Below are 427,918 nucleotides of genomic sequence, written 5' to 3'. Positions count from 1 at the left end.
AAATTACCTTGAGTATCCCCGATTCTTTCGTGAGTAAATGACTCTAGCAAGTCTCCTGCTCTGTGAAATTCATCAACCATGTTATAGGTATAGAATCGGGAAACCCTAAATCTTTGTGTGTCAACGTGTTCACTGATATAAGGATTATGCCCGTCATTCGGAAACTCAAATTCCATTATCTCAAGCTCATTCACCACCAAGTCGTGAAAATCCTGGCATAAATGAGTCATATTGTCCTGGGTTTGACAATAAAAATGAAACGAATTTTCCGGTTTACGATAATAACGTGTATAGTTGGTTTCGGTAAAAGAGGCGTCAATGGGGGTAATATCCACCTTTTTGCGGGTGACATCAATCTCAAATCGATCCCTGAGATCGCCATCCCGAATCATCAGTTCGATTTTACCTTCAACATCCGAAAAAGGTGTGTAAACATAGGCAGGCCCAAAAGCTGTTAGGCAAACAGGTCCGATATCTATCCCTAGCAAACGTATGTCAATAGATGTGTCCTTAAATGTTTTCTGGTAATCAATGAAGTAATTGGCACATTCCAGAAATTTATTGGTTTGCATTTCCAAATAAAGTTCGGGATCAGAACCTTCGTAATCTTTATGGAGCTCTCGAAAATTGATTAAAAGTCCGTCATCAGCGATGCCCGTTTCAGGATATGAACTTTTCGTGTCAAATAGATTGCATCCCTGTAGTAGAGCAATCAGAATTATCATAAAGTACTTATGATTTTTCATAATCATCACCAATGACTGAGCCTCAAAAAACGTATTGCAATTCCTATACTAATAACACATAGAAATTACACTACGCCTAAAAAATGGTGTTAGAATTAGAAAAACTGATATAACGGCAGCCGCATAACCGGAGTGGACAGCCGGTTATAATGGGGCGGGAACGCCCCACACGCCCGGTTGATGCGTATGTTAGATGGCGGATGATTCAATAATGAACGCTGATTTCAATTTCATTGATCTCGATCACTGAATGTTGTTCAAAAAGCGAAATCAGAGTGTCAATGTTCTTCTCAAATAGATCGAGAAGTTGCGAATTGTCGATATTACCGGTAGATACAATGAGCAGTTTTTCAGGTTGACCTTTGAAAATGTAATTCTCAATGAAATCACTGTCCTTGGTAATTACAATGCGCTTTTCTTGGTCGGCTAAGCGTATTATTTCTTGATCAGGTGTAACATTTTTTCTGGGTAGCTCAAGAGTATGCTTGGAATCGACTTGTTTTGTACCTAACAAGTCGGATAATCGTTTGGGCAACTGTGCATCAACGATGACCTTCACAGAACTATTTTTTGAGAAGTTTTAGTTCTGGCAACTTTAGAAGCGTACTCAAGGCAAGCTAAAAGGTCATCGCGTTCCAGGTCGGGATAGTCTTCCAGTATTTGATCGATACTCATTCCTGAAGCTAAAAGGTCCAGCATGGTGTCGACCGGATAGCGTAAGCCACGAATAGTAGGCTTTCCGTGGCAGATATCCGAGTTTCTGGTAATTCTATCCAAACGACTTTGTCCCATGGCTAAAAGAGTAAATTGTAATTATTGACTCAATGTACGTACTCGGGTAACGCTTTGCAATAAGGCTTCAGTTTACGCCAGCTAACTAAATATTAACACACAAGCTTCCGGCCCATGCTGATCAACGTCAACCATTTTTCAGTTTTTCTCATGTTGCCAATCACCAGTCGCCCATTCATCACCAGAGAACCCCCACCGTATCCGCTAGCATCGGATTTTCACTGGATTCAGAGAGGAGTACTGAGGACATCGGTCAGGCAGGAGAAAAAACCGGAGTAAAATTCAGTGATAACAAATAGTTGTGTTTGTCATTTGCCGGGGGTATGGGTAGATTCTTCTTTTGCAACATTCATCCAAAATTCCATCTAAAAATCGCGCAATGCTCAGAGCGGTAAAAATTGGTATCTCCCTGGGGCTGGCACTGCTGATCACATGGGCGGCCTCAACACGGCATGGTACCATCCCTGCCATGGGCCCGTTGCTGAATCCGTTCACCGGTTTTTGGCAGAATATGGAGCGGGGAGAACCGCCCGTACTGGTTGTGGAATCGGATCTGCTGCACGATGAAGTGACCGTGATCTATGATCAGCGCCTCGTCCCCCATATTTTTGCCGCGAACGACCACGACCTCTATTTTGCGCAGGGGTATGTAACGGCGCGTGACCGACTGTGGCAGATAGAGTTTCAGACTCGTGCCGCTGCCGGTACGCTCTCGGAAGTATTGGGCGACGTTACCCTGGAGTATGACCGCGGGCAGCGGCGCCTGGGTATGCTGTACGGCGCGGAAAACCAGCTGGAGTTTATGAAACAGGAACCGGAGTATTATGATCTGCTTCAGGCCTACGCGGACGGGGTCAATGCCTGGATCGATCAGCTGCGTCCTGCCGATTATCCTGTGGAGTATAAAATTCTGGGCGGGTCGCCGCAGAATTATGAACCGCTGCACAGCGCGTTGATGGTGATGAACATCGCGGTTCCGCTTACCGCCGTCAGTCACGCTCATGCCCAAAGTAACATGCGGGCGATGCTGGACAAACAAACGTACCGTCTGCTTTTTCCGGAACGTCTGCCATGGGCCGAACCCATGATTCCGGATGGCACCACCATGCCAACTGATCCCATCCGAAAAGATCCGCCCCAAACAGAGTTCATCCCACGCGTTACCCGCGACCTGCCATTGCCGGATGTGCCGCCGGGTGCCGGAAGTAACGCCTGGGTAGTTGACGGAACCCGCACAGCAAGCGGATATCCCATCCTTGCCAACGATCCCCATCTCTCCATCACGTTTCCCTCCATCTGGTATGAAATCCATCTCAACAGCGAAGGGGTCAATACCTACGGGTACAGCATCCCCGGAACACAGGCCATCACCATCGGTTTCAACGAACACTATGCCTGGGGGATCACCTCCGGTACTTCCGCCTCCCTGGATGTGTATGAAATCCAGTTCAGGGATGAGCACAAAACGGAGTATCTGCATGACGGCGAGTGGAAGCCGGTCAGGCGCAGGGTGGAGGAGATTCGTGTGAAGGGCGGTGAGACGGTTAGGGATACCATCCTCTACACCCATCACGGCCCGGTCGTACAGGCTGAGAGCGGTCGGGTGATGGAGAACCAGTTTCCGCTGCGTCAGTTTCCGTCAGGCCATGCCATTCAGTGGATTGCGCACACCCCGGCCAACCCGCTGAAAAGTATGTATCTGATCAACCGCGGTACCGGACTCGAGTCGTTTGAGGAGGGGGTTCGGCATTTCGAGAATATAAATCTCAATTTTCTTTACGCAGACCGTGATGGAAATATTTCCGGAGGCCACTACGGACGGCTGCCGGTCAGGTTTCCCGGACAGGGCCGGTACATCAGCGACGGCAGCGACCCCGCCTACGACTGGGATGCCTTCATCCCCTTTGAACACCTGCCCCGAAGCGTGAACCCGGGCAACGGATATATCGTGAATACCAACCAGGTGCCCGCAACGGAAGAGTATCCTTACTATCTCGGTTTGTACTACGCCGACTTTTCCCGCCCGAACCGGGTCCGGCAGCTTCTTGAACAAATTGCAGATATCACACCCGCCGATTTTCAGAATATGATGACGGATGACTACTCGCTGCTCTCCCGGTATATCCTGACACCAGTGCTGCCCTGTCTCGACCGCTCCGGCATGACCGAAGCTCAACGGCGAATGACGGATTACCTGGAGGCCTGGGATTTCCGCTTCAGCCTCGACAGCCGCGCCGCCGGCTTTTTTGAACAGTGGATGCTCGATCTGCGGTCGGCGTTGTGGGCCCCGGCCATTGATCCGCTGGAACAGGCGGAATACAACTTTCTGCGCCCCAATCTCGGTCAGCTCGCATGGCAGCTCAACGAACTACCCCGCGAGCAGTTCCCGGTGGATGTCTCCGAAACCGTCAATAACACATTCAACCAGGCCTTTGATGCCTTTATTGAAGAGCACGGGACGGATCCGGCCGGCTGGGAGTACCGGAAAACCAGAGTGTTCACCGCCGGCCATCTTGCGTTTATTCCGGGATTCGGAAGAGATGATGTTGCCATGCCCGGGACCTTCCATGCGATTAACGCGGCACACAACCGGTTTGCCCCGTCGATGAGAATGGTGGTCGAAACGGGACCCGTGATGAAGGCGTTCGGCAGTTATTCGGGCGGCCAATCCGGCAACCCCGGAAATCCCAATTACGATTCGCATTACGACGACTGGCCCGACGGGACACTCTATGAGCTGAACTTCTGGCGTTCTCCGGAAGAAGCCGGGGAACAGGAGGTTTCAAGGATCACCTTAAGGCCGTGAGTTCGCCATGTCATTCAACCAGAAACCCCGGGTGGATACATCCATTCGGATGCAAGGAGACATCAACACCAAAGAAAAAAGCCGTGTGAACGGTGAGCATAAAGACAGGCCTCATACAAACGGCCTCGGTGGCACATAATACACCTTTCCAAATTCCTGTTCACGATGAAAACCCGTTACCTCATTATTCTGATTGGCCTGAGCGCGTTTCTGCTGCCACTGGTATTCCCATGGTGGATCGTGGTCGTCGCAGGTCTGGTTGCCGGCTGGGTGAGCATGGAGTCGCCGGCACGGACATTCGCCGTGGTTTTTGTATCCGTCGGCCTGGTCTGGGCGGTAACAGCCCTCTACATTACGGTTGTCACATCCCCGGTTCTGTTGCCGCGTATGGCGGAAGCGCTTCAGCTCCCACACCACTCGCTGTTGTTCGTTGTCACGGTTCTGACGGGCGCGTTGCCGGCATCACTGGCGGCCTATGGCATGGCCCATGCGCGCATGGCAATATCTCACTTTTGACGCCGGAACAGGTACATGGTAACAGGCCCGAAAATTGCAACGAGCAATGCGGATATCAGCAGAACCGCAATCACGTCCGCGATAACAATATTTCCGTGGATGAAGCCACGCATGGCTGTAACCAGTATGCTGATGGGGTTGACATCAACAAAGGACTGCAGCCAGGGGGGCATGGTCTCCGGGTGGACGAACACGTTGCTGATGAATGTCAGGGGAAACAGGACGATGAAGCTGAGGGTGTAAAGCGATTCCTGCGACCGCACCACGATGCCGATGGCCGTCCATATCCACGAAAAACTGAAGGTAAATACCAACAGCAGGAGGATGGCCATAACCATGCCGATCGCACCGCCTTCCGGCCGGAAGCCAAGCATGAAACCGATCACAACCACCATGAGGGAAGCGATCGTATAGCGCAGGGCGTCGCCGAGCAGGGCGCCGGTCAGTACGGCCGGCTGCCATACGGGAAGCGAGCGGAACCGGTCAAAAATCCCCTTTCGGATGTCATTGTTGAGGGCAAGTCCGGTATACATCGAGAGCATCACCACCGTCTGCGCCATAATTCCGGGAAGCAGGTATTGCAGGTAGGCACCGGTGGATCCGGCAATGGCGCCCCCGAAAAGGTATGTGAACATCAGGATGAACATGATTGGAAAGGCGGTTACATCAAACAGCTGTTCCGGAACATGCTTGATTTTCAGCATCGCTCTCCATCCGAACGTTACGGAAGCGGAAAGGGCATTGGCCCCGTCCGGTTTTCGGCGGGTGATCAGGGCCACATTGACGGCCTGGTGATCGGGTCCGGGAGTTATTTCATGCATGGGAGGTGTCGTTGTGTTCATGTTGTGCCGGTGCGCCGGTAAGTTTTAAAAACACTTCGTCCAGGCTGGGCTGCCCCAGTGAGAAATCGGCGATGCCGATCTGTGCCCCGGCCAGCTCCCCGAGCGCGGCGGCGACCCGGCCGTTGTCCGTTACCCTGGCGGAAAGTGCGGCGGGATCGGGCTCGGTCCGTATTTCGGTTTTCAGGTGATCGGCCAAAATACGTTCGGCCATCGGACGCTGCCCCGCATTCAGTAGCCGAACGTGGAGGCTGCCTGAGCCAACGGAGGCTTTAAGCTCGTGAGCGGTGCCTTCCGCAATGATTTTTCCCTTGTCGATAACCGCGATACGGTCTGCAAGCTGATCCGCTTCGTCCAGATGCTGGGTGGTAAGCAGAACCGTGGTGCCGTTTTTCACCAGCAGGCGGACGATTTCCCAGACCTGGTTCCGGCTTCGGGGATCGAGTCCGGTGGTGGGCTCATCCAGGAAAAGCAAATCCGGTACACAGACGATACTGGCGGCTATATCGATCCGTCGACGCATTCCACCCGAATACTTTTTCACCTGCTTTCCGGCGGCATCCGTCAGGTCAAACACATCCAGCAATTCGGCGGCGCGACGGGTGGCTTCCCTGCGACTGAATCCAAGCAGTCGTGCGATGAGCTTCAGGTTTTCGGTGCCGGTCAGGTCGCCATCCACAGAGGCAAACTGTCCGGTAAGGCTGATTTTTTCACGCACAAGGCCGGCATCCTTGACGATATCGTGCCCGAAGACACGGGCAGTGCCGCCATCCGGCGGGAGCAGGGTGGCCAGCATGCGAATGGTCGTGGTCTTGCCGGCGCCGTTCGGACCGAGAAAGCCGTACACCATCCCCCGGGGAACCCGCAGGTCGACTCCGTCAACGGCGAGTGTGGCGCCGAACTTTTTCTCCAGGCCGTGGGCCTCAATGGCGAGGCCGGCATCCGGATCGTGCTCATTACCAACAGCCGGAGCAGGATCGGTTGTGCGTGTTTTAAAGAACAGAGGCATGGGTCTCGTTTGAATGAACGTTTCGGGTTCGGTAAGGGGGGTGGTCCTGAATGGTGTTAAGATACCATATTGGAGATTCCATCATAGATGAACTGAATGGAAAGAGCGGCGAGAATCACACCGAGAAACCTCCGGATGATTTCGTCGCCGGTATGGCCGACGAGTTTACGGAGGTGACGCGAGAGCAGCATCAGGACAAGCGTCAGCAGCGCGATGGTGAGAATCGCAGCCACGATGGCGACATGGTGAGCGGTATCGGTTGAGCCGGAAAAAAGGAGAATCGCAAGGGTGAGCGCGCCGGGTCCGGCCATGAGCGGTATGGTCATGGGAAAGACGGAGATATCGGTTTTTTCGGAAGCCCGTGACAATTTGGCCCCGCGTGTGACCATGTTAAAAGCCGTGTAAAACAGCAGGAGTCCGCCTGCGATGCGCATAGAGTTGATATTGATCCCCAGCAGTTGCAGCAGCGCCTCGCCGTAAAACCCGAAGAAGATGAGCAGCAGGATGGAGATGATAACGGATTTGAAAGCCATATACCTGCGGTACCGTAGTTCGTCTTCCGGAACCAGGGAATGGAAGATGAGAGCGGCTCCAACGGGGTCGATGATTACAAAGAAGCCTGTGATTGCGGTCAGATATGCGGTAAGTTCCATACCCGCAAAGTTATAGAAAAAGCGTGCAACTTACGAAGTCCTGATTACGTCACATCTTCAACACGGAAATGTCCGCTTCGAGTACCAAATCCGTGAGCGTTTACATCTCTTTTTAGCGTATCTTTCACCTTAATCACAATATAAAAATACCCGATTCGGGCATTAGACTGATGAGCGTTGCCCTCATCAATAGACGGGAGGAATAATACCATGGCTTGGCGATTGTGCGGCATTATGGCTGCTTTTCTGTTGCTGGGAACCGCGATATCCCCTGCTGAAGCACAGCAAATTCGGCAAACCATCAAGGGGAGTGTATATGACAGTGAGACGAGAACCCCGTTGATCGGTGCCGCGGTTGTGATTTTGGGTACCGACCCACTGATCGGAGCCACAACAGACCTCAACGGTGATTTTCATATCCGTAACGCGACCCTGGGCCGCCATGCGATACACGTTACCTATCTGGGGTACGAACCGGCCGTGCTGCCCCATGTCATGGTAACATCCGGCAGGGAGGTTGTCCTGAATATCGGGCTCAGTCCATCGGTTTCGGAAATGGAGGAAGTGACCATTACCCCGCAGGCCCGAAAGGATATCCCGCTCAATACCATGGCTACCAACAGCGCCCGATCGTTTACCGTGGAGGAGACCCGCAGATACGCCGGCGGCCTGGATGATCCCGCCCGACTCGTTTCGGCGTTTGCCGGAGTTACCACGGGAAATCTGCAGGACAACGCAATCATCATCAGAGGCAATTCGCCCAAAGGGGTGTCGTGGCGACTCGAAGGAGTCGAAATACCCACACCGCATCACTTCCCGGCGGGTAATGTCGCGGGTGGGGGAGTTGTGACCATCTTCAGCAATCAGCTGTTGGCCGACTCCGATTTTTTCACCAGTGCCTTTCCAGCGGAATACGGAAATGCCACAGCCGGAGTATTTGACATGCGGCTCCGAAACGGAAACTTCGAACGGCGGGAATACACCTTCCAGGCCGGTGTGCTGGGCTTTGATTTTGCGTCTGAAGGGCCGCTCGTCAGCGATTCCCGGGCCTCCTATCTGTTCAACTACCGCTACTCCACCTTCGGCCTGCTCACCGATGTCAACCTGATTCCCACCGACCAGGCGCTGAGGTACCAGGACCTCTCCTTCAAAATCAACATCCCCACCGGCCGAGCCGGAACCTTCTCGGTCTGGGGCATCGGTGGGATGGACAGCATGAACCAGCCGCAGGAGAGAGATTCGACGGCATGGGACACTGAATGGGATCGCAATACGTTTGAATGGGATACCCGGATGGGAGCCGTCGGCCTGACGCACCGGTTTATTACGGGACACCGGACATGGATCGAGTCGACGGTCGCGGCTACCGGCATTCGCAATCAGATGGAAGTGCTGCGGTTTGATGACGACCTGACGCTGCGTCCCGAGCTGTTCGCGTACGACGACTCCGGCAATATCAGCATCCGAACTACCCTTAACCACCGGTTCAACAGGCGCCACACCTTCAAGGCGGGTGCGGTTTGGAAGCAGCTGCGCTATAACCTCGATATCGGCAGTACCATGGACCATGTGCCGGAGACCTTTCGGAGTACGGTGGGAGAGTCAGGCAGCAGCAGTTCGATGCAGATGTTCGCGCAATCCCGTTTTGCCCTGTCGGAGCAGCTGACCCTCAACGCCGGTCTCCATACCATGTATGTCGCGTTCAATGACGCGTTTGTCGTGGATCCCAGAGCCGGCCTGCGCTGGAGCATCAACCGGCGCCATGCCCTCAGCCTGGGATACGGAAGGCATAGCCAGCTGGAAGAGCTCCGATTCTATTTCACGCGCATCTATACCGACGGAGTGCCATCCACCCCCAACAGGGATTTGAAATTGACAAGGGCGCACCATCTGGTGCTTGGACACGACTGGAACATTTCATCTATTTACCGGATCAAGGTGGAAGGGTATTATCAATGGATCGATGACGCGCCGGGAGAGCCCGGAAGCTCATACTCCCTGATCAATTTCAAACAGGACTGGTTCTTCAACAAACCGCTTGAGAACAACAGCGTCGGCAGAAATTACGGGGTGGATGTGACCCTGGAGCGTTTTCTGAACCGGAATTACTACTATCTGATCACCGGGTCGCTGTTCGATTCCAGGTATCGTGGTGACGACGGGGTCTGGCGCAATACCCGGTTCAACAAAAGGTATGTGCTCAACGCGCTGGCGGGCCGGGAGTTCTTTTTCCGCGAGAACAGCCGCGTTCTGGGCCTGAACGGCAGAGTGACTTTCGCCGGGGGAGAAAGGGTTAGCCCGTTGCATATTGAGGAAACCATCCGCGAACGCAGGGAAATCTACGACGAAACCCGTGCGTTCAGTGACCGTTTTCCATCCACATTTCATGCGGACCTGACCGTCACGTACCGGCTGAACCGGAGGAACTACTCCAGTGCCTGGGCGTTGCAGGTGAAGAATATCTTCGGGTCACCGTCATATTACGGCGATTACTACAGCTTTAAGTCCGATGAAATTATTATGTACAAGGATGTAGTTATCGTGCCCAGTTTGAGTTATAAAGTGGAATTCTGACGTCTTCGAGGATGCCTGTTATGGCCTGCATGTTTTGCCATAGCCAGTGAATCCTGTTCCTGCGTCATGGGCCGGGTTCCCTCCGGATCCACCGGGAAGGTTGTGTCTGTAAAGTGGAGTTTAATCGAAATATGAGGGATATTTAGCATTAAACCACCATCATGGAAGAATCTGCTATGGCCCGGAGGAAAATGTATTGGTACCAGCGGTACTTCCCGCAGAACTACATCATCCGTGAGCCCCGGAAGGGAGTGCCGTTGATGGCGCTGTTTGTATTTGTTTTTGTACTGACCTACAGTCCGCGAAACGTACACGCAAGCATGTACCTGGGAGTTGAATTCACGGTTCTGATCTACTCCCTGGTATGCGCGGTAATTGCATACGGGGCCATCCGGTTACTGAGGCACCATCGGTCATTTTCTGCATCATCGGACTGGAACATCGTAAAAGAGATTGCTGCAATTGCCATCGTGCTTTCCAGCATGGCGATCGGTGTCTATTTCCTGGCTTTTCTGTTGGAGGAACCGGCGAATCGATGGAATTTCCCGACTTTTATCAATTCATTCACAAGTACGGTGCTGCTTGGCAGTATCCCGTTTTTCCTGTTTTCCCTGATTCATCTGAATCGCCTGCTGCCCGGCAAGTCAATGGCATTCGGAAATGAAACGATGCCGGGTGCTTCGGGTGAACCGGAGGCAGATTCGGAACCTGCGGATCCCCCAATCCATATCCATACCCCACTGAAGAAAGACGAGCTTGCATTGACGATTTCCGAATTTCTTTATGCCGTTTCCGAGGGCAATTATGTGATCTTTTATTATGATCGGAGACAGAATGAGGCAAATGGTGACGATTCGGGTTCCGGAAAGGGGGGACGTTCCGTGCGCACCGGGTCAACGACGCCTGTCGCTCATGAGGGGGATCCCGCTGCGGGACGGTACCCGAAAGCCGGGCAATACCGGGAAACGAAGGCCGGGGCAGAGAAAACGATGGTTCGTATTCCCATCGCCAAAGTGGAAGAGCAACTTGCCGATCATCCCTGCCTCATGCGAACCCATCGCGCTTATATCGTCAATCTGAAAAAAGTAACAAACGTATCCGGTAATATGACCGGACTTCGGTTGACCCTCTCCGGTGCCGGCATAGAAATCCCGGTATCACGGAGTTATACCAAACAGTTCCGTGAGCGGTTCAGGCAATTTGGGACCGGTGTATGATAGGGGGAGGGCATTAGAGCGTCCGGAACCGGTCGAACACAGCAGGAGCTGACGGGAATTATCGGACAATTGGCAGCCGACCGGCAATGACGATGTGGTCGTTTCATCACAAAAGAGTGGTGTTCATCACAACCGTAACGACGGGAATGCACTGCCGGTGTCAAAAAAAGGGGATCTGTCCCGGAAGGTTGTCCGATGCGCGGACTCAGACGTAGATTTTGATCAAACCTTGTAGAGAATCACACCTCACCACCAAAGGAATGATCACCATGAAACGTCACAGTTTTTATAAAACGCTGCCGGGAAAAGGCATTACTACTGCTATTGCTGTTATTATTATGGTCACGGGAATGGCCGCCCGATTGATGGCGATGGCCTGCAGTGGAGTTCCACTTGCGATCACCGGAACGGTCGTTGATGCCGAAAATGGCGAGCCCCTGTTTTTCACGCATGTCGTACTGATGGATTCTATCGGATCCGGCCAACTGGGTGGTACGGTAAGTCAACTGGATGGCTCGTTTCGCCTGGTATATCATGGCGGTGCTGATGTCGGGACCGGATGCACCGGGCAGACGTACACATTGCGATTCAGCGCCATGGGATACCAGCCACTTGCCCGAATAATTATTTCTCCTGAAAGCGGAGTGATTGATCTGGAGGATATCCGGTTATCGCAAAAGGTTATGGAACACGATGAAATACTGTTCATCGGCCGTCAGGTACGTGCCAGGTCCGAAGCGGGTGGCACCACGTTTTATCCGGATGAAACAATGTATACGGTGTCTTCAACCGGTACGGATATATTGAAGCTGATTCCGGGTGTTCAGGTAGATATCCTTCAGAATATTTCCCTGGAGGGGAGTCGGAACCCGTTGATATATGTGGATGGTATCGAGCGAGACCGGCAGTATGTCAGCCAGCTTCAAGCCGGACAGATCGAGAAAGTTGAGGTCATGACAAACCCGCCGGCACAGTACCAGGCGGAAGCTTCCGGCGTGATCCATATCGTCACACGAAGAGATCGCGACAGGTCTGTTCACGGGCATGCGGAAATCGAACTGCCTACCACTGACAGTGAAATCTACCTGTTTCCCGCCTACAGTTTTCATTATGGTTCCGGCAAGATCGACCTGTTTACATCCTATAATGGTGAATTCAGCTATTTTGACATTATTGAATCACATGACCGGACTCTGCAGGACGATTCCGGATCATCTACCTGGAGTTCACGACAGGATGTCCGCCAGAAAAACTGGTCTCATCGTTTCCACTACGGGATGAATTATCAGGGCAGCGACAGAAGCCGTCTTGCCGTGTATGGCTGGATGAATCCATACTCGTGGGAGCAGGACGGAAGCGCGGAATTGACAGGCAGGTATTCGGGCGGGGAGTTATGGCGGGCCGACAAACTGGATGATGACCGAAATTTTGCCGGGTTTCACTCGATGAACTATCGTTTTAAGCCATCTGAAGAGGGTGGTCATATCTTGAGTCTGGACGCAAGTTATTATCATCTGACCACGACCAACAGCACGCTTTACACCAATGAAGCAACAGGTTTTCAGCTACGCAACAGGACCCGGCCGAAACAGCATGCGGCAAGGATGAAACTTGACTATGAATGGTCGCCGGATGCGCCCGTTCAACTGGGCTCCGGGGTACACTTGTTGACCCGAAGTACCGAAGATCGGGAACCGGAGGGTTTTGCTCATCAACAGGATTCATACAGCGGTTATTTGAATATAGGCTATCAGGTTATGCAGTATGACATGCAGGCCGGGGTCAGGATGGAGCACATCCGGCTTAATGCAGATGTCAGCGGACCGGAATTCCGAACCGGCCGTTCCTACCTGTTTCCAAATCTTTCGGTGTCCCGCTCTTTTCCAACATTTGCAGGCCGGTTGCAGTTGACCTACCGCAAATCCGTCCGGTATCCGCACATCTACCAGCTCACAAACTCCGAGTCTGCGATGGATCCTTTATCGGTTCACTCAGGAAACCCCTCACTGGTTCCGGAACAGCGACATGATCTGGGCCTGGCGTTTTCAAAACTGTTCAATAACAGTTATACATCGGCTCAGTGGTTCTATCATCGGCGTACGGATGCAATTGAGCCGGTCAGCCGAATGAATAGGGATGGCCTGTTCGAAACCGGGACCTACAATGCAGGAACCGTTCACCAATACGGCATCCAGCTGTCAGGAGCGTTTGATCTGGGTGGAAAGGCCGGCTTGCAGCCCTATTTGAAACTGTATGAGGCGAATGTCATTCCGAATACGATAGCTTCCGAATACGGGGCCATGCGGAGCCGTTATCTGGAAATGGCTTTGGGGTTGACCGGCTACGCCACATTTCCAAGGGGATTTTCCGGAATGTTCATGATCAGCCATGGTACCCCCTGGTCGGGAGTGCAGCAAAGGCAATATGAGGGTACGCTCTACTTTATTTCGGTGGAGAAGGCGATTACACAGGACCTTAAAGCCGGATTAACCAGTGGTATGCCATTCGCGAAGACGGTTACATATCAGGGATCCGAAATTGCGGCATACGATTTTCAGAGTCGGGCTGAAGGCAACATTTCAATGACCACGATTCCCTTGTGGGTAACGATCAGCTGGCAGTTTGCTGCCGGCAGCAAACGAAAATCGGCTCACCGGACTGATGACGACATGCACCACGTGCCGACACGGGGCTTTTAAGAATGCCGTTGAATGATGCAACCCTGGCTAGGGCGGCAACGGATGATCCGGACCGCCCCGCCCCGGGATCCCCTGGATGGTCTAAACGATTCCAGCGCATTACCTGTTTGAAAGAAATAGAGAGTGGCGAATCATTGCCATTGAATTGGAACTGGAATTTATAATAGAGAGCTGTTATGGAACGCTATATAATTCTGAGTAAAATATCCCCCGACGCCCTGAAAGATCCGGCAGACTTCCGAAAAATGGCCGAAACGGTTAAGACGAAAATCCGTGAAGAGGCACCGGATGTTAGCTGGATCGACAGTTACGGTGTGAAGGGCGCCTATGATGTTGTTGACATTCTGGAATCTGGTGACCCGTCGCAGGTCGATAAAGCCGCTATGATCATCCGGTCACATGGCCGGTCGGATACCGAGACCATGCAGGCGACTCCGTGGAAGGAGTTTCTTCAGGCACTATAAAAGGGGTGTGCTTGATCATATCTGGATGCCAACCGGGGTTGAAAAACATCCTCTGGCATCCGGTTCACCTACCGATAATTCCGTCTGGTACGTTGGCGGCGGCGCGGCGGCTGTTATCGCCGGTGTCATTTTGCTATTATCGAAGAAGTGATACCTTTAGGCAGATACTGAATCGTAACTCATAATTCCGGTAATCCTGAAAATTGCATTCCCATGAAACAGATACTCTTTGTGGTCGTCCTGGCCCTGGCAACGGCGGGGATCTCCTCCGCACAACAGACGGACAGAAACTTCGGACTTGGCGTAATCGTAGGGGAGCCCACCGGAATTAGTGTGGGCTACTGGACCGCCGACAGCCGATCTTTTTCCGGAGGAGCGGCCTGGTCTTTTGACGGATCGGCATCGATGCACCTGCACCTGGATTACCTGATACATCGTTTCGATATCATCAGCGTTAACAGAGGTGCCATGCCTCTTTATTTCGGGCTGGGCGGTCGTCTGCGCTTCGGAGATGACGACCATTTCGGCGTGCGAATTCCGTTGGGTGTGGCCTATCATCTTGAAAACGCGCCTTTTGAATTCTTTCTTGAGATCGTCCCGGTAATGGATCTGGTACCTTCCACCGATCTGTCAGGAAACAGCGGACTGGGAGTGCGGGTCTATTTTTAATCTCCCCGAATCACGGTGAATTTACACAGCGAATTCGGAGATTCTTTCGCATTGAATTCGCTGTAAATCGTTTTTTTAAAAAGCCGCTTTCGCTTACCAGTTCAGCCCAATAAAAAACGTGGTGTAGTCCATCCGGTTGTCCGGGACGTCGTCCCCGGTAAACGCGCTCATCAAATCCGCAAAATTGAAATCATCCGTCGACCAGTTCAACCCGCTGAAACGAACTCCGGCGGAAAGACCGATATTGGATTCAAGAAACCGGTGGAGCCTCGCCTGAAGCAGAAAGTCATTGGAAACCGCAATACCGACTTCGTTGTCCCGGTTTGCCTGTCCCCAGGGTGAGGAGTCGTCACTTACCAGATGAACCATCACACCGGGACTGCGGACAAAGTAGCTGTCGATACTTAGATGGGTGCCGAGCAACGGTATCGACTCCAAGGGCATGGTGAAGGTGGCTCCAAGCCCGGCGCCGAGATTGACATTGAGGAAGTTCATACTGTCGTCGGAAAATCCGTATTCAGAACCCATATCCATTTCAGAGATATCAGGCGACAAATACTGGTATCCCATATTTAGCTGGATCGGGATAAAAATCTCCAGCGGCAGCCGCAGAAAACGATCCCATAGCGTAGCGTTTCCGCCCACCTGGATATTTACACGAACGGTCTTGAGAGACGAATCCAGGAGAAGGTCGTCGTTCTCCCCATAGGCAATCAGGATGTTGTTCTTGGGCGAACCGAGTATGGCCATGTACCCGGTGTTGTTAAACCAGGTGAAGCCGTTGTAGTGAAAATACATTGGAACCGCGCCGATCACCAGTGACCCGTCACCGTGCAGGGGAGTGTAATCGTCAAAAAACGCATCGTCATCGTCGGCGCCCGGAAGGGCAGGCAACGTTGAAAGCGCCGGGTTCATAAGTCGGTGATCCGAATTACCGGATTCACTTGCAGCCAGGGAATAGGAATGATCGGCCGTACAAAGTGTGAAAGCCAGGCATAGGAGGAGTGCAAGTATCTTTGTCATATCTACAGGATTTGGGTCTTGATGGAGTTATTCGTATGTGACAACAGACAGCAATAACTGAGAATAAAAAAAACGAAAGTAGAAAACCACCATAACTTTAGGAATATAAAGGCACTGGGTTTCGAGTCCCGGATCTTTACGGAGCAGGGGTAGCATGACCGGAAGCCGGGAGGAAGCTCATTGGCTGAGGCTGCGTTTTTCCGAAAGCACCCATCCGACATATAGAAATTCCAGGGCGGCCGCCTCGTACCCTTGCCACATCCGGATCATCTCCTGAAAAGCCTCTTCGGTGCATCGGTCAGGGTTGCCGCCATAGGATAGAATGATCCACCTCCGAAGCGCCTTCTCCCGGCCCCGCTCCCTGTTGGAAGGGAAAACACCGTCGGACCGGTTTCGGAACAGCATCAGATCCTGCGCGGTAGTGGGACCGATTCCACGGATGGAAACCATTTTTTCATAAAACTTAACGGGCGGCATATTTTCCAGCTTCTTCAGTGCCTGGTGTACGCTTCCTCCGCTGTTGCCATGCGTGCCTGCCAGCTCCCCGTGCAGCAGCTCATGTGCCAGGCCGGTCAGGTACTCGCCTTTCCGCCGCGAGAGGCCGTGTTTCATCATGGATGACGGATCGGCCGAAACCAGCCGCTCCGGACGGGGCCAGGCGGGAATCATGCCCTTCGAGGTTTCGAGCCGTGTTCCGTAGGCGCTGCGCACATCATAAACCATGCGTCTGGCGGTGGGTTTGTGCTTGATCTGGGTTCGGATAATCCGGTTGACCGCGTCTTCGAAAAGATGGGCGCGACTCACACGCTTTAAACCGTAAAGCTCCTGAAACAGCGGGGCGAGGACGGGATCGTCGGCAGCTTGTTCGTAGAAGGGTGCCAGGTCGATGTCGGTTCCGAGAATCCGGCGTACGGTGTCATCGGCCGCCTCCCGCTCAGTTTCAGTAAGCGAATCGTGCGCGTTCACGGTAAACTCCGGGTTTTCCGGATTTCCGTTGAAATGGATGGTCACCAGGATGTCACGCTCCGGAAGTGGCAACGGACGGGTGAATCCTTCATCCAGAATTCTTTCCGGCTGATGCTCATGGTCGAAATAGGATTCGACATCCAGGCACAGGAAGAAGTCGTGCGGCGGGCGGGCGGTGATTTTCCAGAGATTGTTTGCCATGTTGCCGTTGGTGTGCTGATGGTTCGGTGCCGTTAGCGTCTGCGGCGGATTACGAAAGCAGCGGACGTTGTTCGTTCGTCTGGTGTGAGTGCTGTGCTGAAATCGCCGGTTTCATCGGTCCGGATCGGTGTAAACGGCCCTGCCGGGTTGGAAGGCCGATCGCTCCGGGCCGGAATCCGGGTATCCGGGGCCGGGTGTCATCATCCGAAAATGACGCCCATAATCCGAAAGAACAGCCAGATATAGAAAGCGCCCAGAACCGATACGAAGAGATTCGGTTTGAAGGTCAGATAGCCGTATCGCACCATCAGCGGAAGCACAAGAAACTCGAGGGCGATCACGAAACCGATGAGATAGAAAGCCAGCGGACTCACAAAGTAATTGACAAACCACACTACGATTGCTGCAATCAGGTTGAAGAAGCCAAGGGGCGTAGTGAATACCTCGATAAAATAGCTTCCGAGCGGTTCGCCGGACAACAGCATTTGCAGCAGAATGTTGAGCAGGAACAACAGGATGAAAACCGTGATGGTAATGGAGGCTTTGGTTTTTCTTGCCATTGGGATTATGACTTGATTGTTTAGGTGGCCGTAATGAACACGTGCTGCACGATTTGTACCGGATGAAAAAACTTGGTAGTATAGGCGCCGGTTAATACCTTGCCTCAAACCGGATGGCAAACAAAGATACACATCCGCCAAAGATAATAAAGCGTTCACTTTGAAAAAACGGAGCGGTCAGCAGGGCCATTCATTCGATTCGGAAAACTCAAGCCCGGTATGGAGTAAGCGATTGACCCGCACAATCATCAGAATAAAATGACTCGTAAAACCATCAAAATAACCAAGGCATCCGGCGAGGAGGTACCTTTCTCGGAGGAAAAATTGCGCACGTCACTGGAGCGGTCGGGGGCCACCGGGCGTCAGATTGACGAGGTGGTTGGTGAAGTGCAGGAAGTGCTGTACGACGGAATAGGTACGGGCAAAATCTATCGCAAGGCCTACGCCATCCTCAGAAAAAAATCCCGTCCCAAAGCAGCCCGTTACAAGCTGAAAAAGGCGATAATGGAACTGGGGCCATCCGGTTACCCCTTTGAGCAGTTCGTGGGGGCCATCCTGGAACAACAGGGGTTTCGCGCAGAGGTAGGGGTGACCGTGCCGGGTCGGTGTGTGACCCACGAAATTGACGTTATGGCCAGTAAGAACGGAAAACTGATTGTCGTTGAGTGCAAGTATCACAATCGCCCCGGGGTCAAATGCGATGTTAAGGTGCCGCTGTATATTCATTCCCGGTTTCGGGATGTGGTCATCGGCAGAAAAGAGAACGAACAGACCCGTTTCGAAGAATATGAGGGCTGGATTGTCACCAATACCCGTTTTACCAAAGACGCGATTCAGTACGGAACCTGCTCCGGTCTGGTGATGCTGGGGTGGGATTATCCCGAGAAAAACAATTTGAAGGAGCGGATCGGACGCGCCGGGCTGCACCCGGTAACCAGCTTGAGTACTTTGCAAAACAAAGAGAAAACGTTTCTGCTGGAAAAAGGCGTGGTATTATGCCGAAAGGTGCTGGAGCGGATCGACTTGCTGGAGCAGATGGGCTTGACCGACGGGCGTATCAGGAAGGTTATCCGGGAGTGCGAGGAGCTGGTCAATCATCTTGGGGTTCCGAACGAGTAGTGGTTCTCACCACGGTTATCACTGTTGACAAATACCGAAGAAAACACCTTTTTCCGTTTCCAAAGAATGGTACACCGCTGCTGTGAACAACACAAGCACCGTACGTCTCACCGCTTTTTTGTGATTTTGGATTCCAGCAGCCGATGGTCTTCGGAGAACAGCACACGAAAGGCGAGCAGTACGACTCCGAGTGTCGCCAGGGCGGTGCATGCGGCAATCATGAACATGATGACCATCTGGTAGCGAACCGCGTCCATCGGAGCCGCCCCTGCGAGAATCTGCCCGGTCATCATGCCGGGAAGGCTCACAATGCCCATGATCATCATGGCGTTGACGGTCGGGATCATGCCGGTGCGAAGTGCCTCGCGGATCTGCTCGTGTGCGGCTTCCCAGCGGCTGGCCCCGTGTGACAGCATGGTTTCAATCCAGTTCCGGTTGTTGACGCATCCCTCCATCATCCGGTCCAGCCCCAGGGATATGCCGGTGAGTGCATTGCCCAGGACCATGCCGAGCAGGGGGATGAGGTACTGGGGATCGTACCACGGGGTGACATTCAGGATCCCCGTTATCGCCGCTCCCGTTACCAGAAAGGCGCTGGTGCCGATGGTGACCAGGCTGTTCCAGAAAATCCCGGGAAACCGCCGGCTGGTCCGGTTAACTGCTGCGATTCCCGCCAGAGTGGCCATGATGACCGCCATCAGGAGGATGACCAGCGGCTGCCGGGTCTGAAAAACCCATTCCAGAATCAAGCCGATGAGAATCAGCTGGACGGTCATACGAGCCGCTCCGATAAGCAGGTCACGGGCCAGACCCAGGCGCAGGGCAACAGACAGGCCGATGTTTACCAGCAGCAGGAGTGCCGCCAGCGCGAGCTGAAAATTGGTTATAACAAGATAGGTTTCGTTTTCCAAGGCGGGCAGGTCATGGGTTCTGTGGAAGGGGTGTCACTGTGCCGGTGGCCGTTACCGGCTGGAGAGTCAGCGAGCCGGAGGTCATGCGGTCGAGCTGCAGGCTGTCGTGGCTGGTCCATATCAGGCTTCGCTTTTCGTTGTCGTAGTACCAGAGGTTGACCAGGTCCTCGGCCCTGGAGACCATTTCGGCATCCATATTGGACGTGGGCTCATCCAGCAAAAGGATTTCGGGCTCGAGCAGCAGGGACCGCAGCAGTGCGACTACCTGCTTTTCTCCGCCAGACAGCCGTTAGGCCGTTTTGTCAAGGAAGGATTCCGGCAAATCGAGCATTTTGAGCAGGAAGAGGATGCGGTCGGGATCGGGTTTCAGGTCGCGGTTGGCCCGAAAGGTGAAGAACAGGTTGATGGAGTCACTGACCTTTCCTGAAACGAATGCCGCATCCTGCGGGATGTACCGTACGAGTCTGCGGTATTCGGGAAGGTGCCACGACGGCAGAGGAGTGCCTCGGTAGGTGATTTCGCCTTCATCGAGAGCATCCAGCCCGACCAGCGATCGCATCAGCAGGGTTTTTCCGGATCCCGAAGGGCCCCGCAGCGCCAGCCGCTCCCCCTCTTCAAGTTTCAAAGTGAGTCCGGACCAGATGGATTTTCCATCAATGCTGCGGACCAGGTTACGCGCAATTAGCATTCCGAAAGTGTTTCGGTATTTGTATCATGTTGTTATCATCTCAAAATAGGAGTATTCGGATGCGTTTGCCAATCATATCCACCGCCGGCCTGCTTTTAATTGCGGTGTTGTATCTTATTGTGTCTCCGGTCATGTCCGTGAGTGCTATTCCTTTCGAAGCTGCCGGCAGGGATGTACCGCAGGATTCGCCAGGATGGAGGCCCGCCGAAGTGTTTCCCGCTACCCGCGATTACAAGGGGCCCGATTTCGGGTTGCCGGATTTTGAAGGCAACACCGTAACGCTTGAAGAGTTCCGGGGGAACATTGTGGTGCTGAATATTTGGGCGACCTGGTGTCCGCCCTGCCGGGATGAAGTCCCTGCGCTTATCCGCTTGCAGGAGCAGTTCGGAGATTCGGGTGTGCAGGTGATCGGAGTCTCCATCGACGAGAACGGAGCCCGTCAGTCCGTTTCCGGTTTTGCCAGGGAGTTCGGCATCAATTATCCGGTTCCGCTGGATGACGGCACCGTGCAGGAGCTGTACGGACCGCTGAGTGTGATCCCGACCACCTACATCCTCGACGAGGAAGGGTATATCCGGTTCTATGCTCCCGGCTATCTTGAATATGACCAGTTGGAGGATGCGGTTCTCCAGCTGATCGAATAGACCCGAAACTCATAATTATTTGTATACGTGCACTTTTTTTGAAATCAATGAAGAGATCTTCCCCATCCCCGGAGAGTCCCATGCGGATGCAAATAGCAGGCTGTAGCCGGTATTTGGCCGCTGCCGGAATCCTGCTGTTGCTGTTACAGTCGTGCCGGACTCCCGAACCGGTAATTCCCCCCGAGCCCGAGATCGACGATCCGCGCACCGAAGAGGTCCATGCCGCGGTACGGCTTCTGATTGAGGAGCTTTACGAAACAAAGGAGCCGGTTTTACTTCCGACAGCCGTATTTGCCGACAGTATTTCTCTGTACGACAAGGAGATGACGCTGAACGTGTACATGAATGACCGTTTTTCGTATGTGCCCTGGCGCGAGGCGGATACTCAGGCCTTGTACCGGATTTTTTCGCGTCTGCTGCCCGACCGGTACCGTGACTACCGCATCCGAATCCTGACTCTGGGTGAGCCGGTCGAATCGTTGATACCCAATTATTTCCGGGAATCCCCCGAGCACTACGACTTTCAGCGGATGCCCTACGCCGACAAGCTCCGGCCCAGGCCGGTGGTACACCGCGAAGGCCGGCACCTGATCCCACGGCATGGACTGGAAGGGCGCCAGATTGCTCTCTGGCACAGCCATGGCTGGCACTATAATCAGCAAATGGAGCGCTGGGAGTGGCAGCGCCCGAGGCTGTTTCAAACCGTGGAAGATCTGCTCCCGATGGCTTTCACCCTCCCGTATCTGATACCGATGCTGGAGAATGCCGGAGCGTATGTCTGGTCGCCGCGGGAGCGCGATACGCAGACCAATGAAGTTATTGTGGATTTCGACGGCTCATCAGGCAACAGCCGGGTGGATATCGAAGGCGACTGGCAATACGCTACGCCAGGTTTCGCGATCGGGTCGCCGCCCTACGGCGATGGGGAGAACCCCTTCCGGCAGGGCCGGTACTTTTACACCGGAGAAAACGGCACCGCCACCATGACATGGATTCCCGATATCCCGGAAGCTGGGGAATACGCGGTGTATATCTCCTTCGCTTCGCGACCCGTTTCGTCCGACCGTGCCCGGTATACGGTCTATCACCGGGGAGGGCAGACCGAGTTCACGGTCAATCAGGCCATTGGAGGAGGAACCTGGATCTATCTGGGGCATTTTGAGTTTGAGGAAGGCGTCAACCCCGGCAAGGGGCAGGTGGTGCTGACGGGACCTGCAGACGACGATGCGGATGCCGGCCGGCGTGCGAGAGTCATCACAGCCGATGCCGTTCGTTTTGGCGGGGGGATGGGTTCGGTGGCCCGCGATGGTGAGGTGAGTGGCCGGGCCCGGTATCTCGAAGCGGCGCGGTATTACATGCAGTACGCCGGAATGCCGGATTCCCTGGTGTACGGCACTACCGGCGGACGATCCGATGTTGTTGATGATTTCCGGGGCCGGGGCGAGTGGGTCAACTATCTGATGGGTGCCCCTTTTGGCCCGAACGCCGCGCGGGAGACACGCGGACTGGGTATACCGATTGATCTTTCACTGGCTTTTCATACCGATGCCGGCATCACCCGCAACGATACCGTTGTAGGCACATTGATGATCTACAGCATCGAAGACGGCGATTCCCTCAGGGAGTACCCCGACAAAATATCGCGGCTGGCCAACCGCGATTATGCCGACATCCTGCAGACCGGAATTGTGGAAGAGTTGCGCCGGAGCTGGGACCCTGCCTGGAACCGCCGTCATCTCTTCAACCGCATGTACAGCGAAGCGGTACGGCCCAATACACCGGCCGCGTTGCTGGAGCTGCTGTCCCACCAGAACTTCCTGGATATGCAGTTTGCCCAGGATCCCCGTTTCCGTTTTGATGTGAGTCGTGCCATCTACATCTCCATGCTGCGCTATCTGTCGCACCGGTATCAGCTGGACTATGTCGTGCAGCCGCTGCCGGTCAGCCACTTCCGGATTAAACCGCTGGGCGGGAGTGACCTGGAGCTGCGCTGGAACCCGGTCAGGGATTCCCTGGAAGCGACCGCAATCCCCGATCGTTACATTGTGTACAAGAAGCGGGGGGATGAGCCGTTCGACGCCGGGCGCATCACCACGGAGGCATCGTACCAGTTTACCGGACTGGAACCGGGTGTGATGTACCGGTTTAAAGTGGTCGCCGCGAATGAGGGAGGTAAAAGCTTTCCTTCGGAGACCCTTTCTGCCATGGTTAGCGGCGAGCTGCGCCGGCCGGTTCTGATTGTCAACGGCTTTGAACGGGTTTCGGGACCGGCCATTGTGGATGAGCCGGGCTTCAGCGGATTTGCCAATTTTCTGGATTCCGGAGTTCCCGATCGATACGATATCCACTTCACAGGAGAGCAATACGATTTTGATCCGGAGTCGGAGTGGCGCACCAATGACGCGCCCGGACATGGCGCGAGTCATGCTGATTATGAAACACGCATCATTGCCGGTAACAGTTTTGATTATCCTGCTGTGTACGGGGCATCGCTCAGGGAACTGGGGGTGCCGTTTGTGTCGGCAAGCGCGGCCTCTGTCCGTTCGCGACAGGTGGATCCGGCTGATTTTGACGTGGTTATTCTGATCCTTGGTAACCAGAAATCCACTCCGTGGCCCAAACAGGATAAGCTGGGCCGTGAGCCGGAGTTTCCCGTGTTTCCGCAGCGGATGCGGGAAGAGCTTGAGCGGTACCTGGCACTCGGCGGACGACTTTTCATCAGCGGAGCCCATGTCGGAACCGATGTTGGCAACCGGGCATCCGATGATCCCGATGGAGTGCGTTTTATCCGGGAAACTCTTCGTTTTCAGGAGGTGACCAGCCACGCTGCACGCACCGGCACCGTCAGGCCGGCAGGCGATCGCCTTTGGCCGTCCGGTTTCCGGTTGACATTCAACACGCAGTACGACTCCCGGTTTTACCGGGTGGATGCGCCCGATGCCCTTGAACCCTACGGGGAACCGATGCCGGTTGAGACGGAGGTGCCCAAACCGGTCCGCGAAGCCGACCCGTCCAGCAATGGTGAAAGAGGGCAGGTGACCATGCCCGATGCCGGACAAACCGTGTCACCCTCCGGCGATGGAGCGCGTCAATCGGTGTCTGTGTCCGTCGGTGGTATTGTGGATGCTGCACAGGATCGGGTTACGCGGCCTGATGCCGAACCCGGCAGAGACCGGCTGGGACCCTCTTTCCGGACCAAAATGATACCATCCGGACCGGAGACGCTCATCCGGTATGATGATAATGGATTCAGTGCGGGAGTCGGGTTCCGGTCGGCGCACAGCGGTGCCGTCACATTCGGGTTTCCGTTCGAATCCATAATGGATCCGTCCGAGCGCACCGAGGTATTGGGGGGGGTGTTGCATTATCTTGGCCTGGACCTGGAGGCCGCCCCCGGAGCACAAAACGGGTCAGATTCCGGAGGAACAGGCCAATAACTCGGGATTGTAAACAGGTTCATGGACAGGATCCCAGCATGGAATCTGACACGGACTTCGGAACCGGTCTGTAGCATGGGATCGTAAACAGATTCCCGGTCAGAATCCGGCCTTAAACGTTACACAGATTCCGGAACAGGGATTTGGCAGCCGGGTGGTGATCAGGGCAGCCAGGGGTATTTCCGGAAATCCGGTTTGCGCTTTTCGACGTAGGCGTTTTTCCCTTCCTGCCCTTCCTCGCTCATGTAGTAGAGCAGGGTGGCATTGCCCGCCAGCTCCTGGATGCCCGCCTGTCCGTCGATATCGGCATTGAATGCGGATTTGAGGCAGCGAATGGCAATCGGGCTCTTTTGCAGGATCTCCTGCGCCCACTCCACACCTTCGGCTTCCAGTTGATCGAGCGGCACTACCTTATTGACCAGCCCCATCTTTTCGGCCTCTTCGGCGTTGTATTGCCGGCACAGGTACCAGATCTCCCGCGCTTTCTTCTGGCCGACGATACTGGCCAGGTAGCTGGAGCCGAACCCGCCGTCAAAACTGCCGACTTTAGGTCCGGTCTGACCAAATACCGCGTTTTCCGCCGCGATCGTCAAATCGCAGATCACATGCAGCACATGTCCGCCTCCGATCGCATATCCTGCAACAAGCGCGATCACCGGTTTGGGCATGGAGCGGATCAGACGCTGGAGGTCCAGTACATTGAGGCGTGGCACTCCGTCGTCGCCGACATATCCGGCATTGCCCCGAATTTTCTGGTCACCGCCGGAACAGAACGCGTATTTTCCGTCTTTGGCAGGTCCTTCGCCGGTGAGCAGAACCACACCGATACTGTTGTCTTCGCGCGCATCCGCAAACGCTTCGTACATTTCAAATATGGTTTTGGGCCGGAACGCGTTGCGAACCTCCGGACGGTTGAAGGCGATCCGTGCGATTCCGTCGGATTTTTTGTAGGTGATGTCTTCGTACTCTTTTACAGTCTTCCAGTTCATTGTTGCGAATGGGTTAGTGATGGTTCGTGCGGATATTACGGCAAAAAGGCGTCAGGGTGCAAAGGATTCTTTGAATAAACGTTGTGCCGGGGTGTAGCGGGTGCCTGTGAGATGGAACGCCCCCTTTGTTCAGGGCTCCCTGGCAGTGAACGGAACAGTGCAGTGAGCGTCTGTGACGTTGAACGCCGTTTCATTACTCAAACGTTGCACAGAGGTTCAAAAAAGTGGTATGTGCCAATTTCCATCGCTCCGAAATTGATATTCGTTCGGGATGAAGATAATGGGTTGGAACGTCAATGTTCAGCGGTTTGCGGCAGCAAGCAGTGCGCGGACATGCGCCACGTAAGCTTCCGGGGCGTCCCGGTGAACCCTGTGAGCTGCACCCGGCACCGATACGTGCCGCGCATTCCGGAACAGGGACTTCATCCGGATTCCAATGTCATGAAACTTCCGGTCGGATGCTCCGGTGAGGATAAGGACATCGGCCGCTATCCGGTGCAGCTGGTCCCAAACCGGGGGCATGCGTCCGGTGCCGAATCCTTCCAGCCACCGTATTGCCGTTTCGGCGTCCATGTGCGCGGCCCCGTGCCGCCCACCATCGCCTGAAGCGCTCTCGTCGGCGCCATCCGATGCTTTATGGCTCAGTTTGTCTCCGGCTTCTCCACCTGATGCATCATTTCGCAGTGTGCCCCCGGCCTCTCCATCCGACGCATTATGACTCAATGCACCCCCGGCCTCTCCATGGGAATTCCCGCTACCGGAAGAGCGTCCGGGCGTATTTCCGGGTTCATCATCCCCGGTTACATGGCCAATCCCTCCGTGTTTCGGTTGAAACAGGGGATGTTGATTCCATCGCTCGAGAAACCTGCTGTAATCCCTCCGGATCGCCTTCGTCCGTTCGGTGTCCTCCCGGATTCGTTCGGCCCGCTTCCCCGGGTCTGCGATTCCCGGCGTGGTACTTTCCAGGATCAATCCGCGGGCGGCTTCCGGGTACCTTGCCGCCCAGGAGAGCAGCAGCCTCCCGCCCATACTGTATCCCGCCAGGAAGGGGCGTGGCTGCAGGAGGCCGGTCACCACGGTATTCAGGCCGTCGACCAGGACTGCCGCCGTGAAGGGAGAATCGGAACGGAGCGAGGCATCCTCGTCCCGGTCAACTGACCGGCTTGCGCGGAGCTCTGCATTTCGCGAGGGGGTGTCGCCCGTTGAAGAGACATCCTCCCGGATATCCAGGGTCAGCGGATTGGCGCATTCCACAAGAGCGGGGATCAGGTGGGAAAACTGACGGCCGGATCCGAGAAACCCGTGCAATAACAGCAGATCGGGACGGTCCGCGCTGGTGGCATGACGCGTTACCTCAAAGCGGAGGCCCCGATACCGGATGGTATGGATAGCCGGGAGCCTCATCACAGGGCGGATCGGCGGATGAGCATCGAAGCGTCAGAGCTGGTCCGGTATTCCAGGATCGAGGCGCATCCGTCCGGCAGCCGGTGCCAGGCTTTTTGCAGTTCATCCGCGGTGTCGGCCCGTTCGAATGGCAGGTGATGCGCCCCGGCGATTCCGCTGATATCGACATCCTGGGGGGTCTCGACAAACCGGGTGTAGGTTTCGTCGTGTTCTGGAAACGGCAGAGACCGGAAGATGGCGCCGCCCCGGTTGTTCAGGACCACAATTCGAAGGGGCAGGTCACGCGTCACAAGATTATTGAGGGCGCTGACGTCGTGTAGAAAGGCGAGGTCCCCGATAAACAGAACCACCGGGATGTTGCCGGCAATGGCCGAGCCGATTGCGGTAGAGAGTACACCGTCGATGCCGCTGGCCCCGCGGTTGGTCAGTGTCGGAATACCGGTAACGGTGGAAGGGGAGTTGTACAGCAGGTAATCCCGCACCGGAAACGAATTCGACAATACCACAAGCCGGGTTCCGGAGCTGTTCAGCAGGGGTGCCAGGACATGGTAGACCTGCGGGTCGGTAAGTCCGTTGTCGGTACCCGCAGTTTGTGTTGAACGGTTCGAACCCTCCAAAACAAGCTCAAGGCGCGCATCCAGCAGTCGAAGCTGCTCCAGCCAAAGCTGCCGGTACTCCCCGGCATCCGAAACCGGGTGACGGGCGGATACCCCTGGCGCAGGCTTTCCGGGTTCTGCTGCATCCGGGGCGGAAAGTGTTTGCCGCCTTACGGGGTCGGCCGCGCCGCTGCCTGGGACCTCCGCCGAATCATTGAGAGCGCCTTCGTGATGGATCGGCAGGGCGCCCCAGTCGAACTCCGTCAGTTCTCCGGGAAGCACATGGGTAGCCGACAAAGTGGCATCACTGTTCACCGAGTTGCCGCCGACAACGATCTGAGGGGCCTTCCATTGCTGCAGGATATCCAGAGTGGCTCTGTGAACAGGTGCCTCGCCGGTTCGGATCACCAGATCGGGTTCCGGTATCCGCTCCATGGCTTTCCCCGAGCCAAAGAGCAGGGGGTGGCGGGTAATACCGTCCGCAATTCCGCCCGTCTCGCACAATACGGGCCAACCGTACTCTCTGGCGCGGTCAAAAAAGTCGGCATGTGGCGGGCTGCCCGGTCCCGCGATCACCAGCGGCCGCCGGCTTCTCCGTATCATTTTGCGAAACGGTTCCGGCACCGGGCGTTGTTCGGGTTCAAAGACCGTAAGGCTGCCCTTCGGCTGGGTGCGGTTCTCTTCCGGGGTGCGGCCATGCGTGGTGGAGACGATCCTCTCCAGCGCAAAATCCATATCATCGACGGAGGGCTCCAGCGGCTTGCGAAACGGCAGGTTCAAATGCACCGGGCCTTTTTTACCGACGGCATGGTGAAATGCCTGGTATCCCAGCCGGGTGAGTCGCCTGAGGTCGGTTGCATCGCCGGAGGGTTCCCCGGTGTCGAAATAGAAGACCGGATAGTCGCTGAAAAGTTTAACCTGGTCGATGGTCTGTGGGGAGGCGATGTCACGCATCACGGGCGGCCGGTCGGCGGTAAGCAGCAGCAGTGGAGTGCCGGAGAGTCGGGCTTCCACTGCGGCGGGAAAGGCGTTGGCGGCGGCAGTGCCGGAGGTACAGATAAACAGAGCGGGAGTACCGGATTGTTTGGCGGCACCCAGAGCCATAAAAGCGGCGGCCCGTTCGTCCAGTACGGAGTGGCAGATGATCTCCGGGTGTCGGACGGCCGCGTAGGTGAGGGGAGTGGAACGCGACCCCGGACTGATAAACGCGAGCCGGACACCGCACCGGCTCAGTGCGTCAAGAAGCTGAAGGCTCCAGCAAAAAGACAGTCCGGCCGCGTCATTCCATGGCATATTCCAGTCCCTTTTGCATGGGTATGAACTTGATGCGGGTTTCCTCCCATTCGGCGGCGGGATCAGAATCCTCGACGATGCCGCATCCGGCAAAAAACTGCACCTGTTTGCGCCGTACGAGACCGCTGCGTATGGCTACGGAAAACTCGGCCCTGCGGTTCGTGTTGAACCACCCAATGGGTCCGGCGTACCAGCCCCGTTCGATCTGCTCCAGCTGCTGGATGCGGTCGACGGCCTCAAGCTCCGGATAGCCGCCGACGGCCGGGGTCGGATGCAGCTGCTCAAGAATATCCACCGCGTTCACTTCACTGGTGAGCGCAGCGGCTACCGGCGTACAGAGATGCTGCACATTGGCATACTTCTTTATGATGGGGTTGGGTGGATGCTCAAGCGACCCGGTAAGCGGTAGCAGTTTTTCTTTGATGGCATCCAGCACATAGGCGTGTTCTTCCAGGTCTTTTTGGCTCTCGAGCAGTTTTTTCTCGTTGATGGTATCACGCGTGGCGGTTTTGCCCCGGGAGATACTGCCGGCCAGGGCCACGGTCTTGACATACTGCGATTGCAGGGAGAGCAGTTTTTCCGGTGTACTGCCGATGAACGTGGCATCACCGTTCAGCTGATACAGAAACGAATAGCAGGAAGGGTATTCCCTGCGCAGATGGTGAATCAGTTTTGTACAGGATATTTTTTGTCCGGTGTCGATACGTAACTCTCTGGCCAGCACAATTTTGCGAAACAGCCCGCTTCGGATGAAATCTCTGGCGTGTTCGACTTTGTCCATCCAGTTCAGCCGGTCCGATTCCGACTCTTCGGGGGCGCATTCACCGCCGCCGGGCTCCTGGTTTTGAAGAATCCGGCTGTTCTCGATGTTGTCCCTGAGCTGATTCAGAAAACTCCGGACCCATTCCCGGAACCACGTACGATGTTCATCCACCTCGTCGCGGGGGTTCCATGGGCGGGTGACATTCAGGATGGAGAATTGCCCATCGCGCACCAGCAGCCATTCGGGCAGGACAAACGAGCTGTTGCCCAATGGGCTCCAGGCCCCGCTCAGCGGCTCATCGAAAAAAGAGAAGCCACCTACCAGATGAGCTCCCGCCATGCTGTGGTTGATGTCACTGATATAATGCGCATTAGCGAGCAGGTCATCGGCTTTTCGGGATATGCTGCGGAACCGGTTGCGGCCGGAACTTTTGATCTGTGCCACGTTGCCGCCCGCTGCCAGTGCCATCTCGTAATCGGGGCGTTCCCAATAAAAGCGTGCGCCGTTTGAATTCCCGTTAAGTTCCAGAACGGCGAGCGGATCAATATTCTGAAATGGGATGGAGAGTGTGAGGTAACCGCTGCCGGAAGCGCGGCGTTTTTTTTCGAAGAAGCGGGTAAAACGGTCGGATTCCACCAGGGCATCGGCGTAGGTACCGGTTTCGGCCATGACTTTATCCGTGAGTTCCGACATGAAGAAATATCCTGAACAGGGTATAGCGGTTATTTTGAAGGGTTACATGGCATCATCCACTTCCCCCACCTCATAGGGGTTGTTGATGCCGTAATCGCGGGGGTCGTATTCGGCCAGCTTGAAGAAGTGGTTCCAGGCCTCCTCGCTGCAGCCGTTCTCATCCACCCAGCTGATGTGGCTCTGTTTGATGAGCCCGACGATCCGTTTGGCGTATTCGATCCGTTCCTGGTCGTCGCTGATACGCGGCAGGGCCTCGATCATGAGGTCGAGATTCAGTCCGCAATCATAGTCTTTTGGTTTTCGTTTAGGAAGAAACATAAGTCCCGGTATTTTAACTGAAAAAGAAAGGTGCAATATAGTATCTTTACCTTTCAGAAACATCCGCCATGTTATACATACGGCGGTACACGCCGGCTATTGCGGTAGTGGAGCAACGGATGCTCATCCGGATATCCGGCCGTATGAACCTCTTGCCTGCCGGGCCAACACAAAAACACAGCTTCTATGTGGTACAGTTCCATTGCCGAAACCGTGGGTAACACCCCGCTGGTAAAACTGAATACATTCAATAAAAACCGGCCGGGCACCTTGTTGGCGAAGGTCGAATATTTCAATCCCGGCCATAGTGTCAAGGATCGCATCGCCCTGAAAATGATCGAAGACGCGGAAAAGAGCGGCGAGCTCAAACCCGGCGGAACCATCATCGAGGGGACCTCCGGCAACACCGGAATGGGCCTTGCGCTTGTTGCCGCTGTGAGAGGCTACAAGTGTATTTTCACCACAACGGACAAGCAGAGCATGGAAAAGGTGAATCTGCTTCGCGCGCTGGGGTGCGAGGTGCAGATCTGTCCGACCAATGTGGAGCCGGACGATCCCAGAAGCTACTACTCGGTGGCCAAACGGCTTAACAGGGAGATTTCGGGATCCTGGTATCCGAACCAGTACGACAACCTGAGCAACCGGCAGGCGCATTATGAGTTGACCGGCCCCGAGATCTGGGAGCAAACCGAAGGGAGAATCACCCATTTTGTCGCTGGCATGGGCACCGGCGGCACCATCAGCGGAACCGCGGAGTACCTCAAGGAGAAAAACCCCGCCATCAAGGTTATCGGTATCGATTCCACAGGGTCGATCTACAAATCCTTTTTCGAGACCGGGGAGTTCGACAAGCGCCATATCGCTCCGTATCTGACCGAGGGGATCGGTGAGGATATCATCCCGGCCAACATGGATTTCAGCGTACTCGACGAAGTGGTGCAATGCCCTGACCGCGAAGCGTTTGTAACGACCCGGGAGCTGGCCCGCAGAGAGGGCCTGTTTGTGGGCGGTTCGTGCGGATCGGCGGTTTGGGGCGCGATGCATTATATCCGCTGGAATCCGCTCCGCGAAGATGACATAATGGTGATCATCCTGCCGGACAGCGGAACCCGCTACATGTCGAAGGTGTACAATGACGAATGGATGCGTACCAACGGTTTCCTGGAAGAGGGAACGTCCATGGAGGTGGAAGAGGTAGTGCGGATGCGAACCGCAAAGAACAGGGATCTGATTACCGTGGAGAAAGACCAGGTCCTAGAAACCGGTATACAGCTGATGAACAGCCATGGCGTTTCGCAGCTTCCGGTTACGGAAAACGGCGTCATTGTGGGGAGTCTGACCGAAAACAGGATTTTGACGCTGCTGTCCGAATCTTCTGAAATGCGCAACCGGCCCGTGGGCGAAGTAATGGATGATCCGTTTCCAATTGTGGCAAGCGACTTGAAAATCGATCAGATAACCCGGATGTTGTCGAACGGTGCATCGGCGGTTATTGTCCGTCTTGAGGACGGCGGGCACACCATCGTTACCCGCAGCGATTTGATCAATGCCCTGTCGCGGGACCGCGCGAAGTGAATCGGGTGCCGGGCCGGCATCCCCTGCAGAAAATCATCACCCCTAAAGAAAACACGATATGGAGAAGAAAAAAGATAAAAAGATGGAAATTGAGCTGCCCAAAGAGGAGGCTCCCGGTACCTATTCCAACCTGGTGATGATCACACATTCGCCCTCGGAGTTCGTACTGGATTTTATCGCCATCATGCCGGGGCTCACCAAAGCGAAGGTGGTCAAACGCATGATTTTGACGCCGGAACACGCCAAACGATTTTCCCATGCGCTTCAGGATAATATCCGCCGCTATGAAGAGTTGCACGGCGAGATCAAGACCCGCGGAAAAAATGAGCAGCAGCCGTTCAACTACCGGGGCCCGCTTCCGGAAGCGTAGCCATTCGTTGCACGCCGGCTATTTCCTGGCACCGACAAGCACTGCCAGGGCGACTATCAGGAAAAAGAGATGCGGGAAGAGCGCGGCATGGAGGGGATCCATGGCTCCGGTGTAGCCGAACGGTTCGGCCAGTTTCATCATGGCGAGGTATAGGAAGCTGATCACCAGCCCCGCTGCCAGCGGCACTCCCCGGCCGCCGCGATGCCTGATGGAGGCGATGGCTACACCGATCACGGTGACAATCACGATGGAAAACGGATAGCTCAGTTTTCCATAGAACTGCACGCGCGGCATGGCGATACCTCCGGCGCCGCTGCGTTCGATGGATGCCAGGTAGTTGCGTATTTCGGGATAGGTGAGCTGGAAGACATCCGATGAGGTACGGCCGAAGTCGCGGGGCAGCAGATTCAGCGTGGTGTCTCGCCGGTCGAAGGTGATCTCTTCGTATCCGTTGCCGTGAAACCGTTTGATGGTGCCGTTGACAATTTCCCAGACCTGTTCGTCGCTTTTCCAGATTATCCTGCCGGCTTCCATTGTTTCGACCAGTTTGTCGTTGTCAAAGGTGTAGAAGCTTACGCGATAGCCGGTTTTTTCCCGGATGTCGTAGTAATTGATGCGCATCAGCCGGTTGGGGGATTCCTGCCGGAAAATCCGGTTCCGGTCCAGCCGCTCGGTCCGGTTCATGATATACCGCTGTTCGAACTCGGCCCGAACGGCATTGGAAGCCGGGACTACATAGCCGTCGAGGTAGCTTACCATGCCCGCCATCAGTACGGCAAAAACGAGGTAGGGTGCAAGAAGGCGGTAGAGGCTGACGCCTGCGGCACGAAGCGCCACAATCTCCAGACGGGCGGCCATCTGGCTGGTGATCCACAAACAGGCGGTGAAGACCGCCACGGGCGATACCAGGCGAATCATTTCCGGGATATAGTTCAGATAATAGTCATACCAGATTTCGCGCAGTGTTGCGCCACGATCGGTGAAATCCCCGCTGTTCTCCGAAAAATCGATGATGATGAAGATGAAGATCAGCAAGCCGGTCACAAATCCGGTGATCACCAGCATCCGGGTAAAAATCAGTCGGTCGAACTTTTTGATCATCCCCTATTTCCGTTTTATGACGAGGTAGTTGAGTACAATCGCGGCCACCGCCATGGTCATGTTGGCAAACCACATTCCCACGAACGGTGATACGATCAGGCGGTCGGCCAGCTTCTCTCCCTGGATAATGCTGATCCAGTAATAGGTGAACAGCACGGTGCTGATGATGGCGTGAATGCCCATGTTGCCTTTTCGGACCAGCAGGCCCAGCGGGGCCCCGATCAGTGCAAACAGAATGCAGGCAAAGGGGATAGAGGCTTTTTTATGCACCTCGACCATAAAGCGGGCAATGCGTTCGTTGCGCCAGTTCAGGTTGCTTCGAAGGTTGTCGCTCATGGCTTGTGTACTGCGGATTTCCGACAGGGAACGCAGCACCGTGTTTCGCTGATTCTGCGCATCCGTCACCAGGCTCAGGGCTGCAAATCCGGTGTCCTGCATGGGGGGGACGATCACGGCTGCCGGCTCCCGGGGAGTTCCGGGGCGAGAGCCGGGCCCTTCGGGAGGGGAGTAGCGGTCGTGGCGTTCTGTGAGGTAATCGCTCTCCGGGCCACTTTCAATTTCTTGCATGGTGGTATCCGGGGCGGCCTGCAACGTGACTCCGGAGGCGTGAAGCGAACTTCTGAAATTGCGGAGTTCGCGCTCCTTGTCGCTGCGAAGCGAATCAACGACGGCAAGCATGGCCTGGGCGCGCATGGATCGGCCGTCTCGCCTGCGGTCATCCGGGTTGGTCCGGGAGAAGGCCAGGTCGGAAAGATCAAAGGTGATGCGGTAGTTATCGAAGCTGGTCTCCTCAAACAGGGCACTGGTGCCGCTCCTTCCAGAGGAGAGATACCGCATGATGGTGCCGTTATACAGATGCAGGGTGAGGCTGAGATGCCGTTCATCGCTCTCGAGCAATCCTTTCGACGCCTTGATGACCGCCCTGTCGCGGCCCTGTTCCGGTCGTTGAAACAGAGTGATATCGTACAGGGAATCGGTTTCGGAGGGGATGTTGCGCACCAGGAAGGTATAGCCGTCGATGCCTTCGTAGAATGTATTCTCCTGCAGGTCGAAGCCCGGTTTCTTCATGCGGATGTCGAGGAACAGGGCTCTGGCCTTGTAGTTGGCCTCCGGGAGCACTTCGTTCGAGAACCATCCCAGAAAAAGGGTGATGATAATGGCCAGGCCCAGCGTAGGCCGGATAATTCGGAAGGGGGCGATGCCGGCGGCCCGAACGGCGGTGTACTCATTTTGCTCCGAGAATTTGCCGTACGCCATCAGCGAAGCGGCGAGAATGGTCATCGGCACGGCGAGCACGACCATATAGGCGAGATTGACCAGAATCAGTTCGATGATTACCAGCAGGGGAATTCCCTTGCCCACCAGGTGATCCATGAACTGGATCAGAAACTGCATCAGCAGCAAAAACATGATGGTCAGGAAGCAGAAGACAAAGGGGCCCGCATGCCGCTTGAGCAAGTCTCTTTCAATACTTCCGGGTACCAGGCTTTTAAGGAAATCCGATATCATCTGTGAATAATAAAGCCGCAGAATCGTTACATTGTATATGATAAGGAATCCGGCAACGAAGAAATACGACAAACAGGCCGTCCGAATCAATAAAAATGGGGATCAGGCATTGATTAGTTGTTGCAGGGATTCTAATTTTACCGACTGAAAACCAATATAAGAACCAATCTGCCCGCCTATCGACCAATAATTACCAATCGTCCAAAAACAATATTCCCAAATAACCGGGTTAATCAAGCTTTTATTTCTTGCTAGTTGTAACGGTTCGTAATGGTCTTGCAGGATTGGTTGTTGGTTTCTGCCTGCTTCTTCTGCCGTTTTCCGCCGTCTCCCAAAGTAACGACACCATACCTGACTCTGGTATCCATCAGGAGGAGGGGTTGCAGGCCGGAGATGATGCTGAAATCGGATTGACGGAAGCGGAGCGCCGTCTGTTTTCCGCTCCGGAATCCCCCCGAATCACCAATCCCTTTCCCCGCAAACGGTCGCCTTTAATCCAGATCGATTTGCCGGAGGATCGTGTGGATATTTCCCGCGACTCACTGGGGTATTATACTGCCGAGCGCACCATTTTCGGAGTCAGGTCGGGATATGCGCGCCGTATGGATTTTGAGTCGTTTTCGGAGCTAAGCCTGAAGCACCGGCAGCATCAGAACTGGCGCCGCCTTGTCGATGAGCGGCGGCGGCAGACAGTGAGACGACGCGGCCTGCTCGATTTTACCCTCGATCTGCCGGTAGGCGAACGATCCGCCTTCACGACCATCTTCGGCCGTCCCGAGGTGAACCTGAGTGTCACCGGTACCGCCGATATGAGCATCGGAGCCTCCATCAGCGATACCGACGACCCGTCGCTACCGCCCGACCAGCAGCGCCGGATTGACCCGACGTTCGAGCAGAATCTTCGGCTCAACATTCAGGGTATGATCGGAGACAAACTCACGATCGCGACCGACTGGGATACCCAGCGCGCTTTTGATTACGAAAACCGAATGAGTATCCGATATCAGGGGTATGAAGATGAGATTTTGCAGAGCGTGGAGCTGGGGAATGTCTCCATGGAGACCGGGAATACGCTGATCCGGGGCGGCGGATCCCTTTTCGGGGTGAAGGCGGAGGCCAAATTCGGTCCCTTGCGCCTGACATCGGTCGTTTCACAGCAAGAGGGGCAGAGCAATACGCAGACCATCGAGGGCGGAAGCCAGACGGCAACCATTGAAATACGCCCGGCGGCCTATGATAACGACCGCCACTTTTTTATCGATTTCTTCGCATGGCAGGAGTTCGAAAACGCGATGGCCGATCCGGTAGTCGTTCAGCGCATGTTCAATATCAACCGGATGGATGTCTATGTACTGAACACCTCGTCCCGTGAACAGTCGGGACAGCGCCGTGCAGCCGCTCTGGTAGACCTTGGCGTTGTTCAGCAGGGCGGTTCGGGTCCGTATTTACCTCCGGATCAGACACGTGACCGTTTTGATGAGGCTCTGCTGGAGCAGTACCGTGATCCGAATACCACCCCCTCGGCTTCCGATTTCGGGGTGTCCAGTGATGAGTTCGTCGAGGGCTATTTTGTCCCCCTTCAGGAAGGTGTGGATTATACCTTCGACGAAAACACCGGCTATCTGTCGCTGGAGTCGAGACTGGATCCCGATCAGGCCCTGGCCGTATCCTTTTCCCACAGTGTCGGCGGAACATCGATACGGATTGGTGACCTGAATACCGGCGACGACCGCCGCATGTTCCTGAAGCTGCTCAGACCCTCCAACCTCACCACCAGCAGCAAGGCGTGGGACCTGACCATGCGTAACGTCTACAGCCTGAATGCCACGAATCTCCGCAGGGATGACATTGAAATCGATATTGTCTTTGACGGTGGAAACACCCCGCAAACCAATCTGCCGGGCCTGGGGAATGTCCTGCTACAGGATCTCGGGCTGGACCGGGTCAACGCCTCCGGAGAACCCCGCCCCGACAATCAGATCGATTTCGGAACCGGTACACTGGACGCTATGCGCGGCCGAATTATCTTTCCCTATCTCCAGCCGTTTGGAAGCCGAATAGCACAGCTTTATGAGGACAGCGGCCTGTCACAGGATCAGATTCAGGAGAATATCGACCGCTATACGTTCCCGGAACTCTATACAAGTACCCAGAATAACGCCCGAAGAGAATCAGGTAACAACCTGTTTAAAATAAGCGGTTCGAGCCGGGGATCTGTACAGGACAGTTACAATCTGGGAATCGCGATTGTCGAGGGGTCGGTAAGTGTACGGGCCAACGGGGTGGAACTGACCGAAGGAGTCGATTACGAGGTCGACTACTCCATAGGTAATATCATGATTACCAACAGGCAATACCTGCAAGCAGGCCAGGAGATTGTTATCGATTATGAGAGTAACCAGGTGTTGCAGATTCAGCAGACGACGTTTGCCGGGTTACGGGCCGAATATACCGTCAACGATAATATCAGTTTCGGCAGCACCTATTTTTCCCTTAAAGAACGTCCACTGCAGGACAAGATTCCGATTGGCGATGAACCCATCAACAATTCCGTATTGGGATTTGATGGCAAAGCCGATTTTGATGCCCCCTGGCTCACCCGTGCCATTAACTGGCTGCCGCTGATCCAGACCCGTGCCGATTCGGAGATCTCTTTCAGCGGGGAATTCGCTCAGTTGAGGCCCGATGTCGCACAGACGCGCGCCGTTTCAAGGGCTATTGACCGTGGCGACCTCTACCCGGATGAAGAGAGAGGGCTCTCTTTTATCGATGACTTTGAAGGATCCAAGACCAGTATCAACTTTCTGAGTCCCGGTCGATGGAACATTGCGGCGGCTCCGCATGCCATCCCCGGATACGACGGTACCATGGACGGATACGACGAGAGTATCGAATCCCGGGTTGCCCGCTCCGATATGCGTGGCAAGTTTTCCTGGTACATGATCCCCATCAACATCGGACGGGTTACCGATGCCGCCCGCACCCCGGAGTCCCTGCCCGTATCGGTTTCGGATGTCTTTCCCAACCGGGAAGTTCGCCGGCAGGAAGACCGCCTGCAGACCCTCGATATTCACTACAATCCACGCAAACGCGGTCCCTACAACTATAACGAGAACCTGCGCGACCTGCTCGAAAACAGGCCGGAGGATACCTGGGGCGGTATGACCGCCGCCTTCCCGAGCGGACTCGACAACCTCCGGCAGAACAATATTGAATTCCTTGAATTCTGGGTGCAGCCGCTGCTGCCTGACGGGAGGAATCCCACCGGCATGGACTACGACAACTACGACGGGAAGATCTACATTGATCTGGGACTGGTATCCGAAGATGTTATTCCGAACAACCGGCTGAATACCGAGGACGGTCTGGCCCGTGCCCAGGATCTCGGCAACCTGCAGGTCGACAACGCCATGCGCTCCTATATCATCAGCCGGAACGCTCACCTGACAGGCCAATTCTCAACCGAAACCCAGGAGCGGGAGGATGTAGGCCTGGACGGTGCCCACAGTACGCAAGGGGAGTTCTCCGAGCAGGTGCTCTTCAGCAACTGGCTGGAACTGATGGCCGAGCAGTATGCCGACCAGCCCGAGATACTGGATCAGATTCTCAACGATCCCTCCAATGACAAATACTACTATTTCAACGACCCTCAAATCGGACATAAACCGTTACATGAGCGGTTCCACAGGATGTACGGATTTCTGGAGGGCAACTCACTCTCACGCGGCGATTCACGGTCCATCACCAATCGCCCGGATACCGAGGGACTGATTAACCCGGCGAGTGTGAACCGGGACGACTCTTTTTTCCAGTTTGAGATTCCCTTCAACCCCGGCGACCCATCATCAATGCGAATAGGCGAGAATTATATCGTAGACATGGTGGATGGCGATCAGCCGACCGACCGGTGGTACCTGGTGCGCCTGCCGCTGCGTGATGTTGCCCGGCAGGTCGGCAGTATTGAGGACCTTGAGCGCGTTCAGCACATCCGTTTCTGGATGGCGGGCTATCACGAACCGATGACCATGCGGTTTGCCACGTTCGAGCTGGTCGGGAACCAGTGGCGCGAGCTGGAGCGGCTCTCGCAAGAAGGGTATCCGGGTACGATTTTCGAAGTATCCACCATCAACATTGAGGAAAACTCCAACCGCCAGCCGATACCCTACCGTATTCCAAACGGGGCCATCCGGTCGGTGCAGCGCGGCCAGCAGGAGCAGGTACTGGCAAACGAACAGTCGCTCTCCATGCGGGTTGAGGATCTCCGTTCGGGGGAATACCGCATGCTGCAGCGCTTTTACCCGAACCAGCTGAACCTGCTGAACTACTCCAACCTGAGGATGTTCGTGCATGGAGAAGGATATGATCGCCGGTCGGATGTGGAGGTGGTTATCCGGCTGGGCAACGACCTCTCCAATAACTATTACGAATATCGGCAGCCGGTTTCGCCGACCGACCCCAATTTCAACTTCACGCCGCTGAACATGGATCCGGAAAGCTCGGTGCTGGCCAATGAAACGGATCGCATCTGGATTCCCGATTCCAACAGCGTAAACATCGTGCTTTCGTCGCTGAACGCCCTGAAGCAGGCGAGAAATCTGGAGGAAGTGTCGCTCGAAGAGTTGTACGAACGCACCGACCTGGTTCAGGATGCCCCGCCGGGGGCGGTTATCGCGGTGGTAGGCAACCCTTCGCTGGGGGGCGTCAGAGAGATCGGTATCGGTATCCGAAACCCGCATGATAACGGCAGCAGCCAGAACGGCACGGTGACATCGAACGTCGGACGGCCGTCACTGGACGCCGAATTGTGGGTCAATGAGCTGCGCGTTTCCGGATTTGAGGATCAGAAGGGATGGGGGGCCAATTTCAGAACCACCATACGGCTGGCCGACCTGGCAACGGTTCGGGCCAGTTTCTCCAGGCAAACCGACGGTTTCGGACATCTGAACCAGAGTATGATTGAACGGCAGATGTTTGACATGTACTCCTACGATCTGAATACCCAGGTCAATTTGCACCGGTTTCTTCCGGAACGGTACGGCTGGAATATTCCTCTACAGCTGTCGGCACGGCGCAGCCAGCAGACACCCCGGTTTCTGCCTCAGCAGGGTGATGTCCGTTTTTCGGACTTCGAGGACGCGGTTGACGCCAGTGACCTTACTGAGGAGGAGCGGGAATTGGAAATCGACCGGATGTTGGATCAGATCCGCACCCAGAGCCAGCGGTATGGCTTCGGTCTGACAAACATTTCAAAGAGTAACTCCGAGTCCACATTGCTCCGCTATACCGTAGACAATATCAACCTGAGCTATGTCTACAATCTGGATGAACGCAGTGATCCCAACCTGGAGTTTCGCGATCAGTGGGACCACCGCACCTCATTGAACTACCGGTTGAACATCCGAAATGTGAATGTGGTCAGGCCGCTTACGTTTCTTGACGGCATTCCTGTGCTCCAGTGGTTTTCTACAACCGGGTTTACCTATGTGCCTTCCCAGGTTAACCTGGAATCGGTGATGACCCGCCGCTATTCCGAGGAGCTGAGACGCGGTGGCGCGGGCGATAACTTCAGCATGCAGCAGCAGCACAGCTTTAATTTTGAGTCGCGCGTATCCGTCAATTACAACCTGACCCAGTCCATCTCCACCTCCTTTTCGAACACCACCGAGCTGAACCTGCAGCAACTGGGACAGCGGGAAGTGGATCCGGCCGATACCCTCAGCTCTGAGTTCCGGACCATTCCCACATTGACGGCACTGGAAAGCTGGTTTTTTGATCCGGCCGCCAACCCCCGCCGCGACCGGTACCAGGAATCCTACTCTGCTTCCTGGCGGCCACGCCTCACCAGAATCGAAGGGCTTGACTGGCTGAACTATTCGGCATCCTTCCGGGGGAGCTTTCGATGGACCAACAGCGCCGAGGGATCCGGCAGAGGGGCCGCAGTCCAGAATCAGTTCTCATTTGAGCAGAACCCCGAACTGCGCACACAAAACCTGCTTGAGCGCGTATCGTTGTATCGCGACGCGAAAAGCGCCTCCGAAAGGGAACGCAGAGAACGAAATCAGGCCAGAAGCAGGGACGATCAGGATTCAGAATGGACGCGTTCCGACGACATGAGATATTTCGGCCGCCGGATGGTGCTCGGGCTGCTGAGCATTCAGAGCATCAATGTGTCTTACACTCGAGGCGGCGGATCCGGGCAGGGGGGATATGCCGGCGACTCCCAGATCTATTACATGTTTGGCGATACCGGTGACAGCAACTTCTCGCCACCATTCGGATACCGGATAGGGCTGAGGCAGGAGATTCCCCGGGATCAGCTGATCCGGGTCAGGGAGCCCGGTGAGGCTTATCCGTTTACGGCTTCCGTTGATGAGTCTCACAACCTGAATGTCCGCACGGGCATGCGGCCCTTCAGCGATCTCTCGGTGAACCTGAACTGGTCTGCCCGCTGGGATGATACGGTAGAGCGACGCCAAACACTCTTTTACGGAGACTCCCTTTCTGTTGAGCTGCGGGAATCCGGCAACATAACCACCTCCGTCTGGGCTTTTGGCGGTGGCTATGAATCGCTTTTCGAGCTGCAGGTCGACCGGGCGCTTGATGCAATCGAATTGCGGGATGAGGACGGCTTCGTGGAGGCGGATAAGGTCCCGCTTATCGCCGCAAGCCTGGAGAAAGATTTCCGGAAAGCCTACTTCGGTTTTTCCGACAGAACCATTGGAGTTCGCGGGTTTCTGCCATTACCATTGCCTAACTGGGACATCTCGTGGTCCGGATGGGAAAACCGCATGCCGCTAATTCAGCGTTATCTGCAGCGGGCAACGATCAACCACCGCTATACCGGGCAGTACAATCAGGGCTGGCAGCTGAATTCCAACCGGGGGGATGAACTGCCGAGGGCCATCGATGCCTACACGTTCCTGTATCACCAGCCCGATTACGACAGCCGCTCAATCAGCCTTCAGAGAAACTTTGCCCCGCTGGTGGGTTTGCAGATGCGCTGGGTCAACAACATGAATACCCAGATAAATTACAACACCAACAAGCAGACCAGCATCAGCCTCTCAAATAACACCGTTACTGAAAGAAACGTCAAGAGGCTCTCCCTTACGTTCGGGTACTCCAAACGCGGGTTCCGGATACCGTTTTTCCGTCAGCTTAACAATCAGATCGATATCAATTTGACGACCGAATACAGTGATGAGATTACCTATACGTACCGGTTGAATGACGATGTGACCGAGGCGCTCCGGGCACCGGAAGGAGCCGTGCGCGATGTCAGGCCCGCTCGGCCCGACGAGCAGGGATCCACCCAGCTGCAGATCCGTCCCTCTGTGAGATACCAGTTCTCACAGACAATAACCGCCGGACTCGAATACAGCTTTGTAAAACTGATGCCGCGATCCAGCCAGATTCTGCCGCGAACCGATCAGGATATCCGGTTTAATATCCAGGTGCGTATTCGTTCCAACTGAGGTTCGGTGACTGCAAATCAGTTGCGCCGGATGCGGCGAATGGCCACGAGCGCGGCTAAAAAGAGCAGCAGGCCTGGCCGGCCGATCCAGTCGCCATGGCGCACATAGAAGGTCTGATGCTCATACACCGGCACATCGTAGGTGAAGCGGTCGCGGGTCCAGTATTCGGTTTTTACAGCGACATCGCCATTGGCCAGGATCACCCCCGAAAGCCCGTTGTTGGCGCTCCGCAGAACGGTACGGCCCGTTTCCACCGCCCTGAGCCGGGCAAATTCGAAATGCTGGATGTGCCCGCTTGTGTTGCCCCACCATCCATCGTTGGTGATGACCATGAGGAAACCGGCACCGTTGCGGACGAAAGTCCGGGCCCAGTCGGGGTAAACGGAATCGTAGCAGATCAGCGCAGGGACCAGAATGCCGTTCACATCAAACAGATCGGGCGACGTCCCCTTGCCGAACATGGCCGCCTGCGACCAGTCGATCCATCCGAAATAATCCATGCGGCTGAGCGTGTTCACGAAGGGGATGCGCTCGACCATGGGCACCAGTTTCGCTTTTTTGTAGAACTCCATGCTTTGGTCGGGGTAAAAAGCGAGTGCGGAGTTGTAAATATTGAACGGGCGGCCGCCGTACTCCCCGCGGGTGACCGGTGGCGCCTCGCCGTCGGGATAGCGCCTCAGAAACGACGAACCGGCAACAAGAGGGGCGTCCCATTCTCTGACATATCGCTGGATGATGCGGTCGGCCTCGCCGGGATAGTTCTGGCGGATCAGTGCCATAATCGCATTTTCGGGCCAGAATACGGCCTGAGTGGAGGGGGAGACGATCTCGTCGCTGTATTCGAGCAGCTCCTGCAGCGGCTCGATGGGGTTGGGATAACCGGCCAGATGGAGGTAGGAGTCGTAGTTGGGTTGCAGCACGGCCACTTCCACCGTAGCAGAGGGCTGCGGATCATGAACCGCGTACCGGACCAGCGAGCCGGCCGGGGGCAGCAGAAGCACGGCAAGTATGGCGGCCAAAGGGAATTTGCGGTATATCATCCAGGCGGAGAGCACAATCCAGTACGTTATGCCGAGCAGGCCGGTGAAGGCTATGTACTGAACCAGCCAGGGCGCGGTGGCAAAGCTGTTGCCGAGGCTGAGCCATGGCCAGGAGAGATCCCAGCGGAAGTGAAGGAACTCGTAGGTGAGCCAGATGGCAGGTACCGCCAGGGCGGTAAAATAACGGGAGACCGGAGTATGGCGCAGGTGCCAGATCACCATGAGCGGGAGGGTCATGATGGCGCTGTTGGCCAGTATCGCCGCAATACCGCCGGGTACGGTGGCGAACATCAGCCAGTAGGTGGTGATCAGGTTCCAGAGCACAAGGCCGGGGTAAGCGACATAGGCCATCTCCCGTGCCGAGCGGGTCAGGTCGGTCAGTCGGAACAGCCACACAAAACCGGCGATGGCCAGCACGGAAAACGGAAAGGGAAACGGAGAGAGGCTGAGACCGAGCAGGAGTCCGGCTGTGCCGCTTGCCACCCATTTGTGATTCCAGAATACAGAAAGTGCGCTCATGTTCTATTGCTGCTCTTCGTAGTTTTTTCCGGCGAGTACTACCACGAACTCGCCTTTCAGGTGGGGGTGTTCGGATATTCTTCGAGCCACCTCGGGCAACGGGCCGCGGATGATCTCTTCAAACTGCTTGGTCAATTCCCGGCAGACGGCCGCCATGCGCGTTTCCCCGCAGCGGTCGGCCAGTTCATTCATCAGTTTTTCAATACGGTGGACACTTTCGAACAGAATGACGGTGCAGGCCTGATCGGCGATGTCATCCAGCCGTGATGCCCGCCCTTTTTTTGGCGGCAGAAACCCTTCAAACAGAAACCGGTCACCGGGCAAGCCGCTGGCAGAAAGCGCGACCGTAGCGGAGGAGGCCCCGGGAATGGCGCAGACGGTATGGCCGCGGCGGTGTGCCTCGCGTGAGGCCAGAAAGCCGGGGTCGGAGATCCCCGGTGTGCCGGCATCGCTGATCAGTGCGATATCCTGTCCGCTGTCGAGCCGGTCCATGAGCCGGTCCACCTTTTTGTGCTCATTGTGCTGGTGAAACGAGACGGTAGGCGTGGTGATACCGTAATGTTGTAGGAGCTTTGAAGAGGTGCGGGTGTCTTCACAGGCGATCGTATGAACGGATTTCAGCACCTCCGCGGAGCGCAGGGAAAAATCGGCAAGGTTGCCCACCGGTGTTGCCACAAGATAGAGGGTAGCCAAAACGATCGCGGTTATGATGTATTAGCCCGGCCGGGGCCGGAAAGATGCCGTAAGGTATCACCTAAACTGAAATAATAAAAATTCTGTTATATTAGTCCGGCAGCGGGGAGACCCCCGGAAAAGCGCAAAAATGTAAAGAAAATCACCTATGAGCGACATTAAAATCAAAGGATTAAACCATATCACACTGCGTGTGAACAATATTACCAAGGCCGAGGAGTTTTACGGTGGAATACTGGGATTCGAGGTGGAAAAAAAGATGGGTCGGAGCATGACCGTCTACCGGATCGGGGGAGATTCGCTCGTTCTGGTTGAGGCCGAAACCGAGTATCAAGCCACATCCAAAGACTACCGGGTGGATCATTTCGGGTTCTTTGTGGATTCGCCCGAAGAGGTGGACCGTCTGGCCGAGTTCTTCAGTGAGAACGAAGTAACCATTCTGAGCGGCCCGTCAAACCGTAAAAACGGCCGCTTCGTGTTTATTTCGGATCCCGATGGAAACATGATCGAGATCTTTAACGAAGCGGGATAGGAGCGGCGCCGAGAAGCCCTCGGGGCTTTAATTTGAGATGTTATTTTATTATCTTGCCAAGCTGTAAAAGACAAGATGACAGGTGCGGAAATGAATATTGTCGGTTTTCCCGAACTCACAAATCGTGAGCAGGAGGTGCTCAGGTGCATCATCCAGAATTTTATTGTGACGGCCAGTCCTGTCGCATCCCGGACTCTGGTGGAACGCTATCGGCTGAACATCAGCTCCGCGACGGTACGCGGCGCCATGAACAGTCTGGAGAGCAAGGGATTGCTGGATCATCCCCACACCTCGTCGGGTCGTGTGCCGACCGAACACGGATATCGCCATTATGTGAATTCACTCATGCAGGTATCGGTGCTCAGCAAGGAGGAGCGGCAGATTCTCGACACACTTCAGAATTACCTTACCAGTGACATCGACGATGCGGTCCAGTCAGCCGCACGGATTCTGGCGCGTCTCTCCAACCTGCTTGCCGTGGTCGTAACTCCCCGGCTGGGCCAGGGCGTATTTCGCAAGATCGAACTGGTGTCGATCAGTTCCAGCCGGGTACTGGTCGTGCTTACCATCGAAAGCGGCATCGTTAAAACCTTTTCGGTGGAAGTGCAGGCCGAAATGGAATCCGGGGAGCTGGAACGGGTAGCCCGGTTTCTGAACGAGCGTCTGCAGGGTCACAAACTGAATGAAATATCCCGCAAGATCAAGGAGATGCTCTCCGATTATGACGGACGGGATCACTCCGGACTCATCCGCGTGTTCATCGACAGTGCCGATACCATTTTCGACGATCATCAGCTTCGCAAATTCCATTTCGGCGGCGTTGAGTACATGGCGCTCCAGCCCGAATTCAACGACCTGAGCAGTTACAAGGGAATTGTGGAACTGCTTGAGAACGAGGATATGATCATTCACCTGTTTGACGATTACAAAGGTGAAGGCGACAACCGGGAAGTCCAGATCCGCATCGGCCGGGAAAACAAGATACAGCAGGTGGAACAGTGCAGCGTGGTTTCCGCCAATTACCACTACGGAGGGATCAAGGGCACCATTGGGCTGGTCGGCCCTACCCGAATGAACTACAGCCGCATGGTCGCTCTGGTGGAACAGCTGGCCAATCGTTTCAGTGTCTACAGTCCCGGAGGTGGATGACACAATCGGAGATTTGCTTTGCCCCATACCCTTTCTGTGATGTCTCTAATAACAGCCCTATTGCAGCTCGGGATATTCGGCGGGTGCCGTGACCGTTTTCAGTTTTTTGGGATGCACTCTGTGGCAGGATTCAATCCACGGGTACTATCAGGACATCGAACATCGTATTAAACCATTGAAATTGTAAAAAATTGGGAATGGCTTCCCGCCGTACAGGCATCGGGGCAAGCCGTCTCCTCAGGAGAATCAAAACAGTAACGACGGCCGGGCCGTCTTGTGAACAGATATTGAGCAGAAACAGTTATGAATGAGAACATGAAAGATCAGCAATCCAACAGCAACAGCGCCGGTGAGGCCGAAAACGGCGCCGCGAAAGTCCGGGAAGAGAATATGGAGACCAACCGGGAAGCCGGAGATCAAACCCATGCGGAGTCCGCCGATGAGCAGGCCGCCGGATCCGAAACCACCGTTGATGCGGATGCGTTGCAGGCCGAAATGGAACAGCTCAAGAAAGAGCTGGCCTCCTCCAGGGAATCGGTGTTGCGCAAGGCGGCAGAATTTGAGAACCTCAAGCGGCGAACCCAAAAAGAGAAGGCCGTCATGTTTGAGGATGCCCGCGTGGATGCCGTCAGTCGCTTTCTGCCCATCCGGGAAGATCTGAAACGGAGTCTGGAAGCCGCCGAAAGGCAGCAGGTCGATTCCGGTTTTGTCGAAGGGCTCAAAATGATGATGAACAACTTCGACCGGGTACTTGAGCAGTATAATGTAGAACCTATTGAAGAGACAGGCGTTCCGTTTGATGTGGATCGCCACGATGCCATGCTCAGTCAGCCGGCCGGCGACGACTCTGTAGAGACCAACACGGTGCTTCAGGTCATGGAGCCGGGTTACAGAATCGGTGACCGCGTGATCAGGCATGCCAAAGTAATCGTGAGCCAGTAACAGCACGGTTCGCTCAGTTAACACGCCGGCAGCGGCGAATTTCGCCTGGTGCCACATCGCCTTCAGCAGCCGGTAAAACGCCATGAATAGCTAACAAAATCCGCAAGATGTCGAAACGAGATTACTACGAAGTTCTGGGTGTCAGCAAACAGGCCAACGAAACCGAGCTGAAGCGGGCTTATCGCAAGCTCGCCATGAAGTACCACCCCGACCGCAACCCGGACAACCCGGACGCCGAAAAGAAGTTCAAGGATGCCGCCGAGGCATTCGAGGTTTTGAAAGACCCCGAAAAAAGAGCGCGCTACGATCAGTTCGGCCACGCGGGAATGTCAGGTGCCGGTGGATTTGGTGCCGATTTCGAGGACTTCAGTTTCGATGATATCTTCAGCCGCTTCAGTGATATTTTCGGTGGAGATGTCTTTGGCGGAGGAATGGGTGGCTCACAGGGCCGGAGCCGGAGGCGTTCCGGAACCGGACGACCCGGCGATGACATGAAACTGCAGCTCAAACTGACCCTTGAAGAGATCGCATTCGGTACCGAACGTGAATTGAAGGTGAAGAAACATGTCACCTGCGATACGTGCAGCGGAACCGGCGCGGAAACCGAAGACGATTTCATGACCTGCGGAACCTGCAACGGTGTGGGGGAAGTCCGGCAAGTCAGCCGCACCATGTTCGGGCAGTTTGTAAATGTTCAGCCATGCCCCACCTGCCACGGCGAAGGCCGTTCAATACGGAACAAATGCAAGGCATGCAGTGGCGAGGGCCGTATCAAAGGCGAAGAAAACATTAAGGTTCAGATTCCCAGCGGCGTGACCAAGGGCAACTACATCAGCCTGCGCGGACAGGGGCATGCCGGAATTCGCGGCGGTGAGGCCGGTACTCTTATCGTATTGATCGAGGAGAAGGAGCATGAGCATTTCACGCGGGAAGGCGATGATATTTTCTACGAACTCAACCTCAGTATTCCCGATGCCGCGCTGGGGCTTACCACCGAAGTGCCGACGTTAAAGGGAAAAGCCCGGATCAAGATCGAACCCGGCACCCAGCCGGGCAAAATGCTGCGGATGCGTGAAAAAGGGATCAAAGGGCTGAACTCGAGCAAGTTCGGGGATCAGTACGTCCGTGTACATGTGTTCGTACCCGCCAAACTGAGCGAAGAAGAGAAAAAGAAAATGGAGTCGTTCCGAAAATCCCGCAACTTTGACCCTGAACTCCACAAAGATGCACGGAACAATCTCTTCGACCGGGTGAAAGCGGTCTTCAGCTGAACCGCCTTTCTCCGGTGTCTCCGGACGAATGGCACTTTCTGTGCCCGTTTTCTGGAAACCGTACCGGGATCATTTCGGATACGGGCGCCGGTCAGATAGCCACTTTCACCGGTTTTAATCCAGGTTCGAGCTCTTGTTGAGAGACTCTTCCCGCTGTTCGGTGTGAAAAGCCTCCAGCTTTTCGGCCAAGTCTGTGCTGAACACCGAAAGCATGCGCAGCGCCAGGAGTCCGGCGTTCATCGCGTTGTCGATGGCCACCGTTGCAACGGGAACGCCCCGGGGCATCTGGACAATCGACAGGAGGCTGTCCATGCCCTTCAGATGACGAGTCGATACCGGCACACCGATCACCGGCAAAGTGGTGTGAGCCGCAACCATGCCTGGCAGATGGGCCGCGCCGCCGGCTCCGGCAATGATTACTCCGACCCCGTTATCACGGGCTTCCCCGGCATATTGCGCCATATATTCGGGTGTGCGGTGCGCCGAAACCACCGCTTTCTCGTACGGGACGCCGAAGCGCTCGCAGATTTCCGCTGCCGCTTTCATAACCGGCCAGTCGGAGTCACTGCCCATAATCACGGCTACCCTGGGTAATTTGGTTGTATCCGGTGTTGATGAGTTCATAGGACTGATGTGCAAGATCGTTGTATTTCCAAGGCCCCCGCGAAATTGCCGGAACGCGTATCGGAAAAATGCGGTAAACAGTGTCGGCCGGATAAATCCGTGCCGGTTATCAGATTTCCACCGTACCGGCCAGTCTTCCCGCCGTTTGAATGGTGGTTTCGTGGTCGTCTCCAAGCACGGTAATATGGCCCATTTTGCGGCCCTTCCGGCTTTGTTCCTTGCCGTAAATATGCAGATGGGCATCTTTCTCCATCCATACGCCCTCGGCGCCATCCACACGGGCCGGACGGTCGTGGCTGCCCAGCAGGTTTTCCATGACCGCTACAGGCCTGCGCATATCGGGAGCACCCAGCGGCAGTCCGAGCACCGCCCTGATATGATTCTCAAATTGTGACGTAATGCACCCTTCAATGGTATAATGCCCCGAATTGTGGGGGCGGGGCGCCGATTCGTTCAAAAGCAGCTCGCCGTCGGTAGTCAGAAAAAATTCAAAGGCGAAGAGTCCGGTGCCGTCAATGGCTTCGGTAGCGGCGAGCGCCATTTCACATGCCCGGGTCGCCGTGGCACTGCCAATGGCCGCAGGCGCGATCACGGTTTTACAAATGTGGTTTTTCTGGATGGTTTCGCAGCAGGGATAGACCACCGATCCGGTGTGGTTGCGGGCAACCTGGACCGCCAGCTCTTTTTCAAACGAAATAAACGCTTCGGCGATAAGTTCCCGGCCCTTGTCACCGCCCAGTGACCGGAATGCCTTCAGATGTTCCGTCTCTGCCGAGACGGTGATGTTCCCGTAGCCGTCGTAGCCGCCTTTGGAGGACTTCAGCACGAAAGGATGGCCATGCGTGTCGGCGAAGGCCTGCATATCGGCCGGCTCGTTAATTATGGAACAGGGAGTTACGGGGATGCCCGCCCTGCGGAACGTCTCCTTTTCCAGCCACTTTGACTCCAGCTGCATGAAGGACTCCGGAGAGGGGTAGATGGGGGTGCCGGATGCTGCACGGACACGGTGCAGAAGCGCTCCGTCCAGAAACTCGTTCTCAAGCGTCACCACATCACACGATTCGGCAAAGCGTATGAGCGCCAGTTCCTCGTCGAACCGGCCGGGATGGCGGATCGGTGTCATCCACTCCAACGGTTCCCGCTGCGGATCCTCCGGACCCTGCGCAGCACCGGAGTAAACAGCCGACCTCAGCCCCATTCTGAAAGCGGCGGCAGCCGACATCCGTGCCAGCTGGCCTGCGCCCAGAAATCCGACAATCGTGTTTGCCTCAAGCGAATTATTCATGATCGGTACAGAATAAAGCGGATATTATCCCTATTTTACAAGATTAACGGATCCGGTTCAGCGGGTATATCGGCCATCCACCCGGATGGGACGGGTTACGCGGAAGCCGCCGTGTCGTCGCTGCCGGGCCCTGGTTTTTTTTGCCGGTCACGCCGGAAGGCCCGGGTCTACGTATCTGTTCAGACGCCATAAAAATAACGTAAATCAGGTAGAAAATCCGGAAGGATTTTTCGTTACCGTCTCAGAAATTTCGAAACGCAACAACTGCATGGATATCGACAGCAAACTTGCCCAATTAAAATCCCGCTATGAAGAGCTTGGGGTGGCCCTGAGTGACCCCTCCATTTACGAGCAGCCCCGGAAGCTGGCGGAGGTGACCAAAGAGCACAGCGACCTCAAGCCCTATGTGGAGGCCTATGAGGAGTGGAAGGAATTGCGGGATCAGGTGAGCGGGAACCGGGAAGTTATTGAGCAGAATGAGGACCCCGAGCTTACGGAGATGGCCCGGGAGGAACTGGAGGAGCTTACCGAACGGATGAGGAAGCTGGAAGATGGCATTCGGCTGTCGTTGATTCCGAAAGACCCTGAAGATTCAAAAAACGCCATTGTGGAAATCCGTGCCGGTACCGGCGGTGACGAGGCGGCCATTTTCGCCGGTAATCTGTTTGACATGTACCGGCGCTACGCCGATGAGCGAAAGTGGAAGCTGGAGCTCATGGACCTGCACGAGTCCGAGAAGGGAGGATTCAAGGATGTGGTATTCAAACTGGAAGGGACCGATGTCTTTGCGGAGATGAAATACGAAAGTGGCGTACACCGTGTGCAGCGTGTGCCTGAGACCGAATCTCAGGGGCGGGTTCATACCTCCGCGGCCACCGTGGCGGTTTTGCCCGAGGCCGAGGAAGTGGATATCACCATCAATCCGTCTGATCTGGAGTTTGAGGCTTATCGGGCCAGCGGCGCGGGAGGACAGCATGTTAACACGACCGATTCGGCGGTCAGGATCCGCCATGTGCCTTCGGGTGTCGTGGTAACCTGCCAGCAGGAACGGTCCCAGCACAAGAACCGTGACAAGGCCCTGGCCATGCTGCGAGCCAAACTGTATGAGCAGGAAATCGAGAAGAAGCACGCCGAACGGGCGGCGGAACGCAAGAACCAGGTATCCACCGGCGACCGCAGCGCCAAAATCCGGACCTACAATTTTCCGCAGGGGAGACTGACCGACCATCGCATCGGCCTTACGCTGTACAACCTGGATGCGGTGATGAAGGGGGATCTTTCGGAGGTGATTGAGGCTCTGCGCGTCCAGGATAATCTGGCCAGAATGGAAGAGGTGTCCGGACAAAAATGACCCTGCTCCCGGCGACGAAACGGCTGCGTCTATTCGTACGCGCCGCAAAATGGAACCGGACTAATTGGCGGCAGGAAAACAGAGTGTGAAAACCGAGCCTTTGTCTTTTTCGCTCTCTACCTCGATGAATCCGCCCATCAGGTGCATCATCTTCCGGGCGATGGTCAGTCCCAGGCCGACGCCTTCGTACTTGCGTGCCATCCCCCGGCTCTCCTGTTTGAATTCATCAAATACATGAGGGATGAAATCGGTATCAATACCGATACCGGTATCCTTGACCAACACAAGAACGTAGTTCCCGTTTTCACGCGAAGCTGTATCGAGTTCAATGGTTACCGAACCTTCTTCAGTGAATTTGATGGCGTTTCCGACGACTTTGCGAAGAACCTGTCCGGCCATGTGATGGTCCCCCATGACTCGAATATCACGGTCTTCATCCGGGTAGCCGATGGTGAGGTCCTTGTCACGCGCCTCATTCTGCATCATCCCCACCGTCTCTCGTATTTCCGCGGCAAGATCGATTTCGTGGAACTGCAACCCGCCGGGCTTCGATTCCAGAAGTGATATATCCAGGAGATCGTTGATGGTTTGAAGCAGCCTCTTTCCTCCATCCGTGATGTATGTCAGGAACTTGAGTTGTTCTTCATCGTCCAGTTCTTCTATCAGCAGCGAAGAGAAGCCGATGATGCTGTTCAGCGGGGTGCGTACCTCGTGGCTGAGATTCGATAGAAAGTTGTTTTTCAGGGTATTCATCTCATTTGCCCTGTTCCTTTCGGCGATGATATTCTCCTCATAGCGCTGCCGTTCGATCTCCGCAGCCGCCCGGTTGGCAAATATTTGCAGCACAGAGGATTGCATATTCATCATTTCAAGCTCGCCCATGTTAAGGGCCGCGATCACGCCGACGGTGCGGCCGTCGCCCGATATCAGAGGGAGTGCGGCAAACCCGTCAATTTTCAGGTCCGTAATGAGGGTGTCGTCAGGAAATCGGGAGCCGGCGTTATTCTGGCAAACTACGGATTCATTGCGGGAAAGCACCAGTTCGGTAAAAGATCCGGAAAGCGGGAATCGGGCCGGTTTCGGAGAATCGGGTATGCGCGATCCCATTGCCGCAATGGTACAGAATTCCGGATGATCCTGATCGACAATTCCCAAAAAACAGAAATCGACCTGCAGGGTTTCGGTAATCTGGCCGGTCAGCCGCTGAAAGTAGGCATCCCCGATTTCACCGGATACCGCTTCGGCGATATTGAGGATGATGCTCTCCGACCGTTTCCGGCGGGTGACATCACGCAACACAACCAGGTAACCGTCCGGAACATCCGACTGAATCCGATTTTCCAGTTTTGACAGCCGGACCTGCTGAAAGGTTTTTCTCCCCCGGATATCCAGCCGGCACTCAAACTCGACCTCTTCATAGTCGCGGACCCTGGCAAGATTCCACTCCTCCGGAGCCTGCCCATCGTCCGGGTTCTGAAAGGGGAGAAGCTCGTCAACGGTCATTTTTCCGGTATCCTGGAACCGCACTTGCAGCAGCTTGCAGGCCGAGTCGTTCATGTAGAGGATGTTCCTCTGCTTGTCGGTCACCACAATGGCATCGGAGATACTTTGCAGTACCGAGCCCAGAAGATGTGAGCTCGAGGAGAGCTGTCGAAGCAGCTTGTGGCGTTGCAGCGCAAGCTCGATGGCATTGTACAGCTCTTTGGGGTTGAACGGCTTGATGAGATAGCCATAGGGCATGCTCTTGCTGGCGCGTTCAAAAGTAGAGCTGTCGGTATGGGATGTGACAAAAATTACCGGAATTTTGTAGTTTTTGTCGATCCATTTCGCCAGAATAACCCCGTCGTTGCCCCCGTACAGGGCAATGTCCATGAGCACCAGGTCCGGTACTTCCCGGGCCAGCGACGTTCGGGTCTCTTCGGCGTCGATAGTGATATCGGTAACGCCGTAGCCGAGCTTTTCCAGCCGGATTTTAAGATTTTGAGCAATGATGAGCTCGTCTTCGACGATCAGTATCCTTGCTCTTGCGTCCGTTTCCTTTGCCATGTCGGTTCAGCGTACAATTCAGTTATAATCGGGAAAGTTACGCATTAATCGGCTAAACTCTATTTGCTGTTACGGTTGAAGGTCAGTTCAACGCATCGGCCGTTTTCCGTGTAGGTGACTTTGTCGGCCAGCTCCCGCATCAGCAACACCCCTCTTCCACTCGATTTAAGCAGATTCTCCTTGCTTCTGGGATCCGGTATGCGGTTGGGGTCAAAGCCCTTTCCCTGATCGCGGACCGTAAGCCGCAGCCGGGCGGCATCAACGGATGCGGTAATTTCAACAGGCAGTGATCGCTGCTGCCGGTTTCCATGGAGGATGGCGTTGGTAACGGCTTCGGTAAGCGCCAGCATGATACGGTGTTCGGCATCGCTGTCGCAGCCAACAACGGGGGTGAGCTGCTCCACAAAAGCGGTAACCCTGTCGATTTCTTCAAGGTCGGAAAGCAGCGTCAGTGAAAAGTTTTGGCCCATCTGCGAATATGGTTAGGCATATATGCCCCGGATGCGGAGCGTTTCGGAAACTTTTTTAATAGCATAGACATAGGCGGCCTGGCGCAGGGTGATACCGTATTCGTGCCGAACATCCATCAGGGTGTTAAAGGCGTCCGTCATCATGCGATTGAGGCGCTCGTTAACCCGCTCTTCCGACCAGAAATAGCCGTGCCGGTCCTGCACCCACTCAAAATAGGAGACGGTCACACCGCCTGCATTGGCCAGAATGTCGGGAATCACCAGAATCCCGTTCTTCTCAAGGATGTTGTCGGCGTTTGCGGTAACGGGACCGTTGGCTCCTTCGACAATGGCCTTGCATTTGATCCTGGAGGCATTGCGTTTGTTGATCTGATCCTGCAGAGCCGCTGGAATGAGAACATCACATTCCAGCTCCAGAAGCTCCTCGTTGCTGATATTTTCCGCCTTGTCGAAGCCTCTGAGCGTACCGCCGTTATTGCGGATGTAGTTCAGCGCTTCTTCAACAGGGATACCGTCCGGCTTGTAATACCCGCCTGAGACATCACTTATGCCGACGATGCGCGCTCCCTGTTCACTGAGCAGCCGCGCCGTCACGGAACCGACATTGCCGAAACCCTGAATCACAACACGGCATTTATCGACCAGAATGCCCAATTCCTTTAGGGCGGCCAGCGTGACAGTCATTACACCCCGGCCGGTGGCTTCCTTCCTGCCTCTCGATCCGCCCAGTATCACCGGTTTGCCGGTAACGACGGCGGTTTCGGTGCGTCTGGCATGCATGCTGTAGGTATCCATGATCCAGGCCATCACCTGTTCATTGGTATTCATGTCGGGAGCCGGGATGTCGCGGTCCGGGCCGATCACCTCGATCAGTTCGGCCGTATAGCGCCGGGTGATCTGCTCCAGTTCACGCATGGAGAGTTCTTTCGGATTGCAGCGAATCGCCCCCTTGGCTCCGCCGAACGGGACATTCACCACCGCGCATTTCCAGGTCATCCAGGCTGCCAGGGCTTTAACTTCATCGATGGTGACGGTAGGGGTAAACCGCAGGCCTCCTTTGGATGGCCCCAGGACATTGTCATGTATGACACGGTACCCCTCAAACACCCTGATTTGTCCGTTATCCATGATGATGGGGATGGAGACGGTCACCGCCTTTACGGGATTGGACAAATACTGGAACATACCCTCCTCGAGCTCCAGAATTCGGGCGGCAAAGCGAAAACGCTCCATCATCGATTCAAACGGGCTTTCCCGGTCAAGTGCCGGTCCCGGTTCCTTGTAATATGGCGAACTGGAGATCTTTTCCTGGGAGGTCATGGGTGTACCGTTTTTGTGTTTATAGGATTAACACCGGTTCGAGGTGGAAATATACCAAGCGAATGCGAAAGAGAAAGCCTGTCAAATGTGCATTTGTATCAACAAATGTTCATTTGCATCAAATAGTACGCTTTTCGATATTATTTCGAAACCTTGAAAAAAATGAACAGGAAACATGGTGACGGCTTTGATATGCCCGTTTTCTGAAGGCCTGATCGCTACGGGATGGAATGACTTGTTATGCTACTCAACGGAAATGTACTGGTCCTCAACCAGGATTATCAGCCCCTAAGTGTTTGCAATGTAAAGAAGTCCATGGTTTTGCTGCTGCTTGAAAAAGCGGAGCTCCTTCACGACTATCCCAGGAAAAAGATTCGCACGATCCGCATGGAATACGATTATCCGTCGGTCATACGCCTCCGCAGTTACGCCCGTATTCCCTTCAAAAACATCGTCCTTTCGCGTAAAAATATTTTGAAACGCGACAACAACCATTGCCTGTACTGTCATTCAACGGAGAAGCTGACCATCGATCATGTCGTACCGCGGAGCCGCGGCGGAACCGACACCTGGGAAAACCTGGTAACCGCCTGTACCAGCTGCAACCACAAAAAAGGTAACCGGACTCCCAGGGAAGCCGGCATGAAGCTGCTTGCCAAACCGTTTCGGCCCAACCATATCATCTATCTGAGGGCCTTTTACGGCAATGTGCACGAGACCTGGAAACCCTATCTCTATTTTTGATCGGTACGATGGCGGGAGGGCGCAGGGCAATGTCTTAATTGATGCGAATTTTCCTCCATTTATTTGTAACTTCCCCACTTGTGCCATCTCTCCTGCAGCAACAGGGTTGGTACTGAGGATCCCTGTAGAAATCAGATTGTTTTGCTGAATTACGCCGGACTGCTGTACCACCCGGCGCGATGTTGGAGGTATTCAGACGTACACCTTTTTTATCCGCAAGAATCATAACATTATTTACTGATGAAAGTTTTCAAGTTTGGCGGGTCTTCTGTGGGAACACCCGAACGCATCCGGGATATCGCCTCCCGGTTTCCGGAAGCGGTCGAAAAAGAACATTGCCAGGCCGTCATTTTTTCAGCGTTTCAGGGAGTCACCGATCAGCTGATCGCCATGGCCGAACTGGCCGGGCGCGGCGACGACTCCTACACCGCCGAGCTCGGCAGGCTGGAAGCGCGTCATATTGATACCATTCGCAAGCTGCTCACCGCATCCGAGCAGAGCCAGGCGATTGCCGGTGTCAAGTTCATGCTCAACGACCTGGAAGACATCCTGCAAGGGGTCTATCTGATCCGGGAACTGACCCCAAGAAGCATGGACTTCATCACCAGCTTCGGGGAGCGCCTTTCGAATTATATTATCCAGCTCGCTTTCCAGCGCGAAGGGATCGACTGCGACTATCTGGATGCGCGCAAGGTGATTGTCACCGACGATCAGTTCGGTCATGCCGAAGTGGATATGGACAAGACTCTTGCCAACATTCGCACCCATTATGCTTCCCGCAAGAAACTCCAGGTGGTAACCGGTTTTATTGCCGCCGATCCCCGCGGGATCACCACCACCCTTGGCCGGGGCGGATCCGACTACACCGCCTCGCTGTTCGCGGCGGCACTGGATGCCGACGAACTGCAAATATGGACCGATGTGGACGGCGTGCTTACCGCCGATCCCAAGACCGTGCGTGAAGCGTTTTCGATGGATGTGCTCTCCTACGAGGAGGCGATGGAGCTTTCCCATTTCGGTGCCAAAGTCATCCACCCCCCGACGATTGAACCCGCCATGCGGCGCGATATCCCCATCCGCATCAAGAACACGCTCAACCCCGCATTTCCCGGTACCGTGGTCGGAAGGCACGACACCAGCCGCGACCACATCATCAAAGGCATTTCATCGATCGACAATGTGGCGCTGATCCGGATTCAGGGCAGCGGACTGGTCGGGATGGCCGGTATCGCCCAGCGAATTTTCGGCGCCCTGGCCGCGGGTAAAATCAACATCATCCTGATTACCCAGGCCTCCTCGGAGCACTCGGTCTGCCTGGCGGTGATGCCGCAGCACGCGGAAAAAGCGCGTCAATTGCTCTACAAGGAGCTGGAGCATGAGCTGGCGGTTCGCAGGGTGGCCGATGTTGTTATTGAGGAAGACCTCAGTATCATCGCCGTTGTGGGAGAGAACATGCGGCAAACCCCCGGAATAGCGGGAATGGTGTTTCAGGCGCTCGGCCGCAGCCGCATCAATATCTCGGCAATCGCGCAGGGGTCGTCGGAGCTTAACATCTCGGCGGTTATCCGCAGGTCGGAAAAGCGCAAAGCCCTGCGCGTCATCCACGATGCCTTCTTCTATGGAGCGCGGAAGACCGCCCACATCTACGTGATCGGAACGGGCCTGATCGGCAAGCGGCTCATCAACGATATCTTCGAGCGGTATGACGACTTCCTCAACAAACGCTATCTGGATCTGCGGATCAACGGTATCATCAACTCGCGTAAAATGCTGCTCACCGAAGACGGCATCTTTACCGACGACTGGCAGAAGGCGCTGGATGCGTCGCCGGATGAAACCGATATCGCGGCACTGTTAAAGCATGTCGCCAGGCATCAGTCACCCAATACCATTATTGTGGACGCGACCGCGAGCGAATCCATCCCGCAGTGGTATGAACGATTTCTGGTACAGGGCATCGCGGTAGTCACACCCAACAAAAAAGCCAACACCGATTCCTGCGAGATCTTCCAAAGGTTGTCGGACATGGCCCGCGACAGCGAGACCCGCTATCTGTACGAGACCAATGTCGGTGCCGGCCTTCCGTTCGTCCAGTCGCTGACCGACCGCGTTTCTACCGGCGATATTGTAACGCGCATTGAAGGGGTGTTTTCCGGAACGCTCAGCTACCTGTTCAACAACTTCGACGGCTCCCGGCCATTCAGCGAGCTGGTGCGTGTGGCCAGGGAAAACGGTTATACCGAACCCGATCCGCGCGATGACCTGAACGGCATGGACGCGGCCCGTAAACTGCTGATCCTTGCCCGGATTACCGGCAAGGAGGTTTCGCTGGATGATATCTCCGTGGAAAACCTGGTGCCCGAGGATCTGCGCGGCGAAATGACGCCTGAAGAGTTTCTGGAGGGGCTGAAAGCGTATGACGCGCAGTTTGAAGCGCTGCTGGAGAAGGCCCGCAGGCAGGGCAGGCACCTGAGGTATCTGGCTACCATGGACGATGACCACCTGAAGGTCGCGCTGACACCCGTCAGTGACGAACACCCGACCAGCGGCCTGCAGGGATCCGAGAATATGGTGACCATTACCACCATGGCCTATTCCGACAGCCCGCTGGTGATCAGAGGTCCGGGAGCAGGGCCCGAGGTGACCGCCAACGGTATTCTCTGTGATATTTTGAAAGTAATCAAGTAACCTTGTTGAAGAAACCGGTCCGTTGCGACCGGTTCTGTGTTATGAGTGAAGTGAAAACAAAACGAATTCGCGTGTTCGCACCGGCTACCGTGGCTAATGTGGCCTGTGGCTTTGACTCCCTCGGGTTTGCCATCAACCAGCCCGGCGATATCGTGGAAGCGGAGTTGAGCGACACCCCGGGAGTGCGCATCCTGGATGTGACCGGCGACGGCGGACGGCTGCCGCGTGAGGCGGAAAAGAACACGGCCGGGGTCGCGGTTATCGCGATGCTGGAGCACCTCGGTTCGCGCCAGGGGGTGGATATCGTATTGCACAAACGCATGCCGCTGGGAAGCGGACTCGGTTCCAGCGCCGCCAGTTCCGTGGCCGCCCTTTTTGCAGTGAATATGCTGCTGGAGGAGCCACTGGACCGTGCCGGACTGCTGCCGTTTGCCATCAAGTCCGAGGAGCTGGCCTGCGGATCACCGCATGCCGACAACGTCGCGCCCGGCCTGCTGGGCGGATTTGTACTCATCCGCAGTTACAGTCCGCTGGATGTGATACCCGTCGATTTCCCGGAGAATCTGTATTGCACGATTTTGCATCCGCATATCGAGCTTCGAACCGAGGACTCGCGCCGCATCCTCCGGAAGCATATCAAACTCCAGGATGCCGTAATCCAGTGGAGTAACCTGGCCGGCCTGATCGCCGGACTCTCGAAGGCCGACTTCCCGCTCATCAGCCGGTCGCTGAACGATATTATTTTCGAACCGGTGCGATCGCTGCTGATCCCCGGCTTTGACAAGGTGAAAGCTTCGGCACTGGATTCCGGCGCGCTGGGATGCAGTATATCGGGTTCCGGCCCTTCCGTTTTTGCACTGAGCACCTCCGCGGAACAGGCCAGGGAGGTCGGGCTGGCGATGAAACAGGCCTTCTCCGAACTTCAGCTCGAAAGTGATATTTACGTTTCGCCGGTGAATCGAAGCGGCCCTATTGTACTGGCTCCGGAAGAAGAGCCCGTGGCGCCGGAGTTTTAACGGAGGGATGGAGACGCGCAGTCCGCTTTCCGCCGGCACGCTTGAAGAATGTGGCTGCCCCCCGGCACCGGTGACAAATGCCGGCCCAACAAACTCATTAATTTACGGTTGAACAATGCGACTTTACAGCACCGGCGATCCGTCGGTATCTACAAGTTTCCAGGATGCGGTGCGGCAGGGGCTGGCACCGGACGGCGGACTCTTCATGCCGCAGCAGCTGCCACAGCTCCCGTTTTCCTTCTGGTACGGCCTCAAGGGGGGCACGATTGCCGATACCGCCCGCAACCTGTTCCACCATGTTTTGAAAGAGGACTTCACCGACGAGCAGCGGGAGGAGATTGTCGACCGGGCATTTACCTTCGACGCGCCCGTGGTCTCACTTGACGAGCGAACCCATGTTCTGGAACTGTTTCACGGTCCGACACTCGCTTTCAAGGATTTCGGCGCACGAACCATGGCGGCGATGCTGTCGGTGATCGCGCAGCAGCAGGGCACCCGGCTTACTATCATCACCGCAACCTCCGGCGATACAGGCGCAGCCGTGGCGCAGGGCTTTTACAAGGCTCCGGGAATCGAGGTGTTTGTGCTCTATCCCGGCGGACAGGTTAGCCCCCTGCAGGAGAAGCAGTTCACTACCCTCGGCGAGAACATCACCGCTTTGGAGGTGAACGGCACGTTCGACGACTGCCAGCGGCTCGTAAAAGCCTCATTCGCCGATCCCGACATCCGGTCCTCGAAGCAGCTCACTACCGCCAATTCCATCAATATCGCGCGGCTGCTGCCTCAAATGACCTATTATGCCCATGCGGTGGCGGGACTGCTCACGGACGGAAACAGTCAGCCTCCCATACTCTGCTCGGTTCCCAGCGGCAATTTCGGGAATCTGACCGCCGGGTTGCTGGCCTTTAAAATGGGACTCCCCGTCTCCCGCTTTGTAGCCGCCACGAATATCAACCACATTGTGCCCGACTATCTCGAGAAGGGCGATTTCCACCCGCAACCGTCGGTTCGTACCATTTCGAACGCCATGGATGTCGGAAACCCCAGCAACTTCGACCGTATGCTGAGCCTCTATGGCAACAACCATGAGGAGATGGCGAGGGATATCCGGGGAGCCTGGTTCGATGACCGCCGGACCGGTCAGGCTATCTCCGAGGTTTGGAAAGAGCACCGGTACATTATGGATCCGCATACGGCGGTAGGGTATCTGGGATGCAGGGAACATCTGCGCCCGGAGGAACAGGGACTGATTTTGTCAACCGCCCACCCGGCGAAATTTCCGGATACCATAGAAGCACTCATTCCAGGGGCACTGAAGACGCCGGAGCGTCTCTCCAGACTTGTTTCCATGCAGAAAAAATCAATTCCGGTGGAAGCCGATATCGCATCGGTGAAAGAGGTACTGCTGCAATAGCATTGATCAGCTGCACTGCTCACCATGCGTGTGCTCCGATCGCAATGGCCCGCCGATGTGCAATCACTTGTATCAGCTGAAGCGCTCACCCCATCCCCCAAAAACTAAAATGCGCAGTGATGCGTTTACCGTGGTGTGAAAAAACGGTATCTTGTGAAAATTCAGTTTTTTGTCTGAAATGCACAGTCGCCATAAGAGGTGAACGTGCCCGAAGGCAAGCTGATGCAGCCGGATATGATGGCGGCAGACGGCAAAATGGAATCCGGGGTCGAATTGTGACACATGCGACGATGTCGCCAGTCCGGAAGGCACGGCAGCGGTGTTAGCTCCAGGCCGTTTCACAGGCCGTTCAGATTTCAAGCTGGTAATTAAAAGATTTTAGAAGGTAATATGAGTTCCAAAGGACGCGTACTGGTAGCCATGAGCGGCGGGGTGGATTCCTCGGTTGCCGCTGTGATGCTCAGTGAGCAGGGCTACGAAGTGATCGGTATCACCATGAAAACGTGGGATTACGCACAAAGCGGCGGTAAATCCAACAAGGAGACCGGTTGCTGTACGCTCGAGTCGATGAATGACGCGCGTGAAATTGCCACCAGGTTTGGCTTCAACCATTTCATCGTGGATATCCGCGATGAGTTTGGCGACTGGGTAATCGACCGGTTCGTTGAGGAGTACATGCAGGGGAGAACCCCCAATCCCTGTGTGCTCTGCAACACGCATATCAAATGGGCCGCGCTGCTCAAACGGGCCGACAAGCTGGGGTGTGATTTCATTGCCACCGGACACTATGCCAATGTCAGAGAGGTAAATGACCGCTATGTGATCTCCCGTGGAAAAGATCGCCACAAGGATCAGTCCTATGCCCTCTGGGGCGTTCACCAGGACCATCTGGCCCGAACACGATTTCCGCTTGGCCGCTTCCACAAATCCGAGATCCGCAAGTTTGCCGCTGACTACGAGTTGTTTAATGTCGCCGAAAAAAAGGATTCCTACGAAATCTGTTTTGTGCCGGATAACGACTATCGTCGTTTCCTGCGCGACCGTGTCGATGGCCTGCAGGAAAAAGTGGAAGGCGGACTGTTTGTTGATCGTCACGGAAAGGTGGTGGGAAAGCACAGAGGGTATCCGTTTTACACGATAGGTCAGCGCAGGGGGCTTCATCTGGCCATGGGTAAGCCGGTTTATGTCACCAATATCGATCCCGAAACCAATACCATCACGATCGGGGAGGAGTCCGATCTGATCAACACAACGGCTGTTGCGCGCAACATTGTGATGGGCAAATACGACAAAATCGCCGAAGAGGAGATGCCGGTCAATGCCGCCATCCGCTACAACGACCTGGGCGAGCCCGGATTTCTGACACAAACCGGCGAGGATGAACTCACCGTCCGGTTCCCGGAAGGACGGTCGGCGATCACTCCCGGTCAGGCGCTGGTAGTCTATGAAGGCGATGATGTAATCGGCGGCGGATGGATCCACAAAGCAACAGAACCCCTGTTTCGCGACCTCACAGAATGACACAGTTACCTGCTGCTGACCACATGGTGGTGCAACAGGCATCATTACCGAACATGATGACATCACACATGACAACACGAAAACGGCTGCTGTATCCCGGCGCATCCATGAACGGCATCTCCGGGGCCTTCTTGATCCTTTTCATCGCTGCGCTTCTGCCGGCCACGGCAATCGCCACAGCCGGAGCCACTTCCGGCGATCCCGAATCTTTTGAAGGATCCATGCACCTGGTAACATATACCGTTAACGGCGGGGAACGGGAGGAGGTTGCGCGGGTGAGATTCACCATGAACCCCGACTATCTGCTGATCGAGCGAACGGGAGGGCGGTCACTTGAAATCCTTGGCGGAGTTCGGGCACGGGGGATTCTGGTTAGGCAGAAAACGGATACCATCGTATTCCTGACAGCCGATGAGAAAGCCGTCACCATGAACAAGCAGGAGCTGCGGCAGATGATTACCATGGTAGAGAGCCTGCGTGGCGGAAATGCCGAAAGCGGCAACGAGGTTCCGGAAATGGTGATTGAGGATTCGGGCGAGACAGGCTCGGTTCAGGGGTACTCCGCCCGAAAATGGATTGCGTCCACTCCCGGCCTGGCGTCCCGGTGGCATATCTGGATTGCCGATGACCTTTCCGTGCCCTGGGGGATGCTCTCCGAAAGCTGGCTGACCCGTCACGCTTTCCTGGCGGGATTTCCGGCCGAAGAGTGGCTGGATGAGGGGAAACTTCCGCTGCGCGCCGAACATTTCCAGGGATCAAATCCGGAGCTTGTAGAAGTCCTCGAATTTGAAAATATTATCAGGCAGCCGGTCCGGGAGATCGAATTCCGCACACCGGACCACTATCAAAGTATTACGTTCCAGCAGCTTTTATTTGACCGCATGCGCAACAGATAACCCCTTTATCTATGTCCATTCCGTTTTTACAGGTTCGCCCGGCCCGGCTGATATACCTGTTTTTGCCATTCGTCCTGTTCCTGGGTTCCTGTAGCACCACCAGACAGGCGCATGAGTATGTTCCCGACACCGGGAGCGAATCGCATGTGTATTATGATATCGACGACGAGATCGAAGAGGACGAGGCGATGAGCGCGTTCATCCACCCCTATGTGCGTGAAATGGGTCGAACGATGAATCAGGTGCTTACGCACAGCGAAGGCTCATTCGAAAGGGGTAGCCCGGAGGGCGCTTTGGGCAATCTCACGGCCGATATCGTCCGGTACCGGGCCACGGCCGAAATGCGGGAGAAAGTCCATGTCGGCATCCTGAACAACGGGGGCCTGCGGGTGCCCCTGCCGGAAGGCGACATCACCGTCAGACTCATCTATGAGCTGATGCCGTTCGAGAACCACATTGCCGTCCTGAAGGTCACCGGTGAGCAGCTTCTCCAGATTGTCGACGAACTGGCCGCCGCAAACGGTGAGCCGGTCAGCGGTATCCGTTTTCGCATAGACAACGGCCGGGCCAGGGATGTATTGGTAGACTCCATGGAGGTGGTCCCGGAGCGCAGGTACTGGATCGCAACCAACAACTGGATGGCGGATGGAGGAGGGGCCTCACCGACCTTGTGGAATCCGCAGGAACGCATCGACCTCGATGTCATGATTCGTGATGCCATCATCGAATACCTCCGCGGCATGGAGTCGATAGCCCCGTACACCGATCAGCGAATACGAAACCAAGTGCCATGAAACGCAGAACCTTTTTACGAAATACCGCCATTTTGGGTGCGGGAATGGGAATGGGCGGACTCCTGCCCGGCATGTCGGCCTTCGGCTCCGATCCGTCGCGCATTACGATCCTGCACACCAACGATACACACGCCCGCATTGAGCCATTCTCCGATACGGCCCCGAGGTACGCAGGCATGGGCGGGGTCGCTCGCCGCGCCACGCTGATTAAACAGCTTCGCGCACACAATCCCGACAGCCTGCTGCTGGATGCCGGAGACGTGTTTCAGGGCACGCCCTATTTTAACAAATACAACGGGGCACTCGACTTCGAGGTAATGACCAAAATGGGTTACGACGCGGTCACCATTGGCAACCACGAATTTGACAACGGGGTGGATGGATTTGAGAATGTGATGGCCAAGGCCCGATTTCCCTTTGTATCGTCCAATTACGACTTTGGAACGACCCGGATGGGAAGCCGTGTGCACAAGTTCATCATCAGGGAGGTCGGCGGAGTCAAAATCGGTATCTTCGGACTTGGAGTGGCTTTCGAAAACCTGGTTCTGCCGCATCTTCACCGCGGTGTGACCTATCTGGATCCGGTTGAGGTAGCCGCAGACATGGTCGCCCTGCTCAAGGACTACCACCGCTGCGACATGGTGATTTGCCTGAGTCATATTGGTTATCGATACAGCGGTGACCGGGTCAGTGATCGGGTGGTCGCGCAACAGGTTGACGGTATTGATCTGATCATTGGCGGCCATACCCACACCTTCCTGGAGCAGCCGGAACTGTTTGAGAAGCCGGACGGAAGCCGCACCTGGGTTTCCCAGGTCGGATTTGCAGGAATCGTGCTGGGGCGGATGGATTTTTATTTTGATCGCCAGAGGAAGATTGCAGGTATTTCGCACCATAATTACGAGGTCACAAGCAACATTGATGAAATGGCCTGAATGCTGTTTTCGGCCAAAGCTCCAAAAACCGACGGCTACACTCCGGCTGCATCTGGTGGGCAGACTTGCCGTAAAGCCGCAGCATGAGCCGGCGCCAGATACCCTGTTTGAGAGATTGCTCGTTCCGGCACCTGTCACACAGAAAAACCGCGGTTGCTCTACCGGTCAATCGCTGCACTAAGCTATAGCATCACTCCAATACAGTAGAAATATCACGGAAAACCCATGGGATGGTTACAGTCGATTCGTCGTAAAAAACTGGACAAGGAGCCGTTTCCTGTGTCATGGGAGAAAATCTTGCAAGAGCAGATTCCCTTTTATCGGCTAATGACCGCCGATCAGCGGAACAGGTACCGGCAGTTGATCCGCTATTTTATTGCTGAAAAGATTTTTGAAGGGTGTGGGGGGATGGAGCTCGGAGACTTCGAACGGGTGGTGATTTCAGCCATGGCGTGTGTGCCGCTGTTGGGAGGTGTTTCCGATCTCTATCCGTATCTGAGATCCGTCCTGGTATATCCGGACACCTATCACGCGCACTACAGCGAGGAGGGGGTTGACGGAGTTGTTACCGAGGGTGTGGAGAGCAGAAGCGGCGAGTCATGGGATCAGGGTGTGATCGTGTTTTCATGGAAAGAGGTGGAATATGACCTCAGGCATCCCCGGGACGGTGCCAATATCGTTTATCATGAATGTGCGCATCAGCTCGACTATGAGTGGGGCGCTACGATGGAGGACTTTTCCTGGCAACGCAAGTCGCGCGAAAAGCAGGGTATGGCGAGTGTCTTGAAGTCGGAATACAGGCATCTGGTCGGATTGCTGGAACGCGGCCGGCCCATTGCCGTGGATGATTACGCGGCTACGAATATCCATGAATTCTTCGCGGTGATGACGGAAGCGTGGTTTGAGCGCCCCGGCCTTATTCGCCGGTATTATCCCGAAGCGGATCGTGTCCTTACCGGGTTCTATAACCTTGGATTCGATTTTCGAATGCCCAAAGTTTAGAACGCCCGGGTATTTTCCACCTCTTTAGAGAGAATCGCATTCCCTGGAATTCAGTGATTTACGCTGCGCCATACAAATTTGCGGGATTTTGGTTGTACACGGTTTTTTGTAGCTTGCTGCCAGAGCAACGGATGGTTCATTCATAAGCATAATCACCGGAGGAGTTATGACGAATGGAGCAGGTTCCTCACTGGAAAAGAAAATTGTCGAGTGCCGCCACTGCTGGATAGAGGGGTTGCGAATTTTTCTGGGGCTCCTTTTTGTGTACAAAGGAATCTACTTCATTCGAGAACTTGAACTGCTGTATCGTATCATTAACGATACCATGCCGATATCGGCGTTTGTCGTCTCGCATTATGTCGCGTTTGCCCACCTTGGCGGTGGCGCCATGATGATCTTCGGGATACTCACACGGATTGCCGTATTCGTCCAAATGCCCATCGTAATAATTGGCGCGGTGTACTTTGCCGGGGGAAACGGAAGTGAATTTTTCGGGCCGACTGCCGAGCTGGAGTATTCCCTGCTCATCTTTATCCTGTTGGTGGTCTATTTCTTTTACGGCGCCGGCAAATGGTCCGTCGATCACCGGGTTCTGCGGCGAAAACAGGAGAATGAAACGGAAGGATAAGCTGCAGCCTTTTCCCAAAACTAAAGGCGATTTTCCACAATACCTTCGTCCTGAATGGTGATGGTCCGGTAGGGAAACCGCTTGATCATGTCATAGTTGTGGGTCACCATCAGCACCGCCATTCCCCGGTTGTTGATCTGCTTGAACAGGTTCATGATGGAGTTGGATGCCGCCGGATCCAGATTTCCCGTAGGCTCGTCGGCCAGCATCAGCCTTGGCTCGTTGGCCAGGGCCCGTGCCACCACCACCCGCTGCTGTTCCCCGCCAGACAGGTCATCGGGCATATCATAGCGCCGGTGGCTCAATCCGACCATGGAGAGAACTTCCAGTACACGCTGTTTGATGTGGCTTCTCCGCCGGCCGGTCACTTCAAGGGCAAAAGCGACATTGTCGTACACATTCCTGTCGGGAAGCAGCTGAAAATCCTGGAACACAATGCCCAGCGAGCGACGCAACTCCGGCACTTTTCGCTCTTTCAAGTCAGTTACGTTGATGCCGGCTACGTGAACCGTACCCTGTTCGGGCAGCAGATCGCGGTATATGAGACGCAGAAAGGAACTCTTGCCGGAACCGGTGGTGCCGGTCAGATAGACGAATTCCCCTTTATCAAGGGTGAAGTTGACATCTCTCAGCAGAACACGGTCGTCGAAGCGAACCGTAACGTTATCGAAACGGATTACAGATTGATCAGGCATGCTGCACTATCATGGTTATTCGGTCACTGTTGCCGGTGGCCTCTATATAGTCAAAATCCTCATATGCCGCCACTATTTTTAAGCCGGACCGGCCGACAATCTGCCGGATCTCCTGCAGGGTCCAGATGTGCTGCCGGTGAGTCTCTTCATACCGCTCGGACAGGATGCCGGTTTCGGGATGGTGCACCTCAATCAGAAAGTGGTTGGTGTGAATTCGTTTTTCGGAATCGTAGGTACTGGTGCGCCGGTAACTGAAATGGCGGCTCACCTCCTTTTCGCCATTGAGCAGTGTTTCGATTTTCGGTGAGTAGGCCGGCGTGGTAAAATCAAAGATAAAGCAGCCTCCGGGGTTCATATGTTTCCGGACACCTTCCAGTACCATCAGGATATCCGCCTGTCTGTGGAGGTAGTTGAGGCTGTCGAATACCATGTAGATAACATCGAACGATCCGGCAAGGTCCAGCCGGCACATGTCCTGTACCAGCCATTTTATTGAACTTCCGCCAGCTGACGCCTTGTCACGGGCCACCCGGATCATCTCCTCCGATCCATCGGTGGCGGTAATTTTGTAATCGTCGCACTGTTCGAGCATCAGGGCCATGGTACCGGTACCGCAGGCCAGCTCCAGCAGGCTTTGGGCATGCGGGTGATGGTACTGAATCAGGGAATCGATGTAATCGGTCCACTCCTCGTAGTCGACATCCTTCATCACTATGTCGTAAATCGGGGCGAGCTTGTGATATATGGGGGAATGCCGGATGTGCTGTGAGCTAGTCATCAGAACTTGCTGTGATTCGAATGACCATTTGCAGGGCAAGCGATAACGCGGCCGACATGGAGCCGGCATCGGCCCTGTTTTTACCGGCGATCGAAAAGGCTGTCCCGTGATCGGGGGATGTGCGGATGAGAGGCAGTCCGGCGGTGACATTGACGCCGCTGGCGAACCCCGATAATTTCAGGGGAATGAGGCCCTGGTCGTGGTACATCGCCAGAACCATATCCGCATCCCTGTGTCCGCCGCTGGCAAAAAAGCCGTCGGCAGGCCAGGGACCGGTAACCTCCCGGCCCGATTCCCGGAAACGGGCTATCGCGGGTGCGATGATCTGCTGCTCCTCCAGTCCAAGAACACCGCCGTCTCCGGCGTGCGGGTTCAGGCCCAGTACGGCTATCTTCGGGCGCGCAATCCCGAAACAGGTCTTCAATGTGTTGTGGAACAGTTCCAGCTGTTGCCGGATCCCCTCCATGGTGATGCTTCCGGCGACGTCACGTAGAGGTATATGGATGGTGGCCAGGCCGATGCGCATCTCATTGTTGACAAGCATCATGCCTGCACGAGTGGTCCGGGTCAGTTCGGCGAGGTATTCGGTGTGCCCGGGTACACGATACCCCGCCTTATGTATCGCTTCCTTGGATATGGGCGCGGTGACCACGGCATCGGCTTCCCCGGCAATGCAGGCGGATACGGCGGCTTTCACCGCCTGCATCGAGCAGGCTCCGGCTTCAGCGGTGGTCTCGCCGGGGCTGACAGGCTCTTCGGGCGGGGGGGAAGGCACCAGCAGCACCTCCCCGGGTTGCGGAGAAGCGGATGCGCTTGCAGAGCCGGGAGTTTCCGGCAGTGACGATGATTTCGCCGGTGGAGAGGGCTCCGCCGTGAAGGAAGAGCGATCTGGTACCACCGATTCCGCCGGGCTGCCATGGCCGGCGGGGGAGGCATCCTGAACGGACCAGAACGGCTCCATCTCCATCCGCTCCGCGTAGTATTCCAGAACCGTGGCTGGACCATAGATTCGAATGCCGGCCCGGGTTACGGGACGTGCCTTCAGGCTTCTGAGAATCACCTCCGGACCGATGCCGTTCATGTCTCCCATCGAGACAGCGAGTACCGGATGATTTCTGTCGGACGGCCAGGATGTGGTTCGCAAGTGGCTCATCAGCTTGGTTGTATCGATGATTTGCCGGATTATGGCCGGTCGATTAACCGGTAATCCCCGAAACCGGTCGTGGCTTCAAAGACGAACGTACGATCCCCGTAATGCCATTTCTCCCGAGTTGGCTGATTGGGCGGGAAGAGGCGCTCTTTTCTGTCGGGGGCACCCCGGCGAATGTACAGCCTCCCCTGATCCGATTCGTATCCGGGCTGTTGCGGTGTGGTAAAGTTCTCAAAGGCATAGTCGATCCGGCGGAAATACTCGACCATCAGTTCGTTGTACTCCTTATCGGGGGTCGGGTCGCGCTCTTTCCAGAACTCGCGGAAACGGCGCTCTTTTTGGCTCCGCGAACTTCTGCGCAGCTCGCGATGGGCGTCGTCATCCATGATAAAGCGCATCATTTCGACGGCGACATCCACGTTCAGCAGGCTCACGGGCATATCCAGCCACAGGCTTTGATAGATTCTGCTGGCCAAAGTTGTTTCTTCTCCGTCATCATCGATTTTGTACAGGCGGATGCGGTAATGCGCATTTTCAAAGGTGCTGTTGGGGATGTGCGTCAGGTAGACGTATCCGGCGCCGGCCTCTTCATTCAACTCGCTCAAAACCAGATGGGGACGGTCGTCATGCATGACAATATCGGGCTGGAGTCCGGTGTGAAACGAATCGCTTTCCAGGTCACGTTCGAGCACCATGCCGACGGAAGTGGTGTCGCGCTGTTGTATTCGCAGCTGTTCGATGGTCAGACGATGGCTGCTGCCATTGCCGATCTCCGGAAACCAGATGGCGAGCTGATGGTCGCGGCCGAAAGAGACATTGCGTCCCATATTCATGAGTGGTTTTCGGGAGGGGGTAAGGTCTTCCGATTGCTCATCCAGAAAATATAAAAAGGCCACGTCCCTGTCTCCGGGTTCGGGTATTTTCAGCCGGGGCGTCACTCCGCGGCGTGACCGGTTATCGGACCTGACTTCCGATTCTATCCGGTAGGCTCCCGGTGGCAGTTCGGTCCGAATCAGGTTCTGGACAAACGTGGTGGTGGAGTTGGACTGTTCAAAGGTTTCGGCGAAAACCTGCTCACTCCATGTGCGGGTTTGTGTACCTTGCCGGTTGCCTGGCTCCCCATTGGGCCCGTTCTCCGCAACGGTATTGATGTTGAGTCGCACCGTGGGTTCGGCGACAAAACGGCGCTGCTGTTCCCGGGAATCGTCATCGCGATACCGCCGGAAATTCAAAAAATTGTTCTCCAGGCGAAAGAGCGTCACTACTGTCAGATCATCGGACTCACCGGATGGTTGTCCCGGTACCACCAGGTGCTCGAAAAAGACATTGGCCTGCCGGTCGCGCATGCGCAATGACTCATACGAAATACGCTGGGCCGCCAGGTCACCGGCCAGTAGTAGCAGAAACAGCCCGGTTAACAGCAGACAGGTGATGCCGGAAGTTTGGAAACGGGGGAATCCTGGGGAAGGAGTCTGGCTCATATTTTTTCGGGTTGATGATAAACAGCTCGGGATACCTGTTGTAATACGGCTTCGACAAGGGAAAAGTATTACAGAAAACGCCTGAAACTGTCGAAAGGTGCCCTCCTACTTTCCAACATTGCCGACGGAAAGTTATGTGATTTGGCGGGAATAAGCTATCCGGCAGTTATGTTTTCGTTGGTGGGATCGGGTCGGGGCCGCGCGGTGTCCTGATGGTGGTGGGGATGCGTGCAGTAGTGCGTGTGGCGGTTGTTGCGGAACACAACCCAGGCCAGCAGCAGCGCCCCCGAAAAGGTTACGCCAATTCGTGCCCAGGCCTGCAGGTGGATGCCTCCACCAGCGGCACCGTGCGGTACATGAAGCACAAACTGGCTGAATAGAATAAGCCCGATACTCAGAAGATACAGGGCCATCAGGCGATAATTTTTGTGGCGCAGCCAGGTAGGCACAAATCCGAGCAGACTTAGCGGCACCACCGACAATACGAGAATCTGCTCAAGCTGTTCCGAAAAAAAGGAGGAGATGGCGGGAAGAAAAAGGAGCACAAACGGTGTGGCCATGCAGTGCACGACACAAAGTGAGGATAGGGCAATACTGATTTTTCCGAAAAGGGTGATCTTTCCGGTAGAATGGAGATGCTTGGAGGTCATGTTTGTGTGGATGATTTCGGCAGTGATGGCAGTTTGCGGCAGGTCAGATATGGCGGTGCCGGGTTGGACACGTTTACAGACAATCCGGACATGTTCCGTGAAGCCGGTATTCCTGCGTTTTTATAAGAAAACCGCCGCTATTTTTGATCTCCGGTGTTATCGCTGCCGCTTGTACAGGCAGGCAGTAGATGCGGTCGCATCCGTCGCAAATAAAATGGGCGTGGGGATCGTCTTTCGGAATATGATCGTCTTCGTGCAGATGCAGAGCGTAGAGCCAGTTGCGGTCTTCGGTAGCCACTTTGTGCGCCAGTCCGGACTTGATAAATGTGTCAAGAGTACGGTAGAGGGTGACTTTGTCGATGTCGAATCCCTCCAGCCGGGTGGTGATATCTCCGTGGGAGAGGGCCACGTTGCTTTCGGCAAGTATATTCAGCACATTCAGTCTGGCCGGAGTTGCTTTCAATCCGTTTTGCCGTAACAACTGCCGGTATGGTTCGTCGTTTCGTTGCATATATGAACTGTGGTATTAAATTGAGGATTTAAAATATACAGATGATGCAACATAGTTGCAAGTCGATATGCGGAAGATGAAGGTATGGCGGGAAATCAGGGGCGGGACTTTTCAGCCGAACGGGCTGACGGCTCGCGACTTCAACATGGCCGTATGCGATTTGATTCGTACCCCGAGAAACGGGGCTTTGGGGTAACCAGCAATTCCAGCGCGTCGTTGTGCGGCCCCGGTGTTGAGAGTAAGCCTGCCGTTAAATCATTTGGCGGATGTTTTTTCACAGCTTATCTTAGGGCGAACATGAACGGAGCCCGTTTTTCCTGTCGCTGACAGCTGCTTAACTCCCGGATTCATCCTGCGCATTTGCGTTTTTTCAATCCGCGCGGCAACATATTTCCGGCAGTTCCCGGTTTTCATTTTTTGTGCCGGCTGATCGGATCGTAAAACAGAGATGGGGCAGGACAGGGCGTTACTACAAAATCGGAGACAGATGAAGATTGGAATCATTGGTGCGGGGATTGCCGGCCTGACAGCCGGACGCATACTTGCGAAAGCGGGACATGAAATCACCGTATATGAGAAGAGCAGAGGAGTGGGCGGAAGAATGTCGACCCGCCGAAGCAATGCAGATCCCGTGCAGGTCATGGACCATGGCGCTCCTTTTTTGTCTGCCGAAGGCGAGGCTTTTCGGGCGTTTGTCAGTGAGCTTGAGCAGAAGGGGATTGTACGTGAATGGACCGAGACATTCTCCAGTTTTGCCGGGGGAAACCTACTTCCCGAGGCCCCGGGCACAGACCCGATCATGCGCTATGTGGCGCCCGCCGGCATGAACAGCATTGGAAAATATCTTGGCAGGTGGATGGATTTCTATCTCGGTGAAAAAATCGGAGGCCTGACATACATCGGGGGTAGTGGCGTTAAAAAACGTCCGTGGATGATAAACTCATCCACAATAAACGTTTTTGAATCGGATGCTGTTATCATTGCCACACCGGCAGTCCAGGCATACGGTCTGGTAAGTACGGCTCAGGATGAACTGGATCTTCGCACAATGATCACGGTGCTTGACGATATCACTTACTCTTCGGCGTTCTCATTCATGGCGCAGTACGGCCGGCGCGATCTGCCCGAATGGAAGGCGATTGTCTGCGAGCACCCCGCCGTTTCATGGATCTGCAATGAAGCCGGCAAGCGGGATACATCGGGTGAGCTGACGCTTGTTGCACATACCACCGACGCGTTCACCAAATCGCGGATTGACGAGTACAAGCAGGACCCGGCTGGAATCGATCAGCAGATTCTCAAAAGCCTTGGAGAAATCCTCGGTAACTGGGCGGCAAGACCCGGCAAATACGCTTCACATCTCTGGCGCTATGTTTCCCCTAAAAAAAGTCTGGATATGCCTTTCATAGAGTCGGAGGACGAACAGGCACCCCTGGCACTGACCGGTGACTATTTCCAGGGCACATCGATGGAGGCCGCCTATCTCTCAGGTATGCGGCTCGGTGAGCACTGGGCCGAAAAATTCTCCTGAAACAAACCGGATCTGTGAAAGATCTCCTTAAACTCAACCACTTTTTCTTCAAGTATCGATGGACCCTCCTGCTCGGGTCCTTCCTCCTGATTCTGGCCAACTTTTTCCTGATCTGGATTCCGATCTACATCCGTCGGACGATGGACGAGATCGAACAGATCGCCGAAGCCAGGAAAATCCCGTACGACAGTGTATGGGCCACGCTTTTTTCGGAGGAGGTCGGCTGGATGCTGGCCACCAACACCGGGTACCTCGTCGGCGCCGTACTGATCTACGGGCTGCTGCTGTTCGCCACCCGCCAGACGCTGATTGTCACTTCCCGAAAAATTGAGTTCGACCTTAGAAACGATGTGTACGGCCATCTCCAGAAGCTGCCGCAGTCCTTTTTCGACAGTAACAAATCCGGCGACATCTACACCCGAGCCACCGAGGACATCGTTCGGGTCAGAGAGTATTTTGGCCCGGCATACATGTACACCGTAAATACCCTCTCCAGGGCTGGAATCATTATCGCCATCATGGTGATGGTCAACCCGAAACTGACGCTCTGGGCGCTGCTGCCATTGCCGTTTCTAGCGGCGATGGCCTATTGGGTAAGCCGGTTTATCAACCGCAGATCCAACGAAATCCAGCAGCAGTACGCCCTCATGGCCGGTAAAATTCAGGAGGTGTACTCCAGCATCCGCCTGATCAAGGCGTATAACCGCGAAGAGTACGAAAAGGATCGATTTCTGCGTGAAAGCATGCGCTATCGGCGCAAGAAGCTTCGGCTGGATCTGGTAGAGTCGCTTTTTCACCCGATGCTGCTGTTGCTCATAGGCCTTTCTATCGTCCTGGTGGTTTGGCAGGGGGGACTGATGGTGATGCAGGGGACTCTGAGTGTGGGCAACATCGCCGAGTTCATCATCTATGTCACCTATCTGACCTGGCCGGTCGCCTCACTTGGGTATACGCTCAACCTGCTGCAGCGCTCGGCGGCATCCAACACCCGCATCCAGAAACTCATGAATGTCACCGCCGAAACCGGCAGAGGGGAAACCGAAGACAGGGCGCTTCCCGGGGCATGGAAAGATGCCGTTTCTGTACCAGCGGAGCAGGCATCAGGCACGGGCGATACACAACGAGCGGTTGAGAACAAAGGGTTATTCCGCAAGGAAATGGTATTTCGGAATGTGACATTTACCTACCCCGGAGCCTCCGAACCATCGCTCAAAAATATCAACATGACCATAAAGGCGGGAGAGCGAGTGGGTATCGTCGGCCGTACAGGGGCGGGAAAGTCCACACTGCTCAAACTCCTTCCCAGAATTTATGACCCCGATGAAGGCGAAATACTCATAGACGGGGTCGATATCCGGAAATTGAAATTATCGGAATTACGCTCAATTATCGGTTTTGTTCCTCAGGAAACATTTTTATTTTCAGAGAGCATCGGTAATAACATCGCCTTTGGAAAAGAAGATGCTAGCCGGGACGAGGTCTGGAAAGCAGCCGAGCAGGCACAAGTGCTCGAAAATATTTTGGAATTCGAGAAAAAATTCGACACTATACTCGGAGAGCGTGGAGTTACGCTTTCGGGGGGGCAGAAGCAACGCGCAAGCATTGCCAGAGCGCTAATACGCAAACCTCCGGTCCTTGTTCTTGATGATTCGTTAAGTGCTGTAGATACGAAGACGGAAGATGCGATTATATCTCATCTGGACTCCGATTTCGCCCATATAACAATGTTTATCACCTGCCACCGTTTGTCATCACTCAGATATGCTGATACGATATATGTTCTGGATGACGGCCAGGTGATGGAATCCGGTTCCCATGAAGAGCTTCTCTCCAGGGACGGCTATTTTGCAAATATGTATCGCAAACAACTCATTGAAGAAGAACTTGAACAAATTTAAGCAAACAGGGTGTATTCGTCTGATAGCGAATCACCCGTAATTAATATAGAGAGGTTACCATGATAGTAATTCCACTGGGTGTCTCATCGGCGACACCAACCGCCGTGCGTCACCTTCCATCGGTTGCATTGTGGAGAGAAGGTAGTGTGTATCTGTTTGATTGTGGGGAGAATGCTCAAATGCGCCTGCTTCAGGCCGGGGTGAAGCGTTCCAAAGTGGACACTATTTTCATTTCACACATGGACGGGGATCATATATTCGGACTCTTCGGACTCATGAGCACCCTGCAGTTGCAGCGAAGAGCAAAACCGTTGACCATTATCGGTCCCGTCGGCTTGAAGAAGATGATCGATGCCGTATTCAAGGCGACCAGCCTAAAGATTGAATACGAGGTGCACTTCAATGAACTTAAAAGTGATTTTGAGCACGAAGTGGTGCTGGAGAGGGACGATTTTTATGTGGAGGCGCGTCCCCTGAAACACACCACATTCTGTATCGGCTACCGGCTTCAGGAAAAAGACAAACCCGGCAAGGTGGATGCCGCTAAGGCTGCCGAAGCCGGCATAACCGAGGATGCGCATTTCAAGGCGCTCAAGGCCGGAGAGGATGTGACCCTGGAGGACGGCTCCGTTGTCCATTCTGCGGATATCGTGGGAGATCCCAGGCCGGGTGAAAGCTTCGTCTACGTAACCGACACCGAATTCTGCGAGAATGCGGTGAGGCTGGCTGAGAATGCCACCATTCTTTACCATGAGGCTACCTTCGGTGAGCCGCTCAAGGAGAAGGCGGAGGATACCGGACATTCCAGCGCGCAGGATGCGGCGATTGTGGCCAAAACGGCCCGGGTCGACCGGCTGGTGATCGGGCATTTTTCTGCACGCTATTCCAACCAGTTCCTGCTGCTCAAGGAGGCCCGCGGAGTGTTCGAAAAGACCTGGCTGGCGTATGAACTGCGACCGATCTTTACCAATCCGGAACAGGAGAAAGAGGTTATCAGTCCGAGGGTTGAAATCATCGATCTCAAGGAAAAGAGTGCAACCAAAGCAAAACGAAGCATCAAGCCCGCCGGCAAACGAAAAGCCGGATACAAGAAGAAGCGATTCAAACGGAAGCCGACGAATGCGCGTTACTACAAGGGCGGCGACTCCGACAGGCCTCAACCGGGCCGTTATCACAAGCCTCATCGCAGAAGTGACGACGACAGGTCGAAGCCGAGTCCGCATCGCCCCAGTAAACCACTACCGATAACACCGCGAACACCATTCGATGACTTCGACCGCTTCTGACGGACGCACCGGAAGCAAAAACTCTTCAAAAGGTAAAGCCGTCGACAGCTATCTGATCAGACGGCTTTATTTCTTTCTGGCCCCCTATAAAGGGTATCTTCTGCTGGCGTTGCTGTTGACGCTGACCGTCGCCTTTCTGGGTCCGTTACGCCCGTACCTCACCCAGATTGCTGTGGATGATTACATCGCCCAAGGCGATGTGCCCGGCCTGGGTCGCCTGATGCTGCTGTTTCTCGGCGTTCTGCTCCTTGAAACCATTCTACTCATCGGCAACACCTACCTGATGCGCTGGGTCGGTCAGGGGGCGCTCTACCGATTGAGAAATGCGGTTTTTGAAAAGATCCAGGGGCTGCATGTCCAGTTTTTCGATAAAAATCCGATCGGAAAACTGATGACCCGCACCACCAGCGATATTGAAGCGCTCAACGACCTGCTTTCGTCCGGCGTTGTCAATATCATCGGTGACCTGTTTCGCATTGTCTTCATCATCATCTTCATGTTGTCGATGAGCTGGGAGCTGTCGCTGGTCAGTCTCAGCGTGCTTCCGATTTTGGTCTACGCCACCTTCTGGTTCAAGGCGCGGGTGAGGGTGGCCTTTCTGAATGTCAGGGACCAGATCGCCCGGCTGCACTCTTTTATTCAGGAGCATATCAGCGGGATGAGTATCGTTCAGCTGTTCGGCCGTGAAAAACGGGAGGCCGATAATTTCAGCAAACTGAACCGGAAGCACGCCGACGCCCACATCAAAACCATCTTCTATTTCGCGCTGTTCTGGCCGGCGGTCGAGGTCATCGCCTCGCTTGCCATGGCGTTGGTTATCTGGTACGGAGGCGCCCAGGCACTCTCCGGAGAAGTCACCTTCGGTATTCTGCTCGCGTTCATCCAGTATGTCCGGCAGTTTTTTGTTCCGATCCGTGACCTGTCCGAGAAGTTCAACACCCTCCAGAGTGCGCTGGCCTCCTCGGAGCGAATTTTTGAAGTGCTGGATACCGAGAACAGGATTCCCGATCCGGAACACCCGCAGCTTCCATCCACACAACAGGGACATTTACGGTTTGAGAATGTCACCTTCCGGTACAACGCGGGGGAGAACGATGTGCTCAAGGATGCCGATTTTGAGATCAGGCCGGGAGAGGTGGTTGCCATTGTCGGCGCGACCGGTGCCGGAAAAACGACAATCATCAACCTGCTGTTGCGCTATTATGAAGTGAGCACCGGAAGAATCACCATCGACGGTATTGATATCCGGGAGATGAGTCAGCACCAGCTGCGCTCATACTACGGACTGGTACTCCAGGATAATCTTCTGTTTGCCGGTACGGTGATGGATAACATCACCATGGGAAATGAAAACATCTCGCAGGAGCTTGTGAAGAAGACGGCGGAGCTGGTTCAGGCCGATCGGTTTATCCGGAAACTGCCGGGAGGGTATATGCACCGGATATCGGAACGCGGCGCAAGCCTGTCGATGGGCCAGCGGCAGCTGATCTGTTTCGTGCGGGCACTGGTGTACGATCCGCCCATCCTGGTTCTGGACGAGGCTACCTCCAACGTGGATTCGGAAACCGAGTTCCTGGTGTCAAAAGCTCTGGATACCATGATGAAGGACCGGACATCCCTGGTGATCGCCCACCGGCTTTCCACCATCCAGCACGCCGACAAAATCCTGGTAATGCACAAGGGGCGTATTCGCGAGTCCGGAACGCATAAAGAGCTGATCGGGCACAGCGATGGTATCTACCGGCGGCTGTATGAATTGCAGTACAAGGATCAGCTTGTGACGGGCAGCAAGTAACGGGTTGGAACCTGGATGAGCGCGGAAAGATGGTTGTACCAGTCACCGCAGCAGTTCGCGACGGGCATGAAGTAACCGGCAGGCAGGGACTGAGCGTATCTGTTTGGCCGGGAAAGTTTTGCCGATTCAGGCGGTGACGGTCGTGATATACGAAATGACCTCATCGGGGGTGTCCGCAGGCAGGGAATAGAAACGGTCGCAGTAGACCAGCCCGTTGTTGAAACGGGTCTGTTCCCCGTAGGTGATGGCCCCGGTTTTATAGCCGGCCGATTCCATGATTGCCGCCGGTGCGCCAAGGTCCCAGTACGCCGTTTTTCGGAAGCTGATAAATCCGGTGTTCACGGCGCTCAGTGGACTGATGATGTTGTGGGAGGCGACCGAGGTCCGTTTCACGCTCAGGTGGGTTATCTCTTCAATCCGGTTGCGCAGGGCCGGCGGGGCACCCTTGACCACCAGCGGCTTCCGATGTTTCCAGCTCAGGGGAGTGTGGATGTCGCGGTACTCGTCACGGGATGAATACAAGCGCGCTTTCGTCATCGCGTTTCCGTACAGAACGATATTTCTCTCCGGCTGATACAGCACCCCGAAGCTCGCCTTGCCGCCGGTGCAGATGCTGATCAGAATGAAGTAGTTGGGCGATCCATCGATAAACTTGCTGGTTCCGTCCAGCGGATCCACAAACCAGACAAGGTCGGAATCGGGCGGGTAACGGTGGGAGTCGGAATCCTCCTCACTGACAACCGCCTCGCCCGGAAAATATCGGTGAAGCAGGTCCAGCCAGAACGCACTCATTTCTTCATCCACATCCGTGACTTTGGAACCGTCCTTCTTGCTCCGGATGCCGTAACCCCGGTTTCTCTGATACAGTCGCAGCTTGCGTCCCGCGTACTCGAGATGGGGATACAACCAACTGAAACGTCGATGAAACTCTTTTTCCGTCATACGTTTGAACCGGCAGGGCAGCAACCGGCTGTATCATATATTCGCGTTTTTTATTAATATGACTACCGACAGGAACCTATTTTTTCCAAATAAACAACCGCTGGACAAATTACTATGGAACAAGTTAAGAGCAAAACCCAAGATAAACTGGATGAACTGTCGAAAAAGTTCGACTCATCCTACAAAGATGTTATTGAGAAACTCAACGATGAGAAAGACCGCCTGGAACATGAACTGCGACAGGAGTACAGGACGGCACGAAGATATGTCAGAACGCATCCGGAGGAAGGAGTTGCGTATGCCTTTCTCGGAGGAGTGGTCGCGGGCATTATACTGGCGAAACTGTTTTCACGCTGAATCTGAACGCGGTACTGTTTTTTTAACCGCGAAAAACCATGTATCTTGCATCATGGACACGGTTATTCCGAGAGGGGTAGCCGTTTTTTTTGAGTAATCATATTTATACTTTTTTTTGGAAGGCAAGCTATGGCAGAATTAGCATACACCACCGAGCAGGTGGACCGGTTATTGCAGCGCGTGGAAGCGCTGAGGAGGTATCTTTGACTACGATGTACGCAAAGAACGGATAAAGGAGCTGGAATTCCAGGCGCAGCAACCCGGCTTCTGGGATGATGCCGAAAAGGCACAGGCGCTCATGAAAAACCTCAACCATGAGAAATCGTGGGTGGAGAAGTGGGATCAGCTCGATGAGCGGAGGCAGAATATCCTGCTGTTCCGCGAGATTATGGAAGAGGGGGATGATGTCACAGAGGAGTTCAATGCGGAAGTCGTGCAACTCCAAAAGGAGGTGGAAGACCTCGAGTTCAAGAATATGCTCGATCAGCCCGACGACCGCCGGGACGCGCTACTGACCATCAATCCCGGCGCAGGCGGAACCGAAAGCCAGGACTGGGCCGAAATGCTCTACCGCATGTATGTGCGCTGGGCCGACCGGGCCGGAATGGATACTACCGTGCTGGAGTATCAGCAGGGGGAAGTGGCCGGTATCAAAAGCGCCTCTCTTGAAATAAAGGGGGATTTCGCTTACGGCTTCTTGAAAGCGGAAAACGGCGTGCACCGATTGGTGCGTATCTCTCCGTTTGATAGCAATGCCAGGCGCCACACATCGTTCTGCTCGGTTTTTGTTACACCAATGGTCGATGACGAAATCGAAATCGACCTGAAGCCGGACGATATCGAGCTTCAGCGGTTTCATGCCGGAGGAAAAGGCGGTCAGAATGTGAACAAGGTGGAGACCGGAGTACGGCTCGTCTGGACCGGCACGCTTTCCGACGGCCGGCAGGAACGGGTGGTCGCCGAATGCCAGCAGGAACGGTCACAGCTCCAAAACCGCGAAAAGGCAATGGTGATGCTCAAATCCAGAGTCTATGACCTGGAAAAACGGATCCAGGAAGAGCAGAAAAACGCAGTGGAAAGCACCAAAATGAAAAACGAATGGGGGTCGCAAATCCGCTCCTATGTCTTCCACCCCTACAACATGGTCAAGGACCACCGGACCGGACACGAAACCTCCTCCGTGGATGATGTCATGGATGGCGAGATCGACCCCTTCATAAAAGCATACCTCATGTCTGATGCCTGACTCTTTTGATTTTCTGGTAATTGGCAGTGGCGGAGCCGGACTCTCCTATGCGCTCAGGGTTGCCCGCTTCGGCACCGTGGCCATCATAACGAAAAAGGATTCGGCCGAGTCCAATACAAACTATGCCCAGGGCGGGCTGGCCAGTGTCGTGGACAAAGAGGACCGGTTTGAGGATCACGTCAATGACACCCTGATTGCAGGAGCCGGCCTGTGCCGCAGGGAAGTGGTGGAGATGGTTGTTCGCAGCGGACCCGATGTGGTGCGGGAACTGCTCGACTGGGGCGCCCGTTTTACCAGCGTCGACGGCACTCTCGATCTGGGCCGGGAAGGGGGACACTCGCGGAAGCGTATTGTCCATGCCGCAGACCGTACCGGCAACGAAATTGAACGGGCCCTGCTTGAAGCACTGGACCAACACCCCAACATCCGGGTTTTTGAACACCATTTTGCCCTGGAACTGATCACCGAGCACCACCTCGGGAAAAAAGTCACAAAATACGACAAGGATACCCACTGCTACGGAGCTTACGTCTTTGATACCCGCTCCGGTCACGTGGAACAGATCCTCGCAAAAGCCACGCTTCTTGCCACCGGCGGAGTCGGCCAGGTCTATCAGCATACCACCAACCCCTCCATCGCCACCGGTGACGGAATCGCCATGGCATACCGGGCTAAAGCGCGTGTGGCCAACATGGAGTTCATGCAGTTTCACCCCACCACTCTGCATGTGCCGGGAGCCAAATCCTTCCTCATCTCCGAGGCTGTTCGGGGAAAGGGGGGTATTCTCCGGACCCGCCAGGGACACGCGTTTATGGCCGATTACGACGACAGAGCCGAACTGGCTCCCCGCGACATCGTTGCCAGGGCTATCGACAACCACCTGAAAAAATCCGGAGATGAGTGTGTCTATCTTGATGTCACTCATGTTGATAGTGATGTAATCAAGGAGCACTTCCCCAACATTACACAGACCTGCCTGTCTTTTGGTGTGGATATTACCAGGGAGTGGATTCCGGTGGTACCGGCGGCGCACTATCTGTGTGGCGGAGTCGTGACCGACATGGAGGGACGAACCTCCATCCACGGACTTTATTGCGCCGGTGAGGCGGCCTGCACCGGTCTGCACGGTGCGAACCGGCTGGCTTCCAACAGTCTGCTGGAGGCGATCGTTTTTTCGAGGCGCGCAGCCGAACAGTCGATGAACTATATCGCCGATTATGGGCACACCCCTGACGTGCCGGAGTGGGACGACAGCGGAACCGTGAATGTCGAAGAAGCCGTGTTGATATCACACAATCTACAAGAGCTTCAAAAGGTTATGTGGGATTATGTGGGAATTGTTCGAAGTAATTTACGGTTGGAGCGGGCGTTCCGCAGAACACGGCTTCTGTACGAGGAGACCGAGAGTTTTTATCAGCGTACGCGGGTGAGTGTCTCATTGTGCGAGCTGAGAAACCTGATTGCAAACGCCTACATGGTGATTCGATCTGCCATGAGCCGGAAGGAAAGCCGCGGCTTGCACTATACAACAGACTACCCTGAACCCGTTGATAGTGAAAAGAAGGATACCGTCATCTGACCCATCCGGGTCGAGGTACATGAAGTTTCCCGGTTAATCTTCCCGGAAAACGGCCCGTGCAGGTGTCCGGTCAGATATCTGGTAATTGATGTGATACACGGAGCCGGCGGTTTCGTTTGGTAAAAGATCGCTGGTCGTGTGATGCGGCGGGCATCCAAAAAAAACGCCCGTTCGGCATATCTATGGTGACGGCTGGTCCCTTTGGAGCGGCCGGAGCAAAAGTATCCCGAAATAACTGGCAGTTACACATACGTAATGTGACAAACGGAGATCGGCTATGCTTCGAATTGGAATTACTGGTGGAATCGGCAGTGGAAAAACAACGGTGTGCCGGGTTTGGGAGCGGCTGGGCGCGCATGTGATCTATGCGGATGATTTGGCCAAGTCGCTGATGGTTAATGATCCCGAATTAAAGCAGCAGCTCGTGGAAGCGTTCGGGGAGGAGGTGTATCTGGAAGACGGTTCACTCGACCGGCATCGGCTCTCTGTAAAAGCGTTTGGAGAAGGTCGTGTGGAGGAGCTGAACCGGCTGGTGCATCCTGTTGTCTGCCGGGAAATTGACCGGATCGAAGAAGAGGCCCGGAAAGAGGGTACTACCATTGCAGTAAGAGAGGCGGCGCTGCTGCTGGACAAAGGGCGTCCCGAGGTCCTGGATGCCGTCATCCTGGTTACCGCTCCGGAGGAGGAGCGCATCCGGCGGGTGTCAAAGCGCGATCAGTCCGATGAAAAACAGGTGCGGGAGCGTATGCAGCGCCAAAAACTGGAGTCGGATATGCGTCCGTATGCCGATCTGGTCATCGAAAACAACGGCAGCCGGGAGTTGCTGGAGGAGAAGGCCGATGTGATCTTCAGGGAGCTGGAGCCCCTGGCGGGAGCATAAGGGGGATCAACAGGGAGATCCGTCACGGCGGTCAAAGCCGCAATGCGCCATCCGTCAGCTCACCACTCCAGTCGCATTCCCTCGCGGATATCGTGTTCACGCGTAAAACCCGCATTCACCTCCAGTACATATCGCGCCGGCAGTTCCGAGGTGATCTGGCGCTCCGAAAAAGGGGTGGTATTGGTCCGGATACGGACGATTTTACGATTGCTGTCCAGAAAAAGGATATCCAGGGAGATCGGTGTGTTGACCATCCAGAAACTTCTGGGCCGTTCGTCATCAAAAAGGAAGAGCATACCGGAATCAAAAGGCAACTCGTGCACATCCATCAATCCGGTACTTCGCTCCAGGTCTGTTTGCGCCAGAGCAACCTGTACCGTTACAACCTGTTCATCGCCATCGTAGATCACCGCCTCTGCTTCAGGTGTGATGGTGCGCCCCCGCTGCTGTACCGTTTCGTCGACTTCTTCGGAGCATGATACGGCAGTCAGTGTCAATACCAGGAGGGTGATTGCGAGTTTATACATGGAGACTCTGATTATTTATCCATTCCGGGAGCGGGCCGGGTGGAAACCCAAACCTGCCGTCATTATTGCCGATGTCCGCCCCGAGGATTTACCACCGGTGCCGGACAATCTCTGAAGATACAAAAACAACGGCAGAATATCCGATCCAAACCCCCGTGCAAGCTTCTCTGCGAAGTGATTTTACCCGCTGCGCTGTTTGGGTATTGCCAAAAATAGACGTATATTTGTTCTTTGTAAGTGAACCCGAAAAAGTTCACTTTTTTTGTATTTGGAATTCAGAATTCGGAGTGTTGACGCAGGAGCTGGAAGAAATCAACGCATTGGCAGAACAGGTTCTTGAAGACAGTGACCTGTTTCTGGTAGAAACGGAACTCAGGGGGTCCGCTGGGAATCGTGTGATCTCGTTATTCGTGGAATCGGAGGCAGGCCATATATCGCTGAACCGATGTGCGGAGCTGAGTCGCGAGATCAAGCTGTTGCTGGATGCTGCAGGCTGGCGGGACAGTCAGTACACGCTGAATGTCTCATCGCCCGGGGTTGACCGGCCGCTTAAAGACTTCAGGCAATATATAAATAACAAAGGACGTAACGCTTCTGTGGTTTTTGAAAAAGACGGCGAACGGATTCGTGTGGAAGGCAAAATCACAGACGCGAAGCCGGAGGTCATTACTCTGGAAACCGAGAATAAAACTCCAGTGGAAATCCCTTTTGGAGCGATTGAAGAGACCCGGATAAAGGTCTCTTTCAAATAACGTTAACGGCATTTTCGATACATTTTACATGCAAACGGATATTTCAAAACAGATTATTCACTCTTTTGCCGAAATTGCAAAAGACAAGGGCATCGACAGGGATCTGCTTCTATCCATACTGGAAGACGTTTTCCGATCCATGATCCGGAAGAAGTACGAGTCGGATGACGCTTTTTCGGTGATTTTGAACCCGGATCGGGGAGAGATCCAGATGATGCATATCCGTGAAGTGGTTCCCGACGAGGAGCTGAGCGATCCCGTCAATGAGATCGGTATTTCGGAGGCGAAGAAACTGGATCCGGATCTGGAATTGTACGATGAGTTCGCCCAGGAAATCAAGATAGAGGACTTCGGCAGGCGTTCGGTCATGATGGCCCGTCAAACCCTGGCCCAGCGAATCCGGGAAATCGAGAAGGATAACATTTTTGAGGACTACAGCGACAGAATCGGAGAAATCGTTCTGGGGGATGTCTATCAGGTGAGAAACCGCGATATCCTGGTCAATCATAACGGTGTGGAACTGGTGCTGCCCAAAAACCAGCAGATCTATAAAGATCGCTACCGGAAAGGGGATACCATCCGGGCCGTTGTCGTGGAAGTAAAACGGCAGGAAGGCAATCCGGCCGTGATCATCTCGCGCACCTCGCCGCTTTTTCTGGAGCGCCTTTTCGAGAACGAGATTCCTGAAGTTTTTGACGGTGTGATTGAAATTATCAAGACCGTCAGGGAACCCGGCGACCGTTCCAAGGTGGCGGTGGTTTCACACGACGAACGTGTTGACCCGGTCGGTGCCTGTGTCGGCATGAAGGGTATCCGTATTCACTCGATTGTCCGTGAACTTTGCAATGAGAATATCGATGTAATCAACTACACGGACGATATCCATACCTTTATCAAGCGCGCTCTGCAGCCCGCCCATGTGCAGTCGGTTGACCTCGATGCGAAAAACCAGCGGGCCAAGGTCGTGGTACCCGCCGATCAGGTCTCCAAGGCGATCGGAAAAGGCGGGGTCAATATCCGGCTGGCAACACAGCTGACCGGCTACGAGATCGATGTATACCGTGAAGTCGAGGATGAAGACGATATCGATATCTTTGAATTTGCCGACGACTTCGGCGATGAAGTGGTGCAGCTCTTGTTCGATATCGGCTGCGATACCGCCCGCGCAGTGCTGGAACTGAGTCCCGAGGAACTGGAGCGCCGAACCGAGGGCCGGCTCGAACTGAAAGATGCAAAACAGATCATCCGGACGATCGAGCTTGAATTTGAAGAAGATGAAGTATAACCGGCCCCGGCTTTTTTTTAAAAACTGAACAGAATCGCTTTATATGACAGGAACTGCTAAACCGAAACGTTTATTCAAGGTGGCATCCGAGTTCAACGTTTCCACGCAATCTATCGTGGACTCCCTGAACGAAAACGGCTTTGGCATAGACAACAAGCCGAACGTCAAGATTACGCCCGAAATGTATGCCACCCTGGAGTCGGTTTACGGTGAAGACAAGGCCAAAAGCAGGGATCACATCCGTGCCCGTGAGGAATACGAAGAGCGTCGGAGTACATTTCGTACCGGCAGAAACGAGTCGGTTACCCTCGACAGTTTTCTGGAGCCGCTCGATGACCTCCAACCGATAGACGAGAAAAAAGGAAAAGACGAAGAGCTTCCTCTCCAGCCGATTGAGAAGTCCGGGGATGAGGACGGCAAGGCCGCGCCCGACAGTACCGTTGCCGACGAACTCCAGCCGGAAGAGACCGCACAGGAAAAGGAGGCTGAACCGGCCGCTGCCGAAGAGCAAGAGCCGGCGGCAGAGGATGCTCCCGATGATGCCGAGGCCGAAACGGAGGAGTCGGTGCCGGATCAGGCGGAATCTGAAGTACCCGAAGAAACTTCCCCTGCACAGGATACCGTTGCAGACGACTCGGCAAAAGAGCCCGATCCCGGAGAAGTCGCCGATGCGGATGAAGAAACCGAAGAGATACCTGATCTTGATGCGGATGATGCCGATGATGAACCGGAAGCAGCTCCGGAAATCATCAGGGGCCGCAAAGAGAAGCTTGCCGGGACAAGGGTGCTCGGAAAAATCCAGATTGCTGACCCTTCGGATATCGGAGGCCGCAAAAAGAGGAAAAAAGGCAAGAAAGGGAAAGCGGAGGATACTACCGATGCGGCAAGCCCCGCACTTGAGGACGAAGACAAGCCAAGGAAGAAGAAGGTAGCCGCCAAAAAGGTCAAAGGCGACAAGCCCGAGATCAAGCCTGAAACGGAAACCGATAAGCCCAAGAAGAAGAAAAAGCGGATCAAGTCACGTAAAGCTCCGAAAGTGGACGAATCGGACGTCGAGTCCAAGATGAAGGAGACGATGGCCATGCTCAGCACCGGCGGATCCGCGGGCAGGAAACGTCAGAAGCGCCGTAAGCAGAAACGCGAAGAGATGGCCGCCGAGCGGGAAATGATGCAGTCGGAACGGCAGGAACAGGAGATGCGCGTTCTGGAGGTGACCGAGTTTATCACCGTCAGCGATCTTGCCGACTTGCTGGGCGTTTCACCTAACGAAATCATCATGCATTGCATGAACCTCGGGATGGTAGTCTCGATCAACCAGCGCCTTGAAGCCAGTACAATCGAGCTGCTGGCCGAAGAGTACGACCGCGAGGTGGTATTCGTGGATGCACAGGAGCTGGATGAAGATATTGATGAGGATGAAGAGGATGATCCGGCCGATCTCAAGGCGCGTTCACCGGTTGTTACCGTCATGGGACATGTCGACCACGGAAAAACCTCCCTGCTTGATTACATCCGGAAGGCAAAAGTTACGGCCGGTGAAGCCGGCGGTATCACCCAGCACATCGGTGCCTATGAGGTGAACCTGCCCGACAAGCGAAATATCACATTTCTGGATACCCCCGGCCATGAGGCCTTTACCGCGATGCGGGCACGGGGAGCGCAGGTCACAGACATGGTAATTCTGGTAGTGGCGGCAGACGATGCCGTAATGCCTCAGACCATCGAGGCGATCAACCACGCCCAGGCCGGCGGTGTACCTCTGGTCGTTGCTATCAACAAGATCGACAAGGAAGGAGCCAGCACAGACCGCATCAAGCAGCAGCTGTCCGATCATAATGTACTGGTGGAAGAGTGGGGCGGAAATGTACAGGTGGCCGAAGTCTCCGCACACACCGGGCAGGGAATCGACGAACTGCTGGATAAAGTACTTATTGAAGCGGAGCTGATGGAGCTCAAGGCCAACCCGGATCGCAAGGCCTCCGGAATCATTCTCGAAGCCAAGATAGACCGAGGCAAGGGTGTAGTCGCCAATATCCTGATACAGCGTGGCACCCTTCGTGTCGGCGACCCCTTCGTTGCGGGATCCTACTCCGGCAAGGTTCGGGCTCTGGAGAACGAATTCGGAGACCGGCTCGAAGAGGTGGGACCGGCCCAACCGGCGCAGCTTACCGGTTTTGACGGCATTCCGCAGGCCGGCGACAAAATTGTCTCGGTCCAGGACGATCGCACCGCCAAGAACATCGCCCAGCAGCGGCAGCAGATCAAGCGGGAACAGTCACTGCGTCAGGTCAAACACGTCACCCTCGACGATATCTCGCGCCGCCTCGCCCTCGGGGAAGTGGCCGAGCTCAACATCATTATCAAGGGCGATGTCGACGGATCCATCGAGGCGCTTGCCGGGTCCCTTCAGAAAATTTCCAACGAGGAGGTCAAGGTCAATATCATCCACACCGGTGTGGGTGCTATCACCGAATCGGACGTGCTGCTTGCGTCGGCCTCCAATGCGATTATCATCGGCTTCCAGGTGCGCCCCTCTGCTAACGCCAGAAAACTGGCTGAAACCGAGGAGATCGACATCCGCCTGTTCAGCGTCATCTACGACGCAGTGGATGCCGTCAGGGATGCCCTTGAAGGATTGCTTTCACCCGAATTAAGTGAAAAGACCACCGCCACCCTCGAAGTCAAGGATACCTTCAGAGTGCCCAAGGCCGGAACCATCGCAGGCTGCAAGGTTACCGACGGAAAAATCAACCGGAACTCCAATGTCCGCCTGATCCGTGACGGTATCGTGATTTATGAAGGCGAACTGACCTCGCTCAAACGGTTCAAGGATGATGTCAAGGAAGTGGCCAGCGGATTTGAGTGTGGCCTGGGCATCAAGAACTACAACGATATCAAGGTGGGCGATGTCATCGAAGCCTATGTTGTGACGGAAACCAAACGCAAACTCAAGAGCGAAACAAGCGAATGAGTATTCGAACCGAACGGGTAGCAGCACTGCTCAAGGCCGATCTCGGTGAAATTCTTCAGTTGGACTATCAGCATGACGCGATTCTGACGGTTACCAACGTGCGGATTTCTCCCGACCTGATGCAGGCCCACGTCTATCTGAGCATTCTCTCAACGCACGGGGATGTGGAACAGAATTTTGAACTCATCCGGGAAAAAACAGTCGAAATCCGGAAAAAGCTGGCCGGACGTATCCGCCATCAGGTGCGCAGAATTCCGGAACTCCATTTTCACCTGGATGATACCGCCGACTACGTGGAGAAAATCGACTCCCTGTTCCGGAAGATTGAATCGGACCGTAAAGCCGCTCCTTCCGGGGATGATGACTCGCGCAGAGACGGCGACGACAGCTCCGACTCTGACCCTAAGCCGGGTAGCTCCGCCCGAAAAGCCTGACAGCCCGTTCTCCGGATGGAAATGCAAACTGATCCGACGTCCCGGTTTCCGGTTTATGATCGCAACAACATGCCGAGCCCCGGTTCGGATCACTCGGAAGGGGCCATCTTTCTGCTGGACAAACCGTCGGGATGGAGCAGTTTTGATATCGTCAAATTTGTGAGAGGCCGTATCCGCACAAAAAAAACCGGTCACGCTGGAACACTGGATCCCCTGGCAACCGGTTTGCTGATTCTCTGCGCCGGCAAGGCGACCAAATCGATTTCGCGGTTTCAGGACTATCCCAAGCGGTATCGCGCAACGGTGGCCTTTGGAAGCTCAACGCCAAGCCAGGACGCCGCCACCCAACCCGATGGCCATGCCCCCTTCGAGCATATCAGCAGCGATCGCATCGCCGAGGTGCTCGCCGACCGGTTAACGGGTACCATCCGACAGCTTCCCCCCATGTACTCGGCACTCTGGAAAGACGGCAAGCGACTGTATACCTATGCCAGAAAGGGCGAAGAGGTGGAGCGGGAGCCGAGAGAGGTCACCGTGCATGAGGCGCGCATCATCTCCTGGGAAGCTGGGGTGCTGGGGCTGGATGTACTTTGCAGCAAGGGGACCTATGTGCGGACCCTGGCGCATGACCTCGGTCTCGCCCTGGATTCGCGTGCGCACCTGGCGGATTTGCGCCGTACCGACATCGGGCCGCATTCCGTGGATCACGCAATCTCGGTAGAGGAAATGCGAGAACGATTCCGTGATCAATCATGAATCACACCGTCCTGTTCGGATGCGGAAATGCCCGCTATTTTGGCCGGATTCATGAGGTGCCGCCTCCTGTTACGACCGGTATCGCTTCCGAAAACGACTGGTTGCGTCGGGTTCGGAGGTTACCCGGTTCAGACGATCAAAACCTGTATCCCGGCGGCATGAAATTGAATCTTTTGTTGTTTTAGTGTAACATTTGTGAACATCCCGGTGATTTGGAAAATACAATGAGTCAACCTGTTTACATCGATACGTATGAAAGGCAGCCATCGAATGTGGTTACCGTAGGCACATTCGACGGAGTCCATCTTGGTCATCAGGCACTGATTCGGAATGTGGTCGGCCGGGCGCGGGAGAGAAAGGCGCCGGCTGTTGTGGTCACATTCGATCCCCATCCCAGAGATATCATCCACCCGTCAACGGACGGGGTTCGGCTGCTTACCACACTGCCGGAACGCTCGGAAATCATGCGCCGGTACGGAATCGACAAGATGGTGGTGATTCCATTTACCAGGGACTTCTCGATGCTGTCGTCGGAGCAGTTTGTCCGCGACTATGTTTACAAGCGTGTCGGGGTGGATACGTTTGTGATCGGATATGATCACCATTTCGGGCGCGACCGGGAGGGCTCCATTCAAACCCTGAAGAAACTGGGTGCAGAGCTTGGTTTTTCCGTTCATGTCCAAAGCGCGCAGGAAGTAAAACACACGACGGTGAGCAGTACGGTGATCCGCAGGCTCCTTGAGGATCAGGGGGATGTGGATACGGCCGCGGAAATGCTGGGGCGCCGATACGAAATGAGCGGCACCATCGTCCGTGGCGACCGCAGGGGGAGGACTATCGGCTTCCCCACCGCCAACCTGCAATGGGATGATCCTCGCAAGGTGTTGCCCGCCAATGGCGTATATTGCGTAGAAGCGGAACTGGACGGACAGTGGCTTTCCGGGATGATGAATATCGGGAAACGCCCCACATTTGACGGCACTCCCGGTATTGTGCCGGAAGTGCATCTGTTTGATTTTGACCGGACCGTCTACGGAAGTAAAATGCGTGTCCGGTTCATCCGCCGGATCCGGGGCGAAAAAAAGTTCAGCGGCCCCGAAGCGCTTGTGCAGCAACTGAAAAATGACAGGGAGATGTGCCGTGCCATTTTGAGGGAACTGCCCGGATGAAACTACTCCACCGCCATGAAGCAGAGGGAGTAGATCGGGCGCCGGGCCACCTTGATGCTGCGATAAAGCGACTCCTCCGCCATGGGCAAGACGGCCGAACAGAGAAGCGGTGCGGGTCTGGGTCGTTTGGATTTAGGCATCGAAAAGCGTAAATTGCAATGCTAACTTAAATACCCATCTACTTTAGCATTATAACATCTAAAGCGGAGATTGATTACATGAATATTACAACAGAAGAAAAGAAGGATATTTTCAAGAAATTCGGCAAATCGGGGGATGACACCGGCGCGCCGGAAGCGCAGATTGCACTTTTTACAGAGCGCATCAACAGGCTTACCGACCATCTCAGGACACATAAAAAAGATCACTCAACCCGCCTCGGGTTGCTTCGTCTGGTCGGAAAGCGCCGCCGCCTTCTCAACTATGTCATGAAAAAGGATATTGAAGGATACCGCAAACTTATCAAAGAGCTGGGTATCCGTAAATAATAAAAAGGCACGATACTCTCGTGCCTTTCTTGTATAAAAAACCCATCATATTAACAATATCCGGGTACGTGATTTTCGGGCTTTTTTGCACATCATGGGACCTCGTCCCCCCGGCTGTTGTATTGTACGCAAACGAAGATAGAAGACCAGTAAACCTATGAAAGCTGAATTAAGAACGATAGAATACGCACCAGGAAAAGAGCTGTCCGTCGATACCGGACGTCTGGCCAAACAGGCTAACGGCAGTTCCTTTGTACGCATCGGGGATACGGTAGTGATGGCCACCGCCACCGCCGCCAGAGAGCCCCGCCCCGGCCAGCCATTTTTCCCACTGACCGTTGAATTCAAGGAGACGTTTGCCGCCGGCGGAAAGTTTCCCGGTGGTTTTATTAAACGAGAGGGCCGCCCCTCCGAAAAAGAAATTTTATCCGCCCGGTTGATCGACCGGACCATCCGCCCGCTTTTCCCGGACGGATTCATGAATGAGACCCAGGTTATCTGCCAGGTTTTTTCGTCGGACGGTGAAAACGACGGCGATGTAATCGGAGCGGTTGCCGCATCCCTGTCGCTGACCATCTCGGACATCCCGTTCGAAGGACCCATGGCGCAGGTGCGCGTGGCGCGGGTCAACGGCGAATTTGTCATCAACCCGACCGTAACCGAACTCAAGGCCGCCGATATTGAAATGACGGTTGGAGGAACGCTGGAAAGCGTGGTTATGGTGGAAGGCGAAATGGACGAATGCTCCGAGGAGGAGATGGTCGAGGCCATCCGCAAAGGGCACGAAGCAATCAAAAAACTCTGCCAGTTCCAGATCGATCTGCGCGAAGAGCTTGGCAAGGAGAAATGGGCTGATCCCGAGCCGACCATCACCGAAGAACTTGAATCCAAGGTACGCGAGCTGGTAGGTGACCGCTTTATCGATATCAGCCGGCAGAAGCTGAGCAAAAAAGAGTACGGCCAGGCCTGCAAGGATGTACGGACGGATGTGAAGGAGCAGCTTGCCGAGGAGTTCCCCGAGCAGGAAGAGGATATCTCCGATGTCTGCAACACCATCCAGAAAGAGTCCATGCGCAAGGTGCTGCTCGAAGAATCACAGCGCATCGACGGCCGCAAGCCGGACGAAATTCGTCCGATCTGGACCGAAGTGGGCTATTTGCCGCGTACGCACGGTTCCGCCATCTTTACCCGCGGGGAAACCCAGGCGCTGGCATCGGTGACCCTCGGAACCAAGCGGGATGAGCAGATGATCGACACGCTGTTCTACAACGACGCAAAAAGGTTCATGCTCGACTACAACTTCCCGCCCTATTGCACCGGCGAAGTGAAGATGATGCGCGGAGTTTCCCGCCGTGAAATCGGTCATGGTAACCTTGCCGAGCGCGCGATCAAGCGCCTGGTACCGTCAACCGAAGAGTTCGACTACACCATTCGGGTGGTGTCGGATGTGCTCGAATCCAACGGCTCTTCCTCCATGGCCTCGGTTTGCTCCGGCTCCATGGCACTGATGGACGCCGGTGTGCCTCTGGCCAAGCCCGTAGCGGGTATTGCCATGGGCATGATTGTCGGCGACGACAAGCATGTCGTGCTCTCCGACATCCAGGGCGAAGAAGATCACATGGGTGACATGGACTTCAAAGTGACCGGTACTACCGACGGAATCACCGCCTGCCAGATGGATATCAAGGTTAAGGGCATCTCCTACGAAGTGATGGTCGAGGCGTTGCAGCAGGCCAGGGAAGGCCGGCTCCATATCCTCGAGCGCATGGCGGAATCCATTTCGGTTCCCCGTGAGGAGGTCTCCCAGTACGCTCCGTCTTTCGTTAAAATCGAAGTGGACACCGACCAGATCGGCGGCATCATCGGCCCCGGCGGCAAGGTGATCCAGTCCATTCAGCGTGAGAGCGGCGCAGAGGTCATGATCGAAGAGGTCGGCAACAAGGGTGTTGTCACCATTTCTGCGGACAGCAAAGAGAAAATTGACGCGGCCGTTCAGAAAATCAAGGGAATCACCGGCAACCTGGAAGAAGGCGAAATCTACACCGGAACCGTTCGTTCTATTAAGGAATACGGTGCGTTTGTAGAGATTATGCCGGGTCGCGACGGACTGCTTCACATCTCCGAAATTGATCACAAGCGCATCAACAAGGTGACCGATGTGCTTTCGGAAGGGGATCAGATAGAAGTCAAGTTGCTGAAAGTGGAAGATGGCGGCAAACTGCGCCTCTCCCGCAAAGCCCTTATCCCGAAAGAGGATAACTGACGGCTGCAACAAGCTTTCAGTCAGCCATTCAAAAAGCGTCGTCATACTGTTGACGGCGCTTTTTTTTTAGTCTGAACGGAAACACCGGAATTCCGGGAAACGCTATAGTTCCCGAAAGCAAGGAACGTCCCGGAACTGCGGAAGTCCAAATACCTGTGGAAGCCCGGAAACCGGAATTATTTTCGGAATCACCGGAAGTCTCAGAAACAACAGCAGTGCAAGAAACACCGGAGATCCCGAAAACAGCGGAAGTCCCAAAACCGATCATACAAAAGTGCGATCATGTGTTTTGATCCCTCCGTGGCACCGGTTATTATATACCACTCTGATTACATCAATTGACAAACCCTTATGAGTACACCAGACCGCGTTCAAAAAACCGTACTGCCCAACGGCCTGCGCATTGTCACCGAAACCATCCGAACGGTCCGCAGCCTCTCTGCCGGTATCTGGGTGAAAACCGGAAGTCGGCACGAAAAAGAAGAGGCGGCCGGCATCACCCACTTTCTGGAACACATGCTGTTCAAAGGCACCGAGCGACGCTCGGCGTATGATATTGCACAGAGCATGGAGGCGGTCGGCGGCTACCTGAACGCGTTCACCTCGCCGGAAATGACCTGCTACTATGCCCGGTGTCTGGATACCGAGCTGGATACCGCCCTGGACGTGCTCACCGACATGGTGCTGCACTCCCGGTTTCCGGAAGAGGAGATAGAGAAAGAGAAGAAAGTGGTCATCGAAGAGATGAAAATGTACCGGGACAATCCGGAAGACTTTATTTTCGAGGAGTTCCACAAGCAACTGTTCGAGCCCCATCCGCTCGGAAGGCCGATCATCGGGTATGAATCTACAGTCAACAAGTTTGCCCAGAATGACCTGTTTGATTACCTCCACGAACAGTATCACCCCTCCAACGTCATCATCGCTGTTGCAGGCAACGCCGAGCACGACCGGGTGGTGGCGCTCGTTCAAAAATACTTCCAGCCGCTGGAGCGGGATTTCCAGGGCAACGGAGACCAGCCGATCACCCCGTACAAGGCCGGCAGCACGGTCCTGAAACGCCCGATCGAACAGACCCACTTCATGATGGGCAGGCGGGCGCTCTCGGCCACGGATGCCGACCGCTACAAGTTGCTGCTTGCCAATACGGTGCTCGGTTCGGGCATGAGCTCCAGGCTCCATCAGAACATCCGGGAAAAATACGGGTACTGCTACCACATCCAGTCGTTCATGGAGGCGTTTCGCGACTGCGGTCTGTTCGGGATCTACACCGGCACCGACCGCGGCTACGTCGACCACATAAGAGAGCTGATACTCACCGAGCTCCGGAACTTGCGGGAACAGCCGATCCCCGAGAAAGAGCTGGAAGAGGCCAAATCGCAGCTTAAGGGCAAAATGCTTCTGGCCCAGGAGAGCATGAGCAGCCGGATGACCCGCCTGGCGAAAAGTGAGATATTTTATGACCGCTACATCACAATGGATGAACTTGTAGCCGAAATTGATCGTGCGGATTCCGGACAAATTCGCGATCTTTGTGCAACGTTTTTTGATGAAGACCAGATGACCGAAACAATATTGATGCCTGAGGATGGCGGTATTGCCTGATGCCGGAATCGTATGGTTCCTGAGGATGGCGGTAGTGCCTGATGCCGGGCGCCAGAGCAGCTGGCTGAAGTCCGCGCTGCGAGCGGCGCAGCCCCATCCCCGGATGAGCGTTCGAAGCATCCCAGGACAGAGTACCGGTAATACGGCCGAAACAGGCGCATAACCGGTTTCTTCGCAACAGGTTCGGAATCCGGAAAGGAGTAGCGAATAACAGCCGTTTGCAAACCGTTCAAACAAAACCGACATACATGGTATATATTACTAATATTTCCGAATATGACGGCCGCCAGGCCACACTCAAAGGGTGGGTGTACAACATTCGAACCAGCAAGAAGCTGGTGTTCATCATTGTCCGGGACGGAACGGGACTTTGCCAGACCATTGTGGCCCAGGAGGACGTTTCCGATGAGGTATGGCAGGAAGCCCAAAATCTGCAGCAGGAAAGCGCGATTGAGATCACCGGAATGGTTCAGGCGGATGAGCGAAGCATCGGCGGGTACGAACTCCATGTAACCGGACTCAAAACCGTTTCCAGGGGAGAGGAATACCCCATCACCCCCAAAGAGCACGGCATCGAATTTCTGATGGAGCATCGCCACCTGTGGCTGCGAAGCCGCAAGCAATGGGCGGCCATGCGCGTGCGCAACACCATCATCTACGCCATCCACCGATTTTTCCAGGAACGCGGTTTCATTCAGATGGACGCGCCCATTTTCACGGGCAACGCGGCCGAGGGTACGACCAACCTGTTCGAGACCGATTATTTCGACCGTAAAGCCTACCTTACCCAGTCGGGCCAGCTTTACGGGGAGGCGATGGCTATGGCACACGGCAAGATCTACACCTTCGGCCCCACCTTTCGCGCCGAAAAAAGCAAAACCCGCCGTCACCTCACCGAATTCTGGATGATCGAGCCCGAGATGGCGTTTTACGATCTGCCGATGAACATGGATCTGGCCGAGGAGATGATTTCGTTCATCGTTGCCGAAGTGCTGGCGAAAAACCGGGCCGAGCTGGAAGTTCTCGAGCGGGATATCACCAGGCTGGAGCGGATTCAGAAACCGTTTCCGCGTATCAGCTATAGCGAGGCGGTTGAACGACTGAAATCGCCCGCCATGCAGGAAAAACTGGATACCATGGCCTCAGAACGTCACGCGGAGGCGGAAGCGCTCAAGCAGGAACGAACGGACCTGGACGCGGAATTTGGTCAGGCAAAAAAAGGACGGAAGTTTCAGATCGACCGGCGGCGGGGCGAAATTAACGCCCGGCTGGAGCAGGTGGAAGAGGATCTCAGGAATATTCCGGTCTGGAAGAAATCGGCACTCGAGAAAAAGTGGGGCGAAGATTTCGGCGGCAGCGATGAAACACTGCTCACCATGGACGAGCAGACGCCGGTCATGGTCTACGGATACCCGGCCGAGGTGAAGGCCTTCTATATGAAACGTGACCCCGAGGACGATAACATCGCCCTGGGTGTGGATATGCTTGCGCCGGAAGGATATGGAGAAATCATCGGAGGCGGCCAGCGGGAGGAGGATCTGGAAACCCTGAAGCAACGGATCCGTGAACACAACCTGCCGGAAGAGCAGTTTCGCTGGTACCTCGATTTGCGCAAGTATGGATCGGTTCCCCATTCCGGTTTCGGGCTGGGCCTGGAGCGGACGGTGGCGTGGCTCTGCGGACTCAAACACGTTCGTGAGACCATCCCGTTTCCCAGAATGATGGGCCGGTTGTACCCCTGACCGTTATGCCGCTGTATCCTCTAACCGTTTTATCGAACGAAAGCAGTCATGGCGAAACCATCCAGCCTGGAACACTATAAAAACCTCCTGAAAGAGTTGCAAGGACCGGAACTGAAACCGGTTTACGGCTTTTTTGGCGAGGAGAGTTTTTTCCTCGACCGCCTGCAGGATGCGGCGGAGTCGGTTGTGCCGGATGAGGCGCGCGACTTCAACCTCGATATCCTTTATGGTGAGGAGTTCACCCTGGACAAGCTGATCGGTATTTGTCGCAGCTATCCGATGATGGCCGAGCGACGGGTGGTGATTGTCCGCGACTTTATGAAGCTGTTCGCACGTGATTCAGCCGGCAAATCGGAGCAGGAGGATTCGCCGGACGCACCCGGACAGGAGTCGCTATCCACCGGCGGGGGAAGTCCCGATGACCTGGTGGCCTATCTCAACCAGCCGAATCCCACCACCACACTGGTGCTGGTGAATGACAAGCGTCCGGCCGCAACCACAAAAATCGGCAAGGCGCTCAGGAAAAGCGAAAAGGTAACCGTGCATACGTTCGAGCCGGTCCCCGACTACCGGCTGCAGCAATGGATCACGGAGTGGGCGCGCAGCGAGCATCAGCTCGGTTTTGAAGATAGCGCCACACAGCTGCTGGCCTACCACGTCGGGAACAACCTGCAGCAACTCACGGTCGAAATTGAAAAACTCTCGACCTACAGAACGGATCAGGGCGCGATTACCGTGGAGGATGTGCGCCAGGTTGTGGGGCTGTCGCGCGAATTCACCATGTTTGATTTCTCGGATGCCCTGATGGAGCGGAACACCGAGAAGGCCATGTTTGTGGCGCATCAGATGATCGGCAAAGCGGATTCACCGGCCGGCGAGGTGATCAAGATGATCGGCTTCCTCTACACGACATTCGGCAAAATCTGGCATATACAGCGGCTTTCCCGCAAAGGCCTGACCCCCGACCAGATTCGGGATCACACCGGCATCAACAGCACCTTCTATTACAAAAAGCTGGCCCAGGCCGGACGTCACTATTCGCTGGCATCCTGCCCGCATGTATTTGAAACACTTCTCGATGCCGACAAGGCGATCAAGGGGTTCAGCAAAGAGTCACCGGAGGCCATCCTTCTTATGACCGTCAAGAAATTGACCGCCTGACCCGAACCGTGACCAAAGTGCCCGGGTGGATTTGCCGGCAGGATCGCAACCCGGAAAAACCCGAAATGGCAGGAGAATCCGGTAGCACGAATGAAGCGGCCGGGTTTTCAGGAATTCGGAGAGAATAGTATTTGCAAGCGCTGTCGCTGATTAAAAGCCTGACACCCCGGCAATGAGACAACAGTGACAGAATTCTGAACAGGTGTGACCGGACTCCTGAGCATGCTTATGACGGCATGAGGCGTACTGGAATTCGCGATACCGGGGAAATCGAAAGGTTGAGAGAGAAATTGAACTATTAAGAATTACTAATGTAAGGAATTGCCGGTGAGGGTCTCTACCTAGCATAGAAATGCGCCGAAACGTCCTGTATAATGCCACAATAAGAGATATTGTTACTAAAACTGTTCTGCTTTAATGCCATTTTATTACTTGTAAAGGCCGGCTTTATCCATTGGCAGGAGATTTCCTGCACATTACAGGAGTTCTTCCGGCTTGGGGACCTGGATGACTTTGATGAAAAGCACTGCTTTACCGTGTTGCTATTCATTCACTTTGCTGCCAACAACAATGCTGCTATCTGTATTGTGGATAACCGGTCAGGAGAGCGCCTGTTGGTGTCGCCCAAATCATATTTCTCCCGGAGTGAGCGATATACAGGCAGATTGACACATACTGTTCGAACGTAAAACTTGCAAAACTGGCTTTATGGTACATTATAGCAATTCAGAAGTGGAGAGGATAAAACGTTATGTCATCAAGAAGTATGGAGAAAAGAACAGAAAATACCGGTATGATGTGGTGGAGTGGATCGACCTTATCCACACTCATTTAAATTCAGAAGAGTTGACAATAGCCTGGTTGACGAAAAAAGCTGGATTTGGAAAAAAAACGAGTGAAAGATTTCATGCAGACGTTGGCGTAACAGCAAAGTTTTATATTACCAAACTACGCATGGAGATGGCAAAAAAATTAATAGACAAAGGGGTGGTAAATACAATGATTCTGGCTGTATATGTTGGTTACAGTAACAGGAGTACCTTTTCAAAGGCTTTTTTCAGATATTATGGGATATATCCATCCATTTATCATAATAAAAATGGGGGGGATAATTCACGTATTTATTCACACATGTTTGTAGTTTATGATACTATACTCTAAACAACAATCTTGATGAATGTCGGATTGTTATGAAAAATAAATAATAACAAAAAGAGAAGTGTTATGAAAACGATGAAGAGAAGTATACAGATTATGTGTTTTTCAATGATGCTGGTCTTTGGTGGAATTCATATAAGTGCAAATGATGCTTATGCTTGTGAAAGTACTACTACAAAGGATTGGATTCCAGGTCAAGATTGTGCTGGTGAAGGTAATCGATGCATCATTTGTGAATCCAGTCCATTGCCTGGAGGCCCTGGTGGTCCAGTTCATGAAGCAGATCAACCTTGAGTTCAAGAAGCATGAACTATATTAATGTATCTTTAAAGCGACCTATATTTTTAGGTCGCTTTAAAGATCTAACTGGCTTTTCGATATGAAAAAAATCGCTGTTATATTTACTGTAATTATAGCTATTAGTTGTTCAAAAGAACAAGTAATTGATACAGGCGGAACACTTGATGACATCGCCGATAAGGTGCATGCGATCGTACTGAGTGAGGATGTTACTCAAATTCTTGGAGAGATTAGCTATAATTCGTTGTATTGCAGTAAACATGAGTTGCTTTTGCTGGTCAATCGTGGCAGTCAAAAAATACTCGTCGTCGACATGGAGGGAGAGCTCATATCGAGCTTTGGCGTAGAGGGACGTGGACCAGAAGAGTTGCTGGCGACATCGAATATAGGAATGGACTTGGAGTGTAATATCCTGGTATATGATCATCAGAATCAACTTGTCAAAACATTTTCTCGCCATGGCGAACTGATAAACACGTATGAGCCAGTGACATTAGGTCGGATCTGGAAGAGGGGTAATTATATCTATCATCTTGATAACTACTATTATATATCCATGGAACAACCGGGATGGTTTAACATGGATATGAAAGATATATCAACCTTCGTAAAAATGGATAGTAGCTTCACATACTTTAAAAAGTACGGTCGTATTGATCAATACTATATAAAAGAGTTAGATGACATGATGAGGCATACATTTATGGCTTTGGATAAGTACAGTCGTACTATCATTACTACACATATTATCATTCCGTATTTTAAAATATTTGATGTTGATAATGACTACGAGTATGTCGGCAGATTTGGTTACCAATCTCCCAATTTTTTAATGAGTGATACCCCTATGCGAATGGAACATAGTATGGAACAAAGAATGAATGTTGCATTGGAGAAAAGTATTGTGGATTCACCTTTTATAACTAAAGACTACCTGGTGTTCAGGTTTTACAATTTGACAAAGCAGGGAGCGGCTGACAATGATTTATCAAAAATGTTTTTTTTCCTATCCATATATGACAGGACCAATGACTATGAATACATAACCGAAGTATCAATTCCATACCACCCCATCGCTGTGGACAGCGACCGAAACCGGTTGTTTTTCATTGATACGTTTGAAGCCGATGAAATCGTAATTGGAGTTTATGAGCTTCGTGACCACATAACAAAAACCAGGGGGTGATGAATTATTATATAACCTCAAATCATAAATAATTGAAATAAGGGCTTAAGTTCCGGATCTTGCTTAAGCTGCATTGTGTATGAACTTCCCGTTGAAATTGCAGACCAACTATCTCAGGAATGCTTCTTAAGCGCCCAATAACCGCTCTGATGCTTGTTCTTGCGACGTTTATCTTCGGATATATCGCGCTTCAGGAGCTGTCGGTGGACCTGCTTCCGGATGTGGATGTGCCGTCGCTGATGGTGCGTGCCGAATGGCCCGGAGCTTCAGCAAGCGAAGTGGAAACCCGGATCAATGAGGAGCTTGAAGCTGCCCTTGGAACACTTCCCGGCTTAAAAGGAACGCGCAGCTTCGCCAGACAGGGCATCGGCTTTGTCTCGTTGGAGTTTGAATGGGGACACAATATGGATCTGGCATTTCTGAATGCCAGGGAAACACTCGATCGGGTTCGGGTTCGCCTGCCACAGCAAGCCGAACGCCCCCAGCTGGTTTACTCGGATCCGGGAGATGAACCGGTTGCTGTACTCGGGGTTCGCTTGCAAGATAATCCCGACCCCGGTTATCACGAACGGCTCCAGCTTAAGCAGTGGGCCGACCGGGTACTTTCCCGAAGGCTCGAACTGGAAGACGGTATTGCGCAGGCTGTTGTGGTAGGCGCCGTCACCCCCGAAGTGCATATTCGATATCATCCCCACCTGGCCGACCGGTACGGTCTGTCTGTTGCCGAAATCCGGGCACGTATCACCGAAGCAAATATGTTTTCTCAAACCGGTGAACTGCGCGACGGCTGGTACCGCTATTCACTAAAAGTGGAAAGTCGTATCGCTTCGATTGAACAGCTCCGGCGCCTGCCGCTTAAAAGAATCGGCGGAGAACGCATACTACGTCTTGAGGATGTTGCCGATGTGCAAATGGATGAGCGCGACCCGGTCTCCTTTTCCATGATCGACGGACGCCCCATTCTCTCTGTACTGGTAAAAAAAGATTTCGACAGCAACCTGGTGCAGGTCTATCATCAAATGGTGCCGGTACTGGAAGAACTGCGGCAGCAATTCCCCGGAATTTCCCTGGAAGTACTCACCGAAAACGCCACCTTTATCGAGAAGTCCATCGACAACCTGCTTCAAACCTTGTTAATTGGTGGTGTGCTCGCCTTTTTTGTACTTTTTTTCTTTTTGAACGACCCGCGAAGCCCCCTCACAATTGGTGTCGCGATCCCGGTCAGTATTATGCTGACTTTCTTCGTGATGTATCTTTTTGGCATTCAGCTGAATATTATCTCCCTGAGCGGACTCACTCTCGGTATTGGTTTGCTGGTTGACAATGCCATAGTGGTGCTTGAAAACATCAACCGCCACCGAAAAGCCGGCCTGCCCCTGTTCGAAGCGGCCGGAAAGGGTACCAGAGAGATTGCTCTCGCTATCACGGCATCCACCCTGACCACCATATCGGTTTTTCTGCCCCTGGTTTTTCTTGGCGGTTTTGAGGGCGCCTTCTTCCGGGATCAGGCACTTACGCTCTCCATCGCATTGCTCTCGTCTCTGCTTGTGGCATTGCTCATTATTCCGGTACTGGTTCTCCAGTTTCGCAAACGCCGAACGAAAAGGGAGGGCTCCACCGAATCCGATCCCGCCGCAGCGAAATCCGACCCCGACGCACCGGAAAGCGGCACCATGTTTACCCGGGGTATGGAGCATGCATTGAAACGGTACGAGCAGTTATTGGCTTTCAGCCTGCGCCGGCCGCTCCTGGTCATCTCTCTATTCATGACGGCCTTGCTGCTTGCCGTGCTCTCGTTTCTTTTCATCCCGAAAGAACTCATTCCCCAAGGGGAAGAGCAGCGGCTTCGCTACCGTGTCGTCCTTCCCGGAAATACCGCGCTTCGAACGACACAGGAAGCTGCAAGAGCCATCACCACATCCCTGTACCATAACCAGAACTCCGCAGGGATCGGTGTGAGGGAGGAAGCCGGCCCAACCGGCGCTTCCGGTCGGGGTGGAGCCGCACAGAACGGAGGTTTTGAGGGCATCGGGCCGATGCTCACCATCGGGGGCTATACCGACGACACCAACATCACCCGGCTGGCCGAAGAAGGCATGAATCGCTTTATTCTGGATATCCCGTTACAGTCACCGGAACAGGCCGGCCAAATCCGTGATCACATCCGTTTACTGCAACAACAGCATCCTCAATGGCGCTTCGAACCGCTGGATGCCCTGCCGCTTTTTGAAAACTTTCTGGGGCGTCAGGCGGCGCCGGTCATCGTCCATATTACCGGTGTGGATCGCAATGATGGCGCCGAAGGTATGGAACTGTTACGAGCCAGGATGTCGGAACGCAACCCCGACTGGCAATTCGATCTTCAACACGCGGAAGAGGTGGAAACCTGGCAAATGCATTTTCGTCCGGAGCAGCTTCTTCGTTACAGTATGACCGAAATAGAGGTCATCTCTTTTCTGGAGTCGGCTGCGCGAGGTACTATGATCACCGAGTGGCTGCACGAAGATGAAAATATCGATGTCCGGCTCTATCAGCAGGGCGTCGGCCATTTTGACCCGACCGATATCCGGATACCCAGCCGGGGCCGATCCATCCGGCTTGCCGAGCTGGCACGTATCGAACGTGTGACCGAGCCCGAACAGATTGAACGTATCAACCAGACTCCGGTGCTCAGTTATCTGGGTAATATCGGCCTGGCCGAGTGGTGGTGGGTGCAAAACGACTTCCGGCAAATCGTCGAAGCGTTCCGGCTGGAGACCGGCCTGGATGTAAGTCTCTCCGGCACCGCGATCCAGATAGAGTCGTTGCTGCGCGATATGGCCCGATTGCTGCTAATCAGCGTGATCCTCATCTACATGATTCTCACTATCCAGTACGAAAACCTGAAATACCCGCTTATTATCATGCTTGGTGTTCCTTTCGCATGGATCGGCTCACTGCTGCTGCTATGGGCAACCGGCCTCAGCCTCAATATCCTTTCGTTTATGGGGATTCTGGTGCTCACGGGAATCGCCGTCAACGACGCCATCCTCAAAGTCGATTTCATGCGGCGATACCTCGAAGAGACCGGCCGACTGGATGAGGCGGTTACCATGGCCGGCAGACACCGGTTTCGTCCTGTTATTATGACCACCATGACCACACTGCTCGGATTGCTGCCGATGATCATACCTGTCGGTGACGGTTATGAATTCCGGCAGTCGCTGGCCCTGGCATTAATGGGCGGAATGGTGACCAGCACGCTGCTAACCCTCTTCCTGGTGCCAATGGTGTTTCGGTGGATGGAGTCGGGAAAAGAAAGGGAGGCTACAGAGTAGAAGAACAGTGAAACCCTCACATCGGAACACAAACCATATCATCGCAAAGCGCCACCGGTGCCATTGAATACTGGAATCCCTCAACAAGTATCCGGAAACCCTATGGATCCACTTAGCATACCTACCAGCAGTGACAATTCCCGAGACAACGGCGGTATCACCCCCTTATCCACAAAAAAAACATCCCGGCGTATCGCCTTTTTAGCGGTATTTCTGATGGTTACTGTATGGATGGCGGCCTGCTCCGGAGAGAATGACGAGAACAACGCCGAGAGCAGGGGAGACGAGCGCAGGGAAGTTTTGCCGACGGTGATTTTTGACCTTGCCGATGACAAGCCGCTTTATCACTATGTCGAAACCCAGGGAACGGTGGAGCCGCTGAACGCCGTCACGCTCTATAATCGCCTGGGCGGGTTTGTGGACCGGCACCTGATCCGGGAGGGGCGGCATGTGACAGCAGGGGATACCATACTGGCCCTGCAGGACGATGAGTGGCAGCTTGCGGTAAAACAGGCCCGGTTCGCGCTCGATAAAGCCGCCTCCGATTATGACATTGAACGGGAACAGCGGCTGAGGAACTCCGGGACGGAGCAGCTCCCCGACGAAATGATCCGCTTCCTGCAGAATGTGCACGGCCTTTCCGAGGCCAGGGTGCGGCTGCAACGTGCGGAACTGGATCTGAGTTATACGAGTCTCATTGCTCCGTTCGACGGCCAGATTCACACCCGGCGCAATGATTCCAGGGGCCAGTACCTCGCTGCCGGAACCGAGCTGGGGCAGTTGGTGGATGATTCGCAGGTACGGGTGCGCTTCGACCTTCTGGAGAGCGAACTTGCAACGGTGGAAGAAGGCATGCGGGTGGAACTGGAAACCGGATTCGGATATCGCACGGAAGGGGTGGTTGAGGCGGTTTCTCCGGTGGTGAGCCCGGAGAGCAAGACCGGACAGATTGTAGCCCTGTTCGACAACACCGACCGGCAACTGCGATCCGGCATGACGGTCGACGGACGGATTCTGACCAGGTCGGTACAGGGTCGGGCTCGCATCCCCCGTTCGGCAATGCTGGAGCGCGACGGCCGGCCGCTGCTTTTCCGCCTTAATAACCATACCGTCGAGTGGATCTACATCGAACCGGTAGCCGGTACATCGGAATGGGTGGTGATCGATCACCCGGATATCCATCCCGGTGATACGGTCGCCGTCGACCGGCATTTCGCAATAAGCCACCTGCAGCGGATAACCCCCCGTTTCCGGTTCTGATTAAAGCACCAACCCGCCGGATGAAACACTCCATGAATCAGCCCAGTCGTTACCTTGATTGCCTCACCCTCACCTTGCCGAATGACTGAACCTTCCCAACCCGGTACCCGGCCGGGTATCTTACGTGCAGACATATGAACGAATTGTTCCGGCGCAAATATCTGATTTCGATGTTTTACCTGATGGTAATTCTGGTCGGGGTTGTGGCATGGCATCGGATACCTGTGGAGATGTCGCCGGGAATCAATCTGCCAAGTATTACCGTAACCTATTACTGGAGCCGTACCTCACCGGAGGTAATGGAGCAGGAGATTTCCAGACGGGTGGAACAGCAGGTACGGCGCCTGCGGGATGTCGAGCGCGTGACATCCGTCTCACGCGAAGGGGTCTCCCATGTAACCATTTACTTCCAGAAACAGGCACCGGTCGAATACCGAATGGTAGAATTGCAAGAATACCTGCGTGTGCTGGAAAGCAATTTGCCGCCTGCCGTTCGGCCTGCCCGGATCAGCCGCCGGGTGCCGCAGGAGCTTAGAGAATTGCAGACGTTCCTGGTCTATTCCATCAGCGGCGAACGTGAGCCCCATGAACTGCTGGAGCTGGCGGAACGCACCATCAAACTGCCGCTGTCAGGGATTTCGGGTATCGCCGGTATCGAGCTGAGCGGTGTTCGCGATCCCACCTTGTTGATTGAACTTGATATCGCAGCCGTGGAACGGCTCGGAATTTCGGTTCCCATGGTGATGCGCCAGATTAACGACCGGCTGAATCATCGCTCTGCCGGTTTCCACGATGCCTCCGGTATCCGATACAGTATGCTGGTGCCGCCCGGGCTGCACAGTCTCGATGATATCCGCTCCATGCCGATTCCGTTGTCCGGGATCGAGCGAAGGGTGAGGGTGGGGGATATCGCAAATGTGACGATCAGCGATTATCCCGAACGGTCCAGTATGCGCATCAACGGGAACCCCGCGCTTACCATCCGGTTTGAGCGCGAAACCGGCACCGATGCAATGCAGCTTGCCGAAACAGTCATTGACCGGATGGATGAAATCCAGTCCGCCCTGCCGGCAGGGATCCACATTCAAATCGAGCGGGACGCCACCAGGGAGCTGCGCAAGGAGCTTGCTTTGCTCGAACGGCAGGCGATGATCAGCCTGATATGTGTTTTTCTGGTTCTGCTGGTTTTTATCCGGAAAGTCCGGGCACCGTTGGTCATTCTGGGAAGTATCCTGTTTTCCCTGCTTTTCGCAGTGATTATGCTGCAATTCCTCGGCTACACCATCAATGTGATTACCCTGGCCGGACTCACCATCGCCCTCGGGATGATCATCGACAACGCGGTAGTGGTGTTCGAACATCTGAATCCGGGCTTGCCGCTGTCACGCCGGGCACGGATCGACCATGTCCGCCGCAGACTGCCGCATGTGCTGGTCCCGGTGATCGGAAGCACGCTGACCACCGTCGGTATTTTTGTCCCACTCATTTTTGCCCTCGATGAGATCCGTATGTTTCTGATGCCGCTCGGCATGGCCCTTACGCTCACCCTGGTCTCTTCGGTGGTGATATCGTTGAGCTGGATTCCTTACGCGCTGATCTGGCTGGTCAGGATCCCGGCACCCGCCGCCGGCAGCAAGCCTTTCAAAAACACATCAGACAGGTTCGATCAGGCTGCCCATGATATCCCTTCCAATAGCATTTCCGGCAAACTGCACCCCAATGCAGGCGATGCGCTTTCCGGGAGCATTTCAGACGGACCCGGATACGATGCCGGCCTTACATACCGGAGAAATAAACCGCGTAGACGTACCGGCCGGATACTTCTCGGAATGTTCCTGTGGCGCCATCGCGTGCGGTGGCTGCTCTATCCCGCGCTACTGCTATTGATCGGTGTTCCGCTGCATCTGGTTTCGGAGCCGGAACCCGATGAAGACGGCAGTACCGGCCCCTGGCAAACCATATCGAAACCCTATTTCGAAAACCGGGAAAGTATCGATCCATATATCGGCGGACTCTCTTATCGCTTCAGTCAGCAGGGCCGTTTTGGGGAGGGATGGGCCGGTCTTCAGGAATATGACCACATCTCGATATGGATGCGTGCGCCGGTCGGTTCGCCTTTCGAAGAGCTGGACAAAATCATGCGCCAGTTTGAGTCGCTGGTTGAGCCGTTTGAGCATGTGGTGGACTACTATGAGTCGCATGTGTCGGAACTCGGGTCCAGTGCCCGGCTGCAGATCTATTTCCCGGACGGCTATCAAAGGCAGCCGGAGCCGTATATTTTGTTCGGGCGCGCAGCGTTTCTGGCAGCACGAACCGGTAATGTCGGCATCTCGGTCAGCGGATACGGAGAGTCTTTCTGGACGGGGTTTGGAGGGGGACAGCAAATGAGCAACGCCATCAACTTGAGAGGATACTCCTACGAACAGCTGGATGAAACGGCCAGGGAGATCCGCCGCCGGCTGCAACGTCATTCAAGGGTCACGGATGTCAATATAAACGCCTCCCCTCATTCAAACATCATGGGTGACCAGTATCATTTTGTTCTGACACCCGACGACGATCGCCTGATTCAACACGGACTGACCCGGCGATCTGTTCTTGAAATGCTGCAAATCGATATCAATCCGGAGTTCTCAACGTTTGGAAGAGTCACATTCGACAACCGCCAGATGTATCTGATTGCAAGCAACCGGCATGACCGCGCCTACAAGGAGCAGTTCCGGAACGTCCCGCGCCGGTTGGATGGGCGCATGTTTACGGTGGATGAAATCGCCGCTCTCCAAAGAGAGAGAGCCCTGCCCGAAATCCGGCGAGAGGACCAGATGTACACCCGTGTGGTTTCTTTTGATTATTTGGGGACGGCACGCCTCGCAAATGCAGTGAGAAACGATGTGATCGAGGGCCTACCCGTTCCTCCGGGAATGACCATCGAACGGGACACCCGCAACTGGTTTGCCGCAGAGGACTCCGATCGGCAACTGATTTTTGTGTTTCTGATGGCCATATTAAGTGTTTGGATGATTATATCCGCACTGCTGGAAAGGTGGCGCGATCCCGCCGTTATACTGCTTGCCATCCCCCTGGGAGGCATCGGAATTATGGCCGGGACACTGTTTCTCGACCTGCAGTTCGACCGCAGTGCCGTGGCGGGAGCCCTGCTGGTGATGGGTGTGGTGGTGAATAACGCCATTCTGTTGATGCACGGCCGGCACAGATATCGACAGCTCGGAATCCATGGACTGCGAAGCTGGATCTATGTCTACCGGGAAAAAATGCGGCCGGTATGCATCACCAGTTTTACAACACTGGCGGGTTTGTTGCCGCTTGTGCTGATGGGTGACAACATGTTCTGGCAAAACCTGGCAACGGTTGTCATCTGGGGCCTGGCTTCCAGTACCCTGTTTCTGATTCTGATGATGGGGATCTGGGAGCGGCCCGGGTTATTCCGGCCGTTCATACCCGCCGGGAATTCCGCTCGGTGAGAGCACGATCTGCCATACATTGAGTTTCCGGGCCTTGAAAGCCCCCGCGCAACTCTGCAGATAATAGCGCCACATTCGGAAGAACCGATCACCGTATTTCTCCAGAAGGCGATCCTGATGGCGGCGGACATTCCGGTACCAGTGCTGCAGGGTCTTCTGATAGTGAACGCCGAAATTGTGCCAGTCCTCCATCACAAAAAGATCCTCCCAGGCCAGCCCGAGCTGGCGAACGGACGGGATCATGGAGTTGGGAAAGATGTATTTGCCGATCCAGGGATCGGTTTTATGGACGGAACGGTTCCCGCCGATAGTATGCAGCAAAAACAGTCCGTCGGACTTCAGGCATTCCCGCGCCACCTGCATGAACCGCCGATAGTTCTTGACACCGACATGTTCGATCATGCCGATCGACCAGATGCGGTCGAACGTTTCGTCGAGCTCACGATAGTCCTGAAGACGAATTTCGACGGGATAGTCCCGACACATCTCCCGAGCTTTTTCGGCCTGGTTCCTGGAAACGGTGATTCCCACGCCCTCAACCCCGTACTTCTCTGCGGCATATTGAAGCGAACCGCCCCAACCGCAGCCGATATCCAGCACCCGCATTCCCTTCCGGAGTCCCAGTTTCCGGAAAATCAAATCCAGTTTCTGCTCCTGTGCCTTGTTCAGCGAGCGCGTCTGCTTCCAGTAGCCGCAGCTGTAGATCATGCGTTTGTCCAGCATGGCTTCGTAGAGGTTATCCCCGATATCGTAGTGGTGCTCTCCAATGGCAAATGCGCGGGCGGGAGACTGCAGGTTGAGCAACTTGGCCCGCGCCCAGGTACCGGCAAGCCTCACAGGGTGCAGCTTGCGGTCCAGCTCTTGCGACAACAGGCGATAGAAAAATTCTTCCAGATCTTCGCATTCCCACCATTCGTCCATATAGGCCTCTCCAAGCCCCAGCGAACCCTCGGAGAAAACACGCTTGTACAGTGCATCGTTATGTACCTGGATATCAAACGATCGCGATCCGTTGATCCTGACTCCTGTTTCCCGCAGCAGTTCTTCTGTTTGCGTTTGTAACTTGTTCATATTATCACCGGTCGGTTGTGAGCAAGTTATTGTCGGACAACTCACTTATATTATTAAAAATTCTAACAAGACTCCAAAATAAGCTGTCCACAATCCGCAGATATTTCTTTTGCACACTGATAAATTTTCCAGAATTTTTTTTAACTTTGTTTTCTCTGAAAAAAAGGAGCGCAATCATTGAAATTGAAGTTTCCAGGCGGCTTTTTTGCATTCATGTTGGGTGAATAAACCTGTCGTAATGTAAAGGGGCTTGCTTTTTTTTTATTCGAACGGTTACAGAGGCAACAACGATTTTTTGACCACAGGCAAGGACGGGAAGAAATGGAAGCATTAGGCAGACAAATACTGGTGGAATTTTACGAGTGCGACGAGCATGTATTGAATGACGTCTCACAGATCGAAGCGATCCTTCTTGAAGGTACGCGTGCATCCGGTGCCTCCATTATATCGCACAAATTTCATAAATTCAGCCCGCATGGTGTCAGCGGAATGGTAGTTATCGCCGAATCGCACGTGGCGATACATACCTGGCCCGAGTATTCCTATGCTGCCGTAGATATTTTTACCTGCGGCGACACCATCGACCCCTGGATTATTCAGGAGCATCTGAAAACGTGTTTTGACTCCAAAAATACTTCTGCCATGGAGATGAAACGGGGGATGTTCAAGGTTGCCGAAGGACAAAAACTGCTATTCAAGCCCGAAAACGCCGCTAAATTCGGCAATTAACAGAAGGAGACATGTATTGATGGAGATGGTTTCAACCCCGAATATTTTCTCGCTGGTAAAGGGGGCCGGCGAAGGCCGTATGCTGCTTAATGCGTTTGACCAGGCATTGCTGAATGCCGGTGTCGGAGATACCAACCTGATGAGGATGAGCAGCATCGTACCGCCCGGCGCCGTGGAGCGTGAAAAGATCGCATTGCCTCCCGGCGGACTCATTCCCGTCGCCTATGCCCATATCGACTCCGACCAGCCCGGTGAAATTATCTCGGCCGCCATTGCCGTGGCTCTGCCGGAAGATCCCGCACTGCCCGGTGTGATTATGGAGTACGAAGCGCGCGCCCCGCTCACTGTTGTCGAGGCAAAGGTACGGCAGATGGCCGAAGACGCGTTCGCCTACCGAAACCGTTCCCTCAAAGAGATCAAGTCGCTTGGTGTGGAACATACCGTCAGTGAGTGCGGTGCTGTTTTTGCCGGTGCCGTACTTTGGTATGAATAACTGCCACCTGAAACCGGACTGTTAGCCGATGCAATTCAACGAGTATTACAACGAGCGAACCGGCCTCACCGTCGGCATCAAAAAGAAACTGTTCTCCGAAAAAACGCCGTTTCAGCTGGTTGAGGTGTTTGAAACCGACACCTGGGGAAACATGATGACCATCGACGGAATGGTCATGCTTTCAGAAAAGGACGAATTTGTCTATCACGAGATGATTTCCCATGTGGGGATGTTCGCCCACCCCGACCCGCGCCGGGTTCTCATTATCGGTGGCGGAGACGGTGGAACCGCCCGGGAGGTATTGAAGCATCCCTCGGTTGAGCGGGTGGATATGGTCGAGATCGACGAGGCGGTGGTCAGAGCCGCCAAGGAATTTCTGCCCGGTGTCGGCGCGTTCGACAACCCCAGGCTGCACGTTCATTACGACGACGGGATCCGGTTCGTCAAAGAGGTCAAAGATCCGTATGATGTGATTATCATTGACGGGTCCGACCCCGTGGGACCGGCAGTCGAGCTGTTCAGCAATGATTTTTACAAGAGTTGCCATAACGCGCTGACCGAAAACGGAGTGCTTACCGCCCAGACCGAAAGCCCGTGGGTCGCGTCCTACCATCCCGCCATACGCAATCTCTTTTCGGCACTGGACGCCACGTTTCGGGTATCGGAGATGTATCTTGCTTTTATTCCGCTCTATCCGGCCGGTATGTGGTCGCTGGCCTTTGCCTCGCAGGGCATTCATCCGCACGATCCGGAAGTGATGAAACGGGTGGAAGAGGGCACCATCCGAATGGGATCTTCGTTACGTTATTATAACCGGGATATCCATCGCGGAGCATTTGCGCTGCCGGGTTTTGTCAGGGATATCCTCCGCTGATATGCCACCCAAAACCGACGTATGCCGAGGCAGCTCGCCCATTTTCCGTTGCAGAAACCGGCACGTGACGCCAGTCGCATAACGGCCGTAGCAGTCCGGTCGCTATTGTCGGCAGCCTTGTCGGTATCGTCCCTGTTCATATTGCTGTCACTTTTGGCGGCAGCTCCACTTTCCGGGGCAACAGCTGATACATCCCCCGACAGGGAATCGGGAGCACTCCGGGTGATCCTCTTTGAAGACGGAGTGGAAGCCACCCCGCCTTACGCGCTGCGGGATTCGCTGCAACTGCTTCACACACGGCAGGCAACACGCGGGGAAGCTGCACAGCAACTATTGCGGACTACAGAGAGCGAAGTTCAATTACTGGAACAGGCGGCAGCGGAGCTGATGGCGCATTACTACGCGTCCGGCGGCTTTTTTTCAGCTGAAATCGACAGCGTCCGGCTCAGGGATGAAGATACGGGTTCACCGGAAATAGCCATTCATACTCGTCCGGGATGCCGTTTCACCCTGGGCGAGCTTCGGTTCCGCGTAATCGAGAATCACTCGTCCGGCAGCACAGTGCGTTCACATTCATTTCAGTGGCAGGATGATCCTGACGAGTGGGAGGAGCCGGGGGGCTTCACCCGATTTTACGGCGAAGGGGATCCGTACGACGCCGCAGCCCTGGAGGCCGAATTCCGCAGAATCATCCACCATTACGAAGCGCAGGGGTATGTGATGGCGGGAATCGAAGTGGCCTCCTTTGAGCCGGTCCCGGAGCAGTGCGAAGTATATCTCCACGCGGCCATCATTCCCGGTGAGCGGTTTCATGCCGCCGGCGTTTTCACCGACGGACTGCAACAGCACGATCCGGGTTATGTGGAGGTGGCCTCCGGCATCCGGCAGGGAGATCTCATCACGCCCGGTCTGATTCGTGAAGGCCGCCGCAACCTCGAGAATACCGATTTCTTCCATGATGTGAGTGAGGGGGATGTGCGGATGCGGGACGGCGAGCCCTATGTCTACTATGAAGTGGACGAACGGCGCGCCAACAACTTCGATCTGATGTTCGGCTATGCCCCGGGCAGAGCCGACGGGTACAGCGTGATCGGCCGCGGTGCATTGCTCATCCGCAATGTGGGCTGGGCCGGCAGCACGATGAATATCTCTTTTGAACGGCTCGAAAGCATGGTAACCCGCCTGCGGACAGGCTACGGCCGACAGTGGATCGGCGGCATGCCGCTGGGAGGCGATATGCAATTCCATTTTATGCAGCAGGACACCAGCTATCAGGTCCGCAACTGGCAGCTGGAGGGTTTTTACGACTGGACCCCGGCTCGACGTGTATCGCTGAACCTGGGGTATGAGGGCGTGTCGGCCAATGATCATCCCGCCCTGCCGGTTCGTGTTCTCGACGGGGTTACCCGCTCGGCAGGAGCCGGTTTCCTGTTCGACAACACCGACAGCCGGCTGAATCCTTCCCGTGGTATCCTCTTCTCCCTGCGACTTGCAACAGGCTTTCGAAGAGTTACCGATGCACGGGCCGAAGAGCTGGAGAGCCGCGGGACCATGGTGCAGCAGCGTGTGAGCAGCACACTCAAAACCTATTTCAATCCGCTGCCACGCCAGGTGGCGGTCCTAAGCCTGAATGGCGCCACCGTAGAGTCGCCGGAATATACCGAAACCGACCTTCTGCGCCTGGGCGGCACACAATCCATCCGCGGATATCACGAGGAACAGTTCCATGTGGCAAGGCACGCCTGGGGCGAGCTGGAGTATCGCTACCTGCTGGACCCCTATTCGCATGCGTTTGTGTTTGCCGCGGCCGGGGGGTATGAGCGTCCGGCCATGCTGGGAGAAGAGGGGGGCGGAAGCTCCGGGTGGCTCTATTCCGGCGGACTCGGTTTTCGCTACCGTACGCCTGTCGGCCTGGTTCAGTTTACCTATGCCGTGTCGGCCGACGACCCGGTGCACAACGGCAAGGTGCATTTCAACCTGACCGCCGACTTTTAACCGGCTTCTTGTTCATCCGACACGAAGAGGAGGGATTGCCGGAGGCCGCGCGCCCCGACTGGCCGGCAGGGGGGGGCAATTTCATGGGATGCAAAGGCGTCCGGCTGCAAAGCCCCGGAGCGGAACCGGTCACGAATCTTCATCCAGCCATCGGGAAGTGACCGGCTGATACGTATCGGTGCGGCGGTCCCGGAAAAACGGCCAGGTCGTGCGGTGTCGGTCCAGTGCGGATGGCGCCATCTCTCCGGTAACGATTTTCTCTTCACCTCCACCCTGAGCGATCACCTCACCAAACGGGCCGCACAAGAAGGAGTGGCCCCAGAAGGAGAGCGAGCCTTCGGTCCCCACCCGGTTCACCGAAGCTACATAACATCCGTTGGCAATCGCATGGCTCCGCTGAATGGTTTGCCAGGCATCGCGATAGGTGTCGGAAACCGTCCCGGCTTCTTCGGGCAGGGAGGCGATCGCCGTGGGATAGACCAGCAGGTCGGCTCCCATCATGGCCGTTATGCGCGCCGCTTCCGGATACCACTGATCCCAGCAGATCAACACCCCGATCCTGCCATAACGGGTTTCAAATACGGAATAGCCAAGGTCGCCGGGGGTGAAGTAGTATTTCTCGTGGAATCCGGGATCCTCGGGGATATGCATTTTGCGGTATTTGCCGGCATATCGTCCGTCGGCGTCAATCACCACGGCGGTGTTGTGATAGAGTCCGGCGGCCCGTTTCTCAAACAGCGACGCGACGATCACCACTTCCAGCTCTTCCGCCAGTTTTTCCAGTTCAAAGGTAAGCGGACCCGGGACCGGTTCCGCCCAGTCAAAAAATCGGTCATCCACTTCACGGCAGAAGTAGGGCCACGCGAACAGCTCCTGAAGTATGATTATCTGCGATCCGCCGGCAGCGGCATCCCGGATCTTTTCGAATGTATTCCGGATATTGGCCGGGATATCGGCGCCGCAAGGCGTCTGAATCATGGCGATGGTTGTGGCGGGTCGGGGCATTTTCTCGGGATGTGGGTACGTGTTGTGCCTGAATGTATGTGACGCTGACTCATGTCCTGTCCGTAAGAGGCATGTGCCGGTAGCCAAAATTACAGCTAATTGTCCGCATTTAACAGGATGGAACAGGGTTTTCAGCAAAAGAAGCCGGAAGTGCCCGAGATCCGGGCCCGGACAGTTGCGAAACAGGCCAATACAGGGTATCTTTTTTCGTTTGATAACTACTATCTCAAACCCTGCACCCGGATGCGACCGGTACCCGTACCGGTGATCCAAGGAATTCGGTACACATGAGTAAACCCAGGCGAAAGCAACGATCCCGCAGAAGAAAAAAGGAACCGTCACAGCCCATGCTGCTGACGGCATACAACTACAAGCTGCTGGTTCTCGGCATCGTACTCGTTCTGGGAGGATTTGCCCTGATGTACCTGGAGGGGAAACAATTCGGATTTATCTCGCTGTATCTGTCGCCGATTATGGTTCTGGCCGGATTTGTAGTGGTCGCGGTATCGGTTTTCCGCACGGATCCGTCTCTTGAAGCGCAAGAAACCGGCAAGGACGCTGCCGGAACCGACTCCGGATCCGAGACAACCTCCAGCTCTTCCTGACATTGGCCGATCGCCTGCTCAACTATCTGTCCGGTTTTGTTCTTATTGTCATTTTTGTGCTGTTTTCCGATCCGACACAGCGCATCTGGATAATTGCGGCCCTGGTGCTGAGTCTCGCCGCGGTGGCATTTACCCTCCTCAATAACAGCCTTTCAATCGATGGCGCCGCCGCCGCACTTGCCGCCGGCACCCTGGCAATGGGACTGGGACACGCTACAGGCGCCGTTTTGCTGCTGTTTTTTTTCTTCAGCAGTTATCTGCTGGCCAGGTGGCTGGACAAAAAAGGCGATAATCGGGCACAGAAAGTGAGTGAACGCCGGAAGGGGGTCCAGGTGTGGGCCAACCTGTTCTGGTTTTTGCTGCTGCTGGTGCTCTGGGCACTGCTGGGCAGCAACTGGATGCTGGTGGCCGCAGCCGCTTCCATCTCCGCGGCCGCCTCCGATACCTGGGCTTCCGCCAGCGGCGAACGCCTCTCCGCACACGCCCGCCTCATCACCACTTTCCGGAAGGTACGGTCCGGCACCGATGGTGCGGTCTCTGTTCCGGGCACACTGGCCGGACTTGCCGCAGCCTTCATCATGGCCCTGCTTTTCATGCTGGCAGGATGGACCCTCGACTTCCGGGCTGCGGCCGTCATCATGATTTCAGCATTTTCAGGTTGTATCGCGGATTCCTATCTTGGAGCGATTTTCCAGGTGCATAAAGTCATGCACCGGCTGATTCTTTTTACGCGTAACTACCCGGTGATCAAACCGCTCAAGCGGCTGGTCCCCGATAACAACGGAGTCAATTTCCTGGCCACCGGCATAGCGGCACTCATCGCTTACATGCTTTACTGATCCATACCGCGACCTGTTTTCGGCTGTTGACACACCGGCTTGCCGGGCGGCACAACCAGCCGGTTACAGATCGGCAGCCGGTTGTCCCCGGAAATGGCTTCGCTTGCCGGACTTCGGTTCGCCGTGGTCCGGGACTCATTCACTCACTTTATTATTCGGTCTATGCCCTGGTACAAAACCCTCCACTGGCAAATCCTGATCGGCCTCATCGCCGGATTGATTTTCGGTATCATCGCCATACTCGCCGGCCTTCACGACTTCACCACCAACTTCATCGAACCCGTCGGCACGGTATTTATCCGGATGCTGCAACTGGTGGCCATTCCGCTGGTGATCGCCTCCCTGATTGTCGGTATCACCAACCTGAACGACCTCACCAAACTCTCCAGGATGGGGGGCAAGACCATCGGCATCTACATGGTCACCACCGTGTTTGCCATCACCATCGGCCTCACCGTAGTTAATGTCTTTGAGCCGGGCAAGGTACTTCCGGAAGAAACACGCGACGGACTCTTCGCCAGCTATAAGGAAAACATTGAGGGGCAGGAGGAAGCCGCCGCTGAACTGCTGGAGCGCAGCCCGCTTCAGTTTGTCGTGGACATCGTGCCCTCCAACTTTTTTGCCGCCGCTTCCAACAATGCCAATATGCTGCAAATTGTATTTGTGGCATTAATTATCGGTATCGGCTTGATGAAGATCCCGGAGAACAAAGCCAGGGTGCTGATTGACTTCTTTGATTCGCTAAACGATGTGGTCATCAAAATCGTGGAGATGATCATGAAAGTCGCTCCGTACGGCGTTTTCGCACTGATCGCCTCGGTCATTGTGGATCTGGGGGGCGAGGATCTGACCCGCACCGTTGAGCTGCTCCAGGCGTTGCTGGTTTATGGATTGGTGGTTATCGCCGGACTCATCCTGCACATGTCCATTGTCTATACAATCCTGTTCAAAATTTTCAGTTCAATGAGCATGTGGAATTTTCTGAAGGGGATCCGGCCGGCTCAGCTGCTGGGCTTCAGCACCAGTTCCAGTCTGGCTACGCTGCCGCTGACCATGGAGCGCGTGGAGAAAAAACTCGGGGTGCACGAAGAGGTGGCCAGCTTTGTGCTGCCCGTAGGCGCGACCATCAACATGGATGGTACCAGTTTGTATCAGGCGGTGGCTGCGGTATTCATCGCCCAGGCGGTGGGGATTGACCTGACACTCTCCCAGCAGCTGATCATCGTGATTACGGCCACTCTGGCATCGATCGGAACCGCCGGGGTGCCGGGCGCGGGGATTATCATGCTGGTGATTGTGCTTCAGGCCGTAGAGGTTCCTGTGGAAGGGATTGCCTTGATACTGGGAGTGGACCGGATTCTCGACATGTGCCGGACCGCCGTCAATATTACCGGTGATGCTGCTGTCTCCGTTGCAGTTGCAAGCACCGAAGGCCGCCTTGGCAAAGGGTCGTTTGATGATTGATGCCGTCGGTTGTCATGGGGTGGAAACGCCACATGCCCGGCTAATGCGATAGTTAGACGCGAACTTAAAGCTCGACAAGATTAATTTCATCAACGATCTGGAATCCACCAAGACCCTATTCATATGCGGAAGAGCGAAGGTTGACCTGATCGAGTTTCCCCTTTAAATGAAGTGCCCGAATATTTCGGTTATCCTTTTGTTGCTTTTTCAGTGTATCAAGATAAAGGTACACTTTTTGCACATCGTGCTCAGAAAGCTGATCAATCTCCTTTTTTACTTTGTCTTTGGTAGTCATATGGCAAATGAGTTGGCTTACTACTGCTAATTTAGCTAATGAAACCAAAAAAACATAAGTATGATGATCAATCCTGACAAAAAAGGGCAGGAGGGGGCAAACAGAGATAAAATTGGGAATTAAGTTTATTTAGCCAGTTTTTGATTGTTGCACTTCAATGTTGATACCAAGCTGCTTATCTCAAACGATATGAAACTCCGATGTGAGGGCTTAGAGTAACATGTCTTAGCGTGAAATCATCAAGATTCCTGTCCTTTTTATCATGATAGATAAACTCTGTCCATCTTGCAGACAGATTCATAAATACCATACCATTGCCGGAGCTAAATGTACCAAGCATCAGGTGAACTTTCCCGGACAGTCCAATTCCCATGCTGAATAAACGGTCATCTTCTACATCCACATCTGAATACATCAACGTCCGATCCTGAGCCGTTAGATTGATGCCTGTTAACAACTCCACTTTGTCAGTTATCGAGTGGACCCAAAATAGTTCCTGAGGCAGGGTCCTGTAGCGCAGATCCACATGATAAAATGACTCCAGAGTAACAGCGTTAAACGGTTCGAGGATGGTTGATTTTCCATATGAGAAGCCAATCGCATAGGCAAGAGGAAGGTTGTTTATCCGGAATCGTGTACCCAAGCTTCCACCAAATATCCAATTCGTCTGTGATACACCATGGGAAGTAGATACTTCGTCCGAATTGACCACATGGTATCCGGGGAAAATGGAAAATTCAAACCGATCCTGGCCCTTTAGCTTTGCAGGATCCGTCAGATTGAGGAATAGTATGGTGGCAAATAAGAAGAGCAAGCATCTGAGGGCCATTGGTATTTCTCCATTAATCTAATGAAGGATGATTGTTCGTGAGATGGAATTAGAACCTGCTTGCAGGTAGTATGTGTAAAGTCCATTCGGAAGCCTGTTGCCATTCGAATCAATCATTTCAAAGGAAACAGAATGGGTCCCGGCGTCAAATTGCTCATCGACAAGCGTAATGACCTTTGTCTGATAAGAGTTCGTTATCCATAGTTTGACATGAGCTGCTTCTACAATGTTAAATGATATAGTCGAAGACGGTATTACATCATTATCCGGACCTACAGAATTAGAGCACCCCCAAATCAGTGACAAAGAAAGCAGGAATGAGAACGTAACCGTTTTGTTTATCATGGCATATTAAGTATCTGAGGGTGATAAAATAAGTTCAAAAGGGATGATATTTGACTAAAGAATTCAGCAGTATAACTGATAATATACCCACAACCTTCCGTCCCTTGCACCGATTTATCACCAGTGAAAATCCGCCTTTCTTCTGGCAGGCATCGGAATTCCGCGGGGAGCGATTCCCATCGGTACGGCGCCGGTTACCTGGTGCGCTGGAAAACAGCTACGAGGTTGCCCTGCCAGGTGATCTGCTTTTCCAGCTCATAGACATGGGCTGTCTTCTCATAATCTATGTTCTGAGCATCAAAGACATGAGCAAAATTGACGGTGGCGTTTTTCTCTGTGACCAATAGCTTGCGGGTGGCATCGCCTGGTTTATCCATAAATACCAGATAAAGCTTTTCGTCAAGCTTGTGGGTCTGGTCGGTTGCCAATGCCAGATGATAATTATTGGCCTGGGTGATGGAAAGCTTCTGGCGGGTAACGATGTTTAGCGCCAGGGTTCCGTTTTTGTAGATCTTGGCAAGAGCCGGCTTGGACTGCTTGCTGCCGCTGATAATGTTGAGTTTCATGTGTTTATTTTTTTTTGATTCCTAATGTCACATGCAGCATCCATGGTCTTAATTATAGCCCTGATTGCCAAATAATCGGCCACGGATGGTTCATGTGTTTAAAACTTTTAGATTTCGCTTACGCGTTTCACTGGGCACTTCGTGATCTTCGATTCGCTTACGCGTTTCACTGGGCACTTCGTGATCTTTGATTCTAATAATGTCAGATAGAATTCCATGACCGGTTTTTTTAATCATGCGCCCGTGTACCCTGACGCCAGTCCGGTCATGTTCATTTTACAGGTCTGATTACAAGTACATGGTAGAATTGCATAAAAATAGCACAAAACGGGGTCAAAGAAAAAAAACTGCCAGCCCATCGGCATCATCACAGGCAATGACCCCGGATACCGGCGCCCCTGCTCCGGCCGGCCGCAAAATGAGGATCATTTTGGATGGGATCGCTACCCGAACGCACAGATCCCGGCCCCCCTGCCGCCCCCGCCCAAAAAGACAATGGCAACAAATTCGGGAAAGCCCTATCCTGCCCAAAGTCAACTATTATCAAACCAAAGTGTTATGAACGAAGTCCACCGGGCAGTTACGACATACGGGGGGATCCTGACGGCCGTTTTACTTGGTGCACTCTGCCTGGCGGCCGGCGATGCGTACGGACAGCACAGCGGCACCCGAAGCGCGGTTACCGGCAGTGTGAGCAATGTTGGCGGACAAGGTGTCGCGGGCGCGGGGGTGCATTTGGTGGATCAGGTTTTGAACGATACGCTGGCAACAGCTCAGAGCGGACCGGATGGCATGTTTGTTTTGGAATACGATTCCGATGTTGGCCTGGCCCGTCCGTACCCCAATCCTACGCTGGATGTGGCGCATATCGTAGTAACCAGCGGCGGGGGCAACAAGAGAGTGGGCGTTTATGACGTTCTGGGCCGGGAGGTATTCGGTGGCGATGTTGAATTTGGCGAGGGGAACAACAGGGTCACCGTGGGCCCATTCCCGGGATCCGGGGTCTACCTGGTTAACGTTCGCGGAGAAGGAATCAACGAGACGGTCAAATTAACCAGCCTGTCGGCAGCAAGCGGTTTTGCCATTACGGTAGCCAGCCAGGGAGGCAGCGGTGGCCCGAGCAGCCTGTCGCTGGTTGTGGATGAAAGCGAAAACTACAAAGGCGTGATTAAGCCTGTCCGGTTCGGCAGAAATGTTAATGAATCCATTACCCTGAAGGACCAGCTGTTTGAAGCGACCACCCGCGGCCGCCTGCTCGATGCCGCCGGAGCCGATGTACAAGGCCGAGTGGTGACCTCGTATGCGGAAGCCGGGTATGACAGACAGGTTCAGGGGAGCTTTGAGTTTTCCAGAGACGTGGCCATGCGCCTGAAGGGGGATCCGGTGACCTACGCGTTTTCGGCCGATGGGTTTACCGACGCTTTGGAGAGGCGCCGCTTAAAGGATGTTGTGGATTTGGGCGATGTGGCTCTGGGCGATGAGTATTTTGAGATGGTGAGTAAAGGACATTTGGTGGATGTTGATGGCGGGGATATTCATGGCCGCGTTGTGATTTCGTATGCAGATGTGGCGTTTGACAAGCCGGTTCAGGGGAGCTTTGAGTTTTCCAGAGACGTGGCCATGCGCCTGAAGGGAGAGCCGGTAGTCTACGCGTTCTCGGCCGATGGATTTGAGCCGGCCGCCACAGAGCACGTGTTAAAGGAGCGCCTGGAGCTTGGTGATATCGTTCTTGTGAGGACGGCTCCCCGGGTAAGTGTTTCAGCGCCTGCTGTTGTTGATTGGTTCAGCGGAGACTTTAATATTAGTGCGAGTAGTCCTAATGAGTTGGATAGTCTTGCTTTAGAGGTAGACGGTAGTGTTTATGGTTGGGATGTTAGTGGCAATGATGTTAGTAAAGATGTGAGTCATGTTTTTGAGGGTACTGGCAGTCTTCCTTATACTGTTAAGGTTTTTGATGCTCACGGTACTAAAAAGGTTTTAGAAGACTTTGTTAATGTCCGCGATAGGCACGATTTTAGGGTTCAAGCCAGAGGATTCTTTGGTAAAGAACCCAATCCTTACGCGAGTATCGAAGCAAGACATTTGGAGAGTGGCAAGGATACTTTGTTGGTGGCTGATGAGGGGGGTGTTATTAGGGCTTCTATTCCAAGGGGTAATTATGTTTTTATGCTTGGTGGTGGTGAGGAGGCCAGTAAGGATGGTGATGGTATTCCTGGTATGAGCGAGGTTAATCGTTTATTAGTAGAATATGATAACCATCCTGCTCCTGCTATGTACTGGCACGGCGCTGAAAGAAATGGAACGCCTATAACGTACTTGGTTAGTGGTTATGGTCCTGGTGAGTTGGTGCATGAGCGTGTTAATTCTAGTAATGTTCCTGTTTTGTTCAGGCATGTTGGTGATTTCAATAGTCATTTGGAGACTGTTGAGAATGTTTTTGATGTGGATACGCATGGTTATTTTATTGATGAGTGGAGTCGTATTAGTAGGCCTATTCTTGCGGATCCTAGGGAGCTGGGTTCTGTTAGGTATTCTGCTGTGGTTTTGCCTGATGCTTCTGTGGAGCAGGTGGTTGTTTTTAATTTGGGTAATTCTGCTTATGGTAGGGGTTGGAGCGTAGCAGGGGCTGCTGGTAATGATGTTCCTAGGGAGGATCATCCGGATGGTGGTTTGTATCTTCCAGGCAGTGTTTGGAGTGAGGAGGAGTTGGCTAATTGGGAGATTTTTAAGGAGGATATAGGGGGTGTTTTGGAGGATAGTTTGGATATTAATCCTTATAGTATTAAATTTGTGGAAGATTATGCGGAAAACCTCACGGATTTAGGTTATGTTAATGATTTTGGTGGTTTTGGGGCTTATATGACTATTGCGGATAATGTTATGTATGTTGGTAGGACTAGAGGGGGTGGTATTGAGAATTCTCGTTCTCGTTCTGTTATTAAGGATGGTTATGCTAGTGCTCATAGGGTTATGGAGGCTAGTTATTTCTTTGTTAGTGGTAGTTTGCCTAGTTGGTATACTAATGAGTTGCGTCATTTTTTCAGTACTACTCATGAGCCGAATCCTGGTATTTGTAGCGTTAAGGATCATCTTATTCATCCCGCGTTTAATAATCCTAGTCCTCCAGATTATTGTGCTGAGCGTATGGTTTCTAAGGAGGACGAGGACGGTGTTGCTCGTAGTGGTAATCCTAAGGATTTTATGGTTTGGATGGCTAGTGCTGGTTATGCTAGTTTTATTCAACAGCAGGTTAATGGTCAGTTTGCGCGTCCTGTTTGGGAGGGTGATGCGGAGAAGATTAACTATCTTATAGAGAATGATGAGTGGGACATGGGTAGGTCGGGTTCGGCTTATCCAGGGGTTCATTATAGTGGTGCTAACTTGATGTTGAACAAAGAAGAATAGCGACCTGGTTAAACCTTCAATAGGTACACGCTCTTAAAGAATGCAGCAAGCATTCTCTCCAGCACAGATTATTGCAAAAACAAGGCCGCTGGCAGATTGAATCTTATATTCAGGCATCCTCCAAGTTGACGAACCTTTAGGTACAATCAAGCGATTCCCATCGGTACGGCGTCGGTTACCTGGTGCGCCGGACTTCATCAGACGCAATTATCAGAGGTCTCCGAAGGGTATCCGGAGACCCCCGTTTTTTACATCAATCCCAGTACTTTTTTATTCAGCGACTCATCGGCACCGGACCCGGCGAAATCGTCAAATGCTTTTTCCGTTTTGTGGATAATGTGATCGGCGATAAAGGGCGCTCCTTCGGCGGCTCCCTGCTCGGGGTGTTTCAGGCAGCACTCCCACTCAAGCACCGGCCATCCATCGAAATCATATTGAGCCATTTTACTGAAAATGGCTCGAAAATCAACATCGCCATCGCCCAGTGAACGAAACCTTCCGGGACGCTCAACCCAGCGTTGATAACCGCCATACACTCCGGCACGACCGTTTGGCCGCAGCTCGGCATCTTTGACATGGAAGAGTTTTATTCTTTCGTGATAGATGTCAATGAATTCGACATAATCCAGCATTTGCAGCACAAAATGGCTCGGATCATAGATGATATTGACTCGACTGTGATTTCCGGTAGCCTCCAGAAATCGTTCAAACGTTACGCCGTCATGGAGATCCTCGCCCGGATGCAATTCATAGCAGACATCAACCCCGTTCTTGTCAAACTCATTCAGGATAGGCAGCCAGCGTTTGGCCAACTCATTGAAGCCGTCTTCGACCAGTCCCGCTGGACGCTGGGGCCAGGGGTACATCGTGTGCCATAACAGTGCGCCGGAAAAGGTAACATGTCCGGTGAGCCCAAGCCGCTTGCTCGCCCGGGCGGCCATCATCATCTGGTCTACCGCCCATTCCGTTCGGGCTGCCGGCTTGTTGTGCACCTCTTTCGGTGCAAATCCATCGAACAATGTGTCGTAGGCCGGGTGAACCGCAACCAGCTGCCCTTGAAGATGCGTGGACAAATCCGTTATCTCCAGGCCGGCTTCATTGACAATACCCTTGATTTCATCTGCATAATCCTGGCTTTCCGCCAGTTGTTTCAGGTCGACACAACGCGGATCAAATGTTGGAATTTCCACACCCTCATAACCCAGTTTCGCAACCCATGAACAAATGGACTTCAGGGAGTTAAACGGTTCGTCATCGCCCATAAACTGGGCCAAAAAAATTGCTGGTCCTTTCATATTGTACCTCTGTGGTTTGGCTTGTCAATAGCGGAAAAGCTGGTTTCCGTTAATTAAATTGGTCGTGTTGCCGTATCGCTGTCCTGCTTCGCTTTTTAAACAGATGAACCGAAGGTCACGAAGTGCTATGATCATGACCGGGCCGGTGCCAGGCACACAGGAGCATGAAAAAAACGGTCATGTCATTCTATCGGACATTAGAATCGAAGATCACGAAGTGCCCAGTAAAACGCGTAAGCGAATCGAAGATCACGAAGTGCCCAGTAAAACGCGTAAGCGAATCGAAGATCACGAAGTGCCCAGTAAAACGCGTAAGCGAAATCAAAAAAATTAATCACCTGAGAAGGGCGTCCATTTCCGGTCACTGTTGCTGGAAGCAATCACGGTCTCAATAAACTTCATACCCCTGAGCCCATCGTGAACGGTCGGAAAATCAAGATGCTCCGTCGCGGGTTTGTTTCCTCCCTGATGCTCCCGCAATGCCATGGCAAAATTTCTGTAAATATTGGCAAAGGCTTCAATGAATCCCTCCGGGTGGCCGGATGGGAGCCTGGAGTTACTCATGGCGGCATCACACAGGTACCCGCCGTGGTCAAGGCCGGTCCGATACCGCTCGACTGGGCGGTCGAGATGTTTTACCAGCAGCGTGTTAGGCTCCTCCTGACGCCACTCCAAACCCTTTTTATCCCCATACACAAAAATCTTAAGCGGATTCTCTTCACCGACGCTGATCTGGCTGGCGTGCAAGACCCCTCTGGCACCGTTTGAGAAACGGAGCAAAATATTGGCATCATCGTCCAGTGACCTGCCTTCGACTACCGACCCCAGGTCGGCGCAAATATCCGATATCTGGAGTCCCGAAATATATTCGGCGAGATTTTCTGCGTGTGTACCGATGTCGCCCAAAGCACCGGCGGGCCCTGCTTGTGCCGGGTCGGAGCGCCAGGTGGCTTGCTTGTTTTCCCCTTCCAGTTTCCTGGAGAGCCAGCCCTGGGGATATTCAACGACAATTTTCCGGATCGTGCCGAGATCTCCTTTCCGGGCCATCTCACGGGCCTGCTTCACCATGGGATAACCGGTGTAGTTGTGGGTCAAGGCGAACATCAAACCGGTCTTTTCAACCAGAGAAACCAGTTCTTCCGCTTCAGCCGTACTCACGGTCATCGGTTTATCACTGACGACATGGAAGCCGTTTTCAAGGGCGGCTTTGGCTACGGGAAAATGGACATGGTTGGGTGTCACGATAGATACAAAATCCATGCGTTCGCCTTCGGGGAGCGCTTTCTCTTTGGCAATCATCTCCTCGTAGGAAGAATAAACCCGGTCATCCGGCAGATAAAGGGATTCTCCGGTTTTTCTGGAGTTTTCCGCATCTCTGCTGAATGCGCCGCATACCAGTTCAATTTCTCCATCCATGATGGCGGCTTTCCGGTGGATGTCTCCGATAAATGCACCGAGGCCTCCGCCGACCATTCCCATTCTCATTTTCCTTTTCATAATGCCAATAGTTTAGTTGCTATGAACATGGACCGGGCCGGCGCCAGGGCATACAGGCGCATGGATGAAACCGATCATGGAATTGCACGAGTCCACGTAATTTAAATTTTTTAAACAGACGTATTATTTCGATACAGGAAGAGACGCATTAGCTCAACAATCTGCAGTAATCATCTTCCGCCACACAATACACTGAAACAGAACGCCAAACCAACATAATGAATCATCCAGAATTGTGCTTGCATAGCAGTGGATAAGATGAAATGAACATAACCGGACTGGTATCTGGACACAGGCGCATGATTAAAACCAGACGTGCATCTCCCTGTATCCGCTTAACCTAAAACGTTAAATATCCTCAACGTGCCGGTCAGCTTCCGGGAACGAGCAAAAAATGAATCATGTGATTTTGTAAAAAAATGTTCGGATCGAAAATAAAATTTCACTTAATGATAGCCAATCAATAATTTAAAGGCGTTTGATCAAAAATCGGAAGCGGAGCAGTAATTATCCACAATACCATTACCAATCGAATGTAGCTGGGGCAGGAGGTCCAAAGCTTCCGGGTGTTTTTCGAATGTTGCATCACACAGATTTTAATTTTGAAAAGAGCATGACCGGTCTGGAACCTGGACCAACTGGCGCATGATTAAAACCGGTCATGGAATAGCATGTGTCCGTTTAATCAAATTTTTTCTAACACATGAACCATCCATGGCCCAAAATTTGGTCACACAGGCGAGTGATTAAATCCATGGATGCTGCATGAGACATTCTGAATCTGAAACTTTCTAACACATGAACCAAAAAAAGTCACGTCGCAACTTTCTAAAATCTTCGATTGCAGGCGGTGCCGGATTGCTCATGGCGCCGGGGAGTTTGCTTGCCGGGAAATATGCCAAAGCCGATGATCAGCCGGCTCCGTCCCTGGAGGGTAAAAAAGTTCTCTATGTCTATGGTGGATGGGAAGGACACGAGCCGAAAGAGTCGGTCGATCTTTTCGTACCCTGGATGCGCTCGGAAGGCGCCGATGTAACGGTGTCGGATACCCTGGATGCATATCTGGACGAGAGCCTGATGGAATCGCTCGATCTGATTGTCCAGATTGTCACGATGAGCGAAATTACCCAGGACCAGGAGAGGATACTTCTCAAGACCATCAAAAACGGAGCCGGCATTTCAGGCTGGCACGGCGGACTGTGTGATTCCTTCCGTCAAAATACAGAGTATCAGTTTATGACAGGCGGCCAGTGGGTTTCGCATCCCGGAAATATTATTGATTACCGGGTAAATATTGTTGATCATACCGACCGGGTTACGCGGGGTCTCTCTGATTTTGATGTGCATACGGAGCAGTACTACATGCATGTGGATCCGAATGTCAAAGTGTTGGCAACAACTCGCTTTTCCGGCGAGCACGCCCCCTGGATTGACGGTAGTGTGATGCCGATTGCCTGGAAAAAGTATTATGGGGACGGCCGGGTATTCTACTCGTCTTTGGGTCACACCATGGATGTTTTTGATGTTCCGGAGGCGTGGGCAATTCAGCAACGCGGAATTCGCTGGGCCGCTGAAAGTAAATATCATCCCTATGAGGAGTGGATTAGTCCTGTGTATAAATGAAAATGATTATTACATCCCTGCTGCTCTCTTTGCTTCTGTTTATGCCGGCTGCAGTTTCGGTTTCCGCCGGTGATGGCGCGGAAAACCGGAGTACGGTGTTCCGGATTAACGATGTCAGTTTTACCCTCACCGGCACCTCAAATGTCAGGGACTGGGAAATCACGTCAGACACCTTTTCCGGGGTTGTTCGTGAAAGCGCTTCTTTTTTTCAGGCCGATGTGGAGAATGGCAATCCGGATACCTGGTTTGATGAAGTTCATGTGTCGGTCCCTGCGTCTTCGCTGGATTCCGGCATTGGTGCGATGAATCAGGCGATGCATAGTACATTGAAAAGCGATGAGCATCCGGAGCTGTCGTATGAGCTTGAAGAAGTCAAGGCGATAAGTGTCGGAGAAGCTGACCGCGAATATGTGCTGGTCATCCGGGGTGTTGCCCAGGCTGCCGGAGCATATCACCAACTGGAACATGAAGTAACAATTTCATCAGATAATCCGGATCAATTTGTGGTTTTTGGTGAGTTTCAGGTCAGGTTTGCCGATTTTGATTTGGAGCCGCCCAGCTTTATGAGAGGCGCACTGAGAACCGATGAAGATGTACTGGTCAGCTTCCGTTTTACCATGGTTCGGGATGAGTGACGTTTATGCATCCCATGCAGCCTGATGGCGAATCCGGCGGCATTTGAATTGCAAAATATTTGGACACTGTAACACAAAAAAGATTAATGGGAAACACATTATTTTCCTCTGTCTGGCTTTCGGCCGCTTGCTGTTTTTTGCTTTTTCTGGTAGTCATTCCCGGATGCGCGACCTTTCAGGATCGTTCCGGGGATGCAGCGGAAGGTGAAGGTTATGCGGCATCGGAAACGACTTTCTCCGCATATAGCCAGGAGATTCCGGGAACCGATGTGGAGATAGCGATGGTCCCGGTAGAGGGAGGGACTTTTCTGATGGGACGTTCATCCGATGAAGATGGAAAAGAGTCCCACGAGGGTCCGCAGCGAGAGGTTGCCGTTAACTCCTTCTGGATGTCCAGTCACGAGATAACATGGGAGCAGTACAATCTGTTTGCCCAGGAGGTTATTGACAAAGAGATCGGCAATGAAGTTCTCGAGCGGTTTGGGATTGAGGCCGATGCGATTACCACGCCATCGCCTCCGTATGGCGACGGAGCCTTTGGAATGGGCGAAGACGGGCGCCCGGTTATCAGCATCACGCATTATGCCGCCGTAGTTTATGCGATGTGGCTGACGGCCAAAACCGGAGAGTTTCACCGGTTGCCTACCGAGGCGGAGTGGGAATATGCCTGCAGAGGCGGCACTTCATCCACCTATTATTTTGGCGACGATCCGGATCAACTGGATGATTATGAGTGGCATTGGGGGAACAGCAGTGGAAGCTACGGAAGGGTTGCCGAGAAGAATCCCAACCCATTCGGGCTTTATGATATGATGGGTAATGTGGCTGAATGGACCATGGATGAGTTTCATCTGGATTATCACGAAAAGCTGGAAGGAGAGGTCGCGGATAACCCGCTGTTCCTTCCGGATGTGCTCTATCCCCGGGCTGCAAGAGGCGGATCATGGCGAGATGATGCCGAAGATATCCGGTGTACCCATCGGCGTGGTTCATCACCAAGGTGGAGTCGGGACGATCCCCAGATTCCCAGGAGCATGTGGTGGCATACCAATGCTCCCATGGTTGGATTCCGCATCATCCGGCCAAAAGAAACGCCATCCCGGGAAAAAATGGAGAAATACTGGATTATGCCGGTCCTGGATATGTAATCTTATAACCTGATGCCCTGACATTATGAATCAGAAATAATAAACAGTTGAGACACCCATGGCCGGTAAATCGGCGACTCAGGCGAGTGATTAAGACCATGGATGCTGCATGTGACATTGTGAATCTGAAAAATTAAAAACATGAAAAAAACGGACACCGACTTATCAAAAGGATTTACCAGACGTGATTTTATCAAAGCCTCATCCGTCACTGCAGGAGGGTTGATGCTGGGTTCATTGCCGATCGGGGCATCCGCCTATGCGGCCGGAAGTGATACCATCAAAATAGCACTCATCGGATGCGGAAGTCGTGGTACCGGTGCCGCTTTTCAGGCTTTGGATGCAGACCCCGGCGTCAAACTGGTTGCCATGGCCGATATCGTGGAGGATCGTCTTGATGAAAGCTATAATAACTTGTTCACAAGGTTCGGGGGAACGGGAAGGTTCGATGTTCCGGAGGATCACAGGTTTCTTGGCTTTGACGGGTACAAAAAAGCCATCGATCTTGCTGATGCCGTGCTGTTGACTACTCCGACCTATTTCCGCCCGCTCCATTTTGAAGAGGCCGTCCGAAAAGGAAAGCATGTGTTCATGGAAAAACCGGTCGCCGTTGATGCCACGGGTGTCCGAAGGGTGATGGAGGCCGGTAAAGCAGCGGAGGAAAAAGGCTTGAACGTGGTAGTGGGGTTACAGCGCCGTTATGAACTGATGTACCGGGAGCTTGTGCAACGAATAAATGATGGAGCGATCGGTGAAATCATATCCGGACAGGTGTATTGGAATCAGGGCCCGTTTTTTATCCGGCACCGACAGCCCGAATGGTCCGAGCTGGAACATCAAATCAGAAACCACTTTCACTTTACCTGGCTGGCCGGAGATCAGGTGCTTGATCAGCTCATTCACAATATCGATGTAGCCAACTGGCTCCTTGGCGAGTATCCGGTATCAGCCCAGGGAATGGGGGGACGAGAAGTGCGGACCGGCAAGGAGTATGGTCAGATTTTTGATCACAACTTTGTGGAGTATACCTATCCGAGCGGAGTGGTTATTGCAGCTCAATGCCGACAGCAATCAGGCTGCTATCATTTTGTAGGCGAAAACTTTCAGGGTACCAAAGGGCACTTGGCAACGGCGGGATCATTGAGGGGCACCATCCGTGACCGGCAGCATAATATCAGGTTCCGGTATGATGACGAGTATGATCCAAGTCCTTACCAGGTGGAACATGATGAACTGTTTGCAGCAATAAGATCGGGCAAAACCATCAACGACAGTGACTGGGGTGCCAAATCCTCCATGAGCAGCATTATGGGTTTCATGGCCACGTATTCGGGTCAGTTCCTCCAATGGGATGAGGCGTTACAGTCCAAAAAACGGATGTATCCGCACCACGATGTTGATCCTGAGGATATGAACTGGGATACGCCACCGCCTGTAATGCCGAAAGAGGATGGCTATTACCCGGTACCGGTTCCCGGCCAAACTGAGGTGCTTTAATGAGCAGTCAATATTGAGGGGCTATTTCTCCCGGAGTTCTCTGAATGTTTCCGATGCTATTGAGAGTACCGTACCGTCGGTTTCCGCCACTTCGATATAGGCCGCGTAACCCGTTTTTTTGTTGATGAGATCCAGCCCCTCTGATATGGGTAAGATGCTCAGTGCAGTGGAATAGGCGTCAGCCAGCATCCCGGTTCCGGCAATCACCGTGACGGTCCGGCGTTCGGTAATGCCCAGGCCGGTTCCCGGGTCAATAATGTGGGAGTATCTTGTTCCGTCAATTTCAACAAACTGGAAAAGATCCCCCGAAGTGCTCAGAGCCGTATCAGTAAGCGTCAGCAGAAACGGTTCGGGGTCGCCGTCTTCGTTATGGGCCGAAACGGCAATTCGCCATCCATCGGTGCCGGGTGGTGCAGCGCCGATGACCATATCTCCGCCTGCATCAATCAAAACCGATGTAATTCCGAAATGATACAGCACTTTCTGCATCTCGTCGGCGGCATAGCCCTTTGCAATTCCGCCCAGGTCAAGCTTCATGCCGGGCTTTTCAAGCATCACTTTTTGACGGGAATCATCCAGATGCACGTGCTTGTATCCCACCGAACGGGCCGCTTCCCGGAGCGCCTCTTCACCGGGCAGTTGGGGGTGATCATCCCTGCGCATCTCCCGCCACAATCTGACAAAGGGGCCGGCAGTGATATCAAACGCGCCGCCGGTTTGTTCCGCTACCATTTGTGCCGTGTGCAATACCTCAAACAGCGGCCGGCTGACCGGCACGTACTCACCACTCCCGGCCGTCGCTGCAAGTTGGTTCAGCTCGCTGTCTGACTGATAATCGCTCATGATTTCATTCAACTCATCGACTCTGCGGAATGCCGAGTCGGCGGCGGCCGATGCGAGCGAGTCGCTGGATGCATAGAGCACGATGCGAAACCTGCTCCCCATATGGGGTGATGTGAACTGATAACGTTCTTTGTTTTGAATGCGGTCTTGCGGTTCCTCAAATGAATGGAATGCCGGGGTCGGGGAAATCCACCCGCTGATCATCAGGAGCGCCGTGGCGACTGCAATCGGGGCAGAGAAGTGAGTTACACCCTTGATAGAATAATTTGGATTCAGAAACGCTTTCATGTATGTTTTTGCATTCGAACCATGACTCTAAAGGGGAATGCGCCGAAATTGTGTCCGATAATAAATTTGGGAAAATGCTATCTGGAACTGATGAAACTCCGGATTATTCCATCAAAAATAAATGCGTCGTGTGAGGATTGCCAATATAAATGAACATGACCGGGCTGGCTTCTGGACACAAAGGCGCATCACTAAAACGGTCATGTCATTCTATCTGACATTAGAATCGAAGATCACGAAGTGCCCAGTGTAACGCGTAAGCGAATCGAAGATCACGAAGTGCCCAGTGTAACGCGTAAGCGAAATCAAAAATTTCTAAACACATGAAAAAAACTGTGCTGCTGTTTCTGATACCCTTTCTATCGGCTGCTGTTGTCTGCGGGCAGCAATCCGATGAAATAACCGATCCGGAAAAAACCGAAATATGGGAACCCCAACCACCGGTAGTGGAACCTGTTGATGTACATGGTGAACCACCGGCTGATGCGATCATCCTATTTGACGGTACCTCTCTTGACGGGTGGATGTCGAGGGATGGTTCGGATGCGGAGTGGACGCTCGGGGATGGATATATGACCGTAAAGCCCGGAACCGGTGATATCATAACGCGGCAGGAGTTCCGTGATATTCAGCTTCATCTTGAGTTTCGCGCACCGGCGGAGATTGATGGTGAAGGTCAGGGTCGTGGTAACAGCGGCGTATTTCTGCAGGATCGGTACGAAGTGCAGGTGCTGGATAACTGGAATAATCCCACCTATTCGAACGGCATGAACGGCAGTGTTTACAAACAGCACATCCCGCTGGCTAATCCGGCGAAACGTCCGGGTGAGTGGCAGACCTACCAGATATTTTTCAAATCACCCGTTTTTGATGAAGACGGTGAGGTTGAAAAGCCGGCACGGGTCACGGTAATGCTGAATGGCGTACTGGTTCAGAACAATGTCGAAATTTTTGGAAATACGCGCTATATCGGTGCTCCTTATTACGAAGAACACGGCCCGGCGGGAATCCGGCTTCAGGATCACAGCGATTATGTCAGTTTCCGAAATATCTGGGTCCGTGAACTGGATGAGGAGATTCGATTCAAGGATGGGATCTGGCGGGATTGACCTGAATGGCTTCCAGAACCTGCCACGTTTCCGGACCGTATTCAAACAGCACATCCAGCACACCGCATCCCGGAACAAATCCCGGGAAATGCTGTCGGTATTCCGGAATTTGGAAATCAGGCTGACTCGCGTTGGGATGGGGTTTTTGATAGTTCCGGCTGTTGGGCTCCTGCCAGACTTTTGTTTCGGGTGAGACGGATGGAGATTTGTGCGTCGTATCGTTTGGGCGGACAGACTCTGAGCTGCGATCTGAACGTGATGTGGTTGCACCGGGTGCAAGCTCGCCGGCCCATGTTGGAAACTTCGGGAGCTGCAGATAGATCCATTGCCGCTGCATGAGGTGCCGCACCGCATCCAGAAGCAGCTCGTAATTGGCGGCACTTTGCAGATCCGCGCGTATTTCCGGCTCGTAATAATCAAAGTAGAGGCTGTTCCGATAGTTGAACTCCAGCGCCTGGAGATGGTGCTGCAGCCAGGGGCGCCGGTCGTCAATTCGCACACGGTTGATGGGTTTGCGCCGGTCTTCGGTTACGACGGGGAGGGAGAGCCACTGGTGGCCGTCAGGTGTCCGGATTTTTGTCCGGTGTACCCGGCTTTTTCGAGAGAACAGGTGCCGGTCGTCCAGAATCACACGGTCGGCATGGAGTGCCCGCGCCATCCAGGCGAGATCCGGAGAGTATCCCGGCAGCAGGAGTGCTGTAACCGGGGCAGAAGGAGTGGACGCGTTGCCGGATGATTTGGCCGACAGACAATCGTCAAGGGGATTGCGAGTCATGATTTTTTGTAAGTCGATTTTGAGCTCGCTCAATAAGAGGAACAATGGTATCAATATAACGGCCAAAGTTGTGCGGCGCGGCGTTGATGTTGAAATTGAGCAAGAGAGAAATTCGCGTCCGCTTGAAATTTCTTGTTAGAGCGCGGTTACTATAACAAGATTTATTAATGGCTTATGGCAAAGATCGAAAATATGGAATCAAGCTAACGGCAATCCGTTTGAGGTGCATTGGTGGTTTACTTACTTCGACCCAAAAAAGTATTCTCTCTGTTATACCGCATCCTTATGAAGTGATTTAATCTCGCTGAGCTCGGCTTTTTTCGATTCTCTTTCCTCTTCAAGGTCGTAATCGTCTTGTAATCCAAGCCAAAACTTCGCTGATACTCCAAAATACTTACTCAGCCGTAAGGCCGTATCTGCGGTAATACGGCGTTTACCATTTATGATTTGGGAGAGCCGTGTTTGTGGAATGTTCAAATCCTTCGACAACCTGTATGCCGATACGCCCAACGGCTTCAGAAATTCATCGAGTAAAATCTCTCCAGGATGTACATTCGATAACTTTTCCATAATTCGTTCCTTTTAGTGATAATCCATGATTTCTACCTCACTGGCGTTACCTTCACTCCATTTGAAGACAATACGCCATTGATTGTTGATTCGGATACTGTAAAACCCATACAGATTACCCGACAACTTTTCAAGCCTATTCGAGGGGGGTACCGTCAAATCACTGATAGTTTGTGAGTTGTTGAGCATGCGTAATTTTCTGCGACCAACATTTTGGATGTCCAGGGGCATATTATTTACCCTTTTACCAAACCAAATTTGCTCCGTCTGTTTTGATACGAAAGATACAATCATGATCCTATACGTTAGTAACGCGAAAGATAAGTATTTGTTTGGACCAATTGAAATTCTTCGTTAAATCACAAACAAGTCTTCAGGTATTGGGCGAAAATGTTTAAGGGATGGAGGGGTAGACAAGGTCGGGTTTTAACACTCCATAACGCTCAAAATTTAAGCGGCGCGGTGAAAAGCAGCGCTTAGGGAGCGGACGCTACCCGCGTCCGCTTGATTTTTTTTGTTAGAGTGCGGTTACTATAACAAGATTTATTAATAACAATCGAACTAGAAATCAGTGAAGATCAAGAGTGGTTGCCAATTTAATAGCAGAGAAATCAAAATTTATAATTCTCATTATTGGCTAAAATATTTTTTGATCTCAGTATCAATTTTATGTGGATTCTGACGATTATCAAAAATCGTTATAATTTCAAGCTCTTCAGAGCTGAATCGATAGAAAAACGATGTTTGTTTACTCACAACACATTTAAATAGATTCGGAAAAGTATCCGACTTTGGACAACTCTCAGGATGAGTAGCTACTCTTTTGAATGTGTTTAATACTTTTTGCAGGAACTCGTCTCGTTCCTTTTTGGTCCATTGTTGCTCAATAAATTCAAGAAGTAACGATAACTTCTTTTCAGCCAAAGGGGAGAGGTAGACTTTAAGCACATCAAGAATGTTTAGAAATGAATTCTTCCATGCTTATTCTTTGGCCGTCATCGAGTTGATTGATGCCGAACTTGATTTCTTCTTTTTGCTGATCACTGAGCTCATGCCAAAAATCGGGATCTTGCTCTTTGAGCACTTCAGTGAGCTTATTGATGGTTTGCTGATTATCGATTTTGAGAATCAGTCTGACTAATTCGAGTTTAGAAGATTGAAGGTCCATAATATTCAATGTCTTATGGCAAGGAGAGAAAATGTGGAATCAAGCTAATGACAATCAGTTTGAGGTGCGCAACAGTTCTTTAAATATAATGACATAAAAAGGAAATTGTTGTTCGATTCTTAGGCTCCCGTTATTTGGACTGAAAATTTCAAATCTGTCTTACATTGGAGTTAGCCGTTACGCTGGATCATTGTGTTTATGCAGAGGGAATCACAACCCCATTGAGGTCACTAGAACCTATTGAACGAAGGTAAAGATTACACCCGAAATTTCAACGAGGGTAAAAAAGCGCATAAAATACACTCGATTACAGAGGTTCGGGGTATAAAAATGATCTGAATTCCAGGTCTATCAAGTCAGAGCGCTCTAACTAATTATTAACCCACAAGTTCCCAACCCGGACACCGAATCATCATCAATGAGAATCCGCTGTGCCGGGGAGAAATGGTTTTCCGGGAGCCATCGGCATCATCACAGGTGTTGGCACCTGATACCGGCGGCCGTAATACGGGCACCGAAGCGTGGCCAGGGTGCCGGATTCGCGTAATTTGAAGAAGCCGGCTATTTGACCAGATGCATCGTCCGGGCTGTTCGGAATCCGCCGTCGGTTCGCAATTCGTACAGGTAGAGGCCGGACGGCAGCGACCCGGCCTCGAATCGCACCGTGTGCGTGCCGGCAGGGTGGAAGCGGTCACGGACAGGCTGCGCAACCTTTTGTCCGAGCGTACTGTAGATGGTGAGACTGGCTCGTGTCGGCTCCTCCAGCCGGAAAGGGATGGAAGTAGCCGGATTGAACGGGTTTGGGTAGTTCGCCATCAGGCGGGCGGGACCGGGGTGCTCGGCGGGCGGCGTATCGTCGCCGGTTCCGGCGCTGGTGACCGTAGCCTTCCCGGTGATGTCAAAACGGGCTTTTACCGGATAGTGGTCGGAGGTTGTGTTATGGTACTGCGAAATGTAATACGGATAATAGACTCGCTCCGATCCGCGCAACCATGAGTCGGCCAGCGGCCGGTTAACCGTTATGTGGTCGATCATGCTGGCCTCAAAATGGCTTCCGATGCCGGGCCAGGAGGCCTCACCCGCCTCTTCCACCGGCAGGGTAACCACTTCGTAATAGGGATCCAGTACGAAATTGCGATATGGGGAGGGCAGGTCGTCGCCGGCATTGGTTCCAGTCACCCTGTCGTTGTAGTCGCCGAGGAACAGGAGCGGTGTTGAGCCGATGCTGTGATCGAAGTACTCCTTGATTTGCGCCGATGCCGCCACCCGCCGGTTGTAATCTTTTTCGTCCGACATGGCCTTGGCGTGGATCACCACCGCCATCATCACTTTGTCGGTATCTTCGACCGACGCGACGAATGCCACTTCGAGCGGAAAACGGCCCGCCCAGTGATAGAAACTCATCCCCATTTGCGAGTCCAGCATCCGGGTAAAGAGGGTATCCACCGATTCGGAGCGGAAGATGAACCCGGTCTGCTGAGGCTGCGAGAAGTTTGTGATAAACCCTTCGTATTCCGGCAATTCATCCATCAGGCGGTCGAACTGCGCCTGGTCGGCAATCTCCTGGACACCGATCAGGTCGGGCTGCATGGTTTGGATGATCTCCACAACGTTATTGAACTGGAGCTCGTTGTCGGACGGGCCGCGTGTGGCATCTCCGAACCACTCAATGTTCCAGGTCACCACATCGAACGTTCTCGAACGGGGGATATGCGACCAGTCGCCTCCGCCGGCCAAACCTGCACGACCATCCTCCGGCAGGGAGTTTTCGGTAGAGATACGGATGTCGTCTGTTGCGGGACGGGCCTCGGCAACCGACATCCCGGTCCACGGGCAGGGATGTAGTGACACCGCCAGTGCCAGAACCCCCGCAATGGCGGTGCTACGCATCATATGCAATCTTGAGTAGTGTGAAATGTGTGGATATGGATAGGCCGGGGATTACTTGATCAGGGTCATTTTCCGGGTGATGGACTGTCCGTTCTGCAGCTCCACCCGATAGATGTAGATACCGCTCGCCAGGGAGGAGGCGTCAAACCGCACACTGTGGATGCCCGCGCCCAGGCTCTCGCCGGACAGCAGGGTGGCTACCCGGCGTCCCACCGCGTCGTAGAGATGCAGGTTCACGACATGCTCGGAGGGCAATTCGAACGAGATGTTGGTAGCCGGGTTGAACGGGTTGGGGTAGTTCTGATGCACCTTGAACCGGGCCGGCACCTCCGAAAGGTTGGTTTCGGAATCCACCGTGATCGGATTTGTTCCGCCGGCCTGGGTATACCGGGCGCTGAACTCCTGCATGTAGAGGTTGGCGATCCGGGAATCGCGTATAACCAACGTGTTCTCATCGTTGGTGCGGTCGGCGGCACCCGACCAGTTGTGAGAACCGGTGAGCACGGTTCCGTTCCAGTTGGTGTCCTCGCCATCAAAAATGGCATATTTATGATGCAGCAGGCCGAACTGGCTCTGCGGGAAGTGGATGAAATCGGCCCATTCCGCGATATTATCGAACACGCTGCCGGTAACGTTCACATTGCTTACCAGGCCGCGAACGGTCACGCCGGCATTGTGCCGGGCTTGCATTGCATTGGCAATTCCGAAGCGTGTTACGAGCATGGTGGCCACATTGATGCTGTGTTCGGCATTGTTTATGGCATCGATGATCGCGCGTTCGGTGCCGCCCTGCGGACTAAAATAGAGCCTGACGTAGCTGTCACCGATCCAGAATACCGACGGGTTCACCACCCGTTTCTGCTCGCCGAACCGGGCGTTGTCCGGATCAGGGGTGGTCGTTGTGCTCCCCCACATCTGGTCGAATTCGCGGGTGTAGGCACCGGCAATAGAGGGATCCTGGAACTCAATCATGTTCTGGTACTGGTCATGCGTGCCGGGGTCGGTCGCGTTCCATGAGCTGGTGATCAGCCAGATATCGCCGGGGTCGCCGCCCCGATAGTCGATAATGGCGAATTTGTTATGGTGGATGCCGTCTCGGTTGCTGTTCAGAGTCCCGAAATCACTTTCGATGACCGGAACACCGCTGCTCTGGAGAATATTCCGGACCGCGTCGGTGGCGGTGTCATGGTCGAGGATCACCCGCACTTCCACTCCCTGTTCATGCACCTGGCTCAGTAGAGTCGCAATCTGGTTGCCCGCGTCACCGCTGGTGCTGTAGAAGGCCATGTCGATCGAATGTTCGGCTTCAAAGATTCTGCGGGCGTAGTGTTCGACATAATTGAAGTTCTGTACGGCTTCTTCATGCAGCGCCAGAGAATGATCGACCGACTGGTTGAAATAGACGTTGATCTCCTGGCTGGCTTCCGCTGAAGAGGAGGTCGTAACATAGTAGGGGGTGGTCCGGCTGGTATCCGTCCCGGCCACCGATCGCATCTTAATGCTGTAAATCGTGGCGGGGTCCAGTCCCTCCAGCGTCATAGTATGCCGCTCTTTGGGCTCCGCGTCCTCAATACAACCCAGTTCCAGGGATGAGGTTTCGCCGTAGCAGATTTCGCTGGTGCCGGGGCGGTCGGTTTCCCACTCGAAGGTGATCGATTCGGAGGTTGCAGCCGTTTCAAACGGCGCCGTGCTCACAAACAGCGGCGCATCGCCGATCTGTATGATGTCAGCCCGTGACCGGGGGAAGACCTGGATGAATTGCCGGAACCGGCTGACGGCACCGACGATATCCACAGGGACGTTCGGGATGGCAAGGCCGGGGATGTCGGTAAAACTGGAGATGCGTACCTCCGATTCGGCAACCCCGTCGGTAAAGTCGTAGTTGCTGTCGCCGTCAAATGCGCCGCCGTCAAGGAAGCTGACACCGTTCAAGCGGACGAGCTGCCCCTGATACTCACCGCTTTCCAGCTGGGAAACGGAGATCTCGGCAGGCTCAATGACGCGGTTGCCCTCGGGATAGACCGAGATTTCCACCGTATCCATCACATCGGCTACCGGAGAGATCTGAATCATGTCGTTGAACTGACTGAGCGCGCCGCGCACCACGACGGAGTCTCCGTGCGAGACATTCAGAATAAAGCCGGCTTCCTCGTGCCGCATCAACGGAGTGTAATAGGCCGCGATACCGGCGGTTTCGTCCTGAAAGTAGATGGGTCCGGAAAGCTCATCGGCTACGGTGACCCACCCCGTTACGGTAACGATGGTGCCCAATTCCAGGTTGCGGGCCTCGGCGATGTCGATAGGCCCGTCGGCGGATAGCCCCCGCCCGGTAATGGAAAGCTCGAACTGCGGATGATCCGGATCGTTTGACGCAATGGAAAGTGTGCCGGAAAAGTCGCTCGAAGAAGCGGGTTCGAATACAAGCGAGAACGTGACGGATTCGCCTTGTTCCAAATCATCCTCGGTAGCTCCGTCCAGAGAAAAAACGGGATCGCCCTCCCACACGGCCGTAGTGATGGAAAGTGTCTCCAGGCCGGTATTCGTGAGGGTGATGGATTTCCGCGCTTCCGTGCCGATGGAGATGGTTCCGAAACCGATCTCATCCTGGTGCCGGACCGTAGCGCCGTCCACCTCCACACGCAGGCGCGGATCATCGGACGGTTCCTGGTACTCGGTGATTTCAAAATTGTCGATGCTGATGCGGGCGCCGGAGGGTCCATTCGATTTAATGATCCGGAACCGGACGTTGCCCTCGATGTTGGCTTCGACTACGGCCTGCTCGAGCGCACCGTCCGCGCAGACAATCTCATCCCCGATGTTGGTCCAGCTAGCCCCCCCGTTCTGTGAATACTGGAGCTGTATGCTGCTGCCGCCGTCATTGGAAAACTGCGAATTGGCATGGTAGAAGCGGACCTCTCCGGCGCCATCGACATCAAACTCCATGTTGATGTGACCGTCGCGGAGTCGGACCGACTGGGAACCCATAGTCAGGTCGCCGGACTGTCTGCCCAGCAGGGCATCATTCAGCATCCAGATTCCGGAGTCGAGTTCGACCGTGCCTGCCGCATACCCGCCCTTGCTGCCGCTTTCAAAATCTTCAAAGAGCACTACTTGTGCAAGGGTATCGAGGGGGAACAGCAAGGCTGCAAACAGGAGTGGAAAGGCGAGAGTAGATAGAAACTTCATAAAGAGGATTTTTTTGACAGAGTGTGTTTGAGTATGCCGGCGGATGTCTGCCGGTTGAACCAGGCGGGCACAGGTATCGCCCGTCTACAGGCCGGAAAAGCGACTCAGGCTTCATAGCGGGGCCCGGCACAGGATGTTATCCTTCAAAATAGAAATTTCAACAGAACGGTACGAATTAACTTTTCATAAAACCGGCCGGTTCCCATTTTGTCTTGAAGCAATAATTTGCGATAATACCTATATTGTTAGCAACGAAAATGAACGGTTTTACTCTTTTCTTTTAATCTCGAAAAGGGATAGTTTATCGATCTGATAACCGTTCCATCGCAGGCAGACCCGGGGAGCCGGGCTTAGCTGAATCAGTATCAAAAAACCTCTCAATTGGCACGATTACCTCATAAATGAGCTTTCGCTACTATTCTCTCCCTCTCTTGTTTGCAGTATCTATGGTGGTACTGCAGCCGGCCGCGGATGTCCGGGCACAACAGCATGAACGTGATGAACAACCTGTCGGTGTCAGCGACCTCGGACTGATGATCACCAACGTCGGCACCATCGGGCGTCCGAATGTCCGGAATCAGCCCGATCCCGAACGCCCCAGCATGGAGTTTCCAAGGGGCACCGGAACCGAACACCTGTTTGAAGCCGGACTCTGGATCGGAGCGCGGGTCGATGGCGCCGTTCGTGTAAGTACCGGTGCCGTAACTCATCCATCCGGGTACAGCGCCGGAACCGCCGGGTTCGAATTTACCAACGATGGGCGCGGGATCGGCAGGCGTTCCATCCTCACCGATGCGGATCACTTCAGTGTGGACGCCGTCAGCCATGAAGACCTGCTGGCGTTTTTCACCGACAGTAATACCACCGTCAACCAGATCCCCATCTCGGGCCACGAGCAGCCCCTCTATGCCGACATCGCCCTGGAGAGCTATAACTGGAATTTCGGTTTTGCCGAGGGACTCAGCATTCTGCGCTACGACATCACCAACAAAAGCAACGATACCTGGCGGGATGTCTACCTGGCCATGTACTCCGACATGGTGGTCCGCAATATCAACACCACCCTGGATACCGGCTCCGATTTCTTCAACAAAGGCGGATTCGGCTATCTGGATGAAGCGGGCCGGGACGACGGCGGCGAGAACCTCTACACCCTCTACGCGTTCGATGCCGGGTCCAATGACGAACCGAGCCTGAACACATATGGAGCCACTTCCATCCTCGGGTCCGAGTACCGTGGTGTCGAATTTCACCCCCGCTACGCCCACCTCTATGAGGAGGAGATGAATGAAATGAACTTGCAGCCACCGATGGTGCAACCCTCATTCTGGCTTTTTGGCGCAGGTACGGGCGACTTCACCCGGCCTTCCGACGATTTGGAGCGCTACGACCGGATGGCCAACCCCTGGCCGATAGATACCCATCGTGAACGCCTTCGCACCGACGGCCAGATGGCGCAGGGGAACTACATTCAGCTCAACTCGATAGGTCCTTTTCCCGAAGTGCTCCCGGGCGAAACCGTCACCGTCTATTTTGCCTTTGTGGCGGCACTCAAACCGGATGATTATCAGGGACTTCAGTTCAAGAGTCACGATACCCCGGAAACCAGGGTCAATCTTGTGGAAACCGTAGACTGGGCATACCGCCTGTTTGAAGGGCAGTTCGACACCCTTTCACGAGAACGCAACCGCTATCTGGTGCCCGAGCCCCCGGACGTACCACGCATTCGTGTGGAACTTGAAGAGGGGGGAGCAACCGTGTACTGGGACGACCGCGCGGAACAGACCGTCGATCCGATTTCGGGTGAAAAAGATTTTGCAGGCTACCGGATTTACCGCTCCAGGCTGGCCGATGACCTGCGTGGCACCCTCTCCCAGCGGCAGTTGATCCGCGAGTTCGACACACCGGAATCTCCGATCGGCTACAATACCGGATTCGACGAGATCCGCATCCCCGACCATGAATCGCCGGTCACATTCCCCGGCGATAATACCGAATACCGGTATCGATACACCATCGATGGCATGCTGAGCGGATGGCAATACAGCTTTTCGGTCACCGCTTTCGACTGGGGCGGTGAAGGAGTCGGCTCACTGGAAACGAGTCAGACTGCCAACGCCGTGAACGTGTTTCCCGGTACAACCCCCAATGTCGGCTTCGAAGAGCCGGTGGGCGTCTACCCGAACCCGTACCGGGTGAGTGCTTCCTGGGACGGCGGCACTCCCTTCACACGGAAACTCACGTTCTTCAACCTGCCGCCCAATGCCGAACTGACCATCTACACCCTCGCGGGCGAAGTGGTCGCGAAGAGGACGCACCACTCCGACACCTACCAGGGCGACATCCGCTGGTTCCGTAATCTAAGCTCGGGGGATCGGGTCATGTCCGGTGGCGAACACCACTGGGACCTGCTCTCCGATGCCAACCAGGACCTGACGACCGGCCTCTACCTCTATACTGTCAAAGACCTTGACGGCGGCGGTATTCAGCGTGGAAGGCTTGCGATCATCAAATAATACAGCAGCAACCGGGAAGTACGCTCTTGTGGTTACCGATTGCTGCTATCCGTACCCAAAACGAAGTTTGTTAGCTCCATCCATACCATAATCAACCATCCGTAATAAAACCTCTTTCTATGAAGAAGATATACCAATCCCTTTTCTGCGGTTTTCTGCTTCTGGCATTCGGCGCTTCAACCGCCTATGCCGATATACCGCAAGTAACCGCACGTGATCTCAATACCTACGATCCCCCGCTCACCTCCCTCGATGATCTCACAAACCATCCGTTGGTAGGAGAGGAAGTAGAAGTTACCGCCATCGTATCCTCCTATCCGCGTAACTCCGGTCTGGCCGGCTATAATCCGGATGAAGGCACCATCAACCGGATTCACGTCTTTGTCGTGGATACAACGGCGCTCTCCCAGGGACGGGAAGGCATGGGCCTCCAGCTTGTGGTTGACGGAGAGGGGCTTTTTACCCTGGAGAACCTGGACATTGGCGACATTATCACCTTCCGGGGAGCTTTGGGCTTTTTTGGAAATACAGCCCAGTTCAACACCGACGACATCCTCACTGTCGGAAACGCCTGGGAGGATGCCGAGTATGAGAAGTACCAGGAGCTGCTGGAGCCCTGGACCGTCCGGCTCACCGACATCAACGAAATTACCCCGACCGGCCAGGGTTTGATTCTGGAGAATTACACCACGTACATCAACCAGTACATCAAACTGGAAGACGCGGTGGTCGGCGCGCGCGACATCACTTCGCTGCGCCCCTGGATGTATGTGATTGAGGACGGAGTGATCGCCTATAACCGCGACACGTCCCTGCGCTACCGAAACGACAGGCACGACAACTACCGCGAAGGGTACAACTACCGCAGGGCCGATGTAGACGGAAACTACGTGCCGCCACCACCGGGCGCCGTCATCAACTACAGTGGATATGCGGTTGTCAACACATTCGATCCCGATAACCGGGAGGCCGACGGTACCGCCACCATGGCCCTGGTGGCCATGGAAGATGGGGTGCGCTGGCTCGGTTTCGGCGATAACGCCATCCGTTATACCAACGAGAACCTGCCCGAATTCTATCCCTACCGCCTTCGCAACGACCTGGAGATGATCGGCTTGCCGCCTGAAATTATCAACTACCAGATCAGCGATTATATCATCTCTTCTGACGAACAGGTGACCATTTCTTTTGATGTGATCCCCGGCGATGATGATGCCATTATCGAAAAAGTAGAGATTTTCTACTGGGTCAATGGCGAGGAGTTTGTGGAAGAGCTTGCCGTAACCGGCGGCAGTTACAGCTTCACGTTCCCGGCTTTCGACGATCTCACCACCGTGGAGTTTGAGATCCGAATTACCGACAATCGCGACATCAACGGGTTCCTTCGCGACGGCGACGGCGATCCCACCGATCCGGAAGCGACTTTCATATTGAAGTTCACCGTCATGGAACAGGGGGTCAACTCGATTCAGATGATCTCCGAAACCACTACGGGAATGCGCGGCCCCAGTACGCTGGCCGGCCTTGGCGCGCTTCCAATGGATATCACCGCGGTTGTGGTTGCCGATTCCACCAACGGTTATATCGTGATTCATGACGAAGCGAACGCACCCGCGGCCTGGTCAGGTATTTTCCTTGAACCGGACAGCCTCACCATGAGCCTGCGCCGCGGAGATCGCATACTCATCAATTCCGCAGTAATTGCCAACAGCAACACCAGTCCCAGTTTTGCAAACGTGACTTACCTGGAAGATACGGAGTTCGAGGTTCTGGATCGTGGAGTGGATTACTCTCCGCTTATTCCCGTGCTTTCGACCGCCGACCTGACCGGACAGGAGCACATGGGGGCACCCTATGAAGGTATGGTGATCCGTGTGGAAGACGCCTATATCGTTACCAACCAGGCCGATGCTCCCAACAGCGATTTCGGCGAGTGGAGCTTCGCATCCGGAACACCGGATGACGAACACTCCGCCCTGCGCGTCCGGAATAATGTGGCGCAAAGCGATATCCAGATATTCAGCACCTTCGGCACCTTTATCAACAACGACATCAAAAGCGGTGCCGAGCTGGAATTTGTGCAGGGTGTACTGGGCTTCAGCCATGGAAACCCGAAAATGACACTCCGCAGCCTCGATGATGCGCAGCCCGTTGAAGATATGTTCTATCCCACCAGAACGTTGCTGCTCTTCAACCCCACCAATAACGCGGAAGTGGATGTGAACAGGGCATTGGAGGCCATGTGGTCCGAGAGTACGGATCGCGATGGTGACGATGTGACCTACTTCTTCCTGCTTTCCGATCCGGAGGATGTGCTTTTCGAAAACTACCTGCTTAAGAAACACTCTAACAACGACGGAGCCGAAAACTCGATCCGGATTTCCTGGGAAACGCTGGATGATTTCCTGGCAGGCCGCGGCCTCGAAGATGGCGAATCGGAAGACTTCATCTGGACCGTATGGATTTCCGACGGCCGGGATACGGTTCAGGTTTCCACCAAAGCAGCTTCGGATCCTGTATTCGAAACGTTACATCGCAATATCACCCTGCAACGGAATATAACTCCGACGTCGGCCGACGACTCCGAGCTTCCGCGCAGGTTCGCCCTGGAGCAGAACTATCCGAACCCCTTCAACCCGGTCACACAGATCCGGTTTGATGTGCCGACCGATGCACATGTCAACATCGCGGTGTTCGATATTCTGGGACGGCGGGTGATGACGCTTGTCAATGAGCAGTTGCAGGCCGGTACGCATACGGCCGCTTTCGACGGCAGCCGGCTTGCCAGCGGTATGTATATTTATCGCATGGAGGCAGGCTCATTTGTTCAGACACGCAAAATGATGCTTCTCAAGTAGTTTGTTACACGGGGAGCCGGCAGCGGGCCGGTTCCCCGTTTTTTATTTTTCACCGCACCTCTTTCATTTTACAACCCGTTCGTTTACGTGCGGGTGCAACAATGTGACCATGATGCAACGATTGCTGCTGATCCTGCTGGCGTCCCTGATTCTGTTTGGTATGTATTCCTGCGACACGGGTCTGCAGGGGAACATGAATGAGAATATTCCGCCATCCACATACCTAACCATCAACGAAATCAACCTTGAAAACGATGATTCGGCACAGGGGAGGCGCCTGGTAAGCCAGGTACACATCTCCTGGTGGGGAGATGATCCCGACGGCTATGTCACCGGTTTTGAATTTGCCATAACGGATCGCGAATGGAGGTACACCCCCGAAACCGAAGATGAGGTGGAATGGGTGTTCACAGAGAAAACGGACAGTGTTTTTGTCCTGCCGATCCCGTTCGGTGAGCGGGTCGCTGATGTCCGTTTTACCGTTCGCGCTATCGACAACGAAGGGGCTCGGGATCCCGAAGGAGCTTCGGTGGTTTTCCCGATTGAAAACTCCCCGCCGGAAATCCGGCTCCATCGCACCACCACCCCCCAGCACGACATGGAAGTGCCACCGGATACCACCTTCCATATTGCCAGTTTCGGCTGGACCGCCACCGATCCCGACGGGGAAGCCAACCTCTCGCATTATGAGTTTGTTGTCAACGATACACTGGGCAACTGGATAGAGGTTACCCCCGACGTCAGTTTCATGAGCATGGTAATCGATGAACCCAACGGCGATCAGTCCACCGCTTCGGTATACCTCGGTCGCAGTTTCACGCCTTCCGACCACGTTCTGGAAAATGTGCGGATGAACAGCCGCAACACCTTTTATATCCGCGCTGTCGATAACGCCGGCGCTGAGAGCCAGCTCGACACCCTTTCATGGCATATCAAGGAGCAGACGTCACGCATTTTGTTCATAAACGATTTCCCCGGCGCCATGGGAGAAGAGGCCCTGGCATTCCACAGGCAACTGCTTGCCGATATCGGCTTCACACAGGTTGACTATCTCCATGTGCTGGACGGAGTGGCCACCGGCGGACAAAAAGTGCCGATTTCCAACAGCTTCCACCGGCCGGTGCAGCCCACGCTGAACCGGGTTCTCGCCGCCTGGGATCATATCTACTGGATCTCCGGAAACATGGACCGCAATATTACCTACGCGCTGCGTTCGACCATAGACTTTTTCAACAACGGCGGAACCATGTTTGTCAATATTCCGACCAAGCGGATGTCCGATGAAGACGCCATCTTCGATTTTCTGCCCTACACAGGTATGGAACCGGTGCCTCCCGGTGGATTTACCAGCTTTCGGTTTACCAACGATGCCCCGTTTTTCCCGCATGCAACCGTTCCGGTTGACACCCTGCGGTTGACGCGGGGATCGGAAAGTGTCTACCCCATGCTGCCGGCAGGGGATACACGCCGGTATTTCGATGGCGACTTCAGAACCAGGCCGTTCTTTGACCCGAACCTCGATTTCTCCAGGCTGATAGTTGCAGGAAACCCGGAACAGACATTGATTCACTTCGGGTATGACCTGAATCGTTTCGAGTACAACGATGCCCTCAAAAGCGCCCTGGAGTTTCTCCTTATTGATGAACTTAACTTTGAGCAGTAATCCCGGATAATTATGTACAGATATTTACTTCTGCTTTTACTACCGCTGCTTTTGGCTTCGGCCCCGCTCATGGCTCAGACCGGCACCATTGCCGGCCAGGTAATTGATGCGGATACCGGCGATGAACTGATTGGTGTGAACGTAATCATCCGGGGAACCGCCTATGGCGCCTCTACCGACCTGGATGGGAGATTCCGGATTACCAATATCCGACCCGGAAGTTATGATATCGAAATCACTTACATCGGGTTCGAGCGGCAACTCTACACCGGCATCCGCGTCCAGCCGGGTGAAACCACCGAGCTGAACATAGAGCTTCGGGAACAGGTACTGACGTTCGACGACGAGCTGGTTGTGATCGGGGAGCGCCCCATCTTTGATATCGAACAGTCGTCCACGTCCACCAGGGTCACCAGAGATGATATCCAGGCGGCTCCGGTCCGGCAAATTGATGAAGTGGTCGGCCAGCAGGCCGGCGTCATCCGCGATCCGACAGGCCTGTACATCCGCGGCGGACGCTCTTCCGAAACCGGATTTGTTGTGGATGGCGTTTCGGCGCAGGATCCGCTGGCAGGAACGGGATTCGGACTGGATCTCGGCGCCGGAGCATACGCCGAAGTGGAAGTGACCACCGGCGGGGTAGGGGCTGAAGTCGGCGACGCGACTTCCGGCGTGGTTACCGTAACGACACAGTCAGGCGGACAGGAGTACTCCGGCTATTTTTCACACAAACGGGATAACCCCGGCCGGATGACATCCACATCCAGTAATTTTTATACCGATATTTTTGAATTCAGTCTTGGCGGACCGGTAGAAACCTACCAAAGCCTGCTGCCGGCTCTCGGTATTGACGTGCCGGGTGAGATGACCTTTTTCGTCGCCGCGCAGGCCAATATCACCAACGAATTCTACAAGCAGACCGCCGATCAGATCGAAACATCACTGATTGACAACACGTTCTGGTCGCCCCGCCAGGATAACCGCTGGAGCGCCATGGGGAAACTGACCTGGAATATCCGGCCTTCCATGAGGATGGAGGCTTCCTATCAGCGATCGCTGACCATCAACCAGAACACCCGTATGCTCCAGATCGTGGGCGATGATGTGCAGATTCGACCGGGGTTTCAGTTTTTCTACTCCGAAGACCTCGACAACGCCAATACCTATTCTCACGACAGCAAGTTAGCCTACGTCAAATGGACCCACACGATCAATCCCAGGATGTTTTACGATATCCAGGTGAGCCGCATGTTTACGCGCCTCAGGGCCGATGCCAACGGCCGGCACTGGCGTCCCGAGCTGGTTGACGGTGAATTTGACGGGGAGAGCATCGTCACGCCCCCCACCGATATCTTTGAAACGGGCAGGCCTTTCAACTATGTGCTTCCGGGCCCCGGATTGGTGAACAACGGAGGGCTGGCCACACTGTGGCACGACCATTACGCCGAAGAGTACACCGTACGCGCAACCACCACCAATTACTTCTTCAATCGAAACAACCGGCTGCGCGTCGGACTGGAGATGAAGTTTAACGATTACCAGTGGATCGATATCCGGCGCCCCTGGGTCGGTGCCCCCATCCGAATTGACGAAGACACGTTTACCGAAACCCAGCGCCTGGGAGCATCCTCGGATATCTGGAACGTGAAACCGCGTCGAGGTGCCCTGTTTGTGACCGATCAGATTCGCTACCAGGGTCTGATCGCCAACCTGGGCCTCCGCCTTGAGTACTGGTTTCCGGGCAAATTTGTTGATGACATGGTGGATGATCCCATGGCGCCTATCGCCGATGAGATCCGCCAGGATTATCGGGACAATACCTACAGCCTGTTCGGTAACCGGTTCAAAATGCGCCTGCTGCCGCGTATAAGCGTATCCTTCCCGGTACGTGAAAACCAGGTACTTTATTTCAACTATGGCCACAGAACCAAACTTCCGCACCCTTCGTTTGTTTACGCCGGCCTGGATCCGTTTTATCAGGACCGGTCTTTTCTGGCCGACCTGGGTAATCCCAACCTGGATCCGGAAGTTGACATTTCCTACGAAATCGGTCTCCGAAACCAGCTTTCATCCAATGACGCCCTCAATATTTCGGCATTCTGGAGCGATAAGTACGACTTCGTAACTTCCGAGCGTCTGATCATCGAAGACGCCGCCGGAAATCCCACCGAACGGAACTTCCGGGTGAACGGGGATTTTGCGAGAGTGCGTGGCGTGGAAGTGACCTACATCAAGCGGCACAGAGACTGGTTCATGGGGAATCTTTCGGTAACCTACTCCCGTGCGGAAGGCCTCAGCTCGACCGCCAACGATGCCCTGAGAAACATCCTGGCCGGTGACCAGTTCGGCTTCAATGTCGAGACCCCGCTTGCCTGGGACCGCCCCTGGGATATCAAAGCCAATGTCACGTTTACCTATAACCGGCCCGAACCGTTGCTGGGACTGGCACCGCTCAACCGGATGAAGCTCTACGTCTCCGGTAACTACCGAAGCGGAATGCGCTACACTCCCTTCGATTTTGTCGGAAATGAGCGTCATCCTGTTACGGGAGAGCAAAACTGGCGCCCCATCTATCAGCGGAACAACGAGCCATCCGAGCGATTTTCCGGTGTGGGACCGGCGTGGTGGATATTCGACCTCAACTTCCAGCGCTGGTTTACCATCGGCAACACCCGCTTCATCGCATTTCTGGAAGTCACCAATTTGCTGAATTCCAGTAATCCCGCCATCATCAACCCGGTAACCGGCAAAGCCTATAAAACCGACTATCCCAGCGACCCGGATGAACTGCGGGCCCTTCGCGACGACCGAAGCTACGATGTTCCGGCCAATGTCCGTGACGAACGCTACCTCGACCCGCGCGACAACAATATTCCGTCGTACAGGAATCCAGCCAATTTCCTCCAGCAGCGGCATATCATGTTTGGTTTTGCCGTCAATTTCTAAAGGTCCCCGGTTTATCTAATGACAAGCTTAGTTCACATGATGAAACGTTTTAAATCCATTACGCTAATAACTTCGCTGCTGGTGCTGTTGCTGGCCACCGAAGGTGTCGGGCAGAGTATTTTGCCCAGTTTCGGCGCCTCGCGGTCCGGTACTTCCGGGTTTCAGTTTCTGAAAATCGGGGTGGATGCCCGGTCCGCCGGAATGGCCTATTCCAATATCGCCGATGCAAAAGATGCCTCGTCGCTTTTCTGGAACCCCGCGCTGGCTGCCCAGATGGATGGAAACCAGTTCCTCCTGGGTCATACCGCTTATTTTACCGATATCTCCCTGAACTATGGCGCTTATGTTCATCGCCTTGGAAGTATCGCTCTCGGAGGGGCGCTGACCTATCTTGACTCCGGCGAAATGGAAGAAACGACGGAATTTCACCCGTTTGGCACCGGACGCACGTTTCGCACGATCCATATGGCGGCGGGCCTGACCTTCGCCCAGGAACTGACCAGCCTGTTCAGCTACGGAGTAACGCTGAAATACCTGGATGAAAGCATTGAGGAGATCCGTTCACAAACTGCCGTTATGGATGTCGGCTTCTTCTATCGGGTGGGGAACACCGGCCTGCGCTTTGCCGTCGGGGTCAATAATTTCGGTATCGACGCCACCCCCTCGGGCGAGACCCGTCGCATCCCCGGTCCGCATGAGTCCGATCAGGAGACCGATGAGGACGGCTACCTGGTATTTGACGAGTTTGAGTCCATCTCTCCGCCTACCACGTTCAACTTTGGGGCGGCCTACGACGCGTACCGGTCCGAGCTGATGAACGTGGTTCTCACCGGCCAGATTATCAATCCCAACGACAACGCCGAACGCTTCAGCATGGGTACCGAACTGCAGTTCATGGATCAGTTTTATGTCCGCACAGGGTATGTATTCGGTGTGGATGAGGTCTATTTGCCGAATTTCGGAGTGGGCTTCCGGCTTCCACTGCAGCAATACTCCATTGAGATGGACTACGGTTTCGCTACGCGGGAACGCCTCGGGTCGCTGCATCGCATCAGTTTGAAATTCAATCTGTAGGCCGCGGCCTGCCCCGCATCGCCGGCCGGCAGGAACCTGAAACCAGCGGTTATCATCCGACAGGACTGATCCAAATTAATCTTAAAAGCAGACAAGCAGATGAAACGTTTTTCCCCTTATCATTTACTCATGATCCTTCTGATTGCCGGAGTGGCAGTCACGGGTTGTGACGAAATATTCGGCACCAAAAGCGATCCGGTTACCGACGAGATATTTGAAGAGGGCCGTCAGGATCCGAACCTGATCGTCGATGAAGCCGGCTACGCCGCCCTGCTTCCTTTCTGGGATCACTTTGACCGTCCCACTGATGTGATGGTCGGCTTCGATGAACTGGTATATGTTACCGATGCTTCGGGACTTCATATCCTGGATCGTGCCGGACGGCCGTACCGGACCATCCCGTTCGATGGCGCGACAAGAGTTGTTCAGGACCGTCTGCTTAATGTGTATGTATCCGCGCGGATCGATACGGTCGCCAATCCGTCCCATCCGGATGTAAGCTGGAACCTTCCGGCGGTCTTTAAACTGGAGAACCCCGGCAGCGGTAATGAGAACGTGCTGGATACACTGATCATGCCGTTTGCCGACGACAGTTACACCGCAGGAGCGCGAAGCCGCCGGCTGAACCCGGCCCGCGATGACAATTTCGACAAGGTCGAACTTACCGGTTTGGGCGTGCTGCACGACAATACCATCTACGTGGCAAGAAGGGGGCCGCAGAATGTCACCGGCCAGATCACTACACCCGATAACACCATTCTGATCTACGGTGCCGTCTCGGATGCCTCGGGTAATCCGACCGGCAAGATGCAGAATACCGGCCAGATTCGAGCTCTCAATCCCAACAATCCATCGCTTCTCAGCGGTGTGGGGATTGGCGACATGACCACCCTCGTGGGAGCGCCGCAGCGTGAGAATATGACCGAAAACCTCAGTTTTATCCTCACACAGGCTGATACTACCAGGAATATTCCCATACGGGTTCTCTGGATTGATGCCACCATGACCATCGACGGCCTTGTGTACAGTCCCCGTTCGGAACTGATGAATATGGACACAACCCGGGCGGAATCGTTTCTCTATCAAACAAACCGTTTTAGCCAGCCCAGCGGAGTCGCCTATTCGGCGGATGCCCGGGGGCACATTTTTGTAACCGACGCCGCGAAAGACAGCCTGTTCCTGTTTCAGTCCAATGGCCAGGAAGGGAAAGTCCCCGAAGCGGGTTCGGAGCGTACCAAAGCGGATAACGTGTCGTTCGGAGGGCGCGGATCGGGTCCGCGGCAGTTCCGTGATCCCGGAGGAGTCGCCTACTTCCGCCGGGTAGTTTATGTCGCCGATACGGGCAATAACCGGATTTCCAGGTTCAAGCTGAATACCGACTTTGAATAGGTGAAACCGGCCGGCGGCCAAGCAAACGGATATCTTTTCAGAAAGACGAATACCCAATATGAAGTATATTGATATTGATTCCGAAAGAATCCCGGCTTTGGGGTTCGGAACCTTCGGTCTCTCCGGCAAGCAGTGCGCTGATGCAGTAAGTGACGCTATCGCAATGGGATACCGCCACATCGATACTGCCGAGATGTACCGAAACGAGCGGTCGGTCGGTGACGGCATCGTTCAATCGGGCATTAACAGGGGGGAGCTGTTTGTCACAACCAAGCTGTGGACCGAAAGCCTGGCGCCGGATCGTGTGCGGGAGACAACCGAAGCATCGCTCCGGAATCTGCAGACCGATTACATCGACCTGCTTTTGATCCACTGGCCCTCTTCGGCGGTACCGCTTGAAGAAACCCTGGGTGCCATGGACCGCCTCCGCAGTGAGGGGTACGTCCGTTTCCTCGGCGTCAGCAATTTCCCCGTGGCCTGGCTGAAGCGGGCTCTGCAGACCGGAGTACCGCTTATCACCAATCAGGTGGAGTACCATGTGCTGCTCTCGCAGGAGAAACTCCTTTCATTCATGCGGGAACATCAGCTCTTTCTGACCGCTTACAGTCCTCTGGCCAAAGGCAGCCTTGCCGACCACCCGGTTCTCGCGGAAATCGGTCGGAAATACGATAAAACCGCAACCCAGGTAGCGCTGAGGTGGCTGGTCATGCAGGATGGCGTGGCCGCCGTTCCCAAAGCCTCCGACACGGAAAAGCGCCGTAAGAACATCGATATTTTTGACTTTGAGCTGGATTCGGAAGATCTTGAGCAGTTGCGCCTGTTGGATAAGAACCGTCGCTTTGTAGATATTCCGGGCCTTTCACCCCGCTGGGATTAATGTTCAGAAAGTGCAGACGCGGCGTGGTTTCGGTTCGTTACAGGTAGGTTGCGGAACCGGCTTGAACTCTGGCTCCGTAGCACTATGACCATAAACCGCTGTGTGGCAACACACGGCATCCATTGCGGCCTTACCACCAGCTGGTTTCCCGGCACAGTTACATCATGCCGGCATGTGGCCGGTTTCCGCCTTTTGGATCGCCTGACGCAAACCGCCATGCTACGGTATCCCTCTAATCAACCATTTATATCATATCCGTAATGCTGATCAGCCGAATCGTTCCGCTTCTTGTCTCCATACTGCTACTTTCCAGCTGCTCCCTGTTCCGAACCACTGCCGAAAATGATACCGGCGACATCCCCGAAGGAACCATCGAGGTCGGCGAGCCGGGTCCCGTTGCCGATGACGACGACCCCTATGCCGATTACAACGAGATCATCACCGATGAAGCGGTTTCGGATAAGGGCATGTTCGGGGTGCATCAGGTGGACGACAAGCTCTATTTTGATATTCCTGACACATTGCTGGGGCGGGAGATTCTGCTGGTTACCCGTATTGTGCGGGCGCAGGAGGGAACCGGATACGGCGGCATGCGGCTGAGCAACCGTGTGATTCGATGGGACAAGCGCGGCGGCGATATCCTGCTGCGAAGTGTGATGCACCAGTCGGTAGCCGATACCGCTTCAGCTGTGTACAACGCCGTTCGGGCGGCTACCTTCGAGCCGATTATCGCCTCATTCGAGATCGAGGGCACAGGTCCCGACAGCACCTCTCTCATCGAGGTTACCAGGCTTTTTACCAACGATGTGCCCGAATTTAATCCACGGGAAAGGTATCGCGGACGCCGGGTGGATTCCGAGAGAAGCTATGTGGATCGCGCCAGAGCGTTTCCGGAGAATGTGGAAGTCTCCAATGTCCTGACCATGCAGGCCGACAACGTGCCGGGCGGAGGCGATCTGCGCACCATCTCACTCATGCTGAACCACAGCTTTCTTCGGCTTCCCGACGAGCCGATGCAGCCGCGGCTGTTCGACGAACGGGTCGGCTTCTTTTCGGTACAAATGGTGGACTACAGCCGTCCGGAGCATCAGGCCCAGCAACGGCGCTATATCACCCGCTGGCGGCTGGAGAAGAAAGACCCGGAAGCCGAACTGTCCGAACCGGTGAAACCCATTGTCTTCTATGTGGATCCCGGTACGCCGGAGTTTCTCGTCGACTATGTCGTCCAGGGGGTGAACGACTGGCAGCCCGCCTTTGAACAGGCCGGCTTCAAAAACGCCATTATCGGCAAGCGCGCACCGGTGGACGATCCCGATTTCAGCATGGAAGATGCCCGCTACTCGATGGTGCGATGGATGCCTTCAACCACCATGAACGCCTACGGTCCGCATGTGAACGACCCCCGCAGCGGCGAAATCATCACCTCTTCCATCGGCATGTTCCACAATGTGCAGCGGTTGCTTCGCAACTGGTATTTTGTGCAGGGGGGAGCGGTGGATGAACGAATGCGCAACCTCCCCATGCCCGACTCCCTGATGGGCCGCCTGGTACAGATGGTGGTGGCGCATGAAGTGGGGCACACCCTCGGCTTTCCGCACAACATGAAAGCGAGCGCCACCGTGCCGACCGACAGCCTGCGAAGCCCCACCTTTACCAGAAAGTACGGCACCACCCCGTCGATCATGGATTACGCGAGGATGAATTATGTCGCCCAGCCCGGCGATGGCGCCTATATGTTCCCGATCGTGTCGATCTATGACAAATTCGCGGTGGAGTGGGGTTACAAGCCGATTCCGGAAGCAGCGAACGCCGATGAGGAGCGGCCGTTCCTGAACGAGATCGCCCGCCGCCAGGAGGAGGAGCCCATGCTGCTGTTTGGAAGCCTGTCTACGGTTGACCCGACCCAGCAGCGGGAAGCGCTCGGTGACAACCATGTTGCATCCACCCGGTATGGCATCGCGAACCTGAAACGTATTATGGAATTTATCGTGGATGCCGCCGGACAGGATGGCGATGACTTTTCCACCCTGCAGGAGCTGTACAACAGTGTGCATCAACAGCGTGATTTTATGCTTGGTCATGTGGTCAACTGGGTCGGGGGCGTGTATGGCGAGCGGAAGGTCTATGGACAGGATGGCGCTGTCTACGAACCGGTTCCCAGAGATCGCCAGGTGGAGGCGCTGAACTACCTGCTGGAAGAGGCCTTTGCCACTCCCGACTACCTGCTGGATCCATCCGTGCTTGATCTGATCCAGGCATCCGGTGCCGTCAATCGGGTGATGCAAAGCCAGCGCCGGTTGCTGCAGATGCTCATGAGCAGCAGCCGCCTGATCCGGATGGCCGAACTGGAAGCCGGCCGGGATCCGGATTCGGTGTATCCTGTGGATGAGATGATGACCGACCTGCGGACCGGTATCTGGATGGAGCTGTCGGATAACAGCGTTTCCGTTGATCTCTACCGGCGCAATTTGCAGCGAACCTACCTTGAAGTTGTGGAAATGCAGGTCGGAGGATCATTTTTCCGCTCTTCCGGCGAAGCCGCCTCCATGATCCGGGGCCATCTGCGGGACCTTAGAGAGGAGGTCGGCCAGGCTGTTCCGCGTGCAGCCGATAATGTGACGCGCTATCACCTGCAGGATGTGGAGGACCATATCAAAAAAATCCTGGATGCGGACTGAGGCAAGGCATAAATCCCGATCACAGACTAAGGCGGGGCTCGTATCCATGGCCACAGACCTTTTCCCTCTATAAACCGGCCGGAACAGGATTCGCAGAATCGGCAGAATCTTGTATCTTGAAGGCACAGATTGTCGTATCTGAGCAAATGACGGCTGTGCCCTGAACCAATCAGGAACCCAAAATCCAATCAATCAGACGGTATGGGCTTATTCGAGTTTTTTCTTCTGCTGCTTATTGCAGGCATCTGCGGATCCATCGGTCAGGCAATAGGCGGTTTTAACCGCGGTGGATGCCTGCTCTCCATTGTCATCGGCTTTATCGGCGCCCTGATAGGCATGGGGCTGGCCGACTTCTTCAACCTGCCGGATCTGTTCACGATTCGAGCCGGAGAGGTCGCCTTCCCGGTATTGTGGTCCATTATCGGAGCCACGCTTTTCGTTGCGGTTGTCGGCCTGATGACAAGGAAATAGGAGGACACAGCCCGGTGCAACAAAGAGGGACACAGCGCGCTTTCAACAGCCGTTTTATGGCATGATGTACCTATCTGTGATGTTTCGGCAAGGCCGGATCCGGTTCAGCGAGGGTAGTCTCGATTGCGGAGAGATCCCGGTGAGAGTACGACCTGCCGCGTCTTCCGGCAAGAAAGCCGTATCGCGGTGCAAACAGAAACACCAGGGCAAACTGCGCGCCGGTTACCACGGCTATGGCGCCGGCGATGGAGCTGTTGATCCACAGGGCGAGGTAGTAGCCGCCGACGGCTGAGGTGATGCCGAACAGAACGGCCAGAAGCAGCAGCCGGTGCAGACGGTCCGTGAGCAGGTAGGCTGTTGCCGGCGGAACAATCAGCAGGGCAACTACCAGTATGGCGCCGACACTTTCAAACGAGCCGATCGTGGTAAGAGAGACCGTACTCATCAACCCGTAGTGGATCAGTCCGACCGGAAGCCCGAGCGTTGTAGCCAGCTGCGGACTAAAACTGTAGGTTTTTAGCTCTTTGTAAAACAGCGTGATGAACCCGATGTTGATGAGCAGTACCGTGCCGAGAATCCAGACCGGCCTTGGTCCCATGTCCATGCCCCGCCAGTACCAGATATCCCAGGGAACATAGGCGATTTCCCCGTACAGGATGCAGTCCTGGTCCAGATCCACATTCCCGGCAAACAGGGAGATGATGATTACGCCGATGGCAAAGAGCGTGGTAAACACGATACCCATGGATGCGTCATGAAATATCCGGCCCTTTTTGCTGAGCTCTTCGGTAAGATAGACCGTCAGCACGCCGAAGATGCCCGCCCCGATCAGCATGGGTACCGAATTTCGTCCCGCCGTGAGAAGGAACGCGATGGCGATGCCGGGCAGCACGGCGTGGGAGATGGCGTCACCCATCAGGGACATCTTCCGGAGAACAAGAAATGAGCCGGCCAGAGCGCATGAGGCGGCAACAAGAATTCCGGTTATAAGTATCCATCCCGTGGAAGTAATCATGTTATTGTTAACTGTGAGCGGGTGAGAGGTTTGACAGTGATAGTTAGCGTTGGCCTGTTAGCTGTTGTGAGGGGGATGTTCGGATTTTCCGCCACCGGAGGTACCCGGTGGCGGGTCTGTGCCGCCGGAGTCGTTGTCGGAATCGCTGTAGGGTATCCGGCTTTCGTGCGGATCGCGATCGGGCGAGCCGAGTGAAAGCCGCAGCTGGGTTTCGATGTCGGCGGTGATCAGGTGTTCCATCGATTCGGCATCGTCGTGCACATGATCTACCGGAATGTTGAGCTGCTTGTTGAGGTACTGCTCCCAGAGGCGATGGACTCTAACCAGCCGGCGGGCTTCATCGCGCCCGGCGGCAGTAAGCACATACCCGTCAGGCTCTCCGGAATACCGGGATACGAACCCTCTCCGGAGCAGGGAGGAGAGCACGGACCTCAGCTTCCCAACCCTCATATGGCGCTTTTTTCGCAGTTCCCGGAAGGTGCGAACCCGGTCGCGGCGGCCGTCTTCTTCCTCCAGGGAATAGAGGGTCTTGAGCATGTTTTCGCAAGCGATTTTGAAGGAGAATTTCCTGCGCTGGAAATGGCGGGCGATTTCGCCGCGGCCCGGTGCCAGCAAGAAGGAGAGGAAAAAAATCAGGGCGGCGCTGACCACCATCCACGGACCGGTAGGCATGGCCGGGGCAGTATAGCTGATAAACGAACCGGTTATGCCGGAAAAAGCCCCGACAGAGGCGGCGATAACCAGCATCACCCGCAGTGAGTCGGTCCAGTAACGGGCGGCGGCGGCCGGAATAATCAGCATGGCAGCCATCAGCACGACACCCACCGCCTGAATGCCCGCGGTAATGGTCATCACCATGAGCATGGCCAGCAGGAACTCCATACGCTTCACCGGATAGCCGATACTGCGGGCGAACGGCACATCGAAACTGATAAGCTGCAGCTCCTTGTAAGCCAGTACCATAAGCAATAGAATCAGGAGGCTCAGCCCGCCGAAGACCCTGACATCGGTGCCGATCATGGCGGCGGCCTGACCGAACAGGAAATCATCCAGCCCGCTCTGGTCGACAAATCCGGCCGACTGGATGTAGGTCAGCAGCACCACCCCCAGACCGAAAAAGACGGACAGCACCATGCCTATGGAGGCATCCGGAGCGATGCGGCTGTTTCTGGTGATGAAGTCCATGGTCACCATACTCAGCAAGCCGAACAGAAAAGCGCCGATTATCAGCAGGAAGGGGTCTTTCCCGCCGGCAACGATAAACGCCAGGCACACACCCGGTAGTACGGCGTGCGCCACGGCATCGCCCACGAGAGCCCTGCGCCTCAGGATGGCGAAACAGCCCAGGGCGCCGGCCGAAATCCCCAGCAGGATGGTACCGGCAAGCACATACCGGATGTTCGGATCACGCAGGGAGAAAAATTCAAAAAAAAGGTCCATATGTCACTTTCTGGAAATAAACGGCATCCTCCGGGGCGGAACGGCTCCGGAAAATGGCCTGGATCGGCTATGGGTATCGGGGTATCATTTGAGTCGGAAGTCGGTTTCGGGCGTTATCAGGGTCAGTTGTCGGTTTCGCGGATAAAGCGTTGCTGACGGCTGCGTTCCACCATCTGGCTCAGAATGTTCAGCCGGCCGCCATAGGCCTTCTGGAGGTTTTCATCGGTAAATGTGGTCTCCACCGGGCCGAACGCCACCATGCGGAGGTTCAGCAGCATCACCCAGTCAAAGTGATCGGGGATGTTCTGGAGATCATGGTGAACCACCACGACCGTTTTGTTGCGGTCCCGGAGCTCCTTGAGCTTGTCGAATATTACGGTTTCCGTGGCGGCGTCAACACCGGCCATGGGCTCGTCCAGCAGGTAGATATCAGCGTCCTGGGCAAGGGCCCGGGCCAGAAACACCCGCTGCTGCTGCCCGCCGGAAAGCTGGGAAATCTGGCGTTTTGCGTACTCTTCCATACCGACCTGCCGCAGGGCGTCGGCGGCGATCTCACGGTCCTTGCGCCGCGGCCGACGGAACAGGCGCAGGTGCGGGTAGCGCCCCATCAACACCACATCCATCACACTGATGGGAAAGTTCCAGTCAACCGACTCACGCTGGGGCACATAGGCGACATTCCTCCGCTGTTTTTCCAGCGGCTTGCCGTAAATGAGCGTGTAGCCCGAAGAGGAGGGGATCAGCCCCATCGCGGCTTTGATCAGTGTGGATTTTCCGGCGCCGTTCGGACCCACGATCGCTGTCAGTTTCGCTTTCGGAAGTTCGAAATCGATATCCCACAGTACCGGCTTCTGATCGTAGGCGATCGTAAGATCATGGACCTCAACGGGGGGATTGACCGATTGGCCGGAATCCGGCGCGGATGTCTGCATAGCTGTATTCATGCGATTTGAATGATTTCGGATATTTCGGCAATTACCAGGTTGATCTGCCGTATAAATGTTTCGAATATGATCTCCGGAGCTGATCTTTGTCCATTTCCGGTGGGCACTCGTGAGCGTGAACCCTGCAAAACGGTGCATGCCATATAAACTCAGAGAGTTTCCTCTGTATCGGCGTGCTCCATCCCGGGGGTCAACGCTTCCACAATGGTATCGACATTATGCCGGAACATGCCGGCGTAGGTTCCTTCGGGAGTGCCGCGGGCGCCCATGGAGTCGGAAAACAGCGTTCCGCCGATACGCACCTCATATCCCCGCTGCCGGACTCCCGCGATCACCGACTCGATCGAGCGCGTACTAACACTGCTTTCAACAAAAATGGCCGGAACCCGCCGCTCTGTAATGAGGCTGACCATCCGCGTCACATCCTGAACGCCGAATTCGGTGGCGGTGCTCAGCCCCTGCAACCCCCGCACCTCGATGCCGTAGGCGCGGCTGAAATACTGAAAGGCGTCGTGAGCGGTGATCAGGATACGCTGCTGTTCCGGTATGCGCCGGATCTGCTCAAGCGCATACTCGTGCAGTTCCCGCAGCTCCGCGTTATACTCTTGCGCACGGCGCTGGAACGTCCCGGCGTTTTCCGGCTGCAGCTGCGACAGAGCCATAGCAACATCATCAATCACCAGCCTCCAGAGCTCGGCATCAAACCAGACGTGGGGATCGTATGTTCCGCCAAAATCGGACGCTTCAATCAATTTTTCCGAGGGAATCTGTTCGGTGACGGCACGCGCCCGCTCCCCCTGACGGGCCAGGATTTCCGCCAGGCGCCCTTCCAGAAAGTGGCCGTTGTATAAAATCAGGTCGGCCTGCTCCATCCGGCGGAAGTCACGCGGCGTGGCCCGGTAGATGTGCGGGTCCACTCCGGGGCCCATCAGGCTGACGGTCCGTATCTCCTCCCCGCCGACCCGTTCCACAGCATCACGGATCAGGTTCGTGGTTGTTACGACAAAAGGCCGCTCATCCGTTTCCGCTTCCCCGTTATCGCAGGAAGAGAGCAGCAGGGCAATGGGGATGAGAGCCATTACCCAAAGCATCCCTATAACCGGACGCTTCATGTGCCGGGAAGAGCCGTGCCTGAACTGCCCGAATATGTGTCTGTTGCTGGTCATACGTATTCTATCCAAATGAATTTGACAATGGAATGTGGCAGGAAGAACTGGTCGTCCTGCACCTTGATCCGGGTGCCCGTTTTATCATTTTCCGTAACGGTAATCCTCTGGTTGATGGTGAGGTTGAGCCGCGCAAGCATATTCAGGATGTCCCTGTCCTGGGTCATAACCCTTCGAATGATCGCATCAGAGCCGCTTTTTGCGGTAATAACCGGCTTCCAGTCAGGGGACTCCGGTAGCTCAAGGTCCACCGAAGGGATCGGATCACCGTGCGGGTCGTGGGTGGGATGGCCCATCAGTTCGGCAATGGCGGATTCAAACTTTTCGCTGATGACATGCTCCAGCCGCTCCGCTTCATCGTGGATTTCATCCCAGGAGTAGTTGAGGTGATCGGCGAGGTAGAGTTCAAGCAGCCGATGGTGCCTCAGCACTTCCAGGGCGATTTTTTCGCCGATAGCGGTGAGCCGCACCCCTTTGTACGGTTCGTGCTCCACCAGGCCGGCTTCCGCCAACTTTTTAATCATGCCGGTTACCGAGGCCGGACGCACATCCAGCTTCCGGGCCAGATCCTGCATCCCGACTTCCCCGTTGAATTCACGAATTTTGTAGATCTCCTTCAGGTAATCTTCCTGGGCTTCGCTCAACCTTGGCTTTTCCATGTTACGATTTCTTGAACGGCATTTTTACACATTAGAATTTAGTTAAAACTAAATATAATGTCAATAAAGCCGTAGGAGATCGGGGTGTGAATCGGTAAAATAAAAGACCAGTATCTGGAATTTTCACATTGCCAGGGATTCTAAATTTAGCCTTGACTAAATTAAAATTAGCCATTATAATCCATCAGCCTAAAGCTGCTTCGTGGCTTGGTGCATCGTGAAACGGCGGATTCCATCCCTGCAAATGATTCTGAAACTCCCGGTTGACGTTTCGCTGGTAAACGGGATCATACTGCCAATTAACCATTTAGACAGAGCTATGTATCATATGTTTCGTATCGGACTACTTGTTTTACTGCTATTGTTAACTCCCCGGATATCTTATGCCCAGACCATTCACGGACGGGTTGTCGACACGGAGGAGGAGCCGTTGCCGGGTGCTACCGTAATGGTGCTCGAGACGGCTTTGGGCACTTCAACCGCCCCGGACGGGACCTTTCGGCTGGAAGGGCTGGAGGAGGGGACCTGGCACCTGCTCATCCGCTATGTCGGATATGAAAGCAGGCAGATTTCGGTGACCCTTCCGCAGGAAGGTGAACCGACGCTGGAGATCACCCTGTCACCGGCAACCACTCGAACAGCCGAGGTTTTGGTAACGGCATCCCTGTTTCGCCGCATCACCCGCTATCAGCCGTCGCAGAGTTATAGTAGTGCAGATATCCAGCAGCGAAACACCAGTTCACTGGGAGCATTGATCGACGGGGAAGCCGGGGTAGCCATGCGATCGTTCGGAATCGCCCCGGCTCGACCGGTTATTCGAGGCATGGACGGAGAGCGGATCCAGGTGCTTCAGAACGGAATGAAAATGGGGGATATTTCCGCCACGGCGCATGACCATGCGGTTTCCCTGGATCCCCAATCGATAGAACAACTGGATGTGATCCGGGGTCCGGCCAGCCTGATATACGGCTCCAGCGCAATGGGCGGCATTGTCAACGCGCACTCAAACGACATCCCATCGGGATGGACTGCAGGGTCCAGCGGATATGTCGGGAGCGAAGGGCAGTCCGGGATGGCGTCCCTTTCCGGTGCCGGGCGCTACACCTACGGGACCGATTCCTGGGCGGTGTCCGTGCGTGGCAGTACCAGGAATACCGGTGACATGAAAACGCCTTCCGGCACTATTCCAGGTACAGATTTGAGGGCCTTACATTTCGCGACCGGTGCCGCCTACCGTGGTGCCGATACCCATGCAGGAGCGTCCGTGCAGTTCGTCGACCAGAGATACGGAGTGCCCGAAGATCCGTTTGATCCGGATGAAGAGGTGGAGTTGTTTATGCAGCGATATGCGGCACAGGGGACTGTCGCCCGGGTACTGCGTCATGATTTTTGGGAAGGAGCCGAGTTCAGGGCCTCCTACAACCACTATATCCACGAGGAGATTGAGCGGGAATACGATTCCGAAGGGGGATATGACGAAGATCTGGAGCTTTCGGTGGATCAGGATTACGCGCAGGCCGAATTGCTGCTGCAGCATGGCTCCCGCGGCATACTGGACAACGGAACAGTAGGAGCATCACTGGAATACTACCGGATGAAGGTGGGCGGTGATGAAGCGCTGACTCCCGATGCACGGGGAGTGACCGTCGCCGGTTATGTTGTGGAGGAACTTGCGCTCTCTTCAAACTGGCGACTGCAGGCCGGAGTCAGGTTGGAGTGGAACCGCACCGAATCACGACCAAATCCTGATTTTCCAGATGCCGGATCAACTCGTAACCAGGGCATCTGGGCCGGGGCCGTCGGGGTGCATGGCTCCGTTTCGGATCCCTTGCGCGTGGGCTTCCAGCTCTCCCGGGCTCACCGCGCTCCCTCTGTCGAAGAGCTGTTTTCCGACGCGATCCATCTTGGCGCCGGTGCGTATGAGATCGGTGACCCGTCCCTGGACAATGAAATCGGGTATGGAGCCGATTTTTTCATCGATTATGAAACTCCGGCCAGACGGATCCATCTGGCATTGTATGCCAACCGTATCACCAACTACATCACGAGAGTGCCCACTGGTGAAAACGAGCCGGTGCGCGGACTGCCGATACTGCAGTACCGGGGTTCCGATGCGGATATGATCGGCGGTGAGCTTGTGGTGAAGCAGGAGCTGACCCGGCGCTGGAGTCTGACCGGGCAAGGTGACTACATCCGCGCTACAGAAAGAAATGACTCCCGACAACCGCTTCCCTTGATGCCGCCGCTGCGCTTGAAAGGCGCCACCGAATACGACACCGGTTCGTGGTGGGGACGCCTGCAGGTTCAGCACGTGTTCGCACAGAACAGGGTTGCCCCCGCTGAAGAGACGACCGGCGGCTATACCCTCACCGAGATCGCCGGCGGAGTGCGACTGGGAACCCACAATCTGCATCAGTTCACCGTAACGGTTGAAAATCTGTTTGATGTCACCTGGCGTGATCATCTGTCACGGGTCGATCAGCGCGATATCCCCATGATGGGCCGCAATGCCAGGGTATCGTACCGATACTATTTCTGATGGACTGAATTGCCGTTACGTTTGTGTCCGCCTGAAACGCACCCGGAGTCCCGGTTTGTGCCAGAAAGGCCCTGTGTGAATACCGCACGGCGCAATAAATTAGCGTTCCACGAACGTTTGAATAAATTCTGTTGCGCAAGTGGAGTCTTCTGTCTATCATCAGAGTAATCACATTTGGTTCTTCCAGAACGGAAGTGAAAAGGGAATCCCGTTCAAACCGGGAGCTGTACCCGCAACTGTATCATCCGCAACAAGATCGAAACCTGCCATAGCCACTGTTCCGGCATCATCGGGAACGGGAAGGCCGTTCGATCGGGGATGGAGCCAGGAGACCTGCCAGGTGTTGAATGCCGATGCCCTCGGGAATTGGGGCCGACGTATATCCTGCAATTCATGCGCTTATTCCAAGTGATCCGTAGGTACCATCGGAGTGTTGTTGCAACACGCGCCCGCAATGCGTTTTGCGCCGGTCTCCGGAGCATGATGCCGGTACGGCGGTTTGTGCCCTCGGGAACAAATAACGCCAGGGGCTCCAGCACCGGACATGCAACGACGCATGGTCTCGAATTCATGTCTCGTCGGCGTAATGCATGGGGCGTGATCCGAACGTTATGGCTGGCCATGGTGCTGATTGCAGGGATGCCATATGCTGATCTCCTGAGCGGCCCGATTACCATGGCATCGGCACTGCCGGCCGTACCGGAAATGCAGGATGAGGCGGTAGCGCTGGAAAGGCGGGATGAGCAGGCGAAAGGGTATACCGACCTTGCCGATACCCTCTTTTTGGATGAAATCCGAATCCTCGCACCCCGTATTGAGAAACCGGGCCATCATCAGCCGGTTTATATCCAGTCCGTTGACCCGCAACAAATACGCGCGTTTCGTCAGGAGTCTGCGGCCTGGCTGCTTGATAATCACACTTTTGCCATGATTCGCGACTATGGCGCCGGAAATATGGCCATGGTTTCACAACGTGGTTTTTCCCCGGGCCAGACCCGCATCCTGTGGGAGGAGCTGCCACTGAACCATCCGATGCTGGGAGTTTTTGATATGTCGCTGATTCCCGCCGGAATGCTGGACGGGATTTCCGCCTCTTCGGGGAATCCGGCGGCCATGACAGGGTCCGGCGGACTCGGAGGCGCCATCTCGCTACGGTCTTCGCAACCCCAGAATCCCGCGTTCGTGAGCCGGAGCATCGGCAGTTTCGGTCTGCGGCAGACCGGCGCCGGGGCCTTCGTCCGTCATGGAGCATTCCAGGGCTCGGTCAGAGCCTATCACCGAAAAGCGGACTATGATTTCAGCTATTTCGACCCGGTTCGAGGGGTCGAACGAACACGGGTCAACAATGCGGTGGAAGGCTCCTGGCTGACGGCGCAGGCCGGGTATGCACACAACGACTGGCGGTTCCGGTCACTGATCTGGTTGGACGACATCACCAATGACCTCCCCGGCCCGGCAAGCTCGCCCGCACCGGCGCGTCAGGACGATCGCACCATCCGATGGCTTACGCAGGCCGGTTATGCGGGGTTTGAGCGAATTCAGCTTAATCTCACCGGAGGGTTTTACCGGTACGTCCTCGATTACACTGATGCGCGAACCGGTCGCACCGAGTACAGCACCACCCGGCTTTTTATGGCACAGCCGTCCTTGCGGTATGTCTGGAATGCCGCACACGAATCGATGGCTGCCGCTCAATTGGCTCATCAGCAGGTTGAAAGTGACAACTATGCCGGCAGGCAGCGGAAGTCGGAGGTATCGCTGCGCATCCGCCATGACTGGGAAGCTCTCCCCGGATTTCGACTGAATCCTTTTCTGGAGGCCGAACATCACACTACCTTCGGAACGGCGCTCAATCCGGCATTGGGTATTACGTTTCAACCTCTGGATGAAACGCTGACGTTGCGCGCCCTGGCCGGCCGGAACCGAAACACCCCTTCTTACAACGACCTGTTCTGGATTCCGGGAGGAAACCCCGATCTGGAACCCGAAACGGTCCGGTCCCTCGAGGCGGGCCTGTCGTATTACAATAAACGGAACAACCCGAAAGTGTCGGGCGGCAGCACCGCTTCCGGAAATATCACCTCCGGGGCTGTTACTATGGAAAGCATTTCAGCCGGAATCACCGTTTTTCGTCATGACTTTGACAACGGAATTCGCTGGCGGCCCGGAGATGGCGGACGCTTTACCCCTGATAACATCGAAAAGATCCGCTCAACCGGCCTGGAGGGGGAGATTCGTGGTGAAGCAGCCATCCACCCGTTCCGTTTGAATGCGCACTACATGGTAACACGCACCCGCATAGCGATTCAGCAGGAGCGATTTCCCGGAGACGGCAGCGTGGGAAAGCAGATGATCTATGTACCGGAGTGGCAGCACAAAGCGGGAATTCGGGCAGCGTGGCGAGACCGGGTCTGGGTGCAATGGTCGGGCCGGTACACGGGAGCGCGTTACACCACATTTGACCATTCAGCGATCCGGGATCCTCTGGAGGCATTTACAGCCATGGATCTGGATCTGGGCATGCGATGGCCGGCTGCCGTGTGGAGCGGGGAGGTCAGCGCCGGCATTCGCAACCTGACCGACGCCGCATACGAGGTCATCCAGTCTTATCCTTCCGCGCCCAGGCACTATCACCTAACCATAACCCTTTCGCTCAACTGACGGACGAACCGGTCCGGGCCCTGAGCGATTTCAAAATAAGGAGCTTTTCATGAAATCAGGTTTACGAACACTCTTTGCACTTATAGTTTTTTCGATCATCACCGGACTCGCGGGGCATGTCCCGTTGGCCGCCCAACTCTTTACGGAGGCGCCTGAGCAGGTCCGACAGCAATCTGCCGGATATCAGCCATATCAGGTTTTTGTCGTTAACGAAGGTTCCTGGGGAAACAACAACGCCACACTCACCGTGTTCAAACCGGAGACGGGAGAAGTGGAGCAGCAGGTGTTCCATACATATACTCAGCGTTTGCTGGGAGATGTTGCCAATGATGCGCAGTGGATCAACGAGATGCTCTACGTTGTGGTCAACAACAGCCACAAAATTGAAGTGATCGATCCCGTAACCTTCGAGTCCGCCATGACCATTTTCATTGATGATGAAGCACATGGCGGGAGCCCGCGCCACATTTTGCAGGTTTCCGGAGAGAAAGCATACGTAAGCAACCTCTATGGAGACAATCTCTCGGTGATTGACCTTGCCCTTGGCGAGGAAATTGCGGTGATCGATTTGGGGGCAGGATCCGGTCCGGAGGGTATGGTAAAGTCCGGAAACCATGTGTTTGTGGCCCTGAGTGGTATGGGTACCGGAAACGAAGTGGCCGTAGTTGATATCACCGGTGATGAGGTGGTCAAGAGAATCCCGGTTGGCGACAATCCGGGTCAGTTGGCGGTCGGTCCGGCCGGCAGAATATGGTCCGTTGCCGTTGGAAATTACGGCGTTGGCCCGGACGGCAGCTGGGATCCCGAAACGTACGAAACCTTTGGCGAACTGGTGGTGATCGATCCCGATGAACTGGAAGTGGCCGGAAGGATGGAGACGGGCGGACATCCAGGAAAACTGATTTTTCTGGATGCTCAGACGGCATTACTGCAACGTGACGGAATCCGGTCCGTTGACCTTGAGCAGATGAGGCTTCATGACGAACCCTGGCTGGAACGGCAAATGCACTCGTTCTCGGTGGATGTGCAGTCGCAGGACCCGCTGGTTTATGTCACCATTGCCCCGGATTTTGCCTCTGCCGGCAAGGTTGTGCGCTATGATCTTTCAGCTGCCGCAGTGGACAGCTTTCAGGCAGGGATCGGACCCGGCCCGGTCGCGTTTCACTATCATGTACCCACGGATGCCGGATATGTGGCTGAACGGCCTTCCGGCATTCAGCTGGACCAGAACTATCCCAACCCGTTCAACCCGGCAACCCGAATTCGGTTTTCACTTGAAAAAGGGGCTGCGGTAACCCTGGAGGTGTTTGATCTGCAGGGCCGGCGTGTGGAGACCCTGGCATCCGGGTATCACGGCGCGGGCAGCCATACGGTGACGGTTGATGCCTCGGGCTGGTCCAGTGGAGTCTATCTGTACCGCCTGACCAGCGGCAGCCACGCGATTCTGAACAGGAAAATGTTGTTGGTAAAGTGAATTTCTAACAACTCTTTTCTGGGGCGAGAGTATCGTATGTACGGGGGATGGTGCCGGTCAGACTGGGGGAGAGGACGGTCTCCCGGATTGTCCGGTACTTTATGGATCCTTTACATACCCGGGCCGGGCCTGATTTTTTGATTTTTATATTCATCATTGAGAGCACCTTGGTTAAGATGCGTGTACTTCCCGGTGCACGCGATTGAATCCAAACCCGTGAGGGGGACGAGCGACAAGCTCGTTCCCCTTTATTTTTGCCAATCAGCCGCGGTTCAAGCTGCAATCGAAACGAAGCGTTGCCATAAAAACCAGAAAGTGACGTTTACCGCTGCACGTATCATCACAAAAAATGGATTTTGGTGCAAGTATCAATGATCGCCCTGTACCGGTAATTGATCGAGTGATTTAGGTGGCAGCGTACGGGCCAGGTCTCTCATATCACCCGAAGACGGATCCAGCGGTATCAGATAGAACCCATACGAATAGGGGCGGGATGCGGGCAGCCGGTAAGGCTCCATTGCGCGGGCCAGTTCGGTCCATGAGTTAATTCCACCGACACCCTGCTGTTTGTAGTCGATATTAACCGTGAAAAAGTCTCTGACGGGCAGCCGGTTTACATGGGTGGCCTTTTCAAGGTCCTGAAGGCTGTATGGCCAGGCGCTTACGTTCAGCTCCTGCATTCCGGCAGCCAGCAGACCTTGGCCTTCATCGTTGGTGAAACCGGTCCAACGAACATCGGTGCGGTTGGCATTTTCCTGGGGCATCACATAGTGCGTAACCAGTTCCGGAATAGATCCGGTGTACTCCCCGATATTGATGCCCCGGTTGCGATCCTGGTAGTTCTCCTCGGGACCGCGGCCGTACCAGGTCATGGTGTGATAATCGGCCGGAATGCGCAACTCCATGCCGATTCTGGGAATGGCTTCGGGCACGTCACCGAGCGGGTGGATGTGCGCTTCGACCTGCATCACCCCATTCCCCCAGAATGTGTAAAGGGTTTGGAAGGTGGATGAGCCAACGGACAGACGCCCCTCCGCGAGAATCGCTATCGCGGCATCTGTCTGCGAAACAATCTCAACACGATCTACGGATCGCTCTGCAAAGGCGGTTTTCCAGGGATCGAGCACATCGCCCCATCCCGCCATGTCGTTGTCGGTCGGAGCCCTCCAGAAATTGAGCTTTAACGGTCCCACCAGCAACTCCCGGCCATTGTGACGCAGAGAGGTCATTTCTCCGCTCTCCCTGGAAATACGGATGCGGGTATCATCGCTTTGCAATACAAAGCTGTCGCCATCCATTGTTACGGCGGGAGTCGCCATATCACCGGGCTTCTGGCGAAGGGCCGGGGGTGTTGGCCAGGGCAAGGCAAACTGCTCCCAGGCTATCCGGTGACCGGCGTCGGCCCAGGCCTCGTCTGCATTGAGATGCAAACTGACATTCAGCCAGTACTCGCGTCCGGGCCGCAGCTCCGGTTTTTCAAAATCCGGCGTTACGGTTACTCTTTCTCCAGGCTCTATGCCGGAAAGCTCCTTTTGCCCTGACTGAAGCACGATTCCATCCTCCTTCAGTTCCCAATGCAGGTAGAAGCGGTCGAGGGCGATGTGCGAGTAGCGGTTGGTCAGCGAAACAGTGCCGTTCCGGAGGTCGGCGGCAGAAATCGTCACATGCTGGTAAGCGTATTTCACCTGTTTGAGGGCGGGCTGCGGAGTTCGGTCGGGCATCACCAGTCCGTTGATATTGAAATTGCCATCGTTCGGGTAGTCGCCGTAATCGCCGCCGTAGGCCCAGAACATGTTGCCCTGTTCATCCTCTTCATAGAGGCCCTGATCGACCCAGTCCCAGATAAACGTACCGATGTAATTGCGGTGGTTTTCGAGCAGTTCCATGTATTCCATCATGTTACCGGTGGAGTTGCCCATGGAGTGGGCCATTTCGCACAGGATCAGAGCCCGGTTGGAAGGCATGGTGGCCAGAATGTCGCGGACACTGCCCGGCGGCGGGTACATGTAGCTGTCCATGTCGGCGATTTCATTCATATGCTGATAGTGAATCGGGCGGCTCGGATCCATGGAGCGGATCAGTGCAGCCGATTTGGAGAAGTTGTCACCGTGACCGGCTTCGTTGCCAAGTGACCATATCGCCACCGACGGATAGTTCTTGTGGATTTCGACCATGCGCCGCATCCGCTCGAGCGTGGCCATGGTCCACATCGGATCGCTTCCGGGAATGAGATTGCGGCGGAAGGAGATGCCGTGAGTCTCCACGTTGGCTTCATCCATCACATAGAGCCCGTATTTGTCGGCCAATTCGTAGTAATGACGGCTGTGGGGATAGTGGGCCATGCGCACCGCATTCATGTTGCTTTGTTTCATCAGGCGATAGTCTTTCCGGATCCAGTCGGGATCGACGGTATGGGCTTTGTGCGGGTCGTGTTCGTGGAGGTTTGCGCCTTTGAGTCTGACCTCTTCGCCATTCACCAGAAACACCCCGTCCCGGATTTCATAGGTTCGGAATCCGGCTCGGGTTCTCACCGTCTGCAGCAGCTCTCCGTCGCTGTCCCTGAGAGCAAGCACAACGGTATAGAGATAGGGGGTTTCCGCTGACCAGTGCTTCGCGTTTTCGACAGTTGTGCGCATCCGGGCCACAGCCATGGTGCCGGGCGGCATGGGGTCTTCGGTGTATGCTTCGGCCAACGGCCCCTGGCCGACCGGGTTGTTGCGGCCGTCAAACAGATAGACCTCTACGTTGGCGGGATACCGGACCGCGCCGCTGTTATTCCGGACTTTTGTTGTTACTTCCAGGACGCCATGTCGGTAATCGGTATCCAGACCGGCGTTTACAAAGAAATCCTGCAGGTACATCTGCGGGGTGGAGTAGAGGTGAACATCGCGAAAGATGCCGCTCATGCGCCACATGTCCTGATCCTCCAGCCACTTGCCGTCGGTCCAGCGGATTACCTTTGCCGCGATGGAATTTTCTCCCGGCTGCAGGTGCGGGGTAATGTTGAATTCGGCGGGGGTCATGCTTCCCTGGCTGTATCCCACTTTCTCACCGTTAATCCAGAGATAGAAGCCGCTGCGAACACCATCGAAGCGGATGAACACTTCGCGGCCGTCCCAGTCGGCGGGAAGATCAAAACGGTGACGGTAGAGCCCGGTGGGGTTATTCTCAACGGGAACCATGGGGGGGAACAGTCCGCCCATAATGGAATCAATAGGGTAGATGCTGTTGAGGTAGATAGCCTGTCCATATCCTTCAGTCTGCCAGTAAGATGGAACGGCAATACGGTCCCAGTTACTGTCGCTGAAGCCGGGTTCGTGAAAATCGGGAGAAGCGGCAAATGGATTGTCGGCGAGATGGAACTTCCAGTAGCCGTTCAATGAACGGTGATACTTCGAGTTGTAGAAATCCCCGTCGTCGTCCAGTGCCTCCTCGATCGTGCCGTAAGGCATGGCATGGGCGCGGCCGGGTTCCTTGTTGATTCCGAATATTTCGGGATTTTGCCATGCTGGAAGCTGTGACAGATGTACGCGTCCGGGGTGCTTTTCCTGGGCCTGTACAGGTAGTGAAGGCAGCGTCGTTGCCGCAAGCGACAGAAGAAGGATTAAAAACCGCGGTAGAAGATGTGTCATGGGGTGGAGGGTTTGATGTATTCGGTTTTTGCTGCCCGTCCGGCAGGGAAGTTCATAAGTAACAGGGTGGAAGACCCCTGGGTACAACCTGAAAGCGGACAGCGGCTCACATTTGCATACAGGATCCGGCAGACTTCATAATATTTGTTAACGATAACATTTTCATATATGAAATGCTATGGGATGAATTCAGAAGATGGTTCGGGTTTGGCCTGCCAGGAAGGTATCAGTGGAACAGTGCGTTGATACGTTCGTTGTAGGTGCGGATCAGTTCCAGGGTAGACTCGTCCTGTTCATAGATACCGTACCAGCCCTGGTATTCATGGGGCGGATCGCCGGTGAGGGTGCGGCCTGGTTCCCAGTATTCGCCGGGCACTTCCGGATAGCCTTCGCCCGACCAGGTCCAGATATTCAGGCCGGCAAAAGCGGATCGCTCCTGGGCGAGGTGGTGGGTTGCCTCAAAAATCACTTCCAGATACTGGTCGCGGTAGGTTACCGGTGCGGAGGGGTCGTGATCCAGCCCGTCTCTGGAGACTCCGAACTCTTCCAGCACGACCGGTTTTCCGACCTGTTCGGCAATGGCAACATGGTCGGCGATGTATCCCATGGATTTGCCTATGGCGTGCATGAAGGTACCTTCGGGATCACCGGCCGGGTCGTACAGGCTCCAGTTTTCAATCCAGAGATGGATGGTGAGATAGTCCAGGGCATCGCTTTGTGCGAGCTGCTCAAAACGGGTGTCCATATTGTGGCGGCGGAGCAATTTGCCTTCACCACCGAGAGACACCAGCTGGTTGGGAGCATGAGATTTAATCAGGTCGGAGGTGGCCTTCACCCAATCGACATACTCCTCCACATAACCGAATTCACGCGGTTCATTGGCCAGCTGCCACGACATGATGGTCGGGTCATCCGTATAGGCGCGGCCATTCACGGTATTGGTTCGGGTGAGCAGATGGCGAACCTTGTCCTTGAACAGTTCCCGCGCTTCGGGAAGGGCGTAGAAACGGTTGGCGAAGGTCTGGTATTCGTCCCAGGTATATTCCCCCAAAAAGGGAAACTGATAGGGTTCTCCGGTCACCCACGACACATACTGAGCCATGCCGCCCGACCACTGGAAAAAGTTGTTAAGAACCAGCACGGCGCGCATGTCACGTTTGGCCATTTCGTCAAGCAGTACATCCAGACCGCGAATTACATCTTCATTGTAAACGCCCGGCTCCGGTTGGGAGCTCGGTACCACGCGCCAGCCCGCGTCATCCGGACCCTCGCTTGCGGCCAGAACCCGAAGGTTGTCCACTCCGAGTTCCTGAAGATGATCCAGTTCCCGGACCAGACGCTCGTAATCCCCATCCTGCAGGTCGGCCCCGAGGTTCATGCCATACCAGTAATTGAATCCGATAAAATAGTAGGGGTCATCACCAATAAAAAAGTTGCCGTCCCGAACCTCTACGAACGGAGTAGTGCCGGACTGATCCGCACTTTCATCCATATTGCCTGACCCGGACTCGCATGCAAGGGAGGTGAAGGATATGACAAGAAAACAGGCCATCAGTGATAAACGACTGAATCTGCGGGAAAAAACCTTGAGGGACAGGCGGGTAATTTTCATGGATGTGGTGTTTGGTTGCGGTTGGTAGTTCATCCTGAATAAAAGCGCTTTCCAGAGAACCTATCGCTTTTTGAGTATTAAATCAATTTGATTGAATAATAATTTCCCGGGTTGCTTCCGGTTCCTCTGAAAAGAAAAGTCCCTTCACGGTATGCCGGCGGTCTCTTTTGCGAAATACCGAAAAATAATTTTAAAAAAGCGGTTTTAATTTGCATATTTTAAATCAAATTGATTGATTTAATAGGCGGCAGGTAAATTTCAGGGAGGGGTGGGAGGTGTTCCCGATCCGGGACATGATCACACCGCCGGTACAGATATTTTGATGTAATTATTATCTCCATGTCACTTCAGCATAAATTGGCGCGGTTGTCGGACGAACTTTCCGACGAGTTGCAGCAGCATATTCTTCCATTCTGGATGAACAGGATGATCGATGATCATGGTGGAGGTTTTCACGGGGCGCTGGATCATCAGGCTGATCCGGTTGCGTCCGACAAATCCGGTGTTTTGAATACCCGGATTCTGTGGACCTTCTCCGCGGCGTACCGGCTGCTTCGGGATCCTTCCTATCTTGTCCTGGCCCGGCGCGCGTTGCTTACGGTGCGTAACGATTTTTGGGATCCGGTTCATGGAGGTATCTTCTGGTCGGTTGCCGGAGACGGCACCGTTCGGGACAACCGCAAACATATTTATACCCAGGCGTTCGCGATATACGGACTGGCCGAGTATTATCTGGCCTGCCGGGATGATCAGGCTCTTGCCCTGGCCGATTCCCTGTTCGATCTGATCGAAAAGCATGCGTACAGGGATGACGGAACCGGTTACCACGAGGCTTTTTCAAATGACTGGCAGCCGATGGACGATACCCGGCTGGGCTCGAATGACATCCATGCCGCCCGGACATTCAACACCCATCTGCATCTACTGGAGGCATTTACGCATCTGTATCGCGCCCGGCCGGATGATCTCCTGAAAGATCGCCTGGCGGAACTGATTGCTATCCACATCGATTCCATGTATGACGCCGACAGCCGGCACATTCTCTCCTATTTTGATGAGAACCTGAACCCCGTCTCTCCGCGCTACTCCTATGGGCACGATATTGAGGCGGCCTGGCTGTTATACGATGCCGCGGCTGAAATCGGTAACAACGATCAGCTGGAGTCATGCAGCAAGATTCTGTTTGACCTGGCCGACATCACCATAACCGAGGGAAGCGATCCCGCACCGGGTGGAATCTGCGACACGGGTGAAAGGGGAGATGTGGCGGATGCCGGCAAACAGTGGTGGGCACAGGCCGAAGCGCTTACCGGATATCTTTACGCGTATCTGCTGAGCGCAGATGAGAAATATATCTCCGAAGCGGAAAGGGTTTGGGATTTCACAAAGAAACATTTTGTCGACCGCGAAAACGGAGAATGGTATTTCCGTTTGGATGCTGCAGGTAAACCCGATCTCTCAGACCATAAGGCCGGCCCCTGGAAATGCCCCTATCACACATCTCGTACCTGCCTGCTGTATACGGCACTGGCCATGGATACCGCAGGGAATACGCCGTTTACCATCCTCCACTCCAAAAAACATTTGCCCGTGGAACTCCCTTGATACCGGATGTCTGCGCTGTCTTCCCGCAACGCAAATCATCGGAAACAGTCACATAAGAGCAGCTATCTGTCTACATGCGAATCATAGAACCACTGTTTATCACCTTAATTGTGATGCTTTTGGCATCATGCTCTGAACGTGTCGGCACCGGGACCTATACCCTGGTTGACCCGAATGCCAATGAGCAGACTCGCAACCTGTACGCCAACCTTATGGAGATGCGTCATGATCACCTCCTGTTCGGTCATCAGGCTACCCTGGCCTACGGCTATCACTGGCACCACAGTGAGCTTGACTCCGGCGAGGAGCGCTCCGATGTGAAATCGGTGACCGGCTCGTTTCCGGCTATCTACGGATGGGATATCGCCGATTTTTACCGGAGTCATTTCACGGAAGAGGATATTGCAGAACACACGCGGCAATCAATTGCCTGGGTACGCTCCGGCTTTGAACGTGGCGGGGTTATTACCTATGCGTGGCACAAATCCAATCCCGTAACCGGGGGTTCATTTTACGATACCACCCGCGCGGTGTCGGAGATCATCCCTGGTGGTGACCGGCACGATCAGTACCGGGCCGACCTGGACTATATCGCCGCCTTTTTCCGGGAACTGGCTCCCATTCCGATTATTTTTCGGCCGTATCACGAGCATAACGGTGACTGGTTCTGGTGGGGGAAGGGACTTTGTACCGAAGAGGAATTCATCGCCTTGTGGCGGTTCACGGTGGAATATCTCCGGGATGAGCACCAGGTCGACAACCTGCTCTATGCCTTTTCGCCGGACCGCAGCCGGATGGATATCGACCGGTTTCATGAAGACTACATGTACGGATATCCCGGTGACGCGTATGTGGACATCATAGGCATCGACAACTACTGGGATTACGGTCACCCTGCCAACGATACCCCGGAAGAACGGCAGCGCGAGCACCGTATCCGCACCCTCCGGTATACCGTAGAAATCGCCAATGAACGCAACAAGCTGCCCGCGCTTACCGAAACAGGGAAGGAGGCCATCCCGGATCCTTATTGGTGGACCCGCGAGCTGCTCGAGCCGATCCTGACCGACGATCTCACCCGGCAAATCGCCTATGTCCAGGTCTGGAGAAACGCCAACTTCGAGCGGGAAAACCGCGACCACTACTACGCGCCGTTTCCCGGGCAAATCAGCGCCGAGAATTTTGTGGAGTTTCACAGGCACCCGGTTGTACTGTTTGAAAACGATCTCCCGGATATGTATGATTAGGCCGGCGATTTCAGTCAACTCTCAATTGCCTATTGACTATAGTTCTACCGACTTTTTTTAACACACCGACCAGGTATCCATCTCAAAAATTCACCATTGCCCATGCGCCTGCTATTTCAAATTGCTTCCATGTTGCTGGCCGCAATTCTTTTATCCGCAGCCTGGACATCCGCCGAGGCCTACCGCCCCTTCAAGGTGAATCAGGCGGGGTATCACCCTGATGCAGATAAACTGGCTGTTGTGCCGGTCAACGGTTCGGTTCTGACGACATCGCAATACCAAATTGTTGATGTAGAGAGCGGTGACACGGTATTTACGGGAGCATTACTTGGCGGGGACGGGCTTTACTGGGAGCACTCCGACGAAACAGTACTCCATGCGCTTTTTACCGACTTGAGTACCCCCGGAACCTATCGGATTGAGCACCCTGATCTGGGTGAATCCCATCCGTTTGAGATCAGTGAAGAGGTCTTGACGGAGGTTTCCAGGTCCGCACTCAAGGCCTACTATTTCAACCGGGCATCCACGGAGATTACCGAGCCGTACGCCGGACCCTGGGCTCGCCCCATGGGGCATCCCGACGACAATGCGATGATCCACTCCTCGGCGGCAACCGAACATCGCCCGGTGGGCTATACCTTTTCCTCCTCCAAAGGATGGTACGACGCCGGCGATTTTAACAAATATATCGTCAATTCGGGAATCACCACCTACACAATGCTGGCGGCCTATGAGCATTTCCCGAACTATTTTGAGGAGCTGACGGTAAATATTCCGGAAAGCGGGTCGGGAGTTCCGGATATCCTGGATGAGCTCCGGTGGAACCTGGATTGGATGATCACCATGCAAGACCCGCACGACGGCGGGGTGTACCACAAATTGACCTCGCCGCAGTTCTCGGGAATCATCATGCCGCATCAGGATAATAGCGCCCGGTACGCGGTTCAGAAATCAACGGCCGCCACACTCAATTTTGCCGGGGTGATGGCGGTGGCTTCCCGGGTTTATCGTCCGTATGACAGGGGTTTTTCCGAACGAGCGCTGGCTGCCGCCGAATTTGCCTGGCAATGGGCTCTGGAACATCCGAATCTCTACTATCGTCAGGATGCCATGAACCAGGAGCACTCTCCCGATATTGTGACCGGCGAATACGGTGATTCGAACGTTAGCGATGAATTCGACTGGGCCGCCGCCGAACTCTACATCACCACCGGCGACGACAGTTACTGGCATGCCCGCAACCTGGGCAATGTTCACGGTATTACTATCCCCGCCTGGCCGCAGGTAAGGCCGCTGGCCTGGGTATCGCTGGCCCATCACCGCGACAGACTCACACCGGCCGCGAATGTGGGCCATATTACCGGCCGAATCGAACAGATGGCCAATGAACTGCTCAATGCGCACAGCAACTCTGCCTACTTGATGAGTATGGGGTATCGGGGCGGCGGTGATTTTGTATGGGGCAGCAACAGTGTCGCCCTTAATCACTCGCTGATGCTCTTGCAGGGATACCGGCTCACCGGCAACGGGTCCATGCTCGATGCCGCACAGGCCAATCTGGACTATGTGTTGGGACGAAATCCTACCGGATACTCTTTTGTAACGGGTATCGGCAGCCGCACGCCTATGGACCCGCATCACCGGCCATCCGCCGCTCACAGCCATGATGCCCCCGTACCCGGATTGGTGGTCGGCGGTCCGCATTCGGGCCAGCAGGACGGCTGCAACTACCCCTCGGATCTGCCCGCACTTTCGTACGTCGATGACTGGTGCAGCTATGCCACCAACGAGGTAGCCATCAACTGGAATGCCCCGCTGGTCTATGTCGCCGGGGCCATTGACGCGATCAGGCAGGAGACGGAACAACGCACGCGTGCGCGGTTGTCGGCACATCCTCTGTTGATCATTGAGAATGATTCAGCGGAGCTGATTTGGTCGGCGACAGGTGCCCAAGCCGTTACCCTGAATGGTGAACAGGTACCGCAGTCAGGGTCACGGATGGTCCAGCCAGCCGATACCACCGAATATGTGTTAATTGCTACTGGTGAGGGAGGCGAAGCCGATACAGCCAGGGTAACGATCAATGTGGTCCCTCCGGAGAAATTCAACCGGGCCTCGGCAGGCACTGCCCAGGCTTCATCCTCCCGGACGGGCAATGGTCCGGAAAATGTAATTGACGGGATAGCGGACACCTATTGGATTGCCGATTCCGCCGGTGATGCCTGGATCGAAGTTGATCTACTGAAAGCGTTCGACATCCGGCGGGTGGTTTTGGGCTGGGCCGACAGTGGTTACGCTTCTCGCTATGATGTTCTGGTCTCTTTCGACGGCGTCCGGTGGACACCTCTCCATGAGGTTCAGGATGGTGGCGGTGGAACGGATGAGCATATCGGCGAAACACCCGTATCCGGCCGGTTTGTCCGTGTTTCCGCTCCACAAAGTGTTGATGGTGAGCCGTTACGGCTCAGTGAGCTGGAGGTTTACGGCCTGGAGTCGGAGAGGCAGCCGCCCGCGGTAACGCTGTTGGCTCCCGCAGACGGTCAGGAGGCGGAAACCGGCACGGTGGTCAGGTTTGTCGCAGACATCACACCGGGAAACTCCGGACAGCCTGAAGCCTGGTTCCTCATCAACGGGGAGCCGGTAGCTGATGTGACATCAGAACCATTTGAATACGAGTGGACTGCCGGTGAACCGGGATCCTACACCATATCGGTTCGGGTAACGGACGATCATTTTGAAATACAATCCCGTGCACCCGAATTAACGGTTGTGGAGGTTCCGGATACACGCTGGTATGAGGTGGCTTCGGCGAGCCTGTCCGGTGGGGCCGAACTGCTGCCCGATGATACGGCTCGCGACGGGGTTTTTGTTCGAACCGGAGACAACGGGTCACTTCTCTGGGATCGGATTCTGGCGGGTGAGCGCAGAGCTTATGATATCCGGATTGGGTACCGGCTGCCGGGTAACACGGCGGCAACATTGAGAGTGAGGTATCCACCCAGGTTGGAACTCAGGGAGCGGCTGAGCGGTACTCAGGGGGAGTGGCACTACCGGGACTTTTCGGGGGTCATGTTGAACCGCGGCGAGAACAGCATACTTCTGCAAGCGCAGGATGGAAGTATCGATATTGCCTATCTGGCGGTAAGAGGTGAGGGGCAGGAAGTGACCTCAACCGGAGACGAAGCCGGGGTGCCGGAAGTTTACTCCCTGGAGCAGAACTATCCCAATCCGTTTAACCCGGTTACGGTGATCGGTTTCGACCTGCCTGTACAGGAACACGTGCAGTTGGTCGTTTATGATATGCTTGGCCGTAGAGTTGCCGTTCTGATGGACGGCGTTATGCCCGCCGGCAGCCACAAAATACTCTTTGATGCATCCCGATTGGCATCGGGCGTTTATCTCTACCGGATTACATCCGGCAGCTTCGTTCAATCCCGGCAGATGATGCTGGTTAAATAGGAATCATCAATTCAAACCATGGATCCAAAAACGCATAAACTTAGTCTGAAGGAGAAGGTCGGGTATGGTTTCGGCGATGCCGCCTGTTCCATGTACTGGAAGATCTTCACCATGTACCTGGTCTATTTTTACACCGATATTTTCGGCATCACCGCCGCCGCTGCCGGTACGCTTTTGCTGGTCACCCGCATCTGGGATACGGCCAACGATCCCATCATGGGAGTCATCGCCGACCGGACCAGCACCAAATACGGAAAGTTCCGGCCCTATCTGCTCTGGTTCGCCATACCGTTTGCTGTAATTGGAGTGCTTACCTTTACTACACCCGACTTCGGCTATACCGGCAAACTGGTTTATGCCTACATCACCTACCTGTTTATGATGATGGCCTACACCGTGGTGAATGTCCCTTACGGTGCGCTGCTCGGGGTCATGTCTCCCAACCCGAAAGAACGAACGAAGCTGGGCAGCTACCGCTTTCTGTTTGCCTTTGCTGGCAGCCTTCTGGTACTGGCCATTGTTGAGCCTCTTGCCATCTTCTTCTCGGGGTTGAGCACGGGTGCGGGTGCCGAGGCCTTTGGCTGGCAGATGGCCATGGTTGTAATCGGTGTGCTGTTCGTAATTTTCGTCTATATCTCCTTCTTCACCACAAAAGAGCGGGTACTGCCGCTGAAGTCGCAGCAGACCAACCTGAAGCTGGATCTCAAAGATCTGATCGCCAACAATCAGTGGTGGCTGCTGGTAGGCGCCGGAATTTTTACACTTATTTTCAACGCCGTTCGGGACGGAACCATCATCTACTATTTCCGCTACTATGTGGAAACAGAGGGGGTGATCAACATCGCATGGCTGGATATGGCCTATCCCTTCAGCTCCTTTTTCATGGTAATCGGTCAGGCTGCCAACCTTTTCGGTGTTCTGTTCGCCGTTACGTTTGCCGGATGGATTGGCAAAAGACGTGCCTACATGGCATCCATGGCCATCGCAGCTGTTGCGAGCATATTTTTCTTCTTTCTCGGGAGTAACCAGATCTGGCTTATGTTCGCACTGCAGATCATCATCAGTTTTAACGCCGGTCTGATTCTGCCGCTGTTGATATCCATGTACGCCGACGCCGCCGATTACAACGAGTGGAAGCAGGGCAGAAGGGCGACCGGACTTATCTTCTCCTCCTATACCACCTCGCAGAAGTTTGGATGGACACTCGGATCGGCCATGCTCGGTTACATGCTTGCCGTATTCGGTTACCAGGCAGGAGTGGCGCAGACCGATACCGCCCTCATGGGTATTCGTACCCTGATGAGCTGGATTCCGGCCGCCGGTGCGCTGGTCTCCGCGCTGTTCATCTTTTTCTACAGACTGGACGAAACCCGGATGGCTGAAATCACCACCGAACTTGAAAACCGAAGGGAAGAGAAGGGTGTGGAGCCGTGACGTACAGGGCCTCGCATCACCGTTCTGTGTCTTTATTTTTTTGTATATTAACCACTTGGCAGGGAATGTGATTGCGCATTTACTGCACCTGGTGGAGTGGTATGAGTATAAGATATTGCTATCTTCGAACCGTATTCATCACAATACCGGCCCGGCCGGGTGTATTTATCATTTAATGAGGTAACAACAAATGTTGGTTGGCACCAATTTACAGTATGCGAATTCATTCAATAACCGCATTGTTCTGGAGACGATCCGGCTGTATGGACCCCTTTCGCGTGTTGATATCGCCAGGCGTACCCAGCTGACCGCTCAAACGGTAACCAACATCACAAAAAAACTGATGCAGGCGGATCTGGTGCTCGAGGATTCCCGGTGCCAGGACGGGCGGGGAGCACCCTCCATTATGCTGAAGTTGAATGAAACCGCCGCTTATTCCATAGGCATTGATTTTGACCGGGATCACATGACCGCGGTCATGCTCAACCTGAACGGTCAGATTTGCCAGCGCACAAATATCGACCTGCTCTTTCCATCTCCGGACGAGGCCATCGACAGAATGTGCGATACTACCAATGATCTCATTGAGGCGGAAGGAGTTGAACGGGACAGAGTGTGGGGTGTCGGAGTGGTGCTTCCCGGACCCATGGCCTCTTCCAGCGACAAAGGTCTTGTGAATCTCGCCAATCCGGAAGCCCTGCCGGGATGGGAAAACGTCCCTGTGGTGAAACGGCTGGAGGAACGGCTGGGACTACCGGTGGTACTGGAAAACAACGCTTCGGCGGCAGCCATGGGAGAACACTGGTACGGCAACGCGAAGCACATCCGGTCGTTCTTTTATACCTATTTTGGTGCCGGACTTGGCGGCGGCCTGGTCATCAACGGGCAGCTCTATTCCGGTCACACCGGCAATGCCGGGGAGCTCGGATATTTTCCCACACCCATTTTCATGGATGAAAACGGCGGGTACGAACACGACCATCTGGGCGGTTTTTTCAATATGCCCATGCTGCAGAAGAAGCTGCGTGAGGCGGGCTATCCGATCAACACACTGGATGAACTTCGGAACTATTTCGACAAGGACAACCCGGTGCTGCTGGAGTGGCTGGATGACGGCACGCGCTTTCTGACGCCGTTGATCCTCGCCATCGAATATCTGATTGACCCGGAAGTGATTTTTTTTGGCGGTCGCTTGCCGGATCCGATGCTGAAATCCCTGTTGAACAAGCTGGAAGAGTCCCTTCCGCCACATCGCATCGACCGTAAAACCACACGTCCGGAGTTTCAAATCGCATCGGCCGGCATCGACGCAGCCGCTCTGGGTGTAGCGACACTTCCCCTCTATACCTCTTTCGCCCCGCTGCCGAAGCTGTTGATGAAACAGCATCGGCCTGCATCGGATACCTTCGCTCGTTCGTACGGCAAATAACCGGAGTGTGAAATTTGATGCCGATCCGCCGGCAGAATATTCATTAAAACCCAGACCCGGAAAAACCCTGTAACACATGCCTGTCGACGTTTCAGCATTCAAGATCTATGACATCCGGGGAATCTATCCCGACCAGATCAATGCCCGCTTCATGTACACACTCGGAAAAGCCTTCGCGACCCGGTTTTCCCCGCGGAAAGTCGTCATTGGCGGTGATTCCCGCCTCTCCAGCGAAGAATTGAGAAACGCGCTTTCCGACGGCCTTTGCGATTCCGGGGTGGATGTGCTTGATCTTGGACTCTGTGGATCAGAAATGGTCTATTTCGCTACCGGAACGTATGGGCTGGATGGCGGCCTGATGATCACCGCCAGCCATAATCCCATGGAATACAACGGATGCAAAATGGTGGTAGAGGGAGCACGTCCGGTCGGAGCCGAAAATGGACTCAATGATATCAAAACTCTTATTGCCGAAGAGGGCCCGTTTCACCATGTGGACGGAAAGGGCTCGTCGCGCAGGGGCGCCTGTGAGTGGAAGGATATCTCGGATGAATTCCTCTCCCATGTTTGTGACATGCTGACACAGGAATTGGATTCAGGGCTGAAAGTGGTGGTCAATTCGGGCAACGGAGCCGCCGGCCCGCTGATCGGCCGGCTGGCCGACAAACTGCCCTGTACACTGATTCCCATGTTTTCTGAACCCGACGGCCGGTTTCCCAACGGGGTGCCGAACCCGCTTCTCCCGGAAAACCGCCAGGATACTGCCGATGCAGTGCTTGCCAATAAGGCGGATCTCGGAGTTGCCTTTGACGGCGACTTTGACCGCTGTTTCTTTTTTGACGAAAACGGCCGCTTTGTTGAGGGCTACTATATCGTCGGACTGATGGCCGCGCAGATGCTGGAAAAATACCCGGGCGCGAAGATAGTGCATGACCCCAGGCTGACCTGGAACACCATTGAAACCGTTGAGAAGCTGGGTGGACAGCCCGTTCAGAGTAAGACAGGCCATACCTTCATCAAGGAGCTTATGCGAAAGGAGGCGGCGGCTTACGGAGGTGAGATGTCCGCGCACCACTATTTCCGGGATTTCTGGTACTGCGACTCGGGTATCCTGCCGTTTCTGTTGATGCTCGAGCTGATGAGCCAGTCCGGCAAGAAGCTTTCGGCGCTGGTGGATGAAGCCTTTCACCGTTATCCGGTCAGCGGAGAGCTCAACTACCGGATCGACGGAGACGCGGGCAAGCTGGTGAAGCAAATCGCGGAGAAGTACGAACGGCAGGGAGGGGAAGTGACGTCACCCGACGGACTCAGTGTCACGTTTCCCGACTGGCGATTCAGTCTGCGGGTATCAAACACCGAGCCGCTGCTGCGGCTGAATGTGGAATCCAGAGGCGATCGCCTGCTTATGGAGCAGAAAAAAGACGAGCTCGAAGAAAAGATCCGGAACGGTCCCGAGTAGTCCGTTCAAGTGCATCGGATGTGCCGGCACGGTATTGCAGCAGCACTAATTGCCGGGATTAAGCATACATAAAAACAATAGAACATTTGTTCATTGAAGGAGGTTAGAGAATTGAAAGATAATATGATAGACATTCCAGCCGATACAAAAAGGCCGGAGGTGTTTTCACGGGTTCAGGGGGTTCTGGACGATCTTGGGCTGCGTATCGATACCTATGACGATACCCGTCCCTGGGGCGGGTACTATGTCATCGTTGAGTCACAGGCCGACCTGTTTATTCGGACTTTTTTCCCACATCTGGGAATGGATGATTTCAGAGGGTTTAAGAAACTTAGCCCGAAGATATTGATGGTCGCTCCGGGGAAGCGGTTGTCGTGGCAGTACCACCACCGGCGATCGGAGATTTGGAAGGTGATTGGAGGCAGTGCCGTTATTGCCATAAGCGATACGGATGAGGAAAAGGAGGCAGATGAGACCGGACCCGGTATGGTCATTGAAATTGAGCAGGGGCAGAGACACCGACTGATCGGGACGGGAGAGTGGGGCGTAATCGCCGAGATCTGGCGCCACACCGATCCGAAAAACCCCTCCGACGAAAACGATATTGTTCGACTGAAAGATGATTTCGGAAGGCACGGCTGAGGCAGGGAGCATCCGCGAGAAGGTGCCCGTAGGATCGGTTGCACACTTGAAATGAAGTGCAGGCCGACCGGAAAGCAGGCAGCCGGGTTTGCAGAAAGGCCGGGGTTCAGGAGGGAGAAAATGTCAAAAAAAAAGGGATAACACACTGCTGCAAAGCATGTTATCCCTTTGGAAGCGTACCAGAGGTGGGACTCGAACCCACACGGCCGAGGCCACACGAGTTTGAGTCGTGCGCGTCTACCAGTTCCGCCACTCTGGCAAGATTTACAAATTACACAATCCGGAGAAAAAAGTCAGGCACCAATTCTCAATAATCTTGCGAAACCTATCGTTCCATTAGAGCGTTATAGATGCACATCCATTTATCTGCACGGTTTTTGATGCGCAGCAAACGAAGTGTGCTTCACCATTGGTTCGGCAACCGGTGAACCGGAAAGGATAAGTGAAGCGGCCTGAATGGCCGTTGTCTGGTGGAAACCGTTACCGGAGAATGTCTTTTGAGTCCGGTTCTGCGTATATTAACAGTTTGTATCTACCCCGAAAAACCTATTGTTACGTGTCCAAAGAACAGAAAAAAAACGAATATTCCGGAAAAAGAGCAGCCAACAAGCCGTCACAGCAGGTGCCCGGCCCGTCCCGAATCATGGTGTTCTACTTTTTGATCGCGGCCATCCTGGGTGTCTGGATTCTGTATTCCTATTACGGCGGACAATTTTCGCCGGATCAGATTAACTACAGCACCTTCCGAAACCAGCTCAAGCTCGAAAATGTCAGCGAGGTGACGATTCAGGGAGACCGTGTGGAGGGCCGGTTACGAGATGCCGTTATCAGGACCACAGCAGACGGTGACACCATTTCATATACTGAGTTTGTGACTCATATCCCGTCCTTTGGCGATGACCGGCTTATGGACCTTCTTGAGGAGAGTAACGTCGAGGTAACTACCATCCCCGAAAGGGATAATACCTGGCTCTATTTTGTGTTCATGACGCTGCCGTTCCTGCTGATTCTTATCATCGCGATCACCTGGTACCGCCGTATGAATTCCCAGGGGCAGGGCATGTTTTCGATTGGCAAGAGTCAGGCCAAGCTCCACAAGCCCGGTGACGGTAAAAGAACGACCTTTGATGACGTTGCCGGCGGGGATGAAGCAAAGCGGGAGCTTCAGGAGATCGTGTCCTATCTGAAAGATCCGTCAAAGTTTGAAAAACTGGGTGTGAAAGTTCCGAAGGGTGTGTTGCTTTACGGGGCACCGGGTACAGGAAAAACGCTCATGGCCAGGGCCGTAGCCGGAGAGGCCGGGGTGCCGTTTTACAGCATCACCGGATCAGACTTCATGGAAATGCTGGTCGGTGTCGGTGCAAAGCGGGTACGGGAGATGTTTAAGAATGCAAAGGAGGCCGCGCCTGCGATTATCTTTATTGACGAGCTGGACTCCATCGGCCGGCGCCGTGGCGCAGGTCTCGGTGGCGGACATGACGAACGGGAACAGACCCTGAACCAGCTGCTCTCCGAAATGGACGGATTTGAAGCCAATGAAAGTGTTATCGTGATGGCGGCTACCAACCGTCCTGATATCCTGGATAAGGCGCTGCTCCGGCCCGGACGTTTCAACAGAAGGGTGGAAGTCGGCCTGCCATCGCAGGAGGACCGGGTCAAGATCCTGGAAATTCACGCTCGCAACAAGCCGTTGGCCGATGACGTCGATTTTGAGAACGTCTCTCGGGGTACCCCCGGATTTACCGGTGCCGACCTGGAAAATCTTCTGAATGAGGCGGCCATGATGACCGCAAGGGAGGATCGGGATAAAATCAGCCAGCGTGACATCGACCTGGCGCGGGACAAGATCCTCATGGGCCTCGAACGCAAAGGAGTGGTCCTCGATGAAGAGGAGCGCAGAATGCTGGCTTACCACGAGGCCGGACACGCCATTGTTGCCGCTGTGCTCGACAATACCGATCCAGTGCACAAGGTTACGATTATTCCCAGAGGCCAGGCCATGGGAGTCACACAGCAGCTTCCCGAACGCGACCAGTATCTCTACCGCAAAGAGCATTTGCTGGACCGCCTTGCCGTTATAATGGGCGGACGGGCCGCTGAGCGGATGATTTTTAATACCGCTACCAGCGGAGCAGAAAACGATCTCAAGCAGGTGACCAAGCTGGCCCGAAAAATGGTGCTGGACTGGGGCATGAGCGATATGTTCCGCTATACCGCGCTTGGTGGTCAGCGGGAAGAGGTGTTTCTCGGAGAGCAGATGGGAACACAACGGGAATACAGCGATGAAACCGCTCGCGAAGCCGACAAGGCGGTTAATGCCATCCTTGAGGAAGCCTACAACCGCGCCGAAGAAGTTTTAAAGAAGCACAAAAAGGCTTTCGACGGACTCGCCGAGCTCCTTCTTGAGAAAGAGGAGGTGATGGGCAACGAAATTCTCAAGCTGGTCGGAAAAAAACCGAGAACCCCGAAGAAAACGACTGTTGCCGGTAGCATCGGAGGTCAGAACGGGTCAAACAATCGCAAAAAAAACGATGAGGCGGCAAAAACTTCTGAAACCACTTCTTCCGACGCCTCGAAAAAGAGCACTCCCGATTCGTCCGGTGATGATGTATCTGAAAACCTGACCGACGGTACCTCAGGCAACAACAGGAAAGGCACAGCTGCAGAGAACAAGAGCGGGCACAGCACCGATAAGAAAGATGAATCTGATACCGGCAACGCCCGGTCCGGCAAGGATACGACTCCGGATGATGCCGATAAATCCTGATGATCCGCCCGCCCCGTAGAGATCAGCCGGCAGGTCGGAATCGTGTTGTTCTTTTTCTGAAGACTTTGTTTATGGACAGGCAAAAACGCAGACCGGACCTGTTCATACAAGATTGCGGAGGAAATTCCGAACGATCATCAAAACAATCTGACGCATGCTGATCTCAATTGTGAAAAAGACGCTGCTGACAGTACTGCTGATCCTGGTCGCTGTAACCGGAATTGTACTTTTCCGCGCTTATCAGCTGAGCCATGATATTCCGGATACCGAGCAGGTGGTTTTCAACGACATCGATCTGGAGGGAGCCGTGGAAAGGCTTTCGGCCGGAATCCGGTTCCGGACGATATCCACCCAGGAACTCTCTTTTTTGTATCGGGCCGAGTTTGACGGTTTTATTGATTTCATCCGCGAGAACTACCCCGGTGTGCATGATGCTTTCGAGATGGAGCGGGTCAGCGGCTACACCCTGCTATACCGCTGGGAGGGCAGCGACACCGATCTGCCGGCCGCCATGTTCCAGGGGCATTACGATGTTGTGCCCGTTGAGCCCGGTACCGAAGACGACTGGACGCATCCGCCCTACGATGGTGTTATCGACGGTGGATTTATCTGGGGACGAGGAGCTATCGACGATAAAAGCGGAGCGTTTTCCTACCTCGAGGCATTTGAATATCTCATTTCCAGAGGATATGAACCGACCCGTACCATCTATCTCGCGCTGAACCACGACGAAGAGATCGGCGGTCGCCAGGGTGCGCGGAACGTGGCTAACCTGATGCTGGAGCGTGGTGTGGAGATCGCTTTTTTAACCGATGAGGGAATGCCGATCGCCGAAGAGATTATGGAGGGGCTGAATCATCCGATTGCCATGATCGGAGTGGCTGAGAAAGGATATGTCAGTGTGGAACTGACTATCCGCAAGGAAGGCGGACACTCTTCGATGCCGCCCAGGGAAACGGCTATAGGAGCGTTGAGCGCCGCCATCAACAAACTCAAGGAGAATCCGATGCAAGGGCGCTTTGCGGGTTTGCTCAGGGAGACGTTTGAGCCGGTAGCCCCCGACCTTCCCTTTCTGTACCGCGTTGCCCTGTCCAATATCTGGCTTTTTGGCGGGATGATTGAGAACCAGCTGGGATACATCCCGCATACCAATGCGGCACTCAGAACGACCACCGCGCCGACCATGTTCCATGCCGGGGTAAAGGAAAATGTATTGCCACAAACCGCGAGCGCCGTCGTCAATTTCCGGATCCATCCCGACGACAGTGTACAGGAGGTGGTTGACTATGTGCGGGAAACCATAAGAAATGAACATATCCGGATTCGGGTTATGGAAGGGGCCAGGGAACCTTCCCCCATCTCCTCATCGCAGAGCGAACCCTATCTGGCTCTCAAACACACCATCCATGAGATATTTCCCAATGTTCCGGTAGCGCCCTCCATGTTTCTTGCCGCCACCGATTCCCGCCATTTCGTCGAGGTCACAGACAACCTGTTGCGGTTTCGGCCCATCAGGGCGCGGCCCGACGACCGCAGCAGGATCCACGGAACCGACGAGCGTGTCGCCATTCAGAATTTCGGGGAGATGATCGCCTTCTACATCCGCCTGATTCAAAATACCACCGAGAGCAACTCCTTTGCTACAGGCGGGTGATAACCCAGAGGACGATCAGCGCGACAAACAACCAGGCCATGATGGTGGTACCCTTCTGCTGCTGTGGGAACTCATACCCGCAAAACGGACAGGTCTCCGCATCCACCGGGGCTTCCAGTGCACAGGAAGGGCATTCTCTGGTCTTCTCTTTTGATCCAAACATAGAATTGAATATAGTGATCTGTGAAATGGAATTTCATTATCTTTGATCCCTTCCGCAACCCGGGATTCCCCATAGCCGCTCATGTGTAAAACCGAATATAATAACGCTCCGAAAAGCCTGGACGCCTTTGTCTGGATTGATAACGAAGACCGGACGGATCCGGCGTTTAATTTGGCACTGGAAGAGTATGCGTTGCGCAATTTGAGACAGGACAGGGACTACCTGCTGCTCTACCGGAACAGCCCCTCGGTGATTGTCGGGCGAAATCAAAACATCCTGGAGGAGGTGGATGATTTTTATGTCCGTAAGACGGGGGTGCAGGTGCTGCGGCGACTCTCCGGCGGCGGCGCCGTTTATCACGATCCCGGGAACCTGAATTTCAGCTTCATCACTAAATACGAACAATCGCGGCTCCATAACTTCCGGTTCTTTAATGAGCCGCTGGTGAAGGTATTGCGCTCGCTCGGGGTGCCGGCGGAAATGAATGACCGGAACGACATCCTTGCCGGTGGCAGAAAAATATCCGGCAATGCCCAGTTTTCCTCAAGGGGGCGCATGGTCAGCCACGGAACGCTGCTTTTTAACGCTGACCTCGTAGAGGTGGATCGAACCCTGACCGGCCGCATGCGCAATATCACCTCCCGAAGTCACAAGTCGGTTCGCAGCAATGTGGCGAACATCACGGAATTTCTGCCCGCCCCAATGGACATCCACACCTTCCGCCAAAGGCTGCTGGAGGGCCTGGTGATGGATGGCATCTCCATCCGCCGGTACGGGTTGAGCGAATCCGACCTCCGGGAAATCCATGAAATCCGTGAAACGAAATACCTGAGCTGGGAATGGAACAGAGGCCGGTCACCAAAGTTTCAGGTGTCTCGCAACGGCCGGACAGCCGCCGGTCCGTATACGGTCCATCTGCAGGTCAACAAGGGTAACATCACGGAAGTGACCTTTACAATGGACAGCCAACAGGAGAACAGGTTATCCCAAATTGGGAAAATACTGTCAGGCATCAGATATGAGCCCGGAGAAATTGCATCGGCGCTGCATCAAAACAGGGCATTGCTGCCGGAGCATGTTGCTGCCGAAGATCTGGCCCGCCTCCTGTATGGAGAAGACGAGCCCTGATCCGTATCGGCAATACGTCGGTTGATCCCCTGGCGAGACGTCGAATTACAGACGGTAAATCCAGGCTTTCGGATCGGCTTCTCTGCGGATGCGCTCCAGCGCTCTGTTGGCTTCCTGCTGAGAGGTGTATCCACTGAAAACGACCAGATAGAAATTCCGGCTTCGATCGCGAATGATGCCGGCATCCGTATATCCTTTGTCCTGTAATTGTTTGTACAGTGTTTCGGCATTGTCCAGAATCCGGAAGGCTCCCCCGACAACGAAAAATCGCTCGACCGTCTCATCTACCTTTTCTTCTGAAGCGATATCGGCCAGTTCTTCTTCCATCATGTCAAGCCGCACCTTGAGATTCTCGATTCGATTATGCTGGGACAACAGCTGGTCGGAATGAATGGATTCGACAAGGTGCGTCATGTCATCGAGAGCCCGCTGCAGATTCTGAATCCGTTCAAGGGCGTTCCCGGTCGAGGTTCCGGTAAGTTCAACTTCGGTTTCCAGGTGCTGAATGGTCTCCTGCAGCTGAATGGCCAGGGGATCCACACGGTGGTCACGATCGTACCAGTCGGCGTGTTGGGCTTTGCTGCTGCCGAGTTTAAAACTGAATCCGGCACTGGTGTTGATAAAGGAGTCGTTGCTCGACATGATTCCGCTTACGGGCTGACCGGCAGGCGACTCAAATCCGTCAAGCAGATCGCTGTTGGCGATATTCCACTCGGCCTGTGCAAAAAAGTCCAGGCGCCGGCCGAGTTTCAGAGTGATTCCGCCGCCCAGTTTGTAAAGCAGTGTATTGCCGGTGTAGCTTTGACCCGGAAAGCCGGGCACTACCTCTCCGGTGGCCTCAACATCGCTGTACATAATTCCGAGTCCGGCCAGGCTGTACACACCGACCCGGTTGGTGAGGGCGTTGGGGCCGGCAAGCATGCGCAGCATATTCATTCGCATACCCAGTCCGTAGTGGAAATAGTCGTTTTCGTAGCTGATGGTATATCTGTCGTCATGCTTGTATTCAATCTGACCTGCACCTGCGGCTCCATATAGAGAGACCACAGGGTTCAGAGAATAGCGAAATTGAATCCCTGCATGTGGCGTGATTTCCGATGCATAGGTGAAATGGCCGAAGGTGGTTCCTCCCAGCAGGTCGATACTCCAGCTGGATGGTGCTGCCTGCTGCGCTTCGGAGTAATTGATGAATACCAGTGTGAAAAGTGTTACAGACAATAGCAATTTTTTCATAACTCACAGGGTTTGAAGTTTCCGGTAGAATCGGTCACGCTTAAACTGATGACATCATTTCCTGGTGATGGCGTGGCTGCGTCTCCAACCCAATAGCCGCCCATCATGGTACCATTGTACGAACAAAATGGATAAATCCGGTAATAAAAAAAACCGCAACAATTATCTGGTAATATACTCCATTATCGGTTGATCTCAACCTCCCACCATTCAGATTCCTCCTTGAGCCACTTGTCAAACCAGGCAAGGATGGCGCTTTTCCAGTGGATGTATTTTTTGTAATCGAGGATGTGGTGATCCTGCTCTTCAATGGCGACAAAAGCGACTTCCCGTCCGAGCAGCTTCAGGGCTGTGAACATTTGAAGGCTTTCACCCGGCGGGACATTGGTGTCGGACATACCCGTGACCAGCATAAGCGGGGTATGGATTTGATCAGCCAGGAATACCGGACTGCGTTCAACATAGATATCCTGCCGGTTCCATGGGTAGCTGTCGGCTGTTGCCACGCCGCTGTACTGATATCCCCAGAACCCCTCACCCCAGTAGGACGCAAGGTTGCTGATGCCGGCGTGGGAGACGGCTGCCGCGAACAGGTCGGTTTGGGTAAGCAGGTACATGGTCATAAACCCGCCGTAGGAGGCGCCGATGGCTCCGACACGTTCCCGGTCCGCGTATTCATGAGCATCCAGAAAGTCGCCAACACCGGCAATGATTTCCTGGCCCGCGATTTCTCCCCAATCATTTACGTGACGGGCGGAGAACTCCTGGCCGAAACCGGTGGCTCCGCTCGGTTGAAGCACATAGACAAGATAGCCTTTGGATGCGTACAGCTCTTTTGGATAGCGCCCCCCGAAAGCTCTGTCAACCGGACTTGTACCACCGTAATAGTAGACAATGACCGGATAGGTTTCGGAGGCGTCAAAATCGGGCGGGTAGTAGACGTGTCCGTCGATCTCCTCCCCGAACCGGTTGGTGAAGGTCCATGGACGGATATCCCCGAACCGGATGTGGCGGTAAGCGTCGGCTCCCGGATCATATAGTACGGATGCGACCGGGTTGCGCCGGGTCAGGTCGATCGTCCAGGCTTTGGGCGGATCGGATGCTCCGGAACCGGTAAATGCCGCTACGGCTTTGTTGCGGGCGAGCGAGAAGGACTGGATCACATCCGGACCGCCTCCGTATTTACGAAACTCGCCGCGCGTGGTATCGTACCGGTACAGGTTGCGGAAGGAAGCTTCTCCGACCACAAGATAGAGATACCGGCCGCTGTCGTCCCAGGCAGCATCGATGATATTGGGATCGAAATCCCTCGTTATGGAGGTGATGGTGCCGTCGGCCATGTCGTAGAGGTAGGCCTGGGTGTCGTATTCGTTGGCCACCAGGGTATCCGGGATGTTGATGCCGGCTTCACCGAAACTTCCGGGTCCGCCGGTGAAAAGGATCTGATCGCCGAAAGGCGAGAAGCGTCCGGCCCCGGTAAAGGGACGCTTGAACAGGGTTTCGGTTTCCATCGAGCGCAGGTTCAGGAGCACATGCTCGGTTTTGCCATAGGGCCGTTCATCATAGACCTCATGGTAGCGTTGAAACAGAATGCTCGTTCCGTCCGGGTGGATGTCGCCGAGAGTTGTCGAGAGGCGCCCCGCGGTGAGCCTGCGGGTGGTTCCTTCGGGGACATTGAGCTGGTGGAGATAGGTGCGGTCATGGTAGCCGGGCCGGCGGTCCTGGAGCCCGTGGTAGCGAAGGACTCCATCCACACGGGGATCGTACTCTTCGGTTACGCTGTAAATGACCATGGAGGCATCCGGGGCCCACTGATAGCCCGCAAAGTTATCCACTCCCTTCAGGAGCGCTGACTTCTCGCCGGTCTCCAGGTCCACCATCCACAGGGTGGTTCCGTTTCGTCCGCTCTCGGTGTAGCTGAAACGCCGGCCGTCGGGAACCCACTGCATACCGGTCACGGACATACCGCCCGCAAGCCGTTTGTAGATGCTGCCGTCGGAAACCCTCCTGATGTCGATCCACGACTCGGTGGTGCCGTCGGGGGGGAGGGAGCGGCGAATGTGGACCGAGGCGAGTTCACCGTCCGGACTTACCGAGATGCCGGCAGGCCGGGGCGAGTTTGAGAGATCGCGCAGCGCCAGGGTACGTTCCGGTGTGATGGAGTGTGACAGGGCGCCTGAATGTGCACCGGCATCCAGGGAAGCTTCCAGGGTCGCGGACGCCATACCGCTTCTCGCCGGTATCACGACTTTAACCAGCAACTGATGGGTTCCTTTTGAAAGCTTCAGCGAATGGGATAACGCGCCGGGCGACGATTCATCATCTTCTGGGGATGTTTTGGAGGCTATCTCTTCACCATTCAGGAAAACGCGCAGCATGGCCCTGCTTTCAAGTGTGAGATCGGCTTTCAGCCATCTGTCTGCGCAAATATTAACCGATGCCCAGTATACCGAATGTCGGTCAGTGTCGCCAGCCGGCAGTACAACCGCCGTTCCGTCTTCGGTAAGCACATGTTTCCATTGAAGCGACCGGTCACGGGTCCAGTCGATAGTGCCTCCCTCGACCGGTTGCCAGGCGCTGTATTTGTGAAGGTCTGATGCAAGCAGCTGCCGGACACTCCAGGCTTCGCCGTCCATGCCCGGAACATCGGAATAAGCCGGACTGTGATACCGGGCCGGGCCGGCAATCAGCCACTCATCCACCACATGAACCGTGTCACGTGCCGAAACATCCCGGGTTGAAAACAGAATAAGCAAGAGGGTGGCAAATATTGCTAATTTATTAACTGGCATATGAATAAGTGTTGTTATATGATAACTGTTATGCTGTGGGTGCAAGACACTTTCCAGGTCTGTTCCCTTTGGATTGCGGCAGGAGCGCGGACCTGTGACAGCGGTTTTCAGGCCGGGTTCACGGTGTGTTTTCCTGGATTTCCCGCAACTTGGAAAGCGCTCTTGATTTAAGGTTGTTGAAGTCGGTTTCCTGCAGGATGCCGTTGGTGAACTGAAGGTGGAGCCAGATCAGGTAGGTTGCCATGACATCTTCATAGCAATAGTGCTCGATGCGGTCCAGCTGGTCGTTGCGGTACATTTCCAGGACTTCATCGCCTTGCCCCGTTACTTTGACGGGCATACCGATCAGGGTTCCGATATGTTTCAGTTTGGGGTAGCTGCTGGCTCCGAAATTACTGAACTCATCCATCAGGTCGAGGTTGTGCTTGCTGAAGCGATAGCGGATATCATGATTGCTCAAGCGGGAAGGGAGTTGCAGCCCGTGTTTCATGGCTCTGTAGGTGATCAGCGGCAGGTCAAACCCTTTGCCATTATGGTGGATGAGTCCGAAGTCCTTGTAGGTTCGCAGCGTGTTGATGAGGGCTACAAGGCCTTCGCGCTCATTTTTGCCGCTCCAGGCCACTTTCTGTTTCGGTTCACCGGAGGAGGTGACCCAGAGGCCGACCCAGGAGACCATGTGGTGATACATGGGCGGCAGGAAGCCGGATTTGCCCCGGCCGAACTCTTCAGCTGCCAGTTCGAGAAGCTCCTGGTCATCGTCGGGCGGGTTCTCCAGAAGGGATCTCAGGAAAGGGATGTCGGGAATGGATTCAATGTCGAAAACAAAAAACATGGACAGCGGATTTGGGATTTAAGGGTGCCGGTCGGTAAATAGTATCCGTTTGGCACCGGTGTATGTAACCACACGGTTCAGGAAGTATACGGGGCAGACTCATGTGCTTCGCTCTCCGGCAAGATTCATCCGGAACCGTTCCTTCACGGATTGAACATCGCTATGGTGAGCCAGAAGATACATCAATTTGGAGACGCATGCCTCGGTCGTCATATCGCCTCCGGAGACGGCGCCGTATTTCAATGCCATCCGGCCGCCTTCGTATTTGTTCAGGTCCACTTCATCGTGCAGGGCCTGGGAGGTGATCACGGCCACGCCGCCGCTGTCGATATAGCGTTTCAGGGCCGGCATGATGCTCTGTTGCCTCCCGTAGGGGATGTTACCGCTGCCATAGGCTTCCACAACAACGCCCCGGCAGGCATCGGCAGTTTCCGGAAACATCCATGAGCCCTCCATTCCGGGGAACAGTTTGACCAGCCGGATGCCGGGATCAAACCGGGCGGAAGTTGCAAAGGGGCCGGAGCCGGGCCGGTAGCTGGTATGAATCGAGAGCTTGAGACCAAATTCCGCCAGAACCGGATGATTCGGAGAAGAAAACGCGTCAAAGTCCCCGATACTGATCTTGGTTGCGCGATTGCCCCGATACACCCGATCATTGAAACAGATGCATACTTCCGGAATATTGAGGGTGGCAAGTTCAACCGAATTGATAAGGTTGCGCCTCGCGTCGGTTCGGCGGTTGCCCAGGGGAACCTGACTTCCGGTTAACACGATCGGCTTCTCGAGGTTTTCAAAGCAGAAGGAGAGGGCCGAGGCGGTATAGGCCATGGTATCGGTGCCGTGGAGGATGACAAATCCGTCATATCGCGCGTAATTATCATCAATCACCCCGGCGATGTTTGCCCAGTGCGAAGGCAGCATGTTGGAGCTGTCCTCAAGAAAAAGGGTTTCAGAGGCAATTCGGGCAATTTCCTGCAACCCCGGAATTTGTTCTTCAAAAAAAGCCAGATTGAACGGCTGACTGGAATCCGTGGCATCTATTGTATTATCATGCAGTTGCATGGTAATGGTTCCGCCGGTATGAAGTATCAGGATGCGTTTCATTGCAAATGGTGCGTCATGGTTATTGCCAAAAGGTTTCCAAAAAGTTACTTTGACCTACGTCGCTTGCAAAAGCCCTTTTACAGGTTCATGTAATTCCGCTATGCTCCGGCAGATGGAGCCATCGGACAAAACAGAGGCTTTGTATTTCTGAACGTCGCGGTGCGGCAGTATCATTTAAACATTTTAACAGCGCCATATTACAACGAAGTTATTACTAATTCAGGCAAAAAGTTGAACTGACAGTCTTTAAGAAACGGAGTAACGCTCATGAATGTGTATCAGCCCAGGAAGATCAGAAACATTGTACTGCTCGGACATTCCGGTTCGGGTAAAACCACACTTGCCGAAACCATGCTGTTCGAATCCGGCATGACCAAGCGCAGGGGAAGTGTGGAAGAATCCAACACGGTTTCGGATTATCATCCCATCGAAAAAGAGAAGCAGAAGTCCGTCTACAGCTCGTTTATGCATCTCGACTGGCGGGGTACTAAAATTAATGTTATCGATACGCCGGGTACGGCCGACTATGTCGGGGAAGTGGTCAATGCGCTTAAAGTGGCTGATGCCGCCGTTTTTGTACTGGACGCGGAACACGGAGTTGAAGTCGGTACGGAAGTGCTCTGGAATATCGTAGCCAAAATGAATAAACCGGCCTTTCTGATCGTCAACAAGGTGGATCACGCCAACTCGGATTACCAGGGTGTCGTGGATTTGTGCAAAGAGCGTTTCGGCAGGGAAGTGGTTCCCGTGCAGTATCCCTATGAAGAAGGCGAGGGGTTTTCCAACATCATAGATGTGCTCAAGATGCAGATGTACGAGTTTTCAGAGGAGGGAGGACGCCCGGACAAGCTGCCGGTGCCGGAAACCCAGAAAAGCCAGGCGGAGCTGCAACACAACGACCTGGTGGAAACCATCGCCGAAAACGACGAGACCCTCATGGATCTCTATTTTGAGAAGGGGCACCTCGACGAGGATGAGATGGTGGAAGGCCTCAAAAAAGCGATGCTGAACCGGCAGATCTTCCCGATGTTCTGCCTTTCGGCCGAGCGCAATATGGGATCCGGAAGGGTGATGGGCTTTATCGACAACGTAATACCCAACCCGCTGGAAGCCAATCCGGATACCGACGACAAGGGAGAAGAGCTTACCGTCGATCCCGACCAGAAAAGCATGGCTTTCCTGTTTAAGACGGTTTCCGAAGAGCATGTTGGCGATCTTACCTTTTTCAAGGCGTATGGCGGAACACTCAAGACCGGAGACGACCTGATCAACCATACCAAAGGCTCATCCAACCGGCTGGGTAACCTGTTTCTGACACAAGGCGGCAAACGTGTGGATATCTCCGAGGTGCATGCCGGCGATATCGCAGCCGTTGTGAAACTCAAAGACGCCGGTGTGGGCGATACCCTCCGCGACAAAAGCCTGGATATCGGAGTTTCGAAAATCACCTATCCCGAGCCCACCGAACGGATGGCCGTCCGCTCCAGGGAAAAAGGGGAAGAGGAGAAAATCGGATCGGCGCTCAACCAGATTCAACGGGAAGACCCATCACTGCATGTTGAGAACAGCATGGAGCTGAAGCAAATTATTTTGAGTGGGCAGGGCGAAGAGCATCTGAACGTTGTGAAGAATATTCTGGAAACGCGGTTCAAGCTGCATCCCGAGTTTTACGAGCCGGCCATTCCCTATCGTGAAACCATCACCAAGGGGGTCAAAACTCAATACCGGCATAAGAAGCAATCGGGGGGCGCCGGCCAGTACGGGGAGGTGTTCCTCTATCTGGAGCCCTATGAAGAGGGAATGCCGCCTACGCCCGATGTTTCCGTCAGGGATACCCAGGAGATTGAACTGGAGTGGGGCGGCAAGCTGATATTCCAGAACTGTATCGTCGGAGGGGTTATCGACGCCCGTTTCATGCCCGCCATTTTGAAAGGGGTTATGGACAAGATGGAAAACGGACCGCTTTCCGGTTGCCGCGCACGGGATATCCGGGTATCGGTATTCGACGGTTCCATGCATACGGTGGACTCCAACGAGGCCGCTTTTAAAACCGCCTCCCTTATGGCGTTCCGCAAAGGGTTCCTCGAAGCCAAACCGCAGCTCCTGGAGCCGATTTACGAAGTGGAAGTGACGGTTCCCGCAGAGTATATGGGGGATGTGATGAGCGACCTTTCCACGCGACGCGGCCAGGTTCAGGGCATGGACTCGGAAGGCACCTTCCAGAAAGTCAAGGCCATTGTACCGCTTGCCGAACTGTATCGCTATGCGACCCATTTGCGGTCCATGACACAGGGACGCGCAACGCACATGCGCACATTCCATGGCTATGCGCCGGTTCCGCACGATATTCAGGAGCGTGTCATGAAGGAGACGGCCGAAATGGAGGAAGACTCCTGACACTGACTCTTACGGGCTCTTTTCTGTGTTTTGGTTTCGGCGAACGCGAACGTGGATCCAAAACCGCAGAAGAGGGCCCGTGCTGTTTCAGGCGTTTTTTTGCGCTTGGTACGGCGGCTTCCCCGTAACCCGTTTCATTCGGGTGGATGGCCGATGTACCCGCTGACCCGGTATCAGGCGGCCCTGCGATGGGACGGTCCTGTCCAGCTTGCCCGCTTTACTGGTTCCACGGGCGGAAACGCTCCGGCAGATCGAAAGGCCTGTCGTCGGGAATGGGCGGCAGCCTGGGTATCCATACATCCTCGGGGCGTTCCGGCCGCCGTTCCGGTTCCCAGACAAAGCCGTCGAGCCGGCGATGTTCGACATCAGGGGATTCGGGGTGGTAGGTGCCGTCCACGTTGGTTCGCGCGATCACATCCTCCAGCTCGCCATCGTCAAACAGAATTTTTATGAATTCGGCAGTCAGTTCTATGGCACCGTCGGCCTCATCGCCCTCCTTGATGAAATAGATGACATTCGCGTTTGGATAGACCTCCATGAAGGAGACCACGCCGGCCTCAAAACGAATAAACAGGGTGTCTCCGGTGGTCTGGTTCAGCCGGTTGATGCCGGTGTCGTTTTGCACTACGAAGGGCCTTCTGAACGATTCCAGATACCGCACACTGTCTTCCTCCATTTGAATTTTGATGCGCGGACCGGTGATCTGGATTTCGTCATACCAAAGTCGCGGACTTCCATTCAGCGTGAACAGTTCGGTGGCATCGTTGTAATGTGCCGTATCGGAGAGGCTGCTGTACGATTCCGCCCAGATATGCACCCGATCGTATGCGGTAAAGGTGTTGATGGTATCCCGCTGATGGACTTCCAGCCATTCGCTCCACAGGAAAGTGGTGTCGGTGCCGGCCTCGTTGATTCTTCGCATGCGGCTGTTACCGTCCACACGGCGGTAACCGGTGGAATCGGAAATGACCAGTGCGCCTGTGATGCTGGTGCGGTATTCTTCATCGTTCAGGAAAACGCGCCCGTGCAGCTCGTTGTAGTCATCCCTGCGGTTGGTAAACAGGCTGTCGGCTTCCATATACTGAAGGGTGTCGGCCAGTTGCACATGTCCGCGGAAAACGGCGCTGTCCAGGGCATTATAATAGTAGCCGGAATCGGCGAGGAGTACGCCGCGCTCGTCCTCCAGCCGAAGAAATTCCGGGAACAGGGCAATTTCGGTAGCGAAGCTGTAGAACACCTCCTCACTGAACAAAAGGGCGCTTTCGGACTGCATGACAACGCTTCCCTGAAAAAGTGTGACTTCGGAAATCAGATCGTACGTTGCCTTTTCGGCCCAAATGCGCTGTCTGTCCGATTCAATCTCAATATTTCCGTACGCCACCAGTTCGTCGATGTCAAGGTATTGCCAGGCGCTGTCGCACACGATGGAGAAATCGTCGGTCTCCAGCCGAACGTTGCCGATCAGTTTCCTGACCCGGCCCTCCTCGGTGGCAACTCCCTCCAGGCGGTCGGATTGCAGGATGCGCACCCGGTTCTGGGCTTCGGCGGTTTCGCAGGCCCAGATCGGTGCCAGAGCCAGAATGACAACGGGAAGCAGCATCAACTGGTAAATGGACAGGCAACGTGTATTCATGGCCGGAATGCTCAGGGTTGACTTTGTTCCAGGTCGAATTCGCCGGTGACCTCGGTGAGCACATAGCTTGCAAGGTCGTCGGTCCCTTCAAGGCCATAGCCGGTAATGCTGTCGGATGGAGTCACAATGATGACAAACTCCGGAGTGTGGATGGACCGGTTCCGTTGCGACCATTCCAGGTAATCGGTGTAGAGAGTGCGGTCGTCATCCGTATTAACGATCACATCGCTCAGAAAATGAAATTCAGACCGTGAGCCGATATACCGCGCGGCTTTGCTGTGGACCGTGGTGGTGACGGTTCCGGCGGTGTCAAATACAGCGACATGAACCTCGCCTTCGAGCTCCGTCTCGGTCTCTCCGTCGCGGGAAAATGTTGCGGCATAGGGTGCTGTAACTCGCACGGTGCGCAAGCCGTCTTCGATGAGATCCATACTGATATTCCAGGATTCGGTTACGGAAACCAGCGAATCGGATACCGCGTCGGAAACCCGGTCACGGTCATAATCGGAGAGGTCGGTGCATGCACCCGGCAACATCGCCAGGGTCAAAACCGAAAGTAAGACAAGCGGTATTCGCACGGCAGGGTGATTGCTATACTGTTCCAAAAATGCGGTCGCCGGCATCGCCCAGGCCGGGTACGATAAAGGCATCCTCATTCAGCCGTTCATCGACAGCGGCTGTGATGATGGAGATATCGGGATGAGATTCCTGAAGGCGGCGAATGCCCTCAGGGGCGGAAATCAGGCACATGAAGCGGATATTTGTTGCCCCCTTCTTCTTGAGGAAGGTCACCGAGTCGACGGCACTTCCGCCAGTGGCCAGCATGGGATCTACCAGCAGGACATGGCTGTTTTCGATATTTCTGGGGAGTTTCGAATAATAGTCGATCGGCTGATGGGTAATCTCGTCACGGTACATCCCAAGATGGCCGATCTTGGCTTCCGGGATAAACTGCGTGACGGCATCCACCAGGCCGAGGCCGGCACGAAGGATGGACACCACGACAATCTCCGTGTCCAGTTCATAGCCTTCAGTGAGCTGAATCGGTGTTTCTACTTCAACTTTTTTTAAGGGGAGGCCTTTTAAAGAATTATAGGCCAGTATAATAGCAATTCTACTCAGTGCGGCCCTGAAAACGGGGGGCGGGGTTTCTCTGTTGCGCAGGATGGTGAGGTCGCGCGCGACCACGGGATGGTCCACAATGGTAACGGAATCGGGAGAAATCATGGAAAATAGCTCTGAATTAAATATCCGGGTTGTCGAAATATTTTTGGGTGGCTTTATATACAACGCCCGAAAGCGCAAAAAGTGCGATGAGGTTGGGCAGGGTCATCAGTCCGAGCATGATGTCGCCGAAGGTCCAGACCAGGCCCAGTGAAACGATGGCGCCGGTGAAATGCATGAGCACATAGACGATGCGATAATAAAAAATAGATCGGTCACCGAACAGGTACTGGATGGATCGGTCGCCGTAGTAGCTCCAGCTGATGGATGTGGATATGGCGAACAACAAAACGCAGATGGTGACCAGGTATCGTCCGCCAGGGAACAAGGGGGACAAACCCCGCTCAAAGGCTGCGGCGGTAAGCGGAGCGCCGTTCTGGATGACCCCGGTATGCAGATGGGTGTGCGGCTCATCATCACGGTCGAAGGCAAGGGCGCCGTCGACTCCAATGACCAGAGAGCCTGTAAATGGGAAAGCTCTTTCGGCATCGGTAAAGAGGGTATCAACAGGATATCCGTAATAGAGGATCTCCCCGTCGACGGGAAGTCCCTGCTCGATATGGATGGTTTGGCTGTCGGATTCCCCGGTATCCTGCTGAACGACGAAAGCAAGTTCCTGGTGGTTGAGGTTCAGGTTGGCCGGGTGGTGGGTATCCCAGGATGCAGTGGTGATGATGACCAGGCCGGTCATCGTACAGATGATAATGGTGTCGATGAAAGGTTCCATCAGCGCCACAACGCCTACTCTTACCGGCTGATCGGTTTTGGATGCTGCATGAGCGATGGGCGCGGATCCCTGTCCGGCTTCATTGGAGAAGAGTCCGCGGCGGATACCCCAGACGAAAGTGACCATGAACGCGCCGCCACCGATTCCGAAGGCTCCGGCTTCGGGGGAGAATGCGGAAGTAAAGATGAGCGCGAGCGAGGGAAGGAGCTCGGTGTGGTGAATGATCAGGATGATCATCGCGCCGATGAGGTAGAAAGCGGCCATAACGGGAACCAGGCGGGCCGTAACAATACCGATTCGCTTGATACCTCCGATAATGACCAGTCCCACAGCGGTAGCGGTAGCCAGGCCGGTAAGTACTTTTGGAATGCCGAAGGTGCTTTGCATGGCATCGGCCACCGAGTTTGCCTGTACACCGTTACCGGTGAGGAATGAGCATATGACCGCGAAGGAGGCGAATGCCACAGCAAGCCATTTCCATCTTTTCCCGAGGCCTCGCTCGATGTAATACATGGGGCCGCCGGAAACGGATCCATCGGCATTTTTCCGGCGATATATTGTGCCCAGGGTACATTCGCTGTACTTGATGGCCATTCCGAAAATGGCTGTCAGCCACATCCAGAAAAGTGCACCGGGTCCGCCGAAGTGGATGGCGAGCGCCACACCCGCGATATTGCCGATACCTACGGTAGCGGACAGTGCCGTACTCAGTGCCTGGAAGTGATTGACGTCACCGTCATCCCGTTTGTCATGATACTTTCCCGAGAGAACCTGCAGACCATGTCTGAACTTCCTGACCTGGATGAATCCGAGGCGAAGTGTTATGAACAACCCGAAACTCAACAGCGCGATCACCATGAGCGGCATTGTTTCGGGGGTATTCCAGACAAGTTTTTCGAGGGTGTTTATAACTGTTTCAAACAACTCCATACGTGTGGATTATGAATTTCGGGAGATGGGTTGATCAGCGAAAACAAGGCGAAGAACGGTTTATGACGAGGTTCAACCGGACAATCTGCGCAACCCGTTCGACAGGACAACTACCCGGAAATGATAGGTATTTTTTGCCTTACATGAAAAAAGCCGAACTCATATTCATGTTTTTTTTGCAAGAATCGACCTTTTCCGGGAACCCTGTGCGCCAAATTTTGTTAGTATAGTCGTAATTACTTCTACATAAAGAAGTTGCGAAGCATATTCCACAACAAAAATCAGATAGCTATGACAAAGGCAGACATCGTTGAAATCATCGCCTCAAACACAGGAATCACCAAAATTGAAACAGAAGCCGTAGTAAATGGTTTTCTGAATACAGTGATTGAATCGCTGAAAAAAGGTGAGAAAATAGAACTCAGAGGCTTCGGTACTTTCAAGGTGGTCAAAAGAGCCAAAAGAATTGCCCGAAACCCGAAGACCAACGAGGAAGTTACGGTGCCAGAGCAGCATGTTCCCGTACTCAAAGTCTCCAAGGAGTTTAAGCAGGGGGTGAACAGCCAGTGGAACTCGTAATCTGGCTGTAGTATATATTCACCTGAGAATCGTATATTTCATAAATATCCGGTACATGCTCTTGCAGTAGCGCCGGATATTTTTTTTTGCATTATGAACAGTCCGGTTTGGTGCAACGGTATCCGTTATTGCGATTGTGCAATGGCGAAATGTGGCACCGTCAACAATCGCGATCCGCACATCGTAGGATTGAGTCAAATCCGAAGCAACAGCTCATAATCACTCTATTTACATGTTTAATCGCTGGTTTATTCTGGTCGTTCTTGGCGTGACCATTACAGCACTTGCCTTCGTAATATACTGGGACAGCCGAAGCCCCGGTGACAGCGAAACATATAAGGCCGATTCCGGCGAAATTCGGGGCAATGTGGCGGAACCAAGTCCGCCTTCAATTGACGAACAGAGGGTTGGCTACATTCATTCCGTGCTTGACACCCTGCAGCGAAGCCGAACCCGTCTTCCCTATTACGGTGAGCTGATTCGCATATACACCGATGCCGGACTCCCGGACAGCGCCGCAGAGTATGCCGCCCGAAGGGCGCGCCTTACAGAGGATCGTGAGGATTACATACTGGCTGCCGGCCTTTACTTCGAAGCGGCAGGAAAAGAGGAGGGGGACACCGCAATAAAAAGTCTCGCACAAAAGGCGGAATCGCTGTATATTAAAGCTCTTGAAGCCGGGCCGGAAGATCCGGGCCTGAGAACAGACCTGGCGGCTGTTTATTTGAGCCTGCTAATGCCGGAAAAAGCGTATGAGGCGCTTGACAAGGCGTTGGAAACAGATCCCGGAAGCATCAGAGCCCATTTCAATATGGCCGTATTACTGCATCAGACGGGCAATACGGACGAGAGTGTCGCCTATTTTGACAAGACACTAAGTCTCGCTGAGAATTCGGAATGGGAACAGGTGGTGCAGGGCTATCTTGACCGTTATCATCACGAACTTTTTCACTAATACGAACATTTAACATCGAAAAGCATGCCAAGCGGAAAAAAACGAAAAAGAGCAAAAATTTCTAAGCATAAAAGAAAGAAGAGACTGAGAAAAAACCGGCACAAGAAGAAATAGCACCGGACAGCTTTTTTTATCACTTACTATTTCGATACGACAGGCGGGTGTGTTCGCATGCCCGCCTGTTTCCTTTTGAAGCATCAGCCGGACGTGGAAACATTATTACTGTGGGATTGAATTCAGTAAAAGCAGTTATTAGATCTTGTTGAGACGAGATGACGATTACTGCACTTCTGTTCCGTAGCGCAAGTACCCGACCCGTAGCATCGGCTAAGCCGCGGCAGGCCTGTCAGGCCGCCAATTCCAGTGTTCTGGAAGCTATTTTGAGGACTTCATCCGTACGAAGGAGAATGTTCTGCAGGTTTTGAGCCACATGGCGATGGACTTCATTCAGTGATTTGAAGTCCTCGAGATGAATTTGCCTGTAGGAGATCAGGCTCATGTCTGTCACAAAGCGGCCGTTCAGGTCACCCTCGATTTCCACATGCCAGCGGGTAATCAGGTTATCCTCAGAGAGCACTTTTTTCAACTCCCTGTTGATATGCTCCATCCAGTGACTGGCCGCTTCTATGCGACGGTTTCCAACGGTTGAGTCGAGTTTGCTGTACAGCTTTTCCTCATTGAAATGCCACACGGTTTCAACATCGATATACGGGGAGAGTTTTTTACCCGAGAACGCCTCATCATTCAGCAGCGGGTGTTTTTCCATACCGGGTAGTTGTTTTGCCAGGCCCGCTTCCCGGAACTTGTCCCAGTCCAGGTTGACCGCCATTTTTCTGATATGATCTGAACGTGTGGAAAGATTCATCACGATTTCCAGTCCGGTCGCGTTGATCTTGTTTTCATTCCATACGCGAAACTGCTCAACATTGATTCCTCTCTCTGAGAACCGGTTTTCGATTTGATTTACAATCAAGCTGAATATGGGGTAATTCATAGTTATACTTTAAGCTTGAGAAGCGCTTCTTACCTTTTAAAAACAGTATGAATAATTTTTACACATTACAATATCTGGTCGAAGAGCTAAGATACAAAATTTCCGGAATGATCGTAAGGGATGTGTCATCTTACCGAAAAGATCAGCTGGATATCTATTTTGATCACGAGGGGGCCGGTAAACTGACCTTTTCGGCTTCTTCGCCCGGAACGGCCCTGTTTCTGGATGGCAGAACCGGGAAACCTTCACATAATACCGCATCTTTTTTCCCCGAGATTTACGGGCTCAAGGTTCTGGAATTTGAGCTTGTTTCCCAGGCCGACCGGCTGATACGGACAGGTTTTGAAGGCGCATCCCTGGAACTCCTTTTCAAGCCGTTCAGCAGCCGGCCCAATGTGTTCCTGGTTCATGAGGGGGTTATACTTGCATCATTCAAGGATTCTGCAGGGAACAGGGGAAATCCCGCCCCCGAGCCGCACCAGCCGCTTCGGCACGGGGATGTTCGGGAAGATGAAGACCTTGCATCGCTCCCGATCAGGAAACGCGTTATTGCCGTAGACAGACAGTTCCCGCGCGGATTGATTCCGGATCTGACGGATACATGCCGGCTTGACGAACTGTCGCCGGAGGCGTTGACTCGCAAAATTCATGAGCTAAGGCACCATCTGCTGAATCCGGAGGAGGTTTCTGTAACGGCAGAAGGCAACCTGAGTCTGCTGCCCCGCCGCTATCTGTCACATCCTCCCGAACACACCTTCGACTCGGTCAACGATGCGGTGCGTTTTCTGTTCCTCTCCGAAAACCGGAAGTACCGGCTTTTGCCAAGGAAAAATGTATTGCTGAAAATGCTTCAGAAAAAAATCGGCAGTCTGAAAAAACAGGAGGAACAATACCGCAGGGCGCCGGAACTGGTGCAGAAGTCTGATACCTTCCAGCAATACGGACATATGCTGATGAGCCAGCCCGATCCCGGGAATCCGGTAACCGCTGACCACGTGACAGTATCCGGATGGGATAACCCGGAGCAGAAGATCGCCATCCCGGTACGGCCGGGTGAAACGCTGATCGACGCGTCAAACCGGTATTATGACAAATCCGCGGCGTTGCGGCGGGAGGCCTCCCTGTCCGCCAAAAACAGAAAAATGGTGGCTGCCCAGCAAGATGACCTTTCCAGGATGGCGGAGGAACTGGAAAGAATTGAACATCCGTCCGAGCTGGAGAAATGGGTAAAGAGGCGGGGAGAGCAGCTGCAGAAGTTTGGCCTGGCTTCTTCCGGTGAAAAACAGGAGGCGAGACCTTTTCGTGAAATGACCATTCAGGGATATGAGGTCTGGATTGGGAAAAGTGCAAAGAGCAACGATGAGCTGCTCAAACGTGCCCACAAGGAAGATATCTGGATGCATGCCAGGGGAACGGCCGGTTCCCACGTTATTGTCCGGAACCGGGGAGCGGCGGACTGGCCCGACCGCAGTCTGCTTCTCGGTGCTGCGGCCTGTGCGGCGGCCTATTCCAAACAATCGGGCTCGTCACTGGTACCGGTAATGATGGCCAAACGCAAGCATGTCCGCAAGCCAAAAGGGGCCAGGCCCGGTGAGGTAACGGTAACCGGTGAGCGGGTGGAAATGGTCGAGCCTGTAAAACCGGAACGCGAATAATCCCGCCGGCAGCTCAATACGATTCAGAATCAGCCCCAATTCACGGTGAGAAAGCGTATCATTTTTTTGTAATTTTGTGGTCATGAACCAGAAATCCATTATTGTGCTCACCGGTTTCATGGGATCGGGGAAAAGTGCGGTCGGAAAAAAGCTCGCCAAGAGGCTGGGCTGGAAGTTCCGTGACCTGGATCAAGCAATTGAAGACCGGGAAGGGGTGCCGATTCAGGAGATTTTTCGCACGCAAGGAGAATCCGTTTTCCGGCAGCTTGAACATGAAACGCTGCAACAGATGCTCGTGCTGGACCGGCTTGTGCTCTCCCTGGGTGGGGGCGCCCTGCAGCTTGAACCATCCCGAAAATTGATTCAGGAACGGGCAATAATGGTCTATCTGAAGGTGCCGGAAGATATATTGCTGGAACGTCTCAAAAGGGATACCCGCCGCCCCCTTTTGCGTGACGGGAACGGCCGATTACTGGACGACCCTGAACTGCGTATCAGAATCCGTACTCTGCTCAGCGAGCGGGAACCCGCATATGAAACGGCGGATGTTGCGGTCACCGTCCGGGGAAACTGGCCCGTATCCCAAACAGCCAATGAAACGTTAACGCTATTGAGAAAATATGCACCAGCTGCCATCGCTGAAAACAGCTGACGAAACAGAGTGCCGCTTTTTCCTGTTTCAGCCGCTGCAGGAGCTCCGGCAGAAGGCACTGCCGGCCCTGGCCGAAACGAGTGATCCGAACGGTGTGGACGCCGGTCCGATCGTTGTCGTCGACCGGAATGTACTGGCCGCTCATCGCGCTCGTGTGGAGTCGGCTTTTCCTCCAGGCATATGCCGGTATTTCGAGCTTCCACCCGGAGAGGGATCCAAGAGCATTGCTTCCTGGAAGGGCATCATTGATTTTGCCTTATCCGGACAGGTGAGAAGAAATACGCCGCTTGTGGCTGTTGGCGGCGGGGTGACCGGCGACCTGGCCGGGTTTGCTGCAGCTTCCCTGCTGCGAGGCTTGCCTCTGTATCAGGTCCCGACTACACTGCTCGCCATGGTCGACAGTGCTGTCGGCGGGAAAACGGGCATCAACCATGACTTTGGAAAAAACACCATCGGGGCCTTCTATCATCCCGAAGCGGTCCTTTTCGACACGGAGTTTCTGGATACTCTCCCCGAGCGGGAATGGCTTTGCGGCATCAGCGAGGTGCTGAAGTACGGATATATCCGCGACAGCAAACTCCTTGAGCAGGGAGCCGCTCTTGCGAATCCCGCAACCAGGGAACCGCAGCTGCTGTGGGAGGTGGTTCACAGTTCGGTGATGATCAAATCCGGAATCGTTCAGGAGGATGCCAGGGAAGCGGGAAAAAGGGCCTGGCTGAATTTCGGCCATACCTTTGCCCATGCGCTTGAAACCCTGGACGGCTATCGCAATATTAATCATGGAGAAGCCGTATATGCAGGTATGATTGCGGCGTTATATGTATCCGGCACTCGGGGTGGCCGGGTTGACAACGAGCCGCTGCTATCCCTCAGAACCTGGTACAACCTTAAACTGAACCGATTTGAAAGCCAGATAGACAAGCTTGTCGCCCTGATGCACCATGACAAGAAAAACAGGGACAGCTCAATCCAGCTGGTTCTGCTTGAAGAACCGGGCAGACCCAAACTGGAACGCATTGAGGATCCTGCCATTCTTTATGAAGCCTGGGAACATGTATTTCGTGTTCTGGAGGCACCATGACGAATTAGGAGCTGGTTTCTCGTAATTTCACAATACCGTTACTTCGCAACATAACCGACATAACCATAGCGGAAACCCATCGTTGATTTATCGCTTCCTATATATTGTCTGGCGGATTTTCTGGAGCAGCGTGCTGGTGGTACTGGCGACACTGCTGCTATTTGCAGGAGTCCTGTTTCTGGCCCTGCAGACAGACCCCGTCAAGGATTACCTGACCGTTCGCTTTGAAAACTGGTTCAATGAAACGTATGAAGGAGAACTTGCCATCGGTCAGATAGGAGGAGTCCTGCCGCTGCATCTGGAACTGAAGTCGGTTACTCTTGAATATGAAGAGGAAACGGTTGCCGAATTCGAATCCCTGCGCATCAGTGTCGATCTGATCGGCCTGCTGAGGAACCACATCACCATCAACGACATTGCCCTGGACCGGCCCAATATTTACCTGAGACGGTCGGGTGAGGCCGGTGACCTGACGATCAAAAAAGCATTTCAGGTACGCAAGGAGCGCCAGTCCGGTACCTACGATACCGGTGGCTCCTCCATCGAGGCCATCGATATTTTCGCTCCGTTTGTCCAGGTTCGCGAGGGAACCCTTCATTTTGTGGACCCGCCCGAGCTTCCCGGATTCGATATGCCTGCGGAATCCGTTACCCTTGGCGACATCAACACCGAGCTGTTCGTGGAGCTCACCATGGAGCAGCGTTATCTGGATATCACCTATCTGACGCTTCAGCTCAGGGAGTTTGATGACCTCGATTTTTCGCTGTCCGGACAAATCTACAACGACAGCCACTATTTCGAGATGAATGCGATGCAGATGCGCCTGGGAGATTCACATCTGGACTGGAACAGTGAGTTCACCGGGATTGATTTCTATGCCGGTGGCCTCGGATCTCAGTTCAGGGAATCCTATTACCAGGTCGTTCTTCAGGATGCATGGCTCTCACCCGGACTGCTCAGCCTTGTGGACATTGACCGGCTTAGCGCTTTTGATGGAATTGAACTTGCTCTGGAAGCTTCGGGTCATCGTGATCAGCTGAGCCTGTCTGATGTCAGTATCAGCAGCGGGAGCAACACGGTGTCATTTGACGCAATGCTGCAAAACTACCTGCAGCGATCCACCCTGACCTATTCCCTGGATCTCCAGTCATTTGACTTTGATAAAGCTACGCTGCAGTTGCTGGTTCCCGGTTTCGGGGATGTACTATCGGACGAAATGGCATCGGTTGGCGGCACAGGATGGATGCAGGGCACCGCGAATGCCCTGGACCTGGAACTTGAATGGGCACTGCCGTCAGGCCTCCTCACTACACAGGGAAACATCGGACTCGACGCATCCTTTTCCTCCGAATTGACGGTTCAGGGCGAAAGGATCGATGCAAGGCAGCTTTTCAGAGGCGTTCCGGTATCCACCCGGCTTAACCTCGATGCCACACTGACGTTCGAAAGCCTGATTTCCGATGATTTCGGGATGAATCTGGAGCTGCTGCTGGAAGACTCCTACATCGATACGTTCCATGTGCCGGAGCTTCAATATAAAGGAGAACTAGCCAACCGGTTGCTGGAACATGAATTTGTCTACATCAGGGAGAGCAGCCGTCTGGACGGTCAGGGATCCGTCGACTTTTCCGGGACAGACCCCGCATTTGTCATTTCCGGCCAGTCGTCCGACATCGATCTTCAAAAGGTTTTTCAGAACGGGAAGCTGCCGCAAACCGAACTGGAGATGGAGTACGATATCAACTGGCACGGACTGAGCCCGGATTCCTGGCACGGACGTATTGTTGTGGATGTGATGCCGTCTGCGATTAACGGAAATGAACTCAATGCGCATCAGCTCTATCTTGATCTTAACCATCCCGAAGAGAGCAGGCGGTCACTCCGCCTGACAAGCAGTATTCTTGATCTTTTTGTTGAGGGCCAGGTTGCCATATCTTCATTGTATCCCCTCTATGAGCACTGGGGGGGCTTCTTTGCCCACAGAGTGGAGGAAGAATACCTGTTTGCCGAAACGGATACCCTGACTGCGGCCCCGAATCTGATGCCGGACAACGGTGAATTCGGACGCCTGGATCTGGAAATTGTCCTGGAGGTCAAGGACCTGGAGCTGCTCAAAGCCTACCTGACCGGAGAAAACACTCTTGAGTCGCGGGCTCAGCTTGATGTGCATCTGCTTGCTGACAGAGAACGGTTTGACCTGTCTGCGCAATGGCGTGATCCCCGAACGGCCTGGAAGGATATTTCCATAACCGGATCGGCACTGGATCTGAGGGCCGGCTTCCGGCACAGCAAAAGGCTGCGGGAGCGTCAGACCATTGTGATGGATATGAGTGCCGATCATCTCAGCTACCAGCATCACCGTTTGGACACGCTTTCCTGGGCGATTGATATCTCGGACGATTCACTATCAAGTAGCAGCCGAATTGCAAATTTTGCCAATGAAGTACTACTGGAGGCGGACGTGACGGCGCGCCTTGCCGAAAAGGACTTGCAGGCATCCATCGACCGGCTGGTTGTCGGCAACAGGCGGTACCTCTGGAATGCAGAGAATACACCGCGGCTCAAATACGAAAAAGAAGGCCGCCTGCACGTCGAGGGTTTTCATCTTGTAAGTGGAACGGATCAGATTTTCGTCAACGGAGTTTTCAGCAACCAGGAAGATGATTCGGTGGCGTATCATTTTGCCGATGTCAATCTCGATCGGATATCGCGCATGATTGACGGCAGGGTTTCCTTTGAAGGAACTCTCAATGCCGATCTGGTGACCCGCAGCCTTTTTCAAAATCCGGTGCTGCACGGAGACCTGGATGCCAGCGGTCTGCTGTTTGACGGCCGTGTAATCGGCGACATCACTTTGCGAAGCGAATACAACGCAGGGCTGAACCGCTTCGATACGGATCTGAGAGTCTACACCCATCCTGAAACGTATTCAGGATATCTTGAGAGCAACAACCAGAGAGGACAGGACATATCAGCAAGGGGATGGTTCAAGCCTCCCGATGCAGCTCAAAGTGCAGATACGCTCTATTACTTCGATGTCGATGCGCGGCAGATTGACTCCTGGGTGCTTACCTACATCATGGACAGCGTATTTGAATCCATTGAAGGGCCCGGCCATGGAACCGGGTTTATATCCGGGAATTACGACTACATCTATTTCGACGGTGAATTTGAAGTGGAAGACGTCGTTGTCGAACCGGTGTTTTTTGAGACAGAATACGTGCTTAACGGAACCGTATCGGTAAACAGGGAAGATGGGGTTGAAATCCACCGTATCACCGGGAGCGACAGGAACGGTGGGACAGGAATCCTCACTGGCAGATACGATTTCAATGATTTCCAGGCGGAAAAATTCATGGACCTGGAGCTCCGGATGGATCAGTTTCTGTTCCTGAACAACTCTGACGGTCCCGAAGTGCCGTTTTACGGAAGTGTTGCCGGTACGGGCGTGGTCACGATTACCGGATCCAATATCTCGCCTTTTGTCCGGACTACCGAGCCGATTCGCACCACCTCCCGCTCCCGGCTGGCCATACCGCTTTCGGAGCAGGGTATAGGCGATGAGCGCGGGCGTTTTATCCGCTTTGTCAAGGATTTCGATGATGTCGACTTGCGGCGTCATGTTTTGGCCGACCCCGAAGTGCTGCGCCAGATCGACCGCACTTTCATGGAAGTGTTCCGAATGGATCTGCAGTTTGTTGCCGCGCCCAATTCGACCGTCCAGCTGATTTTCGATCCTGTAACCGGCGAGATTGTCAATGCCAGGGGAGAGGGCAGGGTCCGTATCACCCTCGAAGACGAAAACCTGCAGATATTCGGGAATTTTGATGTCACCGACGGAGACTACCTGTTTGTTGGTGGAGATATCCTTACTCGCCGGTTCACTCTGCGCGAGGGGGGGAGTATTCGCTGGGAGGGGGATCCGGCCAATGCCCTTTTGAACATTACCGCCGTCTATCGGGCCCGGCCCAACATCGCGCCGCTGGTCGGAGGTGATGCGACAGAACAGATCAACCGAATTCCGGTGGAATTGCTGCTGGAAATTACCGGTCCCATCGACAATATAGCGAACGATTTCTATTTTGAGTTTCCGAATGCCATCGATGCCACACAAAATGCCGCAGTACTGAACGTTTTGAACAGCGAAGAGCAAAAACTGATCCAGGCCACCAGCCTGCTGTTTACCGGAAGCTTTATTTCCGGAGCCCTGGTTGGCGACACCCAGACCCAGGAGTTCGGCAGCACACTCCAGGCCCGTGCCGGACAGGTCGGCATCAGCCAGCTGCTTTCCTCACAGATCAATGCACTGTTGAGCGACAACCTGGTGAATCTGGATGTGGATTTGAATCTCTTCGGATTTGACCAGGCCGATCTTGGAATTGCGCTTCGCCTGTTTGACGATCGGCTGGTGCTCCGCAGGGAAGGCGAAGTTGGCGGCGAAGAGACCAATATCGGCGACCTGGGCGCAACCTACCGGATCAACCCCAACCTCTCGGTCGAGGTGTTCCACCGGAAGGACCCGATGCTCATGTCCATTCTGGGAACCCAGGCAGAAGTGGAGAACGTGAATGGCGTGGGACTGGAAGCACAGTTCCGGTTCAACTCCTGGAAGGAGTTCGGACAGAGAATGTGGCGCAACGTAACAACCGTCTTCGGTCTGCTGGACAGAGATGACGATGAAGATGAAGAGTAAATCACCAAATATCACGAGATGAAAAAAAAGAAAATTCACCTGGAAGACCTTATACTTGAAATGCTTGAAAGGCATCCCGATACATGGATGCCCACCGTTGCGCTGATGGGGGCGTTCAAGCTTCCCAGAAATAAAGGAGCACAGCGGTTTCAGAAGGCCATTGAAAGACTGCAGAAACGAAACCTGATTACCGAGAAAAAAGGAAAAGTCAAACTGAGTGACGACAAGCGCGGCGGCAATACCGTTGAAGGTATTTTTTCCATGACCCGGCACGGCAGCGGGTATGTCCGGGTAGAGGGGCGGGAGGACGATATCCGTATTCCTTCCAAATTCACCCATACGGCCCTGAACAAAGACCTGGTTAAGGTTTCCATCCTCAATAAATCGCGCAGCGACCGGACCGAAGGCAAGGTTGTCGAAGTGCTGGAAAGAGGCAAAAAGTTCTTTGTCGGCACATTCCGGGAGCATGCGAAAAACGCCTGGCTGATTGAACCGGATGAAAAGTCGGCGGGGACAGAGTTTTTCGTGCACCCGGACCATGCCCATGGTGCCAAAACCAACGACAAAGTGACCTTCCGGCTGGTCGACTGGATCCACCCCCGGTCGCTTCCCGAAGCCGAAGTGCTTGAAATCCTCGGCAGAAAAGGAACCAACGATGCTGCCATACTCTCCATTCTGGCCGAAAATGAGCTTCAAGCCGCGTTTCCGCCGGCTGTGGAGTCGTTCGCGGACAATGTGGCCACCGCCATACCGGACAGGGAATACAAACGGCGCAAGGACATCAGGTCGCTGGAAGTGTTTACCATCGATCCTCATGATGCCAAAGATTTTGATGACGCGCTGAGTATCGATGTGCTCGATTCCGGAAACTACTATCTGGGAGTGCATATCGCCGATGTGAGTTACTACGTCCAGCAAGGGAATGTTCTGGATGATGAAGCGCGGGAACGCGCTACCAGTGTCTATCTGGTTGACCGGGTCATTCCCATGCTTCCCGAAAGTCTGAGCAACGGCGTGTGTAGTTTGCGCCCGAATGAGGACAAACTGGCCTTCAGCTGTTTTATGGAGGTTACACCGGACGGAAACGTAGTCAACTACACCATCGAAGAGACGGTCATCAACTCATCCCGGAGGTTTACCTACGAAGAGGTTCAGGAGATTATTGACGGCAGGAAGGGGCCGCATCAGCAGGCTATCCAAACGCTTGCCAAAATGACGTCCATGCTTACTGAAAAACGGTTTCGGCAGGGTTCGATTGATCTTGATACGCCGGAACCCCGCTTCCGGCTGGATGAAAACGGCAAGCCGCTCGGCGTGTTTGTCAAGGACCGGCTTCTGGCTCACCGGTTGGTGGAGGAGTGCATGCTGCTGGCCAACAAAACCGTGGCGATGCATATCAGGTATATCCGCTCCAAAAAGAAGAAGGGCGGCAAGGAGAAGGCGGAGCAGGACCGGGACGATCGCTTCGGTAAGAACAACCATCCGTTCCTCTATCGCATCCATGATCGCCCGGACCCGGAAAAACTCAAAAATATCGTTGAAAACGTAAGGCCCCTGGGGATAGAGTTTTCCGTGAAAGACGGCAAGGTGACCTCCGGACAGCTTAATCGCCTGATCGAACAAGCCAATCAGACCAGCCTCAAATACGCCATCCACGAGCTCATCCTTCGCTCCATGGCAAAGGCTGTTTACAGCCCGAAAAATATCGGCCACTACGGACTCGGGTTTAAGGAATACACACACTTTACCAGCCCTATTCGACGTTATCCGGATTTAATCGTTCACCGTTTGCTCAAGCAGTATGCGGCAGGAATTCCGGGATACGGTTTTCAGGAGCTGCTCGGCCTGGGCGATCACTGCAGCCAGAAAGAAAAGGACGCAGTTGTCGCGGAGCGGGATTCCATCAAACTGAAACAGGTGGAATTCATGTCGGGTCACATCGGTGACGAATTTGAAGGCGTGATCAGCGGGGTTACCGAAAAAGGCTTGTTTGTTGTATTGAATGAAAGCTTTTGTGAAGGGATGATCGCTGTGCGGGAACTTGATGACGATTACTATGTTTATGATCAAAGCAGGCATCAACTCAGAGGACGTAACAAAGGCAGGATCTTCCGCCTTGGTGATGCCATCAAGGCCCGGGTGGTCCGGACGGACATCGAACAGCGCCAAATAGATTTTGTTCCGGCCTGACGGGCAGATGGCGAAAAGCGCCGGAGGCAGTAAAACAGACAGACATGCGCCATATAATGGCACCGTGAATAATGTGTAATTACGATATGATGTATCGGGTCATGATGAAACTCAACAAAGTACGGTTATCGGCCGGCCTTGGCAGCACACAGGCACGGAAACGATCGGGCTGGATCCTTATGATTATGCTGCTGGCTACCCTGACGGTCACCTCCGACCTCAATGCCCAGTACTTCGGATTCGGCAAAAACCGGGTCCAGTATTCACAATTTGACTGGCGCTTTATCCAGTCGGAGCACTTCGATGTGTACTACTACGACTCAAAAAACTACTACCTGGCAGAATTTACGGCCAAAGCGCTTGAGGCATCGTATACGCAGCTCAGAAACGATTTTCGCCACGAGTTGAACGACCGGATCGCGGTCATCATCTACGATTCCCATACCGATTTTACCCAAACCAACGTGGTACCGCTGCCGGTGGATGCCCAGGGAATCGGCGGGGTGACCGACAAAATCAAGAACCGGATCACCATTCCCTTCATGGGACATTATGGTGATTACCGTCAGGTCCTGCACCACGAACTGGTTCATGCCGTATTCAATGACATGTTTTACGGCGGAACCATCCAGTCCATCATCCAGAACAATATTCAGCTCAATATCCCGCTCTGGTTTGAAGAGGGGCTTGCCGAATATGTGTCACAGGGTTGGGATACCGATACCGACATGTACATCCGGGATGCGGTTATCAACAACAACCTGCCCCCGATTGTGCAAATGAGAGGCTTTATGGCCTATCGCGGAGGCCAGGCATTCTGGAACTTTATCGTGGAAGAGTACGGACGGGAGAAAATCGGGGAAATTCTGCAAGGGGTGAGGCAGACTCGCAGCGTACCCGGAGGATTGCGCAGTTCGCTCGGGTTGGATATGTCGGAGCTGAATGAGCGGTTTCAGGATTGGCACCGACGCCGATACTTCCCGGAAGTTGAGGTCAGGGAAGATTTACGAGACATAGGCCGCCTGCTTACGACCGGCGACTTCCGCAGGGCATACAATACCAGTCCGGCAGTTTCCCCGGACGGAGAACGGGTGGCGATTATCACCAATGCGCGTGGTTTTTTTGATGTGGTGGTGCTGAATGCACGGGATGGCAGCAGAGTCAAAACGCTGATCAAAGGCGAAGACAATGTGGATTTTGAAGAGCTGAATATTCTCAGGCCCAATCTCTCCTGGTCGCCCGACGGCCGGTACATCACGCTTTCGACACGTTCCGGGGGATCGGTCGACCTGGCCATCGTGGAGTATCGCACCGGTAATGTTCAAAAAATCCTGTTTCCCGAACTGGATGCCATCGGTTCGGTGTCATGGTCACCGGACGGCACCAAAATCGCATTTCAGGGAAACCGTGGCCCGTTTACCAATATCTATATTTATGATCTTGAGAATGACGATTTCATCAGCGGTACCGATGACGTTTTCAGTGACTGGGACCCCTCCTGGACAGCCGATTCCCAGGCGATTTTGTTCGCCTCCGACCGCGGACCCTATACGCGAGTCAATACCTTCAGAACCCAATCGAATGTACTGCTGAACCCCAACCTGGGACAAAGCGATATTTACATGCTTCGTCTTGGCTCCAGCCAGGCAACACGCCTTACCAGTACGCCCAACTGGAACGAATACCGGCCGATCATGACGAGAGACGGGCGCCTCATCTATATCTCCGACCAGAACGGTATCCCCAATGTCTATGAGATGGATCTGGATTCCCGCACAAGCTATCCGCTGACAGATCTGATCACCGGGGTCATGCAGATGTCCATAAGCGCAGACGGCAGGTTGCTTGCGATTAACTCCTACAACCGCGGGTTTGTACACGTTTTTACCCTTTCGGACCCCTTCGAACGTCGAAAAACCCAGCCGCTCAGAAACAATCACTGGGCGGAGCGCAGGCTCAGCGAGAGCAGTGACCAGCGGGTGCCTGCACTCGGACTCGCCTTCTCCATGTTTCCCGACGACCTGGAACGTATAGATGTCTCACTGATCGCGCAGCAGACCTCTTCCATCGCAGAAATGATTCGCGAGGAGCAGGAGCGGCAGCGGCAGATGCAGGAAGAACAGCGGCGGGAAGAAGAGGAAGAGGAAGAGGAGCGGGATGAAGGTGTCATCGACTTCAGAAATTATGTGTTTGGTGATGATGTGGATGACCTGATCCGCACTCGCCATACGGAAGAAGCCGAGCGGCAGTTTGAAACCCGCACCGAGGACGGCCGGTTCATCCCGCGTAGATACCGGCTCACTTTTTCACCGGATATTACCTATGGACAGGGTTCTGTCGGGACCTATTACGGAACCTATGCCATGGCGGCTTTTCAGTTTTCCGACCTGCTGGGCGACCACCGGATAACCCTGGTAACCAATCTTCAGTTCGACCTGCGCAACAGCGACTATCAGGTGAGCTACGGCTATTTTGCGAACCGGACCAACTATATGGTCCGCTATTTCCATACGGCGCGCAATTTCCGGATACTCGTCGGAGACCCGGCTACCGGAAGGCTCGATATTGAACAGGTTCGATTCCGTTATTACGGGGCCGGACTCCATTTCCAATACCCGCTCAACAAGTTTACCAGAATCGACTACGGAGTGAGCTTCAACAATATCTCCAGGGACCTGAGCCTGGTTTACCGCGGGATATCGGAATCCGACGACACGTTTTTCATCAATCCTGAGGTCACGTTTACGCGTGATCTGACGTTGCCCGGTTTTCTGTCACCGCGCTCCGGGTCGAGGTACGCCCTGAGCATGAATGCCAGTCCGCCGATCACCTCCAATATGATCGGTTTTGTGTCGGTACTGGGTGACTACCGGCGCTATTTTCATCTTGGCGCAAACTATGTGTTTGCTTTCCGCGGGTCGGGCGCCGCCTCATTCGGACCCGATTCCCAAAACTTCTACATGGGTGGTATCCAGAACTGGATCAACTTCCGTTGGGCGGAAGCTTCCCTGCAATCGGATCGCCTGGAAGATCTGTTCCTGACGCTACCGGCTTTGCCCATGCGAGGCCACTACTTTAACTCGGCGATAGGAAACCGATTCACCCTGTTCAATGCCGAGTTCCGATTCCCGCTTATCGCTGCAATGCTGCCGGGTCCCATCCCCATCCTCCCGCTCTACAACATCCAGGGTGCGGCTTTCATTGACGCCGGCGCCGTCTGGGACGGTAGCACCCGAGACGGGCTGCTTGGAGGAGCCGGTTTTGGATTGCGAACCGTGCTGCTGGGACTGCCTTTCCGGTATGATATCGCCTGGCCGTACGATCTGGAAGACGGAGAGGGCTTTGGAAGACGCGTTCACTACTTCAGCATCGGGCTCGACTTCTAAGGCGTATGTTTCAGTAGGAAAAACTGCTATTCATGTTCATGAGCCGTTCGGCCTGCAAGACAGGATCCCGGAAATAAACCAGGACCGTGTACTCCTGCCGTGTGGATGCAAACATGTCATCAAGCCGCAGATCATCAATGCGCCGGTCTTCCACAACGGCATATTTGTAGTCGTATTCACCTTCCTTGATGATCGCCCGGCCGGTGTAGGAATTGGTGGAAGCCCGGTACTCCATACGATTTTGATCGCTGATCATCCAGTTGTTGAACGGTCCGTAGATGTAGATCGGCAGATCTGTGGCCTCACGCTCCGGAATTTCCAGCTCAAATCGCACATCCACATAACGCGCGTTCCGGTCGTCTCGCGGCCGACCGTGTATCGCAGGAGCCCTGGTGGCCGGGGTCACATCCAGATTAACCACATCCCGCCGCAGAGTGACCTGCGGAGGAGTGGTTTCCGAACGGATGTCGATAACACCGGGCCGGGGATCATCGTAACGTCTCAGATTCAGGGGTCGAAATTCGTATACCCCGATAAAGGATTGAGGACGTGACAAATGGGTTGCGTACACCCCGGCTTCCGAGATATCCTGCACATCCGCTTTTCTCGCCCGACCCCAAAACCGGTTTTGCACATACCAGGTACTCAGATCCGAAAACGGAGAGATCACGGAGGAGGGGTAGCGGTAACGGGAAAACGGCTGGTGATGTAGCCGGTACCTCGCATTCATGCCGAAGACCCGCTCCAGATCAATCTGTATATCGCCTTCCTCTTCGTAGACAAAAAAGGGCATGGAAAAAACAATTTGGGAGGTTTCGTAGTCCAATACCTGGAGCAAATAGTTGCCGCTCATGGTCAACTGCATCTCGTCATTCGGGAACCGATAGGTGTAATGGACATAATCGGGCCGCTGCACATTGGCGGGCTGCCCTCGTGAAATCAAATCCTCCCGATGGCCTGATAGGAAAAAGCCGGGCGCCAGCCGGCTGTCGGACCAGTCGGAGTTCCTGTGCCTGACCCTCACCCGGAACAGCCGGGGAGAGGAGCCCAGTTCATCAAACCGCAGCGTAATGCGGTCATCTCCACCCAGCTTGAATGCAGGTATGGAGGCTTTTTGATCATTGCGATAGAGCTGTATGCTTCGGATATGCTCGGGTGGCGCGACCTGACCTTTGACCATCGGCGAGTTCTCCAGCATCTCTTCGGCCGGTGGGGCAGTATACTGGCGGGTGCTCTCAATACCACAGCCGTGAATCAGCGCAAAAGACAGAATCAAAACCGGATAGCGGATCAATCGAAAATCAAGCCGGAAATCGTCCTTCATAAACGGCAACAGCAGGGCCATGCAATGCGATTTTTGTGTAGTTGCAGATATCGTCGTTTTTCTCACAGTAGGTGTCGAAGGATACTTCAAGCGGTCCGCCGGGGCAATCCACCTGGATGTAGTGTTCCCTGTGGCCTTCCGTACATCCCGCCGGGTCGCCTGGATCTCCCAGGTGCACCTTGCGGTAATGCCATCCGATAGCGGTGGCAATGGCTCCGGTGCCGCAGGCAAGGGTCAGGTCTTCAACACCGCGCTCGTAGGTGGTCAGGCTGAGCCGGTTTTCATCAATGACATGGGCGAAATTGACATTGGTGCCGGAGGGAAACAGGTCGCTTCGGTTTCGGATACGCCGGCCGATCTGGCGAAAGGTCTCGTCGGATGCCGTTGCGTAACGGTCATCAATCGATACCACATGTTCTGTACCGGTGTTGATATTGAGCCAAAGATTGTCGTCGATGGTGAGCTCTTCCGGTTCCGGGTGAACGGGAAAGTGGATGGAGACGTACTGTTTGTGGACGACCGCGCGATAAACGGTCTCACCCACCTCAAACGTCAGTTTTCTTTCAAGGCCCTGCATGAAAGCAAACAATGCCAGGCAACGGGCACCGTTACCGCACATGCCGGCCGGCGAGCCGTCTGCATTCAGATAATGCATGGCGTAATCCTGCTTCGCGGAGGCACCGAGCATGAGGAGGCCGTCAGCCCCGATACCGGTACGCCGGTTGCACAGATGGGGGGTGATCTTTCTGATCTCCTCAAAGGGATATTCGCCGGACCTGCCGTCTACTACAACAAAATCATTTCCGGCGCCGTGCATTTTTACAAATGGGAATTCCATGTCGGGATTTGGTTCGTAACTAGAATTGTAACCACATTAGAAACGTATCTTATAAACAGCCAGTATCTTTTAATCTTCATGACCCTAATCCGCCATTCTTGTCCGGAGTAGCTTCGCGTCCGGCGATGGATCACTGCTCTGCATATGCCGGCATATGCTTCCAGGGTTCATCGGAGGGAACGGGTGCCTCGAGCCCCCTCATCCAGGCGGCAAACCGGTTGGCGATAACGGTGAAGAGCAGCCTCGCCTGCACATTTTGGGCCAGCAGGGTGCGTGCTTCCTCCAGGGTTCGGATCATTGCTTCAATCCGGGCATCCCGAAGGGTGTTGCAGAAGTTTCGAATGACCTCAATACGGTCGCTGTTGGTAATCATGGATTCATCCACACCGGCGGAGTACAGGGCAATATCCCTCAAAAAGGTTTCAATCATGCTGATGATCGCAAGCTGCCCCTCCTTGTTGTACTCGGCATGCCATTTCTGGCTCATTTCGAGAATTCCACCCACATCCACCGTGTATGAGAGCCGCAGATAGCGAATGATGTCCTCGCGATTTTGCTGCAGCGTTTCCAGGTCGTAAAATCGGGTGAAACTGTAGTTTCCGCCGGAGATCCTGGCTAGGAAACGGGCCTGGTCTTCGGGCAGACCGTCATAGGTTCGCAGCGCCTCAAAAACCTCCTCTGTGGCGAGCGGCTGGCAGGGCAGCAGCTGACACCGGGAAATGACGGTCGGGAGCAGGGAATTGACGTTGTCGGTGGTGAGGATGAACATCACATTTTTTCCCGGCTCTTCGAGCAGTTTGAGAAAGGAGTTCACCACATCGGTGCGCATTTTCTCAACATTGGATATGATGATGATATTGCGGCGGCCTTCGCCCGGTTTCAGACTGGCGGCCCGTCGCACATGCGTGTTGAAGTACTCTTTCGAGTAAAACGCCTGGCGGTTTTTCCCGGAATCCTGACCGGTCAGTGCCGGCCTCGTGGAAAAGTCCACGATTTCGTAGGGATCGGCGGCCAGAAGTTCGAGCCGTGCCCGCAACTCATCGGTAGAGACGTTGCCCGGCAGCGGCAGGAACACGTGAATATCCGGGTGGAAATACCAGGAGCGCCTTGCCGACCGCTCTCCGGAAGGAGGTGTTCCAAGGTTTTCAACGCCGTTAACCGCTTCCGCAAAAGCGAGTGCCAGGGGTTTCTTTCCGGTTCCTGGCTGGCCGGTGAGCAGATAGGCGTGGCTTAACCGGTCATCCGAGACCATGCGGAGCATTTTGGAACGAATGCTGTGCTGACCTATGAGTCGCCGCTCTCCAAGCAGGCCGGATTCTGAAGGGGATGGATGGGTCATTGAATTATCATTACATGGTGGATGAGTTCGGTTAGAGGTATTGTAACGGCCTCAGTCCTCCCAAAGATTGTCGAAAAGTACCAGCGATGCTGAAATGGTAACACCGGAAAAGCCCAGCAGGGCGGCAAGATCGTTCCAGGGGGCCATGTCGCCGGTTTGGGCGAGTGCCGTATGTGTGAGCCTTACCAGTAACAGAATCAACGGGACCAGAAGCGGGAGAGCCAGAACGGGAAATACGGATCCCTTACTGGGAGCCTGGGATACCAGAGCGCCCAGCAGGGTGGTTGCGCCGGCAAGTCCGGAAGCTCCGAGTATCAGAACAAGTGCCATCAGGCCTGGGTTGGCGACGGTGAGATTCACCATAAACACAAAAAGGGTTACCGTAACCACGGTGATGATCAGGGTAAAAAGAAAGTTGTATACGAGCTTTCCCGCATACACTGCAGAAGAAGGGGCATTCATACGGAGCAGGTCAAGTGTCCCGCGTTCGCTCTCCGAGACGAATACCCTGGCCAGGGCTGTCAGGGAAGCGAACAGGATGATGATCCAGAGCAGCCCGCTTTGAACGGAGGTCGCCAGCTGATCGGCTCGCAGAGAAAACAGAACGACAAACAGCGATGATACGATAAATGCCAGAACCGTACTCAGTCCGAAGCGCGAGCGCCATTCCTGACGGAAATCCTTCAGAAAAACAGCGAATGATTGATGCAGAAATGACATAGATTATGCGAAAGCGAACGGATTCTGGTTGGTCGGGTGTAACCGCGAAAGGCCTGTTGAGAAGGAGCTCATGATGCCTGCAAGGCGGCGCTTGCGTTAGCTGAGGCCATGAACAGGTCTGTACAATCTTCAAGGTACGGTGGAATGTGTTTTTTTTCCAGTGAGCGTCTTCAATTAAACGGACGGCATCATAAGGTAAATACAAAGAGTGCCAATATCTTTTGTGAAGAAAGTAGAACGATCAGTATATTTCAGGATATGCCCGGATCATTGTAAACAAGCACGTGCTAATAGTACAAAAATGGCAGCTGTGCAGGCCTGCTGTCGCCGCGATATTACGAAGAAGTCCGGAAACTCCGTTTTCTAACACCCAGGATGCAAGCCTCACAAGTCGTCTTGAATCAAGTATTTGAAACATGAAAATCAGCGATCTCCTTGACAATACGAATGTAATGCCGGATTTGGCCGTCTCTTCAAAAATCGAGGCCATTGACAAACTGGTTGAATCCTTGTCATCCCGGTTGGATGAGAATACCCTTTCGTCGGTGCGAAAAGCGGTAATGGAACGCGAAAATATCATGTCGACCGGAGTGGGCAAAGGGCTGGCGATTCCCCACGGAAAGTCATCGCAGATCGACACCACGTACGCCGCTTTCGCGAAGTTGAGGGATCCAATCGACTATGATGCCATCGACAGTCAGCCTGTTCACATTCTCTTTTTGCTGGTGGGACCTGAATCGCAGAACAGCATACACATAAAAATGCTCAGCCGTATTTCGCGCCTGCTTAACAGTACGGCTTTTCGTGAAAAACTGCTTGGCAGCGACGATGCCGAAACCATAATCGAGCTGTTTCGCTCGGAGGAGCAGCACTTCGTCCGCGTTTAACAGAGCAAGACATCCCGCGAAAGCCTGCTATTAAGGGCGGCAAAAGGACGATACTTAATAACCTCGGATATCTCTTAATAAAAATGAAGGATCGCCGGCTTCATGAACAGAAATATTATTGACGGTACAAAGGTCGCCGGGATAATCCGGCAACAGGTGAAGGAGGATGTTCAGGAATGGGTGAAACGCGGAAACCGTCCGCCGAAGCTGCAGGCAATCATGATCGGAGATGATCCCGCTTCACGTACATATGTGGGAGCTAAAACCAGGGCCTGCAAAGAGGTGGGAATCGAATCGGAGACGGTAAACTTTCCCGATACCATGTCGGTCCGGGAGCTGAAAGAAGCCATCGGGGATTACAACCGGGATAATGCCATCGACGGCATACTGCTGCAGCTTCCGCTTCCAGGACACCTGCACTCTTCCCGGATTATTGAAACCATCGACTACCGCAAGGATGTGGACGGTTTTCACCCCATGAATGTCGGCCGCCTGGCTGTGGGTCAGCCCACATTCCGGTCATGCACACCCGCAGGCATACTTGAGCTGTTCCGTTACTACAGTGTCATGACCAAGGGCAGGCACGCTGTCGTGGTAGGGGCCAGCAATATCGTCGGATCGCCCATGGCCATCATGCTCTCCCGCGAAAACAACAGCGGCAAGGCTACTACCACGCTCTGCCATAAATATACGCGCGATCTTACGCAACACATCATTCAGGCGGATATCCTCATCGTCGCTGTGGGTTCCCCCGGACTTATTACCGGGCAGATGGTCAAGGAAGGAGTGGTGGTTATTGATGTGGGCATCAACCGGGTTTCCGATGCCGGTTCGGAGAAGGGGTACCGGCTGGTTGGAGATTGTGATTTTGAGAGTGTCGCTCAAAAAGCGAGCCTGATCACACCGGTTCCGGGTGGTGTCGGGCCGATGACCGTCGCCATGCTGATGAAAAACACCCTGCTGGCTGCGAAAAAATCCATCTACCCGCAGCACGACTATTGATAGCAGCTGCCGGTTTTGGCATCGATCATTTCTCGGAAATCGCCCCGGCCTGATTTCCGTCGGCCGGCATAATGGTTAGTTTGGCCGATAGCACCTTTTTGATCTCGTCGATATTCTTGCATGCGGCCAGCCGGTTCTTGATGTCCGGGCTGCCGATAAGGCGCCCGAGCCGGTTCATGATCAGCAGGTTCCGCTGCAGGCTCATATGTGTGGGGCTCAGCAGGATGAACATCACCTTGACCGGCTCTCCGAATTTTTTCACGCGAAAGCCGGAGCTATTTATGGCCAGAAGGAGCTGAGGCTGATTGACATAGTGGCTACTGAGATGGTTGAGCATCACACCGGGGAGGTCGCCGGGCAGGTTGTCCGGGTCCACCGATTTAAGCTGCTGCATAACTTCGGTAGCCACATCCGCCCGATCCGGGAACAGAGCGGTGACAAGCCCTTCAATAGCGGACTCGTGGCCGGACTCCTTCTCATCAGCAATGTAGATTTGATTGGCCGAGATATCGGGTAGAAGCGGAGATTCATCAAACCGCAGGACAGCGGTCGGCTTCTGGTGATCCTCCACTTCGGCGGGGTAGACAATAATCAGGTTATCCGGGTTTATGCTGCGAATAATTTGCCTGGGGAACCGCTCAAACGAAGGCTGCCAGGCAATAGATCCCCGGCGCGAGCTGAACAGGACCAGCAGGTCTTCGGCTTTGAACTTCTCTTTAAAGATGATGGGGATGGAGCTCCAGTTCCGGACAGTGATATACTCGGCGGTCAGCGTGGGCTCCTGCTTCTCGATAAAAGGCTTGAGCAGGCTCAGGTTGCTGTCGGTTGCCAGAACCACCAGTCTGGCTCCCAGTTGGTTGATAAGCTTCTTTATGGTCATGAAGCTGTTGCCGAACCCGGATTCATACTGGGCCATGGGCGGTACGGCCAGCAACACCCGCTGGGTGATGTTGATCGGCTGATCTATCTTGGAGACAAGGATGGTCTCGTCGGATTCTTCCAGGAGCTGGTCCAGCACAGACCCGAAAATCCGCTGCCGGGCTGTAATAACTCCGTTCCACCCGATGACAATATCGGATATACGGAGTTCTTTGGTGGCACGAATGATTCCGGAAGCAATGTTGAGGTCAACTCGCGTAACCGGGATTACAGGGATATCCGCCGCTGCCGCATGCACAACCGCATGGCTGAGCAGTTTTTCACTGGAAGCTACCGAGGCTTCGACATGACGCGACTCCCTGGCCACAGTGAGCGGGAAAAGAGGCTCGGTGCTTTTTGATCCGCGGATCATCATGGCGATATCCATCAGGGACTCGGAAGTCTCGGGGTTGGAGAGCGGGATCAGAATCCGTTCCGGCGCATCGGAAGCCTGGAGCGAGGCTTTCTCATCCTGAAGAACCACACGGCGGCCGAACAGGTCAACCGCATACGGACCGACGAAACAGGTGGAAAGAATCAGTAGCACCACCGCGTTGACGGCCAGTTCATCGAACAGGCCAATATCAAAACCGATCAGGGTTACCGCAAGGGTTGCGGCGGCCTGCGGACTGGTCAGGCCGAACATCACCCAGCCTTCATCACCTGAAAAACCGTAATACCACTGCGCCAGTTTGGCGGCGAACAGCTTTCCAACCGCTACCAGGCCGAAGAAAAGCAGTGCCACAAGCCAGACATCCAGGGAGACCAAAAACCGGAAATCCACTAGCATCCCAACGGATATGAGAAAAAACGGGATAAAGAGCACATTGCCGACAAACTGCAGGCGGCTCATCAGGGTGCTGTTTTCCGGGACCAGCCGGTTCATGGTCAGACCCGCGATAAATGCCCCGATGATGGCGGCCAATCCAACCAGCTGAGCGACATAGGCGGAGACAAACAGAATGGTAAGCAGAAAAACGTATTCGATGTTGGTCTGGTCGCGGATGGTGCGGAAAAACCAGCGCCCCAACCGGGGAAGTCCAAGGGAGGCAATAAGGAGGTACAGCCCGACAAACCCGACAAACGTCAGCCAGAACTCCAAATTGATCTCACCGTGCACCGTAGCCGCAACGATGGCCAGAATGGTCAGCGACAGGGCGTCGGTCACTATCGTTGCGCCGAGACTGAGTGTTACGGCGGTATTCTTCCCGATGCCAAGCCGGTTTGCAATCGGATACGCCAGCAGGGTATGAGACCCCACAACGGATCCGAGCAGCAGTGTGCTTTCCCAGGAGTAGCCAAGCAGCGGAGGGGCGAGCAGCAGGCTTCCGGCCATAGGCAATCCAAAAGAGATGACTCCGAAAGAGAGGCTGCTGACACGGTATTTGCTGAATTTATCCAGATCGATGGAGATACCGGCAAGAAACATGAGGTAGAGCAGCCCCACCGTCCCCAGCAATATGATGGTGTTGTCACGTTCCAGCAGGCCGAGCGCTCCCTGACCGACCAGAGCCCCGGCAATGATCAGGCCGACAATGGAAGGGACCCTGAGCTTGGCAGCGACCAGCGGCACGATGAGTATAATGGCCATTACCAGTGCGAATATCAAAACCGGGTCACTGAATGGCAAAGTAAGTGTATCCAGAAAGTTCATATCGGAAAAGAGTGTGCTGTGACGCAGTAAAGATAGGATTTACCGGAGATTCTACCACCCTGTGAAAAAAAAATAAAAAGTAATTTTAGGGGTGACAGTATCTTGTCACTCCCCGGGATTATCTTGTAATTGAAAGAGGAAACAAGAATCAATCACTAACACCAGAGTGAATCATGAATACAGCAATTACATTAGACCAGATGAAAACCATACCGGGAATGGAACATGCGAACAGTGTTCCGGTTCGGCAGGCAATGCCCGAAGATGAGAAGGGGCTGGAGCTGAATGGCCCGGGTAATACGAAGCGTCTCAAACTCATTTTCGGGCTTCAGACAGAACAGGCTGATGTGTTTGAGCTTTTTGGATGGCAGGGACTCCCTGACGGGCTGAAAGAGTTGATTCGTGCGGATTTGAATGCCTACCGGGACGAGCTTCTCGGCTTGTATTCTACGTGTGAACCCGGAGTGCTGAATCGCAGGAAACGAGTCTCGTACTGGATCAGGGCATATCGCGAAGGGTTGTGCTCTGAGGAGACTGCTGTCGAGTCTCTCTCTTGTTCCCTTGCTTAAAATGAGTGCGGCTTCCGGTGTGTCAAAAGACCGGAAAGTTTTTTGAATAACCGTACCGCAGGCTCGTCATTGGATGGCCGTCACCGGATGGCTAGGGCAGTCCCTGTGTTTGAAAAGCTGGAAAGAATGCTGTACCCGGGTTCAGGCATTCCGAAAAGGCTGATTGCATCGGGACGTCACAACCGGTTGATCAGCACCAGGAACCGGAGCAGCCATGTCTCAGGCAGCGAATCTCGCCTGTGGGGAGAGCTGACGGCGAACTTGAGGCGATCTCCAAAACCTGCGTTCCGCAGACGAGTGAAGGATTGCAGAATGCGGGATGATGGCGGGTCCAGTGGATAGCTATCGTGTCGGACAAAGTACCGGTAAAACGCGTCCGCCTGCTCCAGAATATGGTGAAGGCGGTATCCCCGCCTGCCCAATGCGGCAGATCTGTTCCATAACTCACCTATTTGTGAGGTTGAGACCGGCGTTGTACTGGATTCGTGACGCCGGAATAACAGTGTCGGCGTTTCATCATAGCAAATGACTCCATGGCAGGAAGCCAGCAGATAGCACCACCAGTCATGCATGATTACAGGGCCGGCCGTTGAAACGGAGTTCGCTGCTTCGTCGTGCCGGCAAACCGCTTTGGAGCTCTCAAGCAGCAGGTGTCGCAGTCGGGAATCGATCACCATTGTGCATCCGACAACCTGATTCTGGACAATAGCATTTTCCAGCCCCATATGACGGGGAATTGGACTCATACCGCGTTTTTTACCATCCTGGCCGACAAGAAACTGTCGGCTGTGATACAGCCATGGTTTCGGGGTTGCGCTGGCCCGCGACTCATCCAGATACGCTATATAGTGGTCAACCGCCCGTTCAAGCTTGTCCGGAAGCCAGATATCGTCCTGATCACAAAATGCATATGCGTCGTACCGGTCACCTGCAGATGCCGCCAGGTCCAGAAAGCTCCCGACGACCCCAAGGTTATTTCCGGAATCAATCATTACTCTGTTGGGACTTCCACCGTCCCGGAGACGTTTCCGGAAGGAGTCGGCCAGGGCGAGGGAGCTGTCGCCGGATCCATCATCCCTGATCCACAGATCCCAGAACCTATAGCTTTGCTGTTCAATGCTATAAAGCAGCTCTTCAAGGAATTTTTCTCCGTTGTGTACCGATAACAGAATAGCAACTCTGGGGGTTGGTCGGAGGGAGTCGGAGGAAGAGGAAGTCATCGGTCAAATCCGTTTTCTGTATAGCGCATCGCCTGGGTCAGCGTTATGGATTTGTCGGAACCGGATGCCGGGGGTTCGGTATCTGCGGGTGGCATTTCTTCGGGAGTCAGCGTCCGGATCAATCGATGCATGTCGGAAATGTAGCGGCTCATCGAAAAGTGGGTTTTAACAAATTCGAATGCGTTATCGGTCAGTGTGTTACGAAGTTCGGGATCCCGGTACAGTTCCCTGATTGCGTTTGCCAGCTCAGCCTCATTGCCCGATGAGTAGAGCAGTCCGGTTTCCCGGTTCTTAACAATCTCCGGGAGTCCGCCGGAACCAGTTGAGACAACAGGACAGCCGTGGCCCATCGCTTCAACAGCCACACGCCCGAACGATTCCAGCCTGGAAGTTACAAGAAGCAGGTCCGCGTTTGAGAAAACGGGCTTCAGGTCGCTGCGATACCCCTTCAGGGCCACATAAGACTCCCCCCCAAGACTCTGTATGACGCTATTCAGCGTTCGATTATCTTTTTTGTTTCCGTCTCCATAAATATCCAGTGATACAGGGATTCCCTCATCGGCGAGCAGCCGAACCGCCCGAATACCCTCGGCGTAATTCTTGAGCGGAGAAATACTTCCGGCCATGACAATCCTGAATGTATTTTCCTTCCCGGATTTTCGGGAAATGGGCCGTGAATTCGGGAAACTGAAGCCATTATGGACAACTTCAGCGGGAGGAGGGCGGATCCCCTGATCTGCAAAAAGCATCTCGAGGTATTTCCTGAGATAGCGGGAGTTGCATACCAGCAGATCGGTGGATCGGGCTACAGCAGACAGGGCCTTTTTTGTGCCGGAATCAAAAAAACCGAAATCCGGATGTCCGGCCAGTTCCCTGGCGTGCCAGATATGAGGTGGATGATTGCCGAGCCGCGTTTTCAGAAAAGCACCGGCATCAATGGCAAGAGTATTGGTATAGATAATGTCGGGCCGAAAATCTGTGGCCTCCTCGAGAAGCCTGGAGCGGTACCATCTTCTTTTGAAGCCTCTTGCATACCGCATGATGCTTCGCATTCTGTTACCGGTCCATCGTACCATGGGAACAACCCGGTATGGGACCCGGGCTCCCTGCAGGGCTTTGGTCAGCGGCCCTTCCCGGGGTACAAAAACCATGATGCCATAATCCTTTTTTCTTTGCAGATCCGAAACCAGCGAAAGCAGGGAACGCTCCGCACCATAAAGGTCGCCGCTGTGTGAGAGAAACAGGATACGGGGTTTCCCGGAAGCCGGTTTTGCAGGCCGCTTCATCAGCAACCTGAAGTACTTTCGTGAAAGGCTTTCGCCCTGTTTCTTCGCGTCGTAGTGGCTTTCCAGATGCTCCCGGGCCGTTACGGTCAGATCCAGCCAGCTTTCGGGGTGGGAGAGGAGTAGGTCGAGATGCGCCTCAAGTTCATCCACATCCCTCTCATCGGCCAGAAGACCGCACTCGTTTTCCGGAAGCACTTCGGGGATGTCGCAATGGCGTGAGCTGACCACCGGCATGCCGGACGCAGCCATTTCAATGAGCGAAACCGGAGCGCCACCCTCACTGTCACCATCTTCTGCCGTTACGCTTGGCGCAAGGTATATGTGATGGTCTGCGGCAAGTCTATTGAGCTGATGCTGTGACAGAAAACCGGTATAGGCAACCTTGCCGGCCAGCCCGGAGGCGGCAACAAACGATTCAATGCGCTGCTTCTCCAGCTCAGAGATGTTGTCTCCCGTGGAATCCCCGACCAGAGTGACTTCAATATCGTGCCGGGCAGAGATGCGCTCCAGAGCCCTCAGTCCGTAGAGAAAGCCTTTTTTGGGTCGAAAAGCGGCGGCCATCAGAATTCGGCAGGGCTGGTTCTCCCGTTTTTTTCGGGGCCTGAAGGGAATGGCTTCCAGATCGACGCCCAGATGATGCACCCGGATGATTTCGGCCGGACATCCAAGTTCACGCACTTTCATCGCCATATGCGTTCCTTCGCACAGCACCATATCCACATTTCGAAACATCTTGCGGTATCGTTTTCTCCAGACGGGTTTCGTTTTGGGGATGTGAACGACATCCTGGCCGTAGAAGGTAACGACATGTCTTATGTTCCGGCGAATTTGCCCCGGCAGCAGGCGCAGCATCCGGTCGTTTTTCCAGCCAACGGTTCCGAAATGGGAATGAAGTATCTGCGGCCGGATAGCGTTTATTTTTAAAGCAGTGTACAAATGATAATCAACATGGCGCAAGGCCCGTGTTGATATGTCGCTGAGGCGGGAATAACCGCCCATCAAAGCGTGAATATTGGGCAGGTGAAACTGGTCAAGGTTGCCGGTTGACTTGCAGACGATGTGTGAAGTTACGTTCTCCGGAAGTGACCGGACCTGGTTGTAAAGCCAGGTTTGGGTTTGTGGAAGCCAAACTGGAAAGCTGTGAACAACGGTTATGTGTTCCGGGACTCCTTTCATCCAGGTTGTTTTAATAATATCATTGCGGCTTCAGCCGGAGAGTATGGATACTTTCTTTTATCAGGCCGGATTGAAAAAACCATACAGCAGGAATGTACAGCAACAGAAACAGTGTGGCAATGGCAATCACCATAAAAACGTCGCTCCACCAGGCATGGGCATGCCAGGCGCTTGCATCACTCCAGAAACCGAGGAGCCTCTCCCATAATCCGGCCGGTCGAAAGGTGCCGTCCGGTTGGTACAAGGCGCCTTTACTCCAGGCACCGCCCGCGATATTCCGGCCCACCCAGACCATGAGCCAGGGTATCAGCAACGCCATAAGGGCCGGATTAAGATGCGACAGGAAGCGGCGCCAGGTGAGGGCGGCCGGGCGATGAACCATCAGCCACTGGCCGGCTCCAAAATAAAGCACATTCAGAACGGCATAGAACTGGACAAGGGCAAAGATGGAAATCTGGGCACCTGCCAGGAATACCAGGGTGTTTAGCACCGCAACCGAGAGATTCCAGTAGAACATGAGATCGGCCCGCCCCTTGCTCAGCACGATATTTCCGCCCGGGCTTCCGAGCATCCGCAGAAAAGCGATCAGCGCCATAAAGGGGATCAGCTGGATGGCCAGTTCCCACCCGGAACCAAAAAGCAGTGGGACAAGCCAGGGCGCGGACAGGGCCGCGATAAGGAAAAAGGGGGTAATTAGGGTGGTGACACCGCTCATCAGCTTCAGGTAGCCGTTTCTAAGAATCGCATTATCATCCTGCCTGCTGGCAAAAACGGGAAATGCGACCCGGTTAAGCAGGGGGATCAGGCGCATGACCGGAAACAGAATAAGCTGCCAGGCCAGATGATAAGCCCCCAGGATTTCCGGTCCGAAAAACCGCCCGATAATCAACTGATCGATCCGCGTGGCGTAGACATTCAGTCCGCGTTCTCCCATCTGAAAAAAGCCGAAACGAAGGTGGGAGGCAACTTCGCCGGGCCGGAAATAGAATGCCGGCACCCATGTACGCATCCCGTCTGCCAAATAGAAGAGGGTCATGGTTCCCGAGGCGACGATCTGGGCCCAGATCAGTGAATAGACTCCCCAACCCTGAAGCGCCAGCACGGTTGCCGTGACCAGACCCAGCATGGCTCCGATGCTTTCAGAAATAGCTATTTTGTTGAAAGATAGCGACTTGCGAAGCATTACCTCATAAAGTGCGCCAATAGAGTAAATCGGCAGCACCAGACCGGCCAGCCACAATATTGGCTGCACCTCCGGCTGATTGTAAAAAGCAGCAATGCCGGGCGCGGCGAGCAGGACAATCAGATAAAGTGTAGCCCCTGCGAGGATATTGATCCAGAACAGGGTTGAGAGCTGGCGGTTATGGTTTTGACGGAAGTGGATAACGGCATTGCTGGTACCACCATCCGCAAAAATCCGGAAGAGTCCGATTATAGCCAGCACGATGGCCAGCAGGCCAAAATCGGCGGGAACCAGCAGTCTGGCCAGAATGATGTATTTGAGCAGTTCCAGCGAATTAACGACCATTCCCGACAGGCCGCTCCACCCCATTCCGATATATGCTTTTTTCTGCAAGCTCATGCGGGACTATGAGAGGTAGTACTTTGAGATAACATCAAAAACCCGGTCAGCCACGTTGCTGCATGAGCCGGCCAGGTCGGGATACAGCGGCAGCCGGATAAGGGTGCCGGCAAGTAGGTCGGTTTGGGGCAGCGGACACGGCTCAGTGAGATATTTACGCGCGTAGGGGGAGTTATGAAGCGGCACATAGTGGAACGTGGCACCGATTCCGGCGTCACGCAAGGCCCGCAAAAGGGGGTCGCGGTCGGCCGGCCGGGACGTGTGAAAATGAAAAATATGGTAGTTGGATTCGGCGTAGGGGGGGATCACCGGCAGCGTGATCCAGCCACGGTTTTCGGCTTCGGCAAGCCGTTTGTAATAGGTGTCCCAGACCTGCTTCCGCATTTTCAGTATGCGGTCCTTCTTGTGCAGCTGAGCTTCCAGAATACCGGCCAGCAGGTCGGATGGGATATAGCTGCTGCCCCGGCTGACCCAGGTGTACTTATCCACTTCGCCCCGGAGAAAAGCCGACCGGTTGGTGCCTTTTTCCCTGATGAGCTCCGCCTGTTCCGCCATGTGATCGTCCTGTGTCAGGAAGGCGCCACCTTCACCGCATGTGAAATTTTTGGTGTCATGAAAACTGAAACAGCCGATATCGCCGATGGTTCCCAGGGCCCGGCCGTTCCACCAGGCGCCGACCGCCTGGGCGGCATCCTCCACAATGGCGATTTTACGTTCGCCTGCACCATTGCTGATGGCAGCGAAGATGCCCTCAAAATCGGCTGAAATACCTGCATAGTGGATGGGGATGATCGCTTTTGTTGCCGGGGTGATTTTTCGGGCAACATCCTCGGGGTCCAGGGTAAGGTCCGATGCACGGACCTCCGCAAATACCGGAATCCCTCCCTGCATGCGAATGGCATTTGCGGTGGATACAAACGTGAAACCCGGCAGGATAACCTCGTCTCCGCGCCCGATGTTCAGTGCCATCATCGCCATTTCCAGGGCGTGGGTACAGGAGGTGGTAAGAAAGACATGCCTGGAGTTCAGCCACCTGGAAAGATGCTCCTCCACCCGCCTGCTGACGGGCCCGTCTCCGTGCCAGATATCTCCTTCAATCACTTTTTGGGCACTGCTGAGCTCTTCGTTGTCCTTGAAAATCTTGTTAAAGGGGATGAAGTCGGGCATTCTGTTATAGCGCTTGAAAAAGGAGGTTCACTCACTGGGATTAATTTTGTAATTTACGGAAACGCCAATCAAATGATAGCTCTTTCATGAGATCAGACAGCCTTTCAGACAAGATTACTCGCCAGGGACTTACCTACGATGACGTACTGCTTGTTCCCGGTTATTCCAAAACGCTTCCCCGTGACGCCGACACTTCCGTGGAACTGGTTCCGGGACTCCGGCTTAATGTGCCGATTATGGCGGCGGCCATGGACACGGTCTCCGAATACCGGCTTGCCATTGCTCTGGCCCGTGAAGGCGGGATAGCCATGTTGCACAAGAACATGTCCATTGAAAAACAGGCGGAGCAGGTGCGGCTCGTCAAGCGCAGCGAGAGCGGGATGATCGTGGATCCGGTAACCCTCGGCAAGGATGCCACCGTACTGGAAGCCCGCAATCTGATGAAACGGCAAAAAATTGGCGGTATCCCCATCGTCGATGACAATCGAAAGCTGAAAGGCATCGTGACCAACCGGGATCTTCGTTTTGAGTCGGACGCATCAAAAAAGCTGGGCGACATCATGACCAGTGAAAAGCTGGTCACGGCAAAAGAGGGTACTACCCTTGAGGAGGCCGAAAAGCTGCTTCAGGAATACAAAATTGAAAAGCTGCCCATAGTAAATAAATCGGGGACCCTGGTCGGGTTAATCACCTTCAAGGATATTGAGAAGAAGAAGAATTTTCCGAATGCCTGCAAGGATTCCTTTGGCCGGCTTCGGGTTGGTGCGGCGGTCGGCATAGCCGCAGACACCCTCGAAAGAGCTTCTGCCCTGGTTACGGCCGGAGTGGATATTATAACAGTAGACACGGCCCATGGGCATTCCTATGGTGTGATTGATACCGTCAAATCCATTAAATCCGAGAATCCCGAACTTTTTCTCATCGCAGGAAACATAGCGACATCGGAAGCGGCCAGGGCATTGCATCAGGCCGGTGCCGATGTGGTGAAAGTAGGGGTGGGGCCGGGCTCTATCTGTACTACAAGAATTGTGACCGGTGTCGGGGTGCCTCAGTTGACTGCGGTAATGGAAGTGGCCGAATACACCCGTAAGGCCGGTATCGGTCTCATCGCCGATGGCGGCATCAAACAAACCGGCGATATACCGAAAGCCCTGGCCGGCGGAGCTACCGCTGTGATGATCGGTTCACTATTTGCTGGAGTTGATGAAAGTCCCGGTGAAACCATCATATATGAATCCCGGAAGTTCAAGTCCTATCGCGGCATGGGAAGTCTCAGCGCGATGTCCCAGGGCAGCAAGGACCGCTACTTCCAGGATGTCGAAGATGATGTGAAAAAGCTGGTTCCAGAGGGCATAGAGGGGCGTGTGCCTTACAAGGGGTATCTTTCGGAAGTTGTTTACCAGATGTCCGGTGGACTGAAAGCCGCCATGGGCTATTGCGGCGCCCGCAATATCGGTGAGCTTCAGAAGGCAAAGTTTGTACATGTTTCGGCCGCCGGTATTCATGAAAGTCATCCCCACTCGGTCCATATTACCCAGGAAGCCCCGAACTATTCCGGAAGGTAAGACATATGGAGCGGAAGATGCCATCGGTTTATCGAAAAGTGACGGCTCTTGTGCCGAAAATAAGTCCGGCAGAGTTGTACCGGGCGGCATGTCACAAATTATCCGGTGTGCCGGTTTCTGATATGGCGGTTGCATATGTTTGAATCTCTGGTCTCACTCATAAAAAGAATGGCGCAAAGAAGAAACGAGAACCTCACGTTTCTTCTCTTTGATGATGACAATCCGCATCAGCAGGAAAGCTTTACGCTGCACCCGGGCAAACTGGCCCTCATCATCGCCGGGGCAAATCTGGTGCTTATTCTTCTGGTCGTTCTGGTGCTCTATTTTACACCGGCGGGGTCGATGCTGTTCAACAAGGAAAATCGTGCCATCAGGTCATCCGTCATGGAAGTCAGCGAACGTGTTATGGCACTGAGGGATTCGCTCGAAGTCAGGGACCGCCAGCTCAAGCAGATGCAACAGGTTATCCGGACTGCAGCCGACACCTCGTTCATCGTTAATCATTCCGATGAGTGGATGGCCATGTACGGGGATCACGATCATCCGACTGACAATGCCGGTGAAAGGCCGATTACGTTTCGTTTTACCGGCAGCCCGGACATGCAGCCGCTCGGCAGCGATCAGATACTCTATTCCGAGATCTTTTCCGGTACGGTTACGTTTCCTGCAGAACCACCGGTTGACGGGACCCTAACAGGAACTTACAGACCATACGACGGCCATTTCGGCATAGACATCGCTTCACGCAAGGGGGCGGATGTTCGATCGGTTGCCGATGGTGTTGTGATCAGCAGCGACTGGTCCATCAATAACGGATATGTCTTGCATATTCTGCATGGAGGTGGTATCGTGTCGGTATACAAACACTTTTCAAAGGTATTTAATGTTGCCGGTGATGTGGTCCGAAAAGGGGATGTTATCGGAACGGTCGGTGAAACCGGTCTCCTGGCATCAGGGCCGCACATTCACTTTGAACTCTGGCAAAACGGAGTGTCACTTGACCCTGTCGGATACCTTCTCTTGAATAATTAAATCATTATCGTTTAATATCTACTATGTTTGGAAAAAACAACAACAGCAAGGAAAGTTATATGAAACAAGACAATCCGGGTCAGCCTAACGTAAACATGATCGGCAGCGGAACCGTCATCACCGGCTCATTGAAGACCAAAAGCGACCTCCGAATATCAGGCACGGTAGAAGGTGAGATTTTTGCCGAGAGCAAATGTATTCTCTCCGAGTCCGGGAAAATCAAAGGTGATCTCAGAACCAAGGAAGCCGATATTGCCGGTACGGTGGAGGGTGAAATTATTGTCGGTAACCGACTTGTATTACGCAGCACAGCCAGGGTCTCGGGTGACATCACAACAAAAATGCTGATGGTGGAAGAAGGGGCCCGGATTGACGGCGCCTGCCGGATGAGTGACCAGGTTGACCTTACGAAACCGGGTATTGGTGGAAAAGAAGTAGTATCGGGCAATAATGTTTCACAAACGAAGGCCGGGGTCAAAGACGGTTCCGGCAACTGACCTTCTCAGCCTACAGCATAACTCCCGGCAACAGGCAGGTGCTATTCCGGGATACAGATCTGGACCGGGTAACACTGTATGCCAACTCACAATCTTGCCAAATACGGTGAATACATCGCTCTGGGCGCGCATATCGCCGCTTCCATGATTGTGCCGGTCGTACTCGGTATCTACATCGACGGCAAACTCGACACATCCCCCTGGGGGGTAGTCATCGGCGCGCTCGCCGGCTTTGCAGGTCTGATCTCCATCGTAGTAAAACTGGCCCTGCAAACCGGGAAAACAAATTATCCTGAAAAGAAACAAAACCCGAAAAATGATTAAGTTTGGCGGCTACCTGCTACTGTTTGATCTGATCGTATTACTGCTGGCAGGGGTTCCTGCATTTCTATTCCTCGGTGAAGGCGTTCTGCATGCACTTGCACTCGGACTTGCAATAACCACTGCTCTGGGAGTAGCCAGCTTCATCCCGTTTACCCGGCTCTCCGAAGCATCAATGAACCGCTTCATGGCGGCGATGCTGGGGGGTATGATGATCCGGATGGTCTTCATAGGCATATCGGTCGCCATTGTCTTTGTTTTTACTGAATTACACCAAATTGCCTTTACAGTTGGACTCTTATTTTCATATATTTGCAAATCTGTAATAGAAACCTACGTTTTAACCCGCAAGCACAGAGGGCAGAAGGCAACTCCACAATGAGACACACCATCCGATTAACCTTCCTTATTTTATTGATAGGCGCGGGGACAGCTGCAGAAGCAAGAGCGGATACAAAAGATAAAAACAGGGTGGATCTCATTGGAAAAGTGGTTGACCACCACTATCTGGATTTTTCTCCGCTGGGGAAAATCGAACTTCCCCGCCTGATATACGATGACGGAGATTTCCTGTTTTTTCGCAGTACTACGGCTCTTCTGAACCAGGCTTCCGATCGTTACACGGATGCCGCCTATCTGGAATCCGCTGAGGAAATTCGCGACGGCCGCATCGTACCCGCCACCTATCACATTGTTAGAAAGGACACGGGAGAAGCCCCGCAGTTTGATTTTTCCATCACTTCACACCTGGTCTTTTTCTGGCTTGCGGCTTTGGTTACCCTGATGATTTTCGTGCCTCTCTCTCGCAGATATCGCCAGGGTACCGGCAGGCAAACCGAGCCCAAAGGAGCGTTTCAAAACATGTTCGAGACGCTGGTGGTGTTTATACGGGATGATGTTGCACTGCAAAACATCGGCCCGAAGAAATATGAAAAATTCACCCCCTATCTGCTGACGGTTTTCTTCATGATTCTGTTCATGAACTTCTTCGGTCTTATGCCTTGGGGCGTCTCTTCAACGGCCGATATCACCGTAACGGCCGTTCTGGCAATTTTTACCTTTCTTGCCACACAGATTTTTGCCAGCAAGGAGCACTGGAAACACGTGTTCTGGTTTCCGGGAATTCCCGTGCCCATAAAGTTCATCCTGATGCCCGTCGAACTTCTGGGTCTGTTTACAAAGCCATTTGCCCTCTGTATTCGACTGTTTGCCAATATGGCATCAGGGAAAATTTTAATCTTTTCTTTACTGGGAACCATTTTTATCTTCTCTGACCTGTTTGGTCCGGGGATTGCGTATGGCACCTCCTGGATTTGGGTATTTCTGACACTGTTCGTGTACCTGATCAAGGCGTTGGTCAGTTTTATTCAGGCGTATGTGTTTACCATTTTGTCGGCACTGTTTATCGGTCTGGCCGTAGACGACCACAGTGAAGAGCACGCGCACTGACGACACATTCTCTCACGATTAATCACAAAATAAACTGGAGTAAAACCATGGAATTAGCATATTTGGCAGCAGGATTCGGGGCCGGGATCACCACCATCGGAGCCGCAATTGGAATCGGAATGATCGGAAAGGGCGCCATGGAGGGATCTGCCCGTCAGCCGGAAGCTTCCGGTGATATCCGGACATCCATGTTGATTTCCGCAGCCTTTATTGAAGGTGTTGCCCTGTTCGGCCAGGTGGTCTGTATTATTCTCGCACTCAGCTGATCAACCGGTGCGGCCAGCTTTTTTTCATGCTTTTTAAACGGTGGATGGTACAATCATGAATCCTGTTATTGCGCAAGGTCTGCTTGATGTTGATTTCGGCCTGTTTTTCTGGGTGCTAATCACATTTCTCCTTTTCCTGTGGCTGATCTCCCGGTTTGCCTGGAATCCCATTCTGAATGCTCTTGGCGAGAGGGAAAAAGCGATTAAAGAGTCGCTGGAATCCGCAAAAAAAGCCAAAGAAGAGGCAGAGGCTGTTTCAAAGGATAATGAAAAGGCGCTGAGAGAGGCCGAAGGCATATCCCAGAAGATCCGCAAGGAAGCGCTGGAAGAGGCGGAAGCCATCAGGGCCGATCGTTTGGAGAAAGCGAAAAACGAAGCCGACAATCTGGTGGAACAGGCTCGTGCTTCCATAGAGCAGGAGAAAAAGCAGGCGTTGATTGAACTTCGGGCGGAAGTTTCCCGGCTGGCCGTAAAAGCGGCTTCACGGATACTGGACGAGGAGCTGGATGAAGAGCGGAATAAAAAGATCGTTGACCGTTACATCGATGAACTGAATTAGTGAGGCACCATGATTGTAACCAAGGTTGCCAAACGATATGCATCAGCCCTGTTTCAGGAGGCGAAAGAGCAGGAAGCTCTTGATGCCGTATCCGAAGATATGAAGCAGGTCTACAGCACCATTTCCGCTTCGTCCGAACTTCGCCTGTTTCTCAAAAGCCACATCATTTCGCGCAAGGTTAAGAGGGATGCCCTGGACAAGCTTTTCGGGGACAACATGCACCAGATAACCCGCCAGTTTATTCGGCTGATACTGGAAAAACGGCGTGAAGATCAGCTTTTCGGTGCAGCGGCCGCATTTGGTAAACTCCATCGGGATGATCAGGGCCTTCTGGAAGTCACGGTCTACATGGTGACGAAACCTGACGACAAACAAGGCCAAAGATTGAAAAAAGCTCTCGAGAAAAGGACCGGGAAAACACTGTCCCTCAATTATATAGAAGATCCGTCGCTGATAGGAGGGGTTGCTGTTCGAATCAACGACACCGTAATCGACGGAACCATCAAACACAAACTTCAACAGCTTGAAGGCACTTTCCAGTAACGCGGACAGTGAGCTTCGGTACAAGTATTGAAAGACCATCGATATGAGTCACGTTAAACCAGAAGAAGTTTCAGCCATACTTCGAAAACAACTGGCCGGTTTCGACAACAAAACCGATGTTTACGATGTCGGAACGGTCCTCGAAGTTGGCGACGGCATCGCCCGCGTCTACGGGCTGTCCAAAGTGCAGGCGGGTGAGCTGGTGGAGCTTCCTGACTCCAAAGATGAAGCTGGCAAACCCATTCGCGGAATGGTTCAAAACCTCGAAGAAGATAACGTAGGAATCGTTCTGTTCGGAGGTGCCAGGTTTATCAAAGAAGGTGACAAGGTTCAAAGGACCAGTGACATCGCTTCTCTTCCGGTTGGCGAGGGCCTGCTGGGACGTGTTATTGATCCCCTAGGGAGGCCGGTGGATGGCAAAGGCCCGATATCGGGAGAGACCATCAACCTGCCGCTGGAACGCAAGGCGCCGGGTGTTATCTTCCGGGAACCGGTTTCCGAGCCGGTCCAGACCGGCCTGAAGTCTGTGGACGCCCTGATACCCATTGGCCGGGGCCAGAGGGAGCTTATCATCGGTGACCGCCAGACCGGTAAAACAGCTATTGCCATTGACACCATCATCAACCAGAAGCGTACGCATGATACCGAGAAACCGGTTTATTGCGTCTACGTTGCCATCGGCCAGAAAGGTTCCACCGTTGCCCAGGTGAGTCAGGCCATCGAGGAAAACGGCGCGGCGGATTATACGGTTATTGTTTCGGCTCCGGCTTCGGTTTCGGCTCCGCTTCAGTATATCGCCCCATTCGCCGGCGCCGCCATCGGCGAATTTTTCCGGGATACCGGACGCCATGTTCTTGTGATCTTTGATGATTTATCCAAACAGGCCGTTGCCTACCGCGAGCTTTCACTGCTGCTTCGACGCCCGCCGGGACGTGAGGCGTTTCCCGGGGATGTGTTCTATCTCCACAGCCGCCTGCTCGAACGTGCCGCCAAAATCATCTCGAATGATGAGGTAGCCAAGGCTATGAACGATGTGCCGGCCGCACTCAGGGACAAGCTTAAAGGTGGCGGCTCGCTGACCGCCCTGCCGATTATCGAGACCCAGGCCGGCGACGTGTCCGCTTATATCCCGACAAATGTCATTTCCATTACCGACGGCCAGATCTTCCTTCAGACGAACCTGTTTAACTCCGGTGTGAGACCCGCTATCGATGTAGGGATTTCGGTATCCCGGGTAGGTGGTGCCGCCCAGGTGAAATCCATGAAGAAGCTTGCGGGTACGATGAAACTTGACCTGGCACAGTATCGCGAACTTGAAGCATTCGCCAAGTTTGGGTCGGAGCTGGACGCCTCCACACAACGGCAGCTGAACCGTGGAGCGAAAACCGTTGAACTCCTTAAACAGGGACAGTACGTACCGCTCCCTGTTGAAGATCAGATCGCGCTCCTGCTCGCCAATAACAAGGGAGCACTGGAAACCCTGCCCCTGAACAAAATTGGTGATTTTGAAAAACAGTACCTCGAGGCACTGAGGCTCAAATATGCCGATGAAATGAAAGAGCTTGGAAGCTCCGGTGTGCTGGGCGACGACCTTGCGGAGAAACTGGAACAGGAAGCCTTTTCCGTGCAAAAATCTCTGTTAAACGAACCCGTAAAAGCCTGATATGGCCAACTTGCGAGACATACGTGACCGAATATCATCGGTCAAAAACACGCAGCAAATCACCAGGGCCATGAAGATGGTTGCTGCTGCACGGTTGCGTAAAGCGCAGGAGCGGATGACCGATGCACGGCCATATACCTACAGTTTGCAGAAAATGGTGCAAAAGCTTGTTCAAAAAAGCGATACGGATAACCCTCTGCTCAGAAAAAAGAGCGAGCCCGGACATGTTCTGCTGCTGGTGATGGGATCCGACCGTGGGTTGTGCGGCGGATTTAATACCAATTTGTTCCGGGTTGTTGAGAAGCAGCTTCACGAAAACTTCCAGGACCATCTTGAAGAGAAAAGACTCTCCATGATATGCTTCGGGAAGAAGGCGTATGACTACTTCAGGGTTCGCAAATATCCGGTCATTGATCACAAGGTCGGTTTCTTTGACAAGCTGGAATTCAGGAATGTCTCCGAAGTTGTTGATGAAATTATTTTCCGTTTCAAGGATAAGGAGTATGACGAGGTGTACCTGGCCTACAATGAGTTCAAGTCGGTCATAGCCCAGCGCAGAAAGTTCGTCAAAGTTCTGCCGATTGAGCGAAACGACCAGATGGAAGCAATGGAACCACAGCAGGACGATGGCGACGAAATATTGGCCGAAAAAAACAGCCTGGAAGACATTGATTACCTGTACGAACCCGATCCTGAAACGATCCTGAATCAGGTGTTGCCCCTTTCCATAACTATCCGTCTATGGCAGGCGGCCCTTGAATCTTTCGCAGCGGAACAGGGCGCAAGGATGACGGCCATGGATAGCGCCACAGAAAACGCCGGTGAAATTATCAGTGATCTGGAACTGGAATACAATCAGGCGCGGCAGGCCGCCATTACCACGGAAATTTCGGAAATAGTTTCAGGGGCGGAAGCGTTATCCGAATAAATTTCGTATCTTTTGGAAAATATGACGGAGAGATGGCAGAGTGGTCGAATGCGGCGGTCTTGAAAACCGTTGAGCCGCAAGGCTCCGGGGGTTCGAATCCCTCTCTCTCCGCTGAAAAGCTCCGATACCGGAGCTTTTTTTTTGTTTATTTTCAGCCTACCAACCCAGACCATTATGACCAGATCAACAACTATTTTCAGCGCATGTGTATGTGCGGGACTGTTGCTGTTTGCTTCGGCAGAACTTGCTGCACGGGATACGGTTCGGGTCAGTTTTCCTGATTTTGTGGAGATGGCCCGCTCCTATTCATCGGAGCTGGAAGCCAGGGAGGGACAGGTCGAACTGGCACGCAACCGTCTCGACAGGGCCCGGGCATCCAGGATACTGCCGAATCTGGAGCTGGTTACGGCTCACGGACTTGTTCCCGGTGTCAAATCTTTCGATCCCGAACTGTCATCTTCCCAGTATTACCTGGATCCAAACCTGGAAAATGATTGGGAAAACTGGGGCATTTTCACCCAGGCCGAGGTCAGTGGCATCCAGCCAATTTACACCTGGGGTGCCGTTACCAACGCGATTAACGCGGCGCAGAAAGGGGTAGAGGCTGCCCGCTATGAGTTTGAAGCGGAAAAAGAGACCTTCGTCTTGCAGATGTTTGAGCTTTACCAGTCGGCGCTTCTGGTCACCGAGCTTGAACGACTTGTGAGGGACGCCCAGTCGCAGCTTGACGAAGCGGAAAAGGAACTGGAGCGCCTGCGCGATGAAGGGGATCCGTCGATTGAGGAGAAAGATGTATTCGAGTTTTATATTTTCAGGGAAGAGTTCCAGGCCATGCGCGAGGAGGTTGCCCAGACCCGGAACTTTGTATTTAATGCATGGAATATTTTGCTGGCAAACAACGGCCAAAGGGTTTACCTGCCGCAGGAGCGTTTCCTGGATCCCGTTCCCCAGCAACTGCAGGATCTTTCGTTTTACGAATCGGCCGCTTTGCAAAACAGAGCGGAGCTGAGTGGCATTGCAGCGGCAGAGGAAGCGGCGCAATTCGGAGTTAAGGCGGCACGGGCGCAGTATTACCCCAGTCTGGTGCTGGGCCTAAGCGCCGGTATGGGATACACGCCCAACCGTCCGCGTCAGACCAACCCCTTCATCCGGAACAACACCAATTTCATGTCGGCAAGGGTGGGCTTCGGCTTCCGGCAGAACCTGAATTTCTGGCAGGTGAACAACAGTGTGCAGCGTTCCAGAATTCAGAGGCAGCAGGTCCGGGACACCAGGGATGCCGCCACAGACGGAATCCGTCTGGAACTGGGTGACAGATATCGTGATGCCAGGGTTACGGAGTCGCGGAGGCGAAGCAAATCCAATGCGCTCGATCTCAGCAATGAATGGCTCCGTACCGAACAGATCGACTTCGACCTTGGCTTCGGCGATATCAAAAACCTGGTGGATGCTGTGAAAAAGAAGATGGAGCTTGAAGTGGAGGTGACCGAATTGACCTTCAACCTCAATATGAGGGTGGCACGGCTGCACAGAGCCGCCGGCCTGCCGCTGTTTGAGCTCATGCCGGGAAGCAACGCTGCTTCAGCTCCGTGAGCCGGTATTAATAACAATCACGGTGATCATCCGTTTAACGTATACTTTCTGAAACCAGATCGTCTCATTCCTACAAGAATAATCGCATGAAATCTACGCTCATTCTGTTTTTAGTCCTGCTAGCAGCCTTACCGGTTTTCGCCGAATCCTCCAAAGAACAGGAAATACGATCAATTCTGCAGGAACGGGACGATCAAATAAAGGAGCTTTTGGGTCCCGCCGGAACAGAGTACACCGATGAGCAGCGACGCCGGCTGCGCAGTATCATCAATGACATGATGGATTACCGGGAGATGGCCCGCTTTGCTCTCGACGATACATTCTACGAACTCGATCCCGAAGAACAGGAGGAGTTTACGGAGCTGTTTGCCACGATCATCAGGGATCAATCGCTGCAGCGGCTTGATATCTACCGGGCGGATGTGATCTACGAGGATATCACTGTTGATGAGCATACCGCCATGGTAACGACTACCGCGATCCTCGATGACAACCGTATCCCCGTACTGTATCAGATGAAACAAAAGGATGGCGAGTGGTACATCACGGATATGTCCGTCGACAGAGCATGGACGGCCCAGTCATATCGCCGCTCCTTTCAAAATATCATTCGCAGAAGGGGTTTTGATGCGCTCATGGAAAACCTGAGGCGCCGGGCGGATCAGGCAGGCGTGTGACCATCCGTTATCGACCGGATCAAACCAAGCCTTTGGGACTCTTTCAAGTAGCGGTAAAAAGCCTGACGCTCTTTTTCCGATATGGAAAACCGGGGATGTGTGGCCAGGCTTTTTCCCCGAAACGTAAGCCAGAATTTCCAGGCGGCGCTTTTCGGGGAATCGCGAAGGCCCGCGACAAACGCTTTATATCCATCGGACTTTGAGCCACCCTCCAGGCAGCGAATCATCAGCCAGGCCATCGAATCGTCTAATGTACAGACCTCGGTTTCATCAAGAAATTTGAGATAGCGCTGCTTGGCATCCTTTCTGGTTTTTGGGAAATGGAGGTCATTCCTGTTGCGAACCACCAGGCTGCCGGCATATCCTCCGGAAACCGGTAGCGAGTACGGGTGATGCACATATTCCGGATGATCCAGGTGAAGAAGTGTGGAGTGAAGTACACAGGCATTGTCCGTATCGGTCATGGCATCAACCTGGGTTTGTATCCTGTCGGGATGGTGCCATTCAGTCTCTCCCCAGTACGCGATCATGTCACCTTCAGCCTGGTTCACCCCAAGATTCAATAGCGAAGACTCCGTATATCCTGATTTTTTGGCAGCCCTGATGTGGCGGACTTCATTCGAAGGAATATCCTCCAGCAAGGGCATAATGTCACGGTGACCTGAATCAATGACTATCAACTCTTTATTTTTCCAGCTTTGCTGCTGGTAGCAGTGGATAGACCTTGCAAGGCGGGAGTAATCGGTTCCGGCCGGAAGCAGGCAGCTGACCAGGGGGTTATATGTTGCCATGATCGCTCAGGTTTGGTGTATAATGATGCGTGATAAGGCCGAACAACTGGGTTCAGGCCGTAAACTCAGCCGGTATTTTTTTTGGTTTCAATCATCCGGTTAATTAATTCCCTGATGGCGGGAAGAGAGGAAGTATGATGCCAGTGTTTCTCCGCATGAGACCGGGCCGTGTGGGAGACCTTTTGAAGTTTTTCACGGTCGGCTGCCAGGGCCACCAGTTCGTCGACAAATTTCTTTTGGGTGATCCGCCAGCCGACACTTTCCGGGAGAACGCGTTCATCAGTCACTTCCCGGAAAGCCACGGGAGGAACACCGCATGCAGCCGCTTCCACAATAGATCTGGGGTGGTCGTGGCGCAACCCGCTGTGGAAAAAGATCCTGCCCCGGTTTATCATTGCCGGCAGGTCGGAATAGGGGACAGCTCCATACCAGTCAATTTCCGGATATCTTTTTCTGAAGTTATAAAGCTCTGACCCCCCGCCGATCACGCCCACTTTCAGATGGCGGGAGAGCGCAATAAGCGAATCCATTTTGGGAGAGTGGGTCAGCACCTGCTCCATCCCGATTACATCACACTCTTTGGTTACCAGCGGATCCGGCGCAAAGTGGCGGGTATCCACCGATTTCGGAAGCGGAATCATCTTTTTGTCATCGATCACTTTGCGCCAGAATCGGATACCGCGGGAAGTCAGCTGACCGCGCTGCCACTCTGTTTCATAAAGTACAGCGAATGCCCTGGCCAGAAGAGGATGATACCAGGTTCCGTCGATGATCCATGCAAAGGGAATACCTTTCGGGACTAGCACGTGCTTTGCAAGTTGAAGTCCGACTCCGCCATCCAACCCCTTCAATATCACCATATCGGCATCCGATTCGGCTACCGCCTTGTTCAAGGCCGTGGATACTTCACGCAGCGGATCCGGATTGGATGCGTCCGTTTTGAAAATCCGGACAGGCACCGCTGGGAGGTCGTCATACTGCCATTCATCCTCATAGGAGCTTTCACCAGCAGCCCAGAGCCGGGTGGGGTAGCCTCTTCTAATAAGCAGCGAGGACATCCATTTATCCCGGTTCGCAATATCAAGAAAGCCGTCTTTGTCAGTCAGTTCATGGGATATCGGCAGAGATGGAATAAACAAAATGTTCATGGACGTACAGGTTTCTTGAAAGCAGCAGATTTAATTACTTTTCGGATAAACCAGCCGGGGTTGAGGTAGTTGCGTGGTTGGAACTACAGGTCTCCGCCACCCGGAATGCCATCAATATACAAATCACTGTGCAAAAAAAGTCGATGATTCGCCATCCGGCATATTCTCCCGCCTCAATGAACTATAAGGAAATTGTAATTCACGGGTGTGTTGTTATCCAGCATACCTGTGCCCACATATTCGATAATCTCGCCGCCCAGAAAACTTCGGACCAGCCGGCGGCGCAGGCCTCCGAGCTCCTCCAGAAAAGAGACATGTTGGAAATCGTCAATGCGTTCAAGGGTTCTGGTTACACCGGAAGCGTAGGTGATTTCAATTTTCCCGGGAATGGAGTTGCCGTCAACCCTCCGTGACTCAATCGTGCGAACTTCCACGGGATGATGTAGCACCGTTTTCCTGCCGTTGTTTTCCAGGGCGATTCCTACCACGGGAGTCTCGGATCTGCGTTTCGGAATAATGTAGTAGCCGGTCATGAAACCGTTATTCGTGTGGGTGATATGGCGAAATCCTTTGTCCACTAATTTAGAAGAGAGATCGGTTTGATACGTGTGATCCATATAGGCCGTTCCGCTCACTGCCAGCGTGTCTTCATTTATGGCTACCGTGCCCGTCACCCTCGCTTTGGGGATATGGACGAACATACCCATTTCATCTCCGTCAACGGTAACCACACCATCTCCGGCGGCATATCCGGGATGGATATCGGTGAACTCCAGTTCAACCAGGTACGAAACACCGTCCTTGCTGGTCTGAAACAGGATATCATGCTCTTCCGGCAGTTTCCCCCGGAAAAAAATATCTCGCCCGTCGTGGAGCCGAACCTTCTGCCGCTCTTCATCGACAACCAGCCTGTCCAGCGCAAACTCCCTTGCCACATTGTAGTTACTGCCTTTAAAATTGGAGACAAACAGTTTTCCACCGCTTACCGCACTCTTCAGTGATCCGAAATTCGCCAGTGAGAACGTAATGTGCAGATGCAGGTCATCTTCCAGGAAAATATGATATACCCAGAATTCATTGTAATAGCTGCCACTTTTCGTGTGAGGCAGCATATCGCGCCATTCCGTGTTTCTCAGTCCGGGAACACCCTCATTTGTATCATTGTTGTTCTCACCCAAACCAGATGCAAAAAGTGCCGCACCGGAAAAAAGTACAATAAGTGAGGTGAGTGCAAGATTGACCATTCCCTGAATGATGCCATTGTGTCGGGAGTCGGAGTCGGCAGACAAACATCTGCGCATACGGGAAAACAAAAACATAAAAACCGGTTAGTGCTTGGGTGATGTAGTGTTCGTAACAGATTTTTCAGGTTCATCCGTTTATCAGCAAACGATCAGTTTCACTTTGTAGTACGGAAGGCGCGCACACTTCAATGTATGAGAATCCCGGGTAGTCACAAAGTGTCTGCTTTTTTTGTAACTTCCTGACCGCCTGCACAGAAATATATTTTTTCATGAGAAGAATACTCCTCCTGCTTCGTCCTCTTATCACGTTAAACTACCGGTATCCTGTAGCTGTGGTGTTAACCGCAATTCTGGCTGCGATCGTCTCGGGTTTCTATGCGTCCAATCTGAATATTGACACCGACCTGGCCAATCTGCTTCCGGAGGATCATGAAAGTGTGCAGGCGCTGAATAACCTGAGAGAGTCCGTTGGTGCGGAAACGGCGCTGGAGGTAACGATTGTTTCTCCGGATTTTGCATCCAACAAGGCCTTTGCCAAAGACCTGATTCCAAGGGCTATGGAGCTCTATGATGAGCGGAGAGGAGATTTTTTTGTCGATCGTTATGAGTTCCGCCGGGATGTCGAGGTGCTCAAGGATTATGCCATTTATCTCTCCACCGAACAGGAGATCAATGAGATCATCACCTTTCTGGAGGATCGTATTGAGGATGCCCGGCTGGAAGCAAATCCGTTTTTTGTTGATTTTGAAGATGATTTCAAGGACGAGGACGATGCGGATGATGAGGAGACGCTGCGGCGGTTCGAGGAGATGTACCATGAGCTGATACCGTCGGAGTATCCGATCAGTGACGATAGCACCCGCATGGTCGTTCAGTTTTTCCCAACCGGTTCCCAGGGGGATCTCAGGTATGTAAGTGCCATGTTTGATGCCTTTGAGGGGCTGATCGCCGAGCTTGATCCCGCCTCCTATCATCCCGAAATGATTGCACGTTCCGGTGGAAGGCTCGAGCGTCATCTGATGGAAATCGAATCGATCGTCGGAGATGTCATCACCAGTTTCGGCTCCGGTTTCAGCGCGATCATTCTGCTTGTTGGCCTCTATTTCATGATCAAGCTGATGATCAACTACCGCAGGGGCCACTGGAGAAACCAGCGGCACTCGCTCTGGGCTCATGCATTGCGCTTTCCGGTCCCCATAGTGATTATCGGAATGCCGCTAATGGTGAGCCTTATGATCACTTTTGGCATTGCCTATTTTGCAGTGGGTGTGCTAAATACCATGACATCCGTTTTGTTTGTGATCCTTTTTGGCCTGGGTATCGATTACGGTATTCATTTCTATGCGCGATATCTGGAAAAACGTTCCTCGGGGGCGCGTGTTTCCGATGCGCTTCATGAAACCTATGACAGTACCGGGGCAGCCATCATGACCAGCGCCACCACTACGGCCGTGGCACTCTTTGTACTGGTAGTAGCTGATTTTCGGGGCTTTTCAGAATTTGGCTTTATTTCCGGTCTCGGCATCGTATTGGCCTATCTTTCCATGCTGTTTATCATGCCGGCGGTTATCGTGCTGTTTGAAAGATTCGGTTTGATTCTCATCAACAAAAATGAGGCCCCCGATACGGCTGCAGAGAAGAAATCCGGCAGGTTTCCCTTCGCCCGCGCGATCGTTATTGCAGGAACCCTTGTGGTGGCAGCGGTATTGTTCAACACCGACAAACTCTATTTCGAATACAACTTCAGCGTGCTGGAGCCGGAGTTTCCACGCTATGAGGAGTACCGAGACCTGCGTGGAGATGTGATGCAGACCGGCCGCAGAAACCCCGCTTATATTCTGGCAGATACCGACGAGGAAGTCCGGGAAATTCTGCAAACCATCAGGCAGAAAAAGGAGGAGAATCCGGAATCCACCATTCTGGATGTGGAAGCTCTTCAGGAACGCTTCCCGGTAAACAGGGAAGAAGAAGAACTTAAACTTTCGTACGTCCGGGAAATCAGGGAGTTGCTGGACGATCCCTTCTTAAGAAACGAGGAAGGAGAACATTTAGACATCTTGAGGCGGGCATCGCGGGTGGAAGAGCCGCTGAATATTGGGGATGTGCCCGAGTTTCTGAAGAACCGGTTTTTGACACGTGACGGGGAAATCGGACGGTTTGTCATGATCTATCCTGCCGTCGGCCTGTCAGACGGACGTAACTCCATCGCTTTCAAAAATGAAGTCGGTACCATTGAAACCGAAAGCGGCCGGGTTTATCACGCGGCCAGTACTTCGATTGTAGCCGCCGAAATGCTAGAGCTGATGCGGGATGAAAGTCCGTATATGGTGACTGCCACCTTTGTCATGATATTCATCCTCGTGTATTTGGCTTTCCGCTCCTTCCGATGGACCATCATCGCCATGCTTCCGCTTCTCATCGGATTGAGCTGGACCTTCGCGGTTATGATTCTCTTCGGACTCTCCTTCAACATGTATAACCTGGTCGTACTTCCGGCTATTCTCGGAATCGGTAACGACAACGGAGTGCATCTGGCCAGCCGGTATCGTGAAGAGGGAAAAAACAGCATGGGCAAGGTCCTGAAGAGTACCGGACAGCACATTAGCGTTGGCTCTTTTACCACCATGCTTGGTTTTGCCGGACTCCTGCTGACAAGCCACCCGGGCCTGCACTCCATCGGGGTACTTGCCGTGGTCGGCATCGGCCTTACCCTCACATCCGCCCTCACATATCTTCCTTCGCTGGTCCAGCTGCTTGAAAACCGGGGCTGGATCCGGTTCTGAATTGGCAAACCATGCTCGTCGACACCTCTGCCATTATCCTCAAAACAATCCCCTTTCGCGAAAGCAGCCTGATTGTCACACTGCTGAGCAAAGAGCACGGGAAAATAGCAGTTATGGCACGTGGTGCACGTCGGCATAAAAACAAGTTCGGCGGACTCCTTCAGCCCGGGTTTATCCTCGACGTGACTTACTACTACAAACCCACCCGGGATGTGCAGAATATCGGTGAAGTGGTACAGCAAAAGGCGACATGGCGTATCCATGAACAGATGGAGAAAATGGCCGTGGCCATGGTGACCCTTGAGCTCTGCGAGCAGCTTTGCCATGAACACGAGCCCATGCCGGAGATTTTTGATTTTCTTGCCGAATTTCTTCCCTGGCTGCACGCAACGGAATTTAGTCCGAAGAACCTTTTTCCATACATTCAATTTCGACTGGCGCAGCTCACAGGAATCGGCATATTCGAGGATTCCGGTAATGCGGCACCAGCCGGGAATGATCCCGATGGTATGTCGGGTTGCTATCTGAACGTGGAGTCGGGAAACCTGTCGCCAAATCCCGCAGGCGGACTGCATTTCAGGCTAACGAAATCTCAATACCGGTATTTGCGTTGTATCTTGGACGGGCGGAAAGCCGAACTGTTGACCGATACGTTCCCGGTTGGAGATATTCGTAACATGATTCACCACATGGACGTTTACCTGCAGTATCATATGGAGGGACTGAAAGCCCGCCGATCCGACAGCATTTTTCAACAAATACTGAATTAATTCATGCCGCTTCATCAAAAAGTTCTAACCGCTCTGCTTTTGCTGCTTACAGGTATGCTGCTCGGAGTGTTGCTCATGGTTTCGCGAGGCAGCTGGATTCCTCTGGAAAGGGTGGAGGTCCGGTACACCGATGTGAAACGAAGCATGGACCCGGTAGAGCCGGTACCGGGGGAAGAGATCCATTCCCCGGCATACATTTTCAATGATATTGCCAGGGATGTGCTGCCCGCCGTGGTGTACATTGAAACGGATATCGCCATGGACCAGGCTGTACCGGACGATGAGCACCATCAATTTGAAGAGCAGTTTTGGGAGCGTTTTCTGCCCCGGCGGCGGGCACAGAGCATCGGGTCGGGAGTCCTTATTTCGCCAGACGGCTACATCCTCACCAACCATCATGTCGTGGACGGAGCGGGAGACAGGGTCCGGGTTATGACCCACGACAAGAAACAGCACCGGGCCCGGCTGGTAGGCGGAGATGCCTCCACCGATCTTGCCGTGCTGAAAATTGAGACAGAGAATGCACCCTCCATGGTCGTGGGCAATTCCGACAATATCCGGGTAGGGGACTGGGTGATGGCCGTCGGTAACCCTTTTCGGCTCCGCTCGACAGTAACGGCCGGGATCGTCAGTGCGCTGGGCCGCGATGTGGACATCATCAGCGACCGGATGCGCATTGAAAGCTTCATCCAGACCGATGCCGCCATCAACCGGGGTAACAGCGGCGGTGCTCTGGTCAATACCCGGGGTGAGCTGATCGGCATCAACACCGCAATCGCTTCGGAAAGCGGGACTTATCAGGGCTACGGATTCGCGGTGCCGGTCAACATGGCCATGAAAATCGCCCGGGATATCATCGAATTCGGAGAAGTGCAGCGAGCTTTTCTGGGTGTGGAAATTGCATCGGTAGATTATGAAGGGGCCCGAAGCGCGGGCCTGGATATGGTTTCCGGAGTGGAGATACGGGGTGTTGCAAATGGTGGCAGCGCCGACCTGGGCGGAGTGAAAAGGGGGGATATCGTATTGCAAGTCAATGGTTTTGATGTCGATGAGGCCAATCACCTCCAGGAGCGCATCGCCTTGATGAGGCCCGGAGAAGAGGTAAACATCCGGATCTGGCGCGAAGGGAGAACCCATGATTTGGAATTTCCGGTAATGGGGCTGGAGCAACAGGCCATCCGGGATTGGGCCGCTGCCGAGCCCAGAGCCACCGGCGACCTTGACTTTGACCGGGACCGGGAATCCGCTATCCCCCGACTGCAGCTGGATGCCGGTTTTACCCTGGCAGACTTGCCCGACCCGGAAAACCTGTCCCGCAATCAGCTGGTGGTCATCGGAGTCGAGGAGAACAGCCGGGCGTATCGCGCAGGCCTGCGCGAAGAGGACATTGTTCTTGAGCTAAACGGCCGCGAGGCAGCAGATACCGGTACGTTTTCCGCCCTCTGGGATGACCGGAGAAGAAATACCTCCGCCGAATTGCTGATCCTTCGTTCCGGTGAACAACATACCGTTACAATCTCTGCTCAATGAAGTCCCGCTTTTTTATTACCTTGCGGCATTTCCGGTAAATAACAGCACATCTCTGCCGGGATTTACAACGGAGATGTTCCTGTGCGTTCTGATTTCCAGTAGGGGCGACGGCCGGCCGGAAATCAAAGCCGGTGAAGCTTCTTTTTCTGTTCTGGTTTTCAGCAATTTGAGATTCACCAATACGACTACTTCAATGAACACCCGATTCACTTCTACACTTATCCTGTTGTTGCTCATCGCTTTTGCCTTCTCCTCCTGTGAACAGATACGGGGGGTAGTGGATGACGAAGAGGAGGAGATCGTTGAAGAAGAACCGGAGCCGGTTGTGGAAGAGCCAACGCGCCCTTCCTGGTATGATCCTTCCCGGCTGTTCTGGGTAGAGGGGGATACGCTGTATGTTACATCCATTTCGGTAGCTGCCGACTCTGCCGATGCGCGCAGGATCGCTTTCCAGACACTTCCGGAGAATGTGGAAACGGCGGTTTCTTCTGTGATGGCGGAGTTGACCGGTGGATCAGGTACGGATCCGGACGCATCGCTCACACAGGATGAAGCCGACCGCCTGATATCCATGCTGACCTTCGAGAGTCGCGGTCACAGCGAAGCACTCGCCTTGTCGACCGAAACCGCGTTTTTCGGATCGGGTGAACATGCCAGATATTACATTCTGCGAAGCTATCTTAAAAGCAGCTGGCTTGAGGCCATTCAAAACCCGTAGTAACAAAGCGCCTGGGTATTTCATATGCCTGAATAAAAAAAGGCCCGCTGAATACCAGCAGGCCTTTTTCGAAGTCATCTAATCGGAAGCCAAATAGATACAGTGACTGGCGCCATGCATCAGTCCATGTAGGCGATGATCCTGTCACCGAACTCGGAGCATTTCAGCAGCGTGGCACCTTCCATGAGGCGTTCAAAGTCGTAGGTGACTTCCTTGTTGCTGATGGATGTTTCCAGTCCTTTTTCGATCAGGCGGGCCGCTTCGCTCCATCCCAGATGGTCAAGCATCATTACGGCCGACAAGATGAGGGAACCGGGGTTGACCTTGTCCTGGCCGGCATATTTGGGAGCGGTGCCGTGTGTCGCTTCAAACAGCGCGAAACCGGTCTGGTAGTTGATATTGGCGCCAGGGGCGATACCGATTCCACCCACACAGGCCGCAAGTGCATCAGAGATATAGTCGCCATTCAGGTTCATGGTGGCGATGACGTCATACTCGGCCGGCCGTGTGAGGATTTGCTGCAGAAAAGCGTCGGCAATGACATCCTTGATGACAATACCGTTGGGCAGTTCGCACCAGGGTCCGCCGTCGATCTCTTTGGCGTTAAACTCCTCTTTGGCAAGCTCATATCCCCAATTCTTGAAGCTCCCCTCGGTAAACTTCATGATGTTGCCTTTATGGACAAGCGTCACGTTCTTCCTGCCGTGCTCGATGGCGTATTCAATCGCGGAGCGAACCAGCCTTCGGGTGCCTTCCCTGGAGATGGGTTTGATGCCGATCGATGCGGAGTCCGGAAAACGAATATTGGTCTCCTTCATCTCATCAATAATAAAACGTTTGACCTTGTCGGCTTCCGGGGTCCCGTTCTGATACTCGATACCGGCGTAAATATCCTCGGTGTTTTCCCTGAAAATAACCATGTCGGTGAGTTCCGGTTTCTTTACCGGGCTTGGCGTGCCCTTGTAGTACCGAACCGGGCGCACACAGGCGTAGAGGTCAAGCAGCTGCCGCAGGGCGACATTGAGGCTGCGGATGCCTTCACCTACGGGAGTGGTAAGGGGCCCCTTGATGGCAACACGAAATTCCTTGATGGCTTCCAGGGTTTCTTCCGGCAGCCAGGTATTATCACCATATTCGTTGACCGATTTTTCTCCGGCGAAAATCTCCATCCAGGAAATCTTTTTGGAACCGCCATAGGCTTTCTCTACGGCTGCGTCAACCACCTTGATCATAACCGGGCTGATATCGACGCCGATTCCGTCCCCTTCGATATAGGGGATAACCGGATGGCTGGGTACCTCCAGTGTACCATCCTCCTGAACCTGAATGGTTTTTCCCTCGGACGGCACTTCCACTTTTTTGTATTTCATAGTACTTATGTGATTTCATGTTGAGTTTGTCTGGGCTCACAAAGATAAAAAAAGAATTGAACAAGAGATAACCGGAGATGACTCATAAATGGCCGGCACGGGTATTCCTGTTGGAATTCAATATTGCTATATTAGCTTATTGTTCGATGGCGGATCCGGGCTGCACCGGTCAGGGAATATTTCCATGTGCTCATCCGTTTATATGGCCGGAACACCGGGCTGGAAAAAGCCATGCATGACATCGACGTAAAACCGTACTTCTGATCCCCCAGGCTCATGTTATCACCCCTGATGGGCAAAAGGCCCAGGCACAAAAGATTCGAATATCAGTACCGGTACTACAAGCCCAAGCCGGGCCGTACCGACAGAATCAAATTCCGGAGGCTCACAAGAAGGGGAACAGCCGGATCGATTCTGCTCTATGCCGCGCTGCTCTTTCTGATTCTCTGGATCATCAGCTGACGAAAATACGATATCCCCAACCACACAGAAGCGAATAACTATTTTGTCACAAGCAGGCGACACCGACTCCCTGATTAAAGTATTACCACCGGAAGTATCCAACAAAATTGCGGCAGGAGAGGTAGTTCAGCGGCCGGCGTCGGTCGTTAAGGAGCTTTTGGACAACGCCATCGACTCCGGGGCCGATCAGATTGCCATTGTACTGCAAAATGCCGGAAGAACGCTTATCCAGGTCAGGGATAACGGCTGCGGCATGGCTCATGAAGACCTGCGACTCTGTTTCAAGCGACATGCCACTTCCAAGCTGATGCGGGTTGAGGACCTCATGGACATCCGGACGCTGGGGTTCCGTGGTGAGGCCATGGCCTCCATCGCCTCGGTTTCCCAGGTTACAGTGGCCACTAAAAGGGTGGAAGATCCCAACGGCTTCGAATACGAAGTGCGTGGAGGAGAGGAGATTCGCCTCGATCCGGCCGCCGCTGAAGACGGAACCACCGTCACCGTGAGAAACCTGTTCTATAATGTACCGGCCCGCCGTGCCTTTTTGAAGACCGACGCCACCGAATTCCGACACATTCTGCTGGTTGTTCACCAGGCGGCCATCGCCCATCCGGAAATCATGTTTGACCTGGAAGCAGACGGAGAGATTATTTATCGCCTGCATACCCGTGACCGCGAAAGCCGCATAGCCGAACTGTTCGGAAAAGCCTATAGGGCCAGCCTGATTCCCGTGGAGGAATCCACCAGCCTGGTGCGTATCCACGGACTGATATCTGACCCGCAACTGGCAAAAAAATCGCGTGGGGAACAGTTTCTGTTTATCAACAACCGGCCATTCATGCACCGGCACCTCAACTATATCATTCAGGAGATATACAAGGACTGGATCCAGGAGAACCAGTATCCTTTTTATGCCCTGTTTTTTGAGGTCGATCCCGAGATGGTGGATGTGAATGTGCACCCCACCAAACAGGAGATCAAGTTTGAAGATGAACGGATGATCTCTACATTCACCCGTTCGGTGATTAAAAAGGCTCTGAATGATCATATGAGAGTGCCTGTCTGGAATCCTGATGAAACTCCGGTGATTTCACCCGCGGCACGGCTGGAGCAGGGCTTCCGGGAAACAGGGGGGAGCGGGCCGGAAAACAGATCCATAGACAGGGAGGACGAGGCAGGAGGCGGCACCGGTCCCGGATCCGTGTTTCGGGATTTCGGATATCGACGGAAGCCTATGCCCGGCAACGCGGCGGATGCACTCTACGGCCGGCATGGGGACCGCGAACGCACACATGATCGTCCGGAGCAAGGTATGCCGTTCCGGGGTGCCGAAAAGGGTGAGCCGCCGGATACGCAACCGGGTCATGGATTTAAAACCGGGTTCTGGCAGCTTCACAACCAGTTCATACTGTCGCAGACAAGGAACGGCATGTTCATCATGGATCAGCATGCCGCCCACAAGCGCATCGTCTACGAAAAGGTATTGAGCGAGGCGGAAAGCGGTCTGCCAAGCACACAGCAACTGCTCTTCCCCCTTACAGTGAATTTCTCGGCTTCCGATTTCAGCCTGTTGAAGGAGCTGCATCCCGTTATCACCCGCATGGGTTTCAACGTGCAGATGCTCAGCGGCAACTCGGCCATGATACTGGGCGTGCCTTCAGATATCCGGCTTGACAACGAGCAGCATGTTCTTGAGTCTGTGCTGGAACAGTACAAGCAGATGAGCGGCAACCTGTCGCTGGGAGAGAAAGAACGGGTGGCCCTGGCCCTGGCCAACAGAGCGGCTATTCCAAGAGTAAAAAGACTATCCGCTGAAGAAATGGAATCTCTAGTGGATCAATTGTTTGCGTGTGATGATCCGTTTCAGGACCCACTTGGCAGGCCCACCATTAAATCGCTTTCGATACATGAAATCAGGGCCATGTTCCGTTGATGGCGGTTTCGCTGTTTCAGCGGCTTGACTCCCTGCGAAAAATAAATCATATTAGCTGTTTAGATCACAAAATCCATTCCTTCAATTATTTCCAATTTGCTCCAGCATTATGAAATCTGCAATTATCATTGAAGATGATTTCATTATCAGATTGTTCATGGGTAAGGAGCTCCAAAAATCGGGATACGAGGTTGTCGCCAGTCTTGACAGGGGAGAGGACCTGGCAAAAAACGTCGAAAAGTATCGCCCCGATCTGATTCTTGTTGATGTGGAACTGAACGGCGATCTGGATGGCATTGATGCAGTGAGCGGCATCGACATTGAGCACAGACCGGAACTGGTTTTCGTCACGGGGAGTGCTCTTGAACATGTCCGGGAAAGGACAGAGCCGTTACGGCCGCTGGCGATCCTGAGCAAACCCTTCGATTTGAAAAAATTCAACGAGGCTGTCACCCCGGAGAGCAGATAAGGATACCAGTTCGGTTTATCTGCTTCCAAACTGTTCAGTCGATATATGCTTATAAACGGATTCGATACCGCTTTCCTGCCAACAGCTCTTCATATTCAAGCAGGAATCGTTTAATTCGTGTAGCAGGGACGATATGTGTGATGCCGTAGTCGATGCGTGATCTTTCCCTTACATAGATATCATCTCTGTAGGGATGGTGTGGAATCTGTTGCATGGCTATGTCTTCGTCAGGAACAATAAGCCACTCACTGCTCGCCGAAGCGGAACGCGCCATGCCCACCCACTCAAAGTCCGGGACATTATCCCTTATGGCTACTACGGCTCCGCCACTGAATCCCGGATTGAACAGGGCGTCAGTTATAAACGCATGGTATTCACCCCGGTTGGGGTTACTGACGACTCCGGTGGTTACCATGGGGTAACCGCGCGGGTATCCAAAGGCATAGGTAAATGCACCGGGTGTCAATTCTTGAGGCTCACCAAATGGGTACGGAAATACCGGAAATTGCGAACGCACGGATCCGTCGATAGCAACCTGATCGATACGGGCTCCGATAATGGCAAGGTCGGCGCTTTCGTCGGCTGCCAGGACCTCGAATGAGCCGAGAAACGCAGTATCGATCAGCCAGTTGACCTGTCGTTGCCTGATTGTGACACTCTCCAGAATTTCGGCATCGGCATCGGCATCGGCAAATTGATAAACCGTATCGGGTTTGGATATAACATGGTTGGCGGTGAGCAGGCCGACCCTCTGTGCAGAGCTGTATATGACAACAGCGGTGCCGGCAGAAGTTTGGTTTGAAGAATACCGGGAGTAGGATAAAACCTCCGGAGAGTCGGGATCCGTTAAACTGGCGGGAGTGAGTTGATCCGCCGGATCAAAGAGATAGGTGGTGTAGTAGGCGGTACTGGTTACCCTTTTGACCGATTGCATCATTTTCTCCAGATACGGTCCCGTGTTCCCGAATGGATAGCCGGTCAGGTACGTCTCTTCTGAAGGGGGCTGATGGAAAACGTATTCGACGGTACGGGTACAGCTGGACAGAACAAAACCGGGAACCAGCAGGAGAAGCACCTTAAGGTAGCTGCATATTCTTTTCATGACGCCGGTGCGGAGGTAAAGGGTGAGGCAACCAGCTATTGCAGGTTGCCGATAAGGCTCTCTGCCAACGATTGAAGCTCATTATTCATTGTGATACCTGCCGAGGCCATTCTGGATGAGGCATACTCCAAGGCCTCTTCGCTCTCCTCGGCCAACCGGATGCGGCTGAGGAATTGCAACGTATCCGCAGCGGCTTTTGCAGCCAGCAACTCGTCGCCGCTACCGGCAAAACCCTGTGAGGCTTCTGCCAGAGCCAGCACTCGCCAGTAGTAGTTGCGAATATCGTAGGCAATCCTGGCGGCGCGTTCAAACTGGTTCTGCCGGATATGGATATCGGTCAGGCGATAAGTATAGTAGTGCTGCCTGTTTGACATACCGGCCAGCCGAAGCGCAAGGTCGTTATAGCCGGCATCGACCGCAGCCTCAAGCAACTCGGTGAACAACCGGTCAAAGTGCTCATGCTCCATGTCAAATTGTGCCGCCATATCCAGGATGCGGTCGGGTCGGCCGAGATTCAGCCATTTATGCGCGATTCTGTGCAGGAACCGGTTCCGGTGACCGGTACTGGTGATATCGGATAATATCTCACCGGTCTGGAGGAGTGTTTCCGCCGCTTCCGGTCGCGTATTTCTCATCACATATATGTCGGTGATCCTGAGTTTCAGCTCAATTTTCTGAAGGGGAGAGGTTCCATCCTCCATAAGAGGCCGGACGATCTGCAGCAGCGAGTCGGAACGCTCATGGTCCATGAAGTCGGTGAGCAGCCAGGCGATTTCTACATAGGCGTCAAGTTTTTCCCCGGTTTGATCCGGAACCTCATCAAGAATGTTCAGGGCTTCGGTAACCTGACCGTTTCTGGCAAATTCCACCGCTATCCCTGCCAAGGCGGTTTCCCTGAAATAATCACGGTCAAAACCGGAAACGACCGCAATCGCATCCTCCATCATCCTCCGCGATGCCAGTTCAATACTTAAATCACGCAAGGCAAAATCGGCGTAGTCCTCATCCAGCCGCTTGATCTGCTCAATGACATGCCGGGCGGGCTCAAAGGCGCCGTTAGAGGCATAGGCTTCAGCCAGGCCTGTGAGTGCATCTATGTGAGCGAGGGCGTCACCTTCGGGATCTGGCAGCGGCAGATCGGCCAAATCCAGCGCCGCTTCCTCCAGGCCATGTCCGAAGAGCTCCCGGACCAGATCGGCTCGAAGTCCCGCCGAGCGGGTCGGGCCTGCAAACTCCACGAGTCGCAACAGGGGATCATTACCGGAATATTGTCCCTGCGCTACATAGCCGCTGCCGATGATCGCTTCAAGGGCATCGAAAAGAAGTTGCCTGTTCTGGATGCGATCTGCCAGTTCCAGCGCTTCCGGCCACTCACCGAAACGCGCATACGCAACAGACAATTTGTTATAAATGGGGTCGGAGACTTCGGTGCTCCAGTGCCTGTGAGCGATTTGGGCGGCTTGCTCCAGTGCTTCGGCCGGACTCTCACCGTGTTCATGGTACCAGTGCCCCAATCGGATAAACCGCTCGGCGCGGGTCACCTCATCACCGATTCGGCCGATCAGATACCGGGACATCTCTGGAAAACCGGCCAACGCACCGGCACGGGCTTCAAAAACCGGGACCTTGCGCCGCAGCTCCCCAATCGTCATCTCACCGATGCGGGTCTGCTGCTGGGTGACATTGACCGCCACCTGGGTCTCCGGATACTCTTCGATGATCCTGTCGATATTGGCCAGCGCCTGCTGGTAGTTTTGATGGGCCTCCCGCAGACTCTCACGCTCCTGTTCGCCTGCACGCTCTACCAGCGTGAATGCTTCCACAAACAGACGATTGGCTTCACGGTCAGGATCTGCAGATCCACAATGAACCAGAAGAAGAGAAGAGAACAGCAGTAAAAGGAAAAGAGAAAGAGCGCGCATCATTAATAATTTCAAAAAGCAACGTAGTTGAAGGAAAATACAATGATTTGACTCATTTTTTGAATGTTTATTATCCAATTTTTTCTGATATCGGCTTGTGGTGTTTGTTTGTGATATGACATATATTGCACATGTTTCGTGACCTGCATACTGCTATGAAAAAATTCGTATTACACAACGAGGATCCAAAAGCCAGGGGTACACAGTATGCCATTGCGTACCGCGAGGTGTTGAATGAGGCGCAATGCGAAGCGGTTATGCACGACCGTGGGGCTGCGCTGGTTGTTGCCGGTGCCGGTACCGGAAAAACCCGGACTCTGGTCTATCGTGTGGCCCGTCTGGTGGAAGATGGTACACCGCCCGAATCTATTCTGCTGCTTACTTTTACACGGCGTGCCGCGCGCGAAATGCTCGAAAGGGCATCAGGGCTTCTCGATGAGCGCTGTTCCAGGGTGAAAGGAGGGACGTTCCATTTTTACTGTAATCAACTGCTTCACCGCTATGCGGAACGCATCGGGTATCCCGCAAATTTCACGCTTCTGGATCAGGCCGATGCCATGGACGCCATCCATCACATCCGGGCGGCATTCGTGCGTACTTCCGGGGTCAGGCGTTTTCCCGGCAAAAAGGCCATCCAGGCGATGATATCCACCGCTATCAACAAGAAACAGACGTTGCATGATGTTCTTTCCGATGAATATCCGCAGTTTCTGGAGCATCATGACCTCCTGGATGAGATATCAGGCCGCTACAAACGGTTCAAGGAAGAGAACGGCGTGATGGACTTTGATGACCTTCTGGTGTTGACCCGGCGTCTGCTGCTCCAGGAAGAGGATGTCAGGAACCAGGTGGCGGCCGGTAACCGGCATGTCATGGTGGATGAGTATCAGGATACCAACGCGCTGCAGGCGGAACTGGTACGGCTGTTCGGGTCATACCACCACAACATAATGGCTGTCGGTGACGACGCCCAGAGCATTTACGCATTTCGCGGGGCCGACCACAAGAATATTCTGTCCTTTCCGTCGGAGCACACCAACTGCAGAATCATCAAGCTGGAGGAGAACTACCGGTCGGTAAAGCCCATTCTGGATCTATCCAACGCATTGCTGGACAAGACAAAAGAGAAGTACAGCAAGAATCTTTATACCGACAGGACGGACGGGGATCTGCCCGGACTGGTACGGGCTCCCAACGAGCGTGATCAGTCACGGTTTGTGGCCCAGATGCTGCTGCGGCTGCGCGAACAGGAGGTGCCGCTTAATGAAATTGCCGTGCTGTTCCGAAACGGTCGCGACTCCTATGACCTTGAGTGGGAGCTCAATAAAAACAATATCCCGTTCCGCAAGTTCGGCGGACAGAAATTTGCCGAGGCGGCACATATCCGGGATGTGCTGGGGCACCTGCGGGTCATCGTTAATCCAGGCGATCAGATTGCATGGAGCCGGATATTGACCCTGCTGGAGGGCATCGGACCCAAAACCGCCGATGAGTTGATTTTGTGGCTGCAAATGAACAAGAACCGGGAGCTGCATGAAACGGAGATCGTCAGCAAGGGCTACAGGGAGCAGCTTGAGCGATTGAGCGGTGTGCTCGCTGCAATCCGTTCCATGGAAAGCACACCTTCAAAAGCGGTGGAAGCGGTCGTCGAGTACTACATGCCCATCTGCAAAAAGAAATTCGACGACTACCCCAAACGGCAAAAAGATTTGGAGGCGTTTGGCAACCTGTGCAGCAACTTCCGCTCTTTCAGGCAACTGCTGCAGGAACTGACCCTCGATCCGATCGAAGCAACGGCCGTGGACACCGAAAGAAAAAGCCGGGACGAACTCCCGCTTACATTGAGTACCATTCATTCAGCCAAAGGGCTTGAATGGGATACCGTATTTATCATCCAATGCCTGGACGGCATTATCCCGTCCGGCTACTCCGTTGAAAACGTGTCGGCCCTGGATGAAGAGCTCCGGCTGCTCTATGTAGCCTGCACCCGTGCCAGGGAACGGCTGTTTGTGACCTACCCGGTCACACAAAACGGCACTTACGGAGATTTCTTTTCCAATCCGTCACGCTTTCTCTCCAATGTGCCCGAAAACGTTCTCGAACCGTGGTATCTGGAGGAGGCTCCGCCCCAAAAGCAACTGTCGGATGCGACACAGAGCGGGTCCGGGGAGGTGTGACGGAGTCCTTCTCCTGCCACTTGAATACTCTATCCTTTGCCTTTCAGAATCGAGTACTGGCGGTACATGTCTTTGGCCAGCCAGACTAAAGCATAGGGAGGGAACAGGATGAAACCTGCAGTAATTAGCAGCTTCTTCCTGTCGGAATAGGGGTATTCGTGAATGCCGGAGATGGCGGCGATCCAGAAGATGAGCAAGGCGAAGGCAAGCAGGGCCACCAGGATGGAACCTACGGTACCGAACGTATCGTGAATAACCTGTAGCATGTCGGTTTTTTTCCGGGGTAAGGTTGCGTATCTTCTCAAATTACAAAAAAAACACCTGAAATATACGGTTAATCGTTTTTAGAGCCAGAGATATGCTTCCAGCAGTTGCAATTGTAGGCCGGCCGAACGTCGGAAAATCCACCCTGTTTAACAGGTTGCTTGGCGAGCGGCAAGCCATTGTTGATGATGTGTCCGGTGTCACGAGAGACAGGCACTACGGAGAGTCCTATTGGAACGGGCGAGATTTTACAGTGATCGACACCGGAGGCTATTTGCCGGACAAGGGGAATGTCATCGTCACAGGAATTCGCAACCAGGTGGAAATTGCCATCCGTGAAGCGGATGTGATCGTTTTCGTTGTGGATGTTCAAATCGGCCTTACCGGCGATGATGAGGTGGTCGCCAATATCCTTCGAAAACAGGATAAACCGGTGCTGGTAGTTGCCAACAAGGCGGATAAAACCGATCAATCGTGGGGCGCTTCCGATTTCTACAAACTGGGCTTTGAGCACATTTTCCCGGTTTCGGCACTATCCGGTACCGGCACGGGGGAACTGCTCGATTATCTTGTGACCCGGCTGCCAGAGGAAACGGAGCAGGATTCCGTTGAACCCTGGCCGAAAATCGCTATTGTCGGGCGACCGAATGTCGGTAAAAGCAGCCTGATCAATGCACTTCTGAAGGATGAACGCTGCATTGTCACGGATATCGCCGGCACGACCCGCGATTCCGTCAACAGCCGGCTCGATTACCAGGACAAGACCTACACGCTTGTTGATACGGCCGGGCTCCGCAAGCGGACAAAAATCACCGACAGCATTGAGTTTTACAGCACATTGCGAACAGAGAAAAGCATTCGGGAGTGCGATGTTTCCGTAATTATGGTTGATGCGCATCAGGGATTCGAGGTGCAGGATGTCAGGCTAATGCGTATGGCCGAGAAGTTCAACAAAGGCATGGTCATCGTACTCAACAAATGGGATCTTGTCGAAAAAGAGACCAATACCGCAAAATCGTATATCGACCGGATCCACAAAAGAGTTCCAAGCCTTGACTTTGTGCCGGTGATCACCTCATCCGCCAAAACCGGACAGCGAATCCACCGGGTGCTGCAGGAGTGTGAGGAGATTATTCAGGAACGAAGCAAGAAGATCCCGACATCCCGCTTAAACCGGTTCCTGGAGGAGATCACCCGAATCCGGCCGCTGCCGTTTGTACGGGGACATCAGCTGAAAATCAAATACATGACCCAGGTCAAGCACAAGCCCCCGGTATTTGCCTTTTTTATGAATGTGCCCCGAGAGCTTCCTGCAAACTACAGACGATATATTGAGAACAGGCTCCGTGAAACGTTTGGCTTCAAGGGAGTACCCGTGACCATGGTTTTCAAGGAAAAGTAATTTCACGCTTTTTTTTGAATGAACCCGCCCATGCGTTATTTTTAGGGCACTTATTAAAAATCAGATTCTATCAAATTCTATCAAAAAAACGTTAATTTCGAACGTTTGAACAGAACAAAACGAGTTGTTACATGCCCGAAAATCTGGAAAAGCCAAGAACGAACGCGGTTCACGGTGACCCTCGCAATGAGCGCAACCTGAATTTTCTGGAGCGTATTTACCTGCCTGAAGTGTTGCGCGGATTGTGGTACACCCTGAAACAGATGTTTCAGCCGAAATTCACCATGCAGTATCCTGAGGAACGGTTTGATCCGCCTCCCATTTTTCGCGGCCGGCCGGTGCTGGTTGAAGACAACGGACAGGAGCGATGTGTTGCTTGCGGCTTGTGCGCGCGCGCATGCCCGCCGCTCGCCATAAGCATGCAGGCCTCCGAAAACAGCGATGACCCCAAGGAGCGGTACCCCGACTTTTTTGAGATTAACATGCTGCGTTGCATCTATTGCGGTTACTGCGAAGAGGTGTGCCCGGAAGAGGCGATCGTCATGAGCAAGGACTACGACCTGGTATTCGCCAATAGGGAAGAGGCGGTTTACGACAAGTCCAAGCTGCTGGTGGCCAAGGAAGAGCTTCAGGAAAGACTCGATTTTTTGAGAGAATACAAAAACCGCCAATTCGGACAGTTCTGGAATTTTCAGGAGGAAAACAACATTCACTCGGTTCGTAACCGCGACAAGCGCTGGGAAACCAGCCTGTCTCTGGTTGAAATGATTGAGCAGCAGAGGAAAGAGGGGAAACAACCTCAACTCGACCGGGAATAAGGCTCATTTATGAAACCATCCGCTGACCGTGAGATCATTCTGTCGGACCTCGCCTATCTCATCGATGAGCTGGAAGCACTGAAAAGCGTTATCGATGCCATCCCGTATCGCGACAGGCCCATGGAACAGGAATCGGTGCTGGATATCGTTTCGCATATTGATTCCGTTCAATCAGTGTTTTTGGAAAAGATTGTGCGAAAATGTGTTATTGATGATGATGGAGCGAGTCCGATTGCAGTGGAAGTGAATTTGGGGATAGTGCTGCAGCCCGAGACCAATCCAGCCGGAAAAACGGACCGCCATGCCGACCCCGCTGCAAATGCCGAACCGGACGAGACCCTGTTTGACCTCATCATTGCAAATAGAAAGGAATTGCTGGTATTGCTGGAAACACATCAAAAGCGGACCGGCAACAGGAAGATTGTCGCAAGGGATAGGGAATGGTTGTTCTATGATATTCTACAGGAGTTGGTTACCTTGGATCGAGACCAGCTCAGAAAAGTTGCCGAAAGAGTCCAGGCTATTGATACTGACCGGTCGATAAAACCCGAATCCCATTAAGATACACGCAATGACTGGTTTTTCCGGTTTAATCCTGTTTATTACCTCTTTTTACGCTACCATTCAGTTTTTCAAGTTCTTTTCGGAGAGCCGCAGGATTTTTCATTGCTGCCTGGCAATCAGTTGCATTTTTGTTGGCATAATCTCCATATCAGGCTTTCTGGAAGAGTTTTTCCCCATTTTGGATGCAAGCTTTATTGATGACTGGTCAACGGTATTCGCCGTCTCTTTTCTGCTTTCTGCAGCAGCCGCACTTGTAAGAGATTTCAAGCCGGTAATGACACGTTTTCCAAGATCATTTACACTGCTTCCGCTGCTGCTGATCCTTTTTTATCCACTGGTGGTGGAGATGCCGGTTCTTAAAAACTGGATCATATCCCTGTATCAGGCAGGTGCTTTAATCATCGGCCTGCTGATTTACAGTTACAGAACTTCCGTGAACGCCGTGTTTGCTTACATGCTGGTAGGATTGCTATTCTTTTTGATAACCTATGTGCTGTTTCATCTACCAGACCGGTTTTTTGTCCTTCCGGAATATGGATGGGCGCTGTTTACAGCAACAGGAATTCTGGTCATTACCGTTGGTTATCAGCAGGTCTATCAACCGGAAGAAGAGAGCAGATCAAAAGAGCAGCGTAAAGACATTTGGTTTGAGTGATTAAGGCCGCTACTGTGAGGCGACTTTTTATCTATCCAACTGTCAGCTGACTGGTTTTGATGAAGCAGCAAAATTATTTCAGGCTGATAGCAGAAAAGGGAAGGGACATTAAAGTCGGCCATAATAACAGAATACACTCGGACCTTAGTGAAACCATAAGACGAGTTTACATAATATTAATTATGCGACAACTGTTATTCTGCGATTTCCAATTCGTACTTCAGGATGCGTATGGAGTGATTCAGCGCTCTGCGTTCCTCTTCATCAAAACGCTCATGATCCTCCTGCTGCTCAAGCTCTGGAATATACTCCACGGCTGACATATCGGCCAGTGCCTGGTAAGCAAGCATCCGATAGCTTCTATAGGGATCCCTAATCCGCTCGGCAAACAGTCGGCGTACCCGATCTTCATACATCGGTGAGATATTCGGTATGTTTTCCGCCAAATGATGCAGTGCACGGTACGTGTATGTCCTGTCACCGGGTTCCGCACCAAGCCGCAGTAAATAAGAAACTGCCGAAGTGTCTTCCGCCATTATCAATACTTCTGTGACCGCCTCCTTAATAACATCCTGATAGGAATCCACCACGGAATACGGGCCAACCAAATCAACGGCATTTTCCGGAAATAGCTCACCTGTGATCCTAATAGCACTTGCAGCAACAAAGTAGCTTGTGTCACTTCGCATTTTATTCAGATGGGTTTCTGTAAAACCACGGTTGTCGGCAATATTCATATTCAATGCGGAAAGCAGAAACAGCGCCTCCTGCCTGACTCTGTAGTCCGGCTCATTTTCAAAAATCGTCCCCGCTACAATTTTTCTAACCTCCTCATCAGGAAGTGCAACACCCTGGGCCTTCCAGTCGGCAAGCATTTGCATCGCCTGGAGCCGGGTGCCCCAAAAACTATCTGAGATAGCCATTTCAGTAATCCTGGCGATGAGTTCATCGGAGCTGCCGGCGGATGGATCTATCAGAGAGATGGCCTCAGACCGAACCAGAAGGTGTTCGCTGTTCAGTCTGTACAGAAGGGTTTCATCATCGATGCTCAAGATGTATTCGGCAAGCTGTACTCTGTTGGGGTCAAAAACGATATCCCGGATGTGCTTGTCGGTCACAATGGTGAACTCCGCCGATTCTTTGTCGATGGTGAATCTTCTTCTTGAGGTGCTGCCATCCCGAAATTCGATCAGCACTTCAGGATGGAGCTGGTACACCGGTTGCCGCTCCATGTCATGTACCTGATGCACAGTCAGCTCCGCGCTCTGTCCTGCAGTCGAGATATGGACGTCAAGGGTTGGGTGCCCGGGTTCCAGAAACCATTGCTGAAAGAACCATGACAGATCTTCTCCGGAAACCTCTTCAAACACTTCCTGCAGATCAAAAACATCGACCGAATCAAATGCAAATCGATCAATCCAAAGCCGGGTTCCATCCTGCCAGGTACTGTCACCAAGATAATTGTGAAGCATCCGCAGAATCTGTCCTGCTTTCTGGTAGGTATGCCGGTCGTACATATCCTCCGGTTCAAGGTATTGATCAAAAATGACAGGCCTCCGATAGCGTGTTGCTTCATCAAAATAGAGAACTCTGTTCTGCTGATTTTTCCACAAGTAAGCATCGACACCATCGGTATGCAACCGGTATAAAGCTTCAATATAGTTTGCAAAACCTTCGTTCAGAGGAAGATTGGCCCAGTCCCTGGCTGTAACAAGGTTTCCGAACCACTGGTGAATCACCTCATGCATGATCAGATCCTGATTGCACAAGTCCATGGCAGCCCTACGGTCGAACTGCACGGCATCATACAATAGTGTGGCGGTCGTATTCTCCATACCTCTGGCAATAAAGTCATGTACCGGGGCCTGCGCATAAATCGGGTCCCATGGGTAGGTCCTGCCGGTTTTTGCCTCGGAGAACCGAACCATGTCCACCGTATTTCTGTAGATCTTGCCTACGGTTTCTGCATATTGCGGTTCATAATAATAGCGATACAGAATACCGTCCCGTATCTCTTCCACAATTTCGTACTCACCCACCGCAAGAGCGAAAAGGTACGGTGCATGCGGGTAATTCATGACCCAGTAATCGGTGCGCAGCGAGTCTCCCTCCTTCACGCGGCTTTCCATAAGTAAACCGTTCGACAGGGTGCTGAAATGCGGAGGGACGGCTATCCAGGTCTCCTGGGTGGTTCTTTCGGCCGGATGATCAATAGTTGGAAACCAGAAACTGTTGTCTTCCGGCTGGCCGAGCGTCCATACCTGAGTAGGCTTGACAGGATCTTCACCACGCGGATTCACAAAATAGAGGCCCCTGTTGGGCGGCGATGAAATAAACGCAACTCCAAGGGCCAGCGTATCTCCTGCTTCAAACCTGCGGTCCAGATCTATTGTGACTATGGCCGAATCCTGCCGAAAATCAAACCCTGTGCGGCTCCCGATCTCGGTAATTTCAGAAAACTCCATGGTCTTGGCATCGAGAACAAGTTCCGATTGCTCCTGCTTACTGGTGAAAAGCATTTCGGTCCGCCCAATCACCTGTTCCCGGTCGAAATCAAAACGCACCCACAGCTTTTGATGATGCAAATCCCAGGTACGCTCCCTAAGAGTCTGTGTTGGTCCCTCCGGAATGATCCACTCCTCCTGGATCGGCTCCTGGCGCTCAATCCAGGTCAGGTTCGAGCAGGAAGTTGATAATAAAACCCCCAAAATAACACATATGAGAAGGGCGTTACCTTGTTTGATGCCGATAGTTTTAGTCAGGTTATTCATTCGGTTTGATGTAGTTTGGGCCGGATTTTTTCAATCCAGAGCCATCAATTGTTCTTTGACTAATGAACAGGCTCTTCCTATTATTACGTGTTCTGATAACCATCATAAGTTGGCAAATTCCCCATTCTTTTCAAATTAATCCAGACAATGTCGACGGACCATAAAACGCTTAACAAGTTTTTTGCAGCAGCCGCTTTTCTTATTGCACTGATTCTCTATGTACTTACGCTTCCGCCGACAGCCAGCTTCTGGGATTGCAGTGAACGTATCGCCTGTGCTTTCGGGCTTCAGATCCCCCACCCTCCCGGCACCCCCTTCTATTTGTTGCTGGGTCGGTTTTTTTCCATGTTTACCGGAGCCGAATCTGCGGCCTACATGATCAACCTGATGAGTGCGCTGGCCTCATCCACCACGATCATGCTTCTTTACCTGATAATCGTGCGGTTTGTCCGTGAGTTCAAAGGGTATGATGTAGATACCTATCCGGTGATTGACCGAATCGGACTGTATGGAGGCGGCCTGATTGGGGCGCTTACATTTGCCGTTTCAGACAGTCACTGGTTTACCTCCATTGAAGCGGAGACCTATGCCCTTTCACTGACCTTTACGGCACTGGTTGTCTGGCTGGTGCTGAAATGGTCCGAGAATCATAACGCTCTTCGCAATGAGCGCTGGCTCCTGCTGATCACCTTTTTGTTCGGCCTTGCCTTCGGAGTTCACTTGCTGAGCTTGCTGGCCATCTTTTTTGTCGGGCTCATCATCTATTTCCGCAAATTTGAGTTTGAGTTCCGGACATTTTTCATAGCCTCGGCTGCTTCGATCGGCATTTTCTTTCTGATTTATCCTCTGACCATCATTCAGCTGCCCGCCCTGGCCGGATCATTTTCCAACCTAACCGGCGACATGCTGGGGCCACTCGCTTTTTTTACCCTGTTCGCCGCTTTGCTATCCTATGGTATCCACTATACCCATAAAAAGGGACACCGGACCGCCAATATATTGCTGCTGGGCTACATGCTGATTCTGGTGGGTTACTCCACCTATTCGATGATCTATATCCGGTCGCAGGTAAACCCGGGCATTGACCAGAACTCTCCGGATGAGGTAGATTCCTTTATCGCCTATCTCAAAAGAGAGCAATATGGCCAGCAGCCTCTGTTCAGGGGAGCGAGCTACAATAACGAGGTGGGTTCAATTGACCGCGAAAACCCGAAGCTGTTCCCTCGGCGATACTCGCCCGATCAGCGCCATCAGAGAAAATACAGCGAATACCGAAGCGATCTTCACTTTTTCCTCAGCTATCAGGTGGGTCACATGTATCTTCGCTATTTCGCCTGGAATTTTATCGGCCGTGACAGCGACTACCAGGATGCGCACTGGATTTCCGGATTTGGAAGCAGCGATTTCCGGGATAATCCCGCGCATAACCGGTTTTTCTACCTGCCGTTTCTGCTTGGCCTGATTGGGATGTTCTATCACTTCCGAAACGACTGGAAGAGGGCTCTGGGGGTGCTGGTGCTGTTTACAGCTACCGGCCTGGCCATTGTGGCATACCTGAACCAAACCCCGTTTCAGCCCAGGGAAAGGGATTATTCCTACACAGGGTCCTTTTTTGCTTATTCCATTTGGATCGGACTGGGGGCTACCGGCATCATTGAACTTGTCAAGCACTACCTGAAGGCGAACAAGGCAGCCGCCTACGGGTCCCTGTTTGTATTGGCGCTGGCCGTTCCCGTTCTGGTTGGCAGCCAGACGTACAGTAACAACGATCGAAGCCTTCGCTATGTGGCTCCGGACTATGCCTATAACCTCCTGAACAGTACGGCTCCATATGCCATACTGTTCACCAATGGTGACAACGATACCTTCCCCCTCTGGTATCTGCAGGAAGTAAGAGGAATTCGGACGGATGTGCGCGTGGTGAACCTTAGTTTGCTAAACACCGAGTGGTACATCAAACAGATGAAAAATCTCTGGAATTATGACTCTCCGCCGGTTCCCATCGACCTGACTGATGCCGAAGTCGATCGCCTTGGAGAAAAGTTCAACTTCCGGAGATCTTCCGATTTTCATCAACCCGGCGATATAACCATTCCGGTTGATGCTGATTTCCTGCGACGCGTATATGCGGGTGAAGAGGATTTCAGATGGGCTCCGGATGGTGATATCCCCGAAGAAATGGGGTTTGGAGTACCTCTTTCCGACCTGGATGAAGAGGTGACCTGGCACTTTGAAGGAACCTTTTTGGGACGGGACCAACGAGGCAATGATCTCTATTATACAAGGATTCAGGATGATATGGTTCTCGAAATACTGAGAACCAACCGGTGGGTCCGCCCTGTTTACTTTTCAACGACCGTTGCACGTGATGGCCAGATGAACCTGCAGAATTATTTCCGGCTGGAGGGCAAAGCGTTTAGGGTGGTGCCCTTCCGAACCGATAACGAAATTGACACCGAGATTCACGGTAAAAGGCTTAAGTCGTTCAGGCTGAGAGAAGTAAACAACGAGGCCGCCTATTTTGACGAAAATATCCGGCGCATGATGGATAACTATCGCACTATTGTTATCCGCCAGGCGGCAGCGTTCATGCGGGGCGGAGAGCCAGAGAGTGCCGCCTACTGGCTGCGCTGGGGCGAAGAAAAGGTTCCTTTCAGTACGATCATGGGGGATCCGACATCCATCCTGAACTATGCCTACCGTTATGCGCAGGTTGATGTTCTGGACCGTGCCCTGGAACTGGCCGGTATGGCACGAACCGATCTTGACCGTTCTTTCCGCAGATACATGCAAAATCTGAATCGGCTTGAAGACGAAATAGATCAGCTTGAGCGCCGAATTAGCGACCGGGGAGCCTCGATTAGCAGTCAAAGGCGCCGGACCATGCAGAACCGCCTCAACGGTCTGATGGATGACCGGCAGCAACTGATCCGCGATCTCTCCTATGATTCAAGCCGTTACATGATCATTCAAAGAATTCTCTATATGAACGATATGGATGAAGAAGCCGCTGAAGTTGCAGCTTTTATTGCCGAGGTAACCGATGACCGCCTTCCGTTCCCTGCTACCCGGTCGGAAAACCGGCAGCGTGTCAGAAGCCTTTTTGGCGATGAATAGATGTTCCATTATTCTTGAACTTGCGTTATATTTGAATTAGCTAATCATAGACGGTTCGCCAACCTCACATTTCTCATGATCCACACTTTTTCCGAGGAAAATATTGCAGCAATTGCAAAAGTGCTTGATATCAATCCCAAAATAAGCGGATCGGTTTATCGCTTCGAAATTGCAGACAGTCAAACCGGCAGAAAAATTGCATTGGAGATCCATCTTGGCTTGTCTCTTGGAAATGGTGAAAAAACCAATCTTATCTCGGCATATACACACGACTCCTTTCTCCAGCTCCACAACTGTACCGCATTTGTAGCCAGTGAACTGCTCAACCAGATTACTTTTTTTGGCAAGGACGGCGACCGGATCTCGGGCCTTATCATTGAAAAAGAAGCCGGATGCAGTCTGTATGCCAATGTGAGGGAGTCGTTGCTGAAAGGCGACTTCACCGAACTTCCTCCGGAAGTGATGATGTGCAGCGTTGCGCTTTCGCTTACAGAGACGGTCGGTTTTGAAGATTTTAGGTTTGACGACGACGAGAACTGAATCCGGGCCGATCTCACGCTAACTGTCGTTGCACATCATTTCCCAGGCGAATTGAACTCATCGGTCTCATATTGCATTTTCAACGAAAGCGGGATATCTGTACCCCTTGATGAAACATATCTGAAGCACGTCATAAAACGTATCGAAGAAAAAGAATCATGTTCGTTTTTTGAGATTGAAGTTGTATTTGTGGATGACGATACCATTCTTGAAATGAATCGAAAATATCTTGGGCATGATTATGTTACGGATATATTGACATTTCCGTACGAGGATCATTCGAAACCCCTTGAAGGGACACTATATTGCTGTGCACAGCAAATAGCGCGTCAGGCTGCCGAGCATGGCGAACCGTTCGATATCGAAGTTAAACGCGTCGTTATTCACGGGCTGCTTCACCTTGTCGGTTATGATGATGCGTCAGAGGCTGAAAAACATGATATGAGGCGGCTCGAAAATTTTTATCTTGGGTAGACACACGGAGTATTTTCCATGAGCAATAATGTGGTTGATCTGATCATCTATATGGTCAGAAGAGTTCATATCGGCATGCGGCTGAAAGATATCAGCCTGGATAGGCTGAAAGGCTACAACAAGGCCGAAATCAGCGCGGCTTATTCCTGGCTAATGCATAAATATGAAAACGGCGAGATTTCGCAGCAAAAAAGAGACCCGGGACACAAGCCTGCCCCAAGAGTACTGCATCCCAGCGAGCGAATTCAAATATCACCCGAGGCATACGGATATTTGCTGGATTTGTATTATCTGGGAATTCTGGATGCTTCAGAAATGGAGCGCCTGATCGAAATTGCGGTATTTCGTCCGGAAGGAGTCAGTGACCCGTCAGAAATTAAACAATGGGTGGCTGGCTTGCTGTTTGAAAACAAGCGTTCACCACAACATCCAACTGCCGGACTCAGGGGAAACGAAATGATAAACTGAACGCCACTGGTCTCCAGGTACTGTATAAGTGACAGTTTTAGCTTTATTTGCTGAAATTGCTTCCATTGGCAACTTTCGACGGTCCAGACGGTTTGAGGTATGCTTCCTCCGAATCCCTGAGCAGTAACCTCTCCACCTCGGCATTTTGTAACAGCATGGGTATCTCAAGAGTAGCGGTCCCATCACCATTAGTCAGTTTTCTTCTCTGGAATACTTGTCTCTTCAAAAAGTTTCTCAAATTGACAAACCCGGTATTATAGTTTCTGGAGAGAAACTTGAGCATGGCTTTTTCATCGGTTTGGCCGGCCTCCCTGGCAACTTTATAGGATGTGGCGGACCAGTCCGATTCGATCGCCTTGCAAATACTCAGCAGCTTCGCCCTTCTTAACACATATTTTGGATTTTCACCATATATCGCAGTGAATTTGCGGCAAAAATATGATCTTGAATATCCAAGCAAGCTCGCCCATTCCGAAACTTTGTTAATTTTCGTTATTTGATTTTGCAGTACCGTAATTGACATAGACAGTTCCCTGAAAGAAAGACCAACAAGGTCAAATTTGGCATTATCCATGGCTTCCTCCGGAATCAAGGGGTTGTTGGTATGATGTATATAAACAGGCAGATAGAATCCCAAGACGATTCATGTCTAATGATTACGCTTCATATTGATCCTTACATTTATTTTTCTTAATAATTTTTTAAAGCCTTTGTTTTGCATAAACTGAAAGAAAGGACACGAATTCGCTTTTACATGCAGCAATACCTCCGAGTTCTCACTGTCCGTCACAAGTAATTTCTCCGATTTGCACATTTACATTATGAGCGGTTACAAACTGTTGGATCGTTTTATTCGATTTATGGAAGTTGAGCGGAATGCCTCACAAAATACACGTCAGGCATATCAGCGCGACCTGCGACAGTTTTTAGACTTCTGTTGCGAGCAGTGGAAAACTGACCCGGAGGCCATTGACTACCGCCGAATCGACAGGCTGATAATCCGTCTTTGGCTGGGATCGCTGATGCAGGAAAAGTACGCCAAAACAACCCTGGCTCGTAAAACGGCATCGGTTCGCTCTTTCCTGAAGTATTGCTATAAAAGAGGCATGATTCATCACAATCCGGCTCAATTGCTGATGGTCCCCAAAAAAGACCGGAAGCTTCCGAAATCTATCCGGCCGGAACAAATTGAGCTCATGATGGAGCTGGTTGACACAGAAACGGCCGGTGGTAAACGGGATCTTGCGTTTCTAGAATTGCTTTACAGCTCGGGGATGCGCCTGTCCGAATTGACAACGCTCAACATGCCGGATATCGATGTAAATAATAACCGCGTCAAGGTACAGGGAAAAGGATCAAAACAACGGGTGATTCCATTTGGGAATACCGCCAGGGAGGCGCTTGTCCGCTACCTGGAGTGCCGCTCGGAGCTGATCGGAAAAAAGTCGGTAGAAGATGATCGAAACGCCCTGTTTCTCACCGATACGGGAAAAAGGATCTACCCCCGGCTTATTCAGCGAAAAGTGCGCGGCTATCTCTCAAGGGTGAGCGAAGTCACCTGCAAGAGTCCGCATGCCATTCGCCACAGTTTTGCAACGCATCTGCTGGATCGGGGAGCAGGAATACGGGTGATCAAGGAATTGCTGGGACACGCGGATTTGTCCGCTACCCAGATTTACACCGGAACCAGCATAGAGCACCTGAGAAAATCCTACCAGTCGGCTCATCCCAGAGCGGATACCCGGGATGAGAACTGAAACAGGCACCATTTTTGTTTTTTCATATATAATCGGATATTCCGGTTACCGTACAACACCATATCTCATATCAAAACCTGATTTATATGATGAATATCACATTCACTGCCCGAAAATTTGACGCGAGCCAGAACCTCCAGGACTTTGCAGCAGAAGAGGTTAATAAGTTAACAAGGTTCTATGATGGTATTCTCTCCTGCGATATTGTGCTGATACCCACCCCTGACGATGATGAACCGGCAAGGGCAGAACTGACCGTCAAGGTCAAACGCGACCTGTTAAATGCCTCCGAAACAGGTCCGGCGTATGAGCAGGCAATCCGATCGGCGGTCGACAGCCTTCGGAAGCAACTTCTCAAGTATAAAAATAAACGTTTTTCCAAAGGCTGACGCCTCCCCCACACAGGGATCGAACAACCATACAGGAATGTCACTTAAAGACCTGAAATCCATTCCCAGAAAAGAGCATATTACGGTTGCTTTTCTGGTTGAACAATTGCGGAACAAGCTCAAGCTGGATGTCACTCCGGCAGTATCGGAAGAAACCAGTCAGAGCCGTCTGATTTCCGACACCGATCTCAACCGGCCCGGACTCGCACTTGCGGGTTATGTAGAGCTGTTTTCTCATCACCGGATCCAGGTTATCGGCAACAGCGAAAGCCAGTATATCCGGTACACAGGTGAGGAGGCCAGCCTTGACGCGTTTCGGAATATTACCCGATTTTCGGTACCTGTAATTTTTCTGACCGATAACAACCGGTTGCCGGCAAAATTTCTGGAATTGGCCGAAGATGCCGGAATCCCGGTATTTCACACTTCCATGGAGACAACCAGGTTCATGTTTCTGGTAAGGGACTTTCTGGAGGATCAGTTCGCCGATCAAACCATGGTCCATGGATCCATGGTGGATGTCTATGGTGTCGGAATCATGATTACCGGGAAATCCGGAATTGGAAAAAGCGAAGTTGCGCTGGATCTGGTTGAGCGAGGCCATCGTGTGGTTTCTGATGACGTTATCATCCTCACCAAAAAGAGTAATATTCTGATCGCCTCTCCTACCGAAATCAACAAGCATTTCATGGAAATTCGAGGGCTTGGAATTGTTGATGTATTGTCCATGTTTGGGATACGGTCAATCCGATACCAGAAAAGAGTTGAAGTGATTCTCGAGTTGAGCCTGTGGGATGATTCGAGACATATCGACCGGACCGGGTTGAACCGGCAAAGCACCGAGGTGCTTGGTGTGAACATCCCGACCATTAACCTCCCCATTACTCCCGGAAAAAACATAACGGTAATCGCTGAAGTTATTGCAATGAATCACCTTCATTCCAATTATGGGTACGATGCGGCAAAAGCATTCCAGAGTAAGATTCAGAAAAAAATCTCCGAGAAATCATCGCGGAGCCCGATTATTCAGCGCGCCGTAGAGTATTTCGAAGGGGATTTGGAGTAATGGTTTTTACTGATATGAATTTGTAAATTAAAGCCGCAGGAATGATGCAAAGGAAGTATTTTGATACAAAAATTATTGGCAACACTTTTCAATTTTTCTGTATTCTAAAGTAAGGGTCTCTGCTTCCCGGGTAACATCTAACAATCAAGGTCCGTTTTGAATAACTACTTTTACTACGATAAACAGGAGTGCGAGTTTGTTCCGGTTGTATTCCGACCTTCCGAGAAAGTGATATATACTCTTGGAGTATGGATTCTTTCCGGTGTAGTGATCAGTGCACTCTCTCTTGTTGTGCTAGCCTATGCCGTCGGGACACCTGCAGAAATCGCGCTGAAAGCTGAGAACCGGGCCCTGCACAATCAGCTCGAAGAGACTCGTTCTGCCATAATGATACTGGATCAGCAGATGGCGGATATTGCCAGTACAGACAATGAATTATACCGCACAGTGCTGGGTATTGATCCTATTTCGGATGACGAGCGTCAGGCCGGAATTGGCGGAGCAGACTTGCATGCGGGTTTTGATGCCTACAGTTCGGGTGCCGCAGATATTCTTCGTTGGACCACCAGCAATCTTGAGAGTATTGAAAGGCGTCTTAATATTCAAAAACTGAGTTTTGAAGAAATCAAAACGCATTACAACGAGAATCAGGAGCTGATGCGCAATATTCCGGCGATTCGTCCGGTCAGCGGCATCCTGCTCAGCGGATTCGGAATGCGCCGCCACCCGGTGCTCGGCTACAACCGGATGCATGAAGGGGTTGATTTTCGTGCACGTACCGGCACTCCGATTTATGCAACCGGCGACGGTGTGGTGAAATCCACAAGCAGGCGCGGAACCTACGGACTGATGCTGGTCATCGATCATGGATACGGGTACGAGACCCGTTATGCTCACCTTTCTGCCGTTGCTGATGGCATCTCGCCCGGTACGGAGGTATCCCGCGGACAACTTGTTGCCAGAAGTGGAAATTCCGGTGTCACAAGCGGTCCACACCTTCACTATGAGGTTCGTAGGGACGGAAGACCGGTTGACCCCCTGAATTACATGTTTGCAGATATTACTCCGGAAGAGTATATCGAATATCAGAGAATTGCCGACAGCAGTATCTATTCCATGGATTGATTGAAACCGGGCCGGTGTCCGGTACGCCGCCCCGCCCCCTTCCTTTTTCTAATACCTGCATCCAGAACCCTCCTTCTGCCTGACTGATTTCTATTTATCAGGCAATACATCATTTTGAAGCGCTATCATTGAGCGATACCATCCCTCCTGCTGCAGAAGTTTTTCATGCCGGCCCCGTTGTACAATCTTTCCCTCCCCGAGAACCACTATGTCATCAAACTGAAACATTTCCACAAGCCGGTGAGTGACCCAGATTACCGTTTTATTTTTTATGTTCTCCTGGATTGTTTGGACCAGTGCTTTTTCCGTTATGGTGTCCAGGTTGGCCGTGGGTTCATCCAGAAGCCAGATTTCGCTCTCTTTCAGCAGAGCTCGAGCTATCGCCAGACGCTGCCTTTCGCCACCGCTCACACTTCCTCCGTGTTCGTCCAGTACGGTCGATAACCCGTGTTCAAGCTTGATGAACCATTCATGCAGGCCGGCCTGCTCCAGTGCCGCTGCCAACTGCTGGTCTGTGGCATCGTTTTGTGCCAGCAGAAGGTTGTTCCTCAGTGTATCATGGAATATATAGGTGTTTTGATCCACGACCGATAATTTTGCGCGAACGTCATCGGGTGATGTTTCAACCAGGTTTTTTCCGGACAGGTAAATTGATCCTTCGTCATGGTCATGAAACCGCAGCAGCAAATTGAAAATGGTGCTTTTTCCACCGCCGGTTGGACCCACAACGGCCATGTGATGTGTAGCCGGCAGATCAAAAGTGACATCCCGGAGAACCGGTCTGCCATCGTAGCCAAACGTGACCCCTGAAAACCGAATGTGGGCTTTGGATGCGTTCTTTGGGCTCTCGTCGCGGGCACCGCTGCCCGGCCTCGCTTCTTCCTCGCTGTCGCGAATCCGGGATTGCAGTTTCAAAAGCCGTCGCGCAGATTTTTCTGTTGATTCAAGATACTGGAAAGCCGTTCCAAGGTTTTGTGTAGCCTCAAACGAGGCCATCACTCCCAAGAGCACCAGCGCGACCATTACCCCGGATAACGCTCCTCCAACTACGAGGGGAACCGTAACCATCAGAGAAAGAAATACCGCAATGTACATCAGCCAATTGGAAAGCGTATCCTGCAAACCGGTGATAAACGCTTGCTTTGACTCTAAAAGTCGAAGCTCCTTTACAATGTGAAGCAACTTTTTTTGCTTTTCAGAGCGTAACCCGAAAAGTCGGATGTCGTCGAATCCCTGGATGTGTTCAATCCAAAGCTCGGACAGACGGCTTCTCAGACAGAGCTGTTTTTCGCCATATCCCCTGGCCAGGTATCGGGTGATTACAGGAACCGCAACTCCGTTCAAAAAAAGCAGAATCAGCATAATCCGGGCGGCAGGCGCACTAAATCCGTTTAGAAAAAGAAATGTCAACAACGATACCAGCAAGGCAACTATCGCGGGTGAAAAAACACGGACATAGTAATTTTGCAGTTCATCGATGTCGGAGGTAACCGATGACAACAGGGAACCCGAGCGGTACCCCTGCAGCACCCCTGCCGGCAATCTGGAAATATTGTGAAAGAAACGGACTCTGAACATCATGAGCAGCCGAAAGGTAATATCATGGGATATTATTCTCTCTCCATATCTCAAAGCTGCTCTGCTGATACCAAAAAAACGCACGGATACGATGATGACCATCAGATCCAGGATGGGCGGCTGCAAAGCGGCAGCCGATATAAGGTATCCGGAACTTGAAAGGAGTCCTACTCCGGCCAGTATTGTGCCCGCACCCAGCAAAACAGCGGCTGTGATCCGCCATGGGTGGAGTGTCAAAAAACCGGTAATATGGGTGATGGGACCTGTTTTCATGGTTCGCGGTAGGCTGTTACCATACTCCTGTAAAGCAGGTCTGTCTCCAGAAGTTCATCATGTTTGCCGCCTGACCGTATCCTCCCCTGATCCAGCACGAGTATGTGATCGGCTCTCCTGACCGTCGACAGGCGGTGAGCAATTATAAGCACAGTACGACCTGCCAGGAGACGCTCCAGGGCCAGGGATATTTTGTGTTCACTTTCAGGATCCAGCGCGGAAGAGGGCTCATCCAGAATCACGAAAGGTGCGTCTTTGAGAAGGGCTCTTGCTATACCGAGTCTCTGTCGCTCTCCGCCACTGAGCCTTGCGGCTCCTTCTCCAAGTCGGGTGTGATACCCGTTCGGCATTCTCTGAATAAACGAATGTGCCTCTGCTGCTGTCGCGGCTTCCACAACTTCTTCAAATGAACACCCGGGCCGGGCAATACCAAGGTTGTTCAACACGGTATCATCAAACAACCAGATCCCCTGGCGAACAAGCGCTACCTGAGAAAGCCAGGATTCTTCCTCGCAATCGGCAAGAGGAGTATTATTCACGAGTATTTCACCACTGACCGGAAGATACTGGCGGGTCAGCAGTCTGGCAATGGTGGTTTTACCGGAACCGCTCATCCCTACCAGCGCCGTCACTGTTCCAGGCTCCAGCTGAAAGGAGCATTTTTCCAGCACCAATCGATTGCTGTGGGGATAGGCAAAGGAAACGTCTTTGCATTCTATGGAAATCGGGGAGCTGATATGGGAGCCCGGCTCTGTTTCTCTGTTTTCTGGTGGCTGGGTTTCCAGGATTTCAAAAATCCTGGCGGCCGCTTCGGTGCCTTCCATGCCGGCATGATGCTGGGCTCCGAACATGCGGAACGGAAGATAGTACTCCGGTGCCAGCAACAGTATAAAAAAACCCATTTGGAAGCCGATGTGGCCTTCAACCAGCCGAACTCCGATTTCGACAGCCACCAGGGCGGTCGCAATCGAGGCAAAAAGTTCCAGAACAAACCCGGAGAGAAACGCGATTTTCAGCACCCCCATTGTCGTACTGCGGAAGCGGTCGCTGAAATCGGCTATTTCCTGCTGCTTGTCATCTGTCCGGTTAAAGATTTTCAAGGTTCTGATACCCTGAACGGCATCAAGGAAATGTGAACTCAGCACCCCAAGTGTCTTCCACTGTTTTTGGGTCTGATCCTGGGCCTTCATCCCGATGAACGACATAAAAACGGGAATAAGCGGACCCGTAACGATCAGAATGAGTCCGCTTAACCAGTCCGTTCCGAAAACATAGACGGCGATGATCGCGGGAACAACCATCATATGAATCCCTGCCGGCAGGAACCGGGCATAATAGGCGTGCAGCTTCTCCACCCCGTCGACAGCGGTTGCCGTCAGTTCACCACTACTTTCCCGGGATGTCCAGCCGGAGCCCAACCGTTGCATGTGTTCAAAGAGCCGCTCCCGAAGGTACTCTTTAATTCGTGAAGCGGAGCGTTGAGCAACAACTTCGGAGATCCAGAATAGCAGACCGCGCACGAAAATCGCGGCTGCCAGCAGATAGAGCGTATCCGCGATGGTATCGGTGGAAGCCTGCCGCATAAAAACGGCATCAACAGCCACGCTCAAGCTGTACATCAGAACGATGGTGGCTGATGCCGACAACAGGCTGAGTATTCCCAGTGCGATCCAGGCCGGTTTCTCCGTCGCAGCCAGTCGGAAGAGTTTTTTGTGATTGGCCTGGTAACGAGTCATTCCTTCCTGGTCAGCTCCTGGTAATGGCGTCCCTGGTCACGCGTTCACGAAACACCCAGTAGCTCCAGCCCTGATAAGCCAGGATGATGGGAACGAATATAAGCGCCAGCACCGACATGATGGTCAGTGTAAGGTCGCTTGAAGAGGCATTATACACGGTCAGGTGATAGTCGCTGGAGATGCTGGAGGGCATTACTATCGGATACATGCCCTGAAAAATTACCATCGTTCCGAAGACGATGGTGGCACCGGTGGCGGCAAACGCCCAGCCGAACTTCTTGATCTGCATGAAGACCAGTACGGCGATAAACGATACAATAGCGATCATGGGAAGGGTTCCGGGCACAAGGCCAAGTCCCTCAAACAAAACAGTATGGCGATATCCGAGAACAGCAAAGCCGAGCAGAACGACTCCGGCGGGAACCCAGAGCAGCCTGGCGACCCGTTCCACCCGCTCTTTGAGATCATCGGTAGTTCGCAGGCTCAGAAATATGGCGCCATGCAGGGTGAACATGACCAGCGAGGCGGTACCGCCAAGCAACGCATAGGGATTTAGCAGTGCGCCAAGTGATCCGACAAAATTCATGTCGCTACCGATCGGCAGGCCGATCACAATATTGGTCAGTGCAACACCCCATAGAAAAGCCGGGAGGGCGCTGCCCCAGAAGATGAAATGGTCGGCTGTCGAGCGCCACCACTTTTCTTTCATCTTGCTTCGGAATTCGAATCCGACGGCACGGACAATAAGTGCCAGGAGGATGAGCAGCAGCGGAAGGTAAAAGCCGCTGAACATCGTTGCATACCAGTGCGGAAATGCGGCGAACATGGCTCCGCCCGCGGTGATAAGCCATACTTCGTTGGCGTCCCAGAACGGGCCTATGGTATTGATGGTAACGCGACGATCCACCTCGTCCCTGCTTACAAAGGGCATCAGGATACCGACTCCAAAGTCGAATCCTTCCAGAAAAAAGTAGCCGATAAACAGGACGGCAATCAGTAGAAACCAGAATGTTTGTAGGTCCATAGCTGTAATATCCCCTTAATACGTATGAAGATTCTTTTCAACGCCCTCTTCTTCTTCCGGTGCGCCCTGCCGGCCAAAGTGCCAGATCAGGTAAAAAGCAGCAACTGCCAGAATGCCATAAACCAGCGTAAAGGCGGTCATGCTGATCCAGATGGAACTTTCGAAGACCGAGGGTGAGACACCGTCCGCGGTGAGAAGCAGTTCGTAGACTACCCACGGTTGGCGCCCCATTTCCGCGACGATCCACCCGGCCGTATTGGCCACAAACGTGAGAAACAGCATAACCATGGTGGTTTTTAAATAGAATGCATGCTCCTGCAGCTTGCCTCGCCACCATAGCCAAAGCCCCCAAAACGCAACTGCGATAAAGAGCACGCCCAGTCCAACCATGATGCGAAAACTCCAGTAAATAATCGCGACCGGCGGCAGGTAGTCACCCGGACCGTGTTTCTCCACCATCTCCGCCTGGATATCGTTCATGCCACGCACTTCGCTGGTCAGATTGTTATGGGACAATACCGAAAGCATGTATGGAAGCCTGATTTCACGGCGACTGGTCCGCTCTTCCTGATCTATGATCGCGAACAGAGAGAAGCTGGCGGGTTGTTCGGTTTCCCACAACCCTTCCATGGCCGCCATTTTCATGGGCTGGGACTGTACGGTGTCCTGTGCCTGGTCATGGCCGGTTGTGGCCGTCAACAGACTGGCAACGGCGGTGAACACCAGGGCGATTTTTGCGGATTTCAGAAATATTTCCGGCTGTTTTTTCCGGAGGATCATCCATGCGCTCAGAGCAAGAACGAACATGCCTCCGGTGATGAAGCCGCCGAGGATCACATGCGGCATCTGCACCAGCAATCGCTCATTCAGCAGGATAGCGACAAAGTCGGTCAGTTCTGCGCGTCCGTTTACCAGATGATATCCCACGGGTACCTGCATCCAGGAGTTAGCCATCAAAATCCAGATGGCGGAAAGGTTGGAGGCGATGGCTACCAGCCAAATACAGGCCAGGTGAATGGCTTTGGGAAGGCGCGTCCATCCGAAAATCCACAATCCCAGAAAGGTGGATTCAATGAAGAATGCCGTCAGCGCTTCTATAGCAAGAGGAATTCCAAAAATATCCCCGACAAACCGGGAATACTCCGACCAGTTCATTCCGAACTGAAACTCCTGAACAATACCGGTTACGATCCCCAGCGTAAAAATAATGACAAACAGTTTTCCGAAGTACTTGGTCAACCTTTTGTAGTGCAGGTCACCTGTCCGATAATAAAATGACTGTAAAATGGCTACAAGAACGGACAACCCGAGGGTGAGCGGCACAAATATGAAATGGTAGACGGTGGTGATTCCAAATTGCCACCGGGCCAGTTCCAAAGCTTCCATATGCAGTTATGTTCGTGAGGTGAGCGAAATCTGACATTAGATACAAAAAAATGGTTTAATTTGAATTATATGTGAAGAAATCAATCATAAGTGGCGGGCGACATGCACAATATCAATAATCAGGGCGCAAATAATCCGGGATGCTATATCTTCCGGGCCGGAAGATTCGTTTTCCAGCATAATACGGATGGCAAAGATGTCAGGGCAGGGAGCTGATGCAACCGGGGAATGCAATCATCGAACTATCCAGCTGTCTCTCCTGAAGAAAGCATTATCGTCTGCAGATAATGCAGCGGTTATTGTTTCGAACCCCTGAATTTACTCTGTGATCGGCGATGAGCGGACCTTGATCAACGCGATCCGGCGAGGGCTTCCAACTCTTCCGGTGAAGCTGTCTCGAAGGTATAGGCCATGGCTTCAAACTGGTTCATGAAGCGCCGCTTGCTGTGCCTGGGTGCGAACTGGGCAAACTCCATCATATAAATTCTGCGCTGGTTCTCATCGTAGACCGTATAGTGCAGAAACGGTCCCCCCATCAGGTCGTTGGTCATTCGCCAGGTTCCCCTTGTCTCCAGGGCGGGTTTGCCGTTGATGCGTGTTTCAATGGTTTCGATGGCCCTTCGATATTCGGTAGTGACAAACGACTCTTCACGGGTACCCCGGATATACTTTTCATTGAGGCTGTCCCTGACGGCGTTGATCCACTCCTGGTCGATTCCATCCATTCCGTCTTTGTCGTCAAACCAGGCAAACCAGATCCAGCGGTCGTTGTCGTGAAGATAGCGCCGCATGGAGACGAAATTGGTGGTGTCCACCCCGATGCGGTAGTCGTGCTGGACCCGGATACGGAAACCGTGATTCTTCATGAGGGAATCAGCCAAATGCACCTGCTCCCCCCTGCGGTAGATTTCTCTCTGCCAGCGCTCGCGCTCCAGTTCATCAAGATATCCGACAAGGGATTTTTCGGATTCACGAATCCGGCGTGAAAGTGTCTCGTGGTCGGTGGCCGACAGAAACAGGGTCCATTGATCCCGGTACCAGCGATCCTTCAGCGGGAAAGCGAAATTTCTTCCATCCGCTATACGCTGTTTGATATCATCGCTCATTACGGCGCGGATGAAAGCGCCTACGTTGCTCTCCTCTTCCAGGGGCGCGGCAAAAATGGTGTTTTTGAAATTCTTGACATACTCCAGGTCGCGGTTGGTGCGAAGGTCCATGAAGCGGAGATCATAGCGCGCTTCCGGCCGTGGCAGTGTCATGCGTTCGCGTCCGAAGGTTGCGCGGATGGCATCGGCCGTTGGAGAGTCCCACTCTGTGGAATCCATAACCACGATTATTTCAGAAAAGCCGCCTTGTGCCGAACGCCGATAATCCCCTTCGCAGGCGTTCCACAAAAAGAGTCCCGCTGCCAGGGTAAACAGAAAAAACAGCCGGTGATGGTGCATTCGAGTCATGTCACGTAATCAATATGAGTGATGGAGTGGCAATACGCGTTGCATTGCGCAGGATACATCCCGGAAAAGGGTCACTTCAATAAACGGATAATAATCGATTTTGTGATAACGGATTCAGGAAGGTGCTTCGGTTTTTTCACCGGATTTCAGTTCCCTGACAAAGTCACCGGTCTTTGTGATCCAGTCTTCGGCGGGATATACGCTTCGAATATAGTCAATTAAGGCGCTTCCAACGATATACCCGTCCACTTCGGCAGATATGGCCTGGGCGTCATCATGGGAACGAATCCCGAATCCGATAAGGACCGGGTTTCTGGTGACGTTTGTCCGTACGCGCCGGATAAATTTTTCGACCGAGTTACTGACTTCACGGCCGTCCCGCGCTCCGGTTACACCGGCAACCGAAACGCAATAAACGAATCCTCTGCTTGCCCCGTCTATTTCCCTCATCCGTTCGTCGGGGGTATTCGGTGCGACGAGGTGCACGGGCGCCAGGTTATACTTCTCGCCGAGCTCCTCCAGTTCGGGCATTTCACCGGGAGGGACATCCGGTAGAATCACTCCATCCACCCCGCACTCCGCGGCTTTTTTGAAGAATGGCTCCAGTCCGTAGCGCAGCACGGGATTGATGTATCCCATGAGTATGATGGGGATCTGTGACTGTGTTCTGATTTCCCGCACCTGCTCCATGATATCATCCAGGGTGATTCCCTGATCCAGGGCGACTTTGCTTGCATACTGGATGGTAGGGCCATCGGCCAGCGGGTCGCTGAACGGCATTCCCAGCTCGATGGCATCGGCACCGGCGGTCTCAAGTTCCCTGACCAGCGATACGGTTTTATCCTTTTCAGGAAACCCCGCCGTGATGAACAGGCTCATAATTTTTTCACTTTCACTTCTGTTGCGGAACAGGTTTTCCAATCGGTTCTGATTTGCCATTAGTCCAGGTATTTTGAAATGGTTTCCATATCCTTGTCACCGCGGCCGGAGCAGTTGATGACCACAATTTCTTCGGTGCCGGTCTGCGGCATCAGCTTTTCGAGGTAGGCGACGGCATGGGCGGTTTCAAGAGCCGGGATGATTCCCTCTTTGGATGAGAGCAGCTTAACCCCTTCCAGTGCCTGCGCATCCGTTATGGAGTCGTAGGTTACCCGGCCGGAGTCCCTTAGATACGAATGCTCCGGACCCACGCCGGGATAGTCCAGGCCGGCACTAACCGAATGTGCTTCGGCAATCTGCCCATGCTCGGATTGTAGCAGGTAGCTCAGTGATCCATGGAGGATTCCGGGATATCCGCTGCCAAGCGTTGCTGCATGGCGGGAGGTCTCCACCCCTTCTCCGGCCGCCTCGATACCGTACAGCCTGATATCCGGATAGCCCGACATGGGATGAAACATGCCGATCGCGTTGGATCCGCCACCGATACATGCAATTACATGATCCGGCAGGGTCCCTTCCGATTCCAGGCACTGGTCTATTGTTTCATGGCCGATAACGGACTGAAACTCCCGAACCATTTGCGGATAGGGATGCGGGCCCACCGCCGAGCCGATAATGTAAAACGTATCATCGACATTGCTGACCCAGTCGCGGATGGCTTCGTTGATGGCGTTGCTCAGCGTTTTCGCCCCGGACTCAACCGGTCTTACTTCTGCTCCAAGAAGTCTGATACGATCAACATTAAGTTTTTGACGTACAATATCTTCAGCACCCATATATATAATGCACGGTATTCCAAAATGGGCACAAACGGTGGCCGTAGCAACACCGTGCTGCCCTGCTCCGGTCTCAGCGATAATCCGGGTTTTGCCCATTTTGCGGGCAAGCAGCACCTGTCCAATGGCATTATTGATTTTATGGGCACCGGTGTGGCAGAGGTCTTCTCTCTTCAGATAGATCTTCGCTTTTCCGTAATACTCGGTTAGTCGGCCTGCATATGTCAGCGGTGTCTCCCGTCCCACATACTCTTTCAGGAGCGATTTGTATTCACCTACGAAGGATTCGTCTTCGAGCGAGGCCACGAATGACTTCTGCAGGTCATCCAGAGCCGGGATCAGGATTTCCGGTACGTATCTGCCTCCGAACTTGCCGTAAAACCCGCGTTCATCAGGTACGGTGGCGGTTATGTGCTGTTTCTCTGTCAATGTCATGAAATGGTGATTTTGAATTCTTTTCGTCGGTATAACAAAATTTCTGTTTCGTATTTATGATGCACTCAGCTCCTGCCATCGGTCAAAAAACTCCTGCATCTTGTCAAAATCCTTTACTCCGGGCGACTGTTCCAGACTGCTGGAGAGGTCGACAGCATAGGGCTGTGCGACCGAGACGGCGTCCGCCACATTATCGGAAGAGATGCCGCCGGCCAGGAAGAACGGGGTATCGCTGTTCAGGCCTGAAAGCACGGACCAGTTCCAGGACTTGCCGGTTCCACCGTAGCGTTTACTGTGGTAGGCGTCAAACAGGAAATACGATGCCACACCTCGCCACGGCGCGATCCGCTCCTGCACGGAATCGGCGGTTTCGCCCTCTTCAATGCGGAAAGCCTTTATCACCGGTTTTGAAATGCTACGGGCGTCGTCGGGAATCTCGTCGCCATGAAGCTGGACCAGGTCGAGGCCAACGCGTTCTGCAACGGCGTTGATTTCGTCCGGGGCCTGGTTCACAAAAACACCGACGAGCCCAATGCCTTCGATCCATCCGGCAATTTCGGCAGCAACTCTTGGAGTCACATGCCGGGGACTTTCCGGATAAAATATGAAACCGAGGTAATCAGCAAGGGCACCGGCGGCAAACCTGGCATCTTCCAGACTGGTGATTCCGCATATCTTCAGTTTTGTCTGTTTGGGTATCATATTCTGCTGTCTGTGGATGTCGTTTGGAGGTCGGTCATTCGTCGGTGTTGAATATCTCAAGAAAACGGCGAAGCTCACTCCCCGGGTCTTTCTGGCGCATGAAATGTTCCCCAACCAGCGCGCTGTGAATTCCGTTCTCATGCAGATACATCAGGTCGGAAGGCTGGTTCAATCCGCTTTCGGAGATCCGCACAATATTCTCCGGAACCCGGTTCAGCAGCGACACGCCCCGATGCAAATCCACCCGAAAAGTGTCCAGGTCGCGGTTGTTTACGCCGACCATGGTACATCGCCCGAAGTCGAGCCTGTCAAAATCCGCTTCATCATAACACTCGACCAGTACCTGCAGGCCGCATTCGGTGGCCGCATCATGCAGCTCATACAGTTGTTGGCCGTCGGTAATCCTGACGATAAGTAGGATGGCATCAGCCCCCCATGCGCGGGCCTCCTCTATTTGATAGAAGTCAATGATGAAATCCTTGCGAAGCACGGGTACGGTGGAAAGGGCGGAAACCTCCTGCAGATAAGAGAGCGTTCCCTGAAAGAAGGGCTCATCGGTGAGTACCGAGATGGCCGACGCGCCGTTTTCCAGATAGTCCCGGGCATGGATAACCGGCGAAAAATCCTCCCGGATAACTCCTTTTGATGGGGAAGCCTTTTTTATTTCGGCGATGATCGATACGTGGTCCGTATCACGCAGGGCCTCTCCAAAATCCCGCCTGGTGCGGTGATATTCGGCGAAGGACTGGAAGTCGTGCTGCGCGACTTTCTTTCTGCGCCGCCCGATATCCTCACGGGTCTGATCAACAATTTTATCAAGAATATTTGCCACGATTACGAAACTAAGAGGGTGTTTTCAGGGGTGGAATATCTGCCATAGATGGTTAGGATGCAAGGTCGGTGGTACACTCGGCGAACCGGTTCAGGGCATTCAGGGCTTCGCCCGACTCAAGGCTCTCCCTTGCGGCCAGCAAGGCGTCCTGAATGTCGGAACAGAGTCCGGATGCGTGAATGGCGAATGTGGCATTAAGCAATACGATATCCTGCTGGGCATCGGTGGCTCTGTCATCCAGTATGGCCCGGATGATGTCCGCGTTCTCTTCCGGCGTGCCGCCTTTCAACTGATCGATCTCTGTCAGTTCCATTCCCAGGGTACGCGGGTCGAAGGATCGCTCCTGAGGCTCCCCGTTTCCGTTCAACAGAAAAATCCGGGAGCCGGAAGTGGTCGAAAACTCATCCAGACCGTCATCGGAATGCACGGTATAGGCGAAATCCGTCCCCAGTCTGCCGAGGATGCGTGCCATCATTCGCGCCGTCTCGGCATCATAGGCACCTGCGACCTGCCGGGTGACTCCCGCGGGATTGAGCAATGGCCCCATGATGTTGAAGAAGGTACGCAGTCCGAGCTCCTTGCGAGCGTTCATCACCCGCGCCATGGCGGGATGAAACAGCGGAGCGAACATGAAGGCCATTCCGGTTTCGCGAAAGCAGGTCTCTACCTGCTCCTTGTTGAGGTCGGGATGGACTCCCAGCGCTTTCAGAACGTCAAAGCTGCCGCTTCGGCTGGATACGCCGGAATTGCCGTGTTTGAGCACAGGAACCTCTGCGCCGGCAACAACAAACATGGCGGCGGTAGAGATATTGAACGTGCCTGAACGGTCACCGCCCGTCCCGCACAGATCTACGGCATTTTCGGTATTTACATCGACGGCAACAGCCGCACCACGCATCACGCCGACCAGCGCCGAAAGCTCATCCACCGTCTCTCCCTTGCAGCGCATGCCATACAGAAAGGCGGCGGTCCTGGAGCCGTTTACATTGCCTGCAATAATCTCCCTGAGAGCAAAATCCGCCTGTTCGGGCGACAAATCAGCTCCTTCAGACAACTGCTGGAGGATTTCAGTAAAATCGTTCATGAAGTTCAGGATAAGGGTTGTGGTGGGATGATCAGGTGCGCTTCATCCAGTTTTCGATAAGGCGCGGACCTTCTGTCGTGAGAATGCTCTCCGGATGGAATTGAATCCCTTCCAGAGGATGCTTTTTATGCCGAATCCCCATTACCACGCCATCTTCCGTTCGGGAAGTGATCAGAAAATCATCCGGAATGGTCGGTTCATCCAGGACCAGCGAGTGGTAACGTGTGGCCGTAAACAATTGAGACACATTTTGGTACAGAGAAGATTCGTCGTGACGTATGCGGGAGGTTTTTCCGTGCATCAGCGATGGTGCTGAAATCACATCTGCACCGAACGCGTGTCCGATCGCCTGATGGCCAAGACATACTCCCAGAATGGAGGTATCCTCGCCAAACGTTTGAATCACCTCTTCGGTGATGCCGGCATCTTCCGGCCGGCCCGGACCGGGGGATATCAGTATCTTTTCAGGACTGATCCGGCGGATTTCACCGGAGGTGATTTTGTCGTTTCTCACCACCCGGTAGTCATCGGTGTGCCGGGCCACCAGGTGCACCAGGTTGTAGGTGAAAGAGTCGTAGTTGTCAATGATTAAAACCATGGTATTCTATTGTCTACAGTCATGTGACCGGTTCTGTCCAAACCGGATTCAGGATTTGGAAATAGCGAAGTGCCGGACGACTCCGGTAGCCTCCCTGACCCCTTCCATAACGGTTTCCGCCCGGATTCTGGCTTTCTTGCCGCCATCGCTGAGCATGTCCCTGACCGAGTCCGGATCGGAGGCCAGCTCCATCCTCCGCTCACGCGCTTCGGCGAACATATCATCAATGAGTTGAAGCAGCTCCTTCTTGGCATGGCCGTAACCGTATCCGCCGGAAAGATATTTTTCCCTTATTTCATCCCTCTTCTCGTCTGTCGCAAAAAGCTTGATGAGCGCAAAGACATTGCATGTATCCGGATCTTTCGGCTCCTCAAGCGGGGTCGAGTCGGTTTGAACCGCCATAACCTTCTTTTTCAGGGATTTGCCGGAGTCGAAGATATCGATGGTATTGTCGTAGGACTTGCTCATTTTCCGGCCGTCGATTCCCGGCACCGTGGCCACCGATTCCACGATATGCGGTTCGGGGATACGGAGATACTCCCCGTCATATATTCGGTTGAAACGCGCGGCAAGGTCGCGGGAAATCTCGATATTCTGCTTCTGATCGGCTCCTACCGGAACAATATCGGAATGGTAAATCAGGATGTCGGCGGCCTGAAGTACCGGATAGGTGAACAGGCCGATATTGGGTTGCAGGCCCTGGGCGACCTTGTCCTTGTAGGAGACCCCTTTTTCCATGAGGCTCACCGGCGTGAGGGTTCCCAGTATCCATGACAGTTCCAAAACCTGGGGAACATCACTTTGGGCGAAGAAGGTGCACTTTTCGGGGTCCATGCCCAGTGCCAGATAATCCAGGGCGACGTCAAAGGTGTACTGTCTAAGAAGTTCGCCGTTTTGCAGGGATGTCAGTGAATGGTAGTTGGCGATAAAGTAAAAGGCCTCTCCCCTGTCCTGGAATTCCAGGTGCTGACGAATGGCACCGAAATAATTTCCCAGATGGAGTCTGCCGGAAGGCTGAATACCGGAGAGAATGGTTGGTTTGTTGGAGGTCATCGAACTGAGTTAATAAATATGTTACGGGTTGAATGAATTTGGTTGATTGAGTTGGAGGCGGCCCTTGCGTATAACTGGAAATCAGGCAGGCCGGTACCTGCGGCCAGTGCGGCCAGGCCGCATACTATTCCAGTTGAAGCGCAATATCCAGCGCTTTCACAAGCGCCTTCGCCTTGTTGACGGTTTCTTCGTACTCACGTTCCGGATCGCTGTCGGCGACAACACCGGCCCCTGCCTGGATGTAGATGTCGCTGTGGGTAACCACCATGGTTCGGATGGCAATACAGGTATCCATGTTGCCGGAGAAATCGAAATAACCCACGGCTCCGGCATAGGGGCCCCGTTTGCCCGTTTCCAGCTCGTCGATGATTTCCATCGCGCGAACCTTGGGAGCCCCGGAAACCGTTCCTGCCGGAAAACAGTTTATCAGGGCATCAACGGCCGTTTTATCCTTCATCAGCCGCCCGCTAACATCAGATACAATGTGCATGACATGGGAATATCGTTCAATGACACGGTCGCGGGTCAGGCGCACAGTGTCGGGTCGGCAAACCCGCGACAGGTCGTTGCGGCCCAGGTCAACCAGCATAATGTGTTCGGCAAGCTCTTTGGGATCCGCTTTCAGCTCTTCCTCGTAGGCTACGTCCTGTTCTGCTGAGTCGCCGCGTGGACGTGTTCCTGCGATCGGGAGCAGCCGCACCTGTTCATCCTGAACCTGTACAAGAACTTCCGGTGAAGAGCCGACCAGGGCGAAATCGTCGAAGTCCAGATAATAGAGGTATGGTGAAGGATTTACCATTCTGAGCGCGCGGTAGAGCATGAACCGGTCACCTTCGAAGGAACTGGCAAAACGCTGTGAAAGAACAACCTGGAAAATATCGCCCGCATAGATGTATTCTCTCGCCTTATCGACATTATCGAGAAACGCCTCTTTGGAGATATTGCTTTGCAGACGGTCGGTTGTTTTCCGGTAGGTCCCTTTATCTTCAACACTCCGGCCCACGATCTCTTCCATCCGATCCAGGGCGTTGCAGGCCGTCCTGTATTGAGTCTCGTGATCGGCGTCAGGTGTGGTGAAAACGGTTTTGATCAGTACCACACGGTGCTTGACGTGGTCAAAGGCGAAGATTTCATCATAAAATGACCATATCGCCTCCGGCAGCTCAAGGTCATCGGGAGGCATGTCCGGCAACAGTTCAATCTGCCGCACCGTGTCGTAGGCGGAAAAACCGACGGCACCGCCCGTGAGCCTGGGCATGTCCGGAATTTTAGGCTCGTCATATGACATGCACAGACGTTTCAGCGCATCAAAATAGGGTTCCTCCAGGATGGTGGTGGCGAACTCCTGTTCTCCGGACGATCCGGAGCTGCTGCCGGTCTCACTGCCGGTCATTTCGAATGCGGCGTTCGTCTGATCCGTCTTCTTCCTGAGCAACTGCACCTGGTCGTTGTGATACTTCAAAATCTGATAGGGGTTTCTCCCCAGAAACGAATAGCGGGCAAGGTGCTCACCCCCTTCAACGGATTCGAGCAGAAACGGAAAGCGGCCGTCTTCACGGATTTTCAGAAACAGGGATACCGGGGTGAAGGTGTCGGCCATCATCACCCGGTAGACGGGTATTGCGGTATAGTTGCCGGCCAGCTTCAAAAAAGTGTCACGATTCATAAAAGGATCCGATTAGACGACGATACAGGTATTTAAAGACGGTTTCATGCAGTTCGGAGCAAAAAAAAACCCGCTCCCAGATAAACTGAAAGCGGGTTGTATACTCATTGACGGGTACAGTACATACCGGTATCAATCCGCTTTCAGCAGATTGGCCACCACCAGTTGGCTGTATGTACGTTTCCGTTTTTCATGTTGGCAAAGTTACACATCCCCGATAAGCGATGCAATATCAGCCTGAAATTTTTACAGATGGATAATGAGTGCGATGAATATGCCGGTATCTGAAAGTAATGATTCTTTGAGCAGGATAATCTGTTTCGACTCCGCGCAATACATGATATCTTGTTTCATTCGTTGTGATGAAGTGGCTCATGCCATTCGGCAGATGGAAAACCCGGTGATTATGGTCAGTTTGTGAATGAACCGGATCGATTCTCCGGTTGACATTCAACACGTCATCAAGTAATATCACGTGGAATCCACAAGAATGTCACAACTGCCGCATGGTATAACGTTACAGCTTTACAGTACTCTTTTATTATTTATTTCATTTTGCAGCTTTGAGACATTCCCAAAAGTTCCCCTTTTGTGCGGCGTACGCTGTTGCAGCCGTGCTTTTTCTTGTTTCCTGCGATAGCGCCGATGGCCCTGTCGGCGTCTTCGATTATTCCCCGGTTATCGAGGAGCTTGAAGTCCATCCAAGGGAGCTCACCTTTACCGGTGAGGATGGGGTGCGCGATACGACCATCACGATCAGTATATCCGCAAAAAGCGACCTGCCCGAAGATTCCCGCCTTGTAGCCAGAATTTACTCGCTTCAGGAGAGCAGTGTTCTGGCTTCGGACACATTGTTGTCCGTTGAATCCGATCCGCGCAAATACCGGGCCGAACTGCAGATGGTGGGGCAAACCAGCTCCTTTGACGACCTGGTGGTATATGTCTTTCCCCAGACCAGGGATCAGCGCATCGGTGACCGTGTTGAAACCCGGCTGCGTGTCCGTTGGGAAAATATCGGAGAGCCGGAAATTTTGAGCCTGGAACACCCCCAATCCGTTCGGATACCCGCTGCCGGTCAGACCAACTTCAATATCATCGCCAGGGTCGGACACCCCCATTCGCTTGACTTCATCCAGAGCGTACGACTGGAGTTGTACGACAGTGCCAGGAACCGGATTTTTGCCTCGCAAATGGGCAGCCAAAGTGCAGGCATTTATGTACAGAACTTCAGTGTGAACCAGAACAACCGGCCCGATACCTATACCGTCGAAGTGCAAGCGGTGAATGTTCTTGGTATCCGGAGCGATACGCTTCGATCAACTTTTGAATTTGTAGAATGAGACACCCCGCAATATTTCTTCTCTTGCTGTCGGCCCTGTCGGCCCTGTCGGCAACCGGCGCTAACGGCCAGATCCACCCCGGCCAATTGCCATCTCCCTATTATTCGATATCGCAAAACTCAGTATCAAATATGGGGGCATTCGGCGACACGCTGTGGATTGGTCCGCGGCTGATGTACAATGTCGGCAACGAATTTGACTGGCATTTTCCCGATGAGGCGGACTCCATCGTCGACGGGCGCGGCCGTCTGTTTTCCATCGCCCTTGCCCGTGACACGATATTCGCCGGTGTCGGGTACAATCAACCCACCAACGGTGAGTCGGTACAGGCCCAAATGGGGTTCTATGTCTCAAAAAACGGCGGACTGAATTGGGAGCTGATAGACACCTCGAGGACACTCGATCATCCGGACGATACTACCATCCGGTATGGAGGCCAGGATCTCGACATAATTCCCGTTATCGTGCCCCAGCAATCGCCGCCCTACATGGTTGATTTTCGTGGCGATGTGGTCTTTTTTGCCGGATGGGCCTCCGGCATTCGGCGCAGTACCGATTTCGGTCAGACCTGGGAGCGGGTTGTGCTCCCCCCCTATGGCATGGATGAGCTTAACCCGGATCATAACTACAGCTTTTCAATCGATCCTCGCGGATCGGAACAGTCGAATGATTATCTCAACTTTCTTGGCTTTTCCGTAGCGATAGCTGCTGACGGAACGGTCTATGCAGGGACCGCAGGCGGATTGAATATTTCCGATAACGCGCTGGTTGCACCTGCCGACAGTATCAGGTGGCGCCAGGTGCGTCAATCCGATGGTCCGCACGGACTCCTTGGTAGCTGGATTACTTCGATCCGTGAAAACTCCTTCGACAACGCTGTCTGGATGACCAACTGGATTGCCCTGGCCGGTACCGACCGCGAGGGTATCGTCGTAACCAGAGACGGCGGGGATACTTTCGAGAAGCATCTGACTGGCGAACGGATATACGACATCGGATTCCAGGGAGAAACCATCTATGCTGCCGGAAGAAATGGTGTGTTTATCAGCCGGGATAACGGAGACACATGGCGCCAGATAAGCCAAATCCAAAGCCCGAATACCGCATTTGCTTCAAATACCACCTATTACAGTGTGGCCACCGCAAATGACCGGGTATGGATCGGCAGCAGCGACGGACTGGCATCGACCGTTGACTTTGGGGACACCTGGGCGATCACACGCGTTAACTTCCCCTTGTCCGGTGAAAACCTGCACCAGGATGGCGCGCCCGCTGTCAAAGCCTATGCCTACCCGAACCCGTTTTCACCCCGCCATCACGATGTGGTCCGTATCCGGTTTTCAAATGCGTCTCCATCGGACGTGACCATCCGTCTTTATGATTTCGGCATGAACCTGATTCGCACTCTGGACAAACGCTCCATGATGGAGCGCGGCACGTTTGAAGCCTACTGGGATGGCACCGATCAGCAGGGCCGAAAAGTCGCCAACGGCACCGTTTTTTACGAAATCAAAACCGGTGGTGACCGTGTCGTCGGGAAAATCCTTCTCCTTGAGTAGCCATGCTTAACTGTTTATCCATCCGGAATATGAGTTACCTGTCACAACGGCTTTCGTGCCCGAAATGCCATCCGTCATCCATTCAAAACAGCAAGGGATCGGCCTTCGAACGGCATTCCGGCCGGATGTCACGTTTGTTGTGGCTGCTTCTGTTCCTGCTGCTGATTCCGCTAACCGACACCATAGCGCAAAGCGGCGGATACAGCGGCGCATTCACGAGAATGGGTATGGGGCCAAGGGGTATGGCCATGGGCAATGCCATGGGAACGGTATCGGAGGAAGGTATTTTTGCTCACTACAACCCCGCACTGGCCGCTTATGCCGGACAAAGGCAGCTCGACATTGGTACCGCGCTCATGTCATTTGACCGGAGCCTGAACGTCGTTAATTTCGCGCTGCCCCTGCCTCCTTCCGCCGGACTGAATATCGGCCTGCTGAATGCCAACGTCTCCGATATCGACGGGCGCACTTCCAGCGGTTATCATACCGACTACCTCTCCACCCATGAGTTTCAGCTGTTCGCATCCTTCGGTTTGAATATCAGCACCCGGCTTAAAGCGGGAGTGTCGGTTAAACTGCATCTTGCCAACTTCCACGAGTCCGTCGACAACGCCACCGGCGCAGGTTTTGACGCCGGCATAATTTTTCAGGCAACCGATTCGTGGCGGATCGGTTTTGCCGCACAGGACCTGGTTTCTGAATACTCCTGGGACACGACCGATTTGTACGGCGCGCAGGGCGGACGTTCGCGATCGGATCCGTTTCCGGATCGGTTTCGGCTCGGCAGTTCGTACCGCCTGAATCAGTGGAATCTGCTGCTGAGTACGGAATATGAAATTCAGCGACAGAATTCCGAGTATCGCACAATCATGATTACCGAAGGCCAGCTGCCGCCGAGAAGCACCACACGGTCGGAAGACAACGTTACCACCCACAGCCATTTGATACGTTTCGGGGCCTCCTGGCAGGCACATGAGCGATTTACCCTTCGGGGCGGATGGGAAGTTATGGATCTCGATTACATCCGGGAAACGCACCGGATCAGCACCGGCTTTTCCGTTCACCTGCCCTATGATTTTCTCAGTCCATCGGTGGATTATGCCTTTGTCCGTGAACCTTTGGGCATCTCGGGCATGCATGTGTTATCCATTCGGATGATCCTTTAGGATGTCTTCGGAAGGATGGTTCGAAGTACATCCGGTATCCGACAAATAATTCGTATTTTGGAAGTGAGCCATAAAACAAATTCACGTATGAAACAATTATTGATGCTGCTGCTCGGCGTACTTGCGCTGTCGGCAGGAATGCCCCGGGCGTCAGTCGCCAATGAGTCAACCGGCATGCAGTTTCTGCTAACCGGTCCATCCGCACACAGTATGGGTATCTCCGAGGCGCATACCGCGTCGCTATCCGGGTCATCGGCGATTTTCCTTAATCCCGCCATGTTATCCCGCGAACAACAAAGCAGCGCCACCCTCTCCTACATGCTTTGGCCGGCCACCGACACGCAAAACAGCTTTGCCGGTGTCATCTTGCGGCGCGAAAACGATGCATTCGGCGCAGCCTTCCTCTCCTCGCTGGTCGATGATATCCCGTTCCGAAGCAGGCCATCTACAGAACCTGACGGCAGCTTTGCCATACGCTACTTTGCCGTGGCCGCATCCTATGCCCGGAATATTGGTCCGTTTTCGGCCGGAGTTACAGGGATGTACCTGCATGAGCAGTTTTTTCAGCAGGATGCTTCCGGGGTCGGTCTCAATGCCGGCATCAGCTACACGATGCTGCAGGATCGCCTGACCCTGGCTTCCTCCCTGAGAAACGTGGGATCCATGAACGACCTTGACAATACGGCTACCAGGCTGCCCACCCTGCTCAGTTTCGGCACGGACATCCAGCTGATTCAGTTTTCCACATCCGCGTTTGAGGACGAAATCCCTTTGGTGATCTCCCTTATGGCCGATTACAACATTCCGGTCAATGAAACCGGTGGAGCGGATGAGTCCATTAGCGCGCAGGATGACGGGTATTTCAATGCCGGCCTGGAAATCAACCTGTCCAACCTCATTGATATTCGTGCCGGTTACCGAACCGGCGACACGCAAAGGAGATTCAGCTTCGGAGCCGGGCTGCTGGTGAATGAGTTCTATTTCAATTATGCCTTCATGCCCTATGAAACCGGATTCGGCACCGCTCATGCCGTCAGCCTCCAGTATTACTTCTAACCTTTCCGATGATTTGACGGGATGTGGCCTTGCCCGGCAGCCCGTGCTCGTATTATTCCGCGGCAGTATTATCCATATATGAGTCGATTGTGCCTCCCGATTGACATTCAGGGAATTTCCTGATGAATTTCCTGCCAGAAACGAACGAGCGATTTTATTACTCCCTTGGCGATGAAGATACTGAACACCAGAATCAGTCCGTACTCCTGAAGAGTTACAACAGCGACGAAATAGAAGAGAAACAGATATACTTTCCTGCGATTCTGGCGGAGGTATTCTTTCTTGAATCTGGGGATTTTGTCAAATGGAACGGTACTGACCATCAGCAGGGAAAGCAGCAGGATGACGGGAATCATCATACTGTTAAACCCATATTTGAAATGATCAAACAGTTCGGGGCTCTGATGAAAGATTAAAAACAGCGCCACCAGCATCATAGCCAAAGATGGTATCGGCAAGCCCTTGAAGTAATCCGGATCCTCAACACGGGCATCCACATTGAACCGTGCCAGCCGGACGGCACCGCACAGAGCCGGGAATGCCGAAATGATAATCCCCATGATCATCAGTTCATTCAGCGAGTAGCTGTACATCAGAAAGGCAGGAGCAACACCAAAAGAGACAATATCGCTGAGGGAATCCAGCTCAATGCCGAACTCCGAAGTGCCCTGGGTCACTCGGGCCATGAACCCGTCCATCATGTCAAATACGGCGGCCAGAACAATAAGCCAGGCACCGAATTCCAGTTTCCCTTCATAAATCTGCACCATGGCAACAAAGCCGCAAAACAGATTCATCAGTGTAAAAAAGCTGGGCACGACCGATCGCGGAATCGGGCGGTTGAACTTCCTTTTCAGATGGGAGTTGCGCAACTGACGGCGCAATTGCCTTTTGTCGGGGTTTATCATTCCTCAGTAACTCATCGCAGTTCGCTAAAGCCGGGCTATGACAGTCTCACCGGCCGTTACCTTGTCGCCTTTCTGAATTTGAATGGCCATGTCTTCGGGAACCAATATATCCATTCGTGAGCCAAACTTCATGATGCCGAATCGGTCGCCGGCCTTCACCTCATCCCCTTCCCGTGTGTAGAACACGATTCGGCGAGCGATGAATCCGGTTATCTGCCGGTAGAAAAACCGGGTGCCGGATGCATGTTTTATACCGAATTCGGCCCGCTCGTTAAGTTCGGACGCTTTGGGATGCCAGGCAACCAGGTATTTTCCGGGGTGATAGGAAACGTGCTCCACTGTCCCTGACACGGGATAGCGGTTGACATGCACATCCGCAAGGGATAGAAAGATGGTTATTTGTACCGCAGTACCCTGCAAATAGGTCTCCTCCCGAACCGGTTCAATGCTGATCACCTTGCCGTCGGCCGGTGCCAGCAACAGGTCGCCTTCGGGAATGCTGCGCTCGGGGTCGCGGAAAAAAAAGAGCGTAAAACCGCTCATGGAAACAGCGACAAGGTAGAGCAGGTAGGAAACGGTATTATTGAGAATCCATCCAATTAAAACGGCTACCAGGGCCAGAAACAGTACGGCTACAATAACAGGGACACCATCCTTGGCGATTCTCATGGTTTAATTGACTACGTGTCGAAGGATATCGTTGAAAGTGACAAAAATCATCAGTCCGATAAGGAGAATGAAACCGATTTGCTGAAGAGCCATTTTAACCTTCATGGAAGGTTCCCGCCGGGTAACCGCTTCGTAGATCAGGAACATGAGGTGGCCGCCGTCCAGCATGGGGATCGGGAGAATGTTCATTAAAGCAAGTGTAATGCTCAGGAAGGCGGTGAAATTCCAGAAGCCGAGTGCTCCTCCCCGCTCGGTAACTTCGGCCGTTACAGAGGCAATGGCTACGGGTCCGCCGAGGTTTTCCCTGACAGAGATCGTGCCGGTGAGCAGTTGCCGAAAACCGTTGATGATCCCGAAAAGGGTGTCGTGGGCCTGGTTAACCCCCTCTCTGATGGAGCCGAAAAAGCCGAAGCTGACGGTCTCGAATCCGAAATACTCCTGCGGATCGACGATGGTGATCCCGATTATTCTGCGGTCGGGGTCGGGACGGATATCTATCTCCCGGCGTTCCCCGTCACGTTCGATGGTAAACTGCATCTGGTCGCCACCGGATTGTATCATGTTTACCATCTGGACCCAGTAACCTACCTCTTCCCCATCGATGGCGACGATCTTGTCTCCTTCCATGAGGCCGGCCTCTTCGGCGGGAGTGCCGTCAGCAACGGCTCCCACTTTGCTGGGAAGGGCGTTTTGCAGTTCCAGGAACTCCGGGTTACGGGCAAGATAATCCAGAAAATCGGATGGAGGGTGGATGGTTACCCGCTCGCCGTCGCGCTCCACAGTAAAACTCAGCGGCATGCTGGTGAGGTCACTCATGGAAAAAAATTGTCCGCGACGAACATAGTCGATTTCCTTCTCATTTACAGCTACCAGCCGGTCGCCGGTCTCAAACCCCACTTCGGCGGCGGTGGAACTTTCGGGAATGTACATCCCGTGGATATTTTCGGCAGGGATCTGATTGACTCCGTAGGAAAATGTGATGACTGTGAAAATGACATAGGCCAGAATCATGTTAAAAATGACCCCCGCTGATATTACGATCATTCTCTGCCAGACAGGTTTGCTGCGGTATTCATACGGTTTCGGCTCGGAGGCGGCAAAGCTGTCGTCCATACTTTCATCCACCATGCCGGAAATTTTCACGTATCCGCCCAGCGGAAGAGCAGAAATACAATAATCGGTATGGCCTTTCCGGATGCCGAACAAACGCGGGGGAAAGCCGATGGAAAAGCGTTCCACTCTCATGCCAAACAGCTTGGCTGCAAGGAAATGGCCCAGCTCATGGACCAGTACAAGGATAAAAATGGCCGCAATAAAAATCACGACGGTCTGCAATATGCTGAAGATTACTTCCATAAAAATGAGTGAGTTGGTCAGATGGACCGTGCAAATTTCCGGGCTTCACGATCGACTTCAAGGAGCACCGGCAATGATAACGAATCTGAACTTGTAATATGAGACAAACTGCTGGCCACAATTTCAGAGATGTGAATATATGAAATTTCTTCCTTCAGAAATCGTTCGACAGCAACCTCGTTGGAGGCATTCAGTACGGCTGGAGCGTATCCCCCCTGCCTGAGAGCCTCAAGTGCGAGATCATAGCAGGGGAATTTGTTATGGTCAACCGGCTCAAAGGTCAATTCCTGTGGTTCCGCCCAGTCAATCTGTTCGGATTCGAGCGGCCAGCGGTCAGGGTGCGACAACGCATACTGGATGGGAAGGCGCATATCTGGCAACCCCATCTGCGACTTGATCGAACCGTCACGAAACACAACCATCGAATGAATGATACTCTGGGGATGCACAACCGCTTCAATTTTTGATAGCGGAAGATTAAAAAGCCAATGGGCTTCAATAACTTCAAGCCCCTTATTCATCATGGTTGCGGAATCGATGGTTATTTTCGATCCCATATCCCAGTTGGGATGCATTAGTGCGTCCCTGACGTTGGCGTTTGCCACTTTTTCAGCGGACCAGGTGCGAAAGGGTCCGCCGCTGGCTGTAATAATCAGTTTGTGGATACTGTCGGCAGACTCACCGGCGAGGCACTGTAAAATGGCGCTGTGTTCTGAGTCTATGGGGATGAGCCTGTCAAACGATCCGTCCAAAAATGGGGACAGTAGCTCGCCGCCAACCACAAGCGACTCCTTGTTGGCCAGCGCCACTTTTTTTCCGTGTTCCAGCGCAGTAAGTGTTGGAGCAAACCCCGAGAAACCCACCAGGCTGTTGACGATGGTATCCACGGCTTCTTCCCGAATGAGTGCCTCAAGTGCATCATTTCCGGTTAAAATCACCGTGTTCCGGTGATTTATGGCTGCATCCAGGTTTTTGGCACAGCTTTCATCAGATATCACCGCATAGGCAGGCTGAAACTCGTTGATTTGTGCCGCAAGCTCCTTCCAGTTTGAGTTCGCCGTCACTCCGAACAGCGAAAATCTCTCGGGATGGGACCGGACAATATCCAGAGTCTGTCTGCCGATGGATCCGGTGGATCCCAGTATAAGTAACTGCTGCGTTTTCACTGAATCGGGGTGAATGGGTCTGTTCTGAGTATTGGGCAACACTGATTGAAAGTCGTGTCAGTGAGCGGAATAAAATAGCATAAAATCAGGAGTCCCCCAATGCAATTACGGCCAGCATGCGACCGCTGTCGTTTCCGTCTCTTCGGTATGAGTGCAATGTTTCGGCTTCCTGCAAAGTGCAGCGACCGTCGACCTGGATCCGGTCGTCTGGTATACCGGTGTCCATTAGCTCCTGGCGGAGAAACCCCTTGAGATCGACGTGGGGCTTCACTCCCGTGTAATCCACAAACCGTTGCGGGAATTTTTCAGCCACTTCTTCGCCGACCTCGAAATTGGCGACGGAGATACACGGACTGATATAGGCCTGCATGACATCCGGCTCGGCGCCCGCCCGGATCATGGTCGCTACCCCCTTCTCCACGATATTTCCGGCGGCACCACGCCATCCTGCATGGACGGCGGCAACAATTCTGTAGACCGGATCCGCTATCAGCACCGCGGCGCAGTCTGCAACCAGTACCCCTATTGCCAGGTTAACCCTGTTGGTTACCAGCGCATCCGTATTGTCGATGATTTCCGGTTTGTCGGTGAATGCGACATGCGTGCCATGCACTTGCCGGGCCATGCTCAAACGCAGGGAAGGCCATTCCAGATGTTCGGCAAGCAGAGTTCTGTTGGCTTCCAGCGCCTGAACCTCTTCCGAACGCGTTTCAAGGTTGGCAAGTGTTGATATGCGGGCGCCTGTCGTCTCTTCGGCTTTCGACAGTAATGCCGCGTGTACCCCACCCCGTTTTTTTGTCCAGATAAGCGACATAATCCTGCAGGATTTGCTGTGGTTATGTTTTTTTTAGATGCTCAAGTACCAGGCTGCGCGCCAGTTCTGTGGGCATCGGCTTGTCGAACCACAGCTCGAATGCCCTGGCCGCCTGAAACACGAACATACCCAGGCCATCTATCGTTTCGGCACCATTCTGTTTTGCAAGGGCAAGGAAGCGGGTTTCCAGCGGGTTGTAGATGATGTCATAGCAGATTTTCCCCTTTAGCAAGGAACCCATCTCCGGAGGGAACGGTGTCGCATTTGTGTCGGGATGCATGCCGACCGGAGTGGTATTGACAATCAGCCGCGATTCGGCCACAGCATCGCCAAGCTCCGAATAAGAAACCGGAATGATGGGTGAACCTTGTCCTGCCTCCTTCGAGTGCCCTCTCCCAATCCGGCCCGGTTTGTGTTTACGGCTGGCCAGATATACGGTGTTCACGCCGTAGCTTGCAAGCGCATATTGGACTGCAAGGGACGCGCCTCCGGAGCCCAGTACCGTTGCCGTGTCAATGACCGGATACGTTTCAAGCGGCTTGATGAACCCGTAGGCATCCGTGTTATAGCCACGAAGAGTACGCTTGTCTGCCGATTTCTTTTTCAAGTCGGTCTTCTCGGTGCCTGGATCACCATGAGCGCTCAGGGGTTTCTTAGGGCTATTTTGATGTTTTGCCGCCATACCCATGTCCGGAACTACAGTGTTGACCGCGCCGATCGCTTCTGCCGATTCGTCACAGTCATCCAGATAGTCCATGACAACCCGTTTCAGGGGCAATGTAACGTTGATTCCCTTGCATTGCTCATGACTTAACAACTCGCCCAGGCGCGGCCACTGTGACTCCGGGCAATCGATGGCGTAATACACTGCCGGAATATCATGTTCCCGAAGCGCTGCATTGTGTATGACCGGGGAGAGGCTGTGCGACACCGGGTGACCGATGACAGCGGCAAACGGTGTTTCTGAAATACCGGATTCCAGGAATTCGGATAGAGTCATGTGCGTGAAGGCGGATGAAATCCAAAAAAAAAAGGGGCTCGTCAGCCCCTTCTTTTGGAAATTGGATGTCAACGATCAGGCCGTTACTTCTTCCTTCTTCTCAGCAGCGGCTTCTTTTTCTTCTTCATCCTTGAAACTTCCGCTTTCAGCAAGCTCCTTGAACTTTTCCAGATCAGTAGACAGGGTGTCAGGAAGCTGCTCCATGAAAGCCGACATATCCTCGGATGGTTCTCCGAAAAATGTCCGATAATCCAGACTAAAATCAACCCTGGTACGAGTGCCGTTGTCCAGGGGGGTAAAACGGATCGTTCCGGTTTGATTGAGATTCCCATTGATGGTGATCCAGGCAAAACGGGTGTTTCTCAGATCATCAATGATGTTGGTGGTCCAACGAAACTCCTCTCCACCAATTTCAGTTGCGTATTCAAAAGTTTGCGAATTGATTTTATTCACTTCCGAAATAGACGAAAGGAATTTGGGAAAATCGGTCGGACAGCTCATCAATTCATAAACTTTTGCGAGGGGCAGGTCAACTTCAATTCTTTGATGCGCCATAATGTACTTTTATACTTCGTAACGTTGAATGGTTCGTGTGATTTGTAGCTGGTATCACCATGAATGTGCCAGCAGTGGCTGCATGATGTGCACAATAGACCAAATTTAAGCATTTTTCTTGTTTACATCAATCCAAAAAAAATATAAAATCGGCAGATAGGCGCTTTTGCTCAATGGAAAAGCGATACCGATGATCCGCGATATGGCAACCGCTGCAACGGTTTCCATGGATATCAGGGCCCGAAGCGGGTATCGGCTTTCAGCAGGTGGCTTCTGATGTCACTGAAGATTTCATCCGGATTTCGGGATGCGTCAATGGTGGCGACCCGTTTGTTTTTGGATGCGATGTGGTCAAACCCTTTGGCGACTCTGCTGAAAAACGCATTGCCGGACCGTTCCATCCGGTCCTCTTCACCGGACTTCAACCGGCGCTTCAATGCGATATCCTCATCGATTTTCAGGTAGAAGGTGATGTCCGGCTGAAGTCCGGCGGTGGCTATCCGGTTTATGTTTTCAATATCCTCGACGGGCAGTGCTTCTCTTCCGAATCCCTGATAGGCAGTGGTGGAGTCGTAGAACCGGTCCAGGATCACTATCGTCCCCTCCTGCAGCAGCGGCCGAACCTGCCGGGCCACCAACTGGGCCCTTGCCGCAGAAAACAGCAGTGTTTCCGCCAGCGGATGGATATCCTCCTTGCTGTTCAGCAGTATCTCCCTGATCTGTTCCGACAGACCGGTTCCGCCCGGCTCTCTGAATACCCGGACCTCTCGGCCTCTGCTTTTGTAGAAAGCCTCAATCTTCTGTATCTGGGTCGTCTTACCGCATCCGTCTATACCTTCCAGCGATATCAGCACATCATCTCCTTTTTTCCTAAATCTGCCACGTTTTTTGCAACGGGCGCCTGGGCAGCGCAATTGCGAGTGCAATATAGATAACAAAACTGAATCCATAACTGAAAAATGCGATCACAAACAATGCGCGGATCACGGTCGGATCGATGTTAAGTCTCTCGGCGATTTCTCCGCAAACACCAAACAGCATTTTTTCTTTGCGGGAGCGAAACCAGCGCTTGGTGTTCCGAAACGCGTAGGGATCAAAATCGGCCGATGTACATGGTCTGCCGGCAGTGGTTTCTTCGGCATCCCCGGTGGTAGAGGTGTTCCAGCGATCCCCTCCGGGCTGATTGTTCGGAGTCGGGTCCATGCGACGGCTCCGCTTTTTGCTTCGAATCCGGCCGAGCAATCCAAGTCCGATAATTAAAATGATAATGGTACCTCCGGTCGGGATGAACCGTAAGAGACTGGTAAAATCGGGACCAAAGGAGAAAAAGAACTGCTGGATTAGGAACAGGATACCCAGTATCAGGAATATGGTTCCTGCGATTTTGGCAATGCGTGCACCTTTATCCGGTTTCTGCCGTTCACTCTTTTCGAACTCATAGGCCGTTCGTAACTCTTCATACTCTTCATCACTGAGTTCGTGGTCGTACAGATTGTTCCTCAGATTATTATGGGTCTTCTTCTGCTCCTTCATATGGGTTCACCTTGTTGAGTGGTTCACAGTTACCGGACCATACGAGAAGTTGTTTTTAAAAGTTTCTGTAACCATGGCAGTCGATCAACCTCGTGTCAGTGGCTATCGCATCCACCGGAACATCATGCGGTTCCGCCGGAACGGTTTCCACGAGAAAAACTTCCGGCAGTAGCAGTATGGATGATGCCGTAAGCTCCTGCTGAGAGAGGAAACGGTCATAGTACCCTTTTCCGAATCCGATCCGGTTACCGGCACGATCGGCGGCAAGGCCCGGCACCAGCACCAGGTCGATATCGCGTACAGAGGCTGCCGGACAATCGGCAGGTTCGGGGATACCGCGGGAGTTTATTTCAAGCCGGTTCAGATCCTGGACAATATAATGCCCCATCCTCCCTTCTTCTCCCTCCATCCTCGGCATCACCAGGGTCTTTCCCTCCGACAAAATCCCTTCGAGCAGCTTCCGTGTTGAAACCTCCCCTTTTTCGACGACTCCAAAAAAACAGTGAACAGCCGAGGCTTCCCTGAACCAGGTCGTGTTGAAAACCTGACGGGAAATGGCGTCGCCGAGTCGGTGCAACTCGCCCGGCGGCAGACTCTTGCGGCGTCCGACGGCATCATCGCGAATGATCTGCCGGTCTGTTTTCATGCCGGAAACCCTAAAGCTCCAAATATAGATGACGGTTAAAAAGCCCGGCCTGTTCCTGATTCAATCGGGTCAGCAGCTGCTCCCAAATATCCGGGCCGTATTTATTCATGAAATAGATGAAGGATATCTCTCGCTCCTGCAGCCGGTCATTCGGGAAAAGTCCGAGTTTAACTTTCTTCAGCCGGTTGATTCGGACTTCCTCTTTCTGCCTGACGGCCTGGACCTTCTTTTTTCTGAGTTTGTCGATGGCCTTTGTGTACTCTCTGGTAATCGCCTGTGCGTGTTTGCGCAGACCGGGATCGGCAATTTCAGTTTCTTCGACCATTTTCTCAGAAAGCAGCTCAACCTCCTCCTTCCAGTGGTCAAACCGGGTATCCAGATCAGGTTCGCCATATTTCCTCAGATAGTGCTGCTCGAGCTCCTCGAACCGGCCGGAGTATTCCGGAATAGTGTAGGGCAGATCTGAAAGGAATCGGCTTATTTGCGGCTCAACGATTGTGGCGGAAAGCCGGGCGATCAGAAACGGCATTTTCCGGTCAAAGACATCGTACAGCGGCTTCATCTGTGCATAGTATGCGATTTCAGCGGGACCGCCCACATAAGCGGCGTTGGGCAGCAATTGGTCCTGGAGGATCGGCCGTAAAAATACATTCGGAGAAAAACGCTCCGGATGAGTCTCGAGCTCATTCAGCAACTCTTGCGTTCCGAGCTCTATCCCCGGCTCACGTGACCATCTTCCGTTATCATGGACAAGCCTTACCCGGCCATGGTCATCGTCATGCCAGAACAGCAGGCTGTCGGAGATATGCGCCTGCCGGTGGTAGTGGCTCTCCAGCTCAGCAGACTGATGCTCAAGAGCCGATACGATATCGTCGGCTCGTTCTATGGCAATGCGTATGGCATCGCGCGTGATCCGTTTCGCTTCGCGTTCATTACTGCCGGCGAGGATCAGTCCGTGACGCGAGAAAAGCCGCATCAACAGTTCGCCGAATGCCTGTTTCAGGGAACGGCCCGGCACATAGCATTCATCCAGAAGAGAAAACAGTTCGTCCCGAAAATCTGTTGGCGGCAGATATTCCATGACCTCGTTCCTGAATTTTGCAAACGAGGATTCCTCAACGGTGATATTTCCAGCAGCATGCCGGGCACAGGCTTTGCAGGGCAGGGATGCGCGCTTGACTTCCCCCTGAACCGGTAGCGAAACCGAAGCGATCTCTTCGAAGTCGTGATCTTCATCCGCTAACCAGAAAACCGGAACGACATGCTTTGCGGTGTCCCTGCTCAGTGATTTGGCAAGATGAATGACGGTCAGGGTTTTGAATACGGTGTACAGCGGACCGCCATAGAGGCTTACCTGCTGACCGGTAGTGATGGTAACGGTATTCTCATCGCTGAGGGCTTCGATATTTTCCAAAGCGCAGGTATCGAGGGAAAAGCCGCGATTGAAGCGTCGTGCCTGTTCCGCGGAAACGCGGCGGTCACCGGAGAACGAATAGTCATTTATGCGCCGAACCAGCGATTCATAACTGTGCCGGTCGGCAAGAAACGGATCAAGGACCTCATGTCCATCAGCAAAATCACGAAACAGCGGGGAAAACGGAAGCTTGCGAAAGCTTTCTTTGGTGATATCCACGGGATTCAGTCTTTGAGGCGGTTTATTTCGTCTCTGAGTTTTGCCGCCTTTTCATAATCTTCTTCGGCAATGGCCGTGGTCAGTTTCTTTTCCAGCACCTTGATGCGTCCCTCCTTGCTGACTGTGGAAGGGGGTTCTTCTTCCGGTGTTGGAGGCTCTTTGCTTTCCTGAAAAGGTTCTTCGGCCTCCTCGAAACCCTCGGTTTGAGGATCCGATTCGATCCCGGCTTCCTCGATGATCTGATCAGAGACATAAATCGGGGCATTGAACCGGATAGCAAGGGCGATCGCATCACTGGGACGGGAGTCTTGCGCCACCTCGTTCCCGTTGGAATCGTAGATGATCTGTGCGTAAAACGTACCCTCCTTGAGGTCGTTGATAAATATTTCCTTGACCTGGGTGTCGAAGCTCTGGATGATATTGCGCATCAGGTCATGCGTCATCGGCCTGGGCGGCTTGATGTTTTCAAGTTCCAGGGCGATGGCCTGTGCCTCGAATGTACCGATGATTATCGGTAGCCTTCTCTTTCCATCCGCTTCATTAAGAATAAGCGCATATGCGCCACCGCTGCTGGGACTTGTGGAAAGCCCCAATATGTCCATCTGAATCCTGTTCAAAACCGCAAGACGATTTAAAAATGAATACGTTCAGTGATTTCGCGCTGCCGGAGCACCACTGTAACGCATATAACAAAAAATGTTCTTATATCTCTTCTAAATGTAACCAAATTTTCCGCACTCTTAAACACCAAAGACGACACGGCCATTCATTTATAACGGTTACAGGCAGATGCCTGTTCTTTCGGAAAAACATGGAGCTGGATATGCTCTTGTGATTGACATTAGCCCATATCGGAAGTAATTTTAGTGCCGAATCCCGGCCTTATCCCAATTTTGTAATGCTTGAAGAATACATACCTGTTTTATTGCTGATTGCACTGGCCATCGTACTGGCCGTTGCATTTATCGTTCTGTCCAGCCTGCTCGGACCGAACAGGCCCGCCCAAAACAAACTGGGCGCATACGAAAGCGGAATGGATCCCATCGGACATGCAAGAGACCGGTACTCCGTGAGTTTCTACATCATTGCCATGGAGTTTATCGTGTTTGACCTTGAAGTGGTGTTTATTTATCCATGGGCGGTTCGGTTTCAGGAATTTGGTCCCGGAACACTGTGGGCCATGATGCTATTTATATTCATTTTATTCCTTGGACTGATATACACCTTTAAAAAGGGCTCCTTTAACTGGGATACGGAACATTCCGCTGTAAAAAACCAAGTTTAAATCAACCGAATATGAGTTTAGATCGAGTGATGGGTGAAGGCTTCTTCACCACAACTATCGATGCGCTGACCAAATGGGGCCGTTCCAACGCTGTGTGGCCCATGCCCATGGGTCTGGCCTGCTGCGCGATAGAGATGATGGCCTTTGCCGGCCCTAAATATGATGCCGCTCGTTTTGGATCGGAAGTTTTTCGCTTTTCACCCCGCCAAAGTGACGTAATGATCGTCGCCGGCTGGTGTACCTACAAGATGTCGCATGCCATTCGAAGAGTCTGGGACCAGATGCCCGACCCCAAGTGGTGTATCGCCATGGGCGCGTGTGCTTCCACCGGTGGGATGCACCGGTGCTACGGTGTGGTTCAGGGAGTGGATAATTTCCTGCCGGTTGATGCCTATATTTCCGGATGTCCTCCGCGGCCCGAGTCGGTCATCAACGCCATCATGAAGATTCAGGATAAAATCAAGGAAGAACAGTCCCTCAAGCTCGACAGTTAACCCGTTTTCCCATGGATGCAACTATCAAAGAAGCCATACTACAAAAAGTCCGGGACAGGCTGGGCAATGATCTGCACCTGGTCTACGAGGAGTATGCCTACCCGCTTCTTCGAATAAACCAGGAAGTCCTGCACGACACCTGCCGTTTTTTCAAGGAAGAACTCCATTTCAGCTATCTGAATGATGTATTTGCGACCGACCGCTTTACCTCGGAAGACCGCTTTGAAGTCATCTACCATCTGATATCGCTCCGCGAACAACAACGCTTTTTCCTGAAAGTGTATGTTGACGAAGAAAATCCCGTGTTGCCGACCGTGACCGATCTCTGGAATAGCGCCAACTGGAACGAACGGGAAGTGTACGACATGTTCGGCATCAGGTTCGATGGCCACCCGGACCTTAGAAGAATTTTCCTGCCGGAGGACTTCAAGTATTTCCCGCTTCGCAAGGAATTCCCGCTGCTCGGTGTTCCGGGCTCAATTGAACTCCCAAGCTCTACTCCTGACCACGACTGACACCGCTTTACCCTATGGATCCAATTACTTCAAAAAAGAGGCCGACGTTTTTTCCGGAACACCAGGAAGCCATCTATAAAAGCCTCGAAGACAAACACGCGACGGTTGAAGTGGATCAATCCGATCCCCTCTCTACGCGAATGACCCTCAATATGGGTCCGCAGCACCCCGCCACACACGGGGTTCTCAGGGTTTTGATGGAACTGGACGGAGAGGCCATCACAAAGTGCCGCCTGGATACCGGGTATCTCCATCGCGGCATCGAAAAGATGGCAGAAAACAAAACCTACCAGGAATTCATGCCCTACACCGATCGCATGGATTACCTCTCCCCCTACAGCAACAATGTGGCGTTATGCCTGGCAGTAGAACGAATCGCGAATATCGAAAGCCCTGAGAAGGCAAATTATATTCGCATGATATGCAATGAATTGGCTCGCATCTCCTCACACCTTTTGTGGCTGGGAACCATGGTTATGGATGCGGGTGCGGTCTCTTTTTTCATCTGGACGTTCCGGGAGCGAGAAAAAATTTATGACATATTTGATGAAGTAGCCGGCCACCGGTTTACCGTATCGCATTCGCGCATCGGAGGGGTCAATAACGATTTGACTCCCGTTGCCGTTGAAAAGATCAAAAAATTCGTTCGTGAGTTCCCCGATGAATTGAAAGGCTGGCACAAACTGCTGGACCGCAACCGCATCTTCGTGGATCGGAATGCGGACGTCGGCGCTATCGGCCATGAAGAAGCCATTGCTGCCGGTTTAACCGGGCCCGCATTAAGGGCAACGGGAATTGCATATGACATCCGCAAATTCGATCCGTACCTGCATTACGATCAGATCGATTTTGAAGTACCCACACGCACCGAAGGAGATAACCTGGCCCGCTACTACTGCCGTATGGAAGAGATGTCGGAATCAATCCGCATCATTGAGCAGTGCTTTAAAAAAATGCCCACAAAGGGGCCGATCCGTGTCGATGACGCGAAAAAATCCTATCCGTCCAAAGACGAAGTGTATTACTCCATGGAAGGACTGATTCACGATTTCATGATGACCGACACCGGAGTGTGTCCGCCGGCCGGCGCAGAGGCGTATCACGCGATTGAGGCACCCAAGGGCGAACTGGGCTTTTACATTCAAAGCGACGGAACCGGACATCCCTGGCGGTTGAAAATCAATTCACCCTCATTCAGTAATCTACAGGGACTCGAAACCATACTCGACGGGGAAATGGTCGCCGACACGGTAGTTATTATCGGTGGCATGGATCCGGTTATGGGAGATTCAGACAAGTAATTATGGCAGATACTTATACATTCGATGATAAGGATCTTGGTGAGATCCGAAAATTAATCGCCAAATATCCGGAGAAGCAGGCAGCCGTACTGCCCGTTCTATGGTATGCCCAGGACAAGTTTGGCCATACCGATCCTGATGTTCAGGAGCTGGTGGCACGGACGCTGGACATCCCGGAAGCGCATATTCACGGGGTTGTGACCTTCTATACCCAATTCTACGAAAAACCCATGGGCAAGCACGTGCTGGATGTGTGTACCTGCCTGAGCTGCCAGGTTTGCGGCGGATATGACATGCTGCACTACCTTGAGGAAAAGCTGGGAATAAAAGCCGGTGAGACCACCGCCGACGGAAAGTTTTCCATCCAGTCGGTGGAGTGTCTCGGTGCCTGCGGGTATGCTCCCATGCTTCAGGTTACCAACGACAAGTACGTCAATCACCTGACCCGTGAAAAACTGGACAAACTGATCGAAGAGCTGAATAACGACCAGCAACCCCGGTTTGAATCCAACAAAATGCCTCAACACGTAAACGGATCCGATAAGTAAGATGGTCAACGACTGGAAATCATATCAACCTGTCCTCCTGCCCGCAATCAAAGACCTGCACGAAATATCCGTGTACGAAAAAAACGGGGGTTACAAGGCACTGAATACCGTACTGAAGGATTCCGATACATGGAGCCCCGGACGGGTTACCGATGAAGTCAAGGCGGCCAACATCCGCGGCAGAGGCGGAGCCGGTTTCAATGCGGGCCTGAAATGGTCTTTTATGCCGGAGCCTGACGGAAAACCGCGCTATCTTGCCTGCAACGGCGATGAATCGGAACCCGGTACGTTCAAAGACCGCAAGCTGTTCGAATTCAATCCCCATCTGTTTATTGAAGGTGCCATAATCGCCGCTTATGCGATGCACGTGGATGCCATTTATGTATACATCCGAGGTGAATATCGCCCGTTTGTGAAGATGCTTCAGCGGGCCATTGACCAGGCCTACGAAAAAGGATACCTGGGGAAAAATATCAAGGGCTCGGACTTCAGTGTGGAAATGTACACGCACATGGGGGCCGGGGCCTATATATGCGGAGAGGAATCGTCACTGATGGAATCGCTGGAAGGAAAGCGCGGCTACCCGAGGGTCAAACCGCCGTTCCCGGCTCAGCGTGGACTCTGGGGCCGTCCTACCACCATCAATAATATCGAAACGCTGGCCAATGTGCCGCTGGTCATTAATAACGGCGCCGAGTGGTACAAGAGCTTTGGTCCGGATTCGCACCCTGGACCTGTTTTATACGGTATATCCGGTCATGTAAATCGTCCCGGAGTTTACGAGTATCCCGCGGGTATGAGTGTTATGACGCTGATCAATGAAGTGGCCGGAGGTGTGCGCGGCGGCAAAAAACTCAAGGCGTTGATCCCGGGAGGTTCGTCAACCCCGCCGTTGCGTGCAGATATGCTTGAAGGGGTCACCATGGACTCCGACTCCCTTCGCGAAGTGGGTTCCATGATGGGAACCGCCGGAATGGTGGTTCTTGATGAGGATACCGATATGGTGGATGTGATCTGGCGGATTTCGCATTTCTACCACCATGAGTCATGCGGCCAGTGTACTCCCTGCCGCGAAGGCACCGGCTGGCTTGAGAAAACCCTGCTCAAAATTCGCGATGGCAACGGTGAAATGCGCGACCTCGACTTGCTGCTTGCCATTTGCAACCGCATGGAGGGGCGAACCATCTGTGCCCTTGCAGATGCCGCCGCATGGCCGGTCCGATATTCCATCGAGCGGTTCAGGGATGAATTCGAACAGAAGTGCAAGAAAACCGTTTATGCCATGGCCTGAAGCATCGGGCCTGAATGTCCTTTTTCCGGAAGACAGCGGCTGCCTCTGACACAATTCACGGATGCAGTCCTAAACCCAGACATCAGTTATGCCAGAAATTTTTATTGACAACATCCGATATGAGTATGAAAAGCCGGGCAAGGTGCTTCAGTTCATGCTCGATAACGGGATGGACCTTCCCTTCTTCTGTTATCACCCGTCCCTGTCGGTACCGGCCAACTGCAGGCAGTGTATTGTTAAAGCCGGTATGCCGATTTTCGACAAGGACAAGGGAACCTTTGAAACCGATGAAGATGGAAACCGGAAAATCCGCTTTTTCCCGAAGCTGATGACCGCCTGCAGTCTGGATATGGCCGACGGTATGGTCATACATTCGCACGTAACCGACGATCTGGTCAAACAGGCTCAGGCTGATAACCTGGAATTCATTCTGATCAACCACCCGCTGGACTGTCCTATTTGTGACCAGGCCGGTGAGTGCCCGCTTCAGATCCTGACTTACAAATACGGTCCCGAAGGCAGCCGGTTTGAACACAAGAAAGTGCACAAGCCCAAGGCAATCCAGCTGGGGCCCAGGGTTATTCTCGATGCGGAGCGCTGCATCAACTGCACCCGATGTGTGCGCTTTACCGACGAAATCAGTAAATCACGGCAACTGACCATCATCTCCCGCGGTGACAAAAACTATCCGATGACCGCCGATGGAGAGACGTTTGATGATCCCTACTCCCTGAACACCGTGGATATTTGCCCGGTCGGAGCGCTTACCTCTGCAGACTTCCGGTTCAAGGCCCGTGTATGGGAGATGAACCAGACACCGGGTATCGATATGACCAACGGCAAGGGATGCAATACCTATCTCTGGACCCGTGACAATCTGGTTCTCCGTATCACACCCCGTTTCAACGAAGCGGTCAACGATCACTGGATGCCAGACTATGCCCGTTTGGATTATAAGAAATACAACGAAAACAGGGTCTCCAGGCCGCACCTCAAGCTGGATGACCGAGATCAGGTAAAGACCTCCTGGAATAATGCCGAACTTACCTTCGGCGAAGAACTTGACAAGGTGAAGGGCTCCGACATTCTGGTAATCGGCAGTGCCCATGCCTCCGTGGAAGACAATTTCGCTTTCAGAAGCTTTTTCGAACAAAAAGGGGCCGAAAGTTTTGTTTTCCTCCCCCATGTTGAACCCGGTTTCGGCGACGATCTGTTGATTTCGGATGATCATGCGCCCAACTCCAACGGGGTACGGGCACTCGGTTTTCAGGAAGAAGACGAAAAAAGTCTGGCCAAACGAATTGAATCCACAAAACCCAAAATCATCGCCATTCTGGAGGATGACCTCCTCGGCCGCACCGGACTTCCCGGGCAACTTTTTGGGGAAAGTTACACCATCATCTGGGCGTCCAACCACTCCGAGACCACCCGCAGTGCCAATCTGGTGATTCCGGTCACCTGTGCCGCCGAGCACGCCGCCTCTTACGTTAATGTCGATGGCCGTATACAGCGAACGGTGCCTGCCAAGGAGACGCTCTACACCAACCGGCGACTCAACCTGGAAATGTCCATGGCCAGGCTCGACCATTACGGCACCAAATTCGACAACTGGGTATCCGACGACAACAGAGTCGACTGTATTCCCGCCTGGGAGTTTTTCTCGCGGATCCCGTCCAGCCAACAGGCAGAACGCTGGAAAACCTCCAGAGAAATCATGGAAGCCATATCCACCCGAATCCCTGTTTTCGAGGGCGTATCTTACGACCGCATGGACGATGAAAACGGGATACAACTCGAAATCAAAAAAATCACCGAAGCTAACACGGTCTAAATGGATCCTCTACTTTTTTCTACCCTGGTCATGCTGGCAGTAGTCCTGCTGTTTCTGATGCCTTCGGCGGCTGTAGCCGTTTATGCCGAACGCCGTGTATCGGCATTCATCCAAAACCGGTACGGCCCCAATCGTGTTGGTCCGCTGGGCTTGTTTCAGCCTTTTGCCGATGTGATCAAGCTTTTTCTGAAAGAGGATATCGTACCGACACAGGCCAACCGTTTTCTGTACACCCTGGCACCGATGATCCCGGTAAGCACAGCCATTATTACCGTTGCCGTCATACCATTCAGCGAACATGTGTACATCACGGATTTGAATGTCGGTGTACTGTTCCTACTTGCGGTGGCGTCGCTTTCCGTCTATGGGGTAACGTTGGCGGGATGGGCGTCCAACAGCAAATATTCGCTGCTGGGCGGCTTGCGAGCTGCGGCGCAGATGATCAGCTACGAGCTGCCCATGGGGGTGGCCCTGGCTTCGGTAATCCTGTTCGCCGGATCGCTGAGTGTTGTGGATATTGTCGCTTCGCAGGAAACATGGTGGAATATCTTCCTGAACCCGATCGGATTTGTCATTTTTACCGTAGCCGCGTTCGCCGAAGCCAACCGCGCTCCGTTTGACCTGGTGGAAGCGGAACAGGAATTGGTCGGCGGTTTTCACACCGAGTACAGTTCCATGAAGTTCGGTACGTTTTTCCTGGCGGAATATATGCATGTCGTGATCGCCAGCATGCTGATCACGACGTTCTTCTTCGGCGGCTACCACCTCCCCTTCGCCGGATACTGGCTGCCGGAAATGGGCGTTGTAGCAAAATCGATCCTTGATATTCATGTTTTTCTGATCAAGGTGGTGTTCTGGGCCTTTGTCTTTATCTGGGTACGATGGACGCTTCCCCGGTTTAAATTTAATCAGCTCATGCGTCTGGGCTGGACCAAGATGCTCCCGCTGGCGATTCTCAATTTTGCGGTCATAGCCATCATATTGTATTATATCGGGTGATTTTCCCGGTACTGTTCATGCAGATTCGGCTCCATCGTTAATCCTTCATGGCATTGTAAACGTAATATTGCCATTACCTGGATCCGGTGTTGCTCCGTGGTCCACCCGCACCTGTTACTCCAAACCAGATTGCTCAGATGTCCACCCGATCGGTTGCATTTCATACCCTCGGCTGTAAATTGAATTTTGCTGAAACTTCCACCCTGAAGCGGCAGTTTAGCGGCGGTGCGTTTGAAATAGCCTCGTTTCAAAGCAAAGCCGATGTTTATGTAGTCAACACCTGTTCGGTTACCAGTGATGCGAACCGCGATTGTCGCAAAGCCGTGCGGCAAGCCCGACGAAGAAACCCGGAGGCGTTCATTGTCGTCACCGGATGCTATGCCCAGCTGGAACCCGATGAGATAGCGGCTATCGATGGCGTGGACCTGGTCGTTGGCGCCAGAGACAAATTTGATATCATGGAACTGGCGGGCAACTTCGAGAAACCTGACGAAACCATTATCCATCGCACGGATGTCAACGAAGCCGCCGATTTCCATCACGCTTTCTCATCCAATGACCGAACCCGCGCTTTCCTGAAAGTTCAGGACGGATGCGACTACAAATGCAGTTTTTGCACCATACCTCTGGCAAGGGGCAAGAGTCGCAGCCCCTCGGTTGCCCAGGTGGTGCAACAGGCCCGAAGTGTTATAGCCGACGGCTATCGTGAGATTGTGCTCACAGGAGTGAATGTCGGTGATTTCGGCCGTTATGGTACGGAGTCTTTTCTGGATTTGCTCAAAGCCCTGGATCCCCTTCCCGGTCTGGAACGCATCCGTATCTCTTCCATTGAGCCGAACCTGCTTACCGACGACATCATCCTCTTTGCCGCAGATTCCCGTACGGTACAGCCCCATTTTCATATTCCGCTTCAAAGCGGATCCGATACCATGCTGGATCTGATGAAGCGGCGGTATCGCACCGGAAACTACCGCAGCCGTGTGGAAACCATACTCAGGCACATGCCCGACGCATGCATCGGTGTGGATGTGATTACCGGCCATCCGGGGGAAACCGATTCGTTGTTTGATGAGACCTTCCGGTTTATTGACGCTCTCGATGTCGGATATCTCCATGTTTTTACCTATTCGGAGCGGCCCAATACCCATGCTCTCGATCTTGACGGATCCGTTGCCAAAGAGGTCCGCAAGGCACGCACGCACAAACTGCGGCGGCTTTCTGATAAAAAACGATTTGATTTCGATCACCGCAACCTTGGCATGGTAAGGCCGGTGCTTTTTGAACAGGAGGTCTCCGAAGGCAGCATATTTGGGTGGTCCGACAACTACATCCGCGTAGCCGTTCCATATGACAACGCTCTGGTAAACCGCATTGTTTACTGCCGCCTGGATGGGCGTCCTCCTTCCGGCGCAGTCACGGCAGTCGTCACCTCTACCGACCGGGCCGCGGTCTGATCCAGCCAACCTCAACCCGTTTTAAACTCATGGCAGAAGACGAGCAACATCGAATTATCAACTCCATACGTGAGTATCTGAAACTGGAACAGGAAGTGTACGGCCCGTTCCAGGTCCCGGAACCCGCTCCCGCTCCTCAGAAGGAAGAAGCCATGGCAGTATCCGATGAGAACATCTGGGCGGAAAGCTCCGAGTCGGTGCAAGATGCAGCGGAACCGCTGTCGGCCAACAGTCTTGACGAACTGCGCGCAATTTGCGAGAAATCTGATGAACTGCGCACCGATCTGGCCGGCACCAACCTTGTGTTCGGCACAGGCAATCCGGGCGCCGACATCATGTTTATCGGGGAAGCTCCCGGAGCACAGGAGGACAAGCAGGGTGAGCCGTTTGTAGGCCGAGCCGGACAGCTTCTGAACAAAATCCTGGCCGCCATCCATTTCAACCGGGAGGATGTCTATATCGCCAACATCCTAAAGCACAGGCCTCCCAACAACCGGGATCCCCTGCCCGAAGAGCGGCTCCGTAGCCTTCCCTACCTCTACCGACAGATCGACCTGATCGACCCCCGCTGGATCGTCTGTCTCGGCAGGGTTTCCGCCCAAACCCTGCTGGAAACCACCGAGCCCATGAAAACGCTCCGTGGCCGGTTTCATCCCTTCCGGAATAATTTCGAGCTGATGGTAACCTTTCATCCGGCGGCGCTGCTCCGAAATCCCGCGTGGAAACGGGATACCTGGGAGGATATGAAAATGCTGCGCAGAAGCTATGATGAATTGACAGGAAACCGGGATAGTCAGTCCGGTGTATCCGACGCCAGATAGCCGAATGTGACCAGAACCCGGTGTGCTTCTCCGGCGCCCGACAGGCAATTCGGCCTGTTGTACCAGCTGTGGTTCACCAGGCTTGCATCATGGAAAAAAGTGTCCGCTTTTTTTCTTCCGGAAGAGCACTCTTCTTCAATTTTTAATACCTTGTGATCTCTCCTGCCAGCCAAACCGGGCCCGTGGCTCCCGGCTATCGGGGATTGTTTTTCAAACCGAAGGATCGATTTTTTTAATTACAAGATGGCCAACAGTTCGCACACCAAAGATAAAAACAGAAAGCCCGATTCAAATTCACTCCTTGAAGCGCAAGGACGAATTCCGCCACAGGCCGTTGAAATCGAAGAAGCCATTTTGGGCAGCATGCTCATTGAAGAGCAGGCCGCTTCCACCGCCCTGGAAATTCTTCAGGTGGATGATTTCTACAAGCCCGCCCACCGGCATATTTTTGAAGTGCTGACAAAGCTGTTTGAGCGAAATAACCCGCTGGATATTTTGACGGTTGAAAACGAACTCCGCGACCGTGACCTACTCGAGACCGTTGGTGGCAGCGGATATCTCTCCGATCTGACCCGGGCGGTCAGCTCAGCGGCAAATATCGAATATCATTGTCAGATTGTCGCGGAGAAGGCACTCAAGCGCAACCTTATACTTAGTTGCTCGGATATTATTCAGGATGCCTACGACTCGGCCAGCGATTCGTTCGAAGTGCTGGACCAGGCCGAACAGCGTATCTACGAAATTACCAATGCCAGAGCCCGTGGCGGCGGCCAGGCTTTGGGCGAAATCCTGAAAAACACCCTCTCCTATCTGGAAGAGATCCGGGGCAAAAAACTGGGCATCACTGGTGTGCCTACTGGCCTTGACGTGGACCACCTCACCGCCGGCTGGCAGCGGGGGGATCTGATTATTGTCGCCGCCCGGCCTTCCATGGGAAAAACGGCATTTACACTAACAGTAGCCAGGAACGCGTCCCTGAATCAGGATCCAGAGAAACGGGCACCGGTTGCGCTCTTCAGTCTGGAGATGTCCGACCAGGCTCTGGTGCAGAGACTGCTGACGATGGAGGCGCGGGTGGATGCGCAGAAAGCCCGTACCGGCAAACTGGACGACACCGAATTTAAACAGCTCATCGAAGGGGCCGGCAGACTGCACACCGCCCCCATTTTTATTGATGATACCCCCTCTATCAGCATCATGGAGATGCGTTCCAAATGCCGGAGGCTTAAGAACGAACACGACATTGGCCTGGTTGTAGTGGATTATCTTCAGTTGATGACAGGACAGCATAACGACCGGCAGAACCGGGAACAGGAAATTGCCGGTATCTCACGTGGACTCAAGGCCCTGGCCAAAGAGCTTGATGTCCCGGTTATTGCCCTTTCCCAGTTGAGCCGGGCCGTTGAACAGCGGGGAGGTGACAAGCGGCCGCAGCTTAGTGACCTTCGTGAGTCAGGGTCCATTGAGCAGGACGCCGACGTAGTCTGCTTCCTCTACCGTCCCGAGTACTACAAGATAACCACCGACGAGCAGGGCAATTCGACCGAAGGGGTTGCCGAGCTTATTGTGGGCAAGCAGCGAAACGGACCTGTTGGAACTGTGAATCTTCATTTTGTCAAGAACTACGCCCGCTTTGAAAACCTCTCCCGGACCTATGACGATGTGCCCTATCTGGATTCCGGCGACGGAGCAGCGCATGACGCACTACCTGACAAGGCCGGCTCACAGGATAAAAACATCGAAAAGCGCGCGAAAAAAACCGGCTTTACGGCTCCCCCTGACGACGAGGATAGTCCTTTTTAATCGCTTCCAGGCGATCGTCATACTCATGTATGATCACGCTCCAGTCGAGGTGGCGGTTGACGGCCTGCAGTGTCGGCAGGGGCAGTTTCTTGTGGGTCCCGTCCAGTAACCGTTTCATCTTTCGGAACAGATCGGTTTCATCCTCAAAAAAAACCGGTCCGTGCAAGAGGGGTTCCTGCAGCGATTTGGGGATCAGTTCGGGATAGGTCAAGTTCCTGGGCATGACCGGATGGCATCCGCAGTAAACGGCCTCCATGATTGCGGTGCAGAAAAATTCATGCATGGCGGTGGAGACCACAAAGTCTCCTTTCTGGAGCAGGTTGCCGTACTGCTCGCTGTTTTCCACATATCCGTAGTGAAGAATCCGGCTGCCATACCGTTTCCAGGCCTCTTCAAATCTGCCGCTCTGGTCATGTTCATGATCGCCGGCCAGGATCAGGTCAAACGAACACTCTGCGTCATCCAGTTTGTCGATGACGCGGAAAAACTTGTCTGGATCTTTGTCAAATGACCAGCGCTGATTCCAGACGATAACAGGCCGCTGATTGTGCGGACGATTGGTACGCTGCCGCACAGCGGAGTCAAAAACCTTGAGATCCAGGCCGGGGTACAGCCGATCCGCCTTGGCCGCGACTTTCGCAATGGACTCGGACTGCTGATAATCCGGGAACCGGGCCAGGAAACCGGGCAGCGCATCGAGAAAATCCCGCTTGTGGAATTCCGAGTTGAAGAACACGTAATCGGCCGCCAAAACGCTCAGGTAATTGATATAGCAATAGGTTAAATCCCGCTCCTCGGACCCCGGGACCGGTTGGGTGAGCTGATTCTCATGCATGTAGAGAACTATCGGCACATGGGCAAACCGGGGGTTGGTCAGTGCGATAAAAGCGGGGAGGTTGGTCATGCTGCTGGCCAGAACCAGGTCGATGGGTTCGGAAATCGCCTCGGTCTTCTCCGCCAGGGTAACTCCGCCACCGCTCATCCGCCATTTCCAGTGGGTCCCTCTCATGGTCACAGAATAGACGTTGTGACGGGAGTGGGTGCTGAAACCGTCAATAAACGCCCGGTGAGATCCACCCAAAAACGGTTCGACCAAAAGGATATTCATGAATAATGCTCAATATACAAGATGCCAGTTTTCCTCGAACACATCCTGGTGACGAATCTCCTCCCTGCCCTTGAGGTATTCGAGGATCATATCCCCGACAGAACGGTCCAGGTGTTCCAGGACCCGGGCGTTTTCCAGCATATCGAAACCGCCGCCGCCTTCGGTACGGTAGGAGTTGACGGCGATGGTAAACCGGTCATCGTCTGCGACCGCCTCGCCATCATATTCCAGCAGCGTCACTCTCTGGCCCGGATCAAGCCTCAGATCCAGCACATAGTCCACACCCGACACCATATCATAATTAAAACCGGGCCACTCGCGGTTGATTTCGGGCAGGCCGTCATACCCGGTTCCGGTCAGGTAGTACCGTGATGTGTACTCCAGAAATTCGCGGAGTTGCGCACCGGTAATCTCCAGTTTGTACAGGGTATTGAAATAGGGATAGAGCAGGGCAATATCTCCCCTGGTGATATCTCCGGGGCCGAACGATACAGATGTGTTGAAGGCGGCAGCCGCAGAGAGCTGCGCGCCGGTTGCTTTCTTTTGAACATGGTTGATCAGGTCGATGATGGGGGTATCCCTCATTCTGGAATCGCGGGCAGACCATGTCTCCGGAGTTCGGGCCATCGGTTCCGTAACATACTCGACAACCTGAAGATGTGCCTGTTCTGTCATTTCCACAATTTGTGGATGCTCCTCTACCCCTTCAACCGGCAGATTATGGGTTCGTTGACTGATGATGGACACATATCCATCATCGTAGCGAACTAGCTCCAGCATTGCGACACCGAGATGGGAGGCCCATCGGCCGGGCTGGATCACTCCAACAGCGCGTCCATCAAGCCCCTCCAGAACCACATCATCGATGGTACTATGGGTGTGGCCCAGTACCAGCAGGTCAACACCCGCGACCTGCTCTCCGACCGCCCTTCCAAAATTCTCCGCACCAAGTCCTTCACCATGGTAGCTGGTAGTACCATCCAGACCCGAGTGGGCCAAAATGACAACCACATCGGCTCCCTCCTGTTCCCTGACCTCTGTGACATAACGGTGTGCGGCATCCACTCCATCCCCGAAATCCAGAACTCCTTCGACATGGGCTCGATCCCAGACGGCGGATCCCGGGGTGGTTAATCCGATCACCGCAACCCGTATCCCCGCAATATCCTGAATTATGTATGGTGGATACGCAGGATCATCGGACAGGTGATGGTAGATATTGGCTCCCAGAATCGGAGTTTCTGTGAGTGAAATCTGCCGGTTCAGGTAATCGATTCCGAAGTTGAACTCATGGTTTCCAAGCACAATGGCGTCAAAGTTCATTTGGTCGGCAACTTTAAGAAAAGGATACCGGATGTCCGGTTCACTTTGAAGAGCGAAATACTCGGCAAACGGGTTGCCCTGGAGCCAGTCGCCGGCATCCAGCAGCAGTGTATGGCGGTGTTCTCCGCGAATGGAATCGGCCAGCGTGGCCACCTTGGAAAGCGCATAACGGGGCTCGGGCCGGTGTCTGTAATAGTCCCATGCGCGAACCCGGCCATGGACATCCGCAGTTGCCATTACGGCTATGGTCACGGTATCGGCCGGGATTCTTGAATCGTCGCTGGATGTCCCGGCGGAAGCTTCCGGTCCGGAAATAAGAAGCACTGGAAGCCAGATGGAAACAAGCGCCAATACCGGCGATCTGATAGAACTGGAAGGTATCGCCATAGGTCAGATTACCGTTCCGTCTTCGATGACAGCATTCTTTTCCACAACAACGATTCCGTCGACAATAGAATAGTTGTTGTTCTCGGTATATTGATGATGATCGCCGCCAATTATTCGCACGTTGTTACCGATTCGGGCATTTTTGTCAATGATGGCCCGTTCGATGTGACAATCGGCCCCGATTCCGGGGGTCGGTCTGTCGGAGTCTTTCGCCGAAGCAATCTCTTCGAGTGTGGGATAGTAGTCGTTACCCATGATGATGGCATCCTTGATGGTTGTGCCCCGGCCAATGCGGGACCGGATACCGACCACCGAATGCTCGATCCAGGCCGCTTCTACCACACACCCTTCGGCCATGAGCGTGGACTCCATGGTGGTGCCGAAAACCTTGGATGGCGGGAGCAACCGCGCGCGCGTGAAGATCTTCTTTCCTTCCGCATAGAGGTCAAACTGGGGCAACGGGTCGGCCAGTTCCAGATTGGCCTCATAAAACGATTTGATGGTACCAATGTCGGTCCAGTAGCCGGAATAATTGTAACTGGCCACCGGGACATCCGTTTCAATGACTTTTGGAATGATCTCTTTGCCGAAGTCAACGGCATCGGGATTATTGTTGATCAGGTCTCTGAGCAGTTCCAGTTCAAAAATATAGATCCCCATGGAGGCCAGGTAATGCTTTCCCTGGACCTTCTGTTCTTCGGATACTTCAGACTTCCATGACGTGAGCTCATCCATGGACGGCTTCTCGATGAAACTGGTGATCATTCCGTTTGCGTCGGTTTTCATGATTCCGAAACCGGTGGCATCCTCGGCTGTAACAGGAAGGGTCGCAATGGTGAGTCCGGCATTGTTGGCCTTGTGCTGTTTCATCATCTTTCGGTAATCCATCTGATAGAGCTGATCTCCGGAGAGAATCAGGACCTTGTCGGCCGAATGATTTTCCAGATGCCGGAAGGTCTGCCGGACGGCATCCGCCGTCCCCTGAAACCAGTTATGAGAGGTGGGTGTCTGCTCGGCAGCCAGAATATCCACGAACCCGCTGGAAAAAGCATCGAAACTGAACGTGTTTTTGATATGCTGATTCAGAGATGCCGAATTAAACTGTGTGAGAACAAAGATTTTTCTCAACTCGGAGTGGAGGCAGTTGGATATCGGTATATCGACCAGTCTGTACTTTCCACCAACGGGAACGGCCGGTTTGGATCTGCTTTTGGTGAGAGGGTTCAAGCGGGTTCCTGCGCCACCACCTAAAATTACGGCAATCGTCGAATCCATCATAATAGTCACTCCGTGATTAGTGATTGATACATTTCGTGATATTGCTGCGCCGAATTATGCCATGAGAAATCCTTGGAAAGAGCCCGGTTTTGCAACTTTGACTTGAGACCCTCGTCGGCATGGACCGTCATGGCCCGTTTCAATGCTTCAAATGAATCATCCAGATTGAAGTTTTCAAACAGAATACCGTAGCCGTCCGGTTCGGAAAAATCGATAACGGAATCTTTTAGTCCGCCGATACTTCGAACAACGGGTATGGAGCCGTACCTGAGGGCATACATCTGGTTCAAGCCGCACGGTTCCACCCTCGACGGCATAAGCAGAAAATCACTTCCGGCATACATACGGTGCGCCAGTTCTTCATTATAGGTCAGTGATACGTCACAAAAACCGGGGTATCTGTTTTTCAGTTCCTCAAATCTGGTATGTAAAAAAGGATCTCCCGTACCCAAAATCAAAAAACTTGCCTTCAGGCCGGTTTCCAGAAAACGAATGATGAGGTCGGGCAGCAAGTCGGCCCCCTTCTCATCAACCAGTCTACCTATAAAAACAAACAGCGGAAGATCGGCATCCAGTTCAAACTGGTGGCACAACCATTCCTTGTTTTTCTTTTTGCCCTGCAGCACGTTTTTGGCATCGTAATTCTCTATGATCAGCGGATCTGTGGCCGGATTCCAGATATCGCTGTCGATGCCGTTGATGATGCCTCTTGACTTGCCCCTTTCATTGGCAAGCAGCGATTCCAGCCCTTTACTGGAGAGTTGCAGCTCTTCGAGATAGGATTGCGATACCGTGGTGATCTGCCAGGCGGTGCGTACTCCGGCCGACAATGCGTTCATCTGGCCGTTCCAGTACAGGTAGCCTTCCCGTTGGGGGTCGATAGTCGGCAGAAGTGAGCTCTTTCCTGAATCGTACCACCCCTGGTAATGTCCGTTATGAATCGTCAAAATGGATGGAATGGATGCAAATTCATGAAAAACGGGCGAACTGGTCATCAAAAAAGGAATCAGTGCGGTATGATGATCGTGGCAATGGATGATATCCGGTTTTTTGCTGAAGGACTTCATCCAATCCAAAGTGGCAATCTGAAAGGACAGGAATCGTTCATATTCATCCCAGTAAGGAAAATCGCTGTTGGGATCGATATAGATGCCCGGCCGGTCCAGTTTCCCGGGGATATCCACAAGAAACAGAGGGAATCCAAGAATGCCCCCCTCCTCTCTCATGATCCGGTAGTGGAATCGCTCATCACCCATTCGCGTGATACCGTCGTGGACCTGCTTGAGTTGATGGTTGCGAACCCAGGGAATGTCGAAATGGGGCATGACCACCCACGAGTCGACATCAAATTGCTGCAGGTATTTGGGAAGAGCTCCGACAACATCGCCAAGACCGCCGGCTTTGGCGACCGGATAGCATTCAAAACTGACCTGTATTACCTGCATAGTGAAACAATTATTTAAATAATTCGTAGGTGTCCCAAATCGATTTATCGCGGTTTCAGATGCACCTGTTTCCGGAAGGGCGCATTTGCGTAAAATATATCGGTTTTATTGGTATATAAGGATTTCATCAAGTATGATACAAACCTTATTTTCATGTGTAAAAATTTATTTTTTTCATAATGTCACATGTAGCATCCATGAATTTGATCATTCGCCTGTGTGGCCGAATTGTTGGCCATGGATGTTTCATCTATCCTCATTTGGAGGGGGGCATATCAGAAATAACCCACAGATCATGAATGATACCGTTGTAGCGTTTGAGAATGTAGTAAAAAAGTTCGGAGATCAACGTGCTGTTGATGATGTATCCTTTACCGTAAACGAAGGGCGAATCTTTGGTTTACTGGGGCCCAACGGTGCGGGTAAAACCACCAGCATCCGAATGCTGACCCATATACTGGTTCCCGATTCGGGTGTGATCCGGGTATACGGGGAGCAGGCCGGCCCCGGAACCCAGCATAAACTCGGCTATCTTCCGGAGGAACGGGGGCTTTACAAAAAGATGAAGGTAGGCGAGCAACTTGTCTATCTTTGCCGGCTAAGAGGACTCTCCCGCCATGACGCCAGGGAGAAAATCCGGTTCTGGCTGGACCGATTTGGCGCTTCCGACTGGACAGGAAAGGAGATCGGTGAACTCTCGAAAGGCATGCAGCAGAAAATCCAGTTTGTCGCCACCATCGCCCACGATCCGCAATGTCTGATATTTGACGAGCCTTTCAGCGGACTGGATCCCATCAACAGTGAAATGCTGAAAGAGGTGATCCTCGAGCTCAGGGCGGCAGGAAAGACCATCTTCTTTGCCACACACCGCATGGAGCAGGTTGAACAACTGTGCGACGATATCGCCCTGTTCAACAACGGGAAGCTGGTACTCAACGGAGAACTGTCGCAGATCAAGGCTTCCTATGGCAAAAACAGCATCCGGCTCAAATTTCATGGCGACCACACATTTCTGGACCGCCTGGAAAATGTCCGCATCAACAACCGCTCCGTGCATTATGCCGAGATCCGCTTGCTTGATGGCGCCGACGACCAGGCCATACTGCGGGAAGCCCAGAAACATGCCCGTGTTGAAGGGTTTGAGCTGATTGAACCCGGCCTGCAGGAAATTTTCATCGATACCGTCACCGGATAACTCTTCCCCAATCCACAGAAATTCCAAAACAGGATGTAACAATGCTTTCAACAGAAAAACTGCTGCTAATTATTCAAAGGGAATACCTGGTCAGGCTGAAAAGCAAGGTTTTCATTGTCACCACCATCCTGGCACCCGTGTTTATGATTTTACTACTGGTGATTCCCAGCCTGGTTCATGTACTGACAAGCGACACAGAACGCCGCTTCCAGGTATATGACGAAACCGGGGTCATCGCACAACGGATGATCGCTACCGATTCGGTGTTTTACCAACCGGCCAATGCATCTACGGAAGAGTTGAGACAAAGACTCCAGGTCGGATCCATCGAGGGATACATCCTAATTCCACACGAAGTCCTGGATGGCCGGGGCCAGCCCGCTTTCTACCACGATGGCAGCGCCGGAATGACAACCACATCACGAATTCGCTCCGATATTCGTGAGTTTGTGCGGCAGGAGCGGCTTGACCGTCTGGAGGCGTCGGATGAAATTCGCGCAGTGCTGAGTGAGCGTATCTCCGTAAACAACTACACCATAACCGAAACGGGCGAAGAAGCCGCAGACACCGGTGCATCGGCGGCTATTGGCTTTATCATGGGGTTCATCATATACGGAGCGATGCTCGGGTATGGTACCGTCATCATGCGAAGCGTTATGGAAGAGAAGTCCTCGCGTGTTGTAGAGGTTATTGCTTCATCGGTTCGTCCCTTCGAGTTGTTGCTTGGAAAAGTGACCGGTGTTGCGCTTCTGGGCCTCACACAGTTTCTAATCTGGGCATTTTCCGGGGCATTGTTGATGATGGCGGCCGGACCGGTATTGGCCTTGTTTACCGGGGCTGATGCCGCTACCGCCGAAGCCGCCGGTGAAGCTGCCGCCTTTACCCTGCCCACAATCTCGCCGATGGTCTGGGTCGGTTTCGTGCTGTTCTTTTTGCTCGGTTATCTGGTGTACAGCGCCCTGTTTGCAGCGGTAGGCTCGGCCATTGAGCAGGAATCCGACAGCCAGCAGCTTCAGATCCCCATCATAATGCTGATTGTCGTGCCGCTTATATTTCTGATGACCGTCTCGGAGAACCCCAATTCCACTCTGGCCATAGCACTCTCCATGTTTCCATTTTTCGCACCCATCCTGATGCCGGTTCGTATGGCCGTGGTCTCGGTGCCTTTATGGCAGTTTGCCGGAACCATGGCTATCATGATCCTGACATTTCTGGTACTTATCTGGATGAGTTCCCGTATCTACCGCATCGGTATTCTCATGTACGGAAAGAAGGCGTCGTTCAGGGAACTGGTCAAGTGGGTCAGGCAGGCGTGATGCCCCAGGGCCTCGGTCACAGCTTTATGGGCAGGTAAATGCGGCTGATGGTCTGAATCAGCTGTGCCGGTCCGTGAGCGCGATTCGCCATGGATGAATTACACAAACGTCGTAACCTTTAGTCCTCAGTTCAGGCTTATAGGAGTGCTGAAGGCCACGTCGGCAAGGTCGTAGTGAGACTGTTTAATGATGCGCTTGCGTGCAATTTCATGGGTGGTGCGATGCAGAAACATGAACATTACCCCATCCCGGTTGAATCCGCTCTTGATGAGCTTGTTCATGGTTGAACGGAAATTGCGGTATTCGTGATCGTTCAGAATGTCGGAAACCCAGGCGTCAATGACTTCATCCCGCTTGGATTTGGGGGGTAGTTTGATGATGTAATTCATAAACTGATAGCCGGTTGCTTTAATTTACTCAGAAAGCTTGTGTTCCTGCACACGTTTCAATATACGAAGATCGTACTCTTTCAACAGTCTGGACTCCAAAAAAGGTCCCCGTTTTTCCGCTTCCAGTGCCGAGAGTGAAAACAGGGTTAAAAATCGAATCCTGGGATCGGCATCATCGGCGCATTTTTCAAGAAAGGCCGATTGCCAGTTGGAGTTAAACTCACTTTGCCGCAGCAGACGGTAAGCTTTCCAGCGCAGATCAAACGGATAATCTTCCAGCAGATACAGCGAAGCCGCATCAACACTTTCTTCTGTTATCGGCAATTCGAAGAGTTCCCTAAGCAACGTTTTGGTGAAAAGCAGCTCCTGTCGGTCCTCCCTCAGAAAACGGATGGCAAAGTCACGAAACTCCTCTTCATCTACAAGATGCCGGTAAGTGCCGATAGCCATATTGACAAAGGCGATGTCGTCTGAAACCTGAATAATGGACATCACTTCATCCTCAACCCGCCGTACACCGGGGTATCTTTTGAGGGCGTTCATGGAAACTTCGCGAATCTCCGGATTCGAACTGGAAAGCCCGTCCAGAAAACGACGTTCGGTGCCGCTGGCCCCTGCCGTGATTTCAGCCAGCAGATCATACATGGCCGCCTGTACATGCGGGTCCTGTTCTCTACCGATCACATCCTGAACCGCAAGCTGCAGATCGGGGTCATCCGCAAAATCCTTGAGAGCCTCCGCCGCCTTAATTCTGTGCTGCGGCCGGACCGATCTTCTGAGCTGATGCATCCAGAAGGAAAATGGTTTTTCCACAGTGAATGAGAGCTCCAGTTCCGAGGCATCCGAAACCGTAATATTGCTTACAAGCCCTCCCGGCTCCACCGTAAGCTGATCCCCTTGCCCATGAAAAGCGTATTCGTTTTCAATAATGCGCCCGTCCCGGTTCCATGCAACTGTAACAGGGAACATGCGGTCCTTAATTTCGCCAAGAGGTTCAATATTGAGCCGGTAGCTGTCGGAGCCTCTTACCTCCTCTACCACGACGCTGAACTGAAAAGCGGGCTCCGGTTCCGGATGACCGATTTCCGGAGCTTCTATCCACAGACCGGTTTGTTCGTAAAGTCGGCCGGAAAACCAGGAGTTGTCGCGAACGCCACGCTCCCCGGCATGGTCTCGTAGTGAAGCAGCAAGAGTGGAAACCAGGATTTCCTGCATTCCTCCGGTCCCGGGAGCTGATTGCACATAGCGGCGTGCCCATTGCCAGCGGTCCATATCCTCATAGCCATACACGGTTTCCGGTATTTCAAAAGCCTGTTCCAGAGAGTTTCGGCCGTTGTTCCACTCCGCATGTCCCGCCTCTTCAGCTGCCAATGCCTGCAATAGCGTAATGAATGTGTACTGGTGGCGGGCGGACGAACGAAGCGCTATGCCAAACCACTGAGCGGCAAGAGCACGATCCAGCTGAGCATCCATGCCTTCGAGGGATTTATACAGGAAGGCTGTGCCGGCGGCATAGGATCGCGTTTCCCATCGGTCATCCGGCAATATGACAATCTGTATGGCCGAAACGGGAACCTCACTTCTAAACTGTCGTTCCAGGCTTCGGAGCTGGCGCACCATCTGGTCTAACAAACCGCGGCGTTCATCGGCGGTTATTGCCCCGGCTTCATGGTAAACACGCAGGTTTTTAGTGCCGTAGAACGCTTCCTCCACATCGAAATCTCCGACTGCAAAGGAGACTTCCGAAAGCGGTACCGGCGATTCATGTACCCAGAAAAATCGCTGAGCGTCGCCATTCGATTCCGATGACTCCAGAACGCCACCGGAAACCGCCTGATACCCGTCAGGCACCTCGATCGTCAACTCAAGCGGAACCGTAACCCTTGGATGAACGGGGCCCGGCAACCAGTGACCGGTTCCTCCGGGAAGGTTTGATGAGAACATAGTGCCGGACGGCAGAAAATGGACTCCGAACAAGGGACTGGTTTCGTATGATAGCGAAACCGTAGCCACCTTATCCGGGGATAACGGATCCCCGAATCGCAGAAACAAGGTGTCGCCCACAGTTTCATATCCGAAATCTTCCATACTGGCGGAGACATCCGAAAGTGTCAACCCGGGTGCGAACCATGCCAGTTCCGTGACGTGAGCGTGTTTTGGACGAAACCGGTAGGTAACCTCCCCTTCCAGTATTCTTTGCTCCGGATGAACGCTTATAAACGCTACCGCTTCCGTATAGGCAACTTCCAGCGCAGGATGCGTCGGATAATCACCGGGCGGCATCTTCCGTTCCTCTGCCTGCAGGCCGGGAGCGGCAATGACCGGGAGCATGCCGGTGATGATGACAAAAACGAAGAGTTTCACCATTAGAGGTCTCAAATTTCAAGGTTACATGAACACTGTCTTACGCGCCGCGGCTCTGCATAACGGCCAGGACCTTGCCGGCAAGCGTTTCGCCGGCTGAGAACCCGTGTCCGCTTTCAATGGAAGCTTTGCCGGAAAAATCAAGGAAATGTCCGCCGGCTTCCTGGAGAATCGGCAGCAACGGGGCCGCATCCCAGATATTCAGCAGCGGGTCGAACATGATATCTGCCCGGCCTGTTGCAACCATCATGTGGCCGTAGGCATCGCCCCAGGTCCGGTGCAATCGGCAGGTGGACAGCAGTTTTGTAAACGGCTCCATCAGGTTTTCCTGGATAATCGTCGTCATATCCGTGGAGAGCAGTGTTGCTTCGCTGAGTGAATGGGTCTCCCTGACGCGGCAATCGGTACCGTTGTAGCGAGCACCAAGTCCGATTCCGGCTTCACACAATTCGTCAGTTGCGGGCGCGTAAATAACACCCGCCTCCGGTTCACCATCAACGGTTATACCGATCAGGGTGGTGTAAAGCGGTACGCCGTGAATAAAAGAGAGTGTGCCGTCGATAGGGTCCAGAATCCATTTCACGGATTTGCTCTCTCCCTCGTTGCCGTACTCTTCACCGATGATGCCGTGATCCGGGTAGGTGTTCCCGATTTGCTTCCGCATCCACTCTTCTGCCTCTCTGTCGGCAACGGTAACAGGCGAATCGTCATCTTTTCGGTCGACATCCACGCCTTTTCGGAATCGGGAAAGGGTCAATTTCCCAGCAGTTCGTGCGAGGTATATTGCAAATTGTAATAATTGCTGTTTCGTAGTTAGATTCATTGGAAATCGTTTGGAGTGCTGATATATTTGGCTCCTGCCTTGCCGGCCGTCTCGTTCACGATGCTACGGACAGATCCGTATTCGAATTCATGGCGACCGTTGCATGCAGGCCGGGTTTTAACCGGCTATAACGTATTGATCGATTGAAAAATAGCAAAATTTATGGCATCCGAAGGAATTATTTCGCAAATCGCAAAAGAGATCAACATGGCTCCCGCGCAGGTCGCGGCGGTGTCTGCCCTTCTTGATGAAGGTGCGACCATCCCCTTCATCGCCCGCTACCGGCAAGAACGCACCGGCGGACTGGATGAAGAGCAGCTTCGTGATATAAGGGATCGCCTCGAGTTTATCAGACTCCTGAACGAGCGCCGGGAAAGTATTCTGGGTGTGATTCGCGAGCAGGGAAAACTGACCGAGGAACTGGCTGCCGAAATTGCCTCTTGCAAGACTTTAAAGGAGCTGGAGGACCTCTATCTCCCCTATAAACCAAAACGAAAAACAAGAGCTTCTGTGGCGCGCGAAAAAGGTCTCGAGCCACTGGCAATCCTGATGTGGGAGGAGGAAAATGTTACGGGCGATCCAGAGACACTCGCCATGGATTATCTGGATGCCGAAAAAAACGTCCATTCCGTCGAAGAGGCGCTTCAAGGGGCACGTGACATCTGCGCCGAGTGGATCAATGAAGAGGTGGATATCCGCAACAGTATTCGTAAACAGATCGAACGGCACGGGGTGCTTTCCGTCACCAAAACCAAACAACCGGATGAAAAGGAGACCTATCGGGAGTACTACGAATTCGCGGCAAAACTCACCCACGTCCGGCCGCATCAGATCCTGGCCGTCAACCGTGGGGAACGTGAAGGAATTCTGAGTGCAAATATAGAAATATTGGAAGATAAGGCCGTTGAAAAAATTGAGCGCCATATTATTACGAACTCTAAATCCATATTCACTGAACAGCTGAAGCTTTCAGCGGCGGATGCGTTTCGCCGCCTTCTGTTCCCGGCGCTGGAACGGGAAGCCCGCAAGGAATTGACCGGGAAAGCGGAAGAACACGCCATCGGTACCTTTGCGGAAAATCTGAAAAACCTGTTGCTTCAACCACCCCTCTCATCGCAAAACGTGATCGGAATCGATCCGGGCTACCGAACCGGGTGCAAGGTTGCCGTTGTGGATGCTACGGGCAAGTATCTTGAGGGCACAACCATCTACCCTACACCACCCCGAAAGAAGATTCGTGAGTCCATTGCGGTTCTGGATGATTTGATCGAACGGCACGGCGTGAGCCTGATCGCCATTGGCAACGGAACCGGGAGCAGGGAAACCGAACAGGTGGTTGCCGAACTGATCGGCTTGCGAAAAGAGAAGAAGGCCGATGAAACCCTTCACTATCTAATTGTCAATGAGGCGGGAGCATCCGTCTATTCGGCCTCGCCACTGGCGAAGCAGGAGTTTCCGGATCTGGAAGCCGCCATGAGAGGCAACATCTCCATTGCCCGCCGGGTGCAGGATCCGCTGGCTGAGCTGGTGAAGATTGATCCGAAATCCATAGGTGTGGGATTGTACCAGCACGATGTAAACCAGGTTCAGCTTTCCCGCAAACTGGATGATGTAGTGGAAAGCTGTGTGAATATGGTCGGAATCAATGTAAATACGGCCAGCTCTGCCCTGCTTGCTTATGTTTCGGGCCTCAGCAGTACCATAGCCAAAAATATTGTCTTGCACCGTGACCAGAACGGGCCATTCCGTAATCGGGAGCAGCTCAGGAGTGTTGCCGGAGTCGGCGAGTTTCGATTCCAGCAGGCAGCGGGATTTCTTCGCATACCGGACTCCCCTCAGCCGCTGGACAACACGGCCATCCATCCGGAAAGTTACGAAGCGGCCGAAATCGTCTGTAAAAAAGTGGGTATTGAACCTGGGAAAATTCGGGACATGGCCGATCTGCTGCCGCTTAAATTCAGGGATCTGGATCTCGACAGGACTGCAGAAAGTGCCGGAATTGGTTTGCCTACGCTGAAACTGATCATTGAAAACCTGCAGAAACCGGGACGTGATCCCCGGGAATCGCTGCCCAAGCCCCTCCTGAAGCAGAATATTCTGTCCATGAGTGATTTACGGGAGGGACAGGAGCTGGAGGGAACCGTTCGAAACGTGGTTGATTTCGGAGCCTTTGTCGATATCGGTGTAAAGCAGGACGGGCTGCTGCATATTTCAAAAATGAGCGACCGCAAACGGGTTAACAATCCTCATGAGGTGGTATCTGTAGGTGATATTATCCGGGTCCGAATAGACTCCCTGGATGAGCAACGAGGGAGGATCGGTCTCGAGATGGTAACAGACAAAAAGCCGGCCACGTAATGTGTTCAGTGTACGGGCTGCGTAACCAGCCCTGTTCTTTATCACAAAACCGGCTGGTCCTAAAAAAGTGACCGGTTCAGGGCCGGTCTTCCTGCGGTTGCTGCTTTTCCAGAAACTTGCGATCCAGCGCATCCAGCTTCCGGATGGATTTCCGAATCCAATGCAGATACAGCGCCTCTTTCTCGCTTTCCGACAATGAGAAATCTTGCCCTTCGGCCGACATCACCCTGCGAAGCTGGTAGAGGCACAACGCGACGCACACGGATATGTTAAAGCTTTCGCTGAAGCCGAACATCGGGATATACAGCCATTCATCGGCATGGTCGATGGCATAGGGTGTGAGTCCCGCCTTCTCCGCGCCGAAAACCAGGGCTGTGGGTTGGTCGGGATAAAAATCCGGCAGTGAAATCTGGTGTTCATGAGGAGTGGTTGCCACAATCCGATATCCTTTCTCCCTCAGATGGCGATAGGCCCTTTCCGTATTGTTGACCTTATTGTCATTATAGCGGTTGACGGTGAGCCATTTGTCCGACCCAATGGTCACTCCCTTGTCCACATCGAATACATTCCTGTTTTCGATGACATGGACATCCTGAATACCGAATCCGTCACAACTCCGCAACACGGCAGAAGCATTCTGCGGCTGATAGATATCCTCCAGTACAACGGTAAAAAAACGGGTGCGTGACTCCAGTATGGATCGGAACAGTGTTTTTTTATGATCGCTCACGTACTCGGAAAAGAAAGCGATGGCTTCGGCAACCTGACTGGCGTTATCCGGTTTAAAATCGCTCATTCAGCATCGTTCAGGCCTGATCAGCGAAAGATTCGCACTGAAGCATAAAGCCTTTTTTCCGAATGGTCTGAATGTAATTTACGGGGGTAATTTCCTCAATCTTCTTCCTGAGGTAGCTGATATAGACATTCAGGAAGTTGGTGTTGGTATCGAAGTTGATATCCCACACATTATTGGTCAATTCGTCCTTATCAAGAATCCTGTTGGGATTCTTCAGGAAATAGGCCATCAGATTGAACTCGTTGTTGGTCAACAATACCTTTTTATCTTTCACATAGAAATCCCTGTTAACCAGATCGATTTTCAATTCCCCGCACTCAAAAATATTGCCGGTATCGTCCCGCTTTTGGACACGACGGATGATGGCGTCGATACGGGCCAGAAGCTCCTTGTTATCAAATGGCTTGGTCAGGTAATCATCGGCACCCGTATTCAATCCGGTGATTTTTGTATCCGTGTTCTGGTAGGCTGAAAGAATCAGGATGGGTGTATTCACATCACTGTCACGCAATGTCTTGCAAACGTCCATACCGCTTTTGTCCGGCAATCCCAGATCCAGAATGATCATGTCGAATTCTTCATTTAACGCGATATCTTCGCCTGATTGACCATTTTCGGCAATAGACACCTCATGCCCCTCTTTTTCTAATACGTGCTTGACCAGTGTACGTACAATCCGGTCGTCTTCAATGACAAGAATTTTCATTAAATCCATAGAGTTATCAATTGGGTTTCCGTAGGGTTATCCAGCCACAATCGACAGGGTTATAAGCCCTGATAGTATTCCATCCCGCATTTAATATTAGTAAAAACTAACATTAATAATAATAAATAGCACTATTTGCGTTTTTTTTTCGTGCTGTCTGGAAGCCTGCCATGCAAGAGTCTCGTACGAGCCCTATTTTCTTGTCAATCATTACGTTATCTAACAGGCTAATTGCTTTCAATCCACCGTGAGATCGTATTTACGGTATTTTTATTTATTTCCGCATCCTTGCCGGACAGTCCCAGGACACGTAAATGCCGGTATCTTTTTCTATCCTCCTCCATCCATGATTGATCCATGGATCCCTCAAAAAGTATCAGTTCATTAACATAATGCGGCCGTGTTGCGCAGAAATAGGAGACCTGTCTCCGTGAACGCTCCCATCCAACAAGAACAAGCCGGTTTCCCTGGATGTGGGGCAACAGGCCATCGATGACCTCCTGCATGAATTCCGAGACATGCTCACGGGCTGAGGTCACTGTAGCGTCGTCATCGGACTCGGGAATCCAGTGATAGCCCCTTTCCCCCTCAACGGGTGCTATTTCCGCGTATGGCGCCTGAAAAAGCAGATGATACCCGGGCAGATCCAGCAGAGGGTTTGCCTTTTCTTCAAGGCGGACCAGATTCAGCCCGTTCTCATGCAGGTAAACATACAGAGGCTGGGATGCGGCGTTCCCGGTGCGATACAGCCGATACGGAACTTCAACATGAAATGTCGCTTTGCCGGAGAGCAGTAATTCTTTCTCGTTCATACGTGCGATAATATTATGAAATGATATTACGGGCCTCACGATACATAAAGGATCCCAGAACCATTATGACGATCATCAGCCCCATGGAGCCCTGAATAATGGAGCCGAACGGGATTCCGGCGTCCAGCAGATGTCCGAATAAAATAGGACTAATTGCAGTACTAATCACCACAAACATGGATATCATGCTGCGAATGGTGCCCAGATTGGCGGTGCCATAGAGCTCGGCGTAGATGGATGTTTTAATGTTTGCGCCAAAGCCCTCCGACATCCCCGCCAGGAAGAGGTAGAGAAAAGGTGTGATACTGTGTGAAGAGAGGGTCAGTACAAGGAGTCCCGTAAAAAACGGTATCAGAAAGAAGGGAAACATGCGGCAAGCCCTGAAGCGGTCGACCATGGGTCCGCCGACTAGTGAGAAAATGGATTTTGCAGCTGCAAAAGCGATAAATGCTGAAGCGAGTATTTCTATTTCCCAGCCCTTGAATTCGGCAAGACGTGTCTGATACAGAAAAATTCCAGTGAGCAGAAACGGAGAAATCAGAATGCCTGGAAGAAAAAGATAAAAACGATAATCGCGGAGAACAGTCGACCGGCGCCAGTTGCTGCCTGGTTGGGAGGCTCCGTCGGCAAATCCTGTACTTTTCTTTTCAGCCGAGTCTTGAGGATTTCGGCCAAGGGTAAATATGATAATTGCGGGCAGAGCCAGTGCGATGAACAGGCTGATGGTGATCCATCCGAACCTCCACCCCGCTGCGGTAATCAGTGCCGTAATGGTGATGGGCAATATCGCTTCACCGAGTGTGTAACCGAGGCTGGAGATACTCAGCGCTTTGCCGCGCATGGTGATAAAATACCGTCCCATTGCTGTATGGGCCGTATGGCTGCTCAATCCCTGTCCGAACAGCCTGATGGCAAACAGCCCCAGAAACAGCATCCATATCCACAAGGAGAAAGCCAGGATCAGGGAAGCCAGTACCAGTCCGGCGGTTACCATGAAGGCGTACCTCTTCAGGGAAATGCGGTCGATTTTCGAGCCGATCCAGACCAGAGTGATGGCGCTGCTCATTGTCGCCGCCGAATACAGCGTCCCGAAAGAGGCATTGGACATTTCAAAAGCGGCAAGAAACCCGGGGACAAACAGGGAGACGAGAAATGTTTGTCCGAAGTTGGAGAAGAATGTAAAACTGAGACCAAAAAGAGGCAGCCGCCAGTAGGATCTGACGAATTGAAATAGGTTCACCTTAAAAAAGAGTTACAAACGGTATGATGTTACACTATCAATGACGGTTTCAAGGTCAGCATCGGAAACCTGGTGATGGAATGTGGCTCGAATTGTCTGCTTCCCGAAAGGAATCATGGCCACTCCGTGCTGGTGAAAGTGATCAAGAACGGCATCGACCGGTGCTTTGTCTACCTTGAACAACACGATATTTGTTTCGACATGTTCCGGCAGTATCTGGAAATATGGTGACGCAGACAGGGCGTGCGCAAGCGTTTTGGCCCGGCGATGGTCATGGGCCAGGTCGTTGAAATGGTGGTCAACAGCGTAGGATGCGGCGGCGGCCAGCATACCGGCCTGTCTCATGCCGCCACCGAGCAACTTGCGGTATCGTCGCGCCTTCTTAATTTCATCCCCGCTTCCCAGAAGCATGGAGCCGACCGGTGCCCCCAGTCCCTTGCTGAAGCAGACCGAAATAGTATCACACAGGGCGCCAAATTCTTCGAGTCTTGTGCCGGTAGCAACGGCCGCGTTCCAGATTCTTGCGCCATCCATGTGGAGTGCAAGGCTGTGCCTCCGGGTTGTCTCGTAAATGTCGCGCAGTGTCTGCAGCGGGTAGCAGGTTCCCCCTCCCATATTGGAGGTGTTTTCAACCGCAACCAGGCGGGTATGCGGATCCCAGTCGTTTTTGCTGCGTATGGCATCGGCTACACGCTCGGGATCCATTACTCCCCTGTTGCCAGGCAGTGTTCGCATCTGAACACCGGAAATGAGTCCGGCCGCCGCACCTTCCGAATTGAAAATGTGTGCGTGCTCATCGATAATCACCTCGTCTGCCGATTGGGTATGGACTTTGACCCCGAGTTGGTTCCCCATCGTCCCACTCGGAACAAACAGTCCCTCCTCCTTCCCAAACAAGCCGGCTACCTTCACTTCCAGGGCGTTTATGCCGGGATCTTCGCCAAATACATCGTCGCCAACCGGGGCCCGGTTCATCACATCCCACATGGGTTCCGTTGGCCTGGTTACGGTATCGCTTCTCAGATCAATCATTGTCGGTGGCGACTCCTGTGTCATTAAGAAACTCCCTGACGGTCTGGCGGGCCGACTTTCTGCTTCTGATGGTTTTATGGAATCCCTGTTCGGTGACCATTACTTCGGCGGGAAGTGCCCTGCGGTTGTAGCTGGAGGCCATGGTCATCCCATATGCACCGGCGTCCAGGATCGCCAGAATATCTCCGGTATTCGTTTCCGGGAGAGATCGCCCGGCCGCCAGAATATCTCCGCTTTCACAAATGTTGCCGGCGATATCATAAATATTTCGGGGCTCGTCGTCACCTGCTGAAATGTTTATCACTTCATGATAGGCATCATACAAGGCGGGCCGAAGCAGATGGTTGAATCCGGTGTTGGTGCCAAGAAACGTTTTCCGCCCCTGATCCTTGACCGTTGTCACTTCCGCAAGCAGTATTCCGGAGGCGCCGACGATCCACCTTCCAGGCTCAAAATAAAAACGCAGCGGTTTGCCGCTCTCCTCGAGATGTGTCCGGAACCGTTCGGAGGCCATTTCCGCAAACCGTTCGACGTCAAATTCGGGATCTCCGCTTCGGTACGGAATAGGAATGCCACCACCGAAATTCAGGAACTCAAGGTCCTTGAATTTTCCGGAAGCTTCCAGGAGAACATTCAACTCATAAATCAGGTTCTCCGGCTTTTGAATGCCGCTGCCAATGTGGGCATGCAGTCCCCTGATCGTGACCTTGTGCGATTCGGCCAGAGCGATTACCTCATCGATCAGATCCATTCTGATGCCGAACTTGCTGTCGATGTTACCGGTATCGACTTTCACGTGGTGACCATCTCCTATGTCCGGTTTCAGCCGTATGCTGCAGGATGTACCGGGCCATTGCTCGCAGAAGGCCTTCAGCCGATCGACCGATCCGATATTCAGGACGATACCCTCTTCGACCGCACCGTTCATTTCGGCTTCGGTCATATTGTTTTCGGTATAGAAGATATCCCCCGGGTCGGTCCCCAGTTCCAGGCACAATAATGCTTCCTCAAAACTGACGGTATCGAACCCCAGGCCTTCCTCTGCAATCACACGTACAATATGGGGATTATCGTTTGCCTTAACGGCATAAAGCCAGGAAACGGGTACATCAGAAAAAAGTCCGGTCAATTTTCGGCACTGGTCACGAATAGCCTTCTCGGAGTACACATAGGTGGGCGTCCCCCATTTTTTAGCGATCGCGGTCAATCGGTCGGGGTCAACAGGAAGTAGATTCGGGGAGTGCATTTGATGGAATGCTTGTGATAAAGAATTTGTAATTTGTGCCTAATTTTCAACAGCCCCAAAATTACACATATTTTCCTGTTTCATGAAATCAGCAGTAAAGATACTTCTCCTTTTTCTGCTACTCATTGTGGTGCTTGCCGGCCTATCTATTTACTGGACATGGTTTCAGCTGATACCATCCCTGGATAAAACCGTGCGGATTGACGGCCTGGAAGAGGAGGTCACGGTGATCTGGGATGAGTTTCAGATTCCCCATATTACCGCCGGCAGCGAATCAGACGCCTATGCCGTTATGGGATATCTGCATGCTCGTGACCGCCTTTGGCAGATGAACCGTCAACTCTACAAGCTGGAAGGCCTGCATACACAGATGATCGACAGAAATCTGCTGGATCTGGACCGGTTTTATCTGACAATGAATTTCGGCGCTGTAGCCAGGGATCAGTTCCGGGAATTGCCGGAAAGAGATCAGCGACTACTGGCCGCTTACGCCATGGGGATTAATGCCTTTATTGATAATAACGAAAAAAGGCTTCCGCTGGAATTCACACTCAGCAATACCATACCGCTTTCCTGGGAACCCTGGCACGCTATTGGGGTGCAATTGCTTTGGAGCTGGGAGCAGCAGCAGGCTTTTTGGACAAAACCGGCGTTGTTTCATCTGAACGGATACGAAGACGATGACATCATCCGGCTGCTTACGACGCTTGAGGCTCCCACGGACCAGCATTTTGACAGAGGCATACCGACTGCCGACTCTTCGGCCATAGCGAATCTGACGGACGACTGGCTTGCGTTTGCCCGAACGTCCCGTTCCGCCCAAGATCGATATTCAGGAACGGGATTTGCCATGTCAACCCAATCCCCCGAGCCATTTTCGGTACTCAAGGTACATCACGAATCGGCCCTGCAACTTCCCGATCAGGGGTATGAGATGATTGTGGAGGTCCAGGACCGGATCAGGGCCGGAATAACAATTCCAGGATTCCCGGTTATGCTGACCGGGCAAAATGAATCTGTCTCCTGGGCGCTTATGCCCTTGCCGGCCGATGACGGATATTTTTTTTCCGGAAGTCTGTTCGAGGAGCCTGTGGATGGGCCGGTTGACTGGAAGACCGATATTCAGTATGAAGAGCTTCTATCGGATGATGTACAGGCGAATCGTCGCATATTGACTTTTCAGGACGGTTCGGAGTATCAGTTGGTCACGTTTTCAGCGAAAAACCGTCCGGTTGTGGCGCACTCCGTCCCGGATAACCGCTACCTTGCCTTTGACTGGACCGGCTTTGATACTTTTGCCGATTTTGGAGCGTATCATGATCTTGCCCTGACGCGCACGTTATCCGATCTCGAGGCTGTCGCTCGCCGGATTCATCATCCGGCAGTTCAAATTCTGGCAACGGATAAAAAGGAAGCGGGGCTTTTCCCTGCTGGCAATATATTCAGCATAGAAACTCCGTTTGCCATTCACGACGGCACCATACCGGCTGATGTCGAAAATGCTTCATCGCTTTTTCCGTCAACAGTCAGAGGTGACGGCCGCCCTGTTTTTTTTCTGGAGTCATGGAGAGATGTTCCGGCTGTCTCCAACAACTTATTCTTCAAGCCGTGGGATCGTGCCGATCGGTATCTTGAGCTATTCAGTGACGCTCCATTTTCCCGTCTGCCGGAGCTGATAACCGATACCTGGATTCAGGACGTTTACTCGCCATTTGCCGCATCATTGGCCTCTTCGCTTGTCAGCAGCCTGGAATCCGTCCAGGAAGGCGACACTATCGTCGCAATGGCCCTGCCCTATCTTCAAAACTGGAACCATGAGTACCGGGCCAACGAGACAGCAGCAACGCTATTCGAGGTCTTTCTGGGAAAAAGCGCTCAATTGCTTTACCGGAATTATATGGATCATGACCGGTATGCGGCGCTCTATACCAGTTCGGATATCCCTATTTCCGCCGTATCCCTGCTATTGCAAGAGCCGGAACACTGGCCGGCTTCACACTCCATGACATACAGCGACTGGATTCATACATCCATGAAAGAGGCCGTCCGTTATCTGATTTCAACATATGGGGAAGAGCCCCATGCCTGGCAATGGAACCCGGTTGTGAGTCCCTCAATTATGCCGGTGTTATTTGATGCCACGACAAAGCGAAGTTTTCCTGCACGAGCCGCTGCGCGCAGCCTTTTCAAAACAAATGAGCTCCACGTCTCAGGAGCTCCACATACGATTCACGCGAGTCATACGAAAGCCAACGAAGAACTCAGGTTGACCGGCACCAGCACACTGAAACGGATCATGAAGAACACTCCCCACAAGGAATTCCATGGTATTCTCAGTACCGGACAATCCGGGAATGTCTTTTCAGATCACTTTGACGATCAGAATCCGTTGTGGCAAAATGGAAACATGCGACATGTCCGGATCCCTGATGTACGTTCGCAGCAACCGGGGCAGCACGATCAATTGTTTATCCCATGAAACCTTTTTTTTGGAACACACTCAGGCAGCGATGCCATATTCCCCATTCCGACAGAAACGAAGTCTGCCTGGTAGAAGGCCGTAACGGCAGGTTGTATCCGGGCGTACGGGTTGAGAATATTTCCTATCCCCTGTCGGTGGATGCTGTTCAGGCGGCCATTTTCTCCTGTCTCAGCGAAGGTGATACGCCAAAAAAGCTTTTAATACCGGAAAGCGGCACTGATTCCATTCATGGCGAAGAACGATCAGAGGAAAAATATGGCATGAAGTATCCGGATCAGTGGAACAGGGCCTGGATTGAGTGGTATCGCCTTGATGTCTCCACTCATCCCGAAAGGGAACCACTGGACGGCGAACGGTTGTTTGTTACCACTGAAAACAGTATCAGTGCCGGGCGATTGAAAAAGTTGACAAGTCACTGCGTTATTCCGCACTCGGATTTTCCGGTCACGGCTCTTTTGCTGACCGACATCGGCGTTTTCTCCGGTGTTAACATTGAAGTGCCGGATTGGCAGAAGGGACTGTGTGCCGAGCGGGTCGCTCTGGCAAAAGCAATCTCCTGCGGTGCAACGAAGTTTCAGGAGATTCATGTTTATGCACCAATGGGAGATTATGTAAGCCCGTGCGGTGCCTGCCGGCAAGTTATGGCCGAACACATGAACCATGGTCAGGTTACGCTCTATAATGCAGATATGGACATCACAATCCTGAAGGTGGGAGATTTGCTTCCATATCAGTTCATGGCATCTGGCCTGAAAAAATCATCCCTGAAGAACGAATAAAACAACTATAGACAAATCCGAAAGTCTGCAAATCGATACAGGGAATATCACCCGAAAGCGTTTCAATTCCACATGAACTATATCGCTATCCTGGATCACGACCACCTTGACCACTCCTTCTTCATGAAGACATTTGCGGAGGCCATGTCCATGCAGAGAGGATGCAGCGGCATCATACTTCATGGTGACAGTCCCTATACCGATCGTCTGATCCAGACCGGCATGACACGTCAGGATGCGCGAATCCGAAGCACACGTGACCTCAATCACCGCATTATTGCACTGCTGGCCGACAGCGGTATTTCAGCCGTCGGGGTCAATGGCTTTCAGAAAAACCTGATCACCCGGAGTGAAAACAACATCAATGTCGATACAGCGTGGTTTTCTCTGCGCCCTCCCGGAACACATCTGGTGTTATCCAACCTGGTTCGGGATTCGTTCTCCGGAGAGATCCTCGACATACCGCTCTCACGGCTGGCAGACCTGCTTCGGGAAGCACTCAATTATGAGCATGTCATAGTGTTTCCCGCCGAGGAAACAGGTGGCGTTATACTTGGACAGAGCCGAGAAAATGAACCTGATTCTGCCGGGGATTCTGTAACAAAGGGATGGAGCCCGCCTTACGATTTGCTTCCACCACCTGCATCCGGCTTCTTCTGCACCCTTCAAGGTTTTGCCAAACTGCCGGATACTTCCAAATTAACAGCACTTTAGCGCCATGCTGTTGAATTATAAGCCAATCCATCATTTAAAAACAGAAAAAATGTTTTTTTTGATGGAATTAGCGTAATTCCTGCTTGACATCTTGGATTGCTTATAATTAGCTTGATGCAAATGAAGACAACCCGTCTTCCACATTTCAGAAATAAATTATAAACAAACGGAGTTATTCATGAACAGATTCAGCGAAGTCAAATCTTTGATTGATGATTTAGAGGTGGATATGGAAAAATTTTACAGCAAGAATAACAAGACTGCTGGTACTCGTGCTCGTAAAACACTCCAGGATCTCAAGAAGCTTGCTCAGGATATCCGAATTGATATTCAGGACAAAAAGAAAGACTGAGACCAGTTGCTTTTTCTGAAAAAAGCCATTTCGAGCAATCGATTTGGCTTTTTTTTATGGTCTGATGCATGCGGATTTATCCATCGAATATGCCAAACCGTTGATTTGGGGTCATGCCGATTACGGTTTCTGTCATCAGTTCCGCCAGGTCCAGCACATCATTTTTAGAAGCGGTTTCAACCGGACTGTGCATGTATCTGAGAGGAAGGGAAATTAGTCCGCTGGGCACTCCTTTTTTCTGATAAAATATACTGTCGGTGTCGGTTCCCGTTCTTGAGCCGGCGGCTTCGCGCTGCAAATCAATGCCCGCTTTATCCGCGGCCTTCTCGATACATGCCAATACTTTGGCGTGGTTTGCCCCTCCATGGGTGATAACGGGTCCGCTTCCCAGTTTGATCAATCCGTGCTCCTTATGGCTGATTACTGGCGTATCAGTGGCGTGTGTCACATCGGTAACAATGGCGACATCCGGTTCATAGCGATACGTCATCATCCGCGCTCCGAAGCCACCCACCTCTTCCTGAACGGCATTCAGCGCGATCACATTCACCTGCAACTCTTGTTTGCGCTCTCTGAGGTTTTCCATCACTTTTGCGAGTACGAAACCGCCAATCCGGTTGTCAAGCGCCCTGCCCACAATGATATCATCGGAAAGAAACTCAAACTGCTCGGCCAATGTGACGGGATCGCCCACTTGAACCATGGACAAGGCCTCCTCCCTGTTACCAGCGCCGATATCGACAAAAAGATCGCTCCATTTGGGAGCCTTGTTATTGGCACGATCCTGCAGGTGAATGGCAGTATGGCCGATTATGCCGCTCACTATCCCGTCGCGACTGTGGATGTACACCTTGCGGGCACGTGCAATCGCAGGATCACTCCCACCGACTTTGTTGACATATAGAAAACCGGAATCGTCAATATGCTGAATAATCATACCTATTTCATCGCAATGGGCTTCTATCATAACTGTTATGGCGTTATCATCCACGTCCAGGTGAGCCGCCGCAGATCCATAGACGTCGGCCTCAATTCGGTCGGCTACCGGCCGGAGATAGTCCATCCATACTTGTTGCCCCGCTTTTTCAAAGCCGGCCGGACTCGGAGTGACCAGTAATTGTTCCAGGAAGGATTCTGTTTTCTTGTCAAATGCCATGGTAAACAGTGTGATTAAGTACTATTGTCGATGGTAACGAATTGCAGGACGCCAAACAGCCGCTCCGTTTTTTTTAACGGAAACTGATGAACCGAAGGTCACGAAGTGCTATGATCATGACCGGGCCGGGATCAGGACCCACAGGCGCATGATTAAAACCGGTCATGTCATTCTATCTGACATTATAAATCAAAAATTTCAAACATATGAAATAACACAAAAAGAAAGAATTCATATTTATTTATTTATTTTCTACATGCAGGGCCATTAAGACAGCAACTGTCTGTCGCAAGAGAATCTGCTATTGCAACATCATCCTGTATACATGGACAAATCCACCCAATACAAAATATTTACCGATCCTGTTCACGGTTTTATCAGTGTGCCCAAGGGCATGGTGCTTCAACTGCTGGATCACCCCTATGTCCAGCGTCTTCGAAGAATCCGGCAGCTGGGTTTGGCCAATACTGTTTTTCCGGGTGCCGAGCATTCCCGTTTTTCGCATGCCCTGGGGGCGCTCGGATTGATGCAGCGGGTGCTCCATCACCTGAGTGAAAGGGATACCACCATTACGCATCATGAGTTTGAAAGTACGCTGGCTGCCATCCTGCTCCACGATATTGGCCACGGCCCGTTTTCGCATACCCTCGAGAACAGCATCATAAAAAAGGTGCATCACGAGAAACTGACACTGCTGATGATGGAGGAGCTTAACCGTGAGTATGACTGTCGTCTCGACACCGCCATCAGCATCTTTACCAATCAGTATCCCAAAAAATTTCTGCATCAGCTGATCTCTTCCCAACTCGATATCGACCGGCTTGATTACCTCCGGCGCGACAGTATGTTTGCCGGTGTTCACGAAGGATCGATCGGGATCGACCGCATCATCAGGACAATGCGTGTGCATCAGGGCAATATTGTTATTGATAAAAAAGGCATTTACGCGGTGGAAAACTATATTGTCGCCAGAAGACTCATGTACATGCAGGTGTATCTGCATAAAACGGTTCTGGCCGGCGACAAGCTGCTGATGGCCATCCTCACGCGCGCACGACGGCTTTATGCGAAGAACTCCGGTTTCCCGATTTACTCACCATCGCTGAAGTATTTCTTCGGGCTAAAACCACAGGGCACCGGGAAGGTGAGCCGGAAAATGCTCGACGCGTTTGTGAATCTGGACGACAACGACATCCTCATTAATTTGAAATACTGGCAGCATTCGGACTGCCCGGTGCTGTCCGACCTTTGCCGGAGATTTCTGAACCGCCGCTATTTCCGGACTACCTTCCTCGACAGGAAACCGGGAGAGCATCAGATTCGGCAGTGGGAAGAAAAAACTGCTGATGCGCTGACGAAAATGGGAATTCCTGACGCGGAATCGTTTGTCAATGACTACCTTTTTTACGATTATAGCCAGAGCGAAGCATATACCTTTAACAGTGATGGTATCTGGATTCTTCAGGATAATATCGCGGTGGAGTTCTCCAAAGCCTCCGACAGCCGCCATATCACAGCACTGACCAGGCCTGTGATCAAGCATTTTGCAGTACATCTTAAAGAGGTCTCGATTTGACTACATACATCCTCAATCGGCTCAGGGTAATCACATGGATGCTTTTGCCGGGCTTCCTTCTGGTATCCGCACTCAATTCGGCACATGCTGCCGACCCGTTGCCCCCTGTCGATACAACCGGTGCCTACCTGTTCCCGTATATCGAGTACTGTGACGGGCCGACCACAGTTTTGATTAACAGTGAACCACTGGACCTGTGGATGGATCATCTGTTGCAACCCGGTGATGAGCTGGAGACCGTTAGCGGTCAGTTTGTCGTTTTACGCTTTGGAAAACAGGAGCACATTATCATCCACCCGCTCTCCAGAGTGCGTTTTGCTGAAGACGGCACGCAGTTGACTTTACTGGATGCGGAAATCCATGTACTCAACGCCTCAGGAACCAGCCTTCTTTCCGGAGGTGTTATCTGCTTTGATACCAAGGTATTTCATGATTCAACCGGAGAGGCTTTCGAGTATGGATTGATGTGCCGGGGGGAGGCGGGCATAGCCCTGACCGGTCAGAAAGGTGACATCGTTTTTGACACGCCCTCAGAACGTCATTTAGTCCATGAGGGAACAGCTATTGTCGGTCGTTCCGAATCCACCCGATTCATGGATGTGCCGCAACCGGACAAACCCCAGATTCTGGACACGGTCAACATCAAAAACCGTCTCGCCAACGACAGTCGGACCGGAATTCATCTAAGCTGGAAGCCGGTCCCCATGAGTGATCATTACCTCGTTCACATCTATTCACCCCAGGAAGAGCAGGTGAGTCACAGATTTCGCATCCGCAAGGATAACACATTCAGCTCCGAGGATCTGCCCCCCGGTTCTTACAAACTGAGGATTATGACCGTTGATTTTTACGGGGTCTCGGGAAACTGGTCGGATCCGTATTCGTTCCACATTCTGCCTGCAGACGACCTGCCGCAAGATTAGGCTTTCTGCACGTACCGTGTGTTACGTTCGAGCAAACACCGGAGAATGACGCTTTGACCGATTTAACTTTGACGAGCCGCTTAGCGTCATAAACAGCGGTTTTTCCACGAACGTATGTCGATTACCGGTCAAACATGTCGCTCCTCAAAACCTTGCCGTCAGGATCAATCCTGAGCTGTGAACGGTCAAAAATTTTGACCTCCTTGTCCTTTTCGGGGATTATCACTCTTAGCTCTTTACCGTCAAACACCTCAACCGGCATGGGAAAATAGATGTCGCCGGGTACGTTCCAGGAAAGGTACAGCACATCACCGTCCTGTCTCTTTTCCAGCTCGGGCAAATCTGCATGACGCAGATAAGTTTCAAAAAACCAGTCCAGTTCCCTTCCGCTGTTCTGCTCGGCGATGGCTATGAATTCGTCCGTATCGACCAGCCTTGAAGGCGGCCGGACTCCCGCTTTTTCCAGTTCCGGATCTGGATACAGCATTTGACGCAGTGATGTAAAAAAAGGCTCATCCCCGATCAATTTTCGAAGGGAATGGAGCACCCATGCTCCTTTCATGTAGATATCACGACCCTCGAACATCTCCCTGGTTGTTCTGGTTTCCACAGGCGCAATAGGCATGTTGTTGGAAATACGTTCATACAATCGCTGCATGAAATAGCGATATTGATCCTTCCCATGCAGCTCTTCCGCGTACAAGGGCTGCATGTAGGTAGCAAAACCCTCATGGATCCAGAAATCTTTCCAGTCGTAAACGGCAATCATGTTACCCCACCATTCGTGCGCCAATTCGTGATGGTGGAGGTCGTCGAAGCCGGAATCCGTTTCGAACACAACATCATCCCGGTACCCGGCTCCGTAAGCGATCAGTGTCTGATGTTCCATGCCCAGAAAAGGCGCTTCCGCTATACCATACTTTTCGCTTCGGAAGGGATACGGACCAAGAAGCCGCTCAAAAAACTCCATCTGATGGACCACCTGATCCATCAACTCCCGGGCCTTGCCAATGTTGGCCGGCAAAGTCCAGAAATAGATCGGGAACACCTCGCCCGTGATACTTTCAAAATCTCTGGAAACCAGGTCATAGGGCCCGATGTTCAAGGTAACGGCATAGCTGTTGATCGGAAGGTCTGTATGCCAGTGAAAAGTACTCGTAGTCGGGGTATAATGCTCCACAGATTGCAGCACTCCGTTTGAAAGAGCAGTCAGACCATCCGGAACCGTAACCTTCATGGATACCGATTCGGGCCTGTCTGATGGATGGTCCTTCACAGGCCACCAGATGTCGGCTCCGTTCATCTGACATGAGACACCGACCCATGTGATTCCCTCTTCGGTCTCGGCCCAGGTAAACCCTCCTTCCCACGGAGGATTTGGTGCCTGTCTCGGGCTGCCGGAATAGGTGATTTCGATATCAGCGACATCGCCCGGCTGCAGTTCTTCGGGTAATTGCGCAATCACCAGGCCCTGTTCATGTCGGAACTCCAAAGGCACGGGCTGAGTCTGCATCCTCACCCACATCACACGATGGGTTGCAAACACCGTATCCAGATGCGCAACAAACTTGTCTGTCGGTTCCAAAACAGAAATTCGGGTTATCACACTTCCGTAGATGCTTTTCTCCGAAGGATCCACATACAGGTCAATGTCATAGGATTGGACATCATAGCGCGATTGTTCCTCCAGAAGCACTCCGCCGGAATTGAGAATGGTGTTTTCGTACCGGCTTAGCGGCTGTGTGACCGGCACGTCCGCAAGGGCTTCGATAGTGACACCGACTCCTGATAGCAGCGTGAGTAAACAGACGACGACTGCCGTGCCGAAATACATTCGCAAGACCTGACGGGTTCTTTGCGTGAATGATCTGTTGTCCTGGGGATAACGTGCTCTCATGCCTGCAAGGGGTTAGTAATGAAAAGGTATTCCCCGCCCTATTTGAGCGGATTCGGGTCTAAAAGAGGCAAGTGACCGACCGTGCAGAATCTATTACCATGTGCAGTATCGGTAATTCACCAGCGCATTATTCCGAAACCCGGTCATAATCGACAAATGTCAGTTCATCCCGCTCCTCCCGAAAAACCTCTTTCCAGATACTTCCCAGTTGATTGCGATATTCAGGGAAAAAAACGTCACCCGGCCAGGTGTCGTGAATCAGGGTGATTTCAAGACGGTTGCAGAGCGGGAAAAATAGATTGTAGATTTCTGATCCTCCGATAATATAAATTTTTTGCTCATTCTCTGTTTTTGCGAGCACATCTGCAACGCTCCTGCAGGTTTCGACATTCTCATAGGATCGTGAGCGGCTCAGCACCAGATTTCTGCGTTTTGGAAGCGGCTTTTCTCCAATTTCCTCAAAAACGCCACGCCCCATTACTATGGTATGTCCTGTTGTCCGTTGCCTGAAGTGGGCCAGGTCTTCCGGAATATGCCAGGGGAGCGATCCGCCTTTGCCGATTACAAGATTGGGGTCGTGCGCGGCTATCATGCTGACAATCATCGCGAAGGGTGTGTGTTTGAATGGATGACAGTGAAGGGTAACAGCTTCCTTGTGCGAACTGCTTTCGAGCATACCAGCCGATGACTGGTACTTCCGGCAGGGGATTAACCCAGCCAGGGTCAAACCGCCACTTCAAAAGCGATTCGGGGATGAGGATCGTAGTTTTTCAGTTCGAAATCCTTAAAGGCAAGATTATCAAGCCTGTCGTTGTGGATGATCAGTTCGGGCAAGGGTTTTGGGGAACGTTCCAGCTGCAGTCGCAACCCTTCCACATGGTTTTCATAAATATGGGCATCCACAATGGTATGCGCAAACTCACCGGGCTGCAGTCCCACAATTTTTGCAATAAGCATTGTGAGCGCCGAATAACACGCCAGATTGAATGGGATGCCCAGGGCGATATCTCCCGAGCGCTGTGTAAGGTGGCAATTCAGGCGCCCTTCGGCAACGGAAAACACGAACATGACATGGCACGGCGGCAGTGCCATCTCCTTGAGCAATCCCGGATGCCAGGCACTCACAACAATTCTGCGGCTTTCCGGCTGCGTGCGAAGCATTTCAATTGCATTGCCGATCTGGTCGACTTCCTTGAGGGTATAGGTCTGTTTTTCAACAACCCCGGCGTTTCCTTCCATTTTGACCTGGCCGGCTTGAAAGGTAGGGAAACGGCGCCACATTACAGGGTATATGGGTCCGACATGTCCCTTCTCATCCGCCCAGGCATCCCAGATGTGGCAATCCATCTCGTCGCGAAGCCATCGAATATGGTCTTCTCCTCTCAAATACCACAACAGTTCGAGGATGACCGACCGGAAAGGCACTTTTTTTGTTGTGAGGAGTGGAAATCCATCGGCCAGATCCACTTTATAGAATTCCGCGAACGAAGAGATGGTGTCCACTCCGGTACGGTTCTTCTTGCGGACTCCCTTTTCGAGAACCCTGCTCACCAGATCAAGATAGGCCTTCATAAAGATGCGGTTTATGTGACAAACGAATTACTGATGACATCAGACGACAGTACACCAGGATTTTTTATCCTCAATTTCTCCATGCTGAATACCGGTAATCTGATCATAAAACCATTTTGCTACCGGCCCCATCTCTTCTGCGGAGGTGGATACGGTGATTTCATTGCCCTGGTGATGGATCATGCCGACGGGTGAAATTACGGCCGCGGTTCCGGAGCCGAAGATTTCCCTGAGTTTGCCGCTTTTACTGTGTTCCATCAGTTCGTCAATGGATACGGGGCGCTGCTCAATCTTCATTCCTTCGGATTGCGCCAGTTCCAGTACCGAGTCGCGGGTGACCCCGGGGAGGATGCTGCCGCTCAGAGCAGGTGTTACCAGGGTGTCGCCGATGACAAAAAAGATGTTCATGCTTCCCACTTCCTCAACGTACCTGTGTTCAATAGCATCAAGCCAGAGCACCTGCGTGTAGCCCATCTCCTGCGCTTTAAAGGTCGGCTCCAGGCTTGCCGCATAATTTCCGGGTACTTTGGCTTCGCCGACACCGCCCTTTACGGCGCGTACATATTCGGGCATGGTGGTCAGGCGGATGGGCTTGATCCCTTCGGCGTAGTAGTTGCCGACCGGGCTGCAGATAATGTGAAAGCGGAATGTTTTTGATGAACGCAAACCCAGCGTCTGGTCGGATGCGTAAACAATCGGCCGGATGTACAACGATTTGTATTTTGCTTTGGGTACCCATTCGCGCTCGAGATCGATCAGCGCCTTCAGGCCTTCCACAAAAGAATCGTGCGGAATCTCGGGTATGCAAACCCTTCTGCAGGATCGGTTAAACCGCTCGAAGTGGTTGTGAATCCTGAAGATATTGGCCCCGGTGTCCTGATAGCGATAAGCCTTCATCCCTTCAAACACAGCCTGGCCATAGTGAAACGTGGAGACGGCCGGATACATGGATACCGGTGCATATGGCTTGATTTTCGGCTGTTGCCACGCTCCGTTTTCATAGACCATTTCGAGCTGGTGGTCAGAGAACAGTTCCCCGAATATCAAATTGTCAAAGTCGGTTTGGGATATACGGGAATCCGTGACTTTATCGATCTCGATCTGAAATTTTGCCATGTATCTTTTCCGGATTTAATAGTTGAGATATAATCAAGCGGGTGTATTGAGTATAGAACGAATGACCATGTGATTCAATGTCTGCTATGCATCAAGTTCGTCGAGCGCGGATCTTGCCGCGGCCTGCTCGGCTTTCTTCTTGTTTTTACCGATTCCCCTGCCCAGGGTCCGGCCGTCGACAACGACTTCTACTTCAAACTCCTTCATATGCCCCGGACCTCTTTCACGGGTAATCCTGTACACCGGTGCCGGCTGCCTGCGAGCCTGGACCCTTTCCAGTAATATACTCTTATAATTGTCTTTGGTGGCAACCAGTTCGTCAAGGATAATGTATTTGTGATACAGATTCATCACAAATTTCCGGCACGTGAGATATCCGTGGTCTATAAACACCGCACCCACTACAGCTTCAAAAACATCCGAAAGTACATTATCGGTATGTTCAACGCCCTGATTTCGCACACGGTCACCTAGTTCAATCAGATCCGCAAGTTCTATATTTCTTGCGATCTCCGCGAGCATCTCTCCTTTTACCAGCCTGGACCGCAATTGTGTCATGAAGCCTTCATCGGAATAGGGAAACTCTTCAAAAATAATTTCCGATACAATCAGATCCAGAACGGCATCACCCATGAACTCAAGCTGTTCATAGGATTCATTCGAAGCCATTCTTTTTTCCGCGACAATAGAGCGGTGTCGGAGTGCCTTCAGGTAAAGATCAGGTTCCCGGGCTGGAACGCCTGTCAGCTCTTCCAGCCGGTCCAGCTTCTTCCGGTAATCAGGATCGAGCTTTTGTCTCTCAAAATAAGCCCGGATTCGGTGTATCACTAGTCCTGATATTTTTTAAAGGCAAGGCAGGTGTTGTGCCCCCCAAATCCAAAGGCGTTATTGAGGCCGTACGTAATATCCCTGACCTCTGTCTCATTCGTGGTATAATTGAGATCGCACTCAGGATCGGGATGTTCGTAGTTGATGGTGGGTGGTATCATTCCGTGGTAGATCGCCAGCAACGTTGCAATCGACTCGGCGGCTCCGGCCGCGCCCAGCATATGGCCGGTCATCGATTTCGTTGAATTAAGGCTCATGTTATAGGAATGGTCACCAAATACTTTTTTAATGGACCTGGTCTCGGCGACATCTCCCAGCGGAGTTGCAGTACCGTGCATGTTGATATGTTCCACATCCTCCGGACGAATACCGGCGGATTTAAGCGCGGAAGTCATGGCAAGAATTACCCCTTTGCCATCGGGGTCGGGTGCGGTGATGTGATAGGCATCGGCAGAAAAGCCATATCCGGCGACTTCGCCATAGATACGCGCTCCCCTCTTGAGTGCCGACTCCAGTGTCTCAAGGACCATCATACCGGCGCCTTCCCCCAGTACAAAACCGTCACGGGTCTTGTCGAATGGCCGTGAAGCCGTCTCGGGTGAATCATTCCGAGTAGACATGGCCCTTACGGCGTTGAAACCGGCCAGGCCCATGCCGAATACCGGGGCTTCCGAACCTCCGCAAACGGCATAGTCTGCCTGGTCATTGACAATCGCGTCGTAAGCGAGCCCGATATTGTGCGATCCGGTGGCACAAGCTGAAACCGCACAATAATTTGGTCCGCGAAAACCGTATTTGATGGAAATCTGTCCGGCCGCCATATCCGGTATGAGCATGGGTATGAAGAACGGAGAAATGGCACGCTGGCCTTTTTCATAAAACTGCACGGCCTGGTCGTAAAAGACCTGCATTCCTCCGATACCGCTTCCCACAAGAACTGCGACTCTGTCGCTGTCCATCTCTTCCGGATCCAGCTTTGCATCTGCAATAGCCTCATCTGCAGTGATAAGCGCATACTGGCAGAATTTGTCAAGCCGGCGAGCCTCCTTGGGTTTCATGTAGTCCGCAGCATCATAATCTTCGATTTGTGCAGCAAACCGGGTCGGAAAATTGGTAACGTCAAAATTGTCAATGGTTTTGGCGCCACTTTTTCCGGAAACCAGCCCGTTCCAGAACTCGGGGGCACCCTTACCAATTGGTGTAAGGGCCCCTATACCGGTTATAACGACTCTACGTTTTCCCATCAATTAGTAACAAAGAGATGTGCCTTTCAGGAAATTTTGCCTTTCAGATAGTTTACGGCATCACCAACCGTAGCAATATTTTCTGCATCCTCGTCAGGGATACTGATGTCAAACTCTTTTTCAAATTCCATGATCAGTTCGACGGTATCCAGTGAATCGGCACCCAGATCGTTGGTAAAGTTGGCATCGGATCCCACCTCGGATTCATCTACACCAAGTTTATCAACGATAATGGACTTTACTTTTGCATCGATATCTTGCGACATAATGTGTTACCTGTGTATTGATTGTTATCTGTTTGATTTCGCGATTTTTGGAAAAACCAATGGGCTCGCTTAAACGCCTTTTATAATAAAAAGAGATTCGAGTATAATCAACAAAAACGGTCGTGTCCTACATGGCCATGCCTCCGTCCACAGGCAGAACCGCGCCCGTCACGTATGCGGAAGCATCGGAAGCCAGGAATCGCACGGCACCGGCCACTTCGGAGGGCTCACCCGCCCGTTTGAGCGGAATGGCAGCAATAATGGAATCCAGCACTTTTTCATCCAGCTGGCCCGTCATCTCGGTGGTGATGTAGCCCGGCGCAACAACATTGACACGGATATTGCGTGAAGCCACCTCCTTGGCCAGCGATTTTGTAAAACCGATAATCCCGGCTTTTGAAGCGGCGTAGTTGGTTTGGCCCGCGTTCCCCCCGATGCCTACCACCGAACCGATGTTGATGATGGATCCCGACCGGTTTTTCATCATGGGACGGATGGCCGCTTTTGAGTAGTTGAACACACTCTTGAGGTTGGTGCGGATGACTTCGTCCCACTGCTCTTCGGTCATGCGCATGATCAGGGTGTCCCGGGTGATTCCGGCATTGTTAACCAGTATATCGGGACCCGAAAATTCTTTTGCGGCGATTGCCATCACCTCTTCGGCCTGTTTGAAGTCAACGGCATCGGCCTTAACGGCTTTCGCTTTGCGTCCTTTCGCCTGAATCTCCTCAACCACTTTCTGTGCCGCTTCTTCAGATCTGGCAAAGGTGATTAGCACATCCGCGCCAGCGTCGGCAAGATCCAGGGCAATAGCCCTGCCAATACCCCGACTGCCCCCGGTTACCAGTGCTGTTTTGCCTTGCAGCAGATTGTTATCCGAGCTCATAAGTTATTCGTATGTTGATTGTTGGATTTACTGAAAACCGGAGATTCCGGCCTCTTTCAGTGTTCGTTTTACAAGGCCTTGCAGAACTGCCCCCGGCCCTACTTCGATAAAGTGCCTGGCCTCGTCGTTGAACATGGTTTGCAGTGTCCTGGTCCATTGAACCGGACACAACAGCTGCCGCTTGACATTGTCTTTAAGTACATCCACATCAACCGATCCCTCCCCGGTGACATTGGAATATACAAAGGACCGCGGTGTTTTAAAGACAAGACCGTCGATAATTTCATTCAGTTTATCACTCGCCGGTTCCATCAGCGGTGAGTGAAAGGCTCCGCTCACGGGCAGTTTTTTTACCAGTTTCGCGCCGGCCTCTTTCAGTTTCGCTGCCGCACTTTCTACGGCAGTTTCATGACCGGATATCACCAACTGCCCTTTGGCATTGTAATTGGCCGGACCGACCGTACCCTCCTGTTCTTCGGAAACTCCGCGGCACACCTGCTCAACGAGGGTATCGTCCAGGCCGATGACCGCCGCCATGGCCCCGGGTTGTTCTTCTCCGGCCGCCTGCATCAGCTCACCCCGCTTCCGGACAGTCTGAAGAGCATCTTCGAAGGTCAGCACTCCGGCTGCCGCCAATGCCGTATATTCCCCCAGACTGTGACCGGCATACATGTCGGGCGTATGACCAAGTGATTCGTACAGTGCATAGGCATGGAGAAATAGAGCAGGCTGTGTGTATCTGGTCTGGGACAGATCGGCGTCACTGCCGTCGAACATGACTTCCGTGATGGAGTAGCCTAAAACTTCGTCGGCCTGATCACATCGCTTTGTAAACGTGCTGTCAAACCGGTAATGGTTCTTTCCCATCCCCTTGTACTGTGATCCCTGTCCGGGAAAAAGATACGCTTTTTTCATGGGTGAGGTATTTAGATGGCCCATTTGAGATAGGTGGCACCCCAGGTGTAGCCACCCCCAAAGGCGGCCAGCACCAGATTGTCGCCTTTGTTTAAACGGTCTTTCCAGTCGTACAGGCAGAGCGGAATCGTAGCCGCCGTGGTATTGCCGTACTTTTCGATATTGATCATCACCTTCTCCTTACTGATGTTCATCCGCCGTGCCGTGGCATCTATGATCCTCAGATTCGCCTGATGGGGCACCAGCCAGTGGATATCATCAGAAGTGAGGTTGTTCTTTTTCATGATTTCAACCGACACATCGGCCATACCTTCTGTCGCTTTCTTGAAAACGGAACGGCCTTCCTGTCTGATGTAGTGCATTTTCTGATCAACGGTCTCCCTGGTGGCGGGATTTCGGCTCCCACCGCCGGTCTGAATCAGCGCTTGGGCACCTTCCGCCGATGAATACATGATATGGTCGATCACGCCGGTTTCGTCTTCGGAAGGTTCCAGCAGTACGCCGGCAGCGGCATCCCCAAAGAGGATACAGGTGGTGCGATCGGTGAAATCGACGATGGAGCTCATTTTATCGGAACCGATAACCAGCACTTTTTTGCATTGGCCGGATTCAATAAGGGCCGAACCAGAGCTGAGGGCGAACAAAAAGCCGGAACAGGCAGCCGACAGATCATATCCGAAGGCGTTAGTCGCTCCGATCATGGTCTGGGTAAGGCACGCGGTAGCCGGAAACATGTAATCCGGAGTAATAGTAGCCACAATGATGGCATCAATCTCCTTGGGATCAAGTTCGCGCTGCTTCAGGATCTCCCTGGCCGCTTCTGCCGCCATAAATGCGGATGCCTTGTCAGGATCTTTGAGGATGCGCCTTTCGCTGATGCCGGTTCGGGTGCGAATCCATTCGTCGTTGGTATCAACCATGGACTCCAGCTCCTTGTTGGTAAGCACATAATCGGGTAAATAGTGCCCCACTGCCGATATACGCGCTCTTATTTTGGAACTCATTCAGGTATTATCTACAGTCAGTGATAGTTCTGATTAAAACATCCGTCGATCAGGCCAACGATGCAATGATTTTTCTGTTGATGTCAGCTTCCGCCATGGCTACGGCATTGAGAATCATATTCTTGATGGCAACCGGCGAGCTGCCTCCATGACCGACCATACTGATCCCGTTTACACCCAGAAACGGCACTCCGCCCACCCGCTGATAGTCGAAGGGCGCGAAGGCCTCCTCAAGCAGGGAAACCACCAGGGCGGTCTGTTCGGAATTCAGCTGCTTCTTGCGAATGGTTCCCATCAGCATCGTCTTAAGAGCTTCCGGTACAGATTCACCGAATTTCAGAAGGATGTTTCCGGTGATCCCGTCACAGACAAATACGTCGGCCTGACCGGACAGCACATCCCGCCCCTCGATATTACCAACAAAATTGGGGAGTGCTTCCAGCATACCATACGCTTTTTTCAGGGTTTCCGACCCTTTCTCTTTCTCTTCTCCGACATTGAGAAGCCCGATGCGCGGCAACTCGATTCCCATCACATCCCGGGCGTAAATATTGCCCATGCATCCGAATTGAAACAGCATCTCGGCTTTGGAATCCAGGTTTGCACCGGCATCAATCATCAGGCCGGTTCCCTTCAGTGTGGGGAAATAGGTAGCGATAGTGGGACGCAGTACCCCTTCGAGCCGGCCCAGAATAAAGGCGGAGGCAGCCATCAGCGCACCGGTGTTGCCGGCGCTGACAAATCCATCGACCATGCCCTTCTGGTGAAGACCGAGGCCCTGAACAATCGAAGAGCGGGGTTTGCCCTTGACTGCCTGGGCGGGTGACTCGTCCATCCCGATAATTTCGGGAGCATCATGGACCATGACCCTGTCTTCCGGGTACTGTTCTCCTTTGAAAGCTTCCGCGATCTGGTCCTGTGGACCAACCAGTACAACTGAAAGCTCCGAATTCTCCTTCACAGCAAGAAGGGCTCCTTCAACGGGATTTCCGGGAAAATGATCACCTCCGGCGGCATCGACTGCAATCTTCATCTTTTCAATTGGTTACATGGAAAGTGCTCCGTACGAAACGGTGTGACAATCGGATTGGGCTGCCGGATGTCAACCGAACAGCTCCAGACGAAAAAGATGGTTATACTTCGGTTTCGGCCTTGATGACCTGGCGTCCGCGATAGTAACCACACTCGGTGCAGGCGCGGTGCCGCTGATGGGTTGCACCGCAATTGGGGCATTCCGAGAGGGTAACATCGGCCAGTTTTTGATGGGTGCGACGCTTGTCACGTCGTGCTTTGGAAGTTTTTCTTTTGGGATGTGCCATTGGATCTATTCGTTAATTCTTTGGAATGTTCTGTTTCAATTTCTTCAGTTTGTCCCATCTGGGATCATGCTCTTTATCCTCTTCTCCAAACCGTACTTTAAAATCTGTAACCTCACCATCCCGGTAATATCTGGGATGGAGCTTTTTGGCGGGAACACTCAGCAACAGGGAATCCCGCAACTCCCGGGTGATATCAACCACGTTCTGCGCGGGGTCGAGCCGTCGGAATGCTCCGGACAGGTCTTCCCGTTCATCCTGCGCGTCGGTCTGGAAAACAACCTCGTACGTACTCTTCAGCTCCGTGGAAAATGTATCCAGAGACCGGTCACATACAAATTCCGCTTCCGCTGTGATCTCACATTCGATCCGAAGGTGTTCATCCCGTTTGTGAAACCGCAGCGCAAGGTTTATCGTACGGATCTCCGATAAGTCGATATCCAGCTCCTCAGCGGAAACTGTCATATGCTCCTGCGATATCCCTTTGGGAATCTCATTCAGTCGAAACGAAATCATATAAATTCACCTGCTTGTAACAAAGCTGGTAAAGTTAGCAATTATTGACTGCATTTACAACGTCAGGAAAAGAGTCCGTACCTTCGTTGTTCCACCATTTCGATTATCTTGCCGAGATCTTCGTTGTTGCTCACAAAATCGATATGGTCGGTATCCACAATCAGTTTTTCATGCGGATAGCGTTCGATCCAGTCTTCATACAGGGTGTTCAGCCGTTCGAGATATTCAATTCGAATGGTGCTTTCGTAGTCACGGCCTCTCTGCTGGATCTGCCGGACGAGCGTGGGCACATCGGCCCGGAGGTAGATGAGCAGGTCGGGCGGTGTCAGAAATTCCACCATTTCGTGAAACAGGTTGCTGTAATTTTCAAAATCACGTTTGCTCATCAGCCCCATCTGATAGAGATTCTTTGCAAAAATCTCCACATCCTCATAAATGGTTCTGTCCTGGACGAAGCTTTCCCTGGTACTCACGATTTCCTTCTGACTTTTGAATCGGCTGGAGAGAAAATAGACTTGCAGATTGAAACTCCACCTTCTCATGTCTTCGTAGAAATCCGACAAATAGGGGTTGTCATCCACCGATTCGTAATAGGCCCTCCATTTGAAATGTTTGGCCAAAAGGGTTGTCAAAGATGATTTTCCGGCGCCAATATTGCCGGCAACAGCGTAATAGGAGAAGCCGCTTTTGCTTTTAATGTCAGCCATAGATTCTAATCCTCTTTTCCAAGCAGTTGATACATGGCTTTTTTGTAGGCCTCTACCCCCGGCTGATCGAAGGGATTTTCACCAAGCGAGTAGACAAAAACGGCGGTCGCCATTTCAAAGTAGTAGATCACCTGGCCAAGGCTCGACGCGTCCAGTTTTTCCAGTTCACCAACAAAGATCGGTACGCCTCCGTCGAGATGTGCCTGCACGGTTCCCTGGAAAGCTTTGTCGTTGATCTCCTCCATGGATTTACCGGCCAGGTAATTGAGTCCGTCGTAGTTTCTCGGCTCATTCGACACGACCATGGATTTTTCGGTTTTGGCGACGGTGAGGAAGGTCTCCATGATGTTCCGCTTACCCTCCTGAACCATTTGTCCGAGGCTGTGCAGATCGGTCGAGTATTGGGCAACCGCGGGAAACAGGCCCTTGCCGTTTTTGCCCTCGCTCTCGCCGTAAAGCTGCTGAAGCCAGCTTCCCATGGAGGAGAGTGCCGGCTCAAAGCTTGCGACCAGCTCCAGAGCATACCCTTTGTTGTTCAGGGCATAGCGGGCCGTTACATAGTCGAGGAGGTTTTTTCGATCTCCGTTCAGGGTGCGATATGCCTCTACGGCTCCATAGAAAAGGTCTTTCACCGCGATACCGGCCGCTGCAATGGGAAGCAGCCCCACAGGGGTAAGAACCGAAAAACGGCCGCCGACATCATCCGGCAAAATGAATTTCCGATAGCCGTATGCCTTGATGATTTTGTTCAGGGCGCCTCCTTCCCTGCTGGTGGTGCAAAATATCCTTGAAACGGCCTCATCGCCGTAACGGCCGTGCATCCAGTTTCGAAGCTCCCGGAAGGCAATGGCGGTTTCCATGGTGGTACCCGACTTGGAGATTACATTCAGGTAGACCTCCTTGCGGCTTCCGTCGATTTTGGGTTTCTCCAGATGGCGGATCAGGTTCTTCAGGTAGGCGCCGGAAATGTGATGCCCTGCGTAGACGATTTCAGGACCCTCGTCACGAAACGGAGGGGTAAGCGCATCGATCACGGCCTTTGCACCCAGATAGGAACCACCGATACCGCACACAATGAAAACGTCCGCTTTTTTGTAGATGTCGGTACCGATAGCCTCCATATTCTCCAGAAGCGCGTCATTGGGATTTTTCAGGATGTCCTGCCACCCGAGCCACTCCGATCCGGGGCCGTCCCTGCTGTCCAGCATAGCGGAAGAGGCCTCAACCGTTCCGGACGCCTCGCCCCACTCCTTGTCGGTTATAAATGAGCGAGCGCGTGAAATATCAATGGTAAACATATATGCAATGGATTAGCTGAGAACCTTGGCAAGTTCCAGCAGTTCATAATTTAAGCTTTTCTTTTTGGCCCAGGTGTTCTTCATCGGGGTCAGTTTGGTTGCGTTATTGACCACACCGACCATCACGCAGGTATGACCCTCAAGCAGGGCCTGAACGGCGGCACTGCCGAGTCTGCTGGCCAGAACACGGTCGCGCGAGGTCGGTGAGCCGCCCCGCTGAAGGTGTCCGAGCACACTGACCCGCATTTCATACTTGGCAAAATCGTCTTTCAGGCTCTCGGCCAGCTTTACGGCACCTCCGGTCTCGTCACCCTCAGCGACAATAACGAGGCTGCTGCGGCGCTGGACCTTGAATACCTCGTTCAGGCTTTCACGTACATCCTTCACCTGCGAGACACCTTCCGGCAGAAGTATCAGTTCGGCACCGGTTGCAATGCCGGTCTCCAGTGCAATAAAACCGGCCTCGCGCCCCATTACCTCGACCAGGAACAGGCGGTCGTGGGCGTCGGCCGTATCCCGGATTTTGTCGATCGCTTCCATGGCGGTATTCATAGCGGTATCGTATCCGATGGTTTCATCGGTCCCTGAAAGGTCGTTGTCGATGGTTCCGGGCACACCAACCACCGGAACACCAAACTCATCGAAGAGTTCTGTGGCCCCGCGGAATGTTCCGTCACCGCCGATGGCCACGATGGCATCAACATGGTGCTTCTTCAAATTTTCAACGGCTGTTTTCCGCCCTTCATACTCGCGAAAGTCTTTTGAGCGGGCTGATTTGAGGATGGTGCCGCCCCGCTGGATGATATTGGAAACCGAATGGTCTTCCAGTTCAACAAAATCCTCGTTAATCATCCCCTGGTACCCGAAACGCACCCCCAAAACAGAGATGTCGTTACTTAAGGCCGTGCGTACGACCGCTCTCACAGCTGCGTTCATTCCCGGAGAATCACCACCACTGGTAAATACTGCGATGCGTTTGATTGTTTTCATGGTCTTTTATCCAGATTTTATGTTCAACATTCCGGTATTTACGGGGCGTTACTTATTCATGGAATAACAGCCAACGGCCGCCTCCCTGTTTAGTGCGACTACAAAGATACCAAAATAATCCAAAAATGAGTGTTACATTTGCATGACAACATCCGAAACGGAGAATAAAATCGAGAACATCCCGCCTTCCATCACATCACTGAAAGAGATCCAGAAGCCGCTGGAAAAGGAGCTGAAAGAGTTCAAGGCGCACTTCAAAAAGCAGCTTCAGACCGACGTGTTCCTGCTTAACCGCATTATTGGTTACCTGATGCGGATGAAAGGAAAAGAGATGCGGCCGATTCTGGTGCTGCTTTCCGCCCGGCTTTGCGGGGGGATCACCGTTCGGTCCAATATCGCGGCAACCATGATTGAACTGCTCCATACGGCAACACTCATTCACGACGACGTGGTGGACGAGGCCGACCGGCGCAGGGGTTTTTTGAGCATCAACAAGATTTGGAAAAACAAGGCAAGTGTGCTTTTGGGGGATTTTCTTCTTGCCAAGGGGCTTTTGGTTGCGGTGGAGTCGGGGGAGTATGAGCTTCTGGGGGCGCTGTCCACCGCCGTCAAAAAAATGAGCGAAGGCGAGCTGAGGCAAATGAAAGCATCAAAGCTCCAGAACATGACCGAAGAGAAGTATTACCGGATTATCTCCGAAAAGACCGGCAGCCTGCTGGTAGCGTGTTGCGAATGCGGAGCCATCAGCGCAGACGCGCCGCCGGAAGTTCGTTCGAGAATGAAGGAGATCGGGCATCATATCGGTATCGCTTTCCAGATTCGTGACGACCTCCTGGACTACGAAGACATACAAACAGGCAAAACCTCCGGAAACGACATCATCGAACGAAAAATCACCCTGCCGTTTATCGCGGCGCTTGATTCCGCTGGCCTGACTGCCCGCAGACGCATGCGGTGGCTGTACCGGAAGAAAGGCAAGACTTCCGGCGACGTTGAACGAATACGAACGTTTGTGGAAGAGAACGGCGGCCTCGACTACACGCGAAAGAAAATGGAATATCATGCCGGCAAGGCACTGGCCGCGCTCGGGGAGTTTCCCGACAGCGAAACCCGCACCCTGTTTTCCGAATTTATCCGATTTGTCATCTACCGAAAAAAATAGCACCGTCTATCCGCCCGGTTCCTCCCTCCTGTTTTTTTCTGATGCGCACCTCGGGGCTTTTTCCGATGACAGAAACCGGCAGCTGGAACGGGAGCTTGTTGAGCTGATGGAGTATTGTGAAGAGCAGGAAATCCGGCCTGTGATACTGGGAGACCTGTTCGACTACTGGATGGAATTTGACAGCCGGCCCCCGCCCCTGGCCGAAAACCTCCTAACCTGGTTCCGAAATTATCATCGTCGAAGCGGGAATCAAACGCTGTTTGTGACCGGCAACCATGATAACTGGTCGTTTGGCTATCTGGATTCGCTTGGCTTTGATGTGGAGCATGAGTACAGAATTCTCCGGGCCGGCAATAAGCGCATACTGGTGCTGCATGGCGACGGGCTCGCGGATCCCGCTATGAATCTTCCGCGTCCCGCACTGCATCGATTGCTTAGAAATTCGTATTTTATATGGATGTATCAACGCGTTTTTCCACCGCCACTGGGATGGCATCTGATGAAAAAATTCTCCAAAACCTCCAAACAGCGCAACCGAACCCATTTCAACAGCGCTACGGTTTCGAATCTTGACACATGGGCTCATTCCAGGATAACGGAAGATCCGGAGCTGGACGCCGTGGTTTACGGACATCACCACAAACCGGTACATGCGGCATTATCCGGGAAGAACGCTCTGAACTGCGGCTCATTCGCCCGGTTTAAAACAGCCGCCCTGTATACCAACGGGAAATTCGAACTCGTTACTTGGATGCGGAAACGCAGGAAGTTGCAAACATTTACGCAGAAATTGCCTGAAAGGAATGGCGAAACAATTTGATGATATCGACATGGACCGGTACCTGAATGACCCTGGGTACCGACGTGAAATGTCCCGAAAAAGAAAAGAGCAGGCGGAAGAGGAGTTGCGAGCCAAAGGCAACTCTTCCAAAGCCGGCAAAGCAGGGAAGAAATCGCGTAAAACCGCAAAAAACGGATCAATGATCGGCTGGCGCCACATCTTTTTCGCATTCGGACTGGTGATCATCGGCGGTTTTATTGCGGGACTGCTCTTTTTCTCCTATCTCGCACAGGGGCTCCCGTCTGTTGAAGAACTTGAAAATCCCCAGACCGACGAGGCCAGTTTTGTCATGAGCCGCGATGGTGCCGCACTGGACAAGTTCTTTACCGAAAACCGTACCTACATACGCTATGACGAGATATCGCCGAATGTGATCAACGCGTTGATTGCCACCGAGGATCATCGTTTTTACTCCCACTGGGGGATCGATCTCTACCGGACTCTGGCAATTCCCTACCATCTGATTCGGGGAAACCCCCAGGGCGGATCAACCATATCGCAGCAGCTGGCCCGAAACCTGTACCGATCGATCGGGCGCGAAGTAAATGTTACCCGCAAGCTCCGCGAGATGATTACCGCCATCCAGATAGAGCAGAACTATACCAAGCAGGAAATCATCGAGATGTATTTGAACACGGTTGAGTTCAGTAACAGCACCTTCGGAATCGAGTCTGCCGCCCTTACCCATTTCAACAAACCGGCCTCCGATCTGTCGGTTTCCGAAGCGGCCACTCTGATCGGTACCCTCCAGGCGGTCTCCGCGCTGAATCCCCGGACACGGCCGGAGCGCTCTCAGCGCAGGAGAAATGTGGTACTTTCCCAGTTGTCCCGGCACGGTTTCATCACCGAAGCGGAGCTGCAGCAGCTTCGTTCCGAACCGATTGTCCTGGATTACAACCCTCCCTTCCGGACCGGTCGCGAAAGCAGACATTTCGGCCAGTACGTCAGACAACAGGTTCAGAGCTGGGCGACTGAAAACGGATATGACCTGTACCGCGACGGCCTGGTCATCCATACAACCATCGATTCGCGCATGCAGCGATATGCCGAACAGGCCCTCAGGGACCAGCTGGAGTCACATCAGCAACAATTCGAAAGAGAATGGACGTCAGAGGGCAGCGACGTCTACATGGACAAACTCTGGGAGGAATATCCCGGATTCCTGGAGAGCTTTATTGCCGAAACGGACCGGTTCCGCCGGTATCTCAGCGAAAATCGCGGCAGCCGGCAGGAAGTGATCGAGGAACTGAAATCCAACGAGGCGTTCGTCGACTCCGTCAAAAGAGCCCGGGCCCGTCTTGAGGCCGGATTTGTGGCCATCGACCCATCCAACGGAAACATTCTCGCATGGGTGGGAGGATCGGATTACAGCACTATCCAGCGCGACAATGTGTACCAGTTGCGCCGGCAAACCGGATCCACGTTCAAGCCGTTTGTCTATGCCGTGGCTATCGACCACGGCTACCGCCCGTACCACCGCTTTTCCAAATACCCGGTCAACTTTTTTGACGCCAGCGGGGACCGGTGGTCACCCCGCGACCCGGTGATCCCCAGCGGCCCGGAGATGATGACGCTTCGGGAGGGACTCGGCCGCAGCTTGAACAACGTTACGGTGCGACTGCTCCCGGAACTGGCGGGGACCCCCGGCACCAACCGCCTGGAGGACCTGCAGCCGGCAGGTGAACGAATCGCCGAATTTGCCAGAAATATGGGTATCAACCGAACGCCGCTTATCACCCGCCCTTCCATAGCGCTCGGAACCGCCGAGTCCAGTCTTCTGGAGCTTACAAGCGCCTATTCCACGTTCGCCAATATGGGTGTTCACATTGAGCCCTTTGCGGTAACGCGAATTGAAGACAGCGAGGGTAACGTACTCCAGGAATTTCGCTCAGAGCGGCAAAGCGAGGTTATCAGTCCGGAGACCGCCTACATCATGGTCGACATGATGCGGGGAGTGATCCGCGGAGGGCAAGGCTGGTTCGGTACCGGAAACAGAATGAACTGGATGTTCAATATCAGTCAGGATATTGCCGGAAAGACCGGCACTACACAAAACAGTGCCGACAACTGGTTTGTGGCCATGATGCCGCATATTGTCGCGGGTGCCTGGGTGGGCGGCGAAGACCGCAGAATTCGATTTCCGCAAAACACACAGGTCGGGCAGGGAGCCAGAACAGCGCTGCCGATCGTCGGTCAGTTCATCCAGAGCTGTGCCAATGACCCCAATGTCCCGTGGTCAACGTCCGCTTTCGAGCAACCCCAGGGCTTTGTTATGGAAACGCCACCGGAGGACAGAACGGAGCAGGAGAGCCGCCCGAGCCGTATCAGCTGGTAGCACGGTACGGTAGCGGGTGCTACCGTGCTCTCTCTCGATACTTCGGGAAGCAAGTCTCTCTATCCATAGTGGAAGCAAACGAACTTCGCTTTTTATGCAAGCCGAAGCCATCTAAAACGAGACAAACCGGGCTGTTAGAGGAAGGGCAGTCGAAAAGCAATCAGCGAACGCAGACCGTTTTCTTCGGTATCATCAGGATTCGGATGAATTACTCGGCGGCCAGAGTAATCTTGTTCACCGCCTTTTTCAGGTCTTTCTCGGCGCGGGCGTGCTCGGCGGAATCAACTTTCAGCTCTCTCATTTTCGAGAGGAGATTCTCCTGAATCACCTTCTCCGCACTGAGATCAATGTCCGATACCGGAATGGCCTCTTCGACCAATACGGTAACCTGATTGTCTTTCACCTCTGTGAATCCGCCGCTAACCGCGTACAGCAGTTCTTCCTCCTCCTCGAAACGGATCACCATTTTGCCGGTATCCAGCAAAGCTACCAGGGGAGCGTGATTGTTGAGCACTTCGAAGGACCCATCGGCGCCGGGCATCCGGATTCCGGCAACTTCCCCGCTGAATACGGGTCCCAGTGGTGTTAAAATATTTGCTCTCATTCCATCACAAATTTCAGGATACGGCCTCTTTGTCTTCCTTGAGCATCTTCTCTCCCCGTTCAATGGCTTCCTCAATACTGCCGACCAGGAAGAAGGCGCTTTCGGGAAGGTGATCCAGCTCCCCGTTCACGATCATGTTAAAGCCTTTGATACTCTCTTCCACCTTGACAAACTTCCCTTCCAGTCCGGTGAACTGTGATGCTACAAAGAACGGCTGGCTCAGGAACCGCTGCACGCGACGGGCGCGGGCCACGGTAAGCTTGTCCTCATCGGAGAGCTCATCCATACCCAGAATGGCGATAATATCCTGGAGCTCCTTGTAGCGCTGCAGCAACTCGGTCACGTTCTGCGCGGCATCGTAATGCTCCTGACCGATAATCCGGGGATCCAGAATACGAGAGGTGGAATCCAGGGGATCGACGGCCGGATAGATGCCGAGGGAGGCAATCTGGCGGGATAATACCGTGGTGGCATCCAGGTGAGAGAAGGTTGTGGCGGGAGCCGGGTCGGTAAGGTCATCCGCCGGGACATAAATGGCCTGGACGGAGGTAATCGACCCTTCTTTGGTGGAGGTTATCCGCTCCTGAAGGTCACCCATCTCCGAGGCGAGCGTCGGCTGATAGCCAACCGCAGAAGGCATCCGGCCCAGAAGCGCGGATACCTCGGAACCGGCCTGGGTGAATCGGAAAATATTATCCACAAACAGCAGGATATCCTTGCTCACCTTATCGCGGAAGTATTCGGCGATGGTCAGTCCGGAGAGCGCCACTCGCGCGCGGGCTCCAGGCGGCTCGTTCATCTGACCGAACACCAGGGTTGCCTGGGATTCCTTCAGGGCCTCATGATCCACCTTTTCGAGATTCCAGTTGCCGGTCTCTTCAAACTCTTTCTTGAACTCCTCGCCGTAATTGATTACTCCCGACTCAATAAATTCACGAAGCAGGTCATTTCCTTCACGGGTACGCTCCCCGACCCCGGCAAAAACCGAGAGTCCGCCGTGCTGCTTGGCGATGTTGTTGATGAGCTCCTGAATCAATACCGTCTTGCCGACTCCGGCGCCACCAAAAAGCCCGATTTTCCCGCCTTTCGCATAGGGGCACAGAAGGTCAATCACCTTGATGCCGGTCTCCAGCATTTCCGAGGAGGTCGACAGGTCTTCGAACGATGGAGCCGGACGGTGGATGGGATACCGCTCCTTGCCTTCGGGTTGTTTGATCCCGTCGATGGCATCCCCGATGATATTGAACAGGCGGCCGCGAACATCGTCACCGATCGGCATGGAAATGGGGCCTCCCAGGTCAATGACCGGAGTCTCCCGGATCAGGCCGTCGGTCGAATCCATGGCAATGGTCCGGACCCTGTTTTCTCCAAGATGCTGGGCGACTTCAAGGATCAGATCATCCATCCCCTCTCTCTCCACTTTCAGGGCATTGAGAATGGCCGGCAGGTTTCCGTCCGGAAAGTCGACATCAATAACCGGACCAATAATTTGTGCGATGCTCCCTTTGTTCATTCTTACACAGATTTTGAATGTTCGTAATTCCAGGGGTAATTCGAGCCGCCTGAGAAGATTTCGAAATTACCAAATACCCTCGTAAAAGAAAAACATCAATATACCGCTCCTGTTTCCCTGCGCCCCATGTCCGCACATCCTCCGAACCGGTATTCACGGGGATGCGACCGGTGCACATCCGGGTTACCTCTTATAAAAAAAATCCGTACTTTTTAATGATTTGAACCATAACCAGAAAAGTGGAAAAATTATCTTGGAACAGACCCTTACCGCGCGTTACATCAGCGTTAAAGCACTAAATTATTTTGAAGAAAACAACCGTACCGATCCGGACATCCTGAATGCACTGAGCGGCCAGGAACGCCAGCAAGCCAACGAATATGTCCAGGGAATACTGCGAAAAAAGAGCTATCTCGACTTTTTGATTTCCCGTTTCAGCGCTGTCGGTGTGGACGAGATGAACCCGCTGTTTAAGAACATCCTCAGGGTCGGGATCTACGATCTTCTGTTTATGGACGGCACCCCCGATTATGCAGCCGTCAACGAAGCGGTCGAAATGGCCAAGAAACAGGCCGGCTCCAGGAGCGGCGACCTGATTAATGCCATCCTCAGAAGAGTGCAACGGGAGATTGCCCAGCTTCCGAAGCCGGATTTCGAAGACCGGACCAAACTTATCGGCACTACGTTCTCCCACCCCGAGTGGCTGGTCAAAAGATGGGTAAAACGGTTCGGCGAGAGGGAAGCGTTTCAGCTGATGCAGTACAACAACCTCCACCCCTCCTATTTTCTGAGGGTGAACGGTCTCAAGACCAACGACAAAAACTTCAAACTCAGGCTCACCAAGGCCGGTGTAACATTTGAAGAGAGTGACTGGCTTCCCGGGTATTACCGTGTCGATTCCCTGCAAAAGGTGCGGTCCAAGGGCTGGTACCAGAAAGGCCTGTGCCAGGTCCAGGATGTCGCCGCCGGATTCGCCCCCACCATACTGGATCCGCAGCCCGGCGAGTCGGTATATGACCTGTGCGCCGCTCCCGGCACCAAAACCATTGTCATGTGCGATATGATGGAGAACCAGGGCAGCATCCTGGCCGTTGACATCTCCCCCGAACGCATCGGTTCCATCGCCGACAACGTCACCAATTACGGAGCCGAAATCGTGAAAATTCAACGTGCCGATATCATCGAGGAGCGGTTCAAACTGGTGGATGCCGTTCTGCTCGACGCCCCCTGTTCCGGTACGGGTGTGATGGCCAAACGCGCCGACCTGAGATGGCGCCGCTCCGAAGAAGACATAGAAAGCTTCGCAAAGCAGCAAGACGAACTACTTGACGCAGCAGCAAATATGGTCAAGCGTGGCGGTCGGCTTGTCTACACCACTTGCTCCATAGAGCCGGAGGAAAATATGGAGCGCATCGTAAAGTTCCTGGAAACATACGACAACTTTGAACTTGAAGAACTGGATGATTACCTGCCGGAAGAGGTACTGGCCGAAGATTTCAAATCCTATCAAACCCTGCCCCATATCCACAAATGCGACGGCCACTTCGGTGTGCTGCTCCGCAGAAAGGTGTAATCCCGTTACCATATCCGCAAACTGAACAACCATGTCCGACAGCAGTACCCCAGAGCAGGAAATTCCGAAAAAATACGATCCCAAAGCCATCGAGGACCGGTGGTACGATTACTGGATGCAGCACCGCATGTTCGAGGCGGACGCCGATTCCGACAGAGAGCCGTTCACCATCATGATGCCCCCGCCCAATGTCACCGGCGCGCTGCATATGGGGCACGCGTTGCAGGGCGCGGTCCAGGACGCCATCACCCGGCTCAAGCGGATGCAGGGCTATGAGGCCCTGTGGCTTCCCGGTACAGACCACGCCGGTATCGCCACCCAGAACGTTGTGGAGCGCGACCTCAAAAAGAACGAAAAGAAAAACCGTCACGATATCGGACGGGAAGAATTCGTCAATAAGGTGTGGGAGTGGAAAGAGAAGTACGGGGAGATCATCACCCGGCAGTACAGCAAGCTTGGGGTCAGCTGCGACTGGAGCCGCGAACGGTTTACCATGGACGAAGGGCTCTCCAGAGCGGTTCAGGAGACATTCATCCGCCTCCACAAACAAGGGCTCATCTACAAGGGTAATTACCTCGTGAACTGGTGTCCGGTGGATATGACCGCCATTTCCGACGAGGAGGTCGAGCATATTGAACGCAAAGGCCATATGTGGCACGTTGCCTACCCGGTTGACGAGGAAACCGCGGAGCGTACCGGCATCCGGCACATCACCATCGCCACCACCCGGCCCGAGACCATTCCGGCCGATACCGCGGTCAGCGTGCATCCCGACGATGACCGTTACCGTGATCTGGTAGGCAGTTATGTAGAAGTGCCTACCACCGGGCGCAAGGTGCCCGTGATCGCCGACGACTACGTTAAAATGGATTATGGCTCCGGAGCCCTTAAGGTCACACCGGCTCATGATGAGAACGACTTCGAAATCGGGCGGCGTCACTCCCTTCCGACCATCAATATCATCAACAAGGACGGCACGCTGAATGCCGAATCCGGCGCCTATGCCGGCATGGACCGGTTCGATGCGCGCAAGAAAATTGTCGAGGACATTGAGGAGGCCGGACTGCTGGTGAAAGTGGAAGACTATGTCAACCAGATCGGTGTCTCAAGCCGCAGCAAGGCGGTCATCGAGCCGCTGCTATCCGACCAGTGGTTCGTCAGCATGAAACCCCTTGCCGAAAAAGCGATGCAGGCCAGCCGGAACGGGGAGTTTCGGTTCTACCCTGGCCGCTGGGAAAATGAGTTTTTCCGGTGGATGGAGGAGATTCGCGACTGGGTCATCTCCCGGCAGCTTTGGTGGGGACACCGTATCCCGGTCTGGTATTACACCCGGGAAGACGGATCCATCGACCCTGGGAGAGACTACGTCGTCAGCATTGAACAGCCCGAAGAAGGCATGGTACAGGACCCGGACGTTCTGGATACCTGGTTCTCCTCCTGGCTGTGGCCCTTCTCCACCCTCGGCTGGCCCGGGTCCTCCCGTGATTTTGAGAAGTTTTACCCGACTTCACTGCTGGTCTCCGGGTACGATATCCTCTTTTTCTGGGTCAGTCGCATGCTTATGGGCGGAATCCATTTCACCGGCAGCGCCCCTTTCCGCGATGTCTTCATGACCGGCATCGTCAAGGACAAACAGGGACGCAAGATGAGCAAAAGCCTCAACAACGGTATTGATCCGCTGGAGATGATCGACCAGTACGGGGCCGACGCCGTCCGGTATTGCCTGATCATCCTGTGTGCCCAGGGACAGGATATCAAACTGGATCCCGGCAAGTTTGAAATGGGGCGGAATTTCGCCAATAAACTGTGGAACGCGTTCCGCTTCCTGAATCTCCATATCAAGCCGGAGGCAACATATGCCGGCGACCTGGCCTCGGCCGCATCCTCCCGAAACTCCGCTACCGATGCTGCGGCAAACCCTCAAAACGCAGACAACGCCTCCGGCGCGCAATGGCAGCTGCATGACCGATGGATGGTCTCACGCGTCCATCAGACCATCCGTGCGGTGGAAGATGACCTGTCGCGCTATCGCCTTAACGAGGCTCTGCTCAAAATCTACTCTCTGGTATGGGATGATTACTGCGACTGGTATCTGGAGCTCATCAAACCCGAATTTGGCAAACCGATGCCGGAGCCGGTCGCGGAACGGGCCGTCATCATATTTGAAATGCTGCTGAAGCTGCTGCATCCGTTCATGCCGTTTATCACCGAGGAGATCTGGCAGCGACTGAGGGAGCGTTCGGCTGATGAAGCTCTGATTCGCAGCGAGTGGCCCGAATTCCGGGAATCATTTGTCGACAAGGATGCCGAACAGCTCTTCGGCACCATCCAGCAGATGATCTCTTCCATCCGAAACATCCGGGCCGAAATGAATGTGCCCGACAACCTGGAGATCTCGGTAATCCTGAAACCCGCCGCAAAAGATGTCCAGGAGCAGCTGCAACAGCAGAAAGCCGTTTTTCAAAAAATGCTGAAGCTCTCCGACCTGTCAGTGGACATGGATGCCCGGAGACCCAAAGCCAGCGCCTCGGATGTCGTGAACGGACACCAGCTGTTTGTTCCGCTCACCGGACTCATTGACTTCGAAAAAGAGAAAGCAAGGATTCACAAGGAAATTGACCGCCTTCAGGCTTTCCTGATTTCCGTGGAAAAGAAGCTCTCCAACGAGAAATTCGTTCAAAACGCGCCCGACCAGGTCGTGCAGAACGAGCGAAGCAAACAGCAGGACGCCCGCATCAACCTGGATAAAATGCAGACCATCCTTGCCGACCTGGAGTAACGGCGCATGGCTTTCATAATGCTGGAATTGATATGAATTGACCTGGTGTATTGTGTTGATGTATTGATCTTTATGCCTTACTCGCAACAGCATCATCACCTGGTGTCGCTTGCCTGCCCGGCATATCCTTCGCGCCTCTTCGGATCCAAATCGAAACGACTTTTGTAACTTAGCAGCATGCCCACATTTGTACTTGAAAATGATGATCAGGAGAAGCCGCGGCCATCCGTCCCGCCGTTTCTTGAAAATGTGAACGACCGGCAAAAAGAGGCGGTACTCCACACCGACGGGCCCCTGCTGATAATCGCGGGAGCCGGAAGTGGCAAAACCAGGGTGCTCACCTACCGCATCGCCAATCTTCTCTATCAGAAAAAGGCCTGGCCCAACCAGATACTGGCGCTCACCTTCACCAACAAGGCCGCCCGCGAGATGCAGGAACGTATCGTCGATCTGATCGGTGAGCAGGCCAACCGGCTCTGGATGGGCACGTTCCACTCCATTTTCTCAAGAATTCTGCGCATTGAAGCCGAGACCCTCGGCTATACCAGGGATTTCAGCATTTACGACAGTGTGGACAGCGACCGGGTCATCAAGGCCATACTGCAGGAGCTCGGGTTTAATACCAGGGAGGTAAAGCCCCAGGCGATCCGCTTCATCATCAGCGGAGCCAAGAATCAGCTGATTTCTCCGGAGGTGTTCCGCGACAAGTTCGTGCAGAGCTCGATGGAGGATATCGCCGCGCAGGTGTACGAGCGGTATGTCAACCGATGCCGGAAGAATAACGCGATGGATTTCGACGATTTGCTGATCAAGCCCATAGCGTTGTTTGAGCAGCATCCGGAAATTCTGGAAAAGTACCGGCAGCATTTTCGCTACATCCTCATCGACGAGTACCAGGACACCAACCACGCGCAGTATCGCGCCACCCGGCTTCTGGCCTCCGGACACGAAAATATCTGCGTGGTCGGTGACGATGCCCAGAGTATCTATTCGTTCCGAGGGGCGGATATCGGCAACATCCTCAATTTCAAGGAGGATTATCCCGATGCCACCCAAGTCCCGCTGGAGCAAAACTACCGCTCCACAAAATTCATACTGCGGTGCGCCGATTCGGTCATCAAAAACAATCAATCGCGGCTGGAAAAAACGCTGTGGACCAACAACGACCAGGGGAATATCATCACCGTCCTGGAGAATTACGATGAACGGGATGAGGCCAACCGGGTCGTCCGTTCCATCGAATCCATGAAAATGCGAAACCATCTGAGTTTTCGTGATTTTGCCGTACTCTACCGCACCAACTATCAGAGCCGGGTTCTCGAGGACGCGTTTCGCCGCAAAGGCATCCCCTACCAGCTGGTGGGAGGCATTTCGTTTTACCAGCGCAAGGAGATCAAGGACGTGACCGCCTATCTTCGTCTGCTGGTGAATCCGCACGATACGGAGTCCCTCCTGCGGGTGATCAACGAGCCCGCCCGGGGCGTCGGCGAGAAAAGCATTGCCGATCTGATTAGGCTGGCGGCCGAAAACGACCGGTCCGTATGGGATGTCATCCAGGAGGTGGAGTCATCTGGAATTTACAAGCCTGCCATCCCCAGAATCCGGCATTTTGTGGATGTGCTGCATACCGCTGCGGGAAAGCTGGATGAACTGGGACTCACCGATACGGTCCGTTTCTTGATTGAGGAGACCGGCTATGTGAAGCAGTTTATCGAGGAGCATTCGCACGACTCACTGATGCGTCGTCAGAATGTCATGGAACTGATAAATGCCATCTCCTATTTCGAAAAAAGCAGCAGCACCCCGTCCCTGAGCGCGTTTCTGCAGGAAATCAGTCTGATTACCGACCTGGACGCCCACGACTCCGACGAACCGCAGGTGACGCTGATGACCGTACACGGCTCCAAGGGCCTTGAATTTCCCGTCGTTTATATTGTCGGGCTGGAGGAAGAGCTTTTCCCCATCGGGGGCCGGTCGGGCGAGGAGGTGGATATCGAGGAAGAGCGCCGGCTCTTTTATGTGGCCATAACGCGGGCCGAAAAGTATCTTCATTTCAGTTATGCCAAGAACCGGTTCCGCTTTGGCGAACAGGTGGAAATGCGCCGTTCCCGCTTTCTGGATGAAGTGGATCCCTCGGTTGTGCGCACTGAAACGGGTGCAACCATACATCAGGGTGGAAGCAGGCAAAGGGGCGGCGGTTACTCCCGGCCAGGCAGCGGCGGAACCTACATCAGTTATGACGATTCCGCGCAATTCGACGCTGATGAGGGGCCAAAGTCATCCCCCGACGAGTCAACCATCGAATATGATGCCGAAGCCTTCGACGGCAACTGGCGTCCGGGGATGCTGGTTGCCCATCCGAAATTCGGAGCCGGGAAAATACTGCAGTGCGAAGGCCGGGGAGAGCAGGCCAAAGTCACGGTCTTTTTCAAAAAAGCCGGGCAGAAGAAGCTGATGCTCAAATACGCCAAACTGACTCCTCTCGGATAGTTCTTTAGCAGCAATCGTGCGGAGACTATGCCTTCAGCGTCTCACGAAACTCGACAAACTGAAGGATATCCTTGCGGGATACAATTCCGACCAGAGTGCCGTTTTCCATCACCGGCACCCTTCCGGTTTGGGAATCGATCATTTTCATCAGTACATCATAGGCGTCATCGTCCGGACCGGCAACCACCAGGTCTTCACGGGCGCTCATCACATCCTTCACCCGAACCAGCTCCCACTGGTCATGGGCGACCGCCTTGACCTGATTGATTTCAATCAGACCCAGAAACTCCCCCTGCCTGACAACCGGAAAACAGGAAAACCGGTTCTTGAAGAAATGCTCATTGACCAGATTGCGCAGCGAGATGTCGGGATGCACCGTTGCCGGATCCGCCGACATGATTTTGCTGACCGGCGTTCCGGAAAGCCCTTCGCGCATGGCCACCATATAATACCCGCTTTTCGCCGACTGAAGCAGGAATACGCCGATCAGGATCCAGAATACCCCGGCGATAATCTGGCCGCCGATAATGGCAAGCACACCGAGAAACATCAGGGCGAAGGCAAAGATCTGGCCGATGCTGCTTACCACCCGCGTGGATTTTCGCAAATTGCCGGTAAAATGCCAGATGGCGGCACGCAGCATCCTCCCCCCGTCCAGTGGAAAGCCCGGCACCATATTGAACAGTGCAAGCAAAATATTGATGTATCCAACATACCAGAATACCCCGTGCAACCCTTCGCTGATCACCGGTTGCGAAACGAAGGCGAGCCCCAGGAATACCACCCCGATCGCTATACTGCAAAGCGGACCGGCACCGGCAATGGCGAACTCGTCGCTCGCCTTTTCAGGCTCCTTTTTCATCCGGGCCAAACCCCCGAAGATGAACAGTATGATTTCGGATATTTCCACCCCCCTTCTCCTTGCAGCGATGGCGTGCCCGAATTCATGAAGCAGGATGGATAAAAAGAACAGAAACGCGGCAAGCAGACCCAGGAACCACGACTCCCATCCCGATGCCAATTGATAGTTCTCGGGAAAATAGTGGACGGAGAGCATGTACACTACCAGAACAAAAATGATAAACCAGCTGTAATCCAGTCCAACCCTGATTCCTTTATAATCGCCAATGGTTACGCCTTGTGTCTGCATATTTTTTTTGTAAAGTGCGCAAGAAAACCGGCAGCAAGCCTGTTATGTTTATAGCATACGGCCGGTGACCAAAACTTCGGATAGAAAACCCTGAAACCGGCCTTGCATTCCGTTTGCAGTTTCGAAACCTTATTACAATTTCGTTCATCGCGAAGCAAAAAACGACATTGGTTAAATACGTATTTACCCGTATTTTTGAAAGTTCTGACGTGATAGAAAATAATTGCCGGTTTGCATCCGGATTCGCGACTGTCGCAGGATTGCCCCTAAATATCATTGACTTCGTCTCTGTTCCTCACCCGATCAAGTTTCACGTTCCGGTTTGTTGTTGAAAATGTGCCAATATTATGCGTTTGTGTGCTGCCTGATCTGTATGCCGGTATTATTTGCCGGCGTTGCGGCCGGACAGCCGATCACCTCTCCGGAACAGGTTGCTCTTGGAGGCGGAGTGGCTTATGTAACCGGGCCGTCGGTTCAGTTCTACAATCCCGCCAATCTTATGATACGCGACTGTCACAGAAGCACCCGTATCAGTCTTGGTCTGGGCGGTATCTATCACAGTGACGGCCACGACTACGAGTCCCTAGACCGCTTTTTCCGGGAGGCGGAAACGGTTTTTTTTTCTGGAACACTGCCCGCCGGACGGGAGCCCGGTGGTGATGACCTGGATCATCTGTTTGCTGGCGATGAGTTTTACCGGCATACCATTCGATACGATTTCATACCGGTTGTGGTGAGCTGGCACCGGGGTGAATCGGCCCGGTCTGTCGCTCTTCGCTCCAGAGGGTTCTCTTCCTTCGAAATCAACCGGAACTGGTTCGATGTTTCGGATGCCCGTGAGCAGGAAGTGTTCACCCGACAGCTGCGTGAACAATACATGGTCCTGCACGAATTATCCTACTCGTTCTCCCGGGAAGTTACCATGTTCAACCGGTGGCATGCCGGCCTGAACAGCCTGTTTGTGGGAATTGCGCCGAAGATTATTGTCGGTGGCTTGCACTCCGAGACCGACTTCCGTTCCGACTACACGGACATGGGCGGCCGATGGTTCAGTGAACGGCACCTGGACTCCCGAACCTCCGGGGATCTGAGCGCATTCCTGTCGGATGTCATGTCCCAGGGTGACCCGCAGCGCTCATTTGACCGTTTTCTCTCGTCCCGCTCCAACTTCGACCTGAATGGTGCAGGTTTGGGGCTGGATGCCGGCCTGACATACATCATCCCCCTGGGAGACGACATTGCTCTGTCACCTCATGTCAACCGGCCTCCCAGAAAATCTCTTCGCTTTGCCATATCCATAACCGATTTGGGAGCCGTCCGGTATTTTCAGGATGCCGCGGAATGGCGCTCTAAGTCGGATACCGACATCACCGGCAGCCTGCCCGAGGCGCGATTCCTGCATACCGGATCTCCCGGCTCGATAATTGACTATCTGATGTCAGATGACGAGGAACAGAGGGTTTTGGACAAGATGGAACAACAGGAAGCGGATTCCTATACCATTCAGCTTCCTACCGAGCTTCATGTCGGATCGGCCATTCAGCTCAACCGGATAGCCGCCATGCTCAATTTCAACTACCGGTTTAACTCCACGAGCTTTGAACCTGACGGGTGGTATGCGTCTGCCGGCAGTGAAATACGCCTGCTGCCCTTTCTTCCGCTGAGGGGAAGTATCCAGATGAATCCCGATCGTGATCTCAGTTTCGGGGTCGGTGCAGGCATCGATGTCGGTATACTGCATGTTTCCGCTTCAGCTCGATTTTTTTCACGCGACAACGGGGAGGTGGACTGGCTTGCCGATACCGTGTCTGCCCTTGGCCTGCAAGTTCGCTTTTGATGCCCGAAGCAGCAAAAGGGTGCCATATTGGCAAAACAGTACCGCGATTGACCTGCCACATTGACCGGGATAATCTCTACTGAGATTTAATTGATATTCCTGCTATTTTAACAGGAGTCAAGCTAATAACAACTCATTGCAGGCAAGAGGAGGTAAACGGCCGTTCGGCTTTTGTTGTTCTGTGGGATGCCGTTGAACAACAATTTGATGCACTGACAAAAATCACTGCTTTTTTGTCGCTGTAGCATGACGAATTGAACATTGCTTTGAGTCTGGTTCAATTCTTGCCGTTGATTTGGGTGAAATCGTAACTGAAATGAAAAAACGCTATTTACTGCATGCACAATTTTGATGGACTGAAAATACTTTCAAACAAGTTGTCTGAAGACGAATTCGATGATTTTGAACAGGCTATTCCGCTTCTTTCCGAAGAAGAAGAGAGACGAATGACGGAATCGGATATCCCCGACGAACTGCCCATCCTGCCGCTGAAAAATACCGTTCTGTACCCCGGAGTGGTAATTCCCATTACGGTTGGCCGTGACCGGTCTCTTGAACTTGTTAAAAAGGCCTATGAATCCGACAAAACCATCGGAATTGTCACGCAGAAGAACAAGGATCAGGAGGATCCCTCGCCCGACGAGTTGTACCACGTCGGTACCATCGCCCAGATCCTGAAGCTGATCAAAATGCCTGATGGAAGCAAAAGTATTGTGATTCAGGGTAAAAGCATTTTTGAAATTGAGGAATTCACTCAACACGACCCCTACTACATTGCCAGGGTCAAGCCTTTTTTATACGACCAGGACGTTTCCGGAGTAGAGCTGGACGCGGCGCTCAGATCGGTCAAGGAGACGGCAACCCAGATTGTCAATCTCTCTCCGAATATTCCATCGGAAGCGGCCATTGCGATCAACAACATCAACAGCCCCACTTTTCTGCTCAATTTCATCAGCTCCAACCTGAACATCTCTCTGGATGAAAAGCAGGCCCTGCTGGAGATACGATCCTTCTCCGAAAAGATGGACAAGGTGATGGCCTACATCAAAAAGGAGATGCAGGTATTGAACCTCAGTGAGGAGATACGGTCAAAGGTTAAAACCGATATCGACAAACAGCAGAAAGACTTTTATCTGCGGCAGCAGCTGAAGGCGATTCAGGAAGAGCTTGGGGAAGACAGCGAACAGGAGGATGTTCAGAAGCTGAGAAACCGCGCCAAAGAGAAAGATTTCCCGGAGCATGTTGAGAAAGTTCTTGAAAAGGAGCTCGACCGGCTGGAACGGACCCCGTCCAACGCTCCCAATCACGGTGTCATCTATAATTACGTGGAATGGCTGGTTGACCTGCCCTGGAACCACTATTCGGAAGACAAGCTGGATCTGAAAAACGCCCGCAAAATTCTGGACGAAGACCATTACGGCCTCGAAAAGGTCAAGAAACGGATCGTTGAGTACCTCTCCGTGCTTAAGCTTAAAAAGGATATGAAGGCCCCTATCCTCTGCTTCCATGGCCCTCCCGGAGTCGGGAAAACATCCCTGGGCCGCTCCATTGCACGCGCCATGAACCGCGAGTTCCAGCGGTTCAGTGTTGGCGGACTGCAGGACGAGGCCGAAATCCGTGGCCATCGCCGGACGTATATCGGTGCCCTTCCCGGCCGTATCATCCAGAGTGTCAAGAAAGCCGGGACCAGCAACCCGCTGATGATGCTCGATGAAATCGACAAGGTGGGAATGAATTTTCGGGGAGACCCCACCTCGGCGCTGCTCGAAGTACTTGATCCGGAACAGAACCATACGTTTTACGACAACTACCTTGAAGTAGAATACGACCTCTCCAAAGTGCTGTTCATTGCAACGGCCAACAATCTCGACACCATCCCTCCCGCCCTTCGGGACCGCATGGAGATGATCTATCTGAGCGGATATACCCTTGAGGAGAAGCTTCAAATTGCCAAGAAGTACCTGGTTCCGAAACAGATAAAGGAGAACGGCCTGAAGAAATCCCAGTTCCGGGTCTCTGACAAAGCCATTGAAAAGCTGATCGACGGATATACGCGGGAATCGGGTGTCCGAAACCTGGAACGGGAAATCGGATCGGTGGCCCGCGGTGTCGCCAGCAAGGTCGCTTCCGACGAAATCACCAAAGCCTCCGTAGGTGTGGGCGATGTCGAAGATTACCTCGGAAAGCGGAAGTTCTTCTCCGATATCGCGGAGCGCACCACCGTCCCGGGCGTAGCCACTGGTCTTGCATGGACGCCTTTTGGCGGGGATATCCTGTTTATTGAGGCCAGCGTCTCCAGGGGCTCCGGAAAACTGAACATCACCGGTCAGCTTGGCGAAGTGATGAAAGAGTCAGCCATGCTGGCACTGAGCTATCTGAAATCGCGCTCATCGGAGCTTTCCATTCCGGATGCGGCATTTGATAAATGGGACCTGCATATCCACGTTCCGGCCGGATCCGTACCAAAGGACGGCCCATCCGCCGGACTACCGCTGCTGGCTGCCGTCTCCTCTATTTTCACCCAGCGCAAAGTGAAGAACACCGTAGCCATGAGCGGCGAAATCACGCTTCGCGGATCGGTGCTTCCGGTGGGCGGCATCAAGGAAAAAACCCTTGCGGCCCGGCGGGCGGGAATTGAGACGGTCATCCTCCCCTCAAGAAACCGGAAAGATGTGGATGAGATTGAAACCGATGTACTGAAAGGGGTCAATTTTCATTATCTGGACCGGATGGAGCCGCTCCTCGATCTGGTACTTGAAAAGAAGCCGGACATGGATCCCGCGGTTAAATTCGCTGCCGTCAAAAAGAAATCAGGCGAGAACGCGTCCGTTCGCAATGAACCCACCGGCCAAACCGCATCCGGCTAACCCGAAACCCCGGTCACGGTAATCTTCCGTGCCCCTCAGGCAGCATCCGATTGATATTCTACGAATGAAAGGATTGGTTGTCAAAGCTACCGGCAGTTGGTACACGGTTCGAACGGACTATGGTTCGTTTATGGAATGCCGGCTGCCGGGCAAGTTCCGCCTTTCCGGTGAACAGGTAACCAATCCGGTGGCTGTAGGCGACAAGGTATCAATTACCAGGGAGCCCGAGGGCACCGGTATCATTGAAGAGATTGAAGAGCGCCGAAACCGTCTGATCCGGAAAGCTACACACGGCAAAAGAGGTATTCAGGTGATTGCCGCCAATGTGGATCAGGTGGTGATCGTTACCTCGTTTCGCCAACCGGCTTTCAAGACCGGTTTCATCGACCGGGTGCTGGTCTGCTGCGAAGCCTATGAAATTGCACCCCTCATTGTGATGAACAAAACGGATCTGTGCAGCACACGGGAGGATTCAGAGGAGCTTGAAAAGGCGTCAGGATTGTATCAGGACCTCGGCTACCCCATGATTCCCATCAGCGCGCTGGATACAGCTTCTGTTCAGAAGTTTCTGACGGAACATATCAGCGGAAAAACTACCGTCCTTACCGGTCCGTCGGGAACCGGTAAAACCACCTTGTTGAACGTCATGGTCCCTGGCCATGACCTGAAAACCGGAGAAGTGAGCCACGCTTCCAACAAGGGGAAACATACCACAACCTTTGCCCGGCTGATCGAAACGGACGACAACACATCCATCATCGACACTCCGGGCATCAGGGAATTCGGTCTGGTTGATGTAGAGCCCTATGAAGTGTCGCTTTTTTTCCCGGAGATGAAGCCCTTTCGAGAGGAATGCCACTTTTATAACTGCACCCACAAGCACGAGCCCCGATGTGCGGTACGAGCGGCTGTCGATGGCGGGATGATTGCCGAGTCCAGGTATAAAAGCTATTTGAATATCCTTGAAAGCATCTGAGAGGGGAACGAAAAAAAACCTCGCCCCGCCATTTACAGTTCCGCAAAAGGTCTGTAAGTTATCACTTAGTTTGCATTAAACAGTCAGATTCACACCAACCAATCCCTGCACACTTTTTATCCCGGTTACAGCTATGGCGATGCATACAACATATTGCCGCAAAATCTCCATTGTGATGATTTTTACGGCGGCTCTGCTTTTTTCTCCGATTAAAAGTTCCTTTGCGCAGCTAGATGACCTTGGAGCATTTATTGAGGGTGGCGCCGAAGACGCCCAACTGCTTCTTCAGGAGTATATCAGGCCGTTCGGAAGCGGGTTCGGCGGCGGCATAAATTCCGGCTGGGTTGATCGCGCCGGCACACACGGGCTGTTCGGTTTCCACGTTAAGGTAAGCGCCACATCCGCGTTTGTGCCCTCATCCGACCGCTCTTTTGATGTCAATGCCCTTAATATGGAGAATCTGTTTGTTCTTCACGGGGATGATCCTGTGACGCCAACATTCAGTGGCAGTTCCGATTCCGGACCCATGCTGGGATTTCGGAGTCAGCATCCTCAGACCGGCGAAATGGTTGAATACGAGGCATTTCGTATGCCGGAAGGGACCGGACTCCGCTTCATACCCACTCCCATGGTCCAGGCGGGAGTCGGACTTCCCAAAAATACCGAGCTGATGATCCGATTCGTACCCACACTCAGTTTCGATGACTATGGTGAGTTTCATCTTCTCGGATTCGGAGCCAAACACGAATTGAACCAGTGGATACCCGGTGGCAGGTTGCTTCCCATTACTCTCTCTGTGATGGCAGGTTATACAACCATCGGCAGTGAAACAAACCTTGAAGCGCGCCCCACTCCTGATGAATATGAACAGGTTGCCGATGGTGTCGATGTTGAAAACGACTGGGACGATCAGCGCATCCGGCTGAACACCAATGCGTTTACCATGAATCTCCTGGTAGGAAGGTCCCTTCCGGTCTTTTCCTTCTACGGCGGAATCGGATTCGAGACCTCCACCACGAGTGTAAAAATGGACGGCAACTATCCGTATTACATACTTGTTGAAAGCGACGGTGATATCGTCCGGGAGCTGAATGCGCTTGCCGATCCGATCGACTTCTCCGTTGACGGATCGAATTCGCTGCGTGCCATGGCCGGCATTCGTATCCGACTTTTCCCTTTTACCCTTAATGTGGATTATACCCTGGCTGATTATTCCATGGTTTCGGCCGGTTTCGGAATAAGCTTCCGGTAATTGGCCATTTTCATGCCTGTGGAACAGCAAGCGGGCAGAACATATCTGCGCACCCTGCGGTGCGGTAGACTAATTGACGGGTCTTCACCGGTTCATCCTTGCAACGGGATATAGTGGGATGAGTGGGGTGCCGTGTAGGCTAGTGCGCGTCCAGCCAGTTGTCCGAGATTCCTGATTCGGCCTTAAGCGGCACTTTCAGTTCCATTGCGCCTTCCATCACCTCCTGGATGAGCCGTGGCGTGCCCTCCTGCTCATCCACGGGCATTTCGAATACCAGTTCATCATGCACTTGCAGCAGGAGCCTGGTACGGGAGTTACGTTCTCTCAACTCCCGATCTATTCGGATTGTGGCAATTTTAATCAGGTCGGCGGCCGTACCCTGAATCGGCATATTTACGGCGGTTCGCTCCGCGAATGCTCTGATATTCCTGTTCTGTGATCGGATATCCGGAATCTCCCGCCGCCTTCCCATGAGGGTTTCCACATACCCGTGTTCCCGGGCGAATGCCACCGTATTTGTAATAAAATCCTGTATGGCAGGAAATCGGGCGAAGTAGGCATCAATGATACTCTTCCCTTCCTTGTTCGAAACACCGAGCCGCTGTGCAAGTCCAAAGGCGCTCACTCCGTAGGGGATGCCGAAATTGACCTCCTTGGCCTTTCTGCGCTCCTCCCGTCCCACATCAGTGAGCGAATCGAGTCCGAATATCTCGGCAGCGGTTCTCGCGTGGATGTCTTCATCCTCCCGGAATGCCCGGATCATCGCCTCGTCGCCCGCCATGGACGCGATAATGCGAAGCTCCACCTGGGAATAGTCGACCGCCAGAATCCGATACCCCTCTTCGGCGACAAAAGCTTTTCGGATGCCTCTGCCCCGTTCGGTGCGCACCGGAATATTCTGCAGATTCGGGTTGGTGGATGAAAGTCGCCCGGTAGCCGTCACATGCTGGTTGAAGGTAGTGTGGATGCGGCCGGTCTCGGGATTGACCAGCTTGGGCAGGGCGTCAACATAGGTGGATTTGAGTTTGCTCAGACCCCGGTATTCCAGAATTTTTTCTGCGATATCAAATTCCGGTGCCAGTGTAGAAAGGACCTGTTCGGAGGTAGCGTACTTGCCCGTGGCGGTTTTCTTTCGGGATGGAAGTCCCAGTTTTTCAAACAAAATTACCCCAAGCTGCTGTGTGGAGTTGATATTGAACTCCTCACCCGCCAGTTCATATATGGTGTCCCTGACCCCCAGGATATCACGGTCCAGCTCCCGGGAAAACTCCTTGAGCAGACCGAGGTCCAGTTTCACCCCGGCCAGCTCCATATCGCCGAGAACCCGTGCCAGTGGAAACTCCATCTCCGTGGCCAGTGACTGCAAATTACGCTCCCTGATTTTTTCTTCAAACACGGTATGCAATCTCAGGGTGATGTCGGCATCCTCGCAGGCGTAGGGAGCTACCTTTTCCAGAGGAGCGTCCTGCATGGACTTCTGGTTTTTCCCCTTCTCTCCGATGATGGCCTCAATGGGAATCGGATCGTAGCCGAGATAGCTCCGGGCCAGCGAATCCATGTCCATTTTCTGACCGGCATCCAGCAAATAGGCCGCCAGCATGGTATCGAACAGCGGCCCCTCCACCATAATACCGTACCGGTTCAACACACGGTAATCGTATTTAAAATGATGCGCGACCTTCAGCGCACCTGGATTGCCGAACAAAGGCTGCAGTGCCGTGATGAGCTGTTTCGGCTCAAAGGCTTGGGCCGCAACATACCACGCCTCCCCTTCCCGGCAGGAAAAGGCGATTCCCAGCAGGTCTGCCACTCGGGGATCGGTTGATGTGGTTTCGGTATCAAAACTCCAGACATCGGACTGTGCCAGACGTTCCGTCATTTCGCTCAGGGCTGCCTCGCTGTTGACGGTGTGGTACCGGACGTTCTCTTCGTCATAGGTGGTCCAGGCCGTCTCCGCGGTCTCCGGTTCTGCCTGCCCGCCCTCTTCTCCGAACAGGGATCCCTGCCCGGTCGTATCGATATTTTTTCGGATGGTCTCCAGCATACCGCTTTCCGCCGCAGCGATTTTCCGGGCCAGGCTGCGGAACTGCATATGTTTGAAGAAATCGATCAGCGATTCTCCTTTCACACCATCCCACCGCAGCTCTTTCCAGGAAATGGTCTCGGGCACACTGGTGTTGATGACGATCATCTCCCGGGACTTCAGGGCCTGCTCCCGGTTCTGCATCAGCCCCTCTCTGGCACGCTTGCTCTTCATATCCGGAGCCGCCTCAATCGCCTTTTCCAGGCTTCCGAACTCCTGTATGATTTTGGCCGCTCCCTTTTTCCCGATGCCCGGAACTCCGGGAATATTGTCGGATGTATCTCCGATAAGCGCCAGCACATCCACAACCGCTTCGGGTCCAACCCCGAAATACTTTCTCACCCCTTCCCGGTCGATAATATCAAATCCGTCGCCCTTGTTCAGAGGCTTGTACATGTAGATATTATCTCCTATCAGCTGCATGAAGTCCTTGTCCGGGGTCACCATATACACCATAACCCGCTCCTTCCGGGCTTCGAGGGCGAGTGTACCGATAAGGTCATCGGCCTCATACCCGTCCTTCTCCACATTATTAAAGCCAAAATGGGCGACCATTTCCTTTATCAGGGGAATGGCTGTTCTAAGATCCTCCGGTTGCGGCGGCCGGTTGGCTTTATAGTTTTCATCCATTTCATGGCGAAAGGTGGGGGCGTGCGTGTCCCATGCCACCGCGAGGTACGTAGGCTGTTCTTTCTCCAGCAGGTTAACCAGGGCGTTGGCAAATCCGTATATTGCCCCGGTCGGCACACCCTCGGCATTCCGAAGATTGCTGTTGATCATGGCAAAATAGGAACGGTAGGCAAGGGCGGTGCCGTCGATAAGAAAAAGGGTATCTGACATAAGGGATAGATCGGCCCGTTCTGACGGGTGATGAGGTTGTCGGTCGTAACGAGCCCTAAAATAAACGAATTTTGATACAACTTTTTTAATTATCATTCGAATACCATGGGCAAGGCAAAAGGTGAACATTTCACCAGAAAATCAGCCGGGCGTGATCTTCCCGGCTTGAAAATGAGTATATGAGTCTGGACAACGAAACCCGGCGTTCATTCAACAGAACCCGGACTTTTTATCGCGAATATACGCGCGGCATGACGGCCGAGCGGCTGGGAAAAGAGTTTCAGGCCGACTCGCAGCGACTGATGGAGCTTTACTATGACGCGGTAGGTATCGACCGAAGTAAAAAAGAGAAACAGCGTCCCGTCCAGGTGTTCAAACTGATCGGCTCCCTGATTTCGAGGCTGACTCCTGCCCGCAGGCTCGCTTTCGGTTTTTCGATTGGCGGCCTGGCGCTGTACATGCTCTCTTCGGGGTTAATCGCCACGCTGATGCTTCCGCTCTCCTTTCTGGCACTGGTTCTTTTGCTGCTGCTGGAGCTGTTGGAAAAGTCGGATGTCAAAAGAGAGATCGATCTGGCCCGTGATATCCAGATCAGTCTGTTGCCGGGCTCCAATTTCCGCTACGAAGACATTGAATTCGCCTCTTTTGCAAGTACCGCAAGCGAAGTGGGCGGAGACTATGTGGATGTTATCCGAACGGAACGCGGCACCTATTATATTATCGCAGATGTCTCCGGCAAAGGGCTGTCGGCTGCGCTATATATGGTTCGGATTCAGGCTCTGGTGCATCTGATTATTGAAAAACTGGATCCTGATCCAAGCGAACTGTTTATCCATCTGAACGACTACATCAAATCGGGGAAAAAAGACAAAACCTTTGTCACCGCCTGTGCGGCCCTGTTTCCCTCTGACGGATCCCCTGTGAAAATGTGCCGCGCAGGTCACAATCCCCCCCTGTTTTACGATGCCTCCCGGGATGCCGTAAGCGAACTGCGTTCTCAGGGCCTGGCACTTGGGATGGCCAGTACCACCATATTCCGAAAACAGTTGCAGGAGATATCCCTTGTACTGGATCCGGGCGACCATCTGCTGTTTTATACCGACGGCCTGACCGAGTCGCGCAACCATCAAAATGAACAGTATGATGATTACCGGCTCATCAAACTGTTTGAGCTGTACGGTTCGCTGAACGCATCAACCATTCGACACAAAATCCATGTCGCACTGGAGGAGTTTATTGGAGACCAAAGGCTGGCAGACGACATCACCTTTACCTGTATTCAGCGACAAAGGAAAATACGACGTCGGGAGTAAATCGAGCCTGAATGAAGTGAGTCGTGTAGCCAATTTATTTCGCAGAAACCGGCTACACTTGCATCAATTGCAATTCAGCTCGTGTTCAATTTGGTGCTCTGCGGGAGCCTGAAACTCGCCGAACAATGCATTTCTGAAGGCCTCACAGGCAGCCGACTCGTTTTCAAGACCCTTTTGGGCGACACCAACTTCAAAATAGATTCTGGCCATATCGGCGCGGCTGCCATCCTCCAGTTCCAGAGCACGCTGCGCACTTGAAAGAGCATCGTTGTGCCTCTCCAGGAAGTTGTATGTCTCGGCAAAACGATAGTGCAAACTGGCGCTCTCTCCGTAGCCTGCGGCTCGGTTCAGAAGATCAAGGGCACGGTTAAAATTCTCGTTCTCAATCTGCTCTGATGCACGGTAAACCAGGTAATCCCGCACCGCTCTTTGGCCACGCTCCACATTCTCCTGGTCACCGGCTTCATCGGCCAACTCTATGGATATATCGAAGTTTTCAATCGCATTCTCCAGCTGTCCCATCCGCCGGAACACAAGCCCTCTCTGATAGTAGGCACTCACATACGAAGGGTTTAGCTCAATGGCCTGATTATACTTTTCAAGAGCTCTTTCGTTTTCTTCATTTCGAAAATGCTGATTGCCCAGATTCAAATAGAGCGCAGGCAGATTGCCGCGTGCACGACTGGCGATCTGGTCATCATTAAATTCTCCGGCAAGTTCGATGGCATTTTCAAATGCTCCGATGGCCTCTTCCAGTTGACGCTCCCTGACCAGCTGTGCTGCATGCATGAATGCAAGACGAGGAATTTGGCCCTCGGCACGTTCACGGATGTTGTTTGCCTCAGGTCCAACCTGTTCAGCGATTTCTATAGTTTCCTTGAATTTGTCGATGGCCGCAAGTAAATCTCCCTGCTCATTGAAAAGAGAGAAGCCTTCATTGAAACTATTGATGGCGTCTTCTCTGCTTTGGGATTCCGCGTCACCGGCAAAAGAAAAGGAAATCAGAATGGCAGTTATAACTGCTAAAGCGCTCTTTACGGCTTTCATGGGCTACGTATTTATTTTTGTTTGCAAGTCAGGGTTCCGTTCTTCCTGGATCAAAAAACGTTGGAAGAATACACTTTCGTACTATGTCAGGGTGCACAATTTAATATATTATCACTTTTTTGCTAAAAAAAAAACGCAGATCGAGTCCTGCACTCTGCAAGTGTGCCTATTAAAAATTGGGGCGCAATTGATTATTCTGATAGAAATCATAGATAACCGAAGTGGCGTCGTCCGGGTCGTCGGTAATATGAAAGAGTTCCATATCGGCCGGGCTGATGGTTCCTTGCGCGACCATGGTATCCTGCATCCAGTCAATGAGGCCTTTCCAGAAGTCGCTGCCCATCAGAACAATGGGAAACTGATGCACCTTCCGGGTCTGAATAAGGGTCATGGCTTCAAAAAACTCATCCAGCGTACCCAGTCCGCCTGGAAAGACGACAAAGCCTTGCGCATACTTTACGAACATCACCTTGCGGGCGAAGAAGTAGTTGAAGTCAATTTTGTAATGTTTCTTCAGGTACTTGTTTCCCTGTTCCTCTTCCGGAAGCGTTATGCACAGGCCGACCGATGTTCCTCCGGCCTGATCCGCCCCTCGGTTGCCGGCTTCCATGATGCCCGGACCACCGCCGGTTATGATGCCAAAGCCTGTTTCAGATAGTTTGCGCGCCGTTTCAACGGCCATATGATAGTATTTGTGGGTTTCGGGCAGACGGGCTGAGCCGAAAAAAGAGACCGACGGACCTACATGCGACATCTTCTCGTAGCCGTCCACGAATTCGCCCATAACCTTGAACACGCTCCATACGTCTTTCTCAAAACGGGCGTCATATCTTCCCTGAATGCGTTTTTTCTTGTTTCCCATATGTGTATTTCCTGATAAGGATTATTGATAGCGAATTTATTACGGCAGTGACAATCGCAAGGTCACCTGAAAGCCTGACGGTTCCTTGAAGGCAGATTGAAATGCCTTCGCGTTTTGCGACGAGCGGTCCATTGAAGGTGGTACAATATATATATTTGCGCTGAGATCATCACTTACATCAAAATCCCGCATGTGTGCAAAGACATAGGCATCGACCAGGTTGAGGCCGTATGCAAGGGCGATTCCAATGAGGGTGAGATCGCGGCGGTTGCGGTATGCGTTTCTGGAAAAGCGAAGCGACTGTGGATTGGTGTTAGGGTCAATGGAAGCGGGTGTCGGACCAAAACGCTGATCACCGTCCGGATATTGGCTGTTGTAATATGCCGCACGGTAATCCCTGTAGTTTTGGTTCATCGAAATACTGTAATACGTGAGACCTGCAAACAGGCCGTAGATCACCGGAACCTTCCAGGTTTGGTCATTGGTGATCTGGCCCCATCCCGGCAATATCATCGATTTTCGTAGAACAGATGAAGGGTTCGGAACGGTATCAATCGGCTCTTCACGCAATGACGCGGTCAGTTTTATGCTGCCGGCGGCCTGATAGCCGATTCTCCGCTGAAACGTGACTTCATCACTGAATTCGGCCGTTAATAGAATCCGTTCACTGCTGCCGACATTTCGCATTTCAAAGGCAATCGGGGGTTCGGCGCACGAAAGTACCGGGAGAACAGTAAGAAAAACGGCCAGGCCAAGCACAAGAAACACAGGCATACTGCCGGCTGATTCCCGTACGGAGCTATTTTTCGGATTCTTCCAGAATGGAAATGATACGTTCAAGATCTTCATCCGAGTAGTATTCAAACCGGATTTCCCCGCCTTTGTTCTTTTTCCTGATACTGACCCTGGTGCTGAATTTATTTCTCAAACGGTTGGACAGCTCCATAAGATGCACATCCTTCTGGTCTTTTTCCTGAAGCAGGGTGTTCCTGGGCTTTTTCTTTCGGTCCAGTTTTCTGACGGCATCTTCAATCTGGCGAACCGACCAGTCTTCTTTGATGGCTTTATCCAGCAGCTTGTCCTGCACCCGGGGTTCCTCAACCGTAATAAGCGCCCGGGCGTGTCCCGTGGATATGGCATTGGTCTTGAGCGCAGATTGAATCGGGGCCCGCAGGTTCAGCAGGCGCAGTATATTGGTTACTGTGGAGCGGTTCTTTCCCAGTTTTTTTGCAACCTGATCCTGGGTAAAATTGCACTCTTCCAGCAGCCGTTTGTATCCCAGCGCCACTTCAATGGGGTTCAGCTGTTCCCGCTGAACATTTTCTATCAGGGCGAACGCTACGATATCATCATCATCCACTTCCCGGATATAGGCGGGGATATTGGGGATGCCGGCCATTTTCGTGGCCCGAAGGCGACGCTCACCACTGATCAGCTCGTACTTGCCGCTGCCGATAAAACGAACGGTAATAGGCTGAATGAGTCCGTGCATCCGGATGGAGTCGGAGAGCTCCTGAAGCTTGATCTCGTCAAAATCCTCTCTGGGCTGATGCGGATTGGGGCGAATATCCGTAACGGGTATGGTCAGGGTAATATTAACCTGCCTGATAGCCTGTTCGTCATTGGGCGCTGTACGCGCATCATTCTTTTCCTCCGAACCTGTCAGCTCGTGTTCCGGAAAAAATGCGCCAAGACCTCTGCCCAATACTTTTTTTTTCATGATGGAGATGCGTTACCGTTTGCTATGATACCTGCTTGCTGCTGGTTGAAAAAACCGGGCTTTTTTTGAAGAGTTTTTTGTTGCGGGTCACAATTTCACGTGCCAGTGCGAGGTAGTTCCTGGAGCCCATGGATACCGAATCGTAGAGAAGCACCGGCTTGCCAAAACTTGGCGCTTCGGCAAGGCGGATGTTGCGGGAGATGACGGTCTCGAACACCCGATTGTCAAAATAGCGCTTAACTTCATCCGCAACCTGGTTTGACAGGCGCGTTCGGGTATCATACATGGTTAGCACAACGCCTTCGATATCCAGATCGGTATTCAGGTGTTGCCGGACAATTTTTATGGTGTTGAGAAGCTGCCCCAGCCCTTCGAGGGCAAAGTACTCGCATTGTACCGGAATCAATACCGAATCGGAGGCTGTAAGGGCATTGATGGTCAGGAGGCCGAGTGAAGGCGGGCAGTCGATGATAATGAAATCGTATTTGCTTCTGAGCCCCTCAATGGCCGATCGCAGAATCTTCTCACGGTTGGGCCTGTCCACCATTTCTATCTCTGCGCCGACCAGGTTGATATGGGACGGTATCACATCCAGATACGGCATCTCTGTGCTTTTGACGGCTTCATCGGCGCTGAACCCCTCAACAAGAACCTGATATATCGAGTGTTCGATGGCCTTGTATTCGAAACCGGTACCGCTTGTGGAATTGCTTTGCGGATCGATATCAATGAGCAATGTAGGGTGTTCAATTGCTGCTAGACTGGCCGCAAGGTTGATTGCCGTTGTAGTTTTTCCAACGCCACCTTTCTGATTTGCGACAGAGATAACTTTTCCCATATAATATGTGAGATTAATCCATGGCCGGCCGCGGAAAAAAAGCGGAGCAACCGGGGTACTTTAATTCGTAAAGGTAAGGATAATATCGGAAAGGTAGCAGTCCGAAAGAGAGGATTTCCATCAGCTTTCACAGACTTTCAATTCTGCTTTACCAGGTCGAAGAGCCTCAAAAGTCTGTCCCGGTAAGTTGAATTCCCTGAACGGGTTGCGTCATGATCAACTGATCCATTCCTCTTTGATCGATGCCATGAAGCCGCCCTGATAAGGAGTCTGCACTGATTTGGTGACCGCCGTTCCCGGGTGATTCAACGAAAATGATATTTGCCCGGTTTTCCCACGATATCAGAGGACTGTCCTGGGAACCGAACAGGGATGGAACCTGACCGGCGGTTGTTACGGAATGAGCCGAATTTTCTGCAGCAGCCGTTTCTCCCGCCGCTTCATCCCCCGGCAGAAGGTAGGCTGTTGAAATAATAAGGCTGAAAAGGACAACTGCGGCAGTTGCCATTAATCCGGGGTTGCTCCAGTTTTTTCCAAACAGTTGCTGCTGACGGGCGTGCTCATGAGCCTGTTCCATGATCGCCGCCGATATATTCTCCGGCGGATCCAGTTCCGGAATTTTTTTCAGTTTTTTCCAGGTACTTTTGAGGCTCTCTACCTCTATCAGCAGATTTTGATCCTCGAGCATTGCATGCTCAACCAGCGTGATTTCGGAGGGATCAAGCTCATCGAAAACATACTTTACGCAAAGTTCATCGACGCTCGACATGTTTGGTTTCTTTTCCATGTTCTTTGTCAAACATTTTTCGAAGATTAATCAAAGCATATCTCATTCTGCCCAAAGCGGTGTTGATAGAGACGTTGGTCAGCTCTGCAATCTCCTTGAAGGACATTTCGTAGTAGTGGCGCAGCATGACCACCTCCCGCTGTTCTTTGGGCAGACGGGATATGTGTTTCATCAAACTGCTTTTGGCTTCCCCCTTTTCGATGACCTCCTGTGCGTCATCCAGTGTTTCATCCGTAAGCCGGTCGTAAAAGTCATAGTCCGGATCGTTTTGCGAATTCACATCCACAAAACGCTTCTTTTTACGGAGATAGTCTATGGTCGCATTGTGCGCGATTCGCATGACCCAGGCAATCCATTTACCCTGCTCATTATAGGTCTCATCCATCTTGGTTATGACCTTGGTAAATGTCTCCTGAAAAATGTCATTGGCTGTCTCTGCATTACCCACCATACTGTAGATATAGGAGTAAATTTTGGATTGATGCCGTTCGAGCAGCTGCTTGAACGCCTCCTGGTCGTTATTTTTCCGATAACGTTGAACCAGTTCGTGGTCATCAACCTGATGCAGTGGGGTATGTGATTTATGCGACATCATATAGACCTTTAAACGCTAAGTTTTTTGGTGTTATTGTCCGACAAAGAAAGTGTCCTTTGTTTAAGAACGGTAACTTATATGCAATAGGCCTGGATAGAGTTTTGTTGAATGTTTAACGGGTCGCATTATCATCAACAATAATGCTATTTGAATCATTTCGCAACTTTTCGCCCAGCCCTTTTTTATCTATACTGTACTACAGGCTGTTTGGTTACTATACCTATGCGACTTTCAACCTTTTTACGATTGACCGTGAAAATAGTTCGAGATAGCTTCGGCAGCCCTGCTTCCGGCCACTTCCGCAATCCGGCTTTTATCCTGCTCCATGATCTCTTTCACCGAGCCGAATTCACGCAGCAGCTTTTCCGTAGTTTTGACCCCGATTCCGGGAATGTCTTGCAGTTGTGAGCGAAAGGTTTTTTTACTGCGCACATCCCGATGAAATGTGATGGCAAACCGGTGCGCCTCGTCCCTGACCCGTTGAAGCAGCTTGAGACTGGACGACGCTTTGGGAATCATGACCGGAGCGGATGAACCGGGGAAGAAGACCTCCTCCAGTCGTTTGGCCAAACCGATCACCTGGAGTTCCCCCTCCATTCCCGCTTCCCGAATAGCGCCCAGCGCGCTGGAAAGCTGTCCCTTGCCTCCGTCAATAACCACCAGATCCGGGATTTGCCGCCCTTCTGCACGCAGGCGGCTGTATCGTCTGAAAATGACCTCGCGCATGGAGGCAAAGTCATCCGGACCACTGACACTCTTGATGTGATAGCGTTTGTACTCGCTTTTCCGGGGTTGTCCATCCACAAAACAGACCATGGAAGCCACGGTAAAGGCCCCCTGGAAATTGGATATGTCAAAACATTCGATTCGTCGTGGCATTACGGGAAGGCGGAGATCCCTTTCCAGCGCCTTGATCGAATGCGGAATTCGCCCCTGGTCAGCTTTCATTTTCTCAATCAGCCACTCCTTGAGCAGCAGCCGGGCATTGGAGCCGGCCATCTGGACCATTTGTGCCTTCTCCCCGCGCTGAGGGGTGATGATCGGGACTTTCCGCCCCTTCACCTGCCAAAGATACTCGAACAGTGGTTCATCATTGTCTGCGGGATACCTGCAGCAAACCTCATCCGGCACTGCCGTACTCAAATCGCTCGTGTAATAATCCTCCATGAACGACTGCATCAACTCTCCGGTGGTTCTACCCTCGATGTTCTTCAGATAGCGGTGATATTTACCGATCAGTTTGCCCTCGCGCACCTGGAACAGCACGCCGCACGCGATATTTTCATCGATATCGGCCTCTAGCGCGAAGATATCACGATCGGCGGCATCGCTGGATACCATTTTCATCTTCTCACTGTATTTCTCCAGTGCGAGGATTCCGTCACGCAGAACCGCGGCTTTTTCAAACACCAGATTATCGGAATACTCCTCCATCTCCTGCCTCAGATCACGGATAAGCTCCCGGGTTCGTCCGTTCAGCAGTCGCTCCACCTGCACCAGTTTATGCCGGTACTCCTCCTCCGGGATCTCCTGCGAGCAGTTTTCAAAATAATCTTCAAAGCACTTTCCCCATCCGGGCAGCCCCCGGCTTTGGTCGACAGTTCTGGAAGTACAGGCACACGTACAGAGTCCGAATGCTTTCCTGATAGTCTCGAGCATCTGTTTCATCTTGCCAACATGGCCATACGGACCATAATAGCGGCTGCCGTTTCGGATGATGCTCCGTGTCGGAAACACACGCGGACGATCTTCGTTGGTTACACAGATGTACGGATAACTCTTGTCGTCACGGTACAGAATATTGTATCGGGGCTGGTGTTTTTTGATCAGCGTATTTTCCAGGATCAGGGCCTCCGCTTCCGAATCGGTTACGATCACCTCCAGATCCACGATTTTGCGTACCAATGCCCGTACCTTGCCGTTCTGATCGGCACCGCTTTGAAAATAGGACCTGACCCTGGCATTCAACCGTTTGGCCTTGCCAACGTATATCACATCGTTACGGTCATCCTTGAACAGATAGACGCCCGGTTGCGGTGGCAGATTGCCCAGTTTGTTGTTAAGCCCCTCTGTCATCTGCAGATCCGTTCAAAATGGCTGGTTTCGTGAGTTGCCCCATATCGTATATCACGATTCCGGATTTCAGGAAAACGGATTGCCGCCAGGCAAGGAGTTACTCGTGCTTTTCGTAGTGTTATGTTTGTTATACTCATTTAGTGATGATCGTGTATCTTGTATGGCAAATTTCAGAGCCCGCAACCGATGATTATGGATGATATTACTAATAATGAAACCGGCGGATCTTGTGCCGCTCAACTCCATCCCGATTCTCCGTACGGGAAAATCAAGGTGCTGTTTGAGGATAATCACCTGCTTGTTGTCAATAAGCCGGCCGGACTCCTGTCGCAGAGTGATCAGACCCGGGATCCCGATCTGCAAAATATTCTGAAAATCCATCTGAAGGAAAAATATCAAAAACCGGGAAATGTTTTTCTGGCGCTGGTACAGCGGCTGGACCGCGGCACCGGCGGGGTGATGGTTCTGGCGAAAACGTCCAAGGCGGCGGCGCGGCTTTCCGAACAGATCAGAAGTCACCAGCCTCAGAAACACTACCTGGCTGTGGTCTGTTCGGCACAAGTGAAACAGAGAGAGCTGGTGCATTATCTGGAAAAGGACCGGAACCGGAAAAAAGCGATGGTTTCTTCGCAGCATGAGGGAAAGGGGCAGAAATCGGTGCTCGATTTACGGCCGATCCAAACCGTTGGAAACCTCACCCTGATATCCGTGCACCTCAAAACCGGGCGGTTTCACCAGATACGGGCACAGTTGTCGGCCGAAGGAATGCCGCTGCACGGCGACCGGAAATACGGGGCGCCTCCCTCCTCGTCAACGAATCCGGCACTGTTCTGCCGCCGGATCTCGTTTCGGCACCCGACCCGTGATGACCTGCTCCATTTTGAAGCTCATCCCCCTTCGATACAACCCTGGTCGCGTTTTAATCTGAGCGACCTGAAGCAATCACCGTGACAGAGCCTGGGCGTTATCCATCCAGTTTACTGATTCGGTTCAAGAACTCGTCCGGGCCCACAAAGCCGACGACACGCGCATCGGTCACCTCATTGCCGTCTTCATCCAGAAAAATCACCGTTGGAACCCCCGCTACGTTAAAGCGGCGCCGGATCTCTTCCGATTCGGGCGAATCAAAATGTGTCAGATCCACTTTAAGGCGCATCATATGCTCGGTGCCAGAAATCACCCTGGCGTCGGTAAAAGTAATGCGTTCCAGTTCCAGACAGGGGATGCACCAGTCGGCGTAGAAATCCAGTACCACCGGCTGGCTCCGCGCTTCCGCTTCGGCAAGTCTGGCCTGCTGATATGGCTCCCACTCCATCCCCTCCTTCTGCAGGTTAATCAGGAACAACACACCCAAAGCGATGGCCAGTGTACCCGTTGCCATCTTTATTTTTGAAAAAACCGGCGTCCCCTTTCCGGAAGACTCCAGGAAGCCAAGATAGAGGCCACCGGCAATCAGACTCAGCGGAATCACCCAGTAGGCTTCGCTCACCGAGAAAAAGGGCATGGCCAGGTAAAACAGCGCCAGGGCAACCAGAACCACCCCGAACACTTTCTTGACCCAGATCATCCACATACCGGATTTTGGCAGCTTGGGCAGCAGCCCGGAAAAGGTACCGAGAATCAAATATGGCAGCCCGAGTCCCATGGAGAGGATAAAAAAGGACCAGAATCCAAACACCGGGTCGCCCTGGGCTCCGATAAAAGCAAGCAGGGCAATGATCGGCGGACCAATGCATGGAGCGGCGAATATTCCGACCACCAGGCCGGAAAAATAGGTACCGACAAAGCCGGTGGAGGATCCGGTGCCTATGCGTGAGGAGAGCCAGTACGGTATCTGGATTTCATAGAGACCGAACATACTGAGGGCCAGTGCAAAAAGCAGGACCCCGATTCCGCCTAACACCCACGGGTGCTGAAGCCATGATCCGAACAGCTCGCCGCTAAAGGAGGCCAGCACGCCAAGCACACTGTACATGGTGGCGATGCCAAGAACATAGACCACCGCTTTCGAAAATACCCGAAGCAAGTTGGGGTCGTTCTGCCCACCGAACAACGAAACGGTGACCGATAGCATGGGGTAGACACAGGGAGTGAGATTCAGGGCCAGGCCGATCAGAAACAGGGCGAGAAAGGCGAAAACAATGCTACGCTCGTCAAACAGGGCTTCTATTTCGTTGGGTGAGGCCGGTTGCAGAGAGACATCGGAGTACGAGGCCGCCGCGTCATAGTCCTCAAAAATTTCTGCGTTGATTGCGTTTGCCACGGCCTCTTCGCCCCCAACCTCAAATTCAAAACGAACGGGAATGTTGGATGGAGCCAGGCAGTTCTGATCGTCGCACGCCTGAACCCGTGCGCTTCCCTCCAGCGAATAAAGCCCCGGATCCAGCTGTGAAGATGCCCGAATATCCAGAAATACGGTAGCACGGCCGCTGTACACCAGCAGCTCTTCATCGTCGGCAAACGCGAATTCGTAACGTTCCGGCTCGGGGTAGTGCTGATCGGAGATAATAAAGCCGCTGATGGTCTCCATGGTCACTTCCGTACCGATCAGATAGTCGAGTGTCGGTCTGTGCGCGTTCACATGCCATCCGTCGGCGATGTCAAGAACAACGGCGGCACGAAACGAAGAGCCTGCAGGAACGACATCCACAGAGAGGTAGGTATCCACATCCACCATCTCGGAGCTGCCCCTGAGCTGGGCGAATGAGTCTTGCGCTGCCGGTCCCGAAATCAGCAGGATGGCGAAAATCAGAGTTAAAAAACGAAATTGGATCGGATTCATGATGGGAATTCGGGCATGACAACAGCCTGGTGCTGCCTATTGAGTGTTTGAATATTCTTCGAATGTGACTTCCTGATAGCTTCCTGTACCGACATAACCCAGCATTTGTCGAAAGTGCGGGGCTTCAAAAAAACCGGCCTGTGCGGCAAGCGGTTCTCCGTTTGGTGTGAGGAAGACCGTGGTTGGATAGGAGGCGACGCCAAACTGAAGCGCCAGCTCCTCCATCGTGTACGAACGGCCCAGGAATGTAACGGACTGACTGGATTCCGCATTTATTCGGGTCGCAATAAAATATCGGTCCAGCAGCTCCTGTACCCCTTCGTCAGCATAGGTTTCGGCGTTCATGCGGCGGCAGAAGCCACACCATTCGGTGTAGATATCCAGCAGCATGTGCTGCCCTTCGTCATAGGCCCGCTCCTGGGCCTCTTCCAGCGTCACCCAGAATTCGTGTTCCGGCGAACCGGCTCCGGTCAGGGTGGATTCGCCTCCCGAGTTGCAGGATACCAAAAGCAGCGGTATCATGACTGCGATAATTTTTATGGGCTTCATCAAGAGATACATTTCGGTTTTTCGTTAGAACGTAATGGCCGGCAGATCAGCATGTGACGACGGGAATATCGTAGTTTGCACAAAGCATGAAAGATAGAAAAAAACGATGTTTCCGGACGGATACCACGGCACGGTTCTGCATCAGAATCTAACTTCCAGGATGTTGTTGATATTGTATATGAATTCTGTGGAGTTCAGTGGCGGGTCGGAATCAAAGGTACTGACAAACTGCAGGGCAAACCGCAGATTTTCGGATATCCGGAAACGCACTTGCCAGTCGGAGGTAAACCGGGGCTTGAAAAACCGGTCGGGCCGCGCCTGGTAATAGCTGATCGCTGCCAGATCCACCGAATCCGTGAGGCGTCCCCGCAGGTTGAAACTGGTGGTTGACTTCAACAAATTCCGGACGTCCCGGAGGTCCTCATCCTCATCCTTCCATATTTCATTTTCGAACATCAGGCCGGTACTTACAAATGCGGAAAAAGAATCGGTTTCATGGAGTCTGATGCGCACGTTGCTACCGGCAAGCGTTCGCCGGGCCAGTCCCCAGTCGAGATTGTACTGGGCCTGAAGAAAAACCTCCGGGGCCAGGGTATTATCACGGAAAAGAACGGCTCTCAGGTGGGCATAGCCGTCGTTCATTACATTTTCGCCTTCCACTCTGAGAAAATTATTCCGGGCAATAAAAAGAAAATCGTGTTTTTTTGCCACATAGGTCAGATCTGATGTAGTGTTTAACCGAACTACCTGATTGGCGCTTTTGGAAACACTGAGTCCGAAACCGAGTCCGCCTGTCCAGACATTAAACGTATCGGCCTGAACCCGATGGCGCTCCACATTAACCACCTGGGCATCGGCATCGGCGGGATCCATCAAAAAAAAGGTCAGAGTGCAGAGAAAAAGTGACGTAGAAAAATGGCGCATACGGGAATTATTGCGAGATTCACATGATTTTGAGCACAAGAACGCTGAACCTGGAAATTCCGTTTAAAATGGAAACGAATAATAGGCCTTCCCTGTCCGGCATGTATGTCGGTAAAACGTCTCAAACATAGCATATTTTCCACGAAAAATGTCACACGAACAGAAAAAGATTAGAGCTTTTGAACTGGTGACGCCGGTCGTGGACGACGAAGCCTCTGAAGAAGAAAAAAAGTTCTTTTTTGATTTCCTGGAAACTGACGAGGATGTACGCCGGTATTTTGAAGAGGAGCAGCTTATAAAAAAGCTTGTGAAGCGACATGGCCGGTATCATTCCGCTCCCCCTGCGCTGAGGAAGAAAATATCATCCACCATTACACATCTTGCCGGGCAAGAGCGTTTGTTTTCTGATGATGGTCTGTTCGTACCTTTTTCAATTCGAAGAACCCCCGACATCAGGCGTATTGCTGCTATCGCTGTGGCGGCATCGGTACTGCTTTCAATCCTGCTGTATCTGTTTCTGTTACTCAACGGAACCTCTTCAGAGCAGGTGATGGCAGAGCATGACCGCCCAAGTGTGGAGTGGATGGCGTATCATCACTACGAAACAACGCGTGGAATGTCATTGCAGCCAGACATCCCTCCTCTCCCTTCCGATGAAATGTCGTCCCTTCTGGCGGAGCATTTCAACTACCGTATCGACATTCCCCGGATTAACGGAGCCAGACTGGCCGGTGTTGTGGACACCGAGTTCGTACCCGAACTTCGAACTCCGTTGTTTGTTTACGAAATGGGTCCGGATGATATCATCTATGTGTTTGCCCTTCCGGAAACCGATCTGGAGCAGCGACTGGTCCGTGATCCGGATGCGGTTGCCCATTGTGTAACCAGGGGCGATTATTTTGTGAGCACCATGAGAAACCGTGATCTGGTCTCCTGGAAATGGAATGAGACCTGGTATGTGGGGATCTCCCGCCATGATGGGGAAACCCTTGCGGCATTGCTTCCCGAATAAAGCGGCCACAGGCAGGGTTTGCTATTGTTATGCACCGCAGCGTTTCGACTGAATTCACCTACGCCGTCGGGGACCAGTGATCGAGAGCATACCTGGTGCGCTTTTAACCGGGCCGGGAAGAGGATGCTTGAGCCACTGTAATATTGCCGCTAAGGCAGTCTGTCAAACAGACTTTTCAGATGGGTGCGAAACGACTCTTGAAAAAACTCAAAGAATACGGTGTCTCCGATTCTTTCCATAACCCCTACCTCATTGATCACTTCCTGGTAGGTTTTATAACAGTCCAGGGCCCGCTTGCCAAGCTCCAAATCACTTTTCGAAAGTGGTGTGGCGCAGTCAATTTCATCCTGTGACGATGTGTTGAGCTGAAATTTCCGGTCTTTTTTATCGCTTTCAGCCAGTGTAAAAAAAGCAAGGCGCCGCGGAGCCCCCTCCCACTCGTCCCGCAGCTTGCAGAAAACGCGTTTCACTATAGCGTGGGTTACGAGGTGATCCTGAAACCCGCTCACACCATGTACGGGATAACTGACTACGACATCCGGTTTCACCTTCCGGATGTGCTGCTCGGTGATCTCTTCCAGCTCGATGGGGTTCATATGTTTCAATCCACTGTCGGGCAGATCCAGGACCTCCATACCGCTGAGGCCAAGCACTTTTTCCACGGCCTTCATTTCATCCAGCCTTACGGCTCCCATCTCATCCACAGACAACCCGTAGTCATGTCTGATCCTGGTTGCACCACCACGGGTGTATGTCAGCAAGAACACCTCATGGCCCGAACGGAGCTGACCGGCCATTGCCGGAGCGGGGCCAAAGGATTCATCATCGGGATGGGGAAAAATATACAGTGCGCGCATATGCCGGAATAGGTTCGATGTTGCGGGTTGTCACGACGAAGCGTTCTCAAGTAACCGTGTATAGAAAAAGATCATTTCATGATAATTGTGTTTGGAAATCCGTTCGTCTGTTCCATGCACGCGATCGAGATCGCTTTCATCCGCCCGCAGCGGAATAAACCGGTAGATATTCTTTGTGAGCCTGGAGTAATGTCTGGCATCCGTGGCGCCGACCATCAATGTGGGTGCAACAACCACTTCCGGAAACACCTCTCTGATGGTTGTTTCGAGCATTCGGTAAGGGGTGCTCTTCACATCCGAAACATGCGACGGGTTGATAGACCCGTGTAGTGGCGTGATGGTGATGCCGGGGTCGTTCACAGTTCGGGTAACATGCTCAATGACGCTATCAATGGTATCGTTCGGATGGATTCGGAAGTTGACAATGGCACGCGCCTGGGTCGGCAGCACATTCTCCTTGACACCGGACTCAAAAATGGTGGTTGCAATGGTGGTGCCGAGTGCGGCTTTGGTCGCGGGCATTTGAGCCAGTTCACGTTTAACCAGACCCCGGAACAGCCACAGATTTGCCATCACCATCCGGAAGAGAAAGGGCAATTGGGGGCCGATCGCCTCCATGGTCCGTTTAACCAGGCCGTCTACCTTACCCTTAATGGGGTTGTTTTCAAGTTTGTGGATGGCTTCACTCAGAACGGCTATGGAGGTGAGTCCCTGGGGAACCGAAGAGTGTCCGCCTTCGGCTGTCGTTGAAATCTCCAGGCTCAGATACCCTTTCTCGGCGACAGCCACCAGAGCCACCGGACTAGCCAGTTGCGGAAGGATGTCATGAACAATCGGAGTACCTTCGTCCAGGAGGAACTCCAGTTGCGTGCCCCTCTCTTCCAGCAGGCGGCCGATTTGAAACGCGCCTTTGTCGCCATCAACCTCTTCGTCGTGACCGAACCCAAGGATGATGGTTCTCTCTGGACTAAAGCCCGTTTCCAGGAGTATTTCAACCGCCTCCATAATTGCCAGGACGCCACCTTGCACGTCCATGGCTCCGCGCCCCCAGATATACCCGTCAGAGATTCTTCCCTCAAACGGGGGATGCAGCCAGTCATCTTCGGTGCCGGGCTCTACCGGAACCACATCGATGTGGCTGGTGAGCATGACCGGCTTCAATTCGGGGTTCTTTCCTTTCCACGTATATAGCAGGCTATAGCCGCTCACAATCTCCTTATCCAGAGTGGCATGGAGATGTGGGAACGATTTCTCCAGGAAGTGGTGCATTTGCAGGAAGGCATCCTCGTTGAAATCTTCCTGATCCTGGGTTGAAATCGTTTGATATCGGATGGCTTTTCCAAGACGTTTGGCGGCTTCGTCAATATCCACCCGTGACGGGATATGCTGCTGTTGTTGTCCGTGATGCCTGGTATACCTCAGTGTTCTTGCAATCAATAATGTGAGAAATAGAACCAGTAAAAGACCAGCAACAGCAAGCATCATAAGTTAACAGTAATGGGAAATGGGCCAAAAAGGAAGAACGCCATCAGAACGTCGATCCTTTTGACAGGCAGGCAAACAGCCAGTGAATGCATTGATATCCGGTTTTGTGAACAGAGTGGCTGTCAAACCGGCATGCAATGACTGCATGAAGTTACATAAACTCAGCGAGAAAATCTCAATTGAGCACCTGCCCACGCTGAACAAAAAACGTGCAGAACACGCAATGTATTCCGCACCGAATATTTTACTCAGACTTTGATTACTTCTTTGGCCTGCAAGCCCTTTTCACTTTCAGCAACAGTGAATTCAACTTTGTCACCTTCGTTCAATACGCGGTAGCCCTCTTCCTGTATTTCACTAAAATGAACAAATAGGTCTTCACCGCTTTCCCGGCTGATAAAGCCATACCCTTTGGCGCCGTTGAACCATTTCACGACACCGGTTTCACGTTCTTCTGACATATGATTCAAAGCTCAATTGGAAAATTAACCATGTTACCAGCATCCAAACTCCATGCCGCATTTTAAGGATAAACGGCTGATATTCGATGCTATCGGTGATTATAACTTTTTCCGGTCAGATACGCAATGGAAATGCAAAAAGTTGTTAAATGTCTGATTTTTGAACACATTGCTGCAGTTGTTGCATGATTCTTGTCTTCAGAGTCCGGGTTTTGGCGTAAGAAAATCCAAAACGTTTGCCGATCGCGGAAAGGTCGACGGGCCGGCTCGAAAAAAAGCTGAGAATAAAGCGGCGGTGTTCATCCGGCAGTTTTTTCAGGCATCGATCGAGCCTCTCCTGCCGCTCTTGATCAATAAGGGTTTGCAGCTGATCGGGAGGTTGCTGCAGCGTCGCCATTTCATCGGCGGAGTCATCATCATTTCTTTTTTCCCGTTTGATGAAGCTCAGGTACTCATTTCGCGAGGCGGTCATCAGGTATTTGAAAACCGACTTGTGGTCGCTGATGCGATCCTCCCGAATTTTATCAAAAACTACAGAAAACGCTTGATACACGCACTCTTCAGCAACTTTTTGCGGAGCATCCATTCTGACGCGTAAATAGAGAATCACCCGGTTCAATAGATCCGGTGCTAGCTGGTCGGCAGTCACTCTGTCATCTCGCAGAATGGCCTCAATCAGGAGCGAAAAGTCTGAAGAAGATTGTTGCAAAGCTCTGTATGCCTATAATTTACAATAAAAAAACCAGTGGCTTAACGTCGCTGTCAGCGCAGCATTGGCGCAGATACAAACCTGAATCATCCCCAACGAACGAAGGGGATACTCATATACAATGAATATGGCGCTACAAAAATAAATCATTTCCTGATTGTTACAATACTCTAATCTGTCTTTTTACAATAAGAAAACTCTGTATTATCGGCATAATATTGAAATAATTAAGGCCTTTGGAGCCAGTATTTTGCAATTATCTCATCTTTTTTAAAAAAAAATGTAACAAATAGGGGTCCGAGTACTCCTATTGGCAAGACATAAAACAAAACCGCCCCTGTGCGGTATCATTTACTCTTGATCACTTCAATACAAAAAACCCCTTACGTCATGAAAAACTTCAAGAACGTTTCTGTCCTCGCAACCATTACATTTGCATTCCTTCTTACCTCCTGCACCGGTATTACCTCCCCCAACCTCAACGAGGCGGATGGCCAAATGAAATTTGATGCGCAAGATTTTCAGGCACAGGATGAAATGATTGAGCAGTATGAGGGCCCCTCAAGTGGTAGAGGTGATGTCATTCGAATCCGCCCTGATTGATACTGCATACTAATATTATTATTTTCGGGTTTCATGTGACTCCCAGTATGAGGTTTCCGTGTGACCCGTACCGTTTTTATATTTTTTTTTAGTTTGCTGGTCGCGTCCGCGGCCAAGGGAATCGAGCTCTCTGATGGTCAGGAAAACACCATCAGAGAGCAGCTTCTTTTTTACGCGAGCGATTTTGAGCAAAGCCACTCGTCAGAGTCCGCCTGGCTCCTGTACCAGGTACTGCAATCCAATACCCGCGCCCGCACCCTGTTTGTGGATATGGTCTTGGGTGATCCGCAAGCCTTTCCCCGATCCTACCGTATTGCAAGATGTGTTGGCCAGCAAACCGGTGAAGGGCATTCTGCCAGAAAGGAATATCCCCGCCGCTTGGTAGAGTGCATCGACAAGCCCACCCTTGCACTCATCTATCTTCACGAACATCAATCCGGGGAACCGGATCGTGCTTCCCTTCTGGCAAGTCTGAATCGAGATGAACTGACCGACAAGGAGCGTTTTCACCTTCACTTTTTGCAGTCCGGTGATATCAATGAGTCCTACTCGCTGCACAGAAGAGACGCAACGCCCCTGGATTTCTACTATTTCGACGCCATCTACGAACAGGACACGGCAAGTACCCATGTACGACAGGAGCTGAACGATTGGTACGAGCAGCGCCTGGATAATTTCAGTCTATCTCGTGCAGAAGATATCGTGCAGTTATTGATCCTGATCAACGGTCACTACCGGCTGCAGCAGGAGGAGCAGGTTTACCGGTTGGCGCAATCCATTTCCCGTTACTCCGAACTGCCCGTGTCTGACCAGTCCATTCGACTACTGCGGTATATATCGTTCTCATCATATTTTCGTGGTTACTATCAATATGACCTGGATCTTAACAGAAACCTCATCCTTCCTCTTTCCAATTACCTCTCATTAAAAGATCAAGTTATAGCTAGATTTGACTTTGGAGCTATACTAATTCAAATCGGCCAGATTCAAGGAGCTGTGGAAACACTGGAGTATGTCTACAATCATTTTGACGTATTTGATGACTATAGGTATCAGGTCGCAATCTTGAACAACCTAGGTATTGCATACTATGATCTTGGCTATTTTGAAAAATATATAGAACTCATATCCAGTTCTCTTGCACATGCTAATAGGTATGACGATGACAACTTCCGTGCTCAGAGCTATATTAATTTATATAATTACTATGCTAGTCTGTCAAATTGGAATAGCGCCAAGGGTCAAATAAAACAAATGCGGGCAATTACCGATCAAATCTCAGATTTAAGCATTCTTGCTAGGATTTATCGAACATTTTCGAGGTATCATTGGCGATTTGAACATGCTTTTGAGCCATCATTGGAGGCTATCAATAAATATATATCGATCGGCAGGGAAACGGGTAATAAAAATTTGATTTTAATTGGGTATTCTGACCTATTTCATTTGTACTACGACTTTGAGTTATTTGACAAAGCGATTGAAGCCGTTCAATTGTTTTTGGATGAGGGAAAATCAGAAGGTGATGATATCATTATTTTACACTCTTATTTGAAATTAGCAGATATCCATTTCTTGATAGGCAACCATGGAAGTGCTACTAGATATGTTAATAAGTTATTAGATCATGATCAGTCAATACTTTCGTTTAGATCTCAAAAGAAACTAAACGAGTTACTGGCCAAAAAACATATTCATAATAACAACACTCAAAAAGCCCTTGACTTGCTTTCAATGAGTGCCAATAAAATAATCGAACGAGTTCGACATACTACCGACCTGCAGTCGGGCCACATGTTTTTCGATTCGTTCTATGCCGGAATTTTCAATTTACTTATAAAACAACTCACAGAGCACAACCGGCATGAAGAGGCCCTTTTCTGGATGGACGAGGTTAAAAATCTCAGCTCTTTCGCCTTTTTCAACAATCCCGCGCTTAAGTCCTCGATTCTTACGGAAAGCGAGCTTACCCACGACTACGCCCTGCGCAACCGCATCGAACGGCTGCGCTCGGAAATGATCCATGCCGAAGGACAACGGCGCTATGAGCTCAACAATCAACTCGTAGAAGCGACCTCACAACAGAATATGCTTCGAAGAAAGGTTCTCCAGCACATTGACCTGGAGCCGTTCAACTTCGCAAAAATCCGCCGGCAGCTGCGCCGCTCCGACATCATTCTCTATTTCAGTCTGTTTGAAGATGATCTGTACGCCTCTACCATCACCTCCGGTTCATTCGATATTCATCATATACCCTTTTCAGAGCAGGAGCTCGAGCGTGTGGACAAGCTGGTGGAGAGCCTGTCAGGTGACCGTATACGACTGAAGGAGCTGGAATGGTTCCGAAGCAAGGTGATTGATGTCCTGAATATTGATGACAGACACAGTAATTACTACGTTATCCCGGACGGATTTCTCTACCACATTCCGCTTGAAATACTGCCACTTAACAGCGTGTCAGGCGACTACAGCTATGGAGAGGCAACCTATTTGATAGAACATGCATCGGTTTCCTATGCCAACTCCCTGAAGGATCTTGAGGCGGCATTCGACCATACTCCGGCAACTGCCCACAGCCTCGATTTTCTCGGATTCGGAATTTCCCATTTCGAGGGCCAGGAAAGCCGGTTGATGACAGGTCGCAACCTCCCCCCGTTGCCGCTCGCTGAACGGGAAGTTACCGAAATTTCAAACCGCCTGGACCGCCTTACCAATAATGTCTATCACCACTCACAGACAAGCACCAAAAATGCCTTCAGGAACTACTCCGGCAAAAGCCGAATTCTCCACCTGGCTTCTCACAGCGAAGTATTTGAAACCGATCCGCTCTACTCTCCAATCTATATGAGTCCGGAGAGGCCGGAAAGTAACCCCGAGGGCAATGCCGAAAGCGGACTCATTTACGCCTATGAACTTTTTGGCATGGATCTTTCCAACGAGATGGTTATGCTGAATTCCTGTGAATCCGGCTCCGGCAATTATATTCAGGGGAGTGGTATCGTCGGATTCAGCCGGGCATTCAACTATGCCGGTGTAAAAAGTCTGGTCATGAATCTCTGGACAATTCGCGACCAATCCGCCTACGAACTTTCGGTCTCGTTTTATGCCAATCTCAATGAGGGAATGGAAAAAAGCGAAGCCATGAGGCAGGCAAAAATCGCCTACATGAACAGTGCAAACAGCAACCCGTCATATTGGGGGTCTTTTGTCATCTATGGAAGCAACGATCCTGTTGTCAAGTCATTCAACTTCTGGCTTGCGGGTATAGCTCTTTTTGCCATCGGACTGCTGACGCTCTTGCTCACCTGGATCAGGCTTCCCGGCATCCATTCCAGGCACTGATTTTCCTTATGAGTATGGCAGATATAAAAACAGGAAGGACATGGTAAGTGTCCTTCCTGTAGATTGCACTGGATATCAAGTAGCGGATGTCAGGCTACTCGTTGATGAATAAAAAACCTTATTGATTCTCTTTGCTGCTTGTCAGATTTGCTTCGCTTCAGAACGGTGCAAGAAACGGCCGTATATAACTTTCAATTCAGAAAACGCTCGGCTTGCCGGCGATACGCACCGTTGAGCTCATAGGTTATCCGGATATGAACCAGCGCCTGTTCCTCCACACCCATGTGCAGATAGGCGTTGCCCAGGAACCAGTGGATCTGTTCTTCCGTCAGAATGTGCAAATCATCGTACTCATCCAGCAGCGACCGGAATACTTCCGAAGCTTTTGCATATTCGTGATGGTTGTAGAGAACGGAGCCTTTGCTGAGCTTCAATTTTATTTCCTGCTCCGCTGACAAATTCAATCCATGGATATCTTCCAGTTTTTCCAGAGCTTTGGCATGTTTGTCGAGCGATGCCATGTTTATGGCCCGCTGCAGCTCATACTCAAAAACGTCCGAAGGTATTGTAGATGACCGAAAGCTGTTGAGTTCAATTTCAGCCAGTGGAGACGGCTCAAAAAACCGGTCCGAGTTGAACATATAGATCATGGATATGATACCCGTGACCATCAGCAGTACGGCAGCCACTCGCCCTATTGTCCGGAGCCAGGAATAATCTGTTTTGCTGTCTGCAATAATGTTTGCAGGTGACTTCTGATCAGATGCCAGCTTTTCCAGATTCACAGAGTTAACCAGGTACTCCATTTGATCCGGATATGAAATGAGATCAACCCAAAGATCATCAATCTGCTCTTCGGTTAGCTCTCCATTTCGGTAGGCATCAATCTGATCCTGAATTTTTTTTAGTTCGCTATTGTCCACCTTGATATACTCCTCTACCCATTGTAATTATGACATTCTGTTTTCCATTACCTGTTCAACGGTATTGATCAGGTCTCTTTTCATGAATGGTTTGAGCAGAAAGGCATCCATTCCTGCTTCCAAACACTGATTTCTCACTTCGGAAGTGCCATTTGCGGTGGCCGCGATGATCGGCACATTCCGGTAGTAGCCTATGTTTCTGATTTCCCTGGCTGCTTCGATCCCGTCGATACCGGCGCCAAGATTTATATCCGTTATAATCAGGTCGTATTTATTATTTGTGGAATTGGTGATCGCTTCATCCCCATCCGCGGCAGGATCCACATCCACGAGATTTTTTAAAAAAGCTTTAACCAGAAAACGAATCTCGTCATCGTCTTCTATGTGCAATGCCTTGATTTTCCGAGCCAGGGGATGATGTTCCGACTCTCTCTGTTTTCTCTTTGCGGGCTGCACTCCGTTTCCAGTCGAATACGAATATGCAATCAGATTCATATTTGTATCGAATTCACTGTTTGAACCTGATGCCCTGACCTTTTGTGCGAGAGAGGTATTCCAGATTTCATTGAACCTGTCACTGTGTGTCACTCCGGGTTCGACACTGGATCTGAACAAGTCTGGTGCATGCCTTTCCATTTAGCGGTACTCCAAAATTAGTGATTATGCTGTTTTGTACCTATAGGAGTACGCATGGCTTTGTTTGTTACAAAAATAATCTTCTTGCCCGCTTTGCAGCCGCTTTGGGCCTGTCACACAGCTGCAATACCCTCTACTGCAGGAAATGCCGGAGCACTTTCCCTGCATACTTTTTTTTCTCTTGAAGCCGCTTCAACCTGAAGAAATAACGTGTCTCACCGGGTTTGATTAAATACCACTTTTTTTGCAACCCTGATTGCAAAAAATCGTACAAATCCTTATCATATGGTTAGAAAAGCGCTTTTATTTCTTTTTGTTCTAACCGCTAATATTTAACGGAGATGCCTATGAAAACTACTGATATGAGCCGCACCAGGCTGTACGAAAAGTTTCACACCTTTGAGAAGTACCACCACGGCTGGTACCACTACCTCCACCGCACAATTCGTGCATGGATTCGGATGATCATCCCCCCCAAATCAAAAACCGCATATTGAGGATTAGCCTCTGAAGAATCCCATTGTTACCAGCAATCTTCGCCCTGGTATTCCCAAAAAGAGAGCCAGGGCGATTGATTGAAAGTTCATCATGAGCAACCCGTTGTGGAGCCGCAAGTAGTGCATTTCAGACAGGTTCCGTTCCGAACCATCGTCAGGCTGCCGCAATCCGAACAGATATCACCGGTAAATCCCATCTCTCTGGCCCTGTCCATTTGATCTGAACGTCGGGAACGCGGCTGTGACGTGCCACCGCTTGCTGCATCACCTGAATGTCCGGAGACAGAGACCGGACCCGGTGTGGTCTCCTCCACGGTCGGATGACCTGTATGCAACTCCGATTTCGCACTGCCGGTTTCAGAAGGACTGTGGAATGAATCGGAATCTGCAGTTTTTGGTGATGTATTCGGTTCATTGCCTGGAGTGTCATCAACCGGTTTGAGTGAACGCTTTTCGATGTGCTCGGATCCGACATGCGCAAGGTCCTCCCTGCCCAGATAGGTAACCGCAAGTTCCCTGAAGATATAGTCTATGACCGAGGTTGTCATCTTGATATGGGGGTTGCCGATAACAGTACCGCTGGGATCAAACTTGGTGAACACAAAGGCATCGACATATTCCTCCAGCGGAACTCCATGCTGGAGCCCCAGAGAGATGGCTATTGCGAAACAGTTGGTCAGGCTTCGGAAAGCGGCACCTTCCCGGTGCATATCGATAAAAATTTCTCCCAGCTGTCCGTTTTCGTACTCTCCGGTACGAAGATACACCGATTGGCCCCCTATTTTGCATTTCTGGGTATAGCCGGCCCTCCTGTGGGGCAGACGCTCCCTTCCGGTAACATATTTGTGGATGATCTTTTCGGCCGTCTTGACCACCTGATCCTGCTGCTGCAGCAACTCCGGCTGCAATGTCTCCTGTTCATCCTCTTCTTCCAGCTCATCCATGATATCGGCCATGGCATTCAGCGGCTGGCTGAGTTTTGATCCGTCGCGGTAGAGTGCGTTGGCCTTGAGCATTTTTTCCCACGACTGCTCATAAACTCTCTGAATATCATCAACCGTCGCCTCGTTGGGCAGGTTAATCGTCTTTGATATGGCCCCGGATATGAACGGCTGTGCCGCTGCCATCATATTAATATGGCCTTCGGCCGTAATATACCGGGTTCCGGTCCGGCCGCATTTATTGGCGCAGTCAAATACCGGCAAGTGTTCCTCCTTCAGGTGAGGAGCACCTTCCACTGTCATCGTACCACACACATAATCGTTCGCCTGCTCAATTTCCCTGCGGGTGAATCCGAGATGCCGGAGCATATCAAACCCCGGGTCGGCAAGTTCATTGTCGCCGATGCCCAGCACGTTTTTGCAGAAAGACTCACCAAGTGTCCAGTGATTGAACGCGAATTTGATATCAAAACTGGAGGGAAGCGCCTTTTCCACCGCCTCGATCTTGTCGTCGGTGAAACCCGCCTCCGCAAGCCGCTCGTGCGTGACCGTGGGACATCCCTTGAGAGAGCCGCGCCCTTTGGCATACCGGACAATCTCTTCGATGCTCTTATTATCGTATCCCAGCTTGCGGAGTGCCTGCGGAACACACTGGTTGATGATCTTGAAATATCCTCCACCGGCCAGCTTCTTGAACTTGACCAATGCAAAATCGGGCTCGATGCCGGTCGTGTCGCAATCCATCACCAGGCCGATGGTCCCTGTCGGCGCGATAACGGTGACCTGCGCATTCCGATATCCGTGTTTTTCGCCAAGGGCCACCGCTCTGTCGGCATCCTGCCGGGCGGCTTTAAGCAAATACTCGGGACAGTAGCGCTCATCTATTCCCGTCGGCTTGATGGTGAGCTCCTCATACTCCGATTCATCGGCATTGTAGGCGGCTCTGCGGTGGTTGCGAAGCACACGAAGCATGTGCTCCCGGTTCTTTTCGTAACCGGGAAACGCCCCAAGCTCTGCCGCCATTTCGCCACTGGTAGCATAGGAGCTCATGTGCATGATCGCAGTGATTGCGCCACAGATCGCATTGGCTTCCCTGCTGTCATACGGAATGCCGTTTACCATCAGCAATGAACCGATATTGGCGTATCCCAGACCAAGGGTACGAAACTTGTAAGACAACTCGGCAATACGCTCCGACGGAAACTGCGCCATCAGAACGGATATTTCCAGCACCACCGTCCACAACCGCGAAGCAAAGCGGAAATCATCCACCAGGAACTGCTGACGCTTCTCATCATAAAACTTCATGAGGTTGAGAGAGGCCAGGTTGCAGGCCGTGTCATCCAGAAACATGTACTCGGAACACGGATTGCTGGCTTTGATCGGACCGTCTTCCGGGCAGGTATGCCATTCGTTGATGGTGTCATGGTACTGCGTCCCCGGATCCGCACAGGACCACGCCGCATACGAAACCTGATCCCAGAGCTCGCGGGCGCTGAGGGTTTTCATCGGTTCCGGCTTGCGTCCCTCGGCAGCTGCCTTTTTGCGTTCCACCCGGCCATACAGATGCCAGTCCTCGTTGTTTTTCAACGCTTTCATGAAGTCGTTTGGAACACGGATGGAATTGTTGGAATTTTGTCCGCTTACCGTATTGTAGGCCTCGGAATTCCAGTCCGTGTCGTACGATTCAAAGACGATATCCTTGTACCCCTGCGCCGCAAGCTGAATGACCCGTTCGATATAATTGACAGATACATTATTGCGTCTGGCCTCCAGAATCTCCTTGCGGAGCCTCTTGTTCTTTTGCGGATCCCGGCTCACCTTTCCGTTGTATTCACGGCCTTCGATTACGACCGGCTCATGGCAGAGCCGGATCACATTGCGGAGATGCTTTTCGCAGATCTTCGAACCGGCAACGATGGAAGCGACCTTTTGCTCTTCCCTGACCTTCCAGTTGATGTATTCCTCGATGTCCGGATGATCCATATCGAGCGTCACCATCTTGGCGGCCCGGCGGGTGGTCCCCCCGGATTTGATGGCGCCGGCGGCCCGGTCGCCGATTTTCAGAAAACTCATGAGGCCGGATGACTTGCCGCCACCGCTGAGTGACTCGCTGTCGCCCCGGATGTCGGAGAAGTTGGTCCCGGTTCCCGACCCGTATTTAAAGAGACGCGCCTCACGGGTCCATAGATCCATGATGCCCCCTTCGTTGACGAGATCGTCGTTCACACTCTGGATAAAACAGGCATGAGGCTGTGGACGGGAATAGGCGTCTTTGGATTTATGTACCTTGCCCGTGCCGGCATCGACATAATAATGTCCCTGGGCAGGCCCATTGATTCCATACGCCCAGTGGAGGCCGGTGTTGAACCACTGTGGACTGTTAGGCGCAGCCATCTGATGCGCCAGCATGTACCTCATTTCATTGTAAAAAGTCCGGGCATCGGTCTCTTCATCAAAATAGCCGTGTTTCCATCCCCAGTAGGTCCATGCTCCCGACAGTCGGTCAAATACCTGTCGGCTGTCGGTCTCCGGTCCGTACCGCTCCTCCGGCTTTAACTCCTTCATGGCAGCGCTGTCCTCTTCCGAACGCTGCAGCCAAACCGGGACACCCTTTTCTTTTACTTTCTTCAACCTGACCGGCACCCCGGCCTTGCGAAAATATTTCTGCGCTATGATATCTGTGGATACCTGTGACCAACCCGACGGCACCTGCACATTTTCCAGCAAAAAAACGATCGAGCCATCCGGATTCCGGATTTCTGATTTCCTGGATTCAAAGTGGATATCCCCGTAGGGATCATTCTGCAGTTTTTTTGTGAAGTGGGCATGGATCTTCATGATGGACGAAGCCTCAGGTTTGTTCTTATCTAATTCGGTGCGGCCGGTCACCCCCGGTCTTTGCAGTCATTTTTATTTATAAATGAGCTTATGATCAACATAAACAACATCTTCCGTGACTGGCGCCGCATTTTGGATTAGTCAAAATATAAACCCTGAAAACCTCGAAAAAAGGCCAACTTTCCCACAACTTTTCAACAGGGCAGGAAGCATATTTCATAAACAGCCCGTTCACATACAAGAAAGGCGAAATGTGAACAAGATGTTGAAAACTTAAGCCGATGACAGGTTACCGCATGAGCCGTACATCATATATCCCGGCTGTGAGCGATCCCTCCCGTGCCTCAAAACGGACGGTATGCACACCGCTGTCATGGCCGGAGACAATCCATCCGGGAATGGCGTACCCTCTGTCGAAGAAGCGATCTCCATCCGTGCCGTCGAGTCGCACTTCGGCAATATGGTGTCCGTTGAAGTAGATGTCGAAATGACGTCCGGAATCACCGCCGTAGTAGGTCAGCCTCAATACATGCGCCTCCAGATCAGGGTCGTTCAGGTCGTAGGAGAACCACCCTTCGGCGTGTCGCCAGTGGCGGTTCTGGTGGATACCGGCTTCGGTTCCCTCTCCCTGGAAATTGTGATCCGATTCGGGCTGCTGCTGACCAGGTGCTACCCGGTCGATGGTTTGAGCCTCAAGCTCAAGGTAAGTCCGCTCACTTTCCGCCAGCTCCTGTCTCAGCTGCGCGGCTTCATCCGAGCTGCCGGTCTGCCAGTACACAATGTAACGGGCGTCGTGCAGCCGGTAAAACGGTATCAGCGACATACCCTGCTCTTCCTGCGGATAAATCAGCTCTGAAATATCGAACCCGAGCGGTTCTCCTTCAAACGGCGTAATTCTTTGCGCCCAGTCGTCGTCATCGATAACCAGCATCGGCATATTTTCGCGGGCATACAGCGGACCATGGGCGATGTGTCCCATCCGGCTGTCATCAGAAACCAGTCCGTCGGTATCGGCGTCTGTGACTTCAGCGGCCAGTACCACCGGGCCGTGCATTACCGCCATGTAGGGACTGCCGTCCGGCAGATATTCGCCGTAGGTTTCCATGGGCAGGTGCACCGTCACTCGATCTCCATCCCGCCAGTCTCTTTCGACACGGAAATAGGAACCGGGACCGCTTTCGCCGCTCACGGCCTCCCCGTTTACTTCCACGGCCATCTCTCCGGCCGCGAGCCAGTCAGGATGGCGGATTTGCAGATCGAAACTTCGGCTGCGGTCCATTTCCAGGCGCAATTCGGTGAGTTCGGATTCGGGATATTCGGTGTTCTGAATCACCCTCACCCCTTTTTCATTCCAGTCGAGCTGCGATGTGATAAAGAGATTGACATACAGGTTCTGTCCGTCGCGGGCGTAGATCAGTTCTCCGTATTTGGTATGATTCTCGATGCCGGAACCGACACAACACCAGAAGGTATGCTCCGGGTTGGAATAGACGCGGTAATGCCCCGGCCGCATGGGAGAAAAATAAACCAGTCCGCCGTGTTCCGGATGCTGGGACGATAAAATATGATTGTACAGTGCCCGCTCGTAATAGTCGAGATATTTCAACTCATTCGTGGTGAAGTAAAGCTGTTTGGCGAGCCGCATCATGTTGTAGGTGTTGCAGGTCTCCGGACCTTCACGCGATTCGAGCATGGAAGAGAAGTCGTCTTTCGGATGGAAATGTTCCATAACCGAGTTTCCTCCGATCGCCACCGAGCGGTGCGTTACCACCGTCTCCCAGAAAAACGCCGCAGCCTGTGACCATGCCGCCGCTTTTTCCTCCGAAATAACCGAAAGCGCCTCTTGGTCTCCCCTTTGCGCGGCCTCCATGACCACTTCCGCAACCCGCTGGAAGCCTATCACCTTGGGGATCTGGGTATTGGCATGCAGGCCGGTCAGCCGGTCTTCTCCCCGCAGCAGCGGATCCAGAATTTCCCGATGGGAGAACTGCCGCGCAAGTTCAAGGTACCGCACATCGCCGGTAATCTCATAGACATCGGCAAACACTTCGTTCATACCTCCGTGCTCCGATATCAGCATCTCCTGGATCTGGTCGTCCGAAAGATCGGCTACCAGGTCCACGGACCAGTCACTCAGCCCGACAAGTACCTCCAGAGCCTGCTCGTTGCCGGTAAACAACCATGCGTCGCGCAGTCCTGCATAGAGCTTGTGGATGTTGTACCAGGGAACCCATCTACCGTTCAGCGAAAAACCCGCGGCATCAATGTTACCGGCTTTTATTTCCGCCCACAGCTCTCTGCTTCCCGGAATACCGCCCACATAGCCGTCGCCGTGTTCGGCCTGGGCGCGTGCCAGTTCGTCGACCATATATTCCAGGCGTTCGCGAGCTTCATCATTTCCCGAGGCCGCAACCATCATGGCCAGTGTGGAGAGATAGTGGCCGGCAGTGTGGCCGTCAAGCCCGGAATTTTCCCAGTTGCCATACCGCTCGGCCCGTGGTTCCAGTCCCGCTTCAGCCAGGAACGGAGCCAACAGGCGGTCCGGCTCATGCGCCAGAACATAGGCGTCATTCAGCTTTTGCGCGTGCAGGAACGGGCCGTCGGTAATACGGACGGATGAAAGTTGAAACGGTGAGCGTTCGGACACAGCGTCCCGCTCCGATCGTTCACAGGCGGAAAAGATGAGGGCGCCGGCCGTCAACAGGACCGGCACCACCCATCGAAAAGGCTGCAACATGTTTATCTCATTTTAGAGGTCAGATTCAGCAGTTAAACCCGAAATCAGCCGCCCCGCAGCATCACATAAATGACAATAATGATGGCCATCAGCAGGGACGAAGTAAACACATCGGTCCAGGTCCAGCTGGAACGTGACAGCGTTCGGTGTTCGTCGGTCACCGTGGCGTAGGTCAGGCCTGAAATGCGATGCCTGTCGGGCAACTCGGTAGCATAGCTCACTCCTATCATCACTGCAATACAGGTGAGGAACATGAACAGGCTGTAATACTGGAAGAAGGTATTGTTCACAATCCAGAGGAAAGAGCCTTCGGCATATTCAAATCCCTCGATAAGCATGGCGGGAGTATCGACCGCCAGGCGGAACAGGCCAAGGAATATCCCTACAAACAGGGCTGCAAGCGCTCCGTACTTGTTAAGCCGGCTGTTGAAAATCCCCAGGAAGAAGACCACAAAGATGGGGGGCGCCAGATACGCCTGAACCCCCTGGAGATAGTCATACAGACCGCGGCTTCCCTGGATTACAGGAATCCACAGCAGGCCGATCACGATCATGATCACAACGGCGAACCGGCCCATCCACACCAGTTCCTTGTCGGTGGCTTTGGGCTTGAATTTCTGGTAAAGGTCCATGGTAAACAGTGTGGACGAGGCGTGAAATACCCCGGCCAGCGAACTCATCAGTGCCGCCATCAGGGAGGCGACTACCAGTCCGCGGACCCCTATGGGCAGCACGTAAGCCACCATCATGGGAAAGGCAGCCTGGGCGTTTTCGCGGATAACTTCGCCATCCGGGCCGATCATGTGTTCTGTCATGGCGGCCATCTGTCCGGATTCGGCAAGGGCGTAAGCAATGATTCCAGGGATGATGAAAATAAAGACCGGGAACAGCTTCAGGAAAGCGGCAAAAATGGTACCGCGGCGGGCCTGCATCTCATTGGATGCTCCCAGGGCGCGCTGGACGATATACTGGTCGGTGGTCCAGTACCAGAGGCCGACGATCGGAGCAGCGAACAGCATGCCAAGCCATGGGTACTGGTCGTTGAAATACCAGGCCATATGGGTGTCGGTCTTGATCGGTGCCCAGGTGGCGTTCATTCCCTCGGGAACCAGGGGCTTCCAGAGATTCCACATTTCGGGTCCGGTGATCTCGAACAGCGGGCCCCATCCACCCAGAGCCCGAAGGCCGTAATAGAGTACGAACAGGGAGCCGAAGATAAGGACCAGTGCCTGGACCGCCTCGGTATAGGCAACCGCCCGGAGTCCGCCCAGGGCCGTATAGATACCGGTGAACAGGATAACCAGAATCGAACCTATCCAGAAGCTGTTCAGCCCCATGAATGCCAACTCCGGCATAAGCACGCTCAGCACCACGCCGCCTGCAAAAATCCCTACTGCAATTTTTGTAAGCACATAAGCGATAAGAGATACCGTCGACAACAGCGTTCGTGCCAGCGGGGAGAAGCGTCGTTCCAGAAACTCCGGCATGGTGAACACCTTGGCACGGATGTAAAAGGGAATCATGACCCAACCCAGTACCAGCAGACACCAGGCGTGGAGTTCATAATGTGCCATGGCCACACCGTCGGTGGCTCCGGATCCGGAAAGGCCCACCAGGTGCTCCGACCCGATATTTGATGCAAAAATGGAGGTTCCTACGATAAACCATCCCAGGTGACGGCTGGCCAGAAAGAAGTCCTGCGGCGTTTCCGTCTTCTGTTTGATTACCCACCAGGCGATTCCTATGATCAACAAGAAATAGAGACCGATGACTGCCCAGTCAATTACCGATAATACACCCATATTACTCACCCGATCATTTTATATAAGTAGTTAGACCTCAACATATTCGATGTTGAGGATGTTACAAAGCATTTGCCATTTTTCCCGCTGATCACCCAGATGCAGCACCTGGTGATGCGTTCCTCCCGCCTTCAGCCAGCCGTCATTGCAGATGCGCAGACCGCTGTCCGGCTTGAAGTGAAAATAAGGCATTTCTATGGTCGGATACTCCTCTGTATCCAGAATTTCTCCCTGTGCTACCACCAGACGGAAGTGCTCCCCAACAAGGTGAACCAGGGAAACCATGGTAGCCGGACCCGGTTCGGCCATGAATACAGTCGTTGGCGGGTTGTCCAGGTCACCGATTCCGAGTACCCGGTCGGCCAGCCGTACCGGCTTGTCCTTGCGGGCGATCTTCCAGTTCCCCTCACCCATATGGCTCATAAGCATCGACTGGCGCTTGAAGTCCATGGCGTACATCTCGGTGAAATGGGCGTCATCGGCGATAAGATGGCCTGCGGCCACCATGCTGGCGGTGTTGGTATCCCCTTCGGCGGCGTATCCGTAGCCTTCGGCCATCAGGTTGGATGCGGCCAGCATCGGAATCTGCTGGAAGCGCCCGTCGCCTTTAAACACATCAAAATGGGCAGAAAATGCGGCATAGTTGCCCTGCTCCAGGAAGGCCTTGAAACCAAGGTACATACGTACGGCATAGCGAAAATTCTTGTCGGGCATGTTTTCGTCCACCTTGAATCGTGCCCGCTCGACCTCCATCTGCTTTTCGATGGCCTCGTCGGTCACCGCTTCCATGCAGCGATAGACCTCGCCGATATACTCGCGGTTCACCTCCGGACCAATCACTCTGGTGAAAGCGGCTTCATCCGAAAGGGTGTCTCCCATCCCGTGCATTTTCCCGATGGCGGCCACTTTCATCCGCGACAGTTCCGTTGCTGCATGCGCTGCGCGAGCCCAGTGGTCTACATACTCGCGGAACTCATCGCTTTTCCAGTCGGCGGAAATCACTTCAAAGTTCTCTCCGCATGTTCTGAGCAGCGCGTTTGCGGTATCCTGCGCACCGTGGATGCCCTGGTTGTAGGTCAGGTCGGCCATATCCCAGTCGGTGGTAACTTCCGGAACCGGCTGGATGTTGGCCAAAAGTACGGGAAGCCTGTTTTTTTGCAACGCCTTGACGGTTCGCATGCCCGGCCCGTAGGTGAGCATGATGATCATGACCCCGTCCAGACCCTGATGGTTGAACCCGCCCAGGATCTCTTCGATATCATCCCGGTTGCGTGCCGCGCGCGGGAAGGTGAAATCGGCGACATCGGCAAGCTGATCCATAACCTGCCGCGCATAGCCTTCCTGCCGCTCGGTGATTCCGGGCAGATCCTTGTCGTACAGCTCCTGCATGATCCCCAGAATTCCAATGGACGGTTTTCTTTTCAATGATTTTTTTGTCATCTGATTATTATTATATGATTAATGCTTTTTTCACAGTCAAAAAAGTACGGATCGAACGAGTCACGGCGCGTCATACCGTTTGAAATCACAGGTATTAGCCATCCTCCCACATTAGTGCCGTTTGCATGGTGTCAAAAACACATTATTTCGGATGGATTTGTTTCCCATTACTGCTGCCCGTAATACGCATCCTTGCCATGTTTCCGCTCGTAATGCTTGTCGATCAGGGATTGTTTCATGCGAGGAGTGTCGGGCCGTATCTGCTTGCTTATAAAAGCCATTTTTGCGAGCTGTTCCAGAACGGCGCTGTTATACACCGCTTTGTCAGCCGTTTTACCCCAGGCAAACGGGGCGTGGTTGCCCACCAGTACCATTTCCACTTCCCTATATGACAGCTTTCGTTCTTTAAACAGATTGAGAATCTGAAAGCCGGTCTGATATTCATAGTTACCCCGGATCATTTCATCGGCCATGGGCGGCGCGCAGGGCACATCCACAGTGAGATGGTCGGCATGCGTGGTTCCCAGTATCGGGATATCGGTCTGGGTCTGCGCCCAGGCGGTGGCATAAGTGGAATGGGTGTGAACGATGCCTCCCACTTCCTCCCAGTGCTTATAGAGAACGGCGTGTGTTTTGGTGTCGGATGACGGCCGCTTATCCCCTTCTATGACGTTGGCGTCGAAATCGAGCACCACCATGTCATCGGGTTTAAGGCTGTCGTAAGGAACGCCACTCGGTTTGATGGCAAACACGCCCCGGCTTCGGTCGGCGGCACTGACATTCCCGAAGGTGAACAGCACCAGGCCAAGCCTGTCGATCTCCATGTTGGTTTCGTAGGCCTCCTGCTTTAGATTCTTGAAAGAGCTCATAGATCGCCTCCGTGATTTAAGCCGATGCTGTGCGGTCTTCCACCGTGGCGGCAAGGGACCGGTACCTGTTATACAGTTTCTTATAGATGGCGACCTGTTCGGGTTGCGGCTCGTAGGTTTTGTCAAAACCGGCGCCCATGGCGTTTCTGGCCTCTTCAACCGTATCGAACAGGCCTGCAGCGGTAGCGGCAAACATTCCTGCTCCCAGGGCGCAGGTCTGCTCCGAGCGAACAATCCGAATCGGCATATTGAGCACGTTGGTCAGCGTCTGCATCACAAAAGGTGACTTTTTGGCAACCCCGCCCATCCCGATAATGCCTTTGATAGGAATACCCTCTTCGATAAATCGGTCAACGATCGCTTTGGCGCCGAAACAGGTAGCTTCAACCAGCGAACGATAGATATCGGGGGCGTCTACGCCGAGGTTAAGGCCTTCAATGGCGGCTTTCAGCTTCTGGTTGGCATCCGGGGTTCGGCGTCCGTTGAGCCAGTCTACGGCCACCAGGCCTGAAGCATCTTCTTTGAGCTCGGTTTCGGCGGCGGCATCTTCCACCTGGCGGATAAGATTTTTGCCAAGTTCTTCCGCCAATCTGGAGGCGGTTTCCCGGTCGATCACCTTGCTTTCGGAGAGCGCATTCTTGACGGGCCACATCAGTACGTTTCTGAACCAGGCGTAGGTGTCACCGAAGGCCGACTGTCCGGCTTCCAGTCCGACCATGCCGGGGATGACGGATCCGTCAACCTGTCCGCATATACCCTTCACGGCTTTGTCACCGATGTCTTCGTAGGGGGCGATAAGCATATCGCAGGTGGAGGTTCCCATAACACGACTCAGGTGGTACGGCTCGATTTCGCCGCCAACGGCACCCATGTGCGCGTCAAATGCGCCTGCGCCGATT

General features: G+C 53.1%; 339 protein-coding genes, 2 tRNA genes, 1 pseudogene and 1 riboswitch (1 of these 343 running past the window's edge). Of the genes and pseudogenes, 175 read left to right on the top strand and 167 right to left on the bottom strand.

The window, feature by feature from the left end; all coding sequences use genetic code 11:
* On the bottom strand, positions 1–725 hold a 725-nt coding region (locus tag QA596_04410; GenBank protein MDG5766700.1), incomplete at its 3' end, for a hypothetical protein.
* Positions 726–951: 226 nt separating this feature from the next.
* Positions 952–1,305 (bottom strand): DUF5615 family PIN-like protein, encoded by a 354-nt coding sequence (locus tag QA596_04405; GenBank protein ID MDG5766699.1) that lies wholly within the window; start codon positions 1,303–1,305, stop codon positions 952–954.
* Between the two features lie 612 nt (positions 1,306–1,917).
* Here QA596_04405 and QA596_04400 point away from each other — a divergent pair.
* The gene (locus tag QA596_04400; GenBank protein ID MDG5766698.1) at positions 1,918–4,344 is read left to right on the top strand and encodes a penicillin acylase family protein; all 2,427 of its coding nucleotides are present in this window, start codon (positions 1,918–1,920) and stop codon (positions 4,342–4,344) included.
* A 165-nt stretch (positions 4,345–4,509) separates the two neighbouring features.
* A complete protein-coding gene (locus QA596_04395; GenBank protein MDG5766697.1) occupies positions 4,510–4,860 on the top strand; it encodes a hypothetical protein in 351 nt (116 codons plus the stop codon).
* On the opposite strand, the gene QA596_04390 is transcribed toward QA596_04395, so the two are convergent.
* Genes QA596_04390 through QA596_04380 form a run of 3 tightly spaced genes read right to left on the bottom strand, consistent with a single transcriptional unit; the run spans position 4,851 to position 7,361 of the window.
* Positions 4,851–5,702: an ABC transporter permease gene (locus tag QA596_04390; protein MDG5766696.1), complete on the bottom strand. Its 852-nt coding sequence runs from the start codon at positions 5,700–5,702 to the stop codon at positions 4,851–4,853. The genes QA596_04395 and QA596_04390 overlap by 10 nt on opposite strands.
* Positions 5,674–6,708 carry an ATP-binding cassette domain-containing protein gene (locus QA596_04385; GenBank protein MDG5766695.1) on the bottom strand — a complete coding sequence of 345 codons (1,035 nt, stop codon included), beginning with the start codon at positions 6,706–6,708 and terminating at the stop codon, positions 5,674–5,676. The genes QA596_04390 and QA596_04385 overlap by 29 nt, the downstream gene beginning before the upstream one ends.
* A 56-nt stretch (positions 6,709–6,764) precedes the next feature.
* Entirely contained in the window at positions 6,765–7,361 is a 597-nt protein-coding gene (locus QA596_04380; protein MDG5766694.1) for a MarC family protein, read from the bottom strand.
* 234 nt (positions 7,362–7,595) lie between these two features.
* On the opposite strand from QA596_04380, the gene QA596_04375 reads away from it, so the two are divergent.
* The 5 genes from QA596_04375 to QA596_04355 all read left to right on the top strand — a co-directional run bounded on the left by QA596_04375 (position 7,596) and on the right by QA596_04355 (position 14,984).
* Positions 7,596–9,935 (top strand): TonB-dependent receptor, encoded by a 2,340-nt coding sequence (locus QA596_04375; GenBank protein ID MDG5766693.1) that lies wholly within the window; start codon positions 7,596–7,598, stop codon positions 9,933–9,935.
* A 161-nt stretch (positions 9,936–10,096) separates the two neighbouring features.
* Positions 10,097–11,152, top strand: a complete 1,056-nt coding sequence (locus QA596_04370) for a LytTR family DNA-binding domain-containing protein (protein MDG5766692.1) — start codon at positions 10,097–10,099, stop codon at positions 11,150–11,152.
* 269 nt (positions 11,153–11,421) lie between these two features.
* Positions 11,422–13,851, top strand: a complete 2,430-nt coding sequence (locus tag QA596_04365; GenBank protein MDG5766691.1) for a TonB-dependent receptor — start codon at positions 11,422–11,424, stop codon at positions 13,849–13,851.
* A gap of 176 nt (positions 13,852–14,027) precedes the next feature.
* Positions 14,028–14,315, top strand: coding sequence for a GYD domain-containing protein (locus QA596_04360; GenBank protein ID MDG5766690.1), 288 nt, complete (start codon positions 14,028–14,030; stop codon positions 14,313–14,315).
* A gap of 213 nt (positions 14,316–14,528) precedes the next feature.
* Positions 14,529–14,984 carry a hypothetical protein gene (locus QA596_04355; protein ID MDG5766689.1) on the top strand — a complete coding sequence of 152 codons (456 nt, stop codon included), beginning with the start codon at positions 14,529–14,531 and terminating at the stop codon, positions 14,982–14,984.
* Between the two features lie 93 nt (positions 14,985–15,077).
* Here the strand turns inward: QA596_04355 and QA596_04350 are convergent, their stop codons facing one another.
* The 3 genes from QA596_04350 to QA596_04340 all read right to left on the bottom strand — a co-directional run bounded on the left by QA596_04350 (position 15,078) and on the right by QA596_04340 (position 17,734).
* Complete coding sequence (locus QA596_04350) at positions 15,078–15,899, bottom strand: hypothetical protein (protein MDG5766688.1); 822 nt, start codon at positions 15,897–15,899, stop codon at positions 15,078–15,080.
* A gap of 285 nt (positions 15,900–16,184) precedes the next feature.
* The gene (locus tag QA596_04345; protein ID MDG5766687.1) at positions 16,185–17,174 is read right to left on the bottom strand and encodes a hypothetical protein; all 990 of its coding nucleotides are present in this window, start codon (positions 17,172–17,174) and stop codon (positions 16,185–16,187) included.
* A 200-nt stretch (positions 17,175–17,374) separates the two neighbouring features.
* On the bottom strand, positions 17,375–17,734 hold the full coding sequence (locus tag QA596_04340) for a hypothetical protein (GenBank protein ID MDG5766686.1): 360 nt from the start codon (positions 17,732–17,734) through the stop codon (positions 17,375–17,377).
* Between the two features lie 258 nt (positions 17,735–17,992).
* Between QA596_04340 and QA596_04335 the strand changes: the two genes are divergently transcribed.
* Positions 17,993–18,853, top strand: coding sequence for a restriction endonuclease (locus tag QA596_04335; GenBank protein ID MDG5766685.1), 861 nt, complete (start codon positions 17,993–17,995; stop codon positions 18,851–18,853).
* A gap of 107 nt (positions 18,854–18,960) precedes the next feature.
* Here QA596_04335 and fetB read toward each other — a convergent pair whose 3' ends face one another.
* Positions 18,961–19,764 carry an iron export ABC transporter permease subunit FetB gene (gene fetB / locus QA596_04330; protein MDG5766684.1) on the bottom strand — a complete coding sequence of 268 codons (804 nt, stop codon included), beginning with the start codon at positions 19,762–19,764 and terminating at the stop codon, positions 18,961–18,963.
* A 10-nt stretch (positions 19,765–19,774) separates the two neighbouring features.
* A pseudogene (locus QA596_04325) lies at positions 19,775–20,452 on the bottom strand (ATP-binding cassette domain-containing protein).
* 137 nt (positions 20,453–20,589) lie between these two features.
* On the opposite strand from QA596_04325, the gene QA596_04320 reads away from it, so the two are divergent.
* Together QA596_04320 and QA596_04315 are read left to right on the top strand one after the other, a co-directional pair.
* Complete coding sequence (locus QA596_04320) at positions 20,590–21,096, top strand: TlpA disulfide reductase family protein (GenBank protein ID MDG5766683.1); 507 nt, start codon at positions 20,590–20,592, stop codon at positions 21,094–21,096.
* 47 nt (positions 21,097–21,143) lie between these two features.
* Positions 21,144–24,533 (top strand): fibronectin type III domain-containing protein, encoded by a 3,390-nt coding sequence (locus QA596_04315; GenBank protein MDG5766682.1) that lies wholly within the window; start codon positions 21,144–21,146, stop codon positions 24,531–24,533.
* A gap of 161 nt (positions 24,534–24,694) precedes the next feature.
* On the opposite strand, the gene menB is transcribed toward QA596_04315, so the two are convergent.
* The 5 genes from menB to QA596_04290 all read right to left on the bottom strand — a co-directional run bounded on the left by menB (position 24,695) and on the right by QA596_04290 (position 30,589).
* On the bottom strand, positions 24,695–25,522 hold the full coding sequence (gene menB / locus QA596_04310) for a 1,4-dihydroxy-2-naphthoyl-CoA synthase (GenBank protein ID MDG5766681.1): 828 nt from the start codon (positions 25,520–25,522) through the stop codon (positions 24,695–24,697).
* 300 nt (positions 25,523–25,822) lie between these two features.
* Positions 25,823–26,926 carry an alpha/beta fold hydrolase gene (locus QA596_04305; GenBank protein MDG5766680.1) on the bottom strand — a complete coding sequence of 368 codons (1,104 nt, stop codon included), beginning with the start codon at positions 26,924–26,926 and terminating at the stop codon, positions 25,823–25,825.
* Positions 26,926–28,815 carry a 2-succinyl-5-enolpyruvyl-6-hydroxy-3-cyclohexene-1-carboxylic-acid synthase gene (menD, locus tag QA596_04300; GenBank protein MDG5766679.1) on the bottom strand — a complete coding sequence of 630 codons (1,890 nt, stop codon included), beginning with the start codon at positions 28,813–28,815 and terminating at the stop codon, positions 26,926–26,928. Before menD ends, QA596_04305 begins: the two co-directional genes overlap by 1 nt.
* Positions 28,802–30,271 (bottom strand): isochorismate synthase, encoded by a 1,470-nt coding sequence (locus QA596_04295; protein MDG5766678.1) that lies wholly within the window; start codon positions 30,269–30,271, stop codon positions 28,802–28,804. Before QA596_04295 ends, menD begins: the two co-directional genes overlap by 14 nt.
* A 42-nt stretch (positions 30,272–30,313) precedes the next feature.
* Positions 30,314–30,589, bottom strand: coding sequence for a DUF4290 domain-containing protein (locus QA596_04290; protein MDG5766677.1), 276 nt, complete (start codon positions 30,587–30,589; stop codon positions 30,314–30,316).
* 186 nt (positions 30,590–30,775) lie between these two features.
* Between QA596_04290 and QA596_04285 the strand changes: the two genes are divergently transcribed.
* Together QA596_04285 and QA596_04280 are read left to right on the top strand one after the other, a co-directional pair.
* Entirely contained in the window at positions 30,776–32,164 is a 1,389-nt protein-coding gene (locus QA596_04285; GenBank protein ID MDG5766676.1) for a cystathionine beta-synthase, read from the top strand.
* 58 nt (positions 32,165–32,222) lie between these two features.
* Positions 32,223–32,534, top strand: a complete 312-nt coding sequence (locus QA596_04280) for a DUF3467 domain-containing protein (GenBank protein ID MDG5766675.1) — start codon at positions 32,223–32,225, stop codon at positions 32,532–32,534.
* An 18-nt stretch (positions 32,535–32,552) separates the two neighbouring features.
* Here QA596_04280 and QA596_04275 read toward each other — a convergent pair whose 3' ends face one another.
* Both QA596_04275 and QA596_04270 read right to left on the bottom strand, forming a co-directional pair.
* A complete protein-coding gene (locus QA596_04275) occupies positions 32,553–33,635 on the bottom strand; it encodes an LptF/LptG family permease (GenBank protein ID MDG5766674.1) in 1,083 nt (360 codons plus the stop codon).
* A 3-nt stretch (positions 33,636–33,638) separates the two neighbouring features.
* Positions 33,639–35,144, bottom strand: a complete 1,506-nt coding sequence (locus QA596_04270; protein MDG5766673.1) for an LptF/LptG family permease — start codon at positions 35,142–35,144, stop codon at positions 33,639–33,641.
* Positions 35,145–35,392: 248 nt separating this feature from the next.
* On the opposite strand from QA596_04270, the gene sprA reads away from it, so the two are divergent.
* On the top strand, positions 35,393–42,619 hold the full coding sequence (gene sprA, locus QA596_04265; protein ID MDG5766672.1) for a cell surface protein SprA: 7,227 nt from the start codon (positions 35,393–35,395) through the stop codon (positions 42,617–42,619).
* A gap of 17 nt (positions 42,620–42,636) precedes the next feature.
* Here the strand turns inward: sprA and lnt are convergent, their stop codons facing one another.
* Positions 42,637–44,178, bottom strand: a complete 1,542-nt coding sequence (gene lnt, locus QA596_04260; protein ID MDG5766671.1) for an apolipoprotein N-acyltransferase — start codon at positions 44,176–44,178, stop codon at positions 42,637–42,639.
* Between the two features lie 3 nt (positions 44,179–44,181).
* Positions 44,182–44,871: a 16S rRNA (cytidine(1402)-2'-O)-methyltransferase gene (gene rsmI, locus QA596_04255; GenBank protein MDG5766670.1), complete on the bottom strand. Its 690-nt coding sequence runs from the start codon at positions 44,869–44,871 to the stop codon at positions 44,182–44,184.
* Between the two features lie 148 nt (positions 44,872–45,019).
* Between rsmI and QA596_04250 the strand changes: the two genes are divergently transcribed.
* From QA596_04250 to dnaJ, 4 genes are all read left to right on the top strand, one after another.
* Complete coding sequence (locus QA596_04250; GenBank protein MDG5766669.1) at positions 45,020–45,403, top strand: VOC family protein; 384 nt, start codon at positions 45,020–45,022, stop codon at positions 45,401–45,403.
* A gap of 75 nt (positions 45,404–45,478) precedes the next feature.
* Entirely contained in the window at positions 45,479–46,552 is a 1,074-nt protein-coding gene (hrcA, locus tag QA596_04245; GenBank protein MDG5766668.1) for a heat-inducible transcriptional repressor HrcA, read from the top strand.
* A gap of 315 nt (positions 46,553–46,867) precedes the next feature.
* The gene (locus tag QA596_04240; GenBank protein ID MDG5766667.1) at positions 46,868–47,494 is read left to right on the top strand and encodes a nucleotide exchange factor GrpE; all 627 of its coding nucleotides are present in this window, start codon (positions 46,868–46,870) and stop codon (positions 47,492–47,494) included.
* Between the two features lie 107 nt (positions 47,495–47,601).
* Positions 47,602–48,765, top strand: coding sequence for a molecular chaperone DnaJ (gene dnaJ, locus QA596_04235; GenBank protein ID MDG5766666.1), 1,164 nt, complete (start codon positions 47,602–47,604; stop codon positions 48,763–48,765).
* A 114-nt stretch (positions 48,766–48,879) separates the two neighbouring features.
* Here the strand turns inward: dnaJ and purE are convergent, their stop codons facing one another.
* Both purE and QA596_04225 read right to left on the bottom strand, forming a co-directional pair.
* On the bottom strand, positions 48,880–49,389 hold the full coding sequence (purE, locus tag QA596_04230) for a 5-(carboxyamino)imidazole ribonucleotide mutase (GenBank protein ID MDG5766665.1): 510 nt from the start codon (positions 49,387–49,389) through the stop codon (positions 48,880–48,882).
* 109 nt (positions 49,390–49,498) lie between these two features.
* On the bottom strand, positions 49,499–50,674 hold the full coding sequence (locus QA596_04225; GenBank protein MDG5766664.1) for a 5-(carboxyamino)imidazole ribonucleotide synthase: 1,176 nt from the start codon (positions 50,672–50,674) through the stop codon (positions 49,499–49,501).
* 268 nt (positions 50,675–50,942) lie between these two features.
* On the opposite strand from QA596_04225, the gene prfA reads away from it, so the two are divergent.
* The gene (gene prfA / locus QA596_04220) at positions 50,943–52,025 is read left to right on the top strand and encodes a peptide chain release factor 1 (GenBank protein MDG5766663.1); all 1,083 of its coding nucleotides are present in this window, start codon (positions 50,943–50,945) and stop codon (positions 52,023–52,025) included.
* Positions 52,026–52,085: 60 nt separating this feature from the next.
* On the opposite strand, the gene QA596_04215 is transcribed toward prfA, so the two are convergent.
* Genes QA596_04215 through QA596_04205 form a run of 3 tightly spaced genes read right to left on the bottom strand, consistent with a single transcriptional unit; the run spans position 52,086 to position 55,861 of the window.
* The gene (locus QA596_04215; GenBank protein MDG5766662.1) at positions 52,086–54,071 is read right to left on the bottom strand and encodes an ATP-binding protein; all 1,986 of its coding nucleotides are present in this window, start codon (positions 54,069–54,071) and stop codon (positions 52,086–52,088) included.
* A gap of 59 nt (positions 54,072–54,130) precedes the next feature.
* A complete protein-coding gene (locus tag QA596_04210) occupies positions 54,131–54,541 on the bottom strand; it encodes an ATP-binding protein (protein ID MDG5766661.1) in 411 nt (136 codons plus the stop codon).
* A gap of 12 nt (positions 54,542–54,553) precedes the next feature.
* The gene (locus tag QA596_04205; GenBank protein ID MDG5766660.1) at positions 54,554–55,861 is read right to left on the bottom strand and encodes a Glu/Leu/Phe/Val dehydrogenase; all 1,308 of its coding nucleotides are present in this window, start codon (positions 55,859–55,861) and stop codon (positions 54,554–54,556) included.
* A 240-nt stretch (positions 55,862–56,101) separates the two neighbouring features.
* Between QA596_04205 and QA596_04200 the strand changes: the two genes are divergently transcribed.
* The 10 genes from QA596_04200 (at position 56,102) to QA596_04155 (ending at position 67,499) form a co-directional block, all read left to right on the top strand.
* Complete coding sequence (locus tag QA596_04200) at positions 56,102–56,605, top strand: HNH endonuclease (protein ID MDG5766659.1); 504 nt, start codon at positions 56,102–56,104, stop codon at positions 56,603–56,605.
* 240 nt (positions 56,606–56,845) lie between these two features.
* The gene (gene thrA / locus QA596_04195) at positions 56,846–59,293 is read left to right on the top strand and encodes a bifunctional aspartate kinase/homoserine dehydrogenase I (GenBank protein ID MDG5766658.1); all 2,448 of its coding nucleotides are present in this window, start codon (positions 56,846–56,848) and stop codon (positions 59,291–59,293) included.
* Positions 59,294–59,334: 41 nt separating this feature from the next.
* Entirely contained in the window at positions 59,335–60,309 is a 975-nt protein-coding gene (locus QA596_04190; protein MDG5766657.1) for a homoserine kinase, read from the top strand.
* Positions 60,310–60,424: 115 nt separating this feature from the next.
* Entirely contained in the window at positions 60,425–61,723 is a 1,299-nt protein-coding gene (thrC, locus tag QA596_04185; protein ID MDG5766656.1) for a threonine synthase, read from the top strand.
* Positions 61,724–62,113: 390 nt separating this feature from the next.
* Positions 62,114–63,244, top strand: a complete 1,131-nt coding sequence (gene mnmA / locus QA596_04180; protein MDG5766655.1) for a tRNA 2-thiouridine(34) synthase MnmA — start codon at positions 62,114–62,116, stop codon at positions 63,242–63,244.
* 68 nt (positions 63,245–63,312) lie between these two features.
* Positions 63,313–64,140: a hypothetical protein gene (locus QA596_04175; protein ID MDG5766654.1), complete on the top strand. Its 828-nt coding sequence runs from the start codon at positions 63,313–63,315 to the stop codon at positions 64,138–64,140.
* Positions 64,141–64,151: 11 nt separating this feature from the next.
* Entirely contained in the window at positions 64,152–64,934 is a 783-nt protein-coding gene (locus QA596_04170) for a 5'-nucleotidase (protein ID MDG5766653.1), read from the top strand.
* Positions 64,931–65,869 carry a metallophosphatase gene (locus QA596_04165; GenBank protein MDG5766652.1) on the top strand — a complete coding sequence of 313 codons (939 nt, stop codon included), beginning with the start codon at positions 64,931–64,933 and terminating at the stop codon, positions 65,867–65,869. The genes QA596_04170 and QA596_04165 overlap by 4 nt, the downstream gene beginning before the upstream one ends.
* Before the next feature lie 225 nt (positions 65,870–66,094).
* Positions 66,095–66,871, top strand: a complete 777-nt coding sequence (locus QA596_04160; protein MDG5766651.1) for a zinc-dependent peptidase — start codon at positions 66,095–66,097, stop codon at positions 66,869–66,871.
* 166 nt (positions 66,872–67,037) lie between these two features.
* Complete coding sequence (locus QA596_04155; protein MDG5766650.1) at positions 67,038–67,499, top strand: DoxX family protein; 462 nt, start codon at positions 67,038–67,040, stop codon at positions 67,497–67,499.
* Between the two features lie 20 nt (positions 67,500–67,519).
* On the opposite strand, the gene ftsE is transcribed toward QA596_04155, so the two are convergent.
* The 6 genes from ftsE to QA596_04125 all read right to left on the bottom strand — a co-directional run bounded on the left by ftsE (position 67,520) and on the right by QA596_04125 (position 72,764).
* A complete protein-coding gene (ftsE, locus tag QA596_04150; GenBank protein MDG5766649.1) occupies positions 67,520–68,194 on the bottom strand; it encodes a cell division ATP-binding protein FtsE in 675 nt (224 codons plus the stop codon).
* Positions 68,187–68,972, bottom strand: coding sequence for a class I SAM-dependent methyltransferase (locus QA596_04145; GenBank protein MDG5766648.1), 786 nt, complete (start codon positions 68,970–68,972; stop codon positions 68,187–68,189). The genes ftsE and QA596_04145 overlap by 8 nt, the downstream gene beginning before the upstream one ends.
* Entirely contained in the window at positions 68,965–70,125 is a 1,161-nt protein-coding gene (gene pdxA, locus QA596_04140; protein MDG5766647.1) for a 4-hydroxythreonine-4-phosphate dehydrogenase PdxA, read from the bottom strand. The genes QA596_04145 and pdxA overlap by 8 nt, the downstream gene beginning before the upstream one ends.
* A gap of 29 nt (positions 70,126–70,154) precedes the next feature.
* The gene (locus QA596_04135) at positions 70,155–71,603 is read right to left on the bottom strand and encodes a GWxTD domain-containing protein (GenBank protein ID MDG5766646.1); all 1,449 of its coding nucleotides are present in this window, start codon (positions 71,601–71,603) and stop codon (positions 70,155–70,157) included.
* A 155-nt stretch (positions 71,604–71,758) separates the two neighbouring features.
* Complete coding sequence (locus QA596_04130; protein ID MDG5766645.1) at positions 71,759–72,253, bottom strand: MerC domain-containing protein; 495 nt, start codon at positions 72,251–72,253, stop codon at positions 71,759–71,761.
* A 73-nt stretch (positions 72,254–72,326) separates the two neighbouring features.
* Positions 72,327–72,764: a Fur family transcriptional regulator gene (locus QA596_04125; protein ID MDG5766644.1), complete on the bottom strand. Its 438-nt coding sequence runs from the start codon at positions 72,762–72,764 to the stop codon at positions 72,327–72,329.
* A gap of 487 nt (positions 72,765–73,251) precedes the next feature.
* Here QA596_04125 and QA596_04120 point away from each other — a divergent pair, with 487 nt between their 5' ends.
* Genes QA596_04120 through QA596_04105 form a run of 4 tightly spaced genes read left to right on the top strand, consistent with a single transcriptional unit; the run spans position 73,252 to position 79,274 of the window.
* Positions 73,252–74,295: an NAD(P)-binding protein gene (locus QA596_04120; GenBank protein ID MDG5766643.1), complete on the top strand. Its 1,044-nt coding sequence runs from the start codon at positions 73,252–73,254 to the stop codon at positions 74,293–74,295.
* 14 nt (positions 74,296–74,309) lie between these two features.
* On the top strand, positions 74,310–76,193 hold the full coding sequence (locus QA596_04115) for an ABC transporter ATP-binding protein (GenBank protein MDG5766642.1): 1,884 nt from the start codon (positions 74,310–74,312) through the stop codon (positions 76,191–76,193).
* 59 nt (positions 76,194–76,252) lie between these two features.
* On the top strand, positions 76,253–77,479 hold the full coding sequence (rnz, locus tag QA596_04110; GenBank protein ID MDG5766641.1) for a ribonuclease Z: 1,227 nt from the start codon (positions 76,253–76,255) through the stop codon (positions 77,477–77,479).
* The gene (locus QA596_04105) at positions 77,460–79,274 is read left to right on the top strand and encodes an ABC transporter ATP-binding protein (GenBank protein ID MDG5766640.1); all 1,815 of its coding nucleotides are present in this window, start codon (positions 77,460–77,462) and stop codon (positions 79,272–79,274) included. Before rnz ends, QA596_04105 begins: the two co-directional genes overlap by 20 nt.
* A gap of 126 nt (positions 79,275–79,400) precedes the next feature.
* Here the strand turns inward: QA596_04105 and QA596_04100 are convergent, their stop codons facing one another.
* Positions 79,401–80,216: an inositol monophosphatase family protein gene (locus QA596_04100; protein ID MDG5766639.1), complete on the bottom strand. Its 816-nt coding sequence runs from the start codon at positions 80,214–80,216 to the stop codon at positions 79,401–79,403.
* A gap of 114 nt (positions 80,217–80,330) precedes the next feature.
* On the opposite strand from QA596_04100, the gene QA596_04095 reads away from it, so the two are divergent.
* The 4 genes from QA596_04095 (at position 80,331) to coaE (ending at position 84,278) form a co-directional block, all read left to right on the top strand.
* Positions 80,331–80,573, top strand: coding sequence for a hypothetical protein (locus tag QA596_04095; GenBank protein ID MDG5766638.1), 243 nt, complete (start codon positions 80,331–80,333; stop codon positions 80,571–80,573).
* Positions 80,574–80,702: 129 nt separating this feature from the next.
* A protein-coding gene (prfB, locus tag QA596_04090; protein MDG5766637.1) for a peptide chain release factor 2 occupies positions 80,703–81,819 on the top strand; the annotation gives its coding sequence in 2 pieces (ribosomal slippage) (positions 80,703–80,777 and positions 80,779–81,819; 1,116 coding nt in all).
* Positions 81,812–83,398, top strand: a complete 1,587-nt coding sequence (gene nadB / locus QA596_04085) for an L-aspartate oxidase (GenBank protein ID MDG5766636.1) — start codon at positions 81,812–81,814, stop codon at positions 83,396–83,398. Before prfB ends, nadB begins: the two co-directional genes overlap by 8 nt.
* Before the next feature lie 277 nt (positions 83,399–83,675).
* Positions 83,676–84,278 (top strand): dephospho-CoA kinase, encoded by a 603-nt coding sequence (gene coaE / locus QA596_04080; GenBank protein ID MDG5766635.1) that lies wholly within the window; start codon positions 83,676–83,678, stop codon positions 84,276–84,278.
* Positions 84,279–84,337: 59 nt separating this feature from the next.
* On the opposite strand, the gene QA596_04075 is transcribed toward coaE, so the two are convergent.
* Positions 84,338–84,805 carry a DUF192 domain-containing protein gene (locus tag QA596_04075; GenBank protein MDG5766634.1) on the bottom strand — a complete coding sequence of 156 codons (468 nt, stop codon included), beginning with the start codon at positions 84,803–84,805 and terminating at the stop codon, positions 84,338–84,340.
* 287 nt (positions 84,806–85,092) lie between these two features.
* Here QA596_04075 and QA596_04070 point away from each other — a divergent pair, with 287 nt between their 5' ends.
* The 6 genes from QA596_04070 (at position 85,093) to QA596_04045 (ending at position 92,172) form a co-directional block, all read left to right on the top strand.
* Positions 85,093–85,557 carry a hypothetical protein gene (locus tag QA596_04070; GenBank protein ID MDG5766633.1) on the top strand — a complete coding sequence of 155 codons (465 nt, stop codon included), beginning with the start codon at positions 85,093–85,095 and terminating at the stop codon, positions 85,555–85,557.
* Positions 85,558–85,585: 28 nt separating this feature from the next.
* Positions 85,586–86,842: a transcription termination factor NusA gene (gene nusA, locus QA596_04065; GenBank protein ID MDG5766632.1), complete on the top strand. Its 1,257-nt coding sequence runs from the start codon at positions 85,586–85,588 to the stop codon at positions 86,840–86,842.
* 43 nt (positions 86,843–86,885) lie between these two features.
* On the top strand, positions 86,886–89,813 hold the full coding sequence (infB, locus tag QA596_04060; GenBank protein MDG5766631.1) for a translation initiation factor IF-2: 2,928 nt from the start codon (positions 86,886–86,888) through the stop codon (positions 89,811–89,813).
* Positions 89,810–90,247, top strand: coding sequence for a 30S ribosome-binding factor RbfA (rbfA, locus tag QA596_04055; protein MDG5766630.1), 438 nt, complete (start codon positions 89,810–89,812; stop codon positions 90,245–90,247). The genes infB and rbfA overlap by 4 nt, the downstream gene beginning before the upstream one ends.
* 15 nt (positions 90,248–90,262) lie before the next feature.
* Complete coding sequence (gene truB, locus QA596_04050; GenBank protein ID MDG5766629.1) at positions 90,263–91,003, top strand: tRNA pseudouridine(55) synthase TruB; 741 nt, start codon at positions 90,263–90,265, stop codon at positions 91,001–91,003.
* Between the two features lie 224 nt (positions 91,004–91,227).
* Positions 91,228–92,172 (top strand): bifunctional riboflavin kinase/FAD synthetase, encoded by a 945-nt coding sequence (locus QA596_04045; GenBank protein MDG5766628.1) that lies wholly within the window; start codon positions 91,228–91,230, stop codon positions 92,170–92,172.
* Between the two features lie 2 nt (positions 92,173–92,174).
* On the opposite strand, the gene QA596_04040 is transcribed toward QA596_04045, so the two are convergent.
* Positions 92,175–92,312 (bottom strand): hypothetical protein, encoded by a 138-nt coding sequence (locus QA596_04040; protein MDG5766627.1) that lies wholly within the window; start codon positions 92,310–92,312, stop codon positions 92,175–92,177.
* 78 nt (positions 92,313–92,390) lie between these two features.
* On the opposite strand from QA596_04040, the gene rpsO reads away from it, so the two are divergent.
* From rpsO to QA596_03980, 12 genes are all read left to right on the top strand, one after another.
* On the top strand, positions 92,391–92,660 hold the full coding sequence (rpsO, locus tag QA596_04035) for a 30S ribosomal protein S15 (protein ID MDG5766626.1): 270 nt from the start codon (positions 92,391–92,393) through the stop codon (positions 92,658–92,660).
* Between the two features lie 157 nt (positions 92,661–92,817).
* Positions 92,818–94,923, top strand: coding sequence for a polyribonucleotide nucleotidyltransferase (gene pnp, locus QA596_04030; GenBank protein MDG5766625.1), 2,106 nt, complete (start codon positions 92,818–92,820; stop codon positions 94,921–94,923).
* Between the two features lie 351 nt (positions 94,924–95,274).
* Positions 95,275–96,528, top strand: a complete 1,254-nt coding sequence (locus tag QA596_04025) for a pitrilysin family protein (GenBank protein ID MDG5766624.1) — start codon at positions 95,275–95,277, stop codon at positions 96,526–96,528.
* A complete protein-coding gene (locus QA596_04020; protein MDG5766623.1) occupies positions 96,512–96,691 on the top strand; it encodes a hypothetical protein in 180 nt (59 codons plus the stop codon). The genes QA596_04025 and QA596_04020 overlap by 17 nt, the downstream gene beginning before the upstream one ends.
* A gap of 85 nt (positions 96,692–96,776) precedes the next feature.
* A complete protein-coding gene (locus tag QA596_04015; GenBank protein MDG5766622.1) occupies positions 96,777–98,270 on the top strand; it encodes an asparagine--tRNA ligase in 1,494 nt (497 codons plus the stop codon).
* Between the two features lie 48 nt (positions 98,271–98,318).
* Positions 98,319–99,431, top strand: a complete 1,113-nt coding sequence (gene holA / locus QA596_04010) for a DNA polymerase III subunit delta (protein ID MDG5766621.1) — start codon at positions 98,319–98,321, stop codon at positions 99,429–99,431.
* 708 nt (positions 99,432–100,139) lie between these two features.
* Positions 100,140–100,592 carry an AraC family transcriptional regulator gene (locus QA596_04005; protein MDG5766620.1) on the top strand — a complete coding sequence of 151 codons (453 nt, stop codon included), beginning with the start codon at positions 100,140–100,142 and terminating at the stop codon, positions 100,590–100,592.
* Positions 100,593–100,655: 63 nt separating this feature from the next.
* Positions 100,656–100,883: a hypothetical protein gene (locus tag QA596_04000; protein ID MDG5766619.1), complete on the top strand. Its 228-nt coding sequence runs from the start codon at positions 100,656–100,658 to the stop codon at positions 100,881–100,883.
* An 85-nt stretch (positions 100,884–100,968) separates the two neighbouring features.
* Positions 100,969–102,075, top strand: a complete 1,107-nt coding sequence (locus QA596_03995; GenBank protein MDG5766618.1) for a hypothetical protein — start codon at positions 100,969–100,971, stop codon at positions 102,073–102,075.
* Between the two features lie 119 nt (positions 102,076–102,194).
* A complete protein-coding gene (locus QA596_03990; protein MDG5766617.1) occupies positions 102,195–105,392 on the top strand; it encodes an efflux RND transporter permease subunit in 3,198 nt (1,065 codons plus the stop codon).
* 102 nt (positions 105,393–105,494) lie between these two features.
* Positions 105,495–106,652, top strand: coding sequence for an efflux RND transporter periplasmic adaptor subunit (locus QA596_03985; protein ID MDG5766616.1), 1,158 nt, complete (start codon positions 105,495–105,497; stop codon positions 106,650–106,652).
* A gap of 134 nt (positions 106,653–106,786) precedes the next feature.
* On the top strand, positions 106,787–110,134 hold the full coding sequence (locus QA596_03980; GenBank protein ID MDG5766615.1) for an efflux RND transporter permease subunit: 3,348 nt from the start codon (positions 106,787–106,789) through the stop codon (positions 110,132–110,134).
* On the opposite strand, the gene cfa is transcribed toward QA596_03980, so the two are convergent.
* On the bottom strand, positions 110,093–111,205 hold the full coding sequence (gene cfa, locus QA596_03975) for a cyclopropane fatty acyl phospholipid synthase (protein MDG5766614.1): 1,113 nt from the start codon (positions 111,203–111,205) through the stop codon (positions 110,093–110,095). The genes QA596_03980 and cfa overlap by 42 nt on opposite strands.
* A 321-nt stretch (positions 111,206–111,526) precedes the next feature.
* Between cfa and speD the strand changes: the two genes are divergently transcribed.
* Genes speD through QA596_03955 form a run of 4 tightly spaced genes read left to right on the top strand, consistent with a single transcriptional unit; the run spans position 111,527 to position 115,296 of the window.
* Positions 111,527–111,934, top strand: coding sequence for an adenosylmethionine decarboxylase (gene speD, locus QA596_03970; GenBank protein ID MDG5766613.1), 408 nt, complete (start codon positions 111,527–111,529; stop codon positions 111,932–111,934).
* 19 nt (positions 111,935–111,953) lie between these two features.
* Entirely contained in the window at positions 111,954–112,427 is a 474-nt protein-coding gene (locus QA596_03965) for an arginine decarboxylase, pyruvoyl-dependent (protein ID MDG5766612.1), read from the top strand.
* 28 nt (positions 112,428–112,455) lie between these two features.
* Entirely contained in the window at positions 112,456–113,301 is an 846-nt protein-coding gene (gene speE, locus QA596_03960) for a polyamine aminopropyltransferase (protein ID MDG5766611.1), read from the top strand.
* 21 nt (positions 113,302–113,322) lie between these two features.
* Positions 113,323–115,296 (top strand): BamA/TamA family outer membrane protein, encoded by a 1,974-nt coding sequence (locus tag QA596_03955; GenBank protein MDG5766610.1) that lies wholly within the window; start codon positions 113,323–113,325, stop codon positions 115,294–115,296.
* 129 nt (positions 115,297–115,425) lie between these two features.
* On the opposite strand, the gene QA596_03950 is transcribed toward QA596_03955, so the two are convergent.
* The gene (locus QA596_03950; GenBank protein MDG5766609.1) at positions 115,426–116,301 is read right to left on the bottom strand and encodes a carbon-nitrogen hydrolase; all 876 of its coding nucleotides are present in this window, start codon (positions 116,299–116,301) and stop codon (positions 115,426–115,428) included.
* Between the two features lie 287 nt (positions 116,302–116,588).
* On the opposite strand from QA596_03950, the gene QA596_03945 reads away from it, so the two are divergent.
* From QA596_03945 to QA596_03935, 3 genes are all read left to right on the top strand, one after another.
* Positions 116,589–116,906 carry a hypothetical protein gene (locus tag QA596_03945; GenBank protein ID MDG5766608.1) on the top strand — a complete coding sequence of 106 codons (318 nt, stop codon included), beginning with the start codon at positions 116,589–116,591 and terminating at the stop codon, positions 116,904–116,906.
* A gap of 2 nt (positions 116,907–116,908) precedes the next feature.
* Positions 116,909–117,745, top strand: a complete 837-nt coding sequence (locus QA596_03940; protein ID MDG5766607.1) for a DUF92 domain-containing protein — start codon at positions 116,909–116,911, stop codon at positions 117,743–117,745.
* Between the two features lie 162 nt (positions 117,746–117,907).
* Positions 117,908–119,209, top strand: coding sequence for a dicarboxylate/amino acid:cation symporter (locus QA596_03935; protein MDG5766606.1), 1,302 nt, complete (start codon positions 117,908–117,910; stop codon positions 119,207–119,209).
* 115 nt (positions 119,210–119,324) lie between these two features.
* Here QA596_03935 and QA596_03930 read toward each other — a convergent pair whose 3' ends face one another.
* The 3 genes from QA596_03930 to QA596_03920 form a co-directional block, all read right to left on the bottom strand.
* Positions 119,325–119,504 carry a hypothetical protein gene (locus tag QA596_03930; GenBank protein ID MDG5766605.1) on the bottom strand — a complete coding sequence of 60 codons (180 nt, stop codon included), beginning with the start codon at positions 119,502–119,504 and terminating at the stop codon, positions 119,325–119,327.
* Positions 119,505–119,679: 175 nt separating this feature from the next.
* Positions 119,680–120,318 carry a hypothetical protein gene (locus tag QA596_03925; protein ID MDG5766604.1) on the bottom strand — a complete coding sequence of 213 codons (639 nt, stop codon included), beginning with the start codon at positions 120,316–120,318 and terminating at the stop codon, positions 119,680–119,682.
* Positions 120,319–120,872: 554 nt separating this feature from the next.
* Positions 120,873–121,244, bottom strand: coding sequence for a hypothetical protein (locus tag QA596_03920; protein MDG5766603.1), 372 nt, complete (start codon positions 121,242–121,244; stop codon positions 120,873–120,875).
* A 558-nt stretch (positions 121,245–121,802) separates the two neighbouring features.
* Here QA596_03920 and QA596_03915 point away from each other — a divergent pair.
* Positions 121,803–124,649: a T9SS type A sorting domain-containing protein gene (locus QA596_03915; GenBank protein MDG5766602.1), complete on the top strand. Its 2,847-nt coding sequence runs from the start codon at positions 121,803–121,805 to the stop codon at positions 124,647–124,649.
* 248 nt (positions 124,650–124,897) lie between these two features.
* On the opposite strand, the gene QA596_03910 is transcribed toward QA596_03915, so the two are convergent.
* The 3 genes from QA596_03910 to QA596_03900 all read right to left on the bottom strand — a co-directional run bounded on the left by QA596_03910 (position 124,898) and on the right by QA596_03900 (position 127,441).
* Positions 124,898–125,944: a sugar phosphate isomerase/epimerase gene (locus QA596_03910; protein MDG5766601.1), complete on the bottom strand. Its 1,047-nt coding sequence runs from the start codon at positions 125,942–125,944 to the stop codon at positions 124,898–124,900.
* 197 nt (positions 125,945–126,141) lie between these two features.
* Positions 126,142–126,282 carry a hypothetical protein gene (locus QA596_03905; GenBank protein MDG5766600.1) on the bottom strand — a complete coding sequence of 47 codons (141 nt, stop codon included), beginning with the start codon at positions 126,280–126,282 and terminating at the stop codon, positions 126,142–126,144.
* A complete protein-coding gene (locus QA596_03900) occupies positions 126,275–127,441 on the bottom strand; it encodes a Gfo/Idh/MocA family oxidoreductase (protein ID MDG5766599.1) in 1,167 nt (388 codons plus the stop codon). The genes QA596_03905 and QA596_03900 overlap by 8 nt, the downstream gene beginning before the upstream one ends.
* A gap of 798 nt (positions 127,442–128,239) precedes the next feature.
* Between QA596_03900 and QA596_03895 the strand changes: the two genes are divergently transcribed.
* From QA596_03895 to QA596_03880, 4 genes are all read left to right on the top strand, one after another.
* On the top strand, positions 128,240–129,064 hold the full coding sequence (locus QA596_03895; GenBank protein ID MDG5766598.1) for a ThuA domain-containing protein: 825 nt from the start codon (positions 128,240–128,242) through the stop codon (positions 129,062–129,064).
* Entirely contained in the window at positions 129,061–129,699 is a 639-nt protein-coding gene (locus QA596_03890) for a YceI family protein (protein MDG5766597.1), read from the top strand. The genes QA596_03895 and QA596_03890 overlap by 4 nt, the downstream gene beginning before the upstream one ends.
* Positions 129,700–129,836: 137 nt before the next feature.
* Positions 129,837–130,847 carry an SUMF1/EgtB/PvdO family nonheme iron enzyme gene (locus QA596_03885; protein MDG5766596.1) on the top strand — a complete coding sequence of 337 codons (1,011 nt, stop codon included), beginning with the start codon at positions 129,837–129,839 and terminating at the stop codon, positions 130,845–130,847.
* A 141-nt stretch (positions 130,848–130,988) separates the two neighbouring features.
* Positions 130,989–132,344 (top strand): Gfo/Idh/MocA family oxidoreductase, encoded by a 1,356-nt coding sequence (locus QA596_03880; protein MDG5766595.1) that lies wholly within the window; start codon positions 130,989–130,991, stop codon positions 132,342–132,344.
* Positions 132,345–132,365: 21 nt separating this feature from the next.
* Here the strand turns inward: QA596_03880 and QA596_03875 are convergent, their stop codons facing one another.
* Complete coding sequence (locus QA596_03875) at positions 132,366–133,475, bottom strand: FAD:protein FMN transferase (protein ID MDG5766594.1); 1,110 nt, start codon at positions 133,473–133,475, stop codon at positions 132,366–132,368.
* Positions 133,476–133,798: 323 nt separating this feature from the next.
* Here QA596_03875 and QA596_03870 point away from each other — a divergent pair, with 323 nt between their 5' ends.
* Positions 133,799–134,584, top strand: a complete 786-nt coding sequence (locus tag QA596_03870) for a DUF1080 domain-containing protein (GenBank protein ID MDG5766593.1) — start codon at positions 133,799–133,801, stop codon at positions 134,582–134,584.
* Here QA596_03870 and QA596_03865 read toward each other — a convergent pair.
* From QA596_03865 to QA596_03840, 6 genes are all read right to left on the bottom strand, one after another.
* The gene (locus tag QA596_03865; protein MDG5766592.1) at positions 134,559–135,359 is read right to left on the bottom strand and encodes a WbqC family protein; all 801 of its coding nucleotides are present in this window, start codon (positions 135,357–135,359) and stop codon (positions 134,559–134,561) included. The genes QA596_03870 and QA596_03865 overlap by 26 nt on opposite strands.
* 270 nt (positions 135,360–135,629) lie before the next feature.
* Entirely contained in the window at positions 135,630–135,929 is a 300-nt protein-coding gene (locus QA596_03860) for a HigA family addiction module antitoxin (GenBank protein MDG5766591.1), read from the bottom strand.
* Between the two features lie 630 nt (positions 135,930–136,559).
* Positions 136,560–136,877: a type II toxin-antitoxin system RelE/ParE family toxin gene (locus QA596_03855; GenBank protein ID MDG5766590.1), complete on the bottom strand. Its 318-nt coding sequence runs from the start codon at positions 136,875–136,877 to the stop codon at positions 136,560–136,562.
* Between the two features lies 1 nt (position 136,878).
* Positions 136,879–137,097, bottom strand: coding sequence for a hypothetical protein (locus tag QA596_03850; protein MDG5766589.1), 219 nt, complete (start codon positions 137,095–137,097; stop codon positions 136,879–136,881).
* 561 nt (positions 137,098–137,658) lie between these two features.
* Positions 137,659–138,990 (bottom strand): T9SS type A sorting domain-containing protein, encoded by a 1,332-nt coding sequence (locus QA596_03845; protein ID MDG5766588.1) that lies wholly within the window; start codon positions 138,988–138,990, stop codon positions 137,659–137,661.
* Positions 138,991–139,038: 48 nt separating this feature from the next.
* Entirely contained in the window at positions 139,039–142,173 is a 3,135-nt protein-coding gene (locus tag QA596_03840; GenBank protein ID MDG5766587.1) for a phospholipase D-like domain-containing protein, read from the bottom strand.
* A 431-nt stretch (positions 142,174–142,604) separates the two neighbouring features.
* On the opposite strand from QA596_03840, the gene QA596_03835 reads away from it, so the two are divergent.
* From QA596_03835 to QA596_03795, 9 genes are all read left to right on the top strand, one after another.
* Positions 142,605–144,689, top strand: coding sequence for a hypothetical protein (locus QA596_03835; GenBank protein MDG5766586.1), 2,085 nt, complete (start codon positions 142,605–142,607; stop codon positions 144,687–144,689).
* A gap of 119 nt (positions 144,690–144,808) precedes the next feature.
* Positions 144,809–147,547, top strand: a complete 2,739-nt coding sequence (locus QA596_03830; protein ID MDG5766585.1) for a T9SS type A sorting domain-containing protein — start codon at positions 144,809–144,811, stop codon at positions 147,545–147,547.
* Between the two features lie 109 nt (positions 147,548–147,656).
* Positions 147,657–149,210 carry a hypothetical protein gene (locus tag QA596_03825; protein MDG5766584.1) on the top strand — a complete coding sequence of 518 codons (1,554 nt, stop codon included), beginning with the start codon at positions 147,657–147,659 and terminating at the stop codon, positions 149,208–149,210.
* 12 nt (positions 149,211–149,222) lie between these two features.
* Entirely contained in the window at positions 149,223–152,156 is a 2,934-nt protein-coding gene (locus tag QA596_03820) for a TonB-dependent receptor (protein MDG5766583.1), read from the top strand.
* Between the two features lie 36 nt (positions 152,157–152,192).
* The gene (locus QA596_03815) at positions 152,193–153,230 is read left to right on the top strand and encodes a PorV/PorQ family protein (GenBank protein MDG5766582.1); all 1,038 of its coding nucleotides are present in this window, start codon (positions 152,193–152,195) and stop codon (positions 153,228–153,230) included.
* 99 nt (positions 153,231–153,329) lie between these two features.
* Positions 153,330–154,619 carry a hypothetical protein gene (locus tag QA596_03810; GenBank protein MDG5766581.1) on the top strand — a complete coding sequence of 430 codons (1,290 nt, stop codon included), beginning with the start codon at positions 153,330–153,332 and terminating at the stop codon, positions 154,617–154,619.
* A gap of 58 nt (positions 154,620–154,677) precedes the next feature.
* Positions 154,678–155,496: an aldo/keto reductase gene (locus tag QA596_03805; protein MDG5766580.1), complete on the top strand. Its 819-nt coding sequence runs from the start codon at positions 154,678–154,680 to the stop codon at positions 155,494–155,496.
* A 260-nt stretch (positions 155,497–155,756) separates the two neighbouring features.
* A complete protein-coding gene (locus tag QA596_03800; GenBank protein ID MDG5766579.1) occupies positions 155,757–158,174 on the top strand; it encodes a zinc-dependent metalloprotease in 2,418 nt (805 codons plus the stop codon).
* A gap of 201 nt (positions 158,175–158,375) precedes the next feature.
* Positions 158,376–158,645, top strand: a complete 270-nt coding sequence (locus QA596_03795; GenBank protein MDG5766578.1) for a hypothetical protein — start codon at positions 158,376–158,378, stop codon at positions 158,643–158,645.
* 70 nt (positions 158,646–158,715) lie between these two features.
* Here the strand turns inward: QA596_03795 and QA596_03790 are convergent, their stop codons facing one another.
* The 5 genes from QA596_03790 to QA596_03770 all read right to left on the bottom strand — a co-directional run bounded on the left by QA596_03790 (position 158,716) and on the right by QA596_03770 (position 163,869).
* On the bottom strand, positions 158,716–159,660 hold the full coding sequence (locus QA596_03790; GenBank protein MDG5766577.1) for a metal ABC transporter permease: 945 nt from the start codon (positions 159,658–159,660) through the stop codon (positions 158,716–158,718).
* A gap of 57 nt (positions 159,661–159,717) precedes the next feature.
* Entirely contained in the window at positions 159,718–161,100 is a 1,383-nt protein-coding gene (locus QA596_03785) for an iron chelate uptake ABC transporter family permease subunit (GenBank protein ID MDG5766576.1), read from the bottom strand.
* Between the two features lie 122 nt (positions 161,101–161,222).
* Positions 161,223–162,044 carry a metal ABC transporter ATP-binding protein gene (locus tag QA596_03780; protein MDG5766575.1) on the bottom strand — a complete coding sequence of 274 codons (822 nt, stop codon included), beginning with the start codon at positions 162,042–162,044 and terminating at the stop codon, positions 161,223–161,225.
* Positions 162,045–162,193: 149 nt separating this feature from the next.
* Positions 162,194–163,210, bottom strand: a complete 1,017-nt coding sequence (locus QA596_03775; protein ID MDG5766574.1) for a zinc ABC transporter substrate-binding protein — start codon at positions 163,208–163,210, stop codon at positions 162,194–162,196.
* Entirely contained in the window at positions 163,207–163,869 is a 663-nt protein-coding gene (locus tag QA596_03770; GenBank protein ID MDG5766573.1) for a metal-dependent transcriptional regulator, read from the bottom strand. The genes QA596_03775 and QA596_03770 overlap by 4 nt, the downstream gene beginning before the upstream one ends.
* Before the next feature lie 319 nt (positions 163,870–164,188).
* Here QA596_03770 and QA596_03765 point away from each other — a divergent pair, with 319 nt between their 5' ends.
* The 3 genes from QA596_03765 to QA596_03755 all read left to right on the top strand — a co-directional run bounded on the left by QA596_03765 (position 164,189) and on the right by QA596_03755 (position 170,543).
* The gene (locus QA596_03765) at positions 164,189–166,408 is read left to right on the top strand and encodes a TonB-dependent receptor (GenBank protein MDG5766572.1); all 2,220 of its coding nucleotides are present in this window, start codon (positions 164,189–164,191) and stop codon (positions 166,406–166,408) included.
* A 158-nt stretch (positions 166,409–166,566) separates the two neighbouring features.
* Positions 166,567–166,764, top strand: a riboswitch (cobalamin riboswitch).
* A gap of 214 nt (positions 166,765–166,978) precedes the next feature.
* Complete coding sequence (locus QA596_03760) at positions 166,979–169,069, top strand: TonB-dependent receptor (protein ID MDG5766571.1); 2,091 nt, start codon at positions 166,979–166,981, stop codon at positions 169,067–169,069.
* 49 nt (positions 169,070–169,118) lie between these two features.
* Positions 169,119–170,543 carry a T9SS type A sorting domain-containing protein gene (locus QA596_03755; protein ID MDG5766570.1) on the top strand — a complete coding sequence of 475 codons (1,425 nt, stop codon included), beginning with the start codon at positions 169,119–169,121 and terminating at the stop codon, positions 170,541–170,543.
* A 368-nt stretch (positions 170,544–170,911) separates the two neighbouring features.
* Here the strand turns inward: QA596_03755 and QA596_03750 are convergent, their stop codons facing one another.
* Both QA596_03750 and QA596_03745 read right to left on the bottom strand, forming a co-directional pair.
* Positions 170,912–174,175, bottom strand: a complete 3,264-nt coding sequence (locus QA596_03750; protein ID MDG5766569.1) for a glycoside hydrolase family 2 TIM barrel-domain containing protein — start codon at positions 174,173–174,175, stop codon at positions 170,912–170,914.
* Positions 174,176–174,401: 226 nt separating this feature from the next.
* Positions 174,402–175,787, bottom strand: a complete 1,386-nt coding sequence (locus tag QA596_03745) for a hypothetical protein (GenBank protein ID MDG5766568.1) — start codon at positions 175,785–175,787, stop codon at positions 174,402–174,404.
* Positions 175,788–176,126: 339 nt separating this feature from the next.
* Between QA596_03745 and QA596_03740 the strand changes: the two genes are divergently transcribed.
* From QA596_03740 to QA596_03710, 7 genes are all read left to right on the top strand, one after another.
* Positions 176,127–177,392, top strand: coding sequence for an AGE family epimerase/isomerase (locus QA596_03740; GenBank protein ID MDG5766567.1), 1,266 nt, complete (start codon positions 176,127–176,129; stop codon positions 177,390–177,392).
* Positions 177,393–177,466: 74 nt separating this feature from the next.
* Complete coding sequence (locus tag QA596_03735) at positions 177,467–178,639, top strand: glycosyl hydrolase (protein ID MDG5766566.1); 1,173 nt, start codon at positions 177,467–177,469, stop codon at positions 178,637–178,639.
* Positions 178,640–178,741: 102 nt separating this feature from the next.
* Complete coding sequence (locus tag QA596_03730; GenBank protein MDG5766565.1) at positions 178,742–182,098, top strand: glycoside hydrolase family 9 protein; 3,357 nt, start codon at positions 178,742–178,744, stop codon at positions 182,096–182,098.
* An 18-nt stretch (positions 182,099–182,116) separates the two neighbouring features.
* Positions 182,117–183,532 (top strand): MFS transporter, encoded by a 1,416-nt coding sequence (locus tag QA596_03725; GenBank protein ID MDG5766564.1) that lies wholly within the window; start codon positions 182,117–182,119, stop codon positions 183,530–183,532.
* 190 nt (positions 183,533–183,722) lie between these two features.
* On the top strand, positions 183,723–184,961 hold the full coding sequence (locus QA596_03720; GenBank protein ID MDG5766563.1) for an ROK family transcriptional regulator: 1,239 nt from the start codon (positions 183,723–183,725) through the stop codon (positions 184,959–184,961).
* A 76-nt stretch (positions 184,962–185,037) separates the two neighbouring features.
* Entirely contained in the window at positions 185,038–186,420 is a 1,383-nt protein-coding gene (locus QA596_03715; protein ID MDG5766562.1) for a phosphomannomutase/phosphoglucomutase, read from the top strand.
* A gap of 123 nt (positions 186,421–186,543) precedes the next feature.
* The gene (locus QA596_03710) at positions 186,544–187,062 is read left to right on the top strand and encodes a phosphoheptose isomerase (protein ID MDG5766561.1); all 519 of its coding nucleotides are present in this window, start codon (positions 186,544–186,546) and stop codon (positions 187,060–187,062) included.
* 177 nt (positions 187,063–187,239) lie between these two features.
* Here QA596_03710 and QA596_03705 read toward each other — a convergent pair.
* Positions 187,240–187,321: transfer RNA gene (locus QA596_03705), tRNA-Leu, on the bottom strand.
* 297 nt (positions 187,322–187,618) lie between these two features.
* Here QA596_03705 and ftsH point away from each other — a divergent pair.
* On the top strand, positions 187,619–189,829 hold the full coding sequence (gene ftsH, locus QA596_03700; protein MDG5766560.1) for an ATP-dependent zinc metalloprotease FtsH: 2,211 nt from the start codon (positions 187,619–187,621) through the stop codon (positions 189,827–189,829).
* A gap of 154 nt (positions 189,830–189,983) precedes the next feature.
* On the top strand, positions 189,984–191,483 hold the full coding sequence (locus QA596_03695; GenBank protein ID MDG5766559.1) for a M20 family peptidase: 1,500 nt from the start codon (positions 189,984–189,986) through the stop codon (positions 191,481–191,483).
* Here QA596_03695 and QA596_03690 read toward each other — a convergent pair.
* Positions 191,470–191,646, bottom strand: a complete 177-nt coding sequence (locus QA596_03690) for a zinc ribbon domain-containing protein (GenBank protein MDG5766558.1) — start codon at positions 191,644–191,646, stop codon at positions 191,470–191,472. The genes QA596_03695 and QA596_03690 overlap by 14 nt on opposite strands.
* 81 nt (positions 191,647–191,727) lie before the next feature.
* Here QA596_03690 and QA596_03685 point away from each other — a divergent pair, with 81 nt between their 5' ends.
* Positions 191,728–192,774: a lipoate--protein ligase gene (locus tag QA596_03685; protein MDG5766557.1), complete on the top strand. Its 1,047-nt coding sequence runs from the start codon at positions 191,728–191,730 to the stop codon at positions 192,772–192,774.
* Positions 192,775–192,819: 45 nt separating this feature from the next.
* Here QA596_03685 and QA596_03680 read toward each other — a convergent pair whose 3' ends face one another.
* From QA596_03680 to QA596_03665, 4 genes are all read right to left on the bottom strand, one after another.
* Positions 192,820–194,007: an SPOR domain-containing protein gene (locus QA596_03680; GenBank protein MDG5766556.1), complete on the bottom strand. Its 1,188-nt coding sequence runs from the start codon at positions 194,005–194,007 to the stop codon at positions 192,820–192,822.
* 182 nt (positions 194,008–194,189) lie between these two features.
* Complete coding sequence (locus QA596_03675) at positions 194,190–196,799, bottom strand: S9 family peptidase (protein ID MDG5766555.1); 2,610 nt, start codon at positions 196,797–196,799, stop codon at positions 194,190–194,192.
* Positions 196,800–196,917: 118 nt separating this feature from the next.
* A complete protein-coding gene (locus QA596_03670; GenBank protein MDG5766554.1) occupies positions 196,918–197,631 on the bottom strand; it encodes a ribonuclease H-like domain-containing protein in 714 nt (237 codons plus the stop codon).
* A 99-nt stretch (positions 197,632–197,730) separates the two neighbouring features.
* Positions 197,731–198,735 (bottom strand): asparaginase, encoded by a 1,005-nt coding sequence (locus QA596_03665; GenBank protein MDG5766553.1) that lies wholly within the window; start codon positions 198,733–198,735, stop codon positions 197,731–197,733.
* Positions 198,736–199,002: 267 nt separating this feature from the next.
* Here QA596_03665 and QA596_03660 point away from each other — a divergent pair, with 267 nt between their 5' ends.
* Positions 199,003–201,132 carry an elongation factor G gene (locus QA596_03660; GenBank protein MDG5766552.1) on the top strand — a complete coding sequence of 710 codons (2,130 nt, stop codon included), beginning with the start codon at positions 199,003–199,005 and terminating at the stop codon, positions 201,130–201,132.
* A gap of 217 nt (positions 201,133–201,349) precedes the next feature.
* Here the strand turns inward: QA596_03660 and QA596_03655 are convergent, their stop codons facing one another.
* From QA596_03655 to QA596_03640, 4 genes are read right to left on the bottom strand one after another with little or no spacing between them, the layout of a single operon-like run.
* Complete coding sequence (locus tag QA596_03655; protein MDG5766551.1) at positions 201,350–202,765, bottom strand: OstA-like protein; 1,416 nt, start codon at positions 202,763–202,765, stop codon at positions 201,350–201,352.
* Positions 202,766–202,776: 11 nt separating this feature from the next.
* Positions 202,777–203,370 (bottom strand): LPS export ABC transporter periplasmic protein LptC, encoded by a 594-nt coding sequence (gene lptC / locus QA596_03650; GenBank protein ID MDG5766550.1) that lies wholly within the window; start codon positions 203,368–203,370, stop codon positions 202,777–202,779.
* The gene (gene upp, locus QA596_03645; protein ID MDG5766549.1) at positions 203,357–203,992 is read right to left on the bottom strand and encodes a uracil phosphoribosyltransferase; all 636 of its coding nucleotides are present in this window, start codon (positions 203,990–203,992) and stop codon (positions 203,357–203,359) included. The genes lptC and upp overlap by 14 nt, the downstream gene beginning before the upstream one ends.
* 16 nt (positions 203,993–204,008) lie before the next feature.
* Positions 204,009–205,646, bottom strand: coding sequence for a sodium:alanine symporter family protein (locus QA596_03640; GenBank protein MDG5766548.1), 1,638 nt, complete (start codon positions 205,644–205,646; stop codon positions 204,009–204,011).
* Positions 205,647–205,937: 291 nt separating this feature from the next.
* Here QA596_03640 and QA596_03635 point away from each other — a divergent pair, with 291 nt between their 5' ends.
* Complete coding sequence (locus tag QA596_03635) at positions 205,938–206,225, top strand: integration host factor subunit beta (GenBank protein MDG5766547.1); 288 nt, start codon at positions 205,938–205,940, stop codon at positions 206,223–206,225.
* A 232-nt stretch (positions 206,226–206,457) separates the two neighbouring features.
* Positions 206,458–207,180 carry a hypothetical protein gene (locus QA596_03630; protein MDG5766546.1) on the top strand — a complete coding sequence of 241 codons (723 nt, stop codon included), beginning with the start codon at positions 206,458–206,460 and terminating at the stop codon, positions 207,178–207,180.
* Between the two features lie 346 nt (positions 207,181–207,526).
* Here QA596_03630 and QA596_03625 read toward each other — a convergent pair whose 3' ends face one another.
* Positions 207,527–208,174 carry a hypothetical protein gene (locus QA596_03625; protein MDG5766545.1) on the bottom strand — a complete coding sequence of 216 codons (648 nt, stop codon included), beginning with the start codon at positions 208,172–208,174 and terminating at the stop codon, positions 207,527–207,529.
* A gap of 47 nt (positions 208,175–208,221) precedes the next feature.
* Here QA596_03625 and QA596_03620 point away from each other — a divergent pair, with 47 nt between their 5' ends.
* The 6 genes from QA596_03620 (at position 208,222) to QA596_03595 (ending at position 221,831) form a co-directional block, all read left to right on the top strand.
* On the top strand, positions 208,222–209,829 hold the full coding sequence (locus tag QA596_03620; GenBank protein MDG5766544.1) for an NFACT RNA binding domain-containing protein: 1,608 nt from the start codon (positions 208,222–208,224) through the stop codon (positions 209,827–209,829).
* A gap of 82 nt (positions 209,830–209,911) precedes the next feature.
* Complete coding sequence (locus QA596_03615; GenBank protein ID MDG5766543.1) at positions 209,912–210,481, top strand: shikimate kinase; 570 nt, start codon at positions 209,912–209,914, stop codon at positions 210,479–210,481.
* Positions 210,450–211,562: a 3-dehydroquinate synthase gene (gene aroB / locus QA596_03610; protein MDG5766542.1), complete on the top strand. Its 1,113-nt coding sequence runs from the start codon at positions 210,450–210,452 to the stop codon at positions 211,560–211,562. Before QA596_03615 ends, aroB begins: the two co-directional genes overlap by 32 nt.
* An 82-nt stretch (positions 211,563–211,644) precedes the next feature.
* On the top strand, positions 211,645–216,255 hold the full coding sequence (locus tag QA596_03605) for a translocation/assembly module TamB domain-containing protein (GenBank protein ID MDG5766541.1): 4,611 nt from the start codon (positions 211,645–211,647) through the stop codon (positions 216,253–216,255).
* 18 nt (positions 216,256–216,273) lie between these two features.
* Entirely contained in the window at positions 216,274–218,445 is a 2,172-nt protein-coding gene (gene rnr, locus QA596_03600; protein MDG5766540.1) for a ribonuclease R, read from the top strand.
* A 101-nt stretch (positions 218,446–218,546) separates the two neighbouring features.
* The gene (locus QA596_03595; protein ID MDG5766539.1) at positions 218,547–221,831 is read left to right on the top strand and encodes a peptidase MA family metallohydrolase; all 3,285 of its coding nucleotides are present in this window, start codon (positions 218,547–218,549) and stop codon (positions 221,829–221,831) included.
* Positions 221,832–221,841: 10 nt separating this feature from the next.
* Here QA596_03595 and QA596_03590 read toward each other — a convergent pair whose 3' ends face one another.
* The 4 genes from QA596_03590 to QA596_03575 form a co-directional block, all read right to left on the bottom strand.
* Positions 221,842–223,176 (bottom strand): DUF5103 domain-containing protein, encoded by a 1,335-nt coding sequence (locus QA596_03590; GenBank protein MDG5766538.1) that lies wholly within the window; start codon positions 223,174–223,176, stop codon positions 221,842–221,844.
* Positions 223,133–223,993, bottom strand: a complete 861-nt coding sequence (gene dapF, locus QA596_03585) for a diaminopimelate epimerase (protein ID MDG5766537.1) — start codon at positions 223,991–223,993, stop codon at positions 223,133–223,135. Before dapF ends, QA596_03590 begins: the two co-directional genes overlap by 44 nt.
* Positions 223,994–224,123: 130 nt before the next feature.
* Positions 224,124–225,332, bottom strand: a complete 1,209-nt coding sequence (locus QA596_03580) for a DNA polymerase III subunit delta' C-terminal domain-containing protein (protein ID MDG5766536.1) — start codon at positions 225,330–225,332, stop codon at positions 224,124–224,126.
* 51 nt (positions 225,333–225,383) lie between these two features.
* Entirely contained in the window at positions 225,384–226,052 is a 669-nt protein-coding gene (locus QA596_03575; GenBank protein MDG5766535.1) for a heme exporter protein CcmB, read from the bottom strand.
* A gap of 416 nt (positions 226,053–226,468) precedes the next feature.
* Here QA596_03575 and QA596_03570 point away from each other — a divergent pair, with 416 nt between their 5' ends.
* Entirely contained in the window at positions 226,469–226,939 is a 471-nt protein-coding gene (locus QA596_03570; GenBank protein ID MDG5766534.1) for a PTS sugar transporter subunit IIA, read from the top strand.
* 102 nt (positions 226,940–227,041) lie between these two features.
* Positions 227,042–227,941, top strand: a complete 900-nt coding sequence (folD, locus tag QA596_03565) for a bifunctional methylenetetrahydrofolate dehydrogenase/methenyltetrahydrofolate cyclohydrolase FolD (protein MDG5766533.1) — start codon at positions 227,042–227,044, stop codon at positions 227,939–227,941.
* Between the two features lie 25 nt (positions 227,942–227,966).
* Here folD and QA596_03560 read toward each other — a convergent pair whose 3' ends face one another.
* Complete coding sequence (locus QA596_03560) at positions 227,967–230,513, bottom strand: cation:proton antiporter (protein ID MDG5766532.1); 2,547 nt, start codon at positions 230,511–230,513, stop codon at positions 227,967–227,969.
* 173 nt (positions 230,514–230,686) lie between these two features.
* Between QA596_03560 and QA596_03555 the strand changes: the two genes are divergently transcribed.
* On the top strand, positions 230,687–231,082 hold the full coding sequence (locus QA596_03555) for a hypothetical protein (GenBank protein ID MDG5766531.1): 396 nt from the start codon (positions 230,687–230,689) through the stop codon (positions 231,080–231,082).
* Between the two features lie 176 nt (positions 231,083–231,258).
* On the opposite strand, the gene QA596_03550 is transcribed toward QA596_03555, so the two are convergent.
* From QA596_03550 to rffA, 4 genes are read right to left on the bottom strand one after another with little or no spacing between them, the layout of a single operon-like run.
* On the bottom strand, positions 231,259–232,302 hold the full coding sequence (locus QA596_03550; GenBank protein MDG5766530.1) for a glycosyltransferase: 1,044 nt from the start codon (positions 232,300–232,302) through the stop codon (positions 231,259–231,261).
* Positions 232,299–234,764 (bottom strand): glycosyltransferase, encoded by a 2,466-nt coding sequence (locus QA596_03545; GenBank protein ID MDG5766529.1) that lies wholly within the window; start codon positions 234,762–234,764, stop codon positions 232,299–232,301. The genes QA596_03550 and QA596_03545 overlap by 4 nt, the downstream gene beginning before the upstream one ends.
* 19 nt (positions 234,765–234,783) lie before the next feature.
* On the bottom strand, positions 234,784–236,346 hold the full coding sequence (locus QA596_03540; protein MDG5766528.1) for an MOP flippase family protein: 1,563 nt from the start codon (positions 236,344–236,346) through the stop codon (positions 234,784–234,786).
* Between the two features lie 6 nt (positions 236,347–236,352).
* On the bottom strand, positions 236,353–237,513 hold the full coding sequence (gene rffA / locus QA596_03535) for a dTDP-4-amino-4,6-dideoxygalactose transaminase (protein MDG5766527.1): 1,161 nt from the start codon (positions 237,511–237,513) through the stop codon (positions 236,353–236,355).
* An 86-nt stretch (positions 237,514–237,599) separates the two neighbouring features.
* On the opposite strand from rffA, the gene guaB reads away from it, so the two are divergent.
* The 14 genes from guaB (at position 237,600) to QA596_03465 (ending at position 248,606) form a co-directional block, all read left to right on the top strand.
* The gene (gene guaB / locus QA596_03530; protein ID MDG5766526.1) at positions 237,600–239,078 is read left to right on the top strand and encodes an IMP dehydrogenase; all 1,479 of its coding nucleotides are present in this window, start codon (positions 237,600–237,602) and stop codon (positions 239,076–239,078) included.
* Between the two features lie 168 nt (positions 239,079–239,246).
* Positions 239,247–240,110 carry a M23 family metallopeptidase gene (locus tag QA596_03525; GenBank protein ID MDG5766525.1) on the top strand — a complete coding sequence of 288 codons (864 nt, stop codon included), beginning with the start codon at positions 239,247–239,249 and terminating at the stop codon, positions 240,108–240,110.
* Between the two features lie 59 nt (positions 240,111–240,169).
* Complete coding sequence (locus QA596_03520; GenBank protein ID MDG5766524.1) at positions 240,170–240,607, top strand: polymer-forming cytoskeletal protein; 438 nt, start codon at positions 240,170–240,172, stop codon at positions 240,605–240,607.
* A gap of 78 nt (positions 240,608–240,685) precedes the next feature.
* Complete coding sequence (locus QA596_03515) at positions 240,686–240,931, top strand: AtpZ/AtpI family protein (GenBank protein MDG5766523.1); 246 nt, start codon at positions 240,686–240,688, stop codon at positions 240,929–240,931.
* A complete protein-coding gene (locus QA596_03510; protein ID MDG5766522.1) occupies positions 240,924–241,310 on the top strand; it encodes a hypothetical protein in 387 nt (128 codons plus the stop codon). The genes QA596_03515 and QA596_03510 overlap by 8 nt, the downstream gene beginning before the upstream one ends.
* An 89-nt stretch (positions 241,311–241,399) precedes the next feature.
* Positions 241,400–242,377 (top strand): F0F1 ATP synthase subunit A, encoded by a 978-nt coding sequence (gene atpB, locus QA596_03505; protein ID MDG5766521.1) that lies wholly within the window; start codon positions 241,400–241,402, stop codon positions 242,375–242,377.
* Positions 242,378–242,424: 47 nt separating this feature from the next.
* Positions 242,425–242,643, top strand: a complete 219-nt coding sequence (gene atpE / locus QA596_03500) for an ATP synthase F0 subunit C (protein MDG5766520.1) — start codon at positions 242,425–242,427, stop codon at positions 242,641–242,643.
* Positions 242,644–242,698: 55 nt separating this feature from the next.
* Entirely contained in the window at positions 242,699–243,202 is a 504-nt protein-coding gene (atpF, locus tag QA596_03495; GenBank protein MDG5766519.1) for a F0F1 ATP synthase subunit B, read from the top strand.
* Between the two features lie 9 nt (positions 243,203–243,211).
* The gene (gene atpH, locus QA596_03490; GenBank protein ID MDG5766518.1) at positions 243,212–243,745 is read left to right on the top strand and encodes an ATP synthase F1 subunit delta; all 534 of its coding nucleotides are present in this window, start codon (positions 243,212–243,214) and stop codon (positions 243,743–243,745) included.
* Positions 243,746–243,788: 43 nt separating this feature from the next.
* Positions 243,789–245,408, top strand: a complete 1,620-nt coding sequence (gene atpA, locus QA596_03485) for a F0F1 ATP synthase subunit alpha (protein MDG5766517.1) — start codon at positions 243,789–243,791, stop codon at positions 245,406–245,408.
* A gap of 1 nt (position 245,409) precedes the next feature.
* Entirely contained in the window at positions 245,410–246,336 is a 927-nt protein-coding gene (gene atpG / locus QA596_03480) for an ATP synthase F1 subunit gamma (GenBank protein MDG5766516.1), read from the top strand.
* Between the two features lie 26 nt (positions 246,337–246,362).
* Positions 246,363–246,447, top strand: a tRNA-Ser gene (locus QA596_03475).
* A 63-nt stretch (positions 246,448–246,510) separates the two neighbouring features.
* Positions 246,511–247,929, top strand: coding sequence for a TolC family protein (locus QA596_03470; GenBank protein MDG5766515.1), 1,419 nt, complete (start codon positions 246,511–246,513; stop codon positions 247,927–247,929).
* A gap of 86 nt (positions 247,930–248,015) precedes the next feature.
* Positions 248,016–248,606 (top strand): ABC transporter substrate-binding protein, encoded by a 591-nt coding sequence (locus QA596_03465; protein MDG5766514.1) that lies wholly within the window; start codon positions 248,016–248,018, stop codon positions 248,604–248,606.
* Here the strand turns inward: QA596_03465 and QA596_03460 are convergent.
* The 3 genes from QA596_03460 to QA596_03450 form a co-directional block, all read right to left on the bottom strand.
* On the bottom strand, positions 248,591–249,397 hold the full coding sequence (locus tag QA596_03460) for a glycosyltransferase (GenBank protein ID MDG5766513.1): 807 nt from the start codon (positions 249,395–249,397) through the stop codon (positions 248,591–248,593). The two genes, QA596_03465 and QA596_03460, sit on opposite strands and share 16 nt — an antisense overlap.
* Positions 249,398–249,462: 65 nt before the next feature.
* Entirely contained in the window at positions 249,463–250,545 is a 1,083-nt protein-coding gene (locus QA596_03455) for a glycosyltransferase (GenBank protein MDG5766512.1), read from the bottom strand.
* A gap of 173 nt (positions 250,546–250,718) precedes the next feature.
* Positions 250,719–251,846, bottom strand: coding sequence for a hypothetical protein (locus QA596_03450; GenBank protein MDG5766511.1), 1,128 nt, complete (start codon positions 251,844–251,846; stop codon positions 250,719–250,721).
* Positions 251,847–252,058: 212 nt separating this feature from the next.
* On the opposite strand from QA596_03450, the gene QA596_03445 reads away from it, so the two are divergent.
* From QA596_03445 to QA596_03430, 4 genes are all read left to right on the top strand, one after another.
* On the top strand, positions 252,059–254,572 hold the full coding sequence (locus tag QA596_03445; protein MDG5766510.1) for an MMPL family transporter: 2,514 nt from the start codon (positions 252,059–252,061) through the stop codon (positions 254,570–254,572).
* An 11-nt stretch (positions 254,573–254,583) separates the two neighbouring features.
* The gene (gene recO, locus QA596_03440; GenBank protein MDG5766509.1) at positions 254,584–255,342 is read left to right on the top strand and encodes a DNA repair protein RecO; all 759 of its coding nucleotides are present in this window, start codon (positions 254,584–254,586) and stop codon (positions 255,340–255,342) included.
* 3 nt (positions 255,343–255,345) lie between these two features.
* Positions 255,346–256,872: a trypsin-like peptidase domain-containing protein gene (locus QA596_03435; protein ID MDG5766508.1), complete on the top strand. Its 1,527-nt coding sequence runs from the start codon at positions 255,346–255,348 to the stop codon at positions 256,870–256,872.
* Positions 256,873–257,065: 193 nt separating this feature from the next.
* Positions 257,066–257,590 (top strand): hypothetical protein, encoded by a 525-nt coding sequence (locus tag QA596_03430; GenBank protein MDG5766507.1) that lies wholly within the window; start codon positions 257,066–257,068, stop codon positions 257,588–257,590.
* Between the two features lie 119 nt (positions 257,591–257,709).
* On the opposite strand, the gene icd is transcribed toward QA596_03430, so the two are convergent.
* Positions 257,710–258,960, bottom strand: coding sequence for an NADP-dependent isocitrate dehydrogenase (icd, locus tag QA596_03425; GenBank protein ID MDG5766506.1), 1,251 nt, complete (start codon positions 258,958–258,960; stop codon positions 257,710–257,712).
* Between the two features lie 276 nt (positions 258,961–259,236).
* Between icd and QA596_03420 the strand changes: the two genes are divergently transcribed.
* The 3 genes from QA596_03420 (at position 259,237) to QA596_03410 (ending at position 261,824) form a co-directional block, all read left to right on the top strand.
* The gene (locus QA596_03420; GenBank protein MDG5766505.1) at positions 259,237–259,422 is read left to right on the top strand and encodes a hypothetical protein; all 186 of its coding nucleotides are present in this window, start codon (positions 259,237–259,239) and stop codon (positions 259,420–259,422) included.
* Positions 259,423–259,465: 43 nt separating this feature from the next.
* A complete protein-coding gene (gene mutL, locus QA596_03415) occupies positions 259,466–261,355 on the top strand; it encodes a DNA mismatch repair endonuclease MutL (GenBank protein ID MDG5766504.1) in 1,890 nt (629 codons plus the stop codon).
* A 109-nt stretch (positions 261,356–261,464) separates the two neighbouring features.
* On the top strand, positions 261,465–261,824 hold the full coding sequence (locus tag QA596_03410; protein MDG5766503.1) for a response regulator: 360 nt from the start codon (positions 261,465–261,467) through the stop codon (positions 261,822–261,824).
* A gap of 49 nt (positions 261,825–261,873) precedes the next feature.
* Here QA596_03410 and QA596_03405 read toward each other — a convergent pair whose 3' ends face one another.
* A complete protein-coding gene (locus QA596_03405; GenBank protein MDG5766502.1) occupies positions 261,874–262,926 on the bottom strand; it encodes a serine protease in 1,053 nt (350 codons plus the stop codon).
* Positions 262,927–262,961: 35 nt separating this feature from the next.
* Positions 262,962–264,863: a hypothetical protein gene (locus QA596_03400; GenBank protein MDG5766501.1), complete on the bottom strand. Its 1,902-nt coding sequence runs from the start codon at positions 264,861–264,863 to the stop codon at positions 262,962–262,964.
* 140 nt (positions 264,864–265,003) lie between these two features.
* Between QA596_03400 and QA596_03395 the strand changes: the two genes are divergently transcribed.
* Positions 265,004–267,025, top strand: a complete 2,022-nt coding sequence (locus QA596_03395) for an ATP-dependent helicase (GenBank protein MDG5766500.1) — start codon at positions 265,004–265,006, stop codon at positions 267,023–267,025.
* Between the two features lie 29 nt (positions 267,026–267,054).
* Here the strand turns inward: QA596_03395 and QA596_03390 are convergent, their stop codons facing one another.
* Positions 267,055–267,291, bottom strand: coding sequence for a hypothetical protein (locus tag QA596_03390; GenBank protein MDG5766499.1), 237 nt, complete (start codon positions 267,289–267,291; stop codon positions 267,055–267,057).
* A gap of 92 nt (positions 267,292–267,383) precedes the next feature.
* On the opposite strand from QA596_03390, the gene der reads away from it, so the two are divergent.
* The 4 genes from der to QA596_03370 all read left to right on the top strand — a co-directional run bounded on the left by der (position 267,384) and on the right by QA596_03370 (position 270,728).
* Entirely contained in the window at positions 267,384–268,691 is a 1,308-nt protein-coding gene (der, locus tag QA596_03385) for a ribosome biogenesis GTPase Der (protein MDG5766498.1), read from the top strand.
* 131 nt (positions 268,692–268,822) lie between these two features.
* On the top strand, positions 268,823–269,509 hold the full coding sequence (locus QA596_03380; GenBank protein ID MDG5766497.1) for an NADH-quinone oxidoreductase subunit I: 687 nt from the start codon (positions 268,823–268,825) through the stop codon (positions 269,507–269,509).
* Positions 269,510–269,518: 9 nt separating this feature from the next.
* Positions 269,519–270,070 (top strand): hypothetical protein, encoded by a 552-nt coding sequence (locus QA596_03375; protein MDG5766496.1) that lies wholly within the window; start codon positions 269,519–269,521, stop codon positions 270,068–270,070.
* 10 nt (positions 270,071–270,080) lie between these two features.
* Positions 270,081–270,728 carry a hypothetical protein gene (locus QA596_03370; GenBank protein MDG5766495.1) on the top strand — a complete coding sequence of 216 codons (648 nt, stop codon included), beginning with the start codon at positions 270,081–270,083 and terminating at the stop codon, positions 270,726–270,728.
* A gap of 194 nt (positions 270,729–270,922) precedes the next feature.
* Here the strand turns inward: QA596_03370 and QA596_03365 are convergent, their stop codons facing one another.
* Complete coding sequence (locus QA596_03365; GenBank protein ID MDG5766494.1) at positions 270,923–273,499, bottom strand: M1 family metallopeptidase; 2,577 nt, start codon at positions 273,497–273,499, stop codon at positions 270,923–270,925.
* A 147-nt stretch (positions 273,500–273,646) separates the two neighbouring features.
* On the opposite strand from QA596_03365, the gene QA596_03360 reads away from it, so the two are divergent.
* From QA596_03360 to QA596_03345, 4 genes are all read left to right on the top strand, one after another.
* The gene (locus tag QA596_03360; GenBank protein ID MDG5766493.1) at positions 273,647–276,616 is read left to right on the top strand and encodes a DUF2723 domain-containing protein; all 2,970 of its coding nucleotides are present in this window, start codon (positions 273,647–273,649) and stop codon (positions 276,614–276,616) included.
* Positions 276,617–276,691: 75 nt separating this feature from the next.
* Complete coding sequence (locus tag QA596_03355) at positions 276,692–277,156, top strand: hypothetical protein (GenBank protein ID MDG5766492.1); 465 nt, start codon at positions 276,692–276,694, stop codon at positions 277,154–277,156.
* Positions 277,157–277,207: 51 nt separating this feature from the next.
* Positions 277,208–277,630 carry an rRNA maturation RNase YbeY gene (gene ybeY, locus QA596_03350; protein ID MDG5766491.1) on the top strand — a complete coding sequence of 141 codons (423 nt, stop codon included), beginning with the start codon at positions 277,208–277,210 and terminating at the stop codon, positions 277,628–277,630.
* A 75-nt stretch (positions 277,631–277,705) separates the two neighbouring features.
* Positions 277,706–278,098, top strand: a complete 393-nt coding sequence (locus QA596_03345; protein ID MDG5766490.1) for a DUF494 family protein — start codon at positions 277,706–277,708, stop codon at positions 278,096–278,098.
* 43 nt (positions 278,099–278,141) lie between these two features.
* On the opposite strand, the gene QA596_03340 is transcribed toward QA596_03345, so the two are convergent.
* Positions 278,142–278,672: a hypothetical protein gene (locus QA596_03340; protein ID MDG5766489.1), complete on the bottom strand. Its 531-nt coding sequence runs from the start codon at positions 278,670–278,672 to the stop codon at positions 278,142–278,144.
* A gap of 247 nt (positions 278,673–278,919) precedes the next feature.
* Between QA596_03340 and QA596_03335 the strand changes: the two genes are divergently transcribed.
* From QA596_03335 to QA596_03320, 4 genes are all read left to right on the top strand, one after another.
* Positions 278,920–279,855, top strand: a complete 936-nt coding sequence (locus QA596_03335) for a tyrosine recombinase XerC (protein ID MDG5766488.1) — start codon at positions 278,920–278,922, stop codon at positions 279,853–279,855.
* A gap of 86 nt (positions 279,856–279,941) precedes the next feature.
* The gene (raiA, locus tag QA596_03330) at positions 279,942–280,244 is read left to right on the top strand and encodes a ribosome-associated translation inhibitor RaiA (GenBank protein MDG5766487.1); all 303 of its coding nucleotides are present in this window, start codon (positions 279,942–279,944) and stop codon (positions 280,242–280,244) included.
* 37 nt (positions 280,245–280,281) lie between these two features.
* Positions 280,282–281,310, top strand: coding sequence for an HPr(Ser) kinase/phosphatase (gene hprK / locus QA596_03325; GenBank protein ID MDG5766486.1), 1,029 nt, complete (start codon positions 280,282–280,284; stop codon positions 281,308–281,310).
* A gap of 156 nt (positions 281,311–281,466) precedes the next feature.
* Positions 281,467–282,435: a M23 family metallopeptidase gene (locus QA596_03320; GenBank protein ID MDG5766485.1), complete on the top strand. Its 969-nt coding sequence runs from the start codon at positions 281,467–281,469 to the stop codon at positions 282,433–282,435.
* A 90-nt stretch (positions 282,436–282,525) separates the two neighbouring features.
* Here QA596_03320 and cydC read toward each other — a convergent pair whose 3' ends face one another.
* From cydC to trpE, 13 genes are all read right to left on the bottom strand, one after another.
* Positions 282,526–284,286 (bottom strand): thiol reductant ABC exporter subunit CydC, encoded by a 1,761-nt coding sequence (cydC, locus tag QA596_03315; GenBank protein ID MDG5766484.1) that lies wholly within the window; start codon positions 284,284–284,286, stop codon positions 282,526–282,528.
* Entirely contained in the window at positions 284,283–286,022 is a 1,740-nt protein-coding gene (cydD, locus tag QA596_03310; GenBank protein ID MDG5766483.1) for a thiol reductant ABC exporter subunit CydD, read from the bottom strand. Before cydD ends, cydC begins: the two co-directional genes overlap by 4 nt.
* A 10-nt stretch (positions 286,023–286,032) precedes the next feature.
* Positions 286,033–287,046: a cytochrome d ubiquinol oxidase subunit II gene (gene cydB, locus QA596_03305; GenBank protein MDG5766482.1), complete on the bottom strand. Its 1,014-nt coding sequence runs from the start codon at positions 287,044–287,046 to the stop codon at positions 286,033–286,035.
* Between the two features lie 15 nt (positions 287,047–287,061).
* A complete protein-coding gene (locus QA596_03300) occupies positions 287,062–288,432 on the bottom strand; it encodes a cytochrome ubiquinol oxidase subunit I (protein ID MDG5766481.1) in 1,371 nt (456 codons plus the stop codon).
* 350 nt (positions 288,433–288,782) lie between these two features.
* Positions 288,783–289,886, bottom strand: coding sequence for a DUF4837 family protein (locus tag QA596_03295; GenBank protein ID MDG5766480.1), 1,104 nt, complete (start codon positions 289,884–289,886; stop codon positions 288,783–288,785).
* 114 nt (positions 289,887–290,000) lie between these two features.
* Entirely contained in the window at positions 290,001–290,825 is an 825-nt protein-coding gene (trpA, locus tag QA596_03290) for a tryptophan synthase subunit alpha (protein MDG5766479.1), read from the bottom strand.
* Entirely contained in the window at positions 290,825–292,036 is a 1,212-nt protein-coding gene (gene trpB, locus QA596_03285) for a tryptophan synthase subunit beta (protein ID MDG5766478.1), read from the bottom strand. The genes trpA and trpB overlap by 1 nt, the downstream gene beginning before the upstream one ends.
* Before the next feature lie 54 nt (positions 292,037–292,090).
* Entirely contained in the window at positions 292,091–292,738 is a 648-nt protein-coding gene (locus QA596_03280; protein MDG5766477.1) for a phosphoribosylanthranilate isomerase, read from the bottom strand.
* A gap of 34 nt (positions 292,739–292,772) precedes the next feature.
* On the bottom strand, positions 292,773–293,570 hold the full coding sequence (gene trpC, locus QA596_03275) for an indole-3-glycerol phosphate synthase TrpC (GenBank protein MDG5766476.1): 798 nt from the start codon (positions 293,568–293,570) through the stop codon (positions 292,773–292,775).
* Between the two features lie 52 nt (positions 293,571–293,622).
* The gene (trpD, locus tag QA596_03270) at positions 293,623–294,654 is read right to left on the bottom strand and encodes an anthranilate phosphoribosyltransferase (protein MDG5766475.1); all 1,032 of its coding nucleotides are present in this window, start codon (positions 294,652–294,654) and stop codon (positions 293,623–293,625) included.
* Between the two features lie 31 nt (positions 294,655–294,685).
* A complete protein-coding gene (locus tag QA596_03265; GenBank protein MDG5766474.1) occupies positions 294,686–295,252 on the bottom strand; it encodes an aminodeoxychorismate/anthranilate synthase component II in 567 nt (188 codons plus the stop codon).
* 48 nt (positions 295,253–295,300) lie between these two features.
* The gene (gene trpS, locus QA596_03260; protein ID MDG5766473.1) at positions 295,301–296,305 is read right to left on the bottom strand and encodes a tryptophan--tRNA ligase; all 1,005 of its coding nucleotides are present in this window, start codon (positions 296,303–296,305) and stop codon (positions 295,301–295,303) included.
* 124 nt (positions 296,306–296,429) lie between these two features.
* Positions 296,430–297,971, bottom strand: a complete 1,542-nt coding sequence (gene trpE / locus QA596_03255; GenBank protein ID MDG5766472.1) for an anthranilate synthase component I — start codon at positions 297,969–297,971, stop codon at positions 296,430–296,432.
* Between the two features lie 563 nt (positions 297,972–298,534).
* Here trpE and QA596_03250 point away from each other — a divergent pair.
* The 4 genes from QA596_03250 (at position 298,535) to QA596_03235 (ending at position 303,092) form a co-directional block, all read left to right on the top strand.
* Positions 298,535–299,311 carry a hypothetical protein gene (locus QA596_03250; GenBank protein MDG5766471.1) on the top strand — a complete coding sequence of 259 codons (777 nt, stop codon included), beginning with the start codon at positions 298,535–298,537 and terminating at the stop codon, positions 299,309–299,311.
* Complete coding sequence (locus QA596_03245) at positions 299,308–300,870, top strand: FlgD immunoglobulin-like domain containing protein (protein ID MDG5766470.1); 1,563 nt, start codon at positions 299,308–299,310, stop codon at positions 300,868–300,870. The genes QA596_03250 and QA596_03245 overlap by 4 nt, the downstream gene beginning before the upstream one ends.
* Before the next feature lie 29 nt (positions 300,871–300,899).
* Entirely contained in the window at positions 300,900–302,036 is a 1,137-nt protein-coding gene (locus tag QA596_03240) for a hypothetical protein (GenBank protein MDG5766469.1), read from the top strand.
* 87 nt (positions 302,037–302,123) lie between these two features.
* Positions 302,124–303,092 (top strand): PorV/PorQ family protein, encoded by a 969-nt coding sequence (locus QA596_03235; GenBank protein MDG5766468.1) that lies wholly within the window; start codon positions 302,124–302,126, stop codon positions 303,090–303,092.
* A 107-nt stretch (positions 303,093–303,199) separates the two neighbouring features.
* Here QA596_03235 and pssA read toward each other — a convergent pair whose 3' ends face one another.
* The 12 genes from pssA to QA596_03175 form a co-directional block, all read right to left on the bottom strand.
* On the bottom strand, positions 303,200–304,000 hold the full coding sequence (gene pssA, locus QA596_03230; GenBank protein ID MDG5766467.1) for a CDP-diacylglycerol--serine O-phosphatidyltransferase: 801 nt from the start codon (positions 303,998–304,000) through the stop codon (positions 303,200–303,202).
* 24 nt (positions 304,001–304,024) lie between these two features.
* Positions 304,025–304,669, bottom strand: coding sequence for a phosphatidylserine decarboxylase family protein (locus QA596_03225; protein MDG5766466.1), 645 nt, complete (start codon positions 304,667–304,669; stop codon positions 304,025–304,027).
* Positions 304,670–304,672: 3 nt separating this feature from the next.
* Entirely contained in the window at positions 304,673–306,025 is a 1,353-nt protein-coding gene (gene rseP, locus QA596_03220) for an RIP metalloprotease RseP (protein ID MDG5766465.1), read from the bottom strand.
* A 17-nt stretch (positions 306,026–306,042) separates the two neighbouring features.
* The gene (locus QA596_03215) at positions 306,043–307,191 is read right to left on the bottom strand and encodes a 1-deoxy-D-xylulose-5-phosphate reductoisomerase (protein ID MDG5766464.1); all 1,149 of its coding nucleotides are present in this window, start codon (positions 307,189–307,191) and stop codon (positions 306,043–306,045) included.
* 85 nt (positions 307,192–307,276) lie between these two features.
* Positions 307,277–308,005 (bottom strand): peptidoglycan editing factor PgeF, encoded by a 729-nt coding sequence (gene pgeF, locus QA596_03210; protein ID MDG5766463.1) that lies wholly within the window; start codon positions 308,003–308,005, stop codon positions 307,277–307,279.
* Between the two features lie 22 nt (positions 308,006–308,027).
* Positions 308,028–309,005: a shikimate dehydrogenase gene (locus tag QA596_03205; protein MDG5766462.1), complete on the bottom strand. Its 978-nt coding sequence runs from the start codon at positions 309,003–309,005 to the stop codon at positions 308,028–308,030.
* Positions 309,006–309,080: 75 nt separating this feature from the next.
* A complete protein-coding gene (locus QA596_03200) occupies positions 309,081–309,560 on the bottom strand; it encodes an SRPBCC family protein (protein ID MDG5766461.1) in 480 nt (159 codons plus the stop codon).
* Positions 309,561–309,793: 233 nt separating this feature from the next.
* A complete protein-coding gene (tmk, locus tag QA596_03195; protein MDG5766460.1) occupies positions 309,794–310,414 on the bottom strand; it encodes a dTMP kinase in 621 nt (206 codons plus the stop codon).
* Positions 310,415–310,430: 16 nt separating this feature from the next.
* Positions 310,431–311,093, bottom strand: a complete 663-nt coding sequence (locus tag QA596_03190; protein ID MDG5766459.1) for a PspC domain-containing protein — start codon at positions 311,091–311,093, stop codon at positions 310,431–310,433.
* Between the two features lie 55 nt (positions 311,094–311,148).
* Entirely contained in the window at positions 311,149–311,739 is a 591-nt protein-coding gene (locus QA596_03185; protein MDG5766458.1) for a 5-formyltetrahydrofolate cyclo-ligase, read from the bottom strand.
* Between the two features lie 10 nt (positions 311,740–311,749).
* Positions 311,750–313,372, bottom strand: coding sequence for a bacillithiol biosynthesis cysteine-adding enzyme BshC (gene bshC / locus QA596_03180; protein MDG5766457.1), 1,623 nt, complete (start codon positions 313,370–313,372; stop codon positions 311,750–311,752).
* Positions 313,373–313,377: 5 nt separating this feature from the next.
* The gene (locus tag QA596_03175) at positions 313,378–313,974 is read right to left on the bottom strand and encodes a bifunctional nuclease family protein (GenBank protein MDG5766456.1); all 597 of its coding nucleotides are present in this window, start codon (positions 313,972–313,974) and stop codon (positions 313,378–313,380) included.
* Between the two features lie 296 nt (positions 313,975–314,270).
* Here QA596_03175 and QA596_03170 point away from each other — a divergent pair, with 296 nt between their 5' ends.
* From QA596_03170 to dnaB, 11 genes are all read left to right on the top strand, one after another.
* Positions 314,271–314,657, top strand: a complete 387-nt coding sequence (locus QA596_03170) for an NADH-quinone oxidoreductase subunit A (protein MDG5766455.1) — start codon at positions 314,271–314,273, stop codon at positions 314,655–314,657.
* Between the two features lie 11 nt (positions 314,658–314,668).
* A complete protein-coding gene (nuoB, locus tag QA596_03165) occupies positions 314,669–315,151 on the top strand; it encodes an NADH-quinone oxidoreductase subunit NuoB (protein ID MDG5766454.1) in 483 nt (160 codons plus the stop codon).
* Positions 315,152–315,162: 11 nt separating this feature from the next.
* The gene (locus QA596_03160) at positions 315,163–315,666 is read left to right on the top strand and encodes an NADH-quinone oxidoreductase subunit C (GenBank protein ID MDG5766453.1); all 504 of its coding nucleotides are present in this window, start codon (positions 315,163–315,165) and stop codon (positions 315,664–315,666) included.
* A 14-nt stretch (positions 315,667–315,680) separates the two neighbouring features.
* Complete coding sequence (gene nuoD / locus QA596_03155; protein ID MDG5766452.1) at positions 315,681–316,967, top strand: NADH dehydrogenase (quinone) subunit D; 1,287 nt, start codon at positions 315,681–315,683, stop codon at positions 316,965–316,967.
* A gap of 2 nt (positions 316,968–316,969) precedes the next feature.
* On the top strand, positions 316,970–317,515 hold the full coding sequence (locus tag QA596_03150) for an NAD(P)H-dependent oxidoreductase subunit E (protein MDG5766451.1): 546 nt from the start codon (positions 316,970–316,972) through the stop codon (positions 317,513–317,515).
* 1 nt (position 317,516) lies between these two features.
* Complete coding sequence (gene nuoF / locus QA596_03145) at positions 317,517–318,806, top strand: NADH-quinone oxidoreductase subunit NuoF (protein MDG5766450.1); 1,290 nt, start codon at positions 317,517–317,519, stop codon at positions 318,804–318,806.
* Positions 318,807–318,894: 88 nt separating this feature from the next.
* Positions 318,895–320,637, top strand: a complete 1,743-nt coding sequence (locus QA596_03140) for a 2Fe-2S iron-sulfur cluster-binding protein (protein MDG5766449.1) — start codon at positions 318,895–318,897, stop codon at positions 320,635–320,637.
* Positions 320,638–321,636 carry an NADH-quinone oxidoreductase subunit NuoH gene (gene nuoH / locus QA596_03135; GenBank protein MDG5766448.1) on the top strand — a complete coding sequence of 333 codons (999 nt, stop codon included), beginning with the start codon at positions 320,638–320,640 and terminating at the stop codon, positions 321,634–321,636.
* 137 nt (positions 321,637–321,773) lie between these two features.
* Positions 321,774–323,090, top strand: a complete 1,317-nt coding sequence (mtaB, locus tag QA596_03130) for a tRNA (N(6)-L-threonylcarbamoyladenosine(37)-C(2))-methylthiotransferase MtaB (GenBank protein ID MDG5766447.1) — start codon at positions 321,774–321,776, stop codon at positions 323,088–323,090.
* A gap of 29 nt (positions 323,091–323,119) precedes the next feature.
* On the top strand, positions 323,120–323,911 hold the full coding sequence (locus QA596_03125; protein MDG5766446.1) for a uracil-DNA glycosylase: 792 nt from the start codon (positions 323,120–323,122) through the stop codon (positions 323,909–323,911).
* Positions 323,912–324,154: 243 nt separating this feature from the next.
* Positions 324,155–325,714 carry a replicative DNA helicase gene (dnaB, locus tag QA596_03120; GenBank protein MDG5766445.1) on the top strand — a complete coding sequence of 520 codons (1,560 nt, stop codon included), beginning with the start codon at positions 324,155–324,157 and terminating at the stop codon, positions 325,712–325,714.
* Here the strand turns inward: dnaB and QA596_03115 are convergent.
* The 4 genes from QA596_03115 to QA596_03100 are packed head-to-tail and all read right to left on the bottom strand — an operon-like array spanning position 325,677 to position 331,255.
* On the bottom strand, positions 325,677–326,822 hold the full coding sequence (locus QA596_03115) for a DUF3524 domain-containing protein (protein MDG5766444.1): 1,146 nt from the start codon (positions 326,820–326,822) through the stop codon (positions 325,677–325,679). The genes dnaB and QA596_03115 overlap by 38 nt on opposite strands.
* Before the next feature lie 9 nt (positions 326,823–326,831).
* Positions 326,832–328,532: a 5'-nucleotidase C-terminal domain-containing protein gene (locus QA596_03110; protein ID MDG5766443.1), complete on the bottom strand. Its 1,701-nt coding sequence runs from the start codon at positions 328,530–328,532 to the stop codon at positions 326,832–326,834.
* Between the two features lie 3 nt (positions 328,533–328,535).
* On the bottom strand, positions 328,536–329,810 hold the full coding sequence (locus QA596_03105) for a glucose-1-phosphate adenylyltransferase (protein MDG5766442.1): 1,275 nt from the start codon (positions 329,808–329,810) through the stop codon (positions 328,536–328,538).
* Positions 329,811–329,815: 5 nt separating this feature from the next.
* The gene (locus QA596_03100; GenBank protein ID MDG5766441.1) at positions 329,816–331,255 is read right to left on the bottom strand and encodes a glycogen synthase; all 1,440 of its coding nucleotides are present in this window, start codon (positions 331,253–331,255) and stop codon (positions 329,816–329,818) included.
* A gap of 295 nt (positions 331,256–331,550) precedes the next feature.
* Between QA596_03100 and QA596_03095 the strand changes: the two genes are divergently transcribed.
* Together QA596_03095 and QA596_03090 are read left to right on the top strand one after the other, a co-directional pair.
* Positions 331,551–332,450: an ATP-binding cassette domain-containing protein gene (locus QA596_03095; protein MDG5766440.1), complete on the top strand. Its 900-nt coding sequence runs from the start codon at positions 331,551–331,553 to the stop codon at positions 332,448–332,450.
* A 41-nt stretch (positions 332,451–332,491) separates the two neighbouring features.
* Positions 332,492–333,766, top strand: coding sequence for an ABC transporter permease (locus QA596_03090; protein MDG5766439.1), 1,275 nt, complete (start codon positions 332,492–332,494; stop codon positions 333,764–333,766).
* Positions 333,767–333,891: 125 nt separating this feature from the next.
* Here QA596_03090 and QA596_03085 read toward each other — a convergent pair whose 3' ends face one another.
* The 3 genes from QA596_03085 to QA596_03075 are packed head-to-tail and all read right to left on the bottom strand — an operon-like array spanning position 333,892 to position 337,342.
* Positions 333,892–334,155, bottom strand: coding sequence for a hypothetical protein (locus QA596_03085; GenBank protein ID MDG5766438.1), 264 nt, complete (start codon positions 334,153–334,155; stop codon positions 333,892–333,894).
* A 24-nt stretch (positions 334,156–334,179) separates the two neighbouring features.
* Positions 334,180–336,522, bottom strand: coding sequence for a hypothetical protein (locus QA596_03080; protein MDG5766437.1), 2,343 nt, complete (start codon positions 336,520–336,522; stop codon positions 334,180–334,182).
* A 37-nt stretch (positions 336,523–336,559) separates the two neighbouring features.
* The gene (locus QA596_03075) at positions 336,560–337,342 is read right to left on the bottom strand and encodes an inositol monophosphatase family protein (GenBank protein ID MDG5766436.1); all 783 of its coding nucleotides are present in this window, start codon (positions 337,340–337,342) and stop codon (positions 336,560–336,562) included.
* 162 nt (positions 337,343–337,504) lie between these two features.
* Here QA596_03075 and QA596_03070 point away from each other — a divergent pair, with 162 nt between their 5' ends.
* Positions 337,505–339,700: a Tex family protein gene (locus tag QA596_03070; GenBank protein ID MDG5766435.1), complete on the top strand. Its 2,196-nt coding sequence runs from the start codon at positions 337,505–337,507 to the stop codon at positions 339,698–339,700.
* A 76-nt stretch (positions 339,701–339,776) separates the two neighbouring features.
* Here the strand turns inward: QA596_03070 and QA596_03065 are convergent, their stop codons facing one another.
* The 6 genes from QA596_03065 to lysA all read right to left on the bottom strand — a co-directional run bounded on the left by QA596_03065 (position 339,777) and on the right by lysA (position 345,532).
* Complete coding sequence (locus QA596_03065) at positions 339,777–340,496, bottom strand: RNA methyltransferase (protein ID MDG5766434.1); 720 nt, start codon at positions 340,494–340,496, stop codon at positions 339,777–339,779.
* Positions 340,497–340,506: 10 nt separating this feature from the next.
* Entirely contained in the window at positions 340,507–341,211 is a 705-nt protein-coding gene (locus QA596_03060) for a response regulator transcription factor (GenBank protein MDG5766433.1), read from the bottom strand.
* Between the two features lie 218 nt (positions 341,212–341,429).
* Positions 341,430–342,014, bottom strand: a complete 585-nt coding sequence (locus QA596_03055) for a hypothetical protein (GenBank protein MDG5766432.1) — start codon at positions 342,012–342,014, stop codon at positions 341,430–341,432.
* Between the two features lie 13 nt (positions 342,015–342,027).
* A complete protein-coding gene (locus tag QA596_03050; GenBank protein ID MDG5766431.1) occupies positions 342,028–343,254 on the bottom strand; it encodes an MFS transporter in 1,227 nt (408 codons plus the stop codon).
* 12 nt (positions 343,255–343,266) lie between these two features.
* A complete protein-coding gene (locus tag QA596_03045; GenBank protein MDG5766430.1) occupies positions 343,267–344,286 on the bottom strand; it encodes a GntG family PLP-dependent aldolase in 1,020 nt (339 codons plus the stop codon).
* Complete coding sequence (gene lysA, locus QA596_03040; protein MDG5766429.1) at positions 344,279–345,532, bottom strand: diaminopimelate decarboxylase; 1,254 nt, start codon at positions 345,530–345,532, stop codon at positions 344,279–344,281. Before lysA ends, QA596_03045 begins: the two co-directional genes overlap by 8 nt.
* 82 nt (positions 345,533–345,614) lie before the next feature.
* On the opposite strand from lysA, the gene QA596_03035 reads away from it, so the two are divergent.
* The 4 genes from QA596_03035 to QA596_03020 all read left to right on the top strand — a co-directional run bounded on the left by QA596_03035 (position 345,615) and on the right by QA596_03020 (position 349,859).
* Positions 345,615–348,011 (top strand): penicillin acylase family protein, encoded by a 2,397-nt coding sequence (locus QA596_03035; protein MDG5766428.1) that lies wholly within the window; start codon positions 345,615–345,617, stop codon positions 348,009–348,011.
* A complete protein-coding gene (locus QA596_03030; GenBank protein MDG5766427.1) occupies positions 348,008–348,793 on the top strand; it encodes a cytidine deaminase in 786 nt (261 codons plus the stop codon). Before QA596_03035 ends, QA596_03030 begins: the two co-directional genes overlap by 4 nt.
* 72 nt (positions 348,794–348,865) lie before the next feature.
* Entirely contained in the window at positions 348,866–349,507 is a 642-nt protein-coding gene (locus tag QA596_03025) for a hypothetical protein (GenBank protein MDG5766426.1), read from the top strand.
* 178 nt (positions 349,508–349,685) lie between these two features.
* Positions 349,686–349,859 (top strand): histone H1, encoded by a 174-nt coding sequence (locus QA596_03020; protein MDG5766425.1) that lies wholly within the window; start codon positions 349,686–349,688, stop codon positions 349,857–349,859.
* A 76-nt stretch (positions 349,860–349,935) separates the two neighbouring features.
* On the opposite strand, the gene QA596_03015 is transcribed toward QA596_03020, so the two are convergent.
* The gene (locus QA596_03015; protein MDG5766424.1) at positions 349,936–351,015 is read right to left on the bottom strand and encodes a M42 family metallopeptidase; all 1,080 of its coding nucleotides are present in this window, start codon (positions 351,013–351,015) and stop codon (positions 349,936–349,938) included.
* A 325-nt stretch (positions 351,016–351,340) separates the two neighbouring features.
* Here QA596_03015 and QA596_03010 point away from each other — a divergent pair, with 325 nt between their 5' ends.
* Together QA596_03010 and QA596_03005 are read left to right on the top strand one after the other, a co-directional pair.
* Positions 351,341–352,591, top strand: coding sequence for an HD domain-containing protein (locus tag QA596_03010; protein ID MDG5766423.1), 1,251 nt, complete (start codon positions 351,341–351,343; stop codon positions 352,589–352,591).
* Positions 352,588–353,514 carry a hypothetical protein gene (locus tag QA596_03005; protein ID MDG5766422.1) on the top strand — a complete coding sequence of 309 codons (927 nt, stop codon included), beginning with the start codon at positions 352,588–352,590 and terminating at the stop codon, positions 353,512–353,514. Before QA596_03010 ends, QA596_03005 begins: the two co-directional genes overlap by 4 nt.
* Positions 353,515–353,635: 121 nt before the next feature.
* On the opposite strand, the gene QA596_03000 is transcribed toward QA596_03005, so the two are convergent.
* From QA596_03000 to pfkA, 16 genes are all read right to left on the bottom strand, one after another.
* Complete coding sequence (locus QA596_03000; protein ID MDG5766421.1) at positions 353,636–355,411, bottom strand: M1 family metallopeptidase; 1,776 nt, start codon at positions 355,409–355,411, stop codon at positions 353,636–353,638.
* Positions 355,412–355,538: 127 nt separating this feature from the next.
* Positions 355,539–356,087 carry a dihydrofolate reductase gene (locus QA596_02995; GenBank protein ID MDG5766420.1) on the bottom strand — a complete coding sequence of 183 codons (549 nt, stop codon included), beginning with the start codon at positions 356,085–356,087 and terminating at the stop codon, positions 355,539–355,541.
* Between the two features lie 47 nt (positions 356,088–356,134).
* A complete protein-coding gene (locus QA596_02990; protein ID MDG5766419.1) occupies positions 356,135–356,983 on the bottom strand; it encodes a thymidylate synthase in 849 nt (282 codons plus the stop codon).
* 39 nt (positions 356,984–357,022) lie between these two features.
* Positions 357,023–358,099, bottom strand: a complete 1,077-nt coding sequence (locus tag QA596_02985; GenBank protein ID MDG5766418.1) for a branched-chain amino acid aminotransferase — start codon at positions 358,097–358,099, stop codon at positions 357,023–357,025.
* Positions 358,100–358,183: 84 nt separating this feature from the next.
* The gene (gene rnc, locus QA596_02980; GenBank protein MDG5766417.1) at positions 358,184–358,927 is read right to left on the bottom strand and encodes a ribonuclease III; all 744 of its coding nucleotides are present in this window, start codon (positions 358,925–358,927) and stop codon (positions 358,184–358,186) included.
* Entirely contained in the window at positions 358,927–360,171 is a 1,245-nt protein-coding gene (fabF, locus tag QA596_02975; protein MDG5766416.1) for a beta-ketoacyl-ACP synthase II, read from the bottom strand. The genes rnc and fabF overlap by 1 nt, the downstream gene beginning before the upstream one ends.
* Before the next feature lie 26 nt (positions 360,172–360,197).
* Positions 360,198–360,437, bottom strand: coding sequence for an acyl carrier protein (locus QA596_02970; protein ID MDG5766415.1), 240 nt, complete (start codon positions 360,435–360,437; stop codon positions 360,198–360,200).
* A gap of 127 nt (positions 360,438–360,564) precedes the next feature.
* Positions 360,565–361,323 carry a 3-oxoacyl-[acyl-carrier-protein] reductase gene (gene fabG / locus QA596_02965; protein ID MDG5766414.1) on the bottom strand — a complete coding sequence of 253 codons (759 nt, stop codon included), beginning with the start codon at positions 361,321–361,323 and terminating at the stop codon, positions 360,565–360,567.
* A gap of 27 nt (positions 361,324–361,350) precedes the next feature.
* Positions 361,351–362,238: an ACP S-malonyltransferase gene (gene fabD / locus QA596_02960; protein MDG5766413.1), complete on the bottom strand. Its 888-nt coding sequence runs from the start codon at positions 362,236–362,238 to the stop codon at positions 361,351–361,353.
* Positions 362,239–362,249: 11 nt separating this feature from the next.
* Positions 362,250–363,242, bottom strand: coding sequence for a ketoacyl-ACP synthase III (locus QA596_02955; GenBank protein ID MDG5766412.1), 993 nt, complete (start codon positions 363,240–363,242; stop codon positions 362,250–362,252).
* A 49-nt stretch (positions 363,243–363,291) separates the two neighbouring features.
* Positions 363,292–364,275 carry a phosphate acyltransferase PlsX gene (plsX, locus tag QA596_02950; GenBank protein ID MDG5766411.1) on the bottom strand — a complete coding sequence of 328 codons (984 nt, stop codon included), beginning with the start codon at positions 364,273–364,275 and terminating at the stop codon, positions 363,292–363,294.
* A 100-nt stretch (positions 364,276–364,375) separates the two neighbouring features.
* Positions 364,376–364,561, bottom strand: coding sequence for a 50S ribosomal protein L32 (gene rpmF / locus QA596_02945; protein MDG5766410.1), 186 nt, complete (start codon positions 364,559–364,561; stop codon positions 364,376–364,378).
* A 12-nt stretch (positions 364,562–364,573) separates the two neighbouring features.
* Positions 364,574–365,074, bottom strand: a complete 501-nt coding sequence (locus QA596_02940; GenBank protein MDG5766409.1) for a DUF177 domain-containing protein — start codon at positions 365,072–365,074, stop codon at positions 364,574–364,576.
* Positions 365,075–365,136: 62 nt separating this feature from the next.
* Positions 365,137–365,781: a deoxynucleoside kinase gene (locus QA596_02935; GenBank protein ID MDG5766408.1), complete on the bottom strand. Its 645-nt coding sequence runs from the start codon at positions 365,779–365,781 to the stop codon at positions 365,137–365,139.
* 5 nt (positions 365,782–365,786) lie between these two features.
* Positions 365,787–367,079 carry a glucose-6-phosphate isomerase gene (locus QA596_02930; GenBank protein ID MDG5766407.1) on the bottom strand — a complete coding sequence of 431 codons (1,293 nt, stop codon included), beginning with the start codon at positions 367,077–367,079 and terminating at the stop codon, positions 365,787–365,789.
* Between the two features lie 12 nt (positions 367,080–367,091).
* A complete protein-coding gene (gene pfkA, locus QA596_02925) occupies positions 367,092–368,069 on the bottom strand; it encodes a 6-phosphofructokinase (protein MDG5766406.1) in 978 nt (325 codons plus the stop codon).
* 142 nt (positions 368,070–368,211) lie between these two features.
* On the opposite strand from pfkA, the gene QA596_02920 reads away from it, so the two are divergent.
* From QA596_02920 to QA596_02910, 3 genes are read left to right on the top strand one after another with little or no spacing between them, the layout of a single operon-like run.
* Positions 368,212–369,231, top strand: a complete 1,020-nt coding sequence (locus tag QA596_02920; protein MDG5766405.1) for a polyprenyl synthetase family protein — start codon at positions 368,212–368,214, stop codon at positions 369,229–369,231.
* On the top strand, positions 369,209–370,051 hold the full coding sequence (locus QA596_02915) for a UDP-2,3-diacylglucosamine diphosphatase (protein MDG5766404.1): 843 nt from the start codon (positions 369,209–369,211) through the stop codon (positions 370,049–370,051). Before QA596_02920 ends, QA596_02915 begins: the two co-directional genes overlap by 23 nt.
* Positions 370,035–372,407 carry a transglycosylase domain-containing protein gene (locus QA596_02910; GenBank protein ID MDG5766403.1) on the top strand — a complete coding sequence of 791 codons (2,373 nt, stop codon included), beginning with the start codon at positions 370,035–370,037 and terminating at the stop codon, positions 372,405–372,407. The genes QA596_02915 and QA596_02910 overlap by 17 nt, the downstream gene beginning before the upstream one ends.
* 208 nt (positions 372,408–372,615) lie before the next feature.
* Here the strand turns inward: QA596_02910 and atpC are convergent, their stop codons facing one another.
* Both atpC and atpD read right to left on the bottom strand, forming a co-directional pair.
* Positions 372,616–373,011: an ATP synthase F1 subunit epsilon gene (gene atpC / locus QA596_02905; protein ID MDG5766402.1), complete on the bottom strand. Its 396-nt coding sequence runs from the start codon at positions 373,009–373,011 to the stop codon at positions 372,616–372,618.
* A 13-nt stretch (positions 373,012–373,024) separates the two neighbouring features.
* Positions 373,025–374,524 carry a F0F1 ATP synthase subunit beta gene (gene atpD, locus QA596_02900; GenBank protein ID MDG5766401.1) on the bottom strand — a complete coding sequence of 500 codons (1,500 nt, stop codon included), beginning with the start codon at positions 374,522–374,524 and terminating at the stop codon, positions 373,025–373,027.
* Positions 374,525–374,777: 253 nt separating this feature from the next.
* On the opposite strand from atpD, the gene rsmB reads away from it, so the two are divergent.
* The 3 genes from rsmB (at position 374,778) to QA596_02885 (ending at position 381,366) form a co-directional block, all read left to right on the top strand.
* The gene (rsmB, locus tag QA596_02895; GenBank protein ID MDG5766400.1) at positions 374,778–376,097 is read left to right on the top strand and encodes a 16S rRNA (cytosine(967)-C(5))-methyltransferase RsmB; all 1,320 of its coding nucleotides are present in this window, start codon (positions 374,778–374,780) and stop codon (positions 376,095–376,097) included.
* Between the two features lie 31 nt (positions 376,098–376,128).
* Positions 376,129–378,876 carry a valine--tRNA ligase gene (locus QA596_02890; protein MDG5766399.1) on the top strand — a complete coding sequence of 916 codons (2,748 nt, stop codon included), beginning with the start codon at positions 376,129–376,131 and terminating at the stop codon, positions 378,874–378,876.
* 177 nt (positions 378,877–379,053) lie between these two features.
* Positions 379,054–381,366 (top strand): UvrD-helicase domain-containing protein, encoded by a 2,313-nt coding sequence (locus tag QA596_02885; protein MDG5766398.1) that lies wholly within the window; start codon positions 379,054–379,056, stop codon positions 381,364–381,366.
* A 25-nt stretch (positions 381,367–381,391) separates the two neighbouring features.
* Here the strand turns inward: QA596_02885 and QA596_02880 are convergent, their stop codons facing one another.
* The gene (locus tag QA596_02880) at positions 381,392–382,516 is read right to left on the bottom strand and encodes a site-2 protease family protein (GenBank protein ID MDG5766397.1); all 1,125 of its coding nucleotides are present in this window, start codon (positions 382,514–382,516) and stop codon (positions 381,392–381,394) included.
* 373 nt (positions 382,517–382,889) lie between these two features.
* Here QA596_02880 and QA596_02875 point away from each other — a divergent pair, with 373 nt between their 5' ends.
* The 4 genes from QA596_02875 to QA596_02860 all read left to right on the top strand — a co-directional run bounded on the left by QA596_02875 (position 382,890) and on the right by QA596_02860 (position 389,448).
* Positions 382,890–384,353 (top strand): DUF5723 family protein, encoded by a 1,464-nt coding sequence (locus QA596_02875; protein MDG5766396.1) that lies wholly within the window; start codon positions 382,890–382,892, stop codon positions 384,351–384,353.
* 338 nt (positions 384,354–384,691) lie between these two features.
* Entirely contained in the window at positions 384,692–387,220 is a 2,529-nt protein-coding gene (gene lon, locus QA596_02870; GenBank protein MDG5766395.1) for an endopeptidase La, read from the top strand.
* Between the two features lie 64 nt (positions 387,221–387,284).
* Positions 387,285–388,196, top strand: coding sequence for a ribosome small subunit-dependent GTPase A (gene rsgA, locus QA596_02865; protein MDG5766394.1), 912 nt, complete (start codon positions 387,285–387,287; stop codon positions 388,194–388,196).
* 133 nt (positions 388,197–388,329) lie between these two features.
* The gene (locus QA596_02860; protein ID MDG5766393.1) at positions 388,330–389,448 is read left to right on the top strand and encodes a hypothetical protein; all 1,119 of its coding nucleotides are present in this window, start codon (positions 388,330–388,332) and stop codon (positions 389,446–389,448) included.
* A gap of 139 nt (positions 389,449–389,587) precedes the next feature.
* Here the strand turns inward: QA596_02860 and polA are convergent, their stop codons facing one another.
* A complete protein-coding gene (gene polA / locus QA596_02855) occupies positions 389,588–392,371 on the bottom strand; it encodes a DNA polymerase I (GenBank protein ID MDG5766392.1) in 2,784 nt (927 codons plus the stop codon).
* A gap of 179 nt (positions 392,372–392,550) precedes the next feature.
* Between polA and QA596_02850 the strand changes: the two genes are divergently transcribed.
* The gene (locus QA596_02850; GenBank protein ID MDG5766391.1) at positions 392,551–393,684 is read left to right on the top strand and encodes a SpoIIE family protein phosphatase; all 1,134 of its coding nucleotides are present in this window, start codon (positions 392,551–392,553) and stop codon (positions 393,682–393,684) included.
* 63 nt (positions 393,685–393,747) lie between these two features.
* On the opposite strand, the gene QA596_02845 is transcribed toward QA596_02850, so the two are convergent.
* The 8 genes from QA596_02845 to uvrC all read right to left on the bottom strand — a co-directional run bounded on the left by QA596_02845 (position 393,748) and on the right by uvrC (position 401,609).
* A complete protein-coding gene (locus QA596_02845) occupies positions 393,748–394,731 on the bottom strand; it encodes a tetratricopeptide repeat protein (GenBank protein MDG5766390.1) in 984 nt (327 codons plus the stop codon).
* A 169-nt stretch (positions 394,732–394,900) separates the two neighbouring features.
* Positions 394,901–395,593, bottom strand: coding sequence for a TIGR00730 family Rossman fold protein (locus QA596_02840; GenBank protein ID MDG5766389.1), 693 nt, complete (start codon positions 395,591–395,593; stop codon positions 394,901–394,903).
* A 39-nt stretch (positions 395,594–395,632) separates the two neighbouring features.
* Positions 395,633–396,367: a DUF5683 domain-containing protein gene (locus QA596_02835; protein ID MDG5766388.1), complete on the bottom strand. Its 735-nt coding sequence runs from the start codon at positions 396,365–396,367 to the stop codon at positions 395,633–395,635.
* A 25-nt stretch (positions 396,368–396,392) separates the two neighbouring features.
* A complete protein-coding gene (locus QA596_02830; GenBank protein ID MDG5766387.1) occupies positions 396,393–397,313 on the bottom strand; it encodes a ParB/RepB/Spo0J family partition protein in 921 nt (306 codons plus the stop codon).
* Positions 397,314–397,335: 22 nt separating this feature from the next.
* Positions 397,336–398,151, bottom strand: coding sequence for an AAA family ATPase (locus QA596_02825; GenBank protein ID MDG5766386.1), 816 nt, complete (start codon positions 398,149–398,151; stop codon positions 397,336–397,338).
* A gap of 166 nt (positions 398,152–398,317) precedes the next feature.
* Positions 398,318–398,938 carry a hypothetical protein gene (locus QA596_02820; protein ID MDG5766385.1) on the bottom strand — a complete coding sequence of 207 codons (621 nt, stop codon included), beginning with the start codon at positions 398,936–398,938 and terminating at the stop codon, positions 398,318–398,320.
* Positions 398,904–399,530, bottom strand: a complete 627-nt coding sequence (locus QA596_02815) for a sigma-70 family RNA polymerase sigma factor (GenBank protein ID MDG5766384.1) — start codon at positions 399,528–399,530, stop codon at positions 398,904–398,906. Before QA596_02815 ends, QA596_02820 begins: the two co-directional genes overlap by 35 nt.
* A gap of 243 nt (positions 399,531–399,773) precedes the next feature.
* Positions 399,774–401,609 (bottom strand): excinuclease ABC subunit UvrC, encoded by a 1,836-nt coding sequence (gene uvrC, locus QA596_02810; GenBank protein MDG5766383.1) that lies wholly within the window; start codon positions 401,607–401,609, stop codon positions 399,774–399,776.
* Positions 401,610–401,801: 192 nt separating this feature from the next.
* On the opposite strand from uvrC, the gene QA596_02805 reads away from it, so the two are divergent.
* Positions 401,802–402,560 carry an RluA family pseudouridine synthase gene (locus QA596_02805; GenBank protein MDG5766382.1) on the top strand — a complete coding sequence of 253 codons (759 nt, stop codon included), beginning with the start codon at positions 401,802–401,804 and terminating at the stop codon, positions 402,558–402,560.
* 13 nt (positions 402,561–402,573) lie between these two features.
* On the opposite strand, the gene QA596_02800 is transcribed toward QA596_02805, so the two are convergent.
* From QA596_02800 to QA596_02790, 3 genes are all read right to left on the bottom strand, one after another.
* Complete coding sequence (locus tag QA596_02800) at positions 402,574–404,391, bottom strand: cytochrome c biogenesis protein CcdA (GenBank protein MDG5766381.1); 1,818 nt, start codon at positions 404,389–404,391, stop codon at positions 402,574–402,576.
* Positions 404,392–404,427: 36 nt separating this feature from the next.
* The gene (locus tag QA596_02795; protein ID MDG5766380.1) at positions 404,428–404,940 is read right to left on the bottom strand and encodes a DUF255 domain-containing protein; all 513 of its coding nucleotides are present in this window, start codon (positions 404,938–404,940) and stop codon (positions 404,428–404,430) included.
* A 141-nt stretch (positions 404,941–405,081) separates the two neighbouring features.
* A complete protein-coding gene (locus tag QA596_02790; GenBank protein ID MDG5766379.1) occupies positions 405,082–405,864 on the bottom strand; it encodes a DUF481 domain-containing protein in 783 nt (260 codons plus the stop codon).
* 148 nt (positions 405,865–406,012) lie between these two features.
* Between QA596_02790 and QA596_02785 the strand changes: the two genes are divergently transcribed.
* Positions 406,013–406,876, top strand: coding sequence for a hypothetical protein (locus QA596_02785; GenBank protein ID MDG5766378.1), 864 nt, complete (start codon positions 406,013–406,015; stop codon positions 406,874–406,876).
* Positions 406,877–407,025: 149 nt separating this feature from the next.
* Here the strand turns inward: QA596_02785 and QA596_02780 are convergent, their stop codons facing one another.
* From QA596_02780 to QA596_02765, 4 genes are all read right to left on the bottom strand, one after another.
* Complete coding sequence (locus QA596_02780) at positions 407,026–407,733, bottom strand: PIG-L family deacetylase (protein ID MDG5766377.1); 708 nt, start codon at positions 407,731–407,733, stop codon at positions 407,026–407,028.
* Between the two features lie 30 nt (positions 407,734–407,763).
* The gene (locus QA596_02775) at positions 407,764–409,218 is read right to left on the bottom strand and encodes a M20 family peptidase (GenBank protein ID MDG5766376.1); all 1,455 of its coding nucleotides are present in this window, start codon (positions 409,216–409,218) and stop codon (positions 407,764–407,766) included.
* Positions 409,219–409,466: 248 nt separating this feature from the next.
* Complete coding sequence (locus tag QA596_02770; protein ID MDG5766375.1) at positions 409,467–409,679, bottom strand: cold-shock protein; 213 nt, start codon at positions 409,677–409,679, stop codon at positions 409,467–409,469.
* Between the two features lie 145 nt (positions 409,680–409,824).
* On the bottom strand, positions 409,825–410,388 hold the full coding sequence (locus tag QA596_02765) for a sigma-70 family RNA polymerase sigma factor (protein MDG5766374.1): 564 nt from the start codon (positions 410,386–410,388) through the stop codon (positions 409,825–409,827).
* A 390-nt stretch (positions 410,389–410,778) separates the two neighbouring features.
* On the opposite strand from QA596_02765, the gene QA596_02760 reads away from it, so the two are divergent.
* Entirely contained in the window at positions 410,779–410,991 is a 213-nt protein-coding gene (locus tag QA596_02760) for a hypothetical protein (protein ID MDG5766373.1), read from the top strand.
* Between the two features lie 201 nt (positions 410,992–411,192).
* Here QA596_02760 and QA596_02755 read toward each other — a convergent pair whose 3' ends face one another.
* Positions 411,193–411,621: a hypothetical protein gene (locus QA596_02755; GenBank protein ID MDG5766372.1), complete on the bottom strand. Its 429-nt coding sequence runs from the start codon at positions 411,619–411,621 to the stop codon at positions 411,193–411,195.
* A 1,104-nt stretch (positions 411,622–412,725) separates the two neighbouring features.
* Between QA596_02755 and QA596_02750 the strand changes: the two genes are divergently transcribed.
* On the top strand, positions 412,726–414,333 hold the full coding sequence (locus QA596_02750) for a CHAT domain-containing protein (protein ID MDG5766371.1): 1,608 nt from the start codon (positions 412,726–412,728) through the stop codon (positions 414,331–414,333).
* A gap of 191 nt (positions 414,334–414,524) precedes the next feature.
* Here QA596_02750 and QA596_02745 read toward each other — a convergent pair whose 3' ends face one another.
* Complete coding sequence (locus QA596_02745; GenBank protein ID MDG5766370.1) at positions 414,525–415,256, bottom strand: hypothetical protein; 732 nt, start codon at positions 415,254–415,256, stop codon at positions 414,525–414,527.
* A gap of 27 nt (positions 415,257–415,283) precedes the next feature.
* Positions 415,284–415,751, bottom strand: a complete 468-nt coding sequence (locus QA596_02740) for a response regulator (GenBank protein MDG5766369.1) — start codon at positions 415,749–415,751, stop codon at positions 415,284–415,286.
* 488 nt (positions 415,752–416,239) lie between these two features.
* Between QA596_02740 and QA596_02735 the strand changes: the two genes are divergently transcribed.
* Positions 416,240–416,389 carry a hypothetical protein gene (locus QA596_02735; GenBank protein MDG5766368.1) on the top strand — a complete coding sequence of 50 codons (150 nt, stop codon included), beginning with the start codon at positions 416,240–416,242 and terminating at the stop codon, positions 416,387–416,389.
* A gap of 89 nt (positions 416,390–416,478) precedes the next feature.
* On the opposite strand, the gene QA596_02730 is transcribed toward QA596_02735, so the two are convergent.
* From QA596_02730 to QA596_02705, 6 genes are all read right to left on the bottom strand, one after another.
* Entirely contained in the window at positions 416,479–420,171 is a 3,693-nt protein-coding gene (locus QA596_02730) for a vitamin B12-dependent ribonucleotide reductase (protein MDG5766367.1), read from the bottom strand.
* Positions 420,172–420,460: 289 nt separating this feature from the next.
* The gene (locus tag QA596_02725; GenBank protein MDG5766366.1) at positions 420,461–422,908 is read right to left on the bottom strand and encodes a glycoside hydrolase family 127 protein; all 2,448 of its coding nucleotides are present in this window, start codon (positions 422,906–422,908) and stop codon (positions 420,461–420,463) included.
* A gap of 44 nt (positions 422,909–422,952) precedes the next feature.
* A complete protein-coding gene (locus tag QA596_02720) occupies positions 422,953–424,710 on the bottom strand; it encodes a sodium:solute symporter (GenBank protein MDG5766365.1) in 1,758 nt (585 codons plus the stop codon).
* Between the two features lie 30 nt (positions 424,711–424,740).
* Positions 424,741–426,150, bottom strand: a complete 1,410-nt coding sequence (locus tag QA596_02715; GenBank protein MDG5766364.1) for an L-fucose/L-arabinose isomerase family protein — start codon at positions 426,148–426,150, stop codon at positions 424,741–424,743.
* 167 nt (positions 426,151–426,317) lie between these two features.
* Positions 426,318–427,019 (bottom strand): L-ribulose-5-phosphate 4-epimerase, encoded by a 702-nt coding sequence (locus QA596_02710; protein ID MDG5766363.1) that lies wholly within the window; start codon positions 427,017–427,019, stop codon positions 426,318–426,320.
* A 16-nt stretch (positions 427,020–427,035) separates the two neighbouring features.
* Positions 427,036–427,918, bottom strand: the 3' portion of a protein-coding gene (locus QA596_02705; protein MDG5766362.1) for a ribulokinase. Its footprint extends 806 nt past the window's final position; 883 of the gene's 1,689 nt are visible here — the last part of the coding sequence; its start codon lies beyond the right edge, outside the window; its stop codon occupies positions 427,036–427,038.

Source organism: Balneolales bacterium ANBcel1, from assembly GCA_029688905.1.
Taxonomy (GTDB): domain Bacteria; phylum Bacteroidota; class Rhodothermia; order Balneolales; family Natronogracilivirgulaceae; genus SLLW01.
This window is presented reverse-complemented; position numbering and strand designations above follow the sequence as displayed.

Excerpts from the sequence above, each read along its gene's own strand:
- QA596_04400 (MDG5766698.1), top strand. The coding sequence starts at position 1,918 with ATGCTCAGAGCGGTAAAAATTGGTATCTCCCTGGGGCTGGCACTGCTG.
- QA596_04395 (MDG5766697.1), top strand. The coding sequence starts at position 4,510 with ATGAAAACCCGTTACCTCATTATTCTGATTGGCCTGAGCGCGTTTCTG.
- QA596_04390 (MDG5766696.1), bottom strand. The coding sequence starts at position 5,702 with ATGAACACAACGACACCTCCCATGCATGAAATAACTCCCGGACCCGAT.
- QA596_04385 (MDG5766695.1), bottom strand. The coding sequence starts at position 6,708 with ATGCCTCTGTTCTTTAAAACACGCACAACCGATCCTGCTCCGGCTGTT.
- QA596_04380 (MDG5766694.1), bottom strand. The coding sequence starts at position 7,361 with ATGGAACTTACCGCATATCTGACCGCAATCACAGGCTTCTTTGTAATC.
- QA596_04375 (MDG5766693.1), top strand. The coding sequence starts at position 7,596 with ATGGCTGCTTTTCTGTTGCTGGGAACCGCGATATCCCCTGCTGAAGCA.
- QA596_04370 (MDG5766692.1), top strand. The coding sequence starts at position 10,097 with ATGGAAGAATCTGCTATGGCCCGGAGGAAAATGTATTGGTACCAGCGG.
- QA596_04365 (MDG5766691.1), top strand. The coding sequence starts at position 11,422 with ATGAAACGTCACAGTTTTTATAAAACGCTGCCGGGAAAAGGCATTACT.
- QA596_04360 (MDG5766690.1), top strand. The coding sequence starts at position 14,028 with ATGGAACGCTATATAATTCTGAGTAAAATATCCCCCGACGCCCTGAAA.
- QA596_04355 (MDG5766689.1), top strand. The coding sequence starts at position 14,529 with ATGAAACAGATACTCTTTGTGGTCGTCCTGGCCCTGGCAACGGCGGGG.
- QA596_04350 (MDG5766688.1), bottom strand. The coding sequence starts at position 15,899 with ATGAACCCGGCGCTTTCAACGTTGCCTGCCCTTCCGGGCGCCGACGAT.
- QA596_04345 (MDG5766687.1), bottom strand. The coding sequence starts at position 17,174 with ATGGCAAACAATCTCTGGAAAATCACCGCCCGCCCGCCGCACGACTTC.
- QA596_04340 (MDG5766686.1), bottom strand. The coding sequence starts at position 17,734 with ATGGCAAGAAAAACCAAAGCCTCCATTACCATCACGGTTTTCATCCTG.
- QA596_04335 (MDG5766685.1), top strand. The coding sequence starts at position 17,993 with ATGACTCGTAAAACCATCAAAATAACCAAGGCATCCGGCGAGGAGGTA.
- QA596_04315 (MDG5766682.1), top strand. The coding sequence starts at position 21,144 with ATGAAGAGATCTTCCCCATCCCCGGAGAGTCCCATGCGGATGCAAATA.
- menB (MDG5766681.1), bottom strand. The coding sequence starts at position 25,522 with ATGAACTGGAAGACTGTAAAAGAGTACGAAGACATCACCTACAAAAAA.
- QA596_04305 (MDG5766680.1), bottom strand. The coding sequence starts at position 26,926 with ATGAGGCTCCCGGCTATCCATACCATCCGGTATCGGGGCCTCCGCTTT.
- menD (MDG5766679.1), bottom strand. The coding sequence starts at position 28,815 with ATGCCATGGAATGACGCGGCCGGACTGTCTTTTTGCTGGAGCCTTCAG.
- QA596_04295 (MDG5766678.1), bottom strand. The coding sequence starts at position 30,271 with ATGTCGGAACTCACGGATAAAGTCATGGCCGAAACCGGTACCTACGCC.
- QA596_04290 (MDG5766677.1), bottom strand. The coding sequence starts at position 30,589 with ATGTTTCTTCCTAAACGAAAACCAAAAGACTATGATTGCGGACTGAAT.
- QA596_04285 (MDG5766676.1), top strand. The coding sequence starts at position 30,776 with ATGTGGTACAGTTCCATTGCCGAAACCGTGGGTAACACCCCGCTGGTA.
- QA596_04280 (MDG5766675.1), top strand. The coding sequence starts at position 32,223 with ATGGAGAAGAAAAAAGATAAAAAGATGGAAATTGAGCTGCCCAAAGAG.
- QA596_04275 (MDG5766674.1), bottom strand. The coding sequence starts at position 33,635 with ATGATCAAAAAGTTCGACCGACTGATTTTTACCCGGATGCTGGTGATC.
- QA596_04270 (MDG5766673.1), bottom strand. The coding sequence starts at position 35,144 with ATGATATCGGATTTCCTTAAAAGCCTGGTACCCGGAAGTATTGAAAGA.
- lnt (MDG5766671.1), bottom strand. The coding sequence starts at position 44,178 with ATGAGCGCACTTTCTGTATTCTGGAATCACAAATGGGTGGCAAGCGGC.
- QA596_04250 (MDG5766669.1), top strand. The coding sequence starts at position 45,020 with ATGAGCGACATTAAAATCAAAGGATTAAACCATATCACACTGCGTGTG.
- hrcA (MDG5766668.1), top strand. The coding sequence starts at position 45,479 with ATGACAGGTGCGGAAATGAATATTGTCGGTTTTCCCGAACTCACAAAT.
- QA596_04240 (MDG5766667.1), top strand. The coding sequence starts at position 46,868 with ATGAAAGATCAGCAATCCAACAGCAACAGCGCCGGTGAGGCCGAAAAC.
- dnaJ (MDG5766666.1), top strand. The coding sequence starts at position 47,602 with ATGTCGAAACGAGATTACTACGAAGTTCTGGGTGTCAGCAAACAGGCC.
- purE (MDG5766665.1), bottom strand. The coding sequence starts at position 49,389 with ATGAACTCATCAACACCGGATACAACCAAATTACCCAGGGTAGCCGTG.
- QA596_04225 (MDG5766664.1), bottom strand. The coding sequence starts at position 50,674 with ATGAATAATTCGCTTGAGGCAAACACGATTGTCGGATTTCTGGGCGCA.
- prfA (MDG5766663.1), top strand. The coding sequence starts at position 50,943 with ATGGATATCGACAGCAAACTTGCCCAATTAAAATCCCGCTATGAAGAG.
- QA596_04215 (MDG5766662.1), bottom strand. The coding sequence starts at position 54,071 with ATGGCAAAGGAAACGGACGCAAGAGCAAGGATACTGATCGTCGAAGAC.
- QA596_04210 (MDG5766661.1), bottom strand. The coding sequence starts at position 54,541 with ATGGGCCAAAACTTTTCACTGACGCTGCTTTCCGACCTTGAAGAAATC.
- QA596_04205 (MDG5766660.1), bottom strand. The coding sequence starts at position 55,861 with ATGACCTCCCAGGAAAAGATCTCCAGTTCGCCATATTACAAGGAACCG.
- QA596_04200 (MDG5766659.1), top strand. The coding sequence starts at position 56,102 with ATGCTACTCAACGGAAATGTACTGGTCCTCAACCAGGATTATCAGCCC.
- thrA (MDG5766658.1), top strand. The coding sequence starts at position 56,846 with ATGAAAGTTTTCAAGTTTGGCGGGTCTTCTGTGGGAACACCCGAACGC.
- QA596_04190 (MDG5766657.1), top strand. The coding sequence starts at position 59,335 with ATGAGTGAAGTGAAAACAAAACGAATTCGCGTGTTCGCACCGGCTACC.
- thrC (MDG5766656.1), top strand. The coding sequence starts at position 60,425 with ATGCGACTTTACAGCACCGGCGATCCGTCGGTATCTACAAGTTTCCAG.
- mnmA (MDG5766655.1), top strand. The coding sequence starts at position 62,114 with ATGAGTTCCAAAGGACGCGTACTGGTAGCCATGAGCGGCGGGGTGGAT.
- QA596_04175 (MDG5766654.1), top strand. The coding sequence starts at position 63,313 with ATGACAACACGAAAACGGCTGCTGTATCCCGGCGCATCCATGAACGGC.
- QA596_04170 (MDG5766653.1), top strand. The coding sequence starts at position 64,152 with ATGTCCATTCCGTTTTTACAGGTTCGCCCGGCCCGGCTGATATACCTG.
- QA596_04165 (MDG5766652.1), top strand. The coding sequence starts at position 64,931 with ATGAAACGCAGAACCTTTTTACGAAATACCGCCATTTTGGGTGCGGGA.
- QA596_04160 (MDG5766651.1), top strand. The coding sequence starts at position 66,095 with ATGGGATGGTTACAGTCGATTCGTCGTAAAAAACTGGACAAGGAGCCG.
- QA596_04155 (MDG5766650.1), top strand. The coding sequence starts at position 67,038 with ATGACGAATGGAGCAGGTTCCTCACTGGAAAAGAAAATTGTCGAGTGC.
- ftsE (MDG5766649.1), bottom strand. The coding sequence starts at position 68,194 with ATGCCTGATCAATCTGTAATCCGTTTCGATAACGTTACGGTTCGCTTC.
- QA596_04145 (MDG5766648.1), bottom strand. The coding sequence starts at position 68,972 with ATGACTAGCTCACAGCACATCCGGCATTCCCCCATATATCACAAGCTC.
- pdxA (MDG5766647.1), bottom strand. The coding sequence starts at position 70,125 with ATGAGCCACTTGCGAACCACATCCTGGCCGTCCGACAGAAATCATCCG.
- QA596_04135 (MDG5766646.1), bottom strand. The coding sequence starts at position 71,603 with ATGAGCCAGACTCCTTCCCCAGGATTCCCCCGTTTCCAAACTTCCGGC.
- QA596_04130 (MDG5766645.1), bottom strand. The coding sequence starts at position 72,253 with ATGACCTCCAAGCATCTCCATTCTACCGGAAAGATCACCCTTTTCGGA.
- QA596_04125 (MDG5766644.1), bottom strand. The coding sequence starts at position 72,764 with ATGCAACGAAACGACGAACCATACCGGCAGTTGTTACGGCAAAACGGA.
- QA596_04120 (MDG5766643.1), top strand. The coding sequence starts at position 73,252 with ATGAAGATTGGAATCATTGGTGCGGGGATTGCCGGCCTGACAGCCGGA.
- rnz (MDG5766641.1), top strand. The coding sequence starts at position 76,253 with ATGATAGTAATTCCACTGGGTGTCTCATCGGCGACACCAACCGCCGTG.
- QA596_04105 (MDG5766640.1), top strand. The coding sequence starts at position 77,460 with ATGACTTCGACCGCTTCTGACGGACGCACCGGAAGCAAAAACTCTTCA.
- QA596_04100 (MDG5766639.1), bottom strand. The coding sequence starts at position 80,216 with ATGACGGAAAAAGAGTTTCATCGACGTTTCAGTTGGTTGTATCCCCAT.
- QA596_04095 (MDG5766638.1), top strand. The coding sequence starts at position 80,331 with ATGGAACAAGTTAAGAGCAAAACCCAAGATAAACTGGATGAACTGTCG.
- nadB (MDG5766636.1), top strand. The coding sequence starts at position 81,812 with ATGCCTGACTCTTTTGATTTTCTGGTAATTGGCAGTGGCGGAGCCGGA.
- coaE (MDG5766635.1), top strand. The coding sequence starts at position 83,676 with ATGCTTCGAATTGGAATTACTGGTGGAATCGGCAGTGGAAAAACAACG.
- QA596_04075 (MDG5766634.1), bottom strand. The coding sequence starts at position 84,805 with ATGTATAAACTCGCAATCACCCTCCTGGTATTGACACTGACTGCCGTA.
- nusA (MDG5766632.1), top strand. The coding sequence starts at position 85,586 with ATGCAAACGGATATTTCAAAACAGATTATTCACTCTTTTGCCGAAATT.
- infB (MDG5766631.1), top strand. The coding sequence starts at position 86,886 with ATGACAGGAACTGCTAAACCGAAACGTTTATTCAAGGTGGCATCCGAG.
- rbfA (MDG5766630.1), top strand. The coding sequence starts at position 89,810 with ATGAGTATTCGAACCGAACGGGTAGCAGCACTGCTCAAGGCCGATCTC.
- truB (MDG5766629.1), top strand. The coding sequence starts at position 90,263 with ATGGAAATGCAAACTGATCCGACGTCCCGGTTTCCGGTTTATGATCGC.
- QA596_04045 (MDG5766628.1), top strand. The coding sequence starts at position 91,228 with ATGAGTCAACCTGTTTACATCGATACGTATGAAAGGCAGCCATCGAAT.
- QA596_04040 (MDG5766627.1), bottom strand. The coding sequence starts at position 92,312 with ATGCCTAAATCCAAACGACCCAGACCCGCACCGCTTCTCTGTTCGGCC.
- rpsO (MDG5766626.1), top strand. The coding sequence starts at position 92,391 with ATGAATATTACAACAGAAGAAAAGAAGGATATTTTCAAGAAATTCGGC.
- pnp (MDG5766625.1), top strand. The coding sequence starts at position 92,818 with ATGAAAGCTGAATTAAGAACGATAGAATACGCACCAGGAAAAGAGCTG.
- QA596_04025 (MDG5766624.1), top strand. The coding sequence starts at position 95,275 with ATGAGTACACCAGACCGCGTTCAAAAAACCGTACTGCCCAACGGCCTG.
- QA596_04020 (MDG5766623.1), top strand. The coding sequence starts at position 96,512 with ATGGCGGTATTGCCTGATGCCGGAATCGTATGGTTCCTGAGGATGGCG.
- QA596_04015 (MDG5766622.1), top strand. The coding sequence starts at position 96,777 with ATGGTATATATTACTAATATTTCCGAATATGACGGCCGCCAGGCCACA.
- holA (MDG5766621.1), top strand. The coding sequence starts at position 98,319 with ATGGCGAAACCATCCAGCCTGGAACACTATAAAAACCTCCTGAAAGAG.
- QA596_04005 (MDG5766620.1), top strand. The coding sequence starts at position 100,140 with ATGGTACATTATAGCAATTCAGAAGTGGAGAGGATAAAACGTTATGTC.
- QA596_04000 (MDG5766619.1), top strand. The coding sequence starts at position 100,656 with ATGAAAACGATGAAGAGAAGTATACAGATTATGTGTTTTTCAATGATG.
- QA596_03995 (MDG5766618.1), top strand. The coding sequence starts at position 100,969 with ATGAAAAAAATCGCTGTTATATTTACTGTAATTATAGCTATTAGTTGT.
- QA596_03990 (MDG5766617.1), top strand. The coding sequence starts at position 102,195 with ATGCTTCTTAAGCGCCCAATAACCGCTCTGATGCTTGTTCTTGCGACG.
- QA596_03985 (MDG5766616.1), top strand. The coding sequence starts at position 105,495 with ATGGATCCACTTAGCATACCTACCAGCAGTGACAATTCCCGAGACAAC.
- QA596_03980 (MDG5766615.1), top strand. The coding sequence starts at position 106,787 with ATGAACGAATTGTTCCGGCGCAAATATCTGATTTCGATGTTTTACCTG.
- cfa (MDG5766614.1), bottom strand. The coding sequence starts at position 111,205 with ATGAACAAGTTACAAACGCAAACAGAAGAACTGCTGCGGGAAACAGGA.
- speD (MDG5766613.1), top strand. The coding sequence starts at position 111,527 with ATGGAAGCATTAGGCAGACAAATACTGGTGGAATTTTACGAGTGCGAC.
- QA596_03965 (MDG5766612.1), top strand. The coding sequence starts at position 111,954 with ATGGAGATGGTTTCAACCCCGAATATTTTCTCGCTGGTAAAGGGGGCC.
- speE (MDG5766611.1), top strand. The coding sequence starts at position 112,456 with ATGCAATTCAACGAGTATTACAACGAGCGAACCGGCCTCACCGTCGGC.
- QA596_03955 (MDG5766610.1), top strand. The coding sequence starts at position 113,323 with ATGCCGAGGCAGCTCGCCCATTTTCCGTTGCAGAAACCGGCACGTGAC.
- QA596_03950 (MDG5766609.1), bottom strand. The coding sequence starts at position 116,301 with ATGCCCCGACCCGCCACAACCATCGCCATGATTCAGACGCCTTGCGGC.
- QA596_03945 (MDG5766608.1), top strand. The coding sequence starts at position 116,589 with ATGAGTAAACCCAGGCGAAAGCAACGATCCCGCAGAAGAAAAAAGGAA.
- QA596_03935 (MDG5766606.1), top strand. The coding sequence starts at position 117,908 with ATGCCCTGGTACAAAACCCTCCACTGGCAAATCCTGATCGGCCTCATC.
- QA596_03930 (MDG5766605.1), bottom strand. The coding sequence starts at position 119,504 with ATGACTACCAAAGACAAAGTAAAAAAGGAGATTGATCAGCTTTCTGAG.
- QA596_03920 (MDG5766603.1), bottom strand. The coding sequence starts at position 121,244 with ATGAAACTCAACATTATCAGCGGCAGCAAGCAGTCCAAGCCGGCTCTT.
- QA596_03915 (MDG5766602.1), top strand. The coding sequence starts at position 121,803 with ATGAACGAAGTCCACCGGGCAGTTACGACATACGGGGGGATCCTGACG.
- QA596_03910 (MDG5766601.1), bottom strand. The coding sequence starts at position 125,944 with ATGAAAGGACCAGCAATTTTTTTGGCCCAGTTTATGGGCGATGACGAA.
- QA596_03900 (MDG5766599.1), bottom strand. The coding sequence starts at position 127,441 with ATGAAAAGGAAAATGAGAATGGGAATGGTCGGCGGAGGCCTCGGTGCA.
- QA596_03895 (MDG5766598.1), top strand. The coding sequence starts at position 128,240 with ATGAACCAAAAAAAGTCACGTCGCAACTTTCTAAAATCTTCGATTGCA.
- QA596_03890 (MDG5766597.1), top strand. The coding sequence starts at position 129,061 with ATGAAAATGATTATTACATCCCTGCTGCTCTCTTTGCTTCTGTTTATG.
- QA596_03880 (MDG5766595.1), top strand. The coding sequence starts at position 130,989 with ATGAAAAAAACGGACACCGACTTATCAAAAGGATTTACCAGACGTGAT.
- QA596_03875 (MDG5766594.1), bottom strand. The coding sequence starts at position 133,475 with ATGAAAGCGTTTCTGAATCCAAATTATTCTATCAAGGGTGTAACTCAC.
- QA596_03870 (MDG5766593.1), top strand. The coding sequence starts at position 133,799 with ATGAAAAAAACTGTGCTGCTGTTTCTGATACCCTTTCTATCGGCTGCT.
- QA596_03865 (MDG5766592.1), bottom strand. The coding sequence starts at position 135,359 with ATGACTCGCAATCCCCTTGACGATTGTCTGTCGGCCAAATCATCCGGC.
- QA596_03860 (MDG5766591.1), bottom strand. The coding sequence starts at position 135,929 with ATGGAAAAGTTATCGAATGTACATCCTGGAGAGATTTTACTCGATGAA.
- QA596_03850 (MDG5766589.1), bottom strand. The coding sequence starts at position 137,097 with ATGGACCTTCAATCTTCTAAACTCGAATTAGTCAGACTGATTCTCAAA.
- QA596_03845 (MDG5766588.1), bottom strand. The coding sequence starts at position 138,990 with ATGATGCGTAGCACCGCCATTGCGGGGGTTCTGGCACTGGCGGTGTCA.
- QA596_03840 (MDG5766587.1), bottom strand. The coding sequence starts at position 142,173 with ATGAAGTTTCTATCTACTCTCGCCTTTCCACTCCTGTTTGCAGCCTTG.
- QA596_03830 (MDG5766585.1), top strand. The coding sequence starts at position 144,809 with ATGAAGAAGATATACCAATCCCTTTTCTGCGGTTTTCTGCTTCTGGCA.
- QA596_03825 (MDG5766584.1), top strand. The coding sequence starts at position 147,657 with ATGATGCAACGATTGCTGCTGATCCTGCTGGCGTCCCTGATTCTGTTT.
- QA596_03820 (MDG5766583.1), top strand. The coding sequence starts at position 149,223 with ATGTACAGATATTTACTTCTGCTTTTACTACCGCTGCTTTTGGCTTCG.
- QA596_03815 (MDG5766582.1), top strand. The coding sequence starts at position 152,193 with ATGATGAAACGTTTTAAATCCATTACGCTAATAACTTCGCTGCTGGTG.
- QA596_03810 (MDG5766581.1), top strand. The coding sequence starts at position 153,330 with ATGAAACGTTTTTCCCCTTATCATTTACTCATGATCCTTCTGATTGCC.
- QA596_03805 (MDG5766580.1), top strand. The coding sequence starts at position 154,678 with ATGAAGTATATTGATATTGATTCCGAAAGAATCCCGGCTTTGGGGTTC.
- QA596_03800 (MDG5766579.1), top strand. The coding sequence starts at position 155,757 with ATGCTGATCAGCCGAATCGTTCCGCTTCTTGTCTCCATACTGCTACTT.
- QA596_03795 (MDG5766578.1), top strand. The coding sequence starts at position 158,376 with ATGGGCTTATTCGAGTTTTTTCTTCTGCTGCTTATTGCAGGCATCTGC.
- QA596_03790 (MDG5766577.1), bottom strand. The coding sequence starts at position 159,660 with ATGATTACTTCCACGGGATGGATACTTATAACCGGAATTCTTGTTGCC.
- QA596_03785 (MDG5766576.1), bottom strand. The coding sequence starts at position 161,100 with ATGGACCTTTTTTTTGAATTTTTCTCCCTGCGTGATCCGAACATCCGG.
- QA596_03780 (MDG5766575.1), bottom strand. The coding sequence starts at position 162,044 with ATGAATACAGCTATGCAGACATCCGCGCCGGATTCCGGCCAATCGGTC.
- QA596_03775 (MDG5766574.1), bottom strand. The coding sequence starts at position 163,210 with ATGACCAGCAACAGACACATATTCGGGCAGTTCAGGCACGGCTCTTCC.
- QA596_03770 (MDG5766573.1), bottom strand. The coding sequence starts at position 163,869 with ATGGAAAAGCCAAGGTTGAGCGAAGCCCAGGAAGATTACCTGAAGGAG.
- QA596_03765 (MDG5766572.1), top strand. The coding sequence starts at position 164,189 with ATGTATCATATGTTTCGTATCGGACTACTTGTTTTACTGCTATTGTTA.
- QA596_03760 (MDG5766571.1), top strand. The coding sequence starts at position 166,979 with ATGTCTCGTCGGCGTAATGCATGGGGCGTGATCCGAACGTTATGGCTG.
- QA596_03755 (MDG5766570.1), top strand. The coding sequence starts at position 169,119 with ATGAAATCAGGTTTACGAACACTCTTTGCACTTATAGTTTTTTCGATC.
- QA596_03750 (MDG5766569.1), bottom strand. The coding sequence starts at position 174,175 with ATGACACATCTTCTACCGCGGTTTTTAATCCTTCTTCTGTCGCTTGCG.
- QA596_03745 (MDG5766568.1), bottom strand. The coding sequence starts at position 175,787 with ATGAAAATTACCCGCCTGTCCCTCAAGGTTTTTTCCCGCAGATTCAGT.
- QA596_03740 (MDG5766567.1), top strand. The coding sequence starts at position 176,127 with ATGTCACTTCAGCATAAATTGGCGCGGTTGTCGGACGAACTTTCCGAC.
- QA596_03735 (MDG5766566.1), top strand. The coding sequence starts at position 177,467 with ATGCGAATCATAGAACCACTGTTTATCACCTTAATTGTGATGCTTTTG.
- QA596_03730 (MDG5766565.1), top strand. The coding sequence starts at position 178,742 with ATGCGCCTGCTATTTCAAATTGCTTCCATGTTGCTGGCCGCAATTCTT.
- QA596_03725 (MDG5766564.1), top strand. The coding sequence starts at position 182,117 with ATGGATCCAAAAACGCATAAACTTAGTCTGAAGGAGAAGGTCGGGTAT.
- QA596_03720 (MDG5766563.1), top strand. The coding sequence starts at position 183,723 with ATGTTGGTTGGCACCAATTTACAGTATGCGAATTCATTCAATAACCGC.
- QA596_03715 (MDG5766562.1), top strand. The coding sequence starts at position 185,038 with ATGCCTGTCGACGTTTCAGCATTCAAGATCTATGACATCCGGGGAATC.
- QA596_03710 (MDG5766561.1), top strand. The coding sequence starts at position 186,544 with ATGATAGACATTCCAGCCGATACAAAAAGGCCGGAGGTGTTTTCACGG.
- QA596_03695 (MDG5766559.1), top strand. The coding sequence starts at position 189,984 with ATGCTGATCTCAATTGTGAAAAAGACGCTGCTGACAGTACTGCTGATC.
- QA596_03690 (MDG5766558.1), bottom strand. The coding sequence starts at position 191,646 with ATGTTTGGATCAAAAGAGAAGACCAGAGAATGCCCTTCCTGTGCACTG.
- QA596_03685 (MDG5766557.1), top strand. The coding sequence starts at position 191,728 with ATGTGTAAAACCGAATATAATAACGCTCCGAAAAGCCTGGACGCCTTT.
- QA596_03680 (MDG5766556.1), bottom strand. The coding sequence starts at position 194,007 with ATGAAAAAATTGCTATTGTCTGTAACACTTTTCACACTGGTATTCATC.
- QA596_03675 (MDG5766555.1), bottom strand. The coding sequence starts at position 196,799 with ATGCCAGTTAATAAATTAGCAATATTTGCCACCCTCTTGCTTATTCTG.
- QA596_03670 (MDG5766554.1), bottom strand. The coding sequence starts at position 197,631 with ATGTTTTTTGTTTTCGACATTGAATCCATTCCCGACATCCCTTTCCTG.
- QA596_03665 (MDG5766553.1), bottom strand. The coding sequence starts at position 198,735 with ATGAAACGCATCCTGATACTTCATACCGGCGGAACCATTACCATGCAA.
- QA596_03660 (MDG5766552.1), top strand. The coding sequence starts at position 199,003 with ATGAATGTGTATCAGCCCAGGAAGATCAGAAACATTGTACTGCTCGGA.
- QA596_03655 (MDG5766551.1), bottom strand. The coding sequence starts at position 202,765 with ATGAATACACGTTGCCTGTCCATTTACCAGTTGATGCTGCTTCCCGTT.
- upp (MDG5766549.1), bottom strand. The coding sequence starts at position 203,992 with ATGATTTCTCCCGATTCCGTTACCATTGTGGACCATCCCGTGGTCGCG.
- QA596_03640 (MDG5766548.1), bottom strand. The coding sequence starts at position 205,646 with ATGGAGTTGTTTGAAACAGTTATAAACACCCTCGAAAAACTTGTCTGG.
- QA596_03635 (MDG5766547.1), top strand. The coding sequence starts at position 205,938 with ATGACAAAGGCAGACATCGTTGAAATCATCGCCTCAAACACAGGAATC.
- QA596_03630 (MDG5766546.1), top strand. The coding sequence starts at position 206,458 with ATGTTTAATCGCTGGTTTATTCTGGTCGTTCTTGGCGTGACCATTACA.
- QA596_03625 (MDG5766545.1), bottom strand. The coding sequence starts at position 208,174 with ATGAATTACCCCATATTCAGCTTGATTGTAAATCAAATCGAAAACCGG.
- QA596_03620 (MDG5766544.1), top strand. The coding sequence starts at position 208,222 with ATGAATAATTTTTACACATTACAATATCTGGTCGAAGAGCTAAGATAC.
- QA596_03615 (MDG5766543.1), top strand. The coding sequence starts at position 209,912 with ATGAACCAGAAATCCATTATTGTGCTCACCGGTTTCATGGGATCGGGG.
- aroB (MDG5766542.1), top strand. The coding sequence starts at position 210,450 with ATGCACCAGCTGCCATCGCTGAAAACAGCTGACGAAACAGAGTGCCGC.
- rnr (MDG5766540.1), top strand. The coding sequence starts at position 216,274 with ATGAAAAAAAAGAAAATTCACCTGGAAGACCTTATACTTGAAATGCTT.
- QA596_03595 (MDG5766539.1), top strand. The coding sequence starts at position 218,547 with ATGATGAAACTCAACAAAGTACGGTTATCGGCCGGCCTTGGCAGCACA.
- QA596_03590 (MDG5766538.1), bottom strand. The coding sequence starts at position 223,176 with ATGGCCCTGCTGTTGCCGTTTATGAAGGACGATTTCCGGCTTGATTTT.
- dapF (MDG5766537.1), bottom strand. The coding sequence starts at position 223,993 with ATGGAATTCCCATTTGTAAAAATGCACGGCGCCGGAAATGATTTTGTT.
- QA596_03580 (MDG5766536.1), bottom strand. The coding sequence starts at position 225,332 with ATGACCCATCCATCCCCTTCAGAATCCGGCCTGCTTGGAGAGCGGCGA.
- QA596_03575 (MDG5766535.1), bottom strand. The coding sequence starts at position 226,052 with ATGTCATTTCTGCATCAATCATTCGCTGTTTTTCTGAAGGATTTCCGT.
- QA596_03570 (MDG5766534.1), top strand. The coding sequence starts at position 226,469 with ATGAAAATCAGCGATCTCCTTGACAATACGAATGTAATGCCGGATTTG.
- folD (MDG5766533.1), top strand. The coding sequence starts at position 227,042 with ATGAACAGAAATATTATTGACGGTACAAAGGTCGCCGGGATAATCCGG.
- QA596_03560 (MDG5766532.1), bottom strand. The coding sequence starts at position 230,513 with ATGAACTTTCTGGATACACTTACTTTGCCATTCAGTGACCCGGTTTTG.
- QA596_03555 (MDG5766531.1), top strand. The coding sequence starts at position 230,687 with ATGAATACAGCAATTACATTAGACCAGATGAAAACCATACCGGGAATG.
- QA596_03550 (MDG5766530.1), bottom strand. The coding sequence starts at position 232,302 with ATGACTTCCTCTTCCTCCGACTCCCTCCGACCAACCCCCAGAGTTGCT.
- QA596_03545 (MDG5766529.1), bottom strand. The coding sequence starts at position 234,764 with ATGAAAGGAGTCCCGGAACACATAACCGTTGTTCACAGCTTTCCAGTT.
- QA596_03540 (MDG5766528.1), bottom strand. The coding sequence starts at position 236,346 with ATGAGCTTGCAGAAAAAAGCATATATCGGAATGGGGTGGAGCGGCCTG.
- rffA (MDG5766527.1), bottom strand. The coding sequence starts at position 237,513 with ATGCCCGACTTCATCCCCTTTAACAAGATTTTCAAGGACAACGAAGAG.
- guaB (MDG5766526.1), top strand. The coding sequence starts at position 237,600 with ATGAGATCAGACAGCCTTTCAGACAAGATTACTCGCCAGGGACTTACC.
- QA596_03525 (MDG5766525.1), top strand. The coding sequence starts at position 239,247 with ATGGCGCAAAGAAGAAACGAGAACCTCACGTTTCTTCTCTTTGATGAT.
- QA596_03520 (MDG5766524.1), top strand. The coding sequence starts at position 240,170 with ATGAAACAAGACAATCCGGGTCAGCCTAACGTAAACATGATCGGCAGC.
- QA596_03515 (MDG5766523.1), top strand. The coding sequence starts at position 240,686 with ATGCCAACTCACAATCTTGCCAAATACGGTGAATACATCGCTCTGGGC.
- QA596_03510 (MDG5766522.1), top strand. The coding sequence starts at position 240,924 with ATGATTAAGTTTGGCGGCTACCTGCTACTGTTTGATCTGATCGTATTA.
- atpE (MDG5766520.1), top strand. The coding sequence starts at position 242,425 with ATGGAATTAGCATATTTGGCAGCAGGATTCGGGGCCGGGATCACCACC.
- atpF (MDG5766519.1), top strand. The coding sequence starts at position 242,699 with ATGAATCCTGTTATTGCGCAAGGTCTGCTTGATGTTGATTTCGGCCTG.
- atpH (MDG5766518.1), top strand. The coding sequence starts at position 243,212 with ATGATTGTAACCAAGGTTGCCAAACGATATGCATCAGCCCTGTTTCAG.
- atpA (MDG5766517.1), top strand. The coding sequence starts at position 243,789 with ATGAGTCACGTTAAACCAGAAGAAGTTTCAGCCATACTTCGAAAACAA.
- atpG (MDG5766516.1), top strand. The coding sequence starts at position 245,410 with ATGGCCAACTTGCGAGACATACGTGACCGAATATCATCGGTCAAAAAC.
- QA596_03470 (MDG5766515.1), top strand. The coding sequence starts at position 246,511 with ATGACCAGATCAACAACTATTTTCAGCGCATGTGTATGTGCGGGACTG.
- QA596_03465 (MDG5766514.1), top strand. The coding sequence starts at position 248,016 with ATGAAATCTACGCTCATTCTGTTTTTAGTCCTGCTAGCAGCCTTACCG.
- QA596_03460 (MDG5766513.1), bottom strand. The coding sequence starts at position 249,397 with ATGGCAACATATAACCCCCTGGTCAGCTGCCTGCTTCCGGCCGGAACC.
- QA596_03455 (MDG5766512.1), bottom strand. The coding sequence starts at position 250,545 with ATGAACATTTTGTTTATTCCATCTCTGCCGATATCCCATGAACTGACT.
- QA596_03450 (MDG5766511.1), bottom strand. The coding sequence starts at position 251,846 with ATGCGCAGATGTTTGTCTGCCGACTCCGACTCCCGACACAATGGCATC.
- QA596_03445 (MDG5766510.1), top strand. The coding sequence starts at position 252,059 with ATGAGAAGAATACTCCTCCTGCTTCGTCCTCTTATCACGTTAAACTAC.
- recO (MDG5766509.1), top strand. The coding sequence starts at position 254,584 with ATGCTCGTCGACACCTCTGCCATTATCCTCAAAACAATCCCCTTTCGC.
- QA596_03435 (MDG5766508.1), top strand. The coding sequence starts at position 255,346 with ATGCCGCTTCATCAAAAAGTTCTAACCGCTCTGCTTTTGCTGCTTACA.
- QA596_03430 (MDG5766507.1), top strand. The coding sequence starts at position 257,066 with ATGAACACCCGATTCACTTCTACACTTATCCTGTTGTTGCTCATCGCT.
- icd (MDG5766506.1), bottom strand. The coding sequence starts at position 258,960 with ATGAAATACAAAAAAGTGGAAGTGCCGTCCGAGGGAAAAACCATTCAG.
- QA596_03420 (MDG5766505.1), top strand. The coding sequence starts at position 259,237 with ATGTTATCACCCCTGATGGGCAAAAGGCCCAGGCACAAAAGATTCGAA.
- QA596_03410 (MDG5766503.1), top strand. The coding sequence starts at position 261,465 with ATGAAATCTGCAATTATCATTGAAGATGATTTCATTATCAGATTGTTC.
- QA596_03405 (MDG5766502.1), bottom strand. The coding sequence starts at position 262,926 with ATGAAAAGAATATGCAGCTACCTTAAGGTGCTTCTCCTGCTGGTTCCC.
- QA596_03395 (MDG5766500.1), top strand. The coding sequence starts at position 265,004 with ATGAAAAAATTCGTATTACACAACGAGGATCCAAAAGCCAGGGGTACA.
- QA596_03390 (MDG5766499.1), bottom strand. The coding sequence starts at position 267,291 with ATGCTACAGGTTATTCACGATACGTTCGGTACCGTAGGTTCCATCCTG.
- der (MDG5766498.1), top strand. The coding sequence starts at position 267,384 with ATGCTTCCAGCAGTTGCAATTGTAGGCCGGCCGAACGTCGGAAAATCC.
- QA596_03380 (MDG5766497.1), top strand. The coding sequence starts at position 268,823 with ATGCCCGAAAATCTGGAAAAGCCAAGAACGAACGCGGTTCACGGTGAC.
- QA596_03375 (MDG5766496.1), top strand. The coding sequence starts at position 269,519 with ATGAAACCATCCGCTGACCGTGAGATCATTCTGTCGGACCTCGCCTAT.
- QA596_03370 (MDG5766495.1), top strand. The coding sequence starts at position 270,081 with ATGACTGGTTTTTCCGGTTTAATCCTGTTTATTACCTCTTTTTACGCT.
- QA596_03365 (MDG5766494.1), bottom strand. The coding sequence starts at position 273,499 with ATGAATAACCTGACTAAAACTATCGGCATCAAACAAGGTAACGCCCTT.
- QA596_03360 (MDG5766493.1), top strand. The coding sequence starts at position 273,647 with ATGTCGACGGACCATAAAACGCTTAACAAGTTTTTTGCAGCAGCCGCT.
- QA596_03355 (MDG5766492.1), top strand. The coding sequence starts at position 276,692 with ATGATCCACACTTTTTCCGAGGAAAATATTGCAGCAATTGCAAAAGTG.
- QA596_03345 (MDG5766490.1), top strand. The coding sequence starts at position 277,706 with ATGCGGCTGAAAGATATCAGCCTGGATAGGCTGAAAGGCTACAACAAG.
- QA596_03340 (MDG5766489.1), bottom strand. The coding sequence starts at position 278,672 with ATGGATAATGCCAAATTTGACCTTGTTGGTCTTTCTTTCAGGGAACTG.
- QA596_03335 (MDG5766488.1), top strand. The coding sequence starts at position 278,920 with ATGAGCGGTTACAAACTGTTGGATCGTTTTATTCGATTTATGGAAGTT.
- raiA (MDG5766487.1), top strand. The coding sequence starts at position 279,942 with ATGATGAATATCACATTCACTGCCCGAAAATTTGACGCGAGCCAGAAC.
- hprK (MDG5766486.1), top strand. The coding sequence starts at position 280,282 with ATGTCACTTAAAGACCTGAAATCCATTCCCAGAAAAGAGCATATTACG.
- cydC (MDG5766484.1), bottom strand. The coding sequence starts at position 284,286 with ATGAAAACAGGTCCCATCACCCATATTACCGGTTTTTTGACACTCCAC.
- cydD (MDG5766483.1), bottom strand. The coding sequence starts at position 286,022 with ATGACTCGTTACCAGGCCAATCACAAAAAACTCTTCCGACTGGCTGCG.
- cydB (MDG5766482.1), bottom strand. The coding sequence starts at position 287,046 with ATGGACCTACAAACATTCTGGTTTCTACTGATTGCCGTCCTGTTTATC.
- QA596_03300 (MDG5766481.1), bottom strand. The coding sequence starts at position 288,432 with ATGGAAGCTTTGGAACTGGCCCGGTGGCAATTTGGAATCACCACCGTC.
- QA596_03295 (MDG5766480.1), bottom strand. The coding sequence starts at position 289,886 with ATGACTCGAATGCACCATCACCGGCTGTTTTTTCTGTTTACCCTGGCA.
- trpA (MDG5766479.1), bottom strand. The coding sequence starts at position 290,825 with ATGGCAAATCAGAACCGATTGGAAAACCTGTTCCGCAACAGAAGTGAA.
- trpB (MDG5766478.1), bottom strand. The coding sequence starts at position 292,036 with ATGACATTGACAGAGAAACAGCACATAACCGCCACCGTACCTGATGAA.
- QA596_03280 (MDG5766477.1), bottom strand. The coding sequence starts at position 292,738 with ATGATACCCAAACAGACAAAACTGAAGATATGCGGAATCACCAGTCTG.
- trpD (MDG5766475.1), bottom strand. The coding sequence starts at position 294,654 with ATGAACGATTTTACTGAAATCCTCCAGCAGTTGTCTGAAGGAGCTGAT.
- QA596_03265 (MDG5766474.1), bottom strand. The coding sequence starts at position 295,252 with ATGGTTTTAATCATTGACAACTACGACTCTTTCACCTACAACCTGGTG.
- trpS (MDG5766473.1), bottom strand. The coding sequence starts at position 296,305 with ATGACCTCCAACAAACCAACCATTCTCTCCGGTATTCAGCCTTCCGGC.
- trpE (MDG5766472.1), bottom strand. The coding sequence starts at position 297,971 with ATGAATCGTGACACTTTTTTGAAGCTGGCCGGCAACTATACCGCAATA.
- QA596_03245 (MDG5766470.1), top strand. The coding sequence starts at position 299,308 with ATGAGACACCCCGCAATATTTCTTCTCTTGCTGTCGGCCCTGTCGGCC.
- QA596_03240 (MDG5766469.1), top strand. The coding sequence starts at position 300,900 with ATGAGTTACCTGTCACAACGGCTTTCGTGCCCGAAATGCCATCCGTCA.
- QA596_03235 (MDG5766468.1), top strand. The coding sequence starts at position 302,124 with ATGAAACAATTATTGATGCTGCTGCTCGGCGTACTTGCGCTGTCGGCA.
- pssA (MDG5766467.1), bottom strand. The coding sequence starts at position 304,000 with ATGATAAACCCCGACAAAAGGCAATTGCGCCGTCAGTTGCGCAACTCC.
- QA596_03225 (MDG5766466.1), bottom strand. The coding sequence starts at position 304,669 with ATGAGAATCGCCAAGGATGGTGTCCCTGTTATTGTAGCCGTACTGTTT.
- rseP (MDG5766465.1), bottom strand. The coding sequence starts at position 306,025 with ATGGAAGTAATCTTCAGCATATTGCAGACCGTCGTGATTTTTATTGCG.
- pgeF (MDG5766463.1), bottom strand. The coding sequence starts at position 308,005 with ATGTCGCTTATCTGGACAAAAAAACGGGGTGGGGTACACGCGGCATTA.
- QA596_03205 (MDG5766462.1), bottom strand. The coding sequence starts at position 309,005 with ATGACTCTATCCGAATTCCTGGAATCCGGTATTTCAGAAACACCGTTT.
- QA596_03200 (MDG5766461.1), bottom strand. The coding sequence starts at position 309,560 with ATGGCGCATCAAAGAATTGAAGTTGACCTGCCCCTCGCAAAAGTTTAT.
- QA596_03190 (MDG5766459.1), bottom strand. The coding sequence starts at position 311,093 with ATGAAGGAGCAGAAGAAGACCCATAATAATCTGAGGAACAATCTGTAC.
- QA596_03185 (MDG5766458.1), bottom strand. The coding sequence starts at position 311,739 with ATGAAAACAGACCGGCAGATCATTCGCGATGATGCCGTCGGACGCCGC.
- QA596_03175 (MDG5766456.1), bottom strand. The coding sequence starts at position 313,974 with ATGGACATATTGGGGCTTTCCACAAGTCCCAGCAGCGGTGGCGCATAT.
- QA596_03170 (MDG5766455.1), top strand. The coding sequence starts at position 314,271 with ATGCTTGAAGAATACATACCTGTTTTATTGCTGATTGCACTGGCCATC.
- nuoB (MDG5766454.1), top strand. The coding sequence starts at position 314,669 with ATGAGTTTAGATCGAGTGATGGGTGAAGGCTTCTTCACCACAACTATC.
- QA596_03160 (MDG5766453.1), top strand. The coding sequence starts at position 315,163 with ATGGATGCAACTATCAAAGAAGCCATACTACAAAAAGTCCGGGACAGG.
- nuoD (MDG5766452.1), top strand. The coding sequence starts at position 315,681 with ATGGATCCAATTACTTCAAAAAAGAGGCCGACGTTTTTTCCGGAACAC.
- QA596_03150 (MDG5766451.1), top strand. The coding sequence starts at position 316,970 with ATGGCAGATACTTATACATTCGATGATAAGGATCTTGGTGAGATCCGA.
- nuoF (MDG5766450.1), top strand. The coding sequence starts at position 317,517 with ATGGTCAACGACTGGAAATCATATCAACCTGTCCTCCTGCCCGCAATC.
- QA596_03140 (MDG5766449.1), top strand. The coding sequence starts at position 318,895 with ATGCCAGAAATTTTTATTGACAACATCCGATATGAGTATGAAAAGCCG.
- nuoH (MDG5766448.1), top strand. The coding sequence starts at position 320,638 with ATGGATCCTCTACTTTTTTCTACCCTGGTCATGCTGGCAGTAGTCCTG.
- mtaB (MDG5766447.1), top strand. The coding sequence starts at position 321,774 with ATGTCCACCCGATCGGTTGCATTTCATACCCTCGGCTGTAAATTGAAT.
- QA596_03125 (MDG5766446.1), top strand. The coding sequence starts at position 323,120 with ATGGCAGAAGACGAGCAACATCGAATTATCAACTCCATACGTGAGTAT.
- dnaB (MDG5766445.1), top strand. The coding sequence starts at position 324,155 with ATGGCCAACAGTTCGCACACCAAAGATAAAAACAGAAAGCCCGATTCA.
- QA596_03115 (MDG5766444.1), bottom strand. The coding sequence starts at position 326,822 with ATGAATATCCTTTTGGTCGAACCGTTTTTGGGTGGATCTCACCGGGCG.
- QA596_03110 (MDG5766443.1), bottom strand. The coding sequence starts at position 328,532 with ATGGCGATACCTTCCAGTTCTATCAGATCGCCGGTATTGGCGCTTGTT.
- QA596_03105 (MDG5766442.1), bottom strand. The coding sequence starts at position 329,810 with ATGATGGATTCGACGATTGCCGTAATTTTAGGTGGTGGCGCAGGAACC.
- QA596_03100 (MDG5766441.1), bottom strand. The coding sequence starts at position 331,255 with ATGCAGGTAATACAGGTCAGTTTTGAATGCTATCCGGTCGCCAAAGCC.
- QA596_03095 (MDG5766440.1), top strand. The coding sequence starts at position 331,551 with ATGAATGATACCGTTGTAGCGTTTGAGAATGTAGTAAAAAAGTTCGGA.
- QA596_03090 (MDG5766439.1), top strand. The coding sequence starts at position 332,492 with ATGCTTTCAACAGAAAAACTGCTGCTAATTATTCAAAGGGAATACCTG.
- QA596_03085 (MDG5766438.1), bottom strand. The coding sequence starts at position 334,155 with ATGAATTACATCATCAAACTACCCCCCAAATCCAAGCGGGATGAAGTC.
- QA596_03080 (MDG5766437.1), bottom strand. The coding sequence starts at position 336,522 with ATGGTGAAACTCTTCGTTTTTGTCATCATCACCGGCATGCTCCCGGTC.
- QA596_03075 (MDG5766436.1), bottom strand. The coding sequence starts at position 337,342 with ATGAATCTAACTACGAAACAGCAATTATTACAATTTGCAATATACCTC.
- QA596_03070 (MDG5766435.1), top strand. The coding sequence starts at position 337,505 with ATGGCATCCGAAGGAATTATTTCGCAAATCGCAAAAGAGATCAACATG.
- QA596_03065 (MDG5766434.1), bottom strand. The coding sequence starts at position 340,496 with ATGAGCGATTTTAAACCGGATAACGCCAGTCAGGTTGCCGAAGCCATC.
- QA596_03060 (MDG5766433.1), bottom strand. The coding sequence starts at position 341,211 with ATGGATTTAATGAAAATTCTTGTCATTGAAGACGACCGGATTGTACGT.
- QA596_03055 (MDG5766432.1), bottom strand. The coding sequence starts at position 342,014 with ATGAACGAGAAAGAATTACTGCTCTCCGGCAAAGCGACATTTCATGTT.
- QA596_03045 (MDG5766430.1), bottom strand. The coding sequence starts at position 344,286 with ATGATTGATCTGAGAAGCGATACCGTAACCAGGCCAACGGAACCCATG.
- lysA (MDG5766429.1), bottom strand. The coding sequence starts at position 345,532 with ATGCACTCCCCGAATCTACTTCCTGTTGACCCCGACCGATTGACCGCG.
- QA596_03035 (MDG5766428.1), top strand. The coding sequence starts at position 345,615 with ATGAAATCAGCAGTAAAGATACTTCTCCTTTTTCTGCTACTCATTGTG.
- QA596_03030 (MDG5766427.1), top strand. The coding sequence starts at position 348,008 with ATGAAACCTTTTTTTTGGAACACACTCAGGCAGCGATGCCATATTCCC.
- QA596_03025 (MDG5766426.1), top strand. The coding sequence starts at position 348,866 with ATGAACTATATCGCTATCCTGGATCACGACCACCTTGACCACTCCTTC.
- QA596_03020 (MDG5766425.1), top strand. The coding sequence starts at position 349,686 with ATGAACAGATTCAGCGAAGTCAAATCTTTGATTGATGATTTAGAGGTG.
- QA596_03015 (MDG5766424.1), bottom strand. The coding sequence starts at position 351,015 with ATGGCATTTGACAAGAAAACAGAATCCTTCCTGGAACAATTACTGGTC.
- QA596_03010 (MDG5766423.1), top strand. The coding sequence starts at position 351,341 with ATGGACAAATCCACCCAATACAAAATATTTACCGATCCTGTTCACGGT.
- QA596_03000 (MDG5766421.1), bottom strand. The coding sequence starts at position 355,411 with ATGAGAGCACGTTATCCCCAGGACAACAGATCATTCACGCAAAGAACC.
- QA596_02995 (MDG5766420.1), bottom strand. The coding sequence starts at position 356,087 with ATGCTCGAAAGCAGTTCGCACAAGGAAGCTGTTACCCTTCACTGTCAT.
- QA596_02990 (MDG5766419.1), bottom strand. The coding sequence starts at position 356,983 with ATGAAGGCCTATCTTGATCTGGTGAGCAGGGTTCTCGAAAAGGGAGTC.
- QA596_02985 (MDG5766418.1), bottom strand. The coding sequence starts at position 358,099 with ATGGCAAAATTTCAGATCGAGATCGATAAAGTCACGGATTCCCGTATA.
- fabF (MDG5766416.1), bottom strand. The coding sequence starts at position 360,171 with ATGGGAAAACGTAGAGTCGTTATAACCGGTATAGGGGCCCTTACACCA.
- QA596_02970 (MDG5766415.1), bottom strand. The coding sequence starts at position 360,437 with ATGTCGCAAGATATCGATGCAAAAGTAAAGTCCATTATCGTTGATAAA.
- fabG (MDG5766414.1), bottom strand. The coding sequence starts at position 361,323 with ATGAGCTCGGATAACAATCTGCTGCAAGGCAAAACAGCACTGGTAACC.
- fabD (MDG5766413.1), bottom strand. The coding sequence starts at position 362,238 with ATGAAAAAAGCGTATCTTTTTCCCGGACAGGGATCACAGTACAAGGGG.
- QA596_02955 (MDG5766412.1), bottom strand. The coding sequence starts at position 363,242 with ATGAGTTCCAAAATAAGAGCGCGTATATCGGCAGTGGGGCACTATTTA.
- plsX (MDG5766411.1), bottom strand. The coding sequence starts at position 364,275 with ATGAAGATTGCAGTCGATGCCGCCGGAGGTGATCATTTTCCCGGAAAT.
- rpmF (MDG5766410.1), bottom strand. The coding sequence starts at position 364,561 with ATGGCACATCCCAAAAGAAAAACTTCCAAAGCACGACGTGACAAGCGT.
- QA596_02940 (MDG5766409.1), bottom strand. The coding sequence starts at position 365,074 with ATGATTTCGTTTCGACTGAATGAGATTCCCAAAGGGATATCGCAGGAG.
- QA596_02935 (MDG5766408.1), bottom strand. The coding sequence starts at position 365,781 with ATGGCTGACATTAAAAGCAAAAGCGGCTTCTCCTATTACGCTGTTGCC.
- QA596_02930 (MDG5766407.1), bottom strand. The coding sequence starts at position 367,079 with ATGTTTACCATTGATATTTCACGCGCTCGCTCATTTATAACCGACAAG.
- pfkA (MDG5766406.1), bottom strand. The coding sequence starts at position 368,069 with ATGAAAACAATCAAACGCATCGCAGTATTTACCAGTGGTGGTGATTCT.
- QA596_02920 (MDG5766405.1), top strand. The coding sequence starts at position 368,212 with ATGACAACATCCGAAACGGAGAATAAAATCGAGAACATCCCGCCTTCC.
- QA596_02910 (MDG5766403.1), top strand. The coding sequence starts at position 370,035 with ATGGCGAAACAATTTGATGATATCGACATGGACCGGTACCTGAATGAC.
- atpC (MDG5766402.1), bottom strand. The coding sequence starts at position 373,011 with ATGAGAGCAAATATTTTAACACCACTGGGACCCGTATTCAGCGGGGAA.
- atpD (MDG5766401.1), bottom strand. The coding sequence starts at position 374,524 with ATGAACAAAGGGAGCATCGCACAAATTATTGGTCCGGTTATTGATGTC.
- QA596_02890 (MDG5766399.1), top strand. The coding sequence starts at position 376,129 with ATGTCCGACAGCAGTACCCCAGAGCAGGAAATTCCGAAAAAATACGAT.
- QA596_02885 (MDG5766398.1), top strand. The coding sequence starts at position 379,054 with ATGCCCACATTTGTACTTGAAAATGATGATCAGGAGAAGCCGCGGCCA.
- QA596_02880 (MDG5766397.1), bottom strand. The coding sequence starts at position 382,516 with ATGCAGACACAAGGCGTAACCATTGGCGATTATAAAGGAATCAGGGTT.
- QA596_02875 (MDG5766396.1), top strand. The coding sequence starts at position 382,890 with ATGCCGGTATTATTTGCCGGCGTTGCGGCCGGACAGCCGATCACCTCT.
- lon (MDG5766395.1), top strand. The coding sequence starts at position 384,692 with ATGCACAATTTTGATGGACTGAAAATACTTTCAAACAAGTTGTCTGAA.
- rsgA (MDG5766394.1), top strand. The coding sequence starts at position 387,285 with ATGAAAGGATTGGTTGTCAAAGCTACCGGCAGTTGGTACACGGTTCGA.
- QA596_02860 (MDG5766393.1), top strand. The coding sequence starts at position 388,330 with ATGGCGATGCATACAACATATTGCCGCAAAATCTCCATTGTGATGATT.
- polA (MDG5766392.1), bottom strand. The coding sequence starts at position 392,371 with ATGTCAGATACCCTTTTTCTTATCGACGGCACCGCCCTTGCCTACCGT.
- QA596_02850 (MDG5766391.1), top strand. The coding sequence starts at position 392,551 with ATGAGTCTGGACAACGAAACCCGGCGTTCATTCAACAGAACCCGGACT.
- QA596_02845 (MDG5766390.1), bottom strand. The coding sequence starts at position 394,731 with ATGAAAGCCGTAAAGAGCGCTTTAGCAGTTATAACTGCCATTCTGATT.
- QA596_02840 (MDG5766389.1), bottom strand. The coding sequence starts at position 395,593 with ATGGGAAACAAGAAAAAACGCATTCAGGGAAGATATGACGCCCGTTTT.
- QA596_02835 (MDG5766388.1), bottom strand. The coding sequence starts at position 396,367 with ATGCCTGTGTTTCTTGTGCTTGGCCTGGCCGTTTTTCTTACTGTTCTC.
- QA596_02830 (MDG5766387.1), bottom strand. The coding sequence starts at position 397,313 with ATGAAAAAAAAAGTATTGGGCAGAGGTCTTGGCGCATTTTTTCCGGAA.
- QA596_02825 (MDG5766386.1), bottom strand. The coding sequence starts at position 398,151 with ATGGGAAAAGTTATCTCTGTCGCAAATCAGAAAGGTGGCGTTGGAAAA.
- QA596_02820 (MDG5766385.1), bottom strand. The coding sequence starts at position 398,938 with ATGGAAAAGAAACCAAACATGTCGAGCGTCGATGAACTTTGCGTAAAG.
- QA596_02815 (MDG5766384.1), bottom strand. The coding sequence starts at position 399,530 with ATGTCGCATAAATCACATACCCCACTGCATCAGGTTGATGACCACGAA.
- uvrC (MDG5766383.1), bottom strand. The coding sequence starts at position 401,609 with ATGACAGAGGGGCTTAACAACAAACTGGGCAATCTGCCACCGCAACCG.
- QA596_02805 (MDG5766382.1), top strand. The coding sequence starts at position 401,802 with ATGGATGATATTACTAATAATGAAACCGGCGGATCTTGTGCCGCTCAA.
- QA596_02800 (MDG5766381.1), bottom strand. The coding sequence starts at position 404,391 with ATGAATCCGATCCAATTTCGTTTTTTAACTCTGATTTTCGCCATCCTG.
- QA596_02795 (MDG5766380.1), bottom strand. The coding sequence starts at position 404,940 with ATGAAGCCCATAAAAATTATCGCAGTCATGATACCGCTGCTTTTGGTA.
- QA596_02790 (MDG5766379.1), bottom strand. The coding sequence starts at position 405,864 with ATGCGCCATTTTTCTACGTCACTTTTTCTCTGCACTCTGACCTTTTTT.
- QA596_02785 (MDG5766378.1), top strand. The coding sequence starts at position 406,013 with ATGTCACACGAACAGAAAAAGATTAGAGCTTTTGAACTGGTGACGCCG.
- QA596_02780 (MDG5766377.1), bottom strand. The coding sequence starts at position 407,733 with ATGCGCGCACTGTATATTTTTCCCCATCCCGATGATGAATCCTTTGGC.
- QA596_02775 (MDG5766376.1), bottom strand. The coding sequence starts at position 409,218 with ATGATGCTTGCTGTTGCTGGTCTTTTACTGGTTCTATTTCTCACATTA.
- QA596_02770 (MDG5766375.1), bottom strand. The coding sequence starts at position 409,679 with ATGTCAGAAGAACGTGAAACCGGTGTCGTGAAATGGTTCAACGGCGCC.
- QA596_02760 (MDG5766373.1), top strand. The coding sequence starts at position 410,779 with ATGAAAAACTTCAAGAACGTTTCTGTCCTCGCAACCATTACATTTGCA.
- QA596_02755 (MDG5766372.1), bottom strand. The coding sequence starts at position 411,621 with ATGGGTACTTGCCGTGTCCTGTTCGTAGATGGCGTCGAAATAGTAGAA.
- QA596_02750 (MDG5766371.1), top strand. The coding sequence starts at position 412,726 with ATGAGTGCCAATAAAATAATCGAACGAGTTCGACATACTACCGACCTG.
- QA596_02740 (MDG5766369.1), bottom strand. The coding sequence starts at position 415,751 with ATGAATCTGATTGCATATTCGTATTCGACTGGAAACGGAGTGCAGCCC.
- QA596_02735 (MDG5766368.1), top strand. The coding sequence starts at position 416,240 with ATGAAAACTACTGATATGAGCCGCACCAGGCTGTACGAAAAGTTTCAC.
- QA596_02730 (MDG5766367.1), bottom strand. The coding sequence starts at position 420,171 with ATGAAGATCCATGCCCACTTCACAAAAAAACTGCAGAATGATCCCTAC.
- QA596_02725 (MDG5766366.1), bottom strand. The coding sequence starts at position 422,908 with ATGTTGCAGCCTTTTCGATGGGTGGTGCCGGTCCTGTTGACGGCCGGC.
- QA596_02720 (MDG5766365.1), bottom strand. The coding sequence starts at position 424,710 with ATGGGTGTATTATCGGTAATTGACTGGGCAGTCATCGGTCTCTATTTC.
- QA596_02715 (MDG5766364.1), bottom strand. The coding sequence starts at position 426,150 with ATGACAAAAAAATCATTGAAAAGAAAACCGTCCATTGGAATTCTGGGG.
- QA596_02710 (MDG5766363.1), bottom strand. The coding sequence starts at position 427,019 with ATGAGCTCTTTCAAGAATCTAAAGCAGGAGGCCTACGAAACCAACATG.